Source organism: Comamonadaceae bacterium M7527 (assembly GCA_021044545.1).
GTDB lineage: Bacteria > Pseudomonadota > Gammaproteobacteria > Burkholderiales > Burkholderiaceae_C > RS62.
Map to the genome: position 1 here is coordinate 1,150,053 of CP087990.1, position 461,373 is coordinate 1,611,425.

Genomic DNA, 461,373 nt, shown 5'->3' on the forward strand with positions numbered 1-461,373 from the left:
TTTTGGCCAAAGTCAAAAAAGAGCTGGGCGTGCCCGTGCTCACAGACGTACACGACATTGGTCAAATTGCAGACGTTGCCAGCGTGGTGGATGTGTTGCAAACACCTGCTTTTTTGTGCCGCCAAACCGACTTTATTCGCGCCGTGGCGCAAAGCGGTAAGCCGGTCAACATCAAAAAAGGCCAGTTTTTAGCGCCGCATGACATGAAAAACGTCATAGACAAAGCGCGCGCTGCCGCCACAGAGGCTGGTCTTGAAGCCGATAACTTCATGGCCTGCGAGCGTGGTGCCAGCTTTGGCTACAACAACCTGGTGTCTGACATGCGCAGCTTGTCCATCATGCGGGAAACCGGCGCGCCTGTGGTGTTTGACGCCACGCACAGTGTGCAGCTGCCAGGCGGCCAGGGCACCAGCAGCGGCGGCATGCGCGAAATGGTGCCCGTGTTGTCGCGCGCTGCAGTGGCTGTAGGCGTTGCCGGTTTGTTTATGGAGACGCACCCCAACCCCGCCGTGGCCATGAGCGACGGCCCCAATGCTGTGCCGCTCAAGCACATGCGGGCCTTGTTGCAAACCTTGGTAGCCTTGGACAAGGTCACCAAAGCCTCACCCTTTTTAGAAAACGACTTCAACTAAAGAAGTCGCCCCCCGTTTTTAGCTTTCCCCTCATTTGTAAGGATTTGTATGAGCGCCATTGTTGATATTGTTGCCCGCGAAATTTTAGACAGCCGTGGCAACCCCACCGTTGAATGTGACGTCTTGCTGGAGTCTGGCGTAATGGGTCGTGCGGCTGTGCCATCAGGCGCGTCTACAGGTGTGCGCGAGGCCATTGAGCTGCGCGACGGCGACAAAAGCCGCTACTTGGGCAAAGGCGTACTCAAAGCGGTAGACCACATCAACACCGAGATCTCTGAGGCCGTTATTGGTCTGGACGCTTCTGAGCAAGCCTTTCTGGACAAAACGCTGATCGACCTGGACGGCACAGACAACAAAAGCCGTCTAGGCGCCAATGCCACACTGGCTGTGTCCATGGCTGTGGCACGCGCTGCGGCTGAAGAAGCTGGCCTACCCCTTTACCGCTACTTTGGCGGCATGAGCGGCATGCAATTGCCTGTGCCCATGATGAACGTGGTCAATGGCGGTGCACATGCCAACAACAACCTGGACTTGCAAGAACTGATGATTATTCCGGTGGGCGCGCCCACCTTCCGCGAAGCCTTGCGTTGGGGCGCAGAGGTCTTTCACGCGCTCAAGAGCATATTGCACGACAAAGGTATGAGCGTAGCCGTTGGCGACGAAGGCGGCTTTGCCCCCAACGTCGAAAGTCACGAAGCGGCTATCCAGTTGATCTTGGATGCCATTCACGCGGCCGGTTACACACCAGGTGAGCAAATTGCGCTGGGCCTGGACTGCGCAGCCAGCGAATTCTACAAAGACGGTCAGTACTGCCTGGACGGCGAAGGTCTCAAACTGAGCGCTCAGGAGTGGACAGATATGCTGGCCACCTGGGTAGAGAAATTCCCCATCATCAGCATCGAAGACGGCATGGCTGAAGGCGATTGGGACGGCTGGAAAATATTGAGCGACCGCCTCAAAGCCAAAGTGCAACTGGTAGGCGACGACCTGTTTGTCACCAACACCAAGATTTTGAAAGAAGGCATTGACAAAGGCATTGGCAACTCAATCCTCATCAAGATCAACCAGATTGGTACGCTCACCGAGACCTTCGCCGCCATTGAAATGGCCAAGCGTGCAGGCTACACCGCCGTTATCAGCCACCGTTCTGGCGAGACTGAAGACTCCACCATTGCGGACATTGCTGTGGGCACCAACGCGGGCCAAATCAAAACCGGCTCACTCAGCCGCAGTGACCGTATGGCCAAGTACAACCAGCTGCTGCGCATAGAAGAAGACCTGGGCGATGTGGCCGAGTACCCAGGCCGCGCCGCGTTTTACAACCTGCGCTGATCACCGCTAACCCTTTCCAGGCACCAACATCATGGCTGTGCGTCCTTACATTGTTCCAGCGGCGTTATTGGCGCTGCTTTTGGCATTGCAAGCACAGCTGTGGTTTGGGCGGGGTAGCGTGCCGTCTGTAGATGCGCTAAAGGCCAAACTGGAGCAGCTTGAGGCGGACAATGCTGCCATGCGCTTGGCCAACGAGCAGCTGGCAAGCGAAGTGCGCGATCTGCAAGAAGGCCTGGAGGTCGTAGAGGCCTATGCCCGCCAAGAGCTGGGCATGGTCAAGGCCAACGAGATCTTTGTGCAATACGCCAAACCTGCGCCCAGCGCTGCGCAAACCACCAGCCCTTGACTGCATCACCGCAGGCCAGTGCACACGGTGTGTTTACCGTAGCTGTTGTAGGGGCCGAAAGCACCGGCAAAAGCCAGTTGGTGCAAGCGCTGCGCGCAACAGCGGCCTGTACCGGGTTCATCTGCCATACCGTTGATGAGCATTTACGCGCTTGGGTAGACACACACCAACGCACACCACAGGCGCATGAGCAAACAAGTATTGCCAACGTGCAAACCGAAGCGGCCCAACAAACCCACAGCCAACTGGCAGCGCTTGCTGCGCCCAACGAGCAGCGTTTGCTGCTGCTGGACACACATGCGGCAATGACGGCCGCTTACAGCGCTTACTACTTCAACGACAACAGCCTGTGGGACATGGCATTTGCCGCGCAGCCTGCGCCCCAGCTGGTGTTGCTAATGGGTTTAGACCTGCCGTGGCAAGCAGACGGCCTGCAGCGCGATGGCCAAGCAGCGCAGCTTGGCGTTGACCGATTGCTGCGAGACGCTTTGCAGCAACGCAGCATTTCGTTTCAAGTGGTCTACGGTCAAGGTGCACTGCGCCACAACAACGCGTGGCAAGCCATCACCGCAGCGTTTGCGGCTCATCAACGCGCAGACGCTGGCCACACCAAAGTTGGCCCTGGCGCAGCGCTTAACTTTCATGCCTGGGGCTGTGAAGACTGCAGCGACCCCGACTGCGAGCGGCGCTTGTTCAAAGGCCTGTTTTAAGCCAGCAACGGGGCCAACTCCGTCGCGCACTGCGCCGCATGGTCAAACACCACACCACGCCAGCCCAGGCTTTTGGCCACGTCTATGTTGTCGGTCAGGTCGTCTACAAACACCAGGTCACAAGCCTGCAGTCCCGTAGCCGCCAGCGCCAGCTGGTATATGCGTGGATCTGGTTTGCTGCAGCCCACGTCTGCAGAAAACACACCCGCTTTGAAGTGTTTCAAGAAGGCGTGCCTTGTTTGCAAGTAACGCGCATAGGGCGCAGGCATGTTCGACAAAAAGAACAGCGGCACACCTTGCGCAGCCAACTGCTCTATGAGCGCTACCGTATCGCGCTTGGCCGTCAAATGCTCGGGTATGGCCGCAATAACAGCAGCCACATCTGCCTTGGCAAGACCAGTACGTGCGGCAATACGCTGCGCCAATGCGTCGGGCTCAATGTAGCCTTGGTCAAACAGTGCCCAGTCACTGGTGAGCGTTAGACCCTGAAAAATAGCGTCTTTCAGTGCCAGTGCGCTCGCTTCATTGGGCGCAAGGTGAGGCACAACTTGCTGCAACAACTGCGCTGGCTGCCAGTGAAAAACCACGCCACCAAAGTCAAACACCACTGCCGTGTTGCTGGCCATCACTGCAAGGCATCCGGTGGTGTGGCGCTGGCATCTGTAAAAAGTTGCGCACTGTCTACAGGGTCAAAGCGGTACATGGCACCACAAAACTCGCAGCCCACTTCCACGTCGCCACGTTCAGCAATAATGCTTTGCACCTCCTCGGCACCCAGCGAGCGCAGCATGTTGCTGACGCGCTCTTTTGAACAGCTGCACTGAAAGCGCGGGCGGTCAACGCCTTGCGGCGCAATAAAGCGGGCAATGGGCTCTTCCCAAAACAAACGGTGCAACATTGTTTCCACATCCAGGCTTAGCAGCTCCTCAGGCTTGAGGCTGGACGCCAACGTGGCAATGCGGTTGTAGTCTTCGCTCTTGCCAATGCCGTCTTCGTTTGATTGGGCCTGGCCGGCGAGGTTGCCTTCTCCAGCCAATGGCAAACGTTGTATCAGCAAGCCCGCAGCACGCTCGCCATTGGCGGCCAGCACCAGGCACGTATCGAGCTGCTCACTTTGCAACATGTAATGCTGCAGAACCTCGCTGAGCTGGTTGATTTTTTGACCATTGTCATCAAACAGCGGCACTATGCCCTGGTAAGCCTGCTGGCCTGGTAAACGGTCTTTGGGGTCTAGCGTAATGGCGCAGCGGCCCTCGTTGTTCACGTTCACCATGTCGCTGAGTGTGGCGTTGGCCACCAACTCACCCCGCAGCGTAGCCGTGGCCCGCACCGCAAAGTCTGACTGCACCTCTGCCACGGCCATTTTCAATGGACCATCGCCTTGCACTTGCAACACCAACGCGCCGTTGAACTTGATATTGGCTTGCATCAGCACAGCGGCTGCAGCCATCTCGCCCAGCAAATTTTGTACAGGCTCGGGGTAAGCGCCTGCCTCGCTGCGCTTGGACAACATGTCTTGCCACGCGTCGTCCAGCACCACAATGGCACCACGCACGGGCAGACCTTCAAAAATGAACTTATGTAACTCGGACAAAACGTATTCCCAGCGCCTGGCGCATCAAAAGAAAAGCCCCAACACGGGGCGAATAATTGAATAGGCTATTTTCTCACGAGTCACCACCAGACGCTTTCAGCGCTTGGGCACAGTCGTTCATGGTGCGTTTCTAGGCAAAGGCGGTGACAAGCACGGCGCTTGGTACGGTACCAGCAAAAACCCGGCAACCAGACCGCCAATGCCACATGAGATTACCGCAGGGCCACCCTGCTGCAGAACCACGGCAGCAAAGCCGCGTTCAATCCAGGCGCTTTAAGCCTGCTTGAAAGCGCCTGGCGTTGTCCACGTAGTGTTTGGCGCTTTGCATCAAGCCATCCATTTGCTCGGGAGTGAGTTGTTTGACCACCTTGGCTGGACTACCCAAAATCATGCTGCCGTCGGGAAACGTTTTACCCTCAGTCACCAATGAGCCTGCGCCCACCAAGCAACCTTTACCGATCGTGGCGCCATTGAGTACCACAGCGCCGATACCAATCAGCGAGCCGTCGCCCACGGTGCAACCGTGCAACATCACCTGGTGACCAACAGTGACGTTGTCACCAATATGCAAGGGCATGCCTACGTCGGCGTGCAACACGCTGGCGTCTTGGATATTGCTGTTTTCACCAATGTGAATGGAGGAGGTGTCACCCCGCACCACCGCGCCAAACCACACGCTGGCGTTGGCTTTCATGGTGACGTTGCCCATGACCTGAGCGCCCTCAGCCACCCAGGCGCTGGGGTCAATATTGGGTATGTCGTTGTCTAGCTGATAAATCGCCATGGCGAACTCCTGGTAGGTTGTGCTGCGGTATTGCGCTGGGCTGGCTTATTACAATCAAAGCCATGCAGCCTAGCCCAAACCCTCGCGAGCTGGCGTTAAGCGCCTTGCAACTAGACCAACCCGCAGCCAAAATCGAGGCCGTGGCTGCATTATGGCAATGCGCGCAAACCTATGACTGGACGCATGCGACAGTGCAACAAACACTGACTTGCGACACGCCACTGCCCGGTCGCCCAGAGCGCCCCGCGCTGGTACACCCCGGGCAAGTGCCCACACGATCGGTACACACATTACTAGGGCGCGCGGCCTTGGTACACGCAATTTGCCACATTGAGTTCAACGCCATCAACCTGGCCCTTGATGCGGTATGGCGCTACAGCGGCATGCCAACACAGTTTTACCTGGACTGGCTGCGCGTGGCTTATGAAGAGTCCACCCACTTTGACATGCTGCAAACCCACCTCAAAGGTCTGCAACCAGAGCAGCCATGGCAATACGGCAGCTTTGATGCCCACGATGGCCTATGGGCCATGTGCGAAAAGACAGCCCACGACATCACCGCACGCATGGCCTTGGTACCCCGCACCCTGGAGGCCAGAGGCTTGGACGCCACCCCACTGATCCAGGACAAACTGCGCAAAGTGGGCACACCCGACGCGCTTCAAACAGTCGCCATACTGGACGTTATTGTGCGAGAAGAAGTGGGCCACGTCGCTATTGGCAACCACTGGTACAAACACTTGTGCAAAGCACAACAACGCGACCAAGTAGCCTATTACGGCGAACTGGTCGCGCGTTTTGACGCGCCCAAACTGAAGCCGCCCTTCAACAACGAAGCCAGACGTGCTGCGGGCTTCAATGAGGCAGAGCTGGCCTACCTGCTGGCCTGATCTGGTGTCCACGGTGGCGCTGTGCCCGGCGTTGCTGCACTGGCAACGCTCAATACACTCAGGCACCACCACGCGGGTGGTGCACCGCATGCAGCTGACGCAAGCGTTCACGCGCTACGTGGGTGTAAATGGTGGTGGTGGATATATCAGCATGCCCCAACAGCAACTGCACGGCGCGCAGGTCCGCGCCGTGGTTTAGCAAGTGCGTCGCAAAGGCGTGGCGCAGTGTGTGTGGTGACAACGCGCTGTGAATGCCGGCCAGGGCGGCGTATTTTTTCACCAGGTTCCAGAACATCACCCGACTCATGCCGCGGCCCAGACGGGTCACAAACAAGTCGTCACTTTGCTGACCTTGAAGCAGCTCACCGCGTGCACCGGCCAAATACGCGCCTATCCAATGGTGGGCGGCCATGCCAAAAGGTACCAAGCGCTCTTTGCTGCCTTTGCCCATGACCTTCAACACCTGCTCAGAGCTGCTCAGTTGAAACACTTTGATGTCTACCAGCTCGCTGACGCGCAGGCCGCTGGCGTACATCAGCTCCAACATCGCACGGTCGCGCAGGCCCAAAGCGGTTTCGGTGTTGGGCGCTGCCAGCAAGGCGTCCACTTGCGCCTCTGTCAGGGTTTTAGGCAAGCGCGGGCCTTGCTTGGCTGCTTGCAGTTGCAAGGTGGGGTCTGCACTGAGCAAGCACTCGCGCAAGGCCCATCTGAAAAACCGCTTGAAGACGCTTAACCGTCTATTGGCCGTACTGGGCTTGCTCACGCCATGACGCGCTGCACTGTAAGCGCTCAGGTGGTGGCCCTTTGTAGCCATCAAGTGCAAGCCCTGGCCCGCCAACCACGCTGCCAAAGCACCCAAGTCAGCGCGGTAGCTGGCCAATGTGTTTTTGGCCAAACCGTACTCAAGCCACATGGCGTCTACAAAAGCGTCTATGTGCCCGACAGACTGCTGCAAGGCCTGCGCGTGGGGCATCATGCTGGCAGTGCTGGCATCAGCTGCGGTTGGTTGGGTGGCGCTCATGATCGCAACCATAGCAAATAAACGCCCGCCAAGAAGCGCGCGCGCCAAAGCGCCACCCAAAAGCCGCTATGCTCATAGGCGTGTACTACGCCCAACTACTCATCCCGGATTTCGCCCTCATAGCGTGCGGCTACCTGATTTGCAGATTGACCAAGCTCAACAGCACGGTGTGGGCACAGGTCAACGCCTTGGTCTATTTCTTTTTGTTTCCGGTGTTGCTGTTTCAAAGCATTACCCGCTATCCCCTGGATGTGGGTAGCGCGTCGCAGTTTATGCTGGCGGGCCTGAGCTTGGCCTTGTGCGGCATTGCACTGGCTTACTCGGTGGCCAAATGGCCTATCGTCAACCGCTACTTTGACACGCGTGACCACGCTGCCAGTGCGCAAATTGCGTTTCGGTTCAACTCTTTCATTGCACTCGCCATCACCCAAAAGGTCGTAGGCGACTCTGGCTTGCTGCTGGTGGCGGTACTGATAGGTATTTGTGTGCCGCTGTACAACATTGGTGCGGTGTGGCCCATGGCCAAACACGGGCAAAAAGGCTTGGGCAAGGAGTTGGTAGAAAACCCACTCATTTGGGCCACCTTTGTGGGCTTGGCCGCCAACTTTGCAGGCTTTCAAATGCCCACATGGCTAGAACCCACATTCTCAAGGCTAGGACAAACCGGCTTGGTGCTCGGTTTGATGGCTGCAGGCGCTGGCATGCAGTTGTCCGCTTTGCCTAGGGCCAAGGTCTTGGCTGCGGCTGTACTGGGTATCAAGCACCTGGCGCTGCCTGTGTTGGCGTGGCTGATCGCCAAAGCGCTACGCCTAGACGCTTCGCAAACCGCTGTACTGCTGATTTTTGCAGCCATGCCCACCGCCTCCAGCAGCTATGTGTTGGCCGCGCGCATGGGCTTTAACGGCCCCTACGTGGCCAGCCTGGTCACTTTGTCCACCGTACTGGCCATGTTTAGCCTGCCTTTTGCACTGGGCGTGCTGGGCGGCTTGCACCCCAGTGGTGGCTAGGCCGACTGCCTGCCACTCACTGGCTGATCAACAGCGCAATGCGCTGCCGACTGTGCTGCGCGAGCAGCTGGTCACCGGCCTCATCGGCGAGATTGGCCTGAACCTTTAACCACGCCAGCAGCGGCTTGCGCCAGCCCTGCGCAGAGGCCATGTCAACAGCCTGCATGGCGACAGCCAGCGACACACGCTGATGTTGCTGGGCAATCCCACAAGCCAGCAAAGCGCTTAGCAACTGCGCATCGGGTTGCTGCGCAGCTTGTACCAACTCGGCAACTACGCTGGCCACATCGCCACCAGTGCCAATGGCCAGCGCTACTGGCTGCTGTGCCTTGGGCAGCAGCGCGCGCTGCTCATCGCTGGGTAGCCGGCCATTCAGATAGTCCCGGTACACCAGCTGCGCCTGGCTCATGGCCGAGGGGTCAATAGACGGGGCGCACAACACACGCTCCAGGCTTGCAGCCCGCACCGCACACTGCAACAACTCAAGATTGGCCACAGCCTTCAAGTTGGCCGTGCTGCCCAAGGCACTGCGCGCACGCTCAAACTCAAGGCGCGCTACAGGCAACATACCCACCAGATAAGCCTGCACGCCACGCATTGCCGACTGCACGGAAGTACCCTGCCACTGCGGTGCCGGTGTCTGGGCGCAGCCCAGCAAGGCTGCTGCGCCCAGGCCCAGCAGGCCTATTTGCAACACGCGTTTGGCACGCAAGCCCATGGCAATCAGTGCGTTATTGGTGGAATAGGCGTATGTCATGTGGCTATCAATCAGAATCAGACAAAACAATCAGGGTAACTGTACAGGCTGCGGCGCAGTGCCAAGCGGCCACGTGCTTTGCAGCGTAGTCATCAGGCCGTTGACTTGGCGCAGACTACCCTCTACTTCGGTGCGCAAACCGACCAGGTCAACACTGGCTTCTTTGGCCGACGCGCTGATGGCTTGCGCGTCTTGCAGCACGCCATCAACCCGCTGCAAGCTGGCGCGCACTTCTTTGAGCATCTGCGTGGTTTGCGCCAGTGTTTGCTCAGCCTGGGCCAAGGCTTGCGTGCCCTGTGGCACCAAACCACCGCGGCCAAACACCTGACGGTCTGCATGGCGGGCCACGCTGTCCACACTGCCCATCAGCTGTTGCGTCTGCGCAAGCAGTTTGATGACGTTTGCGCGATCGGCCTCGTTGCCCATCATCACGCCCAGTGCGCCTTGCTCACCTGCAGTTTTGGCGACCAGGCCGCGCAACTCGTCTATCAAATCCTTGGCCGCTGCGGCAATAAACGGTATTTGCGCGGTGGCGTCACCGCGCAGCAGCGTGCGCTGGGCGTTGTCCGGCAATGGGTCATCCTCGAGCACACCGGTATATGCCTTTATTTTGCTGCCGCCTACCAAGCCCCGCTCAAGGGTGAATACGCTGGAGGCTCTTAACCATTTGGCATTCGACGTGGGTATGTCTATGTCCAGGCGCGCATTGCCGTCGTCCCCCAGACTGATGCGCGTGACACGCCCCAGCTCAAAGCCAGCAAATGTCATGTTCATGCCCACAGATACGCCCTCAGCATCGTCGGTGAACAGCACCAGGCGCTGTGTTTGCTCAAACACACCTCTGGCATACAGGATGTAGGTTGTGCTGCCAATCAGCAGCACGGCCAACACCAGCAGCAACACAAATGCTTTAAGGCGCAACAACGGCGTAACCTCGGCGCTGGGGACGTTGGTTGGGGTGGTCTCAGACATATATGTGAACAGGTAAGCTAGTAATAATTGCCTAGCAACGACAACAACTCTATCAGCAACAGCAGCGCCACCAGTCTGGCAAACACGCCCAGATCTGACCGCTGGGTTTGATGCATCAACACAGCACCCAACGGCACCACGGCCACCGCCACCGCAGAGCAAACGGTTTTGACCACCAGCACCAGCATGACAGTAGGCGTAACAATTTGTGCCATCAGCGCATTGAACGAGGCCAGCCCCCAAAACGACAAGCCGTAAACAGATACATAGGCAATCACACTGGCCATCACGGCGCTGGACAAAGCCAGCAACAGCACGGCAAACACAGAGGCGATGCTGCAAGAGGCCAGGTCCTGGGCCGTCTTGCGCCCAGGATGGCGAGCCCAGGCATTGGCGGCTGGCAAGCTGTATCGCAAGGCCACAAAGCCAGCGGCCACCAACGGCAGCAACTCCAACACCAAGGTCCGAATCAGCAAGTTAAGCGCAAACTGCGACACCCCCAGCTCATCCGCAGCGGCCAGCACAATGCGCACCAAAACAACGCTCATCAGCGCACTGAACACCATAAAACCGGGCACCAGCACCGCGCTTGCGCTGACAATTTGCTGCATCACTTGCAAACCAGCGCTACGGGTATAGCTGCGTGCAGACAACATCACCACCGTCAACTGCGCCGCAAAAGCCCAGAATAAAAAGGCTTGGCGAAGCCAGGCAGCCAACTGCGCCCACAAACCCAGGGCACTGGCTGTTGGTGGTGCGTCAGAAAAAAAGGCCTTGGTGGCGTGGCTGGGCTTGTTAGTCACAGGGCTATGCATGCTGCTGTAATGCCCACGCAACGTGCTCTCGCACCGCTGCATGTGGGTGGTTGGTGTGTTGGCGCAACCCTACCTGCAAGGCTGCTGCCGTGTCATTGTCTGTGCCGGGCTGTGCCAACGCGTTGCCCATGGCAGTGGCCAAATTGCGCAGCCAGCGCGCATGGCCAATGCGCCTGATGGCAGAGCCCTCGGTCTTGCGCAAAAACGTAGCCTCGTCCCAAGCCCACAATTGCAACAAATCGGATGCGGCCAGCTCTGCACGGGCATCAAAGTCAGGCACGCTTGCACGCTGCGCGTACTTGTTCCACGGACAAATCAGTTGACAGTCGTCGCAGCCGTAAATGCGGTTACCCATAGCGCGCCGCAGCGGCTCATCAATGGCGTCCTCATGCTCAATGGTGAGGTAAGAAATACACTTGCGCGCATCCAGTTTGTAAGAAGCCACTATCGCTTGGGTTGGGCATACGTCCAGGCACGCGGTGCATTGGCCGCAGTGGTCTGACACAGGCTGCGTCAATGGCAATGCGGCATCAATAAAAATCTCACCCAAAAAAAACATAGAGCCCGCCTCACGGCTGAGCACCAGGGTGTGCTTGCCACGCCAGCCCTGCCCGCTTTGGGTGGCCAGCTCGGCCTCCAGCACAGGTGCAGAGTCGGTGAATACACGGTGACCCATTGAACCTACATGCGCTTGCAACTGGTCAGCCAAGCGCTGCAAGCGGCCACGCAATACCTTGTGGTAGTCGCGCCCCAGGGCATAGCGCGACACATAGGCCTGCCCTGCCTGGTCCATTTGGGCCCAAGCCACGCTGCGCCAGTCTGCGTCGGGCGGCTCACCCAAGCTGGGCAAATAATTCATGCGCGCCGTGATCACCCGCACGGTACCTGGCACCAACTCATGTGGGCGCGCGCGCATCAGCCTGTGCTTGGCCATATAGTGCATGCTGCCGTTAAAGCCCGCTTCCAGCCAGGCGCTTAAGCCCGACTCGGCGTGGCTTAAGTCCACATCGGCAATGCCAATCTGGGAAAACCCCAAAGCCTGCCCCCATATGTTGAGTTGTTCAACAATGTCGTTGGTCCAATGTGTGGGCTGCATTTGCATGGTCAAATTGTAGGTATATGTCAGACACCATTTCTGCCCAACTGCCGCCAGTGCACAAAACGTTGTGGAACACCGAGGCCGACACGGCCGGCTTTGCGCAGCAACTGGCGCAAAGCCCCGCCTTGGCCAACGCCACCATCACCCTTGAGGGCGACTTGGGCGCGGGCAAAACCACGTTTGTGCGCCACTTGCTGGGGGCCCTGGGCGTATCCGGGCGCATCAAAAGCCCCACTTACGCCATTGTTGAGCCACACACTGGCCTGCTAATCGCCCAGGCACTGGCCATTGCCCACTTTGACTTTTACCGCTTTGAAGACGAACGTGAATGGGAGGACGCTGGGTTCAGAGACCAATTTGCAGCCACCGGCCTCAAACTCGTAGAGTGGCCTACGCGTGTGAGACACTTGATGCCCATGGCAGACATGCATATGCACATCACTTGGCAAGGCCTCAACGGACCGGTCTGCGACACGCTGGAGCAGCGTGTGGTGACGCTCACCGCGCTGAGCGCTTGCGGCGCACAACTGCTGCAACAGGTGGCACGCGCATGAAACGCCGCGAACTGTTGCGCGCGGGCCTGGGCGCCAGCACCCTGTTGCTCACACTCACCAAAGCCGACATTGCTTGGGGCGCCAACATTGTGGCCGTGCGCATGTGGCCCTCGCCCGACTACAGCCGCGTCACCATCGAGTCTGACCAAGCGCTCAGCTACAGCCAGACCTTTGTGGCAGACCCGCCCCGCCTGGCCGTGGACATCAAAGGCATGGCCTTGATGCCAGAGCTCAAGGAGCTGGTGAGCAAAGTCGTGCCAGACGACCCCAATATTGCGGGTGTGCGCGTAGGCCAGTTTGCACCCGATGTGGTGCGTTTGGTGCTGGATCTAAAGCAAGCCGTATTGCCTCAGGTGTTCACACTCAAGCCCATCGCGCCCTACCAAAACCGCCTGGTCTTTGACCTATACCCCATTGCTGCGCCAGACCCGCTGGCAGACCTCATTGCCCAGCGCATGTCTGACCTGGAAGACCAAGTCGCCAGCACAGATCCGCTGGGTGACTTGTTGGCTCAAAAGGGGGTGACCGCCCCTCAAGCCCCTGGCGCTGCGGGCAAGCCCACCACACCACCCACCGCGGTAGCGACCAAACCCACACCCTCTAAAACACCAGCCAGGCCAGCGGCACAAAAAACAGACCGCATCATTGTTGTCACCCTAGACCCTGGCCATGGTGGTGAAGATCCGGGCGCTGTAGGGCCTAAAGGCACCTACGAAAAAGACGTGGTGCTGCAAATCGCCCTCAAGTTGCGCGACCGCATCAACAAATCCAGTGTCAACGGCAACCCCATGCGCGCCTTCATGACGCGCGACAATGATTATTTTGTGCCGCTGCACAAGCGCGTTGAAAAAGCCAGACGCGTTGACTCTGACTTGATGATCAGCATTCACGCCGACGCCTTCTACACCGCCAGGCCACAAGGTGCCAGCGTGTTCGCCCTCAGTACCAAAGGGGCTACCAGCGCCGCGGCACGATGGATGGCCAAGAAAGAAAATGCTGCAGACCTGGTAGGCGGCATCAACAGCAACAGCGCAGACGCCACAGTCAGCCGTGCCATGCTGGACATGAGCACCACCGCCCAAATCAAAGACAGCATCAAGCTGGGCGCAGAAATGCTGGGCGAGCTGGGCCAAGTGGGCCGGCTGCACAAGCCTCGCGTTGAACAAGCAGGTTTTGCGGTGCTGAAAGCACCTGATATCCCCAGCGTACTGGTTGAGACGGCGTTTATCAGCAACCCTGATGAAGAGCGCCGCCTGCGCAGCAGCGCCTACCAAAACCAACTGGCTGATGCCCTGATGCGCGGCATCAAACGCTACTTTGCCAACAACCCGCCGCTGGCGCGCAGCCGCCAAATTTAGCCCTGGTGGCTTGTGCCGCCACACATGACAGGCCTAGGCCGGGCGCGAGGTTTTCATGGCACCGGCAATCGCAAGAAGCCCCGGTATCAAAATCAAGCCCCAAATAATGAACTCCAGGTTGGCCTTCACCCACGGCAAGTTGCCAAACCAGTAGCCAGCCAGGGTCACGCCGCCCACCCACAGCGACGCACCCAACCCGTTGTAGACAATAAACACGCGCCTGTCCATGTTGGCCACGCCCGCCACAAACGGTGCAAACGTGCGCGCAAACGGCATAAAGCGCGCCAACACAATGGTGATGCCGCCATAACGCTCGTAAAAGGCATGGGCCTTGTCAAAAGCATTGCGATTAAACCAGCGTGAGTTGTCCCACTGAAACACCTTGGGGCCAACGTAACGGCCAATGCTGTAGTTGAGCTGGTCACCCGCAACCGCTGCCACAAACAACAAGCCCATGACCATATACAAGTCAAGACTGCCACGCGCGGCCATGGCCCCCACCACAAACAGCAGGGAGTCGCCGGGCAAAAACGGCATGACCACCAAACCAGTCTCCACAAACACAATGAGAAACAGCAAGCCATACACCCAGGCGCCATAGGTCTCGACAAAGTTGGCCAAGTGCACGTCGATGTTGAGAATGAAGTCAATGAGGGCGAAAAGAATATCCATGGGTACTGATTATCAGCGAGGTTTCGCATCCACTGGCTTGTAACGCTTGCGCGCTGTCCCCGGGCTCACACAGTCCTCACACAGTCCTCACACAGTCTTTAGAATGCCTAGGTGTTTACCGCAAGCCCCAACCCCATCGCCGACCAGCCCAGGCACATACGCGCCCTGCCAGACGAGCTCATCAGCCAAATTGCCGCAGGCGAGGTGGTGGAGCGCCCAGCCTCTGTGGTGCGCGAGCTGGTAGACAACGCCCTGGATGCAGGCGCCACACAAGTCACGGTACGCCTGCAAGCCGGCGGCGTACGCCTGATTGCGGTAGAAGACAATGGCTGCGGCATTGCCAAAGCCCAGCTGCCACTGGCCTTGCAGCGCCATGCCACCAGCAAAATCACCAACCTGAGCGACTTGGAGTCTGTGCAAACAATGGGCTTTAGGGGTGAAGCCCTGGCCGCCATCAACGCCATTGCCCAAGTCAGCGTGCTGACCCGTACCGCAGCAGATGAGCACGCTTGGCTGCTGGACGGCAACAGTGGCGAACTGTCAGCAGCAGCCCGCACACCAGGCACCACCATAGAAGTGCGCGAGCTGTTTTACGCCACACCCGCACGGCGCAAGTTTTTAAAAACCGACGCCACAGAACAAGCCCACTGCATTGAAGCGGTGCGCCGCCACGCACTGGCAAGGCCCTGGGTGAGCTTTGCCATTTGGGCAGACGGCAAGCAGCTGGAGCTGTGGCGCGCCATGCACACAGACGGGCTGGCACCTGACAGCCAAGCCAGCCTGGACCAACGCATTGGTGACATACTGGGCCACAGCTTTTTGGACAACAGCTTGGCGCTGGACCTGCGCTTTAGCACAGACGATGGCGACATGCGCCTGCGCGGGCGCGCAGGCCTGCCCGATGCGGCACGCGCCAGAGGCGACCAACAGTTTGCTTACGTCAACGGCCGCTTTGTGCGCGACAAGGTCATAGGCCATGCCGCGCGCAGTGCCTACGCAGACGTACTGCATGGCCAGCGCCAGCCCGTCTATGTGTTGTACATAGACATGGCCGCTACCCGCGTAGACGTCAACGTACACCCCACCAAAATTGAGGTGCGCTTCAGAGACGGGCGCGCCGTACACCAGCTAGTGGCGCGCGGCATCAGCCAAGCCTTGGCCGCACCACGCGCTGGACAGGCGGGGCGAGCGCTGCCACCAAGCCCAGAGCTGGCCACACCGCAAGCCGCTTGGCAAGCGCCGCCTTCAGATTCATCAGGCGCATCAGGTGCATCGAGCATGCCCCTGGCCACCAGCGGACAAAACCCCTTGCCTTGGCGCGTGCCGGGTGCCATAAGCCACTGGGACACCCCCAAACAAAACCACCAAGATGCGCAACACGCGGCGCAAGAAGCCGCTGCCTTGTGGCAAGTCGGCCAACCGCCTACAGCCGGCACCGAACTACCCACAGGCGAATGGCCCCTGGGCAGCGCGGTGGCCCAAATACACGGCGTGTACATATTGGCGCAAAACGCCAACGGTCTGGTCGTGGTCGACATGCACGCCGCCCACGAGCGCATTGTGTACGAGCGGCTAAAGGCCCAGCTGGGCGACGGTTTGAGTCAACGGGTCAGCAGCCAGCCGCTGCTGATTCCCGCCAGCTTTGCCGCTACGCCTTTGGAGATCAGCACAGCGCAAGCACATGAGCAAACGCTTGGCACGCTGGGCCTGGCCGTTGAGCCACTCACCGCCAAGACCTTGGCCGTACGCGCAGTGCCCACCGCGCTGGCGCAAGGCGACGCGGTGGCCTTGGCCAGAAGCGTACTGGCCGAGTTGCAACAACACGAGGCCAGCACCGTCATTGCCCGCGCCCACAACGAGCTACTGGGCACCATGGCCTGCCACGGCGCCGTGCGCGCCAACCGCACACTCACCATCGCAGAGATGAACGCCTTGCTGCGCCAAATGGAAGTGACAGAGCGCTCAGACCAGTGCAACCACGGCCGCCCAACCTGGCAACAGCTCACCATGAAAGACCTGGACCGCCTGTTTTTGCGCGGCCGCTAAGACCCAACCGCCATGTCCAACTACATCTCAAGCGCGCAAGCGCCCAGCGCAGCGATGTCGCCCCACTTGGTCGTGGTGTTGCTGGCCTTGCTGATGGGCATTCAACCGGTTACGACAGACTTGTACTTGCCCGCACTCACCCTGATGCGCAGCGACCTCAGCGCCAGCATGATGCAGGTGCAGCTCACGCTCACGGCCTTGTCCTTGTCGTTTGGTTTGTCGCAATTGGTGTGGGGCCCCATATCTGACCGCTTTGGCCGACGCCCTGTTTTACTCATAGGCCTTAGCGCCTACAGCCTAGCCGCTACAGCCAGCGTGTTTGCGCCGCACATAGAGGCGCTGATTGTGTGCCGCGTGGTGCAAGGCGCCGCCATGGGTGCGTCTGTCATGGGCGCGCGTGCCATTGTGCGCGACTTGTACGACCCCACAGAAGGCGCACGCATGATGAGCAAAGGCTTGAGCGGCCTGGGCGTCATCGCCTGCCTCAGCGCACCTGTTGGCGGCTTGCTCACACAGTTTTGGGGTTGGCGTGTGGTGTTGCTGGCTGTGGCCTTGTTTGGCACAGTGGCGCTGCTGCTCATTGCCAGGCGCTTCAAGGAAAGCAACCTGCACCTCAACCCATTGGCGCTAAAGACCAGCACACTCATCAACAACTGGAAGCTGGTGGCCAGCCACCCCACGTTTTGGGCGTACACGGCCATTGCAGCGGCGTCATATGGCGGCTTGTTCACCTTTTTAGCCAGCTCGTCGTTTGTATTTATTGGTGTGTTGGGCGTGAGCAAAATAGGCTTTGGTGGACTCATGCTCATGATGACCAGCAGCTACGTGGCCGGCACATTTTTATGCAGACGCCTCATTGCACGCTTTGGCGTCATCCCAACAGTGCGCTTTGGCGGCGCGCTATCCCTGGCCAGCGGCAGTTTGCTGGGTGCATTGTCTTTGCTAACCCAGCCCACGGTCTGGACCACCATAGTGCCGTTTTTGCCCTACATCCTGGCCCACGGCATACACAACCCCTGCGGCCAGTCAGGCTCTGTGTCGCCCTTTCCCAAAATGGCAGGCGCAGCATCTGCGCTAAACGGCTTCATCACCATGGCCGTGGCGTTTTGCGTAGGCACCTGGATGGGGTTTCAACCCATTGACACCGTCTACCCACTAACCTTGGGTATCTGGTTTTGGAGCGTATGCTTGGCCTTTGCCGCTTGGGCACTGGTGGGGCGTTACGGCGACCTGGCAAAGCCGCCACAAAAAGCATGAACGGGCAAACCACCTCAAGCAACGCCCTGGTGCTAGCTGGCCCAACGGCTTGCGGCAAAACCGCTGCGGCTTTGGCCGTTGCTCAACGCTGGCCCATTGAAATCATCAGCGTGGACTCAGCCTTGGTGTACCAGGGCATGGACATTGGCACGGCCAAACCTACGGCGCAAGAGCAAGCCGCAGTGCCTCACCACTTGATAGACATTGTGTCGCCCACCAGCAGTTACAGCACCGCTGCTTTTGTGCAAGACGCCACGCAACTGATTGGCGACATCAACGCGCGCGGCAACAAGGCCTTGCTGGTCGGCGGCACCATGCTGTACGTCAAGGCCTTGCTGCAAGGCATAGACGCAATGCCACCGGCCAACCCGCAAGTGCGCAACGCATTGGAAGCCCAGGCCCAAGCCATAGGCTGGCCTGCCATGCACCAGCGGCTCAGTTTGGTTGACCCGGTCACGGCGCAGCGACTTGCACCCAACGACAGCCAGCGCGTGCAACGTGCCTTGGAAGTGTTTGAGGTCAGCGGCAAACCCTTGTCCCAGTGGCACACGCAACAAGACGACAGCAAAGGCCTCAACATCACACTGTTGTCGCTAGAACCCACCGACAGAGCCTGGTTGCACCAACGCATCAACCAACGCTTTGAAGCCATGCTGGACCTCGGCTTTGAAGCCGAGATGCTGACGCTGTTTGAGCGCGGCGACCTCAACGCCAGCATGCCCAGCATGCGCTGCGTAGGCTACCGCCAAGCCTGGGAGCTGCTAACGCTGCTAGGCCACCTGGACGGCCCCGCCAAACCCATATGGATAGAACGCGCATCAGCCGCCACACGCCAACTGGCCAAACGCCAAATCACGTGGCTGCGCGGCATGACCAAACGCCAGGTGATCGCAGCAAACGCCAATAACCCCATACAAGCAGTGATAGACACGGTAGCCAGATACTGGGACTGACAAGCCTGCCTCCAGAAATCCATCGTCGCACACCACAACACCACTTAAAGCGAAGAGCATCAGCCACACCATGTCCAAAGGCCTACAACTGCGCCAAGTATGCAAGCACTATGAGCTGGCGGGCGGTCAGCGCCATCAAGTGCTAGACAACGTCAACTTGAACGTGGCGCCAGGCGAGTTTGTGGCCATCATGGGCGCGTCTGGCGTGGGCAAATCGACGCTGCTCAATTGCATGGCCGCACTGGACAACTGGGACAGCGGCGAGATCAGCCTCAATGGCTACAACCTCAGCCAGCAAAACGCCACCCAGCGGGCTGCCTGGCGCGCGCAACAAGTGGGCTTTGTGTTTCAGGCCTTTCATGTGTTGCCGCACCTGGACGTGGCACAAAACGTAGGCTTGCCGCTGATGCTCAACGGCGTAGACACCGCCCAGCGCAACACACGCGTGCAAGACGCACTGGCAGCCACTGGCTTGGCAGACTGTGGCACACGCCTGCCGCAGCAACTCTCTGGCGGACAACTGCAACGCGTCGCCATTGCGCGTGCCGTGGTGCACGCACCCGCCTTGCTATTGGCCGACGAGCCCACAGGCAACCTGGACCCCGACATGGGTGAACAAATCCTGGAGGTGCTTGTCAAAACGGCGCAGCAAACAGGGGCCAGCCTGGTGCTGGTAACGCACTCTCAACACGCCGCCGCGCGTGCACAACGCCAGCTGCGCCTCAGCAGCCGGGGCTTGCACCCCGCCTAGCTACCACAGCTGCGTCAAGCCACCACGTTCAAGCCGCCAGGCCGCACCCGCCATGGCTTTGGCCTCGGCCTCGTCGTGCGTGACCAACAACACCTGGGTGTTGGCAGCAGCAACGCGCTGGGCAAACTCTTGGCGCATCATGTTGCGCAAATCTGCGTCCAGGGCAGAAAACGGCTCATCAAGCAGCAACAGCCTGGGCTTGATGATGAGCGCGCGCGCCAAGGCCACGCGCTGCTGCTCACCACCTGACAAGGCTGTAGTGCTTTGTGTGGCCTTGTGCGCCAAACCAAACGAGGCCAGCAAGGCCACCGCAGCGGCACGCGACGCCGCCTTGGACACGCCCTGCTCCACCAAACCAAAGCCCACGTTGTCTTGCACTGTGAGGTGCGCAAACAAGGCAAAGTCCTGAAACATCAAGGCAAAGCGGCGCTGCTCTGGTGGCGTGTGCGTGATGTCTGCGCCACCAAACAGCACCTGCCCGCTGTCTGCTGCCTCCAGGCCAGCCACCATGCGCAGCAGCGTTGTCTTGCCCGTACCAGATGGCCCCAGCAACGCCACCGTGTGTTGGCCAACAGGCCACTGCCAATTGAGTGCGCGCGCAACAGGCCACGCTTGACCCACTGCGTCGTGGTATTGCTTGGACAAATTCACCAACTCAAGCACGGCTTTCTCCTGAATGTCTGGGCTCTATCAGTACAAACACCGCCACAGTCAAGACCAACAACATGGCAGACAACACCCACGCTTGCTCCAGCTGCAGCGCACCTGGCCTGCCCAAGTGTTGATAAATGTAAGTGGTGAGTGTGGTCCATTCGGGGCGGTTTAAAAACAAACTCACCGCAAACTCACCCAGCATGCTGGCCATGGCAAACGCCATGCCTCTGCGCACCGCAGGCAGTACCAGCGGCCAACACACGCGCCACCACGCCCGCGCTGGCGTCGCACCCAGACTGCGCGCGGCCTGCACCCAAGATGGCGGCAAGGCATCCAGTGCGCTGGCCACAGGCTGACTGACCAGCGGAATGGCCAACAAGGTATAGGCCGCTACCAGCAAACCCCATTGGTCCAACCACTGCGGCACCAGCAACAACAAACCAAAGGCCACCATGATGGGCGAGACCATCAGCGGCAACATGCCCCACAGTCGCCACCACCACAACCTGGCACCACAGGCAGCGTGCATCACACCCAGCACCGTGGCACACAGCAAGGCGGCCACGCTAAAGCGCAAGGTGTTGGCTACCGCCTGCCATGTATCGGCCATCAACAACACAGACCACGCCGCGCTTGAGGCGCTGCCAGCCTTCACCACAATGGCCACCAAGGGCGCAAAGCTGACCAAAACGCACACCAGCCACATGACCAACAACATGGCCACATCGGCCGGTGACGACCAAACCGTGGCGCGCCTGGCCACCACCTGCGCCAGGCGTGGCTGGCTGCTGCGCAACTGCAGCCTGGCGTAGGCTACGACCAGCACGCCAGTCATCAAAAGCATCCACAGCGCCAACTGGCTGGCCAACACCAGCTCCAACTCGTAGGCCACCAGGGTATACACCACTACTTCTGCGGTGGCATAAGCCTGCCCACCCAGCAACAGCGCCAAGCCAAAACCACCCAGGCAATACAACAACACCAGACACGCTGCGCTGTATATGTGTGGCGCGGCATTGGGCAGCTCTATGCGCCAAAACGCCCGCCACGCTGTAGCCCCCAAGCTGCGCGCTGCGGCCAGGCGTGTGGCACTTTGACTGGCAAAGCCATACACCGCTGCGCGAATCATCACGCACAGGTTAAAAAACAAATTGCCCGCGATCAGAAGCCAGGGCGAATCAGCGTCCTGGCCTGCGCTGTAAACATGCGCGCCCACCACACCGTTGGGCCCCCACCATGCCAGCACCCCCATGGCCGCCACCAGTGTGGGCACCACAAACGGCAACATCAGCAAACGCAGCAACACAGTGCGGCCCACAAACTCACGCCTGGCAATCACATAGCCGACCGGCACGCCCAGCAAACAGGCCAAGGCCGTGGAGACCACCGCTTGGGTGATAGACCACAGCATGCGGCTACGCATGTAGTCATCAGCCCACAGGCCCAGCCAGCCTTGCCAAAAGCCAAGCGCTGTACCCTCACCCAAAATGTCAGATGCGCCGTACACGCCAAACCACATCAGCTTGAGCATGGGCAACAAGGCCACAGCGGCAATAAACACACCTGGCCATACGCCTACCCACAAGGGGTTGCGAAACGCAAACGCAACAGGTGGCGTGGCAGCTTGTGGCAATTTAGCGCAACACGGTTTGTGTGAACTGGCGAATCCAGGTGCGCGACTGCTCAGCCAACACCGCCTGGTCTATAGCAACCGCATTGGGCTGCTCACCGCTGTGACGCATGACGTCCACACGGGCTACGCCTTGTTGCACAGGCCACATCCACATCTCGGTTTGCAAGGCGGTTTGCACAGGCGCGCTGCGCAAAAACAGCAAGAACTGCTCCGCAGCAGCGGCTTGCTGGCCACCGGCCAAGCGGGCCGCACCCTCAATTTGCACGTACACACCGCCAGCCAAATTGAGGTTGGCAGTGGGTGATGTGTCTACGGGCTTGTCGCTGTAAAACACCTCGGCAGCCGGGCTGGACAGGTAGCTAACCACCATGGGGCGTGTGCCACCGTTTTTGGTGAAGTCTTTGTAATAGGCATCACTCCAGCCGTTGGACACTTTCACACCACCAGCGCGCAACTGCGCCCACCAATCCCACACGCGCTCGCCTTGGGCCTGCACCGTAGCCGCCAAAAACGCAAAACCAGGGCTGCTGGTAGCTGGGTTTTGCACCACCAGCAACTTGGCGTACTCGGGCTTGGCCAGGTCCACCAGGCTTGTGGGCAGCTTCACGTTGTTGGCAGCAAACCAGGCACGGTCCACGTTAATGGTGACATGGCCGTAATCAACAGGCAGCCAATCGTTGGCACTGGCGGCCTGCGGGTCAGCCGCTTGAACCGCCGCGCTCAATGGCAGCTGACGCAAGCTGGCGGGTAATGGCGCCAACACGCCAGCACTGCGTGCGCGCACCAGCATGGCGTTGTCAATGCCAAACACCACATCGCCAATGGGCGTGGCTTTGCTGAGTATGAGTTTGTTGAGCATGGCACCCGCGTCACCCGCCTTGATCACGCACGGTCACGCCGTTGCGCTGCTCAAAGTCAGCCAACAACTCCTTGGGCAAGTTGAATGAGTCATGCGCCACCACGCGCAACTCTGGCTTGTCTGCGGCCAGCGCGGCCAGTGGCAACACCGCCAAAGAGCTCATAGAGGCGCACAGCGCCAACACAGCGCGGCGCGCAAATAACGATTTAGAAACCATGGCAGTTGTCCTTTGTTGACACAAACAAAAAAGCCACGCGCAGTGGCGTGGCTGACAACCGGTTGGCCGTGCAAGGCATCAGATGCACGCACGCCAAAAGGCTTCCATCACACTTCCTACGCTGGCATGATCCAGATCAGGTTCATGGGGACTCTCTCAGCCTATCGGCCACAACTTGCGCTGTGGCAGCAGACACCCCCGGTGAAGGTTGATAGTTTAGCAGGACGGCAGCCCGCGCGCACAAGAGACTTTGCACCTGCGCGTCACGTCTTTTACTTCAGGGCCTCACACTTCAACACCCCTACCTCACCACCCCACACCCGCCCCATCAGGGAAGCCGCCGCATGCACCTCACGTGCCGACGTATAAAACGCCACCTGGCCCGCACCGGCATTGCCACTGAGCTGGCCAACCAATGCCAGCTGGCGCATCAACTGGCGCGCAACCGCCTCGCTGGGTTGCACCAGCGTGACTGCAGGGCCTACCAGCTGTTGTATGAGGCCGCGCAGCACGATGTAGTGGGTGCAGCCCAGCACAATATGGTCTGCACCCTGATCCAGCATGGGCTGCAGCCAGCCATTTAGCAATGCCGCAATGTGCGCTGGCGCTGCATCAGACTCAATGGCGTCTACCAAACCCGGGCAGGCTTGCACCAGCACTTGTACATGCTGGCCATGTGCATCTACCAGCTTGGCCACCGACGCGCTGGCGGCTGTGCGCGCCGTGGCCAGCACGCCCACCACGCCAGTTTTGCTGGCCAGTGCAGCGGGCTTTATGGCGGGCTCTACGCCAATCACGGGCACGGTGCTGTGTGCGCGCAATGTATCCACCGCCAACACGGTAGCGGTGTTGCAGGCGACCACCAAGGCTTTGACAGGCATGGCGCAAAACCACTGGCCAATGCTCAACACGCGTTGCTGCACCGCCTGGGCAGACTTGTCGCCGTAAGGCGCATAGGCGGTGTCGGCCAAGTACACCTTGTGCTCATGCGGCAGCAGCGTCTGTATGGCTTGCAAAATGGGCAGACCACCCACGCCGGAGTCAAATACGCCTATGGGTGATTCACTGTTGGGCATTGCGCTCACGATAAACGGTAGGTTTGCAAGTGAATGCTGGTTTCGGTGCTGCTAATGCCTTTGTCTAGACGCACACGCTCCAGGATGCCAGACAACTCAGACAAGTTGCTGGCGCGCAACTCGGCCAGCAAATCCCAACGCCCATTGGTGTCGTGCAGACTGGCCACGCCTGGCTCGCCCAGCAGGCTGGCGATCACCTTGCGTGTTTCGTTGCCCTCAACCGCAATGCTCATCCAGGCGCGTATGTCGTTGGGCTGGGCGTCTGGGCGCAGGCGCACGGCGTAGCCCACGATGACGCCCTCGTCTTCCAGGCGGGTCATGCGGTTGCTGACCGTGCCGCGTGACACGCCCAACTTGGTGGCCAACTGGGCCACGCTGGCGCGTGCGTTGTGGCGCAACAGGCCAATGAGTTGGTGGTCTATATCGTCCATAAATTGTTCATATTGTCATTTGTTGCTGTCATTTTGCAATATTTTTAGCATATTTCTTGCAATATTGGCGATTTCAATTGCCGCCGCGTGTGGGCACACTGCTGGTACAGAGCCACTGAATGCATTTTTCGGAGACCACCATGCGCGCTGACACCCTCGCCACTGCTCACTTGCCCACCGTCTTTTTAAGCACACAAGACATTGCCGCCGTGGTGCAGGCCCGCGGCTTGGGACCTGTTATTGCGGGCGTGGCCCAATGCATTGAGCAAGACTTTTTGCGCTGGGGCGACTTTGACAAGTCAGCCCGCGTGGCCAACCACTCCAAAGAAGGCGTCATTGAGCTGATGCCCGTGTCTGACGACACCACTTACAGCGTGAAGTACGTCAACGGGCACCCCAACAACCACCGCGTGAATTTACCCACCGTGATGGCGTTTGGCTGGTTGTCACGTGTAGACACTGGTGCGCCCACGCTGGTCAGTGAGCTCACCCTCACCACCGCCATTCGCACCGCCGCCATGTCTGCCTTGGTGGCCAGGCATTTGGCCAGGGCCAACAGCCGCACCATGGCCATTATTGGCAATGGGGCGCAAAGTGAGTTTCAGTGCATGGGCTTTGCCCACATGATGGGTATCACCCACTTTCGCCTGTTTGACGTGGACGCCGCAGCATCAGACAAACTGGCCACGCACCTGCGCGCCGCTGGCCTTGGCGCCACCATATGCGCAGACACGTGGCAGGCTTGCCAAGGCGCAGACATTGTCACCACAGTTACGGCAGACAAAACCAACGCCCTCATTATTCAGCCCGGCATGCTGGGCGCTGGCACGCACTTGAATGCCGTAGGCGGCGACTGCCCAGGCAAAACCGAAATACACCCCGACGTGCTGGCCAGCGGCCCTGTGTTTGTAGAGTTTGAACCACAAACCCGGATAGAGGGCGACACACAGCGCATGGCAGATAACTTCCCAGTGACCGAGCTGTGGCAGGTATTGACTGGCAACGCACTGGGCCGCACCGATGATGCACAAATCACCATTTTTGACTCCGTCGGCTTTGCGCTGGAAGACTACAGCGCCTTGCGCTACATGGGGCAAGCCGCGCTGGACTTGGGGCTAGGCCACCCCTTGGCACTGATACCCGCGTTGGCCAACCCCAAAAACCTGTACGCCTTGTTGGGCCAGCCGGTCGCGGCGCACGCGCCGGCTCAAGTCTTTTAAGATCGACGCCGCCAAACCAAACCACCTCACCACACCAGAGAGCAAACATGATTGCACCCACCTGCCAGGGCGTTAGCCTCATTGGCGCACCCACAGACATTGGCGCAGGCACACGCGGTGCCAGCATGGGCCCAGAGGCTTTGCGCGTGGCGGGCATTGCACAAGCCATTGCCAACTTTGGCATTGACGTGAAAGACACCGGCAACCTCACTGGCCCGCCCAACCCGTTTGCAGACCCGGTCAACGGCTACCGACATTTGAACGAAGTGGCGCAGTGGAACCAAAGCCTGCACAACGCCGTGTTTGCCGAACTACGAGCTCAACGCATGCCTGTGGTACTGGGTGGAGACCACTGTCTGGGCATTGGCTCTATCAGCGCGGTGGCCAAACACTGCCAAGCGGTGGGTAAAAAGCTGCGCGTGCTGTGGCTGGACGCCCACGCAGACTTCAACACCGCAAGCCTCACGCCCAGCGGCAACATACACGGCATGCCTGTAGCCTGCTTGTGCGGTCACGGCCCGGCAGAGCTGGTAGACATGGGCGGCCCAGGCCACAGGCTAAACCCCAAGGACTTGCGGCAAGTGGGCATACGCAGCGTGGACGAAGGCGAAAAGCGCTTGGTGGCCGACATGGGCATTGACGTGTTTGACATGCGCTTTATTGACGAGCACGGCATGCGCCACGCCATGGAAATGGCCTTGGCCTTGGTAGACAAAAACACCCACTTGCACGTGAGCCTGGACGTGGATTTTTTAGACCCCGACATTGCCCCAGGCGTTGGCACAACCGTACGCGGTGGCCCCAACTACCGCGAAGCCCAGCTGTGCATGGAAATGATTGCCGACACCGCGCGCCTTGGCTCGCTGGACATTGTTGAGCTCAACCCCGCATTGGATGTGCGCAACCAAACAGCGGAGCTGGCCGTTGACCTCATAGAGAGCCTGTTTGGCAAAAGCACGCTGATGCGCCAGCGTGACTGAGCGACCTGGATCTACTGGCGCGCGGCAGCCCGTTTAGCGCGCTGCAATGCCGCACTGCCCTTGCAATGAGTAGGGAAACCTAGGGTTAACCCCAGACCTATTAGCCGTAGAATAAGTTTCTTTGTTTACTCCCTTGGAAAAATAATATGTTGAAAAAAACACTGCTACTGGGCGCTGTTGCGCTAAGCCTGTCTGTTGGTGTGGCCGCCAAAGAGTGGAAAGAAATCCGCGTAGCGATTGACCCCACCTACAAGCCCTTCACCTACAAAACCGACGATGGCAAGCCCACCGGATTTGACGTAGACATCGCACAAGCGCTGTGCGACTTGAACAAAGTGAAGTGTGTGTACGTGGAGCAAGTGTGGGACGGCATGATTCCCGGCCTGCAAGCGCGCAAGTACGACGCCATCATCTCGTCTATGTCCATCACACCAGACCGTCAAAAAGTTGTGGCGTTTACGGGCAAGTACTACAACACACCATCACAAATCGTAGTGAAAAACGACATCAAGACAGACGGCTCTGCTGCATCGTTAAAGGGCAAGAAGCTGGGCGTGTTGAAAGGCTCAACCCAGGAAAAGTACGCCAAGGGCGAACTGGCTGGTGCTGGCGTACAAATCATCTCTTACGAAGCGCAAGACCAGGTGTACCTGGACATCAAGGCTGGCCGTTTGGACGGCACCGTGGCTGACGTCATCGAAGTGCAAGGCGGCTTTTTGGACACCGCTGACGGCAAAGACTACGTGTTTGTAGGCAAGCCACTGGGCAACTTCGTGCAGTACTTCGGTGAAGGCGCTGGCATTGCCGTGCGCAAGCAAGACAAAGACTTGCGCGAGATGCTGGACAAGGGCATCACCACACTGCGTGCCAACGGCACATGGAAAGCCATTAACGACAAGTACTTCCCAACGCTCAGCGTATGGGGCGACTAGTAGGCCGCTAAGCACTGCTAGCTGCGATTCTCGCGCCTGACGCGAGGCACCATCTTGGCTTGCCCAGCACATACTGGGCAAGCCAATTTCATATCAAAGCACCTGTTTACCACCTAGCAAACCATGTACGCCGGTTACTTCTACAGCATCCTTGAGGGCTCCTTGTTGTCTATACAAGTGGCCTTGGGTGCTTTGGTGGTCGCCGTTGTTTTAGGCTTGGCAGGCGCTGCCGCCAAACTGTCCAGCCACAAGCCTTTGGTGTGGCTGGGCACCACCTACTCCACCATCATTCGCGGCATACCGGACCTGGTGCTGATGCTGCTGATTTTTTACGGTGGACAAATTGGCCTCAACATCGCCCTGGAGTCTGTGGGCTACACAGACTACGTTGAGATCAACCCCTTCGCCGCAGGCCTGATCACCATTGGCTTTATTTATGGCGCCTACATGACCGAAACCTTTCGCGGCGCCATCATGGCCATACCGCCAGGCCAAGCCGAAGCCGGCGTGGCTTATGGCATGAGCAACACGCGCGTGTTTTTTACCATTGTGTTGCCGCAAATGGTGCGCTTGGCGCTGCCCGGCTTTACCAACAACTGGCTGGTGCTGATCAAGTCCACCGCGCTGGTATCCATACTGGGCTTGCCAGACATGACTTACCTGGCCAAGCAAGCCGGTGCAGCCGCGCGCGGCGAGGTACCCAACGCGGCGCTGTTGTTCATGGCCTTTGCCGCTGCTATTTATCTGGTGTTTACCACGGTGTCCTTGGTGGCGCTGCGCCAACTTGAAAAGCGCTACACCATGGGTGTCAAGCGCGGGGCGGTGTAGCCATGCAATTTGACGTTATCTTCACCCCAGAGGCGCTCACCCTTTATTGGGACGGCCTGCTGGGAACGCTAGAAATACTGGCTACCTGCCTGCTGCTGGGCGGCTTGCTGTCGCTGCCCATGTCGCTGATGCGCGTATCTGTGCACTGGTGGATACGCGGGCCTGTGTGGCTTTTTACCTATGTCCTGCGCGGCACGCCGCTGCTCATTCAGGTCTACCTCATTTACTACGGCATCGCGCAGCTGGATTGGATACAAGCGCGCTGGGACGACGCATGGCCCTGGACTGGCTTTAAAGACCCATTTATATGCGCCGTGATTGCCTTCTCGCTCAACACCTGTGCCTACACCGTGGAAATGCTGGCGGGCGCCATACGCGACACCAACGCCGCAGAGATAGAAGCCGCGCAGGCCATGGGCTTGTCGCGTTGGCAAACACTGCGCCGTATTGTGCTGCCGTCCGCCATGCGCCGCACACTGCCCGCCTACTCCAACGAAGTGATCATGATGCTGCACAGCACCTCGCTGGCCAGTGCAGTGCCTGCCGTGTTTGACATCACCGGTGCGGCACGCAGCATCTACTCGGACTTTTACTTGCCCTTTGAGGCCTTCATCACCGCAGGCCTTATCTACCTGGTGCTCACCTTCACCCTGGTAGGCTTGTTCAAGTTGGCAGAAAACCACTGGCTGGCTTACCTCAAGCCACGCGGGCACTAAAGGCGCGCCATGCACATACAGCAACACAGTCTTGTAAGCCCAGCCACAGGCACGCAGCGCAGTGTGCAAAGCCTGCACTTTGGCACGCCTGGCATGGGCCAAAAAGTATACATACAAGCCAGCTTGCATGCCGACGAGCTGCCAGGCATGTTGGTCGCCCACCACTTGCGCGCACTGTTCACAGCACTGGAAGCCAGCGACCAACTCAATGCTGAAGTGGTGCTGGTACCCATGGCCAATCCCATTGGCCTGGACCAAACCCTGATGTATGCCCAACTAGGGCGCTTTGAGCTGGCCAGCGGCGAAAACTTCAACCGCCATTACCCGGACTTTGCGGCCGCTATTGGCGAGCAAGTCGCCCCGCTACTCACCCAGGACCAAGCCCACAACCGCACACTGATTCGCCAACTGATGCAGCGCTGGCTGGCCGAGCAGCCCATCACCACAGAATTGGCCAGCTTGCGCAACACACTCATGCGCTTGGCCTGCGATGCAGACGTGGTACTGGACTTGCACTGCGACTTTGAAGCCGCCATGCACTTGTACGTAGAGACGCCCTACCTTGAGCAAGCCCAGCCCCTGGCGCAGGCCCTGGGCGCGCGCGCCCTGCTGTGGGCGCAAAGCGACGCAGCCACGCTTTGTTTTGACGAAGCGCTAAGCGGCGTGTGGTGGCGCTTGCGCAAACAGCTACACCAACACCCCATTCCACTGGCTTGCCTGGCCAGCACTGTTGAGCTGCGCGGCCAGGCCGACGTAGGCCATGAGCAAGCCCTCGCTGACGCGCAAGCCATCATCGACTTTCTAAAACACCGTGGCGCTGTCAAGGGCACAGCCAGCTTGCCTGTGGCGCAATGCGAGGCCACACCCTTGGCAGGCTCACAAACCTTGTGCGCCCCTCATGCAGGCGTTATTGCCTACCATGCAGCACCAGGGCAATTACTCAAAACCGGTGACGTGATGGCCGACATTGTGTGCCCGGCAACAGGCCACGTATCAGCCGTATGCGCTGAGGTAGACGGCGTGCTGTACGCCAGACATGTCTTGCGCTGGGCCACCACAGGCATGGACATAGGCAAAATCGCTGGCGCCACCGCCTTTAAAACCGGGCCGCTGCTAAGCGCCTGACAACCAACACACGCACCCACACTTTATGACCCAAGCCACTGCACAACAGCTGATCGTTGCAGACCTGCACAAGCGCTACGGCGACAACGAGGTATTAAAAGGTGTGTCGCTATCGGCCAACGCCGGAGACGTCATCAGCATCATTGGCTCTAGCGGCTCGGGCAAATCTACTTTTTTACGCTGCATCAACTTGCTGGAGCGCCCACACATTGGCAGCATCACCCTCAACGGTGAAGCCCTCAAACTGGCTACCGCCAAAGACGGCATGCTGGACGCCACCGACAAGGCGCAGCTGCAGCAATTCAGGGCCAAACTGGCCATGGTCTTTCAGCACTTTAATTTGTGGGCCCACTTGAACGTGCTGGACAACATCACCGAGGCACCCATTCACGTCCTGGGTTTATCCAAGACTCAGGCGCGCGAGCGCGCCCGCCACTACCTCAACAAAGTAGGCTTGTCGGGTGCAGAAACAAAGTACCCCGCGCACATGTCTGGTGGCCAACAACAACGCGTAGCCATTGCCCGGGCCTTGGCCATGGAGCCCTCAGTCATGCTGTTTGACGAACCCACCTCTGCCTTGGACCCAGAACTGGTGGGCGAAGTACTGCGCGTCATGCGCGGCCTGGCCGATGAAGGCCGCACCATGGTGGTCGTCACCCACGAGATGGGCTTTGCCAAAGAAGTGTCCAACAAAGTGGTGTTTTTGCACCAAGGCCTGGTCGAAGAAAGCGGCGACCCCAAAGTGGTACTCAACCAACCCACAAGCGAACGCCTGCAACAGTTTTTAGCAGGTAGCCTCAAGTAAGCACTGCCATATTGCAACCAGTGCGAGCTGCAGCCTGCGCATAGCCCCAAGCCTGTGCCCCAATGCGCCACGGGTTAGCATTGGGAATGCCCACTAAACCCTCTGCACCCACCACGCCAGCGCGCGCCGCCAGGCGACTGCAGGACGTGCGTGTATTGGTCGGTTTGCTGGCCCAGTATTCGCGCGGTGAGGTGGCGCAACACCCTTGGCGCACGCTGACCGCCATATTCACCATTGCACTGGGTGTGGCTTTGGCGCTGGCGGTGCATTTGATCAATGCGTCCGCCTTGGCCGAGTTCAGCAAAGCCAGCGGCCAGGCCCAACAAAACGCGCAAAGCCTGGGCCGTGGCGAGCCCACGTGGTGGCTCAACAGTGCCACCAACACACTGATTGCTCCGCAAACACTGGCACAACTAAGCCAACAACCCGACATCAGCCAGCTGCTGCCTGAAGTGCTGGCCAATGTGGCGGTAAGGCCCAACGCCAGCGCCCACAGCACCGCTGCCAGCAATACCACCACCAACAACAACCAGCTCACCATGCAGCTGCGCGGCCTTGACGGGTTGGCGCAAGCGCAGCTGGGCCTAACGTGGCTGGCCACACCCAATGAAACAGCCAACCGCCTGGACTTGTTTGCACCCGATGCCGTATTTGCCAACCCCGCCGCGCTGCAACTGCTAACGCACAACGCGGCGAGCGCACCCTTAACGCTTGACATAAAAGTCAACACGCAGTGGCTCACCATGCGCTTGGCTGGCACGGTGCGCGGCGGCAACACACCTGTCTTGGTCATGGACGTGGCTGCAGCGCAAGCCTTGCTGGGCATAGGCGACAAACTCACGCGCATAGGCATAAACCGCCATCAAGGTCCTGCCCATATCAGCCAGGCCGACACGCCACAATTGCTGACTCAGTGGCGCCTGGCCAGTGACCTGTACCTGCAAACACCGCAACAGGAAGCCAGCCGCCTGGCAGACATGACGCGTGCCTACCGGGTAAACCTGAGCGTGCTGGCACTGGTGGCCTTGTTTACGGGCGCTTTTTTGGTGTTTTCAGTGTTGTCTTTAAGCGTTGCCAAACGCTTGCCACAATTTGCGTTGCTGGGTGTGCTGGGCTTGTCACCGCCTATGCGCATGGCCCTGGTGCTGACAGAGGCGGCGGTATTGGGCCTGGTCGGCAGCGCCTTGGGCGCATTATTGGCTGTGGGCCTGGCAAGTTTGGCACTGCAGTTTTTGGGTGGCGACTTGGGCAGCGGTATGCTGGCCAGTGCCGCACCCCGGCTGCAACTGTGGGCCAATGCCTGGGCCATTGCCGGCTTTATGGCGCTGGGGCTTGGAGCCACGGTGTTGGGGGCTTGGTGGCCGGCGCGCAGCGTGGCAACGCTCGCACCGGCTATGGCTATCAAGGGTTTGTACATTGCCAAGGCGCGCAACCAGCGCAGGCAATGGGCAGCAGGCTTGACCATGCTGGCCGCCAGCGCCACTGCAGTCAATATGCCACCTGTATGGGACATACCGTTGGGCGCCTACGTGGGCATTGCCTTGCTGTTGCTTGGGGCCATGGTGTGCCTGCCCTTGACGGTGGCCGCCCTGTTGGCACGCCTGCCTCACAGCCTGCACCAGCGCATGCTGCCCATGCTGGCGCTAAGCCGCGCACAACGTGTGCCCTACGCAGGCGCAGTGGCCATCAGCGGCGTGGTCACCAGCTTGGCACTGGCAGTGGCGCTCACGGTCATGGTCGCCAGTTTCAGAGGCTCAGTCACGCAGTGGCTCAACACCATACTGCCCGCCGACATTTACCTGCAGACCACACCGCCCGCCAGCAAACTGACCGGGCGCAGTTTTGAGCCCCGCTTTTTAGCGCAACTGCAAACACTGCCCGGTATTGACAGCGTCAAGCCGCAACACGTGAGCCGCGTCACACTCAACCCAGCGCAAGAACCCATCGCTGTCATCGCCAGAGACCTCGCACTGGACGCCCATGGCTGGCCACAAGACTTGCCACCAGCGCCAGCGTCCCGACTGGCGGGCCACAGCACAACTGTGATGCCAGACGCCAACAGCTACCCCGTTTGGGTAAGCGAAGCACTGCGCGACGCCTACCAGCTGGAAATTGGCCAGGCCTTCGCAGCGCTGCAAAGCCGCATAAAAGCAAGCGACAAAAGCAAAACACCTGTTGTAGCCGGTGTGTGGCGCGACTATGCACGCCAAAGCGGCAGCGTGGTAATGCAGCTCAGCAGCTTGGCGCACACACGCATCAAGCCCAGCGTCACCAACATAGCCATCAGCCTGCAACGCAAGCCCGGCAACGACAGCAGCTTTGACGAAACACTGGCCAGCGTGCAGCAATCCATACGCGCGGCCTATGCAGGCGATGAGCTCGACATGGCGACCACTGGCGACATTCGCAACCAGTCGCTGCGTATTTTTGACCGCAGCTTTGCAGTCACCAACTGGCTGCAAATGGTGGCCATTGGTATTGGCCTGTTTGGTGTAGCCACCAGCGTTAGCGCGCAAGTGCTGGCGCGTCAGCGCGAGTTTGGCTTGCTGGCACACCTGGGCCTGACGCCCAAACAGGTACAGCAACTTGTCAGCGCTGAAGCGCTGTTTTGGAGCAGCGTTGCCGCAGCGGTCGGGCTTGGTTTGGGCCTGCTGGTGAGCGCTGTGCTGGTGTTTGTGGTGAACCCACAAAGCTTTCACTGGACCATGGACTGGCAACTGCCCGCGTGGCGTTTGCTGGCGCTTTGCACCGCCGTGGTGGTATGCGGCACAGCCACCAGCGCATGGGTCGCAAGGCGTGCACTGGATAAAGACGCCGTACAAACCGTGAAACAAGACTGGTAAAGGCGAACAAACCCCATGCCCAATCCAAGCCACCACGTCGCAGCCAGCACCATGCCGACACGCCGCCGTGCCCTGCTGGCGGCCGCCTCAGCCATGTGCACCTATACACTGCCAAGGCTGGCGATGGCGGCTCAACAGCCACTGCGCTTCCCTCGTGACCTGGGCTCGCACAACGACTTTGACATTGAATGGTGGTACCTCACCGGCTACCTTGTAGTACCCAGCCACGACACACCCATAGGCGTGCAAGTGACGTTTTTTAGAAAACGTATAGACAGCGCCCAAACCTTGAACCAGCAGCTGGCGGCCAAACACTTGGTATTTGCCCACGCCGCTATTGCAGTGCCACCGGGCGTTGCGGGCCACACCGGCAAACTGCTACACAGCCAGCGCACAGCGCGCTGGAACGGCCAGTCCACCCGCCCGAACCATAAAGGCCCCAGCGCCTACCCACAAGCATGGGCCAGCGAGCAGCACATGGACGTGGGCATGGCCAACGCTGACGGCAGCTGGTGGATGCGCAACACAAATAACAACACATTTGACGCATCTGTACATGCCTCAGGCGACAAGGCGTTTGCCCTGCAACTCACAGCCCACAGCACGCAGCCGCCTGTGCTGCAAGGCAATGGCGGTTTGTCACAAAAAGGCCCAAACGCCAATGAAACCAGCTGGTACACCACACATGCACAGTTGCAACTGGAGGCCACAGTCGCCATCAACGGGCAGGCACAGCAGCTGCGCGGCCTAGCGTGGCTGGACCACGAATGGAGCCATGGCTTCATGCCGCAAGGCGCAGCCGGCTGGGACTGGGTGGGCTTTAATCTGGACGACGGCAGCGCACTCACAGCCTTTCAACTGCGCGACGCCGCAGGCCAAGCCCTTTGGCGCGGCGGCTCTTGGCGCAGCGCCAGCGGACTCACCCACAGCTTTGCACCCGGCGACATACAGTTTGAGGCGGGCGATACCTGGCAAAGCCCGCGCACCGGTATCCGATACCCCGTGGCGTGGCAGTTGCGCACCGCACAAGGCCAGTTTGAAATACGCCCTATCATGGCCGACCAGGAGTTAGACAGCCGCCAAAGCACAGGCACCATTTATTGGGAAGGCTTGTGCGGCTTGTACGCCCTGGAGGGCGCGTCTGCCAGGCGCGTGGCCTGGGGCTATTTAGAAATGACGGGCTACGGCCAAGCCATACAACTGTGACACCTTGTCACCACCTTTAGATTTTCCATTTATGTCTGAGCAACACACTGCCACAGCGCGCAACAAGGCCACCCCCTCCAAGGGCTTGCTCTCGCTGCTGCCGTTTATCAAACCCTATCGTGCGCAAGCTGCATTTGCACTGTTGATGTTGCTGGCCGCCGCTGCGGCAACTTTGGTGTTTCCAACCGCGCTGCGTGCGCTCATTGACGGTGGCTTGGGTGGCGCTGGACAAAACACAGACCAGCAAGCCATTGGCTGGCACTTTGCCATGCTGTTTGGCGTAGCAGTGGCGCTGGCCTTGTTTTCTGGTGCGCGCTTTTACATGGTGAGCTGGCTGGGCGAGCGCATTACCGCAGACATTCGCCAGGCGGTGTACACGCGTGTACTCAACCAAAGCCCACAGTTTTTTGAGCAAACACCCACAGGTGATGTGCTGTCGCGTTTAAGCGCCGACACCACACTGGTGCAAACCGTGGTGGGCTCGTCACTGAGCATGGGATTGCGCAACGCAGTAATGGGCTTGGGCGCGCTGGGCATGCTGGTATGGCACCACCCCCTGATGATGGCGCAAGTGTGCGCGGGTTTGCTGCTGGTGATTGTGCCCAGCATGTGGATGGGCAGGCGCGTGCGCCGCTTGTCGCGCGACAGCCAAGACCGCGTGGCAGACGCCAGTGCACTGGCCAGTGAAGTACTCAACGCTGTTACGGTGGTGCAAAGCTATACCGCGCAAGGGCGCGAATCCAAACGCTTTGAAGCCTCTACCAACGCCGCCTTCAAATCGGCTATACGCCGCACCACAGCACGCTCCGTATTGGTGGCATTTGTCATGGTGGCTACCAGCGCCGCACTGCTGTGGGGCTTGTACATGGGCACGCTGGCGGTGCTGGCGGGCACGCTCAGCGCCGGCGAGCTGGGCCAGACCGTGTTGTATGTGATTATTCTGGCCGGCGCATTTGCCGTGCTGGGTGAAGTGAGTGGTGACCTGTTGCGCGCAGCAGGTGCCAGCGAGCGCCTGATTGAATTGCTGCAAATGCCAAGCCACATCCAGGAGGCGGCGCACACAACGCCGCTCAAAGCCGCACCGCTGGGCCTGGATGTGCAACTGGTCGATGTGCAGTTTGCCTACCCATCGCGCACCGACACGCCCGCTTTGCAGCACCTGAATTTACACATTGCGGCCGGCAGTACCGTGGCCCTGGTGGGCTCCAGCGGCGCAGGTAAAACCACCATCATGCAACTGCTGCAGCGTTTTTACGACACGCAACATGGCAGCATATTGTTGCAAGGTACTGCCATTAAACAACTGGCACTTGATGACCTGCGCGCCCATGTTGGCGTGGTGCCGCAAGAGCCCGTGGTATTTGCGGCATCCGCCATGGACAACATACGCTACGGCAAACCCAGCGCCACAGACGACGAGGTCATCAGCGCCGCCAAAGCGGCCTATGCGCATGAGTTTATTGAAGCGCTGCCGCAGCGCTACCAAACCTTTATGGGTGAGCGCGGCGTGCGCCTGTCTGGCGGGCAGCGCCAGCGCCTGGCCATTGCACGCGCCATACTCAAAAACGCACCGCTACTGTTGCTGGACGAGGCCACCAGCGCACTAGACACCCACAGCGAGCAAATGGTGCAAGCCGCACTTGACCGTGCCATGCAAGGCCGCACCACCATTGTGGTGGCACACAGGCTGTCCACCGTGCAGCGCGCAGACAACATTGTGGTGATGGAGGGTGGGCGCATTGTTGAGCAAGGCCAGCACGCAGACCTCATGCAGCGCAATGGCGCCTATGCGGCATTGGCCAACGCCCAGTTCGGCCACAATCAGGCGGCTGAACAACAAACCACCGAGGCACTGTCTGCATGACCTTTGAAGAATTCACCCAAGAGGCACAAGCACTGGGCTTTGCCACCGTCGTTGCACGCGACTGGCCACCACTTGAGGTAGTGGCCCAGCACACGCACCCGTTTGCTGTGCATGCACTCGTAACGCAAGGCGAGGTGTGGCTGACCGCCGACGGCACAACCCAGCACCTAGTAGCCGGTCAACGTTTTGCACTGGCGGCCAACCAGCCGCACACCGAGCGCTACGGCGCACAAGGCGCCACCTACTGGGTGGGCAGAAAACAAGACTAGCCGCCGCAGGCCACTGGCATCAAAAGCAGTTGGCCCAAGTGCAGCCAGCCTTAGGCCGTGACCTATGCCATGACCTATGCCATGACTTATGCCTTGACTTATGTCTTGAGCAAACTCGCAATGGCTTGCGCCACCTCAGCGGTAGAGGCCGTGCCACCCAGGTCTGGCGTGTGTGGGCCCACTTTAAGCACTTGCTCAATGGCGGCCACAATGGCGTCGTGAGCGGCTTGCTCACCCAAAAACTGCAGCATCAAGGCCGCGCTCCAAATCATGGCAATGGGGTTGGCAATGCCCTTGCCCACAATGTCTGGCGCAGAACCGTGCACCGGCTCAAACAGTGATGGAAAGTTGCGCTCGGGGTTCAGGTTGGCAGACGGCGCCAAGCCAATGGTGCCGGTGGTTGCAGGCCCCAAATCAGACAGGATGTCGCCAAATAAATTGCTGGCGACCACCACGCTAAAGCGATCTGGCTGCAACACAAAGCGCGCAGACAAAATATCAATGTGCTGCTTGTCTGTAACGACATCTGGGTAATCGCGCCCAATGGCGTCTGCGCGTTTGTCCCACCAGGGCATGCTCACGGCAATGCCGTTGCTTTTGGTTGCAATGGTGACGTGTTTGCGCGCTCTTTTGCGCGCCTCTTCGAAGGCATAGCGCAACACGCGGTCTGTACCCACGCGAGAAAACACAGACTCCTGAATCACGATTTCGCGCTCTGTTCCCTCAAACATCACACCGCCCAAAGCCGTGTACTCGCCCTCGGTGTTTTCGCGCACCACGAGATAGTCAATCTCACCCGGCTTGCGCCCGGCCAGCGGGCACTTGACGCCGTCGAACAAACGCACGGGGCGCAGGTTCACGTATTGGTCAAACTCGCGCCTGAACTTCAGCAACGAGCCCCACAACGACACATGGTCTGGCACAGTGGCAGGCCAGCCCACCGCGCCAAACAACAGCGCGTGCACGTCTGCCAACTGCGTCTTCCAGTCATCCGGCATCATCTGGCCGTGCGCTTGGTAGTAGTCACAACTGGCCCACTCAATGGGCTTTAGCGTCAGCGAAAAACCAAAGCGTTTTGAGACAACGTCCAGCACATCAAGCGCGCTGGGCATTACCTCTTGGCCAATACCGTCGCCAGGAATAACTGCAATGTGGTGATTGTTGGATGTCATGATGTCTTTATGAAGGGGCAAGCAAACAGCTTGCAGTATCTCAAAAATAAGCCGCTAGGCTTGCTGCGCAAAACGCTCTGCCTCCAGCAGCCTGAGCACCCGCCTTTGCACCTTGCCGGTGGTGGTCATGGGCAAGTTGTCTACAAACTCTATGTCTTTGGGGTATTCGTAAGGGGCCAACTTGCCACGTACATGGCGTTGCAGCTGCTTGATGGCGTCTGCCTCCCATTGCTCCAAAGCCGTGCCACTCAAACCCTGACGTGCTTCCAAACCGGCAGGCGACAACACCACAAAGGCTTTCACCACCGCGCCTCTGGCTGCATCTGGCTTGGGCACAACAGCGGCGTTGGCGACCAGGGCGTGCTTGAGCAGGCAGTTCTCTATCTCGCCCGGGCCTATGCGGTAGCCTGCGGCCTTGAACATGTCGTCGGCACGCCCCGCATACCACAGATAGCCGTCTGCATCGCGCGTGGCCAGATCGCCAGTGCGGCACCAGTTGCCGCTGTACTTGGCTTGCGTCGCGGCTTCGTTGTTCCAGTAACCAATAAAGAAAACCGGGTCTGGCTGACCGTCTAGCGCTGTTTGGTACACCGCCACTTCGCCAATTTCACCCACCGCACAAGGCACGTTGTGCGCGTTGATCACATCAACTGTATGGCCCGGGTAGCCCTTGCCCATACTGCCTGCCTTGGCAGGCCAGCCTAACGCCAACTGTGCGTTGCGCTGGTTGTTCATGGCGCAATTGCCCACGATGTAATTGATTTCGGTCTGGCCAAACATCTCGTTAACCACCACACCCAGCTCTTGCTGGCACCAGGCAAACACCGCGTCGCCAACGGCCTCGCCGCACTCATCAAACCCTGCAAATGCAGCTTGAACTGCCTGGACGGTTGGGCATAAGACTTCATCATGGCCTTGAGCGCCGTGGGAAACAAAAAGCTGTGGGTAACACGGTGGCGCTGCAGCAAGGCAAACGCCACGTCTGGCGAAAAGCGCCCGCCAAACGCCACAATAGGCCTGCCCATGCACAGCGTGGGCAGCAGCGCATCCATCAAACCGCCAGTCCACGCCCAATCTGCCGGACTCCAAAACACGGTGTCGTACAAGGGCTCTGGCGGCAAGCCCTCGGCGCTCACACCATTGGTCAGCGGGTCATAGCCAAACCAGTTCTGGCTGCAAATAAAACCGGTGAGGTTGCCAATAAGCGCGCTGTGCGGAATCAGCGCGCCCTTGGGGTTGCCAGTGGTGCCACTGGTGTAAATCAGCACGGCAGGGTCTGTAGCGGCAGTGTCTGCCACATCAAAGACAGTGGGTTGCCCCAGCAACACATCGCCCCATGCGTGCGTGCCGGGTACAGCCTGGCCCACCGCCAACACGTGCAACAAGTCTTTGCACGCAGGCGCGGCCTCCAGTAACGCGGCCTGTGTGGCCTCGTCAACAACAGCGGCCACGGCCTGGCTATCTTGCAAACGGTACTGCAACGCATCCACGCCAAACAACTGCGACAAAGGCATGGCCACTGCACCCAACTGCAACACGGCCATATAGGCCACAGCAGTCTCAAACCGCTGAGGCATCACAATGGCCACGCGCTGGCCACGCTCAATGCCCAAGGCCCTTAAACCGTGGGCCAGCTGGCTGGCCTGCGCGTACAACTGTGCATAGGTGTGCAGCGTAGTCGCGCCAAGCCCCGCCTGGCCGTCAGCCGCGCTGTCCTGGTTGATAACGGCCACACGGGTGCCAGCTTCTGGCAGCTGCGCCCAACGCTTGGCGCACCACTGCGCCATGTTGAAGCGCTTGGGCACCGCCCACCTGAAAGCGCTGCTCATGGCGTGGTAATGATCATCTGCCAGTGGCGTGGCATTGTCTCTAGGTTGACGCTTGGCAGAGTTGGACACAACATATTCCTTCTAAGATGCCAGCAATGTACCAAGTAAAACGCGCCAGCCACAGCCATTTCGTCCCAATCCGTCACCTGCGTTACCACTACCGCAGCTGGGGCAAGCCTGCAACAGGCGTGCCGCCCCTGGTCTTGGTACACGGCTGGATGGATGTGGGCGCCTCGTTTCAGTTCATGGTGGACGCCATGGCACAAGACCGGTGGATAGTGGCGCCTGACTGGCGCGGCTTTGGCCTGACCGACACACCCAACACCGACAACTTCTGGTTTGCAGACTACCTGGCAGACCTGGACGCGCTGATGGACTTGCTGGCCCCCAACCAGCAAGTAGACCTGGTGGGCCACAGCATGGGCGGGCACATTGCCACCATGTACGCAGGCGTACGCCCCAAGCGCATTCGTAAACTCGTCAATCTGGAAGGCTTTGGCCTGGCCAGCACCCGCCCCGCGCAAGCGCCTACGCGCTATGCACAGTGGCTGGACGAACTGGCCAAATTTGGCAAAGGCGAAATGGACTTGCGCAGCTACAGCAGCCACGACGCTGTCGTGGCCAGACTAATGAAAACCAACCCACGCCTGAGCCTGGACAAAGCGCAGTGGCTCGCTGGCGAGTGGTCCGAGATGACCGCACCCGACCAATGGCAAGTGCTGGGCCACGCCGCGCACAAAGTGGTGGGGGCCCACCTCTTTCAGGTAGACGAAACAGTGGCTTGTTACAAGGCCATTACCGCGCCCACCTTGTTTGTGCACGCTGAAGAAGACAGCTTGCAAACCTGGTGGACCAACAAATTCACCCGTGCCGAGTTCATGCAGCGCTGGCAGCATGTGCCCAACTCACGCATAGAGTGCATGCAGGACGTAGGGCACATGCTGCACCACGACCAGCCGCAGGCCTTGGCAGCCATGATTGAGGCGTTTTTAAAGGCCTAGCCCCTTTGTCATACAACGGGCAGCTGGCATGAGAAAATACGAAGTTATTTATAACTTCGCACAAAGAACACCATGGAAGCCGAACGCCTCAACGCCCTATCCAACCTCATAGACGACTTGCAGCTGCGAGTCGGTGAGTTACGGAGGTATCTTTGACGTCGATAGCAAAGCACAGCGCCTCAGCGAGGTAGAAGCCGCCCTGGAAGACCCCGCCGTCTGGAACGACCCCAAACGTGCGCAAGAACTGGGCAAAGAGAAAAAGTCTCTGGACGACGTCGTGGGCGTGCTGAACCAGCTAGACGCCGACCTGTCTGACAACGCCGAGTTGTTTGAAATGTCGCAAGACGACACCAATGGCTTGCACGCCATAGAAACCGACGTACAGGCATTAACAGCCATCGTGGAACGCCTGGAGTTCAGGCGCATGTTCAGCCAGGAGGCTGACCCATTCAGCTGCTTTATTGACATTCAATCAGGCGCAGGCGGCACAGAAGCCTGTGACTGGGCCAGCATACTGATGATGCGCCAATACCTGCGCTACGCCGAGCGCCAGGACTTCAAAACCACCATTGAAGACGAAACACCTGGTGACGTCGCCGGCATCAAAGGCTGCACCATCAAGGTAGACGGCGAATACGCGTTTGGCTTGTTGCGCACAGAAAGCGGCGTACACCGCTTGGTACGCAAGTCACCGTTTGACTCATCGGGGGGCGTCACACCTCTTTTGCATCGGTGTTTGTCTACCCCGAAATTGACGACTCCATTGAAATTGATATCAACCCGGCAGACGTGCGCACCGACACCTACCGCGCCAGCGGTGCGGGCGGCCAGCACATCAACAAGACAGACTCTGCCGTGCGCCTGACGCACATACCCACGGGCACCGTGGTGCAGTGCCAGGACGGACGAAGCCAACACAGCAACCGCGACGTGGCCTGGAAACGCCTGCGCTCAAAGCTGTACGACCTGGAAATGCGTAAACGCCAAGACGAGCAACAAAAGCTGGAAGACGGCAAAACCGACGTGGGCTGGGGCCACCAGATACGCTCTTACGTGCTGGACCAAAGCCGCATCAAAGATTTGCGCACTGGCGTTGAGGCCACCAACACACAAAAAGTGCTGGACGGCGACTTGGACATGTTTATCCAAGCCTCGCTCAAGCAAGGCGTTTAAGCCAGACCCAACAAGGAACTGAACAATGCAAGCTCTCATGGCTGATGCCGGCAACGCCGCCACCCTCATAAAACGCGAAGACTACCAAGCCCCCGCGTTTTGGATAGACACGGTTGAACTGGGCTTTGACTTAGAGCCCACCAAAACCCGCGTGCTCAACAAAATGCGCGTGCGTCGCAACGCCGATGTGGCGCCCCAGGCCCTGCGCCTGGACGGCGAAGACCTAACCCCCACACGCGTGCTGGTCAACGGCCAAGGCTGCAGCTTTAAAAAAGACGGCAACCAACTGGTACTGGAGAGCTTGCCCGAAGGCCCTGAGGCGTTTGACCTGGAAATCCTCACCACCTGCAACCCCAGCACCAACACCGCGCTAATGGGCTTGTACATGAGTGGCGAATGCTTCTTCACGCAATGCGAGGCGCAAGGCTTCAGGCGCATCACCTACTTTTTAGACCGCCCCGACGTCATGGCCACCTACACCGTGACCTTGCGCGCAGACCAGACAGCCTTCCCCGTGTTGCTGTCCAACGGCAACCTGGTCGACAGCGGCAGCTTGCCCGATCAGCGTCACTTTGCCACCTGGCATGACCCCCACCCCAAGCCCAGCTACTTGTTTGCCCTGGTGGCAGGCCAATTGGTGTGCCGTGAACAGCGTGTAACCGCGCGCAGCGGCTCCAGCCACTTGCTGCAAATTTATGTACGCCCCGGCGACCTGGACAAAACCGAACACGCCATGCAATCACTCATGGCCAGCATGGCCTGGGACGAGGCACGCTTCAACTTGCCGCTAGACCTTGAGCGCTTCATGATTGTGGCCACCGCCGACTTCAACATGGGCGCCATGGAAAACAAGGGCCTCAACATCTTCAACACCAAGTTTGTGCTGGCCAGCCCTGCCACCGCCACAGACGCCGACTTTGGCAACGTTGAAAGCGTGGTGGCCCACGAGTACTTCCACAACTGGACGGGCAACCGCATCACCTGCCGCGACTGGTTTCAGCTGTCACTCAAAGAAGGCCTCACCGTTTTTAGAGACCAGGAATTCAGCCAGGACATGGCCGGCAGCGAATCCGGCCGTGCCGTTAAACGCATTGAAGACGTGCGCGTGCTGCGCACCGCGCAATTCCCCGAGGACGCAGGCCCCATGGCCCACCCGGTGCGCCCAGACCAGTACGAAGAAATCAACAACTTCTACACCGTCACCATTTACGAAAAAGGCGCAGAAGTCGTACGCATGATGCAAACCCTGGTAGGGCGCGACGGCTTTGCCAAAGGCATGGCACTGTACTTTGAGCGCTTTGACGGCCAAGCCGTCACCTGCGACGACTTTGCCCAAGCCATTGCCGACACCAACCCCACCTCGGCATTGGCCCAGCACCTACCCACGTTCAAGCGCTGGTACAGCCAAGCCGGCACGCCGCGCCTGCACGTGGTGGGTGAGTACGACGACAACGCCCACACCTACACCTTTGAGTTGCGCCAAAGCTGCGCGGCCACACCCAACCAGCCCGTTAAAGACCCATTTGTATTGCCTGTCACCGTAGGCCTGGTAGGCCTTGACGGCCGCGCCTTGCCACTGACCATGGCCGGCGACGCAGACGCCAGCGCGGCAAGCACCTCACGCACCCTGGTGCTGCACGACGCAAGCCAGCGCTTTACGTTTACCAACATCACACAAGACGCCGTGCCATCTGTGCTGCGCGGCTTCAGCGCACCTGTGGTGCTGGACATTGTGCTCAGCGATGCGCAATGGCTGCACCTGTTAGCCCATGACACCGACCCCTTCAACCAATGGGAAGCCTCACAACGCCTGGCCTTGTCTCGCTTGCTGAACGCCATTCGCAAAACGAGCCCGTGGTAGCCGATGACGCCTACGTTGACGCATTGCGCCGCATTGTGGACAGCACCCAATTGGCCCCAGCCTTTAAAGAATTGGTGCTGACACTGCCCAGCGAGTCTTACATTGCCGAACAACTGCAAGCGGTAGACCCACAACGCATTCACGCAGTGCGCGAGTCGCTCAAACTGCAATTGGCGCAAGCGCTAACACCACAGTGGAGCCAGGCATGGACGGCCTACAACGCCACGCGCGCCTTCAGCACAGCCGCGCAAGACGTTGGCGAGCGCGCACTGGCCAACCTCGCATTGGCCAACTTGGTGTTGGCCGAACAAGCCAGCGGCAATAGCGATGGGGCAGACAACTGGGCTGGCAAGGCGCTGCAACGCTTCCACGACGCCAACAACATGACAGACCGCTTCAGCGCCATGTCTGCATTGGTACAAGCCGGTAGCCCACTGGCAGACCGCGCGTTGACCAAGTTTTACATGTTGTTCCGCCACGAGCCACTGGTGATTGACAAATGGTTTGCCCTGCAATGCGCGCGCACCGACCGTGGCGGCGACGTGCTGGCCACTGTGCGCCAATTGCTCAAGCACCCGGAATTCAACATGCGCAACCCCAACCGCGCGCGCAGCGTGCTGTCCACGTTTTGCCAAGCCAACCCCGCCGCATTCCACCGCGCAGACGCAGCAGGCTATGTATTGTGGGCCGACAAGGTGTTAGAGCTGGACGCGTTTAACCCGCAAATAGCCGCTCGCCTGGCACGCGCCCTGGACCGTTGGGAAATACTGGATCAGCCCTACAAAAGCGCAGCGCGCGCCGCCATTGAGCGCGTCGCCGCCAAGCCCAACTTGAGCGCCGACGTGCGCGAAGTCGTCAGCCGAGCCCTGTCTAACCCTTAAACCACTACGCCACGCAGCGCAGCACACCATGGCCACACAAAAAGTCTCACTCACCCGCTACCTCATTGAGCAAGAGCGCATACACGGCACCCTGCCCCCACAACTGCGCTTGCTGCTGGAGGTGGTAGCGCGGTCTTGCAAAAGCATCAGCCTATCCGTCACAAAAGGCGCACTGGGCGGCGTACTAGGCGCCACCGAGACTGAAAACGTGCAAGGCGAAGTGCAAAAAAAGCTAGACATCATCGCCAACGAAGTACTCATTGAAGCCAACGAATGGGGCGGCCACCTGGCCGCCATGGCCAGCGAAGAAATGGCAGGCATTCACCTGGTGCCCAACCGCTACCCACAAGGCGAATACCTGCTGCTGTTTGACCCCTTGGACGGCTCTAGCAACATTGACGTCAACGTGAGCATAGGCACCATATTCAGCGTACTCAAAAAACCAGACAACTCGGCCGGTGTCACAGAGCAAGACTTTTTACAAGCCGGCAGCACACAAGTGGCTGCGGGCTACTGCGTGTACGGCCCACAAACCACGCTGGTGCTAACAGTTGGCAACGGCGTGGCCATGTTTACGCTAGACCGTGAACAAGGCTCATTCACCCTCACCTCAGAAAACGTACGCATACCCGCAGATACGCAAGAATTCGCCATCAACATGAGCAACATGCGCCACTGGGACACACCCGTAAAGCGCTATGTAGACGAATGCCTGGCTGGCACAGAGGGCACACGCGGCAAAGACTTCAACATGCGCTGGATTGCCAGCATGGTGGCCGACGTACACCGCATACTCACCCGTGGCGGCGTATTTCTGTACCCATGGGACAAACGCGAGCCCAACAAAGCCGGCAAGCTGCGCCTCATGTACGAGGCCAACCCCATGAGCTGGCTGGTAGAGCAAGCTGGTGGCGCAGCCACCAACGGGCGCGAGCGCATCTTGGACATAACCCCCAACGCATTGCACCAGCGTGTGAGCGTGGTACTGGGCAGCAAAAACGAGGTAGAGCGCATCACCCACTACCACCTGGAGCACAGCGCCAAATAAAACACGGGGCTACTGGGGGGTGTGTACCGCCCCCTGTTCAGCCCCCCATTCAGCCCACTGTGTGCCACGGTGTCAGTTTGCGCCCCAGTTTGGTGGCCACTTTTGAAATGAGTTGTAAATAACTACATGTAAGTACTAATATGTAAAAAGAGATAGGTTTAATGTATACTTTTAGGTCTCGTTTGACTACCTTTAGGTTACACTCATGACCTCGCACCTCGCACCTCGCACCTCGCAATAAGAAGATCGGGCCATCGGGCCATCATCGGCTAACAACGCTGGCTGCACTACTGGCGCTCAGCTGCGGCAGCACCGCGCATGGGGGTGAGCCCTCAGCAACATCCTATGGTAAAGAAAGCAAGGCGTCACTCACTGCAACCACCGCCATAGGCAACAATGCCGAAGCGAAACTCACTTTCTCAACCGCCTTAGGCAACCATTCCAAAGCGTTAGGCGCTTCATCCACCGCCCTCGGCCACAATAACGAAGCGAAAGGCGTACATTCCATCGTAATCGGCGGCTACAGTAAAACGGATTCGGATAGCAACTATTCCGCAATCGGCGACTATAGCCATGTGCAGGGGGCCGCCAAACACGCAGTGGCTTTGGGCTCTGACAGCGTAGCAACCGAAAGCAGCACCGTATCAGTGGGCAGAGGCAGCAACACGTATGGCTTTGGCCCAAGAACCCGCCGCATCGTCAACGTCACAAACGGCAGGGACGCCACCGACGCGGCCACAGTGGCCCAGGTGAAATCAGCTAAGAGTGCAGCCATCGCTGCCGCTAAAACTGAAACAGAAACCCAAGTCAAAGCCTTGGCAGATGGTACGGTTAAGACCAACACCGCAGGCATCACCAAACTTAACGCTGACGCCACAGTTGCAGGTTCGGTTGCTAATCAGGTGAACACAGCTAAGAGTGCCGCCATCGCAGCAGCCGCAACCGATGCCACCACCAAAGCTAACTCAGCTAAGAGTGCAGCCATCGCTGCCGCTAAAACTGAAACAGAAACCCAAGTCAAAGCCTTGGCAGATGGTACGGTTAAGACCAACCACCGCAGGCATCACCAAACTTAACGCTGACGCCACAGTTGCAGGTTCGGTTGCTAATCAGGTGAACACAGCTAAGAGTGCAGCCATCGCAGCAGCCGCAACCGATGCCACCACCAAAGCCAACTCAGCTAAGAGTGCAGCCATCGCAGCAGCCGCAACCGATGCCACCACCAAAGCCAACTCAGCTAAGAGTGCAGCCATCGCTGCCGCTAAAACTGAAACAGAAACCCAAGTCAAAGCCTTGGCAGATGGTACGGTTAAGACCAACACCGCAGGCATCACCAAACTTAACGCTGACGCCACAGTTGCAGGTTCGGTTGCTAATCAGGTGAACACAGCTAAGAGTGCAGCCATCGCAGCAGCCGCAACCGATGCCACCACCAAAGCCAACTCAGCTAAGAGTGCAGCCATCGCTGCCGCTAAAACTGAAACAGAAACCCAAGTCAAAGCCTTGGACACCAAGATAACCAATTTGGAAAACGGCCAGATGGCAGCCAACAAAACCGCTCTAGAAGAATTGGGCAAAACCTTCACCAAGACCGACAGCAGCGTAACCGTCAAACGAATCAACGGCACCGAAGCCCTATCCGCCACCGCCACCGCCACCGCCCTAAAAGGCGGCACCGGCACCACCGTACAAACCTTGCGCGACCAAAAAGACGGCAACAGTGGTGTCTACTATCAAACCACCATGTACGACGCCAACGGCGTGGAAATGACCACCACCAACACGCCCGCCATGCCCACAGGCGCCACCGGCACCATTACCGAAAACGGTGTCAATAAATGGGTCACCGACGTGCGCCTTGGTGGCGTGGCCGCCGCCGTCAACGATAACGACGCGGTCAATCTCAAACAACTAACGGACCTACTGGGCAAAAACACCAGCACCGCAGGTGAAGGCGCCAGCGCCGCAGGCGACAACGCCAACGCTGACGGCACCGGTGCCAACGCCAACGGCACCAACTCGAGCGCCACAGGCGCCAATGCCACCGCAACCGGCAACGGCACCACCGCAACCGGTAAAGGTGCAACCGCTACCGGTGCAGGCAGTAACGCCAACGGTGCAGGCGCCACCACCAACGGCACCAATGCCACCGCTGATGGCACCAAGGCCACCGCAACCGGTAACGGCACCACCGCAACCGGTGAAGGTGCAACCGCTACCGGTGCAGGCAGTAACGCCAACGGTGCAGGCGCCACTGCTACTGGCGCAGGTAGCCAAGCCACTGGTACTGGCAGCACGGCAAACGGCACCAACGCAAGCGCTAGCGGCACTGGTAGTGTGGCCAATGGCACAGGCGCCACGGCAAGTGGTCATGGTAGCGTCGCGCTGGGTGGTGGTAGTGTGGCGAGTGAAGATAATACAGTCTCGGTTGGTGGTGGTGATGGCAGCCCTAACAACCCCGTCACCCGCCGCATTACCAACGTGGCCAACGGCACGGGCAACCAAGACGCCGCCACCATCGCGCAGCTCAATAGCATTGTCACCATCGACAAAGACGCCAACACGCAGGCCGCCACTGGCACCCTCACCCTTAAAGATGACATCCAAGGCACCACCACCGCAACGGTCTACACCAAGGCACAAGCCGACAAAGAAGCTCAGGCCAAGGTGGACGCGCTAGCCACCGGCCAGGTGGACACCAACGCCAAAGGCGTGGCAGCCAACGCCACCAACATCGGTAACCGAACCGGTAAAACCACCACCTTGACGGCAGACGTAGACGCCATCAACGCCCGCCTACGCACCCGCGCCAACCGCAAAGGCAAGCGCGCCGACGGCCGGAAAAGGCCAACCTTCGGAGGGGGAACGGAAGCCGTGACATCACTACACGCAACAGGCGCCAACGACCCAGCGGACGACAAAGCCGAAGTGACCGTTTCATACTCTGAAGTGGCCATTGTCCGGGGTGACGGCAAAGTGGTGTTTGACGCCGACAACGACGCAACCAAACAAACCGTACTGCGTGGCGGTACCGGCACCACCATCCAAACACTGCGAGACCAGGACAAAGGCGTGGCTGCAGGCACGGGCAACAGCGGCGTGAACTACCAAACCACCATGTACGGCCTGAACGGCGACAACAACGCCGAATACACCACAGACGCAACCGCGTTTAACACCTTCAACACCAACGGCACCCTACCCGTCGACGCGCCAGCGGGTGCGACCGGCATCATCAACGAAGGTGGCGTTTATAAGTACGTGACCAACGTACGAATCGGTGGCGTGGCCGCTGGTGTGCAAGACAACGAAGCCGTGAACAAGAAGCAGCTAGACGACGCGCTACAGGGGGTAGCAGCAGGTGCAGACCTGCGCATTGATACCAACACCCAAGGCATAGCCAACAACCGCCAACGCATTGACGCCAACAGCAAGCGCATTGACGGCAACACACAGGGCATTGCCAACGTCACCGCCATGGCCAGCATGCCAGCCCTGCCAACTGGTGCCGAAAGTGGGTTCTCGGCAGGGGTGGGCGGCTACAGCGGCAAGAACGCCGTAGCCATTGGCTTTCAGCACAGGCTCAGCGCCAATACCACTTTCAAGGTGGCAGCGGCAACTGGCAGCAACGGCAAGGCCACAGTAGGCGCAGGTTTTAGCTACTCATGGGGTGGCTCTAACCGAAGCGCACCAGCCCAAGGCCAGCAAGTGGTGGCACTGCAAGACCAGCTACGGGTGCAGGCCACAGAGAATGCCGACCTCAAGCAACGCATGGCCGCACTCATGGCCCGCGTGGAGTCGCTGGAAGCGAAGTCCAGTCAGTAACCGCCACCACGCCGCAAGGTGTCCCAGTTTATGAGCACCTTTGCGGCGCATGGCATTTATTCAATGCTTTTGTGTTGTACTCGGTTAACAAATACAACTACAAATAGTTATTTATAGCTACATTAATAACACGAGGCATATGCCTCGCAACAACGGTTTGGAGAAATCTCATGGCTATCTACAAATGTGACACATGCAATATGGCTGTCAATGTGCAGTGCGAAACCTGCAAAAAACCTTTGGTTAATGACGTACTCGTACTTGACGACGGCAGCGAGGTACGTATTGCCAAGTGCCCTGCGTGTGAGGGAAAAATCAAATCGCCCATGTGCTGTGGCAGCGATATGGCGTGTCAAGCATAAGCAACCTGTGGCGGGCTCAGCCTTGCCACCTCAGGGGTAGGCCACACGCACGCTGATGCTGCCAAGGCCTTCTATGCTGCCCTCCATGAGGTCGCCAGGCACGACGGCAGCTACGCCTGCTGGCGTGCCCGTCATGATGAGGTCGCCGGGCTCAAGTGCTTCAAACTGTGAAAGCTGGGCAATCGATTCGGCCACCGACCAAATCAGTTGGTCTATGTTGCTGTCTTGACGCGTGCTGCCATTTACATCAAGCCTTATCCGTGCCTGCATGGGGTGGCCATGCTGTGCGACTGTGTGCAACCGCCCCATAGGCGCCGACTGGGCAAAGGCTTTACCAAACTCCCAAGGTCTGCCGGCATTTTTGGCTTGGGTTTGCAAGTCGCGCCGGGTCATATCCAAGCCCACGGTGTAAGCGTACACATGCTGCAAGGCTTGGTCTGGCGCTATGTCGCGCCCACCTTTGCCAATGGCCACCACCAGTTCCACCTCGTGGTGCAAGTTGCTGGTTTGTGGCGGGTAGGCCATGGTGGCGGGCTGGGCCGCGTCTAGCACCGCTTGTGCGGGCTTCATGAAAAAGAACGGCGCTTCGCGCTCAGGGTCTTTGCCCATCTCGCGTGCGTGCTCGGCGTAATTGCGGCCCACACAAAAAATACGATTAACCGCAAACCGCTGCTCAGACTGGGCAATGGCCAGGGACCGAACAGCAGCAGGCTCAAAACAGTAACGCATGGTGCATCCTAAAAACGTAGAGGCGTTACTGTAGCGTCTTCCATTAATTGCGCAACACGTCCAGCACATCCGAGCGGAACTCGCGCCGGTACAACACCACCACCACGACAGCACTGCCCACCATGAATGCGGTGCTGGAAAATATCCAGCTGATAGCTGCAAAGCTCATGTAGTAGGCGCGCAAGCCGCTGTTAAACGCTTCTGCGGCCATACCCACCAGGGCACTGGCGCGCTTGGCGTGGCGCTCTCGGTCAAAGCTGCCATCGTTGAATTTTTTGGGCGCTGGCATAGAGCCAATGGCCAGGGCAACAAAGGTGTACAGGCGCATAGACCAACTGAAGCGAAAGAAGGCATACACAAATATGCCAATCAACAGCAACACCTTGAAGTCAAACACCTCCACCACTGTGGCTTGCGCAAAAGGTATCTCGCCCACCACCGCTGTCACACGGTCTGATGCACCCAGTAACGCCAACAAGCCACCAATGATGATGATGGTGGTGCTGCAAAAAAAGGCAGGTGTAGCCGACAGGTTCTGGGTGATCAAGCCATCAAGCATGCGCGGATCTCTGAATGTGGCTTCACGCAGCCAAAAATGGCGGTATTCGTTGGTGCGGGCCAACAAGGTGGTGCCGTCATGGTGGCCACGCCCGGCAAACCACGCATAGAGCAACCAGGACGCAAAAAAGACCGACAGGGCTAACCAGTCGGTCCATGGCATGAAGTTAAGTGCGAGCATGGCGTTATGTTAGCCCAGTGCAACGCACTTCAGCGCTGGACTGTTAGACCAGCAATTTGGCGGCAACGTCGGCCACACGCTTGCCGTAGGCTTGCGCGGTGTCCAAGTCGCCTTGCGGAATGTCAGCCGCCGGACTGGTGGGGCCAACTTGCGCCATAACGCCGCTGTTTGAGCCCACGCGGTTGATGGTGCCGTCGTTTTTGGCAGGCTGGCCTACCCACACCATGCCGTGCTGCATGGCCAAGGTAATGAAGTATTGAATGGTGGACAACTTGTCACCGCTTGGGCTACCCGAGATGGTGAAGCCGCCAGCAACTTTGCCTTCCCACTGGCCGGCGAACCAGCGCTTTGAGCTGGTGTCTGCAAACTTTTTGAACTGCCATGAGGCCATGCCCATGTAAGTGGGCGAGCCCATGATGATGGCGTCGGCTGCGTCAATTTGCGCCCACTGTGCGTCAGTGAGGTTGCCATCTGCATCTATGGCCACCAGCTCGGCTTGCGCGCCTTTGGCGACAAACTCGGCTACGCGCTCGGTATGGCCGTAGCCGGAATGAAATACAACAACTGTCTTGGTCATAACAAACTCAATTTAAAAAAACAAAAAACAAACAAACAAACAAACAACAACAAAAAAAAATTTACGGCGCACGCGTGAACGAAGCGTCCAGCTGCCCCATGTCGCCGTCATGAAACGACTGCATGTAATTGACAATATCCTGGCGTGAGTTACCCGTGAACGGGCCGTGCTGCAACACCGGCTCGCCTATGGGCTTGCCATGGAACATAACACCGTGAAACCCATCTGGGCCGGCTTGCAACACCACGTTGTCGCCCACCACGGGTGTGGGCAAGACCACGGGGTTCCACACCACAGTGGTTGGCTCAGACACCACTTGCTGACCGTGCTGGCTGCCAAACACCAGTGAGCCGCTGCGCAGCACAAAGAACACGTTGTGCACATCAGGCACGGGCAAGCGCACCACAGCGCCAGGTTGGGCCGTCATGTCCCACATGCCGACCTTGGTAGCCCAGCGTGCGTCATCACCAATAGGAGAATGCGCAGAGCCATCGGGCAGTGCCCCCGCCACTGCGGTAACGGTTGCGCCGTCCATGTGCTGTACAGGCATGTCGGCGCGCTTGACTTTGAAAACAGCAGCCTCGTCGTACTTGTGCTCAGGCGCCATGTCTACAAAAATTTGCAAACCCAGCGCGGCACTACCCGGTTGAGACGGCGTCTCTTCGTGAATAATGCCCTTGCCGGCTTGCGTCCAGTGCAAATCACCTGCCTCAATAATGCTGTCATCGCCTGTAGAGTCACGATTGCGCACGCCACCGGGTGAGTCGGCAAACAACAGGGTAATGGCGCTCATGCCACCGTGCGGGTGCGGCAAGAAATACGACTGCGGCATGCTAAAGGCATCAATACCCAAAAACGGATCAATCAAACGCTGAGGCTCCACCCGCAACATATAGGCAAAGGTGTCCGCATCAAAAGCGTGCCTGGGCATGGGCACCAGCCGCGCCACAGGGCGTGTAATGGGGGCGTTTGCTGCTGAGTCTTGTGGCGTCATGGCGTAAAGCTCCTGAACTTGATGAATACCGGTTGTTGAGTGGGCCGCACTTGGCGTTGTTCAGACCAGGCACCACCGCGCAGCGATGAAACCGCGCCCTGCAAGTGCGCTTGCGTGTTGTAACGATGTCATGGTGATGCCTTTGGATAACGGTTTGCTCGACACGCCTGACGCGTGACGCAGCGCCAGGGTAACTATCAGGCTTTTAAATCAAACAGCAGCACTTCGGCGTCAACGCCGCCAGAAAAGCCAAGCTCGCTTTCATCAGCCACCAACAAACCGTCACCTTGCGACAACTGATGACCGGCTACGTTGAGGCTGCCTTTTGATCACTTGCACATAAGCTTTGCGTGCAGGGTCAATGGCCAAGGTATACGCTTCACTGCCAGTGAACAGGCCCGAAAAAATTCGCGCGTCGCTGTGCACTGTAACGGCACCGTCTGTACCGTGTGGGTCTGCCACCAAGCGCAGCTTGCCGCGTTTGTCACTGGCTGCAAAGTGCTTTTGCTCGTAGCCAGGCTTGATGCCAGCAGTGTGTGGCAGCAACCAGATTTGTAAAAAGTGTGTTTCGCTGTCTTTGGCGTGATTGAACTCACTGTGGCGCACACCCGTGCCTGCACTCATGCGCTGCACATCACCTGGGGGGATGGAGGTACCGTTGCCAATGTCGTCCTTGTGCGCCAACTCGCCAGATATCACGTAGCTCACAATTTCCATGTCGCGATGACCATGTGTGCCAAAACCCATGCCTGCGGCAATGCGGTCTTCGTTGATCACGCGCAGGTTGCCCCAACCCATGAACCTGGGGTCCATGTAGTCGGCAAACGAAAAACTGTGTTGGCTCTTTAACCAGCCGTGATCTGCTTGGCCCCGTTGGGCAGCGGGTCTGACTTGCAACATGGTGATCTCCTTTGAAACAACACAGCACTGAACGAATGCCTTTAGTGTGCGCCGTCTGGCCCGCCCCAAAGGTGAAACGCCTTGATGTCATCATTCAAATAATTTGAACGATAATTTGCTAATGATGCAAAATCAAAGAAGCGCTTTATCAACAGACAACTTGCATATGCTGGCTACAGTGGCCAGCAGCGGCAGCATGGCGGCGGCGGCGCGTGTGCTGGGCGTGGTGCCCAGCGCCTTGAGCTACCGGCTGCGCCAAATGGAAGACAACCTAGATGTGCTGCTGGTAGACCGCAGCGCCAGGCGTGCCCAGCTCACGCTGGCCGGCACCGAGCTATTGCGCGCCAGCGAGCACTTGCTGGGCGAGTTGGACGCCGTGGCCAAGCGCGTACAGCGCGTGGCCACTGGCTGGGAGGCACAGCTCATCATCGTGGCCGATGGCCTGGTTGACACGCAAACCATATTTGAATTGTTTGAGCGCTTCTACGAGCTGGGCGCACCCACACAACTCAAGCTGCGCGTAGAGACCATGACGGGCACAACAGACTCACTGTCCTCTGGGCACTCAGACTTGGCACTGGGCATAGTGTCCGAGCTCGCGCAATACGCCGGTATTCGCAGCGCGCCCTTGGGGCTTGTGCCTTTTGTGTTTGCGGTCGCGCCGCACCACCCACTGGCCTCAGCCAGCAAACCACTGACCGAGCAGCAGCGAATGGCCCACCGCGCCGTGGTGGTGGCCGACAGCACGGCGCGCGGTCCAGGCCTGACCGTGGGCGTATTGCCCGGCCAGGGCACGCTGACTGTGCCCACCATGGCGCTCAAGTTGCAAGCACAACTGCGCGGCTTGGGCTGCGGCTATTTGCCACAACCACTGGCGCAAGCCTACATAGATGCGGGACAGTTGGTCGAGAAGGCCGTAGACCAGCCACCACGTACTGCACGCATGGCCTACGCCTGGCGCAGCCCTAACAGCGCCGCACCCGGCAAGGCACTTGACTGGTGGCTCACCCAGCTCAAATGCCCAGTCACCCGGGACGCGCTGATGGGCATCAGAGTAGGCACCAGCCCACGCGCCAAGGCTGCGCCCAATGCGCCCAACAAGCCAGGCAAACGCAAGCCCCTAAAATAGAAGCCTTTGCCGCCCCACACGCTTTGAGCAGCGCTTGGGCTGCGCGCGCAAGGTGCACCGCCACCGCCCCCCTACAGCCAACACCACCACAAACACCATGAATCACTTACGCCAAGAATGGCTATCCAATACGCGCAACGACTTGCTAGCCGGCCTGGTCGTGGCATTGGCGCTTATTCCAGAAGCCATTGCGTTTTCAATCATTGCCGGCGTTGACCCCAAGGTGGGCTTGTACGCCTCGTTTTGTATTGCATTTGTCAGCGCATTCATGGGCGGGCGTCCCGGCATGATCTCGGCGGCCACTGGCGCCATGGCCTTGCTCATGGTGACCTTGGTCAAAGACCACGGCCTGCAATATTTGCTGGGGGCCACAGTGCTCACTGGTGTGCTGCAAGTCGTGGCTGGCTGGTTGCGCTTGGGCTCACTCATGCGCTTTGTATCGCGCTCGGTCATCACCGGCTTTGTCAACGCACTGGCCATTTTGATTTTTATGGCCCAGTTGCCAGAGCTCATAGACGTGAGCTGGGTCGTATACGCCATGACAGCAGCTGGCTTGGGCATTATTTATATATTCCCGCTGCTGACCAAGGCCGTGCCATCGCCACTGGTCACCATCGTGGTGCTCACTGCCGTGTCTGTTTATTTTGGCTTTGACATTCGCAACGTAGGCGATATGGGCGAGCTGCCAGACAGCCTGCCCGTGTTCTTGTTCCCAGATATGCCACTGACGTGGGAGACACTCACCATCATCTTCCCGGTATCCGCCACCATGGCTGTGGTGGGCTTGCTGGAGTCCATGATGACGGCGTCTATTGTTGACGACCTCACCGACACACCCAGCGACAAAAACCGGGAGTGTGTAGGACAAGGTTTGTCCAACGTGTTTGCAGGCTTCATGGGCGGCATGGCCGGCTGCGCCATGATTGGCCAGTCGGTGATCAACGTCAAATCAGGTGGGCGTGGCCGCTTGTCCACACTGACCGCTGGCGTGTTGTTACTCATTATGGTGGTGTTTTTGGGTGACTACGTCGCCCTAATCCCCATGGCTGCATTGGTGGCCGTGATGATCATGGTGTCTATTGGCACATTCAACTGGGCCTCGGTACGCAACCTGGGCACCAACCCCAAAAGCTCCAGCGTGGTGATGATTGCCACGGTAGTGGTGGTGGTGGCCACGCACGATTTGGCCAAGGGCGTTCTGGTGGGTGTGTTGTTGTCGGGCTTTTTCTTTGCGCACAAAGTCGGCCAGGTGCTGCGCGTAAGCTCTGTCGCCCAGGACGATGGCCGCGTGCGCCGCTACACCGTAGAGGGCCAAGTGTTCTTTGCGTCCAGCGAGCGGTTTGTGGCTGCGTTTGACTACAAGGAAGTGATTGAAGCTGTACGCATAGACGTGAGCCAAGCGCATTTTTGGGACGTCACCGCCGTCAGTGCTCTAGACAAAGTGGTGGTCAAGTTTCGCCGCGAAGGCACAGACGTTGAGGTCATTGGCTTGAACGAGGCCAGCGCCACCATGATTGACCGCTTTGGTACACACGACAAACCAGACGCTGCCCAAGCGGCTTTGCACTAATTACAAGGCAACGCAATCATGATCACAAACAACCAGAAAATCCTCGCCTGTGTCGACCAGTCTGACCACACCGACAGCGTCGCCCTTGCTGCGACCTGGGCAGGCAGACAACTGGCCGTACCGGTTGAGTTGCTGCACGTGCTGGACCGCCACCTGGAAACCGCACAAAGCGATGACCGTAGCGGCACCCTGGGCGTGGATGCACAAGAGGCACTGCTGGCCAACCTGTCCAAAGAAGACGCCTCACGCAGCAAAATGGCGCGCGAGCAAGGCCGCCTGTTTTTGGCACGCCTGCGCCAACAAGCTTTAGACGCTGGGGTGGCTAATATTGATGTGCGCCAGCGTCACGGAACTGTGGCGGGCACTTTGGCTGATTTGGCACCCAGCGCCAGCATGGTGGTCATGGGCAGACGTGGCGAGCGCACAGCAGCCAACACGCCCACCCGCGACATCAGCCGCACGGTGGCAGAGCTCATTCGCACACTACCCTGCCCGGTCATGCTGACCCCTGTTGCCTTTACGCCGCCCACCAAAGTGGTGTTGGCATTTGATGGGCGCAGTGCAGCACGCGAAGCGGTGCGTACCGTGGCCAGCAGCGCACTGCTAACAGGCCTGCCCATTCACGTGGTGATGTCTGGCGCACCGTCAGCAAATGCCGACGACAACAAGCAACTGAGCTGGGCACAGGCCTTGTTGCAAGAGCAAGGCTTCAGCGTCAGCACAGCCTTTGTGCCTGGCCAAGCCGCCGACGTGATTGCCAAGCAAATCGGCGAGCAAGGCGCAGACTTGCTGGTAATGGGCGTCAACACCCACTCGCCATTGCGCCAGTGGTTGTTCGGCTCCAAGGGCACAGACATACTGCGCAGCGTTGACGTACCCACGCTGATTGTTCGCTAAACAGCCCTGAAGCGCTCATACCCCACTTGAATGGGCGTCACGATGGCGCCCTGCGCAGCGGCGCAACAACGCAACAACGCAGCAACGCAGCACTGTCTACAACTGATCCAAATTGCCTGTTACGCGCTTGGCTTTATCGGCAATGTCTGACAGCTGCTGTGGCGTCATGCGGTCCAGGTTTTTGTAGACCATGCCCAGGCGAAAGTTGTTGCCCAGACGGTCTCTATGGCGGGCAAAAAAGTCCCAGTACAAAGCGTTAAAAGGGCAAGCCTTGTCGCCTAGCTTCTCGCTCTTGTTGTAGTGACAGCCTTTGCAGTAGTTGCTCATGCGGTCAATGTAGGCGGCGCTTGACACATAGGGCTTGGTCGCCAACAAGCCACCATCGGCATACTGGCTCATGCCCAGCGTATTTGGCAACTCAACCCATTCAAACGCATCAATGTAAACGCCCAGGTACCACTGGTGCACTTGCTGCGGTGACACACCGGCTAGCAACGCAAAGTTGCCTATCACCATAAGGCGTTGAATGTGGTGCGCGTAGGCGTGCTCCAGCGACTGGCCAATGGCGTGCTGCATGCAACGCATGTTGGTCTGCCCAGTCCAAAACCACTGTGGCAAATCGTTGTGACTGTCCAAGGCGTTGCGCTCGTCGTAGCCGGGCATATTGGCCCAGTACACACCGCGCACATATTCGCGCCAGCCCAGTATTTGCCTGATAAAGCCCTCTACCGCCTCAATACTGGCCACACCTTCTTGCAGCGCTTGCTCAGCACGGCGTATCACCTCCAGCGGCGAGAGCATTTTGACGTTAAGGGCAAACGAAATCAGCGCATGAAACAAGCGCCATGTATCTGTATGCATGGCGTCTTGGTAGCGACCAAAATTGGGCAGCACATGCTGCACAAAGTGCGTCAGTTGGGCCAACCCTCGTCACGGTTCACAGGCCAGCGAAACGCATCTGCTTGTGCGTTGCCAAACGACTGCACACCTGCACCTTGTATGGTGGCCCACAGCAGCGCGTGGTTGTGCAGGGGCCGCACGTCCTCAGGCTGGGCGGGGTCTGCATGCTTGGTGGTGGGGCCATGCCAAGTCTGGCGGTTACTCGCGTCAAAGTTCCACTTGCCACCCAGGGGCTTGTTGCCGCCTTCAAGCAGCACACCATGCCTGATACGCATGGCACGGTAAAACGTCTCCATCAGCCACGACTTTTTACCAGCAAATTGCTGCTGTACATCAAGCCTGTCTGCCAGGAAATGTTCGCTGCTCACGCTGCCAACCTGCAGCGTGGTTTGGTCTCGCCATGCATGTAACAAGGCGTCCAGGCGCCACTCATCTGGCGCCTGGCATTGCACCTGCGTGGCACCGATTTGCTGCGCTACGCGCTCCAGGTTGGCGGGTATGTCGTGCTGGTTGTCAACATCATCAATGGCGATGTAGTGCACGCGGTGGCCATTGGCCTGCAGCTGCGCACCCAGCGCACGCATGGCCGCAAAAATGCCCAACACTTTTTGTGCATGGTGCAGCACGTAGTCGGTCTCGCTGCGCACCTCCATCAGCACGTACACCACGGCATCGTCAACCGTGGCAAACCAGCTGTGTTGCGGGTTGAGTTGATCGCCCAATATCAGCCGCAAGCAGTTGGCTGGACGGGTTGTTGTGTCTGTCATCGGTTGGCCTGCGCCCAGCGCCGTGTGTAAGCGCCATCGGCGTCATAGGTGTTGGCCTGCCAGTCCACATCAAAGGCGCGACCGCCTTTGGGGTCGCTGCCCAGGCCGGCAATGTACAACCAGTTGCCTGTGTTGCTCATAACGTCAAAGTCAATGAGCGCGTGCTCAAACCAAGCCGCACCAATACGCCAATCGCCCTTGTACGTGTTGAGCCAATAGCTGGCCAGTATTTGACGCATGCGGTTGGATACGTAACCTGTCAACGCCAGCTCACGCATGCCTGCATTCACAAACGCATGGTCTGTCTGGCCTGTGCTCCATTGCTCAAACAGCGCGCGCTGTTGTTTGATGGGTGGTGGCTTATGGCCGCCTGCATCGGTCAAGCCCTTTGCGCGGTACATGGCGTGTCCGTGGCGCTTGTGTAGCCACCTAAAGTGCTCTCGCCACAACAGCTCAAAGCCTATCCAGTAGCTGCTGTTGGTGGCGCCGTGGGCTTGTTCAAACACCTTCAGCGCCTGCCACACCATGGTGGGTGAGACACAACCCTTGGCCAACCACGGCGACAGCTTGGTGGCATAGCCTGCGCCATAGGCCTCGCTGCGCATCAAGCCGTTGCGGCTGGCTTTGTAATGGTGTGCTTTGTGGTCTGAAAAATACCATTGCAAGTGCGCCTGTCCAGCGCGCTCACTCACCTGCAGCGCGCCGTCGAACTGCTCGGGCAGCTGCAAGTCTGCAACTGGGTGGTGCGCATGCGCAGCTGTGGCCAAGCCTGCAGGCACTTGAGGCGCAGGCGGCAACTGCGTGGGCGTAGGCACCAACGCACGCACAGGCATGCCAGTGCGTTCAACCTGCTGTTTAAATGCGGTGAACACAGCAGGCAGCTTGTGTAACGTGTCCGCGTGGCCAAACGCAAGCGCATCACCCAGCAGCAAGTCAGCGCTATCAAGCTCTACAACATCTTCAACCTCTGCAACCTGTAAAACGTCTATGGCGTCACGCAAGGCGCGAACGTCGGCCTGCTCAAAAGGCGCTGGAATGTGCTGCGTCAATACGCGCACCTGCACCTTGCCACCGGCCTTGTCTTGGGTGTTCTCTTGCACCAGTGTGTGCACCAGCTGCGCAATGGCTTGCACGCTGTCAACAATGTGCAGGGCTTGACCAAGAGCGGCTAGCTGTTGGTGCAAACCAGCCGTGGCTTGCTGCCATGTGGCCAGCCTGCGCGCGCTGCGCCGCTCAAATGGCAGCTGTGGCTGCGCTGACGTGCCTCCCCACGTGTGACCAGGTGAAGCCTGTTCGCGCACAGCAACGCACAACAAGGCATCGGCCCGGTCGGCTGCGGCTTTCAGCGTAGGGTTGTCGCCCACGCGAAAATCGTCTCTAAACCAAACAATGTGCAAACGCATGCCAACTACCCCTTGGGCTTGTCAGGTGCGCTGCCACGTGCACCGCTACAGCGTTTGGAGCAGTAACGCACTTGCTCCCAGTCACGCTCCCACTTTTTGCGCCAGCTGAATGGCAGGCCGCAATGTAGGCAGATTTTTTGGGGGAGGTCTTGCTTTTTGCGCATCACGGCGAGTATGCGGCAAGCCGCCTGCGCCTAGTGGTTGCGCCAGCAATACCTGAGTGGTGTGAACTGGCTCAAACCAATAGCTATGGCCATGGCTATGGCTGGTCAGCCTGATCGTTGGCTTGCTCGTCAGACTGGCCCCATGGCTGGGCCACGTTTTTGTACACGCGCGCTGTCGCAACTGGCTCAATGTGCGCAAACAAAGTGGTAGCACCAGCAGCCACCGTACTGTTGATCACCTCGGTGAGCTGCTGCGGGCGTACGTCTGCAGCCTGCGCCTCGCTTGCGCCCACCTTGCACACAAAATGCCAAAAATGTGTGCCCGCAGGCAAGGCTTTGTCACGACAACGCTTGATGTACTTGCGCACATCATTTTTGGCAGCGTCCAGCAGGCGATCAGGGTTTTTGCCTTCTAGGCGCAAGTCATATGTTTTCTTCATGCCGCCATTATCAGGCACAGGAGGCGTCTGGCCGTTCACAGCAGTGGCGTGTTGTCAGCTTAAACAAAGCCCAAGAAGCCTTAAAGCCTATGTTATGCGCCAAACGCATAACTTGTAAGAATCATAGCCTTGGACGACAAGACAAGTTAAGCCTACAGTCGCCGCCATAGGTTTTCCAACGCCAGTCGACCCATTAGGAATATATGTCGTCCAATAGCCACCTCAGCAATCTGCCCTCTTATTTAGACCCCAACAACCTGGGCCCATGGGGCGTTTATTTGCAGCAAGTCGAGCGCGTCACGCCCTACCTGGGCAGCTTGGCGCGTTGGGTCGATACGCTAAAGCGCCCCAAGCGCATACTGACCGTAGACGTGCCCATTCACCTGGACGACGGCAGCATTGCCCACTTCGAGGGCTACCGCGTGCAGCACAACTTGTCACGAGGCCCCGGCAAAGGCGGCGTACGTTTTCACCAAGACGTCACGCTGTCAGAAGTAATGGCCTTGTCCGCCTGGATGTCTGTCAAAAACGCCGCTGTCAATGTGCCATTTGGCGGCGCCAAGGGCGGCATTCGCCTGGACCCGCGCAAGTACTCAAAGGGTGAGCTGGAGCGCATTACCAGGCGCTACACCAGCGAGATTGGCATCATCATCGGCCCGTCCAAAGATATACCCGCACCAGACGTGAACACCAACGAGCAAGTCATGGCGTGGATGATGGACACCTACTCCATGAACCAGGGCGGCACGTCAACCGGCGTGGTCACTGGCAAGCCGGTGGACTTGGGCGGCTCTTTGGGCAGGCGTGAGGCTACGGGCCGCGGCGTGTTTACCGTGGGCATTGAGGCGGCCCAGCACATGGGACTCAAGATTGAAGGCGCGCGCTTGGCCGTGCAAGGCTTGGGCAATGTGGGTGGCACGGCCGCCAGGTTGTTTGCCCAAGCTGGCGCGTTGGTGGTAGCGGCGCAAGATCATGGCGGCGCCATTGTCAATGACAAAGGCTTTGACATGCCCGCGCTACTGGCCCACGTGGCCCAACAAGGCTCAGTAGCTGGCTTTGCAGGCGGCGACGCGGCAGAGCCTGACAGCTTTTGGGATGTGAACTGCGACATACTGATACCAGCTGCCCTTGAGGGGCAAATCACAGAGCACAACGCCAACCGCATCAAAGCCAAGCTCATATTGGAAGGCGCCAACGGCCCCACCACACCGCAGGCCGACGACATATTGAGCGACAAAGGCGTGGTCATCGTGCCAGACGTCATCGCCAACGCAGGCGGCGTCACGGTGAGCTACTTTGAATGGGTGCAAGACTTCTCTAGCTTTTTCTGGAGCGAAGACGAAATCAATGCACGCTTGGTACGCATCATGCGCGAAGCGTTTGACGGCGTGTGGCGCACCGCCAAGCAACACGCCACCACACTGCGCACGGCCACCTTTATCGTGGCCTGCACGCGCATACTGAACGCCCGTGAACAACGAGGTTTGTACCCCTGACAACAAGACAAGACCAGCCAGCGCCGTAGCGGCAGTGGCTGGCCTTGTCCATCATGGAATACGCGCATTGCACAAAGCCATTTGAGCGCTAAATAATTAAGAAATTGTTATTTTTTAGTCGTTTAATACTCATTAATGGTTTGTTATGCGTACAAAAGAAAACGCCCGCGTTAATACCCTGGGTTCAGTTGCAACAGCATTGCTACAGTCGGCGCCCAGTGCGCCCACACCACCCAAACCACCCGTAAGCTCGCCCACGTGGCCTGCACCCCCCACCAACCTGGCAACTGCACGCCCACAAGTCCAAGCTGCGCTGGCCGCCTTACACCGCACGCAGCTGGACTGCTTGAGCGCACGGTTTGAGCCCAAACACCCGCTGCTGTGTGACACACAGCACACCACGTATGAAGCAGCACGCAGCATGGACATTGCCGCGAGCCAGTTTCAACGGTTAGCGCTATTGCAGGCAAACACCAACATTCAACCCAATAGTTGCTGCGGCCAGCATCCGGCATTACGCACCACCCACGACCACCTCGCGCACCGTGAACGCTTGGCGCAAGTGGCCTGGCTTGCATTTGGCAAGCACCAACCCTTAACAGACATTGCCCAAACACTGGCGCAGCAAGGCGTAACCGTTACGCCAGACACACTGGGGCGTTGGATGGGCATGCTGACCCAAGCGCTGCTACCACTGGCGGCACGCTTGCAAACACAGGTGTTGCAAAGCAGCGTGCTGCACGCGCGCGAACAAACCATCCACGTACTGGCCCGCAATGGCGACCGCGTGCGCGCCTATGTATGGGCTTATGGCCCCAGCGCTGCGCAAGGACTGCAGGCCGTGATGTACAACCTAAACCTTGGGCGCAGCACCCAACAAACCAAACAAATATGGGGGCACTGCCCCACCCGCCACAAGCGCCAGCGCGGGTCAGAGCATGTACCGCCCAAACTGGCCTGTGTAATGGTAGATGACCACCTGCCTTACAAGCCCTTGTTTGAATCTGATACCGGCAGACCTTTTGTCACGGCGCTGGGGTGCTGGGCCAATGTAAAGCGCAACTTTGAAGCCCTGTTGGCCAACGCCTCCTGCACACTCGCTGCACAAGCCCTTGCCTACATCAATGACCTGTATGCAACAGAGCAGCACATACGCAATCGCCGCTTGTCAGCGTCTGCAGCGCTGGCCGCCAGGCAGCAACGCGCATTACCCACACTCCATGCCCTGCATGACTTGCTGCTAAAGCACGACGTGGTGTTGCGCTACACCATGGACCCCAAACTGCTGGCCATCAAATACTGCCTGAACCGTTGGGACGCATTGCAACGCTATGCACACAGCGGCCACTTACCCATAGACAACACGCCCATGCGCAACCTGGAATGGCCTTGGGCGCAGCCCAACCACCACCGGCTTTTTGCAGGCAGTGCATCCGCCGGGCAGCGCGCCGCTGCCATGATGAGCTTGCTCACCTCCGCCCAACTCAATGGCCTAAATCCGCAAACCTACATCGCCAAGGTCATACAACACATACCGCCATCGGGCACATTCACCAACACCCAGCTTGATGCGCTACTGCCCACCAATGGCTAGCGGCAGCAGCGCCTACTCGCGCCCACTGACCCAACCGCCCGCTTATGGGCGGTGCTTTTCAAACACACAACCAACACACATAAAAAAGGGAAATTCATGACAACAGACAGCGACAACCTATACCCCGAACCCGGCAGTTCAATGGATGCAGGCAGCGGAACCATTGTCTTAGGCCAACAAGACGGCCTTACCGAAAATTCTGCGGTTGAATTCACGCTGCAATCAGACCAGACGGTAGACATTAGCCAGCTTTACCTGGGAGACGATGACTCCACCTGGGAAGTCAGACAACTGAACGGCACCACCAAACTTTGTGCAGAAGGTGACCCGGCGGCAACCTATTACAACGACGACCCCGGACACAACACCTTTACAACCGATGGAACCCTAGGCCAGATACAAAGCATTGCCGGCCCGGACAATGACGTTGCCCCCATCACCCTCGTACCCGACCAGGCGGGTACCGCAGTCATAGGCGTTCGCCCGCAATGGGATGTTGTAAATGGCCGGTATTACAAAATCAAATTCAAGTAACCGCAGCTGAACCAGCCCGGGGGTTGAGAGGCAGCTTGGTTTAAGTGGCTGTGCTTGCTGGTGACGACCCAGCCAATTGCCGGCAGTTTTTGTCTTTTGGATTACCGGGCCGATTCAACTAACAGGAAAAATAAGTGTCCAGAATATCCTGCACTATCCCGTTTATTTCGCAAGGTTTGCGAGGTACATCACGTTAACCATTATTCAGCTCTCCAATGCCTAAAATCATCGAACTGTCCAACGCTGACGCTCGAGTCCACTTCCTTAAAGGCAGCAGCTACTTCAACGGTAATTTCCCTCCGTATATCAGCTTCGAGCCGCTTCTGTTGAGCGTAGCATCAGTGTTAAACGGTGGTGATTACCAAAGCTTCAAGTGTGCCAAGCCGCACGAGCTTCCCAACGTCAACTACAGCTTCACCGCCAACAAGGACGGACGCCTTGCCTGGCGGCCTCTTGAACTCATCCATCCAGCTCTTTACGTTTCTCTCGTGAATGCACTCACCACCGAAGCTAACTGGGCCACTGTGCAACAACGGATGGAGTCATTCAAGGGCGGCGTAGTTGAATGCTGCGGCGCACCACTATGCTCCAGTTATCACCAGACTGACGTCACAGCTCAAATACTTGGTTGGTGGCAAGCAGTTGAACAAAGATCTTTGGCCTACTCGCTTGAATACACACATCTGCTTCATACCGACGTCACCGATTGCTATGGTGCGCTTTACACGCACAGTATTCCCTGGGCACTGCACGGCCTAACCGCCGCGAAGGGTGGGAAAAAGGATCCGTCCCTGTTGGGTAACGTCATGGATTCACACATTCAGGCAGGTCGATATGGTCAAACAAACGGAATCCCACAAGGATCCGTACTGATGGACTTCGTGGCTGAAATCGTTCTCGGATACGTTGACTCAATGATTGGCGACGCACTTGGGAATCCGACTGACGTACGAATTCTTCGATACCGCGATGACTACAGAATCTTCTCGAACAATCAAGAACGCGGCGAAGAAGTACTGAAGATCGTAAGCGACAAATTGCGGTCAGTTGGGATGCGGCTAGGCGTCTCAAAGACGATCGCCTGCAACAATGTTATCGAGGGTTCCGTTAAGCCTGACAAGCTTGCGGGGATCGCACTACAAGATCTTGATAGCGCCAATGCGAAAACAATTCAGAAGCAACTTCTTCGTCTTCACGCGTTTGGCCGCCACTATCCGAATAGTGGCGCTCTAAAGCGGCTTGTCAGCGAGTTTCACTCGGGTATAACAAAACAGACTGACTGCCCCGACGACCTAGACGTACAGGTAGCTATCACCACGGACATAGCCTTCACATCCCCATCGACTATCCCCGCTGTTGCAGGGATACTTAGCCACCTCATCTCTCTGGCGCCGAGCGACGAGAAGTCGGAACTTTGGTCAAGAGTCCGCGGCAAGATGGCTCGCGTGCCATACAACGGATACTTAGAAGTCTGGATGCAACGGGTCATCAAGCCGAAAGCTATTGGCATTGCGTTCGAGAGTGAGGAACCAATCTGTCGAATTGTGAATAGAGACACACCTACTATTTGGGATTGCACATGGATCTCAAGCGCCGCACTGAAAAGTGCCATTGACGTAACGAAACTTGTAATTTCGGATCCGACTGAGGTAGATGAAGTGGTGCAGCCCGAAGAAGTCGAACTCTTCAAACAAAACGCCTTTTCCTACTAGCTTCGGTGAGATGACGCTAATTGCTCATTCACTCAAAGCCACTACGGCGATTACTTACGCGGCCAGTTAGCCCGAACGCTGAGCATTCGCTTTCAGCTGCCGTAAAAGGCCACTTATGGCAGGATCGGTCGATCCGTGTGTGAGTATCGTATGGCCTCAACTGCTACAAAGCCGTCATCAGACCGAACAAACTGGCTTATTCAAGAAAATCGCGGAGGGTCACGAAGGCAAAGCAGCGTCACCCCAAGGTGGAAAAGACAACAAATACAAGTTCCTATCCCCTTTACTGCTGCAGCGGCAAGGTCAAATCTATCGCCTGAAACCCGCATGGATCCTGGTCTAGGGCGAATTTTAGGCCCATTTACCGGGTGTCCCAGTGCGGTTGTTCCCCGGTAACGCCTTGGTTACCAATAGTCCTTGGTAGCGCTTACTACCGCCTAAACCCTTGATTTTCCAAAGAAAAAGGCCGCTAGGTGGTGATTCCTAGCGGCCTTTAAAAGTGGTTCTGGTGGTGGATGGTTGACCACCGAACAACTTTCTATTCCTACTCAAGAGGAAATGGTAGGAAATGAGCGGTAGTCCGACACCCTTGTTTGGATTAAATCATACCCACTCAGCCCCGTCAAAAAGCACTCGACTTCTGCGGCAAAGTACGCGTGAATGCAGCTCCGTGACATCAAGGAGCGACCGGCATGACCACCACCCTGAACGAAATCGAGCTGGCTGCCCGATGGGGCATGAGCCCCAAAACACTCCAACGCTGGCGCACCCAAAATGTGGGGCCTGAGTACCTCAAGCTCGGCAAAAAGATCATGTACCCGCTGGCGGACGTTGAGGATTATGAAAAGCTCATCCGCTCCAACTTTGCAGACATCGAAGAAATCCTGCTGTATCTCCAGCAAACCGGCGAAGCCAGCCTTGACCAGATCCAGGCCGCTTGCCTGGGCGGCAAAGAATCACGGGCTCACATCCAAGCCTATTTGCAGCGATTGACCCGGTCGTCACCGCCCAGGGTCAAAGCTCACATGGTTTTGCTGGATCCAACCTCTCCTGTCATGACCGCCATTTACAGCGCCTGTGCTGCTGTGCCGCAGGTGCCCCCGATTGAACCGACTCCGAGTAGTGCGCCATTGTGATGAGCTACGAAGAATATTTACCCAATTTGTAGAACAGCAACAGCCCCAAAACACTCGCCGAAACTGTGGAATTGAACCCACGTCCGGATTCTGAGTTACAGCACACTCAAAGCTCTGCAGTGATAACCCGGAAGGCGCTGTCACCTCTTTTGAATCCAGGACGGGGACCAATGAACGAGCGCGGCAATTCAGCCAAACTGAACATCTCATCAATGTGGAACATTTTCCACCCCACATATTCCCCAGATTCGCTTCCACCTCCGATCTGGAATGCCCTCAAAGCTCTGTGCCCCTTGGTATCAATGCCGCACGTATGCGGCTCAACCGTGCGTGAAAACCCATCGTAGGTGAACGCCAACAGATGGCGGTTTTGAATAGCTCTTTCAATGATCATTTTGAAAACCCCCAAATTACCGTCTCAACTCTCATCCAACGGAACACCAGATCTCCAGAGCGCGGTATGCAACACCTGAAGCAGACGGTTGGTGCCAGGCTTAATGAGTCGTTGTGCGTTGCGTTTACTCAGCTGCCCAATGCCCGACTGAAACAAAGCAATGCATGTGTGATGCGGGTGCTGAGCCGAAGCGTAGACCATGCCATCCAAATTCATGGCTCTGCAGTCAGCAGCCAGCTCCTGTGTTTGGATCAACCGAAGGGACTGCAACACAGGGTATGGTTCGGCCAAGCCACGCAAATCGGCCAATCGCAACGTGCCCTTGGTCACAAATTCGACCAGACATCTTCGGCGCAGCTCAGACAGAGTTCTGCTCACGGTCTCGCGCCTGAGCAATGATTCATACAGCGCCGTCTCCGGGCTGTCGGCCAAATAGGCGACTGATTCGTCTGGTAAGCAAAAACGACCATGCATCAAACCGATTGGCGGCATCGACAAGCCATTCATTTGCACGCTGGTGGCTCGCGACCGGATCAGCTGAACACGATAAAAAACGTAAGGGGCAGCAAGTTCAATAACAGTTGGGTTGAGGTCTTTGAATTTCATGGGCAATCAAGATCAATGCCCTTCTGCTGTTGCAAGGTCAACAATGCGCTGGCCCGACAAGCCCTGCTCCAGGGCAATGCGTGGCGCCAGTCCATCAAGTGCTTCGTGCGGAGTTTCCAAAAACGACAGCATTTGCCACCCATCGGTGGTGCCCAAGGCGTCTGACAGTGACTGAATCACTGGAAAGACGTAGGGCTCGAACTGCCATTTCGGCATCTTGAAGCCACGGCGCAAATGTGTCACCCCAATGCAGCGGCCACTCTTGATCCAAGCGTTGATCGTGACGCGGGTCGTCCCGCTCAGTTCAGCAGCTTCATCGGTGGTGATCATGTCCGAGGCATTGATGCGTTGACGTCTGTAATCCGCACCACGACGCAGCAATGCAGTGGTCTGCGCCTCGGTGGCGTAGGGGTCTGCCGTGCTTGAGCGACGTGGGTTGATGGAGTCAAAAACAACAGAGAAAGGGGAAGTTAATGTATTCATGGCAATTGAGTCTTGGGCACCAATTTAAGGTGCATTACGCATATCGGGCTTGGTGCTGCCGAAAAACCGCTGCTGCCCAGCTAGGGGTTGCTGCAGAGCCACATGCAGCGGCTTGTTCATTCCAGCTACCAGATCACCGGAATGGGCGCTGACCTTGGAAGGCTTGAGTGGGCGCCACAGGCCGTGGAGCCAACCACTGCAGATGCTCTGCGCGAAAGCCAGAACGCCATGCACCGCCATGAATGCCTTCATCATGGCGTGGGCTATTTTGTTGGGCTCAAACGGCACCACGGCGCCATTTCGGCGAATGATTTGATAGTTGGCCAATGCCTGGACCTTGCTTGGCTGTTCGCAAACAACCGTGTCTTTCCAAGTCAACATGTGCGCCCTCCATGCTTGATTGCAGCTCACAGATGAATTCTGTCTCGTCTTGATTAATTTGTCAAGTTCGTTAAGTTAAGAAAGAAGCCTAATCCGTTCGCGTCAATTGAACCCAGATCCACATCCGGTCGGTCAGGCGCCCTCAATCACCCTGGCAACTTCGCCATGACACTGGTTGCATTGCCCAGTCAGGATCAAGTCGCCGCGCTCGATACGGCCAGTAAAGTGGGTAATGGTGACGCTGGTTCTGCAGTCACCACACCAAACATTGCGCAGCAGGCGCTGGCGGATCTCTCCGGGGATGGCCTCCCATCGCTTGAGGGCCTGCGGTGTGAAACTGGTCGGAGCAGCAATCTTTGAGCCTCTGAATTTTCCGGTCACCACGTTTGCCATGCCTGAAGAAGAGGCGGAAAACTTGGCAGCACCATGAGAACCAGCGAATAGCTCTCGCCACTGCCTTAGCAAGGCCAACGCTTCCTCCGTCCCCTCTTCCGGTGCCCAATCAGCAAACTCACGCGGTCCCTGCGGGTCAAACGGCCCAGCCTTGCCTTCCAGCAGCACCGCATCGGGCGTCAGGGCGAGCACCGTGTGCCAAGTCCCGGAAGGCATGTCCACCACAGGGCCAACGCCTGGACCGGCGTGGCTTTGTGTGCCGAGTTTGAATTGCTGGACCAGCTGCCCGGCATCGTCAAAGACCAGTACACCCAATAGGCCTTGCACAGCCACCAAAGTTTCGTCCTTGGGCACCAAGTGATGTCGGTGGGGCCGCACATAGCTGTCCAAACCAAAGGCGATGAACAGCCGTTGAAACGGTGCGTCATGGCTGGCGTGGATATTCAGGTGCTGCCGCAAACGTGGCGAAGCCTTGGCCTGATCGTGCAAATCAGTGAATTGGTCGAACGTAAAAACTCGTGCACTCATGAAACTGCCCTCTCCTGTTTGCGGCCTTGAAAACGCCACCAGCCGCTGATCACCATCCAAGCCACCGATACGCCCACGGAATCCGCCGCTAGATCGGCCCATTCTGCAAAGCGCCAACCAACGGCCCACTGCGCACCTTCAATGCCTGCACCATAGGCCAGCATGCCCACCACCACGCGCAAAGCATGCACTGGCCACAGCAGCAAGGCCCAGCCGGTCAACACCACAAAGGCCAGGGCGTGCTGCGCCTTGTCCCACCAGTCAAACACCGGCATCTGTAAATGCTCGATGGGCATCAGCGCCAGCACCGTCACTGCCGCCATTGCGAAATACCAACCAACACGCAACCAAATCACTTACAACATCTCCGAGCACACGAATTCATACGATCATATGAAAATATTCCTACCACTTGGGCTACTCTACCGCCTATGGATTCTTTCATTCCCTCCGCCATGCGCAGGCAACGCAACCAACGGCATTTGACGCTGGAAGCGATCTCGGGTGCCACGGGCATGTCGCCGCAGCATTTGTCCGAGATCGAGAGCAGCAAGCGCGATCCGCGCCTGTCGTCCATCGAGCGCATTGCAGAGGCCATGGGCCTGAGCGTCATGCTCGTGCCAGAGCACATGGCCCCAGAAATCCGCCGCTACATCGCCACGCAAGGCCGGGTTTACACAACTACGCCCGCCTTGCCTCAGCCATCCAACCCAAGCCGTCAAGATGCCTAAAAAGCCCACCGCCTCAAAAACCTCAAGCAAGCAGCAGCTCACCTTCACCATCCGCCAAGAGCCAGACCCCGACACCGACGAGCCCATTGAGTTTGGCCGCTTCTCGCGCAACTGGGACCAAGAGGATGCGCTGGACCAGCTCATGGACAACCTGGACGCTGGCCGTATCAACGACAAGCAGGCCCTGCTGCTCGCCCAAAAACTGTTGACCCAGTCGCCCGGTAATCTGGAACTGCAAAACTACCTGGCCAACCGCCTGTGGGCACTGGAAATGCGGGATGAAGCCACCGAGGTCTGGGCCAAGGCTTTCAAGCAGGCCAGCGCCCTCATCCCCAAAGGCTACTCGGGCCAGATCAGCTGGTCAGAGGTGGACAACCGGCCGTTTTTGCGTGTGGCCCACGGCTACCTGCTGGGCCTGATGGACCGCCGCGATGCCAAAGCCGCTCAGCAGCTCGCCCAAAAAATGCTGGCCTGGTGCCCGGCCGACAACCTGGGCGTGCGCATGCTGGTGGGCGACATCAGCATGATGCTGGGCGACACCCGCTCGGCGCTGGGGCATTTTCTGGAACATGCGCCTGACTCACCGGCCCACTGGTACCAGGCCGGGCAAATTGCTTTCAGGGGTGGGGATTACGTGTCTGCCTGCACCTACATCCGGCGCGGGATCGCGGCCAACCCCTACATTGCGGAGGGGCTCACAGGCAGAACGGTGTTGACGGAGCACCTGTACTGGCATGCCAGCAACCGGTACGGTGCCGAATGGGCAGCCGAGTATCTGAACGCGCCCAGCTGCGACTGGACGCCCGAAGAAATCGACTTTGTGGACTGGGTCTTCAACTCAGCCGCCGTGCTCAAAGAGCGGGCCAAACTGGCCGAACAGCACGAAGGCCTGACCTACGAGCGCGACCCCGAGCGCAGGGGGGCGTATGCAGAAAAGAGCGCCTATTTCGTCAGCGGCATCACCGACACCCTGTCCAAAAAGCTGGTTCGCAAAGTGCGCAACCGCTACAACCAAGACATCTGGCCTTGGGATCGGGCAGGTTTTGACCGGCTAAGCTGAAAACGGCCCAGCTTCAGGCCGCTCTGTCAGTTACCGGTCACCCAACCCGGTAGAATAAGTTGTCAAATCTGTAAGAAAAAGGCCTTGAGATGAGCAACTGGTATCTGATCCACACCAAGATCCGCCAAGAACGGGTTGCTCTGGAAAACCTCGAGCGTCAAGGCTTTGCGTGTTTTTTGCCGCTGATCCGTGCAGAAAAACTGCGTCGGGGTGCCTTGCAGGTGGTGCAAGAGCCGCTCTTCCCCCGTTACCTGTTCATCCGCCTGGGCACTGGGTTGGAATCACAAAGCTGGGCACCTATCCGCTCCACCGTCGGCGTGAGCCGCTTGGTCACGTTTGGCCAGACGCCCGCCAAGATTGAAGACGAGCTGATTGCCCAGCTGCAGGTCAAAACGAATTCGGCCGAGGTACAACTGCGTCACTTTGAGCCTGGTGAGCAGGTCGTGGTGACCGATGGGCCATTTGTGGGGGTAGAGGCCATCTACCAAATGGCCGATGCCGAAGGCCGGGTGATGGTGCTGCTCAACATCCTGAGCAAGCAAGTCAAGATGACCGTGCCGCCAGCCAGCATCCGCAAAGTCAACTGAGCCCTGCCGAAGGGCAGATCTGGGTCAGCGCCGACCTGAGGCCAGCTTCTCTTCGATTTTTTTCTGCACCCAGTCGGACACGTTTTTGTATTCGATCCGCTGGTAGCCGCTCGATTGGATCTCTTGCCAGTGCTGGCCGATCAGAGCCTCGAGGGCGTCGGTGTTGGGTGCGGCCAAGTCAATGTCTTCGCTGAAGATCAGCTTGTTGCCCGCAATCAAGTCCACAGTGCCCCAATCGCGTGGGTTGGGCAGCTCGTCAATGCTCACGTAGAGCACGGACGGGTCACTCTTGGGCATGAGCATGTTGACGAAGTTTGACAAGATTTTCATCGGCCGCCCATCAGCCCAATTTACTCATTGGCCAGCGCTTCACGCTCCAGTGCCATGTGTACCCAGTCCACCACTTCGCCGCTGGGCTGGTAGCCGCTGACCAGACTCTTGAGCAAGGCGCGGATGACCGGCACATCGTTCACGCTCATGGCCATGCTCAAGGCGTTGAGCTTGCCCTCCAGTTGCGCCCAGCTCAAGTACTGCTCATGCGCTTTCATGATGCGCGGGTGCTGGGTGGGCCTGGGGTTGTCGCCAATCAGCAGCTCTTCGTAAAGCTTTTCTCCGGGGCGCAGGCCGGTCACGGTCAGCTCAATGTCGCCACTGGGGTTCAGCTCATCGCGAACCGTAAGGCCCGACAGTTCCACCATGCGGTGCGCCAGGTCCATGATCTTGACGGGCTGGCCCATGTCCAGCACAAACACATCACCGCCCTGACCCATGGCACCGGCCTGAATGACCAGCTGCGCCGCCTCAGGGATGGTCATGAAGTAGCGGGTGATGTCGGCATGCGTCAGGGTGACGGGGCCACCGTTTTTAATCTGCTCGCGGAACAACGGCACCACAGAGCCACTGGAGCCCAGCACATTGCCAAAGCGCACCATCGAAAAAGTGGTCTTTGCAGTCGGTGCCCTACCGCCCTGGGCAGCCACGGCCGCATTCACCTCCGCCAGTGCCTGCAACACCATTTCCGCCAAGCGCTTGGTCGCGCCCATGATGTTGGTGGGCCGCACCGCCTTATCGGTGCTAATCAGCACAAAGTTCCGCACGCCATTGCGCGAAGCTGCTTCGGCGCACACCCGGGTGCCCCACACGTTGTTGCGCACGCCCTCTGCGGGGTTGTGCTCCACCAAAGGCACATGCTTGTAGGCAGCAGCGTGGTAGACCGTGTGCGGCTTCCAGGTGTCCATGATCTCCTGCATGCGTACCTCGTCGCAAACCGAGGCCAGCAAGGGCACGATCTCAATGGCGGGTTCGTCACTGCCCTCTGCCACTTCAGGCGCATCGCCCTCCACTGGCTCGCTCACGTTCACCCTTTCGCCTGCAAGCGATGCCTGCAGCTCCTGGTGAATTTGGTAGAGCGCAAACTCGCTCATCTCCACCAACAGCAACTGTTTAGGGTTGGTCTTCAGGATCTGACGGCAAAGCTCGCTGCCAATACTGCCCCCCGCCCCGGTCACCAGCACGGTTTTGTGGTGGGTATTCAGGTTGAGCAGCAGGCCGTTGGGCTTAACCGGTTCACGGCCTAACAGGTCGTCAATGTCCAGCTCTCGCACATCGCTCAGGCTCACCTTCCCGGTGGCGATATCACTCAAGCCTGGCAGTGTGCGCACCGCCACCTTGTGGGGCTTAAGTGCATTCAAAATCTCGTTACGCCTCTGACGCGAAACACTGGGCAAGGCCAGCAGCACATCGGTGATGCGGGTGCCATTCAACACTTCAACCAAGTCAGCCGGGTTATGAATGGGCAAGCCATTCAACACATGACCATGCAGCCGGTCATCGTCATCTAAAAAGCCCACGACCCGGATCTCTGGGCTGTTGGCCATTGCCGAGGCCAACTGCCGTCCAGCACTACCGGCACCGTAAATGAGTGCCTGTGGCAAAGACGCCTTTCGTAGCTGCTGGTGATACAGCCCACCCAACCACACCCGAGCCGCAGCGCGTGATGCACCTACCAAGAGCAGTAGCAAAATCGGCTGAATCAAGCCCACCGTGCGCGGCACGCCATCGACACCCCAGAAGGTAAAAATGGCCGCGAAAGCAAGACCATACAAAAGCATGGCTCGCCCCACCGCTACCATGGCTGGCAAGCCGCTGTAGCGGAAGATGGCGCGGTATAGACCCGAGGTGATAAACACCGGCAAAGCCAGAACAACAGAGGCTAGGACGGGCCAGACGGCGGGGCCTGAGAGCGACGTGAAACTACCACTGCGCAGGTAAAAAGCCAGCCAGACCGACAGAATGCAAAGAGCAGCATCCAGAGCAAGCACGACACCGCGCTTGACTGCTCGGGGCAAAGCCAAGGCAGGCGCTGCAAAACGACTCAAAGTTCGGATCATGATTTCACCCATGATGTGAAATCCCGCAAGAGTCCCGAGTCCCGAGTCCCGAGTCCCGAGTCCCGAGTCCCGAGTCCCGAGTCCCGAGTCCCGAGTCCCGAGTCCCGAGTCCCGAGTCCCGAGTCCCGAGTCCCGAGTCCCGAGTCCCGAGTCCCGAGTCGTTCATTTTATTCTCACCCTATCTCCAGCACCCTTACCGCCAACCGTCATGAAGATGTACTTAAAGTAGGCTGACACCGTCAATTCCTTGAGCATGCGAGCATCCGTTTCCGCCAGCAGCTTCGGTGTGGACATGTCAATATTGCTGACTTGGGCCAACCCTGTAATACCTGGCCTGGCATCAAATACAGATCGTGCAGCACGCTCATTGATTAAATCAACCTGATTAAACAAACAAGGCCTTGGACCAACCAAGCTCATTTCACCTTTAAGGACATTCCAAAGCTGGGGCAATTCATCAAACTTACTCCGTCTCAAAAATGCACCCAATGGTGTGATCGCTGACGCATCAGCTAGGTGTGAAGCTACAGAGGCTGTATCAGGCCGCATTGTTCGGAACTTCACCAAAGTAAACGGTTTTTGATTGCGCCCCACCCTCTCTTGTCGAAAGATCGGTGAACCCGTATCAAACAAGCCGATCACATAAATAACGATTAATACCGGAGCACCAAATAGCAGTCCGATCGATGAAAATATAAAATCTAATAACCGCAACATTAAATCCCTCGCTGGACCGCTCTGCGCAGGCCTTCATCCACCGACACCGGTGGCTTCCAATTAAGCAACGTACTAGTCTTATCAATATCAAGCTGCAATGTGCCGCACAGGCTTTGAAACATTTCTCGTTTTCCCAGCAACTTTGAACCAAATGCTAACCAACCTACCGGTACAGGAATCAGCCGTGCGGGCCTCCCCATTATCAACCCCAGGCGTTGCAGTAGATCGGCGGTGGAGATGTCTTCCCCATCGCTGACCAAGAAGGTTTGATTTTCAGCAGCAGGATGACTCAAACAGGTTACGATCAAATCGATCAAATTATCAATCGCAACGAAACTTCGACGATTGCTGGTAACAGAACCCAACGGCAGCGGCAATCTTGATGCAATCGCACGGATCAAAGTGCCGAAATTACCGGGTGCGTAGGGTCCATAAACAAGCGGGGGCCTTATAACCGTCAGTTTCATACCAGTCCTGATAGCGACACTATTTAAGGCCTGTTCGGCTTCTGCCTTAGAACATGCGTATTGAGTATGAGGCTTGATAGCACTCCCCTCATGGATTGGCTGTCCATCACTTGTGCCCCCATGAACTCCGACAGAGCTCATAAAGATGAAACGCTGAACACCAGCACAAGCTGCAGCTTCTCCGCAGGCACGGGCGAAGTCTACGTTTGCCAATCGAAACGCTAGCACAGGATCCTCATCTCGATCATGAAGCACATGTGCACGAGCAGCCAAATGAATTACAGCACTACAGTGCTCAACAGCATCCATCCAATCGATAGCGGCAGTACCAGGACCCGACAAGTAGCGAACCTCTACATCACCAACAGGCAGCTTATCCTCAGTACCATGACGGTAAACGACTCTTACTTTGACCGCGTTTCGAAGCAATTCGGCAATAAGATGGCGCCCTATAAAACCGGACGCGCCGGTTATCAAAACTGTCATGATGATTTCAACATATTTAACCCTGCCAAGCGCTGCCAAACCCGACTTGCCAATTTATGAAATACGAAAGATGGCAGAGAGTACGGTATGCAGTTTTTCTTAAACGCGTGCAGAATCTCACGATTCTGGCGCACAATGTTTCTCCAACTTTGATTAGTGGCCCCACCTAGACGCATTCGAACTTGAATGTGTGGGATATAAGTTGACTTAACGGCACCTAGCTCTAGGTACCTCATCATAAATTCAGCATCAGCAGCCAGTCGATAATTCAGATCAAACTGTCCCAGGCGATTTAATGCTGTTCGCCGAATATAAAAAGTCGGATGTGCAGGACACCAACCATGTGCAAAGCTTCCCTTTACATATGGTCGCGATTTCCAGTATCGCACTACCTTACGGTTGTCTTCGGACACATAGACCAAGTCGCCAAAGCAAGCTTCGATGCTTGGATCGGACTCAAAAGCTTGAGCTACTCGTGTCAGGACCTCAGCATCTGCGTAAAAATCATCAGCATTCAGAAAACCAATGATATCGCCCGTCGCTCGGTCCAGACCTTTGTTCATAGCATCATAGATTCCCATATCTTTTTCTGAACTCAGCACGAGATTCGGGTGTCGATTTGCCTTGACCACTTTAACTGTGTCATCAATGGAAAGCCCATCGATAACCAAATGTTCAATATCAGTATGCTTCTGACTAGCAACAGAATGAACAGTATCTGCAATTGTAGGTGCACTGTTGTAAGAAACGGTTATGACTGAGATTTTCACTTGGCGAATTAAGCTTTGAGTACAAGATCTAATGGATTAATGGTTTATTTAGATCTTTAGGGAGAATTCAGGAGCAACTCCCAATAAATCAATACACTAGACTATAGTTTTGACCCTTGAGCAGCCGGTTGTCTGTACAGTGCCATCTCTTTGCCTGATGACAGGTAACGGCATAGTAACTATAACTTTTAACTGAACGCTTGAGTAGTTTTTTTGACCCCGTTATCGAGTAACGCCAACATGTTCAATTTACCGCTCGTTTTTACTGAGCAGCATGGCATGCTTAAAAACCTTGGCATTTATATTACGATCTACACACATCGATCATTGGGTCTCGTGGGTCGTATCAGTTACACCTTGTCAAAGAGGGTAGTTCTGAAGGCCAAGCATCGTTAGAGCGATGACACTGATTGTGGGATCAAGAGGGCTTCCGGGAATTGATGACACTGCCTCAAAAAGCAGTATGTCAGCGATAACCATCTGGGTTCATAGACTGCCAAAGCCAGGCGTCGCGCATCATTTCATCCAAACCGCGCCGGGCTTTCCAACCAAGTTCGCGTTCGGCCTTTGCTGGGTCGGCGTAACAGGTAGCAATGTCGCCGGGGCGGCGAGAGACCACGCGGTAGGGCACAGGCTTGCCGCTAGCGGCTTCAAATGCGCTAACTATATCAAGAACGCTGTAGCCTTGGCCGGTGCCTAGGTTCCACACGTGGGCGCCGGTGAGGGTTTGAAGGACTTCCAGGGCGCACAAATGACCGTCGGCCAAGTCCACCACGTGAATATAGTCGCGTACGCCAGTACCGTCGGGTGTGGGGTAGTCACTACCAAACACAGCCAATTCGGCCAACTTGCCCACCGCCACTTGTGCAATGTAGGGTAGCAGGTTGTTGGGTATGCCGTTCGGGTCTTCGCCAATCAGGCCACTTTCGTGCGCACCCACTGGGTTGAAGTAACGCAAGATGGCGATTCGCCAGCGCGGGTCAGACGCGGCCGCATCGCGCAGAATGTCCTCCACCATCAGCTTGCTGCGGCCATAGGGGTTAGTGGGCTGACCCACAGGGCAGGCCTCAGAGATGGGCATGTGTGCGGGCTCGCCATAGATCGTGGCCGACGAGCTAAACACAAATTTGAACACCCCAGCATCGGCACAAGCCTGTAGCAGCACCTGACTTCCATGCACGTTGTTATCGTAATAGCGCAGAGGCTCGGCCACGCTTTCGCCAACAGCCTTAAGGCCAGCAAAGTGCAGCACCGCATCAACCGAATGTTCTGTAAATAACCTGCTAAGCAACGCGCTGTCCCGAACATCCCCGTGCACGAACGTGGCAGAACGACCAGCAATCTTAGCGACCCGGTCTAATGATTCAGATGAACTGTTGCACAGGTTGTCCAGAACTACCACAGCGATATTATTTTGCAATAGGCCCACTATTGTGTGCGATCCAATGTAACCAGCGCCGCCAGTGACTAATACAGTAGAATAATCTCTCATTTCATTAGCTGCTCATTACTTGTGGGTGCTCTAAAGTTGGAGACTTTTTTGCTGACACCACTGAATTCATTGATTTGATGAAGGGCCGGTTTTGTATTCAAGACATACCTAAATCATCTAAGATTGATTATTGACATCACAAATCTGATCACCAATCAAATAAATTTTCTCATCAGGGCAAAGAATGACATCAATTAAATCAGGGCAAGCGGATAATAAAGGAATCTGCACAACACCCAATTTGCTATAAGAAAATATTTTATAAGAAGAAGGGAGCAGTCGCATAATACTCGAATTGAAGTCAACACCCTTTCTGTCAAAATACTCCCTATTAATCTCCAATTGAATAATTGGCCGACAATGTCGCAAAGTTCTCTCCGCCCCCCTTAAGACCTCATCCTCGTGCCCTTCAACATCCAGCTTTATAACATCAACATGATCTATACCATTATTAATTACAATAGAATCTAGAGCATGGAGCTCTATTGGTATCTTTGTTGATTTTGAATCCATGTTATCTGAAATTTCAATAGAACAATTTCCAGTACCGCTTCCCAACAAAAAGTCACCGCGCATTACCAAGTTCAACGAACCAGAACCAGATGAAAGTCCGATATTGAATGTCTTTACATTTGACAATTTATTGTTAGATATATTCTCGATAAGCCTATTAAAATTTCCAGGGTGAGGCTCGAATGAGTATACAATACCCTTGTTTTTTAACGAGTGAGCAACACAAGTCGAATAAAAACCAATGTTTGCGCCAATGTCCAGAAAGCAAGGATTATCTAATTTATTGAGTATTGAGCTAATAAGACGAATTTGAACGGGATCATAGTTGCCACCCCAAAATGCGTTAAATTACGTGTGAGTACGCAAGTCCACACGCAACTTAACGTCATTAACTAATGTCGAAACTATAGGCTCTGCGCCTAGACGCAAGAAAGCTCTATTAATGATCCAGAGAAGTCTGCCGCGCCCCCTGAAATTAGGTACAAACCTTAACGCATACGAGATAATTGCCCTAAAGTTACTTAACATTTGTATTAGACCTTTCAAAAAACGAATTGAACACTTTTGCGACTTAACCAGCAAGCGCCGCTTCGTAGACTCTGCACGTCTGAGCAAAGGTACGGTCCCATGAGAAAGCGCTTGCACGCTGAAAGCCTAGCTTCCTAAAATGCTCCCGTTGTCCGATTTGATGCAGCGATCTATAGACGCCCGAAGCGCTTCTGGGCTAGCTTCGGACAGGAGCTGTGCGGCATTACCGGCCACCTCAGGAATCGAAGAACTGTTCATCGCTATGACCGGACAGCCCGCGCGCATGGCTTCCAGAACTGGAATTCCGAAACCTTCGTAGGCACTCGGGTAGGCCAGGCAGAACGCTTCGTTGTAAAACTGGTTGAGCTGCGCATCCGACACACCTAGGTAGTGCGCGAAGCGTCCGGCTAGCTGACGCTTTACCAACTCCGATTCCTGAGGTGTAAGTGCACCGCCACCAATGCAGACAAGATCAAGATCACGCAGACCAGTCATCGCCTGCACCAAGGGCATGAAATTCTTGTATCCGCTGCGTGCTCCGACGAACAGCACAAAGGGCCGAGCTGCGCCCTTGGGTATCACGTCCGGCGACAGCGGATGAAAGGCGCTGCCGACTCCGTTGTGGACCACATGCAATCGCTCTGGCCGGATATCTGGCAGAAACTGCAGCAGATCGCGCCGCGTACTTTCAGAGATACAGATAACGGCTTGGGACGCCCTGATCGCTGCGAACTTCTGCCAGCTATGCAGCCATTTTCGTGGACCGGAAGCAAACCGCTCGTAGATGAAATCGTGGACCGTTGTAACAACCGGCACGCTCCGCTCCGGCAGCCGGTAGTAACTCGAATGGAACAGGCTCGCCTGTGTCGGCACCGAGCAGCGCCTGTACCGTTCGGCCATACGCGTGGGGCGGGTTTCGTGACCACAAGGCATAAATTTGGCGTTTACTGCCGATCCTTCATACACCACGACCCGGCAATCACCCTCTGCCTCGGTTTTCATGCGCTGAAGCAATTCGTTGAAGTAAACAGTGATCCCACCGTGCCGTTGAAGGGAATAAATGATGCCGTCAACAATCAGCATTTTTCCTCAGCCCCTGCATCAATCCACGGCACACCCCGAACAGCCGATTAAGATAAATCTGGCGCTGCACCGGACGGTGCAAATTGAAAATGGCTCCGCCGATGGAGCGCCACATCACGTAGCTCAGGTGTTTGATAACGCGGTGCTCCCCAGTGCGCACGATACTACCGTTTAGATAACCAAAACCGAGACCATATTTATAATATTTCGTGACGTCTGTCTCTTGATACTCCGGGACAGGATGGTAGACCTGCAGTGTTCCCAGGTACTCGATCCGTGAGCCCGTGCGCAGCAACCGGTAGACCATATCAGTTTCTTCACCACTGCCCAGTGGCGTACCTGCACCTAGCTGTTCGTCGAAGAAGAAGCCAGCGGCGTCGAAAGCCCTGCGGCGCACGAAGATGCCTACTGATATAGGCAGCTGAAACAGGTTGCCGAAGTGGATCTCGCAATCCAGGCCGACTGGCCGGTCACCATAAGCGCGCTGTGTGTGCGGATCAAACACATTCGTGCTAATGGCATCGAGTTCAGGTCGCCGCGTAAGGTACGCCATAACATTAGCCAGCAGCCGCTCCGGATACCAGCAATCGTCATCGGGAAAGGCGTATAAATCGCCACTGGCTTCGGCTAAACCAATATTACGGGCTTTGGACAGCGGGAGCCTACCGGTGCGTATTTCCAGCAGTGTGATGCCACGTGCAGCCAGATCGGCTTGAGGTGGTTCGAATGTGCCCTGATTGACAAAGATGAGTTCGATGGTGCATGCCGGTTCGTGTTGTGCCAGCAGCGACTGAAAGAAACGCTGCATGTCGGCATGCCGCTCTGCTCCGGTCAGGATGAGAGATAGTTTCAACGCAAACCTCGGAAAATGTTGGTCGTATAAATCCTGGCAATCATGGTCAGCGTCAACGTGAAAATGATCCATTGCAATGCCATCGATGTGAACTCACCCCGGCTAATATCGAGTGGAAAAGACATCAGGGTCATGATGCCGAACGGGACCAAATGCGCCAAATGGAAAAACAGACGGAAGGTCAAGGTCAACAGCAGCGGCACAAAAACGACCGACAGCCATCCAAAATTCACAAAACCCTCGGCAAGTGGGGTTATGGCGTATCCCATATCACCGTTGGAATACTCGAGTGAAAACTGTTGAGCTAAACTTTGTGCCTTTTCCCACAGTTCGAAGCCGGGCAGGATATACAGCGGCAGGTTGAGATAGCTGCTCCCGAGTTGTTGTTCCAGCCCCGCCTGTTCTGAGTAGTAGAGCAACGGGTAATGCGGAAATATGAATTCGCCGAACAGGTTCAGCATGTTGGTGGTGATGTCTAACTCGCCAAAGGCCGAGCCCTCCAGAGCCCGGTACACACCGAGCGTTAGCAGCACGGGGAACGACACTGCAGCCACTGCGAACAGTAATTTTTTCTTCCGGAAGATCGACAGCACGATCAGGAAAATTAATAAAATGGCCAGTTCCCGGCGGTTGCCAATAGCAATATAGGCGTACATGAACAGCATGACGGCGACCATTTGGATGCCGCGGGCTAGCCAGGGTGTCGGGCGGTTTTCGACACTAAACAACGAAACGGCAGCGACGGCCATCAGCCACGCGAAGAAAACGTACTGCAGCAGCCACGTCTTACCTGTTTCTACCGCTTTGGAAATCACGACCCGAGAGGCTGAACCGACCATGTCGGCCACGCCTGAACTATGAAAGTTTTTGTAATAAATTAACGCGATGACCAGCCCGAACAGGGAGGCCACGATTTCGCCCGAAAATTTCGGACGCTTTTGATTTAGAAACCGGTCGATGGTGTTATCGACGCGACTAACCAAACGGGGTGTGATGAGCAGGTGTGCGAACAGGAACAAATGTGTAGATGCCAGTGACTGAGCAAGCATGGCTCGCTGAATCGTCACCGTATCGAACGAAAATATCTCGAGATCGAATGCCAGAAAAGCCAAGGGCACAGATGCGTAAATCGCCATGACTGTGTAGAGCAACATCAAACCAACATGAGCGCGTCGACCCTGGTAATACACAAAGCTGATACTGAACCACAGCGTGAGCTCAACCAGATTCGTGGCCAGTAGCAGTTTACCAAAATGTGCCAACTGCAGGGCATTAAAAGACAGACATTTGAAAAAGATTGCTAACCCGTAAAGGCACAGAATCAACGATGCAAACAACAAGAACCTAGAGTATTGTGACCGATCACTTGCCACCAATGGACCAGGGTAATGTAGCGTAGCTATCATTTTGAGCGAATTGGATTTCTGCACGATGCGTTAGTTTCAGCGTGTACAAATCGATGTTGTAACAAATCAGCCAACCCAATTCTTTAATTCAAAGAACCTAGTGTTGCACTTAAAAATCGACACAACCTAATTATGCCTGTTGTGCCTAACATTATTTATTACCTGTAACTATTACATCATAAATAGTTGAAAACTTTTGAGCTACAACTTTCGAAGAAAACTTCATCTCACATATATTTATAGATTTTTTCTTCATTTTAACCAAACTTTCAGAATCTAAATTAGATAAATCAGTGAGCGCCGAAGCTATAGACTCGATATTCTGAGGATCAAACAAAATTCCATTATCATCGAACATATCAATTAGGCCACCAGCTCTAGAAAATAAACACGCATTACCAGTAGCTAAGCCTTCTAGGGCAAACATAGACAAACCCTCATAACGACTTGGCAAAAAAACCACATCCGAATTCTTGAGTGTAGTTATTACTTCATTATGCGGCATTTCTTCTATAAATGCTACATTTTTAATATTTTTACAATGATTAATTAACGCATTCCTCATATCACCTTTACCAACTATTGTAATTTCAAATCTATCAATCACACTCCTAGGTAAAATTTTGAGTGCATAAATAAAGTCAGTAAACCCTTTTTGATTATTTCCCAAAATATCCATTCTACCTAAACTAAAAATCTTCAATTTACCTGAAGGAGAAAAATTATCAGGAGGAAATAATTTTACCGAATTCGGCAAAATAAAAAATGATTTATTTCCAATATTTATTAGATTTTCATCAAAATAATATTTCTTTACGAAGTCAATGTGGAATGAGTTGGTTGACAAAATCCATTTTACTTTTTTAGATATCGAATTTTTTATCAAAAATTTACCAATTCTGTAATCTAACCTATTGCTAAAAAATGTATATTCAGTCTCACTTGTTGAGTGAATTCGCACGGCCATTTTATCATAAATAAAATCATCAAGAGAATCGACAAAAACAGCCCTATCAAAAGTTTCAACAATTAATAAATCATAATTTTCATCTTTAAATTTCTTTGAAACATGCTTGGCATAAAAATAATCATTTAGAAAATACCGTAACTTTGGTATCTTAACTTTAGGGAAAAGCCTTACAACTTCAAGTCTATCGCGCACCAACTCATCTTCACCGTTAGGTAGAGGAAAAGGGGTCATAACTGTAACTTCTAGATCCAGATCATTTTCTAAAATAGAATTTATTAAGTTCTGAAATGCATTCGAGTACCCTGTATTTTGAGGGTAAAACACATGGCAATAAAACATTACTTTTTTCATCATCGTCATGCTTTTAAACGAATTGTTAAATAAATATACATTGAAATAGTTACAAAAATTTCAACAACTAGCAACGCAAAAACTGTACCAACATTTTCATACACTGGCACTAGAATTAAACTTAACCCGACTCCTATAATAGCCGCGGCACCTAAAATTCTACTGAATGCTTGCTTATATCCCAAGTTAAGCATTGTTTGAATACCATATATATTACTTAATGCAATTATAAATGGCAAGAAAGCCATAATTTTCAAAAGTATAATTGACTCCTGGTATTGTTTGCCAAGTAATTGGCTGACAATTTGCTCAGCTAATAAAAATAAAATAACCGATATTATCAACATTCCTGCGCCTACAACCCAAGTTATTTTATGAATAAACTCTAATCCCGCTTGTTTGTCTTCGTGTATTTTTTTACCTATTAATGGATAAATAGCTTGTGAAATTGGTTGGTATAAACCTTTAACGGCTTGAATAATTTTATCAGCTGCTGCGAAATAACCCACAGCAAATGTTATTGGTGAACAAGCCCAATATAAAGGTTGTTGATATGGTATAAAGACTGATCGCCATACTTGAAAAAAACACATGCCAACCTTCTACAAGCTGGAACTTGATCGTGGCAGCAGTTTGCCAAACAAAACGCACATTGAATTGCTTTCTCACTAAATAGAGCGACCAAATACCAGCAACAATAAATCCCATGGATGTGAGTAATGGGACCAATAAATAATCGGCTTTTTCTTTCAAGAGAATAAATATGCACAAGGTAAAAAATACTTTAGCCCCTATATTGAAGTAGGTAATGTATTTCATTCGCTCCATTCCTTGGAATAACCAAACGGGAAACAATACTTGACCAATAACCATTCCAAAGGTTAAGAAATAAACTTGCCAATGTTGGCTAAACTTTTCAAAACTAAACACAAGCAGAGACATTAGCAGAAAACTTACCACCATTAATACAGCTTTTATCATCATCACAGAACTGAATATCTCATTGACTTTATCATTATTCTCGCGATGAATAGATATTTGTCGGGTGGCGGATAGATTAAAGCCGTAATCTGTTGTTAACATAAAGTAATTAATTGTTGCTGCTGCAAAGGCTAGCAATCCGAAATATTCTGGCCCCAAAACACGCACTAAATAAGGCACAGTGAGCAGAGGCAGAATATAATTTGCACCTTGCAAGAGTCCTAATGAAAATATATTGCCAACAAGGCGTTTTTTTTCTTCTGTGTCAGTTAGTTTTTTTTTAATTTTTTTAGCATCAAGTCGGCTCAGCAAAAAAAGCGGGAATAGTTGCTTTGTCTGCAATTATTTTTAAGGTTTTTTGACTTGCATCCAATGCCTCGGCAATGGTGACATCCATATCTAAGTATCGGTATGTGCCTAAACGGCCTAAAAAGCTTACATTGGTTTGTACTTTGGCTTTATCTATGTAATTATTAAGCATTGCCTTTTCGTTTACTAGGCGAATCGGATAATAGGGAATATCATCTTGCGTGCATTCACGACTGTATTCTTTAAAAATGACTGTTTGTTCGTGCGTTTCCCATGGTGTAAAGTATTTGTGTTCAGTGATGCGCGTGTAGGGTACATCTTGTTCACCATAATTCATCACTGCACAACCTTGATAATCACCATCGTGATCTTCACGCACAAAATCCAACGTTCTATAGCCTAAACGCCCTTCTTCATAGTTGAACCAAGCATCAATCGGCCCTGTGTAAAATACATGGTCAAACTCTTTTACTTGTTCGACTTGGAACGATGTATTTATATGGATTTGAATATTTTCGTGGGACAGTAATGCTTCAATGATCGGGGTGTAGCCCTCTTTTGGCATCCCTTGGTATTTATGGTTAAAATAATTGTCATCATAATTAAAACGAACGGGCAAACGTTTAAGTATGCTGGCTGGGAGTTCGGTTGGACTTAGACCCCATTGTTTAATAGTGTAGCCCTTGAAAAAGGCTTCATACAAATCTTTACCTATATATTTTAACGCTTGTTCTTCAAAGGATCTGGGTTCTTCGATAGTTTTATTTGCAATGGATTGAATAAAAGCTTTAGCTTCAAATGGACTTAACGTTTTATTATAGTATTGGTTAATAGTGTGTAAATTAATCGGCAATGAAAATACACGACCTTGAAATGTAGTCTTTACACGATTAATATATGGCTTGAATTCCGCATATTGGTTCACATAATTCCATACAGATTCATTATCAGTATGAAAAATATGTGGGCCGTACTTATGAAGCATTACACCGGTTTTTTCATCGCGTTCGGAATAGCAGTTTCCGCCTATATGATTGCGCGACTCAAAAATGTTTATCTTGTGACCAGCTTTGGCCAATTCTTGGGCTAATACTGAGCCGGTGAACCCCGCACCCACAATTGCAAAATTCATTTTCAGTCCTTTTTAATTTTTTTAAAACAAGTTTTTAATTTTTTCAACATTGTCATTTAATTTAGCAATTTTTGAATGAAGTAAATGCTACTCAAGCGCGCTTATCTTTTAACATGCATTTTTATTAAAATTAATTATTAAATTAAATACTTGCGAATTTAAGTTTCTGTCTTTGAGAAATCCAGGTCGAGAACTCTTCACCCACCTCTGGGTGCACTTCAGCCAAATCAACCGTGGCTTGCAAAAAGCCAAATTTACTGCCGCAGTCGTAGCGGGTGCCTTGGTAACGGTAAGCAAACACCTTTTCGCGACGCAACAACTGGGCTATGCCGTCGGTAAGCTGAATTTCGCCACCGACACCACGGGGTATGTTTTCAAGCTCTTTAAAAATGCCAGGGGTGAGAATGTAGCGCCCTGCCACGGCCAGTGTAGTGGGGGCCACTTCGGGGGCGGGTTTTTCGATAATGTCTTCGACATCGACCAAGTTGGCCGCCACACCTTTCCCGCTCACAATACCATAGCGTTGAGTATGCTCTTTAGGTACGTCTTGCACAGCCAGTATGCTGGCTTGCAGACTGGCATATTGCTTGACCATTTGGGCAGTTACATATGGCTGACCGACCATGAGGTCATCTGCCAACAGCACTGCAAAGGCTTCTTGCCCCACAAGCTCTTTGGCACACAGCACTGCATGGCCCAGGCCCAAGGCGCGGGGCTGGCGGACGTAGCTGCAGATCATGTCGTCGGGTGCAATGCTGCGCGCCAAACTCAGAAGGGCTGTTTTGCCTGCCAGCTCAAGCTCGTTCTCGAGCTCGTAGGCAGTATCAAAATGGTCTTCGATGCTGCGCTTGGTGCGACCCGTGACAAAGATCATGTGCCGAATGCCCGCAGCATAGGCTTCTTCAACCGCATATTGAATAAGCGGTTTATCAACCACTGGCAACATTTCTTTGGCAGAGGCTTTGGTGGCTGGCAAAAAACGGGTGCCCAGGCCTGCAATGGGTAATACGGCTTTTTTAATCACGGGATTGTTCTTTTAAAATCGCAACCAAAAAAGGTCACAACTGGTCAAGTAAGTGCGTCACTAGGTTTTAGCGGTTAGTGCCTCTGCAGTCATCAGGACTGCGGATAAATGCAACCCATACTTCACTATGGTCGATAGCAATGCGGTCAACGATTGCACAAAAAGGAAGCCTGAAACCGCTTTTCCTAGTGCAAGACGTCCGACAATAGCCAATGTTACAAAGGTCACTACATAACTAATGACCCGCGTTAATACCAGGGACATAAAGCAACGGATCATCTAAAAGTTCTAAGCTTTGAGTTCCAATGCCAGCGACGCACCGAAGCAATTGCGAGCACCAAGCATTGGAATCCGAAGTGTCTGAACATTGACAACAAGAATTTCGGATTACCTGTCAGAATGAGTTCACGAAGAAGCAGCGCTTGTACGTTTGCCATGTTCCTGCGCCAAGCCTGTAGCGAAGTGCTCTGGCCTGAATGAATGCGATAACGCAGTACTAGGTCAGGTATATTTGCGAATCGCATTCCCGCACGTCGCATGCGCAACCAGAGGTCCCAATCTTCGGCAAACAGACCGTAGGCATACCCGCCCACCTTAAGTACATCAGCGCGGCGCATCATGACTGATGGATGTCCCATGCAAGTTTCGAAGGGCAGACGCTCGTGGATCCTTTCGGGGTCGAGTCGCAACGGAACTGGGCGGTCAATAACTTTATCGTGCTCGTCGATGATTTGGTAGTTACCTCCGACAACACTGATGGCGGGGTTGTCACGAAGGAAGCACAACTGTCGCTCTAGACGTTGGGGCAATGCAATATCGTCCGCATCCATACGCGCAATAAACTCGCCTCGGGCATGGTGCAATCCAACGTTTAAGTTGTATGGTAATTGGCCTAGCGGCGTTCGCAAAAGGCGTACGCGGGCATCCTTCACGGCTTCCTTTTGCAGGTTAACCCAGAGTTCATCGCTGCAGTTATTTGCAATAATTAGGAGCTCAAGACTCGCCATCGATTGAGTGAGGACGCTTTCAATGGCAGATTTAAGAAACCCATCGTCGCGATTTACAGCTAAAACCACCGAAACAATTGGATCGGCGGCATCTTCCTTTATGATAAATGGCAGATTTGAATTTACCAAGTCATCTAAATATATGGATAGACTCACAAAAATTTCCGAATTAGTTCATGTACGCTGCTATTTATATTCGACGCTCACATTCACCTTATAGCCATTAGCCTTTAGCAGTGCGTGCTGTTGCGCTTGTGCTAAATCGCAGGCGAGCATTTCTTTACACATCTCTTGTGCCGTAATTTCAGGTGTCCATCCTAGCTTGACTTTTGCTTTACTAGGGTCACCTAGCAATGTTTCGACTTCTGTGGGTCGGTAGTAGCGCTGGTCAATTTTTACAATAACGTCACCAACTTTGATGGCAGGTGCTTTGTCGCCAGTTATTGCTTTGACAATAGCGATTTCATTAACGCCCTTACCCTCAAAGGCGAGGGTAATCCCTAGCTCCTCAGCAGTCCACCTAATGAATTGCCTAACGCTGTATTGCACACCAGTGGCAATCACAAAGTCTTCAGCTTTGTCTTGCTGCAGCATCATCCATTGCATGCGCACATAATCTTTAGCGTGGCCCCAGTCGCGCAGGGCGTCGATGTTGCCCATGTACAAGCAGTCTTCCAGGCCTTGGCTGATATTGGCCATGCCGCGGGTGATTTTGCGGGTAACAAAAGTTTCGCCTCGACGTGGGCTTTCGTGATTGAACAAGATACCGTTGCAGGCATAGATACCATAGGCTTCGCGGTAGTTGACAGTGATCCAGTAGGCGTACATTTTGGCCACTGCGTAGGGACTGCGGGGGTAGAAGGGGGTAGTTTCCTTTTGGGGGATTTCTTGCACCTGACCATACAGCTCACTGGTGCTGGCTTGGTAGAAACGGGTTTTCTTTTCCAGGCCCAGAATGCGGATAGCTTCCAGTATGCGCAGAGTGCCCATGGCATCTACGTCGGCGGTGTATTCGGGGGACTCGAATGACACGGCTACGTGGCTCTGTGCGCCCAGGTTGTAGATTTCATCGGGCTGGGTTTCTTGGACGATGCGTATCAGGTTGCTGGTGTCGCTCAGGTCGCCGTAGTGCAGTTTGAGGTTAGCGTTGTCCACATGCGGGTCTTGGTAGATGTGGTCTACGCGCTGGGTGTTGAAGCTGCTGGCACGGCGCTTGATGCCATGGACGATGTAGCCTTTTTCCAGAAGAAATTCAGCGAGGTATGAACCGTCTTGGCCAGTTATGCCGGTGATAAGAGCAACTTTTGGAGTTTTTGACACGGTATTTCCCTTCAATCCTGAGTAGCGTATTTCTTTAAAAAGTCTTTGTATGCCGCTTTGAGGCCATCTTCCAGCGCTACTTGCGCTTTCCAGCCCAGGGCGTTGAGGCGCGAACTGTCCATGAGCTTGCGTGGGGTGCCGTCGGGTTTGGTCGGGTCGGTGAGGATTTGGCCGGTGTAGCCCACCGTTTGGGCCACGGCTTGCGCCACTTCCAGAATGGTCACGTCTTGCCCCCAGCCGACGTTGATGTGGCTCAGCATGGGCTGGGTGTGTTGTTCGTAAGTGGCTTTAGGCAGGTTCATGACGTGCACGCTGGCCGCTGCCATGTCGTCCACGTACAAGAATTCGCGCTTAGGTGTGCCTGTGCCCCAGATGGTGACGGTCGGTGCCTGGCTGGCCTTGGCTTCATGGAAGCGACGAATCAGTGCCGGGATGACGTGAGAGTTTTCCGGGTGGTAGTTGTCACCGGGGCCGTAGAGGTTGGTGGGCATGACGCTGCGGTAGTCCACCCCGTGGCTGGTGCTGTACTGTCGGTTGTAGCTTTCGCAGAGCTTGATGCCAGCAATCTTGGCAATGGCGTAAGGCTCGTTGGTGGTTTCCAGCGTGCCTGTCAGCAAGGCATCTTCCCGCATGGGCTGCTCGGCCAGCTTGGGATAAATGCAGCTTGAGCCAAGGAACAGCAGCTTTTGCACGCCATTGCGGAAGGCCACGTCGATGACGTTAGCCTGCATCATCAGATTCTGATAGATGAATTCGGCTGGATATGTGTTGTTTGCGTAGATGCCACCCACCTTCGCGGCGGCCAAGTAGACCTGGTCGGGCTTTTCTTCAGCAAAAAAAGCGTTGACGGCGGCCTGATTCGTCAGGTCCAGTTCGGCATGGGTGCGGGTGACGATGCGTTCGGCCGGTTGGCCCTGAACTAGCAACTGGCGCACGATGGCCGAGCCCACCATGCCCCGGTGGCCAGCGACGTAGATTTTTGGGTGTTGGGTCATGAATGCACTCGTCCGTAGGTGTCTTCAAAACGGACGATGTCGTCTTCGCCCAAATAGCTGCCCGACTGAACCTCGATGATTTCCAAAGGGATCGTCCCGGGGTTGGCCAGGCGATGTACCTCACCCAGCGGAATGTAGGTGGATTGGTTTTCTGTCAGGGTAAGAACCTTGTCGCCGTTAGTAATCTCGGCGGTGCCGGTCACCACGATCCAGTGCTCGGCGCGGTGGTGGTGCTTTTGCAGGCTCAAACTGGCTTTGGGCTTGACCTGAATGCGCTTGACCTTGAAGCGGCCACCCTCGTCGATGCTGTCGTACCAACCCCACGGGCGATGCACTTTGCGGTGCAGGGTGTGCTCTTCGCGTTTCGTTTTCTGCAGCTGGGTGACGATGTGTTTGACATCCTGACTGCGGTTTTTGTCTGCTACCAGCACGGCATCGGGCGTTTCCACCACGATCAGGTTTTCTACGCCGACCAAGCTGACAAGGCGGCTCGTAGCGTGCACCAAGGTGTTTTTGCTGTCAGTGGTCAGTACGTCGCCCAAATGGGCATTACCAGCTTTGTCCTTTGGCAAAACATTCCAGACTGCGTCCCATGCACCCAGGTCGTTCCAGCCAGCATCGAGCGGGACCATTTTGATAGGGAAACCGCTGCCCGGACAGTGCTCCATGGCAGCGTAGTCGACGGATTCGGCCGGAATGGCAGCGAATTCAGCCTTGCCTGGGCGCACAAATTGGTTGTCTGCGCTGCGCTTGTCCCAGGCGGCCTGAGTGGCCTGCAGGATGTCTGGACGGAATTGCCCAAGGGCCTTGAGCCAAACAGAGGCTTTGAGCACGAAAATACCAGCGTTCCAGAAGTAGCCGCCCTCTTTGAGGTAGGTTTGGGCTGTGGCGGCGTCGGGCTTTTCGACGAAACGTTGGACTAACTGGATTGCTTCGGCTTTGCCTCGCAATGACGAAGCTTGGGCGGTTTGGATGTAGCCGTAACCCGTTTCTGGCTTGTCCGGTGTTACACCCAGGATGACGATGCTACCGTCGGCAGCCTCAGCCACTGCTTGTTGCAAGGCAACAGTGAGGGCCGCTGCATTGACCACCGTTTGATCTGCAGGCGTCACTACCAGCACTGGGTCTGCGCCACCTTCCGTGGCCGCCAGGGCTGCCAAAGTAAGGGCCGGTGCAGTGTTGCGTCCAACTGGTTCGAGCAAAGCGCTACCCAGCTCTATGCCTGCTTCGCGCAGTTGCTCAGCAGCCAAAAAGCGGTGCTCTTCACCTGTGACGATGATGGGATTGGCCACTGCAATGTCTGAGTTACCCAACTGGCTCAGGCGCTGTGCTGCTTGCTGGAAGAGGCTTTCGTTACCGGTCAGACAGAGGAATTGTTTAGGAAACCCGGTACGCGACAGTGGCCACAGACGGGTGCCAGAGCCGCCGCAGAGAATGACAGGGGTAACTTGAATCATGCGTTTTGCACTTTCTGGCCATCACCACCAGGGCTGCTCATTTCGAGCTTGAGAGCTTCAATTTCAAACTGAAGTTGTTCGTACTCTGTCATCTTTCGCTTCAGGAATCGGCCTGCCAGCAGGGCCTTTTCTGCAATACCTTGCGGCGTAAGCACGTAGATGTACCCAAATTTGTTCTTGCTATGGCTGAAGTTATGCACCTTGACCCAACCCTTGTCGATCAGTGCTTTCAGGCAGTAGTTAAGCCCGCTGGTGCTGACGCCCAGTTTTTCTGCAATCTCGCGCTGAGTCATGTCGGGGTTTTCTTGCAGCATGCGCAAGACTCGGAAGTAGGTGTCTTCCTGAAGTTGAGATCGGCGACTGGGCATATGAGGAGATTTGGCCACGCTACCGCCATGCCGTGTCACGATCGGCAAGCGCGTTAGGAGCTGTTCCGCAGGGGAACGTTTGTACGGATTCGCACGATTTTAAGTTCTATCAAATGAATTTTCCGTGACAACAGCAAAATATTTATCGAAAACATCAAGGTTATGTCGCTTCGCTGGCGTCTACCGGGGTGGTGTCTGCCTGCTGCTGGACGGCCTCTTCCATGCTGACGGTGTTCACCACCAGCTCAAACTGCTCCAGGATCTCTGGCTCGTGGCGCTGGATGTAGCTTTTGACGGCCTCGTTGGCCAGCAGCTTGGTGAGGTAGCCCTTGGCCACGACCAGATTGAGCAGGTCGGAGCCGTAGTTCTGCTCTGCGTCCTTGTACTGGGTCTGCACCTGGCTCATTTCCTTCTCGAGCTTGACGATCTGCTCGATGGGCGAGGTTTTGTCACGTTCGGCAGGTTTCAGGTCAGCCCGCTGCTCGGGCGGCGTGGCTTTGAGCAAAGCCTCAGCATGGGCCACGGTGATGGTGTTGCTGGCCACCATCAGCTCCACCGCTTCCACTTGCCGTGCGGCCTTCATGTTACGCAGAATGCGGGTGACGTCTGGGGTGAATTGCTTGTCTTGCAGCAAGTCAATAGCTTCGGGGCAGATGCCTTCGAGCAGGTTGATGCGGCGGTTGATGGAGCTGAGGTTGACGTTAAAAGCCCGTGCCAGACGCTCGCGGCTGACGCCTCGGTCGATGGCGCGGCGCAGCATGTAGTGTTCTTGCACCGTCGAGAGTCTGTTGATCCGGTGGTTGTACGTGTAAGTCTCTTCATCATGAGCCAGCAGGCAAGGGGCGGTGTCCATACCCAGCTCTTTAAGCGCAAGCACACGCAGGTGGCCATCCAGAAGCAGGAACTCCGGCTTTTTGGGGTCGGGCTGGATGACAGACAGTGGTTCGATGAGGCCGATTTCGTGGATGGACGAGACCACCTGCTTGTATTTGCGGGTGCTCATGGTGCCGTCCATGATCTTTTTGCTGGGCAGCAGGTGATCCAACGGCACCTGGTAGGTCTCCAAGTCGAAGCCCAGCAGGGTGTTGAGGGGCTGCATGGGCAGATCGGGTCCGCCCTCCCCTTCGGTCTGGTTGGTGGGCTGGTAGATCCCGGGGTACATTTCGGCGATTTTGGGTTGGGCGTTGCTGCTGGGGTTCATGCGGGTGCTCCTTCAAAGTGGTTGATGCGTTCGGCCAGGTACTTGGGCAGGGAGTCCAGCCCCTCGGCACGCAGCAGGGTCACAAAGTTTTCGTCGGCAAAGAGTTTTTTGAGGCCCTGCACCACCAGCAGGAGCCTCTGGTGGGCGTGTTCGGCTTTGAGGACCATCTTGCGCTGACGCTCCACCTCTTTTTGGTAGGTGCGCACCAGGCTGTAGCTGGAGGTGGGCGGCTTGATTTGGGCAGCGTTGGGCGATGACGGGCCCAACTCTTGGCGCTTTTCAATCAGGCGCTTGGCCTCGATGATCTGGCGACCTTTGAGCTGGCCGTTTTCATAAGCCTCTTGCAGCAGGTCACCCAGGTTGGATTCGCCACCTTCCCCACTGGTATTTTGCGGATCGTTGGCACTGGCGCGAGCAATCTCTAGGGCGGTGGTGAGCGGGATGGAGCCGCGCTGTACGCCCTCAATGAGGCGCTCTTCGCCCTGCTCCAGCAAAAAGACGATGTCGCGCACGTATTTGGGGGACAGGCCCGTCTTTTGGATGATCACATCCGCCGTGTAGCCCCGCTCACGCAGCAGCTCAATGTCGGCCAGGATCTCCAGCGGCCGGTAACCCCGCCGGGCGATGTTTTCGGCCAGGCTCATGATGAAGGCGTCTTCGTCGCTCACGTCCACCACCAGGGCGGGGATGTGCGTCTCGCCCAGGATACGGAAGGCATTCAAGCGCCCTTCCCCACAGACCAACACGTATTTGGGCTGGCCATCTTCACCGGCCCGCTCGGCCACGGTGATGGGCTTTTTGAGGCCGATGAGCTGGATACTCTCGACGATCTCCTCAAAGACCTTCATGTTGCGGTCACGGGAGTTGAGCACCTCGATGCGCGCAATGGGCACCATACTGACATTTTCTGGGGTGTCGGTCATCATGTGGGCCTCCTTGGCGTGTGGGTTGGGGTGGTATGCATGGATTGGGTCCTTTCAGGGGGTTAAAACTTGCGCTGGAGCCGCTGCCGCTCGGACATGCCATAAAAGAAGTTCAGGTCGTCAAACCGGAAGCACTCGAAGTTGGCGCTGTTGCGGTTGCAGACACGGATTTCCTGGTCAGGCAGGTCAAGGCGGGGCAGCAGGTAGTAGTCCAGTTCGCTCGCGTTTTGCGGGTCAAGCCGCACCGCGACCGTGATGTCTGGGTTGAAGCGTTCGGTGTCGAACCGGATGCGCCAGCGGTGTTGACCGTTGGGCAAGGTGTGGCAGCGCGCCAGCACCAGGCTGATGACCAGCTCGTCATTGAGGGTGAGCAAGTCGGTTTTTCTATCCCGGCGCACGCTGCCACCCAACTCGGCAATGGTTTCTTCGGTACGGCGCACGATCTCGGGGTGTAGTTGGCGCAGACGCCGGTTGATTTCGATGAAGCCCTGGTCACGAGTGGTGTGAAAGCCCACCAACTCATAGGCCCGGGTTAGGCTGCCAAAACGCAGCGAATATGTCAGAGCGCAGGGCATACCGGGCGCCTGGTCGATGATGAAACCCGAGAGGGTTCCGCATTCGGCATACAGCTGCTTGAGGTGGGCCAGCAGCTCTTCGTCGCTGTAACGGCGGGTGCGCTCGGACAGGACCTCCTGCGCTTTCAGAAAAATGTCGAGCGGCACAATGCCTTCAAACGCACCCTCTTTGCGGATCCACATGCCGGGTGGGTTCTTGACGTGCAGCTTCTTGCTTGAAGGATTGCCGGTTGTAGACGTTGTTACCGATGTACTTCTCGTTGGTCAGGACCTGACGCACGGTACTGTAGGTCCAGGGCCGGTCAAAGTCGGTGCGAATGCCTTGCGAATTGAGCCGGTTGGCGATGTCCCCAAATGAGGCATCCTCCTCCAGAAGCCAACGGAACATCTGCAAGACCGTGGCGATTTCATGCTCGGGGCCGGGCATGAGGATGACACGGTCGGTCTGCAGGCTCTTGTGCTCGCCGTTCTTGAGCTCGCTTTTGATGGTGCCAGTTTGGTCAATCAGCACCCTGCGCAGGCCATAACCTGCGGTGCCACCCTGCCGAAACCCCATCTCGATCAGGCGGCATTGGCCGGCAAAGACCTTGGCAGAGAGCTCGCGGCTGTACTCCCCTGCCATGGCACGTTTGACGCCTTTAACGATGGTGGAGACCGGTGATCCATCGTTTTCAAACTGCTCGGCTACATAGGCCACGTGGATGTTCTTGCGCTTACAGATGTATTCGTAATAGGCCGACTCATCCGCATCCTGAAACCGCCCCCAGCGACTGACGTCATAGACCAAGATCAGGCTGAAGTCAGTGTTGCCAGTTTCGACGTCGTGGATCAGTCGCTGCAGAGAGGCGCGACCATCGATGGACAGGCCGCTTTTACCTTCGTCGGCATAGGTGCGCACGATCTCGATGCCGCGCCGATCGGCGTATTCCTGGATCTTGTCGGCCTGGTTGTGTGTTGAGTACTGCTGATGTTCTGTGGACATGCGCACGTACTGCGCGGCTCTGAATGATTTGGGTGGTTCTTCTTGATGCATGGAGATCTGAGGTACTGCTGGGTTCTGTTCGTGCAGACCATGTTGGCTTCGAAGGCCAAGAGCTATCAAGTCATATTTGGACGCTGTGCGCAGAATTTTTGCGATCAGCCACATTTACGCAACTTGCCTGGCTCGATGCGCATGGGCACCGGCTTGTTGAGCATGGACAGCAGAATCATGGAGCGCCGCTCCGCATCGGCGGTTTGGTAAATCGCTTCGATGCCTGTAAATGGGCCATCGGTTATGACCACCTTGTCCCCTGCGGCAAAGAGCGCCTTGGGATTGGATTGCTGGAGCTGCTCACGCTCGTGCAGACTGGTGATCAGATCGGTATCGACCTTGGCCGGGTGACCACTAAACTTGACGAGTTCGCGCACGCCCAGCGTGGAGCGGATGGGTGACCAGCTCTGGCCATTGCCTGTGGCATCCAATTGCACGAACACGTAGCTGGGGAACATGGGCTCGGCCACGACCACCGGCTTGCCCCGGCGGGCCTTCTCCGCATACAACATGGGCATGTAGCACCGAAAGTTCTGCCGCTGCAGGTTGGTGAGTGCCGTGTCTTCCTGCCTGCCCTTGGTGTGGACCAGGTACCAAGCGTGGTTAGGCTGCAGGCTCAGGTCAATGACTGCCGTGACTTTCGCTGGTGGCGCCTGAGCCGGTTCCTCTGTTGGTATGGGGCCGCACCCTTGACCTTGGGGGCTGGCTTCAAGTCTTGCCGCGCGGCGGGTTTGAAGACCTCGGGGTTGCTTTCTATACCTTGGGTGTTGACACTCAAGTCGAGCGAGCGAGCAATGGCCCGGATCAGAGGCAGTGGCCGCTCGCGTTGCAGCACCTGCTTCAGCAGGGTCCGCAACTCGCGCTGTTCAAACGCCTCCAGGTCTTCCACCCTGTAGTGAACGGACAGGCCGTTCTGGAATATGGGCAGCCCATCGTCTTTCCAGCGCAGCTCCTGCAAACTGCCGGGAGTCAGGCCCAAGCGCTCGGCAGCTTCTTGGGTCGTCAGCAGCCGTGGGGTCATGAGTTGTTGCTCTTGTCATTCATGCTTGCATGAACGCTCTGCCGGACAAACAAGTCAAGCGGAACAGACGGCTGGCACAGACCTGAAAGCGACACTGGCAGATCTACGCCAGAAACGAGAAAAGACCCCGCCTGCGGCCCACCACCCCGCTGGGGATGGTGAACGCAGACGGGGTCTGGAAATGATCAAGGTTCGGGCACTGCGGGCTGTGCCGTGGCCTGCGCTTTGGATTGTTCGACATACCAGCGCTGAAACGACAACACCATGAGCGTGGTTTCGGTCGCATCGCGGGCTAATTGCTCGCAGCCGATGGCGCCCGCATCTCGGGCGGAATCAGGTACAGGGTTGGTGGTGGCTTCATCAGCGCTGGGGGCAAGCTCGGCATTGGCGGGCACTGAATCGGTTGTATGGCTGGCCGGGACGCACAGGCTGAGAGCGCCATCGCGCAGCACAGGGGCACGGCGCGCCAATATGGATTTCCGAGTTTCATAGTCGGTCGAGATCTTCTGGTTGATGCGTTCTTGCTGGGTTTGGATCTGGGCCACATGCAGGGATTGGTTCAAGGCGGAGGTTTGATGTTGCTGCCGCTCGGCGTCCCACGCTTGCTGGACATCCTGCTGTCCCTGCCGGAAGCCTGCCCCAAACAGGCCTGCAGCCAGCAGGCTTGCAACGATCCATCGCAGGGGCAAGGCACCAAGCCAAGGTAATAGCCACGAACTCATGTGGCCTCCGGTGATAGGTTCAGCGGTGGGTCCAGCGCTTCGAGCTGGTACTTGTCGATCATGGCGATCAATTTGTCTGCATAGCGCGGATCGGTGGCATAGCCCGCCTTGGCCACGGCTTGGGCGAAGGTTTTGCCTGTGGAGCAGGCGAAACAGGCGGCGTAGCGTTTGTTCCGACGCAAAAACCGCCCATGGTCTACCAAGCAGGCCTGCCAATCGGGGTAGGCACGCCAGTCCGCTGGGATGACCACCCACTGCTGGTTCAGAAACTCGCGGGTGTTGAGGGTGATGCGCGGGCCCGCCCAGCTGCGATCGGCCTTGATGCCAAAGAGGTTCATGGCCCGCTTGGCCAAGCCCGACTCACCCCAGCCGGATTCCAGGGCGGCTTGGGCCACCACGAAGCTGGCGGGGATGCCTGTCTGCAAGCGGCTGGCTTGGGCAGCTGGACCGATGAGCGCGATGAAGTCTTGCGGTTTCACAGCATCTCCTTCACGTCCTTGGCCACCTGGTCAATGGAGGCATCACGGCGCTGACCGATGAAGTTGAACACCCAGCGCACCATGGCCCAGCCAGGCAAGCCACAGGCGAACATGAGCCCGCCCAGGGCGCAGAGACCCACCGTAGAAAACGCCCAGTGGTGCAGGTGAAAATGCTCCACCGTGATGGCTCCGCCCCCAATGCTGGAGACCACCGTGCTGATGAGCCCCACGGCCCATTCGCGTTTGTCACGCGGTGGCGTCATGAGCATGACCACCACGGCGGCCAAAGTGGCCCCACTGGCCACCGCTGCAGCGGTGCCGCCAAAGGCCTTGTAGGCGACGGCCGCCCCTGCCACGCCAGAGCTTGTCGGTTCAGGCATACGTTTCTCCAAAGTGAAAAACCCGCTCTGACCGAAGCCAGGCGGGTAGAAGTTGGGTTGAGTGGTAAATTAACTGTGTTTAGACTCAGGCTGCGACAGTTCGGTCGTAGGCCAGGATCGGAATCACGCGTCTGGTACTTTGTTCCGGGACTCCATGGACTTGCCCGAAGATGTCTTTGCGGTCTTCACGGAAGTCGCCGTCGATGAAGTACGGAATGCAAGCCGTGAGGTACTCGAGGGCTGCAGCCAAAAACGGTACGTTGTCCGAATAGGCTGCATCGCAACCCGCGTCCCACAGCGGTCCTTGCAAGAACATGCATGAACCCTTGCACAGTTGCAGGACCGGGCAACTGGGGCAGTCGGTCCGGTGGCTCCAGTGCGTAGCGCTGCGCATCTTGACTGCCTGCAAATTGGACAAATGGCCAATTTGGTGGGGCTGGCCGTTGGGCGCAATAGCAGCTGCGCTGACGTTCTGGCAGGTGAGCACATTGCCATGCAGGTCCACCGCCAGGTTGTCCGGTTTGTCCATGCCGCACTTTTGGCCCAGAGACGATGCTGGGCGTGCAGTACGGATGGACTGCACAAAGTCCATGATGCGCTGCTGCGCTACCGACATGCGCGAAGCCAGGCCCTGGCGCAGTTCTTTGTAGGCCAAGGCCCTGAACCGCACATGGTCCTGCTGGGTTTGCAAGGTTGCCGCCAATCCGCCTTCGTCGTAGGGATCAATGAAAGCACCCTCCCCGATATTCACGTCCTGGCCAAACCGCTGCTGCAACCAGGCCTGAATCTGCGCTCGGCTTTGGTTGCCAGCATGGACCATGGCGTTGATGCTGATCCGGTCCCGAGGATGCAATCGGGCATACAGGTCCAAGATGGCGGCGTATTGCTCAGGGTCATTCAGCGGATCGGGTCCACGGGTCGACTGGCCCGGACCGTCGTGTGAAAAACCCACAGAAAACCCCATGCGGTCAAGCCACTCATTCTTATCCGTGTCCAGCAAGCTGCCGTTGGTGATGACGCTGAATTGAGCGTCCGGGTACAAGTCACGCAGACGTTCAGCCAGCGGCTTGAGCGTCTTCCAGTACACCAGGGGCTCACCGCCCCAGAACTCGATGCGCTCGGGTGGTTCAAGAAACGCATCGGTCAGCTGACTGATGAACGGCTCAATGTCATTCGGGTTACTCGCATCCGCATGCGGCACAAAGCGCTGGTTGCAGTAACTGCATTCGTAATTGCAAGACAGCCCGAGGCTGATCTTGAGGATGCGCACCTGGCCCTTGCGGCCAGGTTGGTTGACCGACACCACCGTGGCATCCCGGAAACTGCCGGGCTGAACAGGCACCACGGGTGTGCCGTCCTGCCAGGTCAGCGTGGACAACTGGTTGTCATAGTGCAGCAAGACTTTCCGGCCGTCTTGGCGCAAGGCGTGAATTTGAAACTTCATGAAAGGGCCTTTTGCGGCTCATGCAGCCGCGTTTTGAACACCAAGACAGGCCGCAGATCACGGCAGGCACGGGAGATGGGGTTGACGCCATGGCGGATGTGCCCAGCAAAGAAAACCACCCGAGCGGGCGCGGGCATGACCGAGCCCAGCAGGCGATCCTCCTGGTCGTAGAAAACTGTTTCTCCGCCCCACCCCGCTTGCCACTGCCGCACACCGTAGATCAACAGGGTCCTGTCCAGCGGGTGCTGGCTGTCGATGTGGACATTGCCTTCATTGCCGTGGGTGTTGGCATTGGCGTAGACGCCATGGCACTGGGTCATGACGGGCAGTAGCAGCGCCCGCATGCATGACCGCCAAACATCAGAGAGCACGCCCGCCTGCTGCTGAAGAAACTGTGGCGTGCAGCTGTAGTCCGATGCTTGGTTGATGGGCCAGTCCCGACCCAATAATTCGCGGTGCCAAATCGGAAATGGCTCCGGCTCGTTTTTGTTGGTGATGCGGTAGTAACGGTACTGAAGGTGCTGCAGCCAATCGACGAGCTCCTGCGTTACGCCCGGATCCAGAACGCCATCGGCGAATGAAACGGGACTGCGGGCGTCAAGCATGTCCTGCCTCCGGTTCTGCCACCGAGTGAAACTCGATGGCCAGGGTGTCGCGCGTCTGGGTGCGTAGCGGAAAGTAACCATGCGGCGTGCACAAAGGCATGGTTACAAGCAGGCCCGGCTGGGGCGTGATCGGGAAATGCACTGGTGTTTCCCAGGGCAACAGGGTTTCATTGACCCGTTTAGCCGGATTCCCAATGACCATACAACCCGGCGTTCGAACATTGGGGCTGTCGGTCGTTGGGTAATCGGATTGCAAGAACAACACCGTGTTGAGCCCCGCACGTGAGCTGGCAATGTGCTCAGCCACATGAAAGCCCGGCTGGCAGCGCATGATGTGGGCACTCAAACGGTAGCGGTATGTGCCCCAGATGGAATTCAGGTGCTTACGGACCACCGCCAGCACGTCATTCAGACCATCTGCCGGGGATACACCCCCCTGCAGCAAGTCATGGCTGCGGCACTGCCAGGCCTCGAGCCCCCAGCGGTGCTCGGCGTCTTCCCGCAGGATGGCCTTTGCCAGTCGTTCAAGCCTTTCCGGCGACAAGCCAGAGGGCTGGACGTACACGGTGCTGGGCCATAAAGAAAAAACCCAACGTTGGAGTGACGTTGGGTGATTTTTTGATGCATCGGCTGACGCGAACGGATGCGGACTGGCTTGTGTGGCCACCGCCATGATGGATGGCGGGGCATGCGCTGATGCATCAAATGACATGAATCACTCCTTGGGCCAGTGCGGTGACGGCCCCGAATCCAAATTGAAGGTGTAGGTTTTCTCCGGCAAGCAGCCCCAAGGCCAGAGCCCGAATTTGGGCCCTTCCTGCAACCATGCGGACGCGTTGGTGTGGGACATAACCCGAGACGGCGTGCACATGCAGCCAGGCATCGGCGGGCTCTGAAGCCCGGATTTCGAGCTCCACCCACTGGTCTGTAGCAACCTCTGACGGTGCTTGCACGGTGAGCTTGGGCATGCGTTCGTGCAGCCGGGTAATGGTGTGGGCATGCTGGGTCAATGCGTCACTTGGCTTGGCATAAGTTACGTACTCATCCACTTGTAGGTTGGTCCAAAGTGGTCCGCCTGGGTGAGCGTTGATGCGCAGCACCATCTGGGCGCTGAGCGGCGATTCATGCCATGGCACCAGACATGACCCGGCAACCAAGTGCATCTGACGCGCCTTGGTGAGCGGCAAAGACAAGGCGGTAAAGCCCTCGCTGTCTACCCGGCTGCTGCGGGTGAGCACATGGCGGTTGAAGGGTGTCATGAAACGCCAGGTATCTGTGCACAGCACAAACATCCAGGCTGCCCAATCACTCAGGTGCTCCCCATACATGCGGGGCTTGGCGCGCATGGCCTGTGGGTCCAGGGCGATTTCATCGACCAGGCCCCACCGAACACCATCAATGGTCTCGGTGTGACCGGATGGCATGTCCAGTCTGACTGGCAAGATATAGGGACTGGGCTGGCCGCGTCTGAACAATGAGTGCGCTTTGGGAATTGAGACGCCCGAAGGATGGACCCGGTACTGCTTTTGGGTCACCCTGCCGACCAGGGAATCTGACCAGAGCGTCTCCAATGGCTCCCACAGCCGCCAGGTCAGGCGATCCGTTTCAGCCAGGACCTCCACGGTCAGCGGTTGTGTGAACTCATCGACCCGCTGCACGAAGCGGGCACGGACTATTCCAGCACCGCTCACACCCGCACCTCCAGCTCTTCGACACCGCTGAACCACTTGAACCCGAGCTTGATCTTGGCCAGGGCTCCAACGTCTGCGCCAAAGAGCGTGACAAGGGCTTGCCCTTGTTCCAGGGTTGGTCGGCTGTTGCTCAAAGCCCCAGCCGTGGTGCTCAGTAGCACCTGCCCGGACGCCGGGAGCACTACCCCCTGGTCATTGACCGCCGTGATGCGGATGCGCCGGGGATCACCACTTTCATCGACCAAACGAAACGAGGGAAACGCCAGAGCCATGGCAACCGAATTGCTTTCCCACTCTTGGTCAAACTCAAAACCCATCACCTCGGTTTGACCCGCTTGGGGAGAGAGAGCACATGAGCACCAGCGAAGGCTCCAAGGCCAAGGGTGGAATCCAAAGCTGGGCCAAGACCAGCATGGGCTGCTGGTTCCAGTACTGCCGAAAGCCCTCTTTGGACAAAGCGGTCTGTGCGAATTTGTTGATCCAAACGGGCTCGCTCTGTCCTTGGCGCAAGGCAAAGAGCCAGACGGTGTAGGCGTTGCCTGGGTCTCCGGCCAACTGTTGTATGTCAGCTTGCCCCAGGGCATGAATGAATGCGCTTTGGTGGCCTGACAGGGTGGGCTGCGCAGATTCGTCAATGACACGACCGGACTCATCTAGCGCCAACTCGTAGGCTGGCAGCAGATGCTCGATGTAGAAATCACCATCGATCAGTTCGATGCGGGTTTTGTTGGTGCTTTGCGCGTTGTTGGTACTCGCTGGACTTTGCCAGGGATAGGGCATGCGGATGGTTTTCATGGACAAGCTCCACATCAGCAGCCGCAGCAATTGCAATTGCAATTGCAATCACAGTTGGTGAAATACTTGACCGAACGCAGCCGGATCTGGCCGCCCTCATCAATCAGTTCATGAATACGACCAGAGTTGATGTTGCCGCTGCCGTAGCAATTGATGGCTACATCACCCGTGCCGGGTTGGCTTGCGCAGTTGGCGGTTGACCTGAAGAAATAGTCGTGCAGCCAGCCGTAGTTGGAGGTCCACATGGAGCCGCCGTTGTTCATGTACATGTCCCAGTTACCGTCGGTTCTCAAGAACCCCATCAGGTTGCTGTTGACATGCAGGTAGCGGGTACTTCCCTGGTCTGTGTCGTAAAAGTCGATCGTGGGCGAGGTGCTCTGTACGGTCTGGCTGGGTAGCGTCAGGCGACCGCTCATGCTGTCGCCCGTGCGGGCTACGCGCCCAGACAAATCAATGCTGACCGTGGCGTTGCCGTTCGCGTCCGGGCCTCCGCCGTTGACCGAGCGGACAAAGGCAGAGGCGTCGTAGCCGTCCAGTCGGTCTGCGTCCGTCGCCTTGGCGCTGATGCCTAGATAGGCCGAGTTGTGATTGTGCGATGCCGATGCGAATGAGCTGGCGTGCTGGCCGTCGAGCAGGTCGGCATCGAGCCCGGAGCCAGTGCCATCCACTGTAAGCAGCTTGGCGAGCACATCGGCAGCGGTGTACGCAGCAGCATTGAGCTTGGCCGCAAACTGGGCGTCGATCCCACTGGCCAAGTCCATGATGAAGCGCCAGTTGTCCGGGTTGGTGCCGATCAGCTGGTAAAGCTTGAGCTGGTCCGTGCGGTAGCACAGCATGCCCACTTGCTGGTTGGTCGTCGGAAATGTGGTGCCACTGTTGCAGGAGATCGCCGTCTTGTCGTTGTTCAGGATCTCAATCAGCGAGTCAGACAGTGTGCGCGACGACGGTATGTCGGTGAAGTTTTGCATGGTGAATGGGTGGGCAAATGACTGAGGTACATGGGAGCTGTCAGTACCCCTGAGCGATCCAGGTAAAGGTGCCGGTCACGCGAGTGCCAGAGGTGTTTTCTAAAACTGCTGTGAAGCCAGTTCGGGTGACCGCACTGGCCAGGCGCGGGATGGCGACGACCGTGCCGCCCTTATGGGTCATGGTCACCTCGGGCGGCACCCTAAAAATTCGGGCAAAGCCAATCACGGCACCTGCCAGCGCATCGGTGATCTGCACAGTGCCCCGGTCAAAGACATCGGGCACGTCCACGGTCACACGAAGCGCATCAATGAAGCCCCGGTCGGAGTTTCTGGACTTCAAGATGGCCCGAAACAAGGCACGCTGGTAGGTGTAGTCACCCTGAATGAAGTCCCGGAAATCCGTGTAGCCCGGGGGATGGCCCGCCTCCACAATGCTTGCAAAGTCCGCCTCGGTGATCTCGGTGCTGGCCACGATCATGTCGCTGATCACGCCGTTGGCGTGGCGGCGATACTGCTCAGCGAGCGCCAGGGCTTCATTAGCCCTGAGGCGCATCGCCCGGCTCAGGGCATCCGAGACACCCAGCCCTTCTTGCAGGAGCCGTCTGTACGCCACTGTGCGGCCCAAGGTTTCGGCAAACGCCATTGCCTCGGCCACCTGCTTGACGGATTGGCGACTGAACTGATCGCTCGTGGTGAATGCCTCAGCGACTGGCTTTTGAAGCCGCCTGGAGGCCTGATCGCTCACAGCCAAACCCTCGCTGATGCGCAGGATGAAGGCGATCAGGTCGTAATAAGTTTCGGCAAAGTTCAGCGCTTCGGAGACCTGTTTTCTGAAACCTTGATCCAGGCCATCGGTCAAAGCCACCTTTTCAGTGAATGCTTTGGCAGATACCCGCGCGGATACCGATGACACCTGCAGGTTCTCAGCATGCTTTTGGCGCATCTGCCGCGACAGGCCTTCGGTGACAGGCAAGCCTTCTTGCAGGGCTTTGGCAACCGAGCGGGCCAAGCCATCCAGCGTTTGGAGGTTTTCTTGAACGGACTTGCGGCCGGAATTGGAAACGCCATCTGCCACCCCAGCGACTCAACCCAGCGCAGGACATAGGCAATCAGGTCGTAGTAGGTGTCGGCAAACCTGAGTGCCTCCGTCTTTTGCAGCGTAGCTTGATGCCGACGGGTTTCTGCGAATGACAAAGTTTCAGTCAGGCGTTTGCCATGTTGACGGCCTGAAGCCTCAACCCAAGCAAGTGTGGCAGCCACTGCGACCACATAGACAGCGGGGTAAGCCGTGAGCCAGGACTTGCCTGCACTGGCACTGGCCCAAGTGAAACTGGCATTGGCCCAGGTGTAGCGCGGCCCTTGGGACTCGCCTACGGTGACCGTCTCGGCCATGATGATCAGCTCATGGTGAAGGTGAACACTGCCGTCAGGCTGTCGTCCGCCCCCTTGTTCACCACCGGGAACACCACCCTGTCGAGCATGATGCCGCCCGATGCGGCATTGAACACCCCAGCTTCCGTGATTGCCCCCGTGCCGTCACCTGCAGGGAAGTCGGCCGTGAAGCTGAAGGCTTTGGTGCCAGTAGTGTGGGCATAGGTGGCGGCGTTTCGGTCGAGCTCGAAGACCAGGGCCAACTGGCTGGCCGCAGCCGCAGTGGTGCCCGTGCCCAGGGCGATGAAACCCATGACCGAGGGACGACTGGCGGATTTGCCGATGGCGTCGGCGATGAAATCAAAACCCACGTTCACGATGATGTTGTCTTTGTGAACGGTTTCGACGTCACCACTGGCGCGGCGAACAATGAGGGTCATCGCCCCCTGCAATTGCATGGTTTCGTCAATCATGTGATGCCTTAAAAGTGAATTGCTAAAAAAATCAGCGCCTGCTCAGTGCAGCCGCAAACTGCTGAACGCACCCACGGGCTCAAATCGTGCGCTGGCCGACTGGACACTGCCGCCCATCCTGGCGACAAAGAGGCGGCGCTCGGTGCTGGTCTGGCACACCCCCAGGCAGATCCGATCGGATGCTTCCAGTCCAAATGCGAGCGTGACGCGCCTGGACAAATGGTCTTCCAGGAAGAAGTCTTGCGTTTGGGCGTCATAGCCCAGCAGCAAAGCGCCGACTGGCCCTGTTGCTTTCCAGATCACGCAAGTCGTGACCTCTTGGGGGATGAACCAGAACGAGGTGTGGAACACCTGCGGCATGTTCACAGTCCAGGCCACCTGAGTGGTGTCTTTGACCATGAGCCCCATGCCATAGCGGCCATCGCCGTAACTCACGCCCGCCGACTGGCTCGTCACTGCATTGCCAATGCCCATCACCGAGCCGCTGAGCCGCCATCCGTAGAGCTCGCCCGGGTGCAGCACATCCTCTCGCGCCATCTGAAACCGCGCATCCACGTTGGCGATGGCGCCGTCGTAGGTCCACTGCCGCCGGGCGGCGTCACCGCTCCAGACAAAGTTGGCTTCCTGCCAGGTGGTGCGGTCATCGACCGAAGCGCCCAGGCTGCTGAGCAAGGTGTTCTGTGCCCGGATGGGCGAGACCAGATCCAACTCGAACAGGTATTCGGCCACTTGCGCGCCGGTGTTCATGCGCAGCACGTTTTTGCCATTGACCGTGACCACCGAGGCGAAGTGCTTGGTGCCAGCAAAGCCCCCTGCTTGTTCGTCGCGCTCGAGGATCAGGTTGGCGTTTTGCGGCTGGGCCACCACGGTCGAGACGAAGGTGGGCGTGTCGCTGTAGATGCCGGGCGAGGCGATCGCCTTGATCCAGAACTTGCGCTCGCCATCAAAACCCGAGGGCAGCGTGTAGCTGGTGGACTTGACCTCGGCCACAAACAGCGATGCATCCCATGCCGCCCCTTCTCGCAGCTCGTAGCCCACCACCTCGGGCTCTGGGTTGGGTTGCCAGCGAAACTCCAGCCGGTTGGCCGACTGCACGACATCGAACTGGCGCACCGTGGCCGGGGCCAGCAAGGTCAACACAAAGGTGGTGACGCGCGCGCTGTATTGGCCCGAGGTGTCATAAGCTCGGATGTGGTACGGGTACTGCCCTGCCGCATCCTGGTCGTGGACCATCTGGGTGCCCGAGGTCTTGGCGACCAGTAGGGCGCCGTCCCAGCCGGGCCCGACCCGCACCTCGTAGCCCGCCAGATCGGCATCAGGCAGTTCGTCCCAGCTCAGCAGCAGATCGGACATGCGCCGCTGCACGGTAAAGCCGGTCACATCCGACGGAGGCAGTGTCTTGCCCAGCACCGTAGCGCTGAGTGTGGCGGACACACTTTCTTTACGGGTGATGCCGATGGCCCTTAAGCTGAACTCGTACTCACCTTCCTGCGCATCGCGGATTTCTGCGTAATTGGCGCTCACCAGCGGCAGGCTCACGAAATTGCCACCGCCCACCCGGTAAGCAAGCCGGTAAGCAATGGCACTAGGCACCTCAGCCCAGGACAGTTGCACCAGCACCTGCGCTCGGTCTTTGACTCGGTACAGGCTCTCTTGCATGCTGAGGGCTGTGGGGGCGGCAGGCATGTCCGACAGCACCGTGATGGCGCGCGGCTGCAGCGCCAGGCCCTCTTCAATGGCCGCGTACTTGCCCGGGTTGTGGGCCAGAGCCGTGACTTCATGCACACCGGGCTCGCGCTCGGCCACTGACACCACCCGAAACAGTTGCGGCTCGATGATGGAAGAAGCCAGTACCCAGATGGCATCGGTTTGCGGTGCCATGCTGAAGGGAATGGTGACCGTGAGGGTTCGCCGAGCGTGTGCATCACCGCTGGACGCAGCGAATGTCGCTCCGACCAGGCGTTCTTCTACACTGCCATTGGGCAAGATCACCGAAAGCCGCCAAGGTAAATCGGCAGGCAAATCCTGGTCCAGGGTAACGCTGGTGCTGGTAGCTGCTGCGACGCGCCCCCCGAGGCGCATGCCGCCCCGACTTGGATCGGCCACCTGGATGACATCGCCCGGGCGCACCACCGCACCTTCCAGCCCCGTGCGGAAAGTGATGATTTCTGATTCGGACTGCTCGGAGTACAGCAGCCACTTGCCCACCCGGTTGGCCTGCCCGCGCGAAGTGCAGCCCATGGCCACCACATCGGCTTGCACCACGCCGTAGCGCGCGATGCCCGCGACGTCCTCAACGTATTCCACCTTCTGTCTGTAAAAATCCTCCGGATCCACCCAGCTGACCAGGGCCACGGTGTGCCGGGCTTTGGCGGACGAGCCCTGGTAGGCGAACTCACCGTCGATGACGTTGGCAGCGGTGAACTGGTAGACCGGGTCTTGGGGTGCATCTTGCGTGACGGTAATGGCCCCACCCGACCAATAGGCCATGCCCCGAAAGACCGAAGCCATGTCCTGCACCACCTTGTAGGCCTGCTCGCGGGTTTGCAGGTAGAGGTTGCAGGTGAAGCGGGGCTCGCGCCCACCCAGGCCATCGGGCACGAGTTCGTCACAGTAACGGGCCACCCGGTACAGCGCCCACTTGTCAACCTGAGACTCAGGGATGAAATGCCCCAAGCCATAGCGGGTGTTGGTGACCAGGTCGTAAAAACACCAAGCCGGGTTGTCGGTCCAGGCCACCTTGAAGGTGCCGTCCCAGACACCTGCGTATGAACGGGACTCGGTGTCGTAGTTGGACGGCACCCGCACACGCAGGAGTTTGAGCTCATAGCTGCGCCGGGGGATGGCGTTGAACTGCGAGGCGTCCACCCGCAAGGCCATCAGGGCGCTGTTGGGGTAGCGCAGCTTGCTTTCGATGACCTCGGTGTACGAGTCCAGAAAGGTCTTGTTTTGCAGGCTGCTCTGGGTCGCGTCCTCGGTCAGCCTGCGAAGGCGGACCTCCCAAGGACCTGCGCCGGACAGTGGCAAGTAGTAACTGCGTTGGTAGCGCGAAGTGGTCTTGCCAGAAACCGTGTCGGTGAGCACCTGCACAAAACCAGCACCCGCTGACTGCAAGTCGATCGCATAGCTGACCGATGTGCCGTTCAAGTCGCCGTTGGTCGTGTCCTGCAAGGTGAGCGCGGGCATGCTCACTTTAAGGCGCACAGCGTCCACGTCGGGGTCGTTGATGGCGCGCACCACCGGCTGGGCGAACTTGCATTCCACGCCGACCGAGACTTCGTTCTCTACCGAGGCAAAACCCGGGATGTAGCCCTGCTGCTGGGTGCCGGGGCGACTTTCAAGCGTCACCCCAGAAAAGTTGTAACTGCCATCGGCATTCTGAATCGGCGTGTCGTCCAGAAAGACCGACTGCAGACCCTGCACCAGGCCTTCGATTTCTCCTTCGCACACCAAATCGACCACACGGGCGTAGGCTTTGGAGCGCAGGCTGTCGGCTGCTTCCTGGGCCACACGGGCGCTACCGCCGCCCGACTTGCCCCCACCACCTGCGCCGATGATCAAAGGATTTGAAGCTGGCATCAGATTCATGCAGTGATCTCATCGACAGGCATTTAAAGGACAGGGATTTCATCGACATCGATGCCCGCGCTGATCACGGCCGAACCCACGATCATGCGGCCGTAGCCCACGGGCACGGGATGGCCTTGAGCAGTGGTGTTCACGGCCCCGTTAAACACATAACTGGGACGGTTTTCTGGGCGCTCGGACGGATCGGCGGCTTTGGCGGTGGGCGCAATCATCTGGGCCACACCGCCCAGAATCATGGATGTGCCGACCGAATACAGGGTGGCTTGAGACAAGAATGAGCCAGCGGCTGCCCAGCCCATCGGGTTCCACCACGACACAGCAATCAAAGCTGCGCCGAGCAGGATCTGACCTAGACCGTTGCCGCCCGCTCCCGAGACCACAGGCGCGATGGTGATGCGCTGCTGGCCGGTGGGCTCATGCAAGCGATCGAGTGCCAGGGCGTCCCGCCCAGCCAGCACCCGGTAGCCCACGCCCCGCTCGCCAGAGGACACCAACTCGCGCTCAAACTGCGGAAAATTCGCGCACAGGGCCCGTACAGCCTCGGCGGCCGAAGCCACTGCCATCTGATGGCGACGCCCAAAGCGCCTGCCCAATTCACCGAGAAGAAGGATCGTGGCCATGGCAAGACTCGTGCTGCAAGCTTTAAGAGCGGTAAAGAAAACGGCTAAAGATGTCGGTGAAGGTCTGGATGCCGCAGCGCGTGGGTGGTGACCTTTTGCCAGTAGCCCCCGTACACGTCGCGACTCGATAGCCTGCCTTGCAGGTGATGCAGGATCAGCCCGTCGCCCAGATACACCGCCGCATGGTTGGGCACCGTGGAGACGACCTGCATCAAGAGCACATCCCCCACCTTCAGATCTGTCCGATCCGTCAGATCCGTGACCTCAAACCCGGCGGATCCAAAGTTGTCCAGGTACAGGTTCAAACCGCGCTTCCACCACTCGTCAAAGCGCTCAAAATTGGGCAGATCAATGCCACGCTCCTGGGCGTACCAATCTCGCACCAGGGCGTAGCAGTCGAGCACCCCATGCGCCCATTGACGGCCTACCAAGGGAGCGACATAGCCCTCAGGATTGATCTGCGCCCACTGACCGGCGGGGAACGACACGATGGACCAGGGCAGCCCTGTGGCTTCGCAAGCCACACGGTCGGCCTGACTGGGCTCAGGGGGCAAGTTCGGGTGGGAATGGAACACCCCAACGATTTCGCCTTGGCGGTCAGCCGCCACATAGTCTTCGGGGTGGATCACGAACTGGTCAGTGCCCACACCGATGTTGCGGCAAGGGCAATAGACTTCGCGGCCCTTTTGAATGACCAGCAGCCCGCAGGCTTCACGAGGAAACTCTTTGGCGGCGTGGGCCAAGGCCAGAGATTGATTGACTTCGTTCATGTATTGATTCCGTTCATGGATGGACGGCATTCATCACCGGAACAAGCCCGCCGCCGGAAAACCCCCGAATGGCAACTCGGCATGGGCACCAAAGCGCCTCTGGCAAGAGGCCAGGCGTTTGCCACAGGCGTCTTGCGCCTTGCTGCTCACCACCTCGTCATTCCCATTGAAATACGCACTGCCCGTGTAGCCGCACTCGGCACCCCGGTAGGACCAAGGGCAGACGTTTTGCACGATCTGACGGCGTGGCAAGCTGACGCCTTCGAGGTCAAAGGACGCGGCCAACTCGAACTCGACCACCTCGCGCGTTTCACGCGACTTGCGGTCAACGCAGTAAACGTCGTCGGCGAATTCGGCCAAGGGGTCTGCTGTGGGGTTCACGCCGCCCGCAAAATTGACCGCATCGAGGTACTTGGCCAGGGTCCGTTTGCGAGTAATCGTGGCACCCACCAGGTCCTGGTAGCTCAGCACGAGCGCGGTGATCGAGCCCGTGACATTGGCCACCCGCAGCCGGGGTCGCGGCACCTGACCGCCGCCATTGAACTCAAAGCCCTCAACCTGGATCGGAAACGCTTCATAGGCGTGGCCTTGCCAAACCACGCGCTGCACGAGGGCGTTGGTGCCCGCATGAAACCTCACTGGCCCCTGGCCAAAGAGCGACAGGTCCAGCACAAAGAGCTCGATCACGGCGCTGGGGGCAAGTTTCTGGATTTCTGAGGTGATCGGTGGGGAAGTCTTGACTTGTTCGGTCATCACAGATCAAACACCTGTTTGAATGTGGCCCGCACAGTCTCGACGTCGGGCTCATCCACCGAGCGGCTCCACTCCTCACAAGTAAACTTGGCAGCAGTGCCTGCCGGGGTGGTCCACTCAAAAGCCTGCACACCCCCGCGAGCACGCAAGAAATCGTCGATCGCTCCGGCATCCTGTCTGGTCCGCCCACGAAACTCCAGCGTCCAGACCTCGGCTTGGGTGTGGATGCCAAAGGCCAGGCGCTGCTCATACCCATCGCCAAATGCCACCCGGCGCACATTGGGCCGCATGGCCAGACTGGCACCCAGCGATGGAATCCATGTGAACACCGCCATTTACAAAGCCCTCCTGCTGTCGAGCAAGCCACCGGCCCGCTTTTGAGCCAGCAGCTCCTGGCGCACCGCGTTGGCCACCGCCTGGCCCAGGTCACGACCGCCTGCGTTGTCGCCTCGCGCTGCTGCGCCAGCATCACTGACACTCACAGAAATGTTGAACACATGGCCTGCGCCCATGGGGCTAGCAGCACCACCGCTCATGGTCACGGGAATGGTCCGCCCATCGGGCAGCGGCACATAGGCCTCTGGCCGCGAGCCTTCGCCAAACACCGCCAGTTGCGGCGAATTGGCGATCCCGCCGCTGGCGTAGCCCCGCAGCGGTAATGGCCCCTCTGACGTCATGACCCCGCCATCGGCAAAGCCAAAGAAACTGCTCATGGCTTTGGCCAGGGGCAGCGTGATGGCGCGCTGGATCTGGATGCGGATCAGGTCCGAGATGATTGAATTGGCCAGCGACCTGAAGTCGAGCTTGCCCGTCATCACAAAGCCCACCAGCGCATCGGTCATGCCGTTGAAGGCGCGGATTGTTGCCGCTTCCATCTGCTTGCCGATTTGCTCAGCTTCTTTGGCCACTGCGCGCAGGCCCTTGGCAAATCCGGCTTCGGGATCCGAGAGTTCCTTGGCCCGCTGCGTCAACAGCTGAGCACCATCTGCCGCTTGGCGGGCGGCTTCCTCGATTTTGCGAAGGGCTTCGGCGAGTTTTTCATTACCGGGGGCGGCGTCTGCCAAGGCACGCGCCTGCTCGGCCAGTGTGGCCAGCTGGTTCGCACTTTCCTGACGTGCTTCGCCCAAGCGACGCAGCGAGTCCAGCTCGCTGATGGCGCCGGTATCGCGCAGGGTTTTGATCTGCTCTTCGCTGGCACGCAACTGAGCCTGACCGCGCGAGGCTTGCTCTTGCAGGTCTTTGAGCGATTCGCCCGGCAGCCGGATCTGGCGCTCCAGGTCGGACTGCTGGGCATCGCGCTCGAGCTTTTGGCGTTTGAGGGCAATCTCCAGGAGCTTGTCCTCGAGCTTGAGTTTGTCCTGGCTGGTTTTAGCGACCGTGTCGAGACCTTTGCGCAAAACAGCTTCCTCATCCGAGGACAAGGCAGAGAGCTTTTGCGTGAAGTCTTGCTGCGCAGCCAGGCGAGCGTCACTGGCCTCCTTGAAACTCAGGTAGCCCTGGTTTCATAGAGGTCGATGATGCGTTGGCGGTCCTTGAGGATGCCAGACTCTGTATCCACCAGGCCTTGCAGACGCTTGAGCTCACTGTCAATGCCCGCCATGGCCGTGGCTGTGACGGCCGTGGTGGCGGTGCTGTAGTTCAGGCGCTTTCGGGGCGCGGGTGCAGTTGTTTCAGAGTTGCTCGCATCGGTGCCTTTTCGAATGTCATCAAAGCGTTTGGTGACCGCATCGGCCAAGAGCGGCATGTCCCACAGCTCGACATAGTTCTGATTGGCCTGCTCGACGATCGCGTTGCGTTTGTCCAGCGCCGCTTTGAGGCGTGCACGGTTCTCTTCAGAAAATGGATTGAGCCCCTCGCCACCCGCTAAAAACGTCCCCGCCAGCTCAATGTCTGCCCACACCGCCTGGAAACTGCCACTCACCGACTTGATGGTCTGGCCAATGCCGCGCAGGGCGTCGATGACCACGGCGATGGCGTACGCCGTGGTCTGCGCCCAGGTGGTGAGCGAACCATCGGTGCGCAGGCGCTGGATACCGCCCACCGCATCGTCCGCTCCAAAGAGTACCTGCTTGAGCTCCTGTGCCAGCACCGTCATGGACGGGATGGCAGCCGTAACCAGGGTCTGCGCGACAAAGCCTGTCTCGGCCTTCATGCGAGCCAGCGCCTTGGAGGCGTTGTCCGCTTCCTCGATCTGCTGGACCGTGAGCCGAATATTGAGGTCCTGGTTTTCTGCAAGGTCCTTGAGGAAGGGCAGCATAGCCGCGCCCGACTTGCCAAAGAGCTCCATGGCCAAGGCTGTCTTGCCCGCGCCATCCTCAAATTCGGAGAGCTTTAAGGCCACATCGTTCATGACTTCGGCCGGATCGCGCAGGTTGCCGCTGGCATCCTTGGCCCGTATGCCCAAAAACTGCAGCGCCTTGGTGGCACCGGCCGTTTCATCGTCCACACCCGCCAGACCTTTGGAGAGTTTGGCCAGACTCCCGCCAATGGCGTCCATCGCGGTGCCCGAGATGGTAGCCACGGGCGCAAAGCCTGACAGCGCCGTGGCACTCGCCCCGGTTTGCTCAGCCAGACCTTGCAGCGCTGCCGAGGTCTCCAGGGTCTGGGTCACAAAGTCACGCAGTGCTGCCACAGAGGTGGTGCCAATGACCACCGCAAAAGCGGTTCGGGCAACGCCAGCGACCTGCTGCAGCGAGGCTTTCATGTCCGAGGCGTGCTTATCCAGCAAACGCGCACTGCGCCCGAGATCGGCCTGAAACTCGGCGGTGTCGGCTGCAAGTTTGATGACCAAGGAGCCGATATCAGCCATGGGGGTTGCCTTATCTCTTGATGCGGTGCGCGAACATGGCCTTGAAGCGGGCGATGTTCAGGCTTGCTGCATCTGCTTCAGACGCCTTGGGTTGATCTGAACGGTTTTTCTTATCCACAAAGGGCATGAAATCCTCCGGAGTGAAGGGCTTGCCCTCTTTGCTGCGGTGGGCGTTGGCCAAGGTGGACGCGACGATGGCCGAGCGCAAGTCCGCCCGAAAATCCCCAAAGGGCTCCAACTGATAAAACGCCATCCACTCGGTGAGCTCGTCAGAGCCCATGCGCGCCAGCAACTCGCGCACTGGCAGACCCAAAGCCAGCGCCAGCCGAAACACAAAGCGCCGGGCGGGGCTGGCGATCAGGCGTTTTTTGCGGCTTGTGCCTCATCGGTGCCGATGCCGTTGAGGCGCTGGGCCACAGCAAACACCCGGTCGAGCGCCCGGGCGCTTTTGCGGCCCAGGGCGTCGATGTCGCCATCTTGGAACATGCGCTCGCCCGACTCGCTGCACAGGGTGAGCGAGACCAGGCGCGCGCGCACGTTGTGCATGCGTTGATCGTTAGACGAGGTGTTTGAATCCCTCGTGATCAGGCTGGCTTCAAAGGCGTCGCGGTCGGTGCCGGTCATGGTGCGCACGTACACCTGACCGCCCCATTCGGGAACGCTCACGATTTCGCGCGGCAGGTCGTCGGCAGATAGGATGGCTTCTTTGGACAGGAGGTTCATGGGTTTAGCTTTCTGTGATGTCGCCGTCGATTTCAATGGTCACGCTGGCTTCAACCACCGCGTCCACCCCGCCTTGCACGCTGAACTGCGTGACATAGCCGTAAAACGTCCAAGTGGCTGCAGCCACATCGGTGAAGGTGATCCGAAACTGACGACGGGCGCGGTTGGCGCGGTCGGTGCGCAAGCCCTGGTGCACTGCGTCTTCGGGGTTGTAGTGAAGGCTCAGCGAAAGCTGGCCTTCGTCGCGCAGGCCCACGCGTTTTTCTTTGGAGGTTGAGGCCAGATTGGTCACGTCAATGACCGAAGCCTGGCCTCCGGGCCCCTGAAACGAGACCACGTTGGGGATGGTTTCAAAGGTGGTGGTGCCAAAGCGGGCAATGGCAATGCCCTGTGCGGTGATGGCGGTGCTGCTCATGCTCGTGCTCCTGTTGTGCGGTGAAACTGGTGTGGGCTGAAACGGATTCAGCGGTGGTAGGTGTAGTCCACGCTCACCCGGTACAGCCGGGCTTGCGCTTCAAATTCACTGAGCCCCATGCGCACATCGGCGATGGTGCTCTTATCGGCCAATAGCGCCGCCAGGACCTGGTCTTGCAGGTGAAAGGCCTCCTGGTAGGTTCTGGCGTAGGTGTCGACCTGCACGCGTACGCGCTGCAAGCCACGTGACAAATTTGGCCCGTCGATGCCAAAGATGTGCTCTTGCGCAATGGGCGTGTAAACGATGGCTGGGTACTGTGTGCCTTCTGGAGCGACCAGGGCGTACACCTCACCACCGGCCAAGTTCTGGATGGCGTCAAAGAAGTCCTGCACCGCTGTGTCCTAAGGTCTTGTGCTGAATTTTTTGGCTTCCATCGCCACGCGCTGCTGCAAGCGCTCTTTCATGGCCTGAGCGGCTTCGCGCCGTTTGGCCTCGAGCGCCGGACGCAGAAATGGGCGTGCCGCCATCTTTCGGGTGCCAAACTCCACAAAGCGCCAATACCAGGCGTCCTGGGACAGGTTGCCTTTTTTGCCCTGCTTGCGGTACTTCTTGCCGTGGCGCACGGTCACAAAGAAGGTCTGGCGCGTGAGGCTGGAGAGCTCGGGGATGTGCTTCATGATCACCGAGCGCTTGAGGGTGCCCGGTGGGGGCTGGTTCGGCCCCAGAGACTGCTGCGCCTTGGGCGCCCGGGCGCGGGCTTCTTCGCGGACAACCTTGGCCCCGGCGTACACCGACACACGCAGGCCGTTTCTGGCAACACGATCTGGCAATTCACGCAGGGCTTTGCCCAGTTCTGCCAGACCCTCGATCTTGACGGTTTCACGTTTAGCCATCGTCAAGCCCTTCGCAAGCCAACAAGATGAGTTTGACCCGGCGCTCGTCTTCATCAAGAGCCGAGTGGATGTTGAACACCCGGGCTTTGTAGAGCACGCGCATCTGTGCCACTTGGTGGGGGTTGTCAAAAAGGCTCTGGTGGCGCACCGTGATCTGGTGGGTGAGTTCTGCCGAGATACGACCAGCAATCACCGCTTCACGTCCTGACAGCGGCTGAATATCAGCCCAGACGGTCGCCACATCGAGCCAGGTGCGGCAGGGGCCACCCAGGCGGTCTTTGGTCGTGCTGGGGCGCTGGATCCTGATGCGGCGCGTCAATGCGCCTGCTCCGATTGGGTTCATAAAGGCCTCATATCAGGGGTACTTTGTAGGGATCGAGCAGGCCATCGACAAAGGGCAAGGGGTCAATCCGACCTCGGGCCATCGACGCGACTTCCTCGCGGTGGGCGTACAGACTGCCCAGACGCAACTTGATCCAGCTTTTGAGGCCTTCGGGCACATCCGCTGCGCTGCCATACCCGGCATCGAAGGTCACCGAAACGGCACCGATTTGCGGCAAGGCCACAGGCCAGATCTGACCAAAAACTGGGGTGATGCGGGCAGGCTCACAGGCCTTGTCCACCGTGTAATGGGCGGAGGGCATGACTTGCGAAACACCTGCCATGTCTAGATAACGAATTTCCACCACCGACGCCATAGGCGACTTGGGCAGCAGAACGGCATGTCCGGGCAGCGTGAAGGTCTGCCCTACGGGCACACCCATCAGGCTGGGTCCGGGAAAGCTGTCGAGCACCATGCGCCAGCGGGCCGTGACCAGCTGCCTCTGGGTCAGCATCTCGGCGGCCTGGCGGGCTGCCGAGATCAGCGCCTGAATCAGGGCATCGTCCTCGCCAAAGTCCACACGCAGGTGGAGCTTGGCCTCGGCCAGCGAGATGGGCTCGGCCGCTGGCGGGGTGATCAACTGCATGGGCATGCACCGCTCTCCCCTTCAGATCAAACGATCTGAGCCACAGCAGCTTGGTTGGCTGTTTCGGCTGAAGCCAGTCGCGGGTTGACGCCCAGCAGCTGCGCCGAGGTGTTGGCTGCAGCGGCAGCCACCGTGACCACGAGGCGGACGAAGGCAAAGCCATTGTTCACATCGAGCTCTTCAGGGCGCAAGTTGATGAGCGCCTGACGGTTGGCACCGTTGCTCGCCTGGGTGAGTTGCGCGATGGATTTGCCTGTCACGTCCTTGGCACCCGTGCCGTTGGTGTCCTGGGCCTGCTGCAGCTTGGCGTCAACAGTGGCACCTGTGGCCAGAGCGCCGGTTTGAACCAGCGCCAGCAGGCCATGGTGGGTGCTGAGCGGCACCCAGCCAGTGTTGGCGACACCCGGTGCCTGATTGCCCGGGTCGAGCGTGGCCAAAATAGACAGCTGCTCGCTGGCTTTTGCATTGGGAAACATGAGGGTTCTCCTTCAGAGTAGGGCGACGATCAACGTGCACCCAGTTGGACAAAGGGCGACAAGGTGGCGTTGCCCTTGGCCGGTGCAATGGGCGCTGCGATCTTGGACTGGCCATCCATGCGGAACGTGGTCCGAAACGCCGTGAGGTCCGAGTCGAAGTACAGGTGCATGGAGGTGGCCGTTTGCATGCCCCCGGCCTTGGTGATGGTCTGGTAGTACGACAGGTCGGCCAGCAACACATCGCCCGCCGCAGAAAAGCTGTTGGCGTGCTGGGAGACGAACACCGGGCGACCCAGCAAAGTGCCGTAGGGCGAGACCTGGATGCCGCCGACGGGCAATCCCGTGGGCAGGTAAATCGGGTAGTTGCCCAGCATGAGCGTGAAAAGCGCTGGCAACACGTCGTTGTTGACGATCCACACGGCCTTGCCAAATGAGCCTGGCGGCAGGCGAGAAATCATCTTGGCCAGGTTCTGGGCCTGAAGGGTCTGGGTGACCTGGCCCGACTCCTTGGCCACCGTCACCGTGGTCGCATTGGTCATGCAGCCCACCGGCAGGCCGGTGCCTGCGCCAAACAGGATCGACTCGTTGGTCTTCCAGCGAATGGAAGTGGCGATCTTGTCGGGTAGGTAGGTCGACAGCGCATTGGTGTCGTCCAGCAACTCATCCGTCACCGGCACCAGGGCCATGAGCTTTTTGAGGCGCAAGGTGGACAGGCCCAGCACCGGTTTGGTGGCACCGGCCGGATTGGCTTCGCCTTGCCAGTAGGCTCGAATGCCGTTGGTGCCCCAGGGCGTGGTTTCGTCCTTGGGGAAGGCCATGGTGTTGCCCGTGATCTCGACGTTGTCGGTCAGCGGCAGCAAGGAGTCTTCACCCAGGGAGAGCTGGAAGATTTCTTGCGCGAATTGGGGCGGCACCAGAAAGCCACCATCTTGCGCCGAGCCTTCGTTGCCAAAAGAGGCAGGGGCGACGGCACCGCGACCGGAGCCAATCAGGAGGCGCTCGTCGATGGCGCTGCCGGGGTTTTGCGCCTGACGCACGGTTTTGAGGAAGTCGCCCACGGTTTTGAAGCCGTGCTTGGGGTCGGCTTCGAGGTTGTCGGTGACGGAAATCACCGTGGCTGTGTGACCATGGGAGACTGCTGAATAGGCTGCGTTGTTCACATTGGCCACGTTAGCCATATGCGCCTCTTCGGCAATCAGGGCAGCCTCGCGGTCGATGGCTGCTGACGCCGCCTCGATCTTGGCCTTAAGGGCGTTGAAGGCATTCAACTCCTCATCGGTCATGTCCCGCTCTTCAGATGCGGCGATATCGGTCAGGGCACGTGCGTCCTTGACCAGGGTGGCTTTGCGAGCTTGAAGCTCGCGCAATTGCTTACTCATTGGTGTTGCTCCAGAAATAAATAAACCGCCCAGGCAGCAAGCACAGGGCGGCGGTTTGAGGCGCGACCAACGGGTCGCAGGTGGTCGGCAACCCTCAACGGAGGACTGCTGAATTTGGGAATAAGATTCAGATCAGCGCGAGGGCTGCTCGGGCCTGACCAAGCCGAGATGCACCCGGAGGCTTTTGAGAGACGACGGTCATTTGCATTTTGGCCAGCACATCGTCGAAGGTGGCAATGCCGTCCACCATCTTGGCGGCAAGAGCTGCATCGGCACCTAGCACCCGACCTTCGCCCATGCCATCACGCACATCGCCAACCGTGACGCCCCGACCCTTGGCCACGGCTTTGATGAAGGCGTTGTAGTAGTCGTCCACACGGGACTGCATGAAGGCCTGGGCCTCAGGATCCAGCGGCACATACGGGTTGCCCTCAACCTTGAACTTGCCTGCCGAAATCAGGGTGGGTTTGACCCCCTCCTCTTCCAGCGCCTTCGAGTAATCAAAGTGGGCCTGCCAGACACCGATGGAGCCAACCTCACCACCCGGGGTGACATAGAACTCACCGGCCGAGCAACCGATCCAATAGGCGGCCGAGGCGGCCAGGCTGTTGGCAACAGCCACCACGGGCTTTTGAGCCCGGGCTTTGACAATCTCGGCGGCCAACTCGGCCACACCGTAAACGCTGCCGCCGGGGCTATCGATATCGATCAGGATCTGGCCCACCGTGTCATCCGCCAGGACCTGGCGCAATGCGCTTGTGAATTTCTGGGTGCTGGTGCTGCCCGGCCCCGAGATGTCATCGACCATGTTGCCGCGCTGCGTGACCACCCCATAAAGAGGCAGGACCGCGATGCCAGCTCCGGAATGGGAAGAGGCACGGTCTGTTGCGAACTGTTTACGCGTATCCCGCAGCACCCGGTCCGTGTTGATCTGAAACAGAGTCTCTTCGCTGGGGGGCACGTCAGAAGACCAACGGGTGAGGACGGCAGTCATGGCCTGCAGGCGTTCGGGCATCAATGCCCAGGGCGTGGTCAAAAATTCAGAGATCAGAAGTTGCTTGTTCATTCATGCGTTCCAAGTTCGATGAGCGCTTGCGCCAGTGCATGCTCATCGGTAGGTGTTTCAATGAGGGTGGCCCATTGCTCAACCCGTGAAGGAGTCAACCCAAAGGTCTCAGAGATCAAATTCACTTCTTTGGATCCGATCACACCGGTCCTGCTGATGCGGCGTGCCAGACGCTGTGCATTGACATGAACCAAACCCCGCAGCCTCTGGCGAATGGCTTGATCAGACCCGGGGTCTGCGTCAGGTGAGGTCGTTCCGTCTGTCGCTGCAGTCTGTGACTCCAATGCCTCGGCCGCGTCTTCTTCGACCATGTTGAGCGGGCGAAGAGGCTGATCCAGTCCAGAAATCGGGTTGAGGTTCTCGGCGATGCGAGCCTCGTTGCGGGTAAGCCAGCCGTTTTGGATGCCGCTTTGGTAGTAGGCCGAGCGACTGGCCGCGTCACCGCGCATCAGGTTGGCGAAGTCGAATTCGATTTCAAGCTCATCGCCGTCCAGCATCAGGTCCGCTTCGATCGAAGCCTCCCATCGCTCGGCCCATGGCGTCATGGTGTGCATGACGAACTCCAGGCTCTGCTGCTCAATGTTCGAGAATGTCGCCCGATCCAGGTCCGCGATCATGTGTGGCGGCACACGAAAGAGGCGAGCGATGTCCGTGATCTGGAACTTGCGCAGCTCCAGGAACTGGGCGTCCTTGTTCGTGACACCCACCTCATGGAACTTCATGCCGTTTTCCAGCACCAGCACCTTGCCCCGGTTGGCGCCGGACTGGGCGGCCTGATAAGACTCCCGGAAAACACGCTTGGCCTCGGCATCTTTGAAGTTGCCCGGAAACTCGATCCAGCCGCCCGTGGGCTTGGCATCATTGTTGAAGAAGCGCGCACCGTAGTCCTGAGCTGCCAGTGCCATGCCCAGGCTTTCGCGCGACAGTTCAATGGGACTAAGGCCCAGCAAGCCGTCCGAGGACAGGCCACGCAGGTGCCAGACTTCGCCACGGGGCAGGACCAGCTCATGGCCTGCTTGGTTCTGAATCCGATATCGGTAGTCACCTTCTGTGAGCAGCTCAATTCGCACCCGGTCCGGATGGATGGGAATCAGCTCGGTGATCTCGCCTCGGCCGTTTGCCAGAATCTGGCAGAAAGCGTTGCCACGCAGGGCCAGGTGCCCCTGCAGCATCTCACGCCACTCGAACGGGTTCTGGTACCGATTAGGCTTCTTGCCCAGCAACCGGTAGAGCCAGTGGTCCGTCACCCGGTCCTTGCCACCATCTGCCCGAGCGCGGTAGACCACCAGCGGCAGCGAGGCCATGGTCTCAGACAGGATGCGCACGCAGGCATAGACCGCAGCCAGGCGCATGGCCGAATCGGCCGAGACGCGCATGCCCGAGACGCTGCGCACAGATACAGGCTCAAAAAAGAAATCGCCCCATGGGGAGCGATCACTTGTGGAAGCTTTGAATCGGTCAAAGAGGTTGAAGATTCCCATCGGTAGTGTCAGAAAACGCGCCTGCCGTCTCGTTAGAGCAGCATCAGCTCGTAGTCGGATCCCAGCACCACCGAGTCCCCCGGTTTGATCGCCCGTGAAAGGGCCATGATCAGTGCCACGATGCCGTCGATCTTGTTTTCTGCTCGCTCCTTGCGCGGGTAAATGTTGTCTTTGACGTCCGTGTGGGCCACCACGTTGCTGGCCATCCAGGCCAATACCGGGTCGCCGTCATGGACGAGCTTCTTTTGTAGGACCAGGGCTTCAAGCGTCTTCATCGGTTCGCTGAAATTGAGCACCGTGGGACGCACCTCGATCATGGGCAGGCCCTCGGAGAGCATCCGGGTGGACAGCTGTGTGGCCTGAAACGGATCGAAGGCCACGGCCTCCACCGAGAACCGGGATGCGATGTCCAGCAGATCGGCCTCGATCCAGCTGAAATCGATCACGTTGCCCGGCGTCACCGACAGGCGTCCGGTGTGCGCCCAGCCCTCGTACTGGCTGTTGCCCGCAGCCTGGACCGTGTCTTCGGGCAGGTAGTACTTGCCAAACACGGCATATGCGTCGGGTGTGTCAGGGTGCTGAAACACCATGACGAGCGCCGCAATGTCCGTCTTGCTGGCCAGGTCCAGGCCCACCCAACAGGGTTGCCCGAGAAACTGGTCCAACTCCAGATCGGGGTTGGTGCCCGCGTCCCAGGCACGCATGTCCATCCAGGCCTTGTCCGCGCTCACCCATTCATTGAGGTGCTTGGTCTTGAAGTTGTTGACCGCACTGGGCAACTGCATGGCCTTGGCCTGCAGGGGCACCAGGATCTCCTCGCGCACCGAGATGCCCCAGTTGGGGTTGGCCTTGATGAGGGAGTCCTTGATCGTCCAGTCGTCGCCTTCATCGAGGCCGTAAATGATCCCGAACTGAGAGTCATCCTCGAACACCCGATTGAGCAGCTTGGTGACAAAGCTCCTGACCTCGTAACAAATCCCCGAGCGGTTGCTGCCAGCCGTGGTGATCACCCACAGCAGCGAGTTGTCCCGCTTGCCGGTACCGGTCTCTACCACGTCATAGACCGTTCGGGTCTTATGGGCGTGCAGCTCGTCAATACAACCGAAGTGGATGTTCAGGCCGTCCAGCGTCGAGCCCTCAGCTGAGAGCGCTTCGAACTTGGAGCCGGTTTGCAAGACATGCATGTTGTGCGCACCGACGTTCACCGCGAACCGGTTCCTAAATCCCGGACTCAGGCGCGCCATGGTCTGGGCATCGCCAAAGACGATGCGGGCCTGATCGCGGGTGGTGGCCAGCGAGTACACCTCAGCGCCACCCTCGCGGTCGGCCGCCAGCATGTACAAACCCACCGCCGATGACAGCGTGGACTTGGCATTGCCCCGAGGCACCTCGATGTACGACCGCCTGAAACGGCGCTTACCGTCCGATTTGACCCATCCGAATACCGTGGACAGGATGAACACCTGCCAAGGCTCCAGAACAATCATCCGGCTGGCCAGTGGTCCTTTGACGTGGGGCAGACGCTCAATGAAAGCGCACAGGTTGTCGGCTGGCCTGTAAGGCCTGCCGTAGCGGTCCACGAGTTCAGGATTGAACTGGTAAATGCTGCTCTTGCGTTTGAAGCGGATCAGGTCATCAAGTTGACGCTTGCAGGCCCTCTGAACCCACTCGCAGGTCAGGATCTCTCCCGATACGACGCGCTGTGCATATTGTTTGGCGCTCGCAGCGTATGTGCTCATCGGTTCTACCCAACAATGTCCTCCCAGAGATCGAGCTCTTCGCCCGGTCGCTCGTTTGGAATGGAGATGCGCGAACGCGATGCAGGCGTGAACCCCATCTCGATCGCAGCCTTGGTCATGATCTGTGCCTGCTTGTTGGCAATGGCCAGGTACGGCGACTGCATGGGCACACCGCTGTGGGGCGCCTTCACCAAGAGCCCCGTTTTACCTATACCCGCCTGGGCCTGTCGGTACAGGTCTGCCGCGCAAGCCCAGATCTCCAGCACGGACATGTCCAGCTTGCGAATCAGGGTGGGTGGCGCACATTCAAGCGCGTAGCGCCAGGCGGCCTTGGCACCTTCAGGCATGTAGTCCGGAGGCTCGACCAGCAAGCCCTCTGGGATGGGCTCGTGGTAGTTGGTCCGGCATGGCTGCAAGGTCCCCTTGATCTGCTTGACTTGAGTCGGCAGTGGCTTGCGTCCGCCCATAAATCACCCGCTTGGTTTGATGTTCATTTGATGCACGGCCTTTGCTGCGCAGGTTTAAGGGATACCCCCCTTGTTCAATTTGCACGCACAAAAATTTGCGCAAGCCCACGCATCTTGGGCGCCAGTCTGTAGAGATTCAGACCCCCTACCCCCTCAGGACGGGGTCTGGTTGCGCAGGGATGCCGTCTCTGAGGCGGTCTTGGCGTTGTGACAGGGCACGCACAGGCTTTGCAGGTTCGCTCGCTCAAAGCGCTCACCGCCAAGCTTCACCGGAACGATGTGATCGACCACCTTGGCTGGTTGCAACAAGCCCTTGGCCTGGCACCTGCAGCAAAGCGGGTTATCCCGTAGCACCGCTGCACGCGTGTTGCGCCACCTGGCCGATTGATAGAAGCCCAGCTCGGTATCGAACCCACGCCGCGCACGCCCGTACTCACGGTGCACTTGGGGCTGGTGATTGCTGCAGTAGCCAGGCACGTTAAGCACCTGCGCACAACCCGGATATCTGCATGGAGTAGGCGCACTTCGCGGCATCTCAATCGGCTTTCAAGGAATAAGCGACAGCTTCAAAAATTGACTTGGCTTCATCTTGATTCAGAGCGTCAATGCTCCACATCCAATCAACACAAGGAGAAAGCGCATGAAATCAAGCCAAGAAATCGACCAGCTGTTCAACCGCATCGCGAACGAACACCTCTACATCGAAACCCTGGAGACCCAGCACAGAGACCGGCTGGACTTTCACGAGGTGGCGGTATGGGGCATCAAGTGCGCGCTGGCCGCAGCCTACGCCGCAGGACTTGCAGAAGCAAAAAAATTACAAGCATCGGAAACTCAATCATGAAACTCTCAGACACCCAGCGCAGCCTTCTCGAAGCCGCTGCCATCCATCCCGACAAACAACTGGCCAACTTCCCGGCCAACCTCAGAGGCGGCGCTCTGGCCAAGGTGATCAACGCATTGCTCAATGCAAAGCTGATCGAGAGCAGCAATCACAGCCCCGATTTGTTTCAGATCACGACCGATGGCATGCAGGCGATTGGAGCCACGTCTCAAGCCAAACCATCAGCACGCGAAGGCACCAAGCAGGCGGTCTTGATTGAACTGCTCAAACGCCCAGAAGGCGCCACGCTGCCCCAGATGACCGAGGCCACAGGCTGGCAGGTACACACCGTGCGCGGGGCGATGGCCGGTGCACTCAAGAAGAAGCTGGGCTTGGAGATCACCTCGGAAAAGAAGATTGGCACAGACCGCGTCTACCGCATCACCAACCCAACCGTTTAAGGCTCACATGAAGACCATGACCATCACGATCGAACGCAAGCCCATGACCATCCAATTCGATGGCAAAGACATGGAAGTTGAAGAACTGAGCATCCGCCTCCCCTTTGGACGCAAGTCCGCAACCATGAGCGAGATCGCGGGCAGCGAGGACTGCAACGTCTACATCACTGAGACCCGCGAAATGGAGCCTGCAGAGTTCGACAACTTCGCTAAGAACCTGCTCAAGTCTCGCGACTGGCTCAAGGGCAAAGGTGGTTATTACGGTGATGGCAGGCTGTGTGTCGAAGTACACGCGCCAGGTCGCCCTTACCTTTTTATCGACCCATCTGGATCGGACTATGGTCGCTATGTGGCGCGGCTGGGCTGATCTGTTGGGAACAAGCGACTGATCAAAAAAATTTGATGAATCGCTTTACTTTGCCCCCAAGTAGAGCGTTCATAGAGGCATCGCAACAAGGAAAGTCCATGCACATCAACAACACACCGACAACACAAAACGAGGCCATGGGCTTTTGGGGAACGATGGGCGGTCACGCCTGCGTGGCCTGGCCCGTAGCCATACAACAAATTGCCGAGGTCACAGGCGAACCTCTTGAATCGGTCCGGGCATTCCTGGACAGCAAGCAAGGCAGGCACTTCGCCGATTCGGTCCGAGACGGACTGGCCGCAGGCCTTTCGATCAACGCTGCTGTCTCCCAAGCCATCGCCAAATGGATGGACTGGAAGATAGGCCGCATCACCTCAAGGGAAACCGGCATTCCAAGGGGCTTGCCCTATTTGATTGGCTTTGTCATCCAAGCACAGATCATCGAAGACGCCCAGACCGCTTGAGGAGAGCACCATGGCAGCCATTCACACCACACAGCAGACCGAAAGCAACTACGACCGCTTTATCGCCGAACTGACCACGCTCACCCGCAAATACGGTGTGGCCATTCAATCGGTCGGTGGCATGTACCTGGCCGACGAGCGCGGTGAGTTTGACAAGCTCACCTACACAGCTGACATCAGCAGTGGCGACTTGTACCCGAATTTCTCGGGCAACTGAGATCAGGCACTAGCCACCGCAGGGGCATCCTGCCCCTGTGCGGTAGCTGCATTGATGGCCAGCTCACCGAATTTCACGCCATCGTCCTCGCGCACCGCCTGCTGGCCGGTGTATTCCTCCCAGCGTTTGATGATCACGTCCACGAACTTGGGATCGAGTTCAATGAGGCGGGCCTGACGCCCGGTCTTCTCACTGGCGATCAGGGTGGTGCCCGAACCCCCAAACAGGTCCAAAACGATGTCCCGGCTCTTGGATGAATTCTTGATGGCCCGCTCGACCAACTCGACCGGTTTCATGGTCGGATGCAGGTCGTTGACCCGGGGCTTGTTGTAGTTCCAGATGTCCGACTGGTCCCGGTCCCCGCACCAAAAGTGGTCCGAGCCCTGCTTCCAGCCATACAGGATGGGTTCGTACTGGCGCTGGTAATCCGCGCGACCGAGCGTGAAGGTGTTCTTGGACCAGATGATGAACGTTGACCATTTGCCCCCTGCCTTGATCCAGGCCTTTTGCAAGGTGTGCAGCTCGGACGAGCTCATGCACACGTAGCAGGCGCCCTTGGTGACCAGGAGCAGGTTCAGGCAGGCGTCGTACAGGAACTGGAAGAAGCCATCGCCCAAGTCGTCGTTCATGATGCGCCGGTCTTTGCCTCGCATCTTGTCCTTGGCGCTGTTGCCGTAGTCCACGTTGTAGGGTGGATCGGTAAAGGTCATGTCTGCAAGCTGTCCGCCCATGAGGCGCTCCACATCCGACAGGATCGTTGAGTCGCCACAAAGGAGGCGGTGGTTGCCGAGAATCCACAAGTCCCCAGGTCTGGAAACAGGATCTACTGGTGCTTCTGGGATTGCATCATCTTCAGTCAAACCACCGCCTGACTCGTCGCCATTGAGCAGCTCTTCGAGCTCCTTGTCGGTGAAACCCATCAGGTCCAGATCAAAGTCGGCCGCTTTGAGCTCGGCCAACTCGAGTTTCAAGAGCTCGTCATCCCAGCCAGCGTTCTCGGCCAACCGGTTGTCGGCCAGGATGTAGGCCTTCTTCTGCTCGGGCGTCAGGTGCCCCAGCTCAATGACCGGCACATCCTTGAGACCGAGCTTGCGCGCAGCCATCAAGCGACCGTGGCCAGCAATCAAGCCCTTGGCACCGTCCGTGAGGATCGGGTTGGTCCAGCCGAACTCGGTGATCGAGGCCGCGATCTGTGCCACCTGGGCATCGCTGTGAGTGCGGGCATTGCGTGCATAAGGGACGAGCGCGTCCACTGGGACCATTCGGATCTCAGGATGATTCATGGGGGTGACCAGTAAAATCGACCGCAAAACGAGAATGTTCAGCAGTGCAAATCAAAGTAGTTCGCGGGGTTCTGGCCCGCAAAAGCCCGACTGAGGCCACAGCATCCGGAGCAGGCTTTACGCCGCTGATTGCTGGGACCTACGAAGTGGGATCAGAAATTCATAGCCGTCTGGAAGTTCTCCGCGAGGGAAAACCGACCGTGTACCTGCCGCTTGAAAAGCTGGCGGAGTACGAGGCAGCAGGAGAAATCGAAGTTCATCGATAGGAGTCGGACAACAGTCAGTAGACGTCGATGTCATCGACTGTCTTTGACTATTCCTCGACTGTTTCGGGGAAGTTTCGGGGTGTCATCGACTGTGTGTGACTGTCATCACTGTCTCTGCACTCGTTTGTCCACCGTAGATGAAAATGTAGCTGCAAATCGCTGAAATGTTGCAGCGTGTTTTGGCACCAAAAACCGCGCATTCACTTTTCAGATTGAATTGCGCCGCGCATTCACGCCAAAACACGCTAATTTCCTCTCTGGTTCGAATCCTCACAGTTTGGGTTGCGCTGACTGCCTGTTGAGCAGATCCGCCACCACCTGCATGTCCCGCTTCCAGCGTCTCCACGCCGTCGTACGGTCACAGGCAAAGCGTTTGCTGATCTCCACCCAGTCAAAGCGCTTGGCCCGCATCCACACCAGGTGCCGCTCATCGAGCTCGAGCAACTGCACCCAGCGCATCACTTCGAGCATGCGTTCCACGTCCTGAGGGGACGGGGGCGGTAATCGGTACACCTTGTGCGGATCCGGGTAGGCATCACTTGGCAGGATCACTATGGGCCAGGTGCTGGCGTAGCCCTGCACCATCACGCGTGGCAGGCGCCTGGCCGTTCTGGCCGCATCGACAAATCGGTCTGCCACCGTCTCGACTGTCCAGGCTTCAACCATGGCCACCTCCTGTGGTCTGCACAGGGCGCTGGCCATAAAGTCGCTCGCCAATGGAACGGATGAGCTGGCGCTCCAGGAAATCAAGCCGCTCGTCTTCTTCCGAGACGACCAGGATGTGCTGCTCGCGCCACCCCTGGCGCTTGGCCGCCTCGACGTCCATGGGAGTGGCCTGCATGCGCCCAAGGGGCGATGGGTAACGTGCCGGAGGGATCTTCATACCTGCCCTCCAAACGAAATATTCCGATGCGCCGCTGGGAAGTCAAAAACGGACTTGTCCGGTTTTGACAATGGGTCTGACGCTTTTGACGGTACAAAACACTCCTTCTCTTTATGCGCGTCTACGCGCCCGCGTAAAGAACCAATGTAATGACTCGTCAGTTGCGTCAAAGAGCCAATATCTGAAATCTTTTTCATTGAAATTTCCTCTCAATCATCGTTGTACGGATAGGACCGGGCAGGCAAAGAGGTGGGCTGTTTGAGGTCGATCCCCTGATAGCCACGCACGCCCATGGAGTTACGCCACTTGTCAAAACGTCTGGCCAATAAGGCGTCTGAGAACCGGCGCTGCGTGCCTATGTACTCACCACTGAGTTCGGCCCACTGCTTCCAGTCGTTGAAGAGCGTGGCCGTCAATGCCTTGTGATTGACGCCCAGATTGCAGCGCTCAGTCATCCACCGCCCCATAGCGTCCTCAGCCTCGAAGTACTCTTCGGTCGCGCTCACCACAGACTTGGGCTGGCTCAGACCTTGGCTTTGCCAAAGCAGACAGCCCTGGACGGCCCAGGCCATGATTCCGTCGCGCTCAGCCAGCAGCTTTTCGGTCAGGAGCGGATCGCGCTTTTCTGGAGGGACCGTGATCGTGAAAGGGATCAGGTGCATGCGGCGGCGCATGGCCTCATCGATGTTGCGGATCGCAGGCTTGTGGTTACCGGCAATCAAGAGCTTGAACTGCGGTCTGTAGGTAAAGAAGTCCTGGTGCATCAGGCGGGCCGTGATGTCGTCACCACCCGTGATCGCTTTGATCTTGGATTCGTTCCAGCGCCTGCCCTGCTCTGTCTCAGTTGCCGAAACAAAGCGCGCACCGCGCAGTCCTGCCAGATCGGTGGGGTGCCGGTCCGAGCGCGATTCCATGAAGGTGTCCATGGGAGCGTTGGCGGCATAGTCGCCCAGCACCGTGGAGATCACGTTCACGAAGACCGACTTGCCGTTTGCACCAGTGCCGTACAAGAAAAACAGTGCGTGGGTGCTGATGTCGCCTGTCAGGCAGTAACCCACCACTCGCTGCAGGTAGTCCTGCAACTCGTCATCACCCCCTGTGACGTTGACCAGGAAATTTCGCCAGACCGGGCAATCCCCCTGAGGGGTGGCCGTGGTCACTTTGGTCATGCGGCGCTCGCGGTCATGCGGACCACGTGCACCAGTTCGCAGATCCACGATGCCACCAGGCGTGTTGAGTAGCCAGACGCTTGAGTCCCACTCATCGACCGAGGCACTGTGGCGCGGCTCGGAGCGCACAATGCGCTCGATCGCCGAGATCGTTCCAGAACTGGCCAAGCGACCTTTGAGCTTGGTGCCATCGGCATGCACTGAAGCTGCCCGGCAAATCAGGCGACACAGGTGCATGACATACAAGGCCTTGTCGATGTTCCAGCGCACGCCGTTCCATACAAGCCACTTGCTCCATGGTGCGCAGTAGCGCCATTCCTCGGCGAACTGGTGAGAAAAGGCCATGGCCAGCCCATCCTCGTTCGTGTAGTCGATCCCATCGACCAGCTGCATGGGCGTGTGCGCGTCAATCTGATGCACGACCGGCACGCGCTCGCCCACGGCAAGAAAGCCAGCTATGTCAAAGCCGTCTTGCACCGCATCGGCCACATCCCAGCCCTCGGGCTTTTCTGCCGGGGGCTGCAAGATGACGCAGGACTTGGCCCCAGCCTGCATGATGGCCTGCGAAGCATGATCGGCATATTGCCAGCCAGGTTTGTCGCGATCTGGCCAGATCAGGACGTGCTTGCCAGACAGAGGGGACCAGTCGGTTTTCTCAACCGGTGCGTTGGCGCCGTGCATGGCCGTGGTGGCGCACACACCCAGATCAATCAATGCTTGAGCGCACTTTTCGCCCTCCACCATCACGACCTGCTCAGCCTTGAGCATGCCCGGCTGGTTGTACAGCGGACGCGGCTCAGGTGGAGCCATCTTGCGGCGGCGCACATCCCATGGCCTGAACTCCTTGCGGCCCGGCTCTGGGTCGTAGCGGTACACCACGGCGATGAGTTTTCCGCTGGCATCCTGGTAATCCCACTTGGCTGTTGCAGGTCCCAGCTCATCCACTGCAGGGGCTTTGGCTTTGCTCGCGGCCACCGCGCTGGCGGGCATGGCTGAGACGCGTCCGAGCCAACCTTTAGCCCGTTCGAGCACCTGGGGAAACTGGGCCTGCACATCGAGGTTGTAGCAGCGGGCGACGAGGTCGAGGATGTCTCCGCCCTCACCCGTGGCGCGGTCGGTCCACAACCCCACCTTAGGACCAGAGAGCAAAAGCTCCAGGCTGTCGCCCGGCCCTCCCATCACATCGCCCACCAGGTATTTGTTCTGGCGGCGCTTTCCTGAGGGCCAGATATCCAGAGCCAGCAAGGGCAGCTGGTCATTCAAGGCTGCGCGGATTTCATCCTTCTCTCGGGCAGCGTCAGCACTGTCCCCTGCCACCTTGCGGGTTGGGCCACCGGGGGCATCATTGAAGTCAAGCATGTGCACCTCCCTTCTGGGTTGTGCTCGTATGCCCGGCCTGTCGGGCTGCGTACCCAACTTGCCACTTGTGCAACTCCCGGATGCGATAGCGCACCATGCGACTGATCAGGTAGAACGGGATCCCCATCTCGGCTCGTTTGCGAGCGTCAATGAAGTAGTACAGGGGAAGATTCAGTGCTGTCGAGGCCTGCTCGGCCGTCACGAATGGCTCATCTGTGAAATCGCCGACCGAATGAACTGGCTGCGGCGGTAAAGAAATCGTTGGATTGGTGTTGTTCATGAAAACAGTCTTCCCTGCAGGCGGCTTTCGCCGCCCGCATCGGTTGGTTTTTGAAAATTGAGTAGACGCTCCGCCGAACTCAGTTCATTGGCGGCGCATCCAGTTGCATGCGAACGGGCGGATACTTGCTTCGTTCGTGTTCCTGCACCATGGCCTCGACATAAGTCGTGACCACGGCATTGATCAACGCAAGGGCCTCTTGCTGGGTGTAGCTCGACAGCGCTCGGTCCATACCGATCTCGCTGGCCGCCTCGCCCAGCGGCTTGAGACACTGCTGCATGGCGGCCAGTTCTGCGTCGGATGGATCAATCACGTCTGCTCCCGTTGGCAGCTGTCCCTCGCGCTCGAGGTAGCGCACACCAACCGCGTACAGCCGGTGGAAACAGACCTGGCAGCGCAGCGAGCAGAAGATCCAGTCGATGGGGTACCGCTTGGGGTGCCCCACCTTGAAGCGCAGATCCACATGACCGAAGCCTTTGGCTTGACGGAAACACACCCAGCATTTCATGCAACCTCGCCATCACTGCGCCCATGCAGGTCGACCCTGAGCATTACTGGGGCGCGGGGTGTAGCTGGTCCCCGACTGGGGGCTGGCGCCGCTGCTGTGGGAACAGCGGTTGCAGGAGCACCACCGGAGCCGTGGCCCCCACCCATGCCACCATCGCGTTGCAGCTTGGCCTGCATCAGTTCTGCGTACTCTTTGTGGTCAGGCTCCATCACCAGACGGATGATGTTGCGGTACTCGCCCTGGCCATCCTTCTCAATGCCGATCCGGGCTGCGAACTCGGCGCCATCCAGGTCGCCGAAGCTGCGAATTTGACGAGCACGCTGTGCTTCGGGTGAGTTGTCATCCGGGTGGATATTGCGCGAGCTGTTGAGTACCGCCTTGATGAAACTGCGCCCCATCTGGCCCCAGGTCGGTCCCTTGTTGGAATGCAGACCGACATTGCTCCAGATCTTGCGTTTGGCAAACGGGCCTGTGAGCAGCACGAACTCGCAGGACAGAAACACAGCACCGGTTTCGTCCGACGCCGTGGCATAGCCGCCTGTCCAGCCCTTGCTGGCGTCGTCATAGCCGCCGGGTTTTATGGCCATTCGCACCAGGGCCTGGGTACCTTTGGGGATCAGGTTGAACTCGCCTTGCTGGGCATCGGCATCATTGAAATCAGACCAAGCGGCCTGGTGGTAGTTGTCGTTGTTCATTGAGAAATCTCCTTTAATTGGTGGTGTTTGGGTGAAGATGAAGGCTTTGGGCGCTCAGAGCTGAACATCTCCTACCCAGCGGATCTGGAAGGTGGGCTCGGTGATGAGTTCCTTGCGGGCGGGCTGAAATGCCGCACGCAACAGTGGATGCCAGCGGGCGTAGTCCTGCTCGGCCACCGAGAACTGGACCTGCATGAAGTCCTGTACGCGGTCACCAGCAACGACCATCCGTTCAGCGATCTCAGACAGGTGCTGCTGGTCCCAAACGATTTCTTTGGGCTGCGAGACATCGATCTGCAGGTCACCGTCATCGATGCGGAACCTGGCCGCTTCCTCTTGGCCAAGGCTCTCGGCATGGCGAATCTGATCGGCGTAGCGGATTTCCATAGCCCGGTTGATCCGGCCACGCATCTGCAGCGTCCAGTCATTGAGCTGCTGCACTGCGTTGCTGAAATGGGCCAGCTGGTCTTTGGGCAGACGGCTGATCTGGCTCTCGGAGAGGTCAGGCAAGGCCGCCTGTTGCAATTGGAGGTGATTCATTGGGGGCTCCTTAGGCAGTAGCTCGTTGTGAGGTGGAGACGTGCTGGACGCAGTTCTCGAAGGCAATCACGGCATTGAGGGGATAGTTCACCCGCTTGCCCAGCTTCAAGTAATGGGGGCCACGCCCTTCCATTCGCCAACGTTGGAGGGTCTTGGGACTCATGCCCCATCGCGAGGCCAGGTCGGCTTCGCTCAGGACTTGCCGTGGGGGCATGTATGGCTCTGGGGCCATGACGCTCAAGGGGTTGAGCGTTGAAAGCGCTGGTGTTGCTAGCAGCATGGGTCACTCCTTTCAGAGAGTTGAGGGACAACGCTGCTATTTCAGGAAATCAACGGGGAACTGATAAGGAACTGAATAAGGAACTTTGGCGATATCTCCAGTTCCTTAATCCCGCACGGAACTCTTTCGTTCAAAGAAATTCACCTTAAAAGTCAATATATGCACTACTATGATTCGTAAGAAGTCTTAAATCACCGCTTACATGAAAACCTCATCCCCTGCGCCTTTGCCCGTCGTGCGCAGCCTAGATCGGCTTGGACAAGCGATCTCGCTTGCGCGCCGTCGCCGACACCTGACGCAGCAGGATCTGGCTGAACGCATTGGTACGTCCACCCACACCGTGCGCCGTATCGAAGCTGGCCACCCAGGAACTGCACTGGTGCATTTCGCAAGAGTCATGCAGGTGTTCGGGGAACTCGACAAGCTAGATCAGTTGCTCGAAACTTCTCAGGACACCATCGGCCTAACTCTGATGGACGAGAAATTGCCTCAGCGTGTACGCAAGCCCCGCAAGACACCGGAAACTGGGGCGTTTTGATGGCGATTCAATCCATTCATCCAAGCTGGCGGCACCGATGAAGGGGTGCATGCAAGCGCCGATCACTCATGGCTTAGTTCGCTGAATCACCCCGAAAAGCAAAGTAATTTTCAGAGCAATATCAAAGTATTTTTATAGAAAATAACAAAGTAATTTTCAGATCAATGGTAAAGTAACCTTCACGGAAATACCAAAGTAGATTTATGAACTCATCACGCGGCAAGCCCAAGGGCAATCCGAAGCTCGTCGCTGCACTGAAAACCCTTAAGCGGCTTCAGGAAAAGCACGACGGCGTTGTCGAAGCCTCAGACCTTAAGGACGACGAGCAGCGCATCCTGTTGGTCGAGACGGGGTTTCTGCGACCCGTGATGAAGGGGTGGTACATCTGTAGCAGCCCAAGCGACAACGACGCAGACACCACTGCGTGGTACGCATCCTTTTGGGCCTTCGTTTCAGGCTACCTGGGCAAGCGCTTTGGCAAACGGTACTGCTTGAACCCGGAGGCATCACTGATGCTCCACACGGGCAACACCACCGTGCCCAGACAAGTCACATGCGTCACGATCGACAGCGGCACATCCAAGGTGGATTTACCCTTTAACACCTCACTGCTGGTCTATCCGGACAAAAACCGGGTTTCCAACGCACGATTGGAAGTACGTGGCTTGCAAGCCTGGCCTGTTGCCGAAGCTTTGTGCTTGGTCGGGCCTTCGTTCTTCGTGAACAACCCGCGTGAGGCCGAGATTGCTCTGGCCACGGTTCGACATGCCTCCGAACTGCTACCGACGCTGCTGGCTGGCGACAAGATGGTGACGGCAGCAGGCCGGTTGGCCGCTGCATTCGAGTTCGTCAAACGTCCCTATGAAGCCGAGCACATTCAGAAGGCTTTCGCCAAGCTCAAGATCACACTCAAGCTGGTCAATCCCTTTGAATTGGCCGAGCCAACCATTACGCCCAGCAAAGAACGCTCACCTTATGTGCTGCGACTGCGATCAATGTGGGCTGGATGGCGCCAGGATGTGATCAATGTCTTCCCCCTCACCATGCATCAAGCAAGAGGGTGCCGACTATCTGGTACAGGTTGATGAGCGCTATGTTTCTGACGCCTACAACTCCCTGTCGATCGAAGGCTATCGCGTCACCGACGAATTGATCGAGCGCGTAGCCAGCGGTGACTGGAACCCAGATGGTGACTCACAGCACAACAGGACCCGGGACGCGTTGGCTGCAAGGGGCTATTACCAAGCCTTTCAGGCAGTCAAGGAAAGCATTGGAAAAGTACTGGCAAAGGACAACGCAGGTCTGGTAGTCAAGCGCGATCATCACGAGTGGTATGCCGAACTGTTCGGCGCCTCAGTGACCGCAGGTATCGTCGAAGCAAGTCAGCTCACCGGTTATCGGCGTGGTCCGATTTTTATTCGCAATTCGATGCACACGCCACTGCCCAGCGAGGCCTTGCTGGATTCACTGGAAACGCTGTGGGACTTGATCGAAACCGAGCCGGAGGCCAGCGTTCGCGCCGTACTTGGACATCACCTCTTCGTCTTTATCCATCCATACTTCGATGGCAACGGCCGTATCGGTCGCTTCCTGATGAACACGCTGCTGGCATCCGGCGGCTATCCATGGACGGTGATTCGGATGAGCAGGCGAGATGTCTACATGAAGGCACTGGAGGCAGCGAGCGTCCAGGGCCAAATTAAGCCATTGGCCGAATTCATTGCTCAAGAGATGAATGAATGGTCGCCAGAGCGCGAGACCAAGAACAAGGGATAACCCGGTCCCTGTGCAGTCTTGAACCAGATGACAGAAGTGCATGTATCTAACATCGCCAATGTTGGATATCAGTTTTCTTGTTAGATGACAGTCTGAGGCGAGTTACGCCCCCATCCAAGTCAGCTTGTAGAGCCCAAGCCTGCGCTGCCGGCTGACCAGTTGCTCGTACGCATGCAATGGTCCCTCATAGACGGGATCACCTCGGTTTGCGGCCTTCAACTTGAACACGTCCATTGGCTTTTCGCTGTCGAGTCCTGCCGCTCGCATGATGAATTCCGACGATTGAGCCCGATCACGGTGCTCCCACAGGGCTGCAAACACTCGGGTCTGGGCATCGGTCAAACGAATGGGACCTTGCGGCCAGTCCTCCAGGTGCACCCAGGCGAAGTCTTCACTGAACGGCCCATGGACAGCCACGCTCGGGATGCCATCTTGCAGAGCATCGGCTTTTTCACCTTGGTCCGGATTGAGCAATCGCAATGCCAACCCGTGCAAGGCGAACCGGTCCTCAAGTTGCCACCAAGTAGCCATCCCCGCCAGCGGATCCAATGGTTGTCGCACCAACGGCCGTGGTGTGATGACCCAGCTTTGGCTGCGTGGCTCAGGCCCATGAAAAATCCGCAGCCCGTGACGCTCCACCAAGTCAATACGGCGCGCAAGCACCACCGGCCGCTTCTTGTACCGACCAATGTCCCACACGCCATCAACGATTTGAGTGGCGGTGGCGTGCGGCGAAATGTCCAATGCGCCACGCAGCTTTCGGATCAGCCATTCGTCGTCCAGCCTCCAACTGCGCTGACTGGCCGGATCCAGCGCAAACGGGCCACAATCCGGACACTGCACCATGAGCCCATCGTCCGTTCTGAAGATCGGGCCACGGTACAGGCCGCAGAAAGCACAAAAGGCATCCTGGCTGTTGACGACACCGGGCACAACGGCCTTCACCTGTTTGAGAGCCTGTAGGGCTGCAATTTCTTCATCGTGCAGGCTGCTCTCAAAAGAAGCGCTGCCTCGCACGAACATCAAAGCGGCCAAGCTGATGGCTTGCTGATTGAGGGTCAACTCCATTCACACCTCACTCGAACAAGCTGCCTGCCATGGTAGCAGGCTCCTCCTGCTCCCGTCCGGTCTTGAGGACCTGCTGCGCCTTCAAGATGCCCAACTGGACCAGATAGCCCTCAAGTTGGGTACGCAGCTTCTCATCAAACTTGTGCAGGTTCAGTCGCCCCTTGCTGGTGATCTCCACACTGACCACCTGGCAGCGGCTTTTGCCCCGCATCGGTGCCAGATAGAAGTTGAGAACAGCAGCCTGGATGGTCCAACCGCGTGCAAGCGGGTTTTCTGCGCCGAAGTAATCCTGCAGCAGCTCCGTCACACAGCGCTGATCACTGGACGCGCTGGCCGTGCATTCCATCTTGAGTCGTCCACATCCACTGACCACGGTCACGCTCTTGACTTGCAATCCGACAAATCCGTCATCAATCGCCTGCGGAATCTTCAAGCCCAAGCGCAATGTGGACAGGTTCAGACGCGGCGTCTGGATACGCTGTGCATCGGCATCCACACCAAGCAGGTGCCTGGCGAAGGCCTCACACAACATGGCGTGATACTTGGCTCCACCACGAATGATGGTGCGAGCCACACCTGTGGCTTGGGCGTATTCCAGCACCATGTGTATGTTCGGACTGCCCACCCTGCGCTGCAGCTGACTGCCCTCAAACTCCAGCTTGGCCGTAGCCAGGTCCTTGGCGTGGATCGAGATCAATTGCGTGCCGCGCGCCCGATCCAGCACATTGACCACGCATACCTCACCGCACCCTAACTCCCGCTGGTAGAACCCTTTGATGGAATCGCTAAAGGCGGCAATCGACGCCTCATCGCGCTTGATGGGATGCTTGATACCCAGATCGTGCTGTTGGGCTTGCTGTCCATGGTGGTCGAGATATTCGATCTCGGCCGCAGCCTCAAACAGTGCGGGGTGATTGACATATAGCCAGAACGCCCGGTGCAAGTCGCTCTTGCAAGCGATAAGCCCCATCAATTCTGTCGGTCGGTCATGCGCGGCCTGAAACATGGCCTGCTTACCCAAGGGGTGGGCCAGCAGCGTGCTGGCGTGCAAACCGGCCACGATGCGGTCACGCATGGCAGCATTCGGATGCATCTGAATCAAGCCAACCAGCTCTTGGAGGCTTGGACCGAGTCATGCCAGATCCACCCCTCGGGCAAAGGCATGGTGTGGCGCTCGATGAAGGTTTTGAGGGTGTCGTCGACAGGCAGGTTCAGCAGTATGTCGGCGTAGGTCTGAGGGCGGCTCATTCGTTGTCTCCTTTGTTGTTGTTGGTCTCGGCAATGAGGCGTCTCAGCCCCTGATCTGAAGACCTGGTACTTGGGATGAGTTTTGCCGGATTGCTGGATAAATATACAGCTTTTTACAGGTTTGTCAAAAGCACTCATGCAAGCCGCTTGGCTGCTGATACCGGCTCTAAAAGTCCAGGATTTATGCGGGGTTCCAGCTCGTGTCCCCCATTGGCCCGCCAAAACACGTTACCTCTGGAGGGGCTCGCTCATACGATTTATGGACGGTTTTTTCACCAAATCCCCTACCCATGACAGACCACCTGAACCCCTCCACAAACCACCTCGGCAAGCGCTCCGAAAAGAGCGGATTTCTCTACCTGTCGCAGATCAGCGAACTGATGGCCAAAGGCGCCCTCAGTCAACACCAGAAGCTCACCGAAATCCACAGCAGTCAGGTTTACGCCACTGATCTGGACGAGTTCGTGGACTTCCATGCCTGGCAGAGTGTGAATGTGAACCCGTCTACACAACAAGGAGTTCACCCATGAAGCCACGATCCATCACCCCGCGCGAGCAGCGCAGTCTGGAAAAGCTCAATGCCGTCCAGCGCGAAGTGGCCACCCTGCATGAAATGAAGATGCCCGATCTTTGGAAAGTGTGGGATCTGCATTTCGCAAGCCGCCCGGTGCACCCCAACCGCAAATACCTCACCTCACGCTTGAGCTACCGGATTCAGGAACTGGCCTTTGGCACCTTGCCGCAGTCCACACGCGAGCGCTTGGTCGACTACGGCCAAAACCTCTCCAAAATCAAGACCAACACACCGGCCAAAGCGGTGGCCATGCCCGGGGCCACCCTGGTGCGGGAGTTCGAGGGCAAGGAATTCAGGGTTGAGGTTTTGGCTGACGGTCGCTACGAGTACAACCAGAAGATCTACCGCAGCCTATCGGCGATTGCCAAGAACATCACCGGCACGCATTGGTCCGGACCCGCATTTTTTGGCGTGAAAAACATGGTGGCCGCATGACTGAAGTGACCATCAAACGCTGCGCCGTCTACTGCCGTGTGTCCTCTGATGAAGGCTTGGACCAGCAATTCAACTCCATCGATGCCCAGCGCGAAGCAGGCCTGGCCTTTGTGATGAGCCAGCGCGCAGAAGGCTGGGTGCCAGTTCAGGACACCTACGAAGACCCCGGCTTCTCCGGCGGCAACATGGAACGCCCCGGCTTCAAACGCCTGATGGCAGACATCAAGGTCGGGCGTATTGACGTAGTGGTGGTCTACAAGATCGACCGCCTCTCGCGCTCCCTGGCCGATTTTGCCCAGATGATGAAGGTCTTTGACCAGCACACGGTCAGCTTCAGCTCCGTCACCCAGCAAATCAATTCCTCGACCTCCAACGGACGCCTGATGCTCAACATGCTGCTGTCTTTTGCACAGTTCGAGCGCGAAGTAACCGGCGAACGCATCCGCGACAAGATTGCCGCCTCCAAACGCAAGGGGTTGTGGATGGGGGGCGTGGTGCCGCTGGGCTACCGTGTGGAGGACCGTCAACTGCTGATCCACCCGAAAGAATCGGAAACTGTGAACTGGATCTTCAACACCTACGCCAGCACGGGATCGACCACGCAGATGGTCCTGCAGATGAAGGAGCAAAACCTCCTGACCAAAACAGGAAGGCATTTTTGCAAGCAGTCGCTGTATAAGGTGCTGCAAAACCGCGTGTACCTGGGCATGCTCTCGCACAAGGGCAAGTACTACCCCGGTGCCCACAAGCCCCTGATCGATCAGGTCCAGTGGGACAAGGTGCAGATGTTGCTTGCGCGCAAACCCGAAGAGAAGAACCGGGCTACCTGGTCCTCGAAGGCCCGGACGCAGTTTCTGTTGCGTGGCTTGATCTACACCCCTGCAGGCGATCTGTACCTTCCGATGGCCTGTCAGAAGAAGTCTGGCAAGGTCTACCGCTATTACGTGCACAACAAAAAAATGCACGAAGGTGCCAGCCAGAGCACCGTCGCCAACCAGCCCGCCGAGCTGGTGGAACAGGAGGTCACCCGGCAGGTACTCGATTTCCTGTGCTCGGGCACGATGCTCAACCAATACTGGCACCAGATCCAGCAGCTCAATCCCGGCATCCCCGAAGCCCAAGCTGTGAATTTAGTGCTTCAGCGCACTGCGGAAATCTGGGACAGCTACTTCGATGAGCTCAAAAGCCACATCATCCGCAGCTTGGTCGAACGAGTCACGCTGCACGATGACGACACGATCGAGGTCAGCTGGCGCACCACTGACTGGCTGGCTCTGCTGGAGGCAATGAAGCCCGGGACCATCGGCGCAGAGATGCTGGAGATGGAGATGCCAGCATGAGCGAGATGACAATCAGCAAGGAAGGCGAAGGTCTTAGGATCTCCACGCGCAAGCCCTTCAAGCTCAAACGCCGCCCAGGCATCAAAACTCTAATCCTGGCCCAGGACGCGCAAGATGGCCAACCGACGGGTGCTGTGTTAGAAAAGAGCGTCCACGTCGCCATGTTCCACGGACTGGCCAAGGCCCATTACTGGCAGTGGCTGCTCGACACCGGGCAGGTCAAGAGCGGTTCAGAAATCGCCCAATTGGAAGGACTGGATCCGAGCACGGTCAATGAGCTGCTGCGCCTGACGCTGCTGGACCCTGCCCTGGTGATGGACATCCTTGGAGGAAAGCCACCTCATGAAGCCAACATGATGTGGTTCACCAGAAACGCACTACCTAACCTGTGGCATGAGCAATTCATGTCACAGCAAGCCGCCTGAAGGTATTCATAATGCTCCGTGCGACCTTCAGCCAATTTCGCGGCCATGGCTTGGTTTTACGAAAAGTGGCGTTTTGACAGGATGCAAGCGATTCACTCTACAGTCCCATTTCCGGTATGCAGCGGGAGCCGTCAGCGGCTCACATTTTCTGGTTAGCGATTCTTGGCAGAAGCTGTCGAACAGGATTGGCGCCCTAAGCTGTCGTTCTATGACCCTTTTGGAAGATGTTGTCGCACCTGAAGATTCATACCTCCTAAGCCTAGGAAAGTCGCTGCGCGAGTTGACTGCGTTATCCACTTGCCTTAACGTAGGGCGGCCAAACTCGGAGAGCATTTCTTCAAGCTAAAGGAGGACAGATATGCCAATCAAGCCTGGGCCCAAACCAATTGCCAAATCAACGGGCAAACCTGATAAGCGTCGACGTGACAACAAGGAAACGCCAAAGAATACGCCTGACCTCAAGCCTCACAAGCATAAAAAGGGCGATTAACGGTAGTGGGGTGCGCCTGCGTCAGTACCCATCGTGAGCGACGGCAACCAGCCTGCAGTTGTCATTGCCAAACCGGCCGACCGGAGTGCAGCGAAAGGCGTCTCTCCCGATCACTCGCCTGAGCGTCCGCCTCCGCCGAAAACTGACACACGCACTAGCGCGGCGATGGGCAGAGTTGCAGCTATTTCGGTCAAACCATCCTCCAACGATTCGATGTGCGTCAACAGCGCACATGCGGCATCGCCGTCGCTACAAACGTCCCCTCAGTACCCTGCAGCATTGATCTCGGTCAGCGCGGCGATCAGGTGTCTGCGGCCGGTCTTCAGCCACTTGAACGGGATGCGCCCAGTCCTCGCTTTCGTCGCATGAACCACCGCGTGGGAAAGCTCACCCTCACCGCGCTTCTTGTGCAGTTCTTCGACAAGCGTATGCGTGTTCGGGAACTTGGTCTTGAAGGCTTTGCGGCCGATAACGTCCCCGAACTTCCCCAGAGTTCGCACGCCCATACTTCCGTCGCGCTTGAAGAGGTCGTCGACCAGGAGATCGTTGAAGACATCAAGCATGCTGACCCAGGCGGTGGGGTTCGTCTTGAAGTAGCCCTTGCACGCAACAATCTTTGACTCGGCGTGACGATAGTTCTTGCCGAAGAACTTCCGCCAGTTGACCGCGAAGTCCATGCCGGTCATCTCGTGAAGCGCCAGCCGGATTCCGCACACCTTGGTGTCGGCACGGCGCAGCAGGCCGTTTTCCCGCAGCACGATCTTGGCCAGCGGATGGATGTCGCGGATCGGCTTTCGAACCTCGCAGTCCAACAGCGCAGCTAGCCACCCCGCAGCCAGGGCAACGTCGGCGTCATTGCTTCGCATCGAGACGTTCAAGAGTCGGTCTCTCCGGCCTTTGGCGATCTCAAACCAAGGCATGCCGAAATGCAACCGCGTTCGAAGCCAAGATGTCCGGGAATAGAGCAGCGCATAGTCAGCCTGCCGCTCGGTCAAGTGCGAAAGACGGTGCAGCGCGCTCCACAGGGCCGCGGTCAGCTCTGGCGTACTGGTTCGCGGCGCCCACAGCTTCTTCAGGGACGAGCGCAAGCGCCTAGTGCGCGACCTAGAAAGACGATCATCCGCCGCCGTCACTAAGCTGGCCCGGATCGCCGGGTAGAGATCCTGCGTTTGGATGTGGCTGAGCAGCCGATCAGCATGCTTGTCGGGTAGGGACCGAAACTTCTGCAGGTAGGCTGAGACCTGGGGGTAGTAGTGCGGCGCATGCTCGAAGACACGCCAAAGGCGGTCAAGCACACGAAGCGACGGATCTGCCTTGGCCAACAGGAACTTGAACCTAGTTGAGTCCGTGACCCGATAGCCGCCTTCGCGCGGTGCAAGCTCAGCGAGCCTGCTTCGAATACCTGCCTGGTCGGGCTCCGGTCCGCTCAAGACTGTCTCCACAGGCGAGCTAACAGACTTCAACTCGTCCCGGATATCCTTCACCTGGTGGATGTCGATCTTCCCCGACTGCGGAAACAAGCCCACGTCCTTGCTCAGTCGGTCAAGTGAGACGAGCGCGTACCGCAAGTGATCCTCGCTCTTGGCGAAGAGACGGATGTCATCGACGTACCGGAAGTACTTGACGTCGAAGCGGGTGCGGAAGTTGTCGTCGAAGTGCTTGAGCACTGCTTCGGAAATCAAGCCCGAGCTCAACGGCCCCTGCGGGATGCCGTGGTCGTGATAAATCTGAGTCGTCGTTGCCGTCCATTTGTTCAGAAGGCGGGTCAGTTCCATACAGAAATCATGGTCAAGGCCAATTTCCTTGAGCATGTGGCGCAGCACGTTGTGATCAATGCTGTCGTAGAACGCCGTGAGATCAAAGCTTGCGGTCCACGTGTAGCCGTTCGCAAAGACCGTCTCCGCAGCCTTGTTGAAGGCCTTGTAACCATCGGTCCAACGGCGGTAGAACCAGAGGCTCGTCGCTCCCGCGTACTGGTGACCAAACACTTGGCGGTTGTACTTGCTTCTGACGCGCGGATGCAGACGCTCGGCGACGATATTGGCCATCGCTTGGTACACGATCTGGTCCTCGATGCCCAGCAACGTGTACGGACGCAGGATGCCCGAAGGCTTCGGCAGGAAAAGCTTGCACGCGTCGGATGGCTCAAAAATGCTTCGATCAAGTCGATCTTTTAGATGCTTGAGCAGGGCCCCGTCTGAGGTCGCGTAGGCCGAGTACAGCTCCCGGAAGTGCGACTTGTACGTCCGATCTGGATTCGAGCGAATCCATTGCCATGCACGCTGCAGATTCTCTAGACGCGCGGCAGACTTCGGGAACGGCATAACAAACGTGTCCTTTAGGAAAGCGTTTTCACGCGGGTAGAGGCTTCACTGGTCATCGATGCGCTCGGTTTCCAACCAGAGCGTCAAGACACGGCCAGCCCCCTTTGCTGCGTGAACATTGCATGGAATGGTAACTGCCGATTTCAGCGCAGTTGAGCGAAAAGCTGCCCGCAAGGACTTCTCGTCTGCTTCGTGTCATTAAGCTGCCGCTCGTCGGGCGGAGGGTAAAGGCTGCAACCAACCTGAGACCGACATTTATCCGGTTCAACTCCCCTATGCTTGGCCACTGACATGGTCCAACCCAATCGCTGTAACCCGCATGAATACTGGGTTCGACTTATGGACACGTCCACAAGGCAACAGAGAAAAAAGAGAGAAATTCGGACTCTGAGGCCAAAAACCGGAGAAATGTGCCCTGCCGCGTCCACAAGGAAAAACGCGGAAGCCCGCTAATACAGGGCTTTCCGGACATGAAAAAGGGGGACAGAGAAAATCTGTCCCCCCGCATATGGTGGAGCTGGCGGGAATTGAACCCGCGTCCGCGAGCCTTATTCGTATGGTTCTACGTGCGTAGTCGTCTGATTTAAATCTCGCTTCTTTGGTCGCGCAGCAACACGCTACCCAAGACGCCAGTTACCTTGAATCTCACACCCGACTAAGTAACCCAGCCGTGTGCCAGCCAACGTAAATTCCCTCATAGCCGGGAGGTATTGCTACCCCCTTGCCCAGCCCGTCAGCATGCTGTTTTGAGTCTCACAGCTTAAGCTGCGAGTGCGAAACGTTCGTCGTTTGCAGTTAGTTTTTTTCAGCGGATTTACGAGGTGACTGAACCTCGGCACGCCCCACCACGCTTCCGAACCCACGTCGAAACCAGTGCAGCCCCAAGTCGCCTAGTTTACGTTAAATTCGCCCCAAGCGCACGGGGCGCTACAGGTTTAACAGCTGTAGCAGCTCAAGCGGCTTGTCAATATGGGCTTGTGCACCCCAGGTGGACGCGTCGTTGTTCGAGCCCAAGTAGCCATACAGGGCTGCAACAGTGGGCATGCCTGCGGCCAGGCCTGCAACCATATCGCGCTCATCGTCACCGACATAGATGCAGTGCTTGGCATCAACGCCAGCGCGCCTGGCAGCCTCCAACAGCGGTGCCGGGTGTGGCTTGGGGTGTGGTGTGGTGTCGCCGCTTACTACCGTGCATGCATTGCCAAACAGCGGCATACGCTTCACTGTAGGGAGCGTGAAGCGCTCGCTTTTGTTGGTCACAACGCCCCACTTCATGCCTGCAGCTTCTATACGCGCTATCAGCTCAGCCACCTCATCAAAGACCACGGTATTGGCCAGCAAGTTACGCTCAAACTCCTCAAAAAATTCGTTGCGCATCTCGGCAAAGTCGGCATGGTCTGGCGACATGTCAAAGCCGACTTTGAGCATGCCGCGTGCACCAGCGCCCGCCATGGGGCGGTAAACGTCCAATGGCAATGGCGGCATACCGCGCTTGGTTCGCATGCGATCGGCGGCAGCACCCAAATCTGGCGCGCTGTCGATGAGGGTGCCGTCCAGATCAAACAGGACCAAATGTACGTTGGAGAACATGGTGGCTTAGGCCTGCTTGGTGGTGGCCAACATGTAATTCACGCTGGTGTCGCCACCCAACCAGTAGTGCTTGGTCAATGGGTTGTATGACATGCCTTTGGTGGCGTTGAGCTGCAAGTCGGCGGCTCTGGCGTAGCTGGCCAGTTCACTGGGCTTGATGAATTTGGCGTATTCGTGCGTGCCTTTGGGCAACAGCTGCAGCACATACTCTGCGCCCACAATAGCAAACAAAAATGCCTTGGGGTTGCGGTTGATGGTGGAGAAAAAAACCGTGCCGCCGGGCTTTACCAGGGTGGCACAGGCCTGCACCACGGATGCGGGGTCTGGCACGTGCTCTAGCATTTCCATGCAGGTCACTACATCAAACTGGCCAGGCTGCTCTGCGGCCAGCGCCTCAGCGCTCATTTCGCGGTACTGCACGTTGGGCGTTTGCGCCTCCAGCGCATGCAGCTTGGCCACGCTCAGCGCTTTGCTCGCCAAATCAATGCCCAGCACATCAGCGCCAGCACGGGCCATGGCATCACTCAAAATGCCGCCGCCACAACCCACATCAAGTACACGCTTGCCAACAATATCAACCTGCTCACGCATCCAGTTCAACCGCAAGGGATTAATTTGGTGCAATGGTCGAAACTCACTATCCGGATCCCACCACTTGTGGGCCAAGGCTGAAAACTTGGCCAATCAGCTGGGTCTGCGTTTACTTCGGGTGCGGCGGTGTGGTGTGGCGTAGTCATAGCGTGCATTATCGCGCCCATAAAAAAAACCGCCCTGCCTTGTGCCCTATTGGCACCCGGCAAAGCGGTTTTATTGTCGTTTGCAAGAGGCTGCTTGCAGCAGCCCCTTTTGACCGGCGTTAGCCGTTGACTGGATTAACGTGAGCCAACCACTTCAACTTCAACGCGACGGTTCTTGGCACGACCTTGACGTGTGCTGTTGTCAGCAACTGGGCTGGTCTCGCCTTTACCTTCGGTGTAGATGCGGTTGGCGTCGATGCCCTTGGACACCAAGTAAGCCTTGACAGCTTCAGCACGCTTTGTTGACAACATCTGGTTGTAGCTGGCTGGGCCGCTGGTGTCGGTGTGACCAACAGCAACGATTACTTCCAAGTTGATGTCTTTTACTTTTGCGATCAAGCCGTCCAGTTTGGCTTTGCCAGCTGCTTGCAACACGGCCTTGTCGAAGCCAAAGAAGGCGTCAGCAGCGTAAGTAACCTTGGCTGGAGCAGCAGCTGGTGCTACGGCTGCAGGCGCAGGTGCTGGCTTGGCAGCAGGTGCTGGTGCAGCAGCAACAATGGCGCCATCACAACCAACAGCAGCTGTGGCTGGTGTCCAGTTGGCAGCACGCCAGCAGAATTCGTTGGTGCCGTTTTTCCAAGCGGTACCGTCAGCGCTTACCCAGTTGTTAACTTCGGCGCTGGCAGCGGTTGCCAAAGCAGCGGTTGCGATCAGCATTGCAACTTTGTTTAGTTTGATCATGGAAATCCTCTTTCTCTTTATGCGCAACGCTTGCGCGACATGGATAAACGCTTCGAGTGACTACCACTGAAAACGATTTAAACATTTTAGCCACAACTCTCGGCCTGTCGTCAGCGCAGAGCGTGAAGACGGGCCACAGTCGTTGACTTTTTTTAAAGCCCGTAGCCGAAATACAACAAAAGAATTAGCCGGTGCCGCCGCATCCGGCTTGGCGCCTCGTGCAGCTGGCCCACAGGCTGTGCGCGCGAGCTTGACTTCACCCTGTTTGCGCCACGGACAAGGGCTTGTCGCAATGGGGCCGGTGCGGTTTGGCACGCTTTTAAAGCGCTTAAAATGACTGGTTAGCCTGAGGCTTCTCAACTAAACCAAGTACACAGCACATGACCCAGTTCGCCAAAGAGACCTTGCACATCAGCCTTGAAGAGGAAATGCGCCGCAGCTACCTAGATTACGCCATGAGCGTGATCGTGGGCCGGGCACTGCCTGATGCGCGTGATGGCTTGAAGCCAGTGCACCGCCGCGTGCTGTACGCCATGCACGAGCTCAACAACGACTGGAACAGGCCTTACAAAAAGTCTGCGCGTATTGTGGGCGACGTGATTGGTAAGTACCACCCACACGGCGACACTGCGGTGTACGACACCATTGTGCGTATGGCGCAAGACTTTTCATTGCGCCACATGCTGGTGGACGGTCAGGGCAACTTTGGCTCTATTGACGGCGACAACGCCGCGGCCATGCGTTACACCGAAATTCGTCTGGCAAAAATCGCCCACGAAATGCTGGACGACCTGGACAAAGATACCGTTGATTTTGGCCCCAACTACGACGGCTCAGAGCAAGAACCGCTGGTGATGCCCTCTCGCTTGCCCAACTTGTTGGTCAACGGCTCCGCAGGTATTGCGGTGGGTATGGCTACCAACATTCCGCCGCACAACTTAAACGAAGTGGTTGATGCCTGCATGCACATGCTGCACAACCCAGAGGCCACTGTTGAAGACCTGATGGAAATCATTCCGGCGCCAGACTTTCCTACCGCCGGCATTATTCACGGCATTGGCGGGGTGAAAGAAGGCTACCGCACCGGTCGCGGTAAGGTCATCATGCGTGCGCGCTGCCACTTTGAAGACATTGACAAAGGCCAACGCGAGTCCATCATCGTTGACGAACTGCCTTACCAGGTCAACAAAAAGACCTTGCTCGAACGCATAGCCGAGCTGGTCACAGAAAAGAAAATTGAAGGCATCAGCCACATTCAGGACGAGTCAGACAAATCTGGCATGCGCGTGGTCATTGAGCTCAAGCGCGGCGAAGTACCAGAAGTGGTGCTCAACAACCTGTACAAGCAAACCCAGCTGCAAGACACCTTTGGCATCAACATGGTGGCGCTGGTCAACGGCCAGCCCAAGTTGTGCAACCTCAAAGACCTCATTGATATTTTCTTGCAGCACCGCCGTGAGGTGGTCACACGCCGCACGGTATTCACGTTGCGCAAAGCGCGCGAGCGCGGCCATGTGCTTGAGGGTCTGGCCGTTGCCCTGGCCAACATCGACGAGTTCATCGCCATCATTCGCAATGCGCCCACACCACCCGTGGCCAAAGCCGAATTGCTGACCAGGTCATGGGACAGCCAATTGGTGCGCGAAATGCTCACCCGCACCCGCGAAGACGGCGCCACCATCAACGCTGACGACTACCGCCCAGACGGCGTAGACCGCAACGTAGGCATGGGCGCGGACGGTTTGTACCGTTTGTCCGAGACGCAAGCGCAAGAAATTTTGCAAATGCGCCTGCAACGCCTGACTGGCCTCGAACAAGACAAAATTGTGTCCGAGTACAAGGGCGTCATCGCTGAGATTGACGACCTGCTTGACATTTTGTCCAAACCATCGCGCGTCAGTGTCATCGTGGGTGATGAGCTCACCGCTATCAAAACCGAATTTGGCCAAACCAAAATTGGCGCGCGCCGCTCAGAGATTGAGTACAACGCCCAAGAACTGGCCACCGAAGACCTCATCACGCCAGAAAACATGGTGGTGACTTTGTCGCACACGGGCTACATCAAGAGCCAGCCCCTGACTGAATACCGCGCACAAAAGCGCGGCGGCCGCGGCAAAATGGCTGCCGCCACCAAAGAAGACGACTGGATTGACCAGCTCTTTATTGCCAACACGCACGACTACATTCTCTGTTTTTCCAACAAGGGCCGCGTGTACTGGCTCAAGGTGTGGGAAGTGCCGGCGGGCTCGCGCAACTCGCGCGGTCGCCCCATCGTGAACATGTTCCCGCTGCAAGAAGGCGAAAAAATCAACGTGGTGCTACCTCTCACCGGTGACCACCGCACTTTCCCAGAGAACAACTTTGTGTTCATGGCAACCAGCATGGGCACGGTCAAGAAGACGCCACTGACCGACTTTTCCAACCCACGCAAAGCCGGCATTATTGCCGTGGCTTTGGACGACAACGACTACCTCATTGGCGCCTCGCTGACCGAAGGCAATCATGATGTGATGTTGTTCTCGGATGGCGGCAAAGCCGTGCGCTTTGACGAAAACGATGTACGTCCCATGGGCCGTAACGCCCGCGGCGTGCGTGGCATGATGCTGGAAGATGGTCAAAACGTGATTGCCATGCTGGTCTCGCCCAGCGATGTCACGCAAGTCGACAGCGCCGGTGGCGCCTACCCCACCAGTGTGCTCACAGCCACTGAAAACGGCTACGGCAAGCGCACACCCATTGAGGAATACACCCGCCACGGTCGCGGCACCAAAGGCATGATTGCCATTCAACAAAGCGAGCGTAACGGCCAAGTGGTCGCCGCCACGCTGGTGCACACCGAAGACGAAATCATGCTCATCACCGACACTGGTGTGTTGGTGCGCACACGCGTATCAGAAGTGCGCGAAATGGGCAGGGCCACACAAGGTGTGACCCTCATTGGCCTGGACGCAGGCAGCAAACTGTCTGGCATGCAACGCATTGCCGAGCGTGATGCAGAGTCTGACGCTGCTGAAGACGCAGATGTTGACGCAGACAGCGCGCAAAACGGCGACAACAACAGTGATGCAGATACCACCGGCGACAGCGGCTCTGCTGAATAAACCGTGAGCGACACTCGTCCATACAACTTCTCGGCTGGCCCAGCGGCCATGCCGCTTGAGGTGCTGGAGCGCGCGGGGCGCGAAATCAGCAACTGGCATGGTGTGGCATGGGCGTCATGGAAATGAGCCACAGAGGCGCCGCCTTTGGTGAAATCCTGGAGCGTACATTGGCAGACATACGCGAGGTGCTGGCGGTGCCCGCGCACTTTCATATTTTGTTTGTGCAAGGTGGCGGTTTGGCGCACAACGCCATTGCCCCCATGAACTTGCTGGGCAAGCCCAAAACAGCTGGCGCACCCAAAGCAGACTTTGTGGTCAGCGGCAGCTGGAGCCACAAATCAAGCCTTGAAGCCAAGCGCTACGGTGATGCACAAGTCGCATTTAACGGCAAGGCTGACGGCTTTAAAACGGTGGCCAGTGCCAGCAGCTGGGCGCTGCGCAACAACATAGACTACGTACACCTGTGCAGCAACGAAACCATTGACGGTATTGAGTTTGCTTCGTTGCCGGACTTGGCAGCACTGGGCATAGACGCACCGCTGGTGGTGGACTGCTCAAGCCACATTGCCTCGCGCCGCGTTGAGTGGCAGCGTATTGGTGTTGCGTTTGCGGGTGCTCAAAAAAACCTGGGCCCTGCCGGTGTGACGCTGGCTTTTGTGCGCGACGACTTGCTTGACCGCGCCATGCCCATTTGCCCTTCGGCCTTTGAGTACAAAAACATTGCGGCCAACAACTCCATGTTCAATACGCCGCCCACCAACGCGATTTACATGGTGGGCCTGGTGTTTGAGTGGCTAAAAAGTCAAGGCGGCCTGGCGGCCATAGAGGCGGCCAATGCAGCCAAGGCTGATGTCTTGTACCAAGCCATAGACAGCTCTGGCTTTTACAGCAACAGCATTGACCCAGCTTGGCGCTCACGCATGAATGTGCCGTTCAAGTTGGCCAATGAGTCACTCAACGACATATTTTTAACGCAAGCCAAGCAAGCTGGCCTGTTGGCCCTCAAAGGTCACAAGTCAGTAGGTGGCATGCGCGCCAGCATTTACAACGCCATGCCACTGGCCGGTGTACAAGCACTGGTGGCATTTATGCAAGACTTTGAAGCACATCACGCATGAAAACACTGGCCCAGCTACGCGAGTCTATTGACGCTTTAGACCAACACATTTTGGCCTTGCTCAATGCGCGTGCACAGTGTGCCCATGAGGTGGGCGAGCTTAAAAAACGAGATGGCTCTGCGGTGTTTCGCCCTGACCGCGAAGCGCAGGTTATCAAGCATTTGCAAGACACCAATACTGGCCTCATCAAGCCCGAGAGCATTGGCCATATCTGGCGCGAGGTCATGTCTGCATGCCGTGCGCTTGAGGCACCTCAGCGCATTGCGTTTCTGGGGCCAGCAGGTACCTTCAGTCAGCAAGCGGCACTGTCCTTTTTTGGCACCAGCATCACAGAGCTGCCCTGCGCATCGATTGATGACGTGTTTAGAGCCACAGCAGCCGGCAGCGCAGATTTTGGCGTGGTACCTGTTGAAAACTCCACTGAAGGCGTGGTCACGCGCTCGCTGGATTTACTGCTGCAGTCACCCGCACACATCATTGGCGAGTCCAGCCTGCTGGTGCGCCACCATTTGCTGCGCTTGGACAACTCGCTTGATGGCATAGAGGTGGTACTGGCTCACCCACAAGCTTTGGCCCAGTGCCAAGACTGGCTTAGCAAACATTTGCCAGGTGCTGAGCGCCGCGCCGTTGCCAGCAACGCCGAAGGCGCACGCTTGGCCAAAGACAACCCGGCTTGGGCCGCCATTGCCAGCGAGCGTGCCGCCAGTCAATACGGCCTGCACATTGCAGCGCACGCAATACAAGACGATGCCCACAACCGCACACGATTTGCCGTGATCTGTTTGCCCTCCACGCTGGAGGCACCTGCGGCAACTGGCGCTGATTGCACCAGCTTGGCCGTATCGGTGACCAACCGCCCAGGTGCGCTGCACGACTTGTTGGTGCCCCTCAAAACACATGGCGTATCCATGACGCGCTTTGAGTCTCGCCCTGCACGACAAGGCGGCCAGTGGGAGTACACCTTCTTTATTGACCTGGTAGGCCACCCCTCACAGCCCGGCATGCAACAGGCCTTGGAAGCGCTGCAGTCACTGTGCGCTTTTTACAAAGTACTGGGCACTTACCCCGCAGCTGATGCTTAAATCAACCGCTGATATCCGCTCGCTATGCGTCATAGGCTGCGGGCTTATGGGCGGCTCATTTGCCTTGGCGCTGAAAGCCAAGTACCCACAGCTGCGTGTGACAGGCGTTGGCCGACACGCCAACAGCTTGCAAACTGCTTTGGATTTAGGCGTTGTTGATGATGCCACCACAGACCTGGTCGCCAGTGTTGCGCAGGCAGATGTCGTACTGCTGGGCGTGCCTGTTGGTGCCATGCAAGCCACACTACAGGCCATCGCGCCGCACTTGCCTGAGCACTGCCTGGTCATGGACGTGGGCTCCACCAAGTCTGACATTGTGGCCATGGCACACGCCACATTGGGCCAGCGCCTGCCTCAGTTTGTAGCAGCCCACCCCATTGCCGGTAAAGAAAGCGCTGGCGTGGCACATGCCCAAGCCGATCTGTACCAGGGTTGCCGCGTGATACTAACGCCCAGCCCAGGCACGAACGCCCATGCAATGGCACTGGCCGCCAGTTTGTGGCAGGCCTGCGGTGCGCAGCTGCACACCATGACGGCTACCGAACACGACCGTGTGTTTGCCGCCGTTAGCCACCTGCCCCACTTGTTGGCGTTTGCGTACATCAACGCCATGTCAGACGACCAGGCCTTGGCGTTGGCAGGCCCGGGTTTTAGAGACTTTTCACGCATTGCCGCTGGCAGCCCCGATGTATGGCGCGATATTTTTGTAGCCAACAAAACGCCTCTTTTGCAGCAGCTTGAGGCCTTTGAAAAGTCACTTGCCACATTCAAAAAACTGGTGACTGCGGCACACAACACCACCGAAGCCACAGATTTACACGCAGCAATTGCCCAGGCCAGCCAGCGCAGAGCGGCTTGGCCACCCACCGCTGCCTGCGCACCCGCTACGGATCAAGATGTTTAATACCGCCTTCCTAGACCTTCCGCCATTGGCCAGTGCATCTGGCACCGTACAGCTGCCGGGTTCAAAAAGCATCTCAAACCGGGTGTTGCTGCTGGCTGCGCTGAGCGAAGGGGCCACCGACATTCATGACTTGCTGGCTTCAGACGACACCCACGTCATGCTTGAAGCGCTCAAAACCCTGGGTTGTAACGTTGAGCATGTGTCTGCAAGCCATGTGCGTATTGGCGGCTTGGCTGGACAACTGCGCACGCAACAAGCCGCGCTGTTTTTGGGCAATGCAGGTACGGCCATGCGCCCACTGTGCGCCGCGCTCACGTTATTGGCCACCACGCAAGGCGGCTCGTTCGAGTTATCGGGTGTACCGCGCATGCACGAGCGCCCTATTGGCGACTTGGTCGATGCGCTGCGCGGCATGGGCGGGGTGGTGACAGACTTGGGCAACCCTGGTTTTCCACCTTTGCGCTTGGGCGACGGGCAACAGCACACCCTGAATCTCGCACACCCCATACAAGTGCGCGGCGATGTGTCCAGTCAGTTTTTAACGGCCCTGCTGTTGGCGCTGCCCTTGGTGGCCCAGCAAGACGTGGTGATTGAGGTGGTGGGCGAGCTGATTTCCAAGCCCTATATAGACATCACATTAAAGCTGCTGGCCCAGTTTGGCGTGGTGGTGCAGCGTGATGGCTGGGAGCGCTTCACCATACCCGCGGGTGCGCGCTACCAGTCGCCCGGCAGCCTGCACGTGGAGGCCGACGCCTCATCCGCCAGCTACTTTGTGGCCTTGGGCGCCATCGCGCCAAGCGCACAAGGCATCACCGTACAAGGCGTGGGCCTTGACTCTATTCAGGGTGACATTCGCTTTGTTGAAGCGGCTCAGGCAATGGGGGCTGTGATTACCGGCCAGGCCAATGCCTTGCACATACAACGCGGCGCCTGGCCGTTAAAGGCCATAGACCTGGACTGCAACCACATTCCAGACGCGGCCATGACATTGGCTGTGATGGCGCTATACGCCACGGGCACCACCACGCTGCGCAATATTGCCAGCTGGCGCGTGAAAGAAACCGACCGCTTAAGCGCCATGGCCACAGAGCTGCGCAAACTGGGCGCCACAGTGGTAGAGGGCGCTGACTTCATCAGCGTCACACCCCCAGCTGCCAACGCCTGGACCACAGCACCCATAGCCACCTACGACGACCACCGCATGGCGATGTGCCTGTCGTTGGCCGCGTTCAACCCCGCTCAACTGGCTACCCGCATCAACGAGCCGCACTGTGTGGCCAAAACCTTTCCCGACTACTTCGAGGCTTTGTTTGCATTGGCGCAGCCCGTCGCTGGCCGTGTACCGGTTATTTGCATAGACGGCCCCACCGCCTCTGGCAAAGGTACGCTGTCGCAATTGGTGGCCCAAGCCCTGGGCTATGCCTGGCTGGATTCTGGCGCACTGTACCGGTTGGTGGGTGTGGCGGCTGATCAAGTGGGGCTGTCTACCGCTGCCCCAGACTTGGCCAATGCAGAGCACGCAGCTGCTGTGGGCCAGTTGGCGGCCAGCATGCAGGTGCGGTTTGATGCGGATGCCGTATACCTCAACGGTCAAGAGGTCAGCGCTGCCATTCGCACCGAAGCCGCAGGCATGGCGGCCTCCAGGGTGTCCGCGTTACCGCCTGTGCGCGAAGCGCTGACGGCCTTGCAGCATGGTTTTGCCAAGGCGCCGGGCCTGGTTGCTGATGGCCGCGACATGGGCACGGTGATCTTCCCGGAAGCGCCACTAAAGGTGTTTTTAACCGCCAGCGCGGAGCAACGCGCGCAGCGCCGTTACAAACAATTGATTTCTAAAGGAAATTCTGCTAATATCGATAGTCTTTTGGCAGATTTGCAAGAGCGGGATGCGCGCGACATGAACCGTGCACATGCGCCCTTAAAACCTGCCCAAGATGCCAAGCTGCTGGACAACACCGATTTAAGCATTGAGCAATCAGTGCAATTGGTACTTGACTGGTGGCAGGCGTGTTCCCCAAGGCCCTAATCGTGCGTCTGCGTCCACTGTGACGCTCCGCGAGGTGGGATCATTAACGTAACCCCGCAGCATTGCTGCAACAAAACACTGCCCACTATCCACCACTGATGCACGCCTGCGTGCCGCTCACTGTTATGTATGTTGACGCAGTTTAGGAAACTAAATGTCTGAATCTTTTGCCGCCCTATTTGAAGAGTCATTGCAACGTGCTGAAATGCGCGCTGGCGAAGTGATCTCTGCCGAAGTCGTACGCATTGACCACAACCACGTTGTCGTTAACGCGGGCTTGAAGTCTGAGGCCTACGTGCCACTGGAAGAATTCAAAAACGACCTGGGCGAACTCGAAGTACAAGTTGGTGACTTCGTATCTGTTGCGATTGACGCCGTTGAAAACGGCTACGGCGACACCCTGCTGTCACGTGACAAAGCCAAGCGTTTGGCCTCTTGGATGTCTTTGGAAAAGGCATTGGAGTCTGGCGAATTTGTCACCGGCACCACTACCGGCAAAGTCAAGGGCGGCCTGACCGTTTTGGTCAACGGCATCCGTGCATTCTTGCCAGGTTCATTGGTTGACATGCGTCCTACCAAAGACCTCACACCCTACGAAAACAAGACTTTGGAATTCAAGGTTATCAAGCTTGACCGCAAGCGTAACAACGTTGTGTTGTCACGTCGCGCTGTGGTTGAGGTCAGCATGGGCGAAGAGCGCGCCAAGCTGATGGAGACTTTGAAAGAAGGCGTCATCGTGACCGGCGTGGTCAAGAACATCACCGAATACGGTGCGTTTGTTGACTTGGGCGGCATTGACGGCTTGCTGCACATCACCGACATGGCATGGCGTCGCGTGCGCCACCCAAGCGAAGTGGTGCAAGCTGGTCAGGAAATCTCTGCAAAAGTATTGAAGTTTGATTCTGAAAAGCACCGCGTTTCACTGGGCTTGAAGCAAATGGGTGATGACCCATGGATGGGCGTTGCCCGTCGCTACCCACAAAGCACGCGCTTGTTCGGCAAGGTCACCAACATCGCTGACTACGGCGCATTTGTTGAACTCGAGCCAGGCATCGAAGGCTTGGTGCACGTATCTGAAATGGACTGGACCAACAAGAACGTTGCCCCGTCAAAGATTGTTGCCTTGGGCGACGAAGTCGAAGTCATGGTGCTCGACATCGACGAAGACAAGCGCCGCATCAGCTTGGGCATGAAGCAGTGCCGTGCCAACCCATGGGAAGACTTCGCAACAACCGTCAAGCGCGGTGACCGCGTGAAGGGCCCCATCAAGTCCATCACTGACTTCGGCGTGTTCTTGGGCTTGGCCTCAGGCATTGACGGTCTGGTGCACTTGTCTGACCTGTCATGGACAGAGCCAGGCGAAGCAGCTGTGCGCAACTTCAAGAAGGGTCAAGAAGTTGAAGCAGTTGTATTGGCAATAGACGTTGAACGCGAGCGCATCAGCTTGGGTATCAAGCAGTTGGATGACGACAGCTTCACCACCTTCACATCTGTGAACGACAAGGGTCAAACCGTAACCGGTAAGGTCAAGACGGTTGACGCAAAGGGTGCAGAAATCGACTTGGGCGATGACTTGGTGGGCTACTTGCGCGCCAGCGAAATCAGCGCTGACCGCGTTGACGATGCACGCAGCGTGTTGAAAGAAGGCGACGAAGTCACAGCAGTGGTTGTTAACGTGGATCGCAAGACCCGCAACATCCAGTTGTCTATTCGTGCAAAAGACCAAGCTGACCAACAGGAAGCCATGTCTTCTTTGAGCCAGCAGTCTGCTGCCAGCGCAGGCACCACCAGCTTGGGCGCATTGCTGCGCGCCAAGTTGGACGGTGGCGACAACAGCTAACTTGCTGATGTCCGGATAAGCGACTACGCTTAAAGCCCGCGAGGCTGACGCTGCAGGGAGTCACACTCCTTCACGCCAACTTCGTGGGCTTTTTTGTTTGCTTTGCTCTTGTGCAAGCAAACAAAAAAGCCCACATAACAATAAAACCGAGAACAAGCGAGCACACGCCCCTATGACACGCAGCGATTTGGTTGATGCACTGGCCGAACGATTCAGCCAACTGGCGCACCGCGACGCCGAGCAAGCCGTACGTACCATGTTGGACGCCATGGGCGAAGCCATGGTTAAAGGTCACCGCATTGAAATACGTGGCTTTGGCAGCTTTACTGTCAACCACAGGCCAGCGCGCATTGGTCGCAACCCACGCTCAGGTGAGCGCGTGGACATACCTGAAAAGCGCGTGCCGCACTTCAAACCCGGCAAAGGCTTGCGCATGGCGGTAGACCTACCCAAAGATGAGGCGGCTTAAACACACTACCTCAAAGCGGCTACCCCCATCAGCTTGGCCCACGCGCCTAACGAAGCCCCCTAAAATAAAACACCTTACTTCTTGAGTGGCGAGCTTGGCGGGCATCGCCACACCACCGCTGTTGCAGTGAAAGCACATATGAAGATTGTTTTTTGGTTTGTACGCATTGTGGTGTTTGTAGCCGTGTTGGCTTTCGCCCTGAACAACCAACACGTGATTGACTTGTACCTGCTACCAGGATCGACGTGGCACCTGCCACTGGTGTGGGCCATCACCGGCGCGTTTGTACTAGGCTGCCTGTTTGGGGTGCTGGCCATGCTGCCGCTGTGGATGCGCGCGCGCAAGCTGGCCCAGCAACAAGTCAAGCAGCAACCCAAAACACAGACCAACCAAGTCGCCGGTGGCGTACCTGCAATCACCAACAACCTACCTGCAACCCAACCTACCAGAGGTATCAGCAACGATGAACTGGGCGTTTGATGCCACCACGCTGCTGTGGGCGCTGCCACTGACGTTTGCACTCGGCTGGCTAGCGTCCAGGCTGGACGTACGCCAATGGCGTCGTTCCGAGCAGCGCGCACCCAAGGCCTATTTCCGTGGTCTTAATTTTTTGCTCAATGAGCAACAAGACCAAGCCATTGACGCCTTTATTGAGGCCGTTCAACACGACCCGGAAACCAGCGAGTTGCACTTTGCACTGGGCAATTTGTTCAGGCGCCGTGGCGACTACGACCGTGCCGTGCGTGTGCATGAACACTTGCTGGCGCGCAGTGACCTCAGTCAAGCCGACCGCCACCGCGCCCAGCACGGCTTGGCCATGGACTTCCTCAAAGCAGGCTTGCTTGACCGCGCCGAGAGTGCGTTGCGCAAGCTGGACGGCACGCAATACGCAACAGAGGCCAAGCTCGCACTGCTGTCCATTTTCGAGCGCAGTCGCGACTGGGCGCAAGCCATAGACATAGCCAAACAGCTAGAAGGTGCTGAGCGAGGCAGCTTTAAAGGCCGCAGCGCCCACTATCACTGCGAGCTGGCAGCCGAGTCCCTGCAGCTTAGCCAGCCAGAGCAAGCCAAGCAGCAGTTGCTGACCGCGCAAGCCATTGCACCCCACACACCCAGACCTGTCATTGGCTTGGCCAATTTGAACGCGGCGGCTGGTGAGCACAGCAAGGCCTTGGAGCTGCTGCTGTCATTGGCCAGTACCGCGCCGCACGTGCTGCCGCTCATAGCCAACCAGCTGGTGCAACTGGGCGTTAGCTGCCATGAGCAAGCCAGGGTCTTGAGTGTGTTGCGCCAAGCCGATAGCCTGTCACCCAGCATAGATGTAACCCAAGCCATGGCTTCGTTAGAGCCTGCGCAAAAGTCTGAACTGTTTGAGTCGCACCTGGCGCGCCAAGCATCATTGTCAGCTGTGGCCCAGGTGCTGGCACACGATAGCAATCAGGCTCAGGCCACACAGGCCGTGACCGAAGGCATGAAAAAGGCCATAGACAAAGCCGCCTCACCGCTGACACGCTACCGCTGCGCCGCATGTGGCTTTGAAGCCAAGACCTACTTTTGGCAGTGTCCTGGCTGTCAGGGCTGGGAGACCTTCCCGGCCAGACGCGTAGAAGAACTGTAAAACGCACCCGTTCGCTCATGCGCCAGGCGCGTATCAGCGCTTAGTGCTTCATGCCGCCCATGGGTTTGGCATTCAATGCACGTACATCAGCGGCCACGGCCACATCTTTGCGCTGACCCTTGCCATCCTCAAAGGTCAGTGTGACATTGACCGTTTCGCCTACTTTAGGCGCACGCTTGAGGTCCAACAACATCACATGGTAGCCACCTGGCTTGAGTTCTAAAGCCTTGTCTTTTTCAATTGCCAACCCGTTGGGCAACTCACGCATGCGCATCACGTCTTTGTCCATCGCCATTTCATGAATTTGGGTAACGCCCGCAATATCACTGCTGGCGCTTACCAAGCGCATACCTTCTTGAGTCGACGTAATGGTGGCGAACATGCCTGTGGCTTTCTGGTTGGCAACCGTCGCGCGCACCCACGCATCGCTAACGGCCTGTTGGGCGTACAACGCGCCAGATGCACCCAGCAAAGACAGACCTAGAACAGCTGATTGAATGTGTTTTTTCATAATAAATTCCAAAAAAATAAGATGTTGGACGGCCTCAAGCCGCCGCAGTCAAGCGGTCATGAAGCTGCAATGACGCGTGTTCACCAGCTGCTTGCTGGTTCACGAAAAAGGGGGATTAACAGGCGAATTTAAAGCGTTGGTGGTGCGCGGGCTGGCAGTGTGTAGCGCGGACTCAAGCGCACCTGCACCCAGGTCGCACGGGCCACCAAGCCCCCATCCAACTGCGGCGCTGGCAGTTGCAGCTGCGCAGTAGTAACGGCCATGGGCATCCAGCAAAGGGGGCAGTCCATGGTGGCACTGCCGCCTACATTGCTGCTGTCCTGGTCGCTGGCCACATCGCCGGCAGTGAACTTGACCAAACTGACACCGTTGGCCGTACAAAGAATGGCCATGTGCTGCGGCGACACCGTGGGCGACGCCACCGCCGCACCAATAGCCAACACAAACCACGCTACAACAAAGCGTGACAAGCGGTGAATGTGGGAGCGCCCTAGCATGCTGCGATTATCGCCTACTCTGTAGCCTTGGCGACCAGCCCCAGCGCTGCACCCCTTTAGCCTTGTAGTTTTTCAAAACCATCACTTACGGAGTCCACTATGCTGAAACTTTGCGGATTTGCAGCCAGCAACTACTACAACAAAGTCAAACTCGCCTTGCTAGAAAAAGGCGTGGCATTTGAAGAGTCTTTGGTGTGGGCCAAGGATACAGACAAGAAAGCCTCTGCCTTGGGCAAGGTGCCCTACATCACCACACCGGACGGCGCACTGTGTGAGTCTGAGGTGATATTGCAATACATCGAGCGCGCTTACCCTCAACACCCTCTGGTGCCAGCAGATGCATTTGCCGCTGCCAAAGTGCATGAGCTAAGCCATTACATGGACTTGCACCTGGAACTGGTGGCACGCAACCTGTACCCTGAAGCATTTTTTGGCGGCAAGATCAGCGACAGCGCCAAAGAAAAAGTAGGCGGGCAACTCACCAAAAACATCTCGGCATTTACCACGATGGCCAAGTTTTCACCCTTTGTGGCGGGTGACCAGTTCACCATTGCAGACTGCACCGCCTTAGCGCACCTGCCACTGATCAGCATGGCTACCAAAATCATTTACGGGCGAGACTACCTGGCCGACTTGCCAGTTCGCGACTACCTCAAACTATTGGGTGAGCGTGCCACAGTCCAGCAAGTGACGGCCGACAGAAAAGCCAACACGGAGGCCATGATGGCCTTGATGAAACAATAAGCCAGTGCGCCGGTAAGGCTGCGCCTAGTCCAACAGCCGCCCAACCTCTTGCTGCATGTCGCCAGCCCAGGTTCGGCGGTCGCGGCCTTGGCAGGTTTGGGCGCTGCCCACTTGCACCCGGGCTTTGACAGGGCCTTGGCGCAACGTGCGCCAAATAGAGCCCACCAAGGTGTCGTCACCGACATAGGCCGCTGCCATGCTCAATGCACCAGTGGTGCTGTCCAGGTAGCGAATACCCACTGGCCACACCTTGGCATCGGCGGCAATGGCGGCTTGAAACAGGTTGGCATGAAACGGCAACAATTGCTGGCCATCGCCTGTGGTGCCCTCTGGGAATACTGCTACCGTTTTGCCTTCACTCAAAAATGAGGCGATTTGGTGCACCACACGCATGGCATCACGCCTGCTGGCGCGTTCAATAAACAAAGTACCCGCACCGACAATGAGCTTGCCTACCAAGGGCCACGCCTTTACGTCTGACTTGGACACAAAGCGCACGGGATTGGCCGCATTCATCACCACAATGTCCAGCCATGACACGTGGTTGGCCACTACCAAGCCACCCGTACTAACACGCCCAGTCGTTTGCAACTGAACACCCAGTAGCTGCAACAGCTCAAGCGACCAGTTTTGCACCAACACCTGACGCTGTTCATCGGACACGCGCTCAAACTCGCGGGCAATGGTGCGCAAACCTTTCAACACATGGAAAATACCCAACACCATGTGCCATGCAGCGCGCAGTGGTGACATGGCTTAATCGCTTGCCTGGTCGGCCATGTAGGCCACATAGCCACTCACCACCGTAGCGCGCACTTGCGCGGGCAACTCATAGCCGCCAAAGGGAGAGTGCTTGCCTTGGCTGCGCAGATTGGCCGCGTTGACTTCCCAGTGCACATCAGGCTGATAAACACAGACGTCGGCCACACCGCCCACCACCAACTGACCAAGGCTTGATTGCAAACTGCCCAGGCTGCTACCCAACACACGGGCAGGACCGGCGGTGAGCACCTCCATGACGCGGGCCAGCGGTACTTTATCTTCATTGGCCCACTTCACGGCCAGGCTCAGCAACAACTCCACCGCCGTTGCACCCGGCTCGGCTTGTGCAAACGGCAGGTTTTTGGCATCGGCCTCTACCGGGTTGTGGTCACTCACCAGCGCATCAATACTGCCGTCTGCCAAGCCAGCCCGCAGCGCGTCGCGGTCAATCTGCTGACGCACCGGTGGCTCCAAACGCAGGCGGGCATCGTAATAACCCATGTCTACATCTATCAGGTGCAGGTTGTGCACGCTCACATCACAGGTCACCGGCAAGCCCTCAGCTTTGGCTTGCCTGACCAGCGCCAAACCAGCGGCACTGCTGAGGCGGCACAAGTGCACACGCGCTGGCGTGTTGCGCAGCAACTCAAACATGGTTTGCAGTGCAATCACCTCCGCTGAGACCGGTACACCACTCAAGCCCATGCGCGTGGCAAGTGGGCCACTGGCAGCCACGCCTTGACCTAACCAGTAATCTTGCGGACGCAACCACACGCTGTAGCCGAATGAGGCGGCATACTGAAAGGTGCGCTGCAACACCTGGGTGTTCACAATGGGATGGTCGGCCTGACCAAAGCCTATGCAGCCCGACTCGGTCAGCTCGGCCATTTCTGTTAACACCTCGCCTTTGAGACCTTTGGTCAAAGCGCCCAGCGGGAACACACGAGATTGATTGAGCTTTTCAGCGCGAAACTTGAGCATGTCCACCAAGCCCGGCTCATCCAGCACAGGGTCTGTATCTGGTGGGCACACCAACGATCACGCCACCGGCAACTGCAGCCGCCATTTCAGACTCCAGCATTGACTCATGCTCAAAACCCGGCTCTCGTAAACGCGCGCACAAGTCTATAAGCCCCGGCGCCACGATGCAGCCTGTGGCATCTATCACGCGATCCGGCGTGAAGTCTTTAATAGCGTTGCCTATGGCCACCACGCGCCCGCCTGCTATGGCGACATCTTGCGGTGTGTTGTTGGTAGCGTTTACAAGCTGTCCAGATTGAATGAGTAGTTTCATAAGTTCAAGCCTCGTGGCTGGCAACAATAGACATCACAGCCATGCGCACCGCGATACCAAAGGTGACTTGCGACAAGATCACCGCTTGCGGGCCGTCGGCCACGTCTGAGGCGATTTCAACGCCTCTGTTGATAGGGCCTGGGTGCATGACAATGGCGTCGGGTTGGGCCAGCTGCATGCGCTTGGCAGTCAGGCCGTAGCTCTTGAAAAACTCTTGTGCAGAAGGCAGCAAGGCACCACTCATGCGCTCATTTTGCAAGCGCAGTGTGATCACCACGTCAGCGTCTCGAATGCCTTCTTCCATGTCGTTGCAAACGCGTACACCCAGCTGGCTCAAATCGCCTGGCACCAGGGTTTTGGGGCCCACCACACGCACATCAGGACAACCCAAGGTGGTGAGCGCGTGTATGTTGGAGCGCGCCACGCGAGAGTGCAACACGTCGCCCACAATCGCAACACGCAGGTTGGAAAAATCACCTTTGAAATGGCGGATGGTGTACATGTCCAAGAGTGCTTGGGTAGGGTGGGCATGACGCCCGTCTCCTGCATTCACCACATGCACATGCGGGGCCACATGCTGCGCAATCAGGTAGGGTGCGCCAGACTCACTATGGCGCACAACAAAGATATCGGCGGCCATAGCGGCCAGGTTGTCTATGGTGTCTAGCAAACTCTCGCCCTTGCTGGCAGATGACCGCGCAATGTCCAGGTTGATCACGTCTGCACTCAGACGCGTGGCCGCAATGTCAAAGGTCGTGCGGGTGCGGGTGGAGTTTTCAAAGAACAAGTTGAACACGCTTTTGCCGCGCAGCAGCGGGACCTTCTTCACGTCGCGACTGCTTACACTCACAAAGTTGGCGGCCGTATCCAGGATGTGCGTCAGCACATCCTTGGACAAGCCTTCAGTGGAGAGCAAGTGAATGAGCTCACCGTTGGCGTTGAGCTGGGGGTTGCGTTGTATGCGCATATCGCGTTCGCCCTTAATTCTGTATTTGTTGCGGTGTGCTTACTGGTCTTTGCTCAGCGTGACGTCTTGCACGTCAAAGCTAAGGCTTTGGTCTGGATTTAACGCCAGCTCAAGCGACTGGCTAGGCGGCACATTGGCCACGCCTGCCACAAAGTCGGCACACACTGGCAGCTGCTTGTAGCCTGGGCGCTCCAGCAACACGGCCAGCTTCACGCTGTGTGGGCGGCCAAAGTCAAACAGCTCGTTGAGCACCGCGCGCAGGGTTCGCCCCGTGTACAACACGTCGTCGATCAGCCAAATGTGCGCGTCATTCACCTCAAAAGGCAGGCGGGTTTGAGTGGCGGTGGCGCTCAGGCCACGCTGCGCAAAGTCGTCTCTGTGCATGCTGCTGGAGATAACGCCAATCTCACCAGCCAGCCCCAAGTCTTTGTGCAAGCGCTGCGCCAGCCACACCCCGCCAGAAGCCACGCCGACCAAGCGCACAGCTTGCGTGGCATTGGCCAGCACTTGGCGCATGCCAGCCAACATCACTTGGTACAGTTGTTCCGCATCCAGCTGTTGTGCATTGGGCTGCTGTAGGTCTTGTTGTGTGCTCATGGGATTTTTGTGTATAGGGTTTACTGACCTCTGGGCGTGGCATCTAGACTGGCCAGGAACTGCTCCAGGATGATGCAGGCCGATGCGGCATCCGCGTCTGCGGCGCCCATGCTGTGAGCTGCCGTGGTGGAGTAGCGCTCATCAACTTCAAACACGGGCAAGTTAAAACGTCCAGCCAGTTGGCGGCCGAATTTTTGCGCCGCATGAGTGTTGTCGTGTGGCGCACCATCTGGGTGGTAGGGCACGCCAATGACCAATGCCTGCGGTGCCCATTCTTTGACGCGCTGGCCTATCAAGTCCCAGCGTGCCTGCCCAACAGCCGCCACGGTTGGCATGGGCGATGCACTGGCGGTCAGGCGATTGCCACTGGCCATGCCGCAGCGCTTTTCGCCGTAGTCAAAACCTAAAAACAAATGCATGTGCGCTGGCACGGCGCCTGCGTGGGAGGTGACGCCTGATGCCATCAGGCGTGCCCCGCCTGGCTGGACAACATACCCACATTCAAGCCCAACAGCGCCATGGCGCGTGCATAGCGCTGCTCTGGCGGTGTGTCAAAAATAATGGCTTGGTCAGCGGGCACTGTCAGCCACGCGTTTTCGCCAATTTCAGACTCTAGCTGACCTTTGCCCCAGGTGGCATAGCCCAGGGTGACCAGCACCTTGGAGGGGCCTGCGCCTTCAGACATGGCCTCTAGTACGTCCTTGGAGGTGGTCATCTCAAGGCGGTTGGCATCTGCCGGCATGTGGCTGGCCGCTTGGCCGTCTTGCTCGTCGGTCTCGTCGTCACTGGCGGCCAGCGCATCGCCAATTTGTTGTGCCAAATGTGCCGAAAATTTACGGCTTAAATGCTCGGTCAATTCAGCCACTGCCTGGTCGGCCAATTCGAGGTCAGACGGGCCTTCGCGCTTGGCCTGTATCACGATGGTAGAGGAGTACACAGACTCACCACCTTGCCCCATAGGGGCGTGCAGCACAAAGCCGCGCTCAGTTTGTACGGGGCCACCTTGAAACACAGGGGCATTGGCCATATCCGGGCGGGCCAGCTTGAGATCAATTTTGGTGAACAGCTCTGTGAGCGGAATGTCGCTGGGCTTGTTGATCACCAAACCCAAGGCGCCCTTCTCGCTGTGCTCACAGATGTAGACCACACTTTTGCCGAATAGCTCATCGTCTAACCCCGGCATAGCGATTAGAAAATGATGGGTTAGGTCAATCACGGCACAATCTTCAAACATACACGCATTTTAAGGGGTGGACTGCCCTGCTATGCGTCTTTGTGATTTACTTCAACCACCGCGCTTAGGCTGCCCATACAACACCATGCCTGCAACACCTCATAAAAAATACGCCAAAGGCCTGATGTGGTTTAGGCGCGACTTACGCCTGGCCGACAACGCAGCCCTGTACCAAGCCCTCAAAAGCTGTGATCAAGTGGTGTGTGTCTTTGTGTTTGACACCACTATTTTGGCGAGCCTACCCCCAACAGACCGGCGCGTGACATTCATTCACGACAGCCTGGTTGACCTCAACCGGCAATTGGCCAACACCGCACCGGCCGACCCACCAGCGCTGCTCACCCTGCATGGCCCGGCCAACCCCAGCATTGCCAGGCTGGCCCAAACATTGGGGGTGCAAGCGGTCTTCACCAATCGGGACGATGAGCCACAAGCGGTGGCACGCGATGCACAAACCCTGGGCGACTTGGCCCATGCGGGCATCATGTTGCACACCTTTAAAGATCAGTGCATTTTTGAGCGCAGCGAAGTACTAACCCAAGCCGAACGGCCCTTTGGCGTATTTACGCCCTACAAAAACGCGTGGCTTAAAAAGCTTGAACCCTATGACTTGAAAGCCTACCCAAGTCTTGACTACGCAGGCGCGCTTACGCCAGCCAGCCAACTGCCCAGCGCCGCCACAGCACATGCGCGCATCCTGCCCTTAAGCCACATGGGCTTTGAGTGGCAAGACTTGCCAGCCCAGCACATCACACCTGGCAGCACCGGTGCAAAAGCCTTGCTGCAAGACTTTGTAGACCGCATGACACGCTACAAGGACACGCGAGACTTTCCGTCGGTCAAAGGCCCCAGCTACCTGAGCGTGCACTTGCGCTTTGGCACCGTGTCTATCCGCGAGCTGGTCCGTTTGGCCTTTGCACAACACGCCACAGGTGACATAGGCGCCAGCACATGGTTGTCCGAGTTGATATGGCGTGACTTTTACATGCAAGTGCTACACCACCATCCGCGTGTGGTGAACCATGCCTTCAAGCCTGAGTACGACAATATTGAGTGGGAAAGCGGCCCACACGCCAAAGCCCTGTTTGAGGCCTGGTGCAACGGCCAAACGGGTTACCCGCTGGTGGATGCCGCCATGCATCAGCTCAACCAGACAGGCTATATGCACAACCGTTTGCGCATGGTAGTGGCCAGTTTTTTAACCAAAGACCTGGGGCTGGACTGGCGTTGGGGCGAGGCCTATTTTGCCCAACAGCTCATTGACTTTGACTTGTCAGCCAACAACGGCGGCTGGCAGTGGGCCAGCTCAAGCGGCTGCGATGCGCAACCCTACTTTCGCATCTTCAACCCCATCAGCCAAAGCGAGAAGTTTGATGCCAAAGGCAAATTTATCCGTCGCTATCTGCCGCAACTGAGCGAGCTGTCAGACAAGGCAATACATGCGCCGTGGCTGGCCTCACCCATGGAGCTATTGGCTGCCGGCGTCAAGCTGGGGGAGCACTACCCCATGCCTGTGGTGGACCATGCGCAAGCCCGCGCCAAAACATTGGCCAGGTATGCGGTGGTCAAGAAAAACAATGGCGCTTAAATTTGCACCAGTTCAAAATCTTCTTTGCGCGCGCCGCACTCGGGGCAAGTCCAGTTCATAGGCACGTCGGCCCACTTGGTACCAGGGGCCAAACCCTCTTCAGGCGCGCCTGTGGCTTCGTCGTAAATCCAGCCGCAAATCAGGCACATCCAAGTTGTTGTATCGCTCATTCGTTCTTCTCAGTGTGTTCTAAAATGACCTATTGTATCGGCGCGATGTCTAGCCTCCAACGGCTTTTGCCTGACCTTTTTTGAATAGCGCCACGATGAAACCTACAGACAACAACGCTGCCGACCCGCCTGACAACCGTTCTGGCGACGTTCCGCGCAGTTTGGATAACGCAGCCCTTGAGCTCACGCTGCCGTGCGTGATGACCTTCAATGCCAACGACCCCAGTGGTGCAGGCGGTCTGGGCGCTGACCTCACAGCCATGGCCTCTGCATCGGTTCACGTCTTACCCGTGGTCACCGGTGTGCTGATGCGGGACACCTCACACATACAAGACCATGTGGCCTTAGACGAAGAGGCCGTGACTGAGCAGGCGCGTGTGGCGCTGGAGGACATAGGACTGGCCGCATTCAAGGTCGGCTTCTTGTGCAGCCCCGAGGTGGTGAGCGCAGTGGCCCAAATCACCAACGACTATGAAGACGTGCCAGTGGTGGCCTACATGCCCAACCTGGCATGGATGGACGACATCGCCCTGGACAACTACCTGGATGCATTCGCGGACCTGATGCTGCCGCAAACCACGATATTGGTAGGTAACTACAGCACCCTATGCCGTTGGCTGTTGCCAGACTGGAATGCCGACAAAGCCCCCAGCCCCAGAGATGTGGCCAGGGCGGCAACTGAGCGCGGCGTGGTGTATACCTTGGTCACTGGCCTGAACGCGCCAGACCAATACCTTGAAAACCACCTTGCCACACCTGAGAGCATTTTGGCCACGGCCAAGTTTGAGCGCTTTGAATCTGTCTTCACCGGTGCTGGTGACACGCTGTCGGCTGCGTTGTGCGCCTTGATTGCCAGTGGCGAAGATTTACAGTCTGCCTGTGCCGACGCACTAACCTACCTTGATCAAAGCTTGGATGCAGGTTTTGCTCCAGGCATGGGTCATGCCTTGCCAGACCGCATGTTCTGGGCGCGCGAAGACATAGATGACCAAGCCGATGCAGAACAGGATCAACAGCCCCATACAGACGGCATGCCCAACTTGGGCGACTTTCCGCTGAACAACACCAAACACCAATTTTTAAGAGATACGTACATGACGACCAACCTCAACGAAGTTTTATTTGATCGAGCCAAGGCCACCATTCCTGGCGGTGTGAACTCACCCGTGAGAGCCTTCAAGGCCGTGGGTGGCACGCCCCGTTTTATCAAGCGCGCACAAGGCGCGTATTTTTGGGACGCCAACGACCAGCGCTACATTGACTACATTGGCTCGTGGGGTCCCATGATTCTGGGCCACGGCCACGAGGCCATTAAAACTGCGGTGCACGCCGCGGTAGAGGAAGGCTTGTCGTTTGGTGCGCCCACTGAACGCGAAATTGAATTGGCAGAAGAAATCATCAAGCTGGTGCCGTCTATAGATATGCTGCGCTTGGTCAGCTCAGGTACTGAGGCCGGCATGAGCGCCATACGGTTGGCACGCGGCGCGACCGGCAGAAGCAAGATCATCAAGTTTGAAGGCTGCTACCACGGCCATGCCGATGCACTGTTGGTCAAGGCCGGTTCAGGCTTGGCCACCTTTGGCAACCCCACCAGCTCGGGTGTGCCGCCTGAGGTGGTGCAACACACTCTGGTGCTGCCTTTCAACGATATAGAAGCACTAGAAGCAGCTTTCAAGCTGCACGGCGCCGAGACGGCTTGCCTGATGATGGAGCCTATTGCAGGCAACATGAACTTCGTACGCGCCAGCGTGCCGTTTGTCAAACGTTGCCGCGAGTTGTGCACCGAGTACGGCGCCTTACTGGCATTTGACGAGGTCATGTGCGGCTTTCGCGTGGCCTTGGGCAGCGCCCAAAGCCTATACGCCCAGGCCATTCCCGGCTTTGAACCCGACATGACGGTTATGGGCAAAGTGATTGGTGGCGGCATGCCACTGGCTGCGTTTGGCGCCAAACGCGCCGTCATGGAGCACTTGGCACCCATCGGCGGCGTGTACCAGGCTGGCACCTTATCCGGCAACCCCGTGGCTACAGCGTGTGGCTTGGCCACCCTGCGCGAACTTCAAAAACCCGGCTTTTACGAGCAACTGGGCACACGCACCGCCAGCTTGGTCAGCGGCATGACGGCAGCCGCCCAAGCCGCCGGCATAGCGATGTGCGGCGACAGCTTGGGCGGCATGTTTGGCTTTTTCTTCATGAACGAGTTGCCGCAAAACTACGCCACAGTGATGACCACGGACAGTGCACGCTTCAACAAGTTCTTTCACGGCATGTTGGACCAAGGCGTGTACTTTGCACCCGCTTTGTTTGAAGCCGGCTTTGTCAGCGCCGCACACACTGAGCAGGACATTGCCGACACGGTAAAAGCAGCCGCCAGCGTGTTCGCAACGCTTTAACCATGGCCGCAGCAAGCACATGGCCGCACCGGGCTGGCGTTGACCGAAAAGCCTAGGGGGCCAAGCCTTGCGCAGGTGTGGGGTAACGCAGGGCAATACCCAGCTCAGTCTTGAGCCGTGTATTGTCCAGTCGTCTTGACTCCTGCATAAAGCTCAACCGCATGGGGCTTAATTGCGCTTTGGCTTGAGTCAAGCTCAAACGAGGCGGCTTGGGCAGGCCGTACAAAACCGCGGCCAAGTCCATGTAGTCGCCCATCTTTAAGGCGCTGTCATCGCTGACGTTAACAGTGCGGTGGTTGGCCCTGCCCCACAGGGCCGCGACACATGCTCGCGCCAAATCGTCTGCATGAATGTGATTGGTGTACACGTCTTCGCTGGCCTGCAACACGGGGGCTCTTTGCTCCAACCTCTCTTTGGGCGTGCCGGCCTCACGATTGGGTGCGTAAATACCTGGTATGCGCAGTACGGTGATGGGCACGCCAAAGGTCTGCCCAAAGGCTTTTACGGCTTGTTCAGCCGACACGCGGCGCATCGCTCTGGGTGTTTGCGCGTTGACCGGACGCAACTCATTCACCCACTCGCCTGCGCAGTCCCCATACACACCGCTGGTCGAACCGTAGACCAACTTGCACAAACCGCCACGCTTGGCCAGTGCCCGCAACAGATAACGCGTGCGGTCATCGTCAGTGCCACCAGTTTGCGCAGGCGGTGCGAGATGCAAGACATGCGTGGCGATGCCCGCCAAACGCGTGAGCGTGGCCGCATCGTCCAGTGTGCCCTGCAGTACGCGTGCGCCCTGCTGCCGCAAAAGAGGTATCTTGCTGGCGCTGGATGTGAGTGCCATTGCCACGGGGTAGCGTGCGCTGGGTAGCAACTTGAGCACACGCTGGCCCACGTCACCACACCCAATGATGAGCACACGTGATCGCCTGAACCGCGCTGGTAAAGCCCCCAAGCCACTCATAAAGCCTGCCTTTTATGTTTTTGCGACAATGACGGTTGTCTCTTGGAGACAAACAATTTGAAATCCTACCGCCAAGCCTACCAGTATGACATTCACCATCACCGTCGAACCCAGCCAGCGTACATTCACCACCAATGACGGCGAGGCTATTTTGGCTGCAGCCATTCGTCAGGGCGTTGCCATGCCCTACGGCTGCAAGGACGGTGCATGTGGCTCTTGCAAATGCAAAAAAGTCAGCGGCGATGTCGCTCACGGCACATACCAAGCCAAAGCACTGAGCGCAGACGAAGAAGCCAACGGTTTTATTTTGGCGTGCTGCGCGGTAGCCCAGTCAGACGTGGTGCTTGAGTCCAAACAGGTCACCGCAGCCGACGCGCTGCCCATCAAGAAATTGCCCGTGCGCGTGACCAGCATTGACAAGGTGAGCGACGATGTGGCCTTGTTACGCCTGCAGCTGCCGGCCAATGACACGTTCAAATACCACGCAGGCCAGTATGTTGAGTTTTTATTGCGCGACGGCGACAGGCGCAGCTACTCCATGGCCAACGCGCCACATACACAAACAGATGCCCCAGGACTTGATCTGCACATACGCCATATGCCAGGCGGCAAGTTCACCGACCATGTGTTCGGATCGATGAAAGAGAAAGACATACTGCGAATTGAAGGCCCGTACGGCAGTTTTTACCTGCGTGGAGACAGTGACAAGCCCATGGTGTTTGTGGCATCGGGTACTGGCTTTGCACCTATCAAGGCACTGCTGGAGCACATGGCGTTCAAGGGCATTACGCGCCCAACCAGCGTGTACTGGGGCGGTCGTCGCCCAGCCGACTTGTACATGCACGACTGGTTGACCTCGAAAGCCGCCGCCCATAGCCACATCACCTACATACCCGTGGTATCAGAGGCAACACCTGAAGACCAGTGGCAGGGCCGCACCGGCTTCGTACACCAGGCCGTGCTGGATGACTTTGCAGATTTAAACGGCCATCAGGTCTACGCCTGCGGCGCACCCATAGTGATTGAGTCTGCCCAACGCGATTTTGTGGCCATGCGAGGCTTGCCAAGCGATGAGTTTTATGCCGACTCGTTTACCAGCCTGGCGGACAAGGCAGCCTAGGCCGCCCATGCCGGCCTCACTGCCCGGCTAGCAAATACTTGATATCTTGCGTAAGCGCCTCAACAGGGGTGCCGTAGCGGCTGTACAAGCGCAGGCGGCCTGAGGTGTCGTACACATAACTGCCCGCAGAATGGTCCATGGTGTAGCTGGTAGGCGTGGGGCCATCTACTTTTTTGTAATAAATCTTGAAGTCCTTGGCCACCTGTTCCAGCTTGCCTTCATCAGCGTACAACGCCAAAAAACCAGGGTCAAAGTGCGACATGTATGCCCGCATGATCTCTGGTGTGTCGCGCTGCGGATCAACGGTTACAAAAAGGCCTTGCAGCTTGTCACCATCTGAGCCCAGTGCGGCCTTGACCTGGGCCAGCTCAGTCATAGACGTGGGGCACACGTCAGGACACTGGGTATAACCAAAAAACACAACCACAACCTTGCCTTTAAAGTCAGCCAGGGTGCGACGCTGGCCATTGTGGTCGGTTAAGTCAAAGTTTTGTGCGTAGTTCGCACCCGTGATATCCACACCGGTAAACGCGGGCCCCTCGCTGCTACAAGCCGATAGGAATAAACCTGCGGCCAGCGCTGCTGCTGTCCACAGCCCACGCATGGAACGACCTGACTTGAACACGTACATCAATTGAATCCTATAAGGCGTAATGGTCTACCAGCAGCGCCGCAAACAGCACCGACAGGTGAATCAATGAAAACCGGAATGTCTTGCGTGCCAATGCATCCGAGTAGCTGCGCAGCAACGCTATGGCATAGGCTGTAAAGCCTATAGACAACACCAGCGCAGTGACCACATATATCCAGCCACTCATACCCACCATGAACGGCAGCATGCACGCAGCACCCAACACCAGGGTGTACAGCAAAATCTGAAGCCTGGTGAACTCTGAACCGTGCGTCACCGGCAACATGGGCAAACCACTCTTGCGGTAATCTTCAACGCGGTACAGCGCCAAGGCCCAAAAATGCGGTGGCGTCCATAAAAAAATGATCAGAAACAATATAGCGGCCTCGTGGCCCACTGTGCCTGTCATGGCCGCCCAACCCAGCACCGGCGGCATGGCACCAGACGCACCGCCAATCACAATGTTCTGAGGCGTTAATGGCTTTAGCACCACGGTATAAATCACCGCATAGCCCACAAACGTGGCAAAGGTTAGCCACATGGTCAGTGGGTTGACCGTGACATACAGCAAGGCTGAACCGGCCAGGCACAACACAGCAGAAAAGGTCAACGTTTGCTTGTTGCTAAGCTCACCTTTGGCTGTGGGCCGCCAGCTGGTGCGCTTCATTTTGGCGTCTATCGCGCTTTCCACCACACAGTTGAACGCAGCAGCAGCGCCTGCGACCAGCCAAATACCCAGGCAAGCCAGCACCATCAGCCATGCCTGCTGTGGCGTTGGTAACTCAGGCACTGCCAACACCATGCCAATGAGCGCGCAAAACACAATCAACTGAATGACGCGCGGCTTCATCAAGGCATAAAACTGTTGCCACTTGGGTGGCAAAGCGATATGGGACTGTTCAACAACAGAATCGGTCATGCAAAAGGCCTTGGTCCACCTGGGGTGGAGCTATCAAAAGAATCAGTAGATGCAGCAGTGCCAATGCCGCGCGCTTTTGCTTGCAAGGCCACACGCGTGAGCAAACCCGTGAGCATAATCACCAAGCCTGCTGCGCCACCGGTATGCGACACCGCAGCCACCAGCGGCCAGCCTAACACCACGTTGGACAAGCCTGTAATGAGCTGCCAAGCGGCCAGCAGCCACAGAGCATAGGCCGCAGCACGCCAGCCTTGCTCGCGCAACAAGCGCCACCCCAGCCACACCAGGGCCAGCAGCACCACATAGGCGCTGAGTCGGTGCACATAGTGAATAGCGGTGAGCGCTGCAAATGTGATTGCAGAGCCGTCTGCCGCAACCCCTAAATGACGCCATAGCTCAAAGCCACCAGCCATATCCATGGGCGGCCACCACTGACCTTGGCACGTTGGAAAGTCTTGGCAGGCCAACACAGCGTAGTTGGTACTGACCCAGGCGCCCAAGGCAATTTGCAACCACAGCAAACCAAACACCGCCACGGCCGCTACCACTAACGACCTAGGTAAATGATGGACTGGCGCGGCAGGGTTACGGGTGTAGGCCACGTGCTGTACCTGCAGCAACGCCAGCAAACCCATGCCGCCCAGCAGGTGCAAACTCACGATGGCCGGAAACAGCTTCATGGTGACAGTCAGTGCACCGAATGCCCCTTGCATGCAAACCCACAACAGCGTCACGGTAGGCCACCACGGCGATAGGCCAGGCGCAGCTGACACTGAGCGACGTGTGCGCCATGCCAAAACAGTAGCCACCAACAGCAATCCGCCAACAGCAGTGGCGAGGTAACGGTGCACCATTTCTATCCACGCCTTGCCCGTGGTCACAGGGCCGGTGGGCATGGCGGTTTGAGCAGCGTCAATGTGCTGCGCTGCACCCAAAGGCGAGACATAGCCGTAACAACCCGGCCAATCGGGACAGCCCAGACCAGAGTCGGTCAAGCGGGTAAACGCACCAAACAAGACCAAGTCAAAGGTTAAAAACAAGGTGAGCGTGGTGAGCAAGGCCAGGCGCTTGTGGCTACCGCCACCACGCGCGCGCAACCACACCCAGGACAGTGGCAAGGCCGCCAGCATGGCACCCACAATGAGCATGTGGGCCAGTGGCGTCAAGTTGTACAAATCGACAGCATCAGACATAAGCGGCTTAACGTATACGACCTTCGCGGTCCCAAGAGCTGGACGCGCGTAACAAACGGGTGAGGTCTTTGCGCGCTTTCTTGGCGTCCAAGTTCGCAGGAAAGCGCATCATCCAGTTGCCCAGCGGGTCCACCACGTATAAATGATCTTCAAGCTGCTGGCCCGGGGCGGGCTTTAGCCAATTGCGCAACACGGCCTCATCTATGGTGTACACATCCGCATCGCTGAGCGCTGGCTGCAAGGCATCACGCACGGGCTGGGTGTCCGTGCGCAACCAAACCCACTCCATGCGCGCCTTTTCGCGCCCCATAGACTCGCGCAACTGGCGTTGCAGGTACAAGTTGTTTTCGCACGGGCCTGGGCAGCTAGACGCCGACACACTGATGAGCAGCCACTGGTCCATGAGGTCGGGCATGAATACAGATGAGCCATCGGCTCTGTACACCTGCACAGCAGGCAACGGCTGCTGTGGCGAGATGAGTTCGCCGTAGTTGTGCCGCCCATCTGGACGCACCACGTAGTACATCAGGTAAGAGGCAATAACAGGCGAGGCACACACCAGCAACACAAACAGCATCTTCAGGCGTCCGTACTTGGCTTTTGGCGCGGCTGCATCGGCGCCAGCCATGTCGTAAACCGTCATGGACAAAGGCTGATCGTTTTGGGGGTTAGGCTTTTTTGACACGTCTGGGAGCAATCCATTGAAACCAAAGATAAAGAAATGCGACTAGGGCGCTGAGAGCAAACCATTGCGCCGCATAGCCGTAGTGTGTGTGCAGCTTTGCATCCACCTGTGGCCAATCGCGCAACAAACCATCTGTTTGCCCGGGAGAAGCCTCAAGCTGCACCACACTCAGGTAGCCCGTTGGCGCGCCAACTTCCTGCTGAAAATCCAACCAGTCTAGATTTTGCCGTATCTGGCTGCGCTGCATCTGTCCCATGCTGTAAAGCTGTGATGGTGGCGGGGCTAAACGCCCATACACGGTGACCACACCCTGCGGCGTTTGAATGGCGGGAATGTCTTGGCGCTGCATAAAGTTGCGCTGCACCCAGCCACGCTGCACCACCACCACCTGCCCGCTGGGCAACAGCAGCGGCGTCACCACATAAAAACCGGGCTTGGCATTCATTTGGCGATTGTCCAGAAACACGACATGCTGCGCCATCCAAGTACCCGTGAGTTGCACACGCCTGTGCGTAAACGTCTGCGAGACTGCGGCGCTGGCGTTGACCTCAAGCCATTGCGCATTGGTCAACGCAGGCGCTGCAGCTTGCTTTTCTTGGCTGGCCACCCAGGCCTTTTTTTGCGCGGCACGGTCTAGCTGCCAAAAACCCAAACTGGCAGTCGCCACAACACTCAATGCGGCTGCCACACTGACCACCCAGAAACGCGCGCGCTTACCCATGACAAACACCCGACAACTGCGTAGATAATGTGAGCATGACTTGGATTATTGCAACTGGCTTTGTAGCCATTCTTGGTAGCTTGGTAGCGGCACTCATCATCATGATGCGCCGTGGCGAAGTACAGACATTTGACGACAACGGCAACCCCATCGGTGAGCCATCAAGGCCCAAGGGCAACATGGCAACAGCGCTGGCATTTCGCATCGGCTTGTCTGTGGCATTGTTTCTTTTTGTGCTGTTTGCCTATTCAATGGGCTGGATTCAGCCAACGGGCATCGCGCCGGGGCGCTAACGATAAGCCTGTGCTGACACATAAGCCGACAGCGTGCATTGATCAATGACACCTCTGCGGCAAAATACAAAAGGCGCCTTAGGCGCCTTTTGTATTGCGGTGTCTGAACTTACAACCAGTACACCAGGAAATACAAGCCCAGCCACACCACGTCTACAAAGTGCCAGTACCATGCAGCGCCTTCGAAGCCGAAATGGCGGTCCTTGGTGAAATGGCCTTTTTGCAAGCGCAAGGTGATGAACAGCAACATCAACATACCCACGAACACGTGGAAGCCGTGAAAACCTGTGAGCATGTAAAAGGTTGAGCCGTATACGCCCGAATCCATACGCAAGTTGAGGTCGGTATACAAGTGGTAGTACTCATAGCCCTGTACACCCAAAAACACAACACCCAATACGACAGTCATCCACATGAACGCGATGGTTTTGCTGCGCTCTCCCGCCACCAAGGCGTGGTGGGCGATGGTCAGCGTCACACCAGACGACAACAGCAACAAGGTGTTGATAGTGGGCAGCCAAAAAGGACCAACGGTTTGGAACGCATCAACAATGCCTGCAGGTGAGGCTGTAGCGCCGGCTTGGACTGAAGGCCAAACGGCTTGGAAGTCTGGCCAGATCAGTGCGTTTTCAATGCTGCCCAAGGCTGGCACTGAATGCATGCGCGCCCACCACAGGGCGGTGAAGAACGCACCAAAGAACATCACCTCAGAGAAGATGAACCAGCTCATGCTCCAGCGGTAAGACAAGTCGATTTTGTGGCCGTAAAGGCCCGCTTCGCTTTCAGAGACAGACTCTTTAAACCAACGGTACAAAATGCTAAGCCACCACACCATGCCAAAAGCAAGCGAGTAAGCGCCCCACTGGTGGCCGTTGATCCACTGCCCTGCGCCCAATATGACGAAAAACAAGCCAATGGCCGCCATTACGGGGTGGCTGGATGGCCCTGGTACAAAGTAGTACGGTGTTGTACCGTGTGATGCTGCCGACATGCTTACTCCTGAAGAAATGCGCTTAGCTGTGTAGCCAGCTATTTTATGTGGTTATTGAACCGTTTTTTAAGAATTAACGACAACCCAATTGGCCAGCAGCATCAAACCGCCGACAAATAGAAACGTTGCCACAATACCCACCACCGCAATGTGCAGTGGCTTGAGCTTACCGATGTCGCTTTCGTAGTCAGACTGACGCCGTACACCTAAAAAGGCCCACAACACCGCAAAAACCGTCGCTGCCCATGACCCTTTGCGCGCACTCGCTTGCAGCTTGGGCGCACGTGGCTTGCTGGCATTGTTGACCTCACCCCTATCACTCATGACGGTGCGTTGCCCGTCAGGACACCGTGGCCCAAGGCCGCGGTTGCAGGCGCAGCTGGTGTCTTGCCACCCACCTCGAAAAAGGTGTAGGACAAGGTGATGTTGGTGACATCTTTTGGAATTTTGGGGTCAATCACGAACACCACGGGCCATTCCTTTTTTTCAGCCGGCGCCAAGGTGTACTGATTGAAGCAAAAACACTCCAACTTGTTGAAGTATGAAGCTGAGACCTTGGGCGCGTAGCTGGGAATGGCTTGCGCCGCCATGGTGCGAGGCTGGGTGTTTTCGAACTGGTAGGACACGGTTGCCATCTCACCAGGATGCACCTGCATGGAGCTGACTTTAGGCTCGAAAGACCACAAACCACGTGTATTGGTGTCAAACACGACTGTAATCGTGCGTGACGTATCAACTTGGGTGTTTTTAGGCAAGGCCTTGCTCACGCCTGGCACATCACGCTCTGTGAGGGCCAGGATGTTGATGCCAGTGACATCACAAATCGCTTGGTACAAAGGCACCAAACCGTAACCAAAGGCAAACATGCCCACAGCTATCACGGACAATTTCTTGACCATGACGCCGTTTTGCTGACCCCTTGTTGCGTTCTTGTTAGCCAAAGCTTATCACCCGCCAAACAACATGAACTTGGCCATAAAGCCCAGCATGAACACCAAGGCAACGCTACCCAGAATGAGACCCAGACGGCGATTGCTTTGCTTTTGTTCAGGTGTGGTCATAAACGTTGGCTTTTATAGGTACGAGAATCAAGCAATCACTTTGGTCGCGGTTGCGTCCAGCTTGGGTGGGTTCTCAAAGGTGTGGAATGGTGCTGGTGAAGGCACTTCCCACTCCAAGCCCTCTGCGGCTTCCCAAGGCTTTTGCGGCGCTTTTTCGCCCTTGCCCATCATGGTTGGCAACACCACAAAGATGAAGAAGTACACCTGCGCCATACCGAATGCAAATGCACCAACTGAGGCAATCGCGTTGAAGTCGGCAAACTGCATGGGGTAGTCGGCGTAGCGACGTGGCATACCAGCCAAGCCCAAAAAGTGCATGGGGAAGAATGTCACGTTGAAAGAAATCAGCGACCACCAGAAGTGAATTTTGCCGCGTGTCTCGTTGTACATCACACCGGTCCACTTGGGTGCCCAGTAGTAGTAGCCAGCAAACAATGCGTACAAAGAGCCTGCCACCAACACGTAGTGGAAGTGAGCCACCACGTAGTAGGTGTCTTGCACTTGAATGTCAAATGGCGCCATGGCCAGCATCAGGCCGGTAAAACCGCCCATGGTGAACACAAAGATGAAGCCAACCGCAAACAACATGGGGGTCTCAAACGTCATTGAGCCTTTCCACATGGTTGCAATCCAGTTGAAGATTTTCACGCCTGTGGGCACGGCAATCAGCATGGTGGAGTACATGAAGAACAACTGGCCTGTTACGGGCATGCCAGTTGTAAACATGTGGTGAGCCCACACAACAAAGGACAAAATCGCAATAGAGCCTGTAGCGTACACCATGGAGGCGTAGCCAAACAGCTTCTTACGGGCAAACGCTGGAATGATCTGACTGATGATGCCGAAAGCCGGCAAAATCATGATGTACACCTCAGGGTGACCGAAGAACCAGAAAATGTGCTGGTACATCACGGGGTCACCGCCGCCAGCTGGGTTGAAGAAGCTGGTACCAAAGTGGCGGTCAGTCAACGTCATGGTGATGGCGCCAGCCAGCACGGGCATGACAGCAATCAGCAAATAAGCCGTAATCAACCATGTCCAGCAGAACATGGGCATCTTCATCAGCGTCATGCCAGGAGCGCGCATGTTCAAAATGGTCACGATGATGTTGATGGAGCCCATGATGGATGAAGCACCCAGGATGTGCAGCGCAAAAATGGCAGCATCCATGGACGGGCCCATTTGCAGCGTCAACGGTGCGTAGAGCGTCCAGCCTGCAGCGGGCGCACCACCGGGCATAAAGAATGAACCAGCCAGAATCAGCGCAGCAGGAATCATCAGCCAGAAGCTGAAGTTGTTCATGCGCGCAAAGGCCATGTCTGAGGCACCAATTTGCAATGGCAGCATCCAGTTAGCAAAGCCCACAAACGCCGGCATGATGGCGCCAAACACCATGATCAAACCGTGCATGGTGGTGAGCTGGTTGAACAACTCGGGGTTCACCAATTGCAAACCTGGCTGGTACAGCTCGGCACGAATGCCTAGGGCCAGTACGCCACCAATCATCAACATCGCAAAGCTGAACAACAAGTACAGCGTGCCAATGTCTTTGTGATTGGTTGCAAAAACCCAACGACGCCAACCCGCAGGGGCATGATGGTCGTCATGGGCATGTGTATCGTGATGATCGAGTACTGCGCTCATTGGTTCATCCTTCCTATCTTCTTAGTGTTTGGGCTGGGGGTTATTGGTTACGGGCAGCTTGTACAGCAGACGGCTGTACCAAGTCACCTGACTGGTTGGACCAGCTGTTCATGGTGTAGGTGATAACAGCGGCGATTTCGGTGTCACTCAGCTGCTTCCAAGCAGGCATGGCACCGTTCAAGCGACCATTCAGCAGCGAAGCAATAACTTCTGTGTGGTCGCTGTTGAGTACAACAGCTGAGCCGTCAAGTGCCTTGATAGGACCTGCGCCTTTGCCGTTGGCCTGGTGACAAGCCGCACAGTTGGTACCGTAAACCTCTTTGCCGCGCGCCACCAATGCGTCGCGCTCCCAGACCTTGCTGGGATCATCGGCCAAAGCCGCCATGATGGCTTTCTGCTCATCAACCCAAGCGGTGTATTCCTTGGCAGCGACCACTTTTACGTTGATGGGCATGTAGGCGTGCTCTTTGCCGCACAACTCGGCGCACTGACCGTAGTACAAGCCTTCCTTTTCAGCACGGAACCATGTGTCACGCACGAAGCCTGGAATGGCGTCTTGCTTCACACCAAATGCCGGCACCATCCATGAGTGGATGACATCGTTGGCCGTGGTGATCACGCGAATTTTTTGGCCCACTGGCACCACCAATGGATTGTCAACCTTCAGCAGGTAGTCATCCGGGGCGTTGGCAACATCGCCGCTGTCAGACAGCGCGCGGTGGCTGGCGTCCAGGGCTGACAAAAAGCTGATGCCTTCACCTTCGCCGCTAACGTAGTCATAGCCCCACTTCCACTGCATGCCAGTGGCCTTCACTGTGAGGTCAGCGTTGGTGGTGTCCTTCATGGCTACCAAGACTTTGGTCGCTGGCAAGGCCATGCCAATGACGATCAGGAAGGGCACTATGGTCCAACCCAGCTCAACCCAGATTGGTTCTGGCAACTCCTGGGCCTTGTGACCCACTGAGCGACGGTGCTTCAAAATCGAATAGAACATCACACCAAACACGGCCAGGAAGATGACCGTACAGATGATCAACATAAACCAGTGCAACCAGTGCTGCTCAGCCGCAATTTGTGTGACCGCTGGGTGCAAGTTCAGCTGGTTTACCGCTGGGCCACCTGGCAAGTCGTTCACCGCATGGGCTGCAGTTGCTGCAACAGCAGCCACACCAGCTGACACGCGGGCTGCTAAGGCCATTGGCTTGTTGGGAACATTACCCAGAGTCATTGTTGTGCTCACTTGTTATTTCGCCTCAAATATAAGTCTTGATTCACATCAAGCCTGAATTACACCAAAATTTCAGCCTGCTTTAAAGACTTTCTCTCAATTACCTCAGCGCTGCAGGACATTCACATGCCCCGCAACGCCAAACGCATCTCCTGGGCCACCAACGGCCGCCACTCTGCCCGCACATGACGACCAAAACACAAACGCATGTCTCTGGCGGTCAGTTCAATCAAATTGGCCTCGTCTTGCAAGGGCTCCACACGAACCGATGCTCGCGGGAAGCGCATCTGCTCCACCTTGCCAGCCGTTTCCAGCTGCACCACCAGCCAGTCGCCTTCCAACCTGGCCAGCTCAGCGTCGGTTGCGTGGCGGGCATACACCACAAACGCAATAGCCAGCACAGTTATCTCAACAAACGCAAACGGCAGCACCCACACGGCACCCTGAAACCAAAAAAGGCTTGCAACCCCCAGCGACACCACACTGAGCATGATGAATACCTGCAGCAGCTGCGACGGCGTGATCGAGCAATTGCGCTTGAACGACCAACCGATGACACCATCGACAGGACGGGCAAAACGAAACGAACGAACAGACGACGTATGCATCTCTTGGCCTCATATAGTGCGCAACGTGTTGCCACCATAGACCACACGCGCCCGTCAGCAGAGAACGCACATGGCGTCCCCCAACGTTCGGCAACCTGCGATTGTAGCGTGGTGAAAACCCTTGGTATGCCACGACCGGGCTATTTACCCATGCAGCTTGGTCAAGCTCCTGTGTAGCGACCCAAGCATTACTGGGGCAGCCTCGCCAAAGCGTCGTAATAGTTAGTCTTTTGACTTACGTAGCATGCGCTGCATATCAGCCAGCGGCACATTGGTTTGCGTTTGCATCAAAGCCTTGGGTTCTGGACGCAACGCATGGCCGTAGATGATTTCCACACTCAAAACGTAGTTGCCTTGGGCATCACGAGGCAGGTGTTGCTCAAGGGCTGTGCGCAGTTGCTGCTGCCAGCCCCTGCCCAAGCAATGCGGCGTACGCGCAATGTGGAGGTTGCGCCCGCACTCGCGCAAGTCAGCCAATAATTTGTCCAGGTTGGTGTAGGTGATGGTTAGGGTTTCCATGTCCATCACCGGCTCTGCAAAGCCGCATTGCACCAACATGTCACCCCAATCGTGCATGTCGGTGAACAAATGCGTAGGTTGTGCCCAGCCCATCAGAGCGTAGACATGGCGCAGCTCACGCAGTGTGTCTGGCCCCAGCGCAGAAAACAGCACCATGCCATTGACTTGCAGCATGCCCAACCACTGTTTCAGCAACGCCATGGGTTGCGCCTGCTGTGCAGCACCATATTGGCCCACACCATATCCAGGCGCTCATCTGTGTCACGCCAGACTTGGTCTGCCCCGCTCACCGCCTGCCAAGCCGCGTCCAGCGCAGACCTGAGCCAGGACTTTGGCACAGGTGTTTGACTTGGCGTGGCAATAAATGTCTGCACAGCACCCCGGCCATTGGCTTTGGCCAGCAAGTCTTTGATCGCATCGTGCGCGCGCAAGCCACCCCAGCTGGGCAACCAGTGCGCCCAACGCTTGGGCGGCTTGGTCATCCAATTCAGGCGCGCATGCATGCGCTGCGCGATTTCCTCGTTCAGCCACGGTGAGGCTTTACGCGGCAAGGTCGTAAAACGCTGCGCGGCGTGCTCATCTAGGCTGGGGTTGGTCTCGTCGGACATGAGGCGTGGCTTTACATGTATGGCTTTAATAGGGAGCCGCCAGTATATTGGTCGCATGTCTTCCACAATGCGGTCATGGTTGGCGCGCCAGCCCGTGCGCTTGCCAGCGCTGTGCCACGTGTGCGGCTTGTGGTTTGCAAGCAGTCCCAACAACAGGGTTTGGTGCGCACGCTGCGAAACCACCTTTGTAGCTGCTAGGCGGCGTTGCATACAGTGCGCGACCGTGGCACCCACAGGGGCTGATAGCGCCAACACCGTTGGCATTTACCGTTGCGCCGCGTGCAGCACCTCGCCCCCAGCTTGGCAAAGCGCCCACGCAGCGGTGGACTACGCTTTTCCGTGGGCCAGTCTCATTGCACAGTTCAAGTACCAGCGTCACACAGCCCTGGCGAGACCACTGGCTGGGCTGATAGCAAACTCACCCAATTGCAATGCCACGCTGCGCCAGGCCGATGTGTGGCTTGGCGTGCCTATTGCCCGGCACAAACTGGGCACGCGCGGCTTTAACCAAACCCATTTGCTACTGGACCAACTGGCCAATCGGCTCAGCGACTGCGCTGGCGCGCACCATTGGCATCGGTCTAAAGCGTTCGCCACACGCAGCCAACAACTTGCCAGCCAAATGGGTCTGGGCAGGGCCCAGCGTTTGCGTAACCTGGGCAGCGTATTTGCACTGAGTCAGCAAGGTGCAGCAGGCCTGCGCGCCAAGCATGTGCTGCTGGTTGACGACGTCTACACAACAGGCGCCACCCTCATGGCGCTGGCCAGTGTGGTGCAACAGGCTAAGCCCGCAAGTTTGCACGTTTGTGTATTGGCAAGAACACCTGCTGTGCACGCACATAATGAGCACTGACCACTTTGGTCACCTTGGTTTTTCAGCGGCTCTCAATTGGCGCACGTCATGCAACACATCGTTCTCGTACACCCCGAAATTCCGCCCAACACTGGCAACGTCATACGCCTTTGTGCCAACACGGGCTGGCAACTGCACCTGATAGAACCACTGGGTTTTTCCATGGACGACAAGCAACTGCGCCGCGCAGGCTTGGACTACCACGAATACGCCAACCTGCTGCGCCACGCCAGTTGGGAGGCTTTTTTGCAACAGCAAGCCATCACGCCAGCCCAGTGCTACGCCCTCACCACCAAGGGGCAAACAAGCGTGTTCGACACCGCATTTGCGCCCGGTAGCTACCTGGTATTTGGCTCAGAGACCAGCGGCTTACCAGAACACATACGCGGCGCCATCCCAGCCGGGCAATGGCTGCGCCTGCCCATGCTGGCCGGGCAGCGCAGCCTGAACTTGTCCAACGCCGTGGCCGTGGTGGGCTATGAGGCATGGCGACAAAGCGGCTTTGTGGGCATGCCGTGATAAATTCAACTACAGTCACCAGGCGCCTGCGCCAGGCTTACGCCGTATTTGATACTGCTGCACGCAAAGCCGAAGTGCCTACATACCCATGAATGCGCCCAACCCAAGCCGCCCCCCACACACTGATGAACAGCCCACGCTGCTAAACGCCAGCTACCCACAGGGTTCGTGGCAGCAACGGCTGCGCCGTGGTGATGTAGACACAGTCAGTCAACTGTTTTTGTTGTTGTCTGCAGCCAATGCCGCATGGTTTGCGTTGGTCAGTGTCAGCACATTGGGCTTGCTGTCCAACATCGCTGTCACCACAGTGCTGCTGATAACAGCGGCTGCCAGAGGTCAAGACTGGATCAGCCGCCCACTCAGCGTTTGGATATTGCTAGCCGTTGGCTACATAGACATCACCATCAATATTGCGGCGCATGGCGGCATTTGGTCGCCTGTACTCACGTGGTACATCGTGCTGCCCTTGCCTGCCTTGTTTGTGTTGGGTGTGCGGGCCATGGCTGTCATGGTGGCGCTCAGCGTTGTTACGGTTTCTGCACTGGGGTGGGCGCAAAGTCAGCACATGCTGCCAGACCTTGTCTTTAGCGAGGGCCACACCTTGTGGGCCGTCATGGTGTTTACCGGTTTGGCCTTATCCGTGTCCATATTGCCGCTGCTGTACCACAACATGCACAACGGCTTGGTCACAGACTTGAACGCCAAAAACGTTGAGCTCAAGCGTGTGAGAGACGATTTGCTGGACGAGCAAATGCAAAAAGACGACTTTTTGGCATCGGTCAGCCACGAGCTGCGCACGCCCATGAATGCCATCATTGGTTTTTTGCAAGCCATAGAGCGACGCCCCAACGAAGATGCGCAAACCGTTGAAATGCTGGGCTATATGGACCATTCTGCCAAGCACTTGATGACCATCATCAACGACTTGCTGGATCTATCTCAAATGCGCGCGGGCAAACTGAAGATAGAAGCGCGCAAACTGGACCTGCACAAGCAAGTGCACAACATCAGCCGCAGCTTTAAGCCACAGCTAGACGAGCGCGGTATTGATTTTCAGGTCGACATAAAACCACAAGTCCACCAATGGGTCATGCTTGACGCAGACCGTTTGTCACAAGTGCTGATCAACTTGTTGGGTAACGCTGCCAAGTTCACCAGCCAAGGCCATGTGCACATGGTGGTGTGCGCAACACCACACCGCACGCTGAGGTTTGAGGTGCGCGACACGGGCCGCGGCATAGACAAAGCCCACCTTGAACGCGTGTTTGACCGGTTCTCAGACATCACCAATCGCACGCGTCGGGCTTACGGCGGCACAGGCTTGGGACTGTCCATTTGTCGCCAACTCGTAGAGCTGCAACAAGGCCATATTGGCGTTGACAGCGAGCTGGGTGTGGGCACTACCTTTTGGTTTGAATTGCCACTGATAGAGTGCGAGCCACCATCGCGAAATGAGCAGCAGCACGCCTACAAGTCCTTTGCAAGTGGCGAGACGGTGGGTGGGCATGTACTCATTGTTGACGACAGCCTCGTCAACCGCTTGGTTGCAAAACAGCTGCTTCTTAACGACTTGCCCGATTTGAAAATCACCGAGGCGGGCAACGCTCAAACCGCGCTAGAGGCCTTGGGTACAGGCTCTGTTGATTTGATTTTGATGGACGTGGTCATGCCAGACAAAGACGGCATAGAAACAACCGCTGAGATACGCACCACAGACCTCAGCACAGTCATCATTGGTCTTACAGCAGACGTGACACCCGACGTGAAGTCAAGGTGTTTGAACGCGGGCATGAACGACGTGATCACAAAGCCCTTCGACCGCCAGGCCTTGGTCTACCGTGTGCGCCAAGGTTTGGCTGGCAAAGCCTTCACTCAAGGGTAGCGGCGTACCACTGACTCAGCCACACAGGCGGGCTTGTCCACCCCCTCTATCTCAACGGTCACGCGCCATGTCAGTTGCAAGCCATCACCCGCCACAGGCTCACTGGCGAGCAAGTGCATATGGCCACGCACACGGCTGTTGGCGGGTACGGGGGACATAAAACGCACACGGTTCAGACCGTAATTCACGCCCATTGAGCTGGCAGCAATGTCAAACGTGGTGTCAAAAAACTTGGGCAACAAAGACAGCGTTAAAAACCCATGCGCCACTGGTGCGCCAAATGGTCCTTTGGCTGCACGCACCGGATCAACGTGAATCCACTGGTGGTCGCCAGTGGCATCGGCAAAGGTATTGATCATGGCTTGGTCTATCAGCACCCAATCGCTCACGGCGACGTCCTGGCCCACACAGGCGGCTACATCACTCAGTTGTTCAAATCGTCGCATAGTGTTTAGTCCCCACGCATTGTTTATAGCCAGCGCCACTCGGCCAGCAGTTTCAGACCTGTAAGAAGCATACCCACCTCAATGAGACGGTAAAAGATGTCGGGTTGAATGCGGTGCGCAATTCTCACACCTACCCACACACCAATGGGCGCCAATGGCAGCAGTGCCAAGGACGTGCTGATGTTGTCCCAACTCAACAAACCCAGATAGCTGTAAGGCAGCCACTTGCTCAGGTTGATGACAAAGAAAAACACGGCCATGGTAGCCGTGAACTGCACAGGCGCCTGGCGCAAGCCCATGACATAGGCGTTGATAGGCGGGCCACCGGCGTGCGACACAAAGCTGGTAAAGCCCGAGACAATGGCCAGCATGCCACCAACAAGCTTAGGCAAAGGCCTGGGCTGCGCGCTGCGGCGTTGGGCGTACAAACGTTGCGCCAGAAACACCAGGGTCAGCGCGCCCACAATCACCGACACCGCAGGCGCTGACAAGTGCTTAAACGTAAACGTACCCACCACCGTACCCACCAAGCCCAAAGGCACTAAAAACTTGAGCAAAGGCCATTGAAAGTGCTTGCGAAAAGCCGCCAGTCCCAGCACATCCATCAGCAGCAAAATGGGAATAAAGATCGCCGCGGCTTGCGGCACCGATACAGCCAGCGCCATGATGGGCACGGCCAGGCTGCCAAAGCCCGAACCAAAACCGCTTTTGCTCAAGCCCATGAGCAGCACCGCCGGCACAGCGGCAGCGTAAAATACTGGATCAGTAATCACACGCGTTCTATCACCAGCGCAATGCCTTGACCCACACCAATGCACATGGTGCACAAGGCGTAGCGCCCCCCTGTGCGATGCAATTGATACATGGCAGTCGTGACCAAGCGCGCGCCGCTGGCACCAAGGGGATGGCCCAGGGCTATCGCGCCACCGTTGGGGTTCACACGTGGGTCGTTGTCAGCCACGCCCAAGCTGCGCAACACGGCCAAGCCTTGCGCGGCGAAGGCCTCATTGAGTTCAATCACGTCCATATCGGCCAAACTCAGGCCCGCCAAAGTCAACACCTTGCGCGTCGCTGGTACTGGGCCCATACCCATGATGCGCGGCGCAACACCTGCTGTGGCCATGGCCACCACACGCGCTTTAGGCGTGAGACCCTGGGCTTTGGCTTGTGCGCTGCTGGCCAGCAGCAAGGCACAGGCACCATCGTTGACGCCACTGGCGTTGCCCGCGGTCACGGTGCCGCCGTCAAACACCACTGGTTTTAACCTGGCCAATGAATCAGGCGTGGTTGCGCGAGGGTGTTCGTCCACACTCACCACCACATCATCGCCTTTGCGCTGAGCGATGTGCACCGGGGACAGCTCATCGTTGAACAAACCAGCGGCTTGCGCGGCCAAGGCTTTCGTTTGGCTGGCCAGGGCCATGGCGTCTTGGTCAGCACGCGAAATGCCATAGTCTTTGGCCACGTTTTCTGCCGTCTCGGGCATGCTGTCCACCCCGTATTGAGCCTTCATCAACGGGTTGATGAAACGCCAGCCTATGGTGGTGTCAAACACCGCATTGCTACGCGCAAAGGCCGTGGTGGCTTTGGGCATTACAAAGGGCGCGCGGCTCATACTTTCCACACCACCGGCCAACATCAACCCTGCCTCACCCGCGCGAATCGCGCGTGCCGCCGTACCCACAGCGTCCAGGCCCGAGCCGCACAAGCGGTTGATCGTGGCACCCGGCACATCAATGGGCAGCCCAGCGAGCAAGCTGGCCATGTGGGCCACGTTGCGGTTGTCTTCACCGGCTTGATTGGCGCAGCCCATCAGCACATCGTCAACGGCAGCCCAATCGACGCTGGGGTTTCTAGCCATTAGCGCGCGCAGCGGCACAGCGGCCAGGTCGTCTGCACGCACGCCTGACAATGCGCCGCCATAGCGACCAAAGGGCGTGCGCGTGGCGTCACAAATATAGGCTTGTTGGTCTTCAATAGTGCTCATAAGTGGTGATCAGTCGCGTGGTGAAGTTGGTCAATGTAGCTGAACTTACACTATGCGCTACACAACGCACAGTCAACCGCGCGTCAATGCCTTATTGAGTTTTTCAGGTTTCACTTTATGTTTGCACCCAACCAAGCCGATGTGCGCCGTTTCTTTTGTGGCGCTTACGCCAAACACCAGGCCAATCAGCCGCTGGAGGCCATAGAAACTTTGGCTTCGCAGTGGATGGACCTGCACCCAGAATACGCTGCGGAATTTGCGGATGAGGCCGGCGCTTTGGCCAAGCTGGACGAGTCAAGTGTTCAAGGCGAACAAGCCGAAAACCCTTTCTTGCACTTGTCTATGCACTTGAGCGTCAGCGAGCAGTGTTCCATAGACCAGCCGCCTGGTATTCGCCAAGCCGTTGAGCTGTTGGCAGCCAAACATGGCGACCTGCACTCGGCTCATCATTTGGTCATGGCCTGCTTGGGGCGCATGGTCTGGGAGAGTCAGCGCAGCGGGCGCCCACCTGATGGGCAGGCCTACATAGACCATGTGCGCAGCCTCGCCACCGCAGACTAGCGCAAGATAGCAGCGACCCGGCAACCCTGCAGGCGAAAAAAAACCACCCTCGCAATGCCTGGGTGGTTTTTTTGTGCGGCTAGCGCTTAACGGAAGCGTGACTGCGGCACCACATCCAGTTCGCTTGGCAACTGAGACAGGTACTTGGCCATGGCCTTCAGCTCCGCGTGCGTGTACTGGGTAGCAATACCACCCATGATGGCGTTGTTGCGGCCACGCTTGCTGTTGGCATTGGTCTCAACCGTGTAAGCCTTCAAGGCGACATACAGGTAGTCGGCGTGCTGCCCCGCAATTTTGGGGTAGCTGGGATCAAGTGGCTTGCTGAAGTTGGCACCGTGACAAGCCACACAGCCGCCCCTGGCCAACAATGCTGCCGTTGCCGCATTGGCCTCAACTGCGACTTCTGGTGCAGCAGGCTTGGCAGCGTGTTGCTCATAGTAAGCGCCCAGATCAGCCATGTCCTGCTCGCTCAACTGAGCAGCTATACCGCGCATGGTGGGGTGCTTGCGATCGCCCTTGCTGTAGGCCTTCAAAGCTGCTTCGATGTACTTGCCAGACTGGCCGGAAATCATGGGCACCTTGTGCACTTCAGGGAATACGTTTTGGTAGCCAATGATGCCGTGACAGCCAATACACATGGCAGCCTTGGACTCACCGGCCTTGACGTCGCCTGTCACGCCCTGGGCGCTGGCGATGCTGGCTACGGCCAGGGTCGCCATGGCGACAAAACGGGGCAACATAGTCGTTAACAGTTGGTTCATAGTGGTTTACTCACTGATTCACTGGCGTGAATGATGGCTAGTTGTCAAAAATCAATCGGCAATTATATAGACTGTAAAGCACGCCTGCGCTGACACCGCCGTACAACCACTGGTTGACCCGTATTGACCCCACCTACCGCTACTTTTTTGCCCATCGCAACTACGCATAAAGCACCATGACTCAAAAATTCCAAGGCACAGACAACTACGTTGCAACTCCAGACTTGATGCTGGCCGTTAACGCTGCGATGGCGCTCAAGCGCCCTTTGCTCATCAAGGGCGAGCCAGGCACTGGCAAAACCATGCTGGCCGAAGAGGTATCCGAGGCGCTGGGTATGCCTTTGTTGCAATGGCACGTCAAGTCCACGACCAAGGCCCAGCAAGGCCTTTACGAATACGACGCAGTGAGCCGCTTGCGCGACAGCCAGTTGGGCGACGTAGACGGTGGTGAACGCGTAAAAGACATTCACAACTACATAGTACAAGGCGTGTTGTGGCAAGCCTTTACGGCAGACAAGCCCGTGGCGCTGCTGATTGACGAAATAGATAAGGCCGACATCGAGTTCCCCAACGACTTGCTGCGTGAACTAGACCGCATGGAGTTTTACTGCTACGAGACTCGCCAAACCATTAAAGCGGCGCACAGGCCCTTGGTGTTTATTACCTCCAACAACGAGAAAGAGCTGCCAGACGCGTTTTTGCGCCGCTGCTTTTTTCACTACATCAAGTTTCCAGAAGCTGAGACCATGGAGCAAATTGTGCAAGTGCACTTTCCCACGCTCAAAAAAGAGCTGCTGGCCACCGCACTTAAAACCTTTTACGACATTCGCAAACTGCCTGGCCTCAAGAAAAAACCCAGCACCTCTGAGTTGATTGACTGGTTGAAACTGCTGGTGGCAGAGGACATCCCCCTGTCTGCGCTTCAAAGTACTGACGACAAAATCAGCCTGCCACCCATGGTGGGCGCGCTGCTGAAAAACGAACAAGACGTCACCCTGTTTGAAAAACTGGTGTTTATGAATAACCGCAACCGCTGAATCACCGACTGGTTTACCTCTATGCCAAAGCGCAGCCATGTCTAACAACCCATTTGCCAACGCGGTCACACTGGATCACGCCCTGGCCAGCTTGCAGCCCTTGTCGCATGAGCACCTGCAAGACCTGCAAGCCGCCACGGACGACGGTGACCTGCACAAGCTGTGGTTTACCACCGTACCCACAGCTTTGGGCATGTCCGACGAAATAGACAGGCGCTTGCGCCTGCAAGCGGATGGCAGCATGAACCCCTTTGCGGTTATCTGCAACGCACCTGGCCCACTGCAAGGTAAAGCCGTAGGCATGACCACCTACATGAACATAGATGCGGCCAACCGCCGGGTGGAGATTGGCAGCACTTGGTACCGCGCTGCGGTACAACGCAGTGCGGTCAATACGGTATGTAAGCGCTTGCTATTAGCCTACGCCTTTGAAACATTGGACTGTATTGCGGTGGAGTTCAGAACGCACTTCATGAATCACGCCAGCCGCAAAGGCATAGAGCGCTTGGGTGCCAAGCTAGACGGTGTGCTGCGCAACCACATGCTGATGCACAACGACGCACACACCACCATGCGTGACACCTGTGTGTACAGCATCACAGCCTCGGAATGGCCCGCTGTTAAGGCGCACCTGGACTTTCAACTCAGCAAGCCGCGATAAAGCGCTACAACTGCCATGCTTACCCAGTTTTTTTACGCCATGCGCGCCGCCAAACTACCGGTCTCTATCAAAGAGCATCTGGCCTTGTTGGAAGCCTTGCAAGCCAACGTGGTAGGCCCCACCAATGAAGCCGCCTGCAGCATGGACGACTTTTACTACCTCGCGCGCCTAGTGCTGGTGAAAGACGAAAAACACTTCGACAAATTTGACAAGGCCTTTGCCGCCTACTTCAAAGGTGTGGACATGGTGGCCGACTTCACCAAGCCTATCCCGGCACAGTGGCTGCAGCAAGAAATAGAGAAACTGCTGTCCGAAGCACAAAAAAACGATGCACCCAACATCGACTACGACGATTTGCTGGACACCCTTAAAAAGCGTCTTGAAGAACAACAAGAACGCCATCAAGGCGGCAGCAAATGGGTGGGCACTGGCGGCACGTCACCCTTTGGCAACAGTGGCTACAACAACCAAGGCATACGCATTGGTGGCAAAGGCGGCAACAAAAGCGCCGTCAAAGTGTGGGAGCAGCGCAGCTACCGTGACTACGATGACACCCAAGAGCTGGGCACGCGCAACATCAAGGTAGCCTTGCGGCGCTTGCGCAAATTTGCCCGCGTTGGCCTTGAAGAAGAGCTGGACCTGCCCGACACCATCAGACGCACCGCCGCCAACGCCGGCTACCTGGACATCAAATTGGTGCCGCAACGTCATAACAACGTCAAAGTGCTGCTGTTGATGGATGTGGGCGGCACCATGGACGAGCACATTGCACGGGTTGAAGAATTATTCTCGGCGGCCAAAAGCGAGTTCAAGCACCTGGAGTTTTATTACTTCCACAACTGTGTGTACGACTACGTCTGGAAAAACAACCGCCGCCGCTACGCCGAGAAATTCCCAACGTGGGACATCATGCACAAGTACAACCGCGACTACAAACTCATATTTGTGGGCGACGCGACCATGAGCCCCTACGAAATTTTGCAGCCAGGCGGCAGCGTGGAATACAACAACGAAGAAGCGGGTGCGACGTGGCTGCAACGCCTAACCAGCACCTTTCCCAAGTTTGCCTGGATCAACCCTGAGCCCCAAGGCGTGTGGCAATACCGGCAAAGCATTGATGTGGTGAACCAGCTCATGGGCGGACGTATGTTTCCACTAACGCTCAAAGGCCTGGAGGACACCATGCGCTTGTTGAGCAAATAGGCGAGCAGTCGGCAAAAAGATATCGCCTTTGACGAAACGCCGGCGTGGCGCTTACTGCAGGTTGAGCACAGGCAGACCTGATCCAGAGCCGCGTCTCAGACCCGCTACGGGTACAACTCCCTATTTGCCTCAACACTTGCCTTTCACACAGTGGGCACATGGACTACCACTCCCATGCAGCGCACAACCCTGTCAGCCAAGCCAACCCGACCAACACCTGGCAGCAGCTGCTGGGCGCAGCTGTAGCGCACCGCGCCTCAGACATACACCTAGAGCCCACTGCGACTGGCCTGGGCGTTCGGTTTCGCATTGACGGCGTGTTGGTCAGCTCCCAGACATTGGGCCTTGCACCCGTTCACACGGCACTAAAAGACTCGCTGCGCTCTTACATCAAGGTCAGCGCGGCCATGGACATTGCGCAGCAGCGCCTGCCCCAAGACGGCCACTGGACGACGCACACCAGTGACCAACAGGCGCACGACTGCCGCATTGCCACCATGCCCACGGCGCTGGGTGAGAAGCTGGTTATTCGACTGCTTGCCAGCAACCGCGATATCGCGGCACTGTCCACACTGGGCTACAACGCACAACAGCTGCGCACTTTGCAGCATGGTCTGCAGGTGCCACACGGCCTGATTCTGATGACTGGACCAACAGGTTGCGGTAAAACCACCAGCATTTACAGCGCCTTGCAAACCCTGGACTTGACCAGCGTTAATGTGTGCACCATTGAAGACCCTGTGGAGTTGCTGCTGGACGGCGTACACCAAGTACAGGTCAATGAGGCGCTGGGCCTGGGCTTTGCATCGGCCTTGCGCGCCCTGCTGCGCCAAGACCCGGACGTGATTGTGGTGGGTGAAATAAGAGACGCAAATAGCGCCAGTATGGCGGTACATGCAGCGCAAACTGGCCACCTGGTGATATCCACACTACACGCCAACAACGCCACGCAAGCCATCACACGGCTGATCCACATGGGTATTGCACCGGTTGACCTGGCCTCCAGCCTGCAACTCATTACTGCACAGCGCCTGGTACGTCGCCTGTGCCCGCACTGTAAACAAGCCATTGCCATCAACAAACAGCAACGTCGCCTGTTTGAATCCCATGGACTGTCTATACCGGTCCACATCTACAAACCAGCTGACCCTTGCAGTGAAGTGCAGCCGCAATGCACTTGTATCGGTGGCTACTTGGGGCGCGTGGGTATTTTTCAAATGCTGCCAATCACCGATGCCATGACTCAGTTCCTGTTAGACGGTCACAACGAACACGCCTTGGCAAGCGCTGCCGCCAAAGCGGGTGTCAACAGTCTTGCACACCATGCGCTAGCGCGTATTGCACAAGGCGATACCAGCTGGGCCGAGGCTGCCCGTCATGTAGCCTTGGGCGGCTTAGACAGTTCTTAGGCCATGGCGCACTGGACATGGCAAGCACGCGACCGTATGGGCCAAGCGTGTAGTGGCGAACTGGAGGCGGACAACAAACAGGAAGCTCTGCGGGCAGTGCAGCGCCTGGGCGTATATGCCGCTCAGGTACACGTACAGTCACAAACAAGTGCCGGCGTTGAGCCCAGGCTCATCACATCGACACGGCAAGCGGGAACCTACACCACCGCCAAACCGCCACACAGCAAGCACGTGCTGTGGCTGACCCAGCAATTGGCGTTTTTGTGCAACGCAGGCTTGCCTGTGCTCAGCGCATTGGACTTGTTGCGCATTCAACCGCTACCTGCAGCGCTTGCGCCCTTGGTTGCGCAGTTGCACGCCCACTTGCAACAAGGTCAGCCACTGCCCCAGGCTTTTGAGGCATGCAATGCCCACAGGCGGGTATTCTCAGATGCCTATATCGGCAGCCTCACTGCAGCCCAGCGCAGTGGCTTACTGGGTCAAACGTTCAGCAGCTTATCTCACCAACTGCAGTTCAGCGCCAACTTGCAAGCCCAAGTGCGCAGCGCTATGGCCTATCCCGCTGTACTGGTATTGTTCAGCGTGCTGATTGTGTTGGGCTTGCTGGTATTTGTAGTGCCTGCATTTGAATTGCAATTTGCCCAGCAAGACCTAGCGCTGCCATGGCCAACGGCTTTGTTGTTGGCGTTGTCGCGCTGGCTCAGCGTCAATGCAGCCCCCTTGGCCGCTGGCGCACTTGTGGTGTGGCTGGTGGTGCGCACATGGCTGGTGCGCAATCAAGTTCGGCCTGGCGAAACCTATCAGCAGCTCAGGCTGAACACCCACAAGTGGCTGCTGGGTGCGCCCGTTGTTGGACCCCTGCTGTGGCAACTCGGTGCGGCGCAGTGGGCACAAAGCTGCGCGCACTTGCTAGGCACTGGTCTGCCCTTGCTAGACACGCTGCGCCATGCCAACAACACCTTGCCCAACACGTATTTGCAACGCCAACTAAAAGCCGTCCAAGACGCTGTTGCCGCCGGCGTGGCGCTTAGTCAGGCGCTACGAAACGCCGGGGTATTTCAGGCCAACTTGTGGACGGTATGCGCTGTCGGTGAAGCCACGGGCAATATGGCGCAAGCCCTGCTGCACATCAGCACCATGCTCAGGTCTGAGCTTGAGCAACAAATCAAGACATTCACCAGCTTGTTGGAGCCTGTTGCCGTGTTGGTCGTGGGAGCGCTGATTGGTGCTATCGTCTTGGCCATGTACTGGCCCATATTCGAATTAGGACGCACGGTTTAATGCAGCCGCTTCAGTTGTTGGCCTGGTGTTGTGGGGCATTGTTGGTCTGTGCATTGGCAGCTTTGTCCATGTAGTGGCCACGCGCTTGCCACTGCGCATACTGGGCGACGCGGTGGGCCACAATCCACGCTCTGAGTGTTCTTACTGCAAGCGCCAACTACCCTGGTGGGCCTTGGTACCAGTTGCAAGCTGGGTGGCACTGAAGGGGCGCAGTGCTTGCTGCCACCAACCCATTGCCGCCAGCTACCCGCTGGTTGAGCTATTTACCGCGATTTGGTTTGTGTGGTGCGGCTACGCCTACGCTGCGTCACCACTGGCTGCTGTCGTGTTGTGGTCTGTGTGGGGTGCGGCGCTATTGTGTTGCTTGCTCATTGACCACAAGTATTTTTTGCTACCCAACGTGCTCACCTATGGGTTGCTGTTTGTGGGTCTTGCCGCCAGCGCCGCCCCAGTTATTGGACTGCAATTAATCGACCAATCGCTCATGCAGTCTGCTGGCGCTGCAGCCACAGCATGGTGCAGCTTGTCACTGGTGGCGTGGGTTTACAAGCGCATAACTGGGCAAGACGGCATGGGACAAGGTGACATCAAACTGTTTGCCGCGTTGGGGGCATGGTTGGGTCTGGCTGCCTTAGCGTGGGTGCTGCTGGGTGCTTCGCTAGCGGGCTGTATGGCAGGTTTACTGCAACGCCAAAGGCCCAGCCAGGCCACGCGCACAACCGCGCTTGACATGGGTCTGGACCCTGGCGCCATTGCCTTTGGCCCTTGCTTGGTGATCAGCGCCGTGACCTACCAGGTGCTGCAAGTCACATAGACATTTGTATGACAATGCGCACATGGACACCGTACATCGCAAACACCCCATAAAAGCCCACGCTGGTCAACAGCTTTGGGGCCTGACGGGTGGCATTGGCAGTGGCAAGTCAACCGTTGCGGCCATGCTCGCCGAATTGGGCGCCGTGGTGGTGGACGCAGACGCCGTGTCTCGTGCGCTCACCGCTGCTGGCGGCAGGCCATGCCAGCTATCGTTGAACGCTTTGGTGCGCATGTGGCCGACGCGACCGGCGCGCTGAACCGTGTCAGTATGCGTGAGCTGATTTTCAGTGACGCATCAGCCAAAGACACATTGCAAGCGCTGTTACACCCACTCATTCAGCAGCACATGCACAACGCCATCTGTACCGCCTTTGCGCAGCCAGGCATCACGCATGTGGTGTGCGACATACCGCTACTGGTTGAGTCAAACCATTGGCGCAAAAGCCTGTCCAAGGTATGGGTAGTGGACTGTGACGAGCAAACCCAGATGACCCGCGTGACAGCCAGAAGCCAGCTGAGCCAACAAGCGGTGCAAGCCATCATGGCCAGCCAAGCCAGTCGCGAACAACGACTGCGCGCAGCTGATGTGGTGGTGTACAACCAAGGTATTGGTTTTGACGGCTTGCGCCAACAAGTCAATTCAAGTGCTGCACTTCTGGAGCTATCATAGAGGACTGACGTTTCTCAACACGCTTACTCGTGCGCCTGACGCACCCACTGCTTTTCCACCAACGCTGGCCATTTTGTGATCGTTTACGAATATCCCTTTAGTGAAAAAATTCGCACCTACCTGCGCGTAGAGCGTTTGCTGGACAGACTATTCGAGTTGCAAGCCAAAGACACGGCTACCGATCACCACTTTGCCCTGCAAACACTGTTTGAGCTGATGGACATCACCTCACGTGCTGATGTGCGTGGTGACCTTTTAAAAGACTTGGACAAACAAAAGTCCAATTTGGCAGCGTACAAAGACAACCCCAACATTGACCACCACATGCTGGACGGCCTGCTCAGTCAGCTGTCTGGGTGTCAACAGGACTTGTCGGCCATCACAGGCAAGCCCGGACAACACCTCAACGAGTCTGAATGGCTCACGGCGTTGCGCGGTCGCATGGGCATACCGGCTGGCACCTGTGAGTTTGACTTGCCCGGCTATCACGACTGGCTGCACGCGCCTGTGGCCAAACGCCAGGCCCAACTGGTCGATTGGTCCAACGGCTTTGTAGCTCTGCGCAAAGCCCTTACGCTGATGCTGCGTTTGCTGCGTGACAACTCCGCACCCAAAACGGTCACAGCACCCGGCGGCAACTACCAACAAACCTTGTCACAGGGGCGCAGCTTTCAATTACTGCGCATTGAAGTGCCTGAGGCCAGCGGCCTGATTCCAGAGATCAGCGGCAACCGGTTGCTCATCGCCGTGCGCTTTATGAAAGCAGACGAACAACGTCGCTTGCAGCCCCTTAAAGACGATGTCAATTTTGTCATTAGTCTGAGCAGTTAAAGCCCACCATGAGCAGCCCTGAGCTAACGCAGCCTGTATTCAAGCCACAAGTGGTCAAGTGCCCAACGTGCGGCCTTGACAGCATATACGCCGCCAGCAACCCATACCGCCCATTCTGTAGGGAAGCGTGCAAGCTCATAGACCTGGGGGCTTGGGCCAGCGAGTCATACAGCGTGCCAGCACCCGAGGCTGACCCGCTAAGCGAGCTTGGCGAGCCAAGCAGCGCGGGTAACAACCCTAGCCACTAGACCTACACGCATTTAATCGGCTGGCAGCGTTTCCAGCCAGGCCAATACGGGTACCGTGCCTGGCAGCACAGGCTCTAACGCGCACGGCAGCATGGACCATGCACTGGACTGCCCCTCTCGCATCACCATTTCACCGCTCCACTGCAGTACTTTGCAAAAGTGCAGTCGCACCAAAGCGTGTGGATAGTCAACCATGTCGACGCGCATAGACTGCGCCTGTCCTATGGTCACACCAATCTCTTCTTGCAGCTCTCGCCTAAGCGCTTGCTCAACAGTTTCACCTGGCTCAAGCTTGCCACCAGGAAACTCCCAGTAGCCGCCGTAAGCCTTATCCGCTGGGCGCGTGGTCAACAAGTAAGCGCCATCGGAACGCTGCAATACACCGACAGCCACATCAACAACGGCACGCTCTTGGCCATGGGCTTGTTCGCGCCTGTGTTGTGGGTCCGCCACCAGCACAGGTGACTTGTCTTGCTGTGTCATGTATCAGATTGACCCATCAGCAGCGCGCGCGGCGTAGTCGCGGGCAAACTGATAGGCCACGCGACCACTGCGAGAGCCACGCTCCAATGCCCACAATAAGGCATGCGGGCGCGCCGCCTCCAAGTCTACATCTGCAGATACAAAATGGCGCAGCCACTGATTGGCCACCGCCAAGTACTCATCTTGACTAAACGCATAAAAGCTCACCCACAAGCCAAAGCGCTCAGACAACGATATTTTTTCTTCAACGCCCTCACCCGGGTGCACTTCGCCGTCTGGCGTATGTTTGTAGGTGAGGTTGTCACTCATGTACTCAGGTAACAAATGACGTCTGTTACTGGTGGCATACACCAACACGTTGGCACCACTGGCTGAGACCGAACCGTCCAGAATAGACTTCAGCGCCTTGTAGGCAGGGTCGCCGTCTTCAAAGCTCAAGTCGTCGCAATACACGATGAATTTTTCTGGCCTGTGGGCCACCAAATCGACAATGTCTGGCAAGTCCACCAAGTCGTCCTTGTCAACCTCTATCAGGCGCAAGCCTTGGCCGCTGTAGGCATGCAAACACGCCTTGATCAGGGATGACTTACCCGTGCCACGCGCACCGGTTAGCAGCACGTTATTGGCGGGCAAACCGCGCATAAAGTGCTGCGTGTTGCGTTGTATTTTTTCTTTTTGGTCGTCTATTTCCTGCAAGTCAGACAGCGCAATAGGTGCGACATGGGCCACAGGCACCAGCTGTGCTGCACCCGTACGGCTACGCCGGTATCTAAACGCCACGCTAGCAGCCCAATCAGGCTGCGCCAGGCTACCAACGCTTTGCACATGCTGCAAGTGCAGCAACAGCGCGTCAGCGCGTTGCAACAACTGCCTCAATAATTCAGGTGTATTGTTGTCTGTGCTCATACAAACGGTTAACTGCGGTAGTCGGCGTTAATGCTCACGTAGTCGTGGCTGAAGTCACATGTCCACACGGTGTCACAACTAGTGCCTCGACCCAAGTCAATGCCTATGGTGATCTCTGGTTTGGCCATCACAGCTGCGCCGCTGGCCTCCGTGTAGCTGGGGTGTATGCCACCGTCGGTCGCCACATGCACCTCGTCCAAGTACACATTCACACGGCTCACATCTAGGTCTGCAATACCCGCGTAGCCAACGGCGGCCAAAATGCGACCCAAATTGGGATCACTGGCAAAAAACGCCGTTTTGACCAGCGGCGAATGGGCCACGGCGTATGCCACCTTCAAACACTCGTCGGTACTGGCACCGCTGTCAACGCGAATGGTAATGAACTTGGTGGCGCCCTCGCCGTCACGCACAATGGCGTGCGCCAAAAACTGCGCCACTTCCCGCAAGGCATCCAGCAATGCCTGCGCATCTGCCCAACTGCCCACAGGCTTGTGACCTGCTTGACCGGTGGCCATCACCACAAAGCTGTCGTTGGTGGATGTATCGCCGTCAACAGTCACGCGGTTGAACGATTGGTCGGCCAATGTTTTGGCAAGACCCTTCATAAGTGCAGGCTCTATGGCTGCGTCGGTGGCGATAAAACCCAGCATGGTTGCCATATTGGGGCGAATCATGCCTGCACCTTTGGCGATGCCAGTTACCGTCACGGTGTGACCAGACACCACGCATTGACGGCTAATGGCTTTGGGCTGGGTGTCCGTGGTCATGATGCCGCAAGCAGCATCCAGCCAAGCATCTGGCTTTAGTGCCGCACATGCCGCCCTGATGCCCGCAGTAACGCGCTCTATGGGCAAGGGCTCCAAAATCACACCGGTGGAAAACGGCAGCACCTGCTCAGGCGCGACGCCCAAGGCCACTGCCGCGGTGCTGGCCATGGCCTGCGCATGCAGCACACCACTTTGACCCGTGCCGGCGTTGGCGTTGCCGGTGTTGATGGCCAAGGCGCGTATGCCTTGATCAGCGCTTAAATGTTGCTGACATACACGCACTGGCGCGGCACAAAACCGGTTCAGCGTAAACACCGCATCAACCAGGGTGCCGGCATCCAGCGCGCACACGCTGACGTCTTTGCGGTTGGCCTTGCGCACACCCGCCTCGACCACACCCCAACGCACACCTTTTACGGACAACAAATCACCGGCTTTTGGCACGGGCAGCAAAACTGGCATATGCCGACTCCCAGACGTCATGACACGCGGGCCGAACCCGCGCGGTGTTGTTGATGTTTTATACCAAGGCGCCGTGGCAGTGCTTGTATTTTTTACCACTGCCGCATGGGCATGGCTCGTTGCGGCCCACACGTGGCACCTCATCTGCACGCGGCCCAATACCTGAAGCCAACCCATTGTTGTCAAACACCTCTGGCTCGCCTGTGGCGGTTGGTGCTGTGTATTGGACTGCGCCCAAGTTTTCACCCCTGGCCTCCATGGCGGCAGCCGCCTCTTCTACACGCTCGGGCTCAGTCACACGCACGTTCACAAGTATCTTTGAGACCTCGTTGCGCACGCTGTCCAGCATCAGGCCAAACAGCTCAAAGGCCTCGCGCTTGTACTCTTGCTTGGGCTGCTTTTGCGCATACCCGCGCAAGTGAATACCTTGGCGCAAGTAATCCAGGGCGCTCAAGTGCTCGCGCCAATGGCTGTCCAGGTTTTGTAGCAACACCATGCGCTCAAACTGAGTGAAGTTTTCTTCGCCTACGCGCTCTATTTTGGCGTCACAGTTTTGCTTGGCCGCGTCCAGCACCAGCGCCACAATATCGCTGTCTTCAATTGACTCGGCCTTGGAGACGATGTCAACCAGGTCCAACTCGATTTGCCAGTCGTCTTTCAGGACAGCTTGGAGCTTGGACAACTCCCACTGTTCTTCAACGCTTTCAAATGGCACGTACTGGTGAACCAGGTCGCTTAGACAGCCCTCACGCAAAGCGGTGATTTGCTCGCGCAAAGACGGGGCATCCAGCACGTCGTTGCGCTGCTGGTAAATCACTTTACGCTGATCGTTGGCAACGTCGTCGTATTCAAGCAGTTGCTTGCGCACATCAAAGTTGCGCGCTTCTACTTTGCGCTGTGCAGACTCAATGCTGCGCGTCACCATGCCCGCTTCAATGGCCTCGCCCTCTGGCATCTTGAGCCTGTCCATGATGGCGCGCACGCGGTCACCCGCAAAAATACGCATCAAGGGGTCGTCAAGGCTTAGGTAAAAACGTGATGAGCCAGGGTCACCCTGTCGGCCTGATCGGCCACGCAGCTGGTTGTCAATGCGTCGTGACTCATGGCGCTCGGTTGCAATGATGCGCAAGCCACCCAGTGCCTTCACAGCATCGTGCTCTATTTGCCACGCTTCGCGCGCTTTGGCTGCAGCGGCTGCCTTGTCTGCTTCACTGAGGTTGGCATTGGCTTCAATGGCGCTTAGCTGCTTTTCAAGGTTGCCGCCCAACACAATGTCGGTACCGCGACCGGCCATGTTGGTGGCAATGGTGATGGCTTTTTGGTACCGGCTTGCGCAATGATGTCAGCCTCGCGTGCATGCTGCTTGGCATTTAGCACCTCATGGGGCAACTTGGCCTCAGTCAGTAGTTGCGCTATCACCTCTGAATTTTCAATAGACGAGGTGCCCACCAAAACGGGTTGTCCGCGCTCATAGCAGCTGCGTATGTCGTCAATGGCAGCCTTGTATTTTTCGGCCGTGGTTTTGTAAACACGGTCAAGCTGGTCGTCCCGGCGATTGATTCTGTTGGGCGGAATCACCACAGTCTCAAGGCCGTAAATACTTTGGAATTCGTAGGCCTCGGTATCTGCCGTACCGGTCATGCCAGACAGCTTGCCGTACAAGCGGAAGTAGTTTTGGAAGGTAATCGACGCCAGTGTTTGGTTCTCAGCCTGTATGGTCACGCCCTCTTTGGCCTCCACGGCCTGGTGCAAGCCATCGCTCCAACGACGCCCAGACATCAGGCGACCGGTGAACTCGTCAACAATGACCACTTCGCCGTCTTGCACCACATAGTGCTGGTCACGGTGGTACAAGTTGTTGGCACGAAGCGCAGCGTTGACATGGTGCATCAACGCAATATTTGAAGGGTCGTACAACGATGCGCCTTCGGGCAGCAGGTTGGCACTCACCAACAGCGCTTCAGCGTGCTCGTGACCAGCTTCGGTCAAATGCACCTGATGCGATTTTTCATCGACCGTAAAGTCGCCAGGCGTGACAACACCCTCACCAGTGCGAGGGTCTGCCTCACCCACTTGCATGACCAGCTGAGGAATCAACGCATTGATGGCCTTGTATACGGCGGTGTGATCGTCGGCTTGGCCACTGATGATCAGCGGTGTGCGCGCCTCGTCAATCAGGATGGAATCCACTTCGTCGATGATGGCGTAGTGCAAGTCACGCGCGACGCGGTCAGCCGCGTCGTAGACCATGTTGTCGCGCAGGTAGTCAAAGCCAAATTCGTTGTTGGTGCCGTATGTGATGTCAGCACGGTAAGCGGCTTGCTTGCCAGCGCGGTCTAATGCAGGCAAGTTCACGCCCACGGTTAAACCCAAGTAGTTGTACAAACGGCCCATCCATGCCGCATCGCGCTCGGCGAGGTAGTCGTTGACAGTCACCACATGCACGCCCTTATCAGCCAGCGCATTGAGGTACACGGCCAGGGTTGCGGTCAGCGTCTTGCCTTCGCCCGTTCGCATCTCGGCAATCTTGCCGTTGTGCAAAGCCAGGCCACCGACAATTTGCACATCAAAGTGACGCATCTTCATCACACGCTTGCTGGCCTCGCGCACCGTGGCGAAAGCGTGAGGCAGTATGTCGTCCAGCGTTTTTCCTGCGGCCAGTTGGGCGCGCAACTCATCTGTTTTTCCGCGCAGCGCATGGTCGCTTAGCGCCTCGTACTCAGGCTCAAGGGCGTTAACGGTGGCCACTGTCTTGCGGTAGGTGCGCAGCAGGCGGTCGTTGCGACTACCAAATAATTTTGTGAGAAAGTTGTAGGCCATAAATGTCTGTGTCACGCCAGGCTGCCATATCGCGCCCTGGCGTATAAAAATACGGGTTTGAATGTTCTTGCACAGCGAAATGGCCACATTCGGGTTGAATGCGGCCTTTGCTTAAAGCGTAGAGTTTAACCGGCGCGCCACCCCTGAAACCCGGGATGGCTTGGTGGAGCGGCAAGTGCCGGTTCTCAGCGACTTGATGCCAGCTTGGGGCTGTCGCGGCCCATGGCCAAGAACTTGGCTGGGTCTTTGTAGCGGCCTGACACCCAGACCTCAAAGTGCAGGTGCGGACCCGTTGATCGACCCGTTGAGCCTATGAGGCCAATTTTCTGGCCGCGCTTGATCAGGTCACCCACCTTGACCAGCATTTTGCTGGTGTGTGCATAACGCGTGACCACCTGGTTGCCGTGGTCAATTTCTATCATGTTGCCGTAGTCAGCGTGGCGCAAGGCCGTTACGACGACACCGCCAGCAGCGGCATATATCGGTGTGCCAATAGGGCCGGGAAGTCTAGGCCGGTGTGCATGGCGCTGGCACCAGTAAAGGGGTCAACACGGCGGCCAAAGCGCGAGCCTGTGATCAAGCCCTTGACGGGCTTTGTTGTAGGGATCATGGCCCGCTCCAGCTGCTGATCCAGCAGCCTGGACTCCAGCACTGTGAGCAAGTCTTCGCCATTGTTGGCTTCGGATTGCAGTGCTGACAATGCTTGGCTAAAGTCTTGAACCGACAATGAGCGCTCGGATACCAGGGCCCCGCCAGCACCAGGCTGGGGCTTGACGACTTCAACGTCCATGCCCGCAAGTTCGGCCACGCGCTCGCCAAGTGCATCCAGCTGCACCATACGGGCTTGCAACTCGCCCAGGCGGGTCGCCATCACATCCAGGTTCTCGCGCAGGTAGCGGTTTTGCGCCTCCATATCCTGGCTGGCAACCTGAGGCAGGATTTGACCCACAATTGGCCAGTTGTTGCGTGTACCAGCCTTGAGCAAGGCGTGGTAGGCAGCCATGGCGCCAGAGACGGCCAAGACCACGACCACTGTTGCTATGGCACAAAACCCTTTGACGCCCAGCTCAAACGTGCGGGTTGAGCGAAAACGCGTGTCAGTGATAATCACGTGCATACCAACAAGCTCCTTGTGGGCAGCGCTTCATAAAGCACCACCTTGAAACCATCCATCCCCAACGCCATACCCATTGCACAAGCAATGGAAAGCTCCGAGACACTGCATGCGCTGCTGGGCAAAGTGCGCCTGTCTCAAAGCCGACTAGAGACGGTTCAACAACTGGTTCCGGTGACATTAAGGCCGAGCCTGCGGGCCGGCAGTGCTGATGAGGGGCAGTGGACGCTGCTGGTCAACTCACCTGCTGTTGCCGCCAAGCTCAGGCAATTGCTACCGAGCTTGAATCAGGCCTTGCGCCAAAAGGAACAAGTTGATGTCGAGGTGCGTATCAAAATAGCACGCCCAACGGCTTAAATGGTGCCGAATGTCTGACTCGAACAGACGACCTACCGCTTACAAGGCGGTTGCTCTACCAACTGAGCTAATTCGGCGAAGTGGAGATTCTACTTCACTCTGCGAAGACCTACACCGCCACCGGTTGGTGGTTTGGGAGAAAAATCATCGTCAGGTGAACTATTTGTGACATTTTCAGTGGCAGCAGCTGGGTTAACAGATACCAAAGAAGGACCTTTGCCCGTTTGTTTAGGCGCAGCAGACTGTAAGTTTTTTGCAACATCTGCGGTTGGCGCTGACGAATCAGTCGCCGGAAACGCCATGCCCTGGCCATTTTCGCGCGCGTAAATAGCCAACACCCGGCCAACAGGTACAAAAATATCTTGCACCTTGCCGCTGAAGCGGCCTTTGAAGCTGACCATGTCGTTGGCCATTTGCAAGTCTTGTGTGGCGCCATAGCTGACGTTCAACACAATTTGCCCGTCGTTCACAAAAGCCATTGGCACTTCAACGGTGTGATCAACCGACACCGCCATGTAAGGCGTGTAGCCATTGTCCGAACACCACTCATGAATGGCGCGCAACAAATAGGGCTTGGTTGACGGGATATCGTTGAAGTCCATAACTTTCATATTGGCTGTGCCAGCGACTTACTTGCGCATGACCTTTTCAGACGGTGTGAGCGCTTCAATGTAGGCAGGGCGTGAAAAAATACGCTCGGCATACTTGAGCAAGGGTGCTGCGTTTTTGCTCAGCTCAATGCCATACATGTCCAGGCGCCACAACAGCGGTGCGATGGATACATCCAGCATGGAAAAGTTGTCACCCAACATGAACTTATTTTTCAGGAACACGGGGGCCAATTGCGTCAAGCGGTCACGCATGTGGCTGCGGGCTTTGTCCAGCGCCTTCTCGTTGCCCTTGTTGTTACGCGCTTCCAAAACGGCTACATGTGTAAACAACTCTTTTTCAAAGTTGAGCAAGAACAAACGCACGCGGGCACGGTCAACTGGGTCACCTGGCATCAACTGGGGATGCGGGAAACGCTCGTCAATGTACTCGTTGATGATGTTGGACTCGTACAAAATCAAATCGCGCTCAACCAGGATAGGTACCTGGCCGTAGGGGTTCATCACCGCAATGTCTTCTGGCTTGTTGTACAAGTCCACATCGCGGATTTCAAAATCCATGCCTTTTTCAAACAGCACAAAACGGCAGCGATGTGAGAAGGGGCAGGTCGTGCCCGAGTACAAAACCATCATGATAGAAGTCTCCTAAACGAAAAACAGTGGCCGCACCGCAGAGGTGCTAACGCCACTGTGTCATGTGTTGGGCCTTTGAGGCCCCAACGAAATTTACTTGATGTCTTTCCAGAATGCCGCATTCAAGCGCCACGCCACGATAGTGAACAAGCTCAAGAACAACAACACCCACACACCAATACGAACACGCGTGTTTTGAGCGGGCTCGCCCATCCACTGCAGGTACGCTACCAAATCACCGACGGCATTGTCAAATTCTGCAGGGCTCATGGTGCCAGCTGAAACTTGCTCAAAGCCGTTGAATGCCTGCGTTGTCACACCGTGCGACTCAACCGCTTTGGACAGCATGACTTGCTCGCCTTGCAGCTGCCACAGTGGGTTGGGCATGGCCACAGCCGGAAAGACCGCGTTGTTCCAGCCGGTTACCTTGGTGTTATCACGGTAGTAGCCACGCAAAAATGTGTAGATGTAATCAGCACCAGAGCCGTTAGCACCGGCACGTGAACGCGCAATCACGGACAGGTCTGGAGGCGTTGCACCAAACCAGGCCCTGGCTTCAATAGGGTTGATGGTGGCCTTCATCAAATCACCAGATTTGTCGGTGATAAAGTTCAGGTTTTCTTTGATCTGGCTGTCGGTCAGGCCAATGTCTGTCATGCGGTTGTAGCGCATGAATGCTGCCGAGTGGCAGTTCAAACAATAGTTGGTGAACAGCTGTGCACCACGCTGCAAGGCGGCTATGTCATTGGTGCGCTTGGGCGCTTTGTCCCAAGCAAGACCGCCAGTAGCGGCATTTGCCACACCAACCAAGGACGCGCACAAAGCTGCTGCGAGAAGGATTTTTTTCAACATCTTATTCATCTCCACAACAACTCAGTGAGCTACAAACACAACACGGTCAGGCACTTCCTTGAAGCTGCCCAAACGACTCCACCAGGGCATCAGCAAGAAGAAGCCGAAATACAGCAACGTGCCCAGTTGTGAAATACGCTCGTATACAGGTGACGGTGCTTGAATACCCAAGTAACCCAACACAAAGAAGTTGATCACGAACACGCCGTACACCACTTTGTGCCAGTCAGGACGGTAGCGCATGGACTTGACGGGGCTATGGTCCAACCAAGGCAGGAAGAACAAAATGACAACCGCGCCACCCATCACCACAACGCCCCAGAACTTGGCGTCTGTCACGGCCATGGCCGCTATGCCCAGCAATGCGGCCACCAGCACGCCTACCTTGGCTTTGCTGCTGAGCTGCAACTTGAGCGCCGCCAAGACAGCACCCAAGGCTGTCAAGCCCATCAGCACGTACATCATCTCTGTGGTGATAGCGCGCAACATGGAGTAGAACGGTGTGAAGTACCACACTGGCGCAATGTGCACAGGCGTCTTGAGTGGGTCCGCTGGAATGAAGTTGTTGTACTCCAAGAAGTAGCCACCAAGCTCAGGCGCGAAAAACACGATGGCAGAAAAAACCATCAGGAACACCGATACGCCCAATACGTCGTGCACGGTGTAGTAAGGGTGGAAAGGAATGCCGTCCAGCGGAATACCGTTCTCGTCCTTGTGTTTTTTGATCTCGACGCCGTCTGGGTTGTTAGAGCCCACTTCGTGCAACGCAATGATGTGCGCCACAACCAAACCCAACAGCACCAGTGGCACAGCAATCACGTGGAAAGCGAAGAAGCGGTTCAGTGTCGCGTCACCCACCACAAAGTCACCACGAATCAACAAGGCCAAGTCCTCGCCAACAAAAGGTACGGCGGCAAACAAGTTGACAATCACTTGCGCACCCCAGTAGCTCATCTGGCCCCATGGCAGCAAGTAGCCCATGAAAGCCTCGGCCATCAGACACAAGAAGATGGCACAGCCAAAAATCCAGACCAGCTCGCGTGGCTTGCGGTAGCTGCCGTACAGCAAACCGCGGAACATGTGCAAATACACCACCACAAAGAAGGCTGAGGCCCCTGTAGAGTGCATGTAGCGAATCAGCCAGCCCCACGGCACGTCGCGCATGATGTACTCAACGGATGCAAAAGCCAGGGCCGCATCAGGCTTGTAGTGCATGACCAGAAAGATGCCGGTGACGATTTGAATCACCAGCACCAACAAGGCCAATGAACCAAAAAAGTACCAGAAGTTGAAGTTTTTGGGCGCGTAGTACTCAGCCAAATGCTCGTTGTAGAGTTTGGACAGTGGGAAGCGGTTGTCTACCCAGTTCAGCATTTTTTGCGCCGGAGGTGCGTCCGCCGCGATTTCTTTGAATTCAGCCATTTGTATGATGCCTCAAAAGCAGGTGCGCGACATAGCGCAGATGGTGTCGATCAAGAAGCCTTATTGTTAGGCGTTTTCCTGATCTTCGCCGATCAACAAGGTCGTTTCCGACAAATACATGTGGGGAGGCACAGGCAAGTTGTCTGGAGAAGGCTTGTTCTTGAATACGCGGCCGGCAACGTCAAACGTGGAACCGTGGCACGGGCACAAGAAGCCACCCGGCCAGTCATCTGGCAGCGACGGTTGTGCGCCCACTTGCAGCTTGTCTACCGGTGAACAGCCCAGGTGCGGGCAAATACCAATACCGACAAAATACTCAGGCTTGATAGACCGGTGGCGGTTCTTGGCGTAGGGCGGAATGGGGTAGGCCGTACGGTCTGACTCAGGGTCAGCCAGGTTGGGCTCGTCTTGCTCGAGGGTAGCCAACATTTCAGGCGTGCGACGCAACACCCAAACAGGCTTGCCACGCCATTCGACAGTGACCTTCTCGCCGGGTGCGAGTTTGGAAATATCAACTTCAACGGATGCACCAGCGGCTTTTGCACGTTCAGACGGGCTGAATGTGCTCACAAAAGGTACGGCCACAGCGGCGGCACCAGCGCCGCCCATAGCGCACGAGGTGATCAGCCAGCTACGACGGCCGTTATCAACGGTTGCTTCGCTCATGAGACTCTTTCGATGAGGGGACTTATCGGAGGGCAATTACCCTAGGGACAACCCTGCATTGTACTGGACACCAAGGCTTGTTTTCAAGCCCTGTGGAGCCAGTAATTATTAAATCCAAACTATTCATTTGCAGGGAAAGGCGTGCACACGACACGTCCAAGCACTGCAGCCAGCAAAAATCAGGCGCTACTGCAACGTGAGCTGGCGCACTGCTGCCAGCTCGGCCCATTGCATGGCCTGTAGCAAGCTAGACGCATCGGCCACGCCTGTGCCGGCAATATCGAACGCTGTGCCGTGGTCTGGACTGCTTCTGATGAACGGCAAACCCAGGGTGACATTCACGCCATCGGCCACCCCCAGGTACTTCAAGGGAATCAGGCCTTGATCGTGATAAGCCGCAACCACCACGTCAAACTCACCAGCTTTCGCGCGCATGTAAACCGTGTCGGGCGGCAGCGGGTCGCTCACAGTTAGGCCCTGTGCTCTGGCCTGCTCAATGGCGGGCATCATGTTGTCTATTTCTTCTCGGCCAAAGCGTCCACCCTCGCCTGCATGCGGGTTAACGCCTGCTACGGCAATGCGCAGCAAGCCCGCATCAGCCTGGTGCGTCGGCTTGTTACGTGGCGTCACCCACTGCTGCGTTAGCAACAGGGTTTGCAGCAAGTTGGCCTGCGTGACCTGCTCCAAGGCTTGGCGCAATGGCACATGAATACTGAGCAACACTGTTTGTATGTGTGGGTTGACCAGCAACATGCGCACAGGCAAGTCTTGCAACGGCACACCAGTGTGGCGTGCCGCCAAATCTTGTAGCAACTCTGTGTGCCCTGGATGCGTCACACCCGCCTTGGCAATAGACAGCTTGTGAATAGGCGCGGTCACCATGGCGCTGGCATAGCCTTGCAAACAAGCATTGGCAGCGCAAGTGATAGCCGCCGCCGCCGCCGCCCCTGCCTGCTCGCTGACTTCACCATACGCGAGTCGGCTCAAGTCCAGACCGTCGTCAACCACCACAATGGCCTCAGGCGTTGCTGCCAGCTGTTGGTTGGCCAACGCTGGCGTTGACACCGCAAACAACTGCTTGGCGGCTTGTTGACTGCGCGCGCAGTAGTCCAGCGTGGCTTGCTCTATGGCACCAGCATTGCCGGCCACCCAGCAAGGTGTTGCTGACCGGTCGGCCCAAGCGTACAAAGCCTTCACCACAATCTCGGGGCCAATACCTGAGGGGTCGCCCATGGTGAGCGCCATGGGCTTGGGTAATGTGGGTTGCATGGTTAAGCGGGGTTGTCTATGTCAATAAAGGTATGGCGCACACCCAAGCTGTTGGCCAACGCTTGTCCCACAGCCTGTGCCCCATAGCGCTCAGTAGCGTGGTGGCCGCATGCCAGGTAGGCCACGCCGCACTCGCGCGCATAGTGCGCCTGCGGCTCCGACAACTCACCTGTGATGTACACCTGGGCGCCGGCATCAATGGCCTGCTCAAAATAACCTTGCGCACCACCTGTACACCACGCCACACGCTGCGCAGGCATGCTGGCGTCACCAATGACCATGGGCGCCTTGCCCAACGCAGCTTCCACGGCTTGTGCAAGCTCTCCAAGGGTTGTGTGGCTACTGCGGCCTAACCAGCCCAAACCCTGCTCTCCAAACCGTGCTGCTTTGCCGTCTCGCATATCAACCGTCAAGCCCAGCACGCGACCCAGCTGGGCATTGTTGCCTAGGCTTTCATGCGCGTCCAACGGCAGGTGATAAGCCCATAAGTTGATGTTGTGCGCCATCAACAGGCCCAGGCGTTTGCGCATCCAGCCTGTCACCGTACCGCTTTGGCCGCGCCAAAACAAACCATGATGCACAAAGACCCCTTGCGCACCTTCGTCGACTGCGCGCTCAATCAAGGCCAGACTGGCTGTCACGCCGCTCACAATGTGACTCACCTGATCTGCACCCTCCACTTGTAAACCGTTGGGGCCATAGTCCTTGAATCCATGTGGCTGTAGCCAGCTGTCCAACTGGGCCGACAGGACACTGCGGTCAACGGTGGCGGGCGATTTAATGAATGCGGTCAAAGTCAGGGTTCCTCGCTATGGGGCGCAACTTGCAATATGACTGTAGTCCAAAGGCATGGACAATAGCGTTATGAAACGATTCTGGTTGCTATTGTCGCAAACTGTCACCGTGGTGTTGGCTTTGTATTTTGTAGTCATCACGCTAAAGCCGCAGTGGCTAACCTCTTTACCCGCCACACCAGTTGGTCACCACTCGCTGCGCCATGCCGCACAAGTGGCCTCCCCCGCCGTGGTGAGCCTGCAAACCGTCAACAGCGCCCAAGACGAGCTGCAAGGGCTTGACCCATGGTTCAAGTTCTTCTTTGACGACGACACCAGCAGACAAGCACCCGATCACAACAACGTGGGTTCTGGCGTCATAGTGAGCAGCAGCGGCTTGATTTTGACCAACAACCATGTGGTGGCGGGCGCTGATGACATACAGGTGACTTTGCCAGACGGGCGCAGCACCAGCGCAACTGTACTGGGCACAGACCCCGACACAGACTTGGCCGTGTTGCAAATATCGCTGGACAACGTGCCTGTTATTGCCCTGGGCGATTCTGATGCATTGTTTGTTGGCGACACTTTGCTGGCCATTGGCAACCCTTTTGGTGTGGGACAAACCGTCACCAGCGGTATTGTCAGCGCCTTGGGTCGCAGCCACTTGGGCATCAACACATTTGAGAATTTCATCCAAACAGATGCCGCCATCAACCCCGGCAACTCTGGTGGCGCACTGGTGAACACCCAAGGCCAACTGGTGGGCATCAATACCGCCATTTACTCTCGCTCTGGTGGCTCTGGGTATTGGTTTTGCTATACCCATATCGGTGGCCAACAGTGTTTTAAACAGCATTGTCAAAAACGGCAGGGTCACACGCGGCTGGATAGGTATAGAGCCGCAAACCCTCAACGCCGAGCTGGCTGCCAGCTTTGGGCTTGAGCAAACAGCCGGCGTGTTGGTCGCCGGGGTGCTTCAACGAGGTCCGGCAGCTGCAGCAGGCTTGCGTCCAGGTGACGTGATCGTGGCTGTCAACACGCAGGCTGTCACCAGTATTGCAGACCTTTTGGCGCAAGTAGCCGCACTCACCCCTGGTGAGCCCGCCACGCTGGGTGTATGGCGCAACGGTGTGAGTACCGAGTTGGCCATTTCTCCAGAGGAAAGACCTCACCCCACACACGGCGCAGCACCACGTTGAACTAAGCGATGCGCCCGCCAAGGCTTGGGCATTTTTTACTGGTCTTTGCTCTCAGACTCATCTGCATTTTCGGGCGCTTTGCTGGCGCGAGCAAACCAGCGGCGCCTAATATGCCGCATTCGTACAAAATGCACATGGGCACGGCCAGCGACAACTGCGAAATCACATCTGGTGGTGTCACCAAAGCGGCAATAACAAAAGCCAAGACTACAAAGTAGCCTCTGAACGTCTTGAGCTGCTCCACGGTGACGATGCTAAAACGCACCAACAGCATCACCACAATGGGCACTTGAAATGCCAAGCCAAACGCGAGATACAGCGACAAGATAGCTTCCACATAAGAGGCTACATCTGGCGTGGCTGCCACACTGGGCGGCGCAAAAGCTTGGATAAAGCCAAACATTTTGTCCAGTACCAGCAGCTGTACAAAGGCAATGCCACCGTAGGCCAGCAAGCTGCCAAACATGATCAGCGGTATGGCAAAGCGCTTTTCGTGGCTATATAGGCCAGGTGCAATAAAGGCCCATACTTGGTACATGATCCATGGCAGGCACAGCAAAAATGCCGCCATCATCAACACCTTCAAAGGTATGAAAAAGGGCGAAAAAACCCCCACAGCAATCAGCTTGGCACCCGGGGGCATGTGCGTCTGAATGGGTATGGCTATCCAGTCAATCAAGGTAGCTGGGCCTGGCCACAACGCCAAAGCACCCATGCACACCAACAAACCCGCAAAAGCGTACATCAGCCTGTTGCGTAGCTCTAATAAATGCTGAACAAAGGTTTGCTCAGTGCCGGCCATCTCGTTCGGCTCTGGTGTGTTGCTACTCATGGGTATTAGGGGGCAATGCGGTTGATACTAGGCCTAAATCTGGCCACCCGCGCAGCACCTGACTGTATGTGGCTACGCTGCCCGCTGCGCGCTTTGTACCACTGCGGCACTGCGGCGCGCTTGGCACGCCAGCGCTTTTTAGGCTTGGCATAAGCGTTGTAGCTGCTGGTGTAGGGCTTGCCTATATGGTTGTAGTCGTCTGAGCTGACGTCTAGCGACTGGGGTGTTTGGCCTGTGGCCTCATTCCAGTCGTCTTCAAAACTCTTGCTGCTGTCTTCAACGGCCTTTTGGGCATCGCTCATGGACGTCTCAAAGCCCTCTTTCATCTTTCGCAGCTCTTCAAGTTCCATGCTGCGATTGACCTCGGCTTTCACGTCAGACACATAGCGTTGCGCCTTGCCCAACAAGGCACCCACGGTGCGAGCGACTTTGGGCAGCTTTTCCGGACCAATGACAACCAAGGCCACCACGCCAATCAGCGCGAGCTTGGAAATGCCTAAATCAATCACACCAGATCAAGCGTTTGGCTTGGACTTGGCCTGAACATCAATGGTCTCGCCAGCATCGGCTTTGGCTTGAGCCGACTGCGTGACCTGAGCGGGCGCGTCTGCGTCGTCGGCAGGCGTGCCGCCTTCCTTCATGCCGTCTTTGAAGCCTTTAACCGCACCACCCAAGTCTGAACCAATGTTTTTGAGCTTCTTGGTGCCAAACACCATCACAACAATCAACAGAACAATTAACCAATGCCAAATAGAAAAAGCACCCATGACCAACTCCTAGGAAATTCGATACGCTCAACAATAAACTGCGCTGCCGCTGCGGACATAAGCCCCAGCGCGTCATTCTAAGGCTAAGGTGAGACCCGCTTGAGGCAAAGGGCAAAAAGACTGCCACTGACTTGCCCCAACTTCTCTACACTAGCCCTTGCTCCACGGCCTTGGGCCGCCCATCACGTGGACATGCAAATGGTGCACCTCTTGCGTACCATGCTCGCCTGTGTTGACCACCACCCTGAAACCACCGGCTGGGTAAGGCTCGCAACCCTGCTCTAAAGCCAGCCTGGGCGCCAAAGTCATGATTTTTCCCATCAGTGCCGCGTGCTCGTCAGTGAGCTGGGCCATTGAGGCAATGTGCGCTTTGGGGATGATCAAAAAATGTACAGGCGCCCACGGCGCTATGTCGTGAAATGCGTAAATATCGTCGTCTTCGTAGACTTTCTTGCTGGGTATCTTTCCTGCGGCAATTTTGCAGAACAAGCAGTTTTCATCATGCATCAAGCACTGTCTCCATGGGTTTACCGGCGTTTAAATTGATAAAGCCGCGCACAATTCGAATCAGAAACCAAACCGATATCACCAGCCAAGCCAGCCAGCCCGGCCCAATCAACAGAAGCCACAACGGCAAGGTCACAAGGTAAGCAAAACCCGCCCACAACACCGAGCGCAGCCGCCACGAAAAATGCGATTCGTGCCACGTGCCACGCGCGTGTGGGCGCTTGTACATGTCCATCACCAAGGCCACCAGCAGCAGCAAAGGCCCCCACTGCCCGCCAGGTACCAATGCGCCCACCGCCACAATGAGATGCAACACATAGCTGACAGTGCCAATGGTGTTCAAGCTTTGCAGGCGCTGCTGGTCTTGAGAAAAATCAGCTGCCATGCTTGTCCTCCAGGCTTTGGGCATCTCTGGCTTGCGCTTTTCTAAGCGCTTTTTCCTCTAAACCGCTCAGGCCCTCGCGCCTGGCCAGCTCTGCCAGCACATCAGCGGGCTGCAAATCAAAGTGGGCCAACGCCACCATGCTGTGAAACCACAAGTCAGCCACCTCACCCACCAGCAAGGACTTGGTCTGCGCGCTGGGTGAGGCCTGCGCGTCTTTGGCCGCCATGACGGTTTCGGTGGCTTCTTCGCCAATTTTTTCAAAAACGAGTCTGGCGCTTGAGCCAACAGCCTGGCCACATAGCTGGTGCTGGCATCACCACCGTTGGCTGGCTTGCGCGACTCAATCACCTGCGCCAATCGGTGCAGGGTGTCGTCTTGTGTGAAATCTGTGGTCATTGGGCTGTCTTACTCTAGCTGACTATTTGTAAATGCTGTCTGGGTCTTTGAGCACGGGCGCATTCGCCACCCACTGGGACTGTCCAGCCTCGCTGGCCATGAGTTCCTGGTAAAAGCAGCTGTGACGGCCGGTGTGGCAGGCAATGCCAGGCTCATGCCCCAATTGCGTCACACTAAGCAACACCACGTCGGCGTCGCAATCCAGGCGGATGTTGTGCACGGTTTGCACATGGCCGGACTCTTCACCCTTGAACCACAGCTTGTTGCGCGAGCGGCTGAAGTACACCGCACGCTTGAGCTCAGCGGTCTTCGCCAATGCCTCGCGGTTCATCCACGCAAACATCAGCACGTCACCACTGCCCTGCTCTTGCGCGATCACAGGCACCAAGCCCTGCGCGTCCCATTTGATACTGTCTAACCAATTCATAACGCTGATCTTACTCAAGATCACCCGAGTACCAGCTCACCCTGGCGACTCGCCATCACATTCGAACCGGTATGCCGCGCTTGGCCATCAAGGCCTTGGCCTCGCCCACAGTGTGGTCGCCAAAGTGAAAAATGCTGGCCGCCAGCACGGCATCAGCGTGGCCTAACGCAATGCCGTCTGCCAAGTGCTCCAAATGCCCGACACCGCCAGAGGCAATGACAGGCACATGCACGGCATCACTGATGGTGCGAGTGAGCTCCAGGTCAAAGCCGCTGCGCGTGCCGTCTTTGTCCATGCTGGTCAGCAGCAACTCGCCTGCGCCTGCTGCCGTCATTTGCTGCGCCCAGGCGAGGGCATCAAGCCCAGTATTTTTGCGCCCACCGTGGCTGTATACGTCCCAGCCTTGGCCGCGTTGTAAAAGGTCTTCACCAGTGCGGCGTTTGGCATCTATAGCCACCACAATGCACTGTGAGCCGTATTTGGCGCTCACGTCATTGATGATTTGCGGATTGGCAATCGCGGCCGAGTTGAAACTGGTTTTATCAGCACCCGCATTGAGCAAGCGGCGCACGTCATCAACCGTGCGCACACCACCGCCCACGGTCAGCGGAATAAACACCTGCGCGGCCACCGCCTCAATCATGTGTAGTGTGAGGTCACGTCCATCGCTGGTGGCCGTGATATCTAAAAATGTCAACTCGTCTGCGCCCTGCGCGTTGTAACGTGCGGCTATTTCAACCGGGTCGCCAGCGTCACGCAACTCTACAAAGTTGACGCCTTTGACCACACGGCCATTGGTCACGTCCATGCACGGGATGATGCGCTTGGCGAGCATGCTTTGAATTAACCGTTAAGCTCGTCGGCCAAGTCTTGCGCAGCCTCGAAGTCCAGATCACCACTGTAGATGGAGCGCCCGCAAATCACGCCTTCCACGCCCTCTTCTTCTACGGCGCACAGTGCGCGAATATCTTCCAGGTTGGACAATCCACCTGAGGCAATAACAGGAATGGTGAGGGCTTGCGCCAGTTTGACCGTGGCGTCAATGTTGATGCCCGTGAGCATGCCGTCGCGGCCAATGTCTGTGTAGATGATGCCTTCAACACCATAGTCTTGGTATTTTTTCCCCAAATCCACCACCTCGTGGCCTGTGAGTTTGCTCCAGCCGTCTGTGGCTACCTTGCCGTCTTTGGCGTCCAAACCCACGATGATGTGGCCAGGGAAGGCACTGCAAGCGTCTTGCAAAAAGCCTGGGTTTTTAACCGCCGCCGTACCGATGATGACAAATGCCAAACCCGCGTCCAGGTAGCGTTCTATGGTGTCTAGATCACGAATGCCACCGCCCAGCTGCACGTCGACCTCATCGCCCACCTCGGCCAATATGCGCTTGATAGCCAGCTCATTTTTGGGCTGGCCTGCAAACGCGCCGTTTAAGTCCACCAGATGCACGCGGCGCGCGCCTTTGTCCACCCAAGAGCGCGCCACGGCAGCAGGGTCTTCGCCAAACACCGTGGATTGGTCCATGTCACCTTGCTTGAGGCGAACACATTGACCGTCTTTCAAATCGATTGCAGGAATTAACAACATGGCTTTTTAGAGCGAGGCAACAAGGGTTTAGAGAAAGTTGGTGCGCTTGCGGCACACCGCGTGGAGATCAAGGCTTCCAGTGTAAAAAGTTTCTGTACAAGGTCAAACCTTGATCGGAACTTTTTTCAGGATGAAACTGTGTGGCAAATAAATTGTCGCGCGCGACGGCAGCACAAAACCAGTCGCCATAGTGCGCACTGGCCGCGCAATGGGCGCTGTCTTCAGGCTTGGCGTAAAAACTGTGCACAAAGTAAAAATAGGCCAGGTTATCGATGCCAGCAAACAAGGCATGGGAGCGGCCTTGCGCGTTGACGTGACGCACCTGGTTCCACCCCATTTGCGGCACTTTAAAACGCGAACCATCGCTTTGCAGCTGATCCTCCAAGGCAAAGCGTTTAACGTCGCCAGCGATCAGGCCCAGGCCTTTGGTGTCACCCTCCTGGCTGTGATCCAACAGCATTTGCATGCCCACACAAACGCCAAACAAAGGCTTGTTGGCGGCAGCGTGCAACACGGCGGCGCGCAAGCCACTGCGGTCTAGCTCAGCCATACAGTCAGCGATTGCGCCTTGGCCGGGCAGTACCACGCGCTGGGCATCCAACACTTCTTGCGGACTGGCTGTCACGCGCACCTCCAGACCAGTGTCCCTGGCCGCGACTTGAACAGCAGTGGCTACCGAGCGAAGATTGCCCATGCCATAGTCCACCACAGCCACATAAGCCGTCGTCGGCGACAAGTTTGAATCAGCCACGGGAGCGCCTAATAAAGTTACAGGCTGCCTTTGGTAGACGGCACCACGTCTGCCGCACGCACGTCAACGCTAAGCGCCACGCGCAAAGCGCGGGCAAATGCCTTGAACACCGTCTCGGCCTGGTGATGGGCGTTCTCGCCGCGCAAGTTGTCAATGTGCAAGGTCACGCCAGCATGGTTGGAAAAGCCTTGGAAAAACTCGAAAGCCAGCTGCGTGTCAAACGCGCCAACCATGCCGCTCTTAAACGGCACAAACATGTGCAAGCCTGGGCGGCCAGAAAAGTCCACCACCACACGCGACAAGGCCTCGTCCAGTGGCACGTAAGAGTGGCCGTAGCGCACCAAACCGCGTTTGTCACCAATGGCTTTGGCAACGGCTTGGCCCAGCGTGATGCCCACGTCTTCAACGGTGTGGTGACCATCAATGTGCAAGTCACCTTTGGCCTGAATGTCAGGTCAATCAAGCCGTGTCTGGCGATTTGGTCCAGCATGTGGTCAAAAAAGCCAATACCGGTATTCAGGCTGGCCTCACCCGTGCCGTCCAGGTTCACGCGTACGGTGATTTGGGTCTCATTGGTGTTGCGCGTGACTTCGGCTACACGGTCGGCAGCCCGGTTGGCTGTGGTGGCTTGGGGGGCATTCATACGCTGGCTTTCAAGGCTTTTAAGAGCTGGTCGTTTTCGGCAGGCGTGCCCACGGTCAAACGCAGGCAGTTGTGCAGCAATGCATGCATTGTAGAAACATTCTTGACCAACACGCCCGCGGCCTTCAACGCCGCAAAGGTTTTGGCTGCATCATCCACGCGTACCAGCACCATATTGGCTTGGCTTGGGAAAGACTCAACACCGGGCATCATGGCCAGCTGCGCCAGCAATCGTTCGCGCTCGGCCCGTATGTCACTGGCTTGCTGGGCAAACACCGCCTGATGCTCCAGAGCAAACAGTGCACATTCGGCATTGAGCACACTCACGTTGTATGGCGGACGCAATTTGTCCAGCTGCGCCACCAACTCGGCCTGGCCCAGCATATAGCCCAGACGAATACCTGCCAAACCAAATTTGGACAGGGTACGCATCAACACCACATGGGCGTAACGCTTGGGCTGTGTGCGCATGCGGTCTAGCCAGGTGCTGTTGGCAAATGGCTGATAGGCCTCGTCCACCACAACCAGGCCAGGGGCGGCGTCTATGACCGCATCCAGGTCTGCCTCGCGCCACGCGTTAGCCGTAGGGTTGTTGGGGTTGGCCAGATACACCACGGCAGGCTGGTGCAAGGCCATGGCGCTCACCATGGCTGGCACGTCCAACTCAAAGTCAACGGTTAGCGGCACAGCTATATAGGCCAGGCCTTGCAGCTTGGCGCTTAAGCCATACATCACAAAACCGGGCTCTGGTGCCAAGATGGTGGCCTGTGTACCCACACAAGCCATAGCCAACAAACCGATCAGCTCATCAGAGCCGTTGCCCAACATCAAGGCCATGCCTGGGGGCATGTCTACATATGCGGCCAGCGCTGCCTTCAAGTCATCAATGCGCGCAGCAGGGTAGCGGTTTACAGCGACTTGACCCAAACGCTGACCCAGCCCTTGCTGCAAGTCCGGCGACAACACATATGGGTTCTCCATAGCGTCCAGCTTGACCATGCCTGTAGCGTCTTGTACCGCGTAGGCATGCATGCTTTTCACATCGTCTCGCAACACACGCAAGCCCTGCTCCAAGCGGCTATTGGATTGATCGCTCATAGCTTGCTGCCTGTCATACGCATAGCGGCAGAGTCTGCGTGGGCTTGCAAACCCTCGCCCAGCGCCAAGGTCTGGGCGATATGGCCCAGGTGTTGCGCGCCTTCATGGCTTACCTCGATTAAGCTGCTGCGTTTTTGAAAGTCGTACACACCCAATGGCGAGCTAAAACGCGCCGTGCCTGAGGTTGGCAACACGTGATTGGGGCCGGCGCAGTAGTCACCCAAAGACTCGCTGGTAAAGCCGCCCAAGAAAATAGCGCCCGCATGCTTGAGCAATGGCTCCCAGCGGTGAGGCTGGTCACTGGCTACTTCCAAGTGCTCAGGCGCAATGCGGTTGCTGAGCGCGCAGGCTTCTTCCATACTGGCTGTCACAACCACCAAACCGCGGTCGTTGATAGAGCGCTCTATGATCGCGGCTCTGGACTGACCGGGTAGCAAGTCGTCCATGGCTTTGACCACCGCTTGCGCGTAGTCTGCATCGGGCGTTAGCAACACACTTTGGGCCAACTCGTCGTGCTCGGCCTGGCTAAACAAGTCCATGGCCACCCACTCTGGTGGCGTGCTGCCATCCGCCAGCACCAGGATTTCGCTGGGGCCTGCAATCATGTCAATGCCCACCTGACCAAACACACGACGCTTGGCGCTGGCCACATAGGCGTTGCCTGGGCCGGTAATTTTGTCGACCTTGGCGATGGTGGCCGTGCCGTAGGCCAATGCCGCGACAGCCTGCGCGCCGCCAATGGTGAAGGCACGCGTGACACCTGCCACGTGCGCAGCAGCCAACACCAGCGCGTTGCGCTCGCCTTTGGGCGTAGGCACCACCATCACGATGTCTTGCACACCCGCGACGTGAGCCGGTATGGCATTCATCAGCAAACTGGACGGATAAGCGGCTTTTCCGCCAGGCACATAAATACCCACGCGGTCTAGTGGCGTGACTTTTTGGCCCAACAAAGTGCCATGCTCGTCTGTGTATTGCCACGACTCGCCGTTGGCAGTTTTTTGTGCCTCGTGGTAGCGCTTGATACGCGCAGCCGCTGCCACCAAGGCCTCACGCTGTACTCGGGGCAAGTCCTCAAATGCCTTGACCATATCGGCTTGGCTGATTTCAAGTTCAGCCAAGCTGGCCGCCTGCAAGCCGTCAAATTGGGCTGTTAAGTCCAGTACCGCCTGATCACCTCGCGCGCGCACATCGGCAATGATGTCGGACACCCGAGACTCAATGGCTTGATCTGTCTCACCCGACCATGACAAACGCTGGTTAAAGCGCTGCTCAAAGTCTTTATCTGTGGTGCGCACCACCGGTATGTTCAACACGTTGGCCATGAATAGGGCTGTCCTTTTGGGGTATTGGTGCTTATGGATTTATGTGGCTTGGCGAGCGCCAACCGCTGCATCTATGGCGCTCACAATGGGTTGTAGCGCTTCACGCTTGAGCTTTAAGCTGGCCGGATTCACCACCAGCCTTGAACTCACATCCACGATATGCTCAACCTCTACCAAGTGGTTGGCCTTGAGCGTGTTGCCCGTTGACACCAAGTCAACGATGGCGTCAGCCAAGCCAGTCAGTGGCGCCAACTCCATGGAGCCATACAACTTGATGAGGTCTACGTGTACGCCTTTTTGGGCGAAAAATTCGCGTGCAGCGTGGGTGTATTTGGTGGCCACCCGCAGCCGCGAGCCTTTCTTAACCGCACTGGCGTAGTCAAAGTCGCCACGCACAGCCACGCTCAAGCGGCACTTGGCAATGCGTAAATCTATGGGCTGGTACAAGTCATTGCCGCCTGTCTCAAACTGGTGCTCTATCAGCGTGTCAGAGCCCACCACGCCCACATCAGCGCCGCCATTCGCCACATAAGTAGGCACGTCGCTGGCGCGCACCAACACAACCTGTACGTCGTTGCGTGAGGTTGAGAGTATCAGCTTGCGCGACGTATTGGGGTCTTCAAGCACACGAATACCAGCGGCCTCAATCAGCGGCAGGGTTTCGTCAAAAATGCGTCCTTTGGACAGGGCCAGCGTAATCAATGTGAGACTTTCTTGATTGGAGTGATTCAGTGGGACAGCTCAGCTGGCTTTGTCAGACACGCGCTCTATGCAGGCGCCCAAGCTTCGTAGCTTCACTTCCATGCGGTCGTAGCCACGGTCCAGGTGGTACACACGCTCGACAGTGGTGTCCCCATCGGCCACAAGCGCGGCTATCACCAAGCTGGCAGAAGCCCGCAAGTCTGTAGCCATCACATGGGCGGCTGACAGCCTGGCACCACCGCCAATCACCGCAGTCTTGCCCTCTACGGTGATGTGCGCACCCAAACGTTGCATTTCCTGCACGTGCATAAAGCGGTTTTCAAAAATGGTTTCAATCACCGTGGAAGCACCAGATGCCACGACGTTCAGCGCCATAAACTGCGCTTGCATGTCGGTGGGGAAACCCGGGTACTCCGTGGTACGGAAAGACTGGGCCTTCAGGCTGGCAGCGCCTGCGCTTTGCACGCGTAAGCCCTGGGCCACGGACTCTACCGTCACACCCGCCTCGCGCAGCTTGTCAATGACCGCGTCCAAGTGGTCGCCTCTGGCGTTGTGCAACACCACATCGCCACCCGTCACAGCCACAGCACACAAAAACGTGCCCGTCTCAATGCGGTCGGCCACCACGGCATGCTCACAACCGCCCAGGCTGGCAACGCCGTCAATGCGAATACGGCTGGTGCCATGGCCTTCAATACGCGCGCCCATCTTGATGAGCATCTCGGCCAAATCGGTGATTTCTGGTTCTTGCGCCGCATTTTCCAAAACCGTAACGCCTTCTGCCAGGGCCGCGGCCATCATGAAGTTTTCTGTACCAGTGACCGTCACCATGTCTGTGGTGATGTGCGCGCCCTTTAATCGGCTTTGGCCCGCTGGCAATGACGCCTCAATGTAGCCATGCGCCACAGTGATCACCGCGCCCATAGCCTCCAGACCTTTGATGTGCTGGTCAACGGGGCGTGAGCCAATGGCACAACCTCCCGGCAACGAGACGCGTGCTTTACCAAACCTAGCCAATAGCGGGCCCAGCACCAAAATAGACGCACGCATGGTTTTCACCAAATCGTAGTGCGCCTCTGTTTTATTGAGGCTGCCTGCGTTGAGCACCACAGAGTTGCTGTCTGCCACGCGGTTGTCCACGGCCACCCCCATGCTCTCAATCAGCTTGAGCATGGTACGCACATCTTGCAGGGCTGGCACGTTGGTCAGCGTAACGGGCTGCTCACTCAGCAGTGCAGCGCACAGTTCAGGCAAGGTGGCGTTTTTGGCACCCGCAATTGAAATGCTGCCGTTGAGTGCTTGTCCACCGGTGATGCGAAGTTGATCCATGTTGGCGACTGAATAATGTGAACGAATTAAAGAACTTGTTAGGCCTGCTGCGCCCACTCGCTGGGCGTAAAGGTTTTCATGGACAGGGCGTGCACCTCATCTGTTTGTATGCGCCCACCCAATGCTGCATACACAAGCTTGTGACGTGCAATAGCGCGCAAGCCCTCAAACTCGGACGACACGATCACAGCAGACCAATGGCGTCCGTCACCGCTAACTTCAAGATGGTTGCAGGCCATGCCCGCGCTGATGATGTCGTGTAGCTGTTGGTCTGTCATGGTCTGTTCCAGGTCTTTGTCATGCAAGGTTGGGAAGGATTAGTGACGCACTTTGTAGCCTGTGCGCAGCATGTACTCTGCCACCGCACCCACTACTACAAATGCCACGCCCACCACGGTTAGGCTCATCCAGGGTGAAACGTCGCTGTGACCAAAAAAGCCGTAGCGAAAGCCATCAATCATGTAAAAAAACGGGTTGAAGTGACTCACGGTTTGCCACATGGGGGGCAGCGAGTGAATAGAGTAAAAAACGCCACTTAAAAATGTCATGGGCATGATGACAAAGTTTTGAAACGCCGCGAGCTGGTCAAACTTTTCAGCCCACAAGCCCGCCACAATGCCCATGGCGCCCATCAAGCCGCAACCTAAAGCGGCGTAGACGATCACCCACAAGGGGTACTCAAGATGCAAGCCGCCGTACCAGCTGGTGACCGCAATAACCCCTGCACCCACGGCCAAACCGCGCACCACGCTGGAAGCCACATAAGCCCAAAACCAGGCCCAATGCGACAAGGGTGTGAGCATCAAGAAAATGAGGTTGCCCATGACCTTGCTTTGAATCAGCGAGGACGAGCTGTTTGAAAAGGCGTTTTGCAACATGCTCATCATGGCCAAGCCAGGCACCAGGAAGGCGATGTAAGCCACACCGTCATACACCTGCACCCGGCCTTGCAGTACATGGCCAAAAATAAGCATGTACATCATGGCCGTGAGAACGGGCGCAGCCACGGTTTGAAAGCCCACCTTCCAGAAACGCAGAATCTCTTTGTAAAAAAGGGTTTGCCAGCCGGTCATGATTGCTTCTCCATAACGGCCAAAAACACGTCTTCCAAGTCTGCAGGTCGAATCTCTACTTGCTCGGCCAAACCACCTGCCGCACGCACCTGGGCCAATATGTCCTCAACCACTTGCGCGTTGGGTGCTGGCAGTTGCACAATGCGCCCGGTGATACGGGCAATAGCTTGCAACGCGGGCGGCAAGGGCGTGTCCAACTTGAAACGCAGCATGCTGGTAGAGGCCCGCTCAAGCAAATCACTGGTTTTTTCAAGGGCCACCAACTGGCCTTTTTTAAGCATAGCCAAACGCGAACACAAGGCCTCTGCCTCTTCCAGGTAGTGCGTGGTCAGCAACACAGCGGTGCCTTGCTTGTTCAGGTGCGACACAAACTGCCACAGTGTTTGGCGCAGCTCTACGTCCACACCCGCTGTGGGCTCGTCGAGAACAATCACCGGTGGCTTGTGCACCAAGGCCAACGCCACCAGAACGCGGCGCTTCATACCACCAGACAAAGCACGCATGTTGGACGCAGCCTTGTCTGCAAGGCCCAGGCCCAACAGCAAGTCATCTATCCACTGGTCGTTGTTGGTGATGCCAAAGTAGCCACTTTGAAAGCGCAGCGCTTCGCGCACGGTGAAAAACGGGTCAAACACCAGCTCTTGCGGCACCACGCCCAAGTTGCGGCGGGCTTGCGCGTAGTCTTTAACAACGTCAAAGCCGTTCACACGCACTTCGCCGGATGTGGCATGACTTAGGCCCGCCAAAATGCTGATGAGAGTGGTTTTTCCAGCCCCGTTGGGGCCTAACAAACCAAAAAATTCACCTTCGCCAATCTCGAAACTGACATCAGATAGAGCTTGGAAGTCGCCTTTGGCGGTTCGGTACGTCTTGGAGACGTTTTTAAAGGATAGTGCAGACATTAGCCGCTTATTTTAGTCTGCCCGTTGAATGCGTGCCCAACGGGCGCGACTTGAGCTCAATTAGCCTGGCTAGGGATTTGGTCCGTGATCTGATCAGGCATGTGACCTAGCACTTGCGCCACGTCATAGGCCTGCACCAACGACCACAACAATTCTGGCCAGTTGGCCACCCAAATCACCTGGCCATGGGCCTGTGCCTTGCGCGCCAGCCCCAACAACACACTGATGGCGCTGGAGTCAAACTTGGCTAAAGCACCGGCATCAATACCCACCACACCTTCAGCAGGCATTTGACGACTCAGCGCCGACAACACAGATTGCGCATTGTCGTGCGTGATGGTGGCGGGTAGTGCAATGGCGGTCATGGCGTTGGTTATGGGTGACACCTGATGGCTGTTACTGGACGTCTTGTTGCGCGGCAGCTGTATTGAGCTGCGCCAAGGCCTTGATCAAGCCATCTACATCATCACCGCCGCTAACCGAGGCGAACTGGGTGCGGTAGGTTTCGATCAGCCACAAGCCCAACACATTGATGTCCACGATCTTCCAGCCCGTATCGGACAACACCATGCGGTAGTCCATGGGAATGGGCTCGCCGCCGCCACCCACCACGCGAGAACGCACGGTAGCGCGGGTATCGCCGTCCACCATGCGCATAGGCTTGACTTCTATGCTGCGGTCTTTCATCTGCTTAACAGCGCCTGCATAGGTGCGAATCAGCAGCGTTTTGAACTCGGCCTGCAAACGCTCTTTTTGGGATGGCGTGGCACCCCGCCAAGCCCTGCCCACCGCCGAGGCTGTCATGCGTGCAAAGTCCACATGCGGCATGACGCGCTCATCGACCACAGCCTTTAAACGGTTCACGTCGCCAGCCATCAGCTGCGGGTCAGACTTGACCAAGGCAATCACTTCGTTGGCGGTGCGCGCAATCAGCGCGTTAGGCGCCTCGACGCCAGCTTGCGCCGACAAGGCAAACCACCCAAGCACGAGAACAGCGCTGGTGGCTGCACAACGGATGAGCAATTGTTTGAGTTTTTTGAGCATGGGCACCCTTAGCTGTTTGTATTGTTTTAATTACTGACCAGCCGCGGGTGCAGCCTCCCACGCATCATCGTCGCCGACAGCATCGCCCCAGTCATCCGCGGCGGGCGACTCTACCCACATAGGCTGGGTAGCAGCGATGCGGCGCTTGAGGTAGACGTCGCGCACCAGGCTGTACTTGTCCAAAGCAATGGAATCCAGTGTGTTGCTGGCGTCTAGCAAGTCGGCACGCTTGTTCACAACAGACACCACCTTCAGTGTGTTGCGCGTGGCCACATCGTTGGGCTCTGTCGCACCGCTACCGGTGAGCTCGACGTAGCCGCTGGCCGAATCTCTTAAAGAAGATGGGCCCGCAAACGGCAGCACGATATAAGGCCCCATAGGCACGCCCCAGCGGCCAAAGGTTTGCCCCAGGTCGTGGCTGGTTTTCGTCAAACCCATGGGTGTTGCTATGTCAACCAAGCCACCAAAGCCCAAACCTGTATTGACGACAAAACGCATGAAATTGGTTGTGGCCTCAACTGGGCGCAGCTGCAATGCGGCGTTCAAGCTAGACCAGATATCGCCCAGGTTGCCAAAGAAGTTACTCACTGTGGTGCGCACAAAAGGATGGGTGACCTCTTGATAGGTTTCAGCGACGGGCTTTAGCACCACGCGGTCTGCCGTATCGTTGAACGTGTAAATCGTGCGGTTAAACGGCTCAAGCGGGTCTTGGGCGTGGGCGCTGGGGCCAGATGCACAGCCGCCCAACACAAAGGCTGTCAGCAACAACAACGTGGCTGATAAATGCCTGATCAGCGTGCAACCCATCACTTGCTCTCGTCTTTGCCGCTGGCAGTTATTGAACAAGAATTGGCTGATGAGGTTTTCAAGCACCACGGCCGACTGCGTCTGTGTCACCACCGCGCCGCTGGCCCAGGTGGCTTCTTCAAACCCAGCTTGCACGCCAATGTACTGCTCGCCCAGCAAACCGCTGGTGAGAATTTTGAGTGAGCTATCTACAGGAAATGCGTATTGCTTGTCCATGTCAAGAACGACAGTGGCCTGAAAACGCTGGGTGTCAAAGCTGATGTCGCTGACGCGCCCCACCACCACACCGGCGCTCTTGACAGCCGCACTGGGCTTGAGGCCGCCAATGTTGTCAAACCTGGCGCTCACCTGGTAGGTTGGCGCAAAGTTCAGCTGCAGCAAATTGGCAGACTTGAGTGCCAAAAACAGCAACGCCGCTGCGCCAATCAGCACAAACAAGCCTACCCACACATCACTTTTTGACTTTTGCATACTGCACCTCACAACCGCGTACAACGCGCAGTTGACCTTCACAAATTAAATACTGAACATCATGGCGGTTAGCAAGAAGTCCAAGCCCAACACCATCAGGGAGGCCACCACCACCGTGCGCGTAGTCGCTCTTGACACGCCTTCTGGCGTAGGGGACGCGGCATAGCCCTGTAACAAGGCTATAAAGGTAACGGCCAAGCCAAAGACCATGCTCTTGATGACACCGTTGCCTACGTCACGCCATACATCGACACCGCTTTGCATTTGGCTCCAAAACGAACCCGAATCCACGCCAATCATCACCACGCCCACCAACCAGCCACCAATAATGCCCACGGCACTAAAGACTGCCGCCAATATGGGCATGGCTATCAGGCCACCCACAAAACGCGGTGCCAATATGCGGCGCACAGGGTCTACCGCCATAATTTCCATGGCAGCCAGCTGCTCGCCTGCTTTCATCAGGCCTATCTCGGCAGTAAGCGCCGTGCCGGCGCGCCCCGCAAACAACAGGGCCGTCACCACAGGCCCCAGCTCGCGCACCAAGCTCAGCGCCACCAGCAAGCCCAAAGCCTCTGATGAACCATAACGCTGCAAGGTGTAGTAGCCCTGTAAGCCCAATACAAAGCCGACAAACAAGCCAGACACGCCAATAATAGCCAAGCTGTGATTGCCCAAAAAATGCACTTGGTCAGCGATCAAGCGTGGGCGCTTCAGTGCCAGCACCGACTCTTTGAGCAGCACCAACAGCAGTCGCAAGGCATAGCCCATATTGGCCAGGCTGCGGCGAACGCCAAAACCAATACTGGCGGCAAAACCAATCATGACGCTCCCAGCAGGTCTGCTTGCACGCCCGGTGCGGGGTAGTGAAAGCGCACAGGGCCATCAGCCCTGCCACCAATAAACTGCTGCACCAGCGGGTCGGCACATTGGCGCACCGCTTGCGGCGTGCCTTGCACCGCAACTTTGCCGTTGGCCAATATCACCACGTGGTGAGCAATGCCAAAGGTTTCCTCTACATCGTGAGACACCACAATAGACGTCATGCCCAGCGCGTCATTGAGCTCGCGTATGAGCTTGGCCGCTGTTCCCAGAGAAATAGGGTCCAGCCCGGCAAAGGGCTCGTCGAACATCATCAACGCCGGGTCCAGTGCGATGGCCCTGGCCAGCGCCACACGCCTGGCCATGCCGCCAGAAATTTCAGCGGGCATCAAATCGCGCGCACCGCGCAAACCAACGGCGTTGAGCTTCATCAGCACAATGTCGCGCACCATTACCTCGGGTAACCTGGTGTGCTCGCGCAGCGGAAACGCCACGTTGTCAAACACAGACATGTCTGTGAACAAAGCACCAAACTGGAACAACATGCCCATTTGCCTGCGTGCAGCGTACAGCTGCTTGTGGCTGAGTTGGGCCACATCCTGGCCCAACACTTTGACGCTACCCCCCAACGCCCGATACTGGCCGCTGATGAGGCGCAGCAGCGTGGTTTTGCCGCAGCCTGATGCGCCCATGAGCGCGGTGACTTTGCCCTGGGGTATGTCTATGTCAACACCATCCAAAATGCGGCGTGCAGACGCGTCTTCGCTGTAGGCGAAGCTGACATGGCTGAAACTGATAGCTGGCGTTTGCGACACGGTAACCCAAATAATAAAGCCCACCACCAACACACTTGGTAATGGGCAGTCATCATGATGATAAACGTTGCCAGTGGCGCTGTTACAACAAATAGTACAGCACCGGCCACCACGAATAACACCAAACAACTATATGGCTATTATCGCGGCAAAACACTGCTGCCCATGAGGTACTGGTCAATAGCCCTAGCCGCTTGCCTGCCCTCACGAATAGCCCAGACCACCAAGCTTTGGCCGCGTCGCATGTCGCCAGCTGCAAACACCTTGTCCACGTTGGTGGTGTACCCCCCTCTTCGTCAACCCCGGCTTGGGCATTGCCGCGAGCGTCTTTGTCAATACCAAAGGCGTCCAACACGGTCGCCACGGGATTGACAAAGCCCATGGCCAACAACACCAGGTCGGCCTTTAGCAATTGCTCAGAGCCAGCAACTTCGGTCATCTTGCCGTCTTTCCACTCCAGGCGCACGGTTTTAACGCCTGTGACTTTGCCTTTTTCACCCACGAATTCTTTGGTGGCAATGGCAAACTCACGCACGCAACCCTCTTCGTGGCTGGAGCTGGTGCGCATCTTGATGGGCCAGTATGGCCACACCAAGGGCTTGTCTTCAACCTCTGGCGGCTGGGGCATCAACTCAAACTGGGTCACAGAAACTGCACCATGGCGGTTGCTGGTACCCACACAGTCAGAGCCGGTGTCGCCGCCACCAATGACGATGACGTGCTTGCCGTCAGCGCGCAGCTGGTCCTTGAGCTTGTCGCCCGCGTTCACCTTGTTTTGCTGGGGCAAAAACTCCATGGCGAAGTGCACGCCGCTCAAATCACGACCGGGTACGGGCAAGTCACGCGACTGCTCTGAGCCGCCTGACAGCAACACCGCGTCAAACTCGGCCTTTAAAGCCTCTGGGCTTACCGTCTCTTTAGACCAGTTGGTCACGACACTGTCTTTGGGCATATTGGCCACCAGGACGCCGGTTTTAAAAACAACGCCCTCGGCCTTCATTTGCTCAACGCGACGGTCAATGTGCGACTTCTCCATTTTGAAGTCAGGAATGCCATAACGCAGCAAACCACCCACGCGGTCGTTTTTCTCAAACACGGTCACATCATGGCCCGCACGCGCCAACTGCTGTGCCGCGGCCAGACCGGCTGGACCGGAACCCACTATAGCCACACGCTTGCCCGTTTTGTGGTTATTGACTTGTGGCACCACCCAGTCCTCGGCCCAAGCGCGATCAATGATGGCGTGCTCGATAGACTTGATGCCTACCGCGTCGTCGTTAACGTTGAGCGTACAAGCGGCTTCGCAGGGTGCTGGGCAAATGCGGCCTGTGAACTCGGGGAAGTTGTTGGTGCTGTGCAGCACGTCAATGGCGTTTTTCCAGTCACCCTGAAACACCAACTCATTGAAGTCAGGGATGATGTTGTTGACAGGGCAGCCGTTGTTGCAAAACGGTGTGCCGCAGTCCATACAACGCGCAGACTGCTGTTTGGCACCTGCATCGTCCAGACCGATCACAAACTCTTTGTAGTTTTTCAGGCGCTCCTTGGGGGCTGCGTAGCCCTCTTCCAAACGCTCAAATTCCATAAATCCAGTAATTTTTCCCATTATTGTTCTCCTGTATGCCGCTTATGCAGTTGCGCCAGTTTTGGCCTTGGTGGTTGCACTCGCGGCCACTTTGGCTGCGTGCAACTCGCCCAGGGCGCGTTTGTACTCATGCGGGAAGACCTTGACAAACTTGGCACGCGCTGCGTCCCAGTTGTCTAGCAACTCACGTGCACGGCGTGAGCCGGTGTAGCGCAAGTGGTCTGCCAGCATGGCCTTTAGCTGCACCTCGTCTGTCTGGTCTCGGTGCCAAATACTAGGGTCAACGCTGGCGCGCTGCTCGGCGTCTGACAAGACACGGTCCAAGCTCACCATGGCTGTGTTGGCGCGGGTATTGAACAAACCGTCTTCGTCGTACACATAGGCCACACCGCCACTCATACCAGCGGCAAAGTTGCGCCCGGTGACGCCCAATACCACCACGGTACCGCCCGTCATGTATTCACAGCCATGGTCGCCCACGCCCTCGACAACAGCGGAGGCACCAGACAAACGCACAGCAAAGCGCTCACCACCCACACCACTAAAGAAGGCCTCACCGGTGGTGGCGCCGTACATCACAGTGTTGCCCACGATGATGTTCTGCTCTGAGCGGCCACGGAAGTCCAGGCTTGGACGCACCATGATGCGCCCGCCACTAAGACCTTTACCGGTGTAGTCGTTGGCCTCACCAATGAGGTTCATGGTGATACCTTTGGCCAGGAACGCGCCAAATGATTGACCACCTGTACCCTCAAGCTGGATGTGGATGGTGTCGTCTGGCAAACCCTCAGGGTGGTGCTTGACCAGCTCGCCCGACAGCATGGCGCCCACAGTGCGGTTGACGTTGCGCGCCACATCCATGAACTTGACCTTTTCGCCGCGCTCAATGGCTGCTTTTGATTTCTCAATCAAGCGCACATCCAAGGCTTTGTCCAAGCCATGGTCTTGTACGTCTGCGTGCAAGCGTGGCACGTGCGCGGGCACATTGGGGATGTGGAACAGGCGGGAAAAGTCCAGACCTTTGGCCTTCCAGTGCTCTATGCCCTGGCGCATGTCCAGCAAATCAGCACGGCCAATGAGTTCGTCAAACGTGCGAATACCCAACTGCGCCATGATTTGGCGCGCCTCTTCGGCTACAAAGAAGAAATAGTTCACCACATGCTCTGGCTGGCCAGAGAATTTTTTACGCAGCACAGGGTCTTGTGTGGCCACGCCTACCGGGCAGGTGTTGAGGTGGCATTTGCGCATCATGATGCAGCCCTCTACCACCAGCGGTGCGGTGGCAAAGCCCACTTCGTCGGCACCCAACAAGCCCGCGATGACCACGTCGCGCCCAGTCTTCATTTGACCGTCGGCTTGCAGGCGGACACGACCGCGCAGTTGATTGAGCACCAGGGTTTGCTGGGTCTCGGCCAAACCGATTTCCCAGGGGCTGCCCGCGTGCTTGATAGACGACCAGGGTGAGGCACCAGTGCCGCCGTCATGGCCGGCAATAACGATGTGATCGGCCTTGGCTTTCGATACGCCTGCGGCAATAGTGCCCACGCCAATTTCCGAGACCAGCTTCACAGAAATACTGGCGGCTGGGTTCACGTTTTTGAGATCGTGAATCAACTGGGCCAAGTCTTCAATGGAGTAGATGTCGTGGTGGGGTGGTGGCGAAATCAAACCAACGCCTGGCACCGAATAGCGCAGCGCACCAATGTACTCGCTGACCTTGCCGCCTGGCAATTGGCCACCCTCACCAGGCTTGGCACCTTGCGCCATCTTGATCTGGATTTGGTCCGCGCTGCTCAGGTATTCAGCCGTCACACCAAAACGGCCCGATGCGACTTGCTTGATGCGTGAGCGCAGGGAGTCACCCGCCAACAACGGCACATCGACCTCAACGCGCGACTCGCCAATGATGGAGCGCAGTGATTCACCGCTCTTTATCGGTATGCCTTTGAGCTCATTGCGGTAGCGCGCCGGGTCTTCACCACCCTCACCTGTGTTGCTCTTGCCGCCAATACGGTTCATGGCAACGGCAAGGGTTGCGTGCGCCTCGGTTGAGATAGAACCCAAGGACATGGCGCCGGTGGCAAAGCGTTTGACGATTTCAGCAGCTGGCTCGACCTCATCAACCGAGATGGCTTTGGCCGGGTCTAGCTTGAACTCAAACAGGCCGCGCAAAGTCATGTGGCGACGGGTTTGGTCGTTGATGATTTGTGCGTACTCTTTGTAGCTGTTCCAGTTGTTGGCACGTGTGCTGTGCTGCAACTTGGCAATCGCGTCTGGTGTCCACATGTGCTCTTCGCCGCGGCTGCGCCACGCGTACTCGCCGCCAGCATCCAGCATGTTGGCCAGCACGGGAGCGTTACCAAATGCCAATTCGTGCATGCGAATCGCTTCTTGCGCCACCTCGAACACGCCAATACCCTCTACACGGCTGGGTGTGTTGCTGAAGTATTGTTTGATGAACGCCGCGTTCAAACCAATGGCCTCAAACAACTGAGCACCGCAGTAACTCATGTACGTTGACACGCCCATTTTGGACATGATTTTTGACAAGCCCTTGCCAATCGCCTTGACGTAGTTGGCAATGGCTTTTTCGGCGGACAAGTCGCCTGGCAAGTTGGCGTGCAACTGTGCCAGTGTGTCCATGGCCAGGTAGGGGTGAACCGCCTCGGCACCAAAACCAGCCAATACGGCAAAGTGGTGCACCTCGCGCGCAGAGCCAGTCTCAACCACCAAGCCTGTTGATGTGCGCAAGCCTTCGCGCACCAAGTGCTGGTGAACAGCCGACATAGCCAACAGCGCAGGTATGGCGATTTGTGTGGCCGACATGGCTTTGTCGCTCACGATCAAGATATTGCTGCCGGTACGAATGGCATCAACCGCCTCGGCGCACAGTGAGGCCAGTTTGGCCTCTACGCCCTCACTACCCCAGGACACGGGATAGGTGATATCCAGTGTGTGGCTGCGAAATTTACCGTGTGTGTATTGGTCGATGTGGCGCAACTTGTCCATGTCGGCGACATCCAGCACAGGCTGCTTCACCTCAAGACGCATGGGCGGATTGACTTGGTTGATGTCCAGCAAGTTGGGCTTGGGGCCAATAAACGACACCAGCGACATCACAATCGCTTCGCGAATGGGGTCAATGGGTGGGTTGGTCACCTGCGCAAACAGCTGCTTGAAGTAGTTGTACAGCGGCTTGTTTTTGTCAGACAACACAGCCAATGGGCTGTCGTTGCCCATTGAGCCCAGGGCCTCTTCGCCGTTGGCAGCCATAGGGCTCATCAAAAACTTGATGTCCTCTTGGGTGTAGCCAAAGGCTTGTTGCTGGTCCAACAGCGCGCGCTGGTCTAGCGGCTTTGTCACAGGTGCTGGCGCCTCGTTGGCCTCAACCTCGTCCAACTTGTAGCGCAGGTTTTCAATCCACTGCGTGTAAGGCTTGGCGTTGGCCAAGCCGGCCTTGAGCTCTTCGTCGTTGATCATGCGACCTTGCTCAAGGTCAATCAAAAACATCTTGCCCGGCTGCAAGCGCCACTTGCGCACAATCTTAGCCTCTGGCACTGGCAACACACCCGCCTCTGAGCCCATGATGACCATGTCATCGTCGGTGATGCAGTAGCGCGATGGGCGCAAGCCATTGCGGTCTAGCGTGGCACCAATTTGGCGGCCATCAGTAAATACGATAGAGGCTGGGCCGTCCCACGGCTCCATCATCGCGGCGTGGTACTCGTAAAACGCGCGACGGCGCTTGTCCATGGTGGCGTGCTGCTCCCATGGCTCCGGAATCATCATCATCACGGCCTGCGCAATGGGGTAACCCGCCATGGTCAATAGCTCAAGACAGTTGTCAAACGTGGCGGTGTCTGACTGGTCTGCAAAACTGATGGGGTAGAGCTTTTTCAAGTCGTCGCCCAGAACGGGAGAGCTCATCACGCCTTCGCGTGCACGCATCCAGTTGAAGTTACCCTTCACGGTGTTGATCTCACCGTTGTGCGCCACATAGCGGTAAGGGTGGGCCAATGGCCACTCTGGGAAGGTGTTGGTAGAAAAACGCTGGTGCACCAAGCCCAAGGCCGAGGTGCAGCGTGGGTCTTGCAAGTCCAGGAAGTACTCGCCCACTTGGTTGGCCAGCAACAAACCCTTGTACACAATGGTGCGGGTAGACATGCTGGGCACGTAGTACTCGCTGGAGTGCGTCAGCTTCAAGCGCTGGATATTGGCGCTGGCGGTTTTGCGAATGACGTACAACTTGCGCTCTAACGCGTCTTGCACAATCACGTCGTTGCCGCGGCCAATGAACACTTGGCACATGATGGGTTCTTTATCGCGCACAGTGGGCGACATAGGCATGTCGCGGTTCACAGGCACGTCGCGCCAGCCCAGCAGCACTTGGCCTTCTGCCTTGATGGCGCGCTCCATCTCTTGGATACACGCCAAGCGAGACGCATTTTCCTTTGGCAAAAACACCAAGCCCACCCCGTATTCACCAGGTGGTGGCAGGGTAACGCCCTGCTTGGCCATTTCTTCGCGGTACAAGGTGTCGGGCAACTGAATGAGCAAACCGGCACCGTCGCCCATCAAAGCATCCGCACCCACCGCACCGCGGTGGTCCAGGTTTTCAAGAATCTGCAGCGCCTGCGTGACGATGGCGTGATTTTTTTGACCCTTGATGTGCGCGACAAAACCCACACCACAAGCGTCGTGCTCCATGGCCCTGTCATACAAACCAACCCGTGCCGCCTCACTCAAGGCCAAATCAATGTTTTTTTGTTGTTCCACGCTCAACTCCTGATAGCTTTTTGCAATACTGACGAGCATAAGGGCAAACCCCAGTCTCATCAACACAAACAATTAGGGTCAGATCCCAATTAATTTTTCAAAACTGATTCAGTTATTTAATTAGGGACACATCTAATAAATCAAACAAAACAACAATCTATTGTTTTTTACGCTACCGTTTTTTTGAATGGACGCCCGGCAGAGGCTTTGGACAAGCGTCTAGGTGTTTTGGATTGCAAGCTTTCTATAAAGCGAGTGTCACCCAAAGCCCACGACTTCAAGGTGTAGTCTGTGAGCTGATTGGCCACGCTGTTGGCCAAGCCCGCAGCCACCAAGGCCTTGTAAGAAGCCTCTCGGGCAAAAGGCGTGTTGCCCAGGTTCCATTGCAGCGGATGAGGCGTGAGCGCGTTGTCAACCTGCATGCCCGCGTAGTGCATGTAACTGGACCAAGGATAGGCAGCGGGGTGGCTCACCATGGCGGCGCGCACGGGATTTAAATCCATATAAATCATGCAATTAAGAAGGTAGCGTTCAGACTGGATGATGCTGGACTTGTAGCGTCCCTCCCACAAGGTGCCTGTACGGCTGTGACGACGGTTAAACCAACTGACATATTGACGCCCCACAAACTGCATGAACTTGGGTAAGCCCTGATCTGTGGTGGGCGTAACCAGCAAATGCACGTGATTGTCCATCAACACATAGGCGTGGACCTGCACCTCAAACTCTCTGGCGAACTTGGCCTGTAGTTCCAGCCATTTGAGCCTGTCGGCATCGTCAACAAAAATAGCCTGACGGTTATTGCCGCGCACCATCACATGGTGGGCAAAACCTGGCACCGCCAACCTTGGCAGCCTAGCCATGCGTGCCTTCCAGGCTATTGAACAACCGTTGCCCAGTCAGGCGCACATGCGACTGAATGGCAAATCGGTCCGTCATACCGGCGATGTAGTCAGCTACTGCGCGCTCATGCCTGGCATAGCTTTGGTAATGCTCGGGCATGGCAGTGGCGTCTTGCATGTACACCACGAACAAGTCAGCCACCACTTGCTTGGCACGCTGGTGGTGTCTTGCACTTGCCGATGGCGGTACAGATTGGCAAACAAAAATTGCTTTAACTCGATTGAACACCTGCGCATGTGGGCGCTAAAACCCACCAGGGCTTTACCGTGTCTGCGCGCATCATCCGCGCTGGCAATGCCATTGTCTTTGAGCGCTTGGCTGGTGTGTGTCAGCACATCAAACACTTGGGCCGTGAGCATGCGTCGTATGGTCTCAGCCAACAAGCGCCGCCCCGTTAATTTGGGATGGGCGCGCAACGTGTCCGCTGTGTGCTGGGCCACCAACTCCACCGCTTGCAATTGTTCAAAGTCAATCAGGCCAGAGCGCACACCGTCGTCTACGTCGTGGGCGTTGTAAGCAATCTCGTCGGCCAAGTTGCACAGCTGAGCCTCCAGGCTTGGCACTGTGCCATTCAAAAACCTAGCACCCACATCGTTGGGGCGTATGGCTTCTAGTCGCCTTGCGTTGCCAGCCGAGCAGTGTTTCAAAATACCTTCGCGTGTCTCAAACGTCAGATTCAGGCCGTCATGCTCTGGGTAACGCCGCTCAAGCGTATCGACCACGCGCAGGCTTTGCAGGTTGTGCTCAAACCCTGTGGCGTCTGGTCCGGATTGCAGACCGCGCATACAGGCATCTAGGGCGTCTTGGCCGGCATGGCCAAAAGGCGTATGGCCCAAGTCGTGAGCCAAGGCTATGGCCTCCACCAGGTCTTCATGAAGCCCCAAACTACGCGCCAAACTGCGCCCCAACTGAGCAACCTCCAGCGAGTGGGTTAAGCGGGTACGAAACAAGTCGCCTTCGTGGTTTAAAAACACCTGGGTTTTGTAGACCAAGCGCCTAAACGCGCTGCTGTGAATCACGCGGTCGCGGTCACGCTGGTAGTCGTTGCGTGTAAGCGCCGCGACTTGGGCAAACAAACGCCCCCGGCTCATCTCTGGGTGGCTGGCGTAGGGTGCTAGCACTTGTTGCATGCAGCTGCTGCTGGGCCTTAGCTCAGCGCCGCTTCGCAGGTTTGGTCAAGAACGTCACGTACCAAGGCGTCGTTTGCAGCAGCTATGGTGGCCAAGCCATCCCGTTGTACCAATACAAAGTTCACCTGGCCGCCCTCAGCTTTTTTGTCCACGCGCATGTGACCCAAGTAAATATCAGCTGAGCTGTCGCCTCGTGCATTTTGCAAACGAGGGCCCATGGTGGGCAAGCCTGCAGCCCGCACCAAATCGGTTAAGCGCTGCACATAGGCCGCATCAACAAAGCCCAAGCGCTGCGACAAGTGCGCTGCCATGACCATGCCGCATCCCACGGCCTCACCATGCAGCCACGCGCCATAGCCCATACCAGCCTCAATAGCGTGGCCAAAGGTATGGCCAAAATTGAGAATGGCGCGTATGCCGGCTTCGCGCTCATCCTGCGCCACTACCCAAGCCTTGATCTCGCAGCTGCGCTGCACCGCTGCAGCCAATAGCGCTGTGTCACCCGCGCGCAGCTTGGCCATATTGACTTGCAGCCAGTCAAAAAACGCCATGTCGGCAATGGGACCATACTTGATCACCTCAGCCAGACCAGCGCTCATCTCGCGTGCAGGCAAGGTGGACAACGCACTGAGGTCACACACCACACGCGCAGGCTGGTAGAAGGCGCCAATCATGTTTTTGCCAAGTGGATGGTTCACACCAGTTTTACCGCCCACGGACGAGTCGACTTGTGACAACAGCGTGGTGGGCACCTGCACAAACGGCACGCCGCGCATGTAGCTGGCGGCTGCAAAGCCTGTCATGTCACCGATAACGCCACCACCCAATGCGAACAGCACCGTTTTGCGGTCGCATTGCTGAGACAGTAGCGCGTCAAATATCAGTTGCACATGCTGCCAATCCTTGTGCGCCTCGCCATCGGGTAACACCACCGACAGCACGCGCTTGTAATGCGGCGCAATGGCATCAGTGAGTGCTTGCAAGTACAAAGGCGCTACCGTGGTGTTGCTCACCACCATGGCGGTTTGAGCCGCAGGCAAACCTTGCCAAAACGCAGCATTGGCAAAGGCGTGGTCGGCCACGTGTATGTCATAGCTGCGCGCGCCCAAGTCAATGCGCACCAAACCCTTGGCAGGCAACTGCGCTGAAAATGCGGGCAATGTTGATTGAATGGTCATGAGAAATAAGCTGGTAGTTGTATGTGGGTGTTTAACTCACTGCGTGAGGCCGCGCATCTCGAATTGCATGGCAATGGTGTTCACCAGCATGTGCACACTGGGGCGACCTGTGTCAGCGGTAAAGTGCGCCGTCTCTTTGTAAAAACCATCGCGCTGAGCAAACAAGTCTTGCAAGCGCCTGGCGGCATTGCCGCCTTGCAGCAGCGGGCGGGATTTATCAAAACGCAAGCGCTTGGCCAACTCCAGCGGGTTAGATCGCAGGTACACCACCCATGCATGGGCACGCAGCGCATGGCGGTTGTCACTGCGCAACACCGCGCCACCACCAGTGGCTATGACTGTGCCGTCAAATCCGTCTGTGGGTGGGTGCTGGCACAAATCGGCAATTACGCGCTGCTCAACGTCCCTGAAGGCTTGCTCACCCTCCACCTCAAAATACTGCTTGATAGAGCAGCCCAACTCACGTTCAATTTCGTGATCGCTGTCTACAAAGCGCAAGTTGAGGCGCTTGGCCAAATGCCTGCCCACCGTTGTTTTGCCAGATCCAGGCATGCCGACAATCGCAATAACAGACATGGTGACCAGTGGCTAAACTTTTAAAAATGGGACTGCCTAGTTTACAGACCCTCCCCGTCCGTAGCCGCCAAGCGTGGAAATAGTTTCTCGCTTGGTGCGTGGGGCCTGCAAAATGTGCGGCGTTAAAAATACCAGCATCTCCGACTTGTCAGACCGGCTTGATCGATTGCGAAACAACACGCCCAGTCCCGGTAAGTCCCCCAGTAACGGGACTTTGGTGTCGGCGTTCCTGTCGTAGCGCTCAAATATACCGCCTATCACCGCCGTGCCCGCGTTATCTACCAACACTTGCGTTTGCACATGCTTGGTGTTGATGGCAACACCTTGCGCGGTGGTCTCGCCTCTGCTGTCTTTGTTGATGTCAACGCTGAGCATGACTTGGCCATGCGGCGTGATGTGTGGCACCACGGCCAAGCGCAGCGTCGCACGCCTAAACATCACCGATGAGCCGCCATTGCTGGTCGTGGACTGGTAAGGGTATTCGGTGCCCTGTTCAATAAGCGCTTTCACTTGGTCGGCCGTGACGATACTGGGACGGGACACAATAACGCCGCGCCCGTCGGCCTCCAGCGCCGACAACTCCAGGTTGATAAACCGCGTAGCGTCTGGCGTAAACAAGGACACTGCAAAATTAGCCGCCGGATAGCCACCCACGCCAGCTGAGGGCAAGTTCACAAAAGGCGTGGTGCCACCACCCAATTGTCCAGACACCGCATCAAAGCTGGGTCCAATCACACCGCGCACAGGGCCAACACCAACACTGGGCACCACACCGCCACCCAGGCGCGCACCCAGCTCTTGGCTGAAACTGTCATCGGCTTCCACAATTCTGGCCTCTATCAGCACTTGGCGCACAGGCACGTCAATGTGCGCAATAAGCTCGGCCACACGTACCAAACTGCTGGGCACATCACTGACAAACAGCTGGTTGGTGCGCGGCTCTGGCATCACACTGCCACGGCTGCTCAACACACCTGTTAGCCCCAAGCCCTGGTCTTGCTGCTGGGCATTGGCCAGCAAGGCATCTGGCGAGTCCTTCGCTTTGCTGACGCTGGTGCGGGTTTTGGAGCCTGTCAAATAGGCTGCCACGTCTACGGCTTTGGCGTAGTTCATTTGGTAGGCCTTTGTTTGCAACGGCACCAAGGCTATATCGGCCAGCTGCGCTTGCAAGCGTTGACGCCGCTCGGCCAGTATCTGCACCCTGGGTGCCACCCACATCACATCACCGGCTTGACTCATGCCCAAGTCATTGGCTCTTAGCAACGCCTGCAAGGCAGCGCGCCAAGCCACATCTTGCAACTGCACGCTCACCTGCCCCTTTACACCGTCGGCCAGCACCAAGTTCACACCAGCGACTTGCGCGATAGCCTGCAACACACTCTGAATAGGCGCATTGGTGACGTCCAGGGTCAGCTTGGGCTCTTGGTCTGGGAGCGCTGTTGTCTCAGAGCGCGGGGCATCAGGTTTCAGTGCGTAGGCAGATTCGGGTGGCACCACCTTGGCGAGCGTCGAGTCAACCGTTGGCGCTGCAACGGGCGGCAACGCTTGGGCGCTCAACGCCTTTACCGATTGCTGAGCCTGCTCACGCTGGCTGGCCACATCAATCAAGGCCTGGTCGCCTGCGTTAGGCCTTGTTTGACAAGCTGCCAACCCCAGCAAGGCGAACAGCGTTGCTGCCGTCCTTATCTGCGACCTGGCTGGGCGCAGCCGCCAAACCTGTAAACCGGCGTTGTAAGCACTCCATACCAACATCACTACCCCCACTCAGTTCTGAGCTGTCACAACCAGTGTTTGACCTTGACCTAGCTGCACGGCCGTAGCGGTAATGCGCTGCACACGCAGGCCCTGCGCGCCCAAACGCTGCCCACACTTGACGCGCCAAGTGTGGCCGCCAGCCAACACCAAAGCCACCGCGTCCTTACCAGTTTGCACAACCCCCAACAGCTGCATGTTTGAAAGCGGCTGCGTCAACGCCTGTTCACGCTGGGCCTGATACCTGCCGTGCATGGGCGTCCTGCTTAAATCCTGCGCGTTGATTGCTTGTACTTGCATGGCCATGGCAGCGCCGCTTGCACCAGGCTGCTGATCATCCGGTAACACGCTCGCCAGCTCGGCAAAGGGTGAAGGTGCATAAGCCAATGCCAGGGTGTCTCGGCTCGCCTCAAACAAGACCGTGGCTTGGGCATGCCTTTGCACATCAAGACTTGCTTGAAGCAAGTCGTCGCTGACATGCTGCAGCTTGAGTTGGCCCCACAGCATGTCGCGCGACAAGCCCGACAAGGCCTGGTAAACAGCTGGCCAGTCACCTTGAAACACAAGCTGTTGCCGAGCTTGGCCCAGACTGCGCCATTGCTGCACCGCCACGCCCGTGGCGGTGAGCTGCTCAAGCAGGTGCAGCCAGTCAGCATGAGTGGCCAAGCCGTTCTGCGACCTGTCTTGCAAGGCAGCCAGCTGCTGAGACAGGTGGGCGCGTGCACGCAGATTGGCCTGCACACTGTCTTGTTGGGCTTTGCGCTGTGCGCGCTGCTGCGCCTGCAGGGCCAACAAGTCTTGTTGCGGCCAATACCAAACGTAGGCCAACACCAGCAGCGCCAAGGTCCACACCAGCCCCAACAGTGCACACTGCCAACGCCTGGGCCACACCAGCACTTGGCCCCACGGCAGCGCCAATAAATCCACGTCTTTCAGCTGCGCCCAATTCATGGTGAACCAAGCGTTTGGGTGAGCGAGCTGCGCTTGATATCCACGCTGTAAGCCAAAACACCGGTGCCCTGTTGCTGGCTATCGCGCAGTTGCACCTGCGCGACATAGCCCCAGCGTGTGCGCAGAGCTTTTACAAAACCAGTCAAGTCTGGTAGTGACCTGGCGTGGCCATGTACCTCTATCAGGTCAGCCTTGGCCATGAGCTGCGTAACCGTTACATGCGCAGTCATGTCGCGCGCCAACGCGGCAAGCACTCTCAGCTGCCACACTTGTTGAGCCGCTTGCACCGCCTGTTGTTGCTGGGCGCTGGTGGCTTGTGCCAACCGCTCACGCAAGACGGCCAAACTGGGTAAGTCGCGCGCGTCACCCGACTGTGTAACAACTTGCACGGGCACAACAGCCTCAACACTTGCATTGAGTGGGTATAAAAGAACACCCGCCACTGCAGCAATGGCCGCTGCGTTAACACCCAGCAGTCGCCAAGACCCTCGGCTGTATTGCGCGGCGGCCTGCTCTCTGTATGGCAGCATATTGAGGGGTGTGTGCTGCTGGCTGTACGGCGCCAGGCCCACCAACTGCCATGAGGGCTGGCCTTGGCCATATAGGGTTTGGCAGCGTTGCCAAACTGCATTGACCACGTCTTGCTCAGCCGACCACACAGTGAGCACCTGCATGCCATCTTGGCCGCAAGGCTTGGCAATACTGTCGACATACACGGCAGCAGCATCATGTACACATTGCGCGTGCAACACCACCTCAGTGCGCACCTCATGAGCAGACATCCAAAGCGGCAACGCCAGCTCACTGTCTACCCAGTGCCCCTCATCAAGTAACAACCGCATGCGAATGGGCGGACTATCACCGTCAAGGCTCTTGCTAACGCCTGTAGCTTTATTCACGCTGGCATCCCACAGGGGCTGCCGCCGCCGAAAGGCGCTACGCAACGTCAACATGTCGCGCAGTTTGGCTTTATAGGTGCATAAGCGACTGAACATAACGAACGCTGGTTTGCTAAGGCGGTACGCAGCCAGTTATTGGTATGAGTTCAATATAGATAACAGGCCACTGCCAGTAATAGGTATATTTACCTACCATCCAGCGCCATTAAGCCACTACTGGGCCACCAAGCAGCAGCTACAACACCTCTTGTTTAAAGGGCACAGCGACTCAGCAAATGCCCGTTGCCAGCTGTAAGTCAAGGGTTTCTATAATTGAGGCATTAACTTTTTTAGCGCATGGCCACACATCCCCCCACCAACGATTCGTCTCACGACGTAACGCAATCTGCCTCCAGCGGCCCAAAAGCCAAGAAAAAGGCAAGCAAAGCCAAGCCTGTGAGCAGCGCAGGCGGCATTGTGCTGAAGGGTTTGCTGTGGCTGGTAGGCCTTTGCACAGCTTTTGGCATTGCCGTGGTCATAGGTGCGGCATTTGCACTGACCGTGGCGTTCCCCAACTTGCCAGACGTGAGCCAGCTGGCTGATTACCGCCCCAAACTACCTCTGCGCGTGTACACCTCTGACAACGTGCTAATGGGTGAGTTCGGTGAAGAGCGCCGTGAATTTGTACCTATTGAAGACGTACCACTGGTGCTCACCCGCGCTGTACTGGCAGCTGAAGACGCCAACTTTTTCAACCATAACGGCGTGGACATGAAAGGCATGGCGCGCGCTGTATTGGCCAACCTGGGCCGAGCCAAAAGCCAGGGCGCATCCACCATCAGCATGCAGGTGGCACGCAATGTGTACTTGTCCGCTGAAAAAACCTACACCCGCAAAATCTACGAAGTACTGATGACTTTCAAGTTGGAATACCAACTGAGCAAAGCACAGATTTTGCAGATTTACATGAACCAGATTTATCTGGGGCGACGGGCCTACGGCTTTGCAGCCGCGTCGCGCACCTACTTCAATAAGCCACTAGACCAACTCAGCATCGCCGAGGCCGCCATGTTGGCCGGCTTGCCCAAAGCGCCCTCAGCCTATAACCCGATTCGCAACCCCAAGCGCGCGCGCGTCAGGCAGCTGTACATCATTGAGCGCATGCAAATCAACGGCTTTATCACTGCCGCGCAAGCTGCTGAAGCCAAAATGGAACAGCTGGTCATCAACCGCCCCAGCAACGACGACAGCCTGCACGCCGAATACGCTGCGGAAATGGCACGCATGGCCATCTTCTCGCAGTATGGCGAGGAAGCTTATACGCGTGGCATCAACGTGTACACCACCATCAACTCTAAAGAGCAACAAGCCGCTTACAAGGCTTTGCGCAACGGCTTGCTGGACTACGGATCACGCCAGACCTACCGCGGCCCTGAGAGCAATATTGATTTGCCCCAAGATCCCGTTCTGCGGGGAGAAGCCATTGATGAAGCACTGGCCGATGCGCCAGACAACGGTGACTTGATGGCCGCGGTGGTGTTGCAAGCGTCTAGCAAAGAGGTGGTGGCCCAGCGCCAAGACGGCGAGCTCATCACCATGAAGGGCAAAAACTTGGTGGCTGCAGCCTCAGCTCTTAGGAGCAACGCCCAGCCCAAGGTGCGCTTGCGTCCTGGCTCTGTTATTCGTGTGGTGAAGCACGGCAAGGACGAATGGGCTATTACGCAAACACCAGAGGTTGAAGGCGCACTGGTAAGCCTGAACCCTGCCAACAACCACATCATTGCCTTGGCTGGTGGTTTTGATTTTGGCAAAAGCAAATTCAACCACGTGACCCAGGCATGGCGTCAACCCGGCTCGAGCTTTAAGCCGTTTATTTACTCTGCAGCTCTCGAAAAAGGCATCACTCCCAGCACCATAGTGAATGACGCACCCTTGTTTTACACCGCAGAGGAAACAGGCGGTGAGCCATGGGAGCCCAAAAACTATGACAACCAGTTTGACGGCCCCATGTCCGTGCGCAGGGCCTTGGCCCAATCAAAAAACATGGTGTCTATTCGCGTGTTACAGGTGGTGGGGCCACAGTCTGCGCAAGATTGGATTACACGCTTTGGCTTTGAAGCCAAGCGACACCCGCCCTACCTCACCATGGCTTTGGGCGCAGGCTCGGTTACGCCCTTGCAACTGGCCACAGGCTACAGCGTATTTGCCAATGGCGGCCACTTGTTACCACCGCAGCTGATTTCGCGTATTTCTGATCAGCGTGGCCACATCTTGTACCAAGCGCCAGCTGTCAAGCTCACCGATGACAACCGCGTGCTATCGTCCCGCAATGCGTTTGTCGTTGGCGACATGCTGCAGGAAGTCGCGCGAAGCGGTACGGCCGCCAAGTCGCAGCGCACGCTCAAACGCTCGGATTTGTACGGCAAAACCGGCACCACCAATGACTCACAAGACGCCTGGTTTGTAGGCTACCAGCCGTCGCGCGTGGCGGCTGTGTGGGTGGGCTACGACATACCACGCAACCTTGGCAACAGTGAAACCGGCGGCGGCTTAAGCCTGCCCATTTGGATTGACTACATGCGCGTAGCCCTGGAGGACGTACCTGAGCAACCGCCCGTGGTGCCAGAAGGCGTGTTTTCAGCCGGTGGCGAGTGGTACTTCAACGAAATGGGCCCCACCAGCAGCATACGCACACTGGGCATGCTGCCAGGCGGCACTGCATTTGACCCGAAAGGCGATCAAATACTGGCGCCAGAAGAAAAGAAAACCATACTGAATTTGTTCAGAGAGTAAGCGCGCTGCGCCCTCTTGCTGCGCACTTACGGTGCAAAGTGAAGCGCCAAACCAGACTGCGCACTGGCCAAGCGGCTCAGGTCTGCAAAGAATTCTTGACCGGTTTTGGTGTCCAACCAAGCACCGTCTTGCAATCGGTAATGAAATCCACCGGCTTTGGCCGCCAGCCAAATCTCTTGCAAAGGCTTTTGCAGGTTCACAATGATTTGGCTGCCGTTGGCAAACACCACCGTAATCATGCCGCCCACGCGCTGGTTGTCGATATCGGCGTCGGTTTCATCGTTGATACGGTCACACGCCAACTCAATAGCGGCCAGCGCCTGTTCAGCAGCATTCAAATAGTCAAGGTCGGTCATGGCAGTGCGCAATCAAAGTATGGGGTTAGGGCGAGAACAGCGTGCACCTCGTAGCTGGTGAGGCCTGTAGCGCGTCATTACAATAAAGCCGTGGCAACAATTGTAAATTTTGCTGCCCTGCCCTAACGCTTACGTGGTTTTCAAGCCGCGACCAACACCATGCTTAAACGTCTTACCGCTTGCGCCCTTGCGCTGATCTGTGTGTCTTCCCTGACTGCTTGCGGTCAGAAAGGACCGCTCACACTGCCCGCTTCTGCAAGCGCAAACACCACTGCCAGTCATTACGCTTGACCCTAAAGCCCACAAGCAAACCTGTTCTCGCAGTCACACCACACTGAAAAGCCGCACCATTTATGTCACACCGTTTGCCCCAAGGCTCACAACTGTCTTACCTGTCACAACGCGACAGCACATCGCCAGACAGTCCACTTGAGCTACACCTTGAGGGCGTTGCACTCAACGCCTTGGCGCATGAGCATCAAACACCGCTATTTGTGTACTCCAAAGCGGCCATGCTAGAGGCCTTGGCCGCTTACAGCGTGGGCTTTGCTGGACGCGACGCACGCATTTGCTACGCCATGAAAGCCAACTCCTCCCTGGCTGTGTTGCAATTGTTTGCGCAAATGGGCTGCGGCTTTGACATTGTGTCCGGCGGTGAACTGGCACGCGCGCTCAAGGCCGGTGCAGACCCTGAAACAATCATCTTCTCAGGCGTTGGTAAGACCCGCGCAGAAATGGTGGAAGCATTGGGCGCGGGCATTGGCTGCTTTAACGTGGAAAGCTTGGCTGAACTTGATGTACTGAATGAAGTGGCCTTGGGCATAGGGCAGCGTGCGCCCGTTAGCCTGCGCGTCAACCCCGACGTAGATCCCAAAACTCACCCCTATATTTCGACTGGCCTTAAAGGCAACAAGTTTGGCATTGGCCATGCAGATGTGGTGGCTGCCTATGAATACGCCGCCGCCTGCCCTGGTCTGCGCGTGGTAGGCATTGACTGTCATATTGGCTCACAAATTGTGGACACCGCGCCCTACCTGGATGCGGCCGACCGCATGCTAGACCTTGTTCAAGCTGTTGAGGCCAAGGGCATACCCATTCAACACTTGGACTTTGGTGGCGGCTTGGGCATTGACTACGCAGGCGACTCACCACCCAAGGCCAGCGAGTTATGGGCGGCGTTGTTCCAGAAACTGGACGCACGTGGCTTTGGCGACAGAAAAATACTTATAGAGCCTGGTCGCAGCCTGGTTGGCAACGCTGGTGTGTGCCTAACGGAGGTGTTGTACCTCAAGCCCGGCGAGCAAAAAAACTTTTGCATAGTAGACGCTGCCATGAATGACCTGCCCCGCCCGGCGATGTACCAAGCCTTCCACGAGATTGCACCTGTAGTCCCCAGGCTTGAAGCGACCACCACCATGGACGTGGTAGGGCCTGTGTGCGAAAGCGGTGACTGGTTAGGGCGGGATCGCGAGCTGTGTGTGCAAGCAGGCGATATATTGGCGGTGTTGTCAGCTGGTGCCTACTCCATGAGCATGGCCAGCAACTACAACACACGCAACCGCGCCGCTGAAATTTTGGTGGACGGTGAATCCGCCACTGTCATTCGAGAGCGTGAGCGCACACAAGACCAGTGGCGCAACGAACACCTGCTATGACTGCAAGGCTGACCTGAGTACGAGCTTGGGCAGCAAGCGACTGATCAACAACGCGGCCAGTATGCCGCCATAAAGCCACACCTCGGCAAAGTCTTGCTTGCCGCTGCGCATCCAGAAAAAATGCAGCACCGCCAAGCCCGCTACAAGGTAAACCGTCTTGTGCAAACGCTGCCAGCGCTTGCCACCCATGCGTTTAACAACAGCCCTGGGCGAAGTCGCAGTCAAGGTCAACAGCAGCAACCAAGCCGCCGCACCCACCGTGATAAATGGGCGCTCATACACGTCGGTCAAGATGCTTACTACATCAAACCCCATGTCCAGCAAGCTGTAGCTGAGCAAATGAACCGTGACATAGAAAAACACAAACAATCCCAGCAAGCGGCGCAGCGTCAGCACAGAAGGCGCATGTAGTGCACGACGCAGCGGCGTCAACGCCAACACCACACACAACATACGCAAGGCCCATTCGCCCGTGCTGCGAATCAAAGCCTCGCCGGGGTTAACGCCCAACTCGTTATTGAGCAAAGCCCAGACCAAGTAGGCCATAGGGGCCAATGCTGCCAACCACACCGCGGGCTTAACCCACACGGGCAGGCGAAGTCGCCAACTGACTTGCCCGGTAACGCCGACCATTAGAAGTACCGCGTAAGATCCATGCCTGCGTACAAGCCAGCCACTTGGTCTGTGTAGCCGTTGAACATTTGAGTGCGTAATCGCTTGGCAAACAAACCACCATCGCCTAAACGACGCTCAGTTGCCTGACTCCAGCGCGGGTGGTTTACACCCGGATTAACGTTGGAGTAAAAGCCATACTCGGACGGTGCGGCCTCGTTCCAAGCGGTTGCAGGCTGCTTCTCGGTCAGGCGTATGGTCACTATGGATTTGGCGCTCTTAAAACCGTACTTCCAAGGCACCATCACACGCACGGGTGCGCCACTTTGGTTGGGCAATGTTTTGCCATACATGCCCATTGTGAGCATGCTGAGTGGGTGCATGGCCTCGTCTATACGCAGGCCTTCAGAGTAAGGCCAGTCCAGGCCACCGTATCGCAGGCCAGGCATGGTTTTAGGGTCTGCCAGCGTTAGAAACTGCACGTATTTCGCGCTACCCAGAGGCTGCACCTGATCTAACAATTTGGACAATGAATAGCCCAGCCACGGTATCACCATGGACCAGCCCTCAACGCAGCGCAAACGGTAGATGCGCTCTTCCATGGGCGCGAGCTGCAGCAAATCGTCCATGTCAAAGGTACGCGGCTTGCCCACCAGGCCCTCAACCTTAACCGTCCACAGCCTGGTGACCAACGTGTGTGCATTCTCGTAAGGGTCTGACTTGTCTGTGCCAAACTCATAAAAGTTGTTGTATGTGGTGGCGTCTTTCCACGGGGCAACGTTGTCGGTCGCACGGGCGCCGGCCACCGTTGAAGGTGTGGACGCCAAGTCCTTGATAGCTTGCACCTGGGGACTGCGGGTTTGCGCGAATGCCTTGTTGGCGCCAGCAGCCAAGCCTGTAGCGCCAAGCCCGGCCAACGCCAGCAACTGGCGGCGCTGTAGGTAGGCAGACTCGGAGGTAACGGCGCGCTCTAACGCCGCCCCCGACCACACTTGACTATTTTGACGACGCAGCATGCCTGGCTCCTAGCAACTCAATAAATCGCCAGCCACTGGGCCGGCGTGGTGATAACCTTATTTGCAGCCGGGGCGCGCTGGGCTACACCCACCTGGATAAAGCCCCAAAGAAACGCTACAGGTTCAGAAGGCGCCCTGTTTTATAGCTCGCCGTAGCTGTGCAAGCCTGACAAAAACATATTCACGCCCAAAAATGCAAACGTGGTGATGGCCAAGCCCACCAACGCCCACCAGGACGCCACTGTGCCACGTAGACCTTTCATCATGCGCATGTGCAACCAAGCGGCGTAATTGAGCCACACGATCAATGCCCAAGTCTCTTTAGGGTCCCAGCTCCAGTAGCCACCCCAAGCCTCGGCAGCCCATAAAGCACCCAAAACGGTGGCAATGGTGAAGAAGGCAAAGCCAACCGCAATGGCTTTGTACATCACGTCGTCCAGCACTTCCAGGCTGGGCAGACGCGCTGCAATGCGTTTACGGCCAAACAAAATGCCAGCAACCATGAGCGCTGAGATGCCGGTGTACACCACCCAGTAACCAGTGCCGCCATCCTGCGTAGATTGCCTGAAGACAATGGGCTCAAAACACAACACCACGCCCAACACCCATAGCGGCGTGAGTTTGAGCCAGTTGGTCTCGTTGGCCTGTTGCTTGATCAGGTAGGCAAACGCCACCATGGCGGCAATGGCAAAGGTGCCATAGCCCACAAAGTTGGCTGGAACATGTACCTTCATCCACCAGCTTTGCAACGCAGGCACCAGCGGCTGAATGGTTTGCGCCTCACGAATGAGTGTGTACCACAGCAAAAATGCTACGCCAGCGCTGACCACCAACATGACAAACGCACCCATGGAGCGGGTTTTGTAATGTGACTCGTAGTACAGGTAGAACATGGCTGTCATCCAGCAAAACAGCACAAACACTTCGTACAAGTTACTCACTGGAATGTGACCAATGTCCGGACCCATTTGGTGTCCCTCGTACCAACGTACCAAGGTCCCCACCAAAGCCAGAATGACGGCGCTCCAGGCCAGGCGCGAGCCCAATAGCTCCATGGCGTCGGCTGACTTGGACAGCATCATGCCCAGCCAGTAAAAGGCCGTGCTCATGAAAAACAGCACACACATCCACAAGATGGCTGACTGGCTGGACAGGAAATATTTCAACAAAAATACCTGCTCGGCTTTGGCCAGATCGGCACCTTCGGGTGTCTGGTAAAGCCATATGGCTAACAACGCCAAGCCGCCAGCGCCCAACATGGTGTTGGCCGCAGGTCGCCAAAACCAGCCCAGTGCAATGGCTGCAGGCATGGCGCCCCACAAAATAGCTTGCTCATAGCCGTCCATGGCGCCTTGGTACCGAAAGGAGGCCACCACGGTGGCCACCAGCAACAAGGCGGCAAAGACCCAGTCTGCCAGTGAGCGGCGCTGCATAAAGCTGGGCTCGTCTAGCTGCATTGCTGCTTGCGGGTTAGATGTATGTGGAGTGATGGCTGTCATGGTGCTACCTGTATCAGTCGTTGTTTCAATTGGTCAAACTCGTTGTCGCCGTCCATGGTCTTGCGGTTGGCCGACAAGGCCATCTGGGCTTGAGTGCTGCCGTCAGCATTTGGCGACAGCCACACCCAGATGCGGCGCTCACGCACGTACAACATGGCAAAAACGCCAATGATCAAGAACAAGCAGCCCAAATACACAACGGTTTTACCCGGTGCTCTGGCCACTTGGAAAACGCTGGCTTGTACGTGATCAAAGTCATCCATGGCAAAAACCATAGGTGCAGGATAAAAGAACGAGTCACTTAATGCCAGCACGGCCTGGCTTAAAAATGTCTGGCTGGTGTCGTTGCGCGGGAGTGGCTCTAGGTTGGCTTGCTCGCGACTGACTTGCACCAACTCGAACAACACGGCGTTTAGCAGACTCACCATGGCGTCACTGGTGTTTTCACGCTCTGCCGCAGGCACGGCCTGCTCCAGGAAGTACGACATGGCGGTCAAGCCGCCTACCCTCAACGGCTCACCGTTTAGACCCACGCCGGGACTGGGCGCGGACTGCAAAAATGAATCTGTACCCGAGAACAAGCCAAGCATGCGCGTGGCAGACACGCGCAAGGCCTCGCGCTCTTGGGCACTGCGCCCCAGCGCTGCATCTTGCATGTAGCGGTTCACCGCCAACTCTCTGAGCTTGGCGTCTGCCAGTGCGGCGCGCAAAGCTATAAAACCAGCCGCGCTGTCGGTGTCGTCCACTGGCACGCGCAGGTAACGAAAGGGCTCTGCGGGTGAATCGCGTACGCCCCACAGATAAACGCGTTGGTCACCCACGTCCACGGGCAGCATGTAGTTGTTGAATTCACGCGCTTGACCAGCGCCGTCACGCAGCTTGTAACCAAAGCTGGGGCCTACATTGCGCAGTACTTCATCCCGCGTGGTTTTGGTACCTGAGCCCAGGTGGTCTTTCAGGCGGCTGCCCAAGTCAACGGCGCGCACATCAGTGCCGCCATTTGCACCGGCGTCACGCCCGGTCACCACTGCAGACATGTTCTCTACGTTGATCACACGCAAGCCTGTGTACTCAAGGCTTAGTTGCTCATCACCACGGCTCAAATTGGTGTTGCTACCAATAACGCCTTCAACCTTGAAAGGCGCCACAACAGAACCCAGCGGATAGGCTTTGGCGCGAATGGTAGAGCCGCCGTCATCAAAACTAGACTGGTAAATTTGCACGCCACGGTGACTGACCGGGTGGTTGACCTCTACACGGTGCTCGCTAACCTCGCCGGTGGCCTTGTCGTGAATGGCAATGTCGCTGGCAAACAGCTTGGGCATGCCCGTGCTGTAGTACTCGACAATAAACTTTTTAAGCTCTACAGAAAAAGGCAGGTCTTGCAGCACCACGCCGTCAGACTGACTCAAAATCGCCGTACTGGCTTGCGTACCCTCTGTTACCAACAGGTTACCGCGGTAGGTCGGGTTACTGGGCGATAAACGGTGCTGCGCCGGTACGTCCGCAATCATGCCGCCACCATCAAACACCGTTTTGTCGCCCCACCACATTTGAGCGCGCACCACCATGTCGCCATCAAACAGGGCGCCCACACAAATCAGCACAATGGCGCTGTGTGCCGCCAGATAGCCCAGCTTGTTGGCGGCACCTTTTTTGGCAGCCACCATCACACCCAAGCCATTGGGCGTTTCGCGGTCTTGGGTTTTAACTTTCCAGCCCGCGCGACTGAGTTGGCCCTGAATGCGCGCCGAGGCATCTGGCAATGACTCAGACAAGGTGTTCTCACCCTTGTGACCGAACGCCTTCAAGCTTTGGCTGCGTATACCCTCTTTGAACTGACGCATATCAGCCAAAATTTTGGGCGTATTGCGTGTGATGCACAACGAGGTGCTGACCACCAAAAAAGCCAAAATCAGCAAGAACCACCAGGCGCTGTAAACGGTGTACAGCGACAACTTGTCGAACACATCCGCCCAAAACGGGCCGAACTGGTTGACGTAATTGTTGTAGGGCTCTGCCTGCTTGAGCACCGTGCCAATCACCGAGGCAATACAGATGACTGTGAGCAGCGAAATCGCGAAACGCATGGATGACAACAACTCAGAGGTGTTGCGCAACCAAACGCTGCTGGTCTTGATTTGAATGCCTTCGGTACTAACGGTCATGCGCGGTGCTGGCCTAAATAGAGGTATGCGTTGTTGTCACCACGTGCTGGGCACGCAGTCATAAAAAAAGGCGGCCTTCAGTGGATGCCATCCAAGAAGTCCGCCTCGGTGAGAGTGCTAGTCTACGCGGTTGGTTCCCGCATTGTGCCGTGAAATATGCCTATCAACTTATATAACCAGCATTTCTGGGGTTTTAAGCACCAGCACCTAGCCGTTGCCTCTAGCGCAGGCCTGCAATGTAGTCAGACACCGCCTTGATTTCACGGTCGTTCATGCGTGAGGCCACACCCGTCATGGCCGCATTATTGGCGCGGCTTGAATCGCGGAACATACGCAGCTGTGAAGCGGTGTAGTCGGCGTGCTGGCCACTCAAACGGGGGTATTGCGAAGGAATACCCGCACCGTTAGGACTGTGGCAACCCGCACAGGCCGGCACCTGGCGCTCGGCAATGCCGCCGCGGTAGATACGCTCACCCAAGACAACCAGGTCTTTTTCTGTGGCAGCGCCTGGCTTGCCTTCTTGATCTGCCAACCAGTAGGCAATATTGCGCATGTCGTCATCTGACAAGCCAGCAGCAAAGCCGGCCATGATGGCGTTGGCACGCTTGCCAGACTTGAATTCTTGCAACTGCTTGACCAGGTACTCAGGGTGTTGCTGAGCCAGCTTGGGGTTGGCAGGTGTCGTTGAGTTACCGTCAGCGGCGTGGCAAGCCACACACATCTGGCTGTAAATAGCGGCGCCCTTGGCCAAATCTGGTTTGACCGCCTTGGGTGCTGGCTCAGCAGCAAATGCGCCGCTGGATGTCAAAACGGCAAAGCTGAGCGCGGCAGCGCGAAACGTAGAGGCAAACAATTTCATGTCTTGAATCATGGCTGTGACACACATGGCTGCGAAAGGTTGTACAAAGTGGACTTGCCTGGCGATTTGCCAAACACAGTACGCCCACAGTAACTCATCATTTTACAATGACTATTCAGGCTCGCCGGGGTTTCCCCCAATGAGCGACCAAATTGGACCTACTTTGACTGCTTCCACGCCTACTAACCCACCCGCAGATGCGCCCCTGGCCGACCAAGGCATCAGCGCACAAGACGCGATGGCATGGCTGCACACAGCCCGTTTTTTAACCGAAGCACCACAGCTGCAACACTTGCCAGCGCTGGACGTGCCAGAGATAGCCTTTGTAGGCCGGTCAAACGCGGGTAAATCCACCTGTATCAACACGCTGACTCAAACACGGCGCATGGCTTTTGCTTCTAAAACGCCAGGACGCACACAGAGTATCAACCTGTTTGCGCTGGGCAAACACGGCGAAACCGACGCCGTACTGGCAGACCTGCCCGGCTACGGCTACGCGGCAGTACCCAAAGAGGCCAAGTTGCGCTGGCAGCGCGTGATGGCCAACTACCTCATCAGCCGGCCCAACCTGCGCGGTGTGGTGATGTTGTGCGATCCGCGCCGAGGCCTCACAGAACTAGACGAAATCTTGCTGGACGTGATTCGCCCTCGCGTAGAACTGGGTCTGGACTTTTTGGTGTTACTCACCAAGTCAGACAAGCTCACAAGGGTAGAGGCCAACAAGGCCTTGTCGATTGCGCGACTGCAAACAGGCGGCGGCTCACTGAAATTGTTTTCATCGCTAAAAAAACAAGGTGTGACGGAAGTGGCGCAATTGCTTCATGGCTGGGCACACGACGACAGCTGGACTGGCAACGGCGTGCAGACCAGCGCCCAGTCGTCTAGCGAACAAGGCAACGCAGACTTGGATGAAGACAAGGATTTGGACGCCTAGCAGGCTGCGCACCTGTTGACAGCGCAAGGTGTGCAACGCCCACAGCTCAACACAACAGGGAAAACCACATGGCATACACCGCGCAACTGCAACATCAACGCGTTGGCCTCGGCAACGGCACCCACTTGCAGGTACGCGTGTGCCAACCACCACAGACCAGCAGTGCAGGCGTGTTGATGTTTGTGCACGGCTTTCCTGAGGCCGCCTTCGTGTGGGATGGTTTGCTGGCGCACTTTTCAAATCCAGCCAACGGCGGCTACACCTGCGTGGCACCCAATTTGCGCGGTTTTGCCGAGTCTGATTCGCCTGCAGACGTGAACGCCTACAAGCCCAAACACTTGGTAGACGACCTGGCATGCTTGGCTGCGCACTACAGCGCCAACAAACCCTTGCGGGCCCTGATAGCGCACGACTGGGGCGGCGCTGTGGCTTGGAACTTAGCCGCCACCCAACCAGCGCTGATGCAGCGCTTGATGATCATCAATGCACCGCACCCTGCCACATTTTTGCGAGAGTTGCGCACCAGCCCTGCCCAGCAAGCCGCCAGCTTGTACATGAACTACCTGGCACGCCCAGACGCCGAAGAACTCTTGAGCGCCAACGACTTTGCCAAGCTGTGGCCATTTTTCAACAATCAACAAGGGCGTGCACCTGCTTGGTTGAGCGACACAGTCAAAGATCAGTACCGCGCGGTATGGCAGCAAGGCTTGACAGGCGGGTGCAACTACTACCGGGCCTCGCCGCTTAGACCATCAACCAATGCGCATGATGCCGTTAACAGCTTGAGCATCCCGGACCAGCTGACCCAGGTGAACATACCCACCACCGTACTGTGGGGCCTGCAAGACTACGCTTTGCTGCCAGGCTTGCTGCAAGGCTTGGACCAGCATGTTCCAAAGCTCAAGCTGCAAACCGTGAGCAACGCCACTCATTGGTTGATACACGAGCAGCCCCAATTGGTCATAGACAACTTATCGCGAATGTTGCGCCAGTCCTGAACGGCGCTTAACTCAAAGCCCCTAACCTTGGCGCGCTTGGCTGCTGAACAGTCATGCGGCAGCAGTCCCACATCACAACAACCACCCCAACTTCGGCAGCAAGCCGAAAGTTGCTTCATAAGGGCTGTGTGTCTTTGGGCTTTTTGAACCGCGCATAGCCCCACATGTATTGCTGCGGCGCTTGGGCAATGACGTACTCCACCCAATGATTGATGACTTGCGTGGCGGCCTCAATGTCAGCCGGCAATTCTGAGGGCGGCATGATCACGTGTACCTTGAAACCACGACCAAACGACAAACGCTCACCCCACATCAACAGCACATGGTCGGCTTGCTGCGCCAGCTTGGCGCCCAAGGTCATGGTGTAGGCCGGCTGGCCCAAAAACCTGCTCCAGATACCCATGCCATTGGGTGGCACCTGGTCTGGCAACAGGCCCACTGCCTGTTTGTTTTTCAAGGCGCGCATGAGTTGCTTCACGCCTGCCATATTGGTAGGCGCAGCGTGCAGCCCGTCACCCTCACGGGCGCTGCGCACCAGTTCTTGTAAACCCGCCTGTCTTGACGGCCTAAACAACACTGTCATGGGCTTGGCTTTATCGGCCAAACCGGCATGGGCAAACTCCTGTGCATAGGCTTTGGCGTTGATCTCAAAGCAACCCATATGCGGCGTGAGCAAGGCCAAGCTGTGCCCGGTCTGCACGGCGGCGCGCAAGGTGTCCAGGCCACACCACACCACCGGCACAGGCTTGCCCAGCCACAGCCTGGGCAGCTCGGCCACCATGCAGCCAGCATGGACCACGGCACCAATCCGTTGGCGCACCGTCAAGCCCGCCAACTTGGCGTTGCTGTGCATGCGGCTGCGATGGCCGGCATCAAGAAGCCACAGCAACACACCCAGTACCGCACCAAAGTTATGCAGCAGCCACAGCGGCATGTAAGAGGCCAGCTTAAAAAAACGCAACACAACACGGGTCAACACACTGTTCATCCAATGGCTATAATTTCGACTATCGCCGAGTTACTGAACAACTTGCGGGGCGATTCATAAATGCCGCTAAAGCGTTCGCCGAACTCCGGCTATTGGGTTCTCGGCAACGCCCGACCAACCTTTTCGCTTTTACAGGAGTTTATATGGCGAACGACTTTCTTTTCACATCCGAGTCTGTCTCAGAAGGCCATCCCGACAAGGTCGCCGACCAAATTTCAGACGCGATTTTGGATGCTATTCTCGAGCAAGACCCAGTCGCCCGCGTGGCGGCTGAAACCCTCACCAACACGGGCTTGGTCGTATTGGCTGGCGAAATTTCTGCCAACGCCAACGTGGACTACATTCAAGTGGCCCGCGATACCATTCAGCGCATTGGCTACGACAACACAGACTACGGCATTGACTACAAAGGCTGTGCCGTCATGGTCTGTTACGACAAGCAGTCCAACGACATCGCCCAAGGTGTAGACCGCGCCCACGACGACTACCTGAATATTGGCGCGGGCGACCAGGGCCTGATGTTTGGCTACGCCTGCGACGAGACACCAGAGCTGATGCCAGCGCCCATCTACTACGCCCACCGCCTGGTTGAGCGCCAAGCCCAGCTGCGCAAAGACGGCCGCTTGCCTTTCTTGCGCCCCGACGCCAAAAGTCAAGTGACCATGCGCTACGTGGACGGCAAACCACACAGCATTGACACCGTGGTGCTGTCTACCCAGCACAGCCCCGACCAAAGCGAAACCAGTACCAAAATGAAGGCCTCTTTCAACGAAGCCATCATTGAAGAGCTGATCAAGCCAGTGTTGCCCAGCGACTGGGTGACCGCCGACACCAAGTACCTCATCAACCCAACAGGCCGTTTTGTAGTGGGTGGCCCACAGGGCGACTGTGGTTTGACCGGCCGCAAAATAATTGTGGACACTTACGGCGGCGCCTGCCCGCACGGCGGCGGCGCGTTCAGTGGCAAAGACCCCACCAAGGTGGATCGCTCTGCCGCCTACGCTGCGCGCTACGTGGCCAAAAACATCGTGGCAGCTGGCTTGGCGCGTCAGTGCCAGATTCAGGTGGCCTACGCCATTGGCGTGGCCAAGCCCATGAACGTGACCGTGTACACGGAAGGCACAGGCGTGATACCCGACGAGCAACTGGCCAAGTTGGTACAAGCGCACTTTGACCTGCGCCCCAAGGGCATCATTCAAATGCTGGATTTGTTGCGTCCCATCTACAGCAAAACTGCCGCCTACGGTCACTTTGGCCGCGACGAGCCCGACTTCACCTGGGAGCGTACCGACAAGGCCGCAGCGCTGAAGGCTGCAGCCGGTCTCTGACAACGCCGGGCTAAGGTGTTAGGGAGCAAACGCTGGCAGCACCTCCACACTGGTGGTGATGTCAGCCGTTTTGGCCAGCATGATGCTGGCCGAGCAGTATTTATCGTGACTCATAGCCACAGCGCGCTCAACAGCGGCTTGAGACAGGTCTATGCCAGTCACTACAAAATGCATATGTATCTTGGTAAACACCTTGGGATCAGCTTCAGCACGCTCAGTGGTGAGCTTGACGGTGCAGCCCGTCACCTTGTGGCGTCCGCGCTTGAGTATCAACACCACGTCATAGGCGGTGCAGCCGCCAGTGCCAGCCAGCACAGTCTCCATGGGGCGAGCGGCCATGTTGGCACCACCGTTTTCCGGCTTGGCCTCATCGGGCGCGCCGTCCATGGCCAACACGTGGCCGCTGCCGGTTTCGGCTACAAATCCCATGTTGGATGTGGTGCCCGTCGCGCCCGTCCATGTAACTGTGCATTCCATACTGATCTCCTACTTATCTAGCGCCACGCCATGCAGCAAGGTGTGACAAACACTGCATAAAAGCGACATCCGGATACAAAAATGATTTGCTGCATAGCAACATACCGCTATAATTTCGTCATCGCGATTGTAGATGTGCAAGTTGTCAAATGCATTGAGCTGCTGACATGTACTTTCGCAACAAGTTGTCTCCTCCACCTCCTCAAAACTGGTGGATTAAGCCCCAAGCTGCAAAGCTCGGGGCTTTTTTTGGCCGCCATCCAGGCAGCAAAGCCAGCCCCGCAGCGCGCGTATGATTTGGCGCAAGGATTTTTAATATGCCAGCCACCAAAAACACCGCTTCAGCCTCACGCCAAAAGCTAACGCCTGCCGACTACCTCACCCGTATTCTCAATGCCAAGGTGTATGAGGTTGCCAAAGAAACTGACTTGGACACCGCGCACAATTTAAGCGCCAAGCTGGGCAATACCGTGCTGCTAAAGCGCGAAGACCAGCAACCCGTGTTCAGCTTTAAGCTGCGCGGCGCTTACAACAAAATGGCGCATTTGAGTGCCACACAACTCAAACGTGGCGTCATTTGCGCCTCAGCTGGCAACCACGCACAAGGCGTGGCCTTGTCGGCGCGCAGGCTGGGCACGCGCGCACTCGTAGTCATGCCTACCACCACACCACAGGTCAAGGTAGACGCGGTGCGCGGCTTTGGTGGCGAGGTGGTGTTGTTTGGCGAGAGCTTTACAGACGCCTACAACCACGCTGTGGAACTGGAGCACAAAAAGGGCCTGACCTTTGTGCATCCCTTTGACGACCCAGACGTGATTGCTGGCCAGGGTACCGTGGCCATGGAAATGCTGCGTCAGCACACCGGCCCACTTGACGCGGTGTTTGTGGCCATTGGCGGCGGCGGCCTTATAGCTGGTGTGGCCAACTACATCAAGGCGGTGCGTCCAGACGTTAAAGTCATTGGCGTACAAATGAACGACTCGGACGCCATGCTGCAATCGGTCAACGCGGCAAGCGCGTGTCGCTGCCAGATGTGGGCCTGTTCTCAGACGGCACCGCCGTGAAATTGGTGGGCGCAGAAACCTTTAGGGTGGCCAGCAACTTGGTCGATGAGTACGTCACCGTCGACACCGACGCAGTGTGTGCGGCTATCAAAGACATCTTTACAGACACCCGCTCTATTGTTGAGCCTGCGGGTGCCTTGTCGGTGGCCGCCATCAAACAATATGTGGCCAAACACAAGACCAAAGGCCAAACCTTTGGCGCTATTTTGTGTGGCGCCAACATGAACTTTGACCGCCTGCGCTTTGTGGCTGAGCGCGCAGGCGTGGGCGAAGAAAGCGAAGCCTTGTTTGCCGTCAGCATGCCGGAAGAACGTGGCAGCTTCAAGCGCTTTGTGAGCTTGGTAGGCGAGTTACCCGGCGGACCACACAACGTGACCGAGTTCAACTACCGCATGAACGACGCGCAACGCGCCAATGTGTTTGTAGGCCTGTCTACCAAAAAGGGCGAGAGCCCCAAACTGGCCAAACACTTTAAACGCAGTGGCTTTGACGCGCTTGACCTCACCCACGACGAGCTGGCCAAACAGCATGTACGCCACATGATTGGCGGGCCCAACACCCAAGGCGGCGACGAGCGCTTGCTGCGCTTTATATTCCCAGAGCGTCCAGGCGCGTTGTTGACGTTTTTGTCATTAATGCAACCCAACTGGAACATCAGCCTGTTTCACTACCGCAACCAAGGCGCAGACTACGGGCGTATCTTGGTGGGTATGCAAGTGCCAAAAAGCGATAACAAGGCCTTTAAAACATTTCTCACCACGCTGGACTACCCCTTTGTAGACGAGACAGATAACCCTGTTTTTAGATTGTTTTTAAAGCCCAATTGATATGGCCAACACCCTGGACGGCAAGTTAGTCGTAGCGATATCCTCGCGCGCACTGTTTGACTTTGAAGAAGAAAACCGCGCCTTTGAAGACGGCGACGACCGCTCTTACATGCAGCTGCAACTCAGCCGCCTGGAGGAACCGGCCAAGCCTGGCGTGGCGTTTTCCATGGTGCAAAAGCTGCTGGCCTTTAATGACGCCAAGGCCCAACCGGTTGAGGTGGTGATTTTGTCGCGCAACGACCCGGTCAGCGGCATGCGCGTGTTCAGATCAGCCAAACACTACGGCTTGGCCATTCAGCGCGGCAGCTTCACGCGTGGACGTGCGCCCTGGAAGTATTTAAAGCCCCTCAAAGCCAACTTGTTTTTATCGACTCATTTGTCCGACGTTCGCGAGGCCCTGGGCGCTGGCGTGCCCGCCGCACAGGTCTACCCGCACTCTGTGCACGCGTCCAACGCCCACCCGCATGAACTACGCATTGCCTTTGACGGCGATGCGGTGTTGTTCAGCGACGAGGCTGAGCGCATTTACCAAGAGCAAGGCCTGGATGCCTTTGTGCAGCACGAGTCCCAGCGCGCAAGCCAGCCGCTGCCAGGCGGGCCGTTCAAGCCGCTGCTAGAAGCGCTACAACGTATGCAACAAGCCAGCCAGCAACAAGACGGCTTGCCCATTGCCATTCGCACCGCTTTGGTGACGGCACGCAGCGCACCCTCGCATGAACGCGCCATTCGCACGCTGATGGACTGGAACATTGAGATCGACGAAGCCATCTTTTTAGGCGGCTTGGCCAAGGGCGAATTTTTACGCGAATTTGAGCCCGACTTTTTCTTTGACGACCAAACCGGTCACGTTGAATCCGCCGCCGGCCATGTTCCCAGCGGCCACGTCGCCAGTGGCACACGCAATACATAAATACCCATAAAGCCGCACACCATGAGCCAACCCAAGCCAACCCCATTTCAACAGTGGCGCGCCAAACAGCTGCAAAAGTGGACAGACTTTGCGAGGTTTTTGAGCAGGGCTTGGGCACTGGCCTTGCCCTACTTTGTGTCCGACCACAAGTGGCGCGCACGCGCCATGCTGGCCGGTATTGTGGCGCTCAACCTGGGCGCGGTGTACATGCTGGTACTCATCAACGAGTGGAACCGCGTGTTTTACGACGCCTTGCAAAACCGCGATGCAGACGTGTTTTGGTATGAGCTCAAGCGCTTTTTGATGTTGGCCTTTGGCTTTGTCATCATTGCGGTGTACCGCTTCTACCTCACGCAACTGCTGGAGATGCACTGGCGCAAGTGGCTTACAGACTTTTATGCCAGGCGCTGGCTCACCAAACACGCTTTTTACCGCTTGGAGTTGCTGCGCTTTGCCAGCGCAGACACCAGTGCCACCGACAACCCGGACCAGCGCATTCACGAAGACCTCAACCTGTTTACAAGCTACTCAGTCAGTCTCACCATGGGCTTGCTCAACGCCGTGGTGACCCTGGTGAGCTTTGTGGGCATTTTGTGGACGCTGTCTGGTGGCTTCTCGTTTTACATGTTTGGCACCGCCGTAACAATCCCAGGCTTTATGGTGTGGATGGCACTGCTGTACTGCGTGGTGGGCAGCGTGCTCACCCACTACATTGGCCGCCCACTGATTGGCCTGAACTTTCGCCAACAGCGCGTAGAGGCCGACTACCGCCACCACTTGGTGCGCTTGCGTGAATACAGCGAATCTGTGGCCATGGACAAAGGCGAGGCTGTGGAGCAAAGCCGCTTGGACAGGCGCTTTGGCGCGGTGCTGTCCAACTACTTGCAACTGCTGATGGCACAAAAGCGGCTGACGTGGTTTACCGTGAGCTTCAACCAGCTGGCGGTGGTGTTTCCGTTTTTTGTTGCAGCACCGCGTTTCTTCAGCGGCGCCATCCAGTTGGGCCAACTGATGCAAATATCGTCGGCTTTTGGCCGGGTGCAAGACAGCCTAAGCTGGTTTGTCGATAGCTACGACGCACTGGCCCGCTGGCGCGCCACCACAGACCGACTCACCTTGTTTGAAGACGCCATGCAAACGGTAGCCGCCAACGACGAGCAAGGCCATACCGTGGGTGAGGCAGCCGAGTTGCGAGCCACCAACTTGCAACTCAAACTGCCCAACGACAGCAACCTGGCCGCGCCACTGAACCTGCAGGTCCAGCCTGGTCAAGCGTGGTGTATTCAGGGCGAGTCTGGTAGCGGCAAGTCCACGCTATTGCGCGCCATAGCTGGCATTTGGCCCTGGTGGTCTGGTAGCCTGGTGCGTCCACCCGCTTTTCACAGCGAGTCCATGTTTTTGCCACAGCGCTCTTACTTCCCCAATGGCCCCTTGCGTGAAGCCGTGGCCTACCCGCAAATGAGCGACGGCTTTGAAGACACCACCTTGCAGCGCGCACTAAGCCTGGCCGGCCTGCCCGAGCTGGCCAAAGACTTGAGTTTGGAAGCCAATTGGGGACAAAAATTGTCTGGCGGCGAACAGCAGCGCCTGGCCATTGCCCGCGTGTTTTTAAAGAAACCCAAGTGGCTGTTTTTGGACGAATGCACCAGTGCCCTGGACGAGTCCACGGAAGCAGTGGTCTACCAAAGCTTGCTGGACGACGTACTGGGCAGAGGCGGCGCAGTGGTGTCTGTGGCGCACAGGCGCTCGGTGGCAGCGCTGCACGACCACCAGTGGCACATGCCCAATGCCGGCAACAACAGCAAGTTGGTGCATTCTTGACTATGGGGTAACACCATGCAACGTCGAACAGTGTTGGCGCAACTGGCAGCCAGCGGCGCGCTTGCCAGTATGGCTTTAAACAAGGTTAGGGCGCAGGCCGAGCCCAGTGCAGATTTGCTTGTTCGCCGCAAAGACGGCACACAGCAAGCCCTCGGGTTTGAGGACTTGCACAAGCTGGTGCAATACGACCTCACCACCTCGTCGCCGTGGTACGAAGGTAAAACCACATTCAGAGGTCCGCTGCTGCGTGACGTGCTGGCATTGACCCACTTTCAGAGCGACACCATAGTAGCCAAAGCGGTCAACGACTACCGCATCACCATTCCCTACGAAGACGTCGTCAAGTTCAACGTCGTGCTGGCGCACACCGTAGACGGCGAGCGCCTCACCGTTCGTACACGCGGACCACTGTTTGTGATTTACCCCTTTGACCAAATAGCCGACTTGCGTTTGTCGACTTACTACGCACGCTGCATCTGGCAACTCACACAGTTGGAAGAACAGTGAGTAAACGCTACCCACCCCAAACCGAGCCGGCTTGGCGCAAGCACTTAATGCTGTGGGCAGCAGCCCCCATCGTACTTATCAGCTTGGTGCTGACGCCACTGGCGGTGCTGCAATACCGTCAGTACCAAGCGCTAACGCAACAGCCTCAATTTGAAAACGACTCTGTCATCATGCTGGCTTACCAGCTTGAACGCGAGGCGCTTAGGTTTGCGCTGACACTAGAGCAATACACCGCAACCCCGCCCGCCACCACCGCGCAGGAGCTGATCAAGCGATTTGATATTTTCTATAGCCGCGTGAACTTGCTTGAGAACAGCCTTGGCGCGCAGGTGTTGGGGGCCACCAAGGACTACCGCGAGGGCATGCTGGCTGTGCACGACCTCATGGACAACGCTGCGCCCAACTTTTCCAGCGAGGCAGCGCTGCGCGCCACCAGTGCGGCCATGCTGCAGGAGATACGCCAAAAAAACCAGGCGCTGCTGCTGAGCATGGCCAATATCACTTATGCAGCCAACACCGCTGTTTATGTGAACTTTGACGAAAGCTACGCTTTGTTGCGTGAACAAAGCACGCTTATTGTGGTTCTGACTGTGGCCCAAGGCGCCCTGCTGCTCATAGCAGTCATCGCCACAATTGGATACCTGCGACGCAGACAACGCGAGGTGCACGAACTCACAGCGCTGACGCAGGCGCTGCAGATCGCGCGCGACAACGCCGAGGCCGCCAACCGAAGTAAAAGCGTATTTTTGGCCAATATGAGCCATGAGATACGAACGCCCTTTCAAGGGCTGCTGGGCATGATCAACTTGCTGCTGCAAACCCGCCTAGACACGCGACAAAGAGACTACCTCGATACCGCTCAAAACTCAGCCCAGCATTTGCTGGGCGTGGTCAACGATGTGCTGGACATATCCACCATTGAATCTGGCAACCTGCGCCTAAACAACGGCCCAGTGAATGTGGCCGAGTTGGTGCATGAAGTCGCTGACTTGATGCGCGCGCAAGCCAACAGCAAAGGCTTGCAGCTCACCGTCAACCTCGCGCCCGATACGCCTGTCTGCGTGCTGACCGACGGCATGCGTTTGCGCCAGATCATGTTCAACATATTGGCTAACGCCATCAAATTCACCCACGCTGGGCATGTGCAATTTGATGTGGGCCCCATGAAAGAGCCGGGTACTGGCCTGGATATCTGCGTGACCGATACCGGTATTGGCATGAACGCCCAAACCATTGATCGTTTGTTCACACGCTTTTTCCAGGCCGAGGACTCATCCACGCGGCGCTTTCAAGGCACAGGCCTGGGCCTGGAAATTACGCGCACGCTCATACAGCACATGAACGGCACGCTAAATGTCTCCAGCGTAGAGGGCAAGGGCTCACGCTTTCACGCCGTGTTGCCACTGCCTCATGCCGCCGCACCGGACACACACACCAAACCACAGGATTTAACGGCCCAAGCACTGCAAGGTAATGCCAAAACCTTGCGTGTGCTGGTCGCCGAGGATCACCCTGTCAATTTGAAGGTGCTGTCCATATTGCTGGAGCGCATGGGCCACCAGGCCACGCTGTACAGCAGCGCGCGGGACGCCCTGGATGCGCTTGCTGCCCAGCCATTTGATGTGGTTTTGCTGGACTACCACATGCCGGAGATGGACGGCTTGCAAGCCACACAACATATCAGGGCCATGGAGGGCGACATCGCCAACATACCCATTGTGCTGATCACCGCAGACGTGATACAAGACACCCACGCCACAGCCATGCGCGTAGGCGTGACGGCGTTTACGCCCAAGCCAGTTAGCCTGCACGACTTGCAAGCTACGTTTATTGCGTGTGGTTTGCTGGGCGGCACTGACAACGCAACATCAGGTGACGCCACCACGGCTGACACACCACAAGCGCCCAACCCTTCTGAGCCTCCAGTCACCAACAACGCCATGGACATGGACTACACACTATTGAGCACACCACTGATTGATCAAAACAAGTTCGACGAGCTCAAAAGCATACTGCCCCCAGACAATTGGGCCACCATGACCAACACCTTTTTTGCCGAGCCCAACGGTGACCTGCCCACACTCATGCGCCTGCTTCAGACGCCTGCCTCTGACAAGGCGTTGGGTGAACAAGCTCACAAAATCAAGGGGGCAGCGCTGATGATTGGCTTGCAGCGTTTGGGCGACTTGTGCGCGCTGATCGAGCGTCAATGCAATACCCACGACAAGTCGCTGCGACACGCCAGCGCCCGCGCTGCGCTACAGGACACGGGCGCGCAAACCGCGCAAGCCCTTGCCCAACAGTTGAGTTAAGAGTTGCTTGCGGCTGTGTCCTGCTGAAACTGCGCCACCGCTTGCTGTGTCACCACATCGGTACACAGCTCATTGATAAACGCTGGCTTGAGCGTAACGGCGGCAGCACCCAAGCCCATGAGCTTGGCCAGCGTATCGCCAGACTTCACGCTGGCTGCCAACAGGGCCGGACCACCTGCCTGTTGCACTTGCACACAAGCCTGCATCAACGCCCACACATCTCGCCCTGCCGCCTCAAGCCTGCCCACATAGGGTGCAACCCACTGCACCCCCATTTGCTGGGCCCACATCAGTTGCATGGGGTTTGACAAGCCCGTTAGCAATACATCCAGGCCCAATGCCTGCACCGCATGCACAGAGGCCTGCCAGGCCGGATCGCAAGGCAGCTTGATGGTGAGCTGCACACCCGCATGCTGCGCCTGCCGCGCCAATGCACTTGCCAATGCTTTGTTGTCTTGCACGTTATCGCTGGGTACTTGCACCATCAGCGTGGGCATGCCCGCAGCTTGGGCGCTGGCCAGCAAGGCTTGATACCCGGCAAGAGACACTGCCACGCCTGCGTGGTAGGCCAAGCTGGGGTTGGTGGTCACACCCGCTACCAAGGGTGCCCCGGGTGCCAGGGTCCACTGCGCCGCATCAGCACTGTCTATAAATAACTTCATACTTGGTCTGCTTTTAACACCACGTCTTTGCTTGGGAAGAACTGTCCATGCAATGGGATGAGTGAACCGCCCAGCGCGCGCGCATGGGGCCCAACCCGGCCTGCCACGATGCTGGGCACGTGCAGTCCGTCCAATCGGTAATCGCCCAGTTTGAGCTTGGTTTGCGCAATCAACGCGTCAATGAGTGGTCGCCCCAATGAGCCATCTATGACCACCGCATCCAAATCCATAAAGGCCGCTGCACTGGTGGCCGTCATGGCCAAGGCTTGACTGGCTTTTGTGAGCCAAACGCTTGTGTGTGCACTGTAGGCATCACTCATGACGTCCGCATGGTGAACCAAGGCGGGCGCTATGCCTGCGCCCATAAAGGCTTGCTCCAGCTGCCAACCTGAAGCCAGCTCCAGCAACTGCGCTGGCGCCTGTTGCTGACGGGTTTGGACCGTGGTCATGGGCAAGGAGCCAATGGCCCCTGCGTTGCCGCGCGCACCACTGACAAGCTGGCCGTCCAACACCAAACCACCGCCCACAAAGGTACCTACAAACACATACAGGAAATTACGTACGACGCGCCCATGTCCTTCAAACAACTCGGCCAAACAGGCTGCCATGGTGTCTTTGGCGAACACCACTGGCAAATCTGTGAGCCGCGCAACCTCTTGCTGCAAATCGTAGTTGCGCCACAGCAGCAAGCCCGTGCTGGCGTGCTCACCCATGATGTCTACCCATTGGTGCATAGACAAGGGCGCGGTAACACCAATACCCACCACCTTGTTCCACTGTTCGCCCAATTGGGAGCGCGCCAGTTGTAGGCTGTTGGCTATTTGCGCCGTCATGGTGCGCGGGTCTGGATAGTCGTACCGTGTTTCGTGTTGCCACACAGGTTGACCACAAAAGTTGGTAATCATCACCTCCAGGCTTCGCCTACCCACTTGCAACCCCACGCCATACGCACCACTGGCGTTGAGGCTCAGTGGCACCGATGGTTGGCCAATACGCCCTCGGATGCGCGGACATTTCACCACCAGGCCATCTTCTTCCAGACGCTTGACAATAATGGCCACCGTTTGGGTGGACAACTGGGTAACCCGCGCCAAGTCTGCCTTGGGTATTTCACCGTGGTGACGAATGGCCTGCAACACAATGCGCTCGTTGAATTGGCGCATACCACTGTGGTTTGAGCCACGCATGGCTTTGGCATCAACAGTGGTGGACTTGGCATTCATGGCGCGAAGCTTACCAGCACCTCAGTGGTTGACAGCAAGCGCAGTTGGCATTGCGAGCACTGCACTTTCTGCGGAAGGTGCAACGATCAGGCCTTTGCAAATGAGGGCATTGCCATAAGCCGACATTTCACCGCTTTGCACAATAAAGGACGCCTGCTCCAGACGCTTGTAAAACGCAAAGCGCTCTATCGCTTGTGCACACGTTGCCCCCTGCGGTACGGCGTAACTGGTAGCTGCATCGGCAACAGTGGTGGGTGGCGTGTTGGTGCCCAAGCCATGCACCATGGCAACCCTTACCAGTTGCTGCTGCGCTGGGGTTTGATATGCCGCAGGCTTGTGACTGTGATGCATGTAGGCCAGTGGGTGCTCTATGTCATTGGCCAACGGCAGTACAGACAGAACAGCTTGAACCACGCGCGCCAAGCTGTGCCCAGGCAGACGCACCACGGGGCGGCCACTGGCCAGCAAATCAGCCGTAAAGTTCGCGTCCACCACAGCCACCCACTCACCGTGGCCCATTCTTGCCAAGTTTGCCAACAACTCTGGCGTTAGCAAGGGATCCAAGCCTTTTAGCATGTAGCGGCTTCCTCTTGTGGCAACGACGCTGGGTCAATAGCACCGGTAATGAGACCAACGATTTCCTCTGGTGTGGTGTGCGCCTTGAGGCGGCTGCATATGATGGACCTTGCCTAAAGACATAAATGCGGTCGACCAAGTCAAACACCTGGCGCAGGTTGTGACTGATGATGATCAGCGGTACGCCACGCGCTTTAAGCCCACGAATGATGTCCTCGACGCGCGCGGTTTCAGCCACACCCAACGCCGCGGTAGGCTCATCCAGAATGATGAGTTTTTTGGCAAAACCGGCAGCACGCGCAATGGCGACGCACTGACGCTGGCCACCGGACATGCCACGCATAGGCTCAGCCAAGTCTTGAATCTTGACACCTGTGGTCGCCAGCATTTCTACCGACTGCTCACGCATAGCCTTGTGGTTTAGCACCGACAAGGGGCCCAAGTTGATGCGTGTTATTTCACGCCCCATGAAGATGTTGGACGGCACATCCAAGTCTTCAGCCAACGCCAGGTTTTGAAACACGGTCTCAACACCTTGCTGGCGCGCATTCAGTGGCGAATCAAAACGCACGACTTCGCCGTCCAGCAAAATGTCGCCAGACGTGGGCTGCTCTACACCAGTGATCAGCCGCACAAAGGTACTTTTACCCGCACCGTTGTCGCCAACAATGGCCGCATGCTCGCCGGGCATTAGGGTAAAAGCGGCATCCGTCAGCGCCTTAACGCCACCGTAGTGCTTTGTTAATGCGCGCACAGCAATCACGGGTTGTTGCTCAGACATGCCAAATTCTCCAAATAAATCAATCAAGTGCAGCAAGCGTTCAATGGCTCTTGCGTGCGTAAAAAGGGCCTGTAAGAGACCACTACGCCGCAAGAATGCCTGTAATTTGCTACAAAGGATATTAGTAAAACCACTAGGTTTACTTAGTCGCTTTTTTGCGGTTCAATTGCATCAGCCCGCCAACAAGCACTCGCAGTGAGCGTTTAAAGCGGCTGTATTTGTATTTCCCTCAACACAACGGAGTTAGAGACATGAGTATCAAACGCACACTGGGCCGCTTGGCCGTTATCGCAGCCGCTTGCGGTGTTATGGCTGTAGCACAAGCTGAAACAACCATTGCTTACATCACCAACGGCAACACCAACGAAGGCTGGACGCTGATCAACGGTGGCGCAGCAGGCGCAGCCAAAAAAGCCGGCGTGACATTCATCACATTGGCAGCTGAGCAAGGCGAGTTGTCCAAGCAGCTGGCCATCGTGGAAGACATGATCACACGTAAAGTGGACGCCATTGCCATCGCGCCAGTTGACAGCGCCGGTATTGCGCCCGCAGTCACCAAGGCCATGGCCGCTGGTATCCCAGTGGTAGCCGTTGACACCGGTATCACAGGTGCTGACATCACCAGCTACGTGGCAACCGATAACATCAAGGCAGCGAACGTACAAGGCAAGTGGACAGCTTCACAAGTGAAGCCGGGCGACACCGTCATTTACGTTACAGGCGACCAAGGCCAGTCAACTGGGCGTGAGCGCAAGAAAGGCTTTTTGGATGGATTGAACGCCAACGTAAAGGGCGTCAAAGTTGTTGAAGTGCCCACCACATGGGACCAAACCATGGCTCAAAACGGCGTTGAGGCCGCTTTGCGTGCCAACCCCAATGCCAAAGTTATTGCAAACGCATGGGACGGCGGCGCACTGGGTGCCAAAGCAGCCATGCTGTCGCAAGGCTACAAGGCAGGCAGCATCAAAATTGCTGGCTTTGACGGTTCACCCGGCGGTCTGGACATGATGAAAGACGGCTGGCAACAAGCCAACGCAGCGCAAATGTTGGCCAAAATTGGCGCGACTGGTATTGAAACAGCCATCGCTGCAGCCAAGGGCAACAAAGTCAGCAAGCGCATTGATACCGGTAGCTTCCTGGTGTTGCCGTCCAACGTGGACGCGTTTGCCAAGGACTCAGGCGTAGCTCAGTTCATGAAGAAGTAAGCACACGCAAACCCCAGCTTCAACGACCCGCTTGGCGGGTGGTTGAAGCCAATAACCGCCTGCCAAGCAGGTGGTTTGTGCTTACAACGCGACGCTTGTACGCGGCGCAATCTAAACACAAACCAGTTTTAATTTTTACATCGCTCACAGCACCAAGGAAACCACCATGCGATCCATCACTAGACAGGAATGGTACGGCGCGTTTATCGCCGTTATTGTTCTGGCCGTATTGTTGTCGCTGGCGTCGCCTTACTTTTTAAGTACGCGCAACATCAGTAATATTCTGGTTCAAGCCTCTGTGGTGGCCTTGCTTGCGGGCGGTCAAACGTTTGTCATTCTCACTGGCGGCGTTGACTTGGCCGTAGGGGCACTGACGGCATTGTGTGGCGCATACGCAGGCTACATGATGATCAAACTGGGCATTGACCCAGGCACTGCCATACTGGCCGCGCTGGCCATTGGTGCGGCAGTGGGTATGTTCAACGGCTATCTGGTTGCCTACGTTGGTATACCCGCGTTCATCGTGACCCTGGGCGGCTTGACGTTGTGGCGCGGCCTAGCTTTTGATTCAACTGGTGGATTTGACATGGCCGGTTTGCCCGAGCCCTTCCCCACCATTGGCTATGGCGAATTGTTGGGTATTCCCATGCCCATCTGGATTACCGCGGCTTACTTCATGATCATGGCGTTCACGCTGTCCAGCACCAAGCTGGGCCGCTACGTGTACGCCATGGGCTCTAACGAAATGGGCGCACGACAAGTAGGTATCAACATCCGCCGTTACAAGCTGGGCGTCTACGTGATCAGTGGCTTGTCATGCGCTTTGGCGGCCATGGTACTGATGGGCCGTATGGACTCCTCCAGCGGAAAAATGGCGCAAATGTTCGAACTGGACGCCATCGCCGCTGTCATCTTGGGTGGCACTTCTTTATTTGGCGGACGCGGCAGCATCTGGGGCAGTTTGTTGGGCGCCATACTCATCACCATGATTCGCAACGGCATGAACTTGCTTGAGGTCTCACAATTTAAGCAAATGATGGCAATTGGTGCAGTTGTGATCATTGCAGTATGGATTGACGTGTTACGCCGTGGTCAAATGAACAAGCGCTGATAGCCTTTGTTCAACCCACCAACACTCCAAGTCCAACATGCAAGTCACAGTATTAGGCGAAGCGCTGATGGACTGTCTGCAGCAGCCAGACGGTCAACTCAAACCACTACAAGGTGGCAGCCCCTATAACCTAGCCCGCGCCTGTGCCTTGCAAGGCGTGACCACACAATTCCTTAATCCCTTCTCCAACGACGCGTTTGGCACTGGCCTTAAAGCCACGCTGCTACGTGACGGTGTGTTGTTGCCCACGCTGCAGTCACAGCTGCCCACCTCGCTTGCGGTGGTACAAGTGATTGACGGCCAGCCCAACTACGGTTTTTACCGTGAAGGAATAGCTGACCGTGACTACACGCCATCGCAGGTACTGACGCAGCTGAAAGCCATGACACCAGGCGTGCTGCACACGGGCTCGCTGCTGCTGATACCGCCAGAACACCTGAAGGTGAAAGAAATCTTGCAAGGCGCCAAAGCCTTGGGCTGGACCATCAGCATGGATGTGAACATGCGCCCCAGCGTGGCACCCGACCTGCCCGCTTATGTAGAAGCCGTCAAATTACTGGCCGAGCAAGCCGACTGGTTAAAGGCCAGCGATGAAGACCTGGAGATTTTGGGCTATTGCCACGTCAGCAAGGCCAACGCACCAGCACTGTGTGCCCACTTCCCCAGGGCCAGCCGCATCGCGCTGACGTTTGGCGGCGACGGCGCATTTCTAAGCGTCAATGGCCACACCGCGCAAGCACCCGTGCCCGTCGTCACAGTGGCCGATACGGTGGGCGCAGGCGACACGTTTTGGGGCAACTGTCTGGCTGACTGGGCCAATCACCCCACCGACGCTGCGCAGCGCGTGGACATCACACTGCGCAAAGCCATGCAAGCCGCCGCTATCAACTGCACACGCGCAGGCTGCCAGCCACCCAACGCACAAGAACTGGCCAGCGCCGTAACCAACTGACTCAGTAGCAGATCATGGTTACATGCCAACAACGGTATGCAACCCTATGCAAACCACCACATAGCCTGCCTTTGGGCTGTTCGGTGGTTTTTTTATAGCATGGCATGAAACCGTTTTGTAACCAATTCAACATAAAACAATGTAACTGAATTACACTGTGCGGTGACGCGCAAACTATCAGGCATGCGCCCCAACCGGATGACATCCATGACCAATACAAACAACGTAGACATAGTGATTTTTGGTGGTGCCGGCGACTTGGCATTTCGCAAGTTGGTACCCGCGCTGTTCATGGCACACATGCACGACAAGCTAGAAGGCCATACCCGCATCATTGGCGTGGGACGCCAGGCATGGAGCCGCGACGACTACCTCGCGTTTATCAACGAAAAAACCCGCCCCTTCTTGAAAGATGCCTTGAAAAGCGAGGGTGGCGAAGCCAGCTGGAACAGCTTTTTAAACAGGCTGCACTTTGCCAGCGTAGACGTCACCACAGCAAGCGACTACCAAAACCTAGCCGCTTTGAGCGCCAGCGGCGCGCAACGCGTGTACTACCACAGCGCCAAGCCTGTTCACCCAGATTTGTGAGCACCTGGACGGCGCAGGCCTGATAGACGAACAAGCCCGCGTAGTGCTTGAAAAGCCACTAGGTCATGACCTGGCGTCGGCTAAAGCCATTAACGACCAGGTTGCTCAACACTTTGCCGAAAGCCAGATTTACCGCATTGACCACTACCTGGGCAAAGAAACGGTGCAAAACCTCATGGTGCTGCGCTTTGGCAACGCCATTTTTGAACCCCTGTGGCGCAGCCCCAATATTCGCAGCGTGCAAATCACAGTGGCTGAAACCGTAGGTGTGGGCAGCCGCGCTGGTTTTTATGACGAAACCGGTGCCATGCGCGATATGGTGCAAAACCACTTGTTGCAGCTGCTTTGTATCGTGGCCATGGAGCCACCCATCTCGCTTGAGCCCAACGACGTGCGCGACGAAAAGCTCAAAGTATTGCGCTCGCTACGCCCCATGACGGCGGTAGACATCAAACGCGACAGCGTACGCGGCCAATACCAGGCGGGCACGGTAGACGGCGCACCAGTGGTGGGCTACCTCAAAGAAGAAAACGTGCCAGCGCACAGCGCCACAGAAACCTTTGTCTCGCTCAAGGCCCACATCAACAACGCGCGCTGGGCCAACGTGCCGTTTTACTTGCGCACCGGCAAGCGCATGCAGCACCGTCGCTCAGAAATCATTATCGAGTTTGACGACATGCCGTTTTCCATCTTCTCAGGCGCGGCCAACAGCCAGCCCAACCGCTTGGTCATCAGCTTGCAGCCCGAAGAATCTATTCAGCTGCAAATGATGGTGAAAGAGCCAGGCTCAGGCATGAACATGCGCCCCGTCAGCCTCAACCTGGACATGCACACCGCCTTTACAGAGCGCCGTGCAGAAGCCTACGAACGCTTGCTCATGGACGTGGTGAAAGGCCGCCTCACCCACTTTATGCGCCGCGACGAGCTGGAAGCTGCATGGACATGGGTTGAGCCCATTCTTGATGGCTGGGCTTCTTCAGGCGAGCGACCCAAGCCCTACAACGCTGGCACATGGGGTCCTGCGGCATCGTCGGCACTCATGGCACGTAGCGAACACACCTGGTTTGAAGAGTCTTGAATACCGCCTACCCCATGACACTCGATCTACGCGAACACCACCTGGCCAACGCAGACCTATTGGCGCAAGCCTTGGCGGCAGACATTGCGCAGCGCTTGCTTGAAACGCTGCGTCGTCAAACCAGCGCAACCTTGTTTGTATCTGGTGGCAAGTCACCCATTGCATTGTTCAAGGCACTGGCCGCGCGTGCCTTACCTTGGCATGCCATCACCATCAGCTTGGCCGATGACCGCTGCGTGGACAACCAACACCAAGCCAGCAACGCCTTGCTGGTACGCACGCATTTGCTGCAAGGCTACGCGACGGCGGCCAGATTTGTGCCACTGGTGAATGTCGCGCCCAACGCAGCAATGGCTGAGCCCCACGTGCTGGCTGGCAAGGCAACACAGGCCATCAACGCGCTAGGCGGCATAGACGTGCTGGTACTGGGCATGGGCGCTGATGGACACACGGCGTCGCTGTTTCCACAAGCACCACAACTAGACCTTGCGCTGGACCTGACCCAAGCTGCAGGCTGTATTGCCACCAGCCCACAAACCGCGCCTTTTGAACGTGTGAGCTTAAACCTGTCGGCCATTTTGTCGGCCAGGCACATTGCCGTGGCCATTGGCGGTGGTGCTGACAAACACGCGGTCTACGCCCAGCTCAAAGCAGCGCCCAGCAAAGCACTGCCACTGTCCTGCGTCTTGCACCGTACAAGCAACAAGCCCAGTATTGGCGTTTGGCTGAACGCCTAACAGCTGCCGACCACCCATTAGCGACCAACGACAACACACACCATGACCACCACACTACCGGCTCCAGAACTGGCCTCCAGCCCCAGCTTTGCCATACCCGCCATTAACGCCCAAGTCGCTGCGGTGACCGAGCGCATTGCCAAACGCAGCGCAGTCGCGCGGTGACTACGAAGCCATGGTGGCCGCCAGCGCCACTGTGGGCCCACAGCGCAAAGGCATGGGTTGCGCCAACATGGCGCATGCATTTGCCGCCATGCCGGCCAACGACAAACTCATGCTGCGCAAGGAAATAGCGCCCAACGTAGGCATCATCACCGCTTACAACGACATGTTGTCGGCACACCAGCCCTATGAGTACGCGCCAGAAATCATTCGCCAAGCTGCGCGGGCCGTAGGTGCCACAGCCCAAGTGGCAGGCGGCGTACCGGCCATGTGTGATGGTGTGACACAAGGCACAGACAGCATGGATTTGTCGCTGTTTTCGCGCGATGTGATTGCCTTGGCCACCGCAGTTGGTTTGTCACACAACGTGTTTGACGCCACCTTGTGTTTGGGGGTGTGCGACAAAATCGTACCCGGCTTGCTAATGGGTGCTTTGCAGTTTGGCCACTTGCCGACCGTTTTTGTGCCCGCCGGCCCCATGACATCTGGTTTACCCAACGACGACAAGGCAAAGGTTCGCCAGCAATACGCGCAAGGCTTGGTGGGACGAGACGCGTTGCTGCAAGCCGAAGAAGGCGCCTACCACGGCCCAGGCACCTGCACCTTTTACGGTACCGCCAATTCCAACCAGATGCTGATGGAGATCATGGGCCTGCACTTGCCAGGCTCATCATTTGTCAACCCAGGCACAGACATACGCCGCGCCTTAAGCATTGCCGCCACCCAACGCGCGATTGCCCTGGCACAAGACAAGAGCGCGGGGCGCATCACACTGGCCAGCGTGGTCAACACCAAGTCAATCGTCAATGCCATTGTGGGTTTGCTGGCCACTGGCGGCTCAACCAACCACACCATGCACATCGTGGCCATGGCGCGCGCCGCTGGCGTATTGATCAACTGGGACGACTTCTCAGATTTGTCCGCCGTAGTCCCCTCACTCACCAAGATTTACCCCAACGGCTCGGCCGACGTGAATCACTTCCATGCAGCAGGCGGCATGGGCTTTTTAATGCGTGAATTGCTACAAGCAGGCTTGCTACACAACGACGTAGACACCATCGTGGGCCACGGCCTGCACCGTTACGCCTGTGAGCCCTGGATGGATGGCGGCAATTTAAGCTGGCGCAGTCTGCCCTCTGAGTCAGCCGACACCAATGTGGTGCGTGGCGTGGCCAAGCCCTTCGCACCTGACGGTGGACTAAAGGTGTTGCACGGCAATATAGGCCGCGCGGTGATTAAAACCTCAGCTGTCAAGCCCGAGCACCGTGTGGTGCGCGCGCCTGCCGTGGTGGTGCACAGCCAAAAAGAGTTGGCAGACCTGTTTGCCGCAGGCGAACTCAACAAAGACTTTGTAGCGGTGGTGCGCTTTCAAGGCCCGCAGGCCAACGGCATGCCAGAGCTGCACAAACTCACGCCGCCATTGGGTGTGCTTCAAGACAAAGGCTTTCAGGTGGCACTGGTCACAGACGGGCGCATGTCCGGCGCATCAGGCAAAGTGCCCGCGGCCATACATGTGAGCCCGGAAGCCTTGGCCGGTGGTGCCATTGCACAAATACAAAACGGCGACATGGTTGAACTGGACGGCAACTCCGGCGTGTTGCGCGTGTTGGTAGACGAGGCCGAATTTGCAGCCCGTGCACATGCCACCACCGACCTCAGCGGCAATGCACGCGGCAGCGGACGCGACTTGTTTGCCATGTTCCGCCGCCACAGCAGCATTGCCGAAATGGGCGCTTCCCCCTTTTTGACTAAAGTCAAAGCGAAACAATACAACAAGCGAGACACACCATGAGCTACCAGCAACTGCCTGCGTTTGCCAGCAAAACAGTCCCAGTCATCGTGATTACAGACGTCGCCCAAGCCGTGCCCATGGCGCACGCTTTGTTGGCCGGCGGCATTGATGTGATGGAGATCACCTTGCGCCACAAGGCTGGCCTGCCCGCTATTGAGGCGGTGGCCAGGGCCGTACCCGAGATGGTGGTGGGCGCAGGCACGGTCACCACCGTGGCCGACGTTCAGCAAGTCATTGATGCTGGCGCGACGTTTGCCTTGTCTCCCGGCATGACACCAGCACTGATTGAAGCCGTCAAGGCCGCCAACTTGCCATTTGTTCCTGGCGTGATGACGCCTGGCGAAGCCATGCTGGCACGCGAACATGGCTTTGGTCTGCTGAAACTGTTTCCGGCTGCGCAAGCTGGCGGCTTGGCCATGCTCAAAGCCATGGGCGGACCTTTGGGCGACTTGCGCTTTTGTCCAACAGGCGGTGTGTCGCTGGCCAACATGAACGAGTTTTTGGCGCTCAACAACGTGGCCATGGTGGGCGGCTCGTGGCTCACACCTGTTAACGTGGTGGAGCAAGCAGCTCGTAGCGGTGACTGGTCTGTCATTACCAAATTGGCGCAAGAGGCCACTGATAAAGCCCAAACCGCCTGAGTGCGTCCAGCCAGTCGACCAACAAACAAGACCAATCAGACACCCACCATGGCCACCTTCACCGCCCCACAACATACGGCCTCTTGGCAGCAGCTGGCACAACACAATACCAGTGCACATTTGCGCGACTTGCTGCAAGACACACAACGCAATGCAGCCATGCAAATCAGCGCTGCGGGCATTACCCTGGATTTTTCCAGGCAACGCGTCAACGCTGATGTGATGCACACCCTGCACGCGCTGGCCAATGAGCGTGATGTGATGGGCCAAGCTCAGGCCATGGTGCGTGGTGAGCACATCAACGCCACGGAAGACCGCGCTGTATTGCACATGGCTTTGCGCGGCGCGGGCCAAGCCAACGCGCCGTGGGGCGATGACATCAGCGCCCAAGTGCGCAAAGCGCTCAACCACTTTTTGGTCTTTGCAGACAAGGTGCACAACGGTGAGGCTTTAGGCCACACTGGCCAAGCCATTACCGACGTGGTCAACCTAGGTATTGGTGGCTCCGACCTGGGGCCGCGCATGGCCGTGCAAGCCTTGGCGGCGCAAACTGGCAAGGCCGTGCGCGTGCACTTTGTGTCTAACCCAGACGCGTGGGCTTTGCACCAAACACTGAGCAGCCTGGACGCAGCGCGCACCTTGGTGGTGGTGTCGTCCAAAACATTCACCACACAAGAAACACTCACGCTTGCCACCAGCGCACGCGAATGGCTGGTGGACAGCGGCATTGCTGAAGCTGACATCGGCAAGCACTTGGCCGCCGTATCAGCCGCCACCGACAAAACCAGCGCCTTTGGCGTGCTGCCTGAGCGGGTATTTGGCTTTTGGGACTGGGTGGGTGGGCGCTACTCGGTGTGGTCTGCCATTGGTTTGCCATTGGCCATATCTATTGGCAGTGACAACTTTCTAGCGTTTTTAGCAGGCGCGCACGACATGGACCAGCACTTCCTGAGTGCACCAGCGCAACAAAACCTGCCGCTGACCATGGCGCTGTTGGGTGTATGGAACCGTAACTTTTTAAACGCGCCCACACAACTCATAGCGCCCTATGCCTGGCGCCTGGAAAAATTCACCCCGTTTATTCAGCAAATGGACATGGAGTCCAACGGTAAGTCCACGCACATTGACGGCTCACCAGTTGCTACGCCAACAGGCCCGATTGTGTGGGGTGGTTTGGGCATAGACGGTCAGCATGCCTATTTTCAGCTGATTCACCAGGGCCAACACCTGATACCAGTTGACTTTATTGGGGTAGCCCGCGAAGACACGCCGGGGCCACGGTCAACCGAGCACCACCGCGTGACCTTGCTCAACCTGAGCGCGCAAGCACAGGCCCTGGCCTGCGGGCGCAACGCTGCAGACACAGCGCAAAGCCTGCGCGACGCCGGCATAAGTGAAGCCGACGTGGCGCGACTCACACCACACCGCAGCTTTGCGGGCAACGTACCCAGCAACGTGCTGTGGCTAGAGTCCCTCACACCGCATAGCCTGGGTGCACTCATTGCACTGTACGAACACAAGGTGTTTTGCCAGGCAGCCGTATGGGGCATTCACGCCTACGACCAATGGGGCGTTGAACTGGGCAAGACCATGGCCAAAGCCATGGAGCAACACGCCAACACCTGATGCCTACACCCGCAAGTCATACGCTTAGCCGTGTATGCTTGCAGCCTTTACGCCGCAGTGCTGACGCACCAGTTGTCTTGGTATTGCCTGCTCATCTGCCGTTACTTTGTTAACCCTGCCACGCCATGTTTGACTCCCGCAACCATTCACTAGACATGCCACCGGCCTACCCGCGTTGGCTGGGTGACATAGGCGGCACCAACGCGCGCTTTGGTTGGCAGGCAAGTGCGGACACACCCATCACAGACGTACACGTATTGCCCTGCGCCGAATATGCGGGCTTATTCGAGGCGGCTACCGCTTACCTCGAGCTGGCAGGCAAGGCAACCCCGCCCAGCGCCGCATTTGGTATTGCTAACCCAGTCACTGGCGACGCCATTGCCATGACCAACCACCACTGGCGTTTTTCAGTGGACGAATTGCGCGTGCAGCTGGGTCTGCAACGGTTGTTGCTGCTCAACGACTTCACAGCCTTGGCCTTGTCGCTGACCACACTGGCAGACGACAACAAGCTGCAAGTGGGCAGCGGCAGCCCATCGCCAGACGCTGCCATAGGCCTGATCGGCCCAGGCACCGGCCTGGGTGTATCGGGCTTGCTGCCCTTGGGTCATCAAAACAAATGGATACCCATTGCAGGTGAGGGCGGTCATGTCACCCTCAGCGCCACCAATGACGCTGAGTTTGAACTTATCAAACACCTGCAAAAGCGCTACGGCCACGTCTCTGGCGAACGCGTGGTGTCTGGCACCGGCCTGGTAGACCTGTACCACGCCTTGGGCGACTTGCACGGCGGCACGGCACGCGAAATCGTCACCGCCGCACAAGTGCTGGAGCGCGCCACGCTTGAGCCTGGCAGCCGCGCGGTTGAGGCCATCGATTTGTTTTGCGCCTTTCTTGGCAGCGCCGCAGGCGACCTCGCGCTCACGCTGGGCGCGCGCGGCGGCATTTACATTGGCGGGGGCATAGTGCCACGCTTGGGTGAGCGCTTCAACGCCTCGCCTTTCAGAGCCCGCTTTGAAGACAAAGGCCGCTTCAAGACCTATCTTGAAAAAGTGCCTACCTGGGTCATCAACAGCCCAGTTTCTCCTGCGCTGGCGGGTGCCTCACAAGCACTGTCGTTAGCCATCTGGTAGCACCAGAGCTACCCAGCCCAAGCGCGATCTGACGTGAACACCCTTGCAAAACTAGGGAAAGTCCTGATAATCGGCGCCCAATGTAAACGTTATCATTCTGACTGTTGACCTATGGTGGTCACGCTATTTATCTGACTCGTCTCAGGAGACAAACACATGAAACGTACCCTCATCGCTGGCTTGATCAGCGCATCAATGGCAACTGGTGCACTGGCCGCTGAATCTGTTGAAGTTTTGCACTGGTGGACCTCAGGCGGCGAAGCTGCTGCCCTGGGCGTGCTCAAGAAAGACCTGGAAAGCCAAGGCGTTTCCTGGAACGACATGCCAGTAGCTGGCGGTGGTGGCGAAGCTGCCATGACAGCCCTGCGCGCACGCGTTACCTCTGGCAACCCACCCTCTGCTGTACAGGCTTTGGGCTTTGACATCACCGACTGGGCCAAGCAGGGTGTAGTCGCTGACCTGAACACACTGGCCACCAAAGAGGGTTGGGACAAAGTGGTGCCTAAAGCACTGCAAAACTTCTCAAAACATAATGGCAAATGGATTGCTGCACCTGTAAACGTGCACTCCACCAACTGGGTATGGGCCAACAAGGCCGTATTGGAAAAAGCTGGCGTTAAAACCATGCCCAACACATGGGATGAGTTCATCGCGGCACTCGACAAAGTGCAAAAAGCCGGCTTTATTGGCCTGGCCCATGGCGGGCAAGCCTGGCAAGATGCCACATTGTTTGACGGCGTGGTTCTAGCCACTGGCGGCGTTGACTTTTACAACAAGGCATTTGTCCAAAAAGACGAAGGTGCGTTGTCATCTGCAACCATGCAAAAGTCATTTGAGCGCATGGCACAGTTGCGCAAATACGTAGACAAAGACTTCTCAAACCGCGACTGGAACTTGGCATCAGCCATGGTGATTGAGGGCAAAGCTGGCTTCCAAATCATGGGTGACTGGGCCAAGGGCGAGTTCTTGGGCGCCAAAAAAGTACCAGGCAAAGACTTCATGTGTTTCCGCGTACCTGGCACGCAAGGCATGGTGTCATTCAACTCTGACCAGTTCTTGATGTTCAAAGTTGGCTCCTCTTCACAGGGTGCGCAAATGAAACTGGCCAAGGCCATCATGAACCCAAGCTTCCAAAGCGCGTTCAACGTTGTGAAGGGCTCAGTGCCAGCGCGTACAGACGTATCCAACGCAGCGTTTGACGACTGCGGCAAAAAGGGCATGGCTGACCTGGCTGAAGCCAACCGCAAGGGTACCCTGGTGGGCTCAATGGCACACGGCCATGCCGTACCAGCGTCTATCAAGAACGGCTTTTACGACGTGATTACACAGCACTTCAACGGCTCAATGACCAGCAAGGCAGCAGCTGCAGCCATGGCTGACGCGGTTGAGTAATTTGGCTTTGTAAGTTCGTGGCTTAAACCACGGGGGTTGGCCTAGAGCCGTGCTCTAGTGCAACCCCTTTTTTTATTAGTGAATTGACCATGAAAAATCGCTGGCTACCCTCTCTTGTGCTCAGCCCAAGCATCATCATGGTGGGCATTTGCGTGTATGGCTTTATTGCTTTCACCGTCTACTTATCATTTACAGCCTCTACCATTTTGCCAACCATGACGTTGGCCGACGAGAGCAACTACGCGCGTTTGTTCTCACTTAAAAATTTCTTTTTGTCGGTGAAGAACCTAGGCGTTTTCTCGGTTTTGTACATCGTCATCAGCATGCTGTTGGGTATGGGTTTAGCCATACTCATTGACCAGCGCATTCGCGCTGAGTCTTTGTTTCGCTCTATCTTTTTATATCCAATGGCCTTGTCATTCATCGTGACGGGCACGGCTTGGAAGTGGCTGCTAGATCCCAGCATTGGCTTTGAGCGGACCATGCACTTGCTAGGCTTTGAAAACTTTGTGTTTGACTGGATTAAAGACGGCGAGATGGCCATTTACACCGTGGTGATTGCCGCCGTGTGGCAAACCTCTGGCTTTGTGATGGCGTTATTTTTGGCCGGCTTGCGCGGCATTGACGGCGAGGTACTCAACGCCGCACGCGTGGACGGCGCCAAGAGCTGGCGCATTTACTGGCGCATCATCATTCCGCAGTTAGGTCCCAGTTTTATCTCGTCGTTTGTAATCCTGGCGCATATGGCCATCAAGAGCTACGACTTGGTAATTGCACTAACCGGCGGTGGCCCTGGCCGCTCGACGTGGCTACCGTCTGTATTCATGTACCAATACACCTTTACTCGAAACGAGATGGCCGTTGGTGCAGCCAGCGCCGTGGTCATGCTCATTGGCATAGCCGTAGTGGTGATTCCTTACGTGCGCCGAGAAATGCGCCTCAACAAAGGCGTTCAACCATGACTAAAACCATTGTGATGAGCCCTAAACCCAGTGGCATCAAGTGGGAGCGTGTGGCGCTTTACGCAGTGCTACTGCTGCTGGCTGCTTTGTTTTTGATGCCCATCTATGTGATGCTCATCAACTCTATCAAGCCGCTTGATGAAATCCGTGGCGGTAACCTGGTGGCCCTGCCCTTGGCACCCACGCTAGAGCCTTGGGTACAAGCCTGGAGCCTGTCGCAAATTGGCGTGCAAGCCACTGGCCTAAAGCCCTACTTTGCTAACTCGTTTTTGATGGTAATTCCGGCTGTACTCATTTCCACAGCACTGGGAGCACTCAATGGCTACGTGCTCACACAGTTCAAGATCAAAGGTGGCACGCTTATTTTTGGCTTGGTGTTGTTCTCGGTGTTCATCCCCTTCCAAATCGTTCTGATTCCCATGGCAAGACTGTTGGGTGAACTGGGTATTGCAGGCACTGTTAAGGGCCTTATCCTGGTACACACCATTTACGGCATTGGCTTTGGCACGCTGTTCTTCCGCAACTTTTACGCAGCATTTCCGCAAGAACTTGTGAAGTCAGCACGCATGGATGGTGCGGGATTCTTTGTACTGTTTTGGCGCTTGATGCTGCCAGCGAGCTTGCCCATTGTGGTGGTCAACATCATTTGGCAGTTCACCAACATTTGGAACGACTTCCTGTTTGGCGCGTCTTTTAGCGACTTCTCGTCTTACCCGTTAACGGTGGCACTCAACAATTTGGTGAGTAGCTCGACAGGCGTGAAGGAATACAACGTGCACTTTGCCGGCGCTTTCATCGCCGCGCTACCCACGTTGATTGTTTACATCGTGTCAGGCAAATATTTTGTGCGCGGCTTGATGGCTGGCTCGGTCAAAGGCTAAACCAATCAACATGCTCAGAGGCTCAGCTCCTCGCTAACTGAAGAAACTATTATGGCAACCCTACATATAGACGGCGTCTCCAAAAGCTTTGGCAACGTCAAAATTCTGCATGACATCAGCCTTGACCTGGCAGACGGTGAGTTTTTAGTTTTGGTGGGGCCATCGGGCTGCGGCAAAAGCACACTGATGAACGTGGTCGCTGGTCTTGAAGAACCCACCACAGGCCGCGTGACCTTGGCAGACCGAGACATCACCCACTTGCCACCTGATGAGCGTGACGTGGCCATGGTGTTCCAAAGCTATGCCCTGTACCCCAACATGACAGTGGCGCAAAACATTGCCTTTCCGCTGGAGATGCGCAAGGTGCCCAAAACCCAGCGCCAGGAAGCTGTCAACAAGGTCGCAGGTATGCTGCAAATTGACCACTTGCTAGACCGCAAGCCCAAAGCATTGTCTGGTGGCCAACGACAGCGTGTGGCCATTGGCCGTGCATTGGCTCGTCAACCGTCACTATTTTTATTTGACGAACCGCTGTCCAACTTGGATGCCAAGCTGCGCGTGGACATGCGCGCCGAACTGAAAAAACTGCACATGCGTCATGGTGTGACCACCATTTACGTCACACACGACCAAGTCGAAGCCATGACCTTGGGCACGCGTATTGCCGTGCTCAAAGGCGGCCTTATTCAACAGTTGGCTACCCCCATGGAGTTGTACGAGCGCCCGTCCAATTTGTTTGTTGCTGAGTTTATCGGCTCACCCAGCATCAATACCGCACCAGCCAAGGTGGACGCAAACGGTGAAGTCATGTTGGGCGGCGCGCGTGTTGGCCTGCAACTGGACAGCACTTTGGCCAACGCAGACGTCATTTTTGGCATTCGTCCTGAGGACTTGCGCGTGGGCCCACCCGGTACCGCAGGCGCGATTGACGCCACAGTTGCCCTTCTTGAGCCCACCGGCGCTGAGAGCTACGTGCTCATAGATACGGCCTACGGCGAGTTCACCTTGCGCATGCCAGGGCCTGGCGAACTGACCTTGGGGCAACAGCTCTCGGTGAGCTTTGACGCCGCCAAAGTGCATATCTTTGACGCAGCCACTGAACAGCGCTTGAACTAGGTGATAGACCACTGCGTTTTTATTCGCTTTCAAGCTGGTGTGCCACCAGAGAAACGCTTGCAACTCGTGCAAGCGTTTGAGAGCTTGCTAGGCCACATCGACGGGCTTGTTAGCCTGCACGCTGGTGCCAACTTGCCGTTTGAGCACAAAGACCATGGCTTTGATCACGGCTTTATAGCTCGCTTCAATGATGCACAAGCCTTGGCAAACTACCAAGCGGATACGCGCCACCAAGCCCTGGGCGCGGCTTTGGCAGAACACGCCACGGGCGGACTTGACGGTATCTTTGTATTTGACATGCCCGTTAGCGCTGCTTAGGGGCCAAGGCCAGCCATGAGCGATGAGAAAGCGCTAGCGGGTATCAACCCATTACGACCACCTGGCGGCGTCTACTTGCTGCACAGCCCAGACTTTGCCGCATGGGTGTACCCATTTGGTGCGCGGCTTATGCAAGTGTGGTGGTTAACAGCACCGCTGGGCCCGCGCCCATTGAGCTTGGGGTTTAACAGCCCCACTGCTTACCACCAAGACACCATGGCCATGGGCGCGGTGTGCGGGCGCTATGGCAATCGTATTGCCGCTGCCCAGCTGCTGCACAACGGGCAACAGTATGCGCTAAGCGCCAATCACCCCCTAGGCCACTGTATTCATGGCGGCGAGCTTGGTTTTGGTGTGCGCAACTGGTCGGTAGCATCTCATAGTGAGCGGCATATTGAGCTAACCCTGCACTCAGCGCACGGCGACCAGGGTTTCCCAGGCAACTGCGATGCGCGCATTGTGTATGCGTGGGTAGGTAACAACTTGCAATGGTCTGCCACTGCAGCGCTAGACGCGCCTTGCCCCATCAACCTGATACCCCACCCCTACTGGAACCTGGACGCCAGCCCAAGCATAGCCAACCACCAGCTGCAAGTGTTTGGCAGCCACTACTTGCCACTGGACGATCAAGAGCTGCCTATGCCGCTGGCAAGCGTGAGTGGTACCGCGTTTGATTACCGCAGCAAGCGTCTGGTATGCGCGCCAGACTTTGATAAACACATTGCACACCTTGACGGCGCTGTGCTGTTGGATGCGCAACACAACGTCATGCATGGCACATCCAGCCACATGGCCTTGGCGGCTGTGGCAAGCGTTTCAGACTTGCAGCTGTCTATGTACACCGACCAGCCCTTTGTGCATTTGTATGGTGCATCAGGGCTCAGCACCACAGCGCCACACTTGGGCGTCGCACACACACGCGGCGCAGGCTTGTGTCTGGAAACAGAAACTTGGCCCAACGGCCCGGCGCTTGGTCAAGCGGTATGGCATGACAAGGACACGCCATACCGCCACACTGCGCACTGGGTGTTTGAAACTCAGTCCGCGTAACCCATTTGCAGACGCCCCAGTGCTGTGAGTTGCTCTGCCGTAGCGCGGCCCGCAAAGTCCAGCTCGTAGTGCTCGGGAGCAAAGTCGGGGGACGATTCGCCGCGCTCAAAGGCGGCGCGCTGGGTGGCTAAAAACTTGCGGTTTTTATCGCACGCGGGCGCTGCGCCTATGTAAATCACGTTGCTGTAGCCGCTGCCGTTGTGCTTGTCTTCTACGCCGTGCACCACGTCTGGGTGCCACCAAACAGTGTCGCCCGGCTCTACTTGCGGGATAGGGCCGTAAGCACGCAATAGCAGAGCGTGGTACTGCGGGTTCACCACCATGGCGCGCCCTGCTTTGGCACCGCATAAATCGTCGTCCGCAATATCATCTTGTAACGCGCGCAGCAGCATCCATGCCATGGCATCAGCAATCGGTATGAGGTTTAACGTGCCGTCGCCTGGACCTTGGCCTGTGAGTGCGGTCCAGCCTTGGAAGGTTCTGAACATTTGACACACCGCCGGTGACGGAATTTCTTTGGCTTGCGTGCGGTAGGCCGCGGCAAACGGCTTGTACGCGTCAAAGTCGCCGTCAAAAATGTGGCGGTAAACCTGCTGGTAGCCCGGGTCTATCCAGCGCTCAATGGAGCCACCATCTACGTGCGGCGACAAACCCAATGTGGCGTCACCAGGTTCACGTTGGCGTAGACGGTCTGCATAAGTGCACTCTAGGTCTGGGTCGAATACTGACTCGCCAGACACCTCGGCTGAGTCCCATAAGCGGTTTAACCATTGGCGCGCACTGGCCAATTGTTCAGACTGGCGCGCCTGCACTTGCGCAGGCGACCAGTACACGCTGTAAATTTGTGGCTTTGAGCTGGCTAGCGCACTGAAGTATTGGTCAATACCGCGTTTGCTCTCAGCACGTCCCAAATAATCCAGGTCGCGCAAGTAGTCGGCAATACTGGCGTTCCAGCTGTCAATTTGCGCAGCGTCAAACACACCACGTATCACCACGCAACCACGCTTTCGTATCAAGGCTTTGGTCTGGTCACTGGCCGTAGCCAGGTCTGCAGCGGCAATGGTGGGCACTGGGTTGACACCCGCTGCACGTTGCGCTTCTATCTCGGCCACACTGGCCTCCAGGCGTCGGGTTAGCTCATCAAAGCGTGCTTTGTAGTCGGGCATTCGCGCACGCAGATCTGCCTTGCTTTGAACGATTTGATCGCGGTAGACCGCGTTGGTGTCAACTGTGGTCATGAATATTCTCCTCTATGGGTGGCGGCGTAAATAAATAGTTGGCTGGTAATGCATGGTTGGCGGGATCAAGCTGGTGCAGCAATCGCTGGGCGATGGTGCGCCCCGTTAGCTCTATGTCCTCAAAGCAGCCCAGCAACGGCTGGCGCAGATACACAGGCCACGAGGTGCTGTATTTGGTGACCAAATCAAGGTGCTGACCCAGCTTTAACTGGGCATCACCCAGTCCGCCCAAGAGTGCGACCAGCGGCGACTCGCGCGTAACAATGAGGCCGTCAAACTGGGATGCTTGTTGTGCGGCCCATGTGTAAATGTGCTCGGCGCTGCCGTCCATATCGAGGTTGGGTACCGTGACGCCATGCACCTTGGCACGCTCGCAGGCTTGCAGAAAGCCCTCAACCAAGTGCAAACGAAATGTGCCACCTTCTCGCGGCAGCAATACAGCCAATTTCTTTCTACCCCTCGCCACCAGCGCGTCCACAGCAAGTTGCGCATATTGCTCGTTGGCAAAGTCAACAAAAGGGTGGGCATGACCAAAGTCATCACAAATCGATTTTTTGTGCCCCATGCGTGTGCGCCCATGCGTTGCAAATGCAAATTTTTTATCCAACAGGTATTGCACCCGCGCGTCTTTGGGCTTGGTGTTTGTAAGCACCATGGCGTCTGCCAAACCCCTGTCAACCACGTAGCGCAAGGTCTCTAAGCCATCACCGTCAATGGACTCGGGCAACACAATCATGTGGTAGTCCGTATCGCTTAGTGCGTCGCTAACTCCCAGCAACAAGTCTTTAAAAGCTGGCTGGTTGGCGTCTAGGCGGTTCATCAAAAACGCAACCACATAGGTTTTACCCGTCTTCAGGCGTACTGCAGCACGATCTCTGACATAGTTAAGTTCTTTGGCAACCTGCAACACGCGGTCGCGCGTGGGCGGCAGCACGCTGTCTGCCCCCGCAAGCGCGCGTGACACGGTGGCTAACGACAAGCCGGTTAGCTTGGCAATGGTACTGATTGTTGGTTTTTTATCGCTCATTGATGCCTCCACCGCGCGATTATGTAAACGTTTTCATCGGTGGTCAACCTAGGAAAAACCCGATTTGCCAGCGATGATGTAAACGTTATCATGAACCCCGGTCAAAGGGGCTCGTTAAACCGTACAACACACAAAGGTCGCACCATGAAATGGGCATTAGTAGGCGCCAGCACGATTGCTAGCCAGTGGTTAACAAACGCCATCCGCGCCACTGGCGACGAAGTGGTGGCAGTCGTATCCGGCAGCGCCGAGCGCGCGCAAGACTTTGCAAAGCTGCACGGCATTGCCCATGCATGCACCAGCGAAGCTGAGCTGGACGCGTTGGGCATTGAGGCGGTTTACATCTCCAACACCAACGACAAGCACGAGGCCAGTGTGTTGCGCGCCGCAGCCGCCGGCCAACATGTGCTGTGCGAAAAGCCCCTGGCCGTCGATTTGGCAGCAGCCAAACGCATGGTGCAGGCCTGCGACCAAGCCGGTGTAGTCATGATGACCAACCACCACTTGCGCCACAACGCTGCACACCGCGCCATGCAACGGCATATTGCCAACAATGACTTGGGGCGCATCAGTTCTGTGCGCTTAAGCCACTCTGTGTACTTGCCCAAGCACATTCAAGGTTGGCGCTTGAGCGACAAAAATGCAGGCGGCGGCGTGGTGCTGGATATCGCAGTGCACAACGCAGACTCATTGGCATTTTTACTGGGCGAATACCCCACGCACGTGTGCGCCATGACCAGCAATACCGGCATGGCCAGCGGCGATGGCATGGAGGACAACGCCATGTCCATATGGCGTTATGCCAGTGGCATTACCGCCTTTACACACCAAGGCTTCAACACGCCGTTTGCACAAACCCACATCCAGGTGCACGGCGACCAGGCCAGCTTGCAGGGCAATGGCATTTTGTCGCAAGCGCCTGGCGGCTCATTGGAGCTGACCAATGAACAAGGGGTACACGCAATTGAGCTGGATGCCGACAACCTGTATGAGCGCGTTGTCCGCAATATGCACGCAGCTATTGCGGGCAAGCAGCACACCAATGCCGACGGTGAAGCTGGCTTGAAATCGCTGGCAGTGGCTTATGCCGTATTGCAAAGCGCCGCCACCGGCCACACCCAACAAGTTCTCTACCCATGAGCGCAACCAAAGCCCATACGCTACTGGCCCAACAACCCACGCCCAATTTCGCCAGCGCCCGCTTTTTAAAGCAGCACATAGACGACATCCTGTCGTTTTACAAGTCCATTGCCTTGGACACGCGCGGCGGTTTTTTTCATTACTACAAAGACAACGGCGACATCTATGAACGTGACGACAGGCACTTGGTCAGCGCCACGCGCTTTGTATTTAATTGGGTAAAAGCTTGGCAACACACCGGCAACAATGACTACCTCACTTGGGCAGCGCACGCACTGGCGGAGCTGGACAAACGCTTTAAAAATACCCAACAAGACTACGTGTGGACTATTGACGCCAGCGGCGTAAAAGACGCGCGCATCATGGCCTATGGCCAAGCCTTTGTGTTGCTGGCCAAGTCTTACGCGTACAAAGCTCAGTTGTGCAGCGCTGCGGATGTGGGCGCTGTGTTTGATCGCATGAACACACAGTTTTACGAACCTGCGTACAAGGCCTACGCCGACGAGCGCTCAGCCAGCAATGAATTGGCGAGCTACCGCGGGCAAAACGCCAACATGCACATGTGCGAGGCGTGCCTGGCAGCATTTGAAGCAACTGGCGAGCACCGCTACTTGCAACGTGCACAAGACTTGACCAACACCTTTGCACTGCAACTGGCTCACATGGGTCAACAGCCCATTTGGGAGCACTACCATACAGACTGGACACCAGACTGGGAGCACAACAAGGATAACCCCGGCGACATCTTCAAACCATGGGGCTACCAGACCGGCCACCAAACCGAATGGGCCAAACTGCTGCTCAACCTGCACGAACACGCACCTGATGCACGCTATGTACAAGCTGCAAAAGCCCTGCACGACGCGGCCTACGCAGCCGGCTGGGACAAGAACAACGGCGGTCTTGTCTACGGCTACGCACCAGACGGCACGCCGTGCGACACCGACAAGTATTTCTGGGTGCATGCCGAGTCGTTTGCCAGCAGCTGGCGGCTGTGGCGTGCAACAGGCAACACGCACTACAAAACCCAATACCTGCAAACATGGGACTGGGCGTGGACGCATTTGGTAGATCACCAACACGGCGCTTGGTTTCGCATAACCAACGCTGCAGGCGACAAACTGGAAGACACCAAATCACCAGCGGGAAAAGTGGATTACCACACCATGGGCGCATGCTGGGATGTACTGCGCGTTGGCGGCCTGGACGTTTAACGAGATTTCATACACATGCGCTTTGGCATTTTGGGCAACGCAAAAATTGCCCGCACACAAGTCATTCCAGCCATCCTGGAGGCTGGGCACACACCGCTGACCATAGGTAGTCGCGGCGAGCCCAACATCTGGCCAGACGCGCCCAGTATGCGCTGGACAGACTATGCAGGCGTGCTGTCAGACCCCGACGTCCAGGCCGTGTACATTGCACTGCCCAACCACTTGCACACGCAGTGGACAGTCGCGGCCCTGCACGCAGGCAAACACGTACTGTGCGAAAAGCCCATGGCTTTGAGTCTGCAAGAAAGTCAACAAATACAAACGGCCGTGCAAGCCACGGGCAAGCATGCCGTTGAGGCTTATATGGTGCGGCATCACCCGCAATGGCATTGGCTTAAAACGCAGGCCAAGCTGGGCGCCATTCGCCAAATTCAAGTCGTGTTCAATTACGACAACCGCGACCCCAATAACATTCGCAATGCCATTGCCGTGGGCGGCGGCGCATTGTGGGACATTGGTTGCTACGCTGTGTTTGCTGGCCATTGGCTCATGGGTCGCAGCCCTGACCACGTGAGCGCCAGCATGCAGCGCCACCCCGACTGGGGCACAGACATACATACCCAAGGCGTGCTGCACTGGCAAGACGAAGCTGCTGGCGACACTCATTTGCAATTTATGGTGAGCACACAAAGCGCCAAAAGCCAAAGCGTTTATGTGGTGGGCGAAGCTGGCTGGGCACAACTGCACGCGCCGTTTAACCCAGCGCACAACCCACAGACCAGCACAGCCACTTGGGCGCCCAACGCCGGCTTGCACCACGAGGCCCAACAAGTTGTATTTGAGCCCTGCAATGCCTACACAAACATGGTGAAGCATTTCGCAGCGCAGATAGACAAAGACAACGGCCAAGCCCATGATGCGTCGGCAAGTGCGGCCATCACACACACGCTCACACGCCTCATCAACGCGTCAAAAACCTAGCGTTTACCCGCGTTTTGGCGTGAAGTGTCACCTTCAATGCGCAAGCGCGGCGCTTAACGTTGTATATTTCCGGCTCTTTCACACCTACAGCAACACATTGCAGGAGACACCCACATGAAATTGGTATCCAAAGTAGCGCTATGCGCCGCACTGAGTATTGGCGTGCAAGCGCAAGCAGCTGAATTTGTCACGGTGCTCACCGGCGGCACCAGTGGTGCCTACTTCCCCATTGGTACAGCACTGTCCAAGTTTTATGGCGATGCCATGCCCAACACCAAGGTGACTGTGCAGTCCACCAAGGCCAGCGCAGAAAACCTGAACCTCATTCAAGCGGGCCGTGGCGAACTGGGTTTTGCCCTGGGTGATGCCGTATCCAACGCGTGGCAAGGCAATGCAGATGCGGGCTTTGCCAAAAAGCTGGACAAGCTGCGCGCAATTGCAGGCATCTACCCCAACTACATTCAAATTGCGGCAGCGAAGACTCTGGCATCAAGACACTGGCAGACCTCAAAGGCAAGCGCGTTGCAGTGGGCGCACCCAAAAGCGGTACCGAGCTGAACGCGCGCGCCTTGTTCAAGGCAGCAGGCATGACCTACAACGACTTTGCCAAGGTGGAGTACATCTCTTTTGGCCAAAGCGTTGAGCTGATGAAAAACCGTCAAATTGACGCCACCCTGGTGTCAGCCGGTTTAGGCGTTGCAGCCGTCAAAGACTTGTCTACCAATATTGCCATTCGCCTAATCCCAATTGGTGAAGACGTTATTGCCAAGGTGGGTGACGCGGCCTACCAGCCTGCCAGCATTCCAGCCAACACCTACGCAGGTCAAACCGAGGCTGTGCCAACCGCTGCCATTCGCAACATTTTGGTGACCAACACTGGCGTATCTGACGACGATGCTTACACCATGACCAAGGTGCTGTTTGACCAGTTGAGCGCGTTGCACGCAGCCCACAAGGCAACACTGGCCATTGACCCCAAAACTGCGGCTGTAGGCGTGCCTGTGCCGTTGCACCCTGGTGCTGAGCGCTACTACCGCGAAGCCGGCTTGTTGAAGTAAAGATCAGCCTTTACAGCCAACCAGAAAAGCGCTGTTCAGCGCTTTTCTTTTGTGTACAAGGGCTGACTGCCAGCACGCTACCCTGTTGGTCGTCAACCATCTAACCCATCACCAGCATGCTCAATTCCAAAGAATGGTCATTCAGCGGCACCACCCGAGACAAGGCGATATTTTTAGTTGCCCTGGTCTTCTCGGTGTTCCAGGTTTACACCGCCACCTTCAGCCCTATCGGTACGCAAATCGTGCGCGCCATTCACGTGGGTTTTTTGTGCTTGCTGGTAATGCTCATGCTGCCCGGCCGGTTCAAGCACTTGTCGCTGTTGCTGGGCCTGGCCACCATGGGCACTGGTGTCTACCAGTGGGTATTTGAAGGCGAGTTGATTTTTCGCTCTGGCGATCTCAACCATGTGGATATGCTGATTGGCGTTGTTGCGCTGCTGGCGGTTTTTGACAGCGCACGGCGCATCATGGGTTGGGCCTTGCCGGTTATTTGCGCCACGTTTTTGGCCTATGCGTTTTTTGGCGAGTACTTGCCACAACCGCTGGGTCACAGGGGCTACGCATTTGATCAAGTCATTGAGCAGATGGCGTTTGGTACAGAGGGTATCTACGGCATACCCACTTATGTCAGCAGCAGCTACATCTTCTTGTTTATTTTGTTTGGCGCGTTTCTGGAAAGCGCCGGCATGATCACCTTGTTTACCAACTTTGCCATGGGCACTGTGGGTCACACACGCGGTGGCCCAGCCAAGGTGGCCGTGGTGAGCTCTGGCCTCATGGGCACCATCAACGGCTCAGGCGTGGCCAACGTGGTCACCACCGGGCAATTCACCATTCCGCTGATGAAGCGTTTTGGTTTTTCGTCTGCCTTTGCAGGCGGCGTTGAGTCAACTGCCAGCATGGGTGGCCAGCTCATGCCACCCGTTATGGGGGCGGTGGCCTTCATCATGGCTGAGACGCTTGAGCTGCCCTATCTGGATATTTGTATTGCCGCGCTGGTGCCTGCCATCTTGTACTTCACCACTGCTTTTTGGATGGTGCACCTTGAGGCCGCGCGCGCTGGCCTGAAAGGTTTGGCCAAAGAAGACTGCCCAGACCCGTGGGCGGCTTTAAAGACGCATTGGTATCTTATTGGACCCTTGCTCATGTTGGTGGGCTTGCTGTTTGGCGGCTACACGCCTTTATTTGCGGGCACTGTTGGCTTGTTCTTGACCGTGGTGTTGATACTGGGTACCGCCATTGCACTGCGTGTGCCCAATACCGCCATGCGTGTTGCCTTTTGGCTGGTCATTGGTTTGTTGTGCGGTGGCTTTTTTGAAATAGGTGCGGGTGCACTGCTGGGCACCATCGCACTGCTGGTGTTTGTGTTGTTGGCTATTCGTGATGGCGGCGCGCTGCACATCAGTGTGCAGGCTTTGGCCAATGGCGCACGCCACGCCCTGCCGGTTGGTGTCGCTTGCGCGCTGGTGGGCGTCATCATAGGTGTACTAACCCTCACAGGTGCAGCGACTACCTTTGCCAACGCCATCATCAGTGTGGGCGAAAAGAGCTTGTTCTTGAGCTTGTGCCTCACCATGATTGTGTGTCTGATATTGGGCATGGGCATTCCTACCATTCCCAACTACATCATCACCAGCTCGCTGGCCGCACCAGCCCTGCTAGAGTTGGGCGTGCCTTTGCTGGTCAGCCACATGTTTGTGTTTTACTTTGGCATCCTGGCAGACCTCACGCCGCCCGTGGCACTGGCCTGTTTCGCCGCCTCACCGATTGCCAAGGAGTCTGGCCTAAAAATCAGTGTGCAAGCGGTCAAGGTGGCATTTGCAGGCTTTGTGATTCCGTACATGGCCGTGTACTCACCAGCGCTGATGCTGCAAGGTGACCCAAGCGTTGTGGCGGTGGCTTACATCGTTTTCAAGGCGCTCGTTGCCATCGCTTTATGGGGCATGGCCGCCAGTGGGGTTTGGCGCGCAACCATGCCCGTGTGGGAGCGTGTATGGGCCGTGGCAGCGGCTGCCATGTTGGTGGTGGCTTTGCCTATTACAGACGAAATTGGATTGGCCTTGTCTGCAGGCTTTTTGGCTTGGCACATGTGGCGCACCCGCGCCGCAGCCCAACCCGCAGCATGAGCGCCAGCGCTGCCCTGGCAGCGCTGTGCTTGAGCAGCGGCGCGCTAACTGCCACTGTGCCCACCACTGCATTTGAGCTGCAGTGGGTGCACTCCATTGAAAAAACGCAATGGCTGGAGCACTGGGAAGTCACACCCCAGATACTGACCTTGGTGCGCGCCAGCATCGCCACCAGCGGCGCGGGCATGGACATTCCAGACAACGCCGTGCTGGTCAACGGCGTGTATGAATACCCAGTCAATGTGCAACTCAAAAGCGTCACACTAAGCCACAGCCCTTACACCGCACAAGCCACGCTGTGCATGAACAAGCAATGCAAGCCACTGTCAAACTGGCTGACGGGCTTGCCTGATATTGCAGCAGTGACGCTGACGCCTTGCCAGCCGCCAAACAATTAGGCGGGTACCGTGCGTGTCACCTCACGCAACAGCACAAACTCTTCAGCTGTTGTGGGGTGCACGGCGATGGTGGCGTCAAACTGGGCTTTGGTCGCGCCCAATGTCACGGCAATGGCGATGGCCTGGATGATCTCTGGTGAGTCATCACCCAGCATGTGCACACCCACCACTTTGTCGGATGCGTCGTCGACCAGCACCTTGATGTAGGTCTTGGTGGTGCCGCCTGCAAAGGCCACTTTCATGGGCCTGAATTCAGTCTCGTACACGCGCAGCTTGGCGTATTGCCCGGCAGCTTGTTCTTCGGTTAAACCCACACTGGACAAGGGCGGCATGGTAAAGGTTGCCGTAGCCACCGAGGCGTGGTTGACGGTTTTCTTTGTGCCGGTATACAGGTTGTCGACCAAGGCGCGGCCTTCGGCAATGGCCACCGGCGTGAGCGCCATGCGACTGGTCACGTCGCCCACGGCATACACGTTGGCCACAGAGGTTTCGCTCCACTCGTTCACTTGTATAGAGCCGTCCTGGTTCATGGCTACGCCGATGTTTCCAAGGCCCAAGCCCTCAGTGTTGGGGCTGCGGCCTGTCGCATTCAACACAGCGTCAAACTCGTATTCCATGTCACCCGCAAACACCACCGTGGTGTCGCCGCGTACCTCTACGCTTTTCATGCTGCTGGACGGCATCAGCGTAATGCCTTGCGCCGTCAAGGCTTGGGCCAGCTTGGCGCGGGTGCTGTTGTCAAATCCGCGCAAGGGCAAGTGGTCACGGTAAAACACTGTTACGTCGCTACCCAGGCCGCGCAGAATACTGGCAAACTCCAGCGCGATATAACCCGCACCCAACACGCCCAAACGCTTGGGCACATGGCGCAAGTCCAGGATATCGTCAGACGTGAGTGCCTGCTCGATACCAGGAACAGCATGGCGGTTCACGCGCGCGCCTGTGGCAATCAGCAGTCGTTTGGCTTTGATGGTGGTGGTGCCATCAACCGATACGGTGTTGGCGTCAACAATGGTGGCGTCCCCCCTGAACACGGTGACACCGCTGCCATCAAGCATGCGGTTATAAATGCCCTCAAGGCGGTCAATCTCGGCGGCCTTGTTGGTTTGCCATGTGTCCATCTCAAACGTGGCACCCTCAAAGCGCCAGCCGTAGGCGGCCATTTCTGGCAGCTCTCGGCCAAACTTTGAGGCGTACATCATGAGCTTTTTGGGCACACAGCCGCGTATCACGCAGGTGCCGCCCAAGCGGTCGCGCTCAACAAGGGCCACGCGCACGCCATGTGCGGCCGCACGCCTGGCAGAGGCCACGCCTCCAGAGCCGCCACCTATGACCAACAGGTCAAATTCTTGGGCTTGTTGAACGGTGGTGACTGACTCAGACATAGACTTCCTTGGGCGTTAAAGACTTGAACAATGACCTGATTAAACCGCACCCGTGTATTCGCCGCGCGCTGGATAGTCTTTAGCCACAGCAAAATCAATGGCAGCCAACAATTCATCAAAGTGGGGGCGTGCAAACGGCATGGTTTGCACCGCACCGTAGTACAGCGTGCCGTCCGGGCGCACGATGTAAACCGCTGGCTCGGCAAACAAGGCTGGCTCTTCTATGTTGATAGACGTCAAGCCACGCCCTGCTGTGGTGTACAAGCCCCACTCACGCGCCTTGGCCAATGACAAGTCGTAGCCCAAACGCAGATTGGGGTTGTTGATCTTGTCGGCCATCTGTTGCGCACGCTCTTGCCCGTCTGTAGACAGTGCAATGACATTCACACCACGCTGCTCGTAATCACCCAACAAGCGGCCCAGCTCTAGCAAGTACTTGGCGCAAATGGGGCAATGCAGACCACGATAAAACACCGCCAACGAAAACGTCTTGGGCGCGTCTGTAGCCAGATCGTACTGACCGTGGGCCAAGGTGGGCACTTGTAGAGCTGGTACAGCTTGACGGGGCATTAGTGGTGTGATCATGGTCGTAAGCCTTTCAAGGCAAGGGGTTGTTGGTGGGTTGCAAGTCTATAGCTTATTGCACCAATTCAACATTTAAGTATTTAAAAATATCGAAAGCGTATTAATAAATGCGCATAATACCTCGCATGGACAGACTTTCCCCGCTTTTAAACCGCTTTGACTTGCGCGCCAGTGTTTACTTTCAAGGCGCGCTGTGTGGCTTGCACACCGTAGACAAAAGCGACACCAGCGGCCACTTGCATTTAATTGAGCAAGGCAGCGGGCAGCTACTGGTGCCCGGGCTGGACGCATCACCCTACACCCTAGTGCAAGCCGTCCTCGTGTGGCTGCCCCATGCACGTGCCCACAGCGTGCACATGAGCGATGAGCCCACCAACAAGGCCTTGTGCGCACGTGTGGACTTTGGCTTGGGCAACAACCCCTGCTGCAAGCCATGCCACCTGTGCTGGTGTTGCCGCTGGCAGATTTACCTGCCCTCAAAGGCACGCTGGACCTGTTGACGACTGAGGCCTTTGCGCCGCGCTGCGGCGGCCAAGCCGCAATCAACCGCTTGTGTGAGTTGTTACTCATTCAGTTGCTGCGCTACTGCATTGAACACAAACTGGTGCCAGCCTCAGTGATTGCCGGCTTGTCTGACCCGCGCCTGGCCAAGGCCATTACCGCCATGCACAACGCACCGCAAACACACTGGACACTGGACACATTGGCCCAAACCGCTGGTATGTCGCGCGCGAGTTTTGCCAGCCACTTCAAAGCAGCAGTGGGCACAACACCGGGCGACTACCTCACCACCTGGCGCATGGGCCTGGCGCGCAACCTATTGCGCAGCGGTCAAAGCGTAGCGCGCACCGCCCACGCTGTGGGCTACAGCAGTGCCAGTGCATTCGTGAACGCATTTGGTACAGCACACAGCATTAGCCCAGCGGCTTGGCTGAAGGCGCAATAAGGTCAGCCAAGGCCTGCACCACCTGCACAGCACAGTCTTTGTGCGGCTCGTGGCCACATGGCTGCAAGTACACCAACTGCGTGTGCGGTACAGCTGCCCGAATGGACTCGGCGTGCGCGTTGCTGCCATAGGGGTCGTCCAAGCCTTGCACCACCACACAGGGGCAAGCAATGCGCGACAGCATGGGGCGAATATCCCACTGGCCAAATGCCTCAGACAGCCACACGCTTGACCAGCACGCAAACAGGCTATCGGCATCCTGGTGATGCCTGGCCAGCGCATCGCGCAAGCCTTTTTGCGGCGGCGCAGGCGCATAAAGCTGCTTGGCCTGCGCAATGGCATTGGTCGTTTGAGGCTCAACAAACGTGTGGGGGGCCAGCGCGGCCATACCCGCAATCCGGGGCATATGAGCTGCTGCTATCAACGCGATACTCGCGCCATCAGAGTGACCCACCAGCACAACTGCTTGTTGGCGACAGTCAATACCCAAGGCACTCAACAGCGCTGGCAGCACAACGTCGGCTTGGTGGTCTAAAAAATGCGCAGGCCATTGGCTTGCCACCTGCTGCGCGCCAGACCAACCATAGGCCTCACGCGAGTACACCAAGCCCCTGCAACCCAGTGCGTTGCACACCTGCTGCGGGAACCCCCGCCAAATACCCAGGCTGCCCAAGCCCTCATGCAAAAACACCAACAGGGGTTGGCACTTGCCTGGTGGCTGTTCAGGCTCAAGCCACTGGTACTCCACCTCCAAGGGGCCGCCTGCGTAAGAGGCGTTTGGCAAGCGCACAGTGGGGGCAGCCTGCCTCGCGCTTTGTGCAGCCATCAGTTCAGGGCCCGCAGCCTAAAGCGTTGGATTTTGCCGGTGGCGGTTTTAGGCAGCTCGTCCAGAAACTCGATCTGGCGTGGGTATTTGTATGGCGCCAAGTGCTCTTTAACAAAGCTTTGCAGTGCAGCGGCATCCGCAGGCTCGCCGTCCTTGCACACCACGTAAGCTTTCACCTTGATCAGCCCATCGCTGTCGGCAACGCCAATCACGGCGGCCTCCAGTACGCTGGGGTGTTGTATGAGGGTGGCCTCCACCTCAAAGGGTGACACGTAAATACCGCTGACCTTTAGCATGTCGTCACTACGCCCGGAGTAGGTGTAAGTGCCATCTGCGTTGCGCACGTATTTGTCACCGCTTTTAGTCCATGCGCCTTGAAAAGTGTCGCATGACTTGGCGCGGTTGTCCCAGTACATCAACGCGGCACTGGGACCACTGATGTACAAATCACCCACCTCGCCATCGGGCACGGGCTGGCCGTCGTCGTCGCGCAGGCTCAGCGCGTAGCCGGGCACAGCCCAACCAGTGGTGCCATAGCGCACGTCGCCAGGCTTGTTGGATAAAAAGATATGCAGCATCTCGGTTGAGCCAATGCCGTCAACGATGTCGGCGCCGTAGTGCGCCTTGAAGGTGTGCCCAATGTGCGCGGGCAAGGCCTCGCCAGCGCTAGACGCCATACGCAATGCCACAGCTGATTTGGGCGGCAGGTCTGGCGAAGCCAACATTCCGGCAAAGCCAGTAGGCGCGCCAAAAAACACCGTAGGCTGGTGGTCTATCCAACGCTTGAACACCGCTTGTGGCGTGGGCCGCTCGGCCATGAGTACAGTGGTCGCCCCCACACTCATGGGAAAACTCAAGCCATTGCCCAGGCCGTAGGCAAAAAACAGCTTGGCAGCCGAAAAGCACACGTCTTGCTCTGTAATGCCCAGCAAGTCTTTACCGTACAACTGCGCTGTCCAGTAGGGATTGGCATGGCTGTGCAACGCCGCTTTAGGCCGCCCTGTGGAGCCAGAGGTGTACAACCAGAAAGCCACTGCGTCGCAGCTGGTGTTGGCACAGGCTTGCAGTGGTTGTTGTGCGCTGAGCCAGCTGCTCAACACCTGCGTCTGCACACCCAAGGGCCATGACGGCGCCGTGGTGGCGTTGGGCTGTGCCAACAGCACGTGACCCACGCTGTGTCGGCCGTCACACAACGAAAGTGCCTCGGCCAGCACGCCGCTCAAGCTGCCAGAGCAGACCACCGCCTTGGCGTCGCTGTGTTGCACCATGTAGGCACAGTCGTCTGCTGTGACCAGGGTGTTGATGGGCACCGCCACCACACCCGCATACAAACAGCCCAAGAATGCAACAGGCCAATCCACGCTGTCTTGCGCAAACAGCAGCACGCGCTCTTCCGGGTGCAAGCCCAGTGCCAGCAAACCACTGGCAAAGCGCTGCACACGGGTGTGCAACTCGCCATAGCTCAGGGTGGCACCATCGCCTATAAAGGCCGTTTTGTCGCTGCGTTGGGCGTTGGTGCTGAGCAGGTGTTGTGCAAAATTGAAGCGCGCCTGCATCTGCATGCAGTCTCCCAAAGCTGGCACACCGTTAAAGGCCGTGGAGTTTGTAGGCGTTGGGCTGACTTGTGTCATGACGGTTTCAGGTTGAACAGTAAAATGAAGCAAACAACATGTAAAGACCACCTAAATATGCACTATTGTGCTTTTATGCTAGGCGGCCCTTTTACACCTGTCAAGCTGGACATCCCTACATCAGTCACCTCTGCACCAAGTCACACCAAATCACCCCAAGCTCAAGCTCCAACGCGTAACGCCCTCACACCTTGACCAACAACACCACAGACGCCAACCGTGATGCTTACTTGAGTGAGCTTGGCGCTCGCGTGCGCGCGCTGCGCGCCAGGCGCGGCCTGACCCGCAAGGCCGTGGCACTGGCGGCCAACGTCTCGGAGCGACACCTCGCCAACCTGGAGCTGGGCACGGGCAACGCATCTGTATTGGTACTGCAAGACGTGGCCAACGCGTTGCAATGCTCCATGGCCGAGTTGCTGGGCGACGTGACCACATCAAGCCCCGAATGGCTGATGCTGCGCGACTTGCTGACGCCGCTGGATGAAGCCGCCTTGTCTCGCGTGCGTGTGGCTGCAGCCCAAGTCCTGGGTCATGCACCTCCAGCCACAGCGCGCGCCAAACGCATTGCCCTTATTGGCCTGCGAGGCGCCGGCAAGTCCACACTGGGCGCCAAACTGGCCGCGCACCTGGCTTGCCCATTTACCGAACTAAGCCACGAGGTCGAGCGTCTGGCAGGCTGCAGCCTCAACGAAATACAAGCGCTGTACGGCATCAACGCCTACCGCCGCTACGAACACCGCGCGCTGGTCAACACCATAGAAAACAACCAAGCCGTGGTGATTGCCACACCCGGCGGCTTGGTGTCTGATACCGGCGCATTCAACCAGTTACTAAGCCACTGCACCACCATTTGGCTGCAAGCCAAACCCCAAGACCACATGCAACGCGTGATGGCCCAAGGCGATACCAGGCCCATGCAGGCCAGCCCAGAGGCCATGGAAGACCTTAAAAGTATTCTGGCCGGGCGCGCCGCTTTTTACTCCAAGGCGCAGTACACGCTAGACACCAGTGCGCAGCCACTGGCGCAAACCTTTGAACAACTCAAACAACTGGTGGCACATGCAATAAGTGCTTGACAAGTCGCTAAACATGCAACATAGTGCATGTACCGAATGACAAGGATGCACTGCATGAACGCCATAACAGACGCCAACCTAGCCCAAGACACGGCCTTGGCCGCCAACCAGGTGGACTACCGCACCTGCCCACAGCAGTACCAACACTGGGCGCTGGCTGTTGAGGGCAACACCGCGACACTCACGGCCAACTTCAACGAAGACGCAGGCATTCGCCCGGGCTACAAACTCAAGCTCAACAGCTACGACCTGGGCGTTGACATTGAGCTCAATGACGCCATCAACCGCGTGCGCTTTGAGCACCCCAACGTGCAAGTGGTGGTGATCACCAGTGCGCGTGATCGCGTGTTTTGCTCAGGCGCCAACATCTTTATGCTGGGCGTATCCACCCATGCCTGGAAGGTGAACTTTTGCAAGTTCACCAACGAAACACGCAATGGCTTTGAAGACTCCAGCGCCAACGAAGGTCTGAAGTTTCTGGCGGCTGTGAACGGCGCATGTGCAGGTGGCGGCTACGAGCTGGCGTTGGCCTGTGACGAAATCGTATTGATAGACGACAGATCCTCGGCGGTGAGCTTGCCCGAAGTGCCTTTGCTTGGTGTGTTACCCGGCACAGGTGGTTTGACGCGCATGACAGACAAGCGCCGCGTTCGCCACGATTTGGCAGACATTTTTTGCACTACCACTGAAGGGGTACGCGGCCAACGCGCGCAAGACTGGCGTCTGGTAGACCACATTGCCAAGCCTGCCAAGTTTGCGCAAACCGTGGCGCAGCGCACTGAGGCGCTGGCAGCCACCAGCACACGAGACACCGCCGCCAAAGGCATTGAGCTAACCCCTGTGCAACGCGACATGTCCGCCGACCAACTGCGCTACCAGCATGTGCATGTCGATATACACCGCAGTCAACGCAACGCCACCATCACTGTATTGGCGCCGACTGCCGCCATGCCAGACAGCGCCGCCGCCATCGAAGCAGAAGGTGACGCCTTTTACCCGCTGGCATTGGCTCGCCAGCTGGAAGACGCCATTTTGCACATGCGCACCAATGAACTGGACATTGGTACATGGATTATCAAAACCAAAGGCGACGACGCTGGCGTAAAAGCCATGGACGCCATGTTGCTGGCGCACAAAGACCACTGGTTGGTGCGCGAGACCATAGGCTTGCTGCGCCGCACACTAAGCCGCCTGGACGTGAGTGCACGCAGCTTGTTTGCCTGCATTGACCAGGGCTCTTGCTTTAGCGGTACCTTCCTGGAATTGGCCTTGGCATGTGATCGCTCTTACCACCTGGCGTTACCAGACGCGCCTGAGCAAGCGCCCACCATCGCCACGTCAGACGTAAACAACGGCTTGTACCCCATGGCAACAGGCCAGTCGCGCTTGCAGCGCCGCTTCTACGGCGAAGACCAACCCCTCTCGGCCATAGCCGCCAAGAAAGGCCAGGACCTCAACGCAGACGCCGCCTTTGAGCTGGGCTTGGTAACGGCCAACCCAGACGATTTGGACTGGACAGATGAGCTGCGTATCGCGCTGGAAGAGCGCGCCGCCATGTCACCAGACGCCCTGACAGGCATGGAAGCCAACCTGCGCTTTAACGGGCCAGAAAACATGTTTACACGCGTATTTGGCCGTCTTACAGCTTGGCAAAACTGGATATTCCAGCGCCCCAACGCTGTAGGTGCCAAAGGCTCACTAAAGGTATACGGCACAGGTGACAAGTCAGCCTTTGACTGGACACGTGTGTAAGTCACAAGCCAATAGTTTGTGCGTTGTGTGGCGGCTCAATGGTGGCCCGCCGCAACCGAAATAACCGCCACCCCCAATGGAGACGACTATGTCCGGCATCAACTACAGCGAAAAAATCCCCAACAACGTCAACTTGAGCGACGACCGCACCTTGCAGCGCGCGCTGGAGCAGTGGCAACCCAACTTCATCAACTGGTGGGACGACATGGGCCCAGACGGCAGCACCAACATGGACGTGTACTTGCGCACCGCCGTCAGCGTTGACCCGCAAGGCTGGGCACAGTTTGGTCACGTGAAAATGCGCGACTACCGCTGGGGTATTTTCTTGAACCCTGGCCAAGACGACCGCACCATTCACTTTGGCGACCACAAAGGCGAAAAAGTGTGGAACGACGTACCTGGTGAATACCGCGCCAACCTGCGCCGCATCATCGTCACGCAGGGTGACACAGAGCCGGCATCTGTGGAGCAGCAACGCCATTTGGGCGGCACTGCACCCAGCTTGTACGACTTGCGCAACCTGTTCCAAATCAACGTCGAAGAAGGCCGCCACTTGTGGGCCATGGTGTACTTGCTGCATAAGCACTTTGGTCGTGACGGGCGCGAAGAGGCCGACGCGCTGCTGCAACGCAACAGCGGCGACCAGGACAACCCACGCATCCTGGGTGCGTTTAACGAAGAAACACCAGACTGGTTGAGCTTCTTCATGTTCACCTACTTCACAGACCGTGACGGCAAATTCCAGCTGTGTGCGCTGGCAGAGTCAAGCTTTGAGCCGCTGGCACGCACCACCAAGTTCATGCTCACCGAAGAGGCGCACCACATGTTTGTGGGCGAGAGCGGCATATCGCGCACCATACAGCGCACCTGCCAGGTCATGAACGAGCTCAAGACAGACGATGTGAACAAGCTACGCGCCGCTGGCGTGATTGACTTGCCCACTATCCAGCGCTACCTCAACTTCCACTTCAGCGTAACCATTGACTTGTTTGGTGCAGACGAATCCAGTAACGCCGCCACCTTCTACAGCACAGGCATCAAAGGCCGCTACGAAGAGACCAAGCGTGACGACGATCACGTACTCAAAGACCGCACCTATCCCGTGCTGGAGCTAAAAGACGGTCAACTGGTGCAAAAAGAAGTGCCCATGCTCAACGCACTCAATGAAGTGCTGCGCGACGACTACATCAAGGACAGCGTAGGCGGCGTGGAGCGCTGGAACAAGGTTATCACCAAGGCTGGCATTGACTTCCAGCTTCGTGTACCGCACAAGGCCTTTAACCGCAACATTGGCGCGCTAGCCGGTGCCAACGTCACACCAGCTGGCGAGGTGGTGAGTGAAGCCGAATGGCGCTTGCGCGTCGGCGAATGGATGCCAGGCACGGAAGACCGCGCCTTCATTGCCAGCCTCATGCATCGCGTGGTGGAGCCCGGCAAATACGCCAACTGGATTGCGCCGCCCGCTGTTGGCATCAACCGACAAGACGCCAACTTTGAATACGTACGCTTCAATTAAGCCCCACCGAAACGGCTTGCCATGACCACCTCATCACCAGAAGCGTCCAGTGCTGTATTTGAACAGCACGTGATAGATCCGGAAATTTGCATTCGCTGCAACACCTGTGAAGCCACCTGCCCCATAGGTGCCATTACCCACGACGACAACAACTACGTGGTGGACGCAGACAAATGCAATGCCTGCATGGCGTGTATTGCGCCCTGCCCGACTGGGTCTATTGACAACTGGCGCACCATGTTGCGCGACAAGGCCTACAGCCTTGACGAGCAACTGGGCTGGGAAGAGTTGCCAGAGCAGCAAGTGATTGAGGCCGCAGCCGCACAAGCCTGTGCCGCTGCAAACGGCTCTGGCGACACTGGCAATGCAAGCGCACCAGTGGTCCACACCGGCACCATGGCCATGAGTGCCACCGTGCCGCCGTGGTCAGCGGCTACGCCCTACACCCAACTGTTTGGCCCCAAGGCCGCTCAGCCTGTGGCCATGGCAAAGGTAGTAGGCAACCAACGCGTCACGGAAGCGGCAGCCCACGGCGCTGAAGACAACGACACGCACCACGTGGTACTGGACTTTGGTGACACGCCCATGCCGCTGCTAGAAGGCCAAAGCATAGGCATCATCGCCCCCGGCGCAGATGGCAAAGGCAGGCCCCACCAACCACGCCAATACTCCATTGCCAGCGCGCGCAATGGCGAGCGCCCCGGTTACAACAACGCCTCCATCACGGTGAAACGCGTATTGCAAGACCACAACGGCAACGCCGTGAGGGGCGTGGCATCCAACTATGTGTGCGACTTGCAAGTGGGTGATACCGTGCAAGTGGTCGGTCCATTTGGCGCCAGCTTTTTAATGCCCAACCACCCGGGCAGCCACATTGTGATGATTTGCACAGGCACAGGCAGCGCACCCATGCGCGCCATGACTGAGTGGCGCAGGCGCGAGGCCAAAACCGGCAAGTTCGCCGATTCGCAACTGCTGCTGTTTTTTGGCGCACGTTCAAAAACTGAACTACCCTACTTTGGTCCGCTGCAAAAGCTGCCCACCAGCCTCATCACCACGCACTTGGCACTATCACGCGAATCCAACCAACCCAAGCGCTACGTGCAAGACGCCATGCTTGAACAAGCTGCGGCTCTGCTACCGCTTCTGACAAACCCCAACGCCTACTTTTACGTCTGCGGTTTAAAGGCAATGGAGGCCGGTGTACTGCATGCGCTAGAGCATATCTGCACGCAAAACGGACTTGATTGGCCCAACATTTCTGCCGAGATGAAAGCCAAAGGGCGGCTGCATTTGGAAACGTACTAAGCGCCTGGTCCGTAGCGCAACACGCCTGGGTTGCCGCGCCCACGTGCAAGGCGGTACAACGCCGCCACACAGGCGCAGCTCAGCAGCATCTGCACCAGTTGCAGCACCAGCGGGCCGTTGCGCTGAATCGTCTCACCAATCAGCCACAAGGCAACTGGCCCAACTGCAAGCAGCATGGCTTGGCCTGCAAGCGATGTCTTTAGCTGATTGTCAGACGCCTTGGGCAACGCCGGTGCAGCATTGACGTATTGCAGCGACCACGCCAGCGCATGCAAAATCATGCCCCATATTCCATAAGCCGGTCCTGCAAGGCCTAGCAACAATGAACCGCTTGCAAGAATGCCCAGTGTCAACACCTGCAACGTTTGCGCCTGCATCTTGACGACCTTGCCCAGGTGCATCACCACAGCAGGCAGCAAAGCCATCAGCAACAAGTGCGCAATCACGCCGCTGCTGTCAGACCAGCCCAGCCCAACGCACCACGCACTGCTTTGCCACATGGTGCCCATCATCAAACCCATGGCCAATGACGCCAGGCCGTTATCTTGATGCGTTGGCTGTGCCACAGACGCGGTGCGCGACGTATTGCCAGCGATCACTGTGGCGCACACCAATACGGCCAACGCCACCAAGGCAGACGCCAAAAAACCGGGCGCCCACCACAAAGCACCTACCACCAGGGCCGCAAGAAGCGGTGAGGCTGTATGCTGCGGCGTGCTGCCACGCTGCTGCGCATGCTCAGACGCACCCGAGCAAACGCCCCAGCACATCGCAGCAATGAGCAACATGAAAAAGCTCAAACTGTCGGGTACAAATCTGCAGGCTGCCAAGACAATGGCGGCGGCAGTGCCGCTTGATCTGATGACAAGCACTTGCATGTGCGCATCAACACGCCGCTGCATGTGCCTTGCCGCCAAACGGCTGCCCCACCACAGCACCAAGGGCCAAACGCCGCTGGCATAAAGCCAGCCCTCTTTAATGCCTTGCTCACCCAGCCATACCCACGCCAACAGCATCAACACCCAGCGTGCTGTGTGCGCGCACAACCCCAAACCGTAGCGCGCTGGCAGCGAGGTGGATCTAACCAGCGCTATAGCCATGGACTTGATCCGAACCAGACGCCGAGTGAATGGTGGCGTTGAACGACACAATCACCCTGTCTTGATCACCCTCATATGGCATGGCTTGGTGTGGCAACCAAGACGGAAAGACCACCAGCTGCCCGGGCACTGGCTGCACGTCTACGTGTGCAGACTGCAAATAGGCGTTACCAAAATCCATAGCGGCACCGGCCAAGTGGTTAAAGTGCGGACCGTAAAAACGCGTCACGCCATTGCGAACGCCATTTACCGCATGGGCTTGTCTAGACTGCTGGGCGTCAACCTGCACGCAATACACACCAGACCAAGAACAATTACCATGCGTGTGTATGTCGTGGTGCGCACCTTTGTTGGACACTTGAAACCATATGCCTTGCAAAGCAATTTGCAAGCTGGGTGTGGCCTGCGGCCAATGTCCGTGGTTGGCCAGCACCACGGTTTGACGCAAGCCATCCACCAGAAAAGTTAGTAATTGCTGCCACTCACCCAGACGGATACGCTGTAACAAGTCATCTTTGCTGGCATAAAACGGGCTGTTGCCATCGGCTTGCGCATCGGTAGCACGCATGGCAGTAAACACCCTGAGCAACGTATCGTTGACGTTTTCAGCCTGCTCAAACTGATGCACACCAAGTGGCGTTTGCCACAACTGGTGCATAGGGTCTGGACTGAGCATGGTGTTTCCTGGTGAGGCTAGGTCTGCACTGGGGCAGTCGCTGGCCACTTGAGCTTATGACCGGTGCGCGCTTCAAGCGCGGCAATGTCGTCTGGTGTGTCTACATCAACACGGTAGCGTGCATTGCTGGTCACCCAGTGGTGTACCAATGCTGGGTGGGTGGCTTGCCACTGTTTGCATCCCACGTTGGCGTCGCCCGCCAAAATATCATCACGCACTTGGGCGCTGAACATCACTGGGTTACCCGGCAAACCATCAACACTTGGCTGCACCACACCAGCTTGTTCAGGGCGCTTTTTGTACGCAGCGATGAGCTCGGTAATGTCTTGCGCGTTAATCAGCGGCTGGTCTGCCAAGCCCACCAAAACGGCGTCCAGCTTTGGTGACAGCCTTTGCAAACCAATACGCAGCGAAGAGACTTGGCCGTCATCGGGGTTGGGGTTGTGCACCACTGATATCGGGAAACTTTGCACAACCGGCTCGATTTGGTCGGCGTAGTGGCCAAGCACCACCACCACCTCGTCTACGCCAGCACCAGACAAAGCAATCAACTGTCTGCGAATGAGAGGCACGCCGCCCAGCTCAAGCAAGCACTTGGGTTGGTGACCCATGCGACTGGCTGAACCTGCAGCCAACAATACAGCGCCTACTGTGACGCGGCTGTACAAACCGCCGCCGCCTTTTAGTATGCAACCCATGGCTTAACTCCCGCAGCACGATGGCTTGTCAGATGGTTTGTGGGCTTGCTCTTGTACTGGCTCTTGCACCAGCATTTGTACGGGCTCAGCCGCCTGGGGTTGGGCTGCCGCACCAGCATCAACAGCTGCTGCCTGCACCGCTGCCTTGCTTGCGGCACCACCACAGCAAGTCTTTGCTGGTGCGGCTGTCTGCGCGGCTGCCAGTGCTGATTCAGGCTGCGCCGCCTGCACTTGCTGACCCAATACCTGTGCCAGCGGCGTTGCCTGGCGTCTGGCTGCCACCACTGAGGCCAACACCGACAACGCAATTTCTTCCGGGGTTTGCGCGCCAATAGACTCACCCGCTGGCGCCACAATACGCGCGACTTGCTCAGGTGTTTGTCCCCTTGCCACCAACTGGCCTCGCAACACACCCGCCTTGCGGTGGCTGGCCACAAACCACAGCTGGGCCGGCTGCGTAGACAGCGCGGACTCCAGGCATGGCATGTCGCGTCTGCCCTGCGTGGCGACAACCACAAAGCTGTTGGCGCTCACTTGCGCGCGCACTGCTGCTGTGTCGTCACTGGCCACCACCGCGCTGGCCTCAGGAAAGTCATGGGCTTGCGCGTCCTGGGCAACCGCTACAACGCGAAGACCAAGCCTGGGCGCCAGGCTGACCAAACTGCGAGCAACAGGCGAGTCGCCCATCACCACCAACTCGGCTTGGGCAATGACTGGGTCAATAAACAATTCAAGCGTGCCGCCGGAATGGCAGGCCATACCAAACTCCAGCACATCGCCCAAGCTGCGCTCTTGTGACTCATCAGAAGGCGTGATGCGAATGGTGCGTGGCTGGCCATCCTGCAAAGCACTGCGTACGGTTTTGATAACAGCGGGCTGCGCACAGCCGCCACCAATCCAACCATGAATTTTTCCGTCAACCGTTACTACGGCTTTGTCGCCGGCTTTACCCGATGTAGGCGCTTGTGCGCGCAGCACTGTCACCAACGCAAACGACTCTCCATTGGTCTGTAGACGGTGTGCCTGGTGTAGCCATTCATTGCGGTTCATAACACGCCCCTTCAAATTAATCAGTGCAGCTTGGCCGCTGCGGCTTTCAAATCAGCCAAACTTGCCAGTGGCACAAAGCGTTCAATGCTGTGGCGCGCCTGCCGAATCGCAGCCGCCGCCGGCACATCACGTGTGGGGTGAAACCACGTCGTACGTGCACCACGCGCACTAAGTGCTTGCAGGGCTTTGGCCAAGTCGTCGGGCGCATCGGTGTCAAAACCGTCAGACATCACCCACACACGGGCGTTGCTGCCCAATTGTGCACGCGCATCACTGCGGCTAAAGCTTTGCAAGCTGGCTGCAATACGGGTACCCGCACCAAATCCAGCCGTCACTGCGTTTATTTTTTCTTGCACGGCGGGGCTGTCACGCAGCATCAAGGGCGTGACTTCAATCATGCGGGTGTGAAACACAAACACGCGCGCCTGTGCCTCCAGTGCAAACGCTCTTGCCACGCGTAAAAAAAGACTTGCATGCGCCTCCATGGACCGGCTGACATCCACCAGTATGAACACACGCGGCGGCTCTGTTTTACTGGTCTTCCAGCACGGCAATGTCAATTCATTACCCCACGCCACGCTGTTTCTGAGCGTTTGGCGCATGTCCAACCGTCGCCCGTTGGCGTGGCGCTCCCACCGGCGAGTGGGCTTGGGGCGCAACCTGCGTGTGATGTCCCGTGCCACCAGGCGCAAAGCCTGTAACTCTTGGGGCAGCCACATTTGGCCTTCACGCGAGTGCAAGGGGTCTGTGCTGCTGGCGCCACCCATGGCGCGCTGCGATTCGCCTTGGTTGTTGGCATCGCTATCGCTGCCTGGCTTCTCACCAGCCGTTTGCGGCGCAGTTTTTGTACCCGCTGGGTTCGTGGCGCTATCCATGTCGTTGTGCAGGCTTTGCACCTGCTGGCGCAAGTTGCGACTTTGCTTGGTCTGCCCACTGACCTTCACGCCACCACGCACCGCATCGGGGTGCCAAAAGCGCTGGTAAATGTCTGGCCATTGCTGCCACTCACGCTGCGTGTGGCAAGCCAAGGCACGCCACGCGGCCTGCAGCGGTTTCTCGTTGGTCACGCCAACGCGCAACAACATGTCCAGCATGGCCTTCTGCTCAGACACGCCTACATTCAACCCATGCTCACGCAACAGGCTGGCAAAACTGGCCAAGCGTTGCGCCGCAGCTACCGCCTGCATTGTGTTGGCAGGCGCTGCACCAGGGCTGAGGGCTGACGTCATACGTTACCCAATATCGCCTGCATGTGGTCTTGCTTTTTTTCAGCCACACCCACACTGCGTCGGCCTTCAACCAGCTGCGTAATGCGCTCTGGTCCTATAACAAATCGGTCTTCCTGGGTTTTGAGCAAACAGCCCAGGGTTGACAAGGTAGCACTCATGTCTTGCAGCACGCTGGTCTTCTTGAGCTGAAACAGCGCACGAATCCAGTCCAGCGTTTCGGCAATACCGGGAACTTTGCTCAAGTCTTCTTGGCGCAACCTTTGAACAAAAGCAACCGCCTCTTCTACCAAATGCGTATCGGCATGGGGTAACACGCTTTTCACAATGGCCATTTCGCGAGCCAGTGTTGGGTAATCCAGGTAGTGGTACAAACAGCGCCGGCGCAATGCATCAGACAACTCTCGCGTGCCGTTGCTGGTGAGTATCACTTGCGGCACATGCGTGGCGCGCAAGGTGCCAAGCTCTGGCACCGTGATTTGGTACTCGGACAACACCTCAAGCAAAAACGCTTCAAAGGCCTGATCTGCGCGGTCAATTTCATCAATCAACAGCACGCAAGGACCGGTCTGGCTAATGGCTTGCAACAACGGGCGCTCCAGCAAAAACTCGCGCTGAAACACGTCCGAGTCTTGCAGCTGGCGTTGACCATCCTGCAAGCGAATGGCCATGAGCTGACGCCCATAGTTCCACTCGTAAGCGGCCTGCGACATGTCCAGCCCCTCAAAACACTGCAAGCGCACCAGCTTGCCATCGTTGGCTTTGGCCAAGGCTTGCGCCAGCGCGGTTTTACCCACGCCGGCATCACCCTCTATCAGTAACGGGCGTTGCAACGCATCCGACAACCACACGGTGGTAGCCAGGTCGTCGTCAGCCAAATAGCCAACGCGACTGAGGCGCTCACGCAATCGGCGCGCATCAGTAATGTCTGAGGCGTCCCCGGTGGTTGACTGATGGCTGGTGTCTGTCATCAGCTGCGCTTGCCAAACAGGCCGCCAAACCAGCCTTTGATCAGCGTCCACACGATGGCCAAGCCATTGATCTCACCAGCCACCTTGGCTGGTTGCGCAGCAGGTACGGCGCGCGCAGATGCATCAGCCGGTGACGCATCGGCACTGGCGCCGGCCTGGGCTGTCGTTGCGCCAGCTGCTGGTGCATCGCCGCCAGGCAGTGTTTGCGCTTGTTGGCGAAAGTTCTCGACAAACTGCGCAAGCAGCATGTCTGAGACTTGCACCATCAAGCGACCACCAAACTGGGCAAACTTGCCATTCACGGTGACCACGGCCTGACCGTTCAACACGCAATGCGCTGGATTGGCGGGGTCGGCTTCAATGGTGGCAGTCAGGTTCATGGAGGCCGACGAGCCACCTTTGTCAGCACCTTTGCCGTTCATCACCATGCGACGTTGTTCAGCATCCAGCTCAACCACATCAACCGTGCCGCCAAACTGCGCCACGGCGGGCCCTACCTTGACCTTCACCGCGCCTTTGTAGGAAGTGTCAGACAACTGCTCGGTGATTTGTGCACCGGGCATGCAGCTGGCAACCGCCTTCAAGTCGTTGAGTAAGGCCCACGCCCGCGTGGCATCCACGTCTAATGGGTATTGTTTGTCTAGTTTGACTTCCATTGCTTTTTCTTCAGTTTGGTTACAGATTTACGCCATTGGCCTTGAGGGCCTTCCAAGTGCGCAACGCGTTGTGTGGCATGTCCAAATGGGTCACGCCCAAGTGTGAGAAGGCATCCACAATGGCCGACGTAAAGGTTGGGATTGAGCCCACGTGAGGTGACTCAGCCACGCCTTTGGCACCAATGGGGTGGTGTGGTGAAGGCGTTACCGTGTGGTCAGTCTCCCAATGTGGTGTCTCGACCATGGTGGGCAAGAAGTAGTCCATCAAGGTGTTGCCCAGCAAGTTGCCTTGCGCGTCGTAAGGCATTTGCTGGCCCATGGCTACTGCAAAGCCTTCAGTCAAGCCGCCGTGAATTTGGCCATCAATAATCATGGGGTTGATGCGCGTGCCACAGTCATCCAACGCGTAGAAGCGGCGGATTTTGGTCTCGCCAGTGCCGCGGTCAATATCAACAACCGCCAGGTAAATACCAAACGGGAACGTGAAGTTGGGCGGGTCGTAGTAATGCACGGCCTCCAAGCCTGGCTCCATGCCCTCTGGCGGCTGGTGGTAAGCCTGCCATGCCACGTCGGCCATGGTTTTGAACTTGCTGTCGTCGCCTTTGACTTTGAAGCGATCCACTTCCCAGTCCAAATCAGCCTCGTTGACTTCAAGCATATGCGCGGCAATCTTCTTGGCCTTTGCGTGAATTTTGCGTGCGGCCAATGCGATGGCTGCACCTGCTACCGGCGTAGAACGTGACCCATAGGTGCCCAAGCCGTAAGGCGCGGTTGAGGTGTCACCCTCTTCAACCTGAATGACTTCACTCTCAATGCCCAACTCAGTCGCAATAATCTGCGCATAAGTGGTTTGGTGGCCTTGACCCTGGGTGATAGTGCCCATGCGTGCAATGGCGCTACCTGTGGGGTGAATGCGAATTTCGCAACTGTCAAACATGCCCACACCCAGGATGTCGCAAATTTTTGATGGACCAGCACCCACCACCTCGGTAAAGGTGACCAAGCCAATACCCATCAGCGTTGGGCTGTTGGGGTCGGCTCGCTTGGCGGCTTGCTCAGCGCGCAAGCCTTTGTAGTCCACCGCATCCAGCACTTTCTCAAGGGCTGTTGGGTAGTCACCCGAGTCGTACTCAAAGCCAAATGCGCTGGTGTAGGGGAACTGCTCTTTTTGGATGAAGTTGCGTCGGCGAATTTCAGCCTTGTCTATGTTGAGCTTTTGCGCCAACACGTCCACCATGCGCTCAATCAGGTACACCGCCTCTGTCACCCGGAACGAGCAACGGTAGGCCACGCCACCTGGCGTTTTGTTGGTGTAAACACCTTTCACGCTGGCATGCGCTGCTGGAATGTCGTAGCTGCCAGACACAATGTGAAACATACCTGCAGGGAACTTGGTGGGGTCAGCACAAGCATCAAACGCGCCGTGGTCAGCCACCACATTCACGCGCAAACCTGTGATCTTGCCGTCTGCAGTTGCAGCCAACTCGCCATCCATGTGGTAGTCGCGGGCAAACGCTGTAGACGAAATGTTCTCCATGCGGTCTTCCACCCACTTCACGGGGCGACCCAACACAATAGACGCCACGATGGCGCATACGTAGCCTGGGTAAATGCCAACCTTGTTGCCAAAGCCGCCGCCAATGTCTGGACTGACAATGCGCACCTTTGACTCTGGAATGCCAGACAACATGGACACCACCGTGCGCACCACGTGCGGCGCCTGCGATGTGATGTAAGTGGTCAAGTCACCTTTGATGGGGTCAAAGGACGCCACACAACCACAGGTCTCAAGTGGACAAGGGTGTACGCGTGGGTAGTACATGTGCTGGGACACAGTGACTTCGGCATTGTCAAACGCAGCATCTGCTGCGGCCTTGTTACCCGCGTCCCATGTGAAGATGTGGTTGTGGTGCTCACGTGCACCATGCGCGCCTTCGGTCTTGCCGGCCAGGTCTTCGCGAATAACGGGCGCGCCAGGCTGCAGGGCTTCGTAGGGGTCCATCACCACGGGCAGTTCTTCGTACTCAACCTCTACCGCCTCAATCGCATCCGCTGCAATGTAACGGTCATCGGCAATCACAATGGCCACTTCCTGCATTTGGAAGTGCACTTTTTCGTCGGCCAACACGGCTGCCACATCGCCTGCCAGTGTGGGCATCCAGTGCAGCTTGAGTGGCTTGAGGTCTTCGGCGGTCAGCACAGCGTGCACGCCAGGCATGGCCAACGCCGCCTCTTTGTTGATTTTGACAATACGACCATGGGCAATAGGCGAGCGCACGATGTCCATGTGCAACATGCCTGGCATCTTCATGTCGTCAACGTAATTGCCCTTGCCTTGAATAAAACGAGCGTCTTCTTTGCGCAGGCGCGATGCGCCCATGCCTGCCAGTGCTATTTCACGGGCTTCGGCGTTTGGTACTGGTGCATTCATGAGTGTCTCCTAGATATGATTCGGGACTTAGGCCGTTACAGGCTCTTGCAATTTTTTGGCTGCGTACTGCACAGACTTGATGATGTTTTGGTAGCCCGTGCAGCGGCACAGGTTGCCACTCATGCCGTGGCGAATTTCATCTTCTGTGGGGTTGGAGTTTTCTTGCAAAAAGCGGTAGGCACGCATCAACATGCCAGGGGTGCAAAAGCCGCACTGCAAGCCGTGCTCTTTGTAAAACCCCTCTTGCACAGCGTGCAACACGCCCTTGTCTGCCAGGCCTTCAACGGTTAGCACCTCAGAGCCATCACATTGAACGGCGAGGTGGGTACAAGCCTTTACAGACTCGCCATCAACGTCCACGGTGCATGCGCCACAGTGGCTTGTTTCGCAGCCAATGTGTGCGCCAGTCAAGTTCAGGTCTTCGCGCAAAAAGTGCACCAGCAAGGTACGGGGCTCAACGGCGCGCTCTTCTTTTTTGCCATTGATGGTGACGGTAATGAGTTTCTTGGACATGTTCGATCTCCTGTTGGTTGTCGTGGGGGTTAGGCGCAACGAGCCCATGCTTTGCGCAAGGCTCTCTTGACCATCTCGCCAGCCATGGCGGTCTTGTACTCAATGTCACCACGCAAGTCTTCTGCCGGATCACAAATGGCAGTAGCCGCTGCAGCAGCTGCGGCAAGCGCCGCCTCATCAAACGGCTTGTTGAGCAACACTTGTTCTGCATCTGTGGCGTGCAAGGCGGTGGGGCCCACGTTGGTCAGTGCAATGCGGATGTGGGTGACTTTGTCACCCGTCTTTTGCATCACCACGGCACAACCAGCAGTTGCCCAGTCGCCGGTTTTGCGCTTGAGCTTTTCGTAGGCATAGCCCGTGCCTGCGGCCAAGGCTGGCACTCGAATCTCGGTCATGATCTCGCTTTCTTCGAGAAGCGTCATGTAGGTGCCCAGGAAGAAGTCGTCAGCCTTTACAGTTCGCTTGCCGTTAGGGCCTTGCAGCACAAACGTCGCATCCAGCGCCATAGACAACGCAGGGTGATCGTTGCCAGGGTCACCGTGGGCAATGTCGCCACCAATGGTGCCGCGGTTGCGCACTTGTGGGTCTGCAATGAGCTTGGCCGCCTCACACAGCAACGGCGCCTTGGCTTGCAGGATGTCTGACTTGATGAGCTCGTTCTCAACCGTCATGGCACCGATCACAATTTCATTGCCGTCTTCGCGAATACCGCGCAACTCGGGAATTTTGTTGATGTCAATCAGATGGGCTGGCTCGGCAAAGCGCAGCTTCATCATGGGCAACAGGCTGTGGCCGCCAGCCAGCAGCTTGGCATCAGAGCCCAACTGGCCCAGCAAAGTGATGGCCTCAGCCACACTGGCGGGTGCGTGGTAGTCGAAACGGGGTGGAATCATCGCAGTCTCCAAATAGTAGTTGTCCTAGACAAACTAACTATAGACAGACAGACGAAAGATGCAAGTACCGGGTTATTTGTCGTCAAACGCACGTAAAGCGACAAAATACGCACCAACCGCTGCTTTGGCTGCACGAAACGTCGCCACCAACTTTTCGTGCGGCGACCATAAGGGAAAGTCCTAGGTCACCAATGAGTCAGTGTTATCCCTAGGATTCGCGGCTACACGCCCAGTTTGTTGCGAAGCTGCACCACCGCATCGCGTGAAACAGGAATGATGGTGCGACCTTCATCACTCATTACCAACTGGGTTTTGCCACCCACACGGCTGAGCTCTTGTACTGCCGACACGTTGACGATAAAGCGGCGGTGCACGCGCATAAAGTAAGCCTCACTGAGGCGTGCTTCCAAGTCACCAATGCTCAAGTTGCAAAACTGCCAACCGTCGCTGGTCAGCAAGCGGGTGTAGTGCGCTTGTGACTCCAGGCACAACACAGCAGCGGTCTCGACAAAGGTGACTTTCTTGTCAACCACCACCGGAATGCGCGAGAGCTGCACGTTGCGCTTGAGATGCTCGTGTGACGAGTCGACTTTGAATGCTTCTTTCGAAGTAGTGTCTTTTGAGACTGCATCGTTGTGACTCACCACACTGGTCACGTCGTAAAAGACCAATACAAAACCAGTCAACGCGTTGTTGACGTCACTCATGCGCGATACCTTTATGAGCAAGACCTGCTCAGGTATGTTGATGATCATGGTCATGGGAGACGCGCTACCCATGGGGCAAGAAGCTGCCTCATCAAGCAAAAACTTCACTTTGGGCTGCGAGCGCGACGGATGAAAAGCAGTCACCAGCTTGTTGAACGGCTTCTTCTCATCAACCGGCAAGATTCGGCGTGCAAAGTCATTGAGGGCCACCACATTGCGCTGCGCGTCAAGGTGGATCACTCCTACCTCAAACTTCTCCAACAAATACAAGTCTTGCCTAGAGTCCATTGCACACTCCACGGCCTCACGCGTGGCCATTTGCACTTGCGTCGCGGTATGGCGCAGCAAGTTCACGCCAACATTATGGCGGTGTTGTTTACAAGCCGCCAGTCGCGTTGGCAGCCACCCATTCTTGGTATTTGGCTTTGGCTTGGTCGTTGGGTGGATACAAGCCAGGCAGTGCCACACCTTCGTCTACTTGCGTCATGATCCACGCCTCAAAACGCTCTTGCTCAACGCCAGCTTGCACCACCTCGTCCAACAAGGCCGCGGGAATGAGCACCGCACCATCCACATCCACCACGATCACGTCGTTGGGGAAGACCGCCACACCGCCACAAGCAATGGGCTCTTGCCAGTTGACAAACGTCAGACCCGCCACCGACGCAGGTGCTGCAGTGCCTTGGCACCACACCGGCAGCTCTGTGGCCAGCACGCCAGCCTTGTCGCGAATCACGCCATCTGTAACCAAAGCAGCTACGCCGCGCTTTTGCATGCGGGCACACAAAATGTCGCCAAAAATACCGGCATCGGTAACGCCCAACGCGTCCACCACAGCAATGCAACCGCTGGGCATGGCCTCAATGGCAGCACGCGTAGAAATGGGTGACCCCCAGGACGCAGGCGTAGCCAGGTCTTCACGCGCGGGCACAAAGCGCAGCGTAAACGCCCTGCCCACCATACGCGGCTGCCCCTCTTTTAACGGCATGGCACCGCGCACCCACACATTGCGCAAGCCTTTTTTGAGCAACACAGTGGTCAGGGTTGCAGTGGTCACGCCGCTTAAAGCGCTGACTATGTGTGGATCTAACGGTAGTGGTGCAACAGACATGGTGACTCCAGGGTTGGGTGGTCACACTTTATAGGCTGATTTGCCCCCGGTGTCAGTTGCTTAGCGGACAACTGCGCCAGCGCAATTGCAACAGCATTCAGTTGGTCAACCGCCCAAACCGCGTGGTTAGCACCGCGGCTGCAGTGGCCAAACCCAACACCAGACCAGCCCACAAGCCAGCAGGCCCTAAAGGGCCGAACACACCAAAGGTGATGCTAAAGCCCATGCCGACTACCCAGTAGCAAAACACGGTGATGATCATGGGGACCTTGGTGTCTTTGTAACCACGCAGCACGCCCATGGCGCCCACCTGTATGCCGTCTACCAACTGGAACACGGCGGCGTACGCCATAAACTGTGCAGCCAACGCCACCACTGCCGGGTTGGGCGTGTACACACCAGCCAACCATTCACGCGACAAGGCAATGGCAGTCGCAGACACCAGCATCACACCAGCGCACACCGCAATGCCCAAGCGGCCTCGGTAGCGCGCGCCAGCAGTATCGCCAGCGCCTATGGCTTGGCCCACACGCACAGTCAGCGCCATAGACACGCCTAGCGGCACCATAAAACAAATGGACGCAATGTTGATGGCGATTTGGTGGCCGGCCACCACGTCTACGCCAAAACGCCCCATCAACAACGCCGTGGCGGTGAACATGCCGGACTCCATGGCAATGCCAATAGAAATGGGCGCACCCAAGCGCACCATGCTCACAATGTGTGCCCAGTCTGGCCTGCCCAGCAGCTGGTTCAGCTGGTAAGGCGCAAAGCGTGGTGCGCGCAGTGCGTACACATGCAAAGCCAAGCAGCCAATGGTTTGCGCAATACCCGTCGATAAAGCCGCGCCTGATGCACCCATGGCAGGCATACCAAAATTGCCAAACATCAACACGTAATTGCCCACCACGTTCACGGGCAACATCAACAGCTGCGTCCACAGCATGGGCATGGTGTGGCCCATGGACTCGCTTAAAAAGCGCGGCACCATGTACAGGCAAGTAAATGGCAAACTCCACGCCACCCACATCAGGTAGTTGCGCGTTTCACCCACTATGTCTGCATTGATACCAATCCAGGGCATCAGCAAGGCCAAAGCGCCCAAGGTGCACATTTGCACCACCGATAACGCCACGGCCAGCCACATGCCTTGGCGCAACTCTTTGTTGACAAGCCCATGATTACCAGCCCCCAAGTGCTGCGAAATGATGGGCGTGAGCGCCAACATCAAACCCATGCCAGCGATCATGGCGAAAAACCACATGGCCGAACCCATGGCCACCGCCGACAACGCCAACGCACTCACCCGCCCCGCCATCATGGTGTCCGCCACACCCATGCCCATCTGCAGCAACTGAGCGGCAATAACGGGCAAAGCAATGCGGAAAATGGCACGCACTTCTGCGCGGGCTTTAGGTAGTGATGGCGTCAAGGTGCGTATTTGCGGGGATTTGTTCAAGCCCATGATTATCGGCTACGGTCAACCAACGGGCTTTACGGTACGGGCGAATCTTTCAATTCGTTTGCTGTCAAAGCCGTGTATTGACTGCTTTGATCTGCGGGGTGAATCAACGGTACAGGCTTGTTTGTCGGCAAGATCATGCCAAGTGACTTGGCGCAAGTGGCGTTTGGGCGGAGCGCGCCCTTGCCAGTAGCCCCCCTTTTTTTAGATGATGATGGACACCACTTAGACCCCTTAAAGTAGTTTTTTAGTATACACTTATGGCCGCTTGAGGCTATTGAACAGCCACATGCCCTGATGTCCTCTTAATCTGTGACAGCAATACTATGTATTTCGCCAACAGGCCTTTTCACATCTACACCCGTGCATGTACTGTGGAGTTGCCCCTTTACACCCGACAGTTTTTTTCCAATCAAGTACCTTGGCCATAGCTCCAGATTCTTTAATTTTTTCGAGACCCGGTTTCTGCCCCTCTGGTTGACAACCTGGGGCGCCTTTGATATCTTTAAGATATCTATTTGCAAAGGATCCACCCATGGCAGCTGCAACCGCTCAGATCGCCTTTCGCTACCGTGCGCGCGACAGCGCAACAGGCGTGACCCGAACAACAGCCAAGCGCCTGGCTGAGGTGCTGGGCGTTGACGAAACGCAGGTCATTCACATGGCCCTGCAGCAGTTAGCCACCAAATGTCTGCCGCAATACGAGGCTGATGAGGGCGCTCTAACCAAGGCCCAGCTCAGTCAGGTTAAAAAATCAGCGCCCAAAGCCAAAGGCGGCACGGTTCGCAGCAGTCTTTTTGAACTGGAAAGCACCTGATGCGGTGGTGGCCAGAACCTACAGCCGGCGACATCGTCTGGTGCCACTTTCCTGACAACATTCACCCCAAGGCCAAACCACGCCCGGGCCTCATTGTTTCGACCAAGGAAGACGACCAGGGCTTGATCTTCGTGAGCGTGGCATACGGCACAAGCCAAAAGACGGGCCGTTTGTACAGCGGAGAGTTTCGCATTGCCCAAAATGAACATCCGGCCGCCTATACCAGCGCCGGACTGAGCTACAACACCAAGTTCGATTTAAGAAACGTGCTTGAGCTTCCGTTCAACGACACCTATTTCTCGGTGCCTCCCCATGCGCCGCATGGCCAGATTCCAAAGCTGGGGACACTGCATCCGAGCATGGTCAGAATTGCCGCCACCGCTTTCGCAGCAGCAAGCCAATAGGCCCAACCATGGCCCCAGCCGCACAGGAACGCAAGCGGCAAACTTTTTTGAATCAGAGCGCCGCTACGTCCGCTGAGCCCTGCTCCCCGGTCATGCCGTTTGAAGCCTCAGTGCCTTGATGCCCGAAAGGGTCTTGCCAGCCTTCGCTGCGACCCGTGCTTGCCAGAGGTCATACGCCGCTTGCTGTGCCAGCCATACCTCAGCCGCCCCGCCATGCTCGCGACTCAGCCAACGCTCAATGCGCAGTGCCATTGAAGGGCTGATCGCGGCCCGCCCATTGACTACTTTGGACAAAGTCGTCCGGTCCACGCCCAACTGGGCAGCTGCTTCACCCACCTGCAAATCCAAGGCAGGCAAGATGTCGTCCCTCAAAGTGAGGCCGGGGTGTGGGGGATTGAACATCGAACTCATAAACACCTCAGTGGTAATCCTGATAGTCCAAAAAGCGAGTCGAGACTAATGCCAAGCGCCTCAGTGGGCTGTACCAAGGCTCAATCAAAATGAACATGGCCAACTATGCCTCGGCGCTTGCACATCGCTTGAATGTATATGTCGGCCTGGTTCGCTGGCTTTGCGCCCGCCCTGACCAACTCCCGATTTATTGACGACGATCGAACGAATACCTCGCTCTTCCATGTCTGATTTTGACTACTCTTAAAGTATACTAATTAAGCTATAAAAGGAATACAATCCACAAGCGAGTGGGTCTTTTTAGTACTAACTAACGCATTGAGGCCGCAAATAAACAACTTCCTTTGCACCTCATATCCGACCTCTTCGATGACGTTTAAACAGGCAGGGAAGCCGCTCAAGCCATCGAAGCGTTTGTCAAGTAAGTTGGGCCGTTACACGTGCCGTAAAGCAGCACTAAAACTTGCATCAGGCGTTACCAAGTCTCGACTTGACGACTTGGAAAGTCTAAAGCGCAAAGCGCTGAGCAAAACCAAACCCAGCCATGCGCTGCGCGACAAGCTGGACAAGCTCAAGGCCAGCAGCCGGGCGAAGTTAGAGCATACGCTTCAGGCGATCAAGAGCCAGCTCGGGCATCGCAAGACACGTTACCGGAGTTTGGTCAAAAAAGTGTGGTCGAACGCCCCACAACAGGCCCAAAGGGGCCTGGAGAGATGGCAAGGAATTTAACGTTGGCCTCACCATGAACACTCATGCATCAATTCACGCTTGGCGGATGTTATGAAAATATACCCAGATCACATAACGGATATGGAAAATGGACGAAATAGATAGGAAAATTATTAACTTTTTATCTGTAGATGCCCGGATGAGATCTACAGAAATAGCTGGCAAGGTCCACAGATCAAGAGTCGCGGTTCAAAATAGAATTGAGAGTTTAATTAAGGATGGTGAAATCTTGGGTTTTGGAATCGCTCTGCGAAGAAAGGCTGTACCGGCAATATTTGAAATTTGTCTAAAGCCCAAGTCGAAATGCGAAGATATTCTTCCTAAGTTTAGAGCAATGTTCAACATAAACAAAGCATGGTCTGTTACCGGAAATAAAGATTTATTCATCTGGACGGAAGTTGATGAAGCTCAAGATTTACAAGTCATGAGAACATATCTTTCTGAACAACAAGAGGTTTCTAGCGTATCAACGCATATCGTCATTAAGACGTACGAATAAAATATAAAACAATCTTGTTAGCCACTTATTCCACCTGGTAATAGATAATATTCGTAATGAACGCGTATTCTTTCCTTTGGCAAGTTGTGCTCTCTGATTCATGCAACGTAAAATTTGGCCTTGTTTTTCAATAAGCTGGAAACTTGCTATGCGAATTTGGGATAAGAATGAAATTCAAGATATGCCAATAAAATCATGGGAGAAAATGGCATATGAATATTTTGAAAAAATAGTGATTGATAAAGAGCGGAGATTTCCTTGCACTTTGGGAGTTGCGGGCCTTGCTTCCAATCAATTGCGATTTGGTTTTGTACCTGGTGATATCAGCTCGCCAGAAGTCAGTATAAATATTGCAGCAATGCTACAAAGCTTTATTCCATGTGCATATACATTTGGAAAGAACACCTCACTTGTGGTGTTTTTTAATGAAACAGCTGATTTGGGTGTAGAAAAGTATGAGAAGCTATTTTGGGATATCCTGAACTCAATATCTGCTCTTGATGCCCGTGCATGGCCTCGCAATATTCCAGTTAACCCAGATGATAGTTTATGGGAATTTTCATTTGCTGGAGAGCCAATTTTCGTTGTATGTAATACCCCATCACATAAAGCAAGAAAAAGTAGATATTCTAAAAACTTCATGATTACATTTCAACCTCGATGGGTTTTTGATGGCGTTATAAGAAGTAATGCACCAAACGCTGAAAAAATTAAAAAAGAAATCAGGGGAAGACTTTCTTTGCTCGATAGAATTCCAGCTTCTCCTGAACTAGGTACATATGGAAGCAATGATAACCGTGAGTGGAAGCAGTACTTTCTTCATGATACAAATGAACCTCAAACGCACGCCTGCCCATTTCATAAGAGAGTGAATAATTTACAACCAGAAGTAGTATCGACCAATATAAAAAGTCTGGAAGAAGCCGTCACTGGATTATTGCCACCAACTGGCTCAGTTGAAGTGCAATACGACACACAATTTAGAGTCCATGAACAGCATCATCATGCTGCAGATGAGACACTGCACATTATTCGTGGTGATATTACTTTTGAGTATGGAATAACTGCGGTTACTTGTAGCGCTGGTGACAGGTTGATTTTACCTGCTATGACTCCGCATAAATCAAAAGCAGGAAAGGATGGCTGCTTATACGTAATAGCTACCAGAATTGTTAAACCGGAATCCATTAATCAAGGAGATAGGCATGCATGATAATAAAATTGGCGTTGTTGTTGCAACGGCAATGTCCGTCACCATTGTTGTTGGCGCAGGCTTGTTGGCACTTCCTGGTTTAAGCTTTGGATTGGCTGGTAAATTCGGGTATTTACCTTGGATTCTGGTTGCCGTATTGATGGTGCCATTGCTATATATATTCTCATATTTTGGGGCTAATAATCCGAGCGCGGGTGGAGTTGTAGGCTATATAAGAGTAGCGTTGGGTCGAAAATTCGCGTCTATGGCAGAAGTGATTGTCTTCGGTACGTTTACTTTGGGCATTCCAGCTATTGCCTTAATTGGCTCTCAATATCTGAGGCAAACTGTGCCAGGTATTACAGTTTTGCAAGCTGGTCTTTTGGTGATTGGCTTGGCATATATCGCTGGGGTAGTGGGCTTGAAACTATCAGGAACCATTCAAACAGTAATTGCCGCTTTCATTGTAATTGGATTATCAGCCATTGCTGCATTTTTCCTTTTCAACGTACAATGGCCGACAGTTGTAATCCCATTGCATATTGAAATAAGTCAATACGAGGGAATTACGTCAGCGATTCCAATAATACTGTTCGCTTACACTGGGTGGGAGATGACGGCTTTTCTTGCTGAAGACATGAAAAATCCAAAGCGAGATATACCGACGTCAATATGGGCTAGCTTTGCCATTGTTGTTGCAATGTATGTTTTTATCGCATGGACAGTAGCAACTTTCGCTGAAGATAATGATGTCTGGAAACTTACGCCATTTATTGAATTGGCCAAATTTTCTTTTGGCCAATTTGGTGGCATCGTTGTAGGCGTTATTGCCGCGCTCTTGGTTATTGCCAATGTTATTGCGGCTTTTATTTCCGCATCTCGTGGAATTTATTCAGCTGGTCGTGATGGCTTTTTACCAAAGATTATTGGCAGACTAAATAAAAAAGGGCAGCCAATGATTGCAATGACGCTGACATGGCTTCTATTTTCCACAGTTACTTTTGCGGCACAAGAGTTAAGGTTTGGAGCCGAATCGTTGTTGCAATTAGCCGGGCAGAATTTCTTTGTGTTGTATTTGCTTTGCTCCATTGGTTTTGCAAAGATTCATTACGGAATGAATATCAAATTTTTGGTGAGTATTTGCGCAATAGTGAGTGTGCTAATGATGCTCACACTTTTCAGTCTTCCTGGCCTAATCTATTGCTCTGTCTTGGCAATTGCAGGCTTGTTTTTCTCTAAGAAAAATACAGCATGACCCTCAAGGGGAGGTCACGCGGGTGTGGGAAGACGACAAAAATGTATTTACCCAATGACTTCTTGCAGGTGTTACTGTTGAAGGGAAACACCTGTGAGTAGCCAGCCGGAAGATGACATCAAACTATGGACGGCCAAGCGCAAGACGGACTTGATCCTAGCTACCAGCCAAGGCAAAACCACCGTGACCGAGGCCAGCCTAGCCTATGACCTACGCCCTTCTGTGCTCGCTTGAGCCATTCCGGCAACGTCTCTGTTGTATAGCCTAACGAGCCACTTCCCGTGACTTAAAGTAAGTCAAGGCCAAACTGTTTCACGACATAAGAAAACGCCATAAAACAAACAACCGTGATCACAGCACACGCAGTCAGTGTCCACCAAAAACCAATACGGTCATGAAGGAATGGGAAGGCTAAGAACATTGGCAAGGTCGGCACCACATACCAGAAGGTGTACCAAGCGTGATTGGAAATCTTGTCGACTGGTTGCTTCTCAATATAAAGCCAGATCAAAGTCAAAAAAGTCACCAGCGGCAAAGCAGCAATCAGACCGCCCAGCTTGTCGCGCGCTTGGCTGCCTCAGACACGATCACGACGACAGCCGCTGTGAGCAAGTATTTTGTGATGATCCAAGCCATAGGTTCCCTATGTACAAATTGAAATTACTCCACCGTCACCGACTTGGCCAAGTTTCTAGGCTTGTCCACATCAGTGCCTTTTGCACAAGCCGTGTGATAGGCCAGCATTTGCAGTGGCACCACGTGCAGCAGGGGGCTTAGCACGCCGTAGTGTTCGGGCATGCGTATAACGTTTAGGCCGGGTGCGGCTTTGATGCGGCTGTCGCCGTCGGCCAGCACGTACAGCACGCCGCCTCGGGCGCGTACTTCTTGCATGTTGCTTTTGAGCTTTTCAAGCAGCGCGTCGTTGGGCGCGACAGTCACAACGGGCATCTCACTGGTTACCAGCGCCAGCGGGCCGTGCTTGAGCTCGCCTGCGGGGTAGGCCTCGGCGTGTATGTAGCTGATTTCTTTCAACTTAAGCGCGCCTTCTAAAGCAATGGGGTAGTGCAAGCCACGGCCTAAAAACAAGGCATTGTCCATGCGCGCAAAGTCTTGCGACCACGCAATAAGCTGCGGCTCCAGGGCCAGCACGTCTTGCAAGGCGGCGGGCAAGTGGCGCATGGCTTTGAGGTGCTCTGCCTCGTCGGCTTCGCTGAGTTTGCCTTTGCTTTGCGCCAACGCCAGCGTTAGCAAAAACAGGCCTGCCAACTGGGTGGTAAACGCTTTGGTAGACGCCACGCCAATTTCCACCCCTGCGCGGGTGATGTAAGCCAACTTGCATTCACGCACCATGGCAGACGTGGACACGTTGCAAATGGTCAGCGTGTGGTGCATACCCAAACTTTGCGCGTGGCGCAGCGCGGCCAAGGTGTCAGCGGTCTCACCGCTTTGGCTCAGTGTCACCACCAGGGTGTTGGGGTGTGGCACGCTGGTGCGGTAGCGGTATTCGCTGGCCACCTCTACTTGTGTGGGTATGCCGGCAATGCTTTCCAGCCAGTACTTGGCCGTGCAGCCGCTGTAGTAACTGGTGCCGCACGCCAATATCAAAATGCGGTCAATCTGTTTGAACACGGCATGGGCGTTATCACCAGGCGCGGGGGCCTGCACACCGTCAAACAACTCAGGCACTATGCCCACCAAACCCTCTAGCGTGTCTGCCAAAGCGCGTGGTTGCTCAAAAATTTCTTTTTGCATGTAGTGGCGGTAAGGCCCCAGCTCTGCCGCGCCACTGTGCGCCAATACGGTTTTGACTTCGCGTGTCACGCGTTGGCCTTGACCGTTCACAATCCAGTACTTGCCCAGTTGCAAGTCCACGCGGTCGCCCTCTTCCAGGTACACGATTTGGTCGGTCACGCCGGCCAAAGCCATGGCATCACTGGCCAAGAAAAACTCACCCGTGTTGTCGGCACTGCCAACACCCAACACCAGCGGTGAGCCAAAGCGTGCGCCCGCCACACGGTGCGGCTCGTCTTTGTGAAAGGCGGCAATGGCGTAGGCGCCTTGCAACTGCACCACTGTGGCTTGCAAGGCTTCAAACAAGTCGCCGTCGTACAGCGAGTCCATGAGGTGGGCAATCACCTCGGTGTCGGTTTGGCTGGTAAACACGTAGCCCTTGGCTTGCAAGGCTTCGCGCAACTCATCGTGGTTTTCAATAATGCCGTTGTGCACCAACGCAATGCGGCCTGCGCGCTGTGGCGCGTCAGCACCTGCATCAACACCAGGGCCGTGGCTAAAGTGCGGGTGGGCGTTGTGTACAGCCGGTGCGCCATGTGTGGCCCAGCGCGTGTGCGCAATGCCAGTGCCGCCGCTTAGCTGTGTGTCGTTAACCTGGCTTAGCAGGTCTGCCACCCGCGCGGTGCTGCGGCTGCGCTGCAAGCCGTTTGCGTGCACAGCCACGCCACAAGAGTCATAGCCCCGGTACTCCAGGCGCTGCAGCCCCTGCACCAGCACAGGAACGATATTGCGGCTAGAAACCGCACCAACAATGCCACACATACGCCAACTCCCGGGGTAAACAACACCCCATTTAATGATGAATGCCGGCTAGTTTAGAAGTGGTGGCAAAAAATAAGCATTCAAATATGGTTTATTTATGACTGTAAATTTCATAGTTGTGATTAAATGGTTTTTTATTTCGTTATTTAAGCAAATGTGAAGCAATGAACAAGGCCAACACCATCACCTGGGACAACACAGACCTTCAACTACTGGCCCAACTGCAAGCGGACGCCAGCCTCACCAACGCCGCGCTGGCCGCCAAGCTGGGGCTGTCACCCGCTACAGCATTGCGTCGCGTCAAGCGCCTACGAGACGCTGGCGTCATTGAGCGCCAAGCCGCCATACTCAACGCCGACGCAGTGGCGCTGATGGTGGGCGCGGGCTTGCACGCCATTGTTGAAATCAGCCTAGACCACCAAGGCGCCGAACACCTGGACGCCTTTGAAGCCCACGTCTGCGCCCACCCCGGCGTGCAGCAATGCTGGCGCACCAGCCCAGGGCCAGACTTTTGTTTGGTGGTGCAGGCCACCGACATGCCCGCCTACCTGGCGATGGCACAAACGCTTTTTACAGCGCATGCCAATGTGCGCAACGTGAAGGCGTTTTTCAGCGTGAAGCGCGCTAAGTTTTCAACGCAAGTGGCACTTGGTGGTCCGGTGTAAACCACCAACGGGTCAGGCTGCTCCACCCAGCTTGATTTGGTGGCCATGGCGGCACTCCAGTTGTATGACAGCGTGCGTAGGCGGCTAGCCCGTTTTCTCAAGTCAGTCGCGAACTGCAAAAGCCAAGAACGTGTACTTTCATAGCGGTTTTCTTCGAACACAAATTGTTCTAATGCCGCAATAATGCCCAAAACCTAAACTTTTAAGCATTTGCTAGGGAAATTACTAGGTTTATAAGAGCATAAAAGTATTGACGTGCATATGTCGCATATCAAACTGCACTTTGGCGTAAACGCACACTTAACCCAACGACCGACCTGTCGTTATTGACATCAGTGTGAAACCCTCAAACTCCCAGGAGACCAACGTGAAACTACGTATTGCCTCAGCCCTAACAGCCGCCTTGATGACAGCTGGTTTGGCACAAGCCGCTACCGAATTGGTCGTGGCCACCGTTAACAACGGCCATATGATCGAAATGCAAAAGCTCAGCAGCAATTTCGAGAAGGCCAACCCAGACATCAAACTCAAGTGGGTCACACTTGAAGAAGGCGTATTGCGCCAACGTGTCACCACAGACATCGCCACCAAAGGCGGCCAGTTTGACGTGATGACCATAGGCATGTACGAAACCCCAATTTGGGGCAAAAAAGGTTGGCTGCAAGAGCTCAAGACCGACGCAGCTTACGACGTTAACGACTTGTTGCCAGCCATGCGCGGCGGCTTGTCTGTAGACGGCAAGTTGTTTGCCGCACCGTTTTACGGCGAAAGCTCAATGTTGATGTACCGCAAGGACTTGGCTGACAAAGCTGGCGTGTCTGTGCCAGACCGTCCAACATGGGTTGAGATCCGTGACTTGGCCTCAAAAATGCACGACCCAGCAAATGGCGTGTATGGCATTTGCTTGCGTGGCAAGCCAGGCTGGGGCGACAACATGGCCCTGATCTCAACCATGGTCAACACCTTTGGTGGCCAGTGGTTTGACATGGACTGGAAGCCGCAGCTAGAAAGCAAGCCATGGAAAGACGCTGTTACGTTCTACGTAGACATGCTCACCAAGTACGGCCCTCCAGGCTCAGCCGCCAACAGCTTCAACGAAATCTTGGCTCTGACCAATTCCGGCAAGTGTGGCATGTGGGTTGACGCAACTATTGCAGCCTCATTTGTAAGCGACCCCAAGCAATCGGAAGTTGCCGACCAAATGGCGTTTGCACAAGCTCCAACAGCCGTAACACCCAAGGGTGCCAACTGGTTGTGGGCGTGGGCGCTGGCTGTGCCATCAGGCTCTAAAAAGGTTGATGCCGCTCAGAAGTTCGTCACATGGGCGACCTCTAAAGAGTACATCGAGCTGGTTGCCAAGACCAACGGTTGGGGTGCTGTACCAACAGGTACACGCAAGAGCACATATGCAAATCCAAAATTTGTAAAAGCTGCTCGCTTCGCACCTGCTGAGAAGATGGCTATCGACTCTGCCAACCCAAGCGACTCAACACTGCCAAAGAGCCCATACGTTGGCGTGCAGTTTGCTGCCATCCCTGAGTTCCAAGCAATCGGCACCACAGTGGGTCAGCAAATGAGCGCAGCATTGGCAGGCAAGAGCTCCATTGATGCCGCACTGAAAGCCAGCCAAGTGGCTGCTGAGCGTCAGATGAAGAAGGCCGGCTACTACAAGTAAGCCGTTATGACCGGGGTCTGCCCTTGTGGGCAGGCCCCGCTTTCTTTGTTATTTGCTATAGCTCTGCACCATTTCGCCACCCCTAACGTTTACGTCTTTTATACATAACGCGCTGGCCCTTCGATGCAGGCTATTGCGCATTAGTTTTCACCTAACAAGGTGGTCCGCTATGAAACGCACGCTTCCTCGCCTTTTAATGGCTCCCGCTGTCAGTACGCTCTTCTTGTGGATGATCGTGCCGCTGGTGATGACCATCTATTTCTCGCTCATACAGTTCAATTTTTTACAGCCGGAGTTGTCTGGCTACATTGGGTTTGAGAACTACGAATACTTCTTAACGGACCCTTCATTTGGCGCTGCTGTGATGAACACGCTGCTACTGCTCAGCAGCGTCATTGGCATTACCGTTGTCTTTGGCGTACTTGTTGCACTGCTCATCAACGAGCCACTCGCTGGCCGAGGCATAGTGCGCATACTGCTGATTTCGCCCTTTTTCATCATGCCCACAGTGAACGCTTTGCTGTGGAAGAACATGATGATGAACCCCATCTACGGCGTACTCGCGCAAGTGTGGATCTTCTTTGGAGCTACACCTGTTGACTGGCTCACAGAGCTGCCGTTGTTCTCTGTGATTGTCATGGTGTCATGGCAATGGCTGCCGTTTGCCACGCTGATCTTCATCACGTCACTGCAAAGCATGGACCGGGAACAGCTCGAAGCCTCCCGCATGGATGGTGCCAACTTCTTCCAGCAGTTTCGCTACCTGTACATCCCACACCTAGGCCGATCAGTGGCGGTGGTGGTGATGATTGAGCTCATCTTCTTACTCAGCGTCTTCGCCGAAATTTACACCACTACAGGTGGTGGCCCAGGTGACGCCAGTACCAACGTGGCTTACCTCATCTTTAAGCAAGCGCTGCTCAACTTTGACGCGGGCGTGGCCTCTGCCGGCGCGTTGTTTGCAGTGGTGTTGGCCAACATTGTGGGCATATTCATGATTCGCATGGTTGGTAAAAACCTAGACAAATAAAGCAAACAGGGACATCACATGGCACGCCAATCTACCTATACAGCCGCCTACGCTGTGCGCACCGTCGCCGCGTGGGGCGTAGCTCTTTTACTGTTCTTCCCGCTGGGCTGGCTGATACTCACATCGTTTAAAACCGAGTTGCAAGCCATTGCCGTACCACCTGAGCTGTTTTTTAGCCCCACGCTAGAGAGCTTTCATGAGGTCAATGAGCGAAGCGACTATTTGCAATACGCCAAAAACTCCGTGGTCACCAGCGTGATATCCACTGTTTTAGGCTTGGTGATTGCAGCACCAGCGGCTTACGCCATGGCCTTCTTCAAAGGTAAGCACGACAAAGACATTTTGATGTGGATGCTGTCCACCAAGATGATGCCCGCCGTGGGCGCTTTGGTACCCGTATACGTATTGGCCCAAAAAAGTGACCTGCTGGATAGCCCCATCGCACTGATCATTGTGTTTACCCTGTCCAACCTGCCCATCATGGTGTGGATGCTGTACTCGCAGTTCAAAGAAATACCGCGCGAAATTCTAGAAGCCGCGCGCATGGACGGCGCATCCCTTTGGCAAGAAGCACGCATGGTATTGATGCCATTGGCCATGGGTGGCTTGGCCTCTACCGGCTTGCTGTGCTTGGTGCTGTCTTGGAACGAGGCCTTTTGGAGCTTGAACCTCACGGCAGCCAACGGCGGCACATTGGCCACGCTGATTGCTGGCTACTCCAGCCCAGAGGGTTTGTTTTGGGCCAAGTTGTCTGCCGCTTCCTTTATGGCAATTGCGCCCATCGTCGTGTTTGGCTGGTTCAGCCAAAAGCAGTTGGTACAAGGGCTGACCTTTGGTGCGGTGAAGTAAACGCACAAGAAACCACTTACACATTCATACATTTAATTTCGGAATCACAGCATGGCTTACTTGCAACTACAGGGCATAGAGAAGTTTTTCGGCGAACACCGCGCCATCAAAGGCATTGACCTGGACATCAACCCCGGTGAGTTCATTGTGTTTGTGGGCCCATCGGGCTGCGGCAAGTCCACACTGCTACGCCTCATTGCGGGTCTAGAGCACATTGACGGCGGCATGCTAAGTCTTGAGGGCAAAGATATCACCCACTTGCCATCTAGCAAGCGCGACTTGGCTATGGTGTTTCAAAGCTACGCCTTGTACCCCCACATGAATGTGGCAGAGAACATGAGCTTTGCACTGAAGCTCGCGGGCGCGCCGCAGGCCGAGATTAACGACAAGGTCAAAAAGGCCGCCGATATTTTGGACCTCACCCAATACCTGGAACGTCAGCCCAAAGACTTGTCAGGTGGCCAGCGCCAACGTGTGGCTATTGGCCGTGCCATTGTGCGCGCGCCCAAGGTGTTTTTGTTTGATGAGCCGTTATCAAACCTGGACGCAGCGCTACGCGGCCAAACCCGCATTGAAATTGCCAAGCTCCACCGCGACCTGGGTGCCACCACCATTTACGTCACCCACGACCAAGTAGAAGCGATGACACTGGCCGACCGCGTAGTGGTACTACGCGATGGCCAGATTGAGCAAGTGGGCACACCACTTGAGCTATACGACAAGCCCGCCAACCAGTTCGTAGCGCAGTTTATTGGCACACCACAAATGAACGTGGTGCAGTGCGCCCAAGAGGCCAGCATTGCCAGCCACGCTGAGCAAGTGGGAGCATCCAACGGAGCCATCGGCATTCGTCCAGAGCATGTGGTGGTTGGTGACGCAGGCACGGGCATCGCAGTCAAGGTTGAGCTGATTGAAGCCTTGGGCGCTGAGACACTGATTTACGCGCGCACTGCCAGTGGTGTGCAGTGGGTTGCCCGACAAAACGACCGCAGCCAATACAGCGTAGGCCAAGACGCAAGCGTAACGCTAGACCTCACACGCGCCCATTGGTTTGACGCCAATGGACGCATCGTAGCCGCAGCTTAAGCGTTACACCCCTCGTCACGTTATTCAATACTTTCAATTAAAAGGCCACATCGAATGTCCGCACACGCTGCCCCCACCGCTACCACGCAGTGGATTTTGCATTTGGGCTTGGGCTCGTTTCACAGGGCACACCAAGCTGTGTACCTCAATGCGTTGCGCGCTTTGGGCGATGTATCCTGGGCGTTCGCAGGTGGGCATATTCGCCCTGACATGCCAGAAATCATTGCTGCGCTGCAAGCCCAAGGTGGCGCCTACACACTGGAGACTGTCTCACCCAAGGGTGAACACCACTTTGAGCGCATCACGGCCATACAAGACGTGATCAGTTACACGCCCGAATTGACGGGCCTACAAGCCAAAGCAGCCAATGCCAACACACGCATCATCTCGTTTACTGTCACTGAGGCAGGCTACTACCTTGATGCAGCAGACCAGCTAGACCTCAGCTTTACCGACTTGGCAAATGATGTTGCCAAAGTCAAAAGCGGCCAAGCTGGTCACACCATTTACGGTGCTCTGTGCACCTTGCTGCGTGCGCGCATGGCGAACAACGCCGGAGCTGTAACGCTGCTGAACTGCGACAACTTGCGACACAACGGAAATAAGGCTCGCAAGGGCCTGCATCAGTTTATTGAGTTGGTGGGCGATCACGATTTACTCACTTGGGTACAAGCCAACACCACTTGCCCCAATGCCATGGTGGACCGTATTACGCCCCGTCCCACGCCCGAAGTTGCTGCGCGCGTTAAGGCTTCAACCGGCATTGACGACCCAGCAAGCCTCATGGGCGAAAGCTTTACACAGTGGGTCATTGAAGACAACTTCATCAACGGACGCCCAGCGCTTGAGCGCGTTGGCGTCGAAATGACAGACAACGTAGCCCCCTTTGAAGAGGCCAAAATTAGGCTGCTCAACGCCACCCACAGCTGTATTGCGTGGGCGGGCACCTTGCTAGGCATGACCTACATACACGAAGGCAGCCTACATGCAGCCACACGCCAGTTGGCCTATGACTACGTGACACTAGACACCATTCCCGTGCTCACACCAAGCCCTATTGACTTAGAAACTTACCGTGATGTGGTGCTAGAGCGCTTTTGTAACGAGGCCATTGCAGACACCAATCAGCGCGTGGCCATGGACGGCTTTTCCAAAATCCCAGGCTTTATTGCACCCACCATTCGCCAGCGCCTCAATCGCGGCGAATCAATAGCAGCGGTAGCCATGTTGCCCGCCTTATTTTTGGCGTACCTGCAGCGCTGGCATGTGGGTGGCATTGCCTACGAGTACCAAGACCAAGCCATGGACCACGAGGCCGCACACGCCATGTGTGAAGCTGCTGACCCCGTCAAAGTGTTTGCAGCCAACACCGTGCTGTGGGCCGATCTTGCGGGTACACCCGCTCTTGAAAACGCATTACGTGCTGCGTACACCCGTGTGCAAGCATTTGTAGCGCAGCATGCGCCAGCTCACGCGTAACATCAAAACGCCTAACAACACCAGTTAACGACAACAACGATGACAACACCCACACTTGACAACAAACACGCGCTACTAACCGGCGCTGGCGGTGGCATCGGGCTAGCTGTCGCTCAAGCCTATCTGCAAGAAGGCGCCAAGTGCACGATTGTTGATTTGCCTGCGCAAGCAACGCCAGCATGCGTCGCACTGCAGCAAACCCATCCGGGTCAATTGCAGTATGTGGGTGCGGACATCACCCAATCAGCAGAAATTGCCAAGCTGATCACGCAGGCAACCGCGACTTTTGGCAACATAGACGTACTATTTAACAATGCAGCCATCTTTGACATGGCACCCCTTCTAGAGTCGGACGAAGCCATGTACGACAAGCTGTTTAGCGTCAACGTCAAGGGTGCGTTTTTTGTGATGCAGGCGGTACTAAAGCATATGGTGGCTGCGGGCACCAAGGGCTCCATTATCAATATGGCTTCACAAGCAGGCAGGCGCGGCGAGGCATTGGTATCGCACTACTGCGCCAGCAAAGCGGCGGTCATCAGCTACACCCAGTCCGCAGCGCTGGCCATGGCTCCCCACCATATTCGCGTGAATGCCATTGCCCCAGGCGTCATAGACACACCCATGTGGGCACACGTAGACAGCTTGTTTGCACGCTACGAACACCTGCCACTGGGTGAAAAAAAGAAACAGGTAGGCTTGGCCGTACCGCTGGGCTACATGGGCACGCCTAGCGACATTGCAGGGCCTGCAGTATTCTTGGCGAGTAACGCTGCCAACTACGTAACGGCGCAATGCCTGAACGTAGACGGTGGTAGCGTAATGAGTTAACCAAACCGCGCATCACAACACGTCATGCCTAACAAAATTCGTACTACACCCAGACAAATCAAGCCAGAACTTGAGCACGTCTTTTCACGCTCGCCCAAGCTGGGCTACGAGGCACCAGAAGACACCGGCATGGTGCGCTGCCTTTCGCACGGCTTTCCTACGCCATTGGCACGCTGGCATTTTCATGATGAATACGAGCTACACCTTATTACCGAGACATCTGGCAAAGCCTTTATAGGCGACTGGATAGGCCCATTTCAGCCCGGTCATTTGGTGTTGTGTGGACCACGTTTGCCACACAACTGGATCTCGCTCGATTTGCCACAGGATGGTGTCCAAACACGCGACTACGTCATACAGTTTGACCACGACCCTATCCTCAAAGCAGCTGAGCTGCTGCCCGAGTTGCTGGAAGTGCTGCCACTACTGGACCGAGCTAGGCACGGTATCGAGTTTTTTGGCATGGGCGACGTTGCACTGGCACACTGGAAGCGCGTGAAGGAAGCCAGGGGCGTTGGCCGTATGGCTGCGTTTTTTGAGTTTTTGTCTGACCTGGTGGCTTCTAGCGACTACCGGCTGCTGTCCAACGTTCAGCTGCAAGGCGCGGTGCACGATGAGGTCAATGTTGAGCTGATCAACAAGGTGGTTAACCGCATCACAGACAACCTGTCTGAGCCCTTATCCATGAGTGAAGCCGCCGAGCAAATGGGCATGGCTGAAAGCCGTTTTTCACGTTTTTTCCGCAAGGCCACTGGTAACAACTACACCGACTTCGTGAACCGCATCCGCATCAACCGCGCCTGCCAGTTACTGATGGAGTCTGACAAGTTGGTAACTGACATTTGCTACGAAGTGGGCTTTAACAACGTGGCCAACTTCAACCGCCGCTTTCTTGACTCTAAGGGCACCACACCCACCGACTTTAGACGGCAATCGGCCACACGCTTTGGCGTAATGCCGCACTAGCCTAAATAACACCACACCATGTATTTGGGTCTCGATTTAGGCACGTCTGAGCTCAAGGCGCTGTTACTCAACGAAAGTCACCGCGTGGTCGCCACTGCTGGTGTACCGCTGACGGTGCAAACATCGCAACCACTATGGTCTGAGCAAGATCCGAATGCTTGGTGGCAAGCCACACTGCAGGTTATGGCGCAGCTAAAAGCCCAACACCCAGAAGCCTTGGCACAAGTGAAGGGCATTGGCTTGTCTGGGCAGATGCACGGCGCTGTGCTGCTAAATGCTGCAGGCGATGTACTGCGCCCAGCCATGTTGTGGAACGATGGGCGCAGCCACGCACAGTGCGCGCAACTCACCCAGTCTTTACCCGACGTGGCAAACATCACAGGCAACCTTGCCATGCCCGGCTTTACCGCGCCAAAGCTTTTGTGGGTCGCTCAACACGAGCCAGACATATTTGCACAATGCACCACCGTGCTGCTGCCCAAAGATTGGCTGCGCTACAAACTGACTGGCTTATTCGTTAGCGACATGTCTGATGCCGCTGGCACCTTGTGGCTAGACGTTGGCAAACGTGATTGGTCAGACCAAGTATTGGCCATATGCCATTTAAGTCGCGCGCACATGCCGCAGCTGGTTGAGGGCAGTGCTGCTTCTGGCGTACTACTGCAAGCGCTGGCTGACAGCTGGGACATGGCTACGGCACCAGTGGTGGCAGGCGGCGCTGGTGATAATGCCGCCAGCGCTGTAGGCATGGGCCTGGTACAACCCAGCCAAGGTTTTGTATCTTTGGGCACCTCAGGCGTGGTGTTTGTCAGCGCAGCCAGTTACGTGCCCAACCCAACACAAGCGCTTCATGCTTTTTGCCACGCCATACCCAACACTTGGCATCAAATGAGCGTCATGCTCAGCGCTGCCAGTGCGCTGACTTGGGCCAAAGACGTACTGAACTTGCCAGATGAGGCGGCACTGTTAGCCTTGGCCGCCACGCTGAGTGAGCAACAACGCGAAACAGCGCCGTTGTTTTTACCCTACCTCAGCGGCGAGCGCTCACCGCACAACAACGCGCACGCCAGCGGCGTATGGTTCGGCATGACACGCGCACACACCAATGCGCACTTGGCTTACGCCGTGGCTGAGGGCGTGGGCTTTGGTCTGGCTGACGGCTTGCGCACCCTGCAACAACCCACCCCCACTGAGCTATCAGTGGTAGGGGGCGGCACACGATCTGCTTGGTGGCTGCAACTGCTGGCCAACATCATGCAAACCACACTCACCCTGCACAGCGGCGCACAAACGGGGGCGGCCTTGGGCGCAGCACGCTTGGGCTGGCTGGCTCACATTGGCGATACACCCGCCAACATTGCCATGGTGTGCACCACACCGCCAGTGGCGCAGACTTTTTCGCCCAATCGCGCTGCGCATGACCACTTGCAAACGCGTTTTGCCAGGTTTCAAACCTTGTACGCAGCGCTAAAGCCTTTGATGGTGGGTGGCGAGGCGGCTCACGGCCAAGGCTAAGTCTTCTTGGGGCGCGCCCAATTGGCAATGCTCAATTGCTTGCCCCGGGCCACACTCAAGGCAGCAGGCGCGGTGTCTTTGGTGATGGTGGAGCCTGCGCCTACGGTGCCGCCTGCGCCTATGGTGACGGGCGCGACCAACACGCAGTTGCTACCCACATGCACATCGGCCTCGATAACGGTTTTGTGCTTGTTGGCACCGTCGTAGTTGGCAGTAATGCTGCCCGCGCCATAGTTCACGCGCTCGCCCACCTGGGCATCGCCAAGATAGGCCAAGTGGTTGGCTTTGGCGCCGGCGGCCAGGCTTGAGTTTTTCACCTCGACAAAGTTGCCAATGTGCACGTCAGCACCCAGTTGTGCGCCTGGGCGCAAACGTGCGAATGGGCCTACCAATGCACCTGTGCCAACGCTCGCACCAGCTCGCTCGCCGTCAATGTGGGTAAAGGGATTTATGACAGCGTTGTCGGCAATGGCACAGTTGGCAATCACGCAGTTGGCGCCAATGCGCACATTGCTGCCAATGGTGACGTCGCCGTAAAACACGCAGTTCACGTCAATATCCACGTCTTGCCCCACCTTCAAGTGGCCACGTATATCAATGCGTGCAGGGTCTGCCAAACGCACACCCTCGCGCATCAGCGCATCGGCCTTGAGGCCCTGGTAGGTGCGCTCCAGCTCAGCGAGCTGCTGCGGGCTGTTCACGCCAGCCACTTGCCAAGCGTGGTCTATGCAGTGCGCGGCCACGCCCAAGTTGTCGGCAACGGCCATGGCCACCACGTCGGTGAGGTAGTACTCACCCTGGGCGTTGTTGTTGGTCAAGCGCCCCAATGCTGCCTTGAGCCACTTTGACGGCACCGCCATGATGCCGCTGTACACCTCGGTCACAGCGCGTTGCGCATCGGTGGCGTCTTTTTCTTCCACAATGGCTTGCACCTCACCATTGGCGTTGCGCAGCACACGCCCATAGCCCGTGGGGTTTGCCAAACGCACGCTCAGCAATGCCATGGTGTTGTGGTTGGCCAGCACTGTAAGCGCTTGCAAGGTGTGCGCCTGGGTGAGTGGCACATCGCCAGACAGCACCAGGGTCAGGCCATCGTCTGCCAATGCGGGTATAGCCTGTTGCACCGCATGACCTGTGCCCATCTGGGGCTGCTGCAGCACGCATTGGGTAGGCAGCGTTGCCGCCCTCGCCTGCACGGCGGCTTGCACCAGCTCGGCCTGATGGCCTGTTACCACCACGGCGCTGCGCGCCTGAAGACCTTGCGCGCAGTCCAGTACATGGTCCAGCAAAGCGCGTCCGGCCAGTAACTGCAATACTTTTGGTTTGGCACTGCGCATGCGCGTGCCTTTGCCTCCAGCCATCACCACCACGTCCAGGGGCAAGTGTTGTGGTGGTGTAACTGACGATGAACTTGATTGAGACGACATGAACTGGCTTTCAGGCTCTAAACAACGGCACACGCGCCGCAGCACAATTGGCATTATCGCGGCTCGCGCCAGCATGCTATTTGCCGCCCTGCTATTGGCAGGCTGCAGCGCCATAGGCCTGGCCTACCAACAACTGCCCAACCTGAGTTACTGGTGGCTGGACGACTACTTTGACTTCAACTCGGCGCAAAGCGCACAAGTGCGCAACGGACTGGACCGCGTGGCCCAGTGGCACCAGCAAACCCAGCCAGAGCTATACGCCCAACTGCTAGACCAAGCCAGTGCAATGGCCACCACAAACTTTACCGCACAGCAAGCCTGCCAGTGGTTGAGCGACGCCACCCAACGCGCCAACGACATAGCCGCTCAGGTAGCGCCCTTGGCTGTACCCATCATGGCCAGTCTTGAGCCCAGGCAGCTTGCCCACTACCAAGCCTACATAGACCAGCGCAACGCCCAATGGCGCGATGAGCAGCTGGATGGCACACCACAGGACCGCTTGAACTTCAGGCTTGAGCGCAGCGTCAAGCAGCTCAAGCGCTTTTACGGCAGCGTCACCTCAGAGCAAGAGGCCAATGTTGCACAGTTGCTGGCGGCCAGCGACTACCAACCCGAGCAAGGCTTTGAGCGCAGACTGGCCAACCAGGCCCGTGTCTACGCCTGGCTGCAAGACGTATCTGGCGCACAAGCCGACAGCCATGCCCAACACGCACAAGCGCTGCAAACACTGTGGGCCACCAGCATGCAATGGCCTGCCGCGCGACAACTGCGCTGGTGCCAGCAGTTGGTAGATATTCACAACATCATGACGCCTGCGCAACAACAAACGGCCAGAGACACACTGGCCGCCTATGCAAGAGACCTGCGAGACTTGAAATAGCAGGCTTTGACGTGGTCACAGCAAGCTGAAGTGACCACGCTTGCTAGCCCTGCAACGCATCCCACATCTCTTTGTCGCGCGCAGCGGTCCAAATGCGTGGGTGCTTAATGCCTTGGGCTTCGTCAAAGGCGCGGGTCACGTCAAAAGGCAAGCAGTGCTCATAAATAAACACATGGCCAAAAACAGGGTCCATGGCTTTGCGGGTGTGGGCCATGGCGGCTTTGAGGTCCATCTTTTGTGCGGCGGCTTCCTGGCCGCACTTGAACAAGGTTTGTACCCAGCGCTTGGTGTAGTCCAAGGCTTTGTTCACGTCGGCGTTGCCCTTCATGGCCTGGCCGCGTCCGGGCACCAGGGCTTTGGCGTTGAGTGCGCGCAAGGCCTCTAGCGTGGCCGGCCACTCCTCTAGCTGTGCGTCACCGGTGTAAACGCCCGCCTCATATTCCACCAAGTCACCGCTGTACAGCACGCCCTCTTCTTCTACCCAGGCAATGGTGTCACCTTTGGTGTGGCCTGGGCCTGGGTGCCACACTTTTACGCGCACACCGCCCAAGTCCAGCGTGATAGCACCGGGCACTTCGCCTGCCACGGGGTTGCCGCCGCCCACCACCAAAGTGGGCCACGTCAAGCCAGGCACAGAATCTGCACCTTGGAATAAACGCGGAAAGCGCTCCATCTCGCTTTGCATATCTTGCGCCCCACGCTCGCGGATCAGCTCTAGCGTGCCTTGGCTGGCAATCACTTCTGTTGCGCCCTCAGCCTTGTAGGCGCTTGCGCCCAATACACGCACAGCATGGTAGTGCGTGAGCAATACATACTTGATTGGCTTGTCGCTTACCGTGCGGATGTTGGCAATCAAGTCTTGCGCCATGGCCGGCGTGGCGGTGGTGTCGCACACCATGATGGCATCGTCGCCAATAATCACACCGCTGTTGGGGTCACCCTCGGCGGTATAGGCCCAGCAATGGGCAGACAACTGCTCAAAGGTGATGGTTTTGGCATCAAGGTCGGCCTGGCTGGCGAATGCTTTACTCATGGTTACTCCACTCAAAATTGGCTGGCGTCAACAAAGCACACAGTTTAACTAATCGAAACCAATTACGCATTGGTAAATTCAAGCAGACGTGTGTTTCGCCTCGCCCAAGCCGCCTTCAATCATGCGCACGACCTCTTCGGCAAAGTTGGCGTAGCTCAACGGGCCACCTGGACGCAGCCAGGTAAACGTCCAGTTGATCATGCCAAACAGCATCATGGTCAAGGCCGTCTCATTGGCTTTGGTCACACGCTTGGGGTAGGCCCGCTTTAAAAAGCGGGTGAACGCAGCCACAACATCGCGCTGGCGTTTGCGTATATGGTCAAACTGCGTGGGGCTTAAAAACTTGGTGTCGGCCAACAGCGAGGTATGGCGTGTGGCTGAGTTTTCGTATTCGGTCAAGAACACCCGAATCAACTCGTGCAAGGCCTCAGTCTCTGACAGGTTACGCCGCTGTGCGCGCGCCTCGGTCTCTCCTACCAAGGCCAACAGGTGTTGGGTGTAGCGGTCCAGCAAGTCAAACAATATCGCCTCTTTACCCTCGTAGTAGTGGTACAGGCGGGCCTTGCTGGTGCCACAGGCCAAGGCAATATCGTTCATGCTGGCACTGGGGTAGCTTTGCTCGGCAAAGCACTGCGCGGCTACGTCAAGAATAGCTTCGCGTTTGAGGTCATGAGATGCGGACTTTGGTCTGGCCATGGGCACATTATGGCGTTGTGCGGCACTCAACAGAATCAGCACCGCCCACGCGCTTGCGTTTACAAAGCAGCCAGGCTACGCGCTCTGAACGAACACCTTAGTCCCGGCTCATACCGGGCATGACGGTAGGCCACACCACGCCGTTGTCATTCAAAATGGCGTCTAACGGCAAGTCATGCGGCTCAGGCGTCAGCTCCGGCAAAAACGCATTGGTAAAGCCCAGCCCAACCGTAAAAGGCTTGGGCTGCAATTGCGCCAGCGTGCGGTCGTAAAAACCACCGCCGTAGCCCAAGCGGTAGCCGCCAGGCCCATAGCCTACGCAGGGCACAAACAACAGCGTAGGTGTCACCACCTCTGTGTCTTTGGGCTTGGGAATGCCATAGGCGTCCTCCTCCATGGGGCAGCCCGGGTGCCACGCCCTGAAGGTCAACGTTTTGTCTTCGCGGTTGATCACGGGCAAACCAATGCGTCGGCTCACAATGGCGTCCACCGCATCGGCCTCTCGCCCCGCCTCTTGCCAGCGAAACAAGGCTGGCAACACGTCAAATTCACCTTTGATGGGCCAATATGCCCCAATCACCGTATCAGTTCGCTCCACCAGCCACACGCGCAGCACACGCTGAAGCCACAATGAGCGCTCTTCGTGGTCTAGCATGTCTTGACGCGCTTGCACCAAATGCTTGCGCCACTGCGCTTTTTCTAAATTGGAAGTAAGCGTGACTTTTTTAGACGACCCATCTTGGTTTGTATTCATCATCAACTCATGTTTTTACGAAATGTCTTGTCATCAATGCGCACACCCAGGCGCTACTGGCTAGCCGCTGCTTGCGGCTTGCTGGGTGCGCCTCTTGCAACACTGGCCGCGCCGGCCAAAGCCGTCGACGGTGCAAACGTATTGATGGACATGCGCACTGCCTACTACCGCAACCAAAGTAGTGCACTGCAAGACATGTTACCCACAATTAAGGGCCACCCCCTGGAGCCACTGGCCGCCTACTGGACGCTCAAATCACGCCTGGAAGAAGCCACCCCAACAGAGGTAAGCGATTTTTACAAGGCGTGGCCAGACAGCTACTACGAAGACCGCCTGCGAAACGACTGGATGTTGCTGCTGGGCAAACGCCAGGAATGGGCCGCGCTCTTGGAAGCGCATCGCCACTTCCGCATGAACGATGACCGCGACATCTCTTGCTACGTCTGGCAAGCCCAGCTGGCTACAGGCCAGGCAGCTGCGTCAGGCGTAGCCCCAGCGCTCACGCCAAAGGCCCTGGTGTCCATGTGGCACCAACAAACAGGAAGCGACCAGGCTTGCCTAAGCGCGGTTGAACAGCTGCTGCGCTTGGGCCTGGTGTCGTCAGACGTCGCGTGGACGCGGGCACGAGACGCAGCCATGTGGGCAGACAAGGCTGCTTTTGTAGATGCTGTTGCACTGGTTGAGCCCAACGCCCGCTTGCAAGCCACACAGCTGTACAACGACCCCAAAGCGTTTTTAAGCGCACGCGCTGCACAGCCCAAGTCACTGAACGGCAACTGGCTAAGCGCCGCCTTGATACGCCTAACCATGCGCGACCTGGACCACTTGCGCGACGTGCTGCCGTTTTGGCTGCCCTACCTCAACGTGTACCAGCAAACATGGGTTAACGCCACTGTAGCCACGCGCGAAGCCATGCGCCTGGAGCCCACCGCCAACGCCACTTTTGCCAACACCCGCAACGACCTGCTCAGCGACAGGCAACTGGCCTGGAAAGTTCGCGCCGCTTTGCGTGCAGCAGACTGGCCACGCGTGCTGCAAACCATTCAGGCCATGCCACTGACATTGGCACAACAGCCTGTGTGGCTTTACTGGCAGGCCCGCGCACTGTCCAACACCAACGCGGCCCATGCAACGCATGCCAACGCCTTGTTGCAGCAAATCGCCTCACCAGATGACTTTTACGGCCAGCTGGCCATGCTGGCACTGGGGCAAACGGTCACAAGCAAACCGTCTGACATATCGCCAAGCCGCGCAGACTATCAATCGGTGGCCAACAACCCCAGCCTGCGCCGCGCGATTGTGGCTTTTGAGTTGGGCCTGCACACTGAAGCAGCGCGTGAGTGGAACTATGCCGTGGCCTTGCACGAGCCAGGCGGCATGCCAGACGGCCAATTACTGGCCAGCGCCGAGTGGGCCTGCAAACTATCCATATGGGACAGATGCATCAACACCGCAACACGCATGCACCACCGCGCAGCCTCACGCTTGCTGTACCCCATGCCGTTTCAAAAGGCTGTTGTCAAACAGTCCAACAGCAAAGGCCTGGACCCTGCCGTGGTGTTTGGCCTGGTGCGACAAGAAAGCCGCTTTGTAACAAACGCCCGCTCTGGCGTGGGTGCCAGTGGTCTCATGCAAATCATGCCCGCCACTGCCAAATGGACCGCTAAAAAAATTGGGCTCAAAGGCTTTAGCACACGCCAGCTCAACGACCAGGTGATCAACTTGACGCTTGGCACCAGTTACCTCAAGCTGTTGCTTGACGACTTTGAGGCCTCATTGCCCATGGCCGCAGCCGCCTACAACGCTGGCCCGCATCGCCCCAGACGCTGGCGCGGCACAGACCCCGACAGCCCCACGCTAGAGGCCGCGATCTGGATAGAAAACATTCCGTTTAGTGAAACGCGGGGTTATGTGCAACACGTACTGGCCAACACGGTCAACTACGCCGCGCGCATTACCAACAAGCCGCAAAGCATTGCCCAACACCTGCCAGCCATTGCCCCACCAAGCAGCGACGCACCAGCCAATGACGAATCCTTGCCTTAACGGGCAAGACCCAGCCACATAGCGCCACCAAAGACCACAGCCGCCCAACACCTTGGCACAAAGGGCTACAGTAGATCTTGTTTGGTTTGCTACTGAGGGTGTTATGAAGCGCGTTGTTGTACTGGGTGGAACTGGGTTTATTGGCCAAAGCTTGTGTGAGCAACTGGCCAGAGCTGGCATCAAGGCAACCGTGCCAACCCGCAGCCCTCAAGCCGGCAAGCGCCTGGCCCATTTGCCCACTGTCACAGTGGTGCAAACAGACGTACACCAACCCGACGCGCTTACCCAATTGCTGGCAGGTCACGATGCCGTGGTGAATTTGGTGGCCATTTTGCATGGCAGCCCAGCGCAGTTTGAACGCACACACGTGCAGCTGGCAGACACCCTGGCCAAGGCCTGTCTGGCCGCCAACGTGCTGCGCGTGGTACACGTCAGCGCCTTGGGTGCCAGTGCTGATGCGCCGTCCGAGTACCAGCGCTCAAAAGCCGCAGGCGAGGCAACGCTGCTGCAACACCCGCAACTGCACACCACCGTGCTGCGCCCAAGCGTGGTGTTTGGCGCACAAGACGCATTTTTAAACCTGTTTGCCGCATTGGTGCGACTCACGCCTGTGCTGCCGCTGGCAGGCGCCGACACCCGCTTTGCCCCAGTGTGGGTGGCAGATGTTGCCAGCGCCATTGTGCAGTCCTTGCGCACACCCCAAAGCGTGGGCCAGGTGGTTGACTGTGTGGGCCCAGACGTCTTCAAGCTGCGCGAACTGGTAAAACTGTGCGCGCGCTGGCAAAACCGGTGGGTGGGTGTGTTGGGCCTGCCGCAAGCACTGGGCATGGTGCAAGCCACCATGCTGGAGTTCGCACCCGGCCCAACCCTCATGAGCCGCGACAACGTGCGCTCTATGCAGGTAGACAACATCGCCAACGCCAACGCCCATACATGGCGCCTCGAGCGCCTAGGCATACAACCGGCCAGCTTGCTGGCGATTGGCCCAACCTACATACGCCCAAGCCGCCAAACACCACAAACACAAAAAAAGCCCCGCTAAGGCTGTAGTACATTGCTCAAACCTTCCTCGACTTTGAAGAGCCCTACCGCCTAAAGCCTTAAGGGCGACAACCAGCCAAATATGCAAGCCATTGAAGTGTATGTAGTAGGCGGCGCGGTACGCGACACCTTGTTGGGCGACGGCGCAGCCTGCGACCTTGACTGGGTGGTAGTCGGTGCCACGCCGCAGTACATGACCACGCTTGGCTTTGTACCTGTGGGCAGCGACTTTCCGGTGTTTTTGCATCCACAAACAGGGCAAGAGTTTGCCCTGGCCAGAACCGAGCGCAAAACCGCCAAGGGCTATCAGGGCTTTAGCTTTTACGCCGCACCTGATGTCACCCTTGCACAAGACTTGGCCAGACGAGACCTCACCGTCAACGCCATGGCCATGGCCGCACCCAGCAACCACCTGGGCGATGCGGGTGCTTGGCGTCACTGGCAACCTGCACCAGACACTGCATTGATTGACCCGTTTAATGGCTTGGCAGACTTGCGCGCTGGTGTGCTTCGCCACGTCAGCGAAGCCTTTGCTGAAGACCCCGTGCGCATTTTGCGCCTGGCCAGATTTGCCGCACGTTGGCCTGCGTTTACCGTGCACAGCCAGACCAACGCTTTAATGCGCAGCATGGTGGACGCTGGCGAAGTAAACGCGCTGGTGGCAGAGCGCGTGTGGCAAGAGCTGTCAAAAGGTCTGATGGCGAGCAAGCCCTCGCGCATGTTTGATGTATTGCGCGGCTGCGGCGCCCTGCAAACCCTGCTGCCTGAGCTAGACCGCTTGTGGGGCGTGCCCCAACGCGCCGACTTCCACCCGGAAATAGACACCGGTGTGCATGCCATGATGGTGATGGACATGAGCGCGCAGCTTGGCGCCGACCTTGCCACGCGCTTTGCCTGCCTGTGCCACGACTTGGGTAAAGGCACCACACCTGCCGATGTGTTGCCACGCCACACAGGCCACGAAATGCGCAGCGTGCACCTGCTCAACAGTGTGGCGCAACGCTTTAAGGTACCCAAAGCCTGCAAAGAGCTGGCCGACGTTGTAGCCAAAGAACACGGCCACATTCACCGCTGTAAAGATTTGTCTGGCCCGGCACTGATTCGCTTGCTTGAGCGCTGCGACGCGTTTCGCAGACCTGAGCGATTTGCATCCGTGTTACTGGCCTGCGAATGCGATGCCCGCGGACGCTTGGGCTTGTCTGAGCAACCCTACGCGCAAGCCGATTGGCTCAAACAACTGCACGCGGCAGCCAGCAGCATAGACACACAAGCCATCGCTCAACAAGCAGCCCAGGCACCTGAGTTTGCCAAGCACAAAGGTGAGTGGATTGCACAACAAATCACCGCGGCACGCGAGGCTGCCATCAAGCCATTGCTGCCGGCGCCTACTCCCCAATAAAAGCGCTGGGCACCAAACGGGCGGGTGTGCACGCCAATCACACCCTTGCCCGCCGGCTTACTTGCTGGCCAGTTGGGCCACCTGGGCCATGAGGGCTGCCATTTGCTGCTTGAGCTTGGCATTCTCTGCGTCTTGTGCCGCCATGCGCGCTTCTTGCATGCTGAGCTGATCCTGCAACGCCACCACTTGCTGGCCTTGGGCTGGTGTGCTTCGGTTAGAGCCGCCCCATGAGTAGCTGAAACCTACGCCCACTGTGGCCTTGCCATTGCTGCCAGTGGCCGCTGCCGCCTTGAAGGTGGTATTGGCACTGAGCCTGTGCTGAAAGCCAATGGCCAATGCGTTCTTGCCGCTGTAGGCTCCCAAGCCTGCCGTAAAGCCACTGTCCGCGCTTGCTGGCAATGCTGGCAATGCTGGCATGCTGGCCATGGCTGCCACATTGGCAATGCCTTGTGTGTTGCCGTCAATGCGCTTGCTGTTGTCGGCTATGCCTTGGCTTAGGCGCTGGTCTACGCTGTCCAGCTGGCCTTTGTTCAAGGCGTCGTAAGCATTCACGGCGTCGCCCACACCACTTAGGCGGGTGCCTGTGATGTATTTGTACTTTGTCACGCCGTTGACGGTTTCACGCATCACACCAATGGCATTGGCTGGCGCGCCTGTTGGCTTGTTGGTTGCTGTGAAGTAGGTCATGCCGTCCACCGCGTTGGTGGTGGATAGCGTGCCGTTGGTGGTGGCTGCCTTGCCGCCTAGGGCGATGTATGACGCATCGTTAAAACCGGTGGCTGGTACGGCTTCGGTACCTGCGTTGTCGGTGTAAATGGTGCTGCCAAAGTTCGCACCGCTGCGGGTGTTGACGCCTGTGATGTCTTAGTCATCAAGAATAAGTGCTGTGGTGGCTGTACCGCCGCGTATGGTGGTTTGGCTGCCTTGGGTGCCGTCGTTGTCGGCGTCGAATACCACTTTGCCGTCACCACGGGTTACGGCTATCTCAGACTTGGAAACGGTGATTTCCGATTTGTCGTCGACGGTATCGGTGGTGGCGTGCAGCGAGGCTTCGGCGGTGGCCCTTTGTCTGCTGTCGGCGCGCCTACTGGAGCGCCGGGCATCGAGGCTCTTTTGGATGGCCTCAATGTCTTGCGTTAGGGTGGTTTCTTTGCCGGTACGTTCACCAATGGTGTCAAGCGCCAAGTCGTTGATCTCGGTCTTGGTGTAAACGTCGGCGCTGTCGGCCTTGGTAGCCAATGCGTCGGTGTTGGCCTTCACGGTGGTACCTAAGGCTGTCACCGTGGAGCTATTGGCTTTGGTGCTTAGCAAAGCGTTAGTTTTGCTTGTGGTGTAAACGGTGGCCTCTGTTGTTCCAACTGTGTCTTTGAGTGTGGCGGTGTCGTTTGAGGCGCTGATGATTTCGTTGACCTGGGCTATTGTGGCGGCGTCGGCGGCCTCTACGCCTTTTGAGACGTTCACAATGCGGCGGGTTGCTGTAGTGTGGTTGGTGGTGTTGCCGCTGCCAACTGATACGACGTTGGTAGCGGTTGCAACGCTGTGTGCCCCCAAAGCCACAGAGCCTTTGCCTTTGGCCGCGCTGTACGCGCCTAATGCGACCGAGTTTAAACCTGTTGCCTGGCTACGCCAGCCCGTGGCAGTTGTGCGGTCTCGTGTCGCACTGCTGAGTTCGCCTGTTGCGGTTGCCCCGACGCCTGACGCGTCGCTGCTGGCGCCGATGGCGGTTGAGTAACCGCCTGTCGATTGGCTGTTGGCGCCGATTGCGGTTATCGAGCCAAAGTCTAAATTACCCGCGTTGGCGCCGAAGCCGTATGCCACAGCATTAGATCCTCTCGTGGTCTGTGCATACGCTGTGCTACCGTAGCTGAGTGCTGCCAGTAGTGCCGCTGGGGCGACCTGACTTAATTTACTGCGAGGTGCGAGGTCATGATTGCAGCCCAAAGGTAACTAAACAAGATCTGTTATTCTACTTTAAAACTACTTTTTTGTGCAATTTTTTTGCCAATTTGTAACGATTGAATACTTTCAATCTAAAAGTCGCACAAGCCTTGTTGGGTGAGACCTGAACCCTTGACTATCAGTGGCTGGTTGTCAGTTATTGGCGCGCGCCCACTTCACCAGGTCTGCACGGCTCATGGCGCCGCTCACCCGCGCCACCTCTTTGCCATCCTTGAACATGGCCAGGGTTGGAATGCTGCGTATGTTGAAGCGCGCGCCCACGTCCTGGTGGGCTTCGGTGTCAACTTTGGCCAGCAACATGTCGCCGGCCAAGTCGCCCGCTGCAGCTTCAAACTGCGGCGCCATGGCGCGACAAGGCCCGCACCACGGTGCCCAAAAATCAACCAGCACGGGCAGCGCGCTGCGGCTGATGTGTTTGTTCAGCGCCGCGCCGTCAAGTGCCACGGGCTTGGCGCTTTGCATGGGCTTTTGGCAGCGCCCGCAATTGGCGTTGGCCATATCGCTGCGCGCCAAACGGTTGGTGGTGTGGCAGTGTGGGCAAACAATGAGCGAGGTGTGCGTGGTCATGGCAGGTAAAAGTTTAAAACAACAAGCTACACGTAGCGCGCCAACAAACTGCACAAGCCACTGAGCACCAGGGTAGAGGCTATGGGCACTGGTATGACCCGCCGTCCAAAGCGCAGCCAAAGTCACCCGGCAGCCGGCCTACACCAAAGCGGCGCAACAACGGCATCAGGCCGTTGATCAGCACCAACGCCAAAAATACAACAATGAGCCATCTAAACATCAGCTGCTCACAAGGTGTGGGTTCGGTCAAACTGGGTAAAGCCCATGAGGCCGCCCGCATCATTCACGGCCTGGGTGTTGGCCGCAGCCACCAGCGCCAGCACTTTAAACAACTCGCCCATTTCGTGCTCGTGCACCAGTTTTAACGACTGGGCTTGCACCGCCGGTGTGACATGCGCCAGCTGCTCAACAAAACCGCAGTTGAGCAAAAAGCGTCCCTGGCTGGTGTAGCCCAATACGTCCAAGCCTGCGCCGCGCGCATCACCTTGCGCGGCCACGGCTGCGGCCGTGAAGTCCACGTGTACGGTGATGTCCTTGAGGCCCACGCCCACCAGGGGGTCTGGGTCACTGGTGTGTTGGTAGTGACACATCAGCGTGCCCATGTGGCGTTGCGGGTGGTAGTACTCGGCATGGGTGAAACCATAGTCCAGCAACAGGGCTGCACCGGTTTTTAAGCGCTCACCCAGGCTGCTCATCCATGCAGTCGCTTGCTGATGCCACTCCACCAGGTAGTCCAGGTGGGGTGGCACGTCAATGTCTGGGCGCAAGTCTGTGGGCCGGTCTTGCCACATGAGCTGCCACACTGGCGCGTCAGGGTTCAGGCTCACGCCGCGTTCCAGCCACTCACCCGCTTGTGTGTGCACCAGCAGCTTGGTTGGCATGGCATCCAGCACCTCGTTGCCCAACACCACGGCGTGCAACTCGTGTGGCCACTGCGTTGCCCACTGCAGGTCTACCTGACCCATAAACCGTTTTAGCCGCGCTTGCTGGCGTACCTTTAGCGGGGCTGACAACTCCACAATGACGTAGCGTTTCAAGGGTGCGCCATCGGCCAGCAAGGCCTCAATGAGTTGCTCTGCCAATGCGCCGGTGCCGCCGCCAAACTCCCACACCTCAGATACGCCGCACAACTGCATGGCCTGGGCCACTTGTTTGGCAACGGTAAGGCCAAACAAGGGGCTGAGCTCTGGCGCCGTTACAAAGTCTGAACCGTCAGCAGGCATCAGGCCTAGTTTGGTGCGCTCATTGGCGTAATAGCCCAGACCTGGCGCGTACAGCGCATCTGCCATAAAGGCGTCAAATGGCAACCAGCCAGCATGCGCCTCCAGGCGCTGGTTGATATACCCCTGCATGGCCTGTGGCGTGGCGGGTATTTCGGGGGAAGTCGGTACACTTGGGGTGTTCATGCGCGGTTTGTAGCTTGTCAACAGCCGACATTGTGCGCTACGCCCTGTAAGGGGCTGCTTTTACACATCCCATTTCCAAACATGCCATCCAACCCCGTCAAGCGCTTTGATGCCCAACTGCTGCCTCGCGTTGCCTTGGTTACGGGCGCGGGTACGCGCCTGGGGCGGGCCATTGCCCTTGCGTTGGCCCATGCCGGCTGGGACGTGGCGGTGCACTTTCGCAACTCTGAGCCACAGGCGCTGCAAACCGTAACCGACTGCCAGCAAGCCAGCCCCCATGGGCGCTTTAAAGCCTTTAGGGCAGACCTGGCCGACAGCCAGGCGTGCGCGCAACTGGCTGCTGATGTAAGCGCCCACTTCGGCGCTTGGGGCGCATTGGTCAACAGCGCGTCTGTGTTTGAGCACGACAGCGCCACCACCATCAACGCAGACAATGGCGCCCTTCATTGGCACACCAACACCATGGCGCCAGTCTTGCTCACGCAAGCTTTGTACGCCCACGCCACCAGCCGCCACGCGTGCGCGGTGGCGGTGAACATGCTGGATCAAAAGTTGTGGAACCTCAATCCAGACTTCTTCAGCTACACGCTGAGCAAGTCCGCACTAGAGACTGCCACCACCATGCTGGCCCAGGCTTTGGCGCCTGTCATGCGCGTGGTGGGCGTTGCACCTGGCCTCACGCTCACAAGCCATATGCTGTCTGACGAGCAGTTTCAAGCGCTGCACAAGTTGTCGCCGCTTGGCCAGTCCAGCACGCCCGAAGATGTGGTGGCCACTGTGCTGTTTGCCCTGGGCAATGCTTCTATAACCGGCACCACCTTGTTGGTTGACGGCGGCCAGCACTTGCAAGCGTTTGAGCGCGACTTCTCACTGATGACTTGATGCCACACACCTTATGACAACCACTACACAAACCACACATGCCGTGTCGGGCAACCAGATACTCACGCTGACGGGCCTGCGCTTTACCGCCAACCTGGGCATTTTGGAGCACGAAAAAACCTCGCCCCAGCCCATACAGGTAGACGCCGAGCTCAACCAGGGCAAGCAGCCTTTGCTGCCACAAGACGACGACATCAGCAATGTGCTGGACTACCGCAAGGTGCGCCAAATCATCATTGATGAGTGCACGGCTGAACACGTGAATTTGCTTGAAACCCTGATTGGGCGCCTCACGCACAGGCTGATGCAATTACCCGGCGTGCTGGGTGCGCGTGTGCGCATTGCCAAGCTGGAAATTTTTGACGACTGTGAAGTCGCTATCCGTATGCAAGGGGGCCAATGGTGAACACCACTGCCACAAACGAACAAGCCACTTTGTCTGATGCAGACAAAGCCCAGCAACGCGAAGACCACAAGCTGGAAAAGCGCCTGTGCCGCCAAATGGGCCAAGCCATTGTTGACTACAACATGATTGAGCACGGCGACCGTGTGATGGTGTGCATGTCTGGCGGCAAAGACAGCTACGCCATGCTGGACATTTTGCTAAAGCTCAAACAGCGCGCGCCCATCAGCTTTGACATTGTGGCCGTCAACCTTGACCAAAAGCAGCCGGGCTTTCCTGAGCATGTGCTGCCCGAGTACCTGGCCAGGCAAGGCGTTGAGTTTCACATTGAAAACCAAGACACCTACAGCGTGGTGACCAGCAAAATTGCGCCTGGCAAAACCATGTGCAGCTTGTGCAGCCGTTTGCGCCGTGGCATTTTGTACCGGGTGGCAGGCGAATTGAAGTGCAACAAGGTGGCACTGGGCCACCACCGCAACGACATTTTGCAAACGCTGCTGCTCAATATGTTCTTTGGCTCACGCCTCAAGGGCATGCCCGCCAAGCTCATCAGCGACAGTGGCCAGCACACCGTGATTCGCCCGCTGGCCTACGTGGCCGAAGACGACTTGGAGCGTTGGGCACAGATTCGACAATTCCCCATCATCCCGTGCACGCTGTGCGGCAGCCAGGACAATTTGCAGCGCGTGCAGGTGGGCAACATGCTCAAAGACTGGGAAAAGCGTTTTCCTGGCCGCGTGGAAAACATGTTTACCGCGCTGCAAAACGTGGTGCCCAGCCACTTGATGGATACGACGCTATACCCATTCAAGGACATCAAGGCTACAGGCGTGCCAGATGAAAACGGCGATAAGGCCTTTGACGCCGAGCCGCTGCCGCCCATGGCCGATCTGCCGCCTTTGCCCAAAGGCAGCGGCGACGCCGCCAAACAGTGGAAGTCACTGGCCAACATCAAGGTGGTGTAGGCATGACCAAGCGCTGGCTTCAACTGTTATCGGCGCTGCTGCTGGCAAGTGCCATGACCGCCTGCGGCATGCCGCGTTTGGTAGACACAGAGGTCAGCACGTTTAACGCCGCAGCCACTGAGGCACAACTGCGCAGCGCCAAGCTTTACTGGCTGGAGCGCCTGCCATCGCAAACATCAGAAAAAGACCAGCGCATGGCAGCCATGGCCAGGACGGCCTTGCAAGGTGCAGGCTTGCAAGAGGCGCCCTCGCGCATGTCGGCCGAGCTGTTGGTCACACTCACCACCAACCAGGCCAAGCAAGACCACGCCCCGTTTGAAGCCCCGCCCGTGCGCACCGGCTTTTGGTTTGGTACGGCAGGCTCTGGCATTACGTTCAGGTTTGGAGAACCCGCCACCAGCAGCTGGTACCAACGCAGCTTGCATTGGGTGTTTAGAAACCGCGCAGGCGATGTGTTGCAGGAAATCAAGGGCGTGCACGACGCGCGCTGGTCTGACGACGACACGGTGTGGCAAGCCATGCTCAACGCTTCGCTGACAGACTTCCCCAACGGCACTGACGCACCCCGCGTGATTAAAACCGACATACCCAGATAAGCAGCCGCCATGCAAGCCACCCGCATTATTGCCGTGCGCCACGGCGAGACCGACTGGAACGCCGCCACACGCATACAGGGACACACAGACATTGCGCTCAACGCCACAGGCCAGGCGCAAGCCCGCCAACTGGGCTTGGCCTTGGCCCATGACGACATTGACGCGGTGTACGCCAGCGACTTATCGCGCGCAGCCCATACCGCTGAGGCCATTGCCACGCATCACAACCTGCCTGTGCAGTTGCACCAGGGCTTGCGCGAACGCCACTTTGGTCACTTTGAAGGTCTCACCTGGGCCGAGATTGAAGCCAAGCACCCAATAGACGCCAAACGCTGGCGCGACCGCGAACCGGGCTTTGCACCTGCAGGCGGTGAGAGCCTGGATGTATTGAAAGATCGGGTGCAGCAAACACTCAACGACATTGCCGCCAAACACATGGGCCAGCATATTGTGTTGGCCGCACACGGTGGCATCATGGACCAGCTGTACCGCTTGGCCACCAACCTGGACTTGCACACCAAACGCAGCTGGCACTTGGGCAATTGCGCCGTCAACCGCTTGCTGTGGACGCCTGGCTCCATGAGCCTGGTTATTTGGGGCGACACCAGTCATCTGCCCTCAGCCGCGTGACCGTGGCCATCTGACCGCAGCCGCAGCGCCCACCACGGTGTACATCACGGCCTGCAACTGCGCGCCAAGCTGACAACTACAAGCTGACAGTGGCCGACTGCGGCAGACACTGCAGCCAGTAGTCATCGACTTCGGCCAAGTCTTGTTTGGACAACTGGTCCAGGTGCTCCCAGTAGCGGCCTGATTCGATGAAGTAGTTGAAACGCTGCTCTGCCTGGTGAGCCACGCCCACTTTCAAGAGGTCAAAGCTGGTTTTCAAATCGGCGCACTTTTGCCGCAACTGCTGGTCTGTCAAGGCAACAATGTCGGCCAGTGTTGCCCTGGGAAAGGTCAGTCTGGATTGTTCGCCTTCAGACAAATTGAGGCACATGCACCCGCCTTTAAGCGCCGACACATGCAAGCGGTTGGCCTTGGCTTCTAACGACTGCAGCGTCACATCGTCTCGCAAGGGGTCAGCCATGCCTTGGCCATAAAAGTGCGTTTGCGAACCGTCTACGGGGTACACCATGTCGCAGCCCACGAAAGCCAGCACATCCGGCTTTAGCGCGCCCAGCGCCCAGTACGCCGCGGTAAACGCCATGGTGCCGCCCGCATATACAAAACCGCCATATTGGTTTTGTATGGGCACATAGTCAGCAGCCGTAACCACTGTTTGTTGCGGGCTTGCGCCAGGTGGCGCGTTTTCTGGCGGGAAGTCTTCGGGGTAAATGAGGTAGTCCCAGTCGCTGCGAATTCGCCACGCGTTGTTAATGGCAACAATTTGCGCCGACCCCTTTGGCCAGTCTTTAGCAACCACCGCATCTGGTGCGCTGCCTAAAACGATGACAACCTTAGGCAAAGCAATAAGACCTGTTCATGGCGAAATTATATGCATTTCAAGTCCTGCGCAGCAGGCTCAAGCAACGCTACCAGGCCACAACGCGCAAGCCTAAGCGTCGCCCAACAAGTCACCTGTTTTGTCGGCGGGCGCCGTCACACCCAAATGACGGTAAGCGGCCAGCGTGGCGATACGCCCGCGCGGTGTGCGCTGCAGGTAGCCTTGCTGAATGAGGTAGGGCTCAATCACGTCTTCAATGGTGTCGCGCTCTTCACCAATGCTGGCCGCAATGTTGTCAAGGCCCACTGGGCCACCGTCAAAGCGGTGTATCACCGCCTCCAGCAACTTGCGGTCCATGATGTCAAAGCCCTGCGGGTCAACATCCAGCATGACCAGGGCTTTGTTGGCAATGTCCAGGGTAATGCGCCCGCTGCCTTTTACCTGTGCGTAGTCACGCACACGGCGCAGCAAGCGGTTGGCGATACGCGGTGTGCCGCGTGAGCGCTTGGCAATCTCGAAGCCACCTTCTGCATCCATGGGGACATCCAGTAGCTTGGCGCTGCGCGTGACAATGCTGGACAGCTCTTTAGAGGTGTAAAACTCCAAGCGCGCCACAATGCCAAAGCGGTCGCGCAGCGGGTTGGTCAGCATGCCCGCGCGGGTGGTGGCTCCCACCAGGGTAAACGGCTGCAAGTCCAGCTTGATAGAGCGTGCCGCCGGGCCTTCGCCAATCATGATGTCGATTTGGTAGTCTTCCAGCGCGGGGTACAAAATCTCCTCCACCACTGGCGACAAGCGGTGAATCTCGTCAATAAACAAGACGTCATTGGGCTCCAGGTTGGTGAGCAGGGCTGCCAGGTCTTTGGGCTTTTCAAGCACGGGGCCACTGGTTTGGCGCAGGTTCACGCCCAACTCGTTGGCAATGATGTGCGACAGCGTGGTCTTGCCCAAGCCGGGTGGGCCAAACAACAGCACGTGGTCTAGCGCTTCTTCGCGTTTTTTGGCCGCACCAATAAATATCTCAAGCTGCTCGCGTGCTTTGGCTTGCCCCACGTAGTCAGCCAGGACCTTGGGGCGCAGGGCGCGCTCCATGGCCTCTTCGGTATTGGAGGTGGGCGCGGCAGACACCACGCGCTGGGGCGCAGGTGCAAAGTCGTCGGTTTGAATGCTCATAGGGGCTTAGTTTATTTGGCGAGGGCTTTGAGTGCCATTTTGATGCCATCCGACACGCCAATATCCACGGGCATGGCCTTTAGCGCGGCACCTGCGTCCTTGTCGCTGTAGCCCAGGGCCAGCAGGGCTTGCAGTATGTCGCCTTGGGTGTCGTTGACTATGTTCACGCCCGTGCTCACGCTGTCGCCCAGCTTGCCCTTTAGCTCCAGCAACAAGCGCTCAGCGGTCTTTTTGCCAATGCCTGGTACTTTCACAATGCGCGCCGTGTCTTGGCTGGCCACGGTGTTGACGAGGTCGGTCACGCCCATGCCTGAGAGCACAGCCAAAGCCATGCGCGGGCCTACGCCAGATATCTTGATGAGCTGCCTGAACGCATGGCGCTCGGCTTGCGTGGCAAAGCCATACAGCAACTGCGCGTCTTCGCGCACCACAAAGTGTGTGAGCAAGGCAATTGGCTGCCCCACATCGCCCAGGTTGTAAAACGTGCTCATGGGCACGTCTACCTCGTAGCCTACGCCGTGGCAATCCACCACAACTTGGGGTGGGTTTTTCTCCAGCAAGGTGCCGCTTAATTTGCCTATCATTGGGGTTCCTAGTTTGGCCGCATGCAGCGGCAACTTTAAAGCCTACCCTTGGATTATCCGTTTGATTCTTAAGCACACCTTCAGCCCGCCCGATAACGACCGCATGGCCCACTTGTGTGGCCCTATGGACAGCCATTTGCGCACCATAGAAAACGGTTTGCACGTCAAGATTGCCCACCGCTTTGAGCAGTTCAAGGTAGATGGCACCAAGGCCAGGGCAGAGCAAGCCATGAACGTGCTGCAAGCCTTGTACGAAATGGCGAGACGCCCCATACCACCAGAGCAAGTGCAGCTGATGCTCACGGGTGACACCAGTCTTGAAGGCAGCAGCCACGACTTGAGCGTGCAAACCCGCCGCGGCGAGCTCAAGGCGCGCACAGCCAACCAGGCCGCCTACCTCAACCAAATCAATACCCATGACATCACTTTTGGTATTGGCCCAGCTGGCACGGGCAAAACCTACCTGGCCGTGGCCTGCGCCGTTGATGCGCTAGAGCGCAGCGCGGTGCAGCGCATTGTGCTCACGCGCCCAGCGGTTGAGGCTGGTGAAAAACTGGGCTTTTTGCCCGGCGACCTGGGCCAAAAGGTAGACCCCTACTTGCGCCCGCTGTACGACGCCTTGTACGACCTCATGGGCTTTGAGAAGGTACAAAAAGCGTTTGAACGCCAACAAATCGAAATTGCGCCGCTGGCTTTTATGCGTGGGCGCACACTAAACCACGCGTTTGTGATTTTGGACGAGGGCCAAAACACCACCCCAGAGCAAATGAAGATGTTTTTAACGCGCATTGGCTTTGGGTCCAAGGCTGTTATTACAGGCGATGTCAGCCAAATTGACTTGCCCAAAACCCAAACCAGCGGCCTGATTGACGCTGAACGGGTATTGCGTCGCACCCCTGGCATTGCGATGACGCGCCTGACCAGCGTGGACGTGGTGCGCCACCCACTGGTGGCCCGCATAGTGGATGCCTACGACGCACGCAACACCCGTGGCGATGAGGTACCGCCTCCTGCCAAAACCACCTCCCGCAAAAGAGCCACACCATGAGCTTGCCCGCCCTTAGCCTGTCCTTGCAGTTTGGTGCGTTTGAAAACCCACGCCAGCTAGCAGCCCATAGAGCTGAATTGAAGCGCCACTTTGTCACCCGCTGCTTGCGACACGCCTTGGCGGCCAACGGCGAACTCACCGTGCGCGTGGTGGATGTAGACGAGGCGCAAATGCTCAACAACGCCTACCGTCAAAAAGACTACGCCACCAACGTACTCACTTTTGACTATGCCACCGAGCCCGTGGTGCACGCCGACTTGGTGTTGTGCGCACAGGTGATAGAGCGCGAGGCCAACGAACAACGCAAGCCACTGGCCGCCCACTACGCCCACATGCTGGTGCACGGCTGCTTGCACGCCCAAGGCTGGGACCACGAAACCTCACAGGCCGATGCCGATGAGATGGAGGCCCACGAGATTGCGATACTGGCCAGACTTGGGTTTGCTAGCCCCTACTAGCTAGTCAATGTCCAAGGGAATCGTTATGGGCCCGTCGTTCACCAGTTGCACTTGCATCTCGGTGGCGAAACGGCCTGTTGCAACCACAGGGTGCAGGGCCTTGGCGCGTTGCACCAGGTAGTCAAACAGGACTTTGGCTTGCTCAGGCGGTGCGCTGGCGGCAAAGCTGGGCCGGTTGCCTTTACGGGTGTCGGCGCTCAACGTGAACTGGCTGACCAGTAGCAAGCCACCCACCTTGCCTGCGCCGTCTGTATTGGGTAATGCATGGTCCAGCTTGCCGTGCGCGTTGGCAAACACGCGCAGCTTTAGCAGCTTGTCCAGCAGTTTGTCAGCGCTTGCCTGGGTGTCGCCAGGCATGGCGCACACCAACACCAACAAACCCGTCTCAATGCGCCCCACAACATCACCGTCCACGGTGACGTGTGCGCTGGCGACACGCTGCACGATGGCTTTCATGACTCGGGGTGGCTGATGTGGGTGTAGGTTTCCACATCACTGGGCAGCAGCTGAATGGTGGGCAGCAAACCTGGTACGGCGTGCACCAGCGCGCGCTCTACATCGCCACGCAAAGCTGCAGCCCGGCCCAGCGTCCAGTTGGCGGGCATGTGCATGTGCATGTCTACAAAGCTGCGCGGTCCCGCCTGGCGTGTGGTGACGTGGTCAAAGCGAATAATGTCTGTGGTGTCAGGGCTTTGGGCAAAGTCAGCCAGCACGGCGTCAATCTGCGCTTGCACGTCTTGTGGCACAGCCACATCCATCAGCGCCAGTGACGACTTCCAAACCAGCTTGCCACCCTCTCGCAAAATGTTGAGTGCCACCGCAATAGCCACCACCACATCCAGCCACATCCAGCCAGTGGCCACGACCAACAACAAGCCAATGACAACACCGACAGACGTCCAGACATCGGTGAGCAAGTGTTTGGCGTCGCCTTCTAACGCCGCAGACCGGTACAGCTTGGCCGACTGCAACATCACATACGCCAACGCACCATTGAGCACAGAGCTGGCAACCGACAGCATGATGCCTGTGTCGATTTGCACCAAAGGCTCAAGATTCAACCAACGGTAGGTTGCTGAAAAAATAATGCCAAGCGCAGCACCAATAATCATAATACCTTCAAAGCCAGCTGAAAAGTACTCGGCCTTGTAGTGACCATAAGGGTGTGCGTCATTGGCGGGGCGCGCCGCAACAGTAACCATTTGCAATGCAAACATGGCACTGGCCAGGTTCACAAATGACTCCAAGGCATCGGACAACAGTGCCACAGACCCTGTGAGCCACCACGCAAGCATCTTGAGCGCGATGGTCGCCAACGCCACCACGACGGACAGGCGCAGCAGGTTTCTGGGAGATCGCCAACTGGGCGTAGCTGCTCTCATGACTGGCCTTAGTTGCCCAGCGTCACACGCGCAAATTTGCGCTTGCCCACTTGCACCACGTAGGTGCCGGCTTCAAGCTTCAAGCCTTTGTCGCTGACCACACTTGAGTCAACGCGCACACCACCACCCTCAATCAAACGCCCCGCCTCTGACGAGGATGGTGCCAAGCCGGCGGCTTTTAACAAGGCGCCAACACCCATGGGCGCACCACTCAACGCCACTGCTGGAATCTCGTCGGGGATACCGCCTTTGCTGCGGTTGATGAAATCTTGTCGGCTGCATCTGCCGCAGCGGCAGAATGAAAGCGCGCTGTTATTTCTTTGGCCAACATCACCTTGGCCACTTTGGGGTTGAGCCCGGCTTGCACTTGCGCGCGCAAGTCGGCTATCTCGGATTCCGACTTGAAGCTGAGCAACACGTACCAGCGCCACATCAAGTCATCGCTGATGGACAACACTTTCGCGTACATGGTGTTGGCGTCTTCGGTGATGCCTATGTAGTTGTGTTTGCTCTTGGACATTTTGTCCACGCCGTCCAAGCCCTCCAGTAGTGGCATGGTCAAAATGCATTGCGGCTCTTGGCCGTACTCCTGCTGCAAATGGCGGCCCATCAACAGGTTGAACTTTTGGTCTGTGCCGCCCAGCTCAAGGTCGGCCTTCAGGGCCACGCTGTCATAGCCTTGCATCAGCGGGTACAAAAACTCATGCACGCTAATGCTTTGCCCGCCATGAAAGCGCTTGTGGAAATCGTCACGCTCCATCATGCGCGCAACCGTGTATTTGGCTGACAGCTCAATCATGCCGCGCGCGCCCAGCGGCTCGCTCCACTCGCTGTTGTAGCGAATCTCGGTTTTGGACTCGTCCAACACCATGGCGGCCTGGTTGTAGTAAGTCTTGGCGTTTTCCAAAATTTGCTCTTTGGTCAGCGGCGGACGCGTGCTGTTACGCCCAGACGGGTCACCGATCAGGCTTGTGAAGTCGCCAATCAGGAAAATGACTTGATGCCCCAGGTCTTGCAACTGGCGCATCTTGTTCAGCACCACCGTGTGGCCAATATGAATATCTGGCGCCGTAGGGTCCAGCCCCAATTTGATACGCAGCGGCGTGCCGCTGGCATTGGCTTTGTTCAGCTTGGTGACCCACTCGTCTCTGGGCAGCAACTCGTCGCAGCCGCGCAAGCTGACCGACAACGCGTGCTCAACCGCCTCATTGGCGGGCACGACAGGTGCAGATGACTTGGAGGCCGAACTGTCGGCTTTGGATGGATTATTTTGCATAGGGTAACGCTTGCCGCAAACCAAGGACTTACATATAATTCGAGAGGATTCTAAAACACCTAGAGAATTAACTAAAACCCAAGCACAACTGCCTTCTTTAGCTATAAAGACTGGCACACTTGGGGCCCCAATTGTAGTGGGCGCGGCCAGCGTTTTGCAGCCAAGCCCCAGTAGCCCAAGCGTTTGGGCTACCGTTATCAAAACTGCAGGTGCAGCCACAGCTGGCACCGCAGACGCGGAGTTTTGCTTGTTTACTGGACACCACCGTTTTAGAAGCGACGCACGGGCTGACAAGCCCCATACGCGCCACGCCAAACCCACACGCACAACAGCGCCACACACATCCTGGCAAAAGCGTTTGTTCCTGTTTGGCCTGAGCCTGTTCGGCTTGGGTATTACCTCGTTTGGCATAGGCAGCGTGCTGGACCAAACACGCATTGCAGCCTCCCAGGACGATGTCGCCGCCACATCGGTCAGTGGCCTGATTGGCGACGCGCTCAACCTGCCCTTTGACATCAACTCAAGCCGTCAAAGCAGTGGCGCATCGGATGTGCTGCTGTACAGCCACGACTGGATTCGCCGGGGCGACAACATCGTAAGCCTGCTACAGCGCATGGGCGTGCAAGACGATGCCCTTGCCGCGTGGATGCGCCAGGACAAAGCCTCGCGTGCGGTCATGGCCAACCCCAACAACAAGCGCGTTAACGTGGCCTACACCCTAGAGGGTGGCGTGCAGCAACTGGTGATGCGCTGGATACCCGACAACGCTGTTGACCAATTCACGCGCCTCACCGTGTCGCGCAACGACAGCGGCCAGTTCGCCAGCCTGTCTGAAACCCTCCCCCTGGAACGTCGCCAGCGCTTGGCCAGCGGGCGTATAGAGTCATCACTGTTTGCCGCCACCGATGCAGGCGACATTCCAGACAGCATTGCCATGAGCGTGGCCGAAGTGTTTGCCAACGACATTGACTTCAACCGCGACCTGCGCAAGGGCGACACCTTCAGCCTGGTGTACGAGCAGCTTGAAGCAGACGGCGAGCCCTTTAAAGCAGGCCGCTTGTTGGCGGTTCAATTTGTTAACAACGGGCGTGAGCTCAACGGCATCTGGTTTCAAAACGGCACAGCCAAGGGCGAATACTTCGACTTGAACGGCAACAGTACAAGGCGCTTTTACCTAGCCTCTCCCATGGAGTTTTCACGCGTTACCAGCAGCTTTGCCATGCGTTTTCACCCCATTCAAAAGCGCTGGAAGCGCCACCTGGGCGTTGATTACGGCGCACCCACTGGTACGCCTGTGCGTACAGTGGGCGATGGCCGCGTGTCGTTTGCCGGCGTGAAGCGCGGCTTTGGCAACGTAGTTGAAGTGCAGCACGACAGCAAAAACATGACGCTGTACGCCCACTTGAGCCGTATTTACGTGCGCAAGGGTCAGCGTGTTGAGCGCGGCGAAAACATTGGCGCAGTGGGAGCCACAGGCTGGGCCACTGGGCCGCACTTGCACTTTGAGCACCGCGTTGGTGGTGTGCACAAAAACCCTGCACTGCTCGCCCGCAACAGTCGCGCCATGACCATCAGCAAGGCGCGCATGGGCGAGTTTGTGGCGGTTGCCCAAGATATGTACTCTCAGCTTGAGGCCGCAGGCTGGATGACAGCACAAGGCCAGACCCCGGTCACAAACTAACGCGGGCCAGGCCTGTTTGGGCCAATACGCCTGTCTTATCACCGACAATGGCGGCTATGACTACCGCCACACGCCACGCGCCAACTCCCCACAACAATGGCCTGTTTATTGGCCTGATGTCTGGCACCTCGCTTGACGGGGTTGACGGCGTGTTGTGCCGCATAGACCAGGACGGCCAGCCGTACGTCATGGCACACGCCCACCAGGCATTCAGCCCTGCCGTCAAGTGCTTGGCATTGCAGCTCAACACAGCGGGGCACAATGAACTGGCGTTGGCGGCCCAGTTGGCCAACAGCTTGTCGCACATCAACGCCGGCGTATGCGAACAGCTACTGGCCTACGCAAACCTAAACGCCTCGGACATACAAGCCGTTGCCAGCCATGGCCAGACAGTGAGGCACGCGCCGCATGCGGCCCCCAATCTGGATGGGCTTAATAGCGTGGGCTATTCGCTGCAAGTGAACAACCCAGCACTGTTGGCTGAACTGACCGGCATAGACGTTATCGCCGACTTTCGCAGCCGCGATATTGCGGCGAACGGCCAAGGCGCACCGCTGGTGCCTGCATTTCATCAACACGTATTTGCTCGCAACAATGAAACAGTTGCTGTGCTCAATATTGGCGGCATGGCCAATGTCAGCGTGCTTGCGCCCACAGGCGTCTGGGGCTGTGACACTGGCCCAGGCAATGTGCTGCTGGACACATGGGTGCACCAACAGTTGGGCCAGGCTTTTGATGCCGATGGCGCTTGGGGCGCCAGCGGCAGCGTGCACTCGGACTTGTTGCACGCGCTGTTGCAAGAGCCCTTTTTTGCCACCAACCAGACAGCCTCGCCCACCAGCACCGGTCGCGATTTGTTTAATGCCCAGTGGCTGGCGCAGCGGCTGAAAGGCTTCACCCATGTGGCAGCAGCTGACGTGCAAGCCACGCTGGGTGCGCTTACCGCCCATAGCGCGGCGCAGCAAATCCAGCTGATAAGCACCCAGGCAACACCGCCTGGCAGCGTACTGGTGTGTGGCGGTGGTGCTTACAACAAGCAGCTGATGGCGCAACTGCGCCTGGCCATGCCACACGCCACAGTGCACACCACCGACGAGGTGGGGATGCCCGCACTGCACGTAGAGGCCTGTGCCTTTGCATGGCTGGCGTGGTGTTTCACGCAGCGCCGCCCTGGCAACGTGGTTGCGGCAACAGGCGCACTGGGCCCGCGCGTGCTGGGCGCACTGTACCCGGCCTAGGCCAACACCCGACAAGCCTGCAAACGCAAAAAAGCCCAGCATTGCTGGGCTTTTTGTCGGTGCGCTAAGCCTGGACTTTAAACGCTAAAGCTCGAGCCACAACCACATGTGGTCGTTGCGTTGGGGTTCTTGATGACAAACTGTGCACCCTGCAAGTCTTCCTTGTAATCAATCTCTGCGCCAATGAGGTACTGGTAGCTCATGGCGTCGATCAGCAGGGACACGCCATTTTTGGTCATGGTGGTGTCGTCTTCGTTGGTGATTTCGTCAAAGGTAAAGCCGTACTGAAAACCAGAGCAGCCGCCACCTTGCACAAATACACGCAGCTTCAACTCAGGGTTGCCTTCTTCGGCAATGAGGTCTGCCACTTTGGCCGCGGCGCTGTCGGTAAACACCAAGGCGCTGGGCATTTCCATGTCTGGTACTGACTCTGCAACTGCGGACATAATTGACTTTCTGGGTTCGGCAGCGCTGTTGTCGCACGGCCTGTTTGTTGAATACTTGACTGAAATGCTACACCAAGGCTGGCGCAGGCGTTGGCTTAGGCCTGCTTGACCGCGAGTTTAAGAGGGGCTTTCTCGTCGGACTGGGCCACCAACGGGCACAGCTGACCAGTGACCAGGGCACCCAGGTGCAACTCTATAGATTTGTATTCCACGTTGCCTTCAACGCGGGCTTTGGGCTGTAGTTCAATCAGCTGCTTGGCCTCTACAGGGCCCAGTACAGTGCCGTTGACGATCACGTGGTCGGCCGATACAGCACCTTCAATGCGCGCGTTTTCGCTTACCACCAGCACGCTGGGCTTGCCTTCGCGGCCTTTGACGTCGCCGGTTATAACGCCATCAATGCGCAAACCATCCTCAAAAGAAATATCACCACCAATGGTGGTGCCTGATGCGATCAAGCTTTTGATCAGTGGCATCTTCTTTTTACCCAACATATTGTTCTCTTTCTTGTTTAAAGCTGCCGGCGCTGTTGCGAGCGCTCAGGGGGACGGCACGCTAAAAATTAAATGTCTGTATTGACTTCGCAGCGCCATTTTGCACGAGCTTGACGGTGAGGCTCTTTAAAACCACACCAGCTGGTATATCAAATACGCCTGTGCTGCGCACATATTGCAGCAAACTCAGGTTTCTGGGGCTGCCCTGGGGGGTCATACTAAAGGGCTTGCCCCCCAACGTACCCGTCACAGACAGCTCCAAGCTGCCCTTGAACGTTGATGGGTTTTTGGCTGCCTGAATCACCAGCACTTGCCAGCGCACTTGCGTGGGCGTGAGCATATCGGCCTGCACAGACCGGATAGTCGCGGCTGCAACGCCGCTGCCAGAGGGGATAAGACGCTCAAAAAAGCCCAGGTCATCCCGCAGTGCCTGGTTGTCCGCCTCGAGGCGACGGATTTGTTCAACCAGCTCTTTTTGTGCCGTTTGCTCGGCAATGATCTGGCTTTGTGAGGTGTTGACCAACGATTGCGCTTTTTCAAGCACGGCTTGTATGCGCTTGTTCTCTTCTTTCAGCGCCACGAGCTCTTCTTGTGACACGGCACCAACGCCGGCGATTTGCTTGCCTTGCTCGAAGGCCCACAGCGCCAAAGCTGCAGAAAAGCCCAGCACCACGGCAGCCAGCAGCCAACGCAACGGCCAAGGCAGCGCACTTCTTACCGCCATGCGCGGCGCGCTAACCGTTAGGCGACGTCTTAGCAAACGAAGTCTCATGGATAACCAACTACTTGCAAACCAGTAAAAACACAAACGACAAAGCCGCCCAAGACAAGTCTTGCGGCGGCTTTTGTGTACAACAAAACGTAATTAACGCTTGCTGAACTGCTTGCGACGACGAGCTGAACGCAAACCAACCTTTTTACGTTCCACTTCGCGAGCATCGCGAGTCACGTAACCAGCTGCTGACAGCGCTGGCTTGAGGTTGGCGTCGTAGTCCATCAGGGCACGTGTAATGCCGTGACGTACCGCACCGGCCTGGCCAGATTCACCACCGCCGTGCACGTTCACTTGAATGTCAAAGCTTTCAACATTTTCTGTGAGCACCAAGGGCTGCTTGGCAATCATGATAGAGGTTTGACGACCGAAATAGTTTTCGATGTCTTTACCGTTTACCGTGATCTTGCCTGAGCCTTTTTTGATAAACACACGCGCGACGCTTGATTTGCGGCGGCCTGTGCCATTGTTCCAATCACCAATCATTACGGCTCCTTAGATTTCCAACACTTTGGGTTGCTGGGCAGTATGTGGGTGCTCGGCACCGCCATACACTTTGAGCTTCTTGACCATGGCGTAACCAAGTGGGCCTTTGGGCAACATGCCCTTGACCGCTTTTTCCAGGGCGCGGCCTGGGTGCTTGGCTTGCATGTCACGGAAGTTGGTGCCGTAAATGCCACCTGGGAAACCAGAGTGACGGTAGTACACCTTGTCCAAGGCCTTGTTGCCTGTGACTTTAATTTTGGATGCATTGATAACGACGATGAAATCGCCGGTGTCAACGTGAGGCGTGTAAATGGCCTTGTGTTTGCCGCGTAGACGGAGAGCAACTTCGCTGGCTACTCGTCCGAGCACCTTATCGGTGGCGTCAATCACAAACCACTCATGGACGACCTCAGCGGGTTTTGCGCTGAAAGTTTTCATTTGAGATATCTCTTGAGTTGGTTTGGCGGACCCTACTCCACGGTCGGCGTTTCTCTTGCGGAAACCTCTTAGGTGGTGGTTTGCCTTAAACAGTTGCCTGCTTGAAGCGTGCTTGGCCGCGGGGTCACTAAATCGCTGCCAAGCCCGCCATTATACGATTTTTATTCGCTGCTGCGAACATTTATCCACAGCCCGGCGTTACCATAGGGCATATGTTCAGTTACAGACACGCTTTTCACGCTGGCAACCACGCCGACGTACTCAAACACGCCACATTGGTCGCTGTTTTACAACACCTCACCCTCAAAGAAGGTGCCCTTCAAGTCGTAGATACGCACGCCGGCGCGGGTTCTTACAAGCTGGACAGCAACAGCGCCGCCACCAGTGCCGAGGCCGACGACGGCATACACGCGCTGCTCACGCACATGAACACCAAAGGCGGAGTCTGTGCCGGCTTTGCTGTCTGCCTACGTGGGCATGCTGCGCCAATTCAACGGTGGCAAAGACATCAAGCAATACCCGGGCTCACCGCTGATTGCAGGCGAATTGCTGCGCAGCCAGGACCGCGTGATGGCTTTTGAGGTGCACCCCACAGACCACCGTGTGCTGCGCGCCACGCTTGAGCAAGCCAAAAGCCGCGCCAAGTTGCAAATGGACAGAAAAAACGGCTTTGAGAGCGTGCGCTCATTGCTGCCACCCGTATCAAGACGCGGCTTGGTGGTGTGTGACCCCAGCTACGAGCTTAAAACCGACTACGCAGACGTGGTCAACATGACGGCCGAGGCGCTCAAGCGCTTTGCCACTGGCTCTATGCTCATTTGGTATCCGCTGGTAGGGCGTGCAGAAGCACACGACCTGCCCCGCAAGCTCAAGAACACCGCTGGTAAAGCTGGCAAAAGCTGGTTGCACGCCACACTGCAAGTGCGCGCAGGCGCTGCAGGCCAAGGCACAGGCGGCGGCCTGGGCGCCAGCGGGGTGTTTGTGGTGAACCCACCGCATACGCTTAAGGCGCAATTGCAAGAGGCCTTGCCCTACCTGGTAGAGGCGCTGGGCCAGGACAAGTACGCAGCATTCAAGCTGGAGTCTCACGGCACTTAAGCGCCCGCCAACAGGCTACACACAAACCCCAATTAATTAACCAACCGACCGGTCGGTTAATTCGCTATACTCCAACATAGCGCGGCCATCATGCCGCCAGCGCAAGCGTATATCCGCTTGTGTCTTGTTTTTGGAGGTTTGCGCATGTACACCCAGTCTCTTGACCAGGCGCCAGTCAACAGCAACGCAGGCGATGCCATAGATATTCGCCAGGACGCGGCCAAACAAGCCGCGTTTGATGCCGTCATAGATGCCGACGGAAAAATTGAAGCGCAAGATTGGATGCCAGCGGCCTACCGCAAAACATTGGTGCGTCAAATCTCGCAACACGCACACTCTGAAGTGGTGGGTATGCTGCCAGAAGGCAACTGGATTGGCCGCGCACCCTCACTCAAACGCAAAGCCATTTTGCTGGCCAAGGTGCAAGACGAGGCCGGGCACGGCCTGTACTTGTACAGCGCTGCCGAAACGCTAGGCTCCAGCCGCGACGAGCTGCTGGACGGTCTGCACAGCGGGCGCGCCAAATACTCCAGCATTTTCAACTACCCCACCTTGTCATGGGCAGACGTGGGCACCATTGGCTGGTTGGTAGATGGCGCTGCCATCATGAACCAAGTGCCGTTGTGCCGCTGCTCATACGGGCCCTACGCGCGCGCCATGATTCGTGTGTGTAAGGAAGAGTCGTTCCACCAACGCCAGGGCTTTGATGCATTGCTGGCCATGATGCAGGGCACGCAAGCCCAACGCGACATGGTGCAAGAGTCTGTCAACCGCTGGTGGTGGCCCGTGCTGATGATGTTCGGCCCACCGGACTCTGACAGCCCCAACAGCGCACAAGGCATGCGCTGGGGCATAAAGCGCATATCCAACGATGACTTGCGCCAGAAGTTTATTGACGCCACGGTTGCTCAAGCCCAAACCCTGGGCGTCACCCTGCCTGACCCCGACCTGAAATGGAACGAGGCGCGCGGCCACTACGACTTTGGCAGCATCAACTGGCAAGCGTTTCAGGACGTGCTGGCGGGCAAAGGCCCTTGCAACACAGAGCGATTGGCCACACGCGTGAAAGCCCATAACGACGGGCAATGGGTGCGCGACGCAGCGGCCGCCTACGCGGCCAAACAAGCCGCGCGCCAGCAACGTCAAGCCGCATAAATTGCAAGGACATCCGCCATGAGCCATGACATCAACCACACGGGCCAGCTGCATTTATGGGAAGTGTTTGTGCGCCCCAGCATGGGCTTGGACCACAAACACTGCGGCAGTGTGCATGCCGCCGACGCGCAACACGCCATGCAGGTGGCACGTGACGTGTACACCCGCCGCATGGAGGGCGTGTCTATTTGGGTGGTGCCATCCAACGCCATAACGGCCAGCGCACCAGCTGACAAAGGCGCGCTGTTTGACCCTGCCAGCGACAAAATCTACCGCCATCCCACCTTTTACAAGCTGCCCGAGTCGGTAGACCACATGTAATGAGCGCCGCCGCCACACTCACCCTGCCACTGCGTGCCTCAGACGTCGCAGCCATGCCTTTGTCTGCGCGCTACATGCTGCACCTGGGCGATAACGCCTTGGTTCTGGCACAACGTTTAAGCCAATGGTGTGGCCACGGCCCCATGCTTGAAGAAGACATCAGCCTGACCAACACCGCCCTGGACTTGCTAGGCCAAGCGCGCTTGCTGTACACGCGTGCGGCTGAGCTGCACGGCGCAGGCCTGAGTGAAGACGACTATGCGTATTGGCGCGACGAGTTTGGTTTTTTAAACTGGACACTCACTGAACTGCCCAACGCGCCTGCAGCAGCCGGCACCGTTGCGCAAGACCGTGACTACGCCACCACCATTGTTCGCGTGGCCTTGTACAGCGCACTGATGGTGCAACTGTGGCAGCAACTCCTTGGCAGCACAGACGAGCAGCTCAGCGGCATTGCCGCCAAGTCTGTGAAAGAAGCGCGCTACCACTGGCAACACGCGCGCATGTGGCTGGTGCGCTTGGGTGACGGCACGCCAAAGTCTCACGCCAGGACACAGGCTGCCCTGACGCAACTGCTGCCCTACATGCAGGAGTGCTTTACAGACAGCGCGCTGGACCAGGCGGCCGCGGCCAGTGGCGTGGGCGTGCTGCCCAGCAGCCTGCAAGACGATTGGCTCATCACCATGCAACAAGCGGCCACTGAGGCCACCCTCTCTTGGCCCACCATGCAAGGCTTTGTGTCTTGCGGCAAGCTGGGCCAGCATTCTGAGCACATGGGCTTTATGTTGGCTGAAATGCAAGCCGTGACCCGCGCGCATCCCGGCGCCGGCTGGTAAGCCATGACCACAGCCGTGCCACTTGACGCTTTTGGTCTGGCCGACCCGCGCCCACAAAAGCGTGCGCAAGTGGCACCCAACACCGCCACTGGCCAGGCGCGCGTACAAGCTGCACACGCTGCACTCGAGGCGGTGATGGACCCCGAAATACCCGTGATCAACTTGCGTGAACTGGGGGTGCTGCGAGACGTGACGCTGCAAAACGACACGCTGCAAGTCACCATCACGCCCACTTATGCCGGCTGCCCGGCCATGGCGCAAATGCGCGAAGACATAGAGGTGGCCTTGCACAACGAGGGTTTGTCGCCATTCGAGGTGCGTACCGTGCTGTCGCCCGCATGGACGACAGACTGGATGAGCGCCAGCACACATGACAAACTGCGCGCCTACGGCATAGCGCCGCCCGCACACCTCAGCACCGAGCCCGCCAACATGGCGCAGCCCATACGCTGGCACAGCTTGCCGCAAGCCACGCCCGCTTGCCCGCAATGCGCCAGCACGCTCACCACACTGATAGCGCAGTCTGGCTCCACCGCCTGCAAGGCCTTGTACCGCTGTGTGCAGTGCAGCGAGCCCTTTGACTACTTCAAGCCCTACTAGTACAAACCCGCCATAAGCCATGACGACCAGCCGCACACCTCATTTCCACGCATTGCGCGTGGCGCACATAGAGCCACAAACCGCGCAAGGCATGGCCTTGTCCTTGCAGGTGCCACCGGAATTGCAGGCCAGCTACGCGTTTGAAGCTGGACAGTTTGTCACCTTGCGCTTTGATTTGAATGGCCAGGACGTGCGCCGGGCTTACTCTATTTGCCAAAGCAAGCCCGACTTTGAGCGCACCAACATGCTGCGCGTGGGTATCAAGCGCGTGGCAGGCGGCTTGGTGTCCAACCATGTGAACGATCAGCTCAAAGTGGGGGACACGCTGGACGTGATGACGCCAGACGGGCGCTTTCACACACCACTGCACGCCAGCAACAGAAAGCACTACCTGGGCATAGCGGGGGGCTCTGGCATCACGCCGCTGCTGTCGCTGGTGGCCACCACCCTGGCGCTAGAGCCGCTGAGCCAGTTCACTTTGCTGTATGGCAACCGCAGCACCAGCCAAACCATGTTTGCAGAAGATCTGCAAAACCTCAAAGACACTTATTTATCCCGCTTTAGCCTGATCAACGTGATGTCAGACGAAGACCAAGGCACAGACATCTTGAACGGCTTGCTGGACCACAGCAAAATTGAAGACCTGCTGGCCAGCCTGATTGACGTGCGCACCGTGGACGAAGCATTTGTATGCGGCCCTGGCCCCATGATGGACGGCGCCGAGGCCGCACTTCTGACTGCAGGTGTCAGCGCAGAACACCTGCACATAGAACGTTTTGGCAGCTCTACGCCCACCGCGGCCGTCACACCCGTAGACGACGACACGCCCGCAGCCACGCTGACGTTTGTCATTGACGGCAAACAACGCGTAACCCGCGTGGCCTTCCCCATTGACGGCGACGACGCGCATGACACGGTACTGGAGGCGGCCTGCTGCGCACGGGCGCATCGCTGCCGTTTTCGTGCAAGGCAGGCAACTGCTGCACTTGCCGCGCCAAGGTCACCAGCGGCACAGTGAAAATGCTCAAAAACTTCGCCCTGAACCCACAAGAAGTTGCCAATGGCTTTGTGCTCACCTGCCAGTGTGTACCGGTTAGCGATACAGTGACCGTGAGTTTCGACGAGCGCTAACCCCACAGTGGCACTGGGCAAGCGCCCATAAAAAAACGCCTCGGTAACGAGGCGTTTTTTTTGGCACAGACAGGCTTTTATCAAGCCTTGGCCAAAGCCTGCTCCAGGTCTGCAATCAAGTCATCAATGTGCTCAATGCCTATAGACAAGCGCACCATGTCGCGTGACACACCAGCTTTGGCCAGCTCTGTCTCATTCAGCTGGCGGTGAGTTGTAGACGCCGGGTGACAGGCCAAGGACTTGGCGTCGCCGATGTTGACCAAACGGGTGAACAACGCCAGCGCATCCTGGAAGGCGGTGCCTGCGGCCAGTGGATCAGCCGCCTTTAGGCCAAAGCTGATGATGCCTGAGGCACGACCACCCATTTGACGCTTGACCAAGGCATAGTCAGCGTGGTCTGGCAAGCCTGCGTAATTGACCCAGGCAATTTTGGCGTGGCCCTTCAAGAACTGCGCCACCTTCACGGCGTTGTCGCAGATGCGGTCCATGCGCAAGGCCAGTGTTTCAATGCCTTGCAAAATTTGGAATGCGTTCATGGGGCTAAGTGCTGCACCCATGTTGCGCAGTGGTACCACGCGGGCGCGGCCAATAAAGGCTGCAGGGCCAAGCGCTTCGGTGTACACCACGCCGTGGTAGCTCACATCTGGCTCGTTGAGGCGCTTGAAGCGCGCCTTGTGTTCAGCCCAGGGGAATTTGCCTGAGTCAACAATAATGCCGCCAATGGTGGTGCCGTGGCCGCCCAGGTATTTGGTGAGTGAGTGCACCACAATATCAGCGCCATGCTCGATGGGGCGGCACAGCGCCGGGCTTGGCACAGTGTTGTCCACAATGAGTGGCACGCCATGCTTGTGTGCAATGTCGGCCAACGCCTTGATATCGGTCACGTTGCCCAGCGGGTTACCCACTGACTCGCAGTACAAGGCCTTGGTGTGCTCGTCAATCAAGGACTCAAAGGTTTCTGGCTTGCTGGCGTCGGCAAAGCGGGTTTCTATGCCCATTTGCGGCAACGTGTGGGCCAGCAAGTTGTAAGTGCCACCGTAGAGCTGCGAGGCCGACACGATGTTGTCGCCGGACTCTGCAATGGTTTGAATCGCGTAGGTGATGGCAGACATGCCAGAGGCCACGGCCAGTGCGCCAACGCCGCCTTCAAGTGCCGCCACACGCGCCTCAAGTACGCCATTGGTGGGGTTCATGATGCGCGAGTAAATATTGCCCGGCACTTTCAGGTCGAACAAGTCTGCGCCGTGCTGCGTGTCATCAAACGCATAGGCCACGGTTTGGTAAATCGGCACCGCCACGGCCTTGGTGGTGGGGTCTGGCGAAAAGCCAGCGTGTACGGCCAGTGTTTCCAACTTCATATGTGTCTCCTGTTTAAAACGGGTGGTTCAGCAACTACAAGCCAACTTCATCGCAAATGGCCAGCACGGGCTCGCTTTGATTCATGGTGTAAAAATGCACGCCCGGTACGCCGCCATTATTGAGCTGGTCTACCAAGTCAACGATGACATCATGCCCGAAGGACTTGATGGACGCGGTGTCGTCGCCAAAGCCTTGCAAGCGCAGGCGAATCCAGCGCGGTATTTCTGCGCCGCACATGTCTGAAAAACGCATGAGCTGCGCACTGTTGGTAATGGGCATGATGCCTGGCACGACGGGCACGTCAACACCCAGCTTGTAAATGTCATCTACAAAGCGAAAGTAGGCGTCGCTGTTGAAGAAGTACTGGGTAATGGCCGAATGCGCACCGGCTTGCACCTTGGTGACAAAGGCTTGCAAGTCAGCCTCGGCGCTGCGCGCTTGCGGGTGTATCTCAGGGTAGGCGGCCACTTCAATGTGAAAGTCGTCGCCAAACTCGGCGCGAATGAATGCCACCAGGTCGCTGGCGTAATGAAACTCGCCACCAGCGCCGTAACCACTGGGCAAGTCGCCACGCAAGGCCACCAGGCGCTTCACGCCCATGCGCTTCAGCGTATGCAACTGCTCACGCACAGAGGCCTTGGTGGCACCAATGCAGGAGAAGTGCGAGGCAGCAGCCACGCCTTCGTCCAATATGTCTTGCACCATGGCAAATGTGCCCACTTGCGTAGAGCCGCCGGCGCCAAAGGTGACTGAGCAAAATTCGGGTTTTTTGGCGTACAGCGCCTTGCGCACCTCGCGCTGTTTCAGCGCGCCTTCTGGCGTTTTGGTTGGAAAAAACTCAAAGCTGACTGGTAGCGTCATAGCGTGCCCACATAAAAAATTCACGGTTGCCGTCACCGCCGGTGATGGCACTTTCAAAAAAATCCAAGCACTGCAAACCGTGCTCGGTCGCAGCGCTTTGCAGCTGCTGCTCAACCTGCTTGTAACTGTTGGCGCTTTTCACCAGGCCGCCTTTGCCTATGTCTGCAGGCTGCAGCTCAAACTGGGGCTTGACCAGCATCAACACGGCGGCACCCGGCTTTAGCAAGGGCAGCACACCTGGCCACACCTTGACCTGCGAGATAAACGACACGTCGCCCACCAAGGCATCAAAACCGTCTACCGCGCGGCTATGCCACTGCGTATTGCTGTGCGCCTGCATGGCGCTTTGCAACGCGTCGGGCTGGTGGTCTCTGGCGTTGAAGCCCTCAACACTGACGACTTGTGCGTGGTCTTTGAGGCGCGGGTGCAGCTGGTCACGCCCCACATCCAGGCCCAATACGCCTTGCGCGCCTTGTTGCAGCAAACAATCGGTAAAACCGCCAGTGCTTTGGCCCACATCGACGCACCACAAACCTTTTGGCGACCAACCGGTATGCGCCAGGGCACCCGCGAGTTTTTGCCCGCCACGCGACACGTACCTGGACGCCTCGGTGTCTGTTGACGCCAGTTCACAGTCATCAGGCACCACTTCACCTGCTTTGCGTGGCGTGCGCCATTCGGCGTCACTGCCTGCGGCCCGCCAGCGCAAGGCTTGCTCGTCTATGAGCCGTTGCGCGGCGGAGCGCGAGGGCGCAAGCCCTCGCGCCACAGCCAGTTGGTCTATGCGCACCCTGCTTAGTAGCGGTAGGTTTCTGGCTTGTAAGGGCCAGTTTGCGCAACGCCAATGTACTTGGCCTGGTCGCTGGTCAGCTCTGTAAGCTGCGCACCAACCTTGGCCAGGTGCAAGCGGGCAACCTTCTCGTCCAAATGCTTTGGCAACACGTACACCTTGCCTTCTTCGTAGAAGTCTGGGCGTGTGAAGATTTCAATTTGCGCCATGGTTTGGTTGGCAAATGAGCTGCTCATCACAAAGCTTGGGTGACCAGTGCCACAGCCCAGGTTGACCAAACGGCCCTTGGCCAACAGAATCACGCGCTTGCCGTCCGGGAAGATCACGTGGTCAACCTGTGGCTTGATTTCTTCCCATGTGCAGCCTTCCAAACCGGCCACGTCGATTTCGTTGTCGAAGTGTCCAATGTTGCAAACAATGGACTGGTCTTTCATCTTGTCCATGTGCGCACGGGTGATGATGTCCTTGTTACCGGTGGCCGTTACAAAAATATCAGCCTTGTCAGCGGCGTAGTCCATGGTGACCACGCGGTAGCCTTCCATGGCGGCTTGCAGTGCACAGATAGGGTCCACTTCTGTTACCCACACCTGGGCGCTGAGTGCGCGCAACGCCTGGGCGCTGCCCTTGCCCACGTCGCCGTAGCCAGCCACCACAGCCACTTTGCCGGCGATCATCACGTCGGTGGCGCGCTTGATACCGTCGACCAATGACTCGCGGCAGCCGTACAGGTTGTCAAACTTGCTCTTGGTCACAGAGTCGTTTACGTTGATGGCGCGCAGCTTCAAGGTGCCGGCAGCGCTCATCTCGTTCAGGCGCAACACGCCTGTGGTGGTCTCTTCGGTAACGCCAATGATGTTGGGCAAACGGCGGCTGTAAAAGCTTGGGTCAACAGCCAGCTTTTTCTTGATGGATGCAAACAAGAAGGTCTCTTCTTCGCTGCCTGGGTTGTCCAGCACACTGATGTCGGCTTCCGCACGCACACCCAGATGCATCAGGCCGGTGGCGTCACCGCCATCGTCCAGAATCATGTTGGGGCCTTCTTCTGGCGTACCCTTTGCACCATCAAATTCAAAAATGCGGTGGGTAAAGTCCCAGTACTCTTCCAAGCTTTCACCCTTGAACGCAAACACTGGTGTGCCAGTGGCCACCAAAGCCGCAGCGGCTTGGTCTTGCGTTGAGTAAATGTTGCAAGATGCCCAACGTACTTGTGCGCCCAGGGCTTGCAAGGTTTCTACCAATACAGCGGTCTGAATGGTCATATGCAAGCTGCCTGTGATGCGCGCGCCCTTAAGCGGCTGCGCTGCAGCAAACTCGTCGCGAATCGCGATTAGGCCTGGCATTTCGGTTTCGGCAATTTTGATTTCTTTGCGCCCCCAAGCGGCCAATGCAATGTCTGCAATGACGTGGTCGGTCGCGTTTTCGGGTTTGATAGCTGCGTTCATGAGAAGCTCCACAATTGGTTTCGGACAAAACCATGCGCTAATGTGGAGAGAACGAGTAGGCTCACCGCATAGAACATGGGTGAGCGCCGTTTACAGTCCGAGCCTCACTTTGAATGCTTCAAAGCTGCAGCGCCCCTCGGATACCAGCTATTGTAACCAAGGCGGCATACTACGCGATAGTCTTGGCAGCAATAACCCCGCCAACAGACGACCGCTGCCCAACAGCTGCCACGCCGCCATTGCATGACCTCACCTGTTCACACCAACACCAAAGCCTTGTATGCACTGCTGGCATCAACCTTTTTTGAGTTGACGGGCGTGTTCATGCTGCTGCCGCTGAACCTGTTGCGGCTTAAAGAGGCTGGGTTGGATACGGCGACAGCGGGTTTGTTTGCTGCTGCGTCTTACTTGGCCATATTTCTCATCACGCCATTCGCTTCCACCATTACACAGCGCCTGGGCAGGCGCAATACGCTGTGGCTAACCGCCGTGGTGCCTGCGATGACCGCACTGGTTTTTGCGCTGTCGCCGTGGGTTGCCAGCTGGTTTGCGGCGCAAGCCATTGCCGGTATGTTTGGCGGCTTGCGCTGGGTGCTGGCCGAGTCTATGGTGGCTGAGTTTGCGCCGCCATCCAAGCGCGGGCGCTTTGTGGGCTTGTTTGAAACGTTGGTGGGCGTCACCTTTGTGCTGGGTCCGCTGGTGTTGGCGTGGGTGGGCCCCACTGATAGCCATGCGCTGTGGCTGGCCCTTGCATTTATCGTGCTGGGCGCAGCCTTCACAACACTCATTCCCAAACTGCCCAGTGCCAGCCACCAAGGCGCCGAGCACCTAGGTGTACGCGGCGTATGGACGGCGCTAACGGCTTACCCAGTGATCATGCTGGCTGGGTTTTTGGGTGGCTTTTTTGAGGCGGGCCTCACATCCATATTGCCGCTTTATGGCTTGCAACTGAATTGGACCGCCAGCGCCTCCACACTGCTGGTAGCGGCCAGCGGCTTTGGCAGTGCCTTGCTGATGCTGCCTGCAGGCATGCTGGCAGACCATTTGTCCAAGCCCTTGGCAAGTGGACAGCCGCGCGCTTTTTGGGGCAGCGCACACCACACGCGCCTGCAACTGATGCGCGCGTCTGCATGGGTCACCCTGGCAGCCACGGCATTACTGCCGTTTGTCCCGTCTTACGGTGCATTGGCTTGGCTGGTAGCGTTGCTATGGGGTGGCGCGGGTGGCGTGCTGTATACCTTTGCCATGATAGACATTGGCTCGCGCGAACGCGGTACAGCGCTGGTCAGTGGCACGGCCGTGCTGGTGCTGGCTTACACGCTGGGCGGCATGACAGCGCCCGCATTGGGCGCCCTGGCTTTGCAAACATCCGTACAAGTGGCGTTCCCGCTGCTGCTGGCGAGCGCAGCGGGCTTGGGTGTGTGGATGTTGGGGTGGCCAGCCACCGATCAGCGCCCTGCTAAGCCCTAGCCAACACCGGCGCCAAGGCAAGCCCAGTAGCCGTGCGCAATTGCACCAAGGCCTCCGGCGGTGCGGCAGCGACTATTTGTCCACCTTCGTTGCCGCCGTCTGGCCCCAGGTCAATAACCCAGTCGGCTTCGGCGATCACGTCCAAATCGTGCTCTATCACCACCACCGAGTGGCCTGCGTCTACCAAGCGGTGCAACACACGTATGAGCTTTTCCACGTCGGCCATGTGCAGGCCCACGGTGGGCTCATCCAGTACATACAAGGTGTGCGGTGCTTTTTGGCCGCGCTTGCCTACCTCGTCACGCACTTTGGTCAGCTCTGTGACCAGCTTGATGCGCTGCGCCTCACCGCCACTCAAGGTGGGTGACGGCTGGCCCAGTGTGAGGTAGCCCAGCCCCACGTCTTTCAGAAGCTGCAAGGGATGAGCAATAGAGGGCATGCTGGCAAAGAAGTCGACGGCCTCGTCTACCGCCATGGACAACACATCGCCCACGCTTTTGCCACGCCAAGTCACGGCCAAGGTCTCGGGGTTGAAGCGCGCACCGTGACAGGCTTCGCACAGCACTTTGACATCTGGCAAAAAGCTCATCTCTACGGTGCGCATGCCTTGACCTTCACAGCCTGGGCAACGGCCTTCGCCGGTGTTAAACGAAAAGCGTCCTGGCGCATAACCACGTGCTTTGGCTTCAAGTGTTTCAGCAAACAGCTTGCGCACTGTGTCCCAAAAACCAATATAGGTGGCTGGGCATGAGCGAGGCGTTTTGCCAATAGGTGTTTGGTCAACCTCCAACACGCGGTCCAGCGACTGGTAGCCACTCAGACTGGCGCAGCCTACCCACGTTGGCAGCTCAACCGTCTCCCCTTTGGACTGCGCCCGCTTGATGGCTGGCGTGACCGCCATGGCCACATTGGTGAGCAACACGTCGCGTGCCAGCGTGGACTTGCCTGAGCCCGACACACCCGTAATCGCGACCAGGCGTTTGAGCGGCACTTGCACACTGACGTTTTGCAGGTTGTGCAAGTGGGCCCTGGTTAGCACCAATGCACCATCGCCAGCATCGGCATCGGCCGTCGACTTTGGCAAGGCAAACAATCGTCGCGCTTGCATGGGGTGTTTGATGGCGTCACGCAAGTAACGTCCGGTCACAGACTCATGGGCCTTCATCACGTCGGCCACTGTGCCCTGGGCCACCACGGTGCCGCCGCGCTTGCCTGCACTGGGGCCTATATCTATCAGGTGGTCGGCGCGGCGAATGGTGTCTTCGTCGTGCTCAACCACCACCAAGGTGTTGCCTTTGCCACCCAAAGCATGCAGTGCGTTCAACAACATGTGATTGTCACGCGCATGCAAGCCAATAGTGGGCTCATCCAGCACGTAGCAAACGCCTTGCAGGTTGCTGCCCAGCTGCGCGGCCAGCCTGATGCGCTGCGCTTCACCGCCACTTAACGTAGGTGCGCCACGGTCTAGCGTCAAGTAGCCCAGGCCCACGTCTTGCAGAAATTGCAAGCGCGATTCGATCTCGGGAATGAGGTCTCTGGCGATGTCTGTCTCGCGGGTGCTGAGCTTCAGTTGCTGCACCCAGCTGTGCACATCGCGCACAGACAAGCGCGCCACTTCGGCAATGCCCACACCGGCAAACTGCACGGCTCTGGCTTGCGGGTTCAGTCGTGTGCCTGTGCAAGCGGGGCAAGCCTCGTTCACGTCTTCGTCCAACTCAGGCTCGGCAAAGCTTTGCTCGCGACCGCGGTCTTTGTCGTCGCGCGTAGAGTCGTCCAGCGTGATGCGCTGCACCTTGTTTAAGCGCAGGCCTGTGCCCACGCACTCGGTACACCAGCCGTGTTTGCTGTTGTAAGAGAACAAGCGGGGATCTAGCTCAGGATAGCTGGTAGCGCAGGTGGGGCAGGCGCGCAAGCTAGAGGCCACTTGCACCTTGCCAATCGTGGCCGTAGGCAGGCCTTGGGCCATGGCCTCTTTAAGACCACCCAAGCCCACCAACACATGCACCACGCCTTTGCCGTGCAACAAGGCCTCTTTGAGCAAGCGGCGCAACTCGCCTTCGTTGTTGGCGTTGACCACCAAGTCGCCCACGGGCAACTCAATGTTGTGCTCTTTAAAGCGGTCAATGCGCGGGAAGTTGTCTGTGGGCAAAAATTCCCCGTCTACGCGCAAGTACGGGTAACCGCGCGGCTTGGCCCAGTCGGCCAGCTCGGTGTACACACCTTTTCGCCCAACCACCAGTGGCGCCAACAAACCAATGTGTTGGCCCTTGTGCTGCTTCAACAGGTTGGCCGCCATGGCATCCGGGGTTTGTGGCAGCACGGCAGCTCCGTCATGCACGCAGTGCTGCGTGCCCAGCTTCACATACAGCAAGCGCAGGTAATGCCACACCTCGGTGGTGGTGCCCACTGTGCTCTTGCGCCCGCCCCGGCTTAGACGCTGCTCAATGGCCACGGTAGGCGGTATGCCATATACGGCGTCTACCTCTGGCCTGCCTGCAGGCTGCACGATAGAACGCGCATAGGCGTTTAGCGACTCCAGGTAGCGGCGCTGACCTTCGTGGAACAAAATATCAAACGCAAGTGTTGACTTGCCAGAGCCAGACACGCCGGAGATGACGTTGAATTTGCCACGCGGAATGTTCAGGCTGATGCCTTTCAAGTTGTGCTCTTTGGCGTTGACGATTTGAATATCGTTTGACGGCTTGATGCGCGGCTTGGTGGCATAGGCCGCAGCCTTGTCGCTCACGACATGACCGCCCAAGCCCATGGCCATGTCGTAGTCGCGCATGGCTTTGGCCGTGTGCGATGTGGGGTGCTCGCGCAGCGCTTCAGGCGTACCTTGCGCCACTATGTGGCCACCGCCAATGCCGCCTTCGGGGCCCAGGTCTATCAACCAATCAGCCGCGCGAATCACGTCCAGGTTGTGCTCAATCACCAACACAGAGTGGCCTGCCTCCATCAAACGGCGCAGCGCGCGCATCAGCGTGGCAATGTCTTCAAAGTGCAAGCCGGTGGTGGGCTCGTCAAACATGAACAGCGCGCCTTTTGTGGCAACTGCTTGACGGCTGCTGGTGCCGCCTTTGGCCGCTTGGGCCAAAAAGCCTGCCAGCTTTAAACGCTGTGCCTCACCACCAGACAGGGTGGGCACAGGCTGGCCCAGCTTCACGTAGTCCAAGCCCACATCCACAATGGGCTGCAGCGCGCGCAGCACGTCGCGCTCTTGTGCAAACACCTGCACAGCTTGTGCAACGGTGAGGTTCAATATATCGGCCACGTTGAGGCCTGCATCACCGGCCTTGGCATCTGGGTGCTGGTGAGTCAGACGTACCTCCAGCACCTCTGGCCTGTAGCGCTGGCCGTCACAGTCTGGGCAGCGCAAGTAAACGTCACTCAGAAACTGCATTTCAACGTGCTCAAAGCCGGAGCCGCCACACAGTGGGCAGCGACCATCACCACCGTTGAAGCTGAACTTGGACGCGGTGTAGCCGCGCTCACGCGCCAGCGGTGCAGTGGCCAGCAGGCTGCGCAAGCTGTCCCATGCGCCTACATAGCTCACAGGGTTTGAGCGCGACGTTTTACCAATGGGAGACTGGTCTACAAACACCACGTCACTCAGTTGCTCGGCGCCCATCAGTCGATCAAACGCGCCGGGCGCATCGGTGGGCTTGCCAAAGTGACGCAGCAGCGCAGGTGCCAGCACGTCCTGCACCAAGGTGGACTTGCCAGAGCCAGACACACCAGTGACACACACCAGGCGCTGCAGTGGTATGGACACTTGCACGTTTTGCAAGTTGTGTTCACGCGCACCTTCCAGAATAAGACGTGGCGTGTTGTCGCTCACCATGCGCTTAAAGCCCATGCCCACCTGCTTGCGATTGCCCAGGTAGGCGCCGGTCAGCGTATCGGCCTTGCGCAGCTGCGCAGGTGTGCCATCAAACACAATGTCGCCGCCACGCTCGCCTGGGCCAGGCCCCATGTCGATCACGCGGTCTGCGGCCAACATCACAGCCGGGTCGTGCTCAACCACGACCAGCGTATTGCCTGCGTCACGCAGGCGTTGCATGGCCTCGGTGATACGGTCCATATCGCGCGGGTGCAAGCCTATGCTGGGCTCATCCAATACAAACAAGGTGTTGACCAACGACGTGCCCAAAGCCGTGGTGAGGTTGATGCGCTGCACCTCACCACCAGACAGGGTGCGGCTTTGGCGGTCCAGCGTGAGATAGCCCAGCCCCACATGGCACAGGTACTTGAGGCGCGTGGTGATCTCCTCAAACAACAAGGCTTGCGCGCGCGCATCAGCATCTGCGCGGTCAACCACAGTGGCCTCCACGCTTTGGAAAAACACCAGCATTTGGTCTAGCGGCATGCACATGAGGTCGTGCAAGCTCAAGCCGGGCAGGGCTTGCAGCTGTTCATTGGTCCACGACACACCCACGGGCTTGAAGCGCTTGTAGCTGTCCAGCGCGGCGTTGGCTTGCTCGGCATTGCCCAAACGCCACAACAGACTTTCTGTTTTCAGGCGTGCGCCGCCGCAGTCACCACAAGGCGTGTAGCTGCGGTACTTGGACAGCAGCACACGGATGTGCATCTTGTAGGACTTGCTTTCCAAATACTCAAAAAAGCGCTTGATGCCATACCACTGCTGATTCCACTTGCCAGCCCAGTTGGGTGAGCCGTTGATCACCCAGTCTTTGTGCGCATCTGTGAGCTTGTGCCAAGGTGTGTCACGCGGTATGCCGGCCGTCTCAGCGTGGCGCATGAGGTCGTCTTGGCACTCTTGCCACGCTGGGGTTTGTATGGTTTTGATGGCGCCGCCGCGCAAGCTGAGTTTGTCGTTTGGAATCACCAAACCGTAGTCCACACCAATCACCCGACCAAAACCACGGCAAGTTGCGCACGCGCCTACAGGCGAGTTAAACGAAAACATGCTGGGCGTGGGCTTTTGGTAGCGAATGTGGCTGTCCGGGCAATGCAAGCCGCTGGAAAACTGCCACCGTTGCTCATCGCCCTCGTCGTTGCCAAAGGCCACATATACCGACATATGGCCAGAACCACGCTTGAGTGCCACCTCAATCGCCTCAATGGCGCGGGCACGGTCCAGCTTGCTGGCCTTAAAACGGTCGGCCACCACGTCCAGCACTTTGCGCGTGCCATCCAGCTCAGCCGCTTTCTTTTTAGGCGTTTTCTTGGCGGCTACTTTCTTGGCCGCTTTGCCTAACAACGTTGCTGCCTCATGGGTGCTGTGCAAGTCTTTTACAGCCACATCACGCTGTGCATGTATGCGGGTAAAGCCGCTGGCAGACAGCCACTGCTCTACCTCTTCAGGTGTGGTGGTTGCAGGCAACTCGACCGGAAAGGTCACCACCAGCCGCGCATCCAAGCCAGCACTGCGCTGCGCGATGGCGTCAAAAATAGTGTCGGCGTTGTCGTGCTGCACAGGCTGCGCGGTTTGCCTGTCAAACAACTGGGCGCTGCGGGCAAACAACAACTTGAGGTGGTCGTTCAGCTCTGTCATGGTGCCCACTGTTGAGCGTGAGCTGCGCACCGGGTTGGTTTGGTCAATGGCAATGGCAGGCGGCACGCCGTCAACGCGGTCTACCGCGGGCTTGTCCATACGATCCAGAAACTGGCGCGCGTAGGCTGAAAACGTCTCAACATAGCGGCGCTGACCTTCAGCAAACAAGGTGTCAAACACCAGACTGGACTTGCCCGAGCCGCTGGGCCCAGTCACCACTGTCAGCTCGTTGGTGCGTATATCCAAGTCCAGGTTTTTAAGCGTGTGCTGGCGCGCACCGCGTATGCGAATAAGCCCCTCCTCGGAGGCTTGCTGAGCCGACTTGGGTAACTTGTTGGACTTGAGTGGTTTAGACATACAGCGCCGCCATTTATAGATTGGACAAACATTCTATGTAGTCTTGTCCAGCCAGCGGGCCGCGCTTGGGCATGCTGCAGCGACGCAAAGGGTCAACCTGCAGAAATGTGCGTTGTAGAAAGACGCAATAGGTACGGTTGGGATTTGGTCGTGTCAACCAAGACAGTCCATTAAGACTTCACCACCAACACGGGCACCTCGCTGTGGGTGAGCACCTTTTGGGTTTCGCTGCCCAATATCAACGCCTTCACGCCGCTGCGCCCGTGAGAGCCCATCACGATGAGATCGCAGTTTTCAGCCTTGGCGGTGTCCAGAATGCCCTCATAAACCGCGTTGCGCTCTATGGTGTCGGCCTTGAATGGCACGCCTGCGGCTTCGGCAATTTCTCGCACTTTGGCCAATGACTGCTTGGCTGACGCCTGCGCCTCGCTGAGGTAGGCCTGCAAACCAAAAGCAGACGCCTCGCCCAGGCCAATGTAAGGAAACGGGTCAATCACCACCACAGAGACCATGCTGGCGTTGTGTATGCTGGCCAGCTCTACTGCTTTGCGCGCAGCCACCAAGGCTTTGTCTGATCCGTCGGTAGGCAACAAAATGTTCTTGAACATGAAAGACTCCTTTTCAGTGAACTGACCAGCAAAAACCCACTTTGCCGGCCCTCGTTGCCAGTGTAGGGCCACTGCAAGAAGCTGCGTTGCGCTGTGTCAAACGCCATTGACATCGCTCAAGCGCGGCAACTTTGGCGACTGCCAGTGCTTTGGATTGTGGCTAGCATATGCAGCGAAACCACTTTCAGGAGATAAACCATGTTTAACCACGTCATGGTAGGCACCAACGACATAGAGCGCGCCAAGCGTTTTTACGATGCGGTGCTGGGCACCTTGGGTGTTGGAGAGCCTGCGCTGAACAAAAGCCCAACAGGCCACACCCGCTTGTTCTACCGCCACGACGGCGGCACATTTGGCGTAACACAGCCTATCAACGACCAACCAGCGAGCCCGGCAAACGGCAGCACCCTGGGCTTTAAATGCACCTCACCTGAACAGGTTAAGGCGTTTCACGATACGGCAGTCGCGCACGGCGGCACGTCTATTGAAGACCCACCGGGCCTGCGTGAAGGCGCTATGGGTGCCATGCATTTGTCGTATGTGCTTGACCCAGACGGCAACAAGTTGTGCGCTTTGTACCGCGTACCAAAAGCGGCTTAAACCCCAACGCTAAGCGCGCGTAATACCCACGGGTATGGCGCCCGCCTGGTGCCAAGCGTTGCCGGCAAACCAGTCTCCACCACGCAAGTAGTCGGCCAACATATCCAAGCCGTCCAAGCCCCAAAACACACGGGCTTGTGGCTGGCTTTGCGCGTTATGGGCTACAACCGTTGGCACGCCAAACACACCTGCGGCCAGCGCTTGCTCGGTATTGGTGCGCAAACGCGCTTTTACCCAGTCTGCATCACGCCATGCATCGCCTCTGGTGGCCACATGTTGTTGCAACTGGGCTTCAAGGCTTGCAAACGCGCAGCGTCGTTGGGGTCTAAACCTGCCGTCTGTCCAGCCTCAGCACTGGCCCACACGTGTCGCAGTGAAAGCTCTGCGCTGTAGCGGTTAACGCAACCATTGTCGTCAGCTGCGCCCAACACAGTGCGCAGCAAAACCAATGGATTGAACGGATGGCTGGCAGGCATAGCCATGGTCACACCCAAACGCTGCGCCTGCCACAGCACCTGCCTATAAGTCCACTCGCGCTTGCCTGCAATTTCCGCAGGGCCTTTTTGGCCATTGGCGGCCAGCATGGCGCCAAACAACACCGGCTTGTAAGACACGCTTACGCTCAAGCCCTCAAGTGCTTTTGGCAAATGCTCGAACGCCAAATGGGCGTATGGCGAGATAGGATCAAAGTAAAAATCTAATGGCATCTGCTGTGCTGGCTTAATCGTCAAACTGAGCGGCCTCTCGCGCCAGCAATGTCTGCCACAAGGCTTTCTTGGCGTCATTGCTCATGCCGCCCCAGCGCGCAATTTCATCCAGGTTTCGGTAGCAACCACCGCACAAAGGCTGTTGCGGTGTTACCGCACTCATGGTGCACACACCCACGCAGGGCGACGGCACCGCGCTGGGGTTTAGGCGCTGGGCACGCTGCCAGCGGCTGTCCAATGAGTCGGCTAAGTTGTTGTTTGAGTCGGCCATGGCTTGATTGTGCTGCGGCTTGTCGCAGCCTGCGGTCACCACCGCGGCACGCCCGCGTTGGCCAAGCGGTCTTTAACGCAGCGTCCCTTCAAGTCGCAACACGGCGCACCAGTAGCAAACTGGTACCCATCAGCATCAGCACGCCGCCAAACAGGCGGTTTTGGTTGCGCTGGGCCTTGGCCGAGCGCATCAGCGCCTGCAGGCGAGACGCCAGGTAGGCATAGCCATGCATCACGACCGTATCCACGGCATTCATGGTGAGACACAAGATAAGCAGCTGCAACGCAAGCGACTTGCCGGGATCAATAAACTGCGGCAGCACAGCCACCATGAACACAATGCCTTTGGGGTTGGACAGGTTGGTAAACACACCTGTGAGTACGCGCTCGCGTGTGCTGGGTACGCGCTTGCTCAAACCCTCTGTGGTGGCCTGCGTGGCGTCTGCTACCGCCGACTCGTCGCTGGTCACGGCGGCGCGCCACTGCTTGACGCCCAAGTAAAACAAGTAAGCCGCACCCACTACTTTCACCACCAGAAACGCATTGGCCGAAGCCACCAATACGGCGCCTACGCCTGCTCCCGCAATCAGCAACACAACCGACAGGCCCAGCTGCAAACCCAGCACAGTTGCCGAGGCTTTTTTTACGCCATAGGCCAAGCCATGGCTCATAGAGATGACCGCACCTGAGCCGGGCGACACCGCAATCACCCAACACGCTGCAAAGTAGGCCAACCAAACATGCAATTCCATGGTGAGAGTGTATCGGCTAGTGCAGGCTTGCAGCCTGTTGGCGACTGCACGACGACGCTAAAAATATGACAATGGACACATGACTGATAGCAAAACCCCAAAACTCTCCATGCTGGACCTGGTCGCTGTGCGCGAGGGCGGCACAGTGCGACAAGCACTGGATGTGGCGCTGCAAACCGCACAGCATGCCGAGCACTTGGGCTTTACCCGCTACTGGCTGGCCGAACACCACAACATGAGCGGCATTGCCAGCTCGGCAACCGCCGTACTGATCGGGCACCTGGCTGGGGGCACACAACGCATACGCGTGGGGTCTGGCGGCATTATGTTGCCCAACCACGCACCGCTGGTGGTGGCTGAAGCCTTTGGCACGCTGGCCGAGCTGTACCCCAACCGCATTGACTTGGGCCTTGGTCGTGCGCCCGGTACAGACCGCGCCACCATGCGCGCGCTGCGACGCGACAGACCAGAGACTGAGCAAGACTTTCCCAACGATGTGACCGAGCTACAGCGTCTGCTGGGGCCGGTGCAAGACAGTGACAGCATTACCGCCACGCCTGGCACCAACACCAACGTGCCCATCTGGTTATTGGGCTCTAGCCTGTTTTCTGCGCAACTGGCGGCGCAGCGCGGTTTGCCGTTTGCGTTTGCCTCGCACTTTGCGCCACGCATGTTGCTGCAAGCCATCGCCATTTACCGCAGCACCTTCAGGCCCAGCGCCCAACTGGCCAAACCTTATGTCGCCATAGGTGTGCCGCTCATCGCCGCCCCCACAGACCAGGAGGCCGATTACCTGGCCAGCAGCACCTACCAGCGCGTGCTGGGCATACTCACCGGCCAGCGCGGCCAACTGCCACCGCCGCGCGACGGCTTCCTGGCCAGCCTGCCCGCCAACGCCAGAGCTGCAATTGACGACTTTTTGGCTGCCGCCGTTATTGGCGGGCCAGACACAGTGCAAAACGGGTTTCAACAACTGTTTGAGGCCACGCAAGCTGATGAATTTGTGCTGGTCAGCGATGTGTTTGACCCAAGTCTCAGGCTGCGGTCGTTGGATATTGCAGCGCAGGCTATCCAGCAAGTGGCGAGTACACCCGAGGCGTTGTTGTTGGACTAGGCCGTCTCGCAGCGGCTACCGCGCCCTCAGTAGTGCGGCGGCAAGTCGTCGCGCAGGCTTCTGAATTCGCCGCCAGCGTCACCAGACTCAGGCACGCGTTTTTTCAAGGTGAGCACTTGCGCCACCAGCGCGTCTATCTGCGTTTGTTGGCGCGTCACCATTCAGCATGGCCACGCTCACACGGCTGTTGGGTTTACGGCCCAGCGCTTGGCTGATGTAGTCGGCAGCAGTTACCAATTTGTCCAGGTCTAACTCGGTGCTAATGCCCATGCCGTGCAGCATGTAGACCACGTCTTCGGTTGCCACATTACCGGTCGCGCCTTTGGCGTAAGGGCAACCACCCAAGCCTGCAATAGACGACTCGAAGTGGCTGATGCCCATTTGCAAAGCGGCCAATGTATTGGCCAACGCCTGGCCGTAGGTGTCGTGAAAGTGTCCCGCCACGCACGCCAGATCGTAGTGTTTGAGTGCGGCCTCCATCGCGGCTTGCACAGTGCGAGGTGTGCCCACGCCTATGGTGTCTGCCACGGCAATGCGCTGCACGCCCATAGCTTTCATCATGCCCGCAACCTCGGCCACTTTGGCGGGCACTACCTCGCCCTCATAGGGGCAGCCTACCGCGCAAGAAATCGCGCCGCGCGTGGCCACGCCTGCCGCATGTGCGGCGGCCACCACGGGCTCAAACATGGCCATGGATTCGGCTATGGCGCAGTTGATGTTTTTTTGGCTAAAGGCCTCACTGGCCGCGCCGAACACCACCACCTCTTGTGCGCCTGCGGCCAAGGCTGCCTCCAGGCCTTTCATGTTGGGGGTGAGTACGCTAACGGTGGCCGGCTTGACAAGCTGGGATAAAGACGACGCACGCAATCCAGCCATCACATCGGCGGCATCGGCCATTTGCGGCACCCATTTGGGGCTCACAAAACTGGTGGCTTCAAAGTGGCGCACACCGGCTTTTAACAAGCGCTCAATAAGGCCCAGCTTATGCGCAATCGCCACCATGGTTTTTTCATTTTGCAAGCCGTCTCTGGGGCCTACCTCTGTGATGTGCACGTGGCTGGGATAGTTCATGTGTGGTCTTTTGCCCTTGCTGTTGCTTTTATTTGGTTAGTAACCACGCGTGGGGTCAACATAACCGCTGAGTTGCGCCGCCGGTGTGCCGTCTAGCCACAGTTTGAATTTGCCTGCAATTTGCGCCACAGACTGCGCGCGCAAGGTACGCGCAGCAGCATGTGGCGTGCACGTTAGCCTGGGGTGTGTTCTGAAGGCGTGATCAGCGGGTAGCGGCTCGGTGGCATAAACATCTAACGTGGCACCCGCCAAATACCCACTATCGAGCATGGCGCACAAATCAGCCTCCACCACATGGTCGCCGCGCGCTACGTTGATGAGGTAAGCACCCGATGGCAAATGCATCAGCGTGTCGCGGCGCAGCAAGTGCATGGTGTCAGGCGTAAGAGGCAGCAAACACACCACCGCCGAGCACGCTTGCATAAAGCTGGGCAGCTGCTCAAGGCCAGCAAAAGTGCGCACGCCGTCCAGGGTTTTGGCGCTGCGGCTCCAACCGGCGACAGGATATTCAAAGTGCTGCAAAGCTTTCACCACGCGCTGACCCAGCACGCCCAGCCCCATGACGCCCACAGTAAATTCGCTGCGCTCACGCGGGCGCTTGAATGACCATTCACCCTCGCGCATCTCTTGCTCGTAGGCCGCAAACTCTCTGAAGTGGCGAACCACCGCTTGCATCACATACTCGGCCATTTGCACCGACATGCCCGCGTCGTCCAAACGAATAACAGCCAGCTCTGGTGGTAGTTTTTTCTGTAACAAGGCATCCACGCCAGCACCTAGGTTAAAGGCCACCTTCAGCTGCGTTTGCTGGTCAAAAAACGCTTGGGGCGGCGCCCATACAACGGCGGCCTGGGCCATTGGATTGCCAGCGGGGTCTTTGTCGTTCCACAGCGTAATGGTGTGCTGGGGCAAGGCCGCGCCAAGCTCGGCCAACCACGCTTTGGGGTTGGTATGGGTGCAGCAAAAAGTAATGTTCATGGTGTGAGCATAGCGCTACAAACGCGCCAATTTACCGGTCTTGCACAGTCAGTAGCGCTTGGCCTTCTGCCACCTGGTCGCCCACGGCATACAACACCTCGCCTACTACGCCGTCGCGCGGGCTGGCAATGCTGTGCTCCATTTTCATGGCTTCCATCACGGCAAGCACTTGCCCCTTGGTGACCTGGTCGCCCGCCTTGACCGCTATGCTGACCACCTTGCCTGGCATGGGTGCGTTGAGCCCGCCTGCCGCGTCGTCACTTTGCTGAGCAGCAGCCAGCGGATCTATAACGCTCAGCACAGCTTGGCCGCTGCGCGCAAACACAAAGCGCTGCGCGCCAGCGCCCACCACTGTGGCATCCAGCCATTGGCCGTCTATGCAAACCGACACGGCTGAATTGGCGCTGCTGCCCACTGCGGCGCGCCATTCAAAAGAGTGTTGCGTGACGCTATCGCCCTGCGCCACCGTAATCTGCTGGGCCTGCAGGCTGACTTTAACGTCATGCACTTGCTCACCAACAAGCCACTGCAACGCCCAGTGCCTGGCGGCCAGGCCAGTGGTTTGCCAGCCGTCGCGTGCACTCCATGGGTCTGCGCCTATCAGCGCCTGCTCCTGGTGCAGCGCGTCGGCCACCACGGCGGCTACTGCGCGCAACAGGCCAAGCGTGTTGGTTTTGAACAGGTTGGCGCGCTCACGCTCAATGAGTGCCGTGTCCAAATTGGCCTGACTGAATGACACGCTTTGCACCACATCACGCAAAAACGCCACGTTGGTAGACACACCCACAATGTGCATCTCGCTTAGGGCAGCATCCAACCTGGCCAGCGCTTGCTCTCGGTCTGAGCCCCATACAATGAGCTTGGCAACCATGGAGTCGTAAAAGGGCGAGATGGTATCGCCTTGCGCCACACCGGTGTCCAGGCGCACACCGCTGGCACCGGCCAGCTCAAAGCGTGCGGCTTGAGGCACACCAAAGTGGGCCAGGGTGCCGGTGGCTGGTAAAAACTGCTGATTGGGGTTTTCGGCGCAAATCCGCGCCTCAATGGCATGGCCTTGCATGCGCACCTGGTCTTGCGTCAAAGGTAATGGCTCGCCTGCAGCGACACGCAACTGCCACTCCACCAGGTCCAGGCCAGTAATGGCCTCTGTCACCGGGTGCTCTACTTGCAAGCGTGTATTCATCTCCATGAAATAAAAGCGCATCTCGCCAGCCTCACCCACTGTGGGTTGCTCAACGATGAACTCCACGGTGCCTGCACCCACATAGTCCACAGCCCTGGCTGCAGCTACGGCGGCCTCACCCATGGCCTGGCGCATGCTGGCCGTCATGCCAGGCGCGGGCGCTTCTTCCAGTATTTTTTGATGGCGGCGTTGTACAGAGCAGTCGCGCTCAAACAAATAAACGCAATTGCCAAAACTGTCACCAAACACTTGTATCTCTATGTGGCGCGGGCGTTGTACATATTTTTCAATCAACACTGCGTCATTGGCAAAGCTGTTGATGGCTTCGCGCTTGCACGAGTCCAAAGCCTCTGCAAAGTCAGCACTGGCCTGGACGATACGCATACCCTTGCCGCCCCCTCCTGCGCTGGCTTTAATAAGCACCGGATAGCCCATGTCATCGGCTTTGGCTTTTAAAAATGCGGGATCCTGGTTGCTGCCGTGATAGCCTGGTACCAAAGGCACACCCGCTTGCTCCATCAGTCGCTTGCTCTCGGCCTTTAAGCCCATGGCCAACATAGACGCAGGTTTGGGGCCAATAAAGACCAGTCCAGCTTTGGCACATGCCGCGGCGAACGCATCGTTTTCGCTTAAAAAACCGTAGCCCGGGTGCACGGCTTGTGCGCCTGTGGCAACTGCCGCATCGAGAATGCGCTGCCATTGCAGGTAGCTGTCAGCCGGTGCGCTGCCGCCTATATGCACGGCTTGATCACAGGCTTTGACGTGCTGCGCGTTGGCGTCAGCGTCTGAATACAAAGCCACGGTTTGTATGCCCATGCGGCGTGCCGTGGTGGCCACCCGGCAGGCAATTTCGCCACGGTTGGCTATGAGTATTTTTGTAAATTGCGCCATGCTCATGTCTCACTGGTTGGCGTTGACGCAAGCCAATTGGGCTTGCGTTTGTTTAAAAACGACTGCACGCCTTCGCGGCCCTCGTCGGTAGCGCGAATGTCAGCGATCAGCTCTGCCGTGCGCGCGCGCAACGCGCTGGTGATGGATGCGCCCGCCACCTCTTGCACCAGCGCCTTGCACGCGCGCGTGGCCTTGGGGCCGTTTGCGGTTATGGCGTCCAGCATGGTTTGTATGGTGGCGTCCAGCTGCTCTGCCGCGACCACCTCGTGCAACATGCCGAAGCCTTGCGCCGCCTCGGCGCTGAAGCGCTCTGCTGTGACGAAATAGCGCTTGGCCGCTGGCTCTCCCATGGCGCGCACCACGTATGGCGCAATGGTGCCGGGCAGCAAACCCAACTTGGCTTCGCTGAGGCAAAGTTGCACACCTGCGGCAGCCACGCGCACATCACACACGCTGGCCAAGCCCACGCCACCCGCATAACAATCGCCTTGCAAGCGTGCAATAACAGGCACTGGGCAGCTGTAAATAGTCCATAGCATGTCGGCCAAGGCTTGGGCATCGGCGCGATTCTGTTCCCAGCTGTAGTCGGCCATGGCGCGCATCCAGTTCAGGTCTGCACCGGCGCAAAATGCCTTGCCATGACCACCCAACACAACTGCCAACAGCTGCTCATCGTCGGCAAGTGTCTTGAATGTATGCGTCAGCTCGGCAATGACGTCGTCGTTAAAGGCGTTGCGCACCTCTGGGCGGTTGAGGTACACATGGGCCACGCCGCCAACCCGGCGAATATCTAAAGTTTGCATCTCGTTGCTCATGGCGCACTCACATGCGAAACACGCCAAAGCGTGTCTCAGGTATTGCCGCGTTGTGCGCAGCGCTCAGGCCCAGCGCCAGCAGGCGGCGGGTGTCCGCAGGGTCAATCACTCCGTCGTCCCACAAGCGCGCGGTGGCGTAGTAGGGGTGGCCTTGATGTTCGTATTGCTGTAAAACAGGCGCCTTGAAGGCGGCTTCTTCCTCGGCGCTCCAAGTGCCGCCTTTGGCCTCTATGCCGTCGCGCTTCACGGTAGCCAGCACACCAGCGGCTTGCTCGCCCCCCATTACGCTGATGCGCGCGTTGGGCCATATCCATAAAAAACGTGGGTTGAAGGCACGGCCACACATGCCGTAGTTGCCTGCGCCAAAGCTGCCACCAATGATGACGGTGAACTTGGGCACCTGGGCACAAGCCACAGCCGTGACCATCTTGGCGCCGTGGCGGGCAATACCTTCGTTTTCCACTTTTCGCCCCACCATAAAACCAGTGATGTTTTGCAAAAACACCAACGGGATTTTGCGCTGGCAGCACAGCTCAATAAAGTGCGCGCCTTTTTGCGCCGACTCAGAAAACAAAATGCCGTTGTTGGCCACTATGCCCACAGGCATGCCCTCAATGTGGGCAAAGCCACACACCAACGTAGGACCAAAGCGGGCTTTGAACTCGTCAAACGCACTGTCGTCCACTACGCGCGCAATGATCTCACGCACATCAAATGGCTTGCGCGTATCCGTGGGAATCACGCCGTACAACTCCTTGGCGTCTAACGCAGGCGGTGCGGGTGGGCGTGTTGCACCTTGCATGGTTTTGGTGATGTTGAGATTGGCCACCGCTTGCCGCGCCAACGCCAACGCATGGTGATCGTCGTTGGCCAAGTGGTCGGCCACGCCAGACAAGCGCGTGTGCACATCACCACCACCTAAATCTTCAGCACTCACCACCTCACCAGTGGCAGCTTTCACCAACGGCGGACCGCCCAAAAAAATGGTGCCCTGGTTTTTAACAATGATGGTCTCGTCGCTCATGGCAGGCACATAAGCACCACCCGCTGTGCAGCTGCCCATCACCACAGCCACCTGGCCTATGCCTTGAGCGCTCATATTGGCCTGGTTGTAAAAGATGCGGCCAAAGTGGTCACGGTCCGGAAACACCTCGTCTTGCTGGGGCAGGTTGGCCCCGCCCGAGTCCACCAAATAGACACACGGCAAGTTGTTTTGCTGCGCCACTTCTTGGGCGCGCAAGTGTTTTTTCACCGTCATGGGAAAGTAGGTGCCGCCTTTGACTGTGGCGTCGTTGCACACCACCATACAGTCCACGCCATTGACCCGGCCTATGCCCGTAATAACGCCTGCGGCAGGCGCGGCGTTGTCATACATGTTGTAAGCCGCCATGGGCGACAGCTCTAAAAACGGTGAGCCCGCATCGAGCAAAGCAAGCACGCGGTCACGGGGCAGCAGCTTGCCGCGCGCCACATGCTTGGCTTTGGCCGCTTCACCACCGCCTGCTGTGGTTTGTGCTGTTACGGCTTTCAAATCGTCCACAACCGCCTGCATGGCGGCGGCATTGGCTTGAAACTCTGCACTTCTGGGGTTGAGCTGGCTGCGCAATTGAGGCATGGCACCTTGTCCTACAAAAAATGGGCTGAACATTGCCTACAGCTTACCCCTGCAACAGACACTTGTGCCGCCTATAAAGTTGCAAATTGCGCCACTACAATGACTTATGACTTCAGGCAACACGCACACCTACGGTAAACCCAACGGGGGGCAATCAGCCACTCCAATGGCCTACATCGCTTGTATTTTCAAGGCTTTGCAAGACGCTGGCCTTGACACAGACAAATGGCTACAGCAAGCACAAATTACGCCAGCTTCTGTGCGCAACACCAAAGCCACGGTCACCGCCTCGCAAATGGAAGTGGCCAGCGACTGGGCCATGCGCGCCCTGAACGATGAAGCACTGGGCTGGTTTGAGCGTGCATTGCCCTGGGGAAGCTACGGCATGCTGGCGCGTGCATCCATGGGCGCGCCCAACTTGGGCACCGCCATGCACAGGTGGTGCCGTCACCATGGCTTGCTCACCAATCGCGTCACACTCAATGTCGGCGCCTCAGTGAACGGGTTGGTGGACGTGCACTTGATAGACCATGGCGTAGCACCCGAGTACCAGGAGTTTTGCCACGTCACCTTGCTGCGCAACTTGCTGGGGTTTTGCAGCTGGGCGGTTGACTCGCGCCTGAACCTGCACAGCGCTGCATTTGCATGTGCCACGCCGCAACATGCCGGCGCTTACGCCGTTCTGTTTCCGTGCGAAGTGCACTTTGATGCACCGCATACCTGCATGCGCTTGTCTGGCAGTTACCTGGACTTGCCACTGCGCCGCAGCGAAGCAGACTTAAACGCCATGCTGCAACGCGCGCTGCCACTAACGGTGCGCCACTACAGGCGCGACAGATTGCTGGTGCAGCAAGTGCAACGGTTGCTGCACAACCACAGCAGAGCCCTGACCGCCAACGACGTTGCCGACCAACTGAACATGTCTGCGCGCAGCTTGTTTAGGCAGCTGCGCGATGAGGGCGCGACCTGGCAACAACTCAAAACCAAGCACGCCATGCGCTTGGCGCAGCAAGCGCTGCTGAGCCACGACTGGCCTATCAAGCAAGTGGCCAGCCACTGTGGGTTTGAAAATGAAAAAAGCTTTACCCGGGCGTTTGGACAAGCGTTTGGGCAGTCGCCCAGGCAGTTTCGAAATGGATCGCATTGATGTTGAAATGCCCGCCAACGCGTTGCGCATCAAAGCGCTTCAACATACCACCATCGCCCACCTTCTCGCACAAAGCGACTGCGCTCTGTCATACGCTGGCCTTTGCCTGCAACGCGGTAACGCGCTACAAAACTCACCTCAGCGTGGTCACCCTCCGTGTGATGGCCTTTAACCTCTAGACCCAGCCACTGCGTGAACGGATCTGGCGTGAGGTCTGCGGGCCTGGTGCTGGCATGCCAGGTATTGGCCACATACGCCATGTCACCCAAGGTGTAGGCGGTGTAGCGAGAGCGCATCAACTGTTGCGCGGTGTCAGCCACCGCATGGCCGGCCAGCAGCGGTGCACAACAATCACCAAACAGCTGCGGTTTGTGTACGGTCTTGATTTGCCCGCATGGACAGGGTTGACTGCGTTTATCGGCAGGCTTGACTGGCATGACTGGCAGCAGTGATCAGGCGCGCCTGGCCTTGCGCTGCTCTAATGTTTCTGTGGGTGCGTTGGCGGCCAGCCAGCTGGCAAAGCCGCCGTCAATATGGGCCACGTTGGTCATACCCATGTCCTGCAAGGTTTGGGCCGCCAAGGCGCTGCGCCAGCCTGCACCGCAAAACAACACAAACTCTTTGGATTCATCCGCAAACAAAGGCTTGTGATAAGGCGAAGCTGGGTCCACCCAAAACTCCAACATACCGCGTGGCGCGTGCACAGCGTCCAAGGCTGTACCGCCTGACGTTAACTCGCGTATGTCGCGAATGTCTACCAACTGCAAACCCGCGTCCGAGCCCATGCGCGCCACAACGTCGGCCACCGTATAGGTGGTGACTTGCGCCATGGCTTCGTTAACCAGCGCCTGATAGCCTTTTGTAATTGCCATGACTTAGCTCCAATGCAGCGCTATTTGCGCCAAAACTGCGCGGTAAACAAGACCAGCACAGACAACAACTCCAAGCGTCCCAGCATCATGCCAAAGGTACACACCCACGTTTGAAAATCTGTCAAACCGCCAAAGTTACCTGCAGGACCCACCTCACCCAAACCCGGGCCAATGTTGTTGACGCAGGCCACAACCGCAGTAAACGCGGTGATCATGTCCATACCGGTGTACAGCAACACCATGGTAAGCGTAATGATGGTGGCGCCATAAATCAACATGAACGCCATGACAGACATCAGCACGCCGTTGCTGATGGACTCGCCGCCAATGTGCACTGGATTCACCACGCGCGGGTGAATGGCCCGCACCAGCTCGCGGCGCGCTTGCTTGACCAGCATGATCATGCGCACCATCTTGATGCCGCCACCAGTGGAGCCTGCACACGATACAAAGCAGCCCAGGAACACCAACAATACCGGCGCAAAAGCCGGCCACAAGGCATAGTCGGCCGATGAGTAACCCGTTGTCGTTGCAACCGATATCACCTGAAACGCCGACACGCGCAATGCCTCGGGAAAGCTGTCTACCGTGTTGTGAGCCGCCAGCAGCAAGCTGACCAAACCAATACTCACCACAATCACGCCCAGATAGCTGCGCACCTCCATGTCGTGCACCAAACTCATCACAGAGCGCATACGCCACACAATAAAGTAGCGCGCAAAGCTGATGCCGGCCAGCAGCATAAACACCATGGCCACGCCCTCAACACGCATGGACTCAAAGTACCCCATACTGGCGTCGTGCGACGAAAAGCCGCCTAAACTCACCGTGGTACTCATGTGCATAAAGGCGTCAGACCAGCTCATGCCTGCCCAGCGGTAGCCCAAGAAGCACCCCAGGGACAGCACAAAATAGACGCCCCACAAGCCGCGCGCCGTCTCAGCAATGCGCGGGGTGAGCTTGGCGTCCTTCATGGGGCCAGGTGTTTCGGCCTTGTACAGCTGCACGCCACCCAAACCCAGCAAGGGCAGCACCGCCACCACCAGCAACATAATGCCCAAGCCACCAAACAGCTGCAAAAACGTACGCCAAATGTTGATGCTTAGTGGCAAGTCGTCCAGGCCTGTCAGCACGGTGGCACCCGTCGCCGTTAGACCACTGACTGCTTCGAAGTAAGAATCGGTCCAATCCATGCGGTCTACGCCCAGCCACAGGGGCAAGGCAGCAAAAGCGGGTAGCACCGCCCAGACCAGGTTCACCAACATGAAGCCGTCTTTGGGCATGAGCTCACGCCTGTGCGTTTGCGTGCGCCACATCAGCAGGCCACCGCTGATGAAGGTTGCGGCAAAACCAATCAGCCACACTTCTTGCAAGCGGTGCTCGTCTCCCCACCAGGACCATGCCCATGGCACCCAAAACGTGAGTGAAAACACCATCAGCACGCGAGACAGTGCGGCCAATACTGGCTTGAAATCGTACATGCCAGCCCTAGCCAAAGAATGTGGCGCTGACTTGGAACAGCTTTTCCACGTCGCGCACATAGCGCTTGTTGGGAATAAACACAATGATGTGATCGTCTGCCTCAATGAGTGTGTCATGGTGGGGCATCAACACCTCCGAGTCCCTACCCTCGCCGCGCACGATGGCGCCAATGCTGGCGCCTTTGGGCAGCTTGATTTCCTCAAGCCTGCGCCCCACCAACTTGGACGTCTTGATATCGCCACGCGCGACACCCTCCAACACTTCGGCAGCGCCTCGGCGCAAGCTGTGTACCGCGGCCACGTCACCACGGCGCAAGTGGGCCAGCAACTCGCCAATCACGGTTTGCGCAGGGGATATGGCAATGTCTATGGTGGAGCCTTCCATCATCTCGGCATAGGCGCCTGTTGATGAGCGCCATCACGCGTTGCGCCCCCATTCTCTTGGCCAACATGGCGGACATGATGTTGTCCTCGTCGTCATTGGTGAGCGACAAAAACAAGTCCATTTCGCCTACGTTCTCTTCCTCTAGCAAATCCGCGTCGGCCACGTCACCTTGCAATACCAGGACATCGCTGGGCAACTGCTCTGCCAAAAAATCACACCGCTTCTTGTCGCGCTCAATGATTTTGACGTGGTAGTCTCCAACCAGACTTTTTGCCAAACGCATACCAACGCGTCCGCCACCTGCAATCATGACGCGCTGTACAGGCCTGTCGCGTTTATGAAGGGCAAATAAAACGGCGCGAAGTTTCTGTTTGTCAGCCAATACAAAAACCTCGTCACCCTCCAGGATGCGCGTATTGGCCGTATTGGGCATGGCGTATCTGTTGCGATAAATGGCAACAACACGCATTTCAGCCTCTGGGAACAGCTCTTTAAACTCACCCAAGGTGTGGCCCGCCAACGCACTGCCAGACACTGCCCGAACGGCCACCATACTGGCGCGCTCTTGCGAAAAATGCAGCACCTGCAAAGCCTCTGGGTATTGAATGAGCTGGTGTATGTAGTCCATCACCGACTCTTCAGGACAAATCACGTGGTCAACGGCAAAGCCTGCACGCGACAGCAGCTCGTCACCTTCTTGAAACTCACTAGAGCGCAAGCGCGCAATGGTGGTTGGTACACCAAAGACATCGTGCGCCACTTTGCACACGACCAGGTTGGTCTCGTCCATGGCGGAGCAAGCAATCACCATATCGGCATCGTCAGCGCCGGCTTGACGCAAGACAGACGGCTGTATGCCATTACCGACCACGCCACGCAAATCCAGGCGCTCCTCCAGGGCCCGCAGCCGCGCGCCATCGGTGTCGATCACAGTGATGTCGTTGCGCTCAGACGCCAAGCTTTCGGCTACGCTTTCCCCTACGCGGCCAGCCCCGAGAATAAGTATCTTCATAGAAAGCGATTCTAGGGGCAAGCCAGAGACTTCGTACGATGTGCAGCCGGCGAAGTTGCGTTATCCGGCCAAGGCCCTTTGAATCAGGATTTTCTGCACATCAGAGGTGCCTTCGTATATCTGGCACACGCGCACGTCGCGGTAAATGCGCTCTACCGGAAAGTCACTCACATAGCCATAGCCACCATGTATTTGTATAGCCTGACTGCACACTTGTTCGGCCATTTCACTGGCAAACAGTTTGGCCATGGCGGCTTCTTTGAGGCAAGGCATGCCGGCGTCTCGCATGGCGGCTGCGTGCAATGTGAGGGCGCGAGCAGCCTCTATTTGCGTGGCCATGTCGGCCAACTTGAAGCCAACAGCCTGGTGGTTGAAAATGGGCTGGCCAAATGACTCGCGTTGCTTGGCATAGGTGAGCGCGCACTCCAAGGCACTTCTGGCCATGCCAATGCTTTGTGCGGCAATGCCCACGCGTCCACCCTCAAGCGCGCCCAAGGCAATGCGGTAACCCTCGCCCTCTTCGCCCAAGCGGTTCTCCACTGGCACACGGCAGTTCTCCAGATTGATTTGTGCAGTGTCGCTGGAGTGTTGGCCCAGCTTGTCCTCCAGCCTGGCCACCACATAGCCTTCAGCTTTGGTGGGCACCAAAAACGCGCTCATGCCCCGTTTGCCGGCCGCCTTGTCGGTGACAGCGATCACAACGGCCACGTCGGCATTTTGGCCGCTGGTGATGAACTGCTTGACGCCATTGAGTACATAGTGATCGCCATCCCGCACGGCCGTGGTGCGCAAGCCCGAGGCATCGCTGCCCACATGGGGCTCGGTCAAGCAAAAAGCACCCAACATCTCGCCTTGCGCCAGGGGTGTTAGCCAATCGCGCTGCTGCTGGGCATTGCCGTCTTTCATGAGTATGGCGTTCACCGGGCAGTTGGTCACCGAGATGACGGTGCTGGTGCCGCCGTCACCGGCTGCTATTTCTTCTAGCACCACAGCCAGGCTGACGTAGTCCAGGCCTGCACCACCCAGCTCTTCGGGCACGCAAATGCCGTAACAGCCCAGCTCGGCCAGCCCTTTGTGAACCTCTTTGGGGAATGTATGGGCTTTGTCCCAAATGGCGGCGTTGGGCCACAGCTGCTCTTGGGCGAAAGCGCGCACAGCCTCTTGCACCATGCGCTGGTCATCGTTTAACAACATAGCGCCAGCCTCAGATCAATTCAAATGCCATGGCGGTGGCTTCGCCCCCGCCAATGCACAAAGACGCCATGCCACGCTTGCCACCGTGTTGCTTTAGCGCATTGAGCAGCGTGACAATAATGCGCGCGCCACTGGCACCAATGGGATGGCCCAAGGCACAAGCGCCACCGTGCACATTGACTTTGCTGTGTGGAATATTCATGTCGGCCATGGCTGCCATGGGCACCACAGCAAAGGCCTCGTTGATTTCAAACAAGTCAATGTCCTCAACCACAAGGCCTGTGTTGGTCAGCAACTTTTGCATGGCAAAAACAGGCGCGGTGGTGAACCAGTTGGGTTCTTGCGCGTGTGTGGCGTGGCCCAACACGCGTGCCAATGGCGCTGCGCCCAGCTTTTCAGCCTGACTCGCGCGCATCAGCACCAAGGCCGCTGCGCCGTCGTTAATAGACGACGAGCTGGCAGCGGTAATGGTGCCCCCGTCTTTTTTGAAGGCGGCGCGCAGGGTTGGTATTTTGTCGGTGTTGATGCTGCCCGGGCCTTGGTCAATGCTTACCACGCGCTCGCCTTTGCGGTCTTTCACAGTCACGGGCGCAATCTCGGCAGCAAACACACCATTGCTGCTTGCAGCTTGCGCACGCTTGACAGACTCTGTGGCAAAGGCGTCTTGCGCTTCACGGGTGAAGTTGTATTTGGCAGCGCAGTCTTCACCAAAAGTACCCATAGAACGACCCGCCTCATAGGCGTCTTCCAGACCGTCCAGCATCATGTGGTCGTAAATTTTGTCGTGACCCATGCGGTAGCCACCGCGGCCCTTTTGCAGCAAGTAGGGTGCGTTGGTCATGCTCTCCATACCGCCGGCAATCATCACGTTCTCAGAGCCTGCCAGCAACATGTCGTGCGCAAGCATGGTGGCCTTCATGCCTGAGCCACACATTTTGGACAGGGTAACCGCCCCCGTTGACAGCGGCAAGCCACCTTTGAGCGCCGCTTGGCGTGCAGGCGCCTGGCCTTGGCCAGCCATCAGGCAGTTGCCAAACAACAACTCGCCCACCACGGCCGGATCAATGCCAGCGCGCCTGACGGCCTCGGCAATAGCGACGCCGCCCAAGTCGTGTGCAGACAGGGACGCAAAGTCACCTTGAAATGCCCCCATTGGCGTGCGCGCCGCGCTGACGATGACGACTGGGTCGTTTTGTGTGGTGGTTGACATGTTGATCTCCAGTTGATGCGGGGTTGTTGTTAAGCCTGCGCGACCATGCGACGCAGTTGGCTAGATGCCTCATACGGGAAGACGTCGTGCACGTGGCCCTCTTTGATACGGGCTTGATGGTCTTGCCAAAAGGCGGCGTCCAACAAGTCTGCGTGGTGCTTCATAAAGACGCTGCGCACTTTGGGGTTGCCTAGTAGAAATGGCGCGAATGTCTCTGGGAACACGTCTTTGGGGCCTACCGAATACCAAATGTCACCAGACATTTCATCTTCTTCGTTACGCGGGGCAGGCACGCGGCGGAAATTGCAGTCTGTGATGTATTCGATTTCGTCGTAGTCGTAAAACACCACCTTGCCATGGCGGGTGATGCCGAAGTTTTTCCACAACATATCGCCAGGGAAGATGTTGGCAGCCACCAGGTCCTTGATGGCGTTGCCATACTCCACCACCGCCTGATTGAGCTGGTCCCAAGCGCGCGCGTCCTGGTCATTGACTTGCAAGGCATCAAAGGCTTCTTGCAGGTAAATGTTGAGCGGAATCATGCGCCGCTCTATGTAGACGTGCTTAATCACCACCTCCATGTTGCCGTCGCCATTGGTATCGCTGATTTCCAGTTGGCTGGGCGCAAATTTTTTGATTTCTTCAATCAACTCGGGTTCAAATCGCGACAGCGGAAAGGCCACGTCTGAATACTCCAGCGTATCGGCCATGCGCCCCACGCGGTCGTGTTGCTTGACCAGCAAATACTTGCCCTTGATTTGCTCGCGGGTAGTGTCTTTTTGCGGCGGGTAATAGTCTTTGATGACCTTGAACACGAACGGAAAACTGGGCTGGTCAAACACCAGCATCACCATGCCCTTGATACCAGGCGCTATTCGGAAGCGGTCTGTGCTTTGGCGTTGGTGCGCTAAAAAGTCGCGGTAAAACAGCGTCTTGCCCTGCTTGGCCAGCCCCAGGGCGCTGTACAACTCTGTGCGCGGTTTGCGCGGCATCATGCTGCGCAAAAACTGTACGTAGGCCGACGGTATCTCCATGTCAACCATGAAGTAGGCGCGGGCAAAGCTAAACAACATCAGCAAGTCGTCTTCGCTGAACAAGGCCGCATCCAGGTGCAACTTGCCTTGCTCGTTGTGCAACACCGCTATGGCAAATGGCACCTCTTGAAAACCATTGATGACCTTGCCAACGATGTACGCCCCCTTGTTTCTAAAAAACAAGCTGGACAGCACTTGAAACTGAAAGTTGGGCCGCAACCTGTGGTGGTCGAACCTGGCCAGCATGGCTTGTTGCAGCCAGTCAATGTCGCGTTGCAAATCATCCCATTGGCACTGCAACTCAAAGTCGGTCACGATGCGCGTAACGTCGTCGCGCATGCTGTGCTGCGTGGGGTAGTAGACCCGGTATGTCGGTTTGGCTGGGTTGGCGTTGTCTATGTACTCGGTGCTGATTGCAGGGCGTACAAAAATGAAATCGTTGTTGAAGTAACCCCTGTGCAAAATTTTGGTGGTCACAGAGTTAAAAAACGACTCGGCCAACTCGGGCTGGTGGTGGTCTATGAGCAAGCCCACAAAGTGCAGCTTCACTTGCTGCCACACGGCAAACGATTTTTCGCTGGCTTTGAATTCACGCTCCAGGCGGGTAACAGCCTCGCGTACGCGCAAGTCATAAAACTCGATGCGCTCACGCTGCCCGCGTTGTTGTGCGGCCCAGTCCTGGGTCTCAAAACGGTGCTTGCCCCTGGCAGATTCGGCCCTAAACAAACGGTAGTGGCGGTTAAAGCCATCCAACAAGGCGTTGGCCATGTCAAAGGCCACGCTGGAGTCTAGTTTTTGTGCTGTGTTGCTGTTGGGCATGGCTTAACCTCGCTTGGCCGCGGCCACGTTGGCAACGGCTTGACGGTAACTGGTGTCCAGCGCAACAGAGTCATCAACGGTGATGTGCAAGTCTTGCAGCAAGCCGTCGTTCAAGCCATACACCCAGCCGTGCACGGTTACCTTTTGCTCACGCAGCCACGCGTCTTGCATCACCGTGGTTTGGCACACGTTGAGCACTTGCTCGATTACGTTGAGCTCGCACAAGGCGTCCATGCGATGAGGCTGGGCTATGGCTTCCAACAGGTCTTGATGCTGGTCGCGCACGTCTTGTATGTGACGCAACCAGTTGTCTGCCAGCCCAATGCGTGCCCGCTCAAGCGCAGCTTGCACGCCAGAGCAGCCGTAGTGCCCCACAACCATCACGTGACGCACTTTAAGGCGCTCTACGGCAAACTGCAGCGTAGACAAAGCGTTCAGGTCTGAGTGCACCACAACGTTGGCCACGTTGCGGTGCACAAACACCTCACCCGGCTCCAGCCCGGTAATCTGGTTGGCAGGCACGCGGCTGTCCGAGCAGCCAATCCACATGTATTTGGGCTTTTGCTGGTTTTTAAGCCGCGTGAAAAAACCCGGGTTGTGGGCTTGCATGTCGGCCGCCCACTGGCGGTTGTGGTCAAAGAGGTCGCTAAGAGATTTGGTCATACCGACATTGTCGCGCTACGTTGGCACATTTTTCTTACAAGGCTCGCCTCGCCCGGTTCAACACGTTTCAGCAAACAACTCACGCCCTATCAACATGCGGCGAATTTCGCTGGTACCCGCACCAATTTCATACAGCTTGGCGTCGCGCCACAAGCGGCCCAAGTCGTAGTCGTTGATGTAACCGTTGCCACCAAATATTTGAATGCCTTCGCCGGCCATCCAGGTGGCTTTTTCTGCCGTCCACAAAATGACGGATGCGCAGTCCTTGCGCACTTGGCGCACATGCTCCACACCCAAGGCGTCTAGGTTTTTAGCCACTGTGTAGGCAAATGAGCGCGCTGCTTGCAGCACGGTATACATGTCCGCCACTTTGCCCTGAATGAGTTGGAACTCGCCAATGCTTTGACCAAACTGCTTGCGGTCGTGAATGTAGGGAATCACGTTGTCCATGACCGCTTGCATGATGCCCAGCGGCCCGCCAGACAGCACTGCGCGCTCGTAGTCAAGGCCACTCATCAGCACCTTGGCGCCCATGTTGAGCCCCCCAATATATTGGCTTCCGGCACCTCTACATTGTTAAACACCAGCTCCCCCGTATGGCTGCCGCGCATGCCCAGCTTGTCCAGTTTTTGGGCTACAGAAAAGCCCTTCATGTCTTTTTCAATCAAAAAGGCTGTCACCCCACGCGCACCCAACTCGGGCTCTGTTTTGGCGTAGACCACCAAGGTGTCAGCGTCTGGGCCGTTGGTAATCCACATCTTGGAGCCGTTTAGCACGTAGTAGCCACCCTTGTCTTCAGCGCGCAACTTCATACTGATCACGTCCGAGCCCGCGCCCGGCTCACTCATGGCCAAGGCGCCCACGTGCTCGCCGCTCATGAGTTTGGGTAAGTACCTGGCTTTTTGCTCTGGCGTGCCGTTGCGGTTGATTTGGTTCACACACAAGTTGCTGTGCGCGCCATAGCTCAAGCCCACGGAGGCGCTGGCACGCGAGATTTCCTCCATGGCAACCATATGCGCGAGGTAGCCCATGCCAGTGCCGCCATCGGCCTCGGGCACTGTCATGCCCAGTAGCCCCAAGTCGCCCATCTTGCGCCAGGTGTCCATGGGAAACTGGTCGTCACGGTCAATTTGTGCCGCACGCGGGGCAATCTCTGCTTGGGCAAAGTCGTGCACGGCGTCACGCAGTGCGTCAATGTCTGCGCCAAGGTCAAAGTTCAAACCGGGTAAATTGCTCATGGGTGTCTCCTGAAAAGTCTGTCTGCAAGTTATGCGTTTTAGTAGGTCTTGGGCACAGGCACCAAGGTTTGCTGCATCAGCGCACATACGGTGCGCGTACCGTCGTCTGCCACGTGCGTCACCTCGGCAGTGGCCACCAGCAAACGCTTGCCGGCCTTCACCACAGTGCCCAAAGCCTGCAAGCTGCCACCGGTTTTGGCCGCCAAAAAGTTGATCTTGTACTCAGCCGTCATCACTTCACAGTCTGGCGGCGCAACAGTGAGTGCGGCATAGCCGCCTGCAATGTCCGCCAATGCACCCATGGCACCGCCGTGAAAACTGCCCTGCTGCTGACTCACTGCATCCGAAAACGGCATGTGCAGCGCACAAGTGCCCAAGTCTGCGTGCTCCAGACGCACGCCCCACGCGCGCATCATGCCTTGGCGCTCCAAGCTTTGCTGCACGCGCCGCATGGGCGAAAGCCCATCAACTGGTGCGAGGCTTTCTTCGTCTGGGTGTTGGTGTGAGGTCATATCGGCCGTTATTTTGATTGACGTTTACGTAAACGTCAATCTGCATTATGCCGAAAATGTCTGCCGCCACGCCTTATCAGCGTGGGCACTGATGCGCGTGATGGGTCAAGCCGTGGCTTTAACCTTACTCAGCAAAGCCTTGGCCTCTTTTTCGTGGGTTTTGATTTCGTCCAGGTTGGCTTGCAGGTCTGACAGCTGTTCTTGCAGCTGCGCCTTGTGCTGCGCCAGGATCAGCAAAAATTTTTGCAACTGAGGCGCTGTGTCACGCGGGCTGTCGTAGGTGTCTATGATGTCTTTGGCCTCAGACAAGCTAAGCCCCAAGCGCTTGGCGCGCAGCGTGAGCTTTAGCCGCGTACGGTCGCGCGCTGAATAAATACGCACCCGGCCACCTGCGCCGCTGCGCTCGGGCTGCAACAAGCCCATGTCTTCGTAAAACCGAATAGCCCGGGTAGTGAGGTCAAACTCTTTAGCGAGGTCGCTAATGGTGTAGGTGAGCGCTGCCATGGCGACATATGTCCTGCGGTGGTCTTCTTAAAATGAATGCAACACTGACGTTAACGTAAACGTCAATCCCAATATCAGGTGCATCTTAAGGCAAACACCATGAACGAACTTGAAGCCCGCTTGCACTACCCCTTGGGCGACAGACTGCCCAGCACCACCGAGGCGCTGGAAGTCGCACCTGGCGTGAAGTGGGTACGCATGGCCTTGCCATTTGCGCTCAACCACATCAACCTGTGGCTGCTGCGCGACCGCCTGGACGTCAACGGCGTGATGACCGACGGCTGGAGCATTGTGGACTGCTGCATAGACGCACCCAGCTCACGCGAGCAGTGGCTGCACCTGTTTGACACCGCACTGGACGGCCTGCCCGTGCTGCGTGTGCTGGTCACGCACATGCACCCCGACCACGTGGGTTTGGCTCACTGGCTTGTTGAGCACTGGTCAACACCCGCCTACTCGTGCCCGCTGTGGATGAGCAGCCTGGACTTCTCCATGGCGCACATTGGCAGCGCAGGTGGCACCGGGTTTGGTGGTCACGATGCCGCTGCGTTTTTTGCCGCTCACGGTTTAAACAACCCAGACGACGTGGCCAAAGTGCGCGCCAGACAAAACTACTACGGCTCTCTGGTGCCCAAGGTACCCAAAGCCCACACGCGCTTGCTGGACGCCATGAACGTGCGCATTGGCGAGCGCAACTGGCGCTGCATAGTAGGCTACGGCCACGCGCCCGAACACATCGCCTTGTACTGCGACGACCTAGACGTACTCATCAGCGGCGACATGATGCTGCCGCGCATCTCCACCAACATCAGCGTGTATGCCAGCGAGCCCGAGGGCAACCCGCTTCAGCTGTTCCTGGACTCACTAGAGCGCATGCGCCTGTTACCAGATACCGTGCGCATATTGCCCTCACACGGCAAACCATTTGTGGGCCTGCACGAGCGCATCACGCAGTTGCTGGACCATCATCGAGACAGACTGGCCGAGGTATTGCAAGCCTGCGTAGAGCAGCCCATGACCGCTGCGTCTGCGTTGCAGGTGTTGTTCAAGCGCGAGCTGGATTTACACCAGACCACTTTCGCCATGGGCGAGTCAGTGGCGCACTTGCACAAGCTGTGGTTTGACGGCAAGGTGCGCCGCTACCAACAAGACGGCGTGTGGCACTGGACCGCACTACCAAACGGGTAGTTGCAAGCTTTTGAGGTGGTCGCGGTGGTGCTCGAACTCGGGCATGACGCTGGCGACCGTGCCCCAAAATTGTGGACCGTGATTCATCTCACGCAGGTGAGATAACTCATGCACCACCACATAGTCCACCACAGACAAGGGCCCGTGCACCAGGCGCCAGTTCAGCCGAATGTGGCCCTGGCTGGTAGCACTTCCCCAGCGCGTGCTGGCGCTTGACAGCTTGAGTTGTGTGTAGCGCACGCCAAGCGTTTGGGCGTAGTGGTCCAAACGTTGGCCAAACACAAGTGTGGCCAGACGCATCAGCCAGGCTTGTGTGATGTCTCGCAATTGGTTGGCGGTGGCCGCTTGCGGCAGTGCCACAAACAATCTCAAGGCCTCACCTGGCGCCACAGCCTGGCCATTGGCTTGCCAGTGGTCGTTTTGCCAGGTGACAAACTCTCCGCTGGTGGTGCACAAGGCGTGGCCGCTTTGAACAAACTGGTGTGACGGGTCTAGCGTGACCTGAACCGTGCAGCCCAGCACTGGCAGTCGCACACCGTCTACCCATTTGATATGCGCGCTGGCCAGCTCTTTGCCGCGCGCTTGCATGGCTTGCAGCTTGGCGATAAGCCACTCCGCCTTGGACAACAACACCGCGTCAATGTCGCCCACCGTACTCCAGCGTGGGGCATTCACCGTCACGCCCTCAATGCCCACACTCATGCCTACTGTTTTGCGTTTGCCGCGTTTGAGGTGGTAGCCCAGCTGCGCGGTGGGCAGGCGCAATTGCCGATTGGCCAACGGATGCTGCCAGCTGGCCAACCCCACCACTTGCGCAAAGTCATCGCCGCGCTCGACAGGCCCTGCAGGCTTGGTCAAGGCCTTGGGTGGCATAGCCGCTGGCGTGTCAACCGAAGGCAGCGGCTTTGCTTGTGGCTCAGCGTCGCCCCAGTCAAAACCAAGTTGTCCAGACACAGCGCGCACCGCCCCGCGCCACATCAGGCGGGGTAAGCCTCAGGATCCAGACGGCGCATTTCGGACTCAATCCAGGTTTGCACCTGCACCATCAGTTCGTCTGGCTGTCGACCAACGCTAGGTATGGGTTGACCAATCACGATGTCCACCACACCTGGGTACTTGATGAACGCCTTGCGCGGCCAGCACTTGGCTGAGGTTACCGCCACCGGAATGACAGGGGCGCCTGTCTGCACCGCCAGCTTGGTACCACCCGTTTTATAGGTGCCAACCTGGCCTCTGTCTACGCGCGTGCCCTCTGGAAACATGATCACCCAAGTGCCTTGCGCCAACAGACGGCGCCCCTGCTCGACCACTTTGGCAAATGCCTGTGAGCGCTTGCGCCTGTCTATGTGAATCATGTCCATGCGCGCCATGGCCCAACCAAAGAATGGCACGAACAACAGCTCACGCTTGAATACATAGGCCAAGGGGTGAGGCATCAGCGTGGGCATAGAAAAAGTCTCCCACGTAGATTGGTGCTTGAGCAACAAAATGGCCTGGCTGTCATCAGCTGTGGGCAGGTTTTCAAAACCTGTGACGCGGTTTTGAATGCCCAAAATGACATGGCCACCCGTAACCGCCAGACGCAGCCAGCCCGTGCACAGCCAGTAAATTTGCGTGCCATTTAAAAACGGCGCACTGACCAGCACCACCATGGCCCAAGGCACCACCGTCAAAGCCATCCACAAGGCGTGCACCAGTGAGCGCACAAACGCAATGCTGACGGCTAAAAGAGAAGGCTTGTCTGCGCGCATGGTCATAAATAGCTGGTTAGGTTAAGCATTGTGGCTGGTCAGCAAGTAATCGACAAAGGCATCCAGGCTGGCATGCACGTTGGTATTGGGTGGCAAATCTGGTGGCAAGTTGTCTGGCGTGTATTGCGCGCATTTGCCTACCAGCAACAAATGCGGTTGCGCACCGGCCGCATGCGCGGCTTGCATGTGGCGCACCGTGTTACCCGCCACCGGCACCTTGACCAGCGGCACACCAAAGCGCTCGCCAATGCGGGATATGAGGCCTGGCGCAGGTTTGCGGCAGTCACAGCCGTCGTCCAGTGTGTGCGGGCAAAAGAACACCGCCTCTACGCGAGCGCCTACTGCCGCCATCATTTTGTGCATTTTGGTGTGCACTGCGTTGAGTGTGGCCACGTCAAACAAGCCACGCCCCAGGCCAGACTGGTTGGTGGCCACCACCACACGCCAGCCCGCCTCGTTAAGTCTAGCCACCGCCTCTAGCGCGCCCGGTACGGGGCTCCAATCGTCGGCGCTGGTGACGTAGTCTTGGTCGTCTACGTTGAGCGTGCCGTCTCTGTCCAGCACCACCAGCGGTTGTTGATTGTTCATGGCTTTGGCCAAGGCCTTAGTGCGCCAAGCGTGACAAGTCGGCCACGCGGTTCATGGTGACATGCAGTTGCGACAGCAAGCCCAGACGGTTGGCCCGCACAGCGGCATCGTCGGCATTGACCATTACACCGTCAAAGAATGCATCTACAGGTGTGCGCAGTGCGGCTAATGCCTGCAGCGATGCGGTGTAGTCGCCCCCTTCAAATGCGGCGTTGGCAACGTCGGCTGTTGTTTGCATGGCAGCAAACAGAGCGCTTTCGGCTGGCTCTACAAACAAGGCTGCATCAACTGCCTTGGCTTCGTCAGCCGATTTTTTGAGTATGTTGCCAATGCGTTTGTTGGCTGCTGCCAAGGCCTCGCTCTCAGGCATGTCGGCAAAGGTGCGCACGGCTTGTAAACGCTTTGGCACGTCTGCCAACAGGCTGGGGTTAAGCGCCAGCACAGCATCAATGGCTTTTGCGCCAAAGCCTTGCTCGCGCAGCATGCCCGCCATGCGGTCTTGCACAAAGCTGGCAAGAGGGGCCAGGTCAGCGCTTAGCAAGTTGCCAAACACGCTTTGCGCGTAAGCAATCAAGTCGGCAAGGGCTAGTGGCACATCGGCCTCAATCAGCATGCGCGTCACGCCCAGGGCGTGGCGACGCAAAGCAAACGGATCACGCTCGCCGGTGGGGACATTGCCAATGCCAAACATGCCGACCAGGGTCTCTAGTTTGTCAGCCAACGCCACCACCAAGCCCACGTCGTTGCGTGGCAAGTCATCACCGGCAAAGCGGGGACGGTAGTGGTCTTCAATGGCCAGGGCCAGCTCGTCGCCCAAGCCGTCGTGGCGAGCGTAATAGCCGCCCATCACGCCTTGCAGCTCTGGAAACTCGCCCACCATATCTGTGAGCAAGTCACACTTGGCAAGCGTTGCAGCCTGACTGGCCAGCTCTGGCAAAGCGGCGTTGCCGTGCCCTGCGGCCACCCAGGCCTGTGCAATATGCTGCGCCAAAGCGGCCACGCGAGCAGTGCGCTCACCTTGGCTGCCCAGCTTGTTGTGATAGACCACTTTGGCCAATTCAGGCACGCGCGAGGCCAAGGTTTTTTTGCGGTCTTGGTTAAAGAAAAACTGGGCATCAGCCAGGCGCGGACGCACCACGCGCTCGTTACCCCCAATGACCTGGCTGGCGTTTGCTGGGGTGATATTGCTGACCACCAGGAACTGGTTACTCAGCTTGCCCGCCTGGTCTAGCAACGGAAAGTATTTTTGGTTGGCCTTCATGGTGAGGATGAGACACTCTTGTGGCACCTGCAAAAACTCGGACTCAAAGGCGCAGGTCACCACGTTGGGGCGCTCAACCAAGGCACACACCTCGTCCAGCAATGCATCATCGTCAATCGCTGTCAACTCGCCAGAAACCTCGGTGCTGGCCGCCTTGGCCGCAGCATTGAGCTGCTGGCGAATGAGGTTGCGTCGCTCGTCAAAAGAGGCCACAACCGCACCTTGCTCGCGCAACTGGTCTGCGTATTGGTCGGCGTGGGCAATGGTGATGGTGTCGGTCTTGGCCTCAAACCGGTGGCCTTTGGTGGTATTGCCTGCTATCAAGCCCAGGGCCGTGACAGCCACCACAGCGCTGCCGTGCAGCGCCACCAAACCGTGGGCTGGCCGCACAAAGTTCACGCTGCTCCAACCGGGTAGCTCACAGTTGCTGTGCAACTGGTAAGTCATGACCTTGGGTATGGGCAACTTGGCAATGGCTTGCTCAATGGCCTGCTGCAAGCCTTGCGCCAACGCGACGCCCACTACCGTGCGCTCCAAATACAAGCTTTCAGCTTTGCCATCAGGCTGACGTTGCAGTTGGGCCACGGCAGACTCGTCCGCGCCTAACGCTTGCAATTTTTTAAGCAACGCCGGTGTCGCGCCTCCGTCCGCATCCAGACCAACGGCTACGGGCATGAGTTTTTGCAGCTGTTGCTTGTCCGGCGCTTTGGCCGAGACTGCTGTGATGTGTGCGGCCAAGCGCCTGGGCGAGGCATAGGCGGTGAGTGTGCTGGCCTGCGAGGCCAAACCATTGGCTTTGAGCGTGTCTAGCAAAACACCTGCAAAGGCGTTGCCCAGCTTGTTGAGTGCTTTGGGTGGCAGTTCTTCTACGAACAGTTCTACGAGTAAGTTGTCTGTGGACATGTATGCGTGTCTCGAATGGGTTTAAGCAGCGGCTTGTTGCAATGTGGCCAGCCACTCGGGCGGTGCCAGCGGGAAGCCCAGGCGCTCACGACTCTCTAGGTAGCTTTGCGCCACAGCGCGCGCCAAATTGCGTATGCGTCCAATGTAGGCGGCTCGCTCGGTCACGCTGATGGCGCCGCGCGCGTCCAGCAGGTTGAAGGTGTGCGCCGCTTTAAGAACTTGCTCGTAAGCTGGCAAGGTGAGCTGCGTCGCAATCAGGTGCACCGCTTGGCGTTCGTGGGCTGCAAACGCAGTGAACAAAAAGTCGGTGTCACTGTGCTCAAAGTTGTAGGCGGACTGCTCTTGCTCGTTTTGCAGGTACACGTCGCCATAGCTAACGGTATCTGTCCACTTGAGGTTGTAGACATTGTCCACGCCTTGCAGGTACATGGCCAAGCGCTCAAGGCCATAGGTGATCTCGCCGGTAGCGGGCTTGCAGTCAATGCCGCCAACCTGCTGGAAGTAGGTGAACTGCGTCACTTCCATACCGTTTAGCCACACTTCCCAACCCAGGCCCCATGCGCCAAGCGTTGGGTTCTCCCAGTCGTCTTCAACGAAACGAATGTCGTTTTGTTTGAGGTCAAAACCCAAGGCTTCAAGGCTGCCCAAGTACAAATCCAAGATGTTGTCAGGCGCGGGCTTTAGCGCCACTTGAAACTGGTAGTAATGCTGTAAACGGTTGGGGTTTTCGCCATAGCGCCCGTCTTTGGGACGGCGGCTGGGCTGCACGTAAGCCGCTTTCCAGGGCTCTGGGCCAATGGCGCGCAAAAACGTAGCCGTGTGGCTGGTGCCTGCACCCACTTCCATGTCATAGGGCTGCAACAAGGCGCAACCTTGCTTGTCCCAGTAGTTTTGCAGGGTAAGAATGATTTGCTGGAAAGTGAGCATGAACAACAACGCCGGTAATGCAAAAGAGCCTGTGCACGCCACACGGCGCACACTGGCGAAAACCCTTGATTTTACGACTGCTTTTGAGCGGCTAACCAAACCAGGCTCAAGCGGTGCGCCGCTTTGAGACCAATTCCGGCTGGCACACACGAAAGGGCATGCATTAACGGCCTCTTTTGCCTTTATGGGGGCGCAGTGTCGGCACTGGTGATTTGCTCGGCAGCGATATGCGCGCCGCACTAACTGGTGAGTGGCCTGGTTCGCTGGTGTGTGCGGGCCAGGTGGCGTCTTAAACCGGCTGCAGCCAGCACCAACAAAGACAACAGCCAAACAGGCGTATGACCCCAGCGCCCAGCCCACTGAACGTAAGGCGTTAAGCCACTGTGCCCTGTGAATGAGCCTAGCAACTGGCTGCGCTGGTTATGTGGCAGTTGCGCGGTCACGTCACCGTTGGCATCAATGATGGCTGTCGCACCCGTATTGGTCGCCCTGATCACGGGGCGGCCAGTTTCCATGGCGCGCCACCTGGCCATGAGCAAGTGATGGGCTATGGCCGGTGTACTGCCAAACCACGCCAAGTTGCTGACATTCACCCATGCAGTAGGCGTGCCGTTGCTGCGCCACAAGCGCTGGGCGAGTTCATCACCAAAGACGTCTTCATAGCAAATTTGCACAGCCAACTGCTGGCCATCCCATGCCATAGGCGGCTGATCCAAGCTACCACGGCTAAACCCACCCAGCGGTATGCCCATGGCATCTGTGAGCCACTGAAACCCTAACGGCACAAACTCGCCAAAGGGCACCAGGTGATGTTTGCCGTAAACATAAGGCGAAACCTGATCAGGCGACAGGCCCCACACAGCGTTGAGGTAGCTGCCATCACCTGCAGACAGCGGCATTCCTATGATGGCTGCGCGTTGCTCGCGATCCAGCCCGGTTTGCAGGCTGGTCCATACCTCAGGTGACAGATGCTGTGGCAGTTGCACCAATGCGGTTTCAGGCAGCACCACCAGTGGTGTTGTGGCTTGCTGCACTTGTTGCAGGTACCAACTGGTGGTTTGTGTACGACTTGATGCGAACTTGGCGTCTTGCTTGACGTTGCCTTGCACCAGGGTCACGTCACTGGTCTTGCCAGGTGTTGTCCATTGCGGCAGCCAACTGGCCACGTAGTGGGACGGCAGCAGCACAGCTGCAGTTAAGAAGCCAGCAAGCACCGCAGGTGCGCCAAACTTGGGGCGGCGCAACCACAACGCCCACCAAGCGCACAAGCCCACCAAGCAGGCCCCTACACCGCTGCTACCGAGTATTGCGGCTGAACCGCGCAAGTTATCCACATGGGTGTAGGCCAACTCGCCCCAAGGAAACCCCGTAAACCATTGCGCACGCAACCATTCGGCCAGCGTCCACGCCGCGGCCACAACAAGCGCCTGAAGCCAACGCTGCTTGGCACATGCTGGCAGTAAATAGGCTGTTGCACCGCCCAGGCACACCGCCATGTACAAGGCGAGGGCTGCGCCTAGCAACAGCACCAAAGCCGCAGCGGCGAGATAGTACAGGTTGGTGTAGGTCGTCATGGCGTGCACCAACCACCACGTCACGCTGGCCAGCCAGTTGGTGGCCAACCACCATGTTTGAAGCATTTGCGTACGCGGCTTGGCGGGGCTTAACAGCAGGTAAAACACAGCCGTTAGTGCCACCAGCTGTAAAGCAGAAGCGGCTGGTGCAAGGCCAAGCCCACGGCCTCATGCGCCCACGGCCAGGCAAATGACCACGCCAACAGCCAACCCAATACCGCTAGCGCGGCAAAAACAAACCATTGGGGCTTTACGGTTGTGGGCGTCCGCAACTGCAGCCTGTTAGCCAGCATGTGAAACGCCTGGCGCCTACTGCCCAGTAAGCGACTCATCCTGGTCTTTAGCTGCGCTGGGCAGGACTTTAAACCAGCGTACCGCGCCACCCTTAGCGTGCATGACCTCTAAGCGCAAACCAAAGCCTTCAAACACCTCGCCACGTTTCGGGACATGGCCCATTTCGTGAGCGACGAGACCGCCTACGGTGTCAAAGTCTTCCTCGGGTAGTGCCAAGGCAAACGCTTCGTTGATGCGTGAAATCGCGGTGTCACCATTTACCCGCCATGTCTTGTCTGTGAGGCTGTAGATGTCACCCGCGTCCTCGTCTTCGTCAAACTCGTCTTCAATTTCGCCAACGATTTCTTCAAGCACGTCTTCAATGGTGATCAGGCCAGCCACGTTGCCAAATTCGTCTATGACAACGGCAAGGTGGTTGCGGTTGCTTCTGAAGTCTCGTAGCAAGTCGTTGAGGCGTTTGCTTTCAGGCACAAATACAGGCGGACGCAGCAAAGCCCTGATACTGAACTCAGGTGCACGTTGCAACTTGAGCAAGTCTTTGGCCATCAGAATACCGATGATGTTGTCGCGCTCATCTTCAAACACGGGAAAGCGCGAGTGTGCTGTTTCTATGACCTGGGCAAATAAATCGTCAAGAGGCGCGTTGATGTCCAGCGTATCCATGCGTGGCGCGGCGACCATAACGTCGCCGGCAGTCATATCGTTCATACGCAGCACGCCCTCCAGCATTCGCCGGTCGTCTGCGTCTATGAGTTGCTTGGATTGTGCAATCGCCAGCTGCTCCAGCAAACCCTTGATACCTTCTGGGCTGGGGTGTAAGAGTTCAGCGATGCGTTGCAAAAGCCCGGCTTGTCAGCGGGACTGGTTGGTTGGCCGGCTTGCGGCCCCGTAGGATATGGGTCAGTCACGAATAGCGTGGCAGTAGTTGATCTGCTCCGAGCATAACCCATGTTTAAAGCATTGAGGCCAGACAGGGTTAAGACGCGGCCAGCTCGCTATCCAAACAGCAGGCCCAGGCGGCTAAGGTAACGTGCAATATGCCGGTGCATGCGCTTGGCATAGTAATCTGTACGGGCCCACCTGTCATAGAGTGTGGCTTGCCACATGGTTTTAAATGTGGGCGGCGGCAACTTGATGTGGGCCATGCTGTCACCACCGTCACGCTCTATGGTCGCGCCAGCGCTGCGCGCCATTTGTATCATCGTGGCATTTTCACTGAGCGCGTGCACGATGAGGTGTTGCACACCCTGGTTACGCGCATGCGCGATGCAACGATTAAACAGCGCGCGACCAAAACCCATACCCCTGCATTTCACCTCCACGCTCACGCCAAACTCAGCCGTATTCGCCTGTTGGTGTATGGATGTTGCGATGTAAGACAGTTGGGCCATGCCCAATAGCTCTAACCTATCATCAAATATGCCGAACAAGGTGCATTGACTGTGATCCAGCCTGGCCACAAATCGTTCAATTTGCTCACCAGTGGGCAAGTAGCCAAACCTTAAATATCGGTCGGGTTCAGATAGGGCTAACAAGTGGCGTAGCATCGCTGGGGCATGACGCGGCTTGAGTACGCGCACGCGCAGTGATGTGCGCATAGTCGGCGTTATCAGGCCTGCTAACGGCGATTTGCTGACGTCTTGTCGGCGTTTTGGAGAGCTGTCCATACGCTGAATTATGAGGGTTTTCCCTAGGTTAAATACTGTCTAGGGTTACTTTTTTGTTGCGTCGCACCATTTGCTATGTGGTCACTGTTGCATGCACGACACGTCACCCGCTATAGGGCCCACACAATAGGTCAACCATGAGTCACCGATACGCCCTTCCATCTGGCACACACGTCTTCGAGCGAGGTTGGCTATCCAGCAACAATGTGCTGTTGGTTGGCTCGGATTGCACTGCACTCGTAGACAGCGGCTATTCATCACACGCGCCACAAACACTCGCTCTTGTGCGAAGCAAATTGGCGGATCGTCCCCTAGACTTATTGATCAACACGCACCTGCACAGCGACCACTGTGGCGGCAACGCCTTGCTACAAGCGGAATACAGCGGCCTGACAACGCTTATCCCGTCCGGTAACGCCGACGCAGTTGCAACGTGGGATCAGGACGCGCTCACCTACAAAGCCACCGGTCAACACTGCCAACGATTTGCCTTTACAGGCACGCTGGCTGTGGCGTCCACCATATTGCTTGGCGAACATGAGTGGCAAATACACGCCGCACCAGGGCATGACCCAGACTCTGTTGTATTGTTTGAACCGCTCACACGCACGCTTATCTCCGCCGATGCGCTCTGGGAAAACGGTTTTGGCGTGGTCTTTCCCGAGCTGGAAGGCATAGATGCCTTTGATGCAGTGGCTGCCAGCATAGACTTGTGCGAGCGCATGGAACCCAACATCGTCATTCCCGGCCACGGCCCTGTTTTTACAGATGTCGCAGCTGCCATCCGTCGTGCCCGCTCGCGTCTTGATTATTTGAGGGATGGCGATACGCCCATCAACCACAGCCTCTATGCAGCTAAAGTGCTTTTAAAGTTCTTCTTGTTGGAACGCCAGCGTGTGACACAGGCCGACGCCATAGACTGGCTTACCAACATGCCTTATTTCAAACTGTTGCAGCAAAACCTGGCCCTGCATCTTGCAGGGACCGCGGTGGAGCTGGACCAATCACCCGACAAGGCGATAGCGCGCTGGCTGCTAGACACACTGTGCGCATCAGGTGCCGCCAAAATCGAAGGCGACCATATTGTCAACACGTGAACGCGTTGACTAGCCAAAACGTATAGACAAAAGAAAACGCCCCAGTCGAAGACTGAGGCGTTGTCTAGTTGTAAGAGCCTGACGATGACCTACTTTCACACGGGCATCCGCACTATCATCGGCGCTGACGCGTTTCACTGTCCTGTTCGGGATGGGAAGGAGTGGTACCACGTCGCTATGGTCATCAGGCATAAACGGTTGTCCGCCCTGTCTTGTGCTTGCACCCCCTTCAGGGACACGCGCTCAACAGAGCAAACGAATTCATAGAATCGAAATCGGTACTTTTTGATTGCTGCCAACGAGCTTGGCATAAACAACTGGAATCCATTCCAGTGTTGCACTCTGACAGAGCGCAGCTTGCAGCTTTTCAGCCAACAGCCACGTCCTCAAAGTTATAGGGTCAAGCCTCACGAGCAATTAGTACTGGTTAGCTTAATGCATTGCTGCACTTCCACACCCAGCCTATCAACGTCCTGGTCTTGAACGACTCTTTAGGGGGCTCAAGGCCCCGGCAGATCTCATCTTGAAACGAGTTTCCCGCTTAGATGCTTTCAGCGGTTATCTCTTCCACACTTAGCTACTCGGCAATGCCACTGGCGTGACAACCGATACACCAGAGGTGTGTCCACTCCGGTCCTCTCGTACTAGGAGCAGGCTTCCTCAAATCTGCAGCGCCCACGGAAGATAGGGACCAAACTGTCTCACGACGTTTTAAACCCAGCTCACGTACCTCTTTAAATGGCGAACAGCCATACCCTTGGGACCGGCTACAGCCCCAGGATGAGATGAGCCGACATCGAGGTGCCAAACACCGCCGTCGATATGAACTCTTGGGCGGTATCAGCCTGTTATCCCCAGAGTACCTTTTATCCGTTGAGCGATGGCCCTTCCATTCAGAACCACCGGATCACTATGTCCTGCTTTCGCACCTGCTCGACTTGTCAGTCTCGCAGTTAAGCACGCTTATGCCATTGCACTATCATCACGATGTCCGACCGTAATTAGCGTACCTTCGAACTCCTCCGTTACACTTTGGGAGGAGACCGCCCCAGTCAAACTGCCTACCATGCACTGTCCCCGATCCAGATAATGGACCTAGGTTAGAACCTCAAACACACCAGGGTGGTATTTCAACGTTGGCTCCACGCGATCTAGCGACCACGCTTCAAAGCCTCCCACCTATCCTACACAGATCTGTTCAAAGTCCAATACAAAGCTACAGTAAAGGTTCATGGGGTCTTTCCGTCTTTCCGCGGGGAGATTGCATCATCACAAACATTTCAACTTCGCTGAGTCTCTGGAGGAGACAGTGTGGCCATCGTTACGCCATTCGTGCAGGTCGGAACTTACCCGACAAGGAATTTCGCTACCTTAGGACCGTTATAGTTACGGCCGCCGTTTACTGGGACTTCGATCAAGAGCTTGCACCCCATCAATTAATCTTCCAGCACCGGGCAGGCGTCACACCCTATACGTCCACTTTCGTGTTTGCAGAGTGCTGTGTTTTTAATAAACAGTCGCAGCCACCTATTCTTTGCAACCCCTTTTAGCTCCAGACGCGAAGTCCTTCACTGACTCAGGGCACACCTTCTCCCGAAGTTACGGTGTCAATTTGCCGAGTTCCTTCTCCAGAGTTCTCTCAAGCGCCTTAGAATACTCATCTCGCGCACCAGTGTCGGTTTGCGGTACGGTCGTTACAAGCTGAAGCTTAGTGGCTTTTCCTGGAAGCATGGTATTACTCACTTCAGGTGCAAGCACCCTCGTTATCACCCCTCATCTTAGCCCGGCGGATTTGCCTACCAGGCATGACTACAGGCTTGAACCAACATATCCAACAGTTGGCTGAGCTAACCTTCTCCGTCCCCACATCGCACTTGTAATCGGTACAGGAATATTGACCTGTTTCCCATCAGCTACGCATCTCTGCCTCGCCTTAGGGGCCGACTCACCCTACGCCGATGAACGTTGCGTAGGAAACCTTGCGCTTACGGCGAGGGGGCTTTTCACCCCCTTTAACGCTACTCATGTCAGCATTCGCACTTCTGATACCTCCAGCAGACTTCACAATCCACCTTCACAGGCTTACAGAACGCTCTCCTACCACTTGCAATAAATTGCAAATCCGCAGCTTCGGTAACTGGCTTAGCCCCGTTACATCTTCCGCGCAGGACGACTCGATCAGTGAGCTATTACGCTTTCTTTAAATGATGGCTGCTTCTAAGCCAACATCCTGACTGTTTTAGCCTTCCCACTTCGTTTCCCACTTAGCCAATTTTAGGGACCTTAGCTGGCGGTCTGGGTTGTTTCCCTCTTGAGTCCGGACGTTAGCACCCGGTGCTCTGTCTCCCAAGCTGTACTCAACGGTATTCGGAGTTTGCCTTGGTTTGGTAAGTCGCCATGACCCCCTAGCCAAAACAGTGCTCTACCCCCGTCGGTAATACTTGAGGCACTACCTAAATAGTTTTCGGAGAGAACCAGCTATTTCCAAGTTTGTTTAGCCTTTCACCCCTATCCACAGCTCATCCGCTAATTTTGCAACATTAGTCGGTTCGGACCTCCAGTACCTGTTACGGCACCTTCATCCTGGCCATGGATAGATCACTTGGTTTCGGGTCTACACCCAGCGACTAATTCGCCCTATTCGGACTCGGTTTCCCTACGCCTTCCCTATTCGGTTAAGCTTGCCACTGAATGTAAGTCGCTGACCCATTATACAAAAGGTACGCAGTCACCCCATAAAGAGGCTCCTACTTTTTGTAAGCATACGGTTTCAGGATCTATTTCACTCCCCTCCCGGGGTTCTTTTCGCCTTTCCCTCACGGTACTAGTTCACTATCGGTCGATGATGAGTATTTAGCCTTGGAGGATGGTCCCCCCATATTCAGACAGGATTTCACGTGTCCCGCCCTACTTGTCGTTAGCTCAGTACCACGCGTTGCTTTTCACGTACGGGGCTATCACCCACTATGGCCCGCATTTCCAAACGGTTCCGTTAAACATCGCGCTATCACTAACAGGCTCTTCCAATTTCGCTCGCCACTACTTTCGGAATCTCGGTTGATTTCTTTTCCTCGAGCTACTTAGATGTTTCAGTTCACTCGGTTTGCCTCACATACCTATGTATTCAGTATGTGATACCCCTAAGGGTGGGTTTCCCCATTCAGACACCTCCGGATCAAAGCTTATTTGCCAGCTCCCCGAAGCTTTTCGCAGGCTATCACGTCTTTCATCGCCTATCATCGCCTAGGCATCCACCATATGCTCTTATTCACTTGACCCTATAACTTTGACCTCTGCACGCATCTCTGCGCGCAAAATACCAAGTTACACATCAAGGAACGTATTCACGTTATTTATGCCGTATTCAATTCGCAGTTCACGTTAAGAACTTTTTTGCAAACTGAAATATTCGTTGACGCAATCAAAAATTGTTGCTGACGGCACGGTGATGCATAAAACCTTTACGAATGTGCATCTTCCGTCAGCAACGCTGATTTCGACTCTATGAATTTTTAAAGAACAGCCGTGTCATCTGTCTTGCCCTTGCGAACAAACCAAACAACAACATTGATTAATCAGATCAACCAATAACAAAATCGCTTCCCAGGATCCACTCCCAGAAAGCCGCTTTGTTATTGACTCATGACAAGACACATAACGCTGTTAACGTTACAACCGATAAACCCTAAACAGTTATCAACACTATGAAGTGGTGGAGGATGACGGGATCGAACCGACGACCCCCTGCTTGCAAAGCAGGTGCTCTCCCAGCTGAGCTAATCCCCCAAACTCTTGATGCGTGCAAGAAAGACATATAAACCGTCGACCATCTCTACCGATAGCGCAACAACCTATACACACTGGTGGGTCTGGTTGGACTCGAACCAACGACCCCTGCGTTATCAACACAGTGCTCTAACCAGCTGAGCTACAGACCCAGAAACGTTCACCAACAACTTGCACAAACCAAACCCCAACGAGCTCAGTTCACACAACCTGCCAATGACATCTTTCTAACAACCGATAAGTGTGGACGCATGGAATCAGACTCGTCTGATGTGTTTCCAGAAAGGAGGTGATCCAGCCGCACCTTCCGATACGGCTACCTTGTTACGACTTCACCCCAGTCACGAACCCCGCCGTGGTAATCGCCCCCCTTGCGGTTAGGCTAACTACTTCTGGCGAGACCCGCTCCCATGGTGTGACGGGCGGTGTGTACAAGACCCGGGAACGTATTCACCGTGACATTCTGATCCACGATTACTAGCGATTCCGACTTCACGTAGTCGAGTTGCAGACTACGATCCGGACTACGACTGGCTTTATGGGATTAGCTCCCCCTCGCGGGTTGGCAACCCTTTGTACCAGCCATTGTATGACGTGTGTAGCCCTACCCATAAGGGCCATGAGGACTTGACGTCATCCCCACCTTCCTCCGGTTTGTCACCGGCAGTCTCATTAGAGTGCTCAACTAAATGTAGCAACTAATGACAAGGGTTGCGCTCGTTGCGGGACTTAACCCAACATCTCACGACACGAGCTGACGACAGCCATGCAGCACCTGTGTTACGGCTCTCTTTCGAGCACCAATCCATCTCTGGAAAGTTCCGTACATGTCAAGGGTAGGTAAGGTTTTTCGCGTTGCATCGAATTAAACCACATCATCCACCGCTTGTGCGGGTCCCCGTCAATTCCTTTGAGTTTCAACCTTGCGGCCGTACTCCCCAGGCGGTCAACTTCACGCGTTAGCTTCGTTACTGAGAAAGTAAATTCCCAACAACCAGTTGACATCGTTTAGGGCGTGGACTACCAGGGTATCTAATCCTGTTTGCTCCCCACGCTTTCGTGCATGAGCGTCAGTACAGGTCCAGGGGGCTGCCTTCGCCATCGGTGTTCCTCCGCATATCTACGCATTTCACTGCTACACGCGGAATTCTACCCCCTCTACCGTACTCTAGCCTTGCAGTCACAAGCGCAATTCCCAGGTTGAGCCCGGGGATTTCACGCCTGTCTTACAAAACCGCCTGCGCACGCTTTACGCCCAGTAATTCCGATTAACGCTTGCACCCTACGTATTACCGCGGCTGCTGGCACGTAGTTAGCCGGTGCTTATTCTTACGGTACCGTCATGAGCCCCCTTTATTAGAGAGAGCCTTTTCGTTCCGTACAAAAGCAGTTTACAACCCGAAGGCCTTCTTCCTGCACGCGGTATTGCTGGATCAGGCTTTCGCCCATTGTCCAAAATTCCCCACTGCTGCCTCCCGTAGGAGTCTGGACCGTGTCTCAGTTCCAGTGTGGCTGGTCGTCCTCTCAGACCAGCTATAGATCGTCGGCTTGGTGAGCCTTTACCCCACCAACTACCTAATCTAACATCGGCCGCTCCATTCGCGCGAGGCCCTAAGGTCCCCCGCTTTCATCCGTAGATCGTATGCGGTATTAGCACAGCTTTCGCTGCGTTATCCCCCACGATTGGGCACGTTCCGATGCATTACTCACCCGTTCGCCACTCGCCATCAGGTGCAAGCACCTATGCTGCCGTTCGACTTGCATGTGTAAAGCATACCGCCAGCGTTCAATCTGAGCCAGGATCAAACTCTTTAGTTCGATCTTGAATTGTTTGCCAAGTAAACTTGGCCACTCATTAAAACCAACATGAAGTCATTGACTCCACATCTTTACTGTTCTAGTGAGCGTTTGTTGTGTTCCTAAGAACTGTCAGCACGTCGCTAACTCCAAACGCCCACGCTTATCGGCTGTAATTTGTTAATGAACCTTTTTCTCTAAAAGCCCCGCCGCGATCAGCGAAGCCCTCGATTATGACACACTTTTTTGGGTGCTTGCAAGTATTTTTAAAAATATTTTGCCAACACTCAAGAAACTGTACCCTGCACACCCTTCACGGGCGCACAGACCCTACAGCAATAAGAAACGCCCCAGTCGAAGACTGAGGCGTTGTCTAGTTGTAAGAGCCTGACGATGACCTACTTTCACACGGGCATCCGCACTATCATCGGCGCTGACGCGTTTCACTGTCCTGTTCGGGATGGGAAGGAGTGGTACCACGTCGCTATGGTCATCAGGCATAAACGGTTGTCCGCCCTGTCTTGTGCTTGCACCCCCTTCAGGGACACGCGCTCAACAGAGCAAACGAATTCATAGAATCGAAATCGGTACTTTTTGATTGCTGCCAACGAGCTTGGCATAAACAACTGGAATCCATTCCAGTGTTGCACTCTGACAGAGCGCAGCTTGCAGCTTTTCAGCCAACAGCCACGTCCTCAAAGTTATAGGGTCAAGCCTCACGAGCAATTAGTACTGGTTAGCTTAATGCATTGCTGCACTTCCACACCCAGCCTATCAACGTCCTGGTCTTGAACGACTCTTTAGGGGGCTCAAGGCCCCGGCAGATCTCATCTTGAAACGAGTTTCCCGCTTAGATGCTTTCAGCGGTTATCTCTTCCACACTTAGCTACTCGGCAATGCCACTGGCGTGACAACCGATACACCAGAGGTGTGTCCACTCCGGTCCTCTCGTACTAGGAGCAGGCTTCCTCAAATCTGCAGCGCCCACGGAAGATAGGGACCAAACTGTCTCACGACGTTTTAAACCCAGCTCACGTACCTCTTTAAATGGCGAACAGCCATACCCTTGGGACCGGCTACAGCCCCAGGATGAGATGAGCCGACATCGAGGTGCCAAACACCGCCGTCGATATGAACTCTTGGGCGGTATCAGCCTGTTATCCCCAGAGTACCTTTTATCCGTTGAGCGATGGCCCTTCCATTCAGAACCACCGGATCACTATGTCCTGCTTTCGCACCTGCTCGACTTGTCAGTCTCGCAGTTAAGCACGCTTATGCCATTGCACTATCATCACGATGTCCGACCGTAATTAGCGTACCTTCGAACTCCTCCGTTACACTTTGGGAGGAGACCGCCCCAGTCAAACTGCCTACCATGCACTGTCCCCGATCCAGATAATGGACCTAGGTTAGAACCTCAAACACACCAGGGTGGTATTTCAACGTTGGCTCCACGCGATCTAGCGACCACGCTTCAAAGCCTCCCACCTATCCTACACAGATCTGTTCAAAGTCCAATACAAAGCTACAGTAAAGGTTCATGGGGTCTTTCCGTCTTTCCGCGGGGAGATTGCATCATCACAAACATTTCAACTTCGCTGAGTCTCTGGAGGAGACAGTGTGGCCATCGTTACGCCATTCGTGCAGGTCGGAACTTACCCGACAAGGAATTTCGCTACCTTAGGACCGTTATAGTTACGGCCGCCGTTTACTGGGACTTCGATCAAGAGCTTGCACCCCATCAATTAATCTTCCAGCACCGGGCAGGCGTCACACCCTATACGTCCACTTTCGTGTTTGCAGAGTGCTGTGTTTTTAATAAACAGTCGCAGCCACCTATTCTTTGCAACCCCTTTTAGCTCCAGACGCGAAGTCCTTCACTGACTCAGGGCACACCTTCTCCCGAAGTTACGGTGTCAATTTGCCGAGTTCCTTCTCCAGAGTTCTCTCAAGCGCCTTAGAATACTCATCTCGCGCACCAGTGTCGGTTTGCGGTACGGTCGTTACAAGCTGAAGCTTAGTGGCTTTTCCTGGAAGCATGGTATTACTCACTTCAGGTGCAAGCACCCTCGTTATCACCCCTCATCTTAGCCCGGCGGATTTGCCTACCAGGCATGACTACAGGCTTGAACCAACATATCCAACAGTTGGCTGAGCTAACCTTCTCCGTCCCCACATCGCACTTGTAATCGGTACAGGAATATTGACCTGTTTCCCATCAGCTACGCATCTCTGCCTCGCCTTAGGGGCCGACTCACCCTACGCCGATGAACGTTGCGTAGGAAACCTTGCGCTTACGGCGAGGGGGCTTTTCACCCCCTTTAACGCTACTCATGTCAGCATTCGCACTTCTGATACCTCCAGCAGACTTCACAATCCACCTTCACAGGCTTACAGAACGCTCTCCTACCACTTGCAATAAATTGCAAATCCGCAGCTTCGGTAACTGGCTTAGCCCCGTTACATCTTCCGCGCAGGACGACTCGATCAGTGAGCTATTACGCTTTCTTTAAATGATGGCTGCTTCTAAGCCAACATCCTGACTGTTTTAGCCTTCCCACTTCGTTTCCCACTTAGCCAATTTTAGGGACCTTAGCTGGCGGTCTGGGTTGTTTCCCTCTTGAGTCCGGACGTTAGCACCCGGTGCTCTGTCTCCCAAGCTGTACTCAACGGTATTCGGAGTTTGCCTTGGTTTGGTAAGTCGCCATGACCCCCTAGCCAAAACAGTGCTCTACCCCCGTCGGTAATACTTGAGGCACTACCTAAATAGTTTTCGGAGAGAACCAGCTATTTCCAAGTTTGTTTAGCCTTTCACCCCTATCCACAGCTCATCCGCTAATTTTGCAACATTAGTCGGTTCGGACCTCCAGTACCTGTTACGGCACCTTCATCCTGGCCATGGATAGATCACTTGGTTTCGGGTCTACACCCAGCGACTAATTCGCCCTATTCGGACTCGGTTTCCCTACGCCTTCCCTATTCGGTTAAGCTTGCCACTGAATGTAAGTCGCTGACCCATTATACAAAAGGTACGCAGTCACCCCATAAAGAGGCTCCTACTTTTTGTAAGCATACGGTTTCAGGATCTATTTCACTCCCCTCCCGGGGTTCTTTTCGCCTTTCCCTCACGGTACTAGTTCACTATCGGTCGATGATGAGTATTTAGCCTTGGAGGATGGTCCCCCCATATTCAGACAGGATTTCACGTGTCCCGCCCTACTTGTCGTTAGCTCAGTACCACGCGTTGCTTTTCACGTACGGGGCTATCACCCACTATGGCCCGCATTTCCAAACGGTTCCGTTAAACATCGCGCTATCACTAACAGGCTCTTCCAATTTCGCTCGCCACTACTTTCGGAATCTCGGTTGATTTCTTTTCCTCGAGCTACTTAGATGTTTCAGTTCACTCGGTTTGCCTCACATACCTATGTATTCAGTATGTGATACCCCTAAGGGTGGGTTTCCCCATTCAGACACCTCCGGATCAAAGCTTATTTGCCAGCTCCCCGAAGCTTTTCGCAGGCTATCACGTCTTTCATCGCCTATCATCGCCTAGGCATCCACCATATGCTCTTATTCACTTGACCCTATAACTTTGACCTCTGCACGCATCTCTGCGCGCAAAATACCAAGTTACACATCAAGGAACGTATTCACGTTATTTATGCCGTATTCAATTCGCAGTTCACGTTAAGAACTTTTTTGCAAACTGAAATATTCGTTGACGCAATCAAAAATTGTTGCTGACGGCACGGTGATGCATAAAACCTTTACGAATGTGCATCTTCCGTCAGCAACGCTGATTTCGACTCTATGAATTTTTAAAGAACAGCCGTGTCATCTGTCTTGCCCTTGCGAACAAACCAAACAACAACATTGATTAATCAAGATCAACCAATAACAAAATCGCTTCCCAGGATCCACTCCCAGAAAGCCGCTTTGTTATTGACTCATGACAAGACACATAACGCTGTTAACGTTACAACCGATAAACCCTAAACAGTTATCAACACTATGAAGTGGTGGAGGATGACGGGATCGAACCGACGACCCCCTGCTTGCAAAGCAGGTGCTCTCCCAGCTGAGCTAATCCCCCAAACTCTTGATGCGTGCAAGAAAGACATATAAACCGTCGACCATCTCTACCGATAGCGCAACAACCTATACACACTGGTGGGTCTGGTTGGACTCGAACCAACGACCCCTGCGTTATCAACACAGTGCTCTAACCAGCTGAGCTACAGACCCAGAAACGTTCACCAACAACTTGCACAAACCAAACCCCAACGAGCTCAGTTCACACAACCTGCCAATGACATCTTTCTAACAACCGATAAGTGTGGACGCATGGAATCAGACTCGTCTGATGTGTTTCCAGAAAGGAGGTGATCCAGCCGCACCTTCCGATACGGCTACCTTGTTACGACTTCACCCCAGTCACGAACCCCGCCGTGGTAATCGCCCCCCTTGCGGTTAGGCTAACTACTTCTGGCGAGACCCGCTCCCATGGTGTGACGGGCGGTGTGTACAAGACCCGGGAACGTATTCACCGTGACATTCTGATCCACGATTACTAGCGATTCCGACTTCACGTAGTCGAGTTGCAGACTACGATCCGGACTACGACTGGCTTTATGGGATTAGCTCCCCCTCGCGGGTTGGCAACCCTTTGTACCAGCCATTGTATGACGTGTGTAGCCCTACCCATAAGGGCCATGAGGACTTGACGTCATCCCCACCTTCCTCCGGTTTGTCACCGGCAGTCTCATTAGAGTGCTCAACTAAATGTAGCAACTAATGACAAGGGTTGCGCTCGTTGCGGGACTTAACCCAACATCTCACGACACGAGCTGACGACAGCCATGCAGCACCTGTGTTACGGCTCTCTTTCGAGCACCAATCCATCTCTGGAAAGTTCCGTACATGTCAAGGGTAGGTAAGGTTTTTCGCGTTGCATCGAATTAAACCACATCATCCACCGCTTGTGCGGGTCCCCGTCAATTCCTTTGAGTTTCAACCTTGCGGCCGTACTCCCCAGGCGGTCAACTTCACGCGTTAGCTTCGTTACTGAGAAAGTAAATTCCCAACAACCAGTTGACATCGTTTAGGGCGTGGACTACCAGGGTATCTAATCCTGTTTGCTCCCCACGCTTTCGTGCATGAGCGTCAGTACAGGTCCAGGGGGCTGCCTTCGCCATCGGTGTTCCTCCGCATATCTACGCATTTCACTGCTACACGCGGAATTCTACCCCCCTCTACCGTACTCTAGCCTTGCAGTCACAAGCGCAATTCCCAGGTTGAGCCCGGGGATTTCACGCCTGTCTTACAAAACCGCCTGCGCACGCTTTACGCCCAGTAATTCCGATTAACGCTTGCACCCTACGTATTACCGCGGCTGCTGGCACGTAGTTAGCCGGTGCTTATTCTTACGGTACCGTCATGAGCCCCCTTTATTAGAGAGAGCCTTTTCGTTCCGTACAAAAGCAGTTTACAACCCGAAGGCCTTCTTCCTGCACGCGGTATTGCTGGATCAGGCTTTCGCCCATTGTCCAAAATTCCCCACTGCTGCCTCCCGTAGGAGTCTGGACCGTGTCTCAGTTCCAGTGTGGCTGGTCGTCCTCTCAGACCAGCTATAGATCGTCGGCTTGGTGAGCCTTTACCCCACCAACTACCTAATCTAACATCGGCCGCTCCATTCGCGCGAGGCCCGAAGGTCCCCCGCTTTCATCCGTAGATCGTATGCGGTATTAGCACAGCTTTCGCTGCGTTATCCCCCACGATTGGGCACGTTCCGATGCATTACTCACCCGTTCGCCACTCGCCATCAGGTGCAAGCACCTATGCTGCCGTTCGACTTGCATGTGTAAAGCATACCGCCAGCGTTCAATCTGAGCCAGGATCAAACTCTTTAGTTCGATCTTGAATTGTTTGCCAAGTAAACTTGGCCACTCATTAAAACCAACATGAAGTCATTGACTCCACATCTTTACTGTTCTAGTGAGCGTTTGTTGTGTTCCTAAGAACTGTCAGCACGTCGCTAACTCCAAACGCCCACGCTTATCGGCTGTAATTTGTTAATGAACCTTTTTCTCTAAAAGCCCCGCCGCGATCAGCGAAGCCCTCGATTATGACACACTTTTTTGGGTGCTTGCAAGTATTTTTAAAAATATTTTGCCAACACTCAAGAAACTGTACCCTGCACACCCTTCACGGGCGCACAGACCCTACAGCAATAAGAAACGCCCCAGTCGAAGACTGAGGCGTTGTCTAGTTGTAAGAGCCTGACGATGACCTACTTTCACACGGGCATCCGCACTATCATCGGCGCTGACGCGTTTCACTGTCCTGTTCGGGATGGGAAGGAGTGGTACCACGTCGCTATGGTCATCAGGCATAAACGGTTGTCCGCCCTGTCTTGTGCTTGCACCCCCTTCAGGGACACGCGCTCAACAGAGCAAACGAATTCATAGAATCGAAATCGGTACTTTTTGATTGCTGCCAACGAGCTTGGCATAAACAACTGGAATCCATTCCAGTGTTGCACTCTGACAGAGCGCAGCTTGCAGCTTTTCAGCCAACAGCCACGTCCTCAAAGTTATAGGGTCAAGCCTCACGAGCAATTAGTACTGGTTAGCTTAATGCATTGCTGCACTTCCACACCCAGCCTATCAACGTCCTGGTCTTGAACGACTCTTTAGGGGGCTCAAGGCCCCGGCAGATCTCATCTTGAAACGAGTTTCCCGCTTAGATGCTTTCAGCGGTTATCTCTTCCACACTTAGCTACTCGGCAATGCCACTGGCGTGACAACCGATACACCAGAGGTGTGTCCACTCCGGTCCTCTCGTACTAGGAGCAGGCTTCCTCAAATCTGCAGCGCCCACGGAAGATAGGGACCAAACTGTCTCACGACGTTTTAAACCCAGCTCACGTACCTCTTTAAATGGCGAACAGCCATACCCTTGGGACCGGCTACAGCCCCAGGATGAGATGAGCCGACATCGAGGTGCCAAACACCGCCGTCGATATGAACTCTTGGGCGGTATCAGCCTGTTATCCCCAGAGTACCTTTTATCCGTTGAGCGATGGCCCTTCCATTCAGAACCACCGGATCACTATGTCCTGCTTTCGCACCTGCTCGACTTGTCAGTCTCGCAGTTAAGCACGCTTATGCCATTGCACTATCATCACGATGTCCGACCGTAATTAGCGTACCTTCGAACTCCTCCGTTACACTTTGGGAGGAGACCGCCCCAGTCAAACTGCCTACCATGCACTGTCCCCGATCCAGATAATGGACCTAGGTTAGAACCTCAAACACACCAGGGTGGTATTTCAACGTTGGCTCCACGCGATCTAGCGACCACGCTTCAAAGCCTCCCACCTATCCTACACAGATCTGTTCAAAGTCCAATACAAAGCTACAGTAAAGGTTCATGGGGTCTTTCCGTCTTTCCGCGGGGAGATTGCATCATCACAAACATTTCAACTTCGCTGAGTCTCTGGAGGAGACAGTGTGGCCATCGTTACGCCATTCGTGCAGGTCGGAACTTACCCGACAAGGAATTTCGCTACCTTAGGACCGTTATAGTTACGGCCGCCGTTTACTGGGACTTCGATCAAGAGCTTGCACCCCATCAATTAATCTTCCAGCACCGGGCAGGCGTCACACCCTATACGTCCACTTTCGTGTTTGCAGAGTGCTGTGTTTTTAATAAACAGTCGCAGCCACCTATTCTTTGCAACCCCTTTTAGCTCCAGACGCGAAGTCCTTCACTGACTCAGGGCACACCTTCTCCCGAAGTTACGGTGTCAATTTGCCGAGTTCCTTCTCCAGAGTTCTCTCAAGCGCCTTAGAATACTCATCTCGCGCACCAGTGTCGGTTTGCGGTACGGTCGTTACAAGCTGAAGCTTAGTGGCTTTTCCTGGAAGCATGGTATTACTCACTTCAGGTGCAAGCACCCTCGTTATCACCCCTCATCTTAGCCCGGCGGATTTGCCTACCAGGCATGACTACAGGCTTGAACCAACATATCCAACAGTTGGCTGAGCTAACCTTCTCCGTCCCCACATCGCACTTGTAATCGGTACAGGAATATTGACCTGTTTCCCATCAGCTACGCATCTCTGCCTCGCCTTAGGGGCCGACTCACCCTACGCCGATGAACGTTGCGTAGGAAACCTTGCGCTTACGGCGAGGGGGCTTTTCACCCCCTTTAACGCTACTCATGTCAGCATTCGCACTTCTGATACCTCCAGCAGACTTCACAATCCACCTTCACAGGCTTACAGAACGCTCTCCTACCACTTGCAATAAATTGCAAATCCGCAGCTTCGGTAACTGGCTTAGCCCCGTTACATCTTCCGCGCAGGACGACTCGATCAGTGAGCTATTACGCTTTCTTTAAATGATGGCTGCTTCTAAGCCAACATCCTGACTGTTTTAGCCTTCCCACTTCGTTTCCCACTTAGCCAATTTTAGGGACCTTAGCTGGCGGTCTGGGTTGTTTCCCTCTTGAGTCCGGACGTTAGCACCCGGTGCTCTGTCTCCCAAGCTGTACTCAACGGTATTCGGAGTTTGCCTTGGTTTGGTAAGTCGCCATGACCCCCTAGCCAAAACAGTGCTCTACCCCCGTCGGTAATACTTGAGGCACTACCTAAATAGTTTTCGGAGAGAACCAGCTATTTCCAAGTTTGTTTAGCCTTTCACCCCTATCCACAGCTCATCCGCTAATTTTGCAACATTAGTCGGTTCGGACCTCCAGTACCTGTTACGGCACCTTCATCCTGGCCATGGATAGATCACTTGGTTTCGGGTCTACACCCAGCGACTAATTCGCCCTATTCGGACTCGGTTTCCCTACGCCTTCCCTATTCGGTTAAGCTTGCCACTGAATGTAAGTCGCTGACCCATTATACAAAAGGTACGCAGTCACCCCATAAAGAGGCTCCTACTTTTTGTAAGCATACGGTTTCAGGATCTATTTCACTCCCCTCCCGGGGTTCTTTTCGCCTTTCCCTCACGGTACTAGTTCACTATCGGTCGATGATGAGTATTTAGCCTTGGAGGATGGTCCCCCCATATTCAGACAGGATTTCACGTGTCCCGCCCTACTTGTCGTTAGCTCAGTACCACGCGTTGCTTTTCACGTACGGGGCTATCACCCACTATGGCCCGCATTTCCAAACGGTTCCGTTAAACATCGCGCTATCACTAACAGGCTCTTCCAATTTCGCTCGCCACTACTTTCGGAATCTCGGTTGATTTCTTTTCCTCGAGCTACTTAGATGTTTCAGTTCACTCGGTTTGCCTCACATACCTATGTATTCAGTATGTGATACCCCTAAGGGTGGGTTTCCCCATTCAGACACCTCCGGATCAAAGCTTATTTGCCAGCTCCCCGAAGCTTTTCGCAGGCTATCACGTCTTTCATCGCCTATCATCGCCTAGGCATCCACCATATGCTCTTATTCACTTGACCCTATAACTTTGACCTCTGCACGCATCTCTGCGCGCAAAATACCAAGTTACACATCAAGGAACGTATTCACGTTATTTATGCCGTATTCAATTCGCAGTTCACGTTAAGAACTTTTTTGCAAACTGAAATATTCGTTGACGCAATCAAAAATTGTTGCTGACGGCACGGTGATGCATAAAACCTTTACGAATGTGCATCTTCCGTCAGCAACGCTGATTTCGACTCTATGAATTTTTAAAGAACAGCCGTGTCATCTGTCTTGCCCTTGCGAACAAACCAAACAACAACATTGATTAATCAAGATCAACCAATAACAAAATCGCTTCCCAGGATCCACTCCCAGAAAGCCGCTTTGTTATTGACTCATGACAAGACACATAACGCTGTTAACGTTACAACCGATAAACCCTAAACAGTTATCAACACTATGAAGTGGTGGAGGATGACGGGATCGAACCGACGACCCCCTGCTTGCAAAGCAGGTGCTCTCCCAGCTGAGCTAATCCCCCAAACTCTTGATGCGTGCAAGAAAGACATATAAACCGTCGACCATCTCTACCGATAGCGCAACAACCTATACACACTGGTGGGTCTGGTTGGACTCGAACCAACGACCCCTGCGTTATCAACACAGTGCTCTAACCAGCTGAGCTACAGACCCAGAAACGTTCACCAACAACTTGCACAAACCAAACCCCAACGAGCTCAGTTCACACAACCTGCCAATGACATCTTTCTAACAACCGATAAGTGTGGACGCATGGAATCAGACTCGTCTGATGTGTTTCCAGAAAGGAGGTGATCCAGCCGCACCTTCCGATACGGCTACCTTGTTACGACTTCACCCCAGTCACGAACCCCGCCGTGGTAATCGCCCCCCTTGCGGTTAGGCTAACTACTTCTGGCGAGACCCGCTCCCATGGTGTGACGGGCGGTGTGTACAAGACCCGGGAACGTATTCACCGTGACATTCTGATCCACGATTACTAGCGATTCCGACTTCACGTAGTCGAGTTGCAGACTACGATCCGGACTACGACTGGCTTTATGGGATTAGCTCCCCCTCGCGGGTTGGCAACCCTTTGTACCAGCCATTGTATGACGTGTGTAGCCCTACCCATAAGGGCCATGAGGACTTGACGTCATCCCCACCTTCCTCCGGTTTGTCACCGGCAGTCTCATTAGAGTGCTCAACTAAATGTAGCAACTAATGACAAGGGTTGCGCTCGTTGCGGGACTTAACCCAACATCTCACGACACGAGCTGACGACAGCCATGCAGCACCTGTGTTACGGCTCTCTTTCGAGCACCAATCCATCTCTGGAAAGTTCCGTACATGTCAAGGGTAGGTAAGGTTTTTCGCGTTGCATCGAATTAAACCACATCATCCACCGCTTGTGCGGGTCCCCGTCAATTCCTTTGAGTTTCAACCTTGCGGCCGTACTCCCCAGGCGGTCAACTTCACGCGTTAGCTTCGTTACTGAGAAAGTAAATTCCCAACAACCAGTTGACATCGTTTAGGGCGTGGACTACCAGGGTATCTAATCCTGTTTGCTCCCCACGCTTTCGTGCATGAGCGTCAGTACAGGTCCAGGGGGCTGCCTTCGCCATCGGTGTTCCTCCGCATATCTACGCATTTCACTGCTACACGCGGAATTCTACCCCCTCTACCGTACTCTAGCCTTGCAGTCACAAGCGCAATTCCCAGGTTGAGCCCGGGGATTTCACGCCTGTCTTACAAAACCGCCTGCGCACGCTTTACGCCCAGTAATTCCGATTAACGCTTGCACCCTACGTATTACCGCGGCTGCTGGCACGTAGTTAGCCGGTGCTTATTCTTACGGTACCGTCATGAGCCCCCTTTATTAGAGAGAGCCTTTTCGTTCCGTACAAAAGCAGTTTACAACCCGAAGGCCTTCTTCCTGCACGCGGTATTGCTGGATCAGGCTTTCGCCCATTGTCCAAAATTCCCCACTGCTGCCTCCCGTAGGAGTCTGGACCGTGTCTCAGTTCCAGTGTGGCTGGTCGTCCTCTCAGACCAGCTATAGATCGTCGGCTTGGTGAGCCTTTACCCCACCAACTACCTAATCTAACATCGGCCGCTCCATTCGCGCGAGGCCCTAAGGTCCCCCGCTTTCATCCGTAGATCGTATGCGGTATTAGCACAGCTTTCGCTGCGTTATCCCCCACGATTGGGCACGTTCCGATGCATTACTCACCCGTTCGCCACTCGCCATCAGGTGCAAGCACCTATGCTGCCGTTCGACTTGCATGTGTAAAGCATACCGCCAGCGTTCAATCTGAGCCAGGATCAAACTCTTTAGTTCGATCTTGAATTGTTTGCCAAGTAAACTTGGCCACTCATTAAAACCAACATGAAGTCATTGACTCCACATCTTTACTGTTCTAGTGAGCGTTTGTTGTGTTCCTAAGAACTGTCAGCACGTCGCTAACTCCAAACGCCCACGCTTATCGGCTGTAATTTGTTAATGAACCTTTTTCTCTAAAAGCCCCGCCGCGATCAGCGAAGCCCTCGATTATGACACACTTTTTACAACCTGCCGAAAAAATTTAGGGTTTCTACTAATTTTTTTGACCAGGCCAACTGCTGGGCCAACTTGAAAACAAGCCATCGTCAGCAGCGAAGCCTTGCAGTATACGACAGATTTAATGGCGCCGTCAAACCCGCCATAAATAATTTCGAGGCGCGTGCAAAGAGACACTCTGGTCTTTGAGCCGCCCTCATCAGGCGGCAAAGCCCTACACGACCCTACACGGCAATGCCCTCTATGGGCAAGCTTCTGTGACGCTTGCGTGTCAGCGCAAACAACGCATTACCGACTGCTGGCGCAAGCGGCGGGACGGCCGGCTCACCCACACCAGCCGGTGCCCGGTTGCTTTGCACAATGTGCGTGTGTACTGTAGGCGTTTGCGCCAGACTAAGCATGGGGTAGTCGGGGAAGTTGCCTTGCCGCACGACACCCGCTTCGACGTCAATGCGCCCGTATGCCAAGGCAGTCAGGGCAAATACGACAGAGCCTTCCATTTGCTGCGCCACGGTTTCGGGGTTTACCACGACACCGCAGTCGATCGCGCAGTGCACCTCGACAACCCGCCACCGCTCGCTGGGCATGGCCTGCACGCGGGCGACCTGCGCAACGATGGATCCAAACGACTCGTGCAGCGCCACACCCATCGCTTGGTCCGCTGGCAGCACCTGGCCCCAACTGGCTTCTTTCAACGCTCGGTCCAGCACCGCTTTATGGCGCGGGGCTTCAGTCAAAAGCGCCTGTCTAAATGCGGCCGGGTCTTTCTGTGCCGCATAGGCCAGCTCGTCCACAAATGACTCTGAAAAAAATGCATTGTGCGAGTGCCCAACCGAGCGCCAAAAGCCTATCGGTACACCACTGTTGGTCGCCGTATGTGCCATGCGCTGGTGCGCAAAGCCATAGGGAATGTCAAACAAGCCCTCTGCCGTCGTTTTGTCTGGCAAGTCCACAGGGCCTGACAGCTTAGGCAAGCCTCTGGCCATCCAGCGCGGCGTGATGGCATCACCCGCCGAGTCAATGCGCAAGCCGTCAATCACACCATCGGCACGCACACCAGCAGACAATGCCGCCACATGCATAGGGCGGTAGTAGTCGTGACGCATGTCTTGCTCACGCTCCCACAACAGCTGCACGGCTTGGCCCGGCATGGCCATTGCCACCCGAACCGCTTGAGCGACAAAGTCCACCTCTAGGCGCCTGCCAAAACCGCCGCCCAATTGCGTGACGACCAGCTCAACTTGCTCCAAGTCAACGCCAGCAACGCTTGCGGCCTTGGCCGCCACCATACCCGGCACTTGTGTAGGCACCCACAGTTTGAGTGTGTCCCCCAGCAACTGTGCCGTGCAGTTCATAGGCTCTAAGGTGGCGTGCGCCAAATAAGGGGCCTCATAAGTTGCCGCGACTTGGCTGGCTGCCGTTGCTTGCCAGCTGGCAACGTCGCCGCGCTCATAAAACGCAAAGCCATCCCGCGCCTGTAATGCTGCGCGCAGCTGTTTTGCAATCACCGTTGTATCAGCAAGCGCCCCTTGTGCATTGACCCAGGTCACAGCCACGCGATCAGCGCCTTGCTTGGCCTGCCAAGTCGTCTTGGCAACGACAGCATAGCCTCCGGCGCTTTGCGCGTCTGGCGGGAACTGAACCACCTGCAGCACACCGGCTAGCGCAGTGGCGGGGGACACATCAATAGATGCCACATCGCCTTGCAAAGTGGGCGCCATACGTGCCACCGCGAACACCATGCCGGGCACGCGCACATCAATGCCAAATACGGCCTGACCCGCTACCTTTGAAGGGATGTCTACCCTCGGTGTGGCTTGACCCAGTAACTTGAATGCCGATTGAGGTTTGAGCGTCACGGTTACTGCGTCCACTCGCGCGGCAGCTTGGCTCAACTGGGCAAAGCCAGCACTTTGAGAGCCCGAGACAACCAGACCATCCTCTAAACGCACAGACTCAACCGGTACTTGCCATTGAGCCGCCGCCGCTAGGCGCAACCGCGCACCCACCGTCGCCGCAGCCACACGTACAGGCTCCCACGCGTCAGCCACTGACGATGAGCCGCCGGTGGCATTGATACCTAATTCGCGTACCAACTTGCTGACCACCCACTGGGTCGCGCGTATGTGCGTGGCCACATCTGGCCCCTCCGTGGCGCTGGGGTGAAACGGCAGCGAGCCCATGAGCATGGCAACGTTGCCATATATCGCGTCAAGGCCAGCCTGCTCGATGCGCACATTGGCCAAAGGCATATTGAGCTCTTCGGCCACCAACATGGGCAGTGCGGTGTGCACGCCTTGCCCCATTTCGCTGCGTGGCATAGCCAACACAACTGCGCCGTCGGCGGCGATTTTGAGCCACCCGTTGAGCGCCACATCGCCTGCTTGCACAGACAACAACTCGGGCTTGCCCTGGCGCGAGCGTGGCGGCATAACGCCCCAACCAACAACCAGTGCGCCACCAAACCCGGCAGCGCCCAAGATAAAGTGACGCCGCTTCATGACTCACCCCCTGCTGCAGTATTGGGTAGCGCGGGCGCACGAGACTGCAACACTTTGGCAGCGCGGTGTATGCCAGCGCGCACACGCTGGTAAGTACCGCAGCGGCATATGTTTGTCATCGCAGCATCAATATCAGCATCGGTGGGTGCCGCGTTACCAGCAAGTAATGAAGCCGCCGCCATCAACATGCCAGACTGGCAGTAGCCGCACTGCGGCACTTGCTCGTCAATCCATGCTTGCTGAACCGCGTGCAGTTCATCGCCTTGCGCCAGTCCCTCAATAGTCGTAATGGCTTGACCTTGGGCTGCTGATACCGGCAATACACAAGTACGCACGGCTTGCCCGTTCAGGTGAGCCGTGCAAGCGCCACAAGCCGCGATACCACAGCCAAACTTGGTGCCGGTTAAGTTCAAGTTGTCGCGCAGCACCCACAACAAGGGGGTATCTGGCGCCACATCTACCGTGTGGTTGTCACCGTTTATGAGCAAATCCATGTTGAATCTGTCGCCTTCCTAAATAAGCGTTGGGTAATCTGGGACACTATAGCCCTGCACAACATGTGCAACAACGCACCTATTGAAAACCCCTCAAGCAATGCGTCGTACACGGCACGCCCCCAGCGGACCCCACCTGTAATCATTTTTAGCTTAGCCTCTGGCTTAGGCACGCACATGGCACTTATTTCACTGAATCAGGCACATTTGGCTTTTGGCCACGTGGCATTACTAGACTATTGCGACTTCGCACTGGAGACACAAGAGCGCGTAGGCCTCATTGGGCGCAACGGCACAGGCAAGTCGTCCCTGCTCAAGATTTTGGCCAACATGGACAAGCCCGACGATGGCGAAGTACAACGCCAGCTCAGCGTGCGCGTGGCCTACGTCGCCCAGGAGCCCTTGCTCAATGCGGACCACACCATTTTTGATTCGGCCAGCGACGGCATTGCCCAGCTCAAGGAAGCACGAGACAAATACCTCAGTGGTGACGCGGATGCGGACCTTGACGCGCTGCAAACCATTATTGAGGCTCAGGACGGATGGAACTGGGAGCAGCGCGTTGACGAAACCTTGCAACGCCTGCGCCTGGACCCCAACGCCCGAGTGGGCCAGCTCTCAGGCGGCATGCGCAAACGTGTGGCCTTGGCACAAGCCTTGGTCAGCCGCCCTGATGTGCTGCTGCTAGACGAGCCCACCAACCACTTGGACATGGACGCCATTGTCTGGCTTGAAGACTTACTGATAGGCTTTAAAGGCAGTGTGGTCACCATCAGCCACGACCGCGCGTTTTTGAATCGCGTGGTCACACGCATTGTGGAGCTGGACCGCGGCAAGCTGCTGAGCTACCCCGGTAACTTTGAGCAATACCAACTGCAAAAAGAAGAGCAGCTGGCGCAAGAGGCGGTGATCAACGCCAAAGCAGACAAGCTACTGGCCCAAGAAGAGGTATGGGTGCGCAAAGGTGTGGAAGCACGTCGCACTCGCAGCCAAAGCCGCATTGGCCGCTTGCAGGACTTGCGCAAACAGCGCGAACAGCGCCGGGATGTGGTGGGCCGTGTGCGCCTAGATGTGTCTACTGGACAAAACAGCGGCAAGATTGTGGCCGAGCTAGAAGACGTCAACAAAACATTTGGCCAAGGTGAGACGGCACGCCAAGTGGTCCGCAACTTCAGCACCACGATTTTGCGAGGCGACAAAGTGGGCCTCATAGGTCCCAACGGCGCTGGTAAAACAACGCTGCTCAAAATCATCTTGGGTCAACTAGAGGCCGACAACGGCAAAGTGCGCTTGGGCAGCCAGCTGCAAGTGGCTTACTTTGACCAAATGCGCGACCAAATCGACCTGGACGCAACGCTGGAAGACACCATCAGCCCCGGCAGCGAATGGATAGAAATTAACGGTAGGCGCACGCACGTTAAAAGCTACCTGAGCGACTTTTTGTTCTCACCCGCACGCGCCAATGCGCCGGTGCGTACATTGTCTGGCGGCGAGCGCAACCGTTTGCTGCTGGCGCGCCTGTTTGCCCGCCCCGCCAACGTGCTGGTGCTGGACGAACCCACCAACGACTTGGACATTGACACATTGGACTTGCTGGAAGACGTATTGGCCACATTCACGGGCACGGTATTTTTGGTCAGCCACGACCGCGCATTCTTGGACAACGTGGTCACCAGCACCATCGTGAACGAAGGACCAGGCGTTTGGCGCGAATTTGAAGGCAACGTACAAGACTGGCTCACCCAATCTGAACGCGCTGCGCAATGGGCGCTAACCCGCGCCAGCGCGAATACACCGCCCAAGGCTGATACTGCTGACAAGTCCTCGGCGCGAGTCGCTGATCAGGCAGCAACAACGCCCAATGCAACGCCTGTCGCCAAGCGCAAGCTCAGCTACAAAGAGCAGCGCGAGCTGGATGCGCTACCCGCTGCCATTGAGGCTCTGGAGACCGAACACGCCAAGGCCAGTGCGCAGCTTGCTGACGGCAGCCTGTACGTCAAAGACCCCGCCTTGGCCGCTCAGTTGGCCACGCGGCTTGGTGTGATTGACGACGAGTTGCTCGTGGCCATGGAGCGCATGGAAGCGCTAGGCGGCTAAATAGCCTTGGATGGCTCTAGCGAAGCCACCACCTGGATTCCAAGTTTTTTGAGTCGGCCACGCATGGCCAGCACAGCTTTATCTTTGCTCACCAGCGTGGCCTGGCAAGCCACGGCCAAGTCAATAAACACTTGGTCGTCTGCATCTTTACAGGTGTAGATGGCCTTGGCGGGCACATTGACCATATGGGTTAAACGGTCAAACACTTGCATCACCGCATCCACCGTCAAGGTACGCTTCGCTCGGCGTTTGGCTATGAGTGGGTAGCCCAGTACGCGCATCAGTTCGTCACGCATGGGCGCACACACCCACCATTGCGCTTGGCCTGATTGCAAGCTGTTAAAAAAGCTTTGCGCCCTGGGATCTTCAAAAACCAAAAAATCTAACGCTGTATTGGTATCTATGACCCAGCGCTGTGGCGCGCTGGTCATTCGCCGTGACGCTTGCCCATGGCGGTTAAGTCAAAGCGGAACAATCGGCATTCAATAGGACCGTTCCACATGGGCACGCGGCGCGCCGCTTTCATACGCATTTTGCCGGGCAGCTTCATGTCAGGCGTGAGTAGCCACGCTTGCCAGCCACCAAAGTTGTGCTTCCAGTGCGTCGCCAGGCGAGCAAAAAACGCATCACCTTCCCCGCTGTCTTCACCGCCATCAACTTGTGCGGCCTCGCGCCATACCTGGTCGCCGCCGCGCTCTGCATGCCTGCCCGCACGGTCTGCAGCACGCTCGCCCGCCACACCAGCTGCGGCGATACGCTCGCCATAGGGTGGGTTTAACAACAAAATGCCGGTTTTATCGGTGGGGGCCGTGCGCTGCAAGGCATCACCACCGCGCAGCTGCACAGCGTGTGTCACACCCGCCCTGTGTGCGTTGCGCTCAGCAAAATCAACCATTCGGTGCGACACGTCTGAGCCAAACACCAGTACCTCACCGCTGGCGCTGGGTGTACGCAACACGCTGTCTTCGGCTTGGTCCAGCAAGCCTTCCCACACATGCGACTGATAGGGCAGCAAATTGGCAAAGCCAAAACGCCGTTGCAGACCAGCTGCCATATTGCAAGCGATTTGCGCAGCTTCAATGGCTACCGTGCCGCTGCCGCAGCAAGGGTCATAAAGGGGCGTGGTGGTGGCATCCCAACCGGTCGCCGCAATCATGGCGGCAGCCAAGGTTTCTTTCAACGGCGCGTCGCCCTTGTCTTCGCGCCAGCCGCGCTTGAACAAAGGTTCACCGCTGGTGTCAATGTAAATAGTGACGTGCGAGGCGTCCAAGTGCGCATGCACGCGCACGTTCGGCCGGGCCGTGTCTACGTCTGGGCGCGTGCCAAACTTGGTACGCAGCCGGTCCACCACGCCGTCTTTCACGCGCAAGGCGGCAAAGTTCAGGCTCTTGAGTGGGCTGTGCTGCGAGGTGATGTCCACCTTAAAGGTTTGGCGAGGTGTAAACCATGCCTCCCAAGCCACATCATTGGCTGCAGCGTATATGTCGTCTTCCAAACGATAAGGCTGGTCGGCAAGCTGCACCAGCACCCGCTGGGCCAAGCGCACATGCAGGTTTAGCAGCATCACCTCGCGCCACGAGGCCTCTACTCGCACACCACCGCGCACAGCCTTGGCAATATCTGCGGGCTCGTTCAAGACCTTGGCCACCTCTACGGCGAGCATGTCTTCCACGCCGGCGGGGCATGGCAAAAATAATTGCAAATTGTTCACAGTGCTTTTCTCAAATTGGCCGGCGCAATACGCATGGCCTCACGGTATTTGGCCACCGTGCGACGGGCACATTCAATACCGTTTTCGCGCAGCAACTCCGATAGCTGGTTGTCTGACAGCGGTTTTTTGGATGTCTCGGCAGCAATAAACTGCTTAATCAAAGCGCGCACGGCGGTACTGGATGTATTGGCACCAGACTCCGTACCCAGGCCAGAGCCAAAGAAGTACTTCAGCTCAAACGTGCCTTGCGGCGTGGCCATGTACTTGGCGGTGGTGACGCGGCTGATGGTGGACTCATGCAAGCCCAATTCGTCAGCAATTTCGCGCAACACCATGGGCTTCATGGCCAACTCACCGTGTATGAAGAACTGCTGCTGGCGCTCAACAATGGCGCTGGACACCCGCAAAATGGTCTCGAAGCGCTGCTGGATATTTTTGATAAACCAGCGGGCCTCTTGCAAGCGTTGTTGCATGGCGTTGGCGTCATCTGCCTTGTCACCTGGCTTTGCCTGTGCCGCAGCATCTGTATTGGCGTCAAGCTTGAGGTCGGCTTTTTCGGCCGCGCGGTCTGCCGCTTTGGATGTTTTGAGCGCGCTGGCATACATGTCACTGACTTGCAAACGCGGCATCACGTTGGGGTTTAGCGAGACCTTGAAACCCTCACCCGCGCGCGTCACAATCACGTCAGGTACCACCACGTTGCGCTCGGTTTGTACAAAGCGCCGACCGGGCTTGGGCTCTAGGCGCTGTATCAACACAATGGCTTGCTTTACCAGCTCTTCGTCAACGTCACACAGCTGCGCCAAACGCTTCACATCCCGCTTAGCCAGCAGCTCCAAAGGCTTGGCAACTATGGCCAGGGCCGCTTGTGCAACCGGTGTGTTGCGCATATCTTCAATTTGCAAACGCAAGCACTCTGTCAGCTCTCGCGCCCCTACGCCTATGGGCTCCATGGCCTGCAAGTGCTCTAGCGCGTCTTCAAACAACACCACAAAGTCATCATGTGCGGCCCAGTCGTCACCGGCCAGGCTGTGCGCCAAATCGCCCAAACTGTCGGCCAAATAGCCGTCTTCGTCCAATGACTCAATCAGCATGTACAGCGCCGCTTTTTCTTCGTCGCTCAAACGCAGGCCCAAGGCTTGTTGGTGCAAGTGGTCTTGCAGACTGACGGCCGCACTCGCAAGGTCTTGGGCAGTGGCCTCGCCGTCGCCACTGCCTTTGGGAGTACTGGCTGGTGCGTCGCTGCCCCACTCCGAGTCGTTGGGCGCAATTTCCACAGTGCCGTCGCCGTCCCAGTCTGGCGTGCTGCCATCTGTGGCGGCCTCTGCGCCAGCCTCACTGCTAGGTGCACTTAGCGGCGAGTCAAAGTTGGAAAACTCGTCGTGGTGTGATGTGTCCGTATCTGAAGCGACATCGAAAGAGGCTTCCGGGTTGGCGTCTTGATTGCTATCTTGCGCCACTTCCGCAATCGCATCACCCTGGCTAACCGCAGTATCTGCCTGGTCCACGCCAAATTGCTCGCGCTCGGCGATCTCGTCTGCACGCTCCAGAAACGGGTTGTCGTCCAGCATTTGGTCGACTTCGCTGGACAGCTCTAGCGTTGACAGCTGCAGCAACCTGATGGATTGCTGCAACGCAGGCGTGAGCGTGAGCTGTTGGGAAACTCTTAGTGATAAACCTTGCTTCATGCGCCCTACATGCGGAAGTGCTCACCCAGGTACACACGACGCACATCGACGTTATCGATGATTTGCGCGGGTGTGCCTTGGGCCAACACTTGGCCATCGCTGATGATGTAGGCGTGGTCGCAAATACCCAGGGTTTCGCGAACGTTGTGGTCTGTAATGAGCACGCCAATGCCCCGTCCCTTGAGAAACTGAATAATGCGCTGAATCTCAATTACCGCAATGGGGTCTATGCCCGCAAATGGCTCGTCTAGCAATATGAAGCGCGGATTGGTTGCCAGTGCCCGCGCAATCTCTACACGACGACGCTCACCACCGGATAAGGCCATGGCGCTGGACTCGCGCAAATGCTCAACCCGCAGGTCTTTCAGCAAATCGTCCAAACGCTTTTGAATAGCTGCCTCGCTCCAGGCTTTGCCTTGTGCGTCGCGCTGCAGCTCCAGCACAGCGCGCACGTTATCTTGTACGTTGAGCTTTCTAAAAATACTGGCCTCTTGTGGCAAGTAACCCAAACCACGCGTTGCACGTTTGTGCATGGGCTGGCGCTCTATGCGTTCGCCGTCTAGTTCGATGTGGCCGCCATCGGCACGCACCAGACCAACAATCATGTAAAACGAGGTCGTCTTACCAGCCCCGTTGGGGCCTAGCAAACCCACGACCTGGCCTTCGTTAATGGCCAAACTGACATCCTTGACCACCTTGCGTCCGCCGTAGCTCTTTTGCAAGTGCGTCGCGACCAATTGCTTAACTGGCGCGGTTTGCGCAGGTGCAGTTGCCACACCGTCCAAGGCGCTGGCCTCAGCGTCAGATAAGTGCTTGGTCAGTGCGTCAGACATATCGGTCATGCTGGATGCCTGCTTAGTTGCTGGGCGCTGGCGTACTGGGCTTTGGTGCCAGCACGGCGCGCACGCGACCTGAAGACTGCGAGCCGGTTTTGACAGCCCCGTCCACCACAAACCTGGCGTCTTGCGAGGTATACACAATGCGCTCGCCGGCCGTCTCATCTGCCATGGTGTCGCCACGAAAACGCCGCATCACTGCTTTGCCGGTTAACGCCAAGCGCTCTGTGGCGCTGTTGTAGTCAATGCGGGTGGCTTGACCTCGAATGGACTCGTTGTCGACATCGCGGTCTTGGGAAAACGTGGACAGGCGGCCAGCATATGACGTGGCAATACCAATTTGCGCGCCGTCGACACCATCGCGCACCTCAAAGCGGTCTGCCTTGATGACAATACTGCCCTTGGTAATTACGACGTTGCCGGTAAACACACTCACGCGATTTGCATCGTCTACGCGCAAGGCGTCGGCAGTCGCGTAAAGGGGTTGGTCCTTGTCGCCTTGCTTGGCCTGCACGGGCATGCACAACAAGGCAGCAACCAGCAAACTGAACACCATCAGCGACGCCAAACGCAACGCTGCTGACTGGCGTGCGAACACTTGAACTGGTGGATGGAGAGGTAGCTTAGGCATAGTTATTGCATAACATTGTAGCCAAACCCAAAGACCTATCAACAGCGTTGAACAACGCGACCGCGCGCGCACAAAAAAGGGCGTCAGCCGGCTAGCCAGCAACGCCCTTTGGACAACATTGAAGCGCTTAGATGGTGCGGGCACGCACAATCAAATCATCCGCCACATCCAAAGATTTGGGGCCTTGACCGGGTATGTAAAAACGCCCTGCAACGCCCAAAGCAGGCGTACCCTCAACGCCATAAGCGGCGGTGAGCTGCGAAGCACGCTTGGCCTTGCCAGAAGCGCTAAAACCGCTAAACGCCATCTCAAACGCTTTTTGGTCAACGCCTTGAGCAACGACCCAAGCCACAATGCTTTGCGCAGACAGCAGGCGTTGCTTATCGTTGTGAATAGCGGCAAACACTTTGCCGTGCAACTTCTCAACCAGACCCATGGACTCCAGCGCGTAATACAATCGCTGCAAAGGCTCCATGGCTGTGTTGAAGGCAACCGGCACGCGACGCACGACCACGCCTGCGGACTGCTTGCTCATCCAACGCTCAAAGTCGGGTTCAAAGCGGTAGCAATGAATACAGGTGTAAGCAAAAAACTCAAGCACCTCAACCTGACCGGGCGCACTGTCCACCGCCACGGGTGACTGCAGGCGGGTGTAGTTCACGCCCTCCTGAAAACGGCCTTGCGCAAAAGAGCCCATCGGCAAGGCCATGCCTGCGGCCAAACCCGCCACTGTTACCGCAAAGCTGCGACGTCCTAAAGATTCCGTCATACCGACTCTCCAATGATGTTGTAGTTAACTGCGCCCGGTGGGCTGCGCTGTGTGATTGGGGGCTTGGCCAGGCTTAAAGTTCCCGCTGGCCGAGCTTTTACAAACGGCGCACTGCCACCAGGCTGTTCGACACGCCCGCCTGTGTCAGACGCTCTCGCACGGCATTGGCCTGATCACGGTCGCGGTAAGGGCCTGAGCGCACGCGGTGCAGTGTTTGGCCATCACGCTGTGTGGTGCTCACACGCACATCTATGCCCATAATGGCTAATCGCGCACGCTGCGACTCGGCCTCATCTACCGTGGCAAATGCACCGGCCTGAACATAAAAGTCGGTTTTTGCGCTGCCACTCACCGCTACAGCTGCAGGGGCGGGTGGTGGGGTTTGAGTGCCTGCATTGGCTTTTGCCAAGTCATCGCCCGCCATTTTGGCCTTGGCCAAGTCACCCAGCGGGTCGCTAGACACGGCGGGCGCTCGCAGCGGTGCATCGCCGCTCAACTCAACGCCCTCGGCAAGCTTTGGCACAGCCACAGGCTCTAAGTCCTGCATGTTGGCTGGGCGGCTGGTACCACCCAATAGTGCATTGGGATCCCAATCTTTGTTTTTCTTGGCCTCTTCAGCATCAGCACCTGGCGACCCCGCCACGCCTCTGTCGACAAACGGTACTGGCACCTTGGTGACGTAAACCGCCACAGCCAGCGCACTGGCCAAACCTATCAATATGCCCAACACCAAACCCAATACGGTACCGCCTGCTTGTTTATGCATGGTTGTTCTTCCCTAGTTATTGATGCTTTTACGTTGCTTTACATGCGCGTAGGCGCACCCACGCCCAGCATACTCAAACCGTTGCGCAGCACTTGCGCGGTGGCAGCCACCAAGGCCAAGCGCGCCAGCTTTACAGCGTCATCGTCTACCAAAATACGTTCTGCATCGTAATAGCTGTGGTAACAGGCAGCCAAATCCCGCAAGTAAAAAGCCACGTCATGCGGCGCCAAACCAACTGCGGCATCGGCCAGCATGGCCGGGTACTTGGACAACTGCATCAACAGCGCCTGCGCCTGCTGACCATCCAGCGCGTCTAGTGCCACATCTTTGAGTGACGCAACATCGCCACCCCACGTCGCCAATACCGAACAAATACGCGCGTGTGCATATTGCACGTAGTAAACCGGGTTGTCGTTGTTTTTGGCAATCGCCAAGTCCACATCAAATACATACTCGGTATCGGGCTTGCGGCTCAGCAAGAAAAAGCGCACGGCGTCTTTGCTGGTCCACTCAATGAGATCACGCAAGGTCACGTAGCTGCCAGCGCGCTTGGAAATTTTCACCTCTTCGCCACCGCGCATCACGCGCACCATGGTGTGCAACACATAGTCTGGGTAGCCTTGGGGAATGCCCACATTCACCGCTTGCAATCCTGCACGCACGCGCGCAATGGTGCCGTGATGGTCCATGCCTTGTATGTTGATGACCTTCTCAAAGCCGCGCTCCCACTTGGCTATGTGATAAGCCACATCTGGCACAAAGTAGGTATAGGCGCCATCCGTTTTACGCATCACACGGTCTTTGTCGTCGCCATAGTCTGTGCTCTTAAGCCACAGCGCACCGCCCTCTTCAAAGGTCTTGCCTGCTGCTTGCAGCTTGGCGACCGTGTCATTGACACGCCCATCGCTGTACAGGCTGGACTCCAGGTAGTAGTGGTCAAACTTCACCGCAAAGGCTTGCAAGTCCAAATCTTGCTCATGGCGCAAATAAGCCACTGCAAACTGGCGAATACTGTCTAAATCGTCGATATCACCGCTGGCGGTGTAGCTGCGGTCGTCTGCGCGAACCGTCTTTTTCGCTACAAAGTCTGCCGCGATGTCACTGATGTAGTCACCGTTGTAGGCGGGCTCTGGCCAGGCGTCATCGCCAGGCTTGAGGCCTTTGGCTCGCGCCTGCGTCGACGTGGCCAAGGTGTTTATTTGTACGCCTGCGTCGTTGTAGTAGAACTCGCGCCACACCTTCCAACCTTGCGATGCAAACAAGTTGCAAATGGCATCGCCCAGCGCCGCTTGTCGGCCGTGGCCTACGTGCAGTGGCCCGGTGGGGTTGGCAGACACAAACTCCACCAACAACTTGTGGTCTGCATTGGCCTTGCTTTGGCCAAACAACTCGCCTTCAGACAACACCTCGCGCACGACTTGTTGCTTGGCGCTGGGGCTTAGGCGCATGTTGATAAAGCCAGGCCCGGCTATTTCCAGCCCGCTCACCCACTGCTGCACAGCCGGCTGAGCGTTCAGCGCTGCCATCAGCGCCTCGCCCACGGCACGGGGGTTGGTGCCTAGTGGCTTGGCCAGCTGCATGGCGGCTGTAATGGCAAAGTCGCCGTGCGCGGCGACCTTGGGTAGTTCCAGGTTGGCCACCAAGCCCACATCAGGTGCTACCTGGTTGAGTGCAGCTTGCACGGCTTCAATTAATTGTTGTTTGATCGCGATCATGCGTTGATTTTAGAGGGTCACACCCATGCAAATTCACAAACAGTCCTGCGCAGCCACTAAAATACTTTCTTCTAGTCAAGAGAGCGTGACGCATGGCTCAAGCAGTTGACCGCGCGTTACCGCCGAAGGCGCAATCTCCCATGATCGCTCAGGCCCGTGTATTGATTAGACAAACAGCCGATACTGGAGAGTGCGCCGGGCCAACAAGCCCGTCGCCACCGAAGGAGCAAAGGCAGCACGCATGGCGCGGGCTGCTTGAATCTCTCAGGTACAAGGGACAGTGGGAGCGGCAACACGCAAAACAAGCCCAGCTTGAACGGCGTGTCTTTTGCTGCAACTGTCACCGGCCACGCCACAGCGCGTGAGCTTGTGCATCCTGGAAAGATAAATCTCATGCGTATCACCGTTATGGGTGCCGGCGTTACCGGCATCACGACAGCTTGGTTTTTGGCGCAATCCGGCCACGACGTCACCGTTATTGACCGCCAACCCGGCGCTGGTTTGGAAACCAGCTTTGCCAATGGCGGGCAGATATCGGTATCGCACGCAGAGCCGTGGGCCAACCCAAGCGCGCCGTTAAAAGTGTTGAAGTGGTTGGGCAAAGAAGACTCGCCCCTGCTGTTTCGCATTCGCCCAGATTTGAACCAGTGGCTTTGGGGCTTGTCGTTTTTGCGTGAATGCACCACTGCGCGCACCCGCCACAACATCAAGCAAATGGTGAACCTGGGCATGTACAGCCGCAACACCTTGCAAGCGCTGCGCAGCGAGACTGGCATCGCTTACGACCAAGCGACCAAAGGCATTTTGCATTTCTATACCAGCGAGCAAGAGTTTGACAGCGCGCAAGCGCCCGCCGCCGTTATGCGCGAATATGGCTGCGAGCTCGATATGAAGTCACCCGCCGAATGCGTCGCTATTGAGCCTGCACTGGCACCCAGCCTGCACAAGATTGTGGGCGGCAGCATGACGCCTAGCGACGAGTCTGGCGATGCACACAAATTCACACATCTCTTGGCGCAAATGTGCGCTGACAAAGGCGTGCAGTTTATGTACAACACACGCATTGTGAGCTTTAACAAAACTGGCGACACACTGCAGTCACTGCGCATTGCAAACAGCGACGGCGTCGTCACAACGCACGCAGCCGATGCCTACGTCATGTGCCTGGGCTCATTCAGCAGCCGCTGGAAGGACTTGCTGGGTCAAAGCTTGCGCATTTACCCCGCAAAAGGCTACTCGGTGACGTTACCTGTCATCAATGAAGAGGCGTCTTACACCACCTCACTCACAGACGACGAATACAAGCTGGTGTTCTCACGCCTGGGCGACCGCCTGCGCATTGCTGGCACGGCTGAGCTCAACGGCTACGACACCGACCTCAATTTGCGTCGATGTGAAGCCATAGTGCGCCGTACCAAAGAACTATTCCCTGGCATTACAGACGGTGAGGGCGCACGCTACTGGACGGGCCTGCGCCCAACCACACCCAGCAACGTGCCCTATATAGGCAAGTCTAAAACGCGCAATGTGTACTTGAACACGGGCCACGGCACCTTGGGCTGGACACATGGCTGCGGCTCAGGCGCAGCGATTGCCGACATCATCAACGGCAAAACGCCCGAAGTGGACTTTGCGTTTACCAACCTTTAACCAAGGTGAGGCAGCAGGTGCTGCCTGGCAGCCGCTACCACTGCTTGCGTTAAGCGTTTGGCAGCGCTGGACTCTTTGGTCCAGTGTTGCCAAACCAGCGGCACATCAACAGCTTTGCCGTCAAACATTTCCACCAGCCCCATACCCTGCGCGTGCTTGGCCAGCATCAGCTCTGGCACCATGCCCCATCCCAAACCCTGGGCCAACGCATGCTCAAACGCATCAACGGCTGGCACAAAATGACGGGGGTATGCTGCGTGCGTCAGCGCAAAGTGCTGGCGTAAAAAGGCATCTTGCAAACCATCTTTGCGGTTAAACACAACAGCGGGATTGGTCAGCATGCGGTGCAGCGACACATTGCCCGCAGACGTGGTGCATTTGTCGCGCAAGGCTTTTGATGTCACACAGCGGTAACGCATGACCCCAAGCGGCACCCCTGTGCAACCAGCCAACGACTGGCTGGACGTGGTGACACACCCCACCACCTGGCCTTGCTTCAGAGCCTCTAGCGTGTGGTCTTGATCATCAATGGTGATGTCTAGCAGCAAGCGGTGCCGCTTGAGCGTGGTCGCCAAGCCGCTTAAAAACCACGTAGTGAGTGAGTCCGCGTTGACGGCCACGCCCAGCGTTTGCATGGCACGTGTGCTGGCGGCCTCAGTCTGGCCTTGCAGCTCACCCACCACATCCGCCTCCATGAGGCGCACCTGGCGCACATGTGCCAACAACTTGGCGCCACTGGGCGTGACAGTAACCCGTTTGCCGCGCAGCAACAGGCGCTGGCCCAACGACTCTTCTAGCGCGCTCACCCGCAACGACACGCCAGCCAACGTTAAACGCAGCGCAACGGCCGCCTTTGAAAAGCTGGCGTGCTCAGCCACTGCCAGCAGTGCATCTAGTTGCTTGGGGTCTAAGTGCAGGCTCATATTAAATAAATTTTAATAGACTTATTTCATATTTTAGTTTGTTTAATTTAATGCTATTTGTAGGCATACTCTGGCCACACCTTCAAACCAGAGCCCGCCCTGGGCATCAACGGCTACCCACACATGTCTCTCTCATCTATTGCAATTCCCGCCGGCATGTCTGGCACTTTCGGCGCTGGCGTCGCGCTGAGCCTGGCGACCATCATGGCACTGGGCCCACAAAACGTGCACGTCATGCGCATGGGCTTGATGCGTCAGCACATTGGCTTAACCATACTGACCTGCGCCCTTGCGGACGTCATATTGATTGCCACTGGCGTGCTGGGCTTGGCTCACTTGGGCGGCTTGAGCGACAAGCTCACTGGCGCCATGGTGGGCGCTGGCGCCTTGTTTTTATTGTTTTATGGCTGGCAAGCTGCCCAACGCTTTTTACGCCCTAGCGCTGGCGGTAGCCCCATAGAAGGCGCAATTGGTGACACAGGCACCAGTGCCAACCATCAAATGTTTACGCGCAAGAAAGCTGTGCTGTCGGCTTTGGCGTTTTCGTTTTTAAACCCACATGCGTGGCTTGATACAGCCGTCATCATTGGCACGGCTTCACTGGCCTACGGCCAAACCGGCGGCTTGGTATTTGGCGCCGGCGCGGCTACAGGCTCGCTGGTCTGGTTTTGCGGTCTGGGCTTGGCGGTTTACTGGGTAGGGCGGCGCATTGGCAATGCCAATGTGTGGCACTGGCTAGACGGCCTGGTGGCACTCATGATGTGGGGCACAGCAGTTTGGCTACTGGCCAGCTTGTTGTAGCAGGTTATTCGGGCACTCTGTTTTAACGCTCGCTGGCGATAGTGGCCAGTTTGCCTTCAAGCATCAGCGCCAAGCTACTACTAATGGCGCCATCCGTCTTAGCTGCAGCTGGTTAGTTGGCAGCGCTTTTCCAAAATTCAGGCTGCGCGTAGTGGTGCTTTAAAAAGTCAATCCACAAGCGCACACGCAGTGCCAAGTGTTTGCGCTGCGGAAACACGGCGAATATGCCGTTGGGCGGTGCGGCAAATTCGTCCAGCACTGTTACCAGGCGGCCGGCGGCCAAGTCTGCCTCCACCTCCCAGGTGCTGCGCCATGCAATGCCCCAGCCGGCCAAGCACCATTCGTGCAGCACTTGACCGTCTGAGCAGTCCAGTGGGCCTCCTGGCTTGAGGTGAACCACCTCGGTGTCGCTGTCACTGCCGGCTACCGGCACTTGAAACGCCCAGCCGCGGGTTTGTGAAGCGTCTGACGACAGCGTCAGGCAGTCAAACCGCGACAAGTCTTGCGGCGTGCGCGGGCGGCCATGGGTTTTGAGGTAGCCCGGAGTAGCCACGCACAAACGGCGGTTGTCGGCCAAGCGCACACTGACCAAGCTGGAGTCTGGCATGTTACCCACGCGCACGGCGCAGTCAAAGCCCTCACCGGCGATATCCACCACGCGGTCGCTCAAATTCAGCGTCATGGTGACGTCGGGGTGTAGCTCTCTAAACTGTGGCACCAGGGTCGCCACGTAAGCGCGGCCAAAACCGGCAGGCGCGGTAATGCGCAAATGGCCGCTGGCTTTCACGCCGCCGGCACTGACGCTGGCTTCGGCATTGGCCAGGTCTGTGAGCAAACGCTGGCAGTCCTCTAAAAAGGCGCTGCCCTCATGGGTGAGCGTAATGCGCCGCGTGGTGCGCATCATCAGCTTCACACCCAATCGCGCCTCCAGGGCGTCCAGACGCCTGCCAATGACGGCTGGGGCCACGCCCTCAGCGTTGGCCGCAGCTGTCAGGCTGCCACGCAGGGTGACAGCCACAAATGTCTCTAGTTGTTTGAGCTTATCCATGACCACATTATGTTCATATAAGTCATGAATTGTTCATTATTTCGTGAATTAATGCTTGCTCAAGTTTGCAATACAGTCATGGCATGAGCTTCTCGCACACGACATCCGCGTCTATCCCGCCCAAAGCGGTGTTGTTTGACGCCTATGGCACCTTGTTCGACGTGTACAGCGTGGGCTTGTTGGCCGAGCAGCTGTTTCCTGGCCACGGCACTGGCATCGCCACCTTATGGCGCGACAAGCAAATTGAATACACGCGCTTGCTCATCACCAGCACCACAGCAGGCGGGCAAACCAACGCGCCGTTTTACAAACCGTTCTGGGACGTTACTCGAGACGCACTGCGTATGCCTGCGTCAAACTGGGCCTGCACTTAGACAGCGAGTCAGAACAGCGCCTGATGAATCAATACCGCGCCCTATCAGCGTTTCCCGAAAACAAAGCCGTTCTACAGGCCCTCAAAGCCAAGGGCATACCCACTGGCATTTTGAGTAATGGCGACCCAGCAATGCTAGAGGTGGCCATCAGCAGCGCTGGCCTCAACGGTTTGCTAAACCATGTGCTGAGCGCAGACAGCGTGAAACAATACAAAACCCACCCCAGTGTGTACGCACTGGGCCCGCAAGCCCTGGGCTTGCAAGCGCAAGACATTTTGTTTGTATCCAGCAACGGCTGGGACGCCTTGGGGGCGACCTGGTACGGCTTTCAAACGCTGTGGCTCAATCGCCAGGGCCTACCTTTTGAGACACTGGGCCCGCAGCCCGCACACATTGCCAACAGCTTGAGCGACGTGCTTGAGCTCTTTACCACCACTCACTAAATACCAACCATCCGAAAAGGGAACATTCACATGACACAACGTACCACGGTTCACGGCTTGCAAGTGGCCAACAGCCTATACAACTTTATTGAACAGCAAGTCTTGCCTGCCACTGGCCTGGCAAGCGATGCTTTCTGGAGCGGCTTTTCTGCGCTGGTCTCGGACCTGGGTGCGAAAAACAAAGCCTTGTTGAACAAGCGCGACGCACTGCAAGTGGAGCTAGACCAATGGCACGCGGCCAACCCCGGCCCCATTACCAACATGGCCGCTTACCAAGACTTTTTGAAAAGCATTGGCTACCTGGCTGAGCACCCCGCCAACGCCAAAGCTACCACCACCAACGTGGACGACGAATTGGCTATTCAGGCAGGCCCGCAACTGGTGGTGCCTATCTTGAATGCGCGCTACGCACTGAACGCGGCCAACGCGCGTTGGGGCTCGCTGTACGACGCGCTGTACGGCACAGACGTTATTTCTGAAGACGGTGGCGCGGCCAAAGGCCCTGGCTACAACGAGGTGCGCGGCGCCAAAGTGATCGCCTACGCACGCCAGGTACTAGACCAAAGCGCGCCCCTGGCCACAGGCTCACACGCGGACAGCACCGGCTACGCCGTGGTTGACGGCGCATTGCAAGTGACCTTGAAAGACGGCAGCACCACGGGCTTGGCGCAGCCGGAAAAGTTTGCTGGCTACCAGGGTGATAGCGCTGCACCCAGCAGCGTGCTGCTGAAAAACAATGGCAACCACCTGGACATTCGCATAGACCGAAGCACCACTATTGGCGCCACAGACGCCGCTGGCGTGGCAGACGTGGTGATGGAGTCTGCGCTGTCCACCATTTTGGACTTGGAAGACTCGGTGGCCGCAGTGGACGCCGACGACAAGGTCTTGGCCTACACCAACTGGCTTGGTATTTTGCAAGGCACGCTCACAGAAAATGTGTCCAAGGGCGGCAAGTCATTCACACGCGGCCTGAACCCAGACCGTGAATACACAGCACCCAACGGCAAAGCCTTGACGCTGCATGGCCGCTCACTGTTGTTTGTGCGCAATGTGGGCCACCTCATGACCAACCCCGCCATTTTGTGGGGCGACGGCCAGGAGATTCCAGAAGGCATCATGGACGCCATGATCACCGTGGCCATCTCATTGGTGGACATTCACGGCAAGGGCACGGCAGGCATTCGCAACTCCCGCAAGGGCTCTGTCTACATCGTCAAGCCCAAAATGCACGGCCCTGAAGAAGTGGCTTTTGCATGCGAGTTGTTTGAGCGCGTTGAAGCCGTGTTGGGACTAGACAAAGCCACGGTCAAGCTGGGCATCATGGACGAAGAGCGTCGCACCAGCGTAAACCTCAAGGCCTGTATTGCCGCCGCCGCTGACCGGGTAGCGTTTATCAACACTGGCTTCCTAGACCGCACCGGCGACGAGATGCACACCGCCATGCGCGCTGGCGCCATGCTGCGCAAAGGCGACATGAAGACCAGCACTTGGATTGGCGCTTACGAGCGCAACAACGTACTGGTGGGCCTGAGCTGCGGCTTGCGCGGACGCGCGCAAATTGGCAAAGGCATGTGGGCCATGCCAGACCTGATGGCTGCCATGCTTGAGCAAAAAATCGGCCATCCCAAGTCGGGTGCCAACACCGCCTGGGTGCCTAGCCCAACAGCAGCCACCTTGCACGCTTTGCATTACCAACAAGTGAGCGTGGCACAAGTGCAGCAAGAGCTGGAAGCCGTGGACGCAGAAGCGGAACGTGCCAAGCTGCTGAACGGCTTGCTGCAAATACCTGTGGCGCCAGATACCAACTGGAGCGATGCCGATAAGCAGCAAGAGCTGGACAACAACGCGCAAGGTATCCTGGGCTACGTGGTGCGCTGGGTTGACCAAGGCGTAGGCTGTTCCAAGGTGCCGGACATTCACAACGTCGGCCTCATGGAAGACCGCGCGACCTTGCGTATTTCCAGCCAACACATGGCCAACTGGCTGCTGCACGGTGTGGTGAGCAAGGCCCAAATCACGGAAACCATGCAACGCATGGCCGCGGTGGTGGACGGCCAAAACGCAAACGATGCCAGCTACCAGCCCATGGCAGGCAACTTTGACACCAGCGCCGCCTACCAAGCCGCTTGCGACCTGGTGTTCAAGGGCCTGGAGCAGCCAGCAGGCTACACAGAGCCACTGCTGCACGCGTGGCGCCTGAAGGTCAAGGCCTCTTAAGCACCAACGCCAACAGCTCAACGCTGTAGCGAGCAAGGGCACACCACTGGCAACAGTTGTGTGCCCTTTGTCTTTGGGCCACACTGCTGCCCATGAGCACTTTATTTGACCCCCGCTACTGCCCCATTTGTGGTGAACCCAACGCCTGCGCCATGGCCAACGCAGCACCCAACACCGAGCCCCAAAACGCACCACCGTGCTGGTGTGTGGGTTTTGACTTCTCAGACAACTTGCTGGACCAAGTGCCCACAGAAGCGCAACGAAAAGCCTGCATATGTCAGCGTTGTGTGCAGGGTCAGTCCTAGCGCACAATAGGTGTTTCGTTACTCCTACGTGCTTTAGTCATAAATGTGCCAGCTGCTCGCGCTTAACTGCAAAACCCCAACAGACGCCACATTCAGCTTTACTGGCTTTTGCCAACGCGGTGGGCGTACAGACGAACACGCTGACGGCTGGGGCATTGCGTTTTTTGAAGGCAAGGGCTTGCGCCACTTTGTAGACCATGAAAGCGCCTTTACATCACCCGTCGCCGAGCTGATTCGCCGCTACCCGATAAAAAGCAAAAACATAGTGGCCCACGTTCGTAAAGCCACTCAAGGTGAAGTCAGTCTAGAAAACGCACACCCGTTTGTGCGCGAACTGTGGGGGCGCAACTGGGTGTTTGCCCACAACGGCGACCTCAAAAACTACGCCCCTAGCTTGCACGGTCAGTTCAGACCCATAGGCACCACAGACAGTGAACGGGCGTTTTGCTGGCTTATGCAGGAAATTGCCAAGTCACATGCGGGCGTACCAAGCGTTGAAGAACTCACGCTCACGCTCAAGGACTTGATACCCCAAATCAGCCACCACGGCACCTTTAACTTTGTGCTGAGCAACGGAGACGCCATGTGGGCGCATTGCTCCACACACCTGCATTACTTGGTGCGCGAATACCCATTCGCCAAAGCAAAGCTCATGGACGACGACTTGAGCGTGAACTTCGCAGAGCTCAACAAACCCGAAGACCGCGCGGCCGTTATCGTGACAGTGCCGCTGACAGCCAATGAACACTGGCGGGCTTTTGCTGGCAACCACTTGGTGACGTTTGTAGACGGCAGCGCCACCATTCACCACGACTTATCAGATGCGCACGAGCGCTTGAGTGCGCAGTTGCCGCAAAGCATGCGTGACTCAATTGCGCAAACGCAGGCGCAGGCAACTGACGCACTGGCGAGGTACAAGCGCACGACCCAGTTAGCGACAGAGTGATCCTGAACTGTTGTGCACGCAGGCGTGCTGCGTCTGGGTGCGGTGCGGTGCGCAGCTTACCTGCGCATACGCACACTGTTGAGCCGCCTGTTACACCAACAACGTATTCACACGTCGCACATAGCTGGCCGGATCTTCAGGCAAGCCGCCCTCGGCCAGCAACGCCTGATCAAACAGGATGTGCGCCAGGTCATCAAACGACGCGCTGCCTTCCAGCTTTTTAACCAAGGGATGCTCAGCGTTCACTTCCAGCACTGGTTTGATGTCTGGCGCCTGTTGACCGGCTTGTTTCAGCATGCGGGCCAGTTGCGTAGAGTACTCACCATCGTCCACCACCAAACAGGCGGGGCTGTCTACCAGGCGGGTGGTCACGCGCACGTCTTTGGCTTTGCCTTCTAATGCGGCCTTTAGCTTGTCCAGCATGGGCTTGAAGGACTCGGCTGCGGTTTCAGCGGCTTTTTTCTCGTCTTCATCTTGCAGCTTGCCCAGATCAACCGCGCCTTTGGCCACGCTTTGCAGCGGTGTGCCGTCAAACTCTGGCAAAAAGGACAAGGCCCATTCGTCTACGCGGTCGGTCATGAGCAAGACTTCAATGCCTTTTTTCTTGAACACTTCCAACTGCGGGCTGTTTTTGGCAGCGGCTTGGCTGTCTGCGGTGATGTAGTAGATGGCCTCCTGGCCTTCTTTCATACGGGCTTTGTAGTCTGCAAAGCTGACCGACACAGTATCGGTTTGGCTGGAGGCAAAGCGCAGCAGCTTGGCGATTTTGTCGCGATTGGCAAAGTCTTCGCCCAAGCCTTCTTTTAGCACAGCACCAAACTCAGCGTAAAAGGCGTTGTAGGTGTCAGCGCTTGGCTGGGCTGCGTCGCCGTCTTCTTTGGCCGTGACGTCGGTAACGTCTGAAGCATCGTCGGTTGGCGCGGCTGATTTTTTGGCCAGGTCTTCCAGCATAGACAACACGCGGCGGGTATTGCCCTCGCGTATGGCTTTCATGTCGCGACTCTCTTGCAGCAGCTCACGGCTTACGTTTAGTGGCAAATCAGCGCTATCCACCACGCCTTGCACAAAGCGCAAGTACGTGGGCATCAGTGTGTCTGCATCGTCGGTAATGAACACGCGCTTTACGTACAGCTTGATGCCGGCCTTGGTGTCGCGGCTCCACAAGTCCTGGCGCGCCTTGGCTGGCACGTACAACAGCTGTGTGTACTCGGTGCTGCCTTCTACGCGGTTGTGGCTCCACGCCAGGGGGTTGTCGTGGTCATGGCTGATGTTTTTATAAAAGTCTTGGTACTGCTCGTCAGAGATGTCTTTTTTGGCACGCGTCCACAAGGCGCTGGCGGAGTTCACGGCTTCCCACTCACCGGTTTGAACGTACTGGCCTTTGTCCTTGTCCCACTCTTCTTTCAGCATCAATATGGGCAAGCTGATGTGGTCTGAGTAGCGCTCGATGACAGACTTGAGTTTGTAGTGATTGAGGTAGTCCAGCGCATCTTCGCGCAAGTGCAGCGTAATGCTTGTGCCGCGCGCCTCGCGCGTGATGGCTTCCACCTCAAACTCACCGGTTCCGCCGCTGACCCAGCGTATGCCTTGGTCTTTGGGCGCTCCGGCTCGGCGAGACTCTACGGTGATTGTGTGGGCCACGATGTAGCCGGAGTAAAAGCCCACGCCAAACTGGCCAATGAGTTGAGAGTCTTTTTTCTGGTCGCCAGACAGCTTGCTGACAAAATCTTTGGTACCGCTTTTGGCAATCGTGCCCAGGTTGTCAATGGCCTCGGCTTCAGACAAGCCTATGCCGTTATCGGCAATGGTGATGGTCTTGGCCTCTTTGTCGAACGACACACGAATATCCAACTCTGCTGCATCCTCGAACAGCTCTGGCGCATTGAGCGCCTCAAAACGCAACTTGTCGCAGGCGTCTGAAGCGTTAGAGACCAACTCGCGCACGAAAATGTCAGGGTTGGAATACAGCGAGTGGGTTACCAAATGCAGCAATTGGGCTACTTCGGCTTGAAAGGCGTGGGTTTGTTTGGTCATGTGCAGTGCAGAGTCAAAGTTGCGGATAGTGGCGTATGTGGGTGCCAAAGCAGGTGATTTCAAGAGGGGTGTAATGAAGAGGAGCGTAAAAAAGCCCGCACACGGCGGGCCTTCAAGACTGTCAGTCTGCGCTTTTACAACGACTTCAAGTACGCCATCACAGTCTCGGGTGATGTTTCGCCGTAGGGGTCATCACCAAAGTTGTCACAGCGGCCCGGCTCTTCAAACAGCTTTTCGATCACGCCGTCTTTGACAACCATGGCGTAGCGCCATGAGCGCATGCCAAAGCCAACGTTGTCCTTGTCTACCAACATGCCCATTTGGCGCGTGAAGCGGCCTGAGCCGTCTGGAATCAACTTGAGCTTGGCCAGCTTTTGGTCGACGCCCCATTTGTTCATCACAAATGCGTCGTTGACTGACACGCAGTAAATCTCGTCCACGCCCATGGCCTTGATAGCGTCGTAGTTGCTTTCAAAACCTGGCACCTGGAATGTTGAGCAGGTGGGCGTGAACGCGCCGGGCAACGAAAACACCACCACACGCTTGCCACCGAAGTAGTCTGCTGTGGTCATATCTTGCCAACGGTAGGGGTTGTCACCGCCAATTGACTCATCGCGAACACGTGTTTTAAACACGACGTCCGGTACTTTTACGCCTTCTTTCATTAT

Annotated in this window: 416 protein-coding genes, 7 tRNA genes, 9 rRNA genes, 1 other RNA gene, 36 pseudogenes and 3 riboswitches (1 of these 472 cut by a window edge); of the genes and pseudogenes, 168 read left to right on the forward strand and 301 right to left on the reverse strand. The window is 56.9% G+C overall.

The genetic code is table 11. The annotated features are described in order from the left end of the window. The 4 genes in view from kdsA to LN050_05530 are tightly spaced (at most 48 nt apart) and all read left to right on the forward strand, a layout consistent with a single transcriptional unit that may run on beyond the window. Positions 1-632, forward strand: the 3' portion of a protein-coding gene (gene kdsA / locus LN050_05515) for a 3-deoxy-8-phosphooctulonate synthase (protein ID UFS57250.1). The gene continues 223 nt to the left of window position 1, outside the view; only the last 632 of its 855 coding nucleotides appear in the window; the start codon falls outside the window, past its left edge; its stop codon occupies positions 630-632. Between the two features lie 48 nt (positions 633-680). Beyond that, on the forward strand, positions 681-1,964 hold the full coding sequence (eno, locus tag LN050_05520; GenBank protein ID UFS57251.1) for a phosphopyruvate hydratase: 1,284 nt from the start codon (positions 681-683) through the stop codon (positions 1,962-1,964). Between the two features lie 31 nt (positions 1,965-1,995). After that, a complete protein-coding gene (locus LN050_05525; protein UFS57252.1) occupies positions 1,996-2,310 on the forward strand; it encodes a septum formation initiator family protein in 315 nt (104 codons plus the stop codon). Then, on the forward strand, positions 2,307-3,020 hold the full coding sequence (locus LN050_05530) for an ATP-binding protein (GenBank protein UFS57253.1): 714 nt from the start codon (positions 2,307-2,309) through the stop codon (positions 3,018-3,020). The genes LN050_05525 and LN050_05530 overlap by 4 nt, the downstream gene beginning before the upstream one ends. Here LN050_05530 and LN050_05535 read toward each other — a convergent pair. From LN050_05535 to LN050_05545, 3 genes are all read right to left on the reverse strand, one after another. After that, positions 3,017-3,646 (reverse strand): HAD family phosphatase, encoded by a 630-nt coding sequence (locus LN050_05535; protein ID UFS57254.1) that lies wholly within the window; start codon positions 3,644-3,646, stop codon positions 3,017-3,019. The genes LN050_05530 and LN050_05535 overlap by 4 nt on opposite strands. After that, on the reverse strand, positions 3,646-4,614 hold the full coding sequence (locus LN050_05540) for an Hsp33 family molecular chaperone HslO (GenBank protein UFS57255.1): 969 nt from the start codon (positions 4,612-4,614) through the stop codon (positions 3,646-3,648). Before LN050_05540 ends, LN050_05535 begins: the two co-directional genes overlap by 1 nt. Positions 4,615-4,873: 259 nt before the next feature. Beyond that, a complete protein-coding gene (locus tag LN050_05545) occupies positions 4,874-5,398 on the reverse strand; it encodes a gamma carbonic anhydrase family protein (protein UFS57256.1) in 525 nt (174 codons plus the stop codon). Between the two features lie 62 nt (positions 5,399-5,460). On the opposite strand from LN050_05545, the gene LN050_05550 reads away from it, so the two are divergent. Continuing rightward, entirely contained in the window at positions 5,461-6,288 is an 828-nt protein-coding gene (locus LN050_05550) for a ferritin-like domain-containing protein (GenBank protein ID UFS57257.1), read from the forward strand. Positions 6,289-6,346: 58 nt separating this feature from the next. Here LN050_05550 and xerD read toward each other — a convergent pair whose 3' ends face one another. Beyond that, complete coding sequence (gene xerD / locus LN050_05555) at positions 6,347-7,261, reverse strand: site-specific tyrosine recombinase XerD (protein ID UFS57336.1); 915 nt, start codon at positions 7,259-7,261, stop codon at positions 6,347-6,349. Positions 7,262-7,377: 116 nt separating this feature from the next. On the opposite strand from xerD, the gene LN050_05560 reads away from it, so the two are divergent. After that, on the forward strand, positions 7,378-8,316 hold the full coding sequence (locus tag LN050_05560; GenBank protein UFS57258.1) for an AEC family transporter: 939 nt from the start codon (positions 7,378-7,380) through the stop codon (positions 8,314-8,316). Positions 8,317-8,332: 16 nt separating this feature from the next. Here LN050_05560 and LN050_05565 read toward each other — a convergent pair whose 3' ends face one another. Genes LN050_05565 through queG form a run of 4 tightly spaced genes read right to left on the reverse strand, consistent with a single transcriptional unit; the run spans position 8,333 to position 11,956 of the window. After that, a complete protein-coding gene (locus tag LN050_05565; protein ID UFS57259.1) occupies positions 8,333-9,073 on the reverse strand; it encodes a hypothetical protein in 741 nt (246 codons plus the stop codon). A 30-nt stretch (positions 9,074-9,103) separates the two neighbouring features. Continuing rightward, positions 9,104-10,045, reverse strand: coding sequence for an MlaD family protein (locus LN050_05570; protein UFS57260.1), 942 nt, complete (start codon positions 10,043-10,045; stop codon positions 9,104-9,106). 17 nt (positions 10,046-10,062) lie between these two features. Next, on the reverse strand, positions 10,063-10,848 hold the full coding sequence (locus tag LN050_05575) for an ABC transporter permease (protein ID UFS57261.1): 786 nt from the start codon (positions 10,846-10,848) through the stop codon (positions 10,063-10,065). Positions 10,849-10,852: 4 nt separating this feature from the next. After that, a complete protein-coding gene (gene queG, locus LN050_05580) occupies positions 10,853-11,956 on the reverse strand; it encodes a tRNA epoxyqueuosine(34) reductase QueG (protein UFS57337.1) in 1,104 nt (367 codons plus the stop codon). Positions 11,957-11,979: 23 nt separating this feature from the next. Between queG and tsaE the strand changes: the two genes are divergently transcribed. Then, positions 11,980-12,513 carry a tRNA (adenosine(37)-N6)-threonylcarbamoyltransferase complex ATPase subunit type 1 TsaE gene (gene tsaE, locus LN050_05585; GenBank protein ID UFS57262.1) on the forward strand — a complete coding sequence of 178 codons (534 nt, stop codon included), beginning with the start codon at positions 11,980-11,982 and terminating at the stop codon, positions 12,511-12,513. Continuing rightward, positions 12,510-13,871, forward strand: a complete 1,362-nt coding sequence (locus LN050_05590) for an N-acetylmuramoyl-L-alanine amidase (GenBank protein ID UFS57263.1) — start codon at positions 12,510-12,512, stop codon at positions 13,869-13,871. Before tsaE ends, LN050_05590 begins: the two co-directional genes overlap by 4 nt. Before the next feature lie 33 nt (positions 13,872-13,904). Here LN050_05590 and LN050_05595 read toward each other — a convergent pair whose 3' ends face one another. Beyond that, a complete protein-coding gene (locus tag LN050_05595; protein UFS57264.1) occupies positions 13,905-14,543 on the reverse strand; it encodes a DedA family protein in 639 nt (212 codons plus the stop codon). A 111-nt stretch (positions 14,544-14,654) separates the two neighbouring features. Here LN050_05595 and mutL point away from each other — a divergent pair, with 111 nt between their 5' ends. The 4 genes from mutL to LN050_05615 all read left to right on the forward strand — a co-directional run bounded on the left by mutL (position 14,655) and on the right by LN050_05615 (position 19,550). After that, positions 14,655-16,589, forward strand: a complete 1,935-nt coding sequence (gene mutL / locus LN050_05600) for a DNA mismatch repair endonuclease MutL (GenBank protein UFS57265.1) — start codon at positions 14,655-14,657, stop codon at positions 16,587-16,589. 12 nt (positions 16,590-16,601) lie between these two features. Beyond that, complete coding sequence (locus LN050_05605) at positions 16,602-17,846, forward strand: multidrug effflux MFS transporter (GenBank protein ID UFS57266.1); 1,245 nt, start codon at positions 16,602-16,604, stop codon at positions 17,844-17,846. Next, positions 17,843-18,799 (forward strand): tRNA (adenosine(37)-N6)-dimethylallyltransferase MiaA, encoded by a 957-nt coding sequence (gene miaA / locus LN050_05610; protein UFS57267.1) that lies wholly within the window; start codon positions 17,843-17,845, stop codon positions 18,797-18,799. Before LN050_05605 ends, miaA begins: the two co-directional genes overlap by 4 nt. A gap of 70 nt (positions 18,800-18,869) precedes the next feature. Next, complete coding sequence (locus LN050_05615) at positions 18,870-19,550, forward strand: ABC transporter ATP-binding protein (protein ID UFS57268.1); 681 nt, start codon at positions 18,870-18,872, stop codon at positions 19,548-19,550. Here LN050_05615 and LN050_05620 read toward each other — a convergent pair whose 3' ends face one another. The 6 genes from LN050_05620 to LN050_05645 form a co-directional block, all read right to left on the reverse strand. Next, positions 19,551-20,213, reverse strand: a complete 663-nt coding sequence (locus LN050_05620) for an ATP-binding cassette domain-containing protein (GenBank protein ID UFS57269.1) — start codon at positions 20,211-20,213, stop codon at positions 19,551-19,553. It abuts the gene before it with no gap. Continuing rightward, complete coding sequence (locus LN050_05625) at positions 20,206-21,837, reverse strand: iron ABC transporter permease (GenBank protein UFS57270.1); 1,632 nt, start codon at positions 21,835-21,837, stop codon at positions 20,206-20,208. Before LN050_05625 ends, LN050_05620 begins: the two co-directional genes overlap by 8 nt. 1 nt (position 21,838) lies before the next feature. Then, positions 21,839-22,723, reverse strand: a complete 885-nt coding sequence (locus LN050_05630) for a thiamine ABC transporter substrate-binding protein (protein ID UFS57271.1) — start codon at positions 22,721-22,723, stop codon at positions 21,839-21,841. After that, on the reverse strand, positions 22,707-22,913 hold the full coding sequence (locus LN050_05635; protein UFS57272.1) for a hypothetical protein: 207 nt from the start codon (positions 22,911-22,913) through the stop codon (positions 22,707-22,709). Before LN050_05635 ends, LN050_05630 begins: the two co-directional genes overlap by 17 nt. Positions 22,914-23,008: 95 nt before the next feature. Beyond that, positions 23,009-23,123: riboswitch (TPP riboswitch) on the reverse strand. A 62-nt stretch (positions 23,124-23,185) separates the two neighbouring features. After that, a complete protein-coding gene (murI, locus tag LN050_05640; protein UFS57273.1) occupies positions 23,186-23,989 on the reverse strand; it encodes a glutamate racemase in 804 nt (267 codons plus the stop codon). Positions 23,990-23,994: 5 nt separating this feature from the next. Beyond that, a complete protein-coding gene (locus tag LN050_05645) occupies positions 23,995-24,420 on the reverse strand; it encodes an Lrp/AsnC family transcriptional regulator (GenBank protein UFS57274.1) in 426 nt (141 codons plus the stop codon). 140 nt (positions 24,421-24,560) lie between these two features. Between LN050_05645 and LN050_05650 the strand changes: the two genes are divergently transcribed. The 11 genes from LN050_05650 to LN050_05700 all read left to right on the forward strand — a co-directional run bounded on the left by LN050_05650 (position 24,561) and on the right by LN050_05700 (position 37,208). Beyond that, positions 24,561-25,640 carry an ornithine cyclodeaminase gene (locus LN050_05650; GenBank protein ID UFS57275.1) on the forward strand — a complete coding sequence of 360 codons (1,080 nt, stop codon included), beginning with the start codon at positions 24,561-24,563 and terminating at the stop codon, positions 25,638-25,640. 47 nt (positions 25,641-25,687) lie between these two features. Then, positions 25,688-26,620: an arginase gene (gene rocF, locus LN050_05655; protein UFS57276.1), complete on the forward strand. Its 933-nt coding sequence runs from the start codon at positions 25,688-25,690 to the stop codon at positions 26,618-26,620. 146 nt (positions 26,621-26,766) lie between these two features. Then, entirely contained in the window at positions 26,767-27,552 is a 786-nt protein-coding gene (locus LN050_05660; GenBank protein UFS57277.1) for a transporter substrate-binding domain-containing protein, read from the forward strand. A gap of 123 nt (positions 27,553-27,675) precedes the next feature. Next, positions 27,676-28,380 (forward strand): ABC transporter permease subunit, encoded by a 705-nt coding sequence (locus LN050_05665; GenBank protein ID UFS57278.1) that lies wholly within the window; start codon positions 27,676-27,678, stop codon positions 28,378-28,380. 2 nt (positions 28,381-28,382) lie between these two features. Further along, positions 28,383-29,096: an ABC transporter permease subunit gene (locus tag LN050_05670; protein UFS57279.1), complete on the forward strand. Its 714-nt coding sequence runs from the start codon at positions 28,383-28,385 to the stop codon at positions 29,094-29,096. 9 nt (positions 29,097-29,105) lie between these two features. Next, complete coding sequence (locus tag LN050_05675) at positions 29,106-30,221, forward strand: M14 family metallopeptidase (GenBank protein UFS57280.1); 1,116 nt, start codon at positions 29,106-29,108, stop codon at positions 30,219-30,221. A 25-nt stretch (positions 30,222-30,246) separates the two neighbouring features. Then, complete coding sequence (locus tag LN050_05680; protein UFS57281.1) at positions 30,247-31,026, forward strand: ATP-binding cassette domain-containing protein; 780 nt, start codon at positions 30,247-30,249, stop codon at positions 31,024-31,026. 86 nt (positions 31,027-31,112) lie between these two features. After that, entirely contained in the window at positions 31,113-33,869 is a 2,757-nt protein-coding gene (locus LN050_05685; GenBank protein UFS57282.1) for an FtsX-like permease family protein, read from the forward strand. 15 nt (positions 33,870-33,884) lie between these two features. Further along, entirely contained in the window at positions 33,885-35,075 is a 1,191-nt protein-coding gene (locus tag LN050_05690; protein UFS55360.1) for a carotenoid 1,2-hydratase, read from the forward strand. A 31-nt stretch (positions 35,076-35,106) separates the two neighbouring features. Then, entirely contained in the window at positions 35,107-36,939 is a 1,833-nt protein-coding gene (locus LN050_05695; protein ID UFS55361.1) for an ATP-binding cassette domain-containing protein, read from the forward strand. Then, positions 36,936-37,208: an AraC family ligand binding domain-containing protein gene (locus LN050_05700; protein UFS55362.1), complete on the forward strand. Its 273-nt coding sequence runs from the start codon at positions 36,936-36,938 to the stop codon at positions 37,206-37,208. The genes LN050_05695 and LN050_05700 overlap by 4 nt, the downstream gene beginning before the upstream one ends. 98 nt (positions 37,209-37,306) lie before the next feature. Here LN050_05700 and LN050_05705 read toward each other — a convergent pair whose 3' ends face one another. The 4 genes and pseudogenes from LN050_05705 to LN050_05720 form a co-directional block, all read right to left on the reverse strand. Next, positions 37,307-38,380, reverse strand: a complete 1,074-nt coding sequence (locus LN050_05705; protein ID UFS55363.1) for a tartrate dehydrogenase — start codon at positions 38,378-38,380, stop codon at positions 37,307-37,309. Between the two features lie 54 nt (positions 38,381-38,434). Further along, a complete protein-coding gene (locus LN050_05710; GenBank protein UFS57338.1) occupies positions 38,435-38,803 on the reverse strand; it encodes a hypothetical protein in 369 nt (122 codons plus the stop codon). A gap of 48 nt (positions 38,804-38,851) precedes the next feature. Continuing rightward, a pseudogene (locus LN050_05715) lies at positions 38,852-39,322 on the reverse strand (AMP-binding protein). Further along, a pseudogene (locus LN050_05720) lies at positions 39,274-40,167 on the reverse strand (AMP-binding protein). Before LN050_05720 ends, LN050_05715 begins: the two co-directional pseudogenes overlap by 49 nt. Positions 40,168-40,304: 137 nt before the next feature. On the opposite strand from LN050_05720, the gene LN050_05725 reads away from it, so the two are divergent. From LN050_05725 to LN050_05750, 6 genes and pseudogenes are all read left to right on the forward strand, one after another. Continuing rightward, the gene (locus LN050_05725) at positions 40,305-41,210 is read left to right on the forward strand and encodes an alpha/beta hydrolase (protein UFS55364.1); all 906 of its coding nucleotides are present in this window, start codon (positions 40,305-40,307) and stop codon (positions 41,208-41,210) included. A gap of 72 nt (positions 41,211-41,282) precedes the next feature. After that, positions 41,283-42,383: pseudogene (prfB, locus tag LN050_05730) on the forward strand (peptide chain release factor 2). Between the two features lie 37 nt (positions 42,384-42,420). After that, a pseudogene (gene pepN, locus LN050_05735) lies at positions 42,421-45,125 on the forward strand (aminopeptidase N). 28 nt (positions 45,126-45,153) lie between these two features. Then, entirely contained in the window at positions 45,154-46,173 is a 1,020-nt protein-coding gene (locus LN050_05740) for a class 1 fructose-bisphosphatase (protein UFS55365.1), read from the forward strand. A gap of 575 nt (positions 46,174-46,748) precedes the next feature. Further along, positions 46,749-47,249 (forward strand): hypothetical protein, encoded by a 501-nt coding sequence (locus LN050_05745; GenBank protein ID UFS55366.1) that lies wholly within the window; start codon positions 46,749-46,751, stop codon positions 47,247-47,249. Positions 47,250-47,286: 37 nt separating this feature from the next. Beyond that, positions 47,287-49,998 carry a YadA-like family protein gene (locus LN050_05750; protein UFS55367.1) on the forward strand — a complete coding sequence of 904 codons (2,712 nt, stop codon included), beginning with the start codon at positions 47,287-47,289 and terminating at the stop codon, positions 49,996-49,998. Positions 49,999-50,390: 392 nt separating this feature from the next. Here the strand turns inward: LN050_05750 and LN050_05755 are convergent, their stop codons facing one another. From LN050_05755 to LN050_05775, 5 genes and pseudogenes are all read right to left on the reverse strand, one after another. Next, positions 50,391-51,089, reverse strand: coding sequence for a fumarylacetoacetate hydrolase family protein (locus LN050_05755; protein UFS55368.1), 699 nt, complete (start codon positions 51,087-51,089; stop codon positions 50,391-50,393). Between the two features lie 43 nt (positions 51,090-51,132). Next, positions 51,133-51,828, reverse strand: a complete 696-nt coding sequence (locus LN050_05760) for a DUF599 domain-containing protein (GenBank protein UFS55369.1) — start codon at positions 51,826-51,828, stop codon at positions 51,133-51,135. Positions 51,829-51,871: 43 nt separating this feature from the next. Further along, positions 51,872-52,405, reverse strand: coding sequence for a flavodoxin family protein (locus LN050_05765; protein UFS55370.1), 534 nt, complete (start codon positions 52,403-52,405; stop codon positions 51,872-51,874). A 61-nt stretch (positions 52,406-52,466) separates the two neighbouring features. Then, complete coding sequence (locus LN050_05770) at positions 52,467-53,399, reverse strand: pirin family protein (GenBank protein ID UFS55371.1); 933 nt, start codon at positions 53,397-53,399, stop codon at positions 52,467-52,469. 197 nt (positions 53,400-53,596) lie between these two features. Next, a pseudogene (locus LN050_05775) lies at positions 53,597-54,299 on the reverse strand (pirin family protein). A gap of 124 nt (positions 54,300-54,423) precedes the next feature. On the opposite strand from LN050_05775, the gene LN050_05780 reads away from it, so the two are divergent. The 3 genes from LN050_05780 (at position 54,424) to LN050_05790 (ending at position 57,895) form a co-directional block, all read left to right on the forward strand. After that, on the forward strand, positions 54,424-55,428 hold the full coding sequence (locus tag LN050_05780) for a LysR family transcriptional regulator (GenBank protein ID UFS57339.1): 1,005 nt from the start codon (positions 54,424-54,426) through the stop codon (positions 55,426-55,428). Positions 55,429-55,525: 97 nt separating this feature from the next. Beyond that, entirely contained in the window at positions 55,526-56,998 is a 1,473-nt protein-coding gene (locus tag LN050_05785; GenBank protein ID UFS55372.1) for a SulP family inorganic anion transporter, read from the forward strand. An 18-nt stretch (positions 56,999-57,016) separates the two neighbouring features. After that, entirely contained in the window at positions 57,017-57,895 is an 879-nt protein-coding gene (locus LN050_05790) for a universal stress protein (GenBank protein UFS55373.1), read from the forward strand. Positions 57,896-57,991: 96 nt separating this feature from the next. Here LN050_05790 and LN050_05795 read toward each other — a convergent pair. The 4 genes and pseudogenes from LN050_05795 to LN050_05810 all read right to left on the reverse strand — a co-directional run bounded on the left by LN050_05795 (position 57,992) and on the right by LN050_05810 (position 61,569). Next, positions 57,992-59,562, reverse strand: a pseudogene (locus LN050_05795) (cryptochrome/photolyase family protein). Continuing rightward, complete coding sequence (locus LN050_05800) at positions 59,559-60,965, reverse strand: DASH family cryptochrome (protein ID UFS55374.1); 1,407 nt, start codon at positions 60,963-60,965, stop codon at positions 59,559-59,561. The pseudogene LN050_05795 and the gene LN050_05800 overlap by 4 nt, the downstream one beginning before the upstream one ends. 5 nt (positions 60,966-60,970) lie before the next feature. Next, entirely contained in the window at positions 60,971-61,129 is a 159-nt protein-coding gene (locus LN050_05805) for a DUF2256 domain-containing protein (protein ID UFS55375.1), read from the reverse strand. Between the two features lie 95 nt (positions 61,130-61,224). Continuing rightward, the gene (locus LN050_05810; GenBank protein ID UFS55376.1) at positions 61,225-61,569 is read right to left on the reverse strand and encodes a DUF6172 family protein; all 345 of its coding nucleotides are present in this window, start codon (positions 61,567-61,569) and stop codon (positions 61,225-61,227) included. A 203-nt stretch (positions 61,570-61,772) separates the two neighbouring features. Here LN050_05810 and LN050_05815 point away from each other — a divergent pair, with 203 nt between their 5' ends. From LN050_05815 to LN050_05835, 5 genes are all read left to right on the forward strand, one after another. Next, entirely contained in the window at positions 61,773-63,065 is a 1,293-nt protein-coding gene (locus LN050_05815) for a Glu/Leu/Phe/Val dehydrogenase (protein ID UFS55377.1), read from the forward strand. A 145-nt stretch (positions 63,066-63,210) separates the two neighbouring features. After that, the gene (locus tag LN050_05820; protein ID UFS55378.1) at positions 63,211-64,659 is read left to right on the forward strand and encodes a transposase; all 1,449 of its coding nucleotides are present in this window, start codon (positions 63,211-63,213) and stop codon (positions 64,657-64,659) included. Between the two features lie 96 nt (positions 64,660-64,755). Continuing rightward, a complete protein-coding gene (locus tag LN050_05825; GenBank protein UFS55379.1) occupies positions 64,756-65,193 on the forward strand; it encodes a hypothetical protein in 438 nt (145 codons plus the stop codon). 215 nt (positions 65,194-65,408) lie between these two features. Further along, positions 65,409-66,905 (forward strand): RNA-directed DNA polymerase, encoded by a 1,497-nt coding sequence (locus tag LN050_05830; GenBank protein UFS55380.1) that lies wholly within the window; start codon positions 65,409-65,411, stop codon positions 66,903-66,905. A gap of 692 nt (positions 66,906-67,597) precedes the next feature. Beyond that, positions 67,598-68,041, forward strand: a complete 444-nt coding sequence (locus tag LN050_05835; protein UFS55381.1) for a helix-turn-helix domain-containing protein — start codon at positions 67,598-67,600, stop codon at positions 68,039-68,041. Positions 68,042-68,147: 106 nt separating this feature from the next. Here LN050_05835 and LN050_05840 read toward each other — a convergent pair whose 3' ends face one another. The 6 genes from LN050_05840 to LN050_05865 form a co-directional block, all read right to left on the reverse strand. After that, a complete protein-coding gene (locus LN050_05840; protein UFS55382.1) occupies positions 68,148-68,435 on the reverse strand; it encodes a WYL domain-containing protein in 288 nt (95 codons plus the stop codon). Positions 68,436-68,459: 24 nt separating this feature from the next. Then, the gene (locus LN050_05845; GenBank protein UFS55383.1) at positions 68,460-69,041 is read right to left on the reverse strand and encodes an RES family NAD+ phosphorylase; all 582 of its coding nucleotides are present in this window, start codon (positions 69,039-69,041) and stop codon (positions 68,460-68,462) included. 12 nt (positions 69,042-69,053) lie between these two features. Further along, entirely contained in the window at positions 69,054-69,524 is a 471-nt protein-coding gene (locus LN050_05850; GenBank protein UFS55384.1) for a hypothetical protein, read from the reverse strand. Between the two features lie 24 nt (positions 69,525-69,548). Then, the gene (locus tag LN050_05855) at positions 69,549-69,905 is read right to left on the reverse strand and encodes a hypothetical protein (protein UFS57415.1); all 357 of its coding nucleotides are present in this window, start codon (positions 69,903-69,905) and stop codon (positions 69,549-69,551) included. Between the two features lie 132 nt (positions 69,906-70,037). After that, positions 70,038-70,826, reverse strand: coding sequence for a WbuC family cupin fold metalloprotein (locus tag LN050_05860; protein UFS55385.1), 789 nt, complete (start codon positions 70,824-70,826; stop codon positions 70,038-70,040). Continuing rightward, entirely contained in the window at positions 70,823-71,149 is a 327-nt protein-coding gene (locus LN050_05865; GenBank protein UFS55386.1) for a VanZ family protein, read from the reverse strand. Before LN050_05865 ends, LN050_05860 begins: the two co-directional genes overlap by 4 nt. A gap of 108 nt (positions 71,150-71,257) precedes the next feature. On the opposite strand from LN050_05865, the gene LN050_05870 reads away from it, so the two are divergent. The 3 genes from LN050_05870 to rfaH (LN050_05880) all read left to right on the forward strand — a co-directional run bounded on the left by LN050_05870 (position 71,258) and on the right by rfaH (LN050_05880) (position 73,204). Next, entirely contained in the window at positions 71,258-71,557 is a 300-nt protein-coding gene (locus LN050_05870) for a helix-turn-helix domain-containing protein (protein ID UFS55387.1), read from the forward strand. After that, entirely contained in the window at positions 71,550-72,617 is a 1,068-nt protein-coding gene (locus tag LN050_05875) for a hypothetical protein (protein ID UFS55388.1), read from the forward strand. Before LN050_05870 ends, LN050_05875 begins: the two co-directional genes overlap by 8 nt. Positions 72,618-72,706: 89 nt before the next feature. Further along, positions 72,707-73,204 (forward strand): transcription/translation regulatory transformer protein RfaH, encoded by a 498-nt coding sequence (gene rfaH, locus LN050_05880; protein UFS55389.1) that lies wholly within the window; start codon positions 72,707-72,709, stop codon positions 73,202-73,204. 24 nt (positions 73,205-73,228) lie between these two features. On the opposite strand, the gene LN050_05885 is transcribed toward rfaH (LN050_05880), so the two are convergent. The 58 genes and pseudogenes from LN050_05885 to LN050_06170 form a co-directional block, all read right to left on the reverse strand. Continuing rightward, positions 73,229-73,534, reverse strand: a complete 306-nt coding sequence (locus LN050_05885; protein UFS55390.1) for a hypothetical protein — start codon at positions 73,532-73,534, stop codon at positions 73,229-73,231. A 20-nt stretch (positions 73,535-73,554) separates the two neighbouring features. Next, positions 73,555-75,594 (reverse strand): polysaccharide biosynthesis protein, encoded by a 2,040-nt coding sequence (locus LN050_05890; protein UFS55391.1) that lies wholly within the window; start codon positions 75,592-75,594, stop codon positions 73,555-73,557. A 162-nt stretch (positions 75,595-75,756) separates the two neighbouring features. Continuing rightward, on the reverse strand, positions 75,757-76,311 hold the full coding sequence (locus LN050_05895) for a sugar transferase (GenBank protein ID UFS55392.1): 555 nt from the start codon (positions 76,309-76,311) through the stop codon (positions 75,757-75,759). Then, entirely contained in the window at positions 76,311-77,264 is a 954-nt protein-coding gene (locus LN050_05900) for an NAD-dependent epimerase/dehydratase family protein (GenBank protein UFS55393.1), read from the reverse strand. Before LN050_05900 ends, LN050_05895 begins: the two co-directional genes overlap by 1 nt. Further along, on the reverse strand, positions 77,261-78,034 hold the full coding sequence (locus LN050_05905; GenBank protein UFS55394.1) for a glycosyltransferase: 774 nt from the start codon (positions 78,032-78,034) through the stop codon (positions 77,261-77,263). The genes LN050_05900 and LN050_05905 overlap by 4 nt, the downstream gene beginning before the upstream one ends. Positions 78,035-78,500: 466 nt before the next feature. Further along, on the reverse strand, positions 78,501-79,526 hold the full coding sequence (gene galE / locus LN050_05910) for a UDP-glucose 4-epimerase GalE (GenBank protein UFS55395.1): 1,026 nt from the start codon (positions 79,524-79,526) through the stop codon (positions 78,501-78,503). A 117-nt stretch (positions 79,527-79,643) separates the two neighbouring features. After that, entirely contained in the window at positions 79,644-80,282 is a 639-nt protein-coding gene (locus tag LN050_05915; protein UFS57340.1) for an FkbM family methyltransferase, read from the reverse strand. Positions 80,283-80,693: 411 nt separating this feature from the next. Further along, positions 80,694-81,650: a glycosyltransferase family 4 protein gene (locus LN050_05920; protein UFS55396.1), complete on the reverse strand. Its 957-nt coding sequence runs from the start codon at positions 81,648-81,650 to the stop codon at positions 80,694-80,696. After that, complete coding sequence (locus LN050_05925; GenBank protein ID UFS55397.1) at positions 81,637-82,503, reverse strand: glycosyltransferase family 2 protein; 867 nt, start codon at positions 82,501-82,503, stop codon at positions 81,637-81,639. The genes LN050_05920 and LN050_05925 overlap by 14 nt, the downstream gene beginning before the upstream one ends. Beyond that, positions 82,500-83,843 (reverse strand): hypothetical protein, encoded by a 1,344-nt coding sequence (locus tag LN050_05930; protein ID UFS55398.1) that lies wholly within the window; start codon positions 83,841-83,843, stop codon positions 82,500-82,502. Before LN050_05930 ends, LN050_05925 begins: the two co-directional genes overlap by 4 nt. Positions 83,844-84,060: 217 nt before the next feature. Continuing rightward, complete coding sequence (locus tag LN050_05935) at positions 84,061-85,239, reverse strand: glycosyltransferase family 4 protein (GenBank protein UFS55399.1); 1,179 nt, start codon at positions 85,237-85,239, stop codon at positions 84,061-84,063. Beyond that, a complete protein-coding gene (locus LN050_05940; protein ID UFS55400.1) occupies positions 85,236-85,739 on the reverse strand; it encodes a hypothetical protein in 504 nt (167 codons plus the stop codon). The genes LN050_05935 and LN050_05940 overlap by 4 nt, the downstream gene beginning before the upstream one ends. After that, a complete protein-coding gene (locus LN050_05945; GenBank protein ID UFS55401.1) occupies positions 85,717-86,523 on the reverse strand; it encodes an oligosaccharide flippase family protein in 807 nt (268 codons plus the stop codon). The genes LN050_05940 and LN050_05945 overlap by 23 nt, the downstream gene beginning before the upstream one ends. After that, the gene (gene glf / locus LN050_05950) at positions 86,507-87,652 is read right to left on the reverse strand and encodes a UDP-galactopyranose mutase (protein UFS55402.1); all 1,146 of its coding nucleotides are present in this window, start codon (positions 87,650-87,652) and stop codon (positions 86,507-86,509) included. The genes LN050_05945 and glf overlap by 17 nt, the downstream gene beginning before the upstream one ends. 142 nt (positions 87,653-87,794) lie before the next feature. Then, positions 87,795-88,676: a UTP--glucose-1-phosphate uridylyltransferase GalU gene (gene galU / locus LN050_05955; GenBank protein ID UFS55403.1), complete on the reverse strand. Its 882-nt coding sequence runs from the start codon at positions 88,674-88,676 to the stop codon at positions 87,795-87,797. 275 nt (positions 88,677-88,951) lie between these two features. Next, on the reverse strand, positions 88,952-89,839 hold the full coding sequence (locus LN050_05960) for a glycosyltransferase (GenBank protein UFS55404.1): 888 nt from the start codon (positions 89,837-89,839) through the stop codon (positions 88,952-88,954). A 30-nt stretch (positions 89,840-89,869) separates the two neighbouring features. Then, positions 89,870-91,003, reverse strand: coding sequence for a GDP-mannose 4,6-dehydratase (gmd, locus tag LN050_05965; GenBank protein ID UFS55405.1), 1,134 nt, complete (start codon positions 91,001-91,003; stop codon positions 89,870-89,872). A gap of 11 nt (positions 91,004-91,014) precedes the next feature. Next, positions 91,015-91,998, reverse strand: coding sequence for a GDP-L-fucose synthase (locus tag LN050_05970; protein UFS55406.1), 984 nt, complete (start codon positions 91,996-91,998; stop codon positions 91,015-91,017). Beyond that, the gene (locus LN050_05975; protein ID UFS55407.1) at positions 91,995-93,455 is read right to left on the reverse strand and encodes a mannose-1-phosphate guanylyltransferase/mannose-6-phosphate isomerase; all 1,461 of its coding nucleotides are present in this window, start codon (positions 93,453-93,455) and stop codon (positions 91,995-91,997) included. Before LN050_05975 ends, LN050_05970 begins: the two co-directional genes overlap by 4 nt. Next, a complete protein-coding gene (locus LN050_05980; GenBank protein ID UFS55408.1) occupies positions 93,452-93,769 on the reverse strand; it encodes a MarR family EPS-associated transcriptional regulator in 318 nt (105 codons plus the stop codon). The genes LN050_05975 and LN050_05980 overlap by 4 nt, the downstream gene beginning before the upstream one ends. Positions 93,770-93,983: 214 nt before the next feature. Beyond that, positions 93,984-95,024 (reverse strand): ParB N-terminal domain-containing protein, encoded by a 1,041-nt coding sequence (locus tag LN050_05985; GenBank protein UFS55409.1) that lies wholly within the window; start codon positions 95,022-95,024, stop codon positions 93,984-93,986. Next, positions 95,021-95,947, reverse strand: coding sequence for a ParB/RepB/Spo0J family partition protein (locus LN050_05990; protein UFS57341.1), 927 nt, complete (start codon positions 95,945-95,947; stop codon positions 95,021-95,023). The genes LN050_05985 and LN050_05990 overlap by 4 nt, the downstream gene beginning before the upstream one ends. A 62-nt stretch (positions 95,948-96,009) precedes the next feature. Beyond that, positions 96,010-97,555 (reverse strand): annotated as a pseudogene (locus tag LN050_05995) (recombinase family protein). A gap of 104 nt (positions 97,556-97,659) precedes the next feature. Then, positions 97,660-98,100: a transcription/translation regulatory transformer protein RfaH gene (rfaH, locus tag LN050_06000; GenBank protein UFS57342.1), complete on the reverse strand. Its 441-nt coding sequence runs from the start codon at positions 98,098-98,100 to the stop codon at positions 97,660-97,662. 71 nt (positions 98,101-98,171) lie between these two features. Beyond that, positions 98,172-98,576 carry a helix-turn-helix domain-containing protein gene (locus tag LN050_06005; protein ID UFS55410.1) on the reverse strand — a complete coding sequence of 135 codons (405 nt, stop codon included), beginning with the start codon at positions 98,574-98,576 and terminating at the stop codon, positions 98,172-98,174. A 185-nt stretch (positions 98,577-98,761) separates the two neighbouring features. Beyond that, the gene (locus tag LN050_06010; protein UFS55411.1) at positions 98,762-99,298 is read right to left on the reverse strand and encodes a hypothetical protein; all 537 of its coding nucleotides are present in this window, start codon (positions 99,296-99,298) and stop codon (positions 98,762-98,764) included. Beyond that, positions 99,295-99,702: pseudogene (locus LN050_06015) on the reverse strand (glucosaminidase domain-containing protein). The gene LN050_06010 and the pseudogene LN050_06015 overlap by 4 nt, the downstream one beginning before the upstream one ends. A gap of 71 nt (positions 99,703-99,773) precedes the next feature. Next, entirely contained in the window at positions 99,774-100,157 is a 384-nt protein-coding gene (locus tag LN050_06020; protein UFS55412.1) for a hypothetical protein, read from the reverse strand. 85 nt (positions 100,158-100,242) lie between these two features. Continuing rightward, entirely contained in the window at positions 100,243-101,601 is a 1,359-nt protein-coding gene (locus tag LN050_06025) for an SPASM domain-containing protein (GenBank protein UFS55413.1), read from the reverse strand. Beyond that, positions 101,598-102,206, reverse strand: a complete 609-nt coding sequence (locus LN050_06030) for a 2OG-Fe(II) oxygenase (GenBank protein UFS55414.1) — start codon at positions 102,204-102,206, stop codon at positions 101,598-101,600. Before LN050_06030 ends, LN050_06025 begins: the two co-directional genes overlap by 4 nt. Then, complete coding sequence (locus LN050_06035) at positions 102,199-102,918, reverse strand: hypothetical protein (protein UFS55415.1); 720 nt, start codon at positions 102,916-102,918, stop codon at positions 102,199-102,201. The genes LN050_06030 and LN050_06035 overlap by 8 nt, the downstream gene beginning before the upstream one ends. Beyond that, positions 102,908-103,630 (reverse strand): hypothetical protein, encoded by a 723-nt coding sequence (locus LN050_06040; GenBank protein UFS55416.1) that lies wholly within the window; start codon positions 103,628-103,630, stop codon positions 102,908-102,910. Before LN050_06040 ends, LN050_06035 begins: the two co-directional genes overlap by 11 nt. Positions 103,631-103,893: 263 nt before the next feature. After that, entirely contained in the window at positions 103,894-104,214 is a 321-nt protein-coding gene (locus tag LN050_06045) for a hypothetical protein (GenBank protein ID UFS55417.1), read from the reverse strand. Further along, complete coding sequence (locus LN050_06050) at positions 104,204-104,692, reverse strand: hypothetical protein (protein UFS55418.1); 489 nt, start codon at positions 104,690-104,692, stop codon at positions 104,204-104,206. Before LN050_06050 ends, LN050_06045 begins: the two co-directional genes overlap by 11 nt. 14 nt (positions 104,693-104,706) lie before the next feature. Beyond that, entirely contained in the window at positions 104,707-105,660 is a 954-nt protein-coding gene (locus tag LN050_06055; protein ID UFS55419.1) for a hypothetical protein, read from the reverse strand. Between the two features lie 40 nt (positions 105,661-105,700). Then, positions 105,701-106,735 (reverse strand): hypothetical protein, encoded by a 1,035-nt coding sequence (locus LN050_06060; protein ID UFS55420.1) that lies wholly within the window; start codon positions 106,733-106,735, stop codon positions 105,701-105,703. A 322-nt stretch (positions 106,736-107,057) separates the two neighbouring features. Next, on the reverse strand, positions 107,058-107,504 hold the full coding sequence (locus tag LN050_06065) for a hypothetical protein (protein UFS55421.1): 447 nt from the start codon (positions 107,502-107,504) through the stop codon (positions 107,058-107,060). Between the two features lie 42 nt (positions 107,505-107,546). After that, positions 107,547-111,092: a phage tail protein gene (locus LN050_06070; GenBank protein UFS55422.1), complete on the reverse strand. Its 3,546-nt coding sequence runs from the start codon at positions 111,090-111,092 to the stop codon at positions 107,547-107,549. A gap of 23 nt (positions 111,093-111,115) precedes the next feature. Continuing rightward, positions 111,116-111,712, reverse strand: a complete 597-nt coding sequence (locus LN050_06075; protein UFS55423.1) for a tail assembly protein — start codon at positions 111,710-111,712, stop codon at positions 111,116-111,118. A gap of 44 nt (positions 111,713-111,756) precedes the next feature. Next, positions 111,757-112,482 (reverse strand): C40 family peptidase, encoded by a 726-nt coding sequence (locus LN050_06080; GenBank protein UFS55424.1) that lies wholly within the window; start codon positions 112,480-112,482, stop codon positions 111,757-111,759. A 33-nt stretch (positions 112,483-112,515) separates the two neighbouring features. After that, positions 112,516-113,235 carry a phage minor tail protein L gene (locus LN050_06085; protein UFS55425.1) on the reverse strand — a complete coding sequence of 240 codons (720 nt, stop codon included), beginning with the start codon at positions 113,233-113,235 and terminating at the stop codon, positions 112,516-112,518. Further along, positions 113,235-113,570 (reverse strand): phage tail protein, encoded by a 336-nt coding sequence (locus tag LN050_06090; protein UFS55426.1) that lies wholly within the window; start codon positions 113,568-113,570, stop codon positions 113,235-113,237. The genes LN050_06085 and LN050_06090 overlap by 1 nt, the downstream gene beginning before the upstream one ends. Next, the gene (locus tag LN050_06095; protein ID UFS55427.1) at positions 113,571-114,632 is read right to left on the reverse strand and encodes a hypothetical protein; all 1,062 of its coding nucleotides are present in this window, start codon (positions 114,630-114,632) and stop codon (positions 113,571-113,573) included. Between the two features lie 89 nt (positions 114,633-114,721). Then, positions 114,722-116,044, reverse strand: a complete 1,323-nt coding sequence (locus LN050_06100) for a phage tail tape measure protein (protein ID UFS55428.1) — start codon at positions 116,042-116,044, stop codon at positions 114,722-114,724. Positions 116,045-116,054: 10 nt separating this feature from the next. Then, positions 116,055-116,357 (reverse strand): DUF4035 domain-containing protein, encoded by a 303-nt coding sequence (locus LN050_06105; GenBank protein ID UFS55429.1) that lies wholly within the window; start codon positions 116,355-116,357, stop codon positions 116,055-116,057. A 44-nt stretch (positions 116,358-116,401) separates the two neighbouring features. Beyond that, entirely contained in the window at positions 116,402-116,767 is a 366-nt protein-coding gene (locus tag LN050_06110; GenBank protein UFS55430.1) for a phage tail assembly chaperone, read from the reverse strand. 4 nt (positions 116,768-116,771) lie between these two features. Continuing rightward, a complete protein-coding gene (locus LN050_06115; GenBank protein UFS55431.1) occupies positions 116,772-117,182 on the reverse strand; it encodes a hypothetical protein in 411 nt (136 codons plus the stop codon). A gap of 47 nt (positions 117,183-117,229) precedes the next feature. Then, entirely contained in the window at positions 117,230-117,574 is a 345-nt protein-coding gene (locus LN050_06120) for a DUF3168 domain-containing protein (protein UFS55432.1), read from the reverse strand. Positions 117,575-117,583: 9 nt separating this feature from the next. Next, positions 117,584-118,075 (reverse strand): HK97 gp10 family phage protein, encoded by a 492-nt coding sequence (locus tag LN050_06125; GenBank protein ID UFS55433.1) that lies wholly within the window; start codon positions 118,073-118,075, stop codon positions 117,584-117,586. Further along, the gene (locus LN050_06130; GenBank protein UFS55434.1) at positions 118,068-118,418 is read right to left on the reverse strand and encodes a phage head closure protein; all 351 of its coding nucleotides are present in this window, start codon (positions 118,416-118,418) and stop codon (positions 118,068-118,070) included. Before LN050_06130 ends, LN050_06125 begins: the two co-directional genes overlap by 8 nt. Before the next feature lie 7 nt (positions 118,419-118,425). After that, the gene (locus LN050_06135; GenBank protein ID UFS55435.1) at positions 118,426-119,043 is read right to left on the reverse strand and encodes a head-tail connector protein; all 618 of its coding nucleotides are present in this window, start codon (positions 119,041-119,043) and stop codon (positions 118,426-118,428) included. Positions 119,044-119,069: 26 nt separating this feature from the next. Beyond that, positions 119,070-119,519, reverse strand: coding sequence for a hypothetical protein (locus LN050_06140; protein ID UFS55436.1), 450 nt, complete (start codon positions 119,517-119,519; stop codon positions 119,070-119,072). Positions 119,520-119,548: 29 nt separating this feature from the next. Further along, on the reverse strand, positions 119,549-120,898 hold the full coding sequence (locus LN050_06145) for a phage major capsid protein (protein ID UFS55437.1): 1,350 nt from the start codon (positions 120,896-120,898) through the stop codon (positions 119,549-119,551). Between the two features lie 127 nt (positions 120,899-121,025). After that, a complete protein-coding gene (gene sppA / locus LN050_06150; GenBank protein ID UFS55438.1) occupies positions 121,026-121,964 on the reverse strand; it encodes a signal peptide peptidase SppA in 939 nt (312 codons plus the stop codon). Continuing rightward, a complete protein-coding gene (locus tag LN050_06155) occupies positions 121,961-123,445 on the reverse strand; it encodes a phage portal protein (protein ID UFS55439.1) in 1,485 nt (494 codons plus the stop codon). The genes sppA and LN050_06155 overlap by 4 nt, the downstream gene beginning before the upstream one ends. A gap of 32 nt (positions 123,446-123,477) precedes the next feature. Beyond that, positions 123,478-125,184 carry a terminase large subunit gene (locus LN050_06160; protein UFS55440.1) on the reverse strand — a complete coding sequence of 569 codons (1,707 nt, stop codon included), beginning with the start codon at positions 125,182-125,184 and terminating at the stop codon, positions 123,478-123,480. A gap of 5 nt (positions 125,185-125,189) precedes the next feature. Then, the gene (locus LN050_06165) at positions 125,190-125,600 is read right to left on the reverse strand and encodes a phage terminase small subunit P27 family (GenBank protein UFS55441.1); all 411 of its coding nucleotides are present in this window, start codon (positions 125,598-125,600) and stop codon (positions 125,190-125,192) included. Between the two features lie 204 nt (positions 125,601-125,804). Continuing rightward, positions 125,805-125,960: an HNH endonuclease gene (locus LN050_06170; GenBank protein ID UFS55442.1), complete on the reverse strand. Its 156-nt coding sequence runs from the start codon at positions 125,958-125,960 to the stop codon at positions 125,805-125,807. A 331-nt stretch (positions 125,961-126,291) separates the two neighbouring features. Here LN050_06170 and LN050_06175 point away from each other — a divergent pair, with 331 nt between their 5' ends. The 5 genes from LN050_06175 (at position 126,292) to LN050_06195 (ending at position 127,983) form a co-directional block, all read left to right on the forward strand. Further along, positions 126,292-126,495, forward strand: coding sequence for a hypothetical protein (locus LN050_06175; GenBank protein UFS55443.1), 204 nt, complete (start codon positions 126,292-126,294; stop codon positions 126,493-126,495). Then, positions 126,492-126,935 (forward strand): DUF3489 domain-containing protein, encoded by a 444-nt coding sequence (locus LN050_06180; protein ID UFS55444.1) that lies wholly within the window; start codon positions 126,492-126,494, stop codon positions 126,933-126,935. Before LN050_06175 ends, LN050_06180 begins: the two co-directional genes overlap by 4 nt. Before the next feature lie 7 nt (positions 126,936-126,942). Next, positions 126,943-127,302: a hypothetical protein gene (locus LN050_06185; GenBank protein UFS55445.1), complete on the forward strand. Its 360-nt coding sequence runs from the start codon at positions 126,943-126,945 to the stop codon at positions 127,300-127,302. A 98-nt stretch (positions 127,303-127,400) separates the two neighbouring features. Further along, the gene (locus tag LN050_06190; GenBank protein ID UFS55446.1) at positions 127,401-127,766 is read left to right on the forward strand and encodes a hypothetical protein; all 366 of its coding nucleotides are present in this window, start codon (positions 127,401-127,403) and stop codon (positions 127,764-127,766) included. Between the two features lie 10 nt (positions 127,767-127,776). Then, the gene (locus LN050_06195; protein ID UFS55447.1) at positions 127,777-127,983 is read left to right on the forward strand and encodes a hypothetical protein; all 207 of its coding nucleotides are present in this window, start codon (positions 127,777-127,779) and stop codon (positions 127,981-127,983) included. Positions 127,984-127,985: 2 nt separating this feature from the next. Here the strand turns inward: LN050_06195 and LN050_06200 are convergent, their stop codons facing one another. After that, positions 127,986-129,266, reverse strand: a complete 1,281-nt coding sequence (locus tag LN050_06200; GenBank protein ID UFS55448.1) for a site-specific DNA-methyltransferase — start codon at positions 129,264-129,266, stop codon at positions 127,986-127,988. Positions 129,267-129,310: 44 nt separating this feature from the next. Between LN050_06200 and LN050_06205 the strand changes: the two genes are divergently transcribed. Beyond that, positions 129,311-129,532, forward strand: a complete 222-nt coding sequence (locus LN050_06205; GenBank protein UFS55449.1) for a hypothetical protein — start codon at positions 129,311-129,313, stop codon at positions 129,530-129,532. Between the two features lie 270 nt (positions 129,533-129,802). Here LN050_06205 and LN050_06210 read toward each other — a convergent pair whose 3' ends face one another. The 8 genes from LN050_06210 to LN050_06245 all read right to left on the reverse strand — a co-directional run bounded on the left by LN050_06210 (position 129,803) and on the right by LN050_06245 (position 134,966). Beyond that, positions 129,803-130,198: a DUF6362 family protein gene (locus tag LN050_06210; GenBank protein ID UFS55450.1), complete on the reverse strand. Its 396-nt coding sequence runs from the start codon at positions 130,196-130,198 to the stop codon at positions 129,803-129,805. Continuing rightward, positions 130,191-130,415, reverse strand: a complete 225-nt coding sequence (locus LN050_06215) for a hypothetical protein (GenBank protein ID UFS55451.1) — start codon at positions 130,413-130,415, stop codon at positions 130,191-130,193. The genes LN050_06210 and LN050_06215 overlap by 8 nt, the downstream gene beginning before the upstream one ends. Next, entirely contained in the window at positions 130,412-130,612 is a 201-nt protein-coding gene (locus tag LN050_06220) for a hypothetical protein (GenBank protein UFS55452.1), read from the reverse strand. Before LN050_06220 ends, LN050_06215 begins: the two co-directional genes overlap by 4 nt. Before the next feature lie 12 nt (positions 130,613-130,624). Continuing rightward, positions 130,625-132,943 carry a phage/plasmid primase, P4 family gene (locus tag LN050_06225; GenBank protein UFS55453.1) on the reverse strand — a complete coding sequence of 773 codons (2,319 nt, stop codon included), beginning with the start codon at positions 132,941-132,943 and terminating at the stop codon, positions 130,625-130,627. Continuing rightward, a complete protein-coding gene (locus LN050_06230) occupies positions 132,936-133,223 on the reverse strand; it encodes a hypothetical protein (protein UFS55454.1) in 288 nt (95 codons plus the stop codon). Before LN050_06230 ends, LN050_06225 begins: the two co-directional genes overlap by 8 nt. A gap of 79 nt (positions 133,224-133,302) precedes the next feature. Continuing rightward, complete coding sequence (locus tag LN050_06235; protein ID UFS55455.1) at positions 133,303-133,731, reverse strand: DUF6511 domain-containing protein; 429 nt, start codon at positions 133,729-133,731, stop codon at positions 133,303-133,305. Further along, entirely contained in the window at positions 133,728-134,426 is a 699-nt protein-coding gene (locus LN050_06240) for a hypothetical protein (GenBank protein ID UFS55456.1), read from the reverse strand. The genes LN050_06235 and LN050_06240 overlap by 4 nt, the downstream gene beginning before the upstream one ends. A 54-nt stretch (positions 134,427-134,480) precedes the next feature. Continuing rightward, positions 134,481-134,966, reverse strand: coding sequence for a hypothetical protein (locus tag LN050_06245; GenBank protein ID UFS55457.1), 486 nt, complete (start codon positions 134,964-134,966; stop codon positions 134,481-134,483). 482 nt (positions 134,967-135,448) lie between these two features. Between LN050_06245 and LN050_06250 the strand changes: the two genes are divergently transcribed. The 3 genes from LN050_06250 to LN050_06260 all read left to right on the forward strand — a co-directional run bounded on the left by LN050_06250 (position 135,449) and on the right by LN050_06260 (position 137,560). Then, positions 135,449-135,784: a helix-turn-helix domain-containing protein gene (locus LN050_06250; protein UFS55458.1), complete on the forward strand. Its 336-nt coding sequence runs from the start codon at positions 135,449-135,451 to the stop codon at positions 135,782-135,784. A gap of 203 nt (positions 135,785-135,987) precedes the next feature. After that, positions 135,988-136,869, forward strand: a complete 882-nt coding sequence (locus LN050_06255) for a hypothetical protein (GenBank protein UFS55459.1) — start codon at positions 135,988-135,990, stop codon at positions 136,867-136,869. Then, positions 136,811-137,560 (forward strand): Fic family protein, encoded by a 750-nt coding sequence (locus tag LN050_06260; protein UFS55460.1) that lies wholly within the window; start codon positions 136,811-136,813, stop codon positions 137,558-137,560. Before LN050_06255 ends, LN050_06260 begins: the two co-directional genes overlap by 59 nt. A 102-nt stretch (positions 137,561-137,662) precedes the next feature. On the opposite strand, the gene LN050_06265 is transcribed toward LN050_06260, so the two are convergent. The 3 genes from LN050_06265 to LN050_06275 are packed head-to-tail and all read right to left on the reverse strand — an operon-like array spanning position 137,663 to position 139,876. Continuing rightward, the gene (locus LN050_06265; GenBank protein ID UFS55461.1) at positions 137,663-138,628 is read right to left on the reverse strand and encodes a hypothetical protein; all 966 of its coding nucleotides are present in this window, start codon (positions 138,626-138,628) and stop codon (positions 137,663-137,665) included. Positions 138,629-138,635: 7 nt separating this feature from the next. Then, a complete protein-coding gene (locus LN050_06270; GenBank protein UFS55462.1) occupies positions 138,636-139,730 on the reverse strand; it encodes a hypothetical protein in 1,095 nt (364 codons plus the stop codon). Further along, positions 139,727-139,876, reverse strand: a complete 150-nt coding sequence (locus LN050_06275) for a hypothetical protein (protein ID UFS55463.1) — start codon at positions 139,874-139,876, stop codon at positions 139,727-139,729. The genes LN050_06270 and LN050_06275 overlap by 4 nt, the downstream gene beginning before the upstream one ends. 290 nt (positions 139,877-140,166) lie before the next feature. Here LN050_06275 and LN050_06280 point away from each other — a divergent pair, with 290 nt between their 5' ends. The 4 genes from LN050_06280 to LN050_06295 are packed head-to-tail and all read left to right on the forward strand — an operon-like array spanning position 140,167 to position 142,650. Further along, entirely contained in the window at positions 140,167-140,406 is a 240-nt protein-coding gene (locus LN050_06280) for a hypothetical protein (GenBank protein ID UFS55464.1), read from the forward strand. Then, entirely contained in the window at positions 140,403-140,885 is a 483-nt protein-coding gene (locus tag LN050_06285; GenBank protein UFS55465.1) for a DUF2924 domain-containing protein, read from the forward strand. The genes LN050_06280 and LN050_06285 overlap by 4 nt, the downstream gene beginning before the upstream one ends. Beyond that, entirely contained in the window at positions 140,882-142,225 is a 1,344-nt protein-coding gene (locus tag LN050_06290; protein ID UFS55466.1) for a recombinase family protein, read from the forward strand. Before LN050_06285 ends, LN050_06290 begins: the two co-directional genes overlap by 4 nt. Beyond that, positions 142,222-142,650 (forward strand): hypothetical protein, encoded by a 429-nt coding sequence (locus LN050_06295; protein UFS55467.1) that lies wholly within the window; start codon positions 142,222-142,224, stop codon positions 142,648-142,650. The genes LN050_06290 and LN050_06295 overlap by 4 nt, the downstream gene beginning before the upstream one ends. 753 nt (positions 142,651-143,403) lie before the next feature. Here LN050_06295 and LN050_06300 read toward each other — a convergent pair. From LN050_06300 to LN050_06320, 5 genes are all read right to left on the reverse strand, one after another. Further along, complete coding sequence (locus LN050_06300) at positions 143,404-145,464, reverse strand: RNA-directed DNA polymerase (GenBank protein ID UFS55468.1); 2,061 nt, start codon at positions 145,462-145,464, stop codon at positions 143,404-143,406. 509 nt (positions 145,465-145,973) lie between these two features. Continuing rightward, positions 145,974-146,347, reverse strand: a transfer-messenger RNA (tmRNA) gene (ssrA, locus tag LN050_06305). A 44-nt stretch (positions 146,348-146,391) separates the two neighbouring features. Continuing rightward, positions 146,392-147,054 carry an HAD-IA family hydrolase gene (locus LN050_06310; protein ID UFS55469.1) on the reverse strand — a complete coding sequence of 221 codons (663 nt, stop codon included), beginning with the start codon at positions 147,052-147,054 and terminating at the stop codon, positions 146,392-146,394. Between the two features lie 6 nt (positions 147,055-147,060). Continuing rightward, positions 147,061-147,738 (reverse strand): bifunctional 2-polyprenyl-6-hydroxyphenol methylase/3-demethylubiquinol 3-O-methyltransferase UbiG, encoded by a 678-nt coding sequence (ubiG, locus tag LN050_06315; protein ID UFS55470.1) that lies wholly within the window; start codon positions 147,736-147,738, stop codon positions 147,061-147,063. 188 nt (positions 147,739-147,926) lie between these two features. Further along, on the reverse strand, positions 147,927-148,532 hold the full coding sequence (locus tag LN050_06320; protein UFS55471.1) for an OmpA family protein: 606 nt from the start codon (positions 148,530-148,532) through the stop codon (positions 147,927-147,929). 380 nt (positions 148,533-148,912) lie between these two features. On the opposite strand from LN050_06320, the gene gyrA reads away from it, so the two are divergent. From gyrA to lapB, 9 genes and pseudogenes are all read left to right on the forward strand, one after another. After that, the gene (gene gyrA / locus LN050_06325; protein ID UFS55472.1) at positions 148,913-151,633 is read left to right on the forward strand and encodes a DNA gyrase subunit A; all 2,721 of its coding nucleotides are present in this window, start codon (positions 148,913-148,915) and stop codon (positions 151,631-151,633) included. Between the two features lie 48 nt (positions 151,634-151,681). Beyond that, positions 151,682-152,751, forward strand: a pseudogene (gene serC, locus LN050_06330) (3-phosphoserine/phosphohydroxythreonine transaminase). Then, positions 152,748-153,833, forward strand: a complete 1,086-nt coding sequence (gene pheA / locus LN050_06335; protein ID UFS55473.1) for a prephenate dehydratase — start codon at positions 152,748-152,750, stop codon at positions 153,831-153,833. Before serC ends, pheA begins: the two are co-directional and overlap by 4 nt. Then, a complete protein-coding gene (locus LN050_06340; GenBank protein UFS55474.1) occupies positions 153,826-154,737 on the forward strand; it encodes a prephenate dehydrogenase/arogenate dehydrogenase family protein in 912 nt (303 codons plus the stop codon). The genes pheA and LN050_06340 overlap by 8 nt, the downstream gene beginning before the upstream one ends. Further along, a complete protein-coding gene (locus LN050_06345) occupies positions 154,730-156,760 on the forward strand; it encodes a bifunctional 3-phosphoshikimate 1-carboxyvinyltransferase/cytidylate kinase (GenBank protein ID UFS55475.1) in 2,031 nt (676 codons plus the stop codon). The genes LN050_06340 and LN050_06345 overlap by 8 nt, the downstream gene beginning before the upstream one ends. 154 nt (positions 156,761-156,914) lie before the next feature. Then, positions 156,915-158,600, forward strand: coding sequence for a 30S ribosomal protein S1 (rpsA, locus tag LN050_06350; protein ID UFS55476.1), 1,686 nt, complete (start codon positions 156,915-156,917; stop codon positions 158,598-158,600). A 172-nt stretch (positions 158,601-158,772) separates the two neighbouring features. Then, on the forward strand, positions 158,773-159,069 hold the full coding sequence (locus LN050_06355; protein ID UFS55477.1) for an integration host factor subunit beta: 297 nt from the start codon (positions 158,773-158,775) through the stop codon (positions 159,067-159,069). 138 nt (positions 159,070-159,207) lie between these two features. After that, a complete protein-coding gene (locus LN050_06360) occupies positions 159,208-159,549 on the forward strand; it encodes a lipopolysaccharide assembly protein LapA domain-containing protein (GenBank protein UFS55478.1) in 342 nt (113 codons plus the stop codon). Then, positions 159,533-160,687, forward strand: a complete 1,155-nt coding sequence (lapB, locus tag LN050_06365) for a lipopolysaccharide assembly protein LapB (GenBank protein UFS55479.1) — start codon at positions 159,533-159,535, stop codon at positions 160,685-160,687. The genes LN050_06360 and lapB overlap by 17 nt, the downstream gene beginning before the upstream one ends. Before the next feature lie 40 nt (positions 160,688-160,727). Here the strand turns inward: lapB and LN050_06370 are convergent, their stop codons facing one another. Further along, the gene (locus tag LN050_06370) at positions 160,728-161,198 is read right to left on the reverse strand and encodes a copper chaperone PCu(A)C (GenBank protein ID UFS55480.1); all 471 of its coding nucleotides are present in this window, start codon (positions 161,196-161,198) and stop codon (positions 160,728-160,730) included. A gap of 128 nt (positions 161,199-161,326) precedes the next feature. Beyond that, positions 161,327-161,695 (reverse strand): hypothetical protein, encoded by a 369-nt coding sequence (locus tag LN050_06375; protein ID UFS55481.1) that lies wholly within the window; start codon positions 161,693-161,695, stop codon positions 161,327-161,329. 99 nt (positions 161,696-161,794) lie between these two features. Between LN050_06375 and LN050_06380 the strand changes: the two genes are divergently transcribed. Then, the gene (locus LN050_06380) at positions 161,795-162,439 is read left to right on the forward strand and encodes a glutathione S-transferase (GenBank protein ID UFS55482.1); all 645 of its coding nucleotides are present in this window, start codon (positions 161,795-161,797) and stop codon (positions 162,437-162,439) included. Between the two features lie 24 nt (positions 162,440-162,463). On the opposite strand, the gene LN050_06385 is transcribed toward LN050_06380, so the two are convergent. The 6 genes and pseudogenes from LN050_06385 to LN050_06410 form a co-directional block, all read right to left on the reverse strand. Further along, positions 162,464-163,192, reverse strand: a complete 729-nt coding sequence (locus tag LN050_06385) for a 1-acyl-sn-glycerol-3-phosphate acyltransferase (GenBank protein UFS55483.1) — start codon at positions 163,190-163,192, stop codon at positions 162,464-162,466. 3 nt (positions 163,193-163,195) lie between these two features. Further along, positions 163,196-164,495: pseudogene (locus LN050_06390) on the reverse strand (dihydroorotase). 4 nt (positions 164,496-164,499) lie between these two features. Further along, the gene (locus LN050_06395) at positions 164,500-165,462 is read right to left on the reverse strand and encodes an aspartate carbamoyltransferase catalytic subunit (protein ID UFS55484.1); all 963 of its coding nucleotides are present in this window, start codon (positions 165,460-165,462) and stop codon (positions 164,500-164,502) included. 39 nt (positions 165,463-165,501) lie between these two features. After that, positions 165,502-166,059: a bifunctional pyr operon transcriptional regulator/uracil phosphoribosyltransferase PyrR gene (pyrR, locus tag LN050_06400; GenBank protein UFS55485.1), complete on the reverse strand. Its 558-nt coding sequence runs from the start codon at positions 166,057-166,059 to the stop codon at positions 165,502-165,504. Positions 166,060-166,079: 20 nt separating this feature from the next. Continuing rightward, a complete protein-coding gene (gene ruvX / locus LN050_06405) occupies positions 166,080-166,523 on the reverse strand; it encodes a Holliday junction resolvase RuvX (protein ID UFS55486.1) in 444 nt (147 codons plus the stop codon). Further along, a complete protein-coding gene (locus LN050_06410; protein UFS55487.1) occupies positions 166,523-167,293 on the reverse strand; it encodes a YqgE/AlgH family protein in 771 nt (256 codons plus the stop codon). Before LN050_06410 ends, ruvX begins: the two co-directional genes overlap by 1 nt. An 85-nt stretch (positions 167,294-167,378) precedes the next feature. Here LN050_06410 and LN050_06415 point away from each other — a divergent pair, with 85 nt between their 5' ends. Then, the gene (locus tag LN050_06415) at positions 167,379-168,881 is read left to right on the forward strand and encodes a DNA photolyase family protein (protein UFS55488.1); all 1,503 of its coding nucleotides are present in this window, start codon (positions 167,379-167,381) and stop codon (positions 168,879-168,881) included. On the opposite strand, the gene LN050_06420 is transcribed toward LN050_06415, so the two are convergent. Further along, entirely contained in the window at positions 168,878-169,051 is a 174-nt protein-coding gene (locus LN050_06420) for a rubredoxin (protein ID UFS55489.1), read from the reverse strand. The two genes, LN050_06415 and LN050_06420, sit on opposite strands and share 4 nt — an antisense overlap. A gap of 260 nt (positions 169,052-169,311) precedes the next feature. On the opposite strand from LN050_06420, the pseudogene LN050_06425 reads away from it, so the two are divergent. Together LN050_06425 and hemL are read left to right on the forward strand one after the other, a co-directional pair. Beyond that, positions 169,312-169,935 (forward strand): annotated as a pseudogene (locus LN050_06425) (hydroxymethylpyrimidine/phosphomethylpyrimidine kinase). A gap of 210 nt (positions 169,936-170,145) precedes the next feature. Then, on the forward strand, positions 170,146-171,444 hold the full coding sequence (gene hemL / locus LN050_06430; protein UFS57343.1) for a glutamate-1-semialdehyde 2,1-aminomutase: 1,299 nt from the start codon (positions 170,146-170,148) through the stop codon (positions 171,442-171,444). A 52-nt stretch (positions 171,445-171,496) separates the two neighbouring features. Here hemL and LN050_06435 read toward each other — a convergent pair whose 3' ends face one another. Next, positions 171,497-172,408 carry an NAD-dependent epimerase/dehydratase family protein gene (locus LN050_06435; protein UFS55490.1) on the reverse strand — a complete coding sequence of 304 codons (912 nt, stop codon included), beginning with the start codon at positions 172,406-172,408 and terminating at the stop codon, positions 171,497-171,499. An 85-nt stretch (positions 172,409-172,493) separates the two neighbouring features. Here LN050_06435 and LN050_06440 point away from each other — a divergent pair, with 85 nt between their 5' ends. Further along, positions 172,494-173,528: a CDP-6-deoxy-delta-3,4-glucoseen reductase gene (locus LN050_06440; GenBank protein ID UFS55491.1), complete on the forward strand. Its 1,035-nt coding sequence runs from the start codon at positions 172,494-172,496 to the stop codon at positions 173,526-173,528. Between the two features lie 16 nt (positions 173,529-173,544). Here LN050_06440 and LN050_06445 read toward each other — a convergent pair whose 3' ends face one another. The 5 genes from LN050_06445 to LN050_06465 are packed head-to-tail and all read right to left on the reverse strand — an operon-like array spanning position 173,545 to position 177,677. Further along, positions 173,545-174,132: an SCO family protein gene (locus LN050_06445; protein UFS57344.1), complete on the reverse strand. Its 588-nt coding sequence runs from the start codon at positions 174,130-174,132 to the stop codon at positions 173,545-173,547. A 37-nt stretch (positions 174,133-174,169) separates the two neighbouring features. Next, on the reverse strand, positions 174,170-175,078 hold the full coding sequence (gene cyoE / locus LN050_06450; GenBank protein UFS55492.1) for a heme o synthase: 909 nt from the start codon (positions 175,076-175,078) through the stop codon (positions 174,170-174,172). Next, complete coding sequence (locus LN050_06455) at positions 175,075-176,271, reverse strand: COX15/CtaA family protein (GenBank protein UFS55493.1); 1,197 nt, start codon at positions 176,269-176,271, stop codon at positions 175,075-175,077. Before LN050_06455 ends, cyoE begins: the two co-directional genes overlap by 4 nt. 7 nt (positions 176,272-176,278) lie before the next feature. Beyond that, positions 176,279-176,956: a hypothetical protein gene (locus tag LN050_06460; GenBank protein ID UFS55494.1), complete on the reverse strand. Its 678-nt coding sequence runs from the start codon at positions 176,954-176,956 to the stop codon at positions 176,279-176,281. Next, positions 176,940-177,677, reverse strand: coding sequence for an SURF1 family protein (locus LN050_06465; protein ID UFS55495.1), 738 nt, complete (start codon positions 177,675-177,677; stop codon positions 176,940-176,942). The genes LN050_06460 and LN050_06465 overlap by 17 nt, the downstream gene beginning before the upstream one ends. Before the next feature lie 35 nt (positions 177,678-177,712). On the opposite strand from LN050_06465, the gene LN050_06470 reads away from it, so the two are divergent. Next, entirely contained in the window at positions 177,713-177,970 is a 258-nt protein-coding gene (locus tag LN050_06470; protein UFS55496.1) for a twin transmembrane helix small protein, read from the forward strand. A gap of 109 nt (positions 177,971-178,079) precedes the next feature. On the opposite strand, the gene LN050_06475 is transcribed toward LN050_06470, so the two are convergent. From LN050_06475 to LN050_06515, 9 genes are all read right to left on the reverse strand, one after another. Then, complete coding sequence (locus tag LN050_06475) at positions 178,080-178,961, reverse strand: cytochrome c oxidase subunit 3 (GenBank protein ID UFS55497.1); 882 nt, start codon at positions 178,959-178,961, stop codon at positions 178,080-178,082. A 66-nt stretch (positions 178,962-179,027) separates the two neighbouring features. Continuing rightward, positions 179,028-179,285 (reverse strand): DUF2970 domain-containing protein, encoded by a 258-nt coding sequence (locus LN050_06480; GenBank protein ID UFS55498.1) that lies wholly within the window; start codon positions 179,283-179,285, stop codon positions 179,028-179,030. Beyond that, entirely contained in the window at positions 179,282-179,860 is a 579-nt protein-coding gene (locus LN050_06485; protein UFS55499.1) for a cytochrome c oxidase assembly protein, read from the reverse strand. Before LN050_06485 ends, LN050_06480 begins: the two co-directional genes overlap by 4 nt. 48 nt (positions 179,861-179,908) lie before the next feature. Further along, complete coding sequence (locus LN050_06490) at positions 179,909-180,022, reverse strand: cytochrome oxidase small assembly protein (GenBank protein UFS55500.1); 114 nt, start codon at positions 180,020-180,022, stop codon at positions 179,909-179,911. Between the two features lie 27 nt (positions 180,023-180,049). Further along, complete coding sequence (ctaD, locus tag LN050_06495; GenBank protein ID UFS55501.1) at positions 180,050-181,666, reverse strand: cytochrome c oxidase subunit I; 1,617 nt, start codon at positions 181,664-181,666, stop codon at positions 180,050-180,052. Between the two features lie 40 nt (positions 181,667-181,706). Then, on the reverse strand, positions 181,707-182,864 hold the full coding sequence (gene coxB / locus LN050_06500; protein UFS57345.1) for a cytochrome c oxidase subunit II: 1,158 nt from the start codon (positions 182,862-182,864) through the stop codon (positions 181,707-181,709). A 152-nt stretch (positions 182,865-183,016) separates the two neighbouring features. Continuing rightward, a complete protein-coding gene (locus LN050_06505; protein ID UFS55502.1) occupies positions 183,017-183,502 on the reverse strand; it encodes a DUF2244 domain-containing protein in 486 nt (161 codons plus the stop codon). A gap of 222 nt (positions 183,503-183,724) precedes the next feature. After that, positions 183,725-184,222, reverse strand: a complete 498-nt coding sequence (locus tag LN050_06510) for a hypothetical protein (protein UFS55503.1) — start codon at positions 184,220-184,222, stop codon at positions 183,725-183,727. Further along, on the reverse strand, positions 184,210-184,629 hold the full coding sequence (locus tag LN050_06515; protein ID UFS55504.1) for a hypothetical protein: 420 nt from the start codon (positions 184,627-184,629) through the stop codon (positions 184,210-184,212). The genes LN050_06510 and LN050_06515 overlap by 13 nt, the downstream gene beginning before the upstream one ends. 223 nt (positions 184,630-184,852) lie before the next feature. On the opposite strand from LN050_06515, the gene LN050_06520 reads away from it, so the two are divergent. From LN050_06520 to LN050_06530, 3 genes are all read left to right on the forward strand, one after another. Further along, complete coding sequence (locus LN050_06520; protein UFS55505.1) at positions 184,853-185,482, forward strand: ComF family protein; 630 nt, start codon at positions 184,853-184,855, stop codon at positions 185,480-185,482. 48 nt (positions 185,483-185,530) lie between these two features. Then, complete coding sequence (gene trmL / locus LN050_06525) at positions 185,531-186,001, forward strand: tRNA (uridine(34)/cytosine(34)/5-carboxymethylaminomethyluridine(34)-2'-O)-methyltransferase TrmL (GenBank protein ID UFS55506.1); 471 nt, start codon at positions 185,531-185,533, stop codon at positions 185,999-186,001. A gap of 88 nt (positions 186,002-186,089) precedes the next feature. Beyond that, positions 186,090-187,883: an ATP-binding protein gene (locus LN050_06530; protein ID UFS55507.1), complete on the forward strand. Its 1,794-nt coding sequence runs from the start codon at positions 186,090-186,092 to the stop codon at positions 187,881-187,883. On the opposite strand, the gene LN050_06535 is transcribed toward LN050_06530, so the two are convergent. Genes LN050_06535 through pcaF form a run of 3 tightly spaced genes read right to left on the reverse strand, consistent with a single transcriptional unit; the run spans position 187,874 to position 190,316 of the window. After that, complete coding sequence (locus LN050_06535) at positions 187,874-188,329, reverse strand: MaoC family dehydratase (protein UFS55508.1); 456 nt, start codon at positions 188,327-188,329, stop codon at positions 187,874-187,876. The genes LN050_06530 and LN050_06535 overlap by 10 nt on opposite strands. Before the next feature lie 23 nt (positions 188,330-188,352). Next, a complete protein-coding gene (locus tag LN050_06540) occupies positions 188,353-189,051 on the reverse strand; it encodes a sulfite exporter TauE/SafE family protein (GenBank protein ID UFS57346.1) in 699 nt (232 codons plus the stop codon). A 47-nt stretch (positions 189,052-189,098) separates the two neighbouring features. Continuing rightward, positions 189,099-190,316, reverse strand: a complete 1,218-nt coding sequence (gene pcaF / locus LN050_06545; protein UFS55509.1) for a 3-oxoadipyl-CoA thiolase — start codon at positions 190,314-190,316, stop codon at positions 189,099-189,101. A 117-nt stretch (positions 190,317-190,433) separates the two neighbouring features. Between pcaF and LN050_06550 the strand changes: the two genes are divergently transcribed. Further along, on the forward strand, positions 190,434-190,877 hold the full coding sequence (locus LN050_06550) for a DUF1841 family protein (protein UFS55510.1): 444 nt from the start codon (positions 190,434-190,436) through the stop codon (positions 190,875-190,877). A gap of 86 nt (positions 190,878-190,963) precedes the next feature. Here LN050_06550 and LN050_06555 read toward each other — a convergent pair whose 3' ends face one another. Next, a complete protein-coding gene (locus LN050_06555; protein UFS55511.1) occupies positions 190,964-191,638 on the reverse strand; it encodes a cytochrome c4 in 675 nt (224 codons plus the stop codon). Positions 191,639-191,814: 176 nt separating this feature from the next. On the opposite strand from LN050_06555, the gene LN050_06560 reads away from it, so the two are divergent. The 9 genes and pseudogenes from LN050_06560 to LN050_06600 all read left to right on the forward strand — a co-directional run bounded on the left by LN050_06560 (position 191,815) and on the right by LN050_06600 (position 199,794). Continuing rightward, positions 191,815-192,675: a MoxR family ATPase gene (locus tag LN050_06560; GenBank protein ID UFS55512.1), complete on the forward strand. Its 861-nt coding sequence runs from the start codon at positions 191,815-191,817 to the stop codon at positions 192,673-192,675. Positions 192,676-192,712: 37 nt separating this feature from the next. After that, the gene (locus LN050_06565) at positions 192,713-193,336 is read left to right on the forward strand and encodes a GNAT family N-acetyltransferase (protein ID UFS55513.1); all 624 of its coding nucleotides are present in this window, start codon (positions 192,713-192,715) and stop codon (positions 193,334-193,336) included. A gap of 15 nt (positions 193,337-193,351) precedes the next feature. Beyond that, positions 193,352-194,539 (forward strand): hypothetical protein, encoded by a 1,188-nt coding sequence (locus LN050_06570; protein UFS55514.1) that lies wholly within the window; start codon positions 193,352-193,354, stop codon positions 194,537-194,539. A 158-nt stretch (positions 194,540-194,697) separates the two neighbouring features. Continuing rightward, positions 194,698-195,948, forward strand: a complete 1,251-nt coding sequence (locus LN050_06575) for a GspE/PulE family protein (GenBank protein UFS55515.1) — start codon at positions 194,698-194,700, stop codon at positions 195,946-195,948. A gap of 3 nt (positions 195,949-195,951) precedes the next feature. Beyond that, on the forward strand, positions 195,952-197,229 hold the full coding sequence (locus LN050_06580; GenBank protein UFS55516.1) for a type II secretion system F family protein: 1,278 nt from the start codon (positions 195,952-195,954) through the stop codon (positions 197,227-197,229). A gap of 25 nt (positions 197,230-197,254) precedes the next feature. Continuing rightward, entirely contained in the window at positions 197,255-198,043 is a 789-nt protein-coding gene (locus LN050_06585) for a prepilin peptidase (GenBank protein ID UFS55517.1), read from the forward strand. A gap of 22 nt (positions 198,044-198,065) precedes the next feature. Further along, positions 198,066-198,715, forward strand: a pseudogene (gene coaE / locus LN050_06590) (dephospho-CoA kinase). A gap of 75 nt (positions 198,716-198,790) precedes the next feature. Beyond that, the gene (zapD, locus tag LN050_06595; protein UFS55518.1) at positions 198,791-199,546 is read left to right on the forward strand and encodes a cell division protein ZapD; all 756 of its coding nucleotides are present in this window, start codon (positions 198,791-198,793) and stop codon (positions 199,544-199,546) included. Between the two features lie 8 nt (positions 199,547-199,554). Continuing rightward, on the forward strand, positions 199,555-199,794 hold the full coding sequence (locus tag LN050_06600) for a DNA gyrase inhibitor YacG (GenBank protein ID UFS55519.1): 240 nt from the start codon (positions 199,555-199,557) through the stop codon (positions 199,792-199,794). Positions 199,795-199,806: 12 nt separating this feature from the next. On the opposite strand, the gene LN050_06605 is transcribed toward LN050_06600, so the two are convergent. The 6 genes and pseudogenes from LN050_06605 to LN050_06630 all read right to left on the reverse strand — a co-directional run bounded on the left by LN050_06605 (position 199,807) and on the right by LN050_06630 (position 206,352). Continuing rightward, entirely contained in the window at positions 199,807-200,277 is a 471-nt protein-coding gene (locus LN050_06605) for an NUDIX domain-containing protein (protein ID UFS55520.1), read from the reverse strand. A gap of 3 nt (positions 200,278-200,280) precedes the next feature. After that, positions 200,281-201,183, reverse strand: a complete 903-nt coding sequence (locus tag LN050_06610) for an ATP-binding protein (GenBank protein ID UFS55521.1) — start codon at positions 201,181-201,183, stop codon at positions 200,281-200,283. Positions 201,184-201,191: 8 nt separating this feature from the next. Then, complete coding sequence (gene argJ, locus LN050_06615) at positions 201,192-202,415, reverse strand: bifunctional glutamate N-acetyltransferase/amino-acid acetyltransferase ArgJ (GenBank protein UFS55522.1); 1,224 nt, start codon at positions 202,413-202,415, stop codon at positions 201,192-201,194. 58 nt (positions 202,416-202,473) lie between these two features. Next, positions 202,474-205,235 (reverse strand): annotated as a pseudogene (gene secA, locus LN050_06620) (preprotein translocase subunit SecA). Positions 205,236-205,420: 185 nt separating this feature from the next. Beyond that, on the reverse strand, positions 205,421-205,681 hold the full coding sequence (locus tag LN050_06625; GenBank protein UFS55523.1) for a M23 family metallopeptidase: 261 nt from the start codon (positions 205,679-205,681) through the stop codon (positions 205,421-205,423). Between the two features lie 5 nt (positions 205,682-205,686). Then, a complete protein-coding gene (locus LN050_06630; protein UFS55524.1) occupies positions 205,687-206,352 on the reverse strand; it encodes a hypothetical protein in 666 nt (221 codons plus the stop codon). A gap of 42 nt (positions 206,353-206,394) precedes the next feature. On the opposite strand from LN050_06630, the gene LN050_06635 reads away from it, so the two are divergent. Further along, entirely contained in the window at positions 206,395-206,706 is a 312-nt protein-coding gene (locus LN050_06635; protein ID UFS55525.1) for a DciA family protein, read from the forward strand. Between the two features lies 1 nt (position 206,707). Here the strand turns inward: LN050_06635 and LN050_06640 are convergent. The 8 genes from LN050_06640 to LN050_06675 all read right to left on the reverse strand — a co-directional run bounded on the left by LN050_06640 (position 206,708) and on the right by LN050_06675 (position 212,905). After that, positions 206,708-206,783, reverse strand: a tRNA-Thr gene (locus LN050_06640). Positions 206,784-206,795: 12 nt separating this feature from the next. Next, on the reverse strand, positions 206,796-207,317 hold the full coding sequence (locus LN050_06645) for a ClpXP protease specificity-enhancing factor (protein UFS55526.1): 522 nt from the start codon (positions 207,315-207,317) through the stop codon (positions 206,796-206,798). 18 nt (positions 207,318-207,335) lie between these two features. After that, positions 207,336-207,947 (reverse strand): glutathione S-transferase N-terminal domain-containing protein, encoded by a 612-nt coding sequence (locus LN050_06650; protein UFS55527.1) that lies wholly within the window; start codon positions 207,945-207,947, stop codon positions 207,336-207,338. A 93-nt stretch (positions 207,948-208,040) separates the two neighbouring features. Next, positions 208,041-208,799: a cytochrome c1 gene (locus LN050_06655; protein UFS55528.1), complete on the reverse strand. Its 759-nt coding sequence runs from the start codon at positions 208,797-208,799 to the stop codon at positions 208,041-208,043. A gap of 21 nt (positions 208,800-208,820) precedes the next feature. Continuing rightward, a complete protein-coding gene (locus tag LN050_06660; GenBank protein UFS55529.1) occupies positions 208,821-210,221 on the reverse strand; it encodes a cytochrome bc complex cytochrome b subunit in 1,401 nt (466 codons plus the stop codon). Positions 210,222-210,287: 66 nt separating this feature from the next. After that, positions 210,288-210,887, reverse strand: coding sequence for a ubiquinol-cytochrome c reductase iron-sulfur subunit (gene petA, locus LN050_06665; protein UFS55530.1), 600 nt, complete (start codon positions 210,885-210,887; stop codon positions 210,288-210,290). 186 nt (positions 210,888-211,073) lie between these two features. Continuing rightward, positions 211,074-212,156 (reverse strand): 4-hydroxythreonine-4-phosphate dehydrogenase PdxA, encoded by a 1,083-nt coding sequence (gene pdxA / locus LN050_06670; GenBank protein UFS55531.1) that lies wholly within the window; start codon positions 212,154-212,156, stop codon positions 211,074-211,076. 2 nt (positions 212,157-212,158) lie between these two features. Next, positions 212,159-212,905: a Nif3-like dinuclear metal center hexameric protein gene (locus LN050_06675; GenBank protein ID UFS57347.1), complete on the reverse strand. Its 747-nt coding sequence runs from the start codon at positions 212,903-212,905 to the stop codon at positions 212,159-212,161. 115 nt (positions 212,906-213,020) lie between these two features. Here LN050_06675 and LN050_06680 point away from each other — a divergent pair. Continuing rightward, positions 213,021-214,131, forward strand: a pseudogene (locus LN050_06680) (trypsin-like peptidase domain-containing protein). A gap of 35 nt (positions 214,132-214,166) precedes the next feature. On the opposite strand, the pseudogene tatC reads toward LN050_06680, so the two are convergent. From tatC to LN050_06845, 33 genes and pseudogenes are all read right to left on the reverse strand, one after another. Next, positions 214,167-214,963 (reverse strand): annotated as a pseudogene (tatC, locus tag LN050_06685) (twin-arginine translocase subunit TatC). Positions 214,964-214,968: 5 nt separating this feature from the next. Then, positions 214,969-215,472, reverse strand: coding sequence for a Sec-independent protein translocase protein TatB (gene tatB / locus LN050_06690; GenBank protein UFS55532.1), 504 nt, complete (start codon positions 215,470-215,472; stop codon positions 214,969-214,971). A gap of 6 nt (positions 215,473-215,478) precedes the next feature. Continuing rightward, positions 215,479-215,730: a Sec-independent protein translocase subunit TatA gene (tatA, locus tag LN050_06695; protein ID UFS55533.1), complete on the reverse strand. Its 252-nt coding sequence runs from the start codon at positions 215,728-215,730 to the stop codon at positions 215,479-215,481. A 150-nt stretch (positions 215,731-215,880) separates the two neighbouring features. Beyond that, positions 215,881-216,237, reverse strand: a complete 357-nt coding sequence (locus LN050_06700; protein UFS55534.1) for a histidine triad nucleotide-binding protein — start codon at positions 216,235-216,237, stop codon at positions 215,881-215,883. Then, positions 216,230-216,622: a hypothetical protein gene (locus LN050_06705; protein ID UFS55535.1), complete on the reverse strand. Its 393-nt coding sequence runs from the start codon at positions 216,620-216,622 to the stop codon at positions 216,230-216,232. The genes LN050_06700 and LN050_06705 overlap by 8 nt, the downstream gene beginning before the upstream one ends. Next, positions 216,612-217,018, reverse strand: a pseudogene (locus LN050_06710) (phosphoribosyl-ATP diphosphatase). The gene LN050_06705 and the pseudogene LN050_06710 overlap by 11 nt, the downstream one beginning before the upstream one ends. Positions 217,019-217,040: 22 nt before the next feature. Continuing rightward, a complete protein-coding gene (gene hisI, locus LN050_06715) occupies positions 217,041-217,454 on the reverse strand; it encodes a phosphoribosyl-AMP cyclohydrolase (GenBank protein ID UFS57348.1) in 414 nt (137 codons plus the stop codon). A gap of 46 nt (positions 217,455-217,500) precedes the next feature. Then, positions 217,501-218,280: an imidazole glycerol phosphate synthase subunit HisF gene (gene hisF / locus LN050_06720; protein ID UFS55536.1), complete on the reverse strand. Its 780-nt coding sequence runs from the start codon at positions 218,278-218,280 to the stop codon at positions 217,501-217,503. Positions 218,281-218,288: 8 nt separating this feature from the next. After that, positions 218,289-219,029, reverse strand: coding sequence for a 1-(5-phosphoribosyl)-5-[(5-phosphoribosylamino)methylideneamino]imidazole-4-carboxamide isomerase (gene hisA, locus LN050_06725; protein UFS55537.1), 741 nt, complete (start codon positions 219,027-219,029; stop codon positions 218,289-218,291). A gap of 67 nt (positions 219,030-219,096) precedes the next feature. Next, entirely contained in the window at positions 219,097-219,723 is a 627-nt protein-coding gene (hisH, locus tag LN050_06730) for an imidazole glycerol phosphate synthase subunit HisH (protein ID UFS57349.1), read from the reverse strand. A gap of 74 nt (positions 219,724-219,797) precedes the next feature. Further along, positions 219,798-220,423, reverse strand: a pseudogene (gene hisB / locus LN050_06735) (imidazoleglycerol-phosphate dehydratase HisB). Continuing rightward, the gene (hisC, locus tag LN050_06740) at positions 220,420-221,520 is read right to left on the reverse strand and encodes a histidinol-phosphate transaminase (GenBank protein ID UFS55538.1); all 1,101 of its coding nucleotides are present in this window, start codon (positions 221,518-221,520) and stop codon (positions 220,420-220,422) included. Before hisC ends, hisB begins: the two are co-directional and overlap by 4 nt. Then, positions 221,517-222,845, reverse strand: coding sequence for a histidinol dehydrogenase (gene hisD / locus LN050_06745; protein UFS55539.1), 1,329 nt, complete (start codon positions 222,843-222,845; stop codon positions 221,517-221,519). Before hisD ends, hisC begins: the two co-directional genes overlap by 4 nt. Positions 222,846-222,884: 39 nt before the next feature. Further along, entirely contained in the window at positions 222,885-223,547 is a 663-nt protein-coding gene (hisG, locus tag LN050_06750; protein ID UFS55540.1) for an ATP phosphoribosyltransferase, read from the reverse strand. A gap of 39 nt (positions 223,548-223,586) precedes the next feature. Further along, the gene (gene murA / locus LN050_06755; protein UFS55541.1) at positions 223,587-224,876 is read right to left on the reverse strand and encodes a UDP-N-acetylglucosamine 1-carboxyvinyltransferase; all 1,290 of its coding nucleotides are present in this window, start codon (positions 224,874-224,876) and stop codon (positions 223,587-223,589) included. A gap of 38 nt (positions 224,877-224,914) precedes the next feature. Then, entirely contained in the window at positions 224,915-225,154 is a 240-nt protein-coding gene (locus LN050_06760; GenBank protein ID UFS55542.1) for a BolA/IbaG family iron-sulfur metabolism protein, read from the reverse strand. Positions 225,155-225,193: 39 nt separating this feature from the next. After that, entirely contained in the window at positions 225,194-225,949 is a 756-nt protein-coding gene (locus LN050_06765; protein UFS55543.1) for an ABC transporter permease, read from the reverse strand. Further along, on the reverse strand, positions 225,946-226,851 hold the full coding sequence (locus LN050_06770) for an ABC transporter ATP-binding protein (protein ID UFS55544.1): 906 nt from the start codon (positions 226,849-226,851) through the stop codon (positions 225,946-225,948). The genes LN050_06765 and LN050_06770 overlap by 4 nt, the downstream gene beginning before the upstream one ends. 56 nt (positions 226,852-226,907) lie before the next feature. Beyond that, entirely contained in the window at positions 226,908-227,216 is a 309-nt protein-coding gene (locus LN050_06775) for an STAS domain-containing protein (GenBank protein ID UFS55545.1), read from the reverse strand. Between the two features lie 31 nt (positions 227,217-227,247). Further along, the gene (locus LN050_06780; GenBank protein ID UFS55546.1) at positions 227,248-227,895 is read right to left on the reverse strand and encodes an ABC transporter substrate-binding protein; all 648 of its coding nucleotides are present in this window, start codon (positions 227,893-227,895) and stop codon (positions 227,248-227,250) included. A gap of 30 nt (positions 227,896-227,925) precedes the next feature. Beyond that, a complete protein-coding gene (locus LN050_06785; protein UFS57350.1) occupies positions 227,926-228,702 on the reverse strand; it encodes a VacJ family lipoprotein in 777 nt (258 codons plus the stop codon). A 30-nt stretch (positions 228,703-228,732) separates the two neighbouring features. Next, positions 228,733-229,173, reverse strand: a pseudogene (mlaD, locus tag LN050_06790) (outer membrane lipid asymmetry maintenance protein MlaD). A 45-nt stretch (positions 229,174-229,218) separates the two neighbouring features. Further along, on the reverse strand, positions 229,219-229,998 hold the full coding sequence (gene mlaE / locus LN050_06795) for a lipid asymmetry maintenance ABC transporter permease subunit MlaE (GenBank protein ID UFS55547.1): 780 nt from the start codon (positions 229,996-229,998) through the stop codon (positions 229,219-229,221). Then, complete coding sequence (locus LN050_06800; protein UFS57351.1) at positions 229,995-230,792, reverse strand: ABC transporter ATP-binding protein; 798 nt, start codon at positions 230,790-230,792, stop codon at positions 229,995-229,997. Before LN050_06800 ends, mlaE begins: the two co-directional genes overlap by 4 nt. Before the next feature lie 158 nt (positions 230,793-230,950). Further along, positions 230,951-232,416, reverse strand: a pseudogene (locus LN050_06805) (glutamate synthase subunit beta). 21 nt (positions 232,417-232,437) lie between these two features. After that, positions 232,438-237,102 (reverse strand): glutamate synthase subunit alpha, encoded by a 4,665-nt coding sequence (locus LN050_06810; GenBank protein ID UFS57352.1) that lies wholly within the window; start codon positions 237,100-237,102, stop codon positions 232,438-232,440. Positions 237,103-237,338: 236 nt separating this feature from the next. Continuing rightward, positions 237,339-238,034: a transposase gene (locus LN050_06815; protein UFS55548.1), complete on the reverse strand. Its 696-nt coding sequence runs from the start codon at positions 238,032-238,034 to the stop codon at positions 237,339-237,341. Next, positions 238,027-239,204 (reverse strand): annotated as a pseudogene (locus LN050_06820) (deoxyguanosinetriphosphate triphosphohydrolase). Before LN050_06820 ends, LN050_06815 begins: the two are co-directional and overlap by 8 nt. Before the next feature lie 17 nt (positions 239,205-239,221). After that, a complete protein-coding gene (aroB, locus tag LN050_06825; GenBank protein UFS55549.1) occupies positions 239,222-240,382 on the reverse strand; it encodes a 3-dehydroquinate synthase in 1,161 nt (386 codons plus the stop codon). 36 nt (positions 240,383-240,418) lie between these two features. Beyond that, positions 240,419-240,958, reverse strand: coding sequence for a shikimate kinase (locus tag LN050_06830; GenBank protein ID UFS55550.1), 540 nt, complete (start codon positions 240,956-240,958; stop codon positions 240,419-240,421). Positions 240,959-240,994: 36 nt separating this feature from the next. Further along, positions 240,995-242,617, reverse strand: coding sequence for a type IV pilus secretin PilQ (gene pilQ, locus LN050_06835; GenBank protein ID UFS55551.1), 1,623 nt, complete (start codon positions 242,615-242,617; stop codon positions 240,995-240,997). A 105-nt stretch (positions 242,618-242,722) separates the two neighbouring features. Further along, complete coding sequence (locus tag LN050_06840; protein UFS55552.1) at positions 242,723-243,661, reverse strand: pilus assembly protein PilP; 939 nt, start codon at positions 243,659-243,661, stop codon at positions 242,723-242,725. Further along, positions 243,658-244,560 carry a hypothetical protein gene (locus LN050_06845; protein UFS55553.1) on the reverse strand — a complete coding sequence of 301 codons (903 nt, stop codon included), beginning with the start codon at positions 244,558-244,560 and terminating at the stop codon, positions 243,658-243,660. Before LN050_06845 ends, LN050_06840 begins: the two co-directional genes overlap by 4 nt. A 336-nt stretch (positions 244,561-244,896) precedes the next feature. On the opposite strand from LN050_06845, the gene LN050_06850 reads away from it, so the two are divergent. After that, positions 244,897-247,332, forward strand: coding sequence for a penicillin-binding protein 1A (locus LN050_06850; GenBank protein ID UFS55554.1), 2,436 nt, complete (start codon positions 244,897-244,899; stop codon positions 247,330-247,332). Positions 247,333-247,358: 26 nt separating this feature from the next. Here LN050_06850 and cyaY read toward each other — a convergent pair whose 3' ends face one another. Next, a complete protein-coding gene (gene cyaY, locus LN050_06855) occupies positions 247,359-247,688 on the reverse strand; it encodes an iron donor protein CyaY (protein ID UFS55555.1) in 330 nt (109 codons plus the stop codon). A 353-nt stretch (positions 247,689-248,041) separates the two neighbouring features. Here cyaY and lysA point away from each other — a divergent pair, with 353 nt between their 5' ends. Beyond that, positions 248,042-249,343 carry a diaminopimelate decarboxylase gene (lysA, locus tag LN050_06860; GenBank protein ID UFS55556.1) on the forward strand — a complete coding sequence of 434 codons (1,302 nt, stop codon included), beginning with the start codon at positions 248,042-248,044 and terminating at the stop codon, positions 249,341-249,343. Here lysA and LN050_06865 read toward each other — a convergent pair. The 5 genes from LN050_06865 to LN050_06885 all read right to left on the reverse strand — a co-directional run bounded on the left by LN050_06865 (position 249,338) and on the right by LN050_06885 (position 255,497). Beyond that, positions 249,338-249,889, reverse strand: coding sequence for a sulfoxide reductase heme-binding subunit YedZ (locus tag LN050_06865; protein UFS55557.1), 552 nt, complete (start codon positions 249,887-249,889; stop codon positions 249,338-249,340). The two genes, lysA and LN050_06865, sit on opposite strands and share 6 nt — an antisense overlap. 86 nt (positions 249,890-249,975) lie before the next feature. Next, complete coding sequence (gene msrP / locus LN050_06870) at positions 249,976-250,971, reverse strand: protein-methionine-sulfoxide reductase catalytic subunit MsrP (protein ID UFS55558.1); 996 nt, start codon at positions 250,969-250,971, stop codon at positions 249,976-249,978. Positions 250,972-251,111: 140 nt separating this feature from the next. Beyond that, positions 251,112-252,470, reverse strand: coding sequence for a c-type cytochrome biogenesis protein CcsB (gene ccsB, locus LN050_06875; protein ID UFS55559.1), 1,359 nt, complete (start codon positions 252,468-252,470; stop codon positions 251,112-251,114). Next, on the reverse strand, positions 252,467-254,638 hold the full coding sequence (locus LN050_06880; GenBank protein ID UFS55560.1) for a cytochrome c biogenesis protein ResB: 2,172 nt from the start codon (positions 254,636-254,638) through the stop codon (positions 252,467-252,469). Before LN050_06880 ends, ccsB begins: the two co-directional genes overlap by 4 nt. A 220-nt stretch (positions 254,639-254,858) precedes the next feature. Beyond that, a complete protein-coding gene (locus LN050_06885; protein ID UFS55561.1) occupies positions 254,859-255,497 on the reverse strand; it encodes a cytochrome c4 in 639 nt (212 codons plus the stop codon). A gap of 238 nt (positions 255,498-255,735) precedes the next feature. On the opposite strand from LN050_06885, the gene yihA reads away from it, so the two are divergent. Continuing rightward, a complete protein-coding gene (yihA, locus tag LN050_06890; protein UFS57353.1) occupies positions 255,736-256,431 on the forward strand; it encodes a ribosome biogenesis GTP-binding protein YihA/YsxC in 696 nt (231 codons plus the stop codon). A 68-nt stretch (positions 256,432-256,499) separates the two neighbouring features. Then, positions 256,500-257,429, forward strand: coding sequence for an alpha/beta hydrolase (locus LN050_06895; protein ID UFS55562.1), 930 nt, complete (start codon positions 256,500-256,502; stop codon positions 257,427-257,429). Positions 257,430-257,544: 115 nt separating this feature from the next. Here the strand turns inward: LN050_06895 and LN050_06900 are convergent, their stop codons facing one another. Beyond that, a complete protein-coding gene (locus LN050_06900) occupies positions 257,545-258,408 on the reverse strand; it encodes a lysophospholipid acyltransferase family protein (protein UFS55563.1) in 864 nt (287 codons plus the stop codon). Positions 258,409-258,560: 152 nt separating this feature from the next. Between LN050_06900 and metK the strand changes: the two genes are divergently transcribed. Then, entirely contained in the window at positions 258,561-259,745 is a 1,185-nt protein-coding gene (metK, locus tag LN050_06905) for a methionine adenosyltransferase (protein ID UFS55564.1), read from the forward strand. Between the two features lie 18 nt (positions 259,746-259,763). Here the strand turns inward: metK and LN050_06910 are convergent, their stop codons facing one another. Next, positions 259,764-260,222: an OsmC family protein gene (locus tag LN050_06910; GenBank protein ID UFS55565.1), complete on the reverse strand. Its 459-nt coding sequence runs from the start codon at positions 260,220-260,222 to the stop codon at positions 259,764-259,766. Positions 260,223-260,539: 317 nt separating this feature from the next. Here LN050_06910 and ilvA point away from each other — a divergent pair. From ilvA to LN050_06935, 5 genes and pseudogenes are all read left to right on the forward strand, one after another. Further along, a pseudogene (gene ilvA, locus LN050_06915) lies at positions 260,540-262,113 on the forward strand (threonine ammonia-lyase, biosynthetic). Position 262,114: 1 nt separating this feature from the next. Further along, a complete protein-coding gene (locus LN050_06920; GenBank protein ID UFS55566.1) occupies positions 262,115-263,023 on the forward strand; it encodes a 5'-nucleotidase in 909 nt (302 codons plus the stop codon). Positions 263,024-263,044: 21 nt separating this feature from the next. After that, complete coding sequence (locus LN050_06925; GenBank protein ID UFS55567.1) at positions 263,045-264,844, forward strand: ABC transporter ATP-binding protein/permease; 1,800 nt, start codon at positions 263,045-263,047, stop codon at positions 264,842-264,844. A 15-nt stretch (positions 264,845-264,859) separates the two neighbouring features. After that, positions 264,860-265,351, forward strand: coding sequence for a molybdopterin-dependent oxidoreductase (locus LN050_06930; GenBank protein UFS55568.1), 492 nt, complete (start codon positions 264,860-264,862; stop codon positions 265,349-265,351). Continuing rightward, positions 265,348-267,663 (forward strand): ATP-binding protein, encoded by a 2,316-nt coding sequence (locus tag LN050_06935; protein ID UFS55569.1) that lies wholly within the window; start codon positions 265,348-265,350, stop codon positions 267,661-267,663. Before LN050_06930 ends, LN050_06935 begins: the two co-directional genes overlap by 4 nt. On the opposite strand, the gene LN050_06940 is transcribed toward LN050_06935, so the two are convergent. Genes LN050_06940 through LN050_06955 form a run of 4 tightly spaced genes read right to left on the reverse strand, consistent with a single transcriptional unit; the run spans position 267,660 to position 270,905 of the window. Further along, positions 267,660-268,325 carry a hypothetical protein gene (locus LN050_06940; protein UFS55570.1) on the reverse strand — a complete coding sequence of 222 codons (666 nt, stop codon included), beginning with the start codon at positions 268,323-268,325 and terminating at the stop codon, positions 267,660-267,662. The genes LN050_06935 and LN050_06940 overlap by 4 nt on opposite strands. Further along, positions 268,322-269,548 (reverse strand): ROK family transcriptional regulator, encoded by a 1,227-nt coding sequence (locus LN050_06945; GenBank protein UFS55571.1) that lies wholly within the window; start codon positions 269,546-269,548, stop codon positions 268,322-268,324. Before LN050_06945 ends, LN050_06940 begins: the two co-directional genes overlap by 4 nt. A 21-nt stretch (positions 269,549-269,569) precedes the next feature. Beyond that, positions 269,570-270,124 carry an RbsD or FucU transport gene (locus LN050_06950; protein ID UFS55572.1) on the reverse strand — a complete coding sequence of 185 codons (555 nt, stop codon included), beginning with the start codon at positions 270,122-270,124 and terminating at the stop codon, positions 269,570-269,572. Then, complete coding sequence (locus tag LN050_06955; protein ID UFS55573.1) at positions 270,054-270,905, reverse strand: ATP-binding cassette domain-containing protein; 852 nt, start codon at positions 270,903-270,905, stop codon at positions 270,054-270,056. The genes LN050_06950 and LN050_06955 overlap by 71 nt, the downstream gene beginning before the upstream one ends. 251 nt (positions 270,906-271,156) lie before the next feature. On the opposite strand from LN050_06955, the gene LN050_06960 reads away from it, so the two are divergent. From LN050_06960 to LN050_07030, 15 genes and pseudogenes are all read left to right on the forward strand, one after another. Continuing rightward, a complete protein-coding gene (locus LN050_06960) occupies positions 271,157-272,110 on the forward strand; it encodes a sugar ABC transporter substrate-binding protein (protein UFS55574.1) in 954 nt (317 codons plus the stop codon). A gap of 166 nt (positions 272,111-272,276) precedes the next feature. Then, the gene (locus LN050_06965) at positions 272,277-273,221 is read left to right on the forward strand and encodes an ABC transporter permease (protein ID UFS55575.1); all 945 of its coding nucleotides are present in this window, start codon (positions 272,277-272,279) and stop codon (positions 273,219-273,221) included. Between the two features lie 37 nt (positions 273,222-273,258). Continuing rightward, a complete protein-coding gene (locus LN050_06970) occupies positions 273,259-274,173 on the forward strand; it encodes a PfkB family carbohydrate kinase (GenBank protein ID UFS55576.1) in 915 nt (304 codons plus the stop codon). Positions 274,174-274,371: 198 nt separating this feature from the next. After that, a pseudogene (gene zwf / locus LN050_06975) lies at positions 274,372-275,839 on the forward strand (glucose-6-phosphate dehydrogenase). A gap of 14 nt (positions 275,840-275,853) precedes the next feature. Then, positions 275,854-276,576 carry a 6-phosphogluconolactonase gene (gene pgl / locus LN050_06980; protein UFS55577.1) on the forward strand — a complete coding sequence of 241 codons (723 nt, stop codon included), beginning with the start codon at positions 275,854-275,856 and terminating at the stop codon, positions 276,574-276,576. 93 nt (positions 276,577-276,669) lie between these two features. Continuing rightward, positions 276,670-278,530, forward strand: a pseudogene (edd, locus tag LN050_06985) (phosphogluconate dehydratase). Further along, positions 278,527-279,171, forward strand: a complete 645-nt coding sequence (eda, locus tag LN050_06990; GenBank protein UFS55578.1) for a bifunctional 4-hydroxy-2-oxoglutarate aldolase/2-dehydro-3-deoxy-phosphogluconate aldolase — start codon at positions 278,527-278,529, stop codon at positions 279,169-279,171. Before edd ends, eda begins: the two are co-directional and overlap by 4 nt. 48 nt (positions 279,172-279,219) lie before the next feature. Beyond that, a complete protein-coding gene (gene pgi, locus LN050_06995) occupies positions 279,220-280,797 on the forward strand; it encodes a glucose-6-phosphate isomerase (GenBank protein ID UFS55579.1) in 1,578 nt (525 codons plus the stop codon). Positions 280,798-280,922: 125 nt separating this feature from the next. Beyond that, positions 280,923-281,930 carry a glucokinase gene (locus LN050_07000; protein UFS55580.1) on the forward strand — a complete coding sequence of 336 codons (1,008 nt, stop codon included), beginning with the start codon at positions 280,923-280,925 and terminating at the stop codon, positions 281,928-281,930. 156 nt (positions 281,931-282,086) lie between these two features. Beyond that, on the forward strand, positions 282,087-283,322 hold the full coding sequence (locus tag LN050_07005; GenBank protein ID UFS55581.1) for an ABC transporter substrate-binding protein: 1,236 nt from the start codon (positions 282,087-282,089) through the stop codon (positions 283,320-283,322). 89 nt (positions 283,323-283,411) lie between these two features. Then, complete coding sequence (locus LN050_07010) at positions 283,412-284,284, forward strand: sugar ABC transporter permease (protein UFS55582.1); 873 nt, start codon at positions 283,412-283,414, stop codon at positions 284,282-284,284. Continuing rightward, on the forward strand, positions 284,281-285,165 hold the full coding sequence (locus LN050_07015; protein ID UFS55583.1) for a carbohydrate ABC transporter permease: 885 nt from the start codon (positions 284,281-284,283) through the stop codon (positions 285,163-285,165). The genes LN050_07010 and LN050_07015 overlap by 4 nt, the downstream gene beginning before the upstream one ends. A gap of 51 nt (positions 285,166-285,216) precedes the next feature. Beyond that, on the forward strand, positions 285,217-286,281 hold the full coding sequence (locus LN050_07020) for an ABC transporter ATP-binding protein (GenBank protein UFS55584.1): 1,065 nt from the start codon (positions 285,217-285,219) through the stop codon (positions 286,279-286,281). A gap of 57 nt (positions 286,282-286,338) precedes the next feature. Beyond that, entirely contained in the window at positions 286,339-286,599 is a 261-nt protein-coding gene (locus tag LN050_07025) for a Dabb family protein (GenBank protein UFS55585.1), read from the forward strand. 15 nt (positions 286,600-286,614) lie between these two features. Next, positions 286,615-287,649: a hypothetical protein gene (locus LN050_07030; GenBank protein UFS55586.1), complete on the forward strand. Its 1,035-nt coding sequence runs from the start codon at positions 286,615-286,617 to the stop codon at positions 287,647-287,649. On the opposite strand, the gene LN050_07035 is transcribed toward LN050_07030, so the two are convergent. Further along, complete coding sequence (locus LN050_07035; GenBank protein UFS55587.1) at positions 287,637-288,887, reverse strand: DUF1479 domain-containing protein; 1,251 nt, start codon at positions 288,885-288,887, stop codon at positions 287,637-287,639. The genes LN050_07030 and LN050_07035 overlap by 13 nt on opposite strands. Next, complete coding sequence (locus tag LN050_07040) at positions 288,874-289,914, reverse strand: LacI family DNA-binding transcriptional regulator (GenBank protein UFS55588.1); 1,041 nt, start codon at positions 289,912-289,914, stop codon at positions 288,874-288,876. Before LN050_07040 ends, LN050_07035 begins: the two co-directional genes overlap by 14 nt. A gap of 144 nt (positions 289,915-290,058) precedes the next feature. Between LN050_07040 and LN050_07045 the strand changes: the two genes are divergently transcribed. From LN050_07045 to LN050_07070, 6 genes and pseudogenes are all read left to right on the forward strand, one after another. Next, positions 290,059-291,054, forward strand: a complete 996-nt coding sequence (locus LN050_07045; protein UFS55589.1) for a Gfo/Idh/MocA family oxidoreductase — start codon at positions 290,059-290,061, stop codon at positions 291,052-291,054. After that, positions 291,051-292,268 carry an AGE family epimerase/isomerase gene (locus tag LN050_07050; GenBank protein UFS55590.1) on the forward strand — a complete coding sequence of 406 codons (1,218 nt, stop codon included), beginning with the start codon at positions 291,051-291,053 and terminating at the stop codon, positions 292,266-292,268. Before LN050_07045 ends, LN050_07050 begins: the two co-directional genes overlap by 4 nt. Positions 292,269-292,283: 15 nt before the next feature. Next, positions 292,284-293,249, forward strand: a complete 966-nt coding sequence (locus LN050_07055; protein UFS55591.1) for a Gfo/Idh/MocA family oxidoreductase — start codon at positions 292,284-292,286, stop codon at positions 293,247-293,249. Between the two features lie 114 nt (positions 293,250-293,363). Further along, a pseudogene (locus tag LN050_07060) lies at positions 293,364-294,307 on the forward strand (TAXI family TRAP transporter solute-binding subunit). 116 nt (positions 294,308-294,423) lie between these two features. After that, complete coding sequence (locus LN050_07065) at positions 294,424-296,433, forward strand: TRAP transporter permease (protein ID UFS55592.1); 2,010 nt, start codon at positions 294,424-294,426, stop codon at positions 296,431-296,433. Next, positions 296,430-296,831, forward strand: a complete 402-nt coding sequence (locus LN050_07070; GenBank protein UFS55593.1) for a DUF1850 domain-containing protein — start codon at positions 296,430-296,432, stop codon at positions 296,829-296,831. The genes LN050_07065 and LN050_07070 overlap by 4 nt, the downstream gene beginning before the upstream one ends. Here the strand turns inward: LN050_07070 and gorA are convergent. Together gorA and LN050_07080 are read right to left on the reverse strand one after the other, a co-directional pair. Further along, on the reverse strand, positions 296,828-298,216 hold the full coding sequence (gorA, locus tag LN050_07075; GenBank protein ID UFS55594.1) for a glutathione-disulfide reductase: 1,389 nt from the start codon (positions 298,214-298,216) through the stop codon (positions 296,828-296,830). The two genes, LN050_07070 and gorA, sit on opposite strands and share 4 nt — an antisense overlap. A gap of 39 nt (positions 298,217-298,255) precedes the next feature. Next, the gene (locus tag LN050_07080) at positions 298,256-298,801 is read right to left on the reverse strand and encodes an AhpC/TSA family protein (protein ID UFS55595.1); all 546 of its coding nucleotides are present in this window, start codon (positions 298,799-298,801) and stop codon (positions 298,256-298,258) included. 125 nt (positions 298,802-298,926) lie between these two features. On the opposite strand from LN050_07080, the pseudogene LN050_07085 reads away from it, so the two are divergent. Then, positions 298,927-299,336, forward strand: a pseudogene (locus LN050_07085) (cupin domain-containing protein). A 186-nt stretch (positions 299,337-299,522) separates the two neighbouring features. Beyond that, the gene (locus tag LN050_07090) at positions 299,523-299,747 is read left to right on the forward strand and encodes an AraC family transcriptional regulator (GenBank protein UFS57354.1); all 225 of its coding nucleotides are present in this window, start codon (positions 299,523-299,525) and stop codon (positions 299,745-299,747) included. On the opposite strand, the gene LN050_07095 is transcribed toward LN050_07090, so the two are convergent. Both LN050_07095 and LN050_07100 read right to left on the reverse strand, forming a co-directional pair. Then, entirely contained in the window at positions 299,716-300,573 is an 858-nt protein-coding gene (locus tag LN050_07095; GenBank protein UFS55596.1) for an alpha/beta hydrolase, read from the reverse strand. The two genes, LN050_07090 and LN050_07095, sit on opposite strands and share 32 nt — an antisense overlap. Next, positions 300,573-302,135, reverse strand: coding sequence for a benzoate-CoA ligase family protein (locus LN050_07100; protein ID UFS57355.1), 1,563 nt, complete (start codon positions 302,133-302,135; stop codon positions 300,573-300,575). Before LN050_07100 ends, LN050_07095 begins: the two co-directional genes overlap by 1 nt. Positions 302,136-302,395: 260 nt before the next feature. Here LN050_07100 and LN050_07105 point away from each other — a divergent pair, with 260 nt between their 5' ends. The 4 genes from LN050_07105 (at position 302,396) to boxA (ending at position 307,856) form a co-directional block, all read left to right on the forward strand. Next, positions 302,396-303,280 carry a helix-turn-helix transcriptional regulator gene (locus LN050_07105; protein ID UFS55597.1) on the forward strand — a complete coding sequence of 295 codons (885 nt, stop codon included), beginning with the start codon at positions 302,396-302,398 and terminating at the stop codon, positions 303,278-303,280. A gap of 54 nt (positions 303,281-303,334) precedes the next feature. Then, entirely contained in the window at positions 303,335-305,032 is a 1,698-nt protein-coding gene (boxC, locus tag LN050_07110; protein ID UFS55598.1) for a 2,3-epoxybenzoyl-CoA dihydrolase, read from the forward strand. 88 nt (positions 305,033-305,120) lie between these two features. Then, positions 305,121-306,548, forward strand: a complete 1,428-nt coding sequence (gene boxB, locus LN050_07115; protein UFS55599.1) for a benzoyl-CoA 2,3-epoxidase subunit BoxB — start codon at positions 305,121-305,123, stop codon at positions 306,546-306,548. Positions 306,549-306,569: 21 nt separating this feature from the next. After that, positions 306,570-307,856: a benzoyl-CoA 2,3-epoxidase subunit BoxA gene (gene boxA / locus LN050_07120; GenBank protein ID UFS55600.1), complete on the forward strand. Its 1,287-nt coding sequence runs from the start codon at positions 306,570-306,572 to the stop codon at positions 307,854-307,856. Here boxA and LN050_07125 read toward each other — a convergent pair. The 13 genes from LN050_07125 to LN050_07185 all read right to left on the reverse strand — a co-directional run bounded on the left by LN050_07125 (position 307,853) and on the right by LN050_07185 (position 321,353). Then, positions 307,853-308,956 (reverse strand): hypothetical protein, encoded by a 1,104-nt coding sequence (locus LN050_07125; protein UFS55601.1) that lies wholly within the window; start codon positions 308,954-308,956, stop codon positions 307,853-307,855. The two genes, boxA and LN050_07125, sit on opposite strands and share 4 nt — an antisense overlap. Continuing rightward, positions 308,937-309,632 carry a 2OG-Fe(II) oxygenase family protein gene (locus LN050_07130; GenBank protein UFS55602.1) on the reverse strand — a complete coding sequence of 232 codons (696 nt, stop codon included), beginning with the start codon at positions 309,630-309,632 and terminating at the stop codon, positions 308,937-308,939. The genes LN050_07125 and LN050_07130 overlap by 20 nt, the downstream gene beginning before the upstream one ends. A 17-nt stretch (positions 309,633-309,649) precedes the next feature. Beyond that, a complete protein-coding gene (locus LN050_07135; GenBank protein UFS55603.1) occupies positions 309,650-310,330 on the reverse strand; it encodes a nucleotidyltransferase family protein in 681 nt (226 codons plus the stop codon). Between the two features lie 3 nt (positions 310,331-310,333). After that, positions 310,334-311,380 carry an XdhC family protein gene (locus tag LN050_07140; GenBank protein ID UFS55604.1) on the reverse strand — a complete coding sequence of 349 codons (1,047 nt, stop codon included), beginning with the start codon at positions 311,378-311,380 and terminating at the stop codon, positions 310,334-310,336. A 20-nt stretch (positions 311,381-311,400) separates the two neighbouring features. Continuing rightward, positions 311,401-312,609, reverse strand: a complete 1,209-nt coding sequence (locus tag LN050_07145) for a VWA domain-containing protein (protein UFS55605.1) — start codon at positions 312,607-312,609, stop codon at positions 311,401-311,403. Then, positions 312,606-313,577, reverse strand: a complete 972-nt coding sequence (locus LN050_07150; protein ID UFS55606.1) for a MoxR family ATPase — start codon at positions 313,575-313,577, stop codon at positions 312,606-312,608. Before LN050_07150 ends, LN050_07145 begins: the two co-directional genes overlap by 4 nt. Continuing rightward, positions 313,577-314,233, reverse strand: a complete 657-nt coding sequence (locus LN050_07155; GenBank protein UFS55607.1) for an SRPBCC family protein — start codon at positions 314,231-314,233, stop codon at positions 313,577-313,579. Before LN050_07155 ends, LN050_07150 begins: the two co-directional genes overlap by 1 nt. Before the next feature lie 19 nt (positions 314,234-314,252). Beyond that, entirely contained in the window at positions 314,253-316,664 is a 2,412-nt protein-coding gene (locus tag LN050_07160) for a carbon-monoxide dehydrogenase large subunit (GenBank protein ID UFS55608.1), read from the reverse strand. Positions 316,665-316,691: 27 nt separating this feature from the next. Next, positions 316,692-317,177, reverse strand: a complete 486-nt coding sequence (locus LN050_07165) for a (2Fe-2S)-binding protein (GenBank protein UFS55609.1) — start codon at positions 317,175-317,177, stop codon at positions 316,692-316,694. 29 nt (positions 317,178-317,206) lie between these two features. After that, entirely contained in the window at positions 317,207-318,070 is an 864-nt protein-coding gene (locus LN050_07170; protein UFS55610.1) for a xanthine dehydrogenase family protein subunit M, read from the reverse strand. A gap of 221 nt (positions 318,071-318,291) precedes the next feature. Then, positions 318,292-319,131, reverse strand: coding sequence for a LytTR family transcriptional regulator (locus LN050_07175; protein ID UFS55611.1), 840 nt, complete (start codon positions 319,129-319,131; stop codon positions 318,292-318,294). A gap of 22 nt (positions 319,132-319,153) precedes the next feature. Further along, on the reverse strand, positions 319,154-319,888 hold the full coding sequence (locus LN050_07180; protein UFS55612.1) for a ribonuclease activity regulator RraA: 735 nt from the start codon (positions 319,886-319,888) through the stop codon (positions 319,154-319,156). A 97-nt stretch (positions 319,889-319,985) separates the two neighbouring features. Further along, entirely contained in the window at positions 319,986-321,353 is a 1,368-nt protein-coding gene (locus LN050_07185) for an MATE family efflux transporter (GenBank protein ID UFS55613.1), read from the reverse strand. A 532-nt stretch (positions 321,354-321,885) separates the two neighbouring features. Here LN050_07185 and LN050_07190 point away from each other — a divergent pair. Together LN050_07190 and LN050_07195 are read left to right on the forward strand one after the other, a co-directional pair. Continuing rightward, complete coding sequence (locus LN050_07190) at positions 321,886-322,167, forward strand: hypothetical protein (GenBank protein ID UFS55614.1); 282 nt, start codon at positions 321,886-321,888, stop codon at positions 322,165-322,167. Continuing rightward, on the forward strand, positions 322,167-322,571 hold the full coding sequence (locus LN050_07195) for a type II toxin-antitoxin system PemK/MazF family toxin (GenBank protein ID UFS55615.1): 405 nt from the start codon (positions 322,167-322,169) through the stop codon (positions 322,569-322,571). Before LN050_07190 ends, LN050_07195 begins: the two co-directional genes overlap by 1 nt. 90 nt (positions 322,572-322,661) lie before the next feature. Here LN050_07195 and LN050_07200 read toward each other — a convergent pair whose 3' ends face one another. After that, positions 322,662-322,982 carry a HigA family addiction module antitoxin gene (locus LN050_07200; GenBank protein ID UFS55616.1) on the reverse strand — a complete coding sequence of 107 codons (321 nt, stop codon included), beginning with the start codon at positions 322,980-322,982 and terminating at the stop codon, positions 322,662-322,664. Positions 322,983-323,351: 369 nt separating this feature from the next. On the opposite strand from LN050_07200, the gene LN050_07205 reads away from it, so the two are divergent. The 5 genes and pseudogenes from LN050_07205 to LN050_07225 all read left to right on the forward strand — a co-directional run bounded on the left by LN050_07205 (position 323,352) and on the right by LN050_07225 (position 326,879). Next, complete coding sequence (locus LN050_07205; protein UFS57416.1) at positions 323,352-323,711, forward strand: hypothetical protein; 360 nt, start codon at positions 323,352-323,354, stop codon at positions 323,709-323,711. 88 nt (positions 323,712-323,799) lie between these two features. Next, positions 323,800-324,210, forward strand: a complete 411-nt coding sequence (locus tag LN050_07210) for an AsnC family transcriptional regulator (protein ID UFS55617.1) — start codon at positions 323,800-323,802, stop codon at positions 324,208-324,210. A 100-nt stretch (positions 324,211-324,310) separates the two neighbouring features. After that, positions 324,311-325,423, forward strand: a complete 1,113-nt coding sequence (locus tag LN050_07215; GenBank protein ID UFS55618.1) for a YqcI/YcgG family protein — start codon at positions 324,311-324,313, stop codon at positions 325,421-325,423. After that, a complete protein-coding gene (locus LN050_07220; protein ID UFS55619.1) occupies positions 325,416-326,657 on the forward strand; it encodes an amino acid permease in 1,242 nt (413 codons plus the stop codon). The genes LN050_07215 and LN050_07220 overlap by 8 nt, the downstream gene beginning before the upstream one ends. A gap of 93 nt (positions 326,658-326,750) precedes the next feature. Further along, positions 326,751-326,879, forward strand: a pseudogene (locus tag LN050_07225) (transposase). Between the two features lie 64 nt (positions 326,880-326,943). Here LN050_07225 and LN050_07230 read toward each other — a convergent pair. Both LN050_07230 and glmS read right to left on the reverse strand, forming a co-directional pair. Next, a pseudogene (locus tag LN050_07230) lies at positions 326,944-327,293 on the reverse strand (DUF3147 family protein). A 24-nt stretch (positions 327,294-327,317) separates the two neighbouring features. Next, positions 327,318-329,210, reverse strand: a complete 1,893-nt coding sequence (gene glmS / locus LN050_07235) for a glutamine--fructose-6-phosphate transaminase (isomerizing) (protein ID UFS55620.1) — start codon at positions 329,208-329,210, stop codon at positions 327,318-327,320. Positions 329,211-329,374: 164 nt separating this feature from the next. On the opposite strand from glmS, the gene LN050_07240 reads away from it, so the two are divergent. The 9 genes from LN050_07240 (at position 329,375) to xylB (ending at position 339,303) form a co-directional block, all read left to right on the forward strand. Further along, positions 329,375-329,875, forward strand: coding sequence for an Lrp/AsnC family transcriptional regulator (locus tag LN050_07240; GenBank protein UFS55621.1), 501 nt, complete (start codon positions 329,375-329,377; stop codon positions 329,873-329,875). Positions 329,876-330,281: 406 nt separating this feature from the next. After that, positions 330,282-331,550 (forward strand): sugar ABC transporter substrate-binding protein, encoded by a 1,269-nt coding sequence (locus LN050_07245; protein UFS57356.1) that lies wholly within the window; start codon positions 330,282-330,284, stop codon positions 331,548-331,550. Between the two features lie 169 nt (positions 331,551-331,719). Then, on the forward strand, positions 331,720-332,580 hold the full coding sequence (locus tag LN050_07250) for a sugar ABC transporter permease (protein UFS55622.1): 861 nt from the start codon (positions 331,720-331,722) through the stop codon (positions 332,578-332,580). Between the two features lie 18 nt (positions 332,581-332,598). Beyond that, the gene (locus LN050_07255) at positions 332,599-333,429 is read left to right on the forward strand and encodes a carbohydrate ABC transporter permease (protein UFS55623.1); all 831 of its coding nucleotides are present in this window, start codon (positions 332,599-332,601) and stop codon (positions 333,427-333,429) included. Between the two features lie 51 nt (positions 333,430-333,480). Continuing rightward, positions 333,481-334,515 carry an ABC transporter ATP-binding protein gene (locus LN050_07260; GenBank protein ID UFS55624.1) on the forward strand — a complete coding sequence of 345 codons (1,035 nt, stop codon included), beginning with the start codon at positions 333,481-333,483 and terminating at the stop codon, positions 334,513-334,515. Positions 334,516-334,569: 54 nt separating this feature from the next. Beyond that, positions 334,570-335,994 (forward strand): mannitol dehydrogenase family protein, encoded by a 1,425-nt coding sequence (locus LN050_07265; protein ID UFS55625.1) that lies wholly within the window; start codon positions 334,570-334,572, stop codon positions 335,992-335,994. Positions 335,995-336,033: 39 nt separating this feature from the next. Further along, a complete protein-coding gene (locus LN050_07270; protein ID UFS55626.1) occupies positions 336,034-336,822 on the forward strand; it encodes an L-iditol 2-dehydrogenase in 789 nt (262 codons plus the stop codon). A 24-nt stretch (positions 336,823-336,846) separates the two neighbouring features. Then, positions 336,847-337,788: an AraC family transcriptional regulator gene (locus LN050_07275; GenBank protein ID UFS55627.1), complete on the forward strand. Its 942-nt coding sequence runs from the start codon at positions 336,847-336,849 to the stop codon at positions 337,786-337,788. 18 nt (positions 337,789-337,806) lie between these two features. Next, positions 337,807-339,303 carry a xylulokinase gene (gene xylB, locus LN050_07280; GenBank protein ID UFS55628.1) on the forward strand — a complete coding sequence of 499 codons (1,497 nt, stop codon included), beginning with the start codon at positions 337,807-337,809 and terminating at the stop codon, positions 339,301-339,303. Here the strand turns inward: xylB and glmU are convergent. Next, positions 339,300-340,730: a bifunctional UDP-N-acetylglucosamine diphosphorylase/glucosamine-1-phosphate N-acetyltransferase GlmU gene (gene glmU / locus LN050_07285; protein UFS55629.1), complete on the reverse strand. Its 1,431-nt coding sequence runs from the start codon at positions 340,728-340,730 to the stop codon at positions 339,300-339,302. The genes xylB and glmU overlap by 4 nt on opposite strands. A gap of 73 nt (positions 340,731-340,803) precedes the next feature. On the opposite strand from glmU, the gene LN050_07290 reads away from it, so the two are divergent. Further along, positions 340,804-341,610, forward strand: a complete 807-nt coding sequence (locus LN050_07290) for a DUF6279 family lipoprotein (GenBank protein ID UFS55630.1) — start codon at positions 340,804-340,806, stop codon at positions 341,608-341,610. 43 nt (positions 341,611-341,653) lie between these two features. Here the strand turns inward: LN050_07290 and LN050_07295 are convergent, their stop codons facing one another. The 3 genes from LN050_07295 to LN050_07305 all read right to left on the reverse strand — a co-directional run bounded on the left by LN050_07295 (position 341,654) and on the right by LN050_07305 (position 344,093). Beyond that, positions 341,654-342,643, reverse strand: a complete 990-nt coding sequence (locus tag LN050_07295) for an MBL fold metallo-hydrolase (GenBank protein UFS55631.1) — start codon at positions 342,641-342,643, stop codon at positions 341,654-341,656. Positions 342,644-342,721: 78 nt separating this feature from the next. Then, on the reverse strand, positions 342,722-343,339 hold the full coding sequence (locus tag LN050_07300) for a TetR/AcrR family transcriptional regulator (protein ID UFS55632.1): 618 nt from the start codon (positions 343,337-343,339) through the stop codon (positions 342,722-342,724). A gap of 97 nt (positions 343,340-343,436) precedes the next feature. Further along, entirely contained in the window at positions 343,437-344,093 is a 657-nt protein-coding gene (locus LN050_07305) for a 5-formyltetrahydrofolate cyclo-ligase (protein UFS55633.1), read from the reverse strand. Positions 344,094-344,102: 9 nt separating this feature from the next. Between LN050_07305 and LN050_07310 the strand changes: the two genes are divergently transcribed. The 3 genes from LN050_07310 (at position 344,103) to LN050_07320 (ending at position 348,579) form a co-directional block, all read left to right on the forward strand. Continuing rightward, positions 344,103-346,139 carry a lytic transglycosylase domain-containing protein gene (locus LN050_07310; protein ID UFS55634.1) on the forward strand — a complete coding sequence of 679 codons (2,037 nt, stop codon included), beginning with the start codon at positions 344,103-344,105 and terminating at the stop codon, positions 346,137-346,139. 103 nt (positions 346,140-346,242) lie between these two features. Then, positions 346,243-347,181 carry a complex I NDUFA9 subunit family protein gene (locus LN050_07315; GenBank protein ID UFS55635.1) on the forward strand — a complete coding sequence of 313 codons (939 nt, stop codon included), beginning with the start codon at positions 346,243-346,245 and terminating at the stop codon, positions 347,179-347,181. Positions 347,182-347,271: 90 nt separating this feature from the next. Beyond that, on the forward strand, positions 347,272-348,579 hold the full coding sequence (locus tag LN050_07320) for a multifunctional CCA addition/repair protein (GenBank protein UFS57357.1): 1,308 nt from the start codon (positions 347,272-347,274) through the stop codon (positions 348,577-348,579). A gap of 57 nt (positions 348,580-348,636) precedes the next feature. On the opposite strand, the gene LN050_07325 is transcribed toward LN050_07320, so the two are convergent. The 5 genes and pseudogenes from LN050_07325 to LN050_07345 form a co-directional block, all read right to left on the reverse strand. Beyond that, positions 348,637-349,266, reverse strand: a complete 630-nt coding sequence (locus tag LN050_07325; GenBank protein ID UFS55636.1) for a YadA C-terminal domain-containing protein — start codon at positions 349,264-349,266, stop codon at positions 348,637-348,639. 177 nt (positions 349,267-349,443) lie between these two features. Further along, positions 349,444-350,397, reverse strand: coding sequence for a hypothetical protein (locus tag LN050_07330; GenBank protein UFS55637.1), 954 nt, complete (start codon positions 350,395-350,397; stop codon positions 349,444-349,446). A 273-nt stretch (positions 350,398-350,670) separates the two neighbouring features. After that, positions 350,671-351,105 (reverse strand): thioredoxin TrxC, encoded by a 435-nt coding sequence (gene trxC, locus LN050_07335; GenBank protein ID UFS55638.1) that lies wholly within the window; start codon positions 351,103-351,105, stop codon positions 350,671-350,673. A gap of 26 nt (positions 351,106-351,131) precedes the next feature. Then, positions 351,132-351,325, reverse strand: a pseudogene (locus LN050_07340) (DUF2905 domain-containing protein). A gap of 7 nt (positions 351,326-351,332) precedes the next feature. Next, complete coding sequence (locus LN050_07345; GenBank protein ID UFS55639.1) at positions 351,333-352,511, reverse strand: SAM-dependent methyltransferase; 1,179 nt, start codon at positions 352,509-352,511, stop codon at positions 351,333-351,335. A gap of 81 nt (positions 352,512-352,592) precedes the next feature. On the opposite strand from LN050_07345, the gene LN050_07350 reads away from it, so the two are divergent. From LN050_07350 to LN050_07370, 5 genes are read left to right on the forward strand one after another with little or no spacing between them, the layout of a single operon-like run. Beyond that, complete coding sequence (locus LN050_07350) at positions 352,593-353,393, forward strand: SDR family oxidoreductase (GenBank protein ID UFS55640.1); 801 nt, start codon at positions 352,593-352,595, stop codon at positions 353,391-353,393. A gap of 13 nt (positions 353,394-353,406) precedes the next feature. Then, positions 353,407-353,799: a dihydroneopterin aldolase gene (locus tag LN050_07355; GenBank protein UFS55641.1), complete on the forward strand. Its 393-nt coding sequence runs from the start codon at positions 353,407-353,409 to the stop codon at positions 353,797-353,799. Next, positions 353,793-354,761, forward strand: a complete 969-nt coding sequence (ttcA, locus tag LN050_07360; protein UFS55642.1) for a tRNA 2-thiocytidine(32) synthetase TtcA — start codon at positions 353,793-353,795, stop codon at positions 354,759-354,761. The genes LN050_07355 and ttcA overlap by 7 nt, the downstream gene beginning before the upstream one ends. 2 nt (positions 354,762-354,763) lie before the next feature. Further along, positions 354,764-355,357, forward strand: a complete 594-nt coding sequence (locus LN050_07365) for a hypothetical protein (protein ID UFS55643.1) — start codon at positions 354,764-354,766, stop codon at positions 355,355-355,357. 9 nt (positions 355,358-355,366) lie between these two features. Then, the gene (locus tag LN050_07370) at positions 355,367-355,987 is read left to right on the forward strand and encodes a histidine phosphatase family protein (protein UFS55644.1); all 621 of its coding nucleotides are present in this window, start codon (positions 355,367-355,369) and stop codon (positions 355,985-355,987) included. A gap of 76 nt (positions 355,988-356,063) precedes the next feature. On the opposite strand, the gene LN050_07375 is transcribed toward LN050_07370, so the two are convergent. From LN050_07375 to ruvA, 3 genes are all read right to left on the reverse strand, one after another. Next, positions 356,064-356,825 (reverse strand): hypothetical protein, encoded by a 762-nt coding sequence (locus LN050_07375; protein ID UFS55645.1) that lies wholly within the window; start codon positions 356,823-356,825, stop codon positions 356,064-356,066. A 90-nt stretch (positions 356,826-356,915) separates the two neighbouring features. Further along, a complete protein-coding gene (gene ruvB, locus LN050_07380) occupies positions 356,916-357,977 on the reverse strand; it encodes a Holliday junction branch migration DNA helicase RuvB (protein UFS55646.1) in 1,062 nt (353 codons plus the stop codon). 11 nt (positions 357,978-357,988) lie between these two features. Then, positions 357,989-358,561 (reverse strand): Holliday junction branch migration protein RuvA, encoded by a 573-nt coding sequence (gene ruvA, locus LN050_07385; protein UFS55647.1) that lies wholly within the window; start codon positions 358,559-358,561, stop codon positions 357,989-357,991. 61 nt (positions 358,562-358,622) lie between these two features. Between ruvA and LN050_07390 the strand changes: the two genes are divergently transcribed. Both LN050_07390 and ybeY read left to right on the forward strand, forming a co-directional pair. Then, positions 358,623-359,609: a PhoH family protein gene (locus LN050_07390; protein UFS55648.1), complete on the forward strand. Its 987-nt coding sequence runs from the start codon at positions 358,623-358,625 to the stop codon at positions 359,607-359,609. Next, entirely contained in the window at positions 359,606-360,067 is a 462-nt protein-coding gene (ybeY, locus tag LN050_07395) for an rRNA maturation RNase YbeY (protein UFS55649.1), read from the forward strand. The genes LN050_07390 and ybeY overlap by 4 nt, the downstream gene beginning before the upstream one ends. On the opposite strand, the gene dtd is transcribed toward ybeY, so the two are convergent. The 3 genes and pseudogenes from dtd to tyrS all read right to left on the reverse strand — a co-directional run bounded on the left by dtd (position 360,068) and on the right by tyrS (position 362,725). After that, entirely contained in the window at positions 360,068-360,523 is a 456-nt protein-coding gene (gene dtd / locus LN050_07400) for a D-tyrosyl-tRNA(Tyr) deacylase (protein UFS55650.1), read from the reverse strand. Next, entirely contained in the window at positions 360,520-361,449 is a 930-nt protein-coding gene (locus tag LN050_07405; GenBank protein ID UFS55651.1) for a cation diffusion facilitator family transporter, read from the reverse strand. The genes dtd and LN050_07405 overlap by 4 nt, the downstream gene beginning before the upstream one ends. 8 nt (positions 361,450-361,457) lie before the next feature. Next, positions 361,458-362,725: pseudogene (tyrS, locus tag LN050_07410) on the reverse strand (tyrosine--tRNA ligase). Between the two features lie 136 nt (positions 362,726-362,861). Between tyrS and LN050_07415 the strand changes: the two are divergent. Next, a complete protein-coding gene (locus LN050_07415; protein ID UFS55652.1) occupies positions 362,862-364,406 on the forward strand; it encodes a M23 family metallopeptidase in 1,545 nt (514 codons plus the stop codon). A gap of 56 nt (positions 364,407-364,462) precedes the next feature. Beyond that, a complete protein-coding gene (locus LN050_07420) occupies positions 364,463-365,644 on the forward strand; it encodes an anhydro-N-acetylmuramic acid kinase (GenBank protein ID UFS55653.1) in 1,182 nt (393 codons plus the stop codon). Positions 365,645-365,721: 77 nt separating this feature from the next. Here the strand turns inward: LN050_07420 and erpA are convergent, their stop codons facing one another. The 5 genes from erpA to rplM form a co-directional block, all read right to left on the reverse strand. Then, complete coding sequence (gene erpA / locus LN050_07425; protein UFS55654.1) at positions 365,722-366,090, reverse strand: iron-sulfur cluster insertion protein ErpA; 369 nt, start codon at positions 366,088-366,090, stop codon at positions 365,722-365,724. Between the two features lie 95 nt (positions 366,091-366,185). Continuing rightward, on the reverse strand, positions 366,186-366,584 hold the full coding sequence (locus LN050_07430) for a polymer-forming cytoskeletal protein (GenBank protein ID UFS55655.1): 399 nt from the start codon (positions 366,582-366,584) through the stop codon (positions 366,186-366,188). Between the two features lie 61 nt (positions 366,585-366,645). Continuing rightward, positions 366,646-367,308 (reverse strand): hypothetical protein, encoded by a 663-nt coding sequence (locus tag LN050_07435; GenBank protein ID UFS55656.1) that lies wholly within the window; start codon positions 367,306-367,308, stop codon positions 366,646-366,648. A gap of 141 nt (positions 367,309-367,449) precedes the next feature. Further along, a complete protein-coding gene (gene rpsI / locus LN050_07440; GenBank protein ID UFS55657.1) occupies positions 367,450-367,842 on the reverse strand; it encodes a 30S ribosomal protein S9 in 393 nt (130 codons plus the stop codon). A gap of 9 nt (positions 367,843-367,851) precedes the next feature. Then, complete coding sequence (rplM, locus tag LN050_07445) at positions 367,852-368,280, reverse strand: 50S ribosomal protein L13 (protein ID UFS55658.1); 429 nt, start codon at positions 368,278-368,280, stop codon at positions 367,852-367,854. 212 nt (positions 368,281-368,492) lie between these two features. On the opposite strand from rplM, the pseudogene rlmJ reads away from it, so the two are divergent. The 6 genes and pseudogenes from rlmJ (at position 368,493) to LN050_07475 (ending at position 373,421) form a co-directional block, all read left to right on the forward strand. Next, positions 368,493-369,378 (forward strand): annotated as a pseudogene (rlmJ, locus tag LN050_07450) (23S rRNA (adenine(2030)-N(6))-methyltransferase RlmJ). 144 nt (positions 369,379-369,522) lie between these two features. After that, on the forward strand, positions 369,523-370,533 hold the full coding sequence (gene paaA / locus LN050_07455) for a 1,2-phenylacetyl-CoA epoxidase subunit A (protein ID UFS55659.1): 1,011 nt from the start codon (positions 369,523-369,525) through the stop codon (positions 370,531-370,533). 18 nt (positions 370,534-370,551) lie between these two features. After that, positions 370,552-370,854: a 1,2-phenylacetyl-CoA epoxidase subunit B gene (paaB, locus tag LN050_07460; protein ID UFS55660.1), complete on the forward strand. Its 303-nt coding sequence runs from the start codon at positions 370,552-370,554 to the stop codon at positions 370,852-370,854. A gap of 53 nt (positions 370,855-370,907) precedes the next feature. Next, positions 370,908-371,690 carry a phenylacetate-CoA oxygenase subunit PaaC gene (gene paaC / locus LN050_07465; protein ID UFS57358.1) on the forward strand — a complete coding sequence of 261 codons (783 nt, stop codon included), beginning with the start codon at positions 370,908-370,910 and terminating at the stop codon, positions 371,688-371,690. Between the two features lie 3 nt (positions 371,691-371,693). Continuing rightward, on the forward strand, positions 371,694-372,290 hold the full coding sequence (paaJ, locus tag LN050_07470) for a phenylacetate-CoA oxygenase subunit PaaJ (GenBank protein UFS55661.1): 597 nt from the start codon (positions 371,694-371,696) through the stop codon (positions 372,288-372,290). A gap of 19 nt (positions 372,291-372,309) precedes the next feature. After that, positions 372,310-373,421 (forward strand): annotated as a pseudogene (locus LN050_07475) (FAD-binding oxidoreductase). 80 nt (positions 373,422-373,501) lie between these two features. Here the strand turns inward: LN050_07475 and LN050_07480 are convergent. Genes LN050_07480 through ahcY form a run of 4 tightly spaced genes read right to left on the reverse strand, consistent with a single transcriptional unit; the run spans position 373,502 to position 377,873 of the window. Continuing rightward, entirely contained in the window at positions 373,502-374,779 is a 1,278-nt protein-coding gene (locus LN050_07480; protein UFS55662.1) for an aminotransferase class I/II-fold pyridoxal phosphate-dependent enzyme, read from the reverse strand. Positions 374,780-374,813: 34 nt separating this feature from the next. Further along, a complete protein-coding gene (gene metF / locus LN050_07485; GenBank protein UFS55663.1) occupies positions 374,814-375,641 on the reverse strand; it encodes a methylenetetrahydrofolate reductase [NAD(P)H] in 828 nt (275 codons plus the stop codon). After that, positions 375,619-376,410: a TlyA family RNA methyltransferase gene (locus LN050_07490; protein ID UFS55664.1), complete on the reverse strand. Its 792-nt coding sequence runs from the start codon at positions 376,408-376,410 to the stop codon at positions 375,619-375,621. The genes metF and LN050_07490 overlap by 23 nt, the downstream gene beginning before the upstream one ends. A gap of 26 nt (positions 376,411-376,436) precedes the next feature. Then, positions 376,437-377,873, reverse strand: coding sequence for an adenosylhomocysteinase (ahcY, locus tag LN050_07495; GenBank protein ID UFS55665.1), 1,437 nt, complete (start codon positions 377,871-377,873; stop codon positions 376,437-376,439). Positions 377,874-377,947: 74 nt separating this feature from the next. After that, positions 377,948-378,015: riboswitch (S-adenosyl-L-homocysteine riboswitch) on the reverse strand. A 101-nt stretch (positions 378,016-378,116) separates the two neighbouring features. Here ahcY and LN050_07500 point away from each other — a divergent pair. Then, complete coding sequence (locus tag LN050_07500) at positions 378,117-379,343, forward strand: MFS transporter (GenBank protein UFS55666.1); 1,227 nt, start codon at positions 378,117-378,119, stop codon at positions 379,341-379,343. Here the strand turns inward: LN050_07500 and uvrA are convergent. Together uvrA and LN050_07510 are read right to left on the reverse strand one after the other, a co-directional pair. Continuing rightward, the gene (gene uvrA, locus LN050_07505; GenBank protein ID UFS55667.1) at positions 379,333-385,218 is read right to left on the reverse strand and encodes an excinuclease ABC subunit UvrA; all 5,886 of its coding nucleotides are present in this window, start codon (positions 385,216-385,218) and stop codon (positions 379,333-379,335) included. The two genes, LN050_07500 and uvrA, sit on opposite strands and share 11 nt — an antisense overlap. Positions 385,219-385,388: 170 nt before the next feature. Continuing rightward, on the reverse strand, positions 385,389-385,826 hold the full coding sequence (locus tag LN050_07510; protein ID UFS55668.1) for a universal stress protein: 438 nt from the start codon (positions 385,824-385,826) through the stop codon (positions 385,389-385,391). A gap of 198 nt (positions 385,827-386,024) precedes the next feature. On the opposite strand from LN050_07510, the gene LN050_07515 reads away from it, so the two are divergent. Then, entirely contained in the window at positions 386,025-386,426 is a 402-nt protein-coding gene (locus LN050_07515; protein ID UFS55669.1) for a VOC family protein, read from the forward strand. 9 nt (positions 386,427-386,435) lie between these two features. Here the strand turns inward: LN050_07515 and LN050_07520 are convergent. The 3 genes and pseudogenes from LN050_07520 to LN050_07530 form a co-directional block, all read right to left on the reverse strand. After that, positions 386,436-387,133 (reverse strand): annotated as a pseudogene (locus LN050_07520) (2-hydroxychromene-2-carboxylate isomerase). 13 nt (positions 387,134-387,146) lie between these two features. After that, positions 387,147-387,404, reverse strand: a complete 258-nt coding sequence (locus LN050_07525) for a DUF1289 domain-containing protein (GenBank protein ID UFS55670.1) — start codon at positions 387,402-387,404, stop codon at positions 387,147-387,149. Positions 387,405-387,492: 88 nt separating this feature from the next. After that, a complete protein-coding gene (locus LN050_07530) occupies positions 387,493-388,155 on the reverse strand; it encodes a LysE family transporter (protein ID UFS55671.1) in 663 nt (220 codons plus the stop codon). Positions 388,156-388,234: 79 nt separating this feature from the next. Here LN050_07530 and LN050_07535 point away from each other — a divergent pair, with 79 nt between their 5' ends. Continuing rightward, positions 388,235-389,269, forward strand: a complete 1,035-nt coding sequence (locus LN050_07535) for an LLM class flavin-dependent oxidoreductase (GenBank protein UFS55672.1) — start codon at positions 388,235-388,237, stop codon at positions 389,267-389,269. A 26-nt stretch (positions 389,270-389,295) separates the two neighbouring features. Here LN050_07535 and LN050_07540 read toward each other — a convergent pair whose 3' ends face one another. The 6 genes and pseudogenes from LN050_07540 to LN050_07565 form a co-directional block, all read right to left on the reverse strand. Continuing rightward, positions 389,296-389,385 carry a hypothetical protein gene (locus LN050_07540; protein UFS55673.1) on the reverse strand — a complete coding sequence of 30 codons (90 nt, stop codon included), beginning with the start codon at positions 389,383-389,385 and terminating at the stop codon, positions 389,296-389,298. 46 nt (positions 389,386-389,431) lie between these two features. Next, positions 389,432-390,340: pseudogene (locus tag LN050_07545) on the reverse strand (hydroxymethylglutaryl-CoA lyase). Positions 390,341-390,376: 36 nt separating this feature from the next. Beyond that, a complete protein-coding gene (locus tag LN050_07550) occupies positions 390,377-391,318 on the reverse strand; it encodes a glyoxylate/hydroxypyruvate reductase A (protein UFS55674.1) in 942 nt (313 codons plus the stop codon). Positions 391,319-391,349: 31 nt separating this feature from the next. Continuing rightward, positions 391,350-393,392 carry an acetyl/propionyl/methylcrotonyl-CoA carboxylase subunit alpha gene (locus tag LN050_07555; GenBank protein UFS55675.1) on the reverse strand — a complete coding sequence of 681 codons (2,043 nt, stop codon included), beginning with the start codon at positions 393,390-393,392 and terminating at the stop codon, positions 391,350-391,352. Positions 393,393-393,394: 2 nt separating this feature from the next. Continuing rightward, complete coding sequence (locus LN050_07560) at positions 393,395-394,195, reverse strand: enoyl-CoA hydratase/isomerase family protein (GenBank protein ID UFS55676.1); 801 nt, start codon at positions 394,193-394,195, stop codon at positions 393,395-393,397. A gap of 19 nt (positions 394,196-394,214) precedes the next feature. Further along, positions 394,215-395,822 carry a methylcrotonoyl-CoA carboxylase gene (locus tag LN050_07565; protein UFS55677.1) on the reverse strand — a complete coding sequence of 536 codons (1,608 nt, stop codon included), beginning with the start codon at positions 395,820-395,822 and terminating at the stop codon, positions 394,215-394,217. Positions 395,823-395,928: 106 nt separating this feature from the next. Here LN050_07565 and LN050_07570 point away from each other — a divergent pair, with 106 nt between their 5' ends. Beyond that, positions 395,929-396,969, forward strand: coding sequence for an AraC family transcriptional regulator (locus LN050_07570; protein UFS55678.1), 1,041 nt, complete (start codon positions 395,929-395,931; stop codon positions 396,967-396,969). A 29-nt stretch (positions 396,970-396,998) separates the two neighbouring features. Here the strand turns inward: LN050_07570 and LN050_07575 are convergent, their stop codons facing one another. The 11 genes and pseudogenes from LN050_07575 to LN050_07625 form a co-directional block, all read right to left on the reverse strand. Then, on the reverse strand, positions 396,999-397,406 hold the full coding sequence (locus LN050_07575) for a hypothetical protein (protein UFS55679.1): 408 nt from the start codon (positions 397,404-397,406) through the stop codon (positions 396,999-397,001). 15 nt (positions 397,407-397,421) lie between these two features. Continuing rightward, positions 397,422-397,841, reverse strand: a complete 420-nt coding sequence (locus tag LN050_07580; GenBank protein ID UFS55680.1) for a rhodanese-like domain-containing protein — start codon at positions 397,839-397,841, stop codon at positions 397,422-397,424. 20 nt (positions 397,842-397,861) lie between these two features. Further along, positions 397,862-399,322: a TrkH family potassium uptake protein gene (locus LN050_07585; protein UFS55681.1), complete on the reverse strand. Its 1,461-nt coding sequence runs from the start codon at positions 399,320-399,322 to the stop codon at positions 397,862-397,864. 7 nt (positions 399,323-399,329) lie between these two features. Beyond that, positions 399,330-400,719 (reverse strand): annotated as a pseudogene (trkA, locus tag LN050_07590) (Trk system potassium transporter TrkA). A gap of 60 nt (positions 400,720-400,779) precedes the next feature. Then, on the reverse strand, positions 400,780-401,913 hold the full coding sequence (locus tag LN050_07595) for an acyl-CoA dehydrogenase family protein (protein ID UFS55682.1): 1,134 nt from the start codon (positions 401,911-401,913) through the stop codon (positions 400,780-400,782). A gap of 10 nt (positions 401,914-401,923) precedes the next feature. Next, positions 401,924-403,123, reverse strand: coding sequence for an acetyl-CoA C-acyltransferase (locus LN050_07600; protein UFS55683.1), 1,200 nt, complete (start codon positions 403,121-403,123; stop codon positions 401,924-401,926). Positions 403,124-403,152: 29 nt separating this feature from the next. Then, on the reverse strand, positions 403,153-404,976 hold the full coding sequence (aceK, locus tag LN050_07605; protein UFS55684.1) for a bifunctional isocitrate dehydrogenase kinase/phosphatase: 1,824 nt from the start codon (positions 404,974-404,976) through the stop codon (positions 403,153-403,155). 3 nt (positions 404,977-404,979) lie between these two features. Further along, on the reverse strand, positions 404,980-405,639 hold the full coding sequence (can, locus tag LN050_07610; protein ID UFS55685.1) for a carbonate dehydratase: 660 nt from the start codon (positions 405,637-405,639) through the stop codon (positions 404,980-404,982). A gap of 57 nt (positions 405,640-405,696) precedes the next feature. Beyond that, a pseudogene (locus tag LN050_07615) lies at positions 405,697-406,877 on the reverse strand (isovaleryl-CoA dehydrogenase). Positions 406,878-406,915: 38 nt separating this feature from the next. Then, the gene (locus LN050_07620; protein UFS55686.1) at positions 406,916-407,389 is read right to left on the reverse strand and encodes a PaaI family thioesterase; all 474 of its coding nucleotides are present in this window, start codon (positions 407,387-407,389) and stop codon (positions 406,916-406,918) included. Positions 407,390-407,494: 105 nt separating this feature from the next. Next, positions 407,495-407,893, reverse strand: a complete 399-nt coding sequence (locus tag LN050_07625; GenBank protein ID UFS55687.1) for a MerR family DNA-binding transcriptional regulator — start codon at positions 407,891-407,893, stop codon at positions 407,495-407,497. Positions 407,894-407,992: 99 nt separating this feature from the next. Between LN050_07625 and LN050_07630 the strand changes: the two genes are divergently transcribed. Further along, positions 407,993-409,081: an MBL fold metallo-hydrolase gene (locus tag LN050_07630; GenBank protein ID UFS55688.1), complete on the forward strand. Its 1,089-nt coding sequence runs from the start codon at positions 407,993-407,995 to the stop codon at positions 409,079-409,081. On the opposite strand, the gene LN050_07635 is transcribed toward LN050_07630, so the two are convergent. The 8 genes from LN050_07635 to LN050_07670 all read right to left on the reverse strand — a co-directional run bounded on the left by LN050_07635 (position 409,067) and on the right by LN050_07670 (position 418,046). Beyond that, positions 409,067-410,035, reverse strand: coding sequence for a M48 family metallopeptidase (locus LN050_07635; GenBank protein UFS55689.1), 969 nt, complete (start codon positions 410,033-410,035; stop codon positions 409,067-409,069). The two genes, LN050_07630 and LN050_07635, sit on opposite strands and share 15 nt — an antisense overlap. A gap of 23 nt (positions 410,036-410,058) precedes the next feature. Beyond that, positions 410,059-410,796 (reverse strand): 1-acyl-sn-glycerol-3-phosphate acyltransferase, encoded by a 738-nt coding sequence (locus LN050_07640; protein UFS57359.1) that lies wholly within the window; start codon positions 410,794-410,796, stop codon positions 410,059-410,061. A gap of 57 nt (positions 410,797-410,853) precedes the next feature. Then, positions 410,854-411,420, reverse strand: a complete 567-nt coding sequence (gene gmhB / locus LN050_07645) for a D-glycero-beta-D-manno-heptose 1,7-bisphosphate 7-phosphatase (GenBank protein ID UFS55690.1) — start codon at positions 411,418-411,420, stop codon at positions 410,854-410,856. 16 nt (positions 411,421-411,436) lie between these two features. Beyond that, complete coding sequence (gene glyS / locus LN050_07650; protein ID UFS55691.1) at positions 411,437-413,584, reverse strand: glycine--tRNA ligase subunit beta; 2,148 nt, start codon at positions 413,582-413,584, stop codon at positions 411,437-411,439. Between the two features lie 21 nt (positions 413,585-413,605). Beyond that, positions 413,606-414,511 (reverse strand): glycine--tRNA ligase subunit alpha, encoded by a 906-nt coding sequence (gene glyQ / locus LN050_07655; GenBank protein UFS55692.1) that lies wholly within the window; start codon positions 414,509-414,511, stop codon positions 413,606-413,608. Between the two features lie 239 nt (positions 414,512-414,750). Beyond that, a complete protein-coding gene (gene lnt / locus LN050_07660) occupies positions 414,751-416,193 on the reverse strand; it encodes an apolipoprotein N-acyltransferase (GenBank protein UFS55693.1) in 1,443 nt (480 codons plus the stop codon). 201 nt (positions 416,194-416,394) lie between these two features. After that, positions 416,395-417,219 (reverse strand): CBS domain-containing protein, encoded by an 825-nt coding sequence (locus tag LN050_07665; protein UFS55694.1) that lies wholly within the window; start codon positions 417,217-417,219, stop codon positions 416,395-416,397. 155 nt (positions 417,220-417,374) lie between these two features. Then, positions 417,375-418,046, reverse strand: coding sequence for a GNAT family N-acetyltransferase (locus tag LN050_07670; protein ID UFS55695.1), 672 nt, complete (start codon positions 418,044-418,046; stop codon positions 417,375-417,377). 137 nt (positions 418,047-418,183) lie between these two features. Here LN050_07670 and LN050_07675 point away from each other — a divergent pair, with 137 nt between their 5' ends. Beyond that, on the forward strand, positions 418,184-419,143 hold the full coding sequence (locus tag LN050_07675; protein ID UFS55696.1) for an MBL fold metallo-hydrolase: 960 nt from the start codon (positions 418,184-418,186) through the stop codon (positions 419,141-419,143). Between the two features lie 76 nt (positions 419,144-419,219). Here LN050_07675 and rrf (LN050_07680) read toward each other — a convergent pair. The 17 genes from rrf (LN050_07680) to LN050_07760 all read right to left on the reverse strand — a co-directional run bounded on the left by rrf (LN050_07680) (position 419,220) and on the right by LN050_07760 (position 439,748). Next, positions 419,220-419,332, reverse strand: a 5S ribosomal RNA gene (gene rrf / locus LN050_07680). Positions 419,333-419,539: 207 nt separating this feature from the next. Beyond that, a 23S ribosomal RNA gene (locus tag LN050_07685) occupies positions 419,540-422,421 on the reverse strand. 432 nt (positions 422,422-422,853) lie between these two features. After that, positions 422,854-422,929 (reverse strand) — tRNA-Ala (locus LN050_07690). A gap of 75 nt (positions 422,930-423,004) precedes the next feature. Then, positions 423,005-423,081: transfer RNA gene (locus tag LN050_07695), tRNA-Ile, on the reverse strand. A gap of 130 nt (positions 423,082-423,211) precedes the next feature. Continuing rightward, positions 423,212-424,747: ribosomal RNA gene (locus LN050_07700) — 16S ribosomal RNA — on the reverse strand. Between the two features lie 364 nt (positions 424,748-425,111). Beyond that, a 5S ribosomal RNA gene (gene rrf / locus LN050_07705) occupies positions 425,112-425,224 on the reverse strand. 207 nt (positions 425,225-425,431) lie between these two features. Beyond that, positions 425,432-428,313: ribosomal RNA gene (locus tag LN050_07710) — 23S ribosomal RNA — on the reverse strand. A 433-nt stretch (positions 428,314-428,746) separates the two neighbouring features. Further along, positions 428,747-428,822 (reverse strand) — tRNA-Ala (locus LN050_07715). A gap of 75 nt (positions 428,823-428,897) precedes the next feature. Continuing rightward, positions 428,898-428,974 (reverse strand) — tRNA-Ile (locus tag LN050_07720). 130 nt (positions 428,975-429,104) lie between these two features. Continuing rightward, positions 429,105-430,641 (reverse strand): 16S ribosomal RNA (locus LN050_07725). A 364-nt stretch (positions 430,642-431,005) separates the two neighbouring features. Further along, positions 431,006-431,118: ribosomal RNA gene (gene rrf / locus LN050_07730) — 5S ribosomal RNA — on the reverse strand. 207 nt (positions 431,119-431,325) lie between these two features. After that, a 23S ribosomal RNA gene (locus LN050_07735) occupies positions 431,326-434,207 on the reverse strand. A gap of 433 nt (positions 434,208-434,640) precedes the next feature. Further along, positions 434,641-434,716: transfer RNA gene (locus tag LN050_07740), tRNA-Ala, on the reverse strand. Between the two features lie 75 nt (positions 434,717-434,791). Then, positions 434,792-434,868: transfer RNA gene (locus LN050_07745), tRNA-Ile, on the reverse strand. 130 nt (positions 434,869-434,998) lie between these two features. After that, positions 434,999-436,534, reverse strand: a 16S ribosomal RNA gene (locus LN050_07750). Together the 16S, 23S and 5S rRNA genes with 6 tRNA genes alongside form the textbook arrangement of a ribosomal RNA operon. A gap of 443 nt (positions 436,535-436,977) precedes the next feature. Continuing rightward, on the reverse strand, positions 436,978-439,254 hold the full coding sequence (locus LN050_07755; protein ID UFS55697.1) for a molybdopterin-dependent oxidoreductase: 2,277 nt from the start codon (positions 439,252-439,254) through the stop codon (positions 436,978-436,980). Then, positions 439,251-439,748: a (2Fe-2S)-binding protein gene (locus LN050_07760; protein ID UFS55698.1), complete on the reverse strand. Its 498-nt coding sequence runs from the start codon at positions 439,746-439,748 to the stop codon at positions 439,251-439,253. The genes LN050_07755 and LN050_07760 overlap by 4 nt, the downstream gene beginning before the upstream one ends. A 177-nt stretch (positions 439,749-439,925) precedes the next feature. Here LN050_07760 and LN050_07765 point away from each other — a divergent pair, with 177 nt between their 5' ends. Further along, entirely contained in the window at positions 439,926-441,845 is a 1,920-nt protein-coding gene (locus LN050_07765; protein ID UFS55699.1) for an ATP-binding cassette domain-containing protein, read from the forward strand. On the opposite strand, the gene LN050_07770 is transcribed toward LN050_07765, so the two are convergent. From LN050_07770 to argS, 8 genes are all read right to left on the reverse strand, one after another. Continuing rightward, positions 441,842-442,276, reverse strand: a complete 435-nt coding sequence (locus LN050_07770) for a putative toxin-antitoxin system toxin component, PIN family (protein UFS55700.1) — start codon at positions 442,274-442,276, stop codon at positions 441,842-441,844. The two genes, LN050_07765 and LN050_07770, sit on opposite strands and share 4 nt — an antisense overlap. Next, positions 442,273-443,556, reverse strand: a complete 1,284-nt coding sequence (locus tag LN050_07775; GenBank protein UFS55701.1) for a THUMP domain-containing protein — start codon at positions 443,554-443,556, stop codon at positions 442,273-442,275. Before LN050_07775 ends, LN050_07770 begins: the two co-directional genes overlap by 4 nt. Then, complete coding sequence (gene rpoN, locus LN050_07780; GenBank protein UFS55702.1) at positions 443,553-445,244, reverse strand: RNA polymerase factor sigma-54; 1,692 nt, start codon at positions 445,242-445,244, stop codon at positions 443,553-443,555. Before rpoN ends, LN050_07775 begins: the two co-directional genes overlap by 4 nt. Positions 445,245-445,249: 5 nt before the next feature. Further along, positions 445,250-446,077 carry an LPS export ABC transporter ATP-binding protein gene (gene lptB / locus LN050_07785; protein UFS57360.1) on the reverse strand — a complete coding sequence of 276 codons (828 nt, stop codon included), beginning with the start codon at positions 446,075-446,077 and terminating at the stop codon, positions 445,250-445,252. Between the two features lie 22 nt (positions 446,078-446,099). Further along, complete coding sequence (lptA, locus tag LN050_07790) at positions 446,100-446,711, reverse strand: lipopolysaccharide transport periplasmic protein LptA (protein UFS55703.1); 612 nt, start codon at positions 446,709-446,711, stop codon at positions 446,100-446,102. A gap of 127 nt (positions 446,712-446,838) precedes the next feature. Next, positions 446,839-447,480, reverse strand: coding sequence for a thiol:disulfide interchange protein DsbA/DsbL (locus LN050_07795; GenBank protein UFS55704.1), 642 nt, complete (start codon positions 447,478-447,480; stop codon positions 446,839-446,841). Positions 447,481-447,577: 97 nt separating this feature from the next. Beyond that, the gene (locus LN050_07800) at positions 447,578-448,246 is read right to left on the reverse strand and encodes an SPOR domain-containing protein (GenBank protein ID UFS55705.1); all 669 of its coding nucleotides are present in this window, start codon (positions 448,244-448,246) and stop codon (positions 447,578-447,580) included. 38 nt (positions 448,247-448,284) lie between these two features. Next, positions 448,285-449,961: an arginine--tRNA ligase gene (argS, locus tag LN050_07805; GenBank protein UFS55706.1), complete on the reverse strand. Its 1,677-nt coding sequence runs from the start codon at positions 449,959-449,961 to the stop codon at positions 448,285-448,287. 173 nt (positions 449,962-450,134) lie between these two features. After that, positions 450,135-450,252: riboswitch (glycine riboswitch) on the forward strand. Between the two features lie 102 nt (positions 450,253-450,354). Here argS and LN050_07810 point away from each other — a divergent pair. Continuing rightward, positions 450,355-451,611, forward strand: a complete 1,257-nt coding sequence (locus LN050_07810) for a D-amino acid dehydrogenase (protein ID UFS55707.1) — start codon at positions 450,355-450,357, stop codon at positions 451,609-451,611. Here the strand turns inward: LN050_07810 and argP are convergent. Continuing rightward, entirely contained in the window at positions 451,608-452,534 is a 927-nt protein-coding gene (argP, locus tag LN050_07815; GenBank protein UFS55708.1) for an HTH-type transcriptional regulator ArgP, read from the reverse strand. The genes LN050_07810 and argP overlap by 4 nt on opposite strands. A 123-nt stretch (positions 452,535-452,657) precedes the next feature. Between argP and LN050_07820 the strand changes: the two genes are divergently transcribed. Beyond that, the gene (locus LN050_07820; protein UFS55709.1) at positions 452,658-453,335 is read left to right on the forward strand and encodes a LysE family transporter; all 678 of its coding nucleotides are present in this window, start codon (positions 452,658-452,660) and stop codon (positions 453,333-453,335) included. Positions 453,336-453,447: 112 nt separating this feature from the next. Here the strand turns inward: LN050_07820 and LN050_07825 are convergent, their stop codons facing one another. Continuing rightward, positions 453,448-454,383 carry a LysR family transcriptional regulator gene (locus LN050_07825; protein UFS55710.1) on the reverse strand — a complete coding sequence of 312 codons (936 nt, stop codon included), beginning with the start codon at positions 454,381-454,383 and terminating at the stop codon, positions 453,448-453,450. Positions 454,384-454,466: 83 nt separating this feature from the next. Here LN050_07825 and LN050_07830 point away from each other — a divergent pair. The 4 genes and pseudogenes from LN050_07830 (at position 454,467) to LN050_07845 (ending at position 458,671) form a co-directional block, all read left to right on the forward strand. Then, a pseudogene (locus LN050_07830) lies at positions 454,467-455,200 on the forward strand (haloacid dehalogenase type II). Between the two features lie 30 nt (positions 455,201-455,230). Continuing rightward, positions 455,231-457,420, forward strand: coding sequence for a malate synthase G (locus LN050_07835; protein UFS55711.1), 2,190 nt, complete (start codon positions 455,231-455,233; stop codon positions 457,418-457,420). Between the two features lie 92 nt (positions 457,421-457,512). Beyond that, on the forward strand, positions 457,513-457,725 hold the full coding sequence (locus LN050_07840) for a cysteine-rich CWC family protein (GenBank protein UFS55712.1): 213 nt from the start codon (positions 457,513-457,515) through the stop codon (positions 457,723-457,725). A gap of 43 nt (positions 457,726-457,768) precedes the next feature. Beyond that, on the forward strand, positions 457,769-458,671 hold the full coding sequence (locus LN050_07845) for a class II glutamine amidotransferase (protein UFS55713.1): 903 nt from the start codon (positions 457,769-457,771) through the stop codon (positions 458,669-458,671). A gap of 90 nt (positions 458,672-458,761) precedes the next feature. Here the strand turns inward: LN050_07845 and htpG are convergent, their stop codons facing one another. Further along, the gene (gene htpG, locus LN050_07850; protein UFS55714.1) at positions 458,762-460,705 is read right to left on the reverse strand and encodes a molecular chaperone HtpG; all 1,944 of its coding nucleotides are present in this window, start codon (positions 460,703-460,705) and stop codon (positions 458,762-458,764) included. 134 nt (positions 460,706-460,839) lie between these two features. Beyond that, a complete protein-coding gene (locus LN050_07855; GenBank protein ID UFS55715.1) occupies positions 460,840-461,370 on the reverse strand; it encodes a peroxiredoxin in 531 nt (176 codons plus the stop codon). Between the last annotated feature and the right edge of the window lie 3 nt (positions 461,371-461,373).

Coding starts and splice junctions, on each gene's coding strand:
- eno (UFS57251.1), top strand. CDS start 681: ATGAGCGCCATTGTTGATATTGTTGCCCGCGAAATTTTAGACAGCCGT.
- LN050_05525 (UFS57252.1), top strand. CDS start 1,996: ATGGCTGTGCGTCCTTACATTGTTCCAGCGGCGTTATTGGCGCTGCTT.
- LN050_05535 (UFS57254.1), bottom strand. CDS start 3,646: ATGGCCAGCAACACGGCAGTGGTGTTTGACTTTGGTGGCGTGGTTTTT.
- LN050_05545 (UFS57256.1), bottom strand. CDS start 5,398: ATGGCGATTTATCAGCTAGACAACGACATACCCAATATTGACCCCAGC.
- LN050_05550 (UFS57257.1), top strand. CDS start 5,461: ATGCAGCCTAGCCCAAACCCTCGCGAGCTGGCGTTAAGCGCCTTGCAA.
- xerD (UFS57336.1), bottom strand. CDS start 7,261: ATGCCCCACGCGCAGGCCTTGCAGCAGTCTGTCGGGCACATAGACGCT.
- LN050_05560 (UFS57258.1), top strand. CDS start 7,378: ATGCTCATAGGCGTGTACTACGCCCAACTACTCATCCCGGATTTCGCC.
- LN050_05565 (UFS57259.1), bottom strand. CDS start 9,073: ATGACATACGCCTATTCCACCAATAACGCACTGATTGCCATGGGCTTG.
- LN050_05570 (UFS57260.1), bottom strand. CDS start 10,045: ATGTCTGAGACCACCCCAACCAACGTCCCCAGCGCCGAGGTTACGCCG.
- queG (UFS57337.1), bottom strand. CDS start 11,956: ATGCAGCCCACACATTGGACCAACGACATTGTTGAACAACTCAACATA.
- tsaE (UFS57262.1), top strand. CDS start 11,980: ATGTCAGACACCATTTCTGCCCAACTGCCGCCAGTGCACAAAACGTTG.
- LN050_05590 (UFS57263.1), top strand. CDS start 12,510: ATGAAACGCCGCGAACTGTTGCGCGCGGGCCTGGGCGCCAGCACCCTG.
- LN050_05595 (UFS57264.1), bottom strand. CDS start 14,543: ATGGATATTCTTTTCGCCCTCATTGACTTCATTCTCAACATCGACGTG.
- LN050_05605 (UFS57266.1), top strand. CDS start 16,602: ATGTCCAACTACATCTCAAGCGCGCAAGCGCCCAGCGCAGCGATGTCG.
- miaA (UFS57267.1), top strand. CDS start 17,843: ATGAACGGGCAAACCACCTCAAGCAACGCCCTGGTGCTAGCTGGCCCA.
- LN050_05615 (UFS57268.1), top strand. CDS start 18,870: ATGTCCAAAGGCCTACAACTGCGCCAAGTATGCAAGCACTATGAGCTG.
- LN050_05635 (UFS57272.1), bottom strand. CDS start 22,913: ATGGTTTCTAAATCGTTATTTGCGCGCCGCGCTGTGTTGGCGCTGTGC.
- murI (UFS57273.1), bottom strand. CDS start 23,989: ATGCCCAACAGTGAATCACCCATAGGCGTATTTGACTCCGGCGTGGGT.
- LN050_05645 (UFS57274.1), bottom strand. CDS start 24,420: ATGGACGATATAGACCACCAACTCATTGGCCTGTTGCGCCACAACGCA.
- LN050_05650 (UFS57275.1), top strand. CDS start 24,561: ATGCGCGCTGACACCCTCGCCACTGCTCACTTGCCCACCGTCTTTTTA.
- rocF (UFS57276.1), top strand. CDS start 25,688: ATGATTGCACCCACCTGCCAGGGCGTTAGCCTCATTGGCGCACCCACA.
- LN050_05660 (UFS57277.1), top strand. CDS start 26,767: ATGTTGAAAAAAACACTGCTACTGGGCGCTGTTGCGCTAAGCCTGTCT.
- LN050_05665 (UFS57278.1), top strand. CDS start 27,676: ATGTACGCCGGTTACTTCTACAGCATCCTTGAGGGCTCCTTGTTGTCT.
- LN050_05670 (UFS57279.1), top strand. CDS start 28,383: ATGCAATTTGACGTTATCTTCACCCCAGAGGCGCTCACCCTTTATTGG.
- LN050_05675 (UFS57280.1), top strand. CDS start 29,106: ATGCACATACAGCAACACAGTCTTGTAAGCCCAGCCACAGGCACGCAG.
- LN050_05680 (UFS57281.1), top strand. CDS start 30,247: ATGACCCAAGCCACTGCACAACAGCTGATCGTTGCAGACCTGCACAAG.
- LN050_05685 (UFS57282.1), top strand. CDS start 31,113: ATGCCCACTAAACCCTCTGCACCCACCACGCCAGCGCGCGCCGCCAGG.
- LN050_05690 (UFS55360.1), top strand. CDS start 33,885: ATGCCCAATCCAAGCCACCACGTCGCAGCCAGCACCATGCCGACACGC.
- LN050_05695 (UFS55361.1), top strand. CDS start 35,107: ATGTCTGAGCAACACACTGCCACAGCGCGCAACAAGGCCACCCCCTCC.
- LN050_05700 (UFS55362.1), top strand. CDS start 36,936: ATGACCTTTGAAGAATTCACCCAAGAGGCACAAGCACTGGGCTTTGCC.
- LN050_05705 (UFS55363.1), bottom strand. CDS start 38,380: ATGACATCCAACAATCACCACATTGCAGTTATTCCTGGCGACGGTATT.
- LN050_05710 (UFS57338.1), bottom strand. CDS start 38,803: ATGTTCAAGGCCGCAGGCTACCGCATAGGCCCGGGCGAGATAGAGAAC.
- LN050_05725 (UFS55364.1), top strand. CDS start 40,305: ATGTACCAAGTAAAACGCGCCAGCCACAGCCATTTCGTCCCAATCCGT.
- LN050_05740 (UFS55365.1), top strand. CDS start 45,154: ATGGCCACACAAAAAGTCTCACTCACCCGCTACCTCATTGAGCAAGAG.
- LN050_05755 (UFS55368.1), bottom strand. CDS start 51,089: ATGCGTTACTGTTTTGAGCCTGCTGCTGTTCGGTCCCTGGCCATTGCC.
- LN050_05760 (UFS55369.1), bottom strand. CDS start 51,828: ATGCTCGCACTTAACTTCATGCCATGGACCGACTGGTTAGCCCTGTCG.
- LN050_05765 (UFS55370.1), bottom strand. CDS start 52,405: ATGACCAAGACAGTTGTTGTATTTCATTCCGGCTACGGCCATACCGAG.
- LN050_05770 (UFS55371.1), bottom strand. CDS start 53,399: ATGACGCCACAAGACTCAGCAGCAAACGCCCCCATTACACGCCCTGTG.
- LN050_05780 (UFS57339.1), top strand. CDS start 54,424: ATGCAAAATCAAAGAAGCGCTTTATCAACAGACAACTTGCATATGCTG.
- LN050_05785 (UFS55372.1), top strand. CDS start 55,526: ATGAATCACTTACGCCAAGAATGGCTATCCAATACGCGCAACGACTTG.
- LN050_05790 (UFS55373.1), top strand. CDS start 57,017: ATGATCACAAACAACCAGAAAATCCTCGCCTGTGTCGACCAGTCTGAC.
- LN050_05800 (UFS55374.1), bottom strand. CDS start 60,965: ATGCGTTTGCACATTGTTTGGTTTAGAGACGATTTTCGCGTGGGCGAC.
- LN050_05805 (UFS55375.1), bottom strand. CDS start 61,129: ATGCGCAAAAAGCAAGACCTCCCCCAAAAAATCTGCCTACATTGCGGC.
- LN050_05810 (UFS55376.1), bottom strand. CDS start 61,569: ATGAAGAAAACATATGACTTGCGCCTAGAAGGCAAAAACCCTGATCGC.
- LN050_05815 (UFS55377.1), top strand. CDS start 61,773: ATGTCGTCCAATAGCCACCTCAGCAATCTGCCCTCTTATTTAGACCCC.
- LN050_05820 (UFS55378.1), top strand. CDS start 63,211: ATGCGTACAAAAGAAAACGCCCGCGTTAATACCCTGGGTTCAGTTGCA.
- LN050_05825 (UFS55379.1), top strand. CDS start 64,756: ATGACAACAGACAGCGACAACCTATACCCCGAACCCGGCAGTTCAATG.
- LN050_05830 (UFS55380.1), top strand. CDS start 65,409: ATGCCTAAAATCATCGAACTGTCCAACGCTGACGCTCGAGTCCACTTC.
- LN050_05835 (UFS55381.1), top strand. CDS start 67,598: ATGACCACCACCCTGAACGAAATCGAGCTGGCTGCCCGATGGGGCATG.
- LN050_05840 (UFS55382.1), bottom strand. CDS start 68,435: ATGATCATTGAAAGAGCTATTCAAAACCGCCATCTGTTGGCGTTCACC.
- LN050_05845 (UFS55383.1), bottom strand. CDS start 69,041: ATGAAATTCAAAGACCTCAACCCAACTGTTATTGAACTTGCTGCCCCT.
- LN050_05850 (UFS55384.1), bottom strand. CDS start 69,524: ATGAATACATTAACTTCCCCTTTCTCTGTTGTTTTTGACTCCATCAAC.
- LN050_05855 (UFS57415.1), bottom strand. CDS start 69,905: ATGTTGACTTGGAAAGACACGGTTGTTTGCGAACAGCCAAGCAAGGTC.
- LN050_05860 (UFS55385.1), bottom strand. CDS start 70,826: ATGAGTGCACGAGTTTTTACGTTCGACCAATTCACTGATTTGCACGAT.
- LN050_05865 (UFS55386.1), bottom strand. CDS start 71,149: ATGGCGGCAGTGACGGTGCTGGCGCTGATGCCCATCGAGCATTTACAG.
- LN050_05870 (UFS55387.1), top strand. CDS start 71,258: ATGGATTCTTTCATTCCCTCCGCCATGCGCAGGCAACGCAACCAACGG.
- LN050_05875 (UFS55388.1), top strand. CDS start 71,550: ATGCCTAAAAAGCCCACCGCCTCAAAAACCTCAAGCAAGCAGCAGCTC.
- rfaH (UFS55389.1), top strand. CDS start 72,707: ATGAGCAACTGGTATCTGATCCACACCAAGATCCGCCAAGAACGGGTT.
- LN050_05885 (UFS55390.1), bottom strand. CDS start 73,534: ATGAAAATCTTGTCAAACTTCGTCAACATGCTCATGCCCAAGAGTGAC.
- LN050_05890 (UFS55391.1), bottom strand. CDS start 75,594: ATGATCCGAACTTTGAGTCGTTTTGCAGCGCCTGCCTTGGCTTTGCCC.
- LN050_05895 (UFS55392.1), bottom strand. CDS start 76,311: ATGTTGCGGTTATTAGATTTTATATTTTCATCGATCGGACTGCTATTT.
- LN050_05900 (UFS55393.1), bottom strand. CDS start 77,264: ATGACAGTTTTGATAACCGGCGCGTCCGGTTTTATAGGGCGCCATCTT.
- galE (UFS55395.1), bottom strand. CDS start 79,526: ATGAGAGATTATTCTACTGTATTAGTCACTGGCGGCGCTGGTTACATT.
- LN050_05920 (UFS55396.1), bottom strand. CDS start 81,650: ATGCTGATTGTTGACGGCATCATTTATTCCCTTCAACGGCACGGTGGG.
- LN050_05935 (UFS55399.1), bottom strand. CDS start 85,239: ATGACGATGATGAAAAAAGTAATGTTTTATTGCCATGTGTTTTACCCT.
- glf (UFS55402.1), bottom strand. CDS start 87,652: ATGAATTTTGCAATTGTGGGTGCGGGGTTCACCGGCTCAGTATTAGCC.
- LN050_05970 (UFS55406.1), bottom strand. CDS start 91,998: ATGACCCAACACCCAAAAATCTACGTCGCTGGCCACCGGGGCATGGTG.
- LN050_05975 (UFS55407.1), bottom strand. CDS start 93,455: ATGATTCAAGTTACCCCTGTCATTCTCTGCGGCGGCTCTGGCACCCGT.
- LN050_05980 (UFS55408.1), bottom strand. CDS start 93,769: ATGCTGCAAGAAAACCCCGACATGACTCAGCGCGAGATTGCAGAAAAA.
- LN050_05985 (UFS55409.1), bottom strand. CDS start 95,024: ATGAACCCCAGCAGCAACGCCCAACCCAAAATCGCCGAAATGTACCCC.
- LN050_05990 (UFS57341.1), bottom strand. CDS start 95,947: ATGACCGACACCCCAGAAAATGTCAGTATGGTGCCCATTGCGCGCATC.
- LN050_06005 (UFS55410.1), bottom strand. CDS start 98,576: ATGACCCCACGGCTGCTGACGACCCAAGAAGCTGCCGAGCGCTTGGGC.
- LN050_06010 (UFS55411.1), bottom strand. CDS start 99,298: ATGAGTTCGTGGCTATTACCTTGGCTTGGTGCCTTGCCCCTGCGATGG.
- LN050_06020 (UFS55412.1), bottom strand. CDS start 100,157: ATGCCTGAACCGACAAGCTCTGGCGTGGCAGGGGCGGCCGTCGCCTAC.
- LN050_06025 (UFS55413.1), bottom strand. CDS start 101,601: ATGAAGTTTCAAATTCACGCCTTGCGCCAAGACGGCCGGAAAGTCTTG.
- LN050_06030 (UFS55414.1), bottom strand. CDS start 102,206: ATGCTTGACGCCCGCAGTCCCGTTTCATTCGCCGATGGCGTTCTGGAT.
- LN050_06035 (UFS55415.1), bottom strand. CDS start 102,918: ATGTCATTTGATGCATCAGCGCATGCCCCGCCATCCATCATGGCGGTG.
- LN050_06040 (UFS55416.1), bottom strand. CDS start 103,630: ATGCCATCCGGTCACACCGAGACCATTGATGGTGTTCGGTGGGGCCTG.
- LN050_06045 (UFS55417.1), bottom strand. CDS start 104,214: ATGGGTTTTGAGTTTGACCAAGAGTGGGAAAGCAATTCGGTTGCCATG.
- LN050_06050 (UFS55418.1), bottom strand. CDS start 104,692: ATGAAAACCATCCGCATGCCCTATCCCTGGCAAAGTCCAGCGAGTACC.
- LN050_06055 (UFS55419.1), bottom strand. CDS start 105,660: ATGCAAAACTTCACCGACATACCGTCGTCGCGCACACTGTCTGACTCG.
- LN050_06065 (UFS55421.1), bottom strand. CDS start 107,504: ATGATTGACGAAACCATGCAATTGCAGGGGGCGATGACCCTCATTGTT.
- LN050_06070 (UFS55422.1), bottom strand. CDS start 111,092: ATGAATCTGATGCCAGCTTCAAATCCTTTGATCATCGGCGCAGGTGGT.
- LN050_06075 (UFS55423.1), bottom strand. CDS start 111,712: ATGGCCACGATCCTTCTTCTCGGTGAATTGGGCAGGCGCTTTGGGCGT.
- LN050_06080 (UFS55424.1), bottom strand. CDS start 112,482: ATGAACGAAGTCAATCAATCTCTGGCCTTGGCCCACGCCGCCAAAGAG.
- LN050_06085 (UFS55425.1), bottom strand. CDS start 113,235: ATGACCGAACAAGTCAAGACTTCCCCACCGATCACCTCAGAAATCCAG.
- LN050_06090 (UFS55426.1), bottom strand. CDS start 113,570: ATGGCGGTGTTCACATGGATTCCATCGCTGGGTGCCAGTCTGGCCATG.
- LN050_06100 (UFS55428.1), bottom strand. CDS start 116,044: ATGGCTGATATCGGCTCCTTGGTCATCAAACTTGCAGCCGACACCGCC.
- LN050_06110 (UFS55430.1), bottom strand. CDS start 116,767: ATGAACCTCCTGTCCAAAGAAGCCATCCTATCTGCCGACGACCTGCCG.
- LN050_06115 (UFS55431.1), bottom strand. CDS start 117,182: ATGAGCAGCACCGCCATCACCGCACAGGGCATTGCCATTGCCCGCTTT.
- LN050_06125 (UFS55433.1), bottom strand. CDS start 118,075: ATGGCTAAACGTGAAACCGTCAAGATCGAGGGTCTGGCAGAACTGGGC.
- LN050_06130 (UFS55434.1), bottom strand. CDS start 118,418: ATGAACCCAATCGGAGCAGGCGCATTGACGCGCCGCATCAGGATCCAG.
- LN050_06135 (UFS55435.1), bottom strand. CDS start 119,043: ATGCAGTTGATCACCCCGCCAGCGGCCGAGCCCATCTCGCTGGCCGAG.
- LN050_06140 (UFS55436.1), bottom strand. CDS start 119,519: ATGTTTCCCAATGCAAAAGCCAGCGAGCAGCTGTCTATTTTGGCCACG.
- LN050_06145 (UFS55437.1), bottom strand. CDS start 120,898: ATGAGTAAGCAATTGCGCGAGCTTCAAGCTCGCAAAGCCACCCTGGTC.
- sppA (UFS55438.1), bottom strand. CDS start 121,964: ATGAACAAGCAACTTCTGATCTCTGAATTTTTGACCACGCCCTGGGCA.
- LN050_06155 (UFS55439.1), bottom strand. CDS start 123,445: ATGGGAATCTTCAACCTCTTTGACCGATTCAAAGCTTCCACAAGTGAT.
- LN050_06160 (UFS55440.1), bottom strand. CDS start 125,184: ATGAGCACATACGCTGCGAGCGCCAAACAATATGCACAGCGCGTCGTA.
- LN050_06175 (UFS55443.1), top strand. CDS start 126,292: ATGAAATCAAGCCAAGAAATCGACCAGCTGTTCAACCGCATCGCGAAC.
- LN050_06180 (UFS55444.1), top strand. CDS start 126,492: ATGAAACTCTCAGACACCCAGCGCAGCCTTCTCGAAGCCGCTGCCATC.
- LN050_06185 (UFS55445.1), top strand. CDS start 126,943: ATGAAGACCATGACCATCACGATCGAACGCAAGCCCATGACCATCCAA.
- LN050_06190 (UFS55446.1), top strand. CDS start 127,401: ATGCACATCAACAACACACCGACAACACAAAACGAGGCCATGGGCTTT.
- LN050_06195 (UFS55447.1), top strand. CDS start 127,777: ATGGCAGCCATTCACACCACACAGCAGACCGAAAGCAACTACGACCGC.
- LN050_06200 (UFS55448.1), bottom strand. CDS start 129,266: ATGAATCATCCTGAGATCCGAATGGTCCCAGTGGACGCGCTCGTCCCT.
- LN050_06210 (UFS55450.1), bottom strand. CDS start 130,198: ATGGTTGAAGCCTGGACAGTCGAGACGGTGGCAGACCGATTTGTCGAT.
- LN050_06215 (UFS55451.1), bottom strand. CDS start 130,415: ATGAAGATCCCTCCGGCACGTTACCCATCGCCCCTTGGGCGCATGCAG.
- LN050_06220 (UFS55452.1), bottom strand. CDS start 130,612: ATGAAAAAGATTTCAGATATTGGCTCTTTGACGCAACTGACGAGTCAT.
- LN050_06225 (UFS55453.1), bottom strand. CDS start 132,943: ATGCTTGACTTCAATGATGCCCCCGGTGGCCCAACCCGCAAGGTGGCA.
- LN050_06230 (UFS55454.1), bottom strand. CDS start 133,223: ATGAACAACACCAATCCAACGATTTCTTTACCGCCGCAGCCAGTTCAT.
- LN050_06235 (UFS55455.1), bottom strand. CDS start 133,731: ATGAAATGCTGGGTGTGTTTCCGTCAAGCCAAAGGCTTCGGTCATGTG.
- LN050_06240 (UFS55456.1), bottom strand. CDS start 134,426: ATGAACAACGACAACTACCACCAGGCCGCTTGGTCTGATTTCAATGAT.
- LN050_06245 (UFS55457.1), bottom strand. CDS start 134,966: ATGAATCACCTCCAATTGCAACAGGCGGCCTTGCCTGACCTCTCCGAG.
- LN050_06250 (UFS55458.1), top strand. CDS start 135,449: ATGAAAACCTCATCCCCTGCGCCTTTGCCCGTCGTGCGCAGCCTAGAT.
- LN050_06255 (UFS55459.1), top strand. CDS start 135,988: ATGAACTCATCACGCGGCAAGCCCAAGGGCAATCCGAAGCTCGTCGCT.
- LN050_06260 (UFS55460.1), top strand. CDS start 136,811: ATGTCTTCCCCCTCACCATGCATCAAGCAAGAGGGTGCCGACTATCTG.
- LN050_06265 (UFS55461.1), bottom strand. CDS start 138,628: ATGGAGTTGACCCTCAATCAGCAAGCCATCAGCTTGGCCGCTTTGATG.
- LN050_06275 (UFS55463.1), bottom strand. CDS start 139,876: ATGAGCCGCCCTCAGACCTACGCCGACATACTGCTGAACCTGCCTGTC.
- LN050_06280 (UFS55464.1), top strand. CDS start 140,167: ATGACAGACCACCTGAACCCCTCCACAAACCACCTCGGCAAGCGCTCC.
- LN050_06285 (UFS55465.1), top strand. CDS start 140,403: ATGAAGCCACGATCCATCACCCCGCGCGAGCAGCGCAGTCTGGAAAAG.
- LN050_06290 (UFS55466.1), top strand. CDS start 140,882: ATGACTGAAGTGACCATCAAACGCTGCGCCGTCTACTGCCGTGTGTCC.
- LN050_06295 (UFS55467.1), top strand. CDS start 142,222: ATGAGCGAGATGACAATCAGCAAGGAAGGCGAAGGTCTTAGGATCTCC.
- LN050_06300 (UFS55468.1), bottom strand. CDS start 145,464: ATGCCGTTCCCGAAGTCTGCCGCGCGTCTAGAGAATCTGCAGCGTGCA.
- LN050_06310 (UFS55469.1), bottom strand. CDS start 147,054: ATGTTCTCCAACGTACATTTGGTCCTGTTTGATCTGGACGGCACCCTC.
- LN050_06320 (UFS55471.1), bottom strand. CDS start 148,532: ATGATCAAACTAAACAAAGTTGCAATGCTGATCGCAACCGCTGCTTTG.
- gyrA (UFS55472.1), top strand. CDS start 148,913: ATGACCCAGTTCGCCAAAGAGACCTTGCACATCAGCCTTGAAGAGGAA.
- pheA (UFS55473.1), top strand. CDS start 152,748: ATGAAAACACTGGCCCAGCTACGCGAGTCTATTGACGCTTTAGACCAA.
- LN050_06340 (UFS55474.1), top strand. CDS start 153,826: ATGCTTAAATCAACCGCTGATATCCGCTCGCTATGCGTCATAGGCTGC.
- LN050_06345 (UFS55475.1), top strand. CDS start 154,730: ATGTTTAATACCGCCTTCCTAGACCTTCCGCCATTGGCCAGTGCATCT.
- rpsA (UFS55476.1), top strand. CDS start 156,915: ATGTCTGAATCTTTTGCCGCCCTATTTGAAGAGTCATTGCAACGTGCT.
- LN050_06355 (UFS55477.1), top strand. CDS start 158,773: ATGACACGCAGCGATTTGGTTGATGCACTGGCCGAACGATTCAGCCAA.
- LN050_06360 (UFS55478.1), top strand. CDS start 159,208: ATGAAGATTGTTTTTTGGTTTGTACGCATTGTGGTGTTTGTAGCCGTG.
- lapB (UFS55479.1), top strand. CDS start 159,533: ATGAACTGGGCGTTTGATGCCACCACGCTGCTGTGGGCGCTGCCACTG.
- LN050_06370 (UFS55480.1), bottom strand. CDS start 161,198: ATGAAAAAACACATTCAATCAGCTGTTCTAGGTCTGTCTTTGCTGGGT.
- LN050_06375 (UFS55481.1), bottom strand. CDS start 161,695: ATGCTAGGGCGCTCCCACATTCACCGCTTGTCACGCTTTGTTGTAGCG.
- LN050_06380 (UFS55482.1), top strand. CDS start 161,795: ATGCTGAAACTTTGCGGATTTGCAGCCAGCAACTACTACAACAAAGTC.
- LN050_06385 (UFS55483.1), bottom strand. CDS start 163,192: ATGTCACCACTGCGCGCTGCATGGCACATGGTGTTGGGTATTTTCCAT.
- LN050_06395 (UFS55484.1), bottom strand. CDS start 165,462: ATGCGCATACAACGCAACCCCCAGCTCAACGCCAACGGTGAGCTCATT.
- pyrR (UFS55485.1), bottom strand. CDS start 166,059: ATGAGCACACAACAAGACCTACAGCAGCCCAATGCACAACAGCTGGAT.
- ruvX (UFS55486.1), bottom strand. CDS start 166,523: ATGGCATCAGGCGTCACCTCCCACGCAGGCGCCGTGCCAGCGCACATG.
- LN050_06410 (UFS55487.1), bottom strand. CDS start 167,293: ATGTTTGAAGATTGTGCCGTGATTGACCTAACCCATCATTTTCTAATC.
- LN050_06415 (UFS55488.1), top strand. CDS start 167,379: ATGCCTGCAACACCTCATAAAAAATACGCCAAAGGCCTGATGTGGTTT.
- LN050_06420 (UFS55489.1), bottom strand. CDS start 169,051: ATGAGCGATACAACAACTTGGATGTGCCTGATTTGCGGCTGGATTTAC.
- hemL (UFS57343.1), top strand. CDS start 170,146: ATGACGACCAACCTCAACGAAGTTTTATTTGATCGAGCCAAGGCCACC.
- LN050_06435 (UFS55490.1), bottom strand. CDS start 172,408: ATGAGTGGCTTGGGGGCTTTACCAGCGCGGTTCAGGCGATCACGTGTG.
- LN050_06440 (UFS55491.1), top strand. CDS start 172,494: ATGACATTCACCATCACCGTCGAACCCAGCCAGCGTACATTCACCACC.
- LN050_06445 (UFS57344.1), bottom strand. CDS start 174,132: ATGCGTGGGCTGTGGACAGCAGCAGCGCTGGCCGCAGGTTTATTCCTA.
- cyoE (UFS55492.1), bottom strand. CDS start 175,078: ATGACCGATTCTGTTGTTGAACAGTCCCATATCGCTTTGCCACCCAAG.
- LN050_06455 (UFS55493.1), bottom strand. CDS start 176,271: ATGTCTGATGCTGTCGATTTGTACAACTTGACGCCACTGGCCCACATG.
- LN050_06465 (UFS55495.1), bottom strand. CDS start 177,677: ATGGGTAAGCGCGCGCGTTTCTGGGTGGTCAGTGTGGCAGCCGCATTG.
- LN050_06470 (UFS55496.1), top strand. CDS start 177,713: ATGACTTGGATTATTGCAACTGGCTTTGTAGCCATTCTTGGTAGCTTG.
- LN050_06475 (UFS55497.1), bottom strand. CDS start 178,961: ATGTCGGCAGCATCACACGGTACAACACCGTACTACTTTGTACCAGGG.
- LN050_06480 (UFS55498.1), bottom strand. CDS start 179,285: ATGAGTGATAGGGGTGAGGTCAACAATGCCAGCAAGCCACGTGCGCCC.
- LN050_06485 (UFS55499.1), bottom strand. CDS start 179,860: ATGGTCAAGAAATTGTCCGTGATAGCTGTGGGCATGTTTGCCTTTGGT.
- LN050_06490 (UFS55500.1), bottom strand. CDS start 180,022: ATGACCACACCTGAACAAAAGCAAAGCAATCGCCGTCTGGGTCTCATT.
- ctaD (UFS55501.1), bottom strand. CDS start 181,666: ATGAGCGCAGTACTCGATCATCACGATACACATGCCCATGACGACCAT.
- coxB (UFS57345.1), bottom strand. CDS start 182,864: ATGGCCTTAGCAGCCCGCGTGTCAGCTGGTGTGGCTGCTGTTGCAGCA.
- LN050_06505 (UFS55502.1), bottom strand. CDS start 183,502: ATGCATACGTCGTCTGTTCGTTCGTTTCGTTTTGCCCGTCCTGTCGAT.
- LN050_06510 (UFS55503.1), bottom strand. CDS start 184,222: ATGGCGTTGCTGAAACAGTGGTTGGGCATGCTGCAAGTCAATGGCATG.
- LN050_06515 (UFS55504.1), bottom strand. CDS start 184,629: ATGTCCGACGAGACCAACCCCAGCCTAGATGAGCACGCCGCGCAGCGT.
- trmL (UFS55506.1), top strand. CDS start 185,531: ATGCAACACATCGTTCTCGTACACCCCGAAATTCCGCCCAACACTGGC.
- LN050_06530 (UFS55507.1), top strand. CDS start 186,090: ATGAATGCGCCCAACCCAAGCCGCCCCCCACACACTGATGAACAGCCC.
- LN050_06535 (UFS55508.1), bottom strand. CDS start 188,329: ATGCGACGATTTGAACAACTGAGTGATGTAGCCGCCTGTGTGGGCCAG.
- LN050_06540 (UFS57346.1), bottom strand. CDS start 189,051: ATGGGCTTGAGCAAAAGCGGTTTTGGTTCGGGCTTTGGCAGCCTGGCC.
- pcaF (UFS55509.1), bottom strand. CDS start 190,316: ATGAGCACTATTGAAGACCAACAAGCCTATATTTGTGACGCCACGCGC.
- LN050_06550 (UFS55510.1), top strand. CDS start 190,434: ATGTTTGCACCCAACCAAGCCGATGTGCGCCGTTTCTTTTGTGGCGCT.
- LN050_06555 (UFS55511.1), bottom strand. CDS start 191,638: ATGAACCAACTGTTAACGACTATGTTGCCCCGTTTTGTCGCCATGGCG.
- LN050_06560 (UFS55512.1), top strand. CDS start 191,815: ATGACTCAAAAATTCCAAGGCACAGACAACTACGTTGCAACTCCAGAC.
- LN050_06565 (UFS55513.1), top strand. CDS start 192,713: ATGTCTAACAACCCATTTGCCAACGCGGTCACACTGGATCACGCCCTG.
- LN050_06570 (UFS55514.1), top strand. CDS start 193,352: ATGCTTACCCAGTTTTTTTACGCCATGCGCGCCGCCAAACTACCGGTC.
- LN050_06575 (UFS55515.1), top strand. CDS start 194,698: ATGGACTACCACTCCCATGCAGCGCACAACCCTGTCAGCCAAGCCAAC.
- LN050_06580 (UFS55516.1), top strand. CDS start 195,952: ATGGCGCACTGGACATGGCAAGCACGCGACCGTATGGGCCAAGCGTGT.
- LN050_06600 (UFS55519.1), top strand. CDS start 199,555: ATGAGCAGCCCTGAGCTAACGCAGCCTGTATTCAAGCCACAAGTGGTC.
- LN050_06605 (UFS55520.1), bottom strand. CDS start 200,277: ATGACACAGCAAGACAAGTCACCTGTGCTGGTGGCGGACCCACAACAC.
- LN050_06610 (UFS55521.1), bottom strand. CDS start 201,183: ATGAGCACAGACAACAATACACCTGAATTATTGAGGCAGTTGTTGCAA.
- argJ (UFS55522.1), bottom strand. CDS start 202,415: ATGCCAGTTTTGCTGCCCGTGCCAAAAGCCGGTGATTTGTTGTCCGTA.
- LN050_06630 (UFS55524.1), bottom strand. CDS start 206,352: ATGCACGTGATTATCACTGACACGCGTTTTCGCTCAACCCGCACGTTT.
- LN050_06645 (UFS55526.1), bottom strand. CDS start 207,317: ATGAAAGTTATGGACTTCAACGATATCCCGTCAACCAAGCCCTATTTG.
- LN050_06650 (UFS55527.1), bottom strand. CDS start 207,947: ATGATGGTTTTGTACTCGGGCACGACCTGCCCCTTCTCACATCGCTGC.
- LN050_06655 (UFS55528.1), bottom strand. CDS start 208,799: ATGTTGAAAAAAATCCTTCTCGCAGCAGCTTTGTGCGCGTCCTTGGTT.
- LN050_06660 (UFS55529.1), bottom strand. CDS start 210,221: ATGGCTGAATTCAAAGAAATCGCGGCGGACGCACCTCCGGCGCAAAAA.
- petA (UFS55530.1), bottom strand. CDS start 210,887: ATGAGCGAAGCAACCGTTGATAACGGCCGTCGTAGCTGGCTGATCACC.
- pdxA (UFS55531.1), bottom strand. CDS start 212,156: ATGCAACCCACATTACCCAAGCCCATGGCGCTCACCATGGGCGACCCC.
- tatA (UFS55533.1), bottom strand. CDS start 215,730: ATGGGTGCTTTTTCTATTTGGCATTGGTTAATTGTTCTGTTGATTGTT.
- LN050_06700 (UFS55534.1), bottom strand. CDS start 216,237: ATGCATGATGAAAACTGCTTGTTCTGCAAAATTGCCGCAGGAAAGATA.
- LN050_06705 (UFS55535.1), bottom strand. CDS start 216,622: ATGGCAGCTGATTTTTCTCAAGACCAGCAGCGCCTGCAAAGCTTGAAC.
- hisF (UFS55536.1), bottom strand. CDS start 218,280: ATGCTCGCCAAGCGCATCATCCCGTGCATGGACGTGACCAATGGCCGT.
- hisA (UFS55537.1), bottom strand. CDS start 219,029: ATGTTGTTAATTCCTGCAATCGATTTGAAAGACGGTCAATGTGTTCGC.
- hisH (UFS57349.1), bottom strand. CDS start 219,723: ATGGGCAATCTTCGCTCGGTAGCCACTGCTGTTCAAGTCGCGGCCAGG.
- hisC (UFS55538.1), bottom strand. CDS start 221,520: ATGAGCGATCAATCCAATAGCCGCTTGGAGCAGGGCTTGCGTGTGTTG.
- hisD (UFS55539.1), bottom strand. CDS start 222,845: ATGGCCAACGTGTTGAACATACCGGTGGTGCGCACCACAGATAAAGAC.
- murA (UFS55541.1), bottom strand. CDS start 224,876: ATGGATCAACTTCGCATCACCGGTGGACAAGCACTCAACGGCAGCATT.
- LN050_06760 (UFS55542.1), bottom strand. CDS start 225,154: ATGACAGACCAACAGCTACACGACATCATCAGCGCGGGCATGGCCTGC.
- LN050_06765 (UFS55543.1), bottom strand. CDS start 225,949: ATGACCGGCTGGCAAACCCTTTTTTACAAAGAGATTCTGCGTTTCTGG.
- LN050_06770 (UFS55544.1), bottom strand. CDS start 226,851: ATGTCTGCACTATCCTTTAAAAACGTCTCCAAGACGTACCGAACCGCC.
- LN050_06775 (UFS55545.1), bottom strand. CDS start 227,216: ATGACCGCCATTGCACTACCCGCCACCATCACGCACGACAATGCGCAA.
- LN050_06780 (UFS55546.1), bottom strand. CDS start 227,895: ATGCTCAAAAAACTCAAACAATTGCTCATCCGTTGTGCAGCCACCAGC.
- LN050_06785 (UFS57350.1), bottom strand. CDS start 228,702: ATGGGTTGCACGCTGATCAGGCATTTATCAGCCACGTTGTTGTTGCTG.
- mlaE (UFS55547.1), bottom strand. CDS start 229,998: ATGATTGGTTTTGCCGCCAGTATTGGTTTTGGCGTTCGCCGCAGCCTG.
- LN050_06810 (UFS57352.1), bottom strand. CDS start 237,102: ATGGAGCACGACGCTTGTGGTGTGGGTTTTGTCGCGCACATCAAGGGT.
- LN050_06815 (UFS55548.1), bottom strand. CDS start 238,034: ATGGCTAGGCTGCCAAGGTTGGCGGTGCCAGGTTTTGCCCACCATGTG.
- aroB (UFS55549.1), bottom strand. CDS start 240,382: ATGACCATTCAATCAACATTGCCCGCATTTTCAGCGCAGTTGCCTGCC.
- LN050_06830 (UFS55550.1), bottom strand. CDS start 240,958: ATGTCTGTTATTGCGATTGTCGGCATGCCTGGATCTGGCAAAACAACG.
- LN050_06840 (UFS55552.1), bottom strand. CDS start 243,661: ATGAATTGGGCGCAGCTGAAAGACGTGGATTTATTGGCGCTGCCGTGG.
- LN050_06850 (UFS55554.1), top strand. CDS start 244,897: ATGGCCACACATCCCCCCACCAACGATTCGTCTCACGACGTAACGCAA.
- cyaY (UFS55555.1), bottom strand. CDS start 247,688: ATGACCGACCTTGACTATTTGAATGCTGCTGAACAGGCGCTGGCCGCT.
- lysA (UFS55556.1), top strand. CDS start 248,042: ATGTCACACCGTTTGCCCCAAGGCTCACAACTGTCTTACCTGTCACAA.
- LN050_06865 (UFS55557.1), bottom strand. CDS start 249,889: ATGGCCTACTTGGTCTGGGCTTTGCTCAATAACGAGTTGGGCGTTAAC.
- msrP (UFS55558.1), bottom strand. CDS start 250,971: ATGCTGCGTCGTCAAAATAGTCAAGTGTGGTCGGGGGCGGCGTTAGAG.
- ccsB (UFS55559.1), bottom strand. CDS start 252,470: ATGACAGCCATCACTCCACATACATCTAACCCGCAAGCAGCAATGCAG.
- LN050_06880 (UFS55560.1), bottom strand. CDS start 254,638: ATGACCGTTAGTACCGAAGGCATTCAAATCAAGACCAGCAGCGTTTGG.
- LN050_06885 (UFS55561.1), bottom strand. CDS start 255,497: ATGAAATTGTTTGCCTCTACGTTTCGCGCTGCCGCGCTCAGCTTTGCC.
- yihA (UFS57353.1), top strand. CDS start 255,736: ATGGCATGGCTGCACACAGCCCGTTTTTTAACCGAAGCACCACAGCTG.
- LN050_06895 (UFS55562.1), top strand. CDS start 256,500: ATGGCATACACCGCGCAACTGCAACATCAACGCGTTGGCCTCGGCAAC.
- metK (UFS55564.1), top strand. CDS start 258,561: ATGGCGAACGACTTTCTTTTCACATCCGAGTCTGTCTCAGAAGGCCAT.
- LN050_06910 (UFS55565.1), bottom strand. CDS start 260,222: ATGGAATGCACAGTTACATGGACGGGCGCGACGGGCACCACATCCAAC.
- LN050_06920 (UFS55566.1), top strand. CDS start 262,115: ATGGCCAACACCCTGGACGGCAAGTTAGTCGTAGCGATATCCTCGCGC.
- LN050_06925 (UFS55567.1), top strand. CDS start 263,045: ATGAGCCAACCCAAGCCAACCCCATTTCAACAGTGGCGCGCCAAACAG.
- LN050_06930 (UFS55568.1), top strand. CDS start 264,860: ATGCAACGTCGAACAGTGTTGGCGCAACTGGCAGCCAGCGGCGCGCTT.
- LN050_06940 (UFS55570.1), bottom strand. CDS start 268,325: ATGAAGTTATTTATAGACAGTGCTGATGCGGCGCAGTGGACCCTGGCA.
- LN050_06945 (UFS55571.1), bottom strand. CDS start 269,548: ATGAATGCCAAGTCCACCACTGTTGATGCCAAAGCCATGCGTGGCTCA.
- LN050_06950 (UFS55572.1), bottom strand. CDS start 270,124: ATGCTAAAAGGCTTGGATCCCTTGCTAACGCCAGAGTTGTTGGCAAAC.
- LN050_06955 (UFS55573.1), bottom strand. CDS start 270,905: ATGTCTGAGCAACAACCCGTGATTGCTGTGCGCGCATTAACAAAGCAC.
- LN050_06960 (UFS55574.1), top strand. CDS start 271,157: ATGAGTATCAAACGCACACTGGGCCGCTTGGCCGTTATCGCAGCCGCT.
- LN050_06965 (UFS55575.1), top strand. CDS start 272,277: ATGCGATCCATCACTAGACAGGAATGGTACGGCGCGTTTATCGCCGTT.
- LN050_06970 (UFS55576.1), top strand. CDS start 273,259: ATGCAAGTCACAGTATTAGGCGAAGCGCTGATGGACTGTCTGCAGCAG.
- pgl (UFS55577.1), top strand. CDS start 275,854: ATGACACTCGATCTACGCGAACACCACCTGGCCAACGCAGACCTATTG.
- eda (UFS55578.1), top strand. CDS start 278,527: ATGAGCTACCAGCAACTGCCTGCGTTTGCCAGCAAAACAGTCCCAGTC.
- pgi (UFS55579.1), top strand. CDS start 279,220: ATGGCCACCTTCACCGCCCCACAACATACGGCCTCTTGGCAGCAGCTG.
- LN050_07000 (UFS55580.1), top strand. CDS start 280,923: ATGTTTGACTCCCGCAACCATTCACTAGACATGCCACCGGCCTACCCG.
- LN050_07005 (UFS55581.1), top strand. CDS start 282,087: ATGAAACGTACCCTCATCGCTGGCTTGATCAGCGCATCAATGGCAACT.
- LN050_07010 (UFS55582.1), top strand. CDS start 283,412: ATGAAAAATCGCTGGCTACCCTCTCTTGTGCTCAGCCCAAGCATCATC.
- LN050_07015 (UFS55583.1), top strand. CDS start 284,281: ATGACTAAAACCATTGTGATGAGCCCTAAACCCAGTGGCATCAAGTGG.
- LN050_07020 (UFS55584.1), top strand. CDS start 285,217: ATGGCAACCCTACATATAGACGGCGTCTCCAAAAGCTTTGGCAACGTC.
- LN050_07030 (UFS55586.1), top strand. CDS start 286,615: ATGAGCGATGAGAAAGCGCTAGCGGGTATCAACCCATTACGACCACCT.
- LN050_07035 (UFS55587.1), bottom strand. CDS start 288,887: ATGACCACAGTTGACACCAACGCGGTCTACCGCGATCAAATCGTTCAA.
- LN050_07040 (UFS55588.1), bottom strand. CDS start 289,914: ATGAGCGATAAAAAACCAACAATCAGTACCATTGCCAAGCTAACCGGC.
- LN050_07045 (UFS55589.1), top strand. CDS start 290,059: ATGAAATGGGCATTAGTAGGCGCCAGCACGATTGCTAGCCAGTGGTTA.
- LN050_07050 (UFS55590.1), top strand. CDS start 291,051: ATGAGCGCAACCAAAGCCCATACGCTACTGGCCCAACAACCCACGCCC.
- LN050_07055 (UFS55591.1), top strand. CDS start 292,284: ATGCGCTTTGGCATTTTGGGCAACGCAAAAATTGCCCGCACACAAGTC.
- LN050_07065 (UFS55592.1), top strand. CDS start 294,424: ATGCTCAATTCCAAAGAATGGTCATTCAGCGGCACCACCCGAGACAAG.
- LN050_07070 (UFS55593.1), top strand. CDS start 296,430: ATGAGCGCCAGCGCTGCCCTGGCAGCGCTGTGCTTGAGCAGCGGCGCG.
- gorA (UFS55594.1), bottom strand. CDS start 298,216: ATGTCTGAGTCAGTCACCACCGTTCAACAAGCCCAAGAATTTGACCTG.
- LN050_07080 (UFS55595.1), bottom strand. CDS start 298,801: ATGATCACACCACTAATGCCCCGTCAAGCTGTACCAGCTCTACAAGTG.
- LN050_07090 (UFS57354.1), top strand. CDS start 299,523: ATGTCGCGCGCGAGTTTTGCCAGCCACTTCAAAGCAGCAGTGGGCACA.
- LN050_07095 (UFS55596.1), bottom strand. CDS start 300,573: ATGGCTGCACAAAGCGCGAGGCAGGCTGCCCCCACTGTGCGCTTGCCA.
- LN050_07100 (UFS57355.1), bottom strand. CDS start 302,135: ATGCAGATGCAGGCGCGCTTCAATTTTGCACAACACCTGCTCAGCACC.
- boxC (UFS55598.1), top strand. CDS start 303,335: ATGAACGCCATAACAGACGCCAACCTAGCCCAAGACACGGCCTTGGCC.
- boxB (UFS55599.1), top strand. CDS start 305,121: ATGTCCGGCATCAACTACAGCGAAAAAATCCCCAACAACGTCAACTTG.
- boxA (UFS55600.1), top strand. CDS start 306,570: ATGACCACCTCATCACCAGAAGCGTCCAGTGCTGTATTTGAACAGCAC.
- LN050_07125 (UFS55601.1), bottom strand. CDS start 308,956: ATGGCTATAGCGCTGGTTAGATCCACCTCGCTGCCAGCGCGCTACGGT.
- LN050_07130 (UFS55602.1), bottom strand. CDS start 309,632: ATGCTCAGTCCAGACCCTATGCACCAGTTGTGGCAAACGCCACTTGGT.
- LN050_07135 (UFS55603.1), bottom strand. CDS start 310,330: ATGGGTTGCATACTAAAAGGCGGCGGCGGTTTGTACAGCCGCGTCACA.
- LN050_07140 (UFS55604.1), bottom strand. CDS start 311,380: ATGAACCGCAATGAATGGCTACACCAGGCACACCGTCTACAGACCAAT.
- LN050_07145 (UFS55605.1), bottom strand. CDS start 312,609: ATGACGTCAGCCCTCAGCCCTGGTGCAGCGCCTGCCAACACAATGCAG.
- LN050_07150 (UFS55606.1), bottom strand. CDS start 313,577: ATGACAGACACCAGCCATCAGTCAACCACCGGGGACGCCTCAGACATT.
- LN050_07155 (UFS55607.1), bottom strand. CDS start 314,233: ATGGAAGTCAAACTAGACAAACAATACCCATTAGACGTGGATGCCACG.
- LN050_07160 (UFS55608.1), bottom strand. CDS start 316,664: ATGAATGCACCAGTACCAAACGCCGAAGCCCGTGAAATAGCACTGGCA.
- LN050_07165 (UFS55609.1), bottom strand. CDS start 317,177: ATGTCCAAGAAACTCATTACCGTCACCATCAATGGCAAAAAAGAAGAG.
- LN050_07170 (UFS55610.1), bottom strand. CDS start 318,070: ATGATTCCACCCCGTTTCGACTACCACGCACCCGCCAGTGTGGCTGAG.
- LN050_07180 (UFS55612.1), bottom strand. CDS start 319,888: ATGTCTGTTGCACCACTACCGTTAGATCCACACATAGTCAGCGCTTTA.
- LN050_07185 (UFS55613.1), bottom strand. CDS start 321,353: ATGGGCTTGAACAAATCCCCGCAAATACGCACCTTGACGCCATCACTA.
- LN050_07190 (UFS55614.1), top strand. CDS start 321,886: ATGGCAGCTGCAACCGCTCAGATCGCCTTTCGCTACCGTGCGCGCGAC.
- LN050_07195 (UFS55615.1), top strand. CDS start 322,167: ATGCGGTGGTGGCCAGAACCTACAGCCGGCGACATCGTCTGGTGCCAC.
- LN050_07200 (UFS55616.1), bottom strand. CDS start 322,982: ATGAGTTCGATGTTCAATCCCCCACACCCCGGCCTCACTTTGAGGGAC.
- LN050_07205 (UFS57416.1), top strand. CDS start 323,352: ATGACGTTTAAACAGGCAGGGAAGCCGCTCAAGCCATCGAAGCGTTTG.
- LN050_07210 (UFS55617.1), top strand. CDS start 323,800: ATGGACGAAATAGATAGGAAAATTATTAACTTTTTATCTGTAGATGCC.
- LN050_07215 (UFS55618.1), top strand. CDS start 324,311: ATGCAACGTAAAATTTGGCCTTGTTTTTCAATAAGCTGGAAACTTGCT.
- LN050_07220 (UFS55619.1), top strand. CDS start 325,416: ATGCATGATAATAAAATTGGCGTTGTTGTTGCAACGGCAATGTCCGTC.
- glmS (UFS55620.1), bottom strand. CDS start 329,210: ATGTGTGGCATTGTTGGTGCGGTTTCTAGCCGCAATATCGTTCCTGTG.
- LN050_07240 (UFS55621.1), top strand. CDS start 329,375: ATGAACAAGGCCAACACCATCACCTGGGACAACACAGACCTTCAACTA.
- LN050_07245 (UFS57356.1), top strand. CDS start 330,282: ATGACAGCTGGTTTGGCACAAGCCGCTACCGAATTGGTCGTGGCCACC.
- LN050_07250 (UFS55622.1), top strand. CDS start 331,720: ATGAAACGCACGCTTCCTCGCCTTTTAATGGCTCCCGCTGTCAGTACG.
- LN050_07255 (UFS55623.1), top strand. CDS start 332,599: ATGGCACGCCAATCTACCTATACAGCCGCCTACGCTGTGCGCACCGTC.
- LN050_07260 (UFS55624.1), top strand. CDS start 333,481: ATGGCTTACTTGCAACTACAGGGCATAGAGAAGTTTTTCGGCGAACAC.
- LN050_07265 (UFS55625.1), top strand. CDS start 334,570: ATGTCCGCACACGCTGCCCCCACCGCTACCACGCAGTGGATTTTGCAT.
- LN050_07270 (UFS55626.1), top strand. CDS start 336,034: ATGACAACACCCACACTTGACAACAAACACGCGCTACTAACCGGCGCT.
- LN050_07275 (UFS55627.1), top strand. CDS start 336,847: ATGCCTAACAAAATTCGTACTACACCCAGACAAATCAAGCCAGAACTT.
- xylB (UFS55628.1), top strand. CDS start 337,807: ATGTATTTGGGTCTCGATTTAGGCACGTCTGAGCTCAAGGCGCTGTTA.
- glmU (UFS55629.1), bottom strand. CDS start 340,730: ATGTCGTCTCAATCAAGTTCATCGTCAGTTACACCACCACAACACTTG.
- LN050_07290 (UFS55630.1), top strand. CDS start 340,804: ATGCTATTTGCCGCCCTGCTATTGGCAGGCTGCAGCGCCATAGGCCTG.
- LN050_07295 (UFS55631.1), bottom strand. CDS start 342,643: ATGAGTAAAGCATTCGCCAGCCAGGCCGACCTTGATGCCAAAACCATC.
- LN050_07300 (UFS55632.1), bottom strand. CDS start 343,339: ATGGCCAGACCAAAGTCCGCATCTCATGACCTCAAACGCGAAGCTATT.
- LN050_07305 (UFS55633.1), bottom strand. CDS start 344,093: ATGAATACAAACCAAGATGGGTCGTCTAAAAAAGTCACGCTTACTTCC.
- LN050_07310 (UFS55634.1), top strand. CDS start 344,103: ATGTTTTTACGAAATGTCTTGTCATCAATGCGCACACCCAGGCGCTAC.
- LN050_07315 (UFS55635.1), top strand. CDS start 346,243: ATGAAGCGCGTTGTTGTACTGGGTGGAACTGGGTTTATTGGCCAAAGC.
- LN050_07325 (UFS55636.1), bottom strand. CDS start 349,266: ATGACCTACTTCACAGCAACCAACAAGCCAACAGGCGCGCCAGCCAAT.
- trxC (UFS55638.1), bottom strand. CDS start 351,105: ATGACCACGCACACCTCGCTCATTGTTTGCCCACACTGCCACACCACC.
- LN050_07345 (UFS55639.1), bottom strand. CDS start 352,511: ATGAACACCCCAAGTGTACCGACTTCCCCCGAAATACCCGCCACGCCA.
- LN050_07350 (UFS55640.1), top strand. CDS start 352,593: ATGCCATCCAACCCCGTCAAGCGCTTTGATGCCCAACTGCTGCCTCGC.
- LN050_07355 (UFS55641.1), top strand. CDS start 353,407: ATGACAACCACTACACAAACCACACATGCCGTGTCGGGCAACCAGATA.
- ttcA (UFS55642.1), top strand. CDS start 353,793: ATGGTGAACACCACTGCCACAAACGAACAAGCCACTTTGTCTGATGCA.
- LN050_07365 (UFS55643.1), top strand. CDS start 354,764: ATGACCAAGCGCTGGCTTCAACTGTTATCGGCGCTGCTGCTGGCAAGT.
- LN050_07370 (UFS55644.1), top strand. CDS start 355,367: ATGCAAGCCACCCGCATTATTGCCGTGCGCCACGGCGAGACCGACTGG.
- ruvB (UFS55646.1), bottom strand. CDS start 357,977: ATGAGCATTCAAACCGACGACTTTGCACCTGCGCCCCAGCGCGTGGTG.
- ruvA (UFS55647.1), bottom strand. CDS start 358,561: ATGATAGGCAAATTAAGCGGCACCTTGCTGGAGAAAAACCCACCCCAA.
- ybeY (UFS55649.1), top strand. CDS start 359,606: ATGAGCTTGCCCGCCCTTAGCCTGTCCTTGCAGTTTGGTGCGTTTGAA.
- dtd (UFS55650.1), bottom strand. CDS start 360,523: ATGAAAGCCATCGTGCAGCGTGTCGCCAGCGCACACGTCACCGTGGAC.
- LN050_07405 (UFS55651.1), bottom strand. CDS start 361,449: ATGAGAGCAGCTACGCCCAGTTGGCGATCTCCCAGAAACCTGCTGCGC.
- LN050_07420 (UFS55653.1), top strand. CDS start 364,463: ATGACTACCGCCACACGCCACGCGCCAACTCCCCACAACAATGGCCTG.
- erpA (UFS55654.1), bottom strand. CDS start 366,090: ATGTCCGCAGTTGCAGAGTCAGTACCAGACATGGAAATGCCCAGCGCC.
- LN050_07430 (UFS55655.1), bottom strand. CDS start 366,584: ATGTTGGGTAAAAAGAAGATGCCACTGATCAAAAGCTTGATCGCATCA.
- LN050_07435 (UFS55656.1), bottom strand. CDS start 367,308: ATGGCGGTAAGAAGTGCGCTGCCTTGGCCGTTGCGTTGGCTGCTGGCT.
- rpsI (UFS55657.1), bottom strand. CDS start 367,842: ATGATTGGTGATTGGAACAATGGCACAGGCCGCCGCAAATCAAGCGTC.
- rplM (UFS55658.1), bottom strand. CDS start 368,280: ATGAAAACTTTCAGCGCAAAACCCGCTGAGGTCGTCCATGAGTGGTTT.
- paaA (UFS55659.1), top strand. CDS start 369,523: ATGTACACCCAGTCTCTTGACCAGGCGCCAGTCAACAGCAACGCAGGC.
- paaB (UFS55660.1), top strand. CDS start 370,552: ATGAGCCATGACATCAACCACACGGGCCAGCTGCATTTATGGGAAGTG.
- paaC (UFS57358.1), top strand. CDS start 370,908: ATGCCTTTGTCTGCGCGCTACATGCTGCACCTGGGCGATAACGCCTTG.
- paaJ (UFS55661.1), top strand. CDS start 371,694: ATGACCACAGCCGTGCCACTTGACGCTTTTGGTCTGGCCGACCCGCGC.
- LN050_07480 (UFS55662.1), bottom strand. CDS start 374,779: ATGAAGTTGGAAACACTGGCCGTACACGCTGGCTTTTCGCCAGACCCC.
- metF (UFS55663.1), bottom strand. CDS start 375,641: ATGACGCTACCAGTCAGCTTTGAGTTTTTTCCAACCAAAACGCCAGAA.
- ahcY (UFS55665.1), bottom strand. CDS start 377,873: ATGAACGCAGCTATCAAACCCGAAAACGCGACCGACCACGTCATTGCA.
- LN050_07500 (UFS55666.1), top strand. CDS start 378,117: ATGACCTCACCTGTTCACACCAACACCAAAGCCTTGTATGCACTGCTG.
- uvrA (UFS55667.1), bottom strand. CDS start 385,218: ATGTCTAAACCACTCAAGTCCAACAAGTTACCCAAGTCGGCTCAGCAA.
- LN050_07510 (UFS55668.1), bottom strand. CDS start 385,826: ATGTTCAAGAACATTTTGTTGCCTACCGACGGATCAGACAAAGCCTTG.
- LN050_07515 (UFS55669.1), top strand. CDS start 386,025: ATGTTTAACCACGTCATGGTAGGCACCAACGACATAGAGCGCGCCAAG.
- LN050_07525 (UFS55670.1), bottom strand. CDS start 387,404: ATGGCCGACTCAAACAACAACTTAGCCGACTCATTGGACAGCCGCTGG.
- LN050_07530 (UFS55671.1), bottom strand. CDS start 388,155: ATGGAATTGCATGTTTGGTTGGCCTACTTTGCAGCGTGTTGGGTGATT.
- LN050_07535 (UFS55672.1), top strand. CDS start 388,235: ATGACTGATAGCAAAACCCCAAAACTCTCCATGCTGGACCTGGTCGCT.
- LN050_07550 (UFS55674.1), bottom strand. CDS start 391,318: ATGAACATTACTTTTTGCTGCACCCATACCAACCCCAAAGCGTGGTTG.
- LN050_07555 (UFS55675.1), bottom strand. CDS start 393,392: ATGGCGCAATTTACAAAAATACTCATAGCCAACCGTGGCGAAATTGCC.
- LN050_07560 (UFS55676.1), bottom strand. CDS start 394,195: ATGCAAACTTTAGATATTCGCCGGGTTGGCGGCGTGGCCCATGTGTAC.
- LN050_07565 (UFS55677.1), bottom strand. CDS start 395,822: ATGCCTCAATTGCGCAGCCAGCTCAACCCCAGAAGTGCAGAGTTTCAA.
- LN050_07570 (UFS55678.1), top strand. CDS start 395,929: ATGACTTCAGGCAACACGCACACCTACGGTAAACCCAACGGGGGGCAA.
- LN050_07575 (UFS55679.1), bottom strand. CDS start 397,406: ATGCCAGTCAAGCCTGCCGATAAACGCAGTCAACCCTGTCCATGCGGG.
- LN050_07580 (UFS55680.1), bottom strand. CDS start 397,841: ATGGCAATTACAAAAGGCTATCAGGCGCTGGTTAACGAAGCCATGGCG.
- LN050_07585 (UFS55681.1), bottom strand. CDS start 399,322: ATGTACGATTTCAAGCCAGTATTGGCCGCACTGTCTCGCGTGCTGATG.
- LN050_07595 (UFS55682.1), bottom strand. CDS start 401,913: ATGTTGTTAAACGATGACCAGCGCATGGTGCAAGAGGCTGTGCGCGCT.
- LN050_07600 (UFS55683.1), bottom strand. CDS start 403,123: ATGTCAACCACCACACAAAACGACCCAGTCGTCATCGTCAGCGCGGCG.
- aceK (UFS55684.1), bottom strand. CDS start 404,976: ATGCCCAACAGCAACACAGCACAAAAACTAGACTCCAGCGTGGCCTTT.
- can (UFS55685.1), bottom strand. CDS start 405,639: ATGACCAAATCTCTTAGCGACCTCTTTGACCACAACCGCCAGTGGGCG.
- LN050_07620 (UFS55686.1), bottom strand. CDS start 407,389: ATGACCTCACACCAACACCCAGACGAAGAAAGCCTCGCACCAGTTGAT.
- LN050_07625 (UFS55687.1), bottom strand. CDS start 407,893: ATGGCAGCGCTCACCTACACCATTAGCGACCTCGCTAAAGAGTTTGAC.
- LN050_07630 (UFS55688.1), top strand. CDS start 407,993: ATGAACGAACTTGAAGCCCGCTTGCACTACCCCTTGGGCGACAGACTG.
- gmhB (UFS55690.1), bottom strand. CDS start 411,420: ATGAACAATCAACAACCGCTGGTGGTGCTGGACAGAGACGGCACGCTC.
- glyS (UFS55691.1), bottom strand. CDS start 413,584: ATGTCCACAGACAACTTACTCGTAGAACTGTTCGTAGAAGAACTGCCA.
- glyQ (UFS55692.1), bottom strand. CDS start 414,511: ATGCTCACTTTCCAGCAAATCATTCTTACCCTGCAAAACTACTGGGAC.
- LN050_07670 (UFS55695.1), bottom strand. CDS start 418,046: ATGGACAGCTCTCCAAAACGCCGACAAGACGTCAGCAAATCGCCGTTA.
- LN050_07675 (UFS55696.1), top strand. CDS start 418,184: ATGAGTCACCGATACGCCCTTCCATCTGGCACACACGTCTTCGAGCGA.
- LN050_07755 (UFS55697.1), bottom strand. CDS start 439,254: ATGAAGCGGCGTCACTTTATCTTGGGCGCTGCCGGGTTTGGTGGCGCA.
- LN050_07760 (UFS55698.1), bottom strand. CDS start 439,748: ATGGATTTGCTCATAAACGGTGACAACCACACGGTAGATGTGGCGCCA.
- LN050_07765 (UFS55699.1), top strand. CDS start 439,926: ATGGCACTTATTTCACTGAATCAGGCACATTTGGCTTTTGGCCACGTG.
- LN050_07770 (UFS55700.1), bottom strand. CDS start 442,276: ATGACCAGCGCGCCACAGCGCTGGGTCATAGATACCAATACAGCGTTA.
- rpoN (UFS55702.1), bottom strand. CDS start 445,244: ATGAAGCAAGGTTTATCACTAAGAGTTTCCCAACAGCTCACGCTCACG.
- lptB (UFS57360.1), bottom strand. CDS start 446,077: ATGTCTGACGCACTGACCAAGCACTTATCTGACGCTGAGGCCAGCGCC.
- lptA (UFS55703.1), bottom strand. CDS start 446,711: ATGCCTAAGCTACCTCTCCATCCACCAGTTCAAGTGTTCGCACGCCAG.
- LN050_07795 (UFS55704.1), bottom strand. CDS start 447,480: ATGACGGAATCTTTAGGACGTCGCAGCTTTGCGGTAACAGTGGCGGGT.
- LN050_07800 (UFS55705.1), bottom strand. CDS start 448,246: ATGCATAAACAAGCAGGCGGTACCGTATTGGGTTTGGTGTTGGGCATA.
- argS (UFS55706.1), bottom strand. CDS start 449,961: ATGATCGCGATCAAACAACAATTAATTGAAGCCGTGCAAGCTGCACTC.
- LN050_07810 (UFS55707.1), top strand. CDS start 450,355: ATGCGTATCACCGTTATGGGTGCCGGCGTTACCGGCATCACGACAGCT.
- argP (UFS55708.1), bottom strand. CDS start 452,534: ATGAGCCTGCACTTAGACCCCAAGCAACTAGATGCACTGCTGGCAGTG.
- LN050_07820 (UFS55709.1), top strand. CDS start 452,658: ATGTCTCTCTCATCTATTGCAATTCCCGCCGGCATGTCTGGCACTTTC.
- LN050_07825 (UFS55710.1), bottom strand. CDS start 454,383: ATGGATAAGCTCAAACAACTAGAGACATTTGTGGCTGTCACCCTGCGT.
- LN050_07835 (UFS55711.1), top strand. CDS start 455,231: ATGACACAACGTACCACGGTTCACGGCTTGCAAGTGGCCAACAGCCTA.
- LN050_07840 (UFS55712.1), top strand. CDS start 457,513: ATGAGCACTTTATTTGACCCCCGCTACTGCCCCATTTGTGGTGAACCC.
- LN050_07845 (UFS55713.1), top strand. CDS start 457,769: ATGTGCCAGCTGCTCGCGCTTAACTGCAAAACCCCAACAGACGCCACA.
- htpG (UFS55714.1), bottom strand. CDS start 460,705: ATGACCAAACAAACCCACGCCTTTCAAGCCGAAGTAGCCCAATTGCTG.
- LN050_07855 (UFS55715.1), bottom strand. CDS start 461,370: ATGAAAGAAGGCGTAAAAGTACCGGACGTCGTGTTTAAAACACGTGTT.